The sequence below is a fragment of the Serratia sp. 201 genome, assembly GCF_037027545.1.
Lineage (GTDB): Bacteria > Pseudomonadota > Gammaproteobacteria > Enterobacterales > Enterobacteriaceae > Serratia > Serratia bockelmannii.
Window position 1 is genome coordinate 770,503 of sequence record NZ_JAXCHC010000001.1, and the last position, 461,373, is coordinate 1,231,875.

Below are 461,373 nucleotides of genomic sequence, written 5' to 3' on the forward strand. Positions count from 1 at the left end.
TGTGACAAACGCCGGTGGCGACGATCCGCACCAGTACTTCGCCTTTTTGCGGTGGCATCAGCTCGACTTCTTCGATCTTCAGCGGCTGGTTCGGGCCCCAGGCAACGGCGGCGCGGGTTTTGATCATCTCCATCATAGTCTCCTCAGTGGTTTTCTTTTTAAATCAGGCGATATCGACAACGTCTGATAAATCGTTGGGGGTGCTTTCATCAACAGCGGCGGTCTCCGTCTGTTCAATAATCAATTCTTTCAACGCGCGCACGTTCGGCCCGAACGCGTCGCGGCGCCACAGCAGCCAGGTGGCGGTGTCGGCCACGTCCGGCGGCAGAGTGTGAACCCGGACCCGCTCATGGCCCGGCAGCAGGCTGAGCACCGAATGCGGGATCATCGCCAGCCCGGCGCCGCTGGCGACGCAGGCCAGCATGGCGTGATAGGACTGGATCTCCATGATCTGCCCCGGCCGCGCGCCTTCGCGCTTGAACCAGGCCTCCAGCCGCAGGCGGTAGGAGCAGCTGGCGCGAAAGGCGAACAGCGTTTCGCCGTTGACGTCTTTGGCGCTGTGGATCGGCGCGTGATCGAGACAGGAGATCACTACCATATGTTCAGGATAGGCGATGCAGCCGTTCAGCTCGTCATAGGGCACTGGGCCGTCGACCAGCGCCGCCGCCAGCGTGCCGGCGCGCACCCGATCGGCGATTTCGCCGGAGGTGCCGGTGGTCAGCGACAGCGAAACCTGCGAGAAACGCTGGTGGTAAGCCGCCAGCAGCGAGGGCAGGCGGGTGGCGGCGGTGCTCTCCATCGAGCCGAGGGCGAAGTTGCCCGCCGGTTCGCCGGCGTGGGTGATGCTCATCGCCTCGTCGCTGAGCGCCAGGATGCGGTTGGCGTAGCACAGAAAGTTATGGCCCATCGGCGACAGGCGCAGGCGCTGTTTTTCGCGGATAAACAGATCGGCGCCCAGCTCCTGCTCAAGCTGGCGCAGCCGGGTGGTCAGGTTCGACGGCACGCGGTGCAGCTGCTCGGCGGCGCGGGCGACCGAGCCGGTTTCCGCTACGCAGCAGAACATGCGAAGCTGGGTCAGATCCATAACATTCTCGTTTCGTGATGAACTTGATTAGTATTATTCAGTTTTTGTGAGTTTAATACTGCGGCATGATACTGGCAACTTTCTTTTAACCTTTTGGATACCGGTATGGCTTTACGTATTGCCTTGAGCGGTTTTGCCGCGCTGATCGTCGCAATGGGCATTGGCCGCTTCGCTTTCACCCCGCAGGTGCCGCTGATGATCGCGGAACATCAGTTCAGCCTCACCGGCGCCGGGCTGGTGGCGGCGATCAACTATTTGGGCTACCTGTGCGGCGCCTACGACGCGATGCGCGCCACGCGCCACGTCGAGCGGCGCCTGTGGCTGGGCGTATGGGGCGCGATGGCGCTGACGCTGCTGTCGGCGCTGGCGCAGGATGCATGGACGCACGGCGCGCTGCGCTTCGTCATCGGCTGGGCCAGCGGCTGGGCGATGGTGCTGGTGGCGGCCTGGACCAACGAGCGGTTGGCGCACTACGGCCGGCCGGCGCTGAGCGCGGCGGTATTCGCCGGGCCGGGCGCCGGCATCTTCCTTAGCGGCATGCTGGCGGTGGGCATCAACGCGCTGGGGCTGACGGCGGCGCAGGCCTGGCTGGTGTATGGCGGGCTGGCGCTGGTGCTGGTCGGGGGGATTAGCGCCTTTCTGCCGCGCAGCGGCGAGCTGCATCGCCCGGACGTGGCCCCGGAGCCGCTGCTGCTGACGCCGGCGCTCAAACGCCTGGTGTGGAGCTATAGCCTGGCCGGCTTCGGCTACATCCTGCCGGCGACCTTTTTGTCGCAGATGGCGGCGGCGCGCTTTCCCGCCAGCCTGTTCGCGCAGTTTGTCTGGACGGTGTTCGGCGGTGCGGCGGTGCTGGGGATTGTCATCGGCATTCTGACCCGCCATCGGCTAACTACCCAGACCCGGTTGGCGATCACGCTGTGGATACAGGCGTTGGGTGTGCTGAGCGCCGAAGCGGTGCCGGGCGTGGCCGGCCTGGCGCTCGGGGCGGTGCTGACCGGCGGCGGCTTCCTCTGCGTGGTGCAGCTCGCCCTTCAGCACGGCCGTGAACTGGCGCCGCGCCATGCGCGCTACATGGCTGGATTGCTGACCACCGGTTATGCGATCGGCCAACTGGTCGGGCCGATGCTGTCGGCGCTGTCGACCGCCATGACTCATCGGCTGGAGCCGGCGCTGTACGTGGCGGTGGCGGCGCTGTTGGTGGCCGGTGCGCTGGTAGTGAATACCCCGGCGCGGCGATTGGCGCAAAAAACGGCGATGCGCTGATTAAAATCCATACAAAAAAAGCGGGATCCCGCAGCCGGCCTGATTGTGCTAAATGCGAATATTTCACCTGCGGATGAAGCACAATCACTGGATAATCGCCGCGCTCTCATCTACAGTGGGGCAAAATCTTGACCGGGTTCACGTTATCCATCACGAAAACTCTGCCGTCACGAGAGCAAGCAATTCGCCGGCCGCACGCCCTACCAGGCCGCTGGCGGGTTCCGTCCGCAGGAGAACAAATACATGACATCATTAAGTAAAGAAGCCGCGCTGGTGCATGCGGCACTGGAAGAGCGTGGTCTGGAGACACCGCTGCGCGGGGAAGTGCTGGATCGCGAAACGCGCAAGCGTCGCATCAAAGAGCACATGACTGAAATCATGCAGCTGCTGAATCTCGATCTGTCTGACGACAGCCTGGCGGAAACGCCGCATCGCATCGCCAAAATGTATGTCGACGAGATCTTCTCCGGGCTGGACTACGCCAACTTCCCGAAAATCACCGTCATCGAGAACAAGATGAAAGTGGATGAGATGGTGACGGTGCGCGATATCACGCTGACCAGCACCTGCGAGCACCACTTCGTCACCATCGACGGCAAGGCTACCGTGGCCTATATCCCGAAAGACTCGGTGATCGGTCTGTCGAAGATCAACCGCATCGTGCAGTTCTTCTCCCAGCGTCCGCAGGTGCAAGAGCGCCTGACCCAGCAGATCCTGGTCGCGCTGCAGACCCTGCTCGGTACCAATAACGTGGCGGTATCGATCGACGCGGTCCATTATTGTGTCAAGGCGCGCGGCATTCGCGACGCGACCAGCGCCACCACCACCACCTCGTTGGGGGGGCTGTTCAAGTCCAGCCAGAATACCCGCCAGGAGTTCCTGCGCGCGGTGCGTCATCACCAGGGGTGATGGCGTTGCGGGGCGACTCGCAATAGCATAACAGGCGCCTGCGGGCGCCTTTTTCATGAGCGGAAGACAAAATGAACAGTCATCCTCTGCCGCGCATCGCTACGCTGGACTGCGTGCGCGGCATCGCCATCCTCGGCATCTTATTGCTGAACATCAGCGCCTTCGGCTTGCCGAAGGCCGCCTATCTCAACCCGGCCTATTTGGGGATGCCGTCGTCGCGCGATGCCTGGACCTGGGCGCTGCTGGATCTCTTCGCCCAGGCCAAGTTCCTGGCGATGTTCGCGCTGTTGTTCGGCGCCGGGTTGCAAATGCTGCTGCGGCGCGGCAAAAGCTGGATCCGCGCGCGGCTGTCGTGGTTGGTGCTGTTCGGCCTCGCGCACGCCATCTTCCTGTGGGACGGCGATATTCTGCTGGCCTACGGGCTGATCGGCCTGGTGTGCTGGCGCATGATCCGCGAGGCCAAAGAAACTTTCCAACTGCTGAAAACCGGCGTGGTGCTCTACCTGATCGGCGTGGCGGTGCTGCTGCTGCTCGGTTTTATCTCGCACGGTGAACCGGGCAGCTTCTGGCAGCCGGGCGTGGCGGAGTTGCAGTACGAGAAGTTCTGGAAGCTGCAGGGCGGTTTCGAAGCCTGGCGCAGCCGCGCCGATCTGCTCTCGTCCAGCCTGCTGGCCATCGGCGCGCAGTATGGCTGGGAGCTGGCGGGGCTGATGCTGTTCGGCGCCGGGCTGATGCGCAGCGGCTGGCTGCGCGGCAGCTACTCATCCGGCTATTACCTGAGGCAGGCGGCGTGGCTGCTGCCGCTTTCGGTGCTGATCCAACTGCCGGCGGTGGCGCTGCAATGGCAGGTGCAGTGGGACTATCGCTGGAGCGGTTTCCTGCTGCAGGTGCCGCGTGAGCTGGGCGCCCCGCTGCAGGCGATGGGCTATCTGGCGCTGTGTTACGGTTTCTGGCCCGCACTGTCGCGCCTGCGCATCGCCCACTGGCTGAGCCAGGTGGGGCGCATGGCGCTGAGCAACTACCTGCTGCAAACGCTGATCTGTACCACGTTGTTTTATCGCTTCGGTCTCTATGAGCAGTTCGAGCGGCTGCAGCTGTTGGCGTTCGTGCCGCTGGTCTGGCTGGCCAACCTGGCGTTTTCCGTACTGTGGCTGCGTTACTTCGAGCAAGGGCCGATGGAGTGGCTGTGGCGCAAGCTGACGCAGCTGGCCGCCGGCGAAGCGGAGCCCAAAACGCTGAAGTGAGTGCCCATCGGCAGGTTAAAAAAATGTATGTAAACGTTTTCTTTCCTGTGACGTAATTCACGCGAGCAGCGGGCCAATCGGGGTAGGATAGCGCCACCGGCCACTACCCCGATTTCAGGATCCCGCATGCTTCCAGTTCATCCGATCACCATTCGCGACGTGGCGAAACGCGCCGGGGTCTCCGTGGCGACCGTCTCCCGCGTGTTGAACCACAGCGCGCTGACCAGCAAGGAGACGCGCGAGCAGGTGCTGCAGGCGGTGGCGGATCTGGGCTATCGCCCCAACGCCAATGCGCAGGCGCTGGCGACCCAAAGCAGCGATACCCTGGGCGTGGTGGTGATGGACGTCTCCGATCCGTTCTTCGGCGCGCTGGTGAAAGCGGTTGACACGGTGGCGCAGAAACACCACAAATACCTGCTGATCGGCAACAGCTATCATCAGGCGGACAAAGAGCGCCATGCGATCGAAGTGCTGATCCGTCAGCGCTGTAATGCCCTGATTGTTCACGCCAAAGCCCTGAGCGACGCCGAGCTGATCGGCTTTCTGGAGCAGGTGCCGGGCATGGTGCTGATCAATCGGATTATCCCCGGCTATGAGCCACGCTGCGTCGGGCTGGATAACGTCTGCGGCGCGGAAATGGCAATGCGTCTTTTGCTGTCGCAGGGCCATCGGCGCATCGGCTACCTGGGCTCCAATCACCCGATAGAAGACGGGCCGCTGCGCCAGCGGGGCTATGCGCAGGCGATGGCCGCCGCCGGGCTGGCCACGCCGGACAACTGGCGCGCGTACGGTTCGCCGGATCTGCAGGGCGGCGAGGCGGCGATGGTGGAACTGCTGGGGCGTAATCTACAGTTGAGCGCGGTGTTCGCTTACAACGACGCCATGGCCGCCGGCGCCATGGCGGTGCTGAAAGAAAACGGTATCACGGTACCGCAGCATTTCTCGCTGATCGGCTTCGACGACATTCCCATCGCGCGTTACACCAGCCCCAAACTCACCACGGTGCGTTACCCGATCGTTTCGATGGTCACGCTGGCCACCGAGCTAGCATTGCAGGGCGCAGCAGGCCTGGCGGAGCCGCAGGCCGCTCATCTGTTCATGCCGACGCTGGTGCGGCGCCATTCTGTCGCCCCCTGGCAAAGTGAGGCGACGGTCACTCTCTGACGATTTAATCCTGTGTAACCGTTTTCAATCTGTGAGAAAATTCACAGAATATTAACATCACGCCGTCTATGCTCTAGGCGTTTTCCGGCGCAAAGGCCCTTGCCGCTGCAACCTTTATCTCGCGCTGACACAGCATTTCTCGGAAATAACAAGATCCACGGACGACAGGTGTTGAGTGGAAATCGCCTGGCCTGGGGTGTGCGCACTGCCGGTGACCATTGGCTCAAAGACGAGTAATACCCTACACAGAACCGGAGACTGACAATGAATAAGAAGGTTTTCACCCTGGCCGCCATGGCCGCAGCCATGATGTTTGGCGCCGCAGCCCATGCTGATACCCGTATTGGCGTCACGATTTACAAATACGACGACAACTTCATGTCGGTGGTGCGCAAGGCGATCGAGAAAGATGCCAAGGCTTCGCCGGACGTCACTCTGCTGATGAATGACTCGCAGAACGACCAGTCCAAACAGAACGATCAGATCGACGTGCTGCTGGCCAAGGGCGTGAAAGCGCTGGCGATCAACCTGGTCGACCCGGCCGCGGCACCGGTGGTTATCGATAAGGCGCGCGCAAACGATATCCCGGTGGTGTTCTACAACAAAGAACCTTCCCGCAAGGCGTTGGACAGCTATGACAAGGCATATTACGTCGGCACCGACTCCAAAGAGTCCGGCGTGATCCAGGGCGAGCTGATCGCCAAACACTGGCAAGCCAACCCGGCCTGGGATCTGAACAAAGACGGCCAGATCCAGTTCGTGCTGCTGAAGGGTGAACCGGGCCACCCGGATGCCGAAGCGCGCACTACCTACGTGGTGAAGACGCTGAACGAAAAAGGCATCAAGACCCAGCAGCTGCAGATGGATACCGCGATGTGGGATACCGCGCAGGCGAAAGACAAGATGGACGCCTGGCTCTCCGGCCCGAATGCCAACAAGATTGAAGTGGTGATCGCCAACAACGACGCCATGGCGATGGGCGCGGTGGAAGCGCTGAAAGCGCACAACAAGACCAGTATCCCGGTGTTCGGCGTCGATGCGCTGCCTGAAGCGCTGGCGCTGGTGAAATCCGGCGCGATGGCGGGCACGGTGCTGAACGACGCCGACAACCAGGCGAAAGCCACCTTCGAGCTCGCGAAAAACCTGGCGGCAGGCAAACCGGCCACCGAAGGCACCCAATATAAAGTCGAAAATAAAGTCGTGCGTATCCCTTACGTCGGCGTAGATAAAGACAACCTGTCTCAGTTCGTTAAATAAGAATTGAGATCCCGCTAAGACCCCGCCTGCGGCGCCAACACCAGGGATACCGCCGGCGGGGATGTTTACGACTGCAAGATCGTTAAGCCAGGTGTATTTATGGCCGATAGCTCACGCGAATTTTTGCTGGAAATGACGGATATCTGTAAGTCATTTCCCGGCGTCAAAGCTTTGGACAATGTCAATTTACGCGTCCGTCCGCACTCGATTCACGCCCTGATGGGGGAGAACGGGGCGGGGAAATCGACGTTGCTGAAATGCCTGTTCGGCATTTATAAAAAAGACAGCGGCAGCATTGTGTTTCAGGGCAGGGAAATCGATTTCAAGAGCTCGAAGGAAGCGTTGGAACACGGCGTTTCGATGGTGCATCAGGAGCTGAACCTGGTGCTGCAACGCACCGTGATGGACAACATGTGGCTGGGGCGCTATCCGACCAAAGGCCTGTTCGTCGATCAGGACAAGATGTTCAAAGACACCCAGGCGATCTTTGACGAGCTGGATATCGACATCAACCCGCGCGAAAAGGTGGGCAACCTGTCGGTGTCGCAGATGCAGATGATCGAGATCGCCAAGGCGTTTTCCTACGACGCCAAGATCGTCATCATGGATGAACCGACCTCTTCGCTGACGGAGAAAGAGGTCAATCATCTGTTCACCATCATCCGCAAGCTGAAAGAACGCGGCTGCGGCATCGTCTATATCTCGCACAAGATGGAAGAGATCTTCCAGCTGTGCGACGAGATAACGGTGCTGCGCGACGGCCAGTGGATCGCCACCCAGCCGCTGGAAGGGCTGGATATGGACAAGATCATCGCCATGATGGTCGGCCGCTCGCTGAGCCAGCGCTTCCCGGACAGGCAGAACACGCCGGGTGAGGTGATCCTTGAGGTGAAGAACCTGACATCGCTGCGCCAGCCTTCGATCCGCGATGTTTCCTTCGATCTGCACCAGGGCGAGATCCTCGGCATCGCCGGGCTGGTGGGCGCCAAGCGCACCGACATCGTCGAGACGCTGTTCGGCATTCGTGAAAAGGTGGCGGGCACTATCAAGCTGCACGGCAAGGCGATCGACAACCACAGTGCCAACGAAGCGATCAACCACGGGTTTGCGTTGGTGACCGAAGAGCGCCGATCCACCGGGATTTACGCTTACCTCGATGTGGGTTTCAACTCGTTGATCTCCAATATCCGCAATTATAAAAACAAGCTCGGCCTGCTGGATAACGCGCGGATGAAGAGCGACACCCAGTGGGTGATCGACGCCATGCGGGTGAAAACGCCGGGGCATCACACCCATATCGGCTCGCTGTCCGGCGGCAACCAGCAGAAGGTGATCATCGGCCGCTGGCTGCTGACGCAGCCGGAGATCCTGATGCTGGATGAACCGACGCGCGGCATCGACGTGGGCGCCAAGTTCGAGATTTATCAGCTGATGACCGAACTGGCGAAGAAGGGCAAGGGGATCATTATCGTCTCGTCCGAAATGCCGGAGCTTTTGGGGATCACCGACCGTATTTTGGTGATGAGCAATGGTCAGGTTGCGGGCATCGTTAACACCAAACAGACCTCGCAAAATGAAATCTTACGTCTCGCCTCCCTGCACCTTTAAGGATCGGAATTATGAACGCGCTAAATAAAAAAACCTTATTTACCTATTTCAAGGAAGGCGGCATTTACGTGGTGTTGCTGGTGCTGTTGGCCATCATCATCATTCAGGATCCTACCTTCCTTAGCCTGATGAACCTGAGCAACATCCTGACGCAGTCTTCGGTGCGCATCATCATCGCGCTGGGCGTAGCGGGATTGATCGTGACTCAGGGCACCGACCTGTCCGCCGGGCGGCAGGTGGGGCTGGCGGCGGTGGTGGCGGCCACGCTGCTGCAGTCGATGGATAACGTCAACAAGGTATTCCCGCACATGGAAACCTGGTCGATTCCCCTGGTCATCTTGCTGGTGTGTGCGGTCGGCGCGGTGATCGGCCTGGTTAACGGCCTGATTATCGCCTATCTCAACGTGACGCCGTTCATCACCACCTTGGGCACCATGATCATCGTCTACGGCATCAACTCGCTGTATTACGATTCGGTCGGCGCGTCGCCGGTCGCGGGTTTCGATCCGAAGTTTTCCACCTTTGCCCAGGGCTTCTTGCGCTTCGGCGACTTTAAGCTGTCGTACATTACTTTTTACGCGCTGATCGCCATCATATTCGTCTGGATCCTGTGGACCAAGACCCGCTTCGGCAAGAACATCTTCGCCATCGGCGGCAACCCGGAAGCGGCTAAGGTGTCCGGCGTCAACGTGCCGTTGAACCTGATCATGATCTATGCGCTGTCCGGCGTGTTCTACGCCTTCGGCGGCTTGCTGGAAGCGGGGCGCATCGGCAGCGCCACCAATAACCTCGGCTTTATGTATGAGCTGGACGCCATCGCCGCCTGCGTGGTGGGGGGCGTCTCGTTTGCCGGCGGGGTGGGTACGGTGTGGGGCGTGGTGACCGGGGTGATCATCTTTACCGTCATCAACTACGGCCTGACCTATATCGGCATCAACCCGTACTGGCAGTACATCATCAAGGGCAGCATCATCATCTTCGCCGTGGCGTTGGACTCGTTGAAATACGCCAAGAAGAAGTAGAGCTACCGCAGCACAGACAACAAGGCCGGCCTATTGCCGGCCTTGTTGCATTCTAGGAGGCAGGGCGCAGCAAAACAGTAAGGCATTATTTGGCAATGGCTGGCTGGGTTGTTTCGGGTAAGGGAATTGCCCGATCTTGAGGTTGGGTTGGTTACAGCGTGACACAGTTTTCGGGCTACCCACATGACATGAAGCCAGTAAACTGCTTTTATCTACCGTTCTCAGAGAGCAAACTATGCCTGTATTTACCATTACGCTGAAAAGTCGTAATACGCTTGATAAGAAAAGAATTTCATCAGCTATTCACGCGGCGGTAGTAAAAACCGGCTATCCTGCGAACGATCAATTCCAGCGCTTTATCCGTCTTGGGGAAGACGATTTATATGTGGACCCCACTTATCCCGATCTGGAATCCCCCCGCAGCGCTAACTTCGTGTTGATTGAAGCCATGCTTTCCTCTGGTTCCCCTGATGCCCGCAAACAATTGCTCTTGCAATCACTGGTACAGGAACTCGCCCTGATTGGACTGGACAGCAATGATCTGATGGTCCTTTTCATTGAACTGGATCGTTTGAATAGTTCATTCGGCGGCGGCAGAAGGGCATCGCCGCTTTCTATGTCGCAATAAGCTGTCAACGTACGTAGAGAGTGCTTTACGCAAATCATCCGGTATTCGTTAACACTGCGTATTTCTCGGATAATACGCCCTTTTAGCGTATTGCTGGGGACGCGTGTAAAACCCTCTGCCGGATGATTAAGGCTGTTTGGCTTTTTGCTTCTCTTCTTTCAGCTTGTGCTCCAGTTCCACCAACTGTTCCGGTGACACGGCGGGATAACCCTGGGCGTCTTCCGGCACGGTGTGCATGGCGGAGATCGGGATCAGCGGGCCGAGGAAGCGCGGCTCGCGCTTGAGGATGTACAGATCGGTCAGCGCGCCCAGGCGAGCGAAGATCTCGCGGGCGCGCACCGTCATCATGTCCTTCGGCGACGGCACCGCGTAGCACTGCGCCTGAATGCCCATGTGCAAGGCGATGAACAGCGCGCGCTCGCAGTGGAAGCGCTGGGTGATGATGATGAAATCGTTGGTGTCGAACACTTTGCGGGTGCGCACGATGGAGTCTAGAGTGCGGAAGCCGGCGTAGTCCAGCACGATATCGCTCGGCGCCACGCCGGCGGCGATCAGATCGCGACGCATGGTCATTGGTTCGTTGTAGCTTTGCTGGGCATTGTCGCCGCTCAGCAGCAGGTATTTCACCTTGCCGCTGTTATAGGCGTTGATCGCCCCTTGAATGCGGTAACGGTAGTACTGGTTGATCACCCCAGTGCGGTAATACTTGGCCGTGCCGAGCACCACGCCAACCTGGCGGTGCGGTAGCTCCTGCAGTTCGTCGTAGACGTAAGGCGCGGTTTTCCAGCTGATCCAGCGATCGAGCGCAATAGCCGAACCCATCAACACCGCAATGATGATGAACAGGCTGATGATCAGGCGTTTCCACATGTTGTTGCCTTACGCGCGCCGGGCTGAAAAAGATGGATCAAGGCTACTTTACCTGACCGATCGACGCAAGACGCGAACCGCCTGAAGCACGCGCAACGCCGCATTTTTCGGCGGTTTTGCCGCACAAAAAAGCCCGGCGGAGCCGGGCTGGGTCATTTCAGCGCGTCAATCAGAACGAAGTGCGCTTGTAGCTGCGGTACTGCGGCCGCCAGAAGTTGTGCTCGATGGCTTTCGACAGCGCGTCTTCGGAGGTAACGATCGCCACACCCTGCAGCTGCGCCGCTTTACCCACTTCCATGGCGATGCACTTCGACACGCCCTGAATATCGTCGATATTCGGCAGCAGTGCGCCGTGGCCGTCGGTGGCCAGCGGCGAACAGTCCGCCAGCGCGCGGCTGGCGGCCATCAGCATAGCGTCGGTGACGCGGGTGGCGCCGGAGGCCAGCACGCCGAGGCCAATCCCCGGGAAGATGTAGGAGTTATTGCACTGGGCGATCGGGTACAGCTGCTCTTTATAGCTCACCGGTGCGAACGGGCTGCCGGTCGCGACCAGGGCGGCGCCGTCGGTCCAGTTGATGATGTCTTCTGGGCGGGCTTCCACGCGCGAGGTCGGGTTGGACAGCGGCATCACGATAGGGCGTTCGCAGTGTTTGTGCATTTCGCGGATCAGCTCTTCGGTAAACAGCCCCGGCTGGCCGGAAACGCCGATCAGAATGGTCGGCTTGGCGTTGCGCACCACGTCCAGCAGCGAGATGGCGTCGCTGGCGGTTTCCCAACCGGTCAGGTTGTCGCTCTTCTGTACCAGCTTGCTCTGGAAATCGAGCAGGTTCGGCAGTTTGTCGGTCAGCAGGCCGAAGCGGTCGACCATGAATACGCGGGCGCGCGCTTCGTCTTCGCTCAACCCTTCGGACTTCATCTGCGCGATGATCTGCTCGGCGATGCCACAGCCGGCGGAACCGGCACCGAGGAAGGTGACGGTCTGATCGCGCAGCTGGCTGCCGGCGGCGCGGCTGGCGGCGATCAGGCTGCCGAGGGTCACCGCGGCAGTGCCCTGAATGTCATCGTTGAAGCAGCAGATCTCGTCGCGATAGCGGTTCAACAACGGGGTGGCGTTGTTCTGTGCGAAGTCTTCGAACTGCAGCAGCACGTTCGGCCAGCGGCGTTTGACCGCCTGAATAAACTCTTCGACGAAGGCGTGGTACTCCTCGCCGGAGATGCGCGGATGGCGCCAGCCCATGTACAGCGGATCGTTGAGGCGCTGCGGGTTGTTGGTGCCGACGTCCAGCACCACCGGCAGGGTATAGGCCGGGCTGATGCCGCCGCAGGCGGTGTACAGCGACAGCTTGCCGATGGGAATGCCCATGCCGCCGATGCCCTGGTCGCCCAGGCCGAGGATACGCTCGCCGTCGGTGACCACGATCACCTTGACGTTCTGCTTGGTGGCGTTTTGCAGCATGTCATCGATGCGATCGCGGTTCGGGTAGGAGATGAACAGCCCGCGCGCGCGGCGATAGATATCGGAGAAGTGTTCGCAGGCCTCGCCGACGGTCGGGGTGTAAATGATCGGCATCATCTCGCTCAGGTGCGAGTCCAGCAGGCGGTAGAACAGGGTTTCGTTGGTGTCCTGGATGTTGCGCAGGTAGATGTGCTTGTCGTTATCGTTCTTGAAATCCTGATACTGACGGTAGGCGCGTTCCACCTGTTCTTCGATGGTTTCCACCGCCTCCGGCAGCAGGCCGTGCAGGTTGAAGTGGCTACGTTCTTCCTCGGTGAAAGCGCTGCCTTTGTTCAGCAGCGGAAATTCCAGCAGAATCGGGCCGGCGTAAGGGATATAGAGCGGGCGTTTGCTTTCGTATTCTAGTTCCATCAGTTTTACTCTTCACGTATCAGATAACTTTATTGCCGACGATCCTAAGAGATAAAGAGAAGATGTACAGCATTTGTTGCCAGATGATGAACCAGGTTGGCGTAATTATCGACAATCAAATGATTTTTTAACTAAAGAAAGTGTTTCTTGCGGCGTCGGGGCATTGTATTTGGCGGGCGGGGCTGTTAACGGCGGAACCGGATGGCCCCGCCGCGGTGCGCTTAGAAAGTGGCGCGGCTGACGTTCTGGCAGCCCAGCGCAGCCAGAGTGGCGCGGGTGGCGTCCCACTGGCTGAGGATCGCCTCCTGCGGCTCGACCAGTACGGCGCGGCGAATGTTCAGGCAATCGCCGCCGGAGAGGTTCAGCAGGATCAGCGCGGCCTGCAGCGGCGGCAGACTTGGGTTGAAGGCGGCGTTTTCCGCATAACGGCCGGCATAGATAATGCCGTCTGTCGTTTCCAGCGCCACGCCGCTGTGGGCGTTGCTGTACGGTGCGTGACTCTGATTGGCCGCCGCCAGTGCCGCCTGTGTCAGTGCGTCGTCCAGCGCCAGCTGGTGACCGTGATCGACCTTGTCCATCAGCAGCGAAGCGATATCCAGATCTTTCGGGCCGAAGGCGTCCGGCAGATAGTCCGCCAGCGTAGCCGGCGCGCGGCCCGGCAGACGGATCTGCAGTTCGCCGCCGCTGTTCAGCTCATTCATAAACTGGCGGCAATGACCGCACGGCGTGTAATTGACGGTGACCGAGGCCAGCGCCGATTCACCGCGCAGCCAGGCATGGGTAACCGCGCACTGTTCCGCATGCACGGTTTGCTGCAGCGGTGCGCCGCTGAATTCCATATTGGCGCCGAAATAGAGGTTGCCACTTTGCCCGCGCGCGATGGCGCCGACGTGGAAATGCGATATCGGGGTTAACGAGCAGGCCGCCGCCAGCGGCAGCAGCGCGAATGCCAGCGCATCATCGTCCAGCCCGCAACCTGTGCGGATCGCCGCCGCTTGCTCGGCCGTGAACATCGCCGGAAAGTCAGGCGCGTCCAGATAGGGCCGCAGGGCGGATTGCAGTGTCGCGGGCAGTGCGCTGAAAGCGGTGTGAAAACGCGGATGCATAGAAGGTCTCTCTACGAGTTAACGGGGTAACATTCTAGGCAGGCCAGAGACATTAAAGTGTGATTAATGTCTCTTAATTGGTGAAATTAATGCAATGAAATAAATAAATGCGAGATGTATCGCAAGTTTCGTCGTATTCAGCCGAACAGATGCAGCAGCACCGGGAACAGGAACGGCGCCAGCAGTGAGGTGATGATGCCGCAGATCACCAGCGCCAGCGAGCCGAATGCGCCTTCCTGGTAGTCCATCTCCGCGCAGCGTGCGGTGCCCAGCGCGTGGGATGCGGTGCCCATCGCCAGGCCGCGCGCAGAGTGGGTGGTGATTTTCAACAGGTTGAACAGCGTATGGCCGAACACGGCGCCGAGGATACCGACGAAAATGACGCAGACTGCGCTGATCGCCGGAATACCGCCGAGCGAGTCCGCGACGGCCATGGCGATTGGCGTAGTGACCGATTTCGGCAGGATAGAGGCGGCGATTTCCGGCGTGGCGCCCAGCCACAGGGCGATGGCGCCGCCGCTGATCATGGCGGTCAGGCTGCCGATGAAGCACACCGCGATAATCGACTTCCAGCGCGCGCGGATCTGGTGCAGCTGTTCATACAGCGGGAAGGCCAGTGCGACAACCGCCGGCTGCAGCAGATCGTTGAGGATTTTGCTGCCCTGAAAGTAGCGCTCATAGGGGATGCCGGTGAGCAGCAGCAGCGGGATGATCACCGCCATGGAAACCAGCAGCGGATTGAGCAGCGGCATGTTCAGCTTGCGCGCCAGCCAGCGCGCGGCGAAATAGACCGCCAGCGTCAGCGGCAGCGACCACCAGATTTCATGGATCATGGGTTGCCCTCCGTGTCGTCGGGCTTACCGGCGATGCGGCGCTCGCGGTGAAAATAGTGTGAGGTATAGCCGACCACCACCAGCACCATCAGCGTGCTGATGAGGCAAGAGATGACCAGCGGGCCTAGATGCGCGACGATCTGGTCATAGTATTTCATCACCCCGACGCCGATAGGCACGAACAGCAGCACCATATAGCGGATCAGCAAATGGCAGCCGGGTTTAACCCATTTGGCCGGCATAATCTGGGTCGAGAGCAGGGCGAACAGCAACAGCATGCCGAGAATGCTGCCGGGAATGGCGAACGGCAGCAGCGCCGCCACTGCATTGCCGACGAACAGACACAGGTAGATGAGGAGCAGGGCTCTCAGGTATTTCCAGCACAGTGTGAGCACGTTGGCCATTGTCTTTCCCCGTTTAATTGCTGCATTCATCATACAATTAAACTGTGAGCCATGCCACAGATCGCACCATGAATTATCGCTATGGGTGCCATACCCGATCGGCGGGTTGACAGCCTGCAATGGCTACCACGCGCGGGTTCAGCGCGTGTCTTCGGCCGCTGCCGCCGCGTGTTCTGCCAGCCGGTGGCCGAGGAAGAAAAACAGCAGGCTGAGCAGCGCGGCGCCGATCAGCATCACGAACATCAGCGGCGGCGCGGCATAGCTGAGCAGCACCCCGCACAGTACCGGGTTGATGGCGCCGCCCAGCGCGCTGAGATTCTGTACTCCATAGTAGCTGCCTTTCAGGTGCGGGGGCGCGATAAAGTCGATGAACATGTATTCCACCGGGATCACGATGATTTCGCCGAGGGTAAACACCGCCATCGCCGCCAGCCACAGCCAGACCGCCTGGCCGGCCGCCATGAAACCGAGCAGCCCGACGATGAAAAACAGCGTGCCCAGCACCAGCCAGCGCAGCATGTTTTCCTGGCGCATACCGCGGCTGAGCAGGTATTGCAGGGCGATAACGATGCTGGCGTTGACGATCATCACCAGCCCGATGATTTTGTAGGCGAACTCGGCGCTGGAGACGGTGATCAGATACTGCGACAGATAGCCGGTGAACTGACCGAACACCACGGCGCCCAGGGTGCTGCCGAGGGTGAAGTAGATAAGCCGCCGATCGCTCCGCAGGATTGTCAGCGTCTGGCGGAAGTTGGGGAGCGCGGCCGGTGCGGCGGCTGGCGTTGCGCGCTGTTGCCGACCGCGCAAGCGCAGGCTTAGCGCAGCCACCGTCGCCAGCGCCAACCCGCCCGACAGGTAAAACGGCAGCAGCGGGCTAAGCCCGGCCACCAGAACGCCGAGCGCAGAACCGATCGCCCAGCCGACGTTGACCAGCGTGTAGTTGATTGAAAAAGCCTTGATGCGCTGCTCAACCGGCAACCCGTCGGCGAAGCAGGCCTTAATGGTGATGCTCAGCACCGAATAACAGGTATGCAAGATGGCCAGCACCACGATCACGCCGCCGGGGCGCGGGATCCAGGGAATGGCGAAGAAGCTCAGCGCAAACAATACAATCGACAGCAGGATCAGGCGGTTCTTGCTGAATTTGTCCACTAGATAGCCGCCGTACAGGCTGGCAAGGATGCCGAGGGTCAGGCTGACGCCCAGGATCACGCCCACGCTCTTCGGCAGCAGATGGAAATGCTCGGTGAGGTAGATGGTAATGAACGGCAGCGTCACGCCGCGGCCGATGGTCAACACCAGCGAACTGGCCAGCAGCATGTTAATCAGCGAGGGGAATCCCTTCATTCGAAGCCTGTTTATGCATACAGTTATTGGGCGATGCAGATAACATAGCGTATTTTGGCGAGGACGGAAGGGGGAAGCCGAAAATTAGTTTAAAAACAGAGGCTGCGTCGGCAGCCTCGTCAAAAACAGCATTATTTACCGTGTTCGGCCTGCAGCGTGGCGAACCACGGTTGCACGAAGTCGCTGCTGCTGCCCCAGCCGGGGATGATCTTCGCCAGCCCGGCGACGTTGACCGGCCCCGGCTGCGCCAGCAGCAGCGCCTGCGGAATGACCGTCGCTTTGAACTGATAGCTGTCCGGCGTGCTTTCCCCGGCGATCTTGTTGGCCACCAGGCGCACGTTGACTGCGCCGATAAGCTTCGGATCCACCGCCACGCTGACCTGCCACGGGCTGCCGGCTTCGCGCATCAGCTGCAAGTCCTGGTTGGAGATATCGATGCTGTACAGCTTGATCTCGGTGCGGCCGTTCTCTTTCAACGCTTTGTAAGCGCCCTGAGTGAAGGCGTCCCAGGTGCCCCAGATGGCGTCGATCTTGCCTTTCGGGTATTTCGCCAGCACCGCGCCCACCTTGTTGGCGGTATCGCCCTGCACGTCGGATGAAACCGCGCCAATCGATTCCAGCTCGTGAATGCCCGGATGCTGTTTCAGCAGCTGCTGATAGGCGGCCTGGCGGCGTTCCATCGGTGGGAAGCCGGCTACCCAGAGTTTGATGATGTTGGCCTGGCCGTTGAAATCCTTCACTAACTGGCCGAAGGAGGCGTTGGCCAGCGAAGCGTCGTCCTGCTGCGAGACGGTGACGCCGGGAACGCTGCCACTGACGTCGGTATCGAACGCCGCGACGGCGATGCCGGCCGCCGCGATGCGTTTGACCAGCTCGGTGGAATAGGGGGCTCGCCCCTGTGAGAGAATGATGCCGTCATATTTCTGGCTGATAGCCTGGTTGACGAAGTCCTGGAAGCGCGCGTCGTCGCCGTTGCTGAGGAAGGTGTCCACCTTGAAGCCCAGCTTGCGTCCTTCCTGGATGGCACCCGCCAAAAATTGCGTGGTGTTGTCGTCGGAACCGAGGTTGCGGATCACCGCGATGCGCACCGGCCCCTGATGCTGAGCGATGGCAGCTGGCACGGCGGCGTTTTCCGCTGCCTGCAGCGGCAGGGCAGCCAGCAGGCTGAGGGCGAGCAGCGAAGTCTTGACGTTTTTCATTATTATAGGCTCCAAAAAGCAGGGAAACGATCCCGGTGAAGGTCTGTTATAGCAGTCTTTCTGTCTGGACGTCTATTTGTTGTTGCGGAGCATCATAGCGAGATGCGGCAGGTGAGGGAATCAGAGCAGTTATGACTTTTTCTTACTGCTTATAACGTCGGGTTTGAGACATATAAAAAAGGGCCGAGCAAGCTCGACCCTCGATGTTACGCACCGGTGCGGTTATTTGACCTGCATACCAGGCTGCGCGCCGCTGTCCGGGCTCAGCAGGAAGATCTCTTTCCCGCCAGGGCCCGCCGCCATCACCATGCCTTCCGAAACGCCGAAACGCATTTTGCGCGGCGCCAGGTTGGCGACCATGATGGTCAGACGGCCTTCCAGCGCTTTCGGATCCGGGTAAGCGGAGCGAATGCCGGAGAAGATCTGGCGCAGTTCGCCGCCCAGATCCAGCTGTAGTTTCAGCAGCTTGTCGGAGCCTTCGACAAAGTCGGCGCTCTTGATCAGAGCGATGCGCATGTCTACCTTGGCGAAGTCGTCGAAGGTGATGGTTTCCTGAATAGGATCATCGGCCAATGGACCGGTCACCGGTTTGGCGGCGGCCATGTCTTCCTTCGAGGCGTTGACCATCTCGCTGACCTTATCCAGATCGATACGGTTGAACAGCGCTTTGAATGCGTTCACCTGGTGGCCCAGCAGCGGTTGCGGGATTGCGTCCCAGCTCAGCTCGGCGTTGAGGAACGCTTCGGCGCGTTCGGTCAGTGAAGGCAGTACCGGCTTCAGGTAAGTCATCAGCACGCGGAACAGGTTGATGCCCATCGAGCAGATGGCCTGCAGATCGGCGTCGCGGCCTTCTTCCTTCGCCACCACCCAAGGTGCCTGCTCATCCACGTAACGGTTGGCCAGATCGGCCAGCGCCATGATTTCGCGGATCGCGCGGCTGAACTCGCGGCTGGCATAAGCTTCGGCGATGCTCTGCGCCGCGTCGACGAAGGTCTGGTACAGCGCCGGATCGGCCAGGCTGTCGGCCAGCTTGCCGCCGAAGCGCTTGTTGATAAAGCCGGCGTTGCGCGAAGCGAGGTTCACCACCTTGTTGACAATGTCGGCGTTCACGCGCTGCACGAAGTCTTCCAGATTGAGATCGATGTCATCAATGCGTGAAGAGAGCTTGGCGGCGTAGTAATAGCGCAGGCAGTCGGCGTCGAGGTGTTGCAGGTAGGTGCCGGCCTTGATGAAGGTGCCGCGCGACTTGGACATCTTGGCGCCGTTCACCGTCACGTAACCGTGCACGAACAGGTTGGTCGGTTTGCGGAAGTTGCTGCCTTCCAGCATCGCCGGCCAGAACAGGCTGTGGAAGTAGACGATGTCCTTGCCGATGAAGTGATAGAGCTCGGTGGTGGCGTCTTTGCGCCAGAACTCGTCGAAGTCCAGATCGCCGCGTTTGTCGCACAGGTTCTTGAAGGAACCCATGTAGCCGATCGGTGCGTCCAGCCAGACGTAGAAGTATTTGCCCGGCGCATCCGGGATTTCGAAGCCGAAGTAAGGCGCATCGCGGGAGATGTCCCACTGCTGCAGGCCGGATTCGAACCACTCCTGCATCTTGTTCGCCACTTGCTCTTGCAGCGCGCCGGAGCGCGTCCACGCCTGCAGCATTTCGCTGAAGGCCGGCAGATCGAAGAAGAAGTGCTCGGAGTCGCGCATTACCGGCGTCGCGCCGGAAACCACGGACTTCGGATCGATCAGTTCCGTCGGGCTGTAGGTGGCGCCACACACTTCGCAGTTGTCGCCGTATTGGTCCGGCGATTTGCATTTCGGGCAGGTGCCCTTCACGAAACGGTCCGGCAGGAACATACCTTTCTCCGGATCGTACAGCTGAGAAATGGTGCGGTTCTTGATAAAACCGTTTTCTTTCAGGCGGCTGTAAATCAGGGTGGACAGCTCACGGTTTTCATCGCTATGGGTCGAGTGATAGTTGTCATAGCTGATGCCAAAGCCGGCGAAATCCTGTTGGTGCTCCTGGCTCATCTCCGCGATCATTTCTTCCGGTTTTACGCCCAGCTGCTGCGCTTTCAGCATGATCGGCGTGCCGTGCGCGTCGTCCGCGCAAATGAAATGCACTTCGTGGCCGCGCATTCGTTGGTAACGCACCCAGATATCCGCCTGGATGTGCTCGAGCATGTGGCCGAGATGGATGGAACCATTTGCGTACGGTAGCGCGCACGTCACCAATAATTTTTTCGCGACTTGAGCCATAGTGAGAACTTGCTTTCTGTAATGAATAAAAGGGCCTTCGATGTTAACCGATCGCGCCCTTCGCTGCTAGGGCGGTTTCTTGCAGGTTATACGCGCCAGCCGCCGGGCAGTTCTGATATGCTTAGCCGGAAGCTACCCATTCAAAATCAAGGAGCCGGGATGAACGCAAAATCCCCTGAGCAGACCAACCCCGAAGTTCTGCGCGCCCTGGTGACCGGTGTACTGGCCGCCTTTGAACACCCGACGTTGAAAAACAACCTGACCGCATTGAAGGCTATCCATCACTGCGCGTTGCTGGACGATGTGCTGCATATCGAACTGACGATGCCGTTTGCCTGGCTGAGCGGCTTTGAAGCGCTGCAGGCAAGCGTTGGCCCCGAGCTGCTGCGCGTGACCGGCGCCAGCGCCATCGATTGGAAGCTTAAACACGATATCACGACGCTGAAGCGTGCCAACGGCCAGGCCGGTATCAAAGGCGTGCGCAATATCATCGCCGTCAGCTCCGGTAAAGGCGGGGTGGGGAAATCCACCACCGCCGTCAACCTGGCGCTGGCGCTGGTCGCCGAAGGGGCCAAGGTCGGCATTCTGGACGCCGACATATACGGCCCGTCGATCCCCAATATGCTGGGCACCGAACACGAGCGGCCGACTTCGCCGGACGGTCAACATATGGCACCAATCATGGCGCACGGCCTGGCGACCAACTCTATCGGCTATCTGGTGACCGACGACAATGCTATGGTGTGGCGCGGACCGATGGCCAGTAAGGCGCTGATGCAGCTGTTGCAGGATACGCTGTGGCCGGATCTGGATTATCTGGTGCTGGACATGCCGCCGGGTACCGGCGACATTCAGCTGACGCTGTCGCAGAACATTCCGGTGACCGGCGCACTGGTGGTTACCACCCCGCAGGATATCGCTTTGCTGGATGCCGCCAAGGGCATCGTGATGTTCGAGAAAGTGCATGTGCCGGTGCTGGGCATCGTGGAGAACATGAGCGTGCATATCTGCAGCAACTGCGGTCACCATGAGCCGATTTTCGGCACCGGTGGCGCCGAGAAGCTGGTGCAGAAATACAACAGTCGTCTGCTGGGGCAGATGCCGTTGCATATTTCGCTGCGTGAAGATCTGGATCGCGGTACGCCGACGGTGATCAGCCGACCGGACAGCGAATTCGCCGACATGTATCGTCAATTGGCCGGCCGTGTGGCTGCGCAGATGTATTGGCAGGGCGAGGCGATCCCGACAGAGATTGCGTTCCGCGCGCTGTAATCAGCCTATCGCAATGCAAGAACCCGGCTTAAACGCCGGGTTTTTTTATAGGATGCGGGCAGGGTTGTGCAAATCTGCCCGGGTATAAGGACGTTCGATCTGTGCCAGCGTTTTGGCGATATGCTCCAGCAATCCCTGGGTGGGAGCCGGCTGCCGCTGTCCCATCAGCGCCAATGGCAAGGCCAGCGCGATGGCGAAGTGCGGCCAAGAGAGATGCGGGCGCGTTTTGCTCCGCTGCAACCACAGGAACAGTGCGCTGGCCAGGTAGCCTAAAATCAGCCCGCTGATCACCTCAGATACCGAGTGCACGCGAATTTCCAGCCGCGAAACGCCGATGGCGAAAGGTAATATCCACCCGGTCAGTAAAGCGATGCTACGTATGGGGTGGGAAAAGCGACCGGTCAACGTCCAAAGCAATGGCGGCCAGATGCTTGCCGCGAGGGCTGAATGGCCGCTGAATCCGGTGAAGTCATAACTTGCGCTACCAATGCCCCAGCCCATAAAGGCCAGTTTGGACAGGCAGACCAGCCCGCCGGTGAAACCGAAGATCAGCGCCCATTGCCAGCCTGCCGCGCGAGTGGCGGGAGACGCGATCAGCAACAAAAACAGAATCAGCGCGCAGGGCAGCAGCAGCATGCTGTCGCCGAAAAAAGTCAGAAAATACCAATCCAGCACATCAATCTCCGATGAAAGGGGATGGGGAGCAAAAGTCAGCGCCGTGGAGTGTAACCCGTTACGGCGCGTTGCCCTAGGCGTGAGATTCTTAAAATGCCGCTTGCCCGTGGCGTGACAGCCCGAATTCGCCCGCCGTTGCGCAATATACAGTGGCGCAAACCCCGGCGACTCCCTATAATTGTCGCGTTTTAGTTCCCCCCTTCACACTATGAAATCAGGTCTTTAATTTTATGACTGACAATCCGCATCAGTGCGTCATTATTGGTATAGCTGGCGCATCTGCCTCCGGAAAAAGCCTTATCGCCAGCACGTTGTACCGCGAACTCCGCGAGCAGGTCGGCGATGAGCACATCGGCGTTATTCCAGAAGACAGTTACTATAAAGACCAGACTCACCTGACCATGGAAGAACGGGTCAAAACCAACTACGACCACCCGAGCGCCATGGATCACAACCTGCTGTTCCAGCATCTGCAGATGCTGAAGGCCGGTAAGGCGATCGAGCTGCCGCTGTACAGCTACACCGAACACACGCGCAAGAAAGAAACTGTCCACCTGGAACCTAAAAAAGTCATTATTCTGGAAGGGATCTTGCTGCTGACGGATATCCGCCTGCGCCAGGAAATGAACTTCTCGATCTTTGTCGACACGCCATTGGATATCTGCCTGATGCGCCGCATGAAGCGCGACGTCAACGAGCGCGGCCGCTCGATGGATTCGGTGATGGCGCAATACCAGAAGACCGTGCGCCCGATGTTCCTGCAATTTATCGAACCTTCCAAACAATACGCCGATATCATCGTCCCGCGCGGTGGCAAAAACCGCATCGCGATCGATATTCTGAAAGCCAAAATCAGCCAATTCTTTGAATAATGCCCCTTAATGGCCGGAAATGTGCATTTCCGGCCGGCGGCCAACTATTTGCACCCCGGCGTAGACCTTTCGCCCGTTGTGTGGCAATTTTTGTTTAGTTATGCGTTTTGATGGAGAAGAGAGACATGAGACTGTGTGACCGCGATATAGAAGCCTGGCTGGATAGCGAGAAACTGGTGATTTCCCCGCGCCCGCCGCTCGAACGCATCAACGGGGCCACAGTAGATGTCCGCTTGGGCAATCAGTTCCGCGTGTTCAGTGGCCATACCGCGCCTTTTATCGATCTTAGCGGACCGAAAGACGAAGTCAGCGCCGCGTTGGATCGCGTGATGAGCGACGAGATTGTCCTGCCGGAAGGCGAAGCGTTCTTCCTTCATCCCGGCGAGCTGGCCCTGGCGGTGACGTTCGAATCCGTGACGTTGCCGGACGATCTCGTGGGGTGGCTCGACGGCCGTTCTTCTCTGGCGCGCCTGGGGCTGATGGTACACGTCACTGCGCACCGTATCGATCCGGGCTGGCATGGGCGCATCGTGCTGGAGTTTTACAACTCCGGCAAGCTGCCGCTGGCGCTGCGGCCGGGGATGCTGATTGGCGCCTTGAGCTTTGAGCCGTTGTCCGGCCCGGCGGCCCGGCCTTATAACAGCCGGCAGGACGCAAAATATCGCGATCAGCAGGGCGCAGTAGCCAGTCGAATCGACAAGGACTAACGGCGCGGGATGCACCGTCGGTGTGGCGCTGACAAGAGGGTGGCATGAGAAGATTACTGACGACATTGGCGATTTTATTGGTGGTCGTGGTGGCGGGGATGTCCGCGCTGGTACTGCTGGTCAATCCGAATGATTTTCGCGGTTACATGGTCAAAAAGGTCGAACAGAAGAGCGGCTACCAACTGACGCTCGAAGGCGACCTACGTTGGCATATCTGGCCACAGCTCAGCATTCTGGCCGGGCGCATGACGCTGACCGCGCCGGGTGCCAAGGCGCCGGTAGTGAGCGCGGAAAACATGCGCCTCGATGTCAAACTATTGCCTCTATTGTCGCATCAGCTGTTTGTTAAACAGGTGATGCTGAAAAATGCCGTCATTCGCCTCACGCCCGACAGTGAAGAGCACTCTCAGGTGGACGCCCCGATCGCACCCGCCGGTAGCGGTACTGACGCGGCAGACGCGGCCTGGAAGTTCGATATCGACAACCTACGGGTCGTGGACAGCCTGCTGGTTTGGCAGCGCGCCGACAACGAGCAAATCAATGTCCGGGATATCAATCTCACTCTGCAACAAACGGAGAAACGGCAGGCGCAGCTGGAACTTTCCAGTCGGGTTAACCGCGATCAGCGTGACCTGACCTTCAGCATGGCGGCCGATGTCGATCTACAGCAGTTCCCACGCCAGATCGGCGCCAAAGTGACTCAGTTCAATTACCAACTGGTGGGCGCGGATATTCTTAATGGCGGTATTCAGGGAGAGGGCAATGCACAGGTGGTCTATCAGCAGACGCCAGCGCAGATTGCCATCAGCCAACTGAACGTCAGTGCCAATAACAGCCAATTGGCCGGCGATATCAGCGCCAGCCTCGGGACGGTGCCTGGCTATGTGGTGAATCTGAATTCGGCTAATCTCGATCTCGACGCGCTTTCCGGTTGGCAATCCAGCACTAATACCGCCGAGCAGTCCGCCGTGACCGCCGCGCCGGTGATCGCCAGCCAGGTTGACGATCGGCAGCAGAACCTGGAAGCGCTGCGCAATTTCAATGCACAGTTGAATCTGCAGGCGGCGCAGTTGACCTACCGCGGTATGAACGTTACCCAGTTAGCCGTCGCGGCGGATAATCAACGCGGCCTACTGACGCTGCATAAACTTGTCGGGCAATTGGCCGGCGGTGATTTCTCCTTGCCGGGCTCGCTGGACGCGCGCGGTAATAAACCGGTGATCAGCGTGCAGCCGACGTTGAACCAGGTTGAACTCGGCACGGTGCTCAAAGCCTTCGACATGCCGCAGATGCTGACCGGCAAATTCAGCATGAAAGGGGATCTGACCGGCGATCGTCTTTCTTCACAGTCATTTGAGCACCGCTGGCGCGGTACGGCGCAGCTGGCGATGCAGGATGCGCAGTTGCACGGCCTGAACATTCAGCAACTGATCCAACAGGCGGTGGCGCGCAACGATAACAGCGTGCGCGGGCAAGACAGCTATCAGCGCTATACCGAGGTCAAAAGCGTCTCTGCGCAGGCCAGCCTGAATCAAGGCACGGTCAAGCTCAGCGGTCTGACGGCGGATTCTCCTTTGCTGGCGCTGACCGGCGCCGGCAGCATCGATATGCCGGGCAAGCAGTGCGATATGGCGCTTAACGTGCGCGTCACCGGCGGATGGCAAGGGCGCGGCGAGCTGATCGAACAACTGCAAAAAACGCCGATTCCGCTGCGGGTTTACGGGCCTTGGCAACAGCTGAATTATCAACTGCAAGTCGATCAAGTGCTGCGAAAAACGCTGCAGGATCGGGCCAAGGATGCGTTGAACAAGTGGGCTGAAAAGAACAAGGATTCGCGCGAAGGCCAGGATCTGAAGAAGTTGCTCGACAAGCTGTAATTCCTCCTGACGCGGGCCGCATTGGGGCCCGCGTCAATATCGATGTTTCCCACGATAATTTCTCTCCGTTACCTTGATGAAGGTCATGAAGACTCGCGCGCAGTTTGTGCAGAGTAAGAGCCTGTTCTGCTAAGGCTATGCGCCTGAGCGCGAAAACATGACGAGTTGAGGAAACATGATAGAGCTTCTTATTGGCGCCGTAGTAGCGGCGGGCGTGGGCCGTTACATCATCAAAGGGTATTCCGCCACCGGCGTTTTGATGGTGGGCGGGTTACTGCTGCTCGGTATTAGCGCCCTGATGGGGAAAACGCTGTTGCCATCCGGCGCGGCGTCTACCGGCTGGCGCGCGACCGACATGATCGAGTACGTCAAGATCTTGCTGATGAGCCGCGGCGGCGATCTCGGCATGATGATCATGATGCTGTGCGGCTTTGCCGCGTACATGACGCATATCGGCGCTAACGACGTGGTGGTCAAGCTGGCCTCGCGCCCTTTGCAGATGATCAACTCGCCTTATCTGCTGATGGTGGCGGCCTATTTTGTCGCTTGCCTGATGTCATTGGCGGTCTCTTCCGCCACCGGCCTCGGCGTATTGCTGATGGCGACGCTGTTCCCGTTGATGGTGAACGTTGGCATCAGCCGTGGTGCGGCGGCAGCCATTTGCGCTTCGCCGGCGGCGATTATTCTGGCGCCGACCTCCGGCGACGTGGTGTTGGCGGCCAAGGCGGCGGAGATGCCGCTGGTGGACTTCGCGTTCAAAACCACGCTGCCGATCTCGATTGCCGCCATCGTCTGCATGGCCGTGGCGCACTTTTTCTGGCAGCGCTATCTCGACAAAAAGAACAATGAACAGCATCACATCATGGACGTCAGCGAAATCAACACCCACGCGCCGGGGTTTTATGCGATTTTGCCGTTTACGCCGATCCTCGGCGTGCTGATTTTCGACGGAAAATGGGGGCCGGAGCTGCACATCATTACCGTACTGGTCGGGTGCATACTGTTGGCAGCCGTGATCGAGTTTGTGCGCAGCTTCAGCGCCAAACAGGTGTTCAGCGGCCTGGAAGTGGCCTATCGCGGCATGGCGGACGCTTTCGCCAGCGTGGTGATGTTGCTGGTGGCCGCGGGTGTGTTCGCGCAGGGGTTGAGCACCGTCGGCTTTATCAGCGGATTGATCGGGCTGGCGCAGTCGTTCGGCACCGGCGGTTTGATCATGATGTTGGTGCTGGTGGTGATCACCATGCTGGCGGCCATGACCACCGGTTCCGGCAATGCGCCGTTCTATGCGTTTGTCGAACTGATCCCGAAACTGGCGGCGCAGATGGGCGTGAATCCGGCCTATCTGGTGATCCCGATGCTGCAGGCGTCTAACCTCGGCCGCACGCTGTCACCGGTCTCCGGCGTGGTGGTGGCGGTTTCCGGTATGGCGAAAATCTCGCCGTTCGACGTGGTGAAACGCACGTCGGTGCCGGTGATTGTCGGGTTGGTAGTCGTGATCGTGGCGACCGAGCTGTTGGTTCCCCAGTAAAAGAAAGGCCGGGCGATACCCGGCCTCAATGCTAAACCTCGTAGTCCTCCGGTGGGGGAGGCGGGGTGATCTTCACTTTCAGGATGCGGTGGCTGTTGACCTCCAGCGGTTCGAACAGATAGTCACCGATCTTGATTTGCTCGCCTTCTTGCGGCACACGCTGGCTGTGCTCCATCAGCAGCCCCGCCAGCGTGTGGTATTCGCGCTTTTCTTCCAGCGGCATCGGCAGGTACAGCACCAGATCTTCCAGCGGCATATAGCCGTTGGCAATCCAGCTACCGTCTTCGTTTTGCTGAATGTCATGGCGTGCGTCCACCTCTTCGCCAGCCTCCGGCAGATTGCCGGCGATGGTTTCCATCACGTCCGTCAGGGTGACGATACCTTCGACGGAGCCGAACTCGTCGACCACAAAGGCAAAGTGCGTCTGCGCCTGGCGGAACTGCTCCAGGGCGCTTAACAGCGTGAGCTGTTCCGGGAAGATCAGCGGTTGGCGTATCAGCGCGCGCAGATCCAGCGGCGCCTGCGCCAACTGCTGTTTGAGGACGTCGATAGTATGGATAACGCCCAGCGGTTCGTCGCTGGCGCTGCTTTCCACCACCACGATGCGCGTGTGCTGATTACGCTCCAGCAACTGCGTCAGTTTCTCCTGCGGATCGTTTAGCTCAAGGTATTCGACGTCGTGACGCGAGGTCATGATGCTGCTGACCGTGCGCTGCGCCATGCCGAGTACGCGTTCGATCATGCGCCGTTCCTGCTGATTGAAGATCTCGCCGCTTTCGCTGTCGCTATCGGCCAGCAGGTTCGCGGAGTGGCTGTCGACCTCTGCTTCTTCATGTTTGCCGCTCAGCATACGCAACACCGCCTCGGCGGTGCGTTCGCGCAGTGGCCGCACCTTTGACAGGAAGCGACGGCGGTTGAACTGCGCCAGCTGGTTCAGCGCCTCGATCATTACCGAGAAGCCGATCGCTGCGTAGAGGTAGCCTTTCGGAATATGATAGCCGAAGCCCTCCGCCACCAGGCTAAAGCCAATCATCAGCAGGAAGCTCAGGCACAGGATAACGATAGTCGGGTGAGCGTTGACGAAGCGCGTCAACGGCTTGCTGGCCAGCAGCATCAGGCCGATGGCGATGCAGACCGCGATCATCATCACCGCCAGATGATCGACCATGCCGACCGCGGTGATCACCGAGTCGAGCGAGAAGACGGCGTCCAGCACCACGATCTGCGCCACGACCGGCCAGAAACGTGCGCCTTTGCGCGCGCCATGCTGCTCTTCATCCTTGCCTTCCAGCCGCTCATTGAGCTCCATGGTGGCTTTGAACAGCAGGAATATCCCGCCGACCAGCATGATCAGATCGCGGCCGCTGAAGGGGTGCTCCGCGACGATGAACATCGGTTTGGTCAGCGTCGCCAGCCACGAGATGGAGGCGAGCAGAGCCAGACGCATGACCAGCGCCAGCAACAGACCGACGACACGGGCCTTATCTCGTTGTTGTTTCGGTAGTTTGTCCGCCAGAATGGCGATGAAGACAAGGTTGTCTATACCCAGCACGATTTCCAGCACGACCAAAGTGGCCAGGCCGGCCCAAATTGTTGGATCAGCGATCCATTCCATACGCCCAATTTCACCTGTAAGTTCTACGGCTTATGCCGCACGGGAATGATGGGCGCTGAGGCGGCAAAATTCAACTTTAATCGGGAGGACGTGGATCAGCACAGGCGTATTACCGTAAACATCGATCGGCACCGAGTGGCCCAAGGAATCAAGGGCCGAGGGAGCAAATATCTGCCGGGATGCCATGCGCTCAGAAAAGAAACGTCTTATTAAATATATTTAAATCAAAATATTAAAACAATTTTCTTCAACTATGATTCTTATCGGTATGTGGCATGAGTAGTCTTATTCTGAAAACGGCTGACTGGGGGGATCTAAGGCTTGTATCACTTAGGCATTAGTATAAGAATCTTAGTCATATAACGGCAGTAACTAGCATCGTTTGGTTATAAAGGCACCGATTTTTTTATTTTTTTGTGAACAGCATGACAGTTCAAACGAAGAATGAGTGCCGTTTTGCATAAAAATTACTGGCTCATACAATGACGTGGTTGGATGCGTCAATACAGTACTTTGGTAGCTGCAAGCCAAGGGCGGTAGCGTGCCTGATTGAATCCCCTTGTTCACGCTGCACAGGTGAGTGCAGCGCTACGATGAATTGGAATGAAAATGCAAACAAGACTTAAGGCAGTGATCCCCGTTGCGGGCTTGGGAACCCGTATGTTGCCAGCGACCAAGGCTATTCCTAAAGAAATGTTGCCCGTGGTCGATAAGCCCTTAATCCAGTACATTGTTGCTGAATGCGTCGCGGCGGGGATTAAAGATATCGTATTGGTCACGCATTCATCGAAAAACGCGATTGAAAACCATTTTGACACTTCTTTTGAGCTGGAGGCCATGCTCGAAGCGCGCGTAAAGCGTCAGCTCCTGAGTGAAGTGCAAAGTATTTGTCCGCCGGATGTTACCGTGATGCAGGTGCGTCAGGGACAGGCGAAAGGGTTGGGGCATGCGGTGCTTTGCGCCAAACCAATGGTGGGTGATTCTCCTTTCGTTGTGCTGTTACCCGATGTTTTATTGGATGATTCTACGGCGGATTTGCGTAAAGAAAATCTGGCTAAAATGATTCAACGTTTTGATGATACGGGTTATAGCCAAATCATGGTTGAACCGGTGCCGGAACAAGATGTGTCCAAATATGGTGTGGTAGATTGCGCAGGCGCGACGATAGCTGCTGGAGAAAGCGCACCGATGACGGCGGTGGTTGAGAAGCCGGCCCGTGAGGATGCACCTTCCAATTTAGCGGTTGTCGGCCGGTATGTACTTTCAGCAGAAATTTGGCCGCTGCTTGAAAAGACCGCTCCTGGCGCAGGCGACGAGATTCAACTGACCGACGCGATCGCGATGTTGATGAAAGAGCAAACGGTGGAAGCGTTCCATATGAGCGGTAAATCCCATGATTGCGGTGACAAGCTTGGTTATATGAAGGCGTTTGTGCAATATGGTCTGCGTCACGGTTCGGAAGGTGAGAATTTCAGCCACTGGTTGAAGCAGACGTTGGGAAAGTAACAGGTTGTCGCCACCGCGGCTGAGAGCGAACACGAGAATGAATGAGGTTTACCATGACGAAGTTGAAAGCGGTTATTCCCGTTGCCGGATTGGGCATGCGCATGCTGCCGGCGACCAAAGCGATTCCGAAAGAGATGTTGCCAATCGTTGATAAACCGTTGATTCAATACATTGTCAACGAATGCGTCGCGGCAGGGATCAAAGAGATCATCCTGGTGACGCATTCTTCCAAGAATGCCATCGAAAACCATTTCGATACCTCATTCGAGCTGGAGGCGATGCTGGAGGCCCGTGTGAAGCGGCAGCTGTTGGATGAAGTGCAGTCGATAACGCCAAAAGGCGTGACGCTGATGCACATTCGCCAGGGGCAACCAAAAGGACTGGGACATGCCGTTCTCTGCGCTAAACCGTTGGTCGGTGATTCGCCGTTTGTTGTTCTGTTGCCGGACATCTTACTGGATGACGCGAAAGCGGATTTGAAGACAGACAATCTGCCGCACATGATTGCGCGCTTTGAGCAGACTGGATTGAGTCAGGTTTTGGTGCAAAAGGCAGACGAACACGTACTGCATGATTATTCCGTGGTTGAGTGTGAGGCCAGCAACCTGAAACCAGGCGCAAGTGCTCGTATCACATCGATTGTTGAAAAACCGGCGCCGGAAACCAAGTTGGAATCCAACTATTCTGCTGTAGGGCGCTATGTCTTGTCCGGCGATATTTGGCCGTTGCTGGAAACCACGGAACCGGGAGCCTGGGGACGTATTCAACTGACCGATGCGATTGCAGAATTGTTGAAACGCAAACCGGTAGAGGCGACAGAACTGGTGGGGGAGTCGTTCAACTGCGGTGAAAAAATGGATTACCTTCGCGCTTTTGTCACTTATGGGTTGCGTCATCCGACCCAAGGCAAAGCTTTCCGGGAATGGGCTGAACAATTGACTCTTTAAAAATCTTATCGTGTATGTATACCGCTGATAGCTGCCTAAGTGGTACCTGTTGAATCTTGGGTAATATCGTTATTCCCGTTTTTAGATTACTATACATGCGATAACAAGTTATTCTACCTACGATGCGTGTAAGCCCATTTTTTGACTGGTAGATCTTGTGCAGCATTAGAACGTGAGGTGGTTTACTCATGACTTTTCATTCTGCCTGCGAGGTATGGGACACAGAGCAACTGCTTTGTCTCATTATAATATCTATGCAAGAGTCAATGGCATGTAAACGATATAAGCATAGCAACAGGTACCTTACCGTTATGTGGTAGGAATGCAGTATACCGACGTATTTTGGCAAGGTTAAAGATATGCAGCCACTGTTGCTTGGCATAGTAGCTCTGTAGCTACATTTACTTCGAAAGTGATGATAATTTGATGGCAAAACGACAATTGAAAATGATATCGCTGTTGATATCAATCAGCGTAATCAGCGGATGTACCGTGTTTCCGGGAACTCATCTATCAACTAGCGGTAAAGATGTTGTAAAACAAGATGATGCAGATTACGATATCGATAAATTGGTTAATGTCTATCCTATGACTCCAAAGTTGTTGGATTCACTACGACCAGAGAAAATAGTCGCGCAACCTAACAGTCAATTGGACGGGATGTTGCGTACTTACGAATATCGGATTGGTGTGGGTGATGTACTAAACGTTACTGTATGGGATCACCCTGAATTAACTACTCCGGCCGGCCAGTATCGTAGTGCAAGTGATACGGGGAACTGGGTGCACTCTGATGGGAGCATTTTTTATCCCTACATCGGTAAGGTAAATGTAGTTGGTAAAACAGTAACCCAGATCCGTGATCAGATTTCCAATCGTTTGGCGCAATACATTGAAAGTCCTCAAGTAGATGTCAGTATCGCAGCTTTCCGCTCGCAAAAGGCATATGTAACCGGCGAGGTAGCCAAATCGGGACAGCAAGCGATTACTAACGTTCCGCTGACTGTTATGGATGCGATCAACGCGGCTGGAGGGTTAACTGAGCAGGCTGACTGGCGCAATATCGTACTCACTCATAACGGTAAAGAGCAGCTAATTTCGTTGCAGAAATTGATGCAAAACGGTGACTTGACGCAAAATCGTCTACTCTACCCTGGCGATATCCTCTATATTCCACGCAATGATGAATTGAAAGTCTTTGTGATGGGGGAAGTAAAAGCGCCTGCTACATTAAAAATGGATCGTAGCGGTATGACGTTGACAGAAGCGTTAGGCAATGCACAAGGTTTGACTCAAAGCACAGCCGATGCTACAGGCGTTTTCGTCATTAGGCCGTTGCATGGCTCGCAGGGCAACAAACTTGCGAATGTTTATCAACTGAACATGGCCGATGCAACAGCACTTGTGATGGGGGCCGAGTTTAAATTACAGCCATATGATATTGTGTATGTTACCGCTGCACCTGTCGCACGCTGGAATCGTTTGATTTCACAACTTGCGCCGACGATCGCAAGCTTCAACGATCTAACCGAAGGTTCGCTGCGTATACGTAACTGGCCATAGAGAGTGCTATGTTTGATTCAATTCTGGTTGTTTGTGTGGGTAACATATGCCGCTCTCCGACAGCGGAGAGAATACTTATTCAGCGCTTACCGGGCAAGAAAATAGCTTCGGCGGGAATATCTGCACTTGTGGGACATGCTGCTGATAGCACTGCATGTGCCGTTGCTAAAAAAAACCATTTAGATTTAGAGGGGCATGTTGCACGGCAATTGACTAAAGAAATGTGTCGCGAGTACTCGCTTATCTTAGTGATGGAAAAAGGTCATATAGATGCGGTTTGTCAATTGGTGCCCGAGGTACGTGGAAAAACGATGCTATTAGGACACTGGTTGGGTCAAAAAGAAATTCCTGATCCGTATCGTAAGAGTTACGAAGCATTTGAATTTGTCTATGGCCTCATTGATGAGGCGGCTCAGAAATGGGCGCAGGCATTAAATCGTTAACCAGAGATTACAATGACTGATAATACTAGAGCAGGCTTATCTAAGGCCAACGAGCACGATGAAATTGATTTAAGCCGCCTTTTAGGCGTGTTACTTGATCACCGGTGGCTTATCACTGGTGTGATCACACTTTTTGCCGTGATTGGGATCATTTACTCGATTTTTTCTACGCCAATATATCAAGCTGATGCAATGGTGCAAGTTGAGCAGAATGCCGGCAATTCAATTTTAAGTGATTTCTCTCAAATGCTGCCGTCAGGGCAACCTGCTTCAGCTACAGAAATTGAACTTATTTCCTCACGAATGGTTCTAGGTAAAACGGTTGATGATCTTAATCTTGATATAGCGGTAAATCAGGATTATTTCCCTATATTTGGCAGAGGATGGGAAAGATTAATAAATAAAGAACCAAGCGAGCTATTAATTGGTCGTCTAAGTGTGCCAGAGTTCATGGCTGAGAAACCAATGGAACTTAAGGCACTAGGTAGCAATCAATATTCTTTGAGTTTTGACGGAAAGGAAATTACTAAAGGTAAGGTTGGGATCCTATCTTCCTCTGATGGTATTAAGATCTTGGTTTCCGATATAAAAGCGGAAGACGGGACAACCTTCCAAGTCACTAAACGATTGAAATTAAATGTTATCAATGACTTGATAAAAAATCTCACCGTCGAAGATAAAGGGAAAGATACAGGGGTTTTGGCACTCAGTTTAACTGGGGAGAACAAATGGCGTATTCGAGAAGTTTTAGATAGTATCACTAAAAATTATTTACTACAAAATGTTGAGCGAAAATCTGAAGAAGCAGGTAAAAGTTTAAGTTTTCTTAAAGAGCAAATCCCTGATGTGCGCGCTAAGCTTGACTCATCCGAAGATTTGTTGAACAAATATCGTCAGAAAAATGACTCGGTAGATCTTTCTCTTGAGACTAAAGCTGTACTTGATTCTATTGTGTCTGTTGAAACTCAATTGAATGAATCAACGTTTAAAGAAGCAGAAATATCTAAGCTATATACCAAACAGCACCCTGCTTATAAAGCATTACTTGAGAAGAGGCAAACATTAGAAGAAGAGAGAAACAAGCTAAATAAACGCATTGCGACAATGCCTAAAACGCAACAAGAAATTTTACGCCTGACACGTGATGTTCAAGTTGAACAAGAAATTTTTATGCAATTACTGAACAAAGAACAGGAGCTTAGCGTAACTAAGGCGAGTACCGTTGGCAATGTAAGGATCATTGATCCTGCGTTGACCCAGATTAATCCTGTTCAGCCGAGAAAAACACTAATTGTACTGTTAGCTATCTTCTTAGGTGGTTTGATCTCTGTCGGTTTCGTGTTGTTGAAAACGATGTTGCATAAGGGGATTGACAATCCTGAAGCCTTGGAAGAACAAGGAATAAATGTTTATGCAAGCATTCCTTTATCTGAATGGCAGCAAAAGAAAGATATCGAAATGGCGAATCGCCGTGGCAGGAAGGTTTCTTCTACTGATTCAACTTCTTTACTTGCTGTAGGTAATCCGGCTGATCTTGCCATTGAAGCAATCCGCAGTCTTCGTACTAGTTTGCATTTCGCAATGATGGAAGCAAATAATAATGTGCTTATGATTTCTGGTGCTAGTCCGAACATCGGTAAAACGTTTGTCAGTATTAATCTCGCGGCTGTTATTGCTCAAACGGGCCAAAGAGTATTGGTAATCGATGCCGACATGCGCAAAGGTTACTCACATGCTTTGGTCGGTGGGGACTGGAAAAACGGTTTATCAGATTTATTATCTGGGAAAATTGGGTTCGAAAAAGCTGTCCAGACTACGAAGATTACGGGCATGGATTTTATTCCGCGGGGTCAGATACCGCCAAATCCATCCGAACTTCTGATGCACTCACGCTTTGCCGATTTACTGCGCGTAGCAGGTGAAAAATACGACTTGGTCTTGATTGATACACCTCCAGTTCTGGCAGTAACGGATGCATCAATAATCGGCCGGCTGGTCGGAACGTCATTGATGGTTGCACGTTTCGGCATTAATACTGTCAAGGAAGTTGACTTCAGTATTCGTCGATTTGAGCAAAATGGGATCAATATCAAGGGCGTAATCCTTAATGCTGTTGAGAAACGCGCTAGTAATTACTATGGCGGCTATGGTTATTATCAGTATAGCTACATTAATGATAAAAAACTGTAGCGTGAAACACTAATATTGGAGCTGCTGGGGACACCTGGCAGCTCTAGTTTTTTTGCTACCAATAAAGTCTATATAATGACACATTCATCATTAAGAGATAGAGCTGTATCAGGGATGATATGGAGCATAGTTGAAAGGTTTCTTGTGCAAGGAGTGCAATTCGGTATCAGTATTGTTCTGGCGAGAATTATTTCTCCATCAGACTTTGGACTGATAGGGATGGTTGCGATTTTTATAGTATTATCGGATATTATTATTAATAGTGGTTTCACTCAGGCGCTAATTCAAAAAAAAGATAGAACTCAAGTAGATTATTCGACGGTATTTTACTTCAACTTGCTTATAAGTATTATTCTTTATGGTGGTATTTATTTTATAGCACCGTTTGTTGCCGAATTTTATAATTCACCTGCGATTACACATATTGTTCGAGTGCTTGGCATTAGTATTATTATCAAATCCCTATGTTTAGTGCAAACGACTAAACTATCGATTGAGCTAAACTTTAAACTAAGAGCCAAGGTTAACTTTTTATCTGTAGTCATTAGCGGGACAATTGCACTGTATTTGGCATATCACGAATATGGTGCTATGGCTCTTGTTTACCAGACTATAATAAACTCAATCTGTGTAACTATTCTTCTGGCTATCTTTCTAAAATGGCGCCCGAATTTTGTTTTTTCATTTGATTCTTTAAAGCAACTTTTTGGGTTTGGTTCGAAATTATTGTTTGCAAGTTTTGTTCGTACAATTGTCGATAATTGTTATTCAATATTAATCGGACGTTTCTTTTCAAGTAAGGAAGTAGGTTATTATACTCAAGGGCGAAATATCCCAGATTTGATTTCGGTGAATTTATTTAATATCTTACAGGGCGTGCTATTTCCTATCATGTCAGCAACGCAAGACGATAGGGAGAGACTTATTCGGATATATAAGAAAAGTCTAGATATGACAGCTTTCATAGTAATGCCTGCAATGGTTGGCTTTACATTCTTGGCAGAACCTTTTGTTCACTACTTCCTTACTGACAAATGGCTACCAGCCGTTGTTGTTATTCAGTGGATTTGTCTGTCTCGAATGATTATTCCTCTAAGTGCACTTAATTGCAGCTTAATTAATGCTGTCGGTCGTTCTGATACCTATTTAAAAGTTGATTTGAGTAAATTGCCTATAACTATAGGAGCTTTGTTACTTACAGCACCCTATGGTCTTACAGCGGTTGTGATTGGGAATTTTTTTGTTTCGCTGATTTGTTTCTTTATCAACTCATATTATCCTGGGAAGTGGTATGGGCATGGTGCATTGCAGCAAATAAAAAGTATGTTGCCTATGATTTTGGCAACGCTGATTATGTCAGTGGTGTTATGGTTTATTAAAATTGATAATGGGATTTACGAAATACTCACTAAAATTATTATAGGTGCGTTGGTCTACTATTTGGCAAGCATGTCGCTGAGGATTAGCTCCTGTGAAGAAATTAATAAAATTATTCTTTCTAAAATAAAAAGAAAGCATAGTTGAAAGCCATAAAAGTAGTTATATTGAAGGGAGAATAATGAAAACTGTACTTATAGTAAATGAAATCTGTTCAGATAATATTGGCGATCATGCGATTAATGAAGGTATTAGAGAGTTAGCCCGTGAGAATGGCTATACTCCGTTAAGCCATGGTTTTGATGCGGATAAAAAAAATGTTGTTCCAGTAAATAAGAATGAAAAAATAACTCCTAAAGTTTTCTTACGAAAGTTGAAGAATCTAATCATCAACAGAATTCGATTTCTGAAATATTTTCGTTGGTATCTTGAGAATAATTCACGCATCAAGGATGCTATAAAAAATGATTTTTCTTTATTGATGATTGGTGGCGGCCAGCTCATTCAGAGTGGGGGAACCTTCCCTATCGCCATGTTTTTATGGGCCCGTCATGCCAAGGTTAAGAATAAGCCATACATAATTCTTGGTGTCGGGTGTGCGGAGAAATTCAACTTGCTAGATAGACTGTTGTTCAAATATGCCTTTAACAATTCAGAAGGTGTTTATGTCAGAGAGAGACGCTCTATAGAGAAGTTGGATGAGTTTTTTAATTACCCAGCAAAATACATTCCAGACTTAGCATTTGCATTATATGGAAAGAATAAAACCCTTGATAAAACTATCACAATAATTGGCGCTACAGCATACTATGTTTATTTGAAAAATGCCAAGGAATTAGAGTGGGCGTCATATAAAAGTCAAGAGGAATATGTAAGTGATTGGACAAATATTGTTGAAGAAGAGATAAGATTGAAGAAAAACAAAATACTATTTATTTCGACAACAGTCGAGGATGCGGCATTGAATAGTATGATTTATCATAAAATTAAAAGTAAAAACCCAACTGCGGACGTAGAGTTATTCGAGAGCGTTCCGGAGTTGAATACGTATATTCAATATCTCAGTGCTTCGGAAAAAATTTACTCTGGGCGTATGCATTCACTTATACTAGGCAAGATTCAAGGTAATGAACTAGAGCCATGGCTTATCTCAAAAAAAATCGAATACTTCATGGAGGAATATGGTGGGAGGGATGCTTTGGATATAAATCGCGAATTGAAAACTATTTTTTCAGCGATTATCAAAAAGTTAGGCTAAGGAGTATATTTTGCTTTTATTTGATTTGACTGCAACTCAATCCTCTCCGGAATCGAGATTCCATGGCGGTTCTGAATATGCTAAACAAGTTTTTTTTTCTAGTATCGAGCGAGGTTACAAAAGTTTCACTTGCGTATTTGATAAAAAAAGAGAGCTAGATGAGGCAATCAAAAAAACATGTTTTGAGCATGGTATCGAAATAATAGGCGTCTCAGGAGATCGTGAGTTAGTCGATCTCATTAATTCAAATCGCTTCGCTAAATTTTATTCTGCTTTGCCTTATCATTTGCACGAGATAAAAACCGATAAATTAGATTTTATCATGACCGTACATGGACTACGAGAGATTGAGTGCGGTTATGATCCTGTTCAATGGCATTATCGTGACGGTATTATCTCCAAGGTAAAACTCGCAGTGAAACGCGTATTATATAGAGAGAGAGAATGGAAATTTTACTATAATAGATTTGAACGATTATTGAGCAAGTCGAGAATAAAAGTAATTACTGTTTCGGAGCACAGTAAACATTCGATGTTGTGCTTTTATCCCTACCTGAAAGGCGACGATATCTATGTGTCCCCGGCTCCATGCCCGTTTGGTAAAGGGCAACCACTTCTGGGAGATAGATATACGCATCTAACTTCCTTTGGCGGAAGTTATTTTCTTTTAGTCAGTGCCAATCGGTGGATGAAAAATAACTATCGTGCGATTAAGGCTCTGGACCATTTCTATACAAAAAATAAAAACTGCGAGATTGTGACGTTTGTTCTTGGTAAAAATAAGCCTCATAGTGATATACAAAACAAAGATAAATTTGTTTTTATAGACTATGTTGATTCAGAGTCATTGGACTGGTTTTATAAAAATGCTTATGCATTTATCTATCCTAGCTTAAATGAAGGATATGGATACCCGCCACTACAAGCAATGCAATACGGAACCCCTGTTATAGCGTCTGCTGTTTCCAGTATTCCTGAAGTCTGTAAAGATAGTGTGCTTTATTTTAATCCCACAAATATTGATGAAATAGAGAATAGAATATCACAGATCTATTATAATAAAGAGCTATATAGACATCTTGCGGTTTCAGGAGATAAGAATGCTTCGGAAGTAAAGCTACTTCAGCAGCAAAAATGGGACAAACTGCTTGCGGTGATATTTGGTTATGACGGTCCTTTAAATTGAAAGAGGGTACAGTGAAAAAAATTCTTTTTATAATGCCGATACTTGGGTTATCTGGTGCGGATAGAGTTATTTATACTCTCTTAAACAATATTGATAGAGGAAGGTTTAAGCCTTATCTTCTTCTGTATAAGAATGATAGCAAAAAAAATGTTTTGGTTAAAGAGTTGGAAAAAGATGTTGTTGTTGAATATATTAATGTAACAGGAAGAGCAAGGTACGCACTTCCAAAAATTTTATTTGGTATTAGAAAAACATGTAAGAAACATGATATAGATTCAGTTTTTATTAGCTCAGGAACTTCAAACGCAACCTTGTCACCTTTTCTTTCATATTTTGGACGTGGAATTAGAAAGATAGCTCGGGAATCTAACTTGCCAAGCTTTTTTGAAAAGAATTTCATTGCAAAACTGTTATACAAAACCTGCTATAAAAATTATGACGTGATCGTAGCCCAAAGTGATGACATGGTTAATGATCTCGTTGAAAAAATGGATATACCAAAAAGTAAACTTGTTAAGATAAATAACCCCTTGGATTATAAACGTATAAAGACACTAAGTTTAAAAGCAAGCGACTATGAGTTACCAAAGGAGCGGGTCAATCTGTTGACGATTGGCCGGTTAACGTATCAGAAAGGCTATGACCAATTACTTAACGCTTTCAGTCGGTTGGAGAAAGGTGTTTACCATTTAACGATCGTCGGTGAAGGAGAGGATGATGCAATGTTGAAAAAGCTTCATACAAATTTAGGATTGGAAGATAGCGTGACTTTTATAGAGTCAACGGAAAATCCATATGCGCTGTTAAGAGCTGCGGATATTTTTGTGTCTAGCTCTCGCTGGGAAGGTTATCCTAACGTTGTGATCGAAGCGATTGCTTGTGGGACACCAGTGTTGGCAAATGCATATCCCGGTGGAATAAATGAAATTATAAATGAAGGCAATGGAGTTATTTGCGATATAAATACAGAAATGGAGTGTGCACTAAGCAAGGCTCTATCGATAGATAATGTTTCTTTTGATAAATCTGTTATCGATGATATTTTAATAAAATACGAATCTATACTGTAAACTAAATTATTCTTTTAAAATGAATGAAGTCGTAGTTTAATTTATAATATGGTTCGTAGGATTTACTCTAGTTTCTCTCAAGGTAAAAAATGAAACGATTTACTGTTCTCGATAGTTTCCGGGGCATATGTGCACTATGTGTTGTTCTTCATCATTTCAATATTACCGGAAGCATAACTGAGTGGCCGCTGTTCAGAAATGCAACCTATATGGTTGAGTTTTTCTTCGTCTTAAGTGGTTTCGTGCTGACCCATGCGTATAGTAAAACTGAGTTTCATTTTTCTAACTTGCGCGCTTTTGCTATTAATCGCACGTTTCGCATTTTCCCTCTCCATTTGATGATGTTGCTTGTCTTTATTATACTTGAATGCGCAAAATATGTAGCACAATCCAACGGTATTGCCTTTAATAAACCCGCATTCAGCGGTGTTAATGCACCAGATCAAATTATACCTAATTTATTTTTATTGCAGGCATGGTTACCTTCTAAAGAAATACTATCATTTAATTATCCGTCTTGGAGCATTAGTGTTGAATATTATCTCTATGCGGTTTTTGCAGTTGTTCTATTTTTATTGTATAAGAGAAAAAATGTACTGACCTCTGCGTTCTTCGCCATTTCATTCTTTGCTTTCTATGGATTAGCTTTACCTGTATTTCCTTCTATAAAAAGTGAGGCTCTCTATGGAATCGCTTGTTTTTTTGGTGGTTCGGTTACTTATTTTATTTATGAGGTCTATAAACCGAAGGAATGCAATAAATTATTATTTACTTTGATGGAAGTTGCTACGTTACTTCTATGCTATTACTCAGTCACACAGCAGTATGGTTATAAAAGTATAATCACGAGCTTTTCATTTTTCCTCACTATTTATGTATTTTCATTCGAGATGGGATGGGGGTCATTTATTTTACGGAAATCTATTTTTGAGTATTTAGGTAAGATTTCATTCTCAGTTTACATGACTCACGCTGCGGTTATCTTCATTTCAATTAGTTTGGCCATGGCATGCGAAAAAATTTTTGGTTTGCGTTTTACTTACTCCGTATTCACTAAGTCTGAAAGTACGTTACGTTACATGGATTTTGGATCATGGTTTTACAACAACTTCATAGTTATGATAATAATCGCCATTGTTATTACTGTTTCACATTTTACTTATAAGATTATTGAAGTAAAATCAATATCTGCGGGCAAAAGAATCATGAAAAAAGAAGAAGTGATAAACAATAAAATTTAGATAAGACAAACTTTATTTATGGTATTCACAATGAAATTATTCGGATTGAAACGTATTCCAATTATACTCCTTCTCCTTTTTTTGGCTCTGTGCTTTTTTTCAGGCGTTATCGGTGTTGTTTCTGCAATGCTAGATTTCCCTGTGCTTAAAGTTTGGAAGGAAGCATTTATTGTTTTACTTTTTATTGTTGCTCTTTGTTTTTCTAAGGGAAAAGTTAGCAGTAAGATAGTTATCCCCGTCGTGCTGTTAATGATGATAGGGGTATTTTCCATATATTCAATGTTGGATATTGTGTCCAGCCATACTTTTATAATATTCTATCAACTAAAGTTTGATATTGTTCCTTTGATATTCATTGTTACAGTTCTGCTGATCTTCGCTAAAATGAGCAAAGAAGAACTACTTAGTTTTAGTGTGAAATTCGTTAGGATGACACTCTTTTTGGGGGCTTTAAATGCAATTGCTGTTATTCTTCAACAGTTATTCCCGGATTCATTTATGGGCCTCTTAGGTTTAGATGCTGGCCAGTGGGGAAGTGATGCTGGTGTCCGCCTCAACTCGACGGAGGGTAATATTCGAGCAATTGGGTTACAGTTGTCATTTACCATGTCGGGTGTGTTAATGCTTTTTTGTCTAATTTTATCCGTTGAATGCAGACATTTTTTAAAGAGCAGACTACTTAGAGTTGGTTTTTTCCTTTTATTTTTCGTGGCGATTTTTTGCACAACTTATAAGACTGCTGTTATTGGTCTAATGGTTTATTTCTTTGTTAAGTTCTTCGAAGGATTTCTTCCCTCAATTTCCAAAGTGGCTATATTCATAATTGGAAGCGTTTTAGTTTTATTATTCGTATATTCCACTCATAATTATGCAGTTTATGATAGTGTTCGTGTTTATAATCAAACTGCGGCATATAATTCTATCTACTTGCGTGTTCTGGAACATCATAAAATAATTGCATCTTTAGATTCATTGGAGAAAATTCTTTTTGGCGCAGGGCTTGGTATTAATGGAACATTTGGGTTGGATAAATCTCAATACGGGATTAATGCAATCCCAACAGATAGTGCCTATATTTATTTGGTTAGTAATTATGGCTATGTAGGTTTTTTGACTTATTTATTTATTCTTATATATATACAATTCAAATTATTTTCCATAAAAGATTGTGACATTTTTGGTGCAAGACATTTGATTTTTTTCACTCTAGCCATTGAGTTATTCTACAATCTGGGATTGGGTAATTTCCCTAATAATATGTTTTTAGTTGTTTTTGTGGCCATTCCTTTTGTTCTTAAAAAGAAAGGGTGTACTCGGGAAGATATTTCCATTTATAGTTATAAATAATGATTGTAATATAATGAGAGATGTTATGATTTATATTAATGCAAGGTTCCTTACTCAAGATGTGACGGGAGTGCAACGGTTTGCCGAACAAATTTGCATGGAGTTGGTTGAGCTGCGGAGTGATATTGTTCTCTTGGCACCTAGGGATATAAAAAGAGCTACATTGCCCGCCAGTTTTAATGTGAGATTCATCGGGAAAAAAAGTGGACATTACTGGGAACAAATAGAGTTGCCACGCTATTTGAAATCTCTAGGCTCTCCTCTGCTTCTTAATCTATGCAGTACTGCCCCTGCCTTCTACAATAATCAGATTGTAACACATCATGATGTGACCTATAAAAGGTATAAAAAAAGCTTTTCTCTAAAGTTTAGAGCTTTATATTCGGTGCTAGTGCCTTTGATGCTAAGAAATAGTAAAGCTCTTATTACTGTTAGTAATTTCTCGAAGTCTGAGATTCTTGATTATTTCTCTTATGTTAAAGAGAACGTATATATAGTTTATAACGCCGTAGGGCAAGAGTTTTCACCTGGGATGCTAGAAGAGAATGACAAAGATAAATATATATTGGCGGTGTCATCTCCTAACTACCATAAAAACTTTCATGGTATGTTGGAATCTTTCTCTTTGGTCAAGCGGCAGCATGGTGGGAATGTAAAGTTGAAGGTGATTGGTAAATCTTCTGCTAGTTTTTCCTCTCAAGATTTCTCTAAAAATCTAGTAAATGATGATGTTATTTTTCTTGGGAGAATAGAGGATGAAAAGTTAATCTCACTCTATCAAAATGCAATTGCTTTTGTTTTTCCTTCTTTCTATGAAGGGTTTGGCATCCCTCCCTTGGAAGCTCAAGCTTGTGGATGCCCCGTTATCTCATCAAACAAGGCTTCTATGCCAGAAGTATTAAATGAAAGTGTAATTTATTTTGATCCATATAATATAAATGAAATGGCTGATGCAATGGCAAAAGTGATATCCGACGAAGAAACGAGATCTAAGCTAATAAGTTCCGGATTTGATAACGTAAAAAAATATTCTTGGAAAAAATCCGCTCAAAGCGTATGTGATATAATTAATAGCATAAATTCAGCGAGAGAGTAAATATGAAGATCTTTCATGCGGCTGAAACAATCAAAGGTGGTGTGGCTACTGTTATGCGATTGATTGCATCAGATCACGTTATCAACCCCAAAGTAAGTGAAGTTTATTGTTTGGTTCCAGAAAATCAGAAAGATGAAATCAAACATCTGCCGGCCAGTGCTGTATTAACTTTTGAAAGAACAGGGCGTAATCTCAGGTCTTTTGTCTCTTTTATTAGTCACTTTGTCAAAAATATTCGCCAAACCAAACCTGATATTGTTCACCTTCATAGTACTTTTGCTGGGGTTTTAGGGCGATTAGTTTTAATAGTAATGTATCCTATATATAGACCAAGAGTAATTTATTGCCCGCACGCCTTTTCTTTCTTAATGGAAGGTAGCCACCTAAAGAAATTATTTTATAGAACGATTGAACGAGTTCTATTACCGATTACTGATGCTGTGATTTGTGTTAGCGTCTATGAAAAAAATGCGGCTATAGCAAATGGATTGAAGGAGGAAAAGCTGCATGTTGTTTACAATGGGGTTCCTGCTCCAGCCTCAATGGATTCTCTTAAGAATCCATATCAAATATCAGGGGTTATTAATTTACTATTTGTTGGTCGCTTAGATTATCAGAAAGGATTTGATATCCTTATCAAAATGATGAGTAATCTAGATTCTAAACCTTATCATTTGACTATTATTGGTGGGGCTGTACATGGTGACAATTTATATACCGAATTGCCACAGACAACTTATACTGGTTGGTTATCCTCAGATGAAATATCCCCTTATTTTGCGTACGCCGATGTTTTAATTATTCCAAGCCGCTGGGAAGGTTTTGCGATGGTTCCATTGGAAGCAATGAGCTATGGGACACCTGTTATTTCAAGTAATTGTACTTCTTTTCCTGAAATGATTTTCCCGGGAGTTAATGGTGAGCTATTTGACCTAGCTCATCATGAAAAGTTATCTTCTATTGTAGTTAGCAAGACAAAAGAGGAATGGGCTATTATGGGGAAACAAGCTAAATCTATTTTTCTCGAAAACTTTAAAGTTGATAAAATGGTCGAGCAAACTATGAGTGTTTATAAGCATGTATTGAAATAATACCTAGAAGCCTAGCCCTATCCTATTCTTTTAGTAATTGTCATCTATTTCTTGACGTATTCCATGTGTCTCCATTATCTAAGATGGATGTTTTTTAATTATTTTCTTATGGTAACCTTATGGAAATGAAACATACATACCGCAGTGGCGGTGTAGCAAAGGTTTCACTTGCACTTTCCGATCTTTTTTTCTTTAACTTCGCTTTTTATCTTACTTATATTATCCTTGATGGTTATTTTGGTGGAGCGGGTAAGTTTATTCTTGAGGGGCAACTTTCAACACGAATATTAGCTCAGGTTATTATTTCGTTGGTTTGCGTGGCTTGGTTTTGGGTGCGTTTGAGGCATTATACCTATAGAAAACCATTTTGGTTTGAACTTAAGGAAATTATACGGACGCTATTGATTTTTGCTGTATTAGATTTAGCGTTTGTAGCCTTTTCTAAATGGAATTTTTCTCGTTCTGTGTGGTTTTTATCGTGGGTATTGATCATCTGTATGGTTCCTCTTGGTCGATTCTTGACAAAAAGACTATTAGACAAATTTGGCTACTGGAAAAAACAAACGATTATTATCGGTTCTAAGAAAAATGCCTTTGAAGCCTATGCTGCTTTGCAGAGTGAGGTTATTCTTGGATTTGATGTCTCTGCATTTGTATGTATCGACGAGCCTTGCAAAGATAATTATTTTGGTGTCCCTGTAATTAATTCTGAAGATAAACTCTGGACTGTTGTTGATGTTCAAAATACTCAGTTCATTGTAGCGTTAGAGTTTGAGCAGCATGCATTGCGGGATCGTTGGTTAAAAAATTTGGCAAAACATAATTGTCGTTCGGTGTCTGTTATTCCTACATTACGTGGAGTTCCTCTTTATGGAACCGATATGTCATTTATCTTTAGCCATGAAGTGATGATATTGAGGGTTAGCAATAACCTAGCGAAGAGAACATCTAGATTGACTAAAAGAATATTTGACATATTTGGTTCGCTTGCAATTATGATCATTCTTTCTCCGGTTCTTGCTTTTCTCGCTTATATGGTTTCACGAGATGGAGGCAAACCTATTTATGGGCATGAAAGAGTGGGGCATAACGGGAAAAAATTCAAATGTCTTAAATTCCGTTCAATGGTAACTAACTCTAAAGAGGTTCTTGATGAGCTTCTCAATAGTGATGTTGATGCTAGAGCTGAATGGGAACGTGACTTTAAGTTAAAAAATGATCCTCGCATTACCAAAATTGGTGCTTTTATCAGGAAAACTAGCTTGGATGAATTGCCTCAATTGTGGAATGTTTTTATTGGGGAAATGAGCTTAGTCGGACCTCGTCCGATCATTGAAGATGAGCTAGCGCGCTATGCTGGGGATGTGGACTATTATTATATGGCTAAGCCTGGAATGACTGGGTTATGGCAAGTAAGTGGGCGTAACGATATTGATTACGATACACGGGTTTATTTTGATGCTTGGTATGTTAAGAACTGGGCCCTTTGGAATGATATTGTTATTCTCTTTAAAACTATCTCGGTTGTTTTAAAGAGAGATGGTGCTTATTGATTTTTAAGTAGTAGATATTCCAGCTGTATTAATCAGGCCATCTGTCAAAAAGATGGCTTTGTGACACAAGGCTAAATGAAGTAGGTGATTCTGTAAGCACATCCGGTTTAGTTCCACGCGCTTTTTGAGATTTCCGAATTTTCAGCCATCTGCCAACACTCTTCCGGCGTCAGGTTATCAGGGATTCATGAGGCCGTTCGCTGTTGTATTTCGTCAGCCTGCGCTCTGTGATTTCCGTGCCTCGTTCAACAAATTGAAATCAAGTATTTCTGACTGGTACGTTTGGGTGAACGGTTCGATGAAGGCATTCTGCGTCGGTTTACATGGTTTAATAATCTCCAGAATTCCTCCATATTATCCGGCCTGCTGTGACAGCGCTAGTGAGACCAGTTCTGGTTCGTTACCCATCTGTATTTTAAGCGGGTAGCCGCGGTTTGCCACGCCCCGCTCCAGTACCCGGACGACACGCTGAGCCGGGATATTCAGGTTGATTTCTATCGCCATCGCTTCACGATTAAAATTATCCACCATATTAAAGGTCCGAAAAGTCCAGCCACAGACCAACACATCATGTATACAATCAACGACCAGCTTTGGTTAGACGCTTCTGGCGTTGCCAGTGGTGTCGGGTTACGTACCGGCGGAAGTTTCCCCCTGCGACGAAAACTCAGTTTCTGCAGGCAGTAAATTCGGTGAACACGTTTATGGCTCCAGCTGCTGTCCTGTCTGCACAGCAACAGTAACAACTTCTTAAAACCGCATCGCGGATGACGTTCTGCCAGTACAGTCAACGTGAGGATCTCGGTTCATCACGCCCGGTATCGGGTTGATAAAAATACAGCGTCCTGCTCAGGGATAATGTCCCGAATGCCTGGCGGATGCTCATGGCAAATTGTGCCGCTAGATAATTGACGGGCACCCGCTTCATCACTGGTTTAAAGATTTTTTCGAAAATGTCTTTCGGGGCCCGACATTCAAGACTGAGATCGGAAAACATCTGTTTGAGTCGCCGGTTTTCGTCCTCAAGATCCTTCATTTTTTGATAGTAGAAGCTTCCATCCCGCCATACTTTGCTTCAGACATTCCCGCTTCGCGGCATACATCGTTGGCGGTACGTCCTGCTTCGACAGACTTAAAAACGGTAATGATCTGGCATTCGGTAAATCGGGCTTTGCACATGGTGATCTTCTCAGGGGAGATAATCACTATGTTGGAATATTTCTAAAAATGAATGGTTCGTTTTATCGGGATACTTACAGAACAAGCAAGGTGTTGGCAGAAGGATGTGAGAATGAATTAACGACAAGGAACTCCAAAACAGGAGGCAAAGGTTAGCATTCATAGTGGCGGCAGTTTTGAAGGGTTAGGGTGTGTTTTGGAGAATAAAAACCTTAACATTCTGACTGCCGTTTTCTATTGGTTCATGCTAAGTTCCGTTGAACCAATTTTAAGGCCCCCTTTGGGGGCTGTAATATAAAGGCTTTTCATGCCAGTGCATGTCCTCAACTTAAGTCATCACTTTTAATTAGATATCCTGAGAGTTGGAGTTCCATTTTTTTCCTCGATTATGGTGTTATTTTTTTTATCTTCGATCAATAACGGTGTTACGTCTGAAGTTTTTTTGTCTTTTGCAAGGCCTGCTATTCTGTTAATAAGGTTGGTTTCTTTTTCTTCGGGCTTATTATCCCATGTGATGACGGCTTTTTCTTCTCCGTTACTTAGCTGTATGCTATTTTCCCCTTTGATTGATTGTTTGTAATGCACGACCTGAAATTTTTCGACATAATTGGATATCTTTTTAAGATAAGTTGCGGCTGGTTTAGGGGATAAATTCTGTGAAATGAATCCAAATCTATGCTCGCGGTTTCTATCATTTGCCCCATCGTCAATCAAGTCATACCACCATATCCCTTTAATGTAATCTCGTGACTTGGCTAATAATGTGTATTTAATGACATTTTGAGCAGCTAGGTTGCCTGATATTCCACCGTCACCAATATGTGTTGGGAACCCCATTTCTGTAATATAGATAGGGATTGTGCGTCCAGTTTTTTTTCTTAATTTATCTTCAAAAATATCTATCCCCGCCAAATTACCTTCAGGTTTTCTCATCTCATTATCTGGATTGCGATAAGAATACGGATGGACTGAAATAGCATCTACATAATGCATTAAGTCCATATCCAGCAATTTATCCAACCAGGCATTATCTTTTTCTTTCAATGGGTTTAACGAACCCGTCATCACGATAGCATCAGGATCCGCTTTTTTTATTGCCAGAGCAGTTTTCTTAACGAGCTCAAAGAAAACAGTTTCAGATGGCGGATTTTTTGCTCCTCTGACTCCTGTCCCAACTAACCACTCATTCCATATTTCATAGTATTTTACTTTTCCCTTGAATCTTTTAGCTGTCCAATATGCGTAATTGGCGAAAGCATCTATTGCTGCTTCACTTTGAGGGTATCCTCCTTTGTCATAAAGTGGATTTGTATAGGCTAAAACCAACATGGAACTTAACCCGAAATTTTTTTCACTTTGCGCAAATACTGCGTCGACTTTTCCTAAGTTCCCGATGAGAGAGTATTTCCCTTGAGGTCCTTCTACCTGCGCCCAAGGATAATCCTCTCTTATTGATGTGAAGCCATACTCTTTTGCCAGGTTAAGATAGTAATCACCCGTGTTGGGGTAGTGTCGTACGTGCATGTTGATACCCACTTCAAAAGCATGGGTACTTGTCCCGCAGAGTAAACCGAACGCTGTTATCATCGCTTTTTTCGCTAGGCTGCGAAGTAACTGTCTATGGTTCATATTATCCCCTTTTTGCTAATAATTGCAGATTCTTATGTTGGTAAAAGATGAATGCTTAGAATATTAATGCGAATGGCTTTCCCAAACTTATCAGCCACTTATCCTATATTGCTTGATATTGCGTTATACGTATATAGGAATAATTTTATTTTTATAGATTATCTTGCTGTTTTTTTGTGATAAAAATTAAATTTCATTTGAAATTATTTCGGTGTTTACTTTTCTGCTTGATGCCTCGTCCTACCGTCTGATTTGACACGGTTGCCTTGACAAATATCAATTCCTTTTCTTTTCTTTAGGTGCAGTAGAGTTTTTTTATTCTTTATTACTACTTGTACTGACATCTTCCGTTGGTCAGTGTCGTAATATTTTGATTGTAAAATCATGCATCCAAGGGGGATGTTATGGCTTCTCTAGTGTCACAATACGAATCGGCATCAATCTACTATGCTGTTTTAGGTAAGAGTGCATCCACATCTACTATTGACTATTTTGCGCAGCAACTCCAGTTGGGAAATAAAACCGATCTGCAATTTATCAATGGGTTGATAGCATCTGCTGATGGTGTTGCCCGTTTCGGAGCAAAAACGCCTGCTGAAGTTATTCAAACTATTTATACTAATGTTCATGGAGTTGCGCCTTCCACTGAGGTTGTCAACGCCTTGTTGGCTACAGGAAACAGTGTTGGTGTTATTGTTCAAAGTATAATCAATGACCTATCCAATTACGCTGGAAACGACAGTGCCACACTGTCACAGCAGAGCTTTTTCGATGGAAAAATAAAATCGGCACTTTTCCCATCATCAGTACCCGCTTCTGCTGGTACAGGGGCTTCTGATGTTGCCGCTATTTATCATGTACTTGGCGCTGGGCTTTCCACCTCTGGTTTGAACTATTGGGGGGGGGCATTGAACGGTGGGGTGACTACCTTGGATAAGGTGGCGCAAACATTTGTTAATGATCGTGTTTATCTCACTTCGCTTAGCAATGCAGATTTTGTTGCTCGCATTTTCCAGTACGGTTTTGAGCGAGCTCCTACTGCTGCTGAATCGTCAAGCTATTTGGCATTACTTGACGGTGGCGCAACGCGTGGCAGTGTTGTTGTAGATATTATCGAAGCACTTCGTGGCAGTGTTGCGCCTTCAGATGCTACGGCACAGGCTCATTTCAACGCCATTACTAGCGTTTATACTCCAGGGCAATTGCCTGCATTGAATATTCAAGAGCAGGTCGCCGCGGTTTATTTAGGTGTTCCAGGACGTGGAATCGATGCACAGGCCTTGGATACCTGGGGCAAAATTCTTTCCTCAGGAAGCCTGACGTCTACAACTCTGACGGCTAAATTGTTGAGTTCAAGTGAGTTTCAGCAGAAAGGTGCCCAGCTGACAGGCGATGCTTTTATTCAGCATGTCTATACATTGGTACATGGTGTTGCCGCTACCACAGCACAATTGGCTCTCTATAGTGGTTTAGGAAGTGACAAATCGGTTATCACCCAAGCCATCATAAACGACCTCCGCAACTCAACGGCCACTGACGCCACGACTGTAACCCAGCAGCATGGCTTTGAATACGACATCGGTACCAGCCTACTGTACAAAACCGCTGCGTCTCTGACGGCAACAGCCGCCGGCGGTAACGCAACCGGCACCGTCAACACCGGCACATCGCATCAAATCAGCAACGCCGAAACAGCGGTACTGACGAATGTTCAACTGAACGCCAATGCCGCTAGCATCGTGAACCTGAAGTTCGCCGACCATCTGGCGAATCTGACCATCAACGGCACCAGCGCAGCAACGGTCAACTTGTCTGACAATGGTGTTAATCCAGGTGTAGATATCACCGTGAATAACGGCAACGTCATCCTGAACGCCAGTTCGGGTGCGGATGACGTAGTTGTCACATCGACGGCCAACATCGCGACCGGTACCGCACAGTTCAACCTCGGCGCCGGCAACGACAGCCTGCACTGGGTGGGCAACGGGGTTTCCGGTGGGGCGAACACTGTCGCGAACACGGTTAAGGCTGATGGTGGTGCGGGTACGGACTCCATCTCCGCCAACTTCATCACCAAAACTGTAGTAACCAACCAAAACGCCCTGGGCGTTCGCACCAGTACCGTGACCAGCAACGCCAACAACTTCTCGAACTTTGAGAAAATTGACCTGACCGGCTATATCGGCAAGTCCGTCGGTACGCTGATTACGACTCCGCTAATCGGTTCACCGACCACCACCAGCGTCACAACGCCGACCCACACCTTTGACTTTGGCCTGACCAACGGCACATCTACGGTGGAAGGCACCACGGGCGGCACGGTTACGCAGAACGCGGCGGCCACCAACCTGGGCTCACAAGGTTTTGTGATCTCCGGTCTGGCTAACGTCAACGTCATCAACGCCGCCGGCGGCAACGCCGCGCAGTTGGAAGTGAAAGGGGACGCGACTTCCGCCAGTACGCTGAACTTCACCTTCGTGCAGAACGCCACCGATCATTTCAATATCAACTTTGATGCGGTGAGTTCTTCCAATGTGAATGCCGGCGCCATTACCCTTAACAGCAGCAGCAGCGCCTTGTTGGGCACCGCTCTGACCACGGTGAACGTGGCCTCAGGCGGTACCGGCAGCTTTGACAACATTCTGTCACTGGCCGGCACCAATGCGCAGGTTCAGACCATCAACGTGACCGGTGATCACGCGCTGGATCTGACGTTGGGCAGCGGTTTCAGCAACGTGCGTGATATCAATGCGTCCACCAACACCGGGGGTCTGAATCTCGACTCCAGCCATGGCGGTACCGGTGACGGTATCATCGTTCAATTGCTGAACATTCTGCCGCTGAGCGTCATTACCACCAACCTGTTGGCGCCGGTGTTGACGGCGTTGGGCCTGAACGGTTACCAGATGACCGTAGAAGGCTCCAGTGCTGCCGATACCCTGGGCGTGATTGGCAACACCACGCTGACCGGTGGCGCAGGTGCCAACACCTATGACATCAAGGCGAGTAACACGCAGGCGGGTGTGACTATCAAGGACTTTAATAGCCTCAAGGACTCGATTGTCGACGTGAACCATGGCGGCCTGACTATTTCCGATGACGCCAGCGGCACTGCGGTAGCGAACTACGGTACGCGCTCTGCCGACACGTTGGATGCGTTGTTGGGGACACTGGTGGGCGGTTTGACCAACGGCGTTATCGGCCTGTTGGGTGGTATCTTGGGTCTGGATAGCAGCAACTCGCTGACGGCGAAAGTGGGTGTGGCATCCGTTGTATTCAGCGGTGGCGGCAACACTGCAAGCTCGTATGTAATTATCGACAACAACGATAACCACACGCTGGACCTCAACGATACCGTGGTATACCTGACAGGGCAAAACCACCAGCAATTGGTGGATACTCTGCACTACGCGTAAGGATGAATTCCAGTGGGTTATAATGCCCATTGAAACTGTTAGTCAATCAATAATACGGGGTGTGTAAACACCCCGTATTCTTTGAAAATTGTGAACTACGTCATTATCTCTAATTTATTCCCTTTCGTACTAAACTCGCGTTGCCCTGTCTACTATTTACCTCACTGTTTTCATTTGTTTTTTTCTGTAGTTCGTGAGGCGATTTTTTTTGCTTACGGCCTTGCTGATATCCGCTTTCTCTACCTATAGTTAGAAAAAGTATCTGCAGTCTCGAGCATGTCTGGGGTGGGGGTTCTTTAGGATTTATTTTATTTTTCCCTTTTTAGGATTTTCCTTATAAGAGTCCAATGCGGATTTTGACTGACAGTGCACATGATGTAAGGGCAGAAAGTGAATCAATTTATACCGCGCAATGAAATTGCGGATGTTATACGGACTCGCAGTAAGGTTTTTTGGACCGTTGGCATATTTACCGCATTTATTAATTTATTAATGCTAGTTCCTTCTATCTATATGCTCCAGGTTTACGACCGGGTGCTTCCTTCGCGTAATGAAATCACGCTGTTGATGCTGACGCTGATCATGCTGGGCATGTTCGGCATGATGTCGCTGTTGGAATACGTGCGCAGCATGGTGGTGATCCGTATCGGCAGTCAGCTGGATATGCGTCTCAACACGCGAGTCTACACTGCGGCCTACGAGGCGAATCTGAAAAACGGTTCTTCTGACGCCGGCCAGATGCTGAGCGACTTGACCAATCTGCGCCAATTCCTCACCGGCAGCGCGCTGTTCGCCTTCTTTGATGCACCGTGGTTTCCGATCTATCTGTTGGTGATATTCCTCTTTAACCCTTGGTTGGGGCTGTTCGCCCTGGTCGGTGCACTGTTGTTGATCGCATTGGCGGTGATCAACGAAATGGTGTCGAAAAAGCCGCTGGCGGAAGCCAGCAAGCTGTCGATTATGTCCGGTACGTTGGCCAGCACCAATCTGCGAAATGCCGAAGTGATCGAGGCTTTAGGGATGTTGCCTAACCTGAAACGCCGGTGGTTCGGTCTGCACCAGCGATTCTTGAACAGCCAACGCATCGCCAGCGAACGCGCATCGCGGGTCACGTCGATCACCAAGTTTGTGCGCATGTCGCTGCAATCACTGGTGTTGGGGCTGGGGGGGTGGCTGGCTATCGATGGGCACATCACGCCCGGTATGATGATTGCCGGCTCCATTCTGATGGGGCGAACGCTGGCGCCGATTGAGCAGGTTATTAACGTCTGGAAGAGCTACAGCGCGGCGAAGCTTTCTTATGGCCGGTTGGTCAAGCTGCTGGAAACGCACCCGCAACGTGGTACCGGTATGTCCTTGCCGCGTCCGGAAGGGGTGCTTGCCGTAGAAGGCGTCACCGCCACGCCGCCGGGATCCAAAGGCGATGCGGTATTGCATAACGTGAGTTTTGCCATTCAGCCTGGTGACGTGCTGGGGATCATTGGCCCGAGCGCGTCGGGGAAATCGACGCTGGCTCGTTTGCTGGTCGGCATTTGGCCGGTCAGTGAAGGGATTGTTCGGTTGGATAATGCTGACATCTATCAGTGGAACAAGGATGAGTTGGGGCCGTATATCGGCTATCTGCCGCAGGACATTGAGCTGTTTGCCGGGACTATCGCCGAGAATATCGCTCGCTTTAACGAGATCGACTCAGAGAAGGTCATTGAAGCCGCTAAGTTGGCCGGTGTGCACGAACTGATCCTTCGTTTCCCGAACGGCTACGATTCGGTGCTCGGCAACGGTGGCGCTGGGCTGTCCGGTGGGCAGAAACAGCGTATCGGCCTGGCGCGCGCACTGTACGGCGACCCTTCGCTGGTGGTTTTGGATGAGCCTAACTCCAATCTGGATGATGCGGGCGAGAAAGCGTTGAACCAGGCCATTATGTTCCTCAAGCAACGTAATAAAACGGTGGTTCTGATTACCCATCGCACCAATTTGCTGTCGATGACCAGCAAGCTGTTGCTCTTGGTGAATGGCAACGTCAACGCGTTCGGCCCGACTCAACAAGTGCTTCAGGCGTTAGCCAATGCGCAAAAAGCGCAGACGCAACAGCCTCAGCAAGCGGTGAGGGCGGTAAATTCTGAGCCAGATGAAGGCAATATCCCAAAAACGCAAATTAATTAAGCCGTGAATTGCCTGATGGCTTTATTGCCGTCCGCAGTTTAAAGGAGTTGGTATGTCGACGCACATTGGCGAGCCGCAAGACTCGTATATTGAAGAGATCCCACAGGATGAACGGCGGTTTACCCGGATGGGCTGGCTGGTCGTGGGAATTGGTCTGTTCGGATTTTTGGCTTGGGCAGCGTTTGCGCCCCTGGATAAAGGGGTGGCATCACCGGGATCGGTAACCGTTTCCGGCAACCGCAAAACGGTGCAGGCACCGGCCAGCGGCATCATCAAAAATATCGCGGTGAAAGAGGGCGACAAGGTGAAAGCCGGTGAAGTCCTGGTGCAGTTGAGCCAGGTGCAGGCACAGGCGCAGGTCGATTCCCTGCGCGACCAGTACTACACCACGCTGGCCACCGAAGGGCGTTTACTCGCCGAACGCGATGGTCTGAGTAGCGTCACTTTTTCTCCCATTTTTACCCAGATCAAGGATCAGCCGCGTGTGGCTGAAATTATCGCGTTGCAAACGCAGCTGTTCGCTTCCCGCCGCCAGGGGCTGCAAAGTGAAATTGACGGTTATAAGCAGTCGATGGACGGGATTCGTTTCCAATTGAAAGGCCTGCAGGATTCACGCGTCAACAAGCAGATCCAACTTTCCAGCCTGCGTGAACAGATGAACAGCATGAAGCAACTGGCTGCGGACGGCTACCTGCCACGCAATCGCTATCTGGAAGTTCAGCGTCAATTCGCCGAAGTGAATAGCAGCATCGATGAGACTGTCGGGCGGATTGGCCAATTGCAAAAGCAGCTGCAAGAATCTCAGCAGCGTATCGATCAACGTTTCGCCGACTATCAACGCGAGGTCAGAACGCAACTGGCACAAACCCAAATGGACGCCAGTGAGTTTCGCAATAAGCTGCAAATGGCCGATTTCGATCTGGGCAACACCGCCATCACCTCACCGGTGGACGGCACCGTGGTCGGATTGAATATCTTCACTCAGGGGGGCGTCGTGGGAGCGGGTGACCACCTGATGGACGTTGTACCCAGCCAGGCGACGCTGGTGGTGGATTCTCGCCTGAAAGTCGACCTGATCGATAAGGTGTACAACGGGTTGCCGGTGGATCTGATGTTTACCGCCTTCAACCAAAACAAAACCCCGAAAATTCCGGGAACGGTCACGTTGGTTTCCGCCGACCGTCTGGTCGACAAAGCCAACGGTGAGCCTTACTACCAGATGCAGGTTACGGTCTCACCGGAGGGCATGAAGATGCTCAGTGGCGAGGACATCAAGCCGGGGATGCCGGTAGAGGTGTTCGTGAAAACGGGGTCGCGCTCACTGCTGAGTTATCTGTTTAAACCTATTTTGGATCGCGCTCATACTTCATTAACCGAGGAATAATTTTGATTCAATCAAAACGACAGGCTGCCGGTCTGGTTATCGGCACCCTTTTGTTTGCGATATCTGCGCCGGTTTATTCGATAGGGATTTTAGACGCATATTCGCTGGCATTAGAAAAGGACCCGACCTTCCGGGCGGCTATAAAAGAGAAAGAAGCGGGAGATGAGAACGAAAACATCGGCAGGGCGGGGCTGCTGCCGAAAGTGTCGTTGAACTATCAGAATTCGCCGCGTAACTGGCAGACGCAAAAATACCCGCAGAGCGACTTTTTCGGCAATGTTTCGGAGGTCACCCGGCGGCAACAATATCGTAGTTATTCCAGTTCGATCACGCTGACACAGCCGCTGTTCGATTATGAAGCGTACGCGCGTTACAAAGCCGGCGTAGCGCAGACGATGATGTCGGACGAGCGCTATCGCAGTAAGTTGCTGGATCTTGCGGTTAGGGTGATTAACGCCTATGTCGAAGTGGCCTATTCCAAGGATCAAATCGCGTTGGCCGAAGCGCAAAAGGCGGCTTACAAGGAACAGTTGACCTTGAACGATCGCCTGATGAGCGCCGGTGAAGGCACCATTACCGACGTATCAGAAACCCAGGCGCGCTACAGCCTGGCCGAAGCGCAGGTAATCGAAGCGCGCGATGCGCTGGACGCCGCGCAGCGCGAATTGGAAGTGATTATCGGCATACCGCTGAACCAACTGGATGAATTGCAGGTTTTGCGGCCGGGCAAGTTTAAGGTGGCGCCGCTGATCCCGTCCAAATTTGAAGAGTGGCAAAAGATCGCGCTGGAGAACAACCCGGTGCTAGCCGCCTCGCGTCATGGCGTGGATGCCGCTAAGTATGACGTCGAAAGGAATCGGGCGGGCTTTATGCCGCAGGTTCAGCTGTATGCTTCGCATTCGGAAAACGATTCCAGCAGCGATAACACGGTTAACCAGAAATACCGCACCGACAGTATCGGCGTGCAGGTCAGTATGCCTATTTATTCCGGCGGCGGCGTTTCGGCGTCGACCCGGCAGGCGGCGGCGCGCTATGGCCAGGCGATGTATGAAATGGATGCGCAGACGGGCACCACGCTCAACGATCTGCGCAAGCAGTACAATCTGTGCATCAGCAGCCGCGCCAAGGTGGCGGCCTATGAGCTGGCGGTACAGTCTGCCACCACACAGGTGACGGCGACCCGGCAAAGCGTGCTGGCCGGGCAACGTGTCAACGTTGACGTGCTCAACGCCGAACAGCAGCTCTATAGCGCTCAGCGCGATCTGGCCTCCGCCAAGTACGCCTACATCAAGTCCTGGATTACCTTGCTGAGCGACTCCGGGACGTTGGACGAAAAAGATGTTATGCGGGTAGCGCAGTATTTTGCCCGCAGTCGTTAGCAATATATTCACTATGAGCATTAATCTGAAAGAGCAGCACGATGCTGCTCTTTTTTGCGTTAATACGTTATGTTATCGGCTGGTGGTTCCTTCTGTATTTATACTTGCCTGGTTTATTTCTATACATAATTTTCTGTTAAGGAACGGTAGGTTAGAGGGATACATGCTTTTCGCAAAGTGTAACTATTGGTTAATGATCGAACGAATTTTAGAATGATGCTGCTGACGTGCGGCGTCGTCCTTGTAAGAACGATGGCTGAGTAAAGGGTAGATAATGTCCAAACTAATTCCTGTGGTTATGGCCGGCGGTACTGGGAGTCGTCTGTGGCCGATGTCGCGAGAATCGTTTCCTAAACAGTTTTTATCTATTGATGACAGCGGGGTGAGCCTGCTGCAACAAACGTTACAGCGTTTGTCGGGTCTGACCGGTATCGAAGTTGCTGCTCCTCTGGTCATCTGCAACGAGGAACACCGTTTTTTGGTTGCCGAGCAATTGCGCGGAATTGGGCAATTAGCGACCAACATTATTTTAGAGCCCGTAGGGCGCAATACCGCGCCGGCAGTGGCGTTAGCCGCTCATCTTGCAGCGGAAGAAGACGAAGACAGCATGCTCTTGGTGCTGGCTGCAGACCATCTGATCACGAAAGTAGATAATTTCCACGCGGCGATTCAGACGGCAATCTCTTTTGCGGTCAACAACCAGCTGGTCACGTTTGGCATTATTCCGGAGCATCCGGAAACCGGGTACGGTTACATCAAACGCGGCAGTCACTTGTCTCATGATTGCTTTAAGGTTGATTCATTCGTGGAAAAACCACGTTTGGAGAAAGCGATAGAATACCTCGCCAGCGGTGAATATAGCTGGAACAGCGGTATGTTCATGTTCAAAACCGCCAAGTTTTTGCAAGAGTTGCAGCAGTTTAGCCCAGACATCTTTAACACAACCCAGCAGTCTGTGGTTAAAAGCCAACGCGACATGAACTTTATTCGGGTTGAACAAGCGATCTTCAAACACTGTCCGAGCGACTCCATCGACTATGCGGTGATGGAAAAAACGCGTGATGCTGTAGTGATTCCCATTGATGCTGGCTGGAGTGACGTTGGTTCTTGGTCCTCGCTGTGGGACGTTTCTAAGAAAGATCATTTGGGCAATGTCAATGTGGGCGACATTATCTCGATCGATTCCAATGACAACTACATTTCCTCTGAATCCGCGTTGGTGGCGACCATTGGGTTGGAAAACCTGATCGTGGTCAACACCAATGATGCCTTGCTGATCGCTCACAAGGACAAAGTGCAGGATGTGAAGAAAGTGGTTGATGAGCTTAAAAAGCGCAATCTTCATCATTTTCGCCAGCATTCCACCGCATATCGTCCCTGGGGCAAGATTTGCGACATCGACAGCGGCACGCACTTCCAGGTGAAGAGAATCATTGTCCGGCCAGGTGAAGGCTTGTCAGTACAACGCCATCTCCACCGTGCTGAACATTGGGTCGTCGTGAGTGGGACAGCAAGAGTTAACGTTGATGACCAAGAGTTCTTCTTGTCGGAAAATCAGTCTACCTTCATTCCTGCGGGCAGTGTCCATACGCTAGAAAACCCGGGAAAAATCGATTTGGAAATGATCGAGGTCAGGTCGGGGCACTATCTGGAAGAAGATGATATTGAGCGTTTGCAAGATCGCTATGGCAGAGTTTAATAGGGTTTGGTAATGCAAAAATTGACGTGTTTTAAAGCTTATGACATTCGGGGAAAGCTGGGCGAAGAGCTGAATGAGGACATCGCGTATCGTATTGGACGCGCCTATGGCGAGTTTTTAAAGCCCAAAAATATCGTGTTGGGCAGCGATGTGCGGTTAACCAGTGAAAGCCTGAAGTTGGCGCTGGCGAAGGGTTTACAGGATGCGGGTACTGATGTGATAGACATCGGTTTAACCGGTACCGAAGAAATCTATTTCGCCACAACCTATTTAAAAACTGATGGTGGCGTAGAAGTCACCGCCAGCCATAACCCTATTGATTACAACGGCATGAAGTTAGTGCGTGAGGGCTCTCGCCCGATTAGCGGCGATACCGGGTTACGGGCGATCCAAGAGCTGGCGGAGAAAAACCAGTTTCAGGCGCTAGCAGCGACAGCAACGCGCGGCAGCTACGTACGCCAGGACGTATTAGGGGCTTATGTAGAACACATTCTGTCCTATGTAGACGTGAAAAATTTCAAACCGTTGAAGCTAGTGATCAACTCGGGCAACGGTGCTGCGGGGCATGTGATCGATGCTATTGAAGCGCAACTGAAGGCGCGGGGTGTGCCGCTGGAGTTTATCAAGGTGCATCACCAGCCGGACGGCTCTTTCCCCAACGGCATTCCAAATCCACTGCTGCCTGAGTGTCGTGCGGATACCGCCGATGCGGTGCGAGAGCATGGCGCTGATATGGGCATTGCGTTCGACGGCGATTTTGATCGCTGCTTCCTGTTCGATGAAAAAGGCGATTTCATTGAGGGCTATTATATCGTCGGCTTGCTGGCGGAGGCCTTCTTGCAGAAACAGCCGGGCGCGAAGATAATCCACGATCCACGCCTGAGTTGGAACACCGTCGATGTGGTCACCGGTGCCGGGGGCGTACCCGTGATGTCGAAAACCGGTCATGCTTTCATTAAAGAACGCATGCGTGCGGAAGACGCCATTTATGGCGGCGAGATGAGTGCTCACCACTATTTCCGTGATTTTGCTTATTGTGACAGTGGCATGATCCCATGGCTGCTGGTCGCTGAGCTGGTCAGTGTGAAGGGACAAACTCTGGGGCAACTGGTACAGGATCGCATTGCCGCCTACCCGTCTTCCGGTGAGATCAATATCAAGCTGGCTCAGCCTGTCGTGTCAATCGAAAGCGTTAAACAACACTATTTACCGCATGCCGATGAGGTGGACTACACCGATGGCATCAGCATGGCGTTCGCAGGCTGGCGTTTCAATCTGCGTTCCTCCAATACGGAACCGGTTGTGCGTCTTAACGTCGAATCTCGTGCCGATGTTGCGCTGATGCAAGAGAAAACCGACGAGATTTTGGCGCTGTTGTCAAACTGAGTGCGACGCGTAAGGAACACACTGTAGAGCTGTCTTGAACAGCTCTTTTTTTTTGTAAGGCTTAAACTCCCCATGTTCTGTCTCACACACACTTGGGATGCTTCAGAAAGGCAGTGAGGTTTTCTCTTGATATAACCAAGAACGCGGCTAAATATTTTAGCCTCTTTGTAGGGAGCCAGGTCAAAGCCTCCTGGCAGGCCGATTGTTTACTTGCTGGCCAAAAACGAGTGTACCAAGGGAACTCTGGGGACATATGGATGGTCAATTATGATCGAAAAGGCGTGCGTGAGTCCAAGCTTCGTTTAAAATCAATTGATTGCTTAAAGAAGACAGTTCATCTTGAGCGCCAGGGGCGCGAGTAAGGAGTTTTTATGGCGGTTTTAGTCACCGGTGGGGCCGGTTATATCGGTTCTCACACTGTTCTGGCTTTGTTGGAACATGGCGAAGATGTCGTAGTGTTAGATAATTTATCGAACTCTTCCGATGAGTCTCTGCGTCGCGTTGAGAAACTCGCGGGCAGAAGTGCTCAATTCTACCAAGGCGATATCTTGGATGCTGAGTGTCTGCACCGTATCTTCGAGGCTCACGCCATTTCGGCCGTGATCCATTTTGCTGGGCTAAAGGCTGTCGGAGAGTCGACGCGCAAGCCGCTAGAGTATTATCAGAACAATGTCACTGGCACGTTGGTATTGTTGGAGGAAATGCGTCGTGCGGGTGTGCATAAGTTTATCTTCAGTTCTTCTGCCACGGTGTACGGTACTCCAGAGCAAGTTCCTTTGACTGAGACGTCACGCGTTGGTGGTACGACGAATCCTTACGGCACGTCGAAGTTGATGGTAGAACAAATTCTGCAAGATTTCGCTAAAGCAGAACCGCAATTCTCCATTACCGCCTTACGTTACTTCAACCCGGTCGGTGCGCACGAATCTGGCATGATCGGTGAAGATCCAAATGGTATTCCTAACAATCTGATGCCTTATATTGCTCAGGTGGCAATCGGAAAACTGGAGAAACTGTCAATTTTTGGTGACGACTATCCGACACAGGATGGCACGGGTGTCAGAGATTACATTCATGTCATGGATTTGGCTGAAGGTCATCTCAAGGCGATTGAACACATCGATGAACACCAAGGTTTTACGGTCTATAATCTGGGGACTGGGGTAGGGTATTCTGTGTTGGAGATGCTCCATGCTTTTGAAAAGGCTTCAGGTCGCAATGTAGCTTACCAAATTGTACCACGTCGAGAGGGCGACATTGCAGAATGCTGGTCCGCTCCAGAATTGGCGTTCAAAGAATTGGGATGGAAGGCTACCCGTGATTTGGATGCCATGATGCGTGATGCGTGGAATTGGCAGAAGAACAATCCTCGGGGTTATCGTCCCGGTTGATAGCGAAGTTCGTTAATGACAAAATATGGCATAATGTAAATTAATTGTAACCAACGAGGGCTCGATTGACCATTTCTATGTTGGTTGCAATTAAAATATATTTAATAACAATGATATATCATGATTCATCCTTCAATGAGCCACATAATTTTTGACTATTTTTTGTGGATGAGTGTCGGATATTTTGATTAATTGTGCTAATCTCCGATACCTTCGTCTACGGTGCGTTCATTGAGCTATCCAAAATTTATTCTCGTTTAGTTTCTGTTCGAAAACTGGGCGAGTGGGTAGTGATAGACTGCTGGGGATGCATGTTCAGGCGGCCATCCTTTGGGCCTCTGAGGTGAGCGTATTAGTTAGCAGGTTACCTAATGAAAGTGATTGAGACACCAGTCGCAGGTGTGAAGTTGATTGAGCCGAAAGTGTTCGGTGATCATCGTGGTTTTTTCGTCGAAACGTTTCAAAAAAACCGCTATCAAGAAATGTTAGATATTGATGTGGATTTTGTTCAGGACAACCATTCGCGTTCTTCTAAAGGAGTATTGCGTGGTTTGCATTTCCAGCGAATCAAACCCCAAGGCAAGCTAGTCCGAGTTGTACGTGGGGAGGTCTATGATGTTGTAGTGGATATCAGGGTCGATTCGCCGACGTACAAAAAATGGGTTGGTGTTCACTTGTCGGAAGATAACCACCACCAACTTTGGGTTCCGCCAGGTCTCGCACATGGTTTCTTAGTGATTTCAGACATTGCTGATTTCGAATACAAGTGCACAGAGTACTATGATCCTGCTAGCGAAGCATGCTTGCTTTGGAATGATCCTGAAATTGGCATTGATTGGCCAGTCGATCAGCCATTGCTATCGCCAAAGGATCTACAAGGTAAATTACTTAGAGAGCTTTTTTAATGCGTGTACTTTTGACAGGTTCTATGGGGCAACTGGGACGCTGTTTCAGCGATAGGTTTCCTACCGATTGGAGCCTGCTAGCACTGGACAGCAAGCAACTTGACATCTGTGATTCTGATGCGATTGAGCAAGCGGTGACGGAATTTGAGCCCGATGTTATCGTAAACGCCGCCGCTTATACTGCTGTTGATAAGGCTGAATCTGAACCAGATGTAGCTAAAGCAATCAATACCTACGGGCCTGGCTACCTGGCAGCAGCTGCTGCTGCACGAAATATTCCTTTTGTACACGTATCAACCGACTATGTTTTTGATGGCCGTTCGGAAGAACCCTACTGCGAAGATGCTCCCTGCTCGCCACAAAACATTTATGGTAAAACCAAGCTTGAAGGTGAGATTGCTGCGCTGAAGGCTAATCCAAAAACTATTGTAATAAGAACGGCTTGGGTGTTTAGCGAGTACGGCAATAATTTTGTTAAAACGATGTTGCGCGTCGGGTCACAAAGGGGTGAACTTGGCGTGGTAAGCGATCAGCAAGGCTGCCCGACTTATGCCGGTGATATCGCTGATGCCATAATCTCCATGCTGCAAGAACCAGGTGAATACGGTGTCTATCACTTTTGTGGTGATTCAATGGTTTCTTGGTATGAGTTTGCGCAGATAATTTTCCAACAGGCTACTGAAAGTGGGCTATACCCACATCAGGTCATCGTGAATCCGATTACTACGCAAGAGTATCCTACACCTGCGTCCCGGCCTGTATACTCTGTTCTTAACACTGATAAGATCTGCGCGTTGAATCTTAAACCTAGCGCTTGGCGCCAGCAGTTACATGCTGTGATTCGCAAACTGTTGCAGTAGGTGGATCTTGGTTTGCATGGAATAAAAGGGGATAATTTTATCCCCTTTGATGTTTTTGTTTATTGGTGACGGTTTGCGTTCCAATAGACGAGTGATAATACATCAGCCATCACACTCTTGTAACTGATTGTTTTTAAATGATTATTGGTTAGGAACTTCATACGGCATGTTTTCAAAACAAAAACAATACCAAATTGTTGCTTCAATCGTATTGTATAACCATAGCTATGCCCAACTAGAAGACACGTTACTTTCTTTGCTTAGCGAAAAATGTGTTCAAAAAATAGTTTTGGTTGATAACGGTGGTTCTGAATGGGCTGCAAAACTAGATAATCATCGCATTAGTTATATTTGTGCGGAAGCCAATAACGGTTTTGGCTACGGCCATAATCTGGCAATGAAGCGTTATCTGAATGAATGTGAATATTTTTTGATTTGTAACCCAGATATCAGTTTTACCTCGGGGGCGCTCGAGAGTCTCTACAATTTTGCGCGGAACCAAAAACACCGCTTTGTTTCTCCTCGCATTCAATATAGCGATGGGCGATTCCAATACAGTTGCCGCTTACTGCCTACACCTGCCAATTTGTTTCTTCGGCGCTTTTTCCCTAAATGGGGAGCTAAGCTGGATGCCACTTATGAAATCCAGCGTGCTGATTACACTAAATCCTTCGCAGTTCCTTCAGTTTCTGGTTGTTTTATGCTGGTTGAATCCACGTTGTTAGCGAACTTGGGAGGATTTGATGAACGGTATTTTATGTATTTAGAAGATGTGGATTTGTGCCGCCGGGCTTTGTCAATGAGCGATATTGTCTACTTCCCTGGTGCTACTATCATCCATGTTTTTGGTAAAGGTTCTTATAAAAACCTTAATTTATTCATTTATCACATGAAATCAGTTGTCTTATATTTCAATAAATGGGGATGGTGGCACGATCCACAGAGATCCAAGGTGAATACTACCTGTTTGAAGACTATTCCCATGACTTCTCCTGAAATCAAGCGGTAACATGATTGAAGATGATGTCTATGTTTTATGAGTTCAATTACATCTAAGGTATTGATTATGTTTGTTATGACTGGATGCAATTTCGAAGCGCAAAATGTTGGTATGGCAGCGGGGTGGGGTAATGAGTAATCCTCATAAATCGCAACCTCTGTCACCCCTAGCTCTGATCCGTAACATTTGGGGGTTCAAATCGCTGATCTTGCAAATGACAAAACGTGAGGTTGTTGGGCGATACAAGGGTTCCACTATGGGACTGGCATGGTCGTTCCTCAATCCTTTGTTTATGTTGACGGTCTATACATTTGTTTTTTCGGTTGTTTTTAAAGCACGTTGGTCCGTCGGTGGCGATGAAAGCCGTACGCAGTTTGCTGTAATCCTCTTTGTTGGCATGATTGTGCATGGTTTTTTTGCCGAGGTGGTTAATCGGGCACCGCAAATTATCCTAGGGAATACCAACTATGTGAAGAAAGTGGTTTTCCCTTTGGAAACGTTGCCAGTGATTGGGTTATGCGCTGCGTTGTTCCATACCCTGATCAGCTTGGTTGTACTGCTATGTGCATTCTTTTTATTCAACGGTTTTCTGCACTGGACCGTCGTTTTTATACCGTTAGTTTTCTTGCCGCTGGTCGTTTTTTGCCTTGGATTGGCATGGATATTGGCATCCCTGGGTGTTTTTATACGCGATGTTGGTCAGACGACTGTCATTATCACAACGGTTATGATGTTTTTGTCACCAGTATTTTTCCCTATCACGTCGTTACCGGAAAAATATCGCATTTGGATAATGCTTAATCCCCTAACATTTATTATTGAGCAATCACGGAATGTCTTAATTTGGGGGCGTTTGCCTGAATGGCAAGGTTTAGCTGTTTACACCCTGGCGGCATCATTAGTTGCATGGTTCGGTTTTGTATTCTTCCAGAAAACCAGAAAGGGGTTTGCTGATGTCCTCTAATGAAATCGCGATCCAAGTGACTGCATTGAGCAAATGTTATCAAATTTATGATCGTCCACGAGATCGTTTAAAACAGTTTTTTGCTCCGAGGTTACAACGTGTAGTACGACGTGAGTCTCGCCGCTATTTCCGCGAGTTTTGGGCACTTCGCGATGTCTCATTCTCTATTAAGAAAGGTGAGACCGTAGGTATTATCGGACGAAATGGTGCAGGTAAGTCAACGTTATTACAGATGATATGCGGTACGCTGACTCCAACTCAGGGAGAAATACAAGTCAATGGCCGTATTGCGGCCCTACTTGAGTTAGGCGCAGGGTTCAATCCTGAGTTCACGGGGCGTGATAATGTCTATCTTAATGGCTCTGTTCTAGGTTTTTCCCGTGAACAGATCGATGAGCGTTTTCAGGAGATTACTGACTTCGCAGATATTGGCGAGTTTATCGATCAACCCGTTAAAACATACTCAAGCGGGATGTATATTCGTCTGGCTTTTGCTGTCCAAGCCTGTGTCGAACCTGAAATCCTTATCGTGGACGAGGCGTTAGCCGTAGGCGATATCGGTTTTCAATATAAATGCTATAAACGCATGGAGGCTCTTCGTGCTAAGGGGGTCACTATTATCATGGTGACCCACTCTACCGGTAGTATTCTGGAATACGCTGACCGTTGTTTGGTTATGAACAATGGGGAGTTAGTGGGCGACACCTATGACGTACTGGCTGCTGTTCTGGCTTATGAGAAAGGAATGCTGTTGTCGCAAGCAGTGAAACGAGAGAATACGGGCAAGATCTCCTCGTCTGTTGTGATGAATCAATCTGACTTGCAGGGTTTGCAACAGGGGCAGTTGAATACCGAAGTGGGAGAAAAGCGCTTTGGCAGTGCTCGAGCGATTATTCAAAATCTCGAAGTGATAAAATCGGATGGCACTTCACTCTCCGATAAGCCTTTGGTGCGTTCTGGTGATGAACTGACCTTGGATTTTACTATCCTTGCTTCAGAAGAGATTCGAGATGTTGCCTTGGGAATCTCCATCTCTAAAGCGCAGGGGGGAGATATTTGGGGGGACAGCAACATTGGAGCCGGCAAACCTTTAATCCTCAAGGCTGGTGAGCAGCATGTGATTTATAAGGTTAAATTGCCAATTAACTCAGGAGATTACCTGGTTCATTGCGGCTTGGCATCGCTGCAAGGCGGCGAGCGAGAAGAGTTGGATCAACGCAGACCAATGATGAGATTGAAGTTTTGGTCCTCTCGTGAACTCGGGGGGGTTGTTTATGCCCCTATCAGTGTTTTAAGCGAGGAGTAATTAGAGCAATGATTGCTGTATTCTTACCGCCATATCCGTTTAGGGGAGTGAAAGCTCCCTATTTATGGATATTTTATCGCCTGCTTAACTCATTGCAGCAGCGTTCACTTTTTATCGCCGGTAATGATTACTTGTTGTCTCCGGAAGAGTGGCGCAAGTCAGAACGTTGGGAATTTGATGTACCTACAATGAATAATTTGGGTTACAGCATTCCGTCTGATGAGCTATTGGCCAGTCATGATTATTACCATTTGAGAGAGAGTGTATTTGAGAGTTTATTAGACTCTTCAAACTACAATCCGATGTTGGCGTTCAAGAAAATGCTGACCCAGCGAATCCCCGAGCTGGAAGCTGAGCTGCTAAACCATCTCCAAGGCTATGAGTCTGGAAAAATAGAGGGGATATTGTCAATTTGCAATTGCCCTTCTCTGGAGGCCGTTGCCGAGTCTTTATCTATTCCTGTCATGCACTTTGAAGTAGGGCCGTTGAGAATGCCCTCTTATTATAGTACAGGGTATTTGGATTTCTCAGGTGTTAACGGTCACACAGAGGCAGAGAAGCGCTATTTGGCGGTTCAGGAACAGTGCCAGGTCGATCTTTCCATAGAGGAGTTGCATCGTTACTTCCTGCGTGTGCCAAATACTCATGAGCAGCAGTGTGATGCCGATCTGGGGATCGCATTACAGGTTGAAGACGATTCAAATCTCGTTGCTTATGGTGAAGAATTCACTAATCTGACGTTGCTTTCCTATGCGCGTACACGTTTTCCAGAGAAAAAATTATTAATTCGCACTCATCCTGGTAGTCAGTTCCAGCTCAAGGAGGGTGAGTATGAGATCGACAGTTCACCGACCAGTTTGTCTTTCGTCCAGCGTTGTCGAGAGATTTTAACGATTAATTCTAGTGTGGGATTAGAAGGAATTTTCGCTGGTATACCAACGACAGTCGTTGGTGACAGTTCATATAAATATATAACCTTGGCAGACGATGAACAAGAAAGAACTAATCGTTTGGCATTTTATCTATTTTCATACTTAGTTCCATTCGAATTGATTTTCGATATTGATTATCTGCGATTCCGTTTATCTCGGCCAAGTGAACAGGCGATAGTCAGTCGCCATATTGAATATTATTCTACTGAGAAGGAAGGATTTTTAAAAATGCAGGGGTTGACTCTGGGTGAGTTGCTATCAAAACAGGTTAAGCAAGAAAATGAAAAGCAGGATGATATGCAACAAAAAATTCGTGTTGCTGAGCATCATCTGATGATCGATAACGAAGAAAAGCAGGCAATGATTTCTTCTATGCAAGAGCAATTGCTGTTGCTTCAGGAAACGCTTATACAACAGCGAGAGCAACAGCTGGTTACTCAGCAATTGTTGGAGAATGCGCAAAAAGAAGTTCTTCTTTTAAATAATAATTATGTTGAAGACGAACCTCTTAAATTAAAGGTTGAAACACTGAGTCAACAACTTAGTGAAAGTCAGTCCGACATGAACAATATGCGAAAAAGTCTGTCGTGGCGACTAACGGTACCTGTTCGTATGCTTGGTCGGGCCATTCGCGGTGAGTTTGGGGTAATCAGGGATATATCCAGACACTACATGCGACAGCGTAAAGGGACAAAATCGACCTCTTTGGTTGGGAAAAGTTGGCAAGCGTTTCGTGCAAGTCCGCATCCTTATAAGGCTTTGCTTCGCAAAACTAAAGTGGCAGGCAAACTATTGCTAACCGGCCGTTTCGGTGAGTTGCGTAGCAGTCTTCTACGTGTGGCGAAAAATACCGCTAATACGCCGATGCCGCTAGTTAATATAGATACCGACCATATTGTTATTCTCACTACTAGGCATACACTGTTTGTGGCCCATTTGCTTGAGAAAACGCTTGTAGAGGTGGGGCGCGGCGTTACCATAATTGAAGCATACTCAGCGCCGGCGGACAGTGGGCAACTGCATATTGTTATTTGCCCTCAAATTTTTGCTGAGCTGCCGCAAAACTTTGTTGCGTTCCAAATGGAACAATCTATTAACCCACGTTGGTTTACGCCAGAGTATTTTGCGATTCTCGAACGTGCAATGGCTATATTTGACTATTCCCTGACTAACATTAATTACTTATTAGAACATGGTATCCCTTATCAAAAATTGTTCTACCTCCCAATTGCTTCTTTTGCAGACTACAGCTCAAAATTGACCCAGAAAGGTCATAAGTTGAACGGTAATGAGGAGCAAATTGACGTTCTCTTCTATGGTGATACGAATTGTGAGCGCCGTCGTCATTATCTTGAACAATTGGGACAACGTTTTAATATTCATATTGCCTCTGGTGTATTCGGCGATGAGCTGACCCGGCTGGTGAAAAATGCCAAACTGGTTATTAACCTGCATTACTATGAGAATGCGTTGCTTGAGACCACACGTATTTACGAAGTGCTATCGTTGGGAACGCCAATTGTTAGTGAAGAAAGTGTGGATATCGCGGAGCATACGTCTCTCATTGATGTTATTGATTTTGCTCCTATTGGCGATATTGACGCAATGGCGAAAAAAATTGATCGTCTCTTGAACGACCAAGATTATCATGCTAGCCGTAAGAAAAATATTGCGTTGTTTACTCATAGCGACAACAACTTTGAAGGCTATTTCAAACGCTATCTTTTGGCGAATGATTTGATTGATTTCGAAACTTATAAAAATGGCGTTGATTTTATCCCTGCGATAGAGGCGGATATTCCAAAACTCTGCCTCTCACTGACGGAAACACCGGTACGGAAGCAAGATTTCCTCAGTAAGCCTACCCATGGTTTCAAGGTCATTGAGGGGGTTAGACACCGTATTGGCTGGATCGGATGTGGCATGAGTTATAAATACATGCTGTCCGTGCTTGCCGATCGTAATACCGAAATGGCTATGATCTGCGAGGACGATGCGTTATTCCCTGACGACTTTGACATTAAACTTGAGAAGATTGTTGCTTATCTGGAACGCAGCAATTGGGATTGGCACATTTTCTCGGGCATTATTGCGCATTTGAATGAAGATACGGAGATTCTGGCTGTCGAGGAGGTCGATGGCATTGAGTATATTTATATCAATCGCATGACAAGCACGGTGATGAATATTTACTCACGTCGTGGGATAGAGGCAGTTAGCCACTGGGATGAACGTAACGTTGATGCTCAAACCAATACCATAGATCGCTATTTGGAGTCAGTGCCAAATCTGGTTGTGGTGACCACTCTACCTTTCCAGGTTGGGCATGCTGAGGATCAAACCTCCACGTTGTGGGGGTTCGTAAATACTCAATATCTGGATATGATCAGTGAAAGTGAGCGTTTATTGAAGGAAAAAGTAGACGCGTTCAAGGCGGCCCAGGTGCGGTGACTCAAGCCCCTCGTTTCGTACTGATTGACTGAACCGCAGACCACGGCACCTTAGGGTGCCGTGGTTTTTTGTGGGGAGGATATGAATATATTGCGACATCATGTGACCTATCGCACCAATCACTACCCACGCGGCTCAATCCTGAGTTAACATGTGTGCCACATCACAAAACCTGCTGGCCGACGTTGCCGGCAGGGTCATCCTCAGACAGGAGTTCCTAAATGTCCAAGCAACAAATCGGCGTTGTCGGCATGGCGGTAATGGGCCGCAACCTCGCGCTGAACATCGAGAGCCGTGGTTACACCGTTTCCATTTTCAACCGTTCTGGCGACAAAACTGACGAAGTGATCGCTGAGAACCCGGGCAAGAATCTGGCGCCGTATTACACCGTAGAAGAGTTTGTCGAATCGCTGGAAAAACCGCGCCGCATCCTGCTGATGGTGAAAGCGGGCGAAGCGACGGATAAAACCATTGCCTCGTTGACTCCGCACCTGGACAAGGGCGATATCCTGATCGATGGCGGCAACACCTACTATCAGGACACCATCCGTCGTAACCGCGAACTGTCCGACCAGGGCTTTAATTTCATCGGCACCGGCGTTTCCGGCGGTGAAGAGGGCGCGCTGAAAGGGCCTTCCATCATGCCTGGCGGCCAGAAAGAAGCTTACGAGCTGGTGGCACCGATCCTGGAGAAAATCGCTGCGGTCGCGGAAGGCGAGCCTTGCGTGACTTATATCGGCGCTGACGGTGCCGGCCACTATGTGAAGATGGTGCACAACGGCATCGAATACGGCGACATGCAGCTGATTGCCGAAGCCTATTCCCTGCTGAAGCAGGCGCTGAACCTGAGCAACGAGCAGCTGGCCGAAACCTTCGCCGAATGGAACAAGGGCGAACTGAACAGCTACCTGATCGACATCACCAAAGACATCTTCACCAAGAAAGACGAAGAGGGTAAATACCTGGTCGATGTGATCCTGGACGAAGCCGCCAACAAAGGCACCGGCAAGTGGACCAGCCAGAGCTCGCTGGATCTGGGCGAACCGCTGTCGCTGATCACCGAGTCGGTGTTCGCACGCTACCTGTCCTCGCTGAAGGACCAGCGCGTTGCCGCGTCTAAAGTGCTGACTGGCCCGAAAGTGGCGCCGTTCAGCGGCGACAAAGCCGAATTCATCGAGAAAGTGCGTCGCGCGCTGTATCTGGGTAAGATCGTGTCCTACGCACAGGGCTTCTCACAGCTGAAAGCCGCTTCTAAAGAAAATAACTGGGATCTGCACTACGGCGAAATCGCCAAGATCTTCCGCGCCGGCTGCATCATCCGCGCCCAGTTCCTGCAGAAGATCACCGACGCTTACGCGGCGGATGCCGATATCGCCAACCTGCTGCTGGCGCCATACTTCAAGCAAATCGCTGACGAGTACCAGCAGGCGCTGCGTGACGTGGTGGCTTACGCCGTGCAGAACGGTATCCCTACGCCAACCTTCTCCGCCGCGATCGCCTACTACGACAGCTACCGTTCTGCGGTACTGCCGGCGAACCTGATCCAGGCGCAGCGCGACTACTTCGGTGCGCACACCTACAAACGTATCGACAAGGAAGGCGTGTTCCATACCGAATGGATGGAATAAGCCCGCTCGTTGAACGATAAAAAAAGCCGCCGAGGTTAACGCCCGGCGGCTTTTTATTGCGCGTGATTTAACGTCACGCTTTTTTCTGATGCCTTTCGCGCAGCCGGCCGATCACCGCGCTCAGATCCAGATCCTGGTCCTGCAGCAGCACCAGCAGGTGATAGATCAGGTCCGAGGCTTCGTTGGTCAGCTCTTCGCGATCGTTGACCGTGGCGGCCAGCGCGGTTTCCACACCTTCTTCCCCGACCTTCTGTGCGATGCGCTTGGTGCCGCTGGCGTACAGGCTGGCGGTGTACGAGCTGTCCGGGCTGGCGTGCTTGCGCTCCGCCAACAGCTGCTCCAGCTGATAGAGGAACGTCCAGTCGCTGGCGGCCGGGTGGAAGCAGCTGCTGTTGCCGAGGTGGCAGGTCGGGCCGATCGGGTTGGCCAATACCAGCAGCGTGTCGTTATCGCAGTCCGGCGTGATGCTGACCACCTTGAGGAAGTGGCCGGAACTTTCGCCTTTGGTCCACAGGCGTTGCTTGGTGCGTGAGAAGAAGGTGACGTTACCGCTCTGCTCGGTGGTCGCCAGCGCTTCCGGCGTCATGTAACCCAGCATCAGCACTTCGCCGGATACGGCGTGCTGCACGATGGCCGGCATCAGGCCGTCGGTTTTTTCCCAGTCCAGCTGGTTTCTCTGTTGTTCTGTCAGCACACGCGAATCTCCACGCCTTGTTCGACCAGGAACCTTTTCAGTTCGCCGATATTGATGATTTGTTTGTGGAACACCGATGCCGCCAGCGCGCCGTCGACGTCCGCATCGCGGAACGCTTCCAGGAAGTGCTCCATGGTGCCCGCGCCGCCGGAGGCGATCAGCGGCACCTTGCAGGCCTCGCGCACCCGGCGCAGCTGCTGCAGATCGTAACCGTTGCGCACGCCGTCCTGGTTCATCATGTTCAGCACGATCTCACCGGCGCCGCGGCGCTGCACTTCCTGTACCCAGTCGAGGGTTTCCCACTGGGTGATGCGGGTGCGGCTCTCATCGCCGGTATATTGGTTGACGTGATACTTGCCGGTTTCACTGTCGAACCAGGTGTCGATGCCTACCACGATGCACTGCACGCCGAAGCGTTCCGCCAGGCGGCTAATCAGCTCAGGATCGGCCAACGCCGGTGAGTTGATCGAAATCTTGTCGGCGCCGAAAGACAGGATCTGGCTGGCGTCCTCGGCGCTTTTAATGCCGCCGGCGACGCAGAACGGAATATCAATCACCTCCGCCACGCGCGATACCCAGCTTTTGTCCACTACCCGGCCGTCGCTCGAGGCGGTGATATCGTAAAACACCAGCTCGTCCGCACCTTCTTGCGCATAGCGCTGCGCCAGCGGCACGATGTCGCCGATGATTTCGTGGTTGCGGAACTGCACGCCTTTTACCACTTGCCCGTCTTTAACATCCAGGCACGGGATTATCCGTTTTGCCAGCATGCGATCGCCTCCTCAACGCTAAATTTACCTTCCAGCAGGGCGCGCCCTACGATCACGCCGGCAACGCCGCTGCCGCGCAACTGGGCGATGTCGTCCAGATTGCCGATGCCGCCCGAGGCCTGGAAGGCCACCTGCGGATAGCGGCGGCTGATCGCCTGATACAGCGCCACGTTGGAACCGGCCAGCGTACCGTCGCGCGAAATATCGGTGCACAGCACGTGCTTGAGCCCGTAGGGCAGGAACTGCTCCACCACCTGTTCCAGCGTGGCGTCGGAATCTTCCTGCCAGCCGCTGATGGCCACGCGTTTCACGCCCTGCGGGTCGATACGCACGTCCAGCGCCAGCACCAGCGCGTCGGCGCCGTAGCGCTCGAACCAGCTCTGCACCAACTGCGGTTGTTTCACCGCGGTAGAGCCGATCACCACGCGTGTGGCGCCGGCCTCCAGCAGGGCGCTGACGTCTTGCTCGTTACGGATGCCGCCGCCGACCTGCACCGGCACGTTAACCCCCGCCAACAGCTTGCGCAGCAGCGGGATCTGGCGTGCGGCCGGATCCTTGGCGCCGGTCAAATCGACCAGGTGCAGTACCTGCGCGCCCTGTTGTTGATAGTCCTGCAGACGCAGCAGCGGATCGTTGCCGTAGTCGCGCTGCTGGCCGTAATCGCCCTGATGCAAGCGCACCACGTTGCCGTCGATCAAATCCAAAGCCGGAATAATCATGCTGCCTACATCTCCAGAAAGTTTTTCAACAGTTGCGCGCCGGCCGCTCCAGATCGTTCTGGATGAAACTGCACGCCGAAGAAGTTGTCTTTTTGCACGGCGGCGGTGAAGGGCTCGCCGTAGTTCGCCTGGGCGATGGTGCTGGGGCATATCGGCATCGCATAGCTGTGTACGAAATAGAAGTAGGCGCCGTCATCGATGCCGCGGAACAGATGGTGGCCCGCTTGCGCGGACACCTGGTTCCAACCCATGTGCGGCAGTGGCAGGCCGAAGTCGGTCATCTGCTTTACTGGCGTATCGATGAGGCCGAGCGTCGTCACGCCGCCGTTCTCTTCGCTGCTGGCCGCCAACAGCTGCATGCCGAGACAGATGCCCAGCACCGGTTGAGAGCAGGCTTTGATCAGTTCGATCAGATCGCGTTCGCGCAGTTGATCCATCGCCGCCTGTGCGGTGCCGACGCCCGGCAGGAACAGCTTGTCGGCGCGTAGCACGATCTCCGGATCGCGGCTCACCGCCGGCTGGTAACCCAGGCGCCGCACCGCGTAGGTGACGGAGGCCAGGTTGGCGCAGCCGGTATCCAAAATCACCACGTTCATCACAGCACTCCTTTCGAGCTCGGCAGGGTATTGCCTTCGACGCGGATCGCCTGGCGCAGCGTGCGGCCAAACACTTTGAACAGGCTTTCGACCCGGTGGTGGTCGTTTTTGCCTTTGGTCTTCAGGTGCAGCGTGCAGCCCATGGTGTAGGAGAGCGAGCGGAAGAAGTGCTCGACCATTTCAGTGCTGAGATCGCCGACGCGCTGATAGTTGAACTCGGCCTTGTACTCCAGGTGCGGGCGGCCGGAGATATCCAGCGCGCAGCGCGCCAGACACTCGTCCATCGGCAGCACGAAGCCGAAGCGGGCAATGCCGCGCTTGTCGCCCAGTGCCTTGTTCAACGCTTCACCCAGCGCCAGGCCGGTGTCCTCTACGGTGTGGTGATCGTCGATATACAGGTCGCCTTTGACGTCGATCTCCATGCAGAAGCCGCCGTGGGTGGCGATCTGATCCAGCATGTGGTCGAAGAAGCCGACGCCGGTTTTGATTTTGCTGCCGCCTTCGCGATCCAGCCAGACGTTGACATCGATCTGCGTCTCTTTGGTCACGCGGTTAACCCGCGCGTGACGGTCACGCAGAGTCAGCTGGCGCACGATCTCTTTCCAGCCTAGCACGCCGCGCTGGTAACGCAGCCCCTGGATGCCCATATTTTCCGCCAACTGCACATCGGTCGGCCGATCGCCGATCACGTAGCTGTGCGCGGTATCGAGCACGCCGGGTTCCAGGTAGCCCTTCACCAGCGCGGTTTTCGGCTTGCGGCAGTCGCAGTTGTCCGCCGGCAGGTGCGGGCAGATCAGCACATCGGCGAACTGAATGCCCTGCGAGCTGAGGATCTGCATCATCAGGTTGTGCGGCGGATCGAAGGTTTCCTGAGGGAAACTGGCGGTGCCGAGCCCATCCTGATTGGTGATCATCACCAGCTGATACCCCGCCTGTTGCAGCGCCAGCAGGGAAGGGATCACGTCTGGCTCGAGCGCCAGCTTGTCCAGGCGGTCAACCTGGAAATCTTCCGGTGGCTCGGCGATCAGCGTGCCGTCACGATCGATAAAGAGGATTTTTTGGCTCACATTGGCTCCTGGCGAGTCGGGTTGGCGCCGGGTAGTGCGGACAAGGCGTCCACCACGCGTTGACATTCGTCGCGGGTGCCTATGGTGATGCGCAGGCAGCCGGACAACCCGGGCTGTTTGTTTTGGTCTCGTAAGATAATGCCCTGATCCCACAAGCTTTTAAACACATTACTTGCGGCGGTGAAGCGGGCCAGCAGGTAATTGCTGTCGCTGGCGAAAACCTGCTCGACGCAGGCGCATTTCTCCAGCTGTTGCTGCAGCCAGCTGCGGGTGGCGGCGATATCGGTGACGCGCTGGCGCATGGTGCGGATACCTTCTTCGCTCAGCGCCTGCGCGGCGATATCCGCCACCGGCGTCGAAAGCGGGTAAGGCGCGATCACCTTCAGCAGCAGGGCAATCAGATCTTCATTGGCGAGCGTAAAGCCGCAGCGCAGGCCGGCCAGCGCAAAGGCCTTCGACAGCGTGCGCAGGATAGCCAGGTGCGGATAGTCGCTCAGCCAGCCGGCCACCGTGGCCTGCGGGCAAAACTCGATATAGGCTTCGTCCACCGCGACGATCGCCTTGCCCTTGGCTAGCTCTAGCAGGCTGCGCAGAGAGTCAGGGTCGATCAGGTTGCCGGTTGGGTTGTTCGGGCTGCAGACGTAGATCAGCTTCACGTTGTCCATGCTGTCTGCGATGGCCGGCAGATCCAGCTGCCAGTCTTCTTTGGCGGCCACGGTGCGGCGCTCCACGCCGAAGGTTTCGGCGCTGACGGCGTACATGCCGTAGGTCGGCGGGCAGAACAGAATGGCGTCTTTGCCCGGCTCGCAGAAGGCGCGGATCAGCAGCTCGATGCCTTCATCGGCGCCGCGGCTGACCAGCACCTGCTCTTTCTTGACCCCGGCATAGGCGGCGTAGCGTTCGATCACCTGCGCCGGCTGGCACTCCGGATAGCGGTTGAAGGTTTGCGCGGTCAGCTGGAATTCCGGTGCGATCGGGTATTCGTTGGCGTTCAGCCACACGTCGCCCTTACCGCCGAGGCGGCGCGCCGATTGATAAGGGGTCAGCTCGCGAACGTTGGCGCGCGCCAGTTTTTCGATGCTCATGCTTGCTCCTTCAGGGCGGCGACGCGCAGGGTCACGGCGTTCTTGTGGGCGATCAGCTGCTCGGCGGCAGCCAGCGTCTCGATGGTGGCGGCCAGGTTGCTGAAGCCCTGCGGCGTCAGCTCCTGCACCGTCATGCGTTTTTGAAAATCGGCCAGCCCGAGGCTGGAGCAGGTGGCGGTGTAGCCGTAGGTCGGCAGCACGTGGTTGGTGCCGGAGGCGTAATCGCCGGCGGACTCCGGCGACCAGTCGCCGAGGAACACCGAACCGGCGCTGGTGATGCTGTCCACCAGTTCGCGCGCATTACGGGTCTGAATAATCAGGTGCTCCGGGCCGTAGCGGTTGCTGATCGCCACGCACTCAGTCAGATCGCGCGCTACGATCAGGCGGCTGCTCGCCAGCGCCTGGCGTGCGGTGTCGGCGCGCGGCAGCTCGGCCAGCTGGCTTTCCACCGCTTCGGCCACCGCCTGCGCCATCGCCGCGTCCGGCGTCAGCAGGATCACCTGCGAATCCGGGCCGTGTTCGGCCTGCGACAGCAGATCGGAAGCGACGAACGCCGGGGTGGCGCCGGCGTCGGCGATCACCAGCACTTCCGAAGGGCCGGCCGGCATGTCGATGGCCGCGCCGTCGAGGCGCTGGCTGACCTGCCGCTTGGCTTCGGTCACGAAGGCGTTGCCCGGCCCGAAGATCTTCGCCACGCGCGGCACGCTTTCGGTGCCGAACGCCAGGGCGGCGATCGCCTGCGCGCCCCCAACCTGAAACACTTCCTGCACGCCGCACAGCTGCGCCGCATACAGGATCTCATCGGCGATCGGCGGCGGCGAGCACAGCACCACCCGGCGGCAACCGGCGATGCGCGCCGGCGTCGCCAGCATCAGCACGGTAGAGAACAGCGGCGCCGATCCGCCGGGAATATACAGGCCCACCGAGTCGATTGGGCGGGTCACCTGTTGGCAGCGCACGCCCGGTTGCGTTTCGACGTCCACCGGCGGCAGTCGCTGCGCGTTGTGGAAGGTTTCCACGTTGGCGACGGCCACCGCCATCGCCTGTTTGATGTCATCACCCAACCGCGCGGCGGCGGCGGCGATCTGCTCGGCGCTGACACGCAGCGCCGAGACTTCCGCCTTGTCGAAACGGGCGCTGTAGTCGCGCAGCGCCCGATCGCCATTGGCCTTCACGTTGTCGAGGATCTCACTCACCGTGCGGGTGATGCTGTCGGAGGCGGCGATTGCCGGGCGCATCAGCAGCTCGGCCTGGCGTTCGGCGCTGCACGTTGCCCAATCGATCGGCGTGTTGAAGGTCGACATGGCGTTACTCCATCATCTTTTCAATCGGCAGCACCAGAATCGAGCTGGCGCCGAGCGCTTTGAGTTTTTCCATGGTTTCCCAGAACAGGGTTTCGCTGCTGACCATGTGCATCGCCACGCGATTCTGCGCGCCGGCCAGCGGCAGAATGGTCGGGCGTTCGGCGCCCGGCAGCAGCGCGACGATCTCGTCCAGCTTCTCGCTCGGCGCGTGCAGCATGATGTATTTGGATTCGCGCGCCTGGATCACGCCCTGAATGCGGGTCATCAGGCGGTCAATCAGCTGCTGTTTGGCTTCAGGCATTTCGCCGTCGCGCTGGATCAAGCAAGCTTTGGAGCGGTAGATCACCTCCACTTCGCGCAGGCCGTTGGCCTCCAGCGTGGCGCCGGTAGAGACCAGATCGCAGATGGCGTCGGCCAGGCCGGCGCGCGGCGCCACTTCCACCGAGCCGTTCAGCAGGCAAGATTTGAAGCGCACGCCTTGTTTGTCGAGGTATTGCTTCAGCAGGTGCGGATAAGAGGTGGCGATGCGGGCGTCCTGCAGGCTTTGCGGGCCGGCGTATTCGGCGTCGAGTGGGGTGGCCAGCGACAGGCGGCAGCCGCCGAAATCGAGGCGGCGCAGGGTGAAGTAACGCGGGTCTTCACCCTGGGCGCGGCGGCTGAGCAGCTCTTCTTCCAGCACGTTCTCGCCGATGATGCCGAGATCGACCACGCCGTCCATCACCAGGCCCGGGATGTCGTCGTCGCGCACGCGCAGGATATCGATCGGCATGTTTTCGGCGAAGGCGATCAGACGCTGCTGCTGCAGGTTGATCTTGATGCCGCAGCGTGCCAGCAGTTCCTGGGATTCATCGCTCAGGCGGCCCGACTTCTGCATTGCGATCCGTAAACGTGTCTTGTCCAGCATGGTAACCTCTGTTTAATCTGTAATTTTATGAATTTATTGTAAAAAACTTTCTTTTCTGTCTGTCCGGAGCCAAAAAAAAACCCTCGGAAGAAATCTTCCGAGGGCTCTCTCTTGCGTTCTGCGCGCCACTGGAAGATTAACAAACCGTCTTCCAGCACACATCGCCTGAAAGACTAGTCAGGGTGATGGTGATGATGGTGGTTGAACTGAACGCGTGTCATGGTGTTTTTCTCTAATCAAAAGCCGGTAAAAACCGTATGCCAATTAAGCTAAACTATCCGCTGTCCACCGTGCAACCCTTTTTTAACGTCATAAATTTAATTTATTGAAACAGGTTGAGTTATTAGCCACACACGGCTTTACCTAACCTTAAGCCGGGCAGATTGTATCGCCGTGTACAGTGGCGTAGCCTTAGGGGCAGGGCGCTGCGATCTTCAGGAGAGGAAGAGGATGAAAAAGGTAGCCATTATTGGTTTAGGTTGGCTGGGCATGCCGTTGGCGTTATCGCTGATGGGCCGCGGGTATGATGTGGTCGGCAGCAAAACCACGCCGGACGGCGTCGAGGCCGCGCGCATGAGCGGCATTGAATGCTATCAACTGGAGCTGACGCCGGAGCTGGTGTGCGATCCGGACGATCTGGAATCGCTGCTGCGTGTGGATGCGCTGGTGGTGACGCTGCCCGCTCGCCGTACCGTCGAAGGCAGCGAGAACTATTTCAATGCGGTGCGCATGCTGGTGGACAGCGCGATGGCCTTTGGCGTGCCGCGGGTGATCTTTACCAGTTCCACCTCGGTGTACGGCGAAACCGCCGGCACGCTGCGCGAAGAATCGCCGCTGCGGCCGGTCTCGCCGTCGGGCCGGGTGTTGGCCGAGCTGGAGCGCTGGCTGCATGAATTGCCGAACACCTCGGTGGACATTCTGCGGCTGGCGGGGCTGGTGGGCGCCGATCGTCACCCCGGCCGCTTCCTGGCGGGCAAACTCGACGTGAAGGGCGGGTCGCAGGGGGTGAATCTGGTGCACCAGGACGACGTCATCGCCGCCATCCAACTGCTGCTGAAGCTGCCGAGGGGCGGTCACGTGTACAACCTGTGCGCGCCGCATCATCCGGCCAAACGCGAATTTTATCCTGCGCTGGCCGAACAGCTGCACCTGGCGCCGCCGCAGTTCGCCGACGAAGCGGATCAGGATGAGCGGCTGGTGGACGGCAACCGCATCTGCAACGAGCTGGGTTTTGAGTACCAGTATCCCGATCCGGCGCGTATGCCGGTCAGTTAAGGCGGCATACGTTGTTTAAAGCGGGAAAAGGTGGCTCGTCACAAAGTCGACGAACAGCCTGATTTTGACTGACAGGTGGCGGCCCGACGGCCAGAGGACATGAAAAACCATGTTCTCGCGGTCGTAGTCATCTAAAACCGTCACCAGGCTGCCCTGTTCCAGCTGTCTGCGCACGGCGATCTCCGGCAAATAAGCGATGCCCAGCCCTTGTTCGGCGAAGCATACCTGCGGATCGAGGGTATTTGTCACCATGCTGGCCGGCCGTTCGGGGATCATCTCCGTCTTGTCTCCCAGCGGCCAGACATCCAGTTTGCCGGTGCTGGGAAAGCGATAATGCAAACGGGCATGGCTTGTCAGATCCTCGGGCTTGCGCGGCATACCCACTTTGCTGAAATAACCCGGTGCGCCAACGAAAACCTTGCGGCAGGTACCCAGCCGGCGGGCAACCAGCCGTGAATCGCTCGGGGTTCCGCTGCGGATAACGGCATCGAAACCTTCCTCAATCACGTCAACCAGCCGATCCGAATAATCAATATCCAGCTCGATCTCAGGATAGCGGCGCTTGAAGTCCCCCAGTTTTGGCATGAAAAGCGTGCCCAGCGACGGGAGACTGATGCGCAGCTTGCCCTGAGGTGTTCCCCGCGTTTGCAACAGTTCGGCTTCCGCCTCTTTCACCTCACTCAAAATGCGTCGGCACCTTTCCAGAAACAAGGCCCCTTCCGGTGTCAGGTTGACCGTGCGGGTAGAACGGTGAAACAGGCGCACGCTGAGCCGTTCCTCCAGCCGGGCGATGGTCTTGCTGACCGCCGAGGCGGAGATCCCCAGCTGTTGCCCGGCCGCCGTGAAACTGCGGCTTTCACTGACCCGCACGAAAACGTCGAGAGAACCCAGACTTTCCATAGGCTTCCATTCTATTGATGAACTTTATGTCATGAGTGTTGTTCACTTTAGCCTGTTTTTCTTTTATCAGCGAGTGGGCAGCATGATGCAAACGTCATCCGCGATGGGCGGAAACATCTTTGAATGGGGAGTGATTAATGAATCAAACGACGATATCTGCGCCTGCCGAGGGCATCGATCGGTTGCCGCTGGGCGGCCTGCTGGCGTTGGCAATGGCCGCTTTCATCACGCTGCTGACCGAGATCATGCCGGCGGGCGTGCTGTCTTCGATCGCGGGCGATTTGAACGTATCTGAAAGCCTGGCGGGGCAGTTCATCACCGCCTATGCAGTGGGCGCGTTGGTCGCCGCTATTCCGCTCACCGCATTGACGCAGGGCATGCGGCGCCGCCCCTTGCTCTTGAGTGCGATCGGCGGTTTTGCCATCGTTAACCTCGTCACGGCGCTGTCGAACGATTATCACGTCTCATTGGCGACGCGTTTCTTCGCCGGCGTTTTCGGCGGCATCGTTTGGTCCTTGCTGGCCGGTTATGCGGTGCGCATGTCACCGGCCCACCTTGGCGGCCGCGCTATTGCGATCTCCGGCGCCGGCGCCACTTTGGCGTTGGTGCTTGGCGTACCGCTCGGCACGTTGCTTGGCCGAGCCATCGGCTGGCAGGGCGCCTTTGGTCTGATGACGTTGATGGCGCTGGTGCTCGTGGTGTGGATCATCGCCATCGTGCCGGATTTCCCCGGCCAGGCTAAGGCGCATCGGCCGTCTCTGAGCGGCGTATTCTTGCAACGGGGGATCCGCGCCGTGCTGTTCGTGGTGTTCACCTTTGTCGTTGCCCATAACATTCTGTATATCTACCTGGAGCCTTTTCTCAAGCCGTCGGGGTTGTCCGAGCGGGTTGATATCGTTCTGTTTATCTTCGGGCTGGGCGCGATTGCCGGATTGGGCGTCGCCGGGATGCTGGTCGATCGGCGAGTCCAATCTCTTACGGTGATGAGTATCGTCATCTTTGCTCTCGCTGCCGTGCTGCTGGGGAGTGGGGGACGGATGATCCCGATGGTCTATCTCTCCGTGGCTTGTTGGGGCTTGGCTTTCGGCGGTTTCGCCACCCTCACGCAGACGGCATTGTCACGCCTTTCCGGTCGCGCGGCCGACGTGGCGCAGTCCATGTATACGACGGGCTGGAATACCGCCGTGGCAGCCGGTGGCGCGGTCGGCGGCATGTTGCTCGACAAGGGCGGGGCGCCCTCTTTCGCCTGGGCCATCATCGGATTACTCGTCCTGTCTTTAACCGGCACGCTGTTTGCCATGAATCGGGCGCTGGCCTCTCAGCGATGAGGTGATGGGCGTGCGGCGCGCGCCAAATCCTCCAGCAGCGCGTTCAGCGCCTCGTCGGGCTGGACGGGGCGGCTGACCAGGCTGAGCGTGGCGCGGTATGAGAGCGCCGTACCGCCCAACTGCCGAAGCAGCCCATGTTCCACCCAACGCGCCGCGTAGTGGGTGGGCAAATAGCCGAGACAGGTGCCGCTCAGCACCAGATGGGCGACGCTTTCCATATGGTGGGCCACCGCGGCCAGATGCGGCGGCGCGATCGGGCACAGCTGCTGTGCCAGCAGGTAGCCGCGCTTGACCCAGCGCGCGTTTTCAATCTGCTCGCGCCCCGGTTCTTCTACCGCGAACAGCGGGTGATCCCTACTGCAGTAGATCGCCTGCGTCTCCTCCAGCCACGGCTGATAACGCAACGCCTCCAGCTGCTGGCCGAAGTAGCCGATGCCCAGATCGAGCTGCCGGTGCAGCAACCCTTGTTCAATCTCGTTCGGCGAACAGATGCGGCACTGCAATTGCACGTCCTGATGTCGGCGTTGGAAGTGTTGGATGGCCTGACTGAACGGATTGCCCGGCAGCGAAACCAGATTATCCACCAGACCGATCTGCAGATCGCCGGTCAGCAGGCCGTTCAGCGACTGGCTGACCCGGGTGAAGTCGCGGGCGGCGTTGAACAGCGAGCGGCAGGCGATCAGCATGCGTTCGCCCTTGGGCGTCAGCCGGAAGCCGGAGCGGCCGCGTTGACACAGGCGAAAACCCAGCCGGGTTTCCAGCGAGGCCAGGTGGGTGCTGATGGTCGATTGGTTCATCAACAGCGCTTCCTGTGCGGCGCTGACGCCCTGGGCTTCCGCCACCGCGACGAACACCCGCAGCAGTTTCAGATCGATATCGCTTAGGTTGGTGAGCATCGTCCCTCCGCAGAACGTCGGCCGGTTAACCCATTTTTAACATCGAAGATATAGGTGCGGCGCTGAAGATATGGTCTTCCTTATGGCATGAATTTGAAATAAAAATCAATACTTCAATAGGTTAGTTGCATCGCGTTTTCCGATGTTTACATGCAAAAGCGGGAATGGTAGCCGAGGCGGCCAACGGGGTAGTCTGCGAATGTTGCTCAAATGTTTCAATTCATCGCAGATCAAGACAAGGATACGCCATGCTGAACCAACCCCAAAGCGGTAACGACATGCCGCGCTTTGCCGGTATTCCCACCATGATGCGCCTGCCCGCCGCCGAACAGGCGCACGGTCTGGACGCCGCCTTTGTCGGCATTCCGCTGGATATCGGCACCTCCAACCGCAGTGGCACCCGCTATGGCCCGCGCCAGATCCGCCAGGAATCGGTGATGATCCGTCCCTACAACATGGGCACCGGTTCCGCCCCGTTCGAACGGCTGCAGGTGGCCGATCTGGGGGATGTCGCCATCAACCCTTACAGCCTGGCGGACAGCGTGCAGCGCATCGAGGCGGCTTATCACGAGATCCTGGCACACGGCTGCATGCCGTTGACGCTCGGCGGCGACCACACCCTGACGCTGCCGGTGCTGCGCGCCGTCGCCCGCCGACATGGCCCGGTCGGGCTGATCCACGTCGATGCGCATTCCGATACCAATGAGGAGATGTTCGGCGAACAGCTGGCGCACGGCACCACCTTCCGCCGCGCGTTTGAGGAGGGGCTGCTGGCGCCCGAAAAGGTGGTGCAGATTGGCCTGCGCGGTAGCGGCTATGCGGCGGATGACTTCGATTGGTCACGGCGCCAAGGCTTCCGCGTGGTGCCGGCCGAAGCCTGCTGGCATCGGTCGCTGACGCCGCTGATGGCGGAGATCCGCGAACAGATAGGCGATGCGCCGGTTTACCTCAGCTTCGATATTGACGGGTTGGATCCGGCCTTCGCGCCGGGCACCGGCACGCCGGAGGTCGGCGGGCTGTCGGTTTGGCAGGGGCTGGAGATCGTGCGCGGTTGCCGCGGGCTGAACCTGGTGGGCGGCGATGTGGTGGAAGTGTCGCCGCCTTACGATCGCTCCGGTAACACGGCGCTGCTGGCCGCCAACCTGCTGTTTGAAATGTTGTGCGTGCTGCCGGCCCGCTGAGGCCGGCGTACTGACCCTACCGGCGGAGCGGTTGCGTCGGGCCCCCTGATAACAATAACAACGGAGTGGAGGTACCCATGAATCTCGATCTGCTGGTTGTGGTGATTTACTTTCTGGTGATAGGCGCGGTGGGATGGATGGGCATTCACCGCGCCAATTCCAAAGAGGCGTATCTGGTGGCCGGGCGCAACCTGGGGCCGGGGCTGTATCTGGGCACGCTGTCGGCGGTGGTGCTCGGCGGCGCGTCGACCATCGGCAGCGTCAAGCTCGGCTACACCTACGGCATCTCCGGTGTCTGGCTGTGCGGCGCGCTCGGGCTGGGCATCGTGGTGTTGAGCCTGGCGCTGGCCAAGCCGCTGCTCAAACTGAAGCTGTATACCGTCAGCCAGGTGCTGTCGCGGCGTTATCACCCGGCCGCGCGGGTCACCAGCGGCGCGATCATGCTGGCGTATGACCTGATGGTGGCGGTGACCTCGATCATCGCCATCGGCAGCGTGATGCAGGTGATGTTCGGCCTGTCGTTCAGCGCGTCTATCCTGCTTGGCGGCGGACTGGTGGTGCTGTATTCAACGCTGGGGGGCATGTGGTCGCTGACGCTGACCGACATCATTCAGTTCATCATCATGACCGTCGGCATGATGCTGGTGCTGATGCCGATGAGCATCGTCAAGGCCGGCGGCTGGGAGGCGTTCACCAGCCTGCTGCCCGCCGGTTACTACCAGCTGTCGTCGATCGGGCTGGACACCATTCTGGTGTTCTTCCTGATCTACTTCTTCGGCATTCTGATCGGCCAGGACATCTGGCAGCGGGTGTTCACCGCCCGCAGCGCCAATGTGGCGCGCTTCGCCGGGCTGGGCGCGGGCGTCTATTGCGTGCTGTACGGCGTGACCGGCGCGCTGATCGGCATGGCCGGCAAGATCGTGCTGCCGTCGCTCAGCAACACCGACGGCGCCTTCGCCGCTATCGCGCAGGCGGTGTTGCCGGTCGGCGTCAGCGGGCTGGTGGCCGCCGCGGCGTTGGCGGCGCTGATGTCTACCGCCAGCGCCTGCCTGCTGGCGTCTTCCACCATCGCGCTGGAGGACGTATTGCCGGCCATCCGCCGCAAACCTTCCGGCGGGCTGGCCGCCGGGCGCTTCACCACGCTTTTCATGGGCGTGGTCATGCTGGGGCTGGCGTTTGTGGTGCGCGACGTGCTGGCGGCGCTGACGCTGGCTTACAACCTGTTGGTGGGGGGCATGTTGATCCCGTTGGTGGGGGCGATCTTCTGGCCGCGCGCTACCAGCGCCGGCGCGATTGCCAGCATGCTGACCGGCAGCCTGTGTGTGGTAGGGCTGATGATCTGGCACGGCATCGATGCCAACAGCCCGATCTACGGCGGTCTGCTGGGCGGCGGCGTCGCCTTCGTGTTGGGCAGCCTGTTGAGCCGCCCGGCAGCGCAGCTGCAGCCGCAAACCGAGCGTTGAAACGACGAGGTGGGACATGAACAATCGCAATGTGGCGTCACGCCCAAAAATTGAAGTGCGCTCGATAGACTATGTGCCCCGTCACGAGCGGCATGGCAAGGTTTGGCATCAGGCGCCGTTTTGGTTTACCGGTAATTTCGTTTTGACGACGATGGTGGTCGGTTTCAGCGGCCCGGCGTTGGGGTTGGGCGCGCTTTATTCGATGCTGGCCATTGCCGTCGGCGTGGGGTTCGGCACGTTCTTCATGGCGTGTCATGCCAATCAGGGGCCGCGCATGGGGCTGCCGCAGATGATCCAGTCACGGGCCCAATTCGGCCTGCGTGGCGCCATCGTTCCCTTTGCCGCCGTGGTGTTTGTTTACATCGGTTTCAACGTGTTCAACGTTATTCTCGCGACCGATGCGATCAACACGGTGTTGCCGGGCCACCGTCTGCCTTGGTATGCGTTGCTGATCGCGGTGGCCGTGCTGTTGGCGATCGTCGGCCACGACATGCTGCATGCGGTGCAGCGCTGGCTGACCTATGTGATGATGGCAGTGTTCGGCGTGCTGACGGTCGGCGCCGTGTTGTCGCTGCGGATGGACGCCGTCGTCGGCGCTGGGCATTTTTCGTGGGCGGCCTTTTTGATTCAGCTGTCGGCCGCCGCCGGCTATCAAATCAGCTACGCAGTGTACGTTTCCGACTACTCGCGTTATTTACCGCATGAAACGCCGTCGGCCAACGTGATCTTTTGGACTTACCTGGGGGCGGCCGGATCGGCGCTTTGGCTGATGTCGCTGGGCGCGTTTCTGGCTTCAGCCTTACCGGCCCCCGATGCGATCGGCAGCGTACAGGCGGTGGGTAATGCCGTCTATCCTGGGTTTGGCACTTTGGCCGTGCTGATCGCCGTGCCCTCGCTGGTCGGTATCATGGCGGTCAACTGTTATGGCGCAATGCTGACCAGCCTCAGCGCGATTGACGCGTTCCGTAAAGTGACGCCAACGTTGAAATTACGCATGGCCGGCATTGGCGTCGTCGCTATGACGGTGTTTGCGGTGGCGTTGGCCATCCCGGCGAGCTATCTCGCCAGCTTCAATACCTTCGTACTGCTGATGCTGTATTTTCTGGTGCCCTGGACGGCGGTGAACCTGATGGACTTTTACGTGGTGCGCGGCGGGCATTACGCGATAGGTGAAATCTTCAACCCGTCGGGGATCTACGGCCGCTGGGGCGGCTCCGGTCTGACGGCTTACGCGGTCGGTCTGCTGGCGATGGTGCCGTTCATGACGTTGGGCTTTTACACCGGTCCCTTTGCTGTTTTACTGGGCGGCGCGGATATCGCTTTTCTGATCGGCCTGCTGGTGGCCGGGAGCGTTTATGTCGTAATGTGCCGTAAGCTCGATCTTGAAGCCGAACGGCGGGTGGCGTTGCGCTGCGAGGGGTTATTGGAAGGAGAACCGGAGTGAAGGAAAAAATCAGCGTCGCATGCTGCCAGTTAGCGTTGCGGGTAGGGGAAGCGGAGCACAATCGGGCGCTGTCCGCCCAGGCTATCCGCCGGGCGGCGCAGCACGGCGCCAACGTCATCGTGTTGCCGGAGTTGGTGAACAGCGGCTACGTGCTGCGCGATAAGGCGGAGGCGCTGGCGTTGGCCGAGGCCGAAGACGGGCCTAGCCTCAGCCTGTGGGGGGGACTGGCGCGTGAGCTGGATGTGGCGATCGTCGCCGGTTTCTGCGAGCGCCTGCCCGAGGGTGAGGTGGCCAACAGCGCGGCATTGATCGATGCGCAGGGGGTGAGGGCGATTTATCGCAAGGCCCACCTGTGGCATGAAGAGAGCACGATCTTTACCGCCGGCGATCGGCCACCGCCGGTCGTCGAGACCCGCTTTGGCCGCTTGGCGGTGATGATCTGTTACGATCTCGAATTCCCTGAGTGGGTGCGGCTGCCGGCGTTGGCCGGCGCTCAACTGCTGTGCGCGCCGGTCAACTGGCCGCTGGCGCCGCGCCCGCAGGGTGAACGGCCGGCGGAGATGGTGAAGGCGCAGGCCAACGCCGCCGTCAATCGGCTGTTCATCGCGGTGTGCGATCGCTGCGAAACGGAGCGCGGCGTTGCGTGGATCGGCGGATCGGTGATCGTCGACGCCGATGGCTATCCGTTGACGCAGAGCCTGGAGGGCGAAGGCATGGTGCTGGCATCGATGGATATCGGCGTAGCCGATGACAAGCACATTGGCCGCCACAATCACGTGCATCGCGATCGGCGGCCGATGCTGTATTGAAGCGGCGGGGCGGTCGGTGGACCCGGCTGCCCCGCAGAGCGTCTTTGCCGGCGGGAAAAGCCGCCGTTTGGGCGCTACAGCCAGCCCGATTTCTTCAGCTTCTGATACAGGAAAATGCAGCCGACGGCGGTCACTCCCAGCGTGGCGTGATAGGCCCACGGGAATTTCAGTTCCGGCATGTCGGCGAAGTTCATGCCATACAGGCTGAAGACCACCGTCGGGATGGCCAAAATCGCCCCCCAGCCCGCCAGCCGTTTCACCACTTCGTTCTGTTTGACCGTCACCAGCGCCAGGTTGACGTGCATGGCGTTGGTCAGCATTTCGCGCATGTCGTCGATGTTGCTGACCACCTGATGCGCGTGATCCTGCACGTCGCGCACGTAGGCGCGCAGCTCCTTCGGGATCACCTCTTCGTGCAGGCGGATCAGCTGATTGCAGATTTCATCCATCGGCAGCGCGGCGTTGCGCAGCGCCAACAGGTGGCGGCGCAGGGTATAGACGTTCTCGATCGCCGCCTGATCAAACTCCGACTGGAACATGTTGGCTTCGATGTTCTCGATGGTGCTCTCGAAGCGCGTCACCACGCTGCGGTAGTTGTCCACCACGAAGTCCAACACCGAATAGAGGGCGAAGCCCGGCCCGCGGCACATCTGCTTGTGGTTCTCTTCCGCCTTGGCGCGGATCGGCGCGTAGCTGGGCGAGGCGCCGTGGCGCACCGTCACCAGAAAGTTTTTGCCGACGAAGAAGTGGGTTTCGCCGTATTCGATTTCGTCGTGTTCGCCCCACTGCGCAGTTTTCACCACGATGAACAGCGAGTCGCCGTAGGTTTCCAGCTTCGGCCGCTGATGCGCGCACAGCGCGTCTTCGATCGCCAGATCGTGCAGGCCAAACTCCTCCTGCACCTTGCGCATAAACGCCGGCTCCGGCTGCCGCAGCCCCAGCCAGACGAAGGTGTCCGGCTGTTTGACCACCTCACTGATATCGTCGATGGTCACTTCGCCCAGCCGTTGGCCGGCTTTGTATGCCACACAGTTCACCACCATGCTTTTGCTGTCCATCCGTCCATCCGTCCATCCATTAATCAGTCAGGGTTTTGGTGAGAAAATAACACTCATGTTCCACCGGATAATCTTTCAGCGTCATTTGCAGCTGATAGCCGAGTTTTTCGTAGAACGGCCGCGCCTGGAAGCTGAAGGTATCCAGGCGAGCGTAGCGGCAGCCGCGCGCCTGCGCCTCGCGTTCGGCGGCGCGCATCAACCGGCCGCCGAGGCCGCTGCCGCGCTGGGTATCCGCCACCCACAGCCACTCGACGCTCAGCCAGTTGCCCCAGGTTTCGGCGGTCAGGCCGCCGATCACCGTACCGGCTTCGTCGCGCGCATAGACGCTGAGCGGCTTGCGGTGGCTGGCGTCGATATGCGGCAGGTTGTAAGCGCGCAGCCCTTGCCTGATCGCATCGAGGGTTTGTTCGTCAATCGCGTCGGTAACGGTAATGTCCATTTTTCCTCCTGGGTGATGCGTTAACTTAAGCACACTACGGCCAAAAGGCAACCTATTGAAATGTAATGCAAACGACCACATCCGCTGAGTGGGCTACACTAAACGGGTCATTTCACCCCAGGAGGACACCATGCCCCGATTGACTCTGCTGGCCGGTTTGCTGCTGTGCAGCGGCCTGCTGCACGCCGCGCCGACGGTCAGCCAACTGCAGGACGGCCTGGAACACCCCTGGTCGCTGGCCTTCTTGCCGGCGGATCAAGGCCTGCTTATCACTGAACGGCCCGGTCGGCTGCGGCTATGGCAGCCGGGCAAAGGCCTGTCGGCACCGATCGCCGGCGTGCCGCAGGTCTACGCCGAGGGGCAGGGCGGCCTGCTGGAGGTGTTGCCGGCCCCCGACTTCGCCGCCAGCCGCCGGGTATACCTCAGCTTCGCCGAACCGGGCGAGGGCGGCAAAGCCGGCACGGCGGTCGGCTATGGCCGCCTGAGCGACGATGGCGCGCGGCTGGAGAACTTTAAGGTGATCTTCCGTCAGCAGCCCAAGCTGTCGGTCGGCAATCACTTCGGCGGCAAGCTGGCGTTCGACAGGCAAGGCTACCTGTTTATCGCGCTGGGTGAAAACAACCAGCGGCCGACGGCGCAGGAAACCGACAAACTGCAGGGCAAGCTGGTGCGGCTGACCGCCGAGGGCGCGATACCACCAGATAATCCCTGGGTCGGCCAGGCAGGTAAACGCCCGGAGGTCTGGTCTTACGGCCACCGCAATCCGCAAGGGCTGGCATTGAACCCGCGGAGCGGCGCGATCTGGGAACACGAGCACGGCCCGCGCGGCGGCGATGAGCTCAACATCCCGCTGCCGGGTAAAAACTACGGCTGGCCGCTGGCCACCTACGGCATCAACTATTCCGGCCAGCCGATCCCGGAGGCGAAAGGAGAGCGGGTGCCCGGCACCGAACAACCGCTGCACTATTGGCGAGTCTCGCCCGGCCTCAGCGGCATGGCGTTCTATGACGGGCAGCGCTTCCCTGCCTGGCGTCACTCGCTGTTCATCGGCGCGCTGGCGCAAAAGGAACTGATTCGCCTGACGCTGGAGGGTGACAAAGTGGTGGCGGAAGAGCGGCTGCTGGGCGATCGCGGCGAACGCATTCGTGAGGTGCGCAGCGGGCCGGATGGCTACCTGTATCTGTTGACGGACGAACGGGACGGCAAGCTGCTGAAGGTCGGGGCGTCGTAACGCCCCGCACGCATCAGGTGAGCTCGCTCATCACGCCGCGCTGATAGGCCGGGCGAGCGCGCAGTTGCTGATACCAGCGCTCCATGTTCGGCCGTGGGCGGCGGGCGATCGGCATCTCGAACCAGCCGTAGGCGAAGCTGCCGAGCGGAATATCGCCGAAGCCGAACGCGTCGCCGGAGAGGTAAGGCTGGTGCGCCAACGTCTGTTCAATGATATCGAAGTGTTTTTCCAGCGTGGCGATCGCCGCTTCTATTTTCGCCATGTCGCGCAGCTCCGGCGCGGTGCGGATCAGGCCCCAAAAGACGATGGTGAAGGCCGGAACGATGGTTGAGGTGGTCCAGTCCATCCATTTCTCGGCGGCGGCGCGCGCCTGCAGATCTTGCGGATAGAACGTCGCGTCGCCGAATTTCGCCGCCAGGTAGCGCACGATGGTGTTGGACTCCCACAGCACGAAGTCATCGTCCTGCAGCAGCGGCACCAGGCCGTTCGGGTTCAACGCGCGGTAACTCTCTTCGTTGACCTTGCCGAACGCGCCGCCGGCGTTGATGTGGGTATAGCTCAGCCCCAGTTCGGCGGCGCACCACAGCACCTTCCTGACGTTGTTCGAATTCTCACGACCCCAAATGGTCAGCATGGGATAACTCCGTTAGCGGATTAAAGACCCTTAATACCTACGCCACAATGCGCTTTTTGTCACACCGCAGGGCATTTTTTGTCTGCCGATCAACGCTCCCAGCGGCACACTTCCCAGCCGTGCTCCGCCGCTAGCGCGCTCAACTCGCTGTCGGGGTTGATCACCGTGGCGCTGTCGACGAATTGCAGCATCGCCTTGTCGTTGAGGGAGTCACTGTAGCCGTGGCTGTGCTCGAACTTTAGGTGCGGATGCTGCGCAAGCCAGTGCTGCAGGCGGATCACCTTGCCCTGTTGGTAGGTCATGGTGCCGTAGGTGTGGCCGGTGAAGCGACCGTCGCTGATTTCCACGCCGATCGCCAGCGCATCGTCGGCGCCGAGCTGTTCGGCGATCGGCGCCACCAGGTGCTCGCCGGTGGCGGAGATCACCAGGATGCAGTCGCCGCGTTCGCGGTGCCACTGCAGGCGCTCACGGGCGGCGGGATAGACGCGCGGCAGGATATCGCGGCGAATGTAGCGTTGCACCCAGCCGGCCACGGTTTGCACGCTCAGGCCGGTCAGCGGCGCCAGCGTGGCCTGCATGTAGTCCTCCATCGACAGCTTGCCCTGATAATAGAGCTGCATCAGCTGCTGCTCCTGCAGTTCCAGCTCCGCCGGCGCGAAGCCCTGGCCGACCAGCCAGCGGATCCACAGGCTGGCGCTGTCATCGTCAATCAGGGTTTCATCCAGGTCGAATAAGGCTAAATCCATCAGTATTTCTCCGGCAGGCAGGGTATGAGGTCGTTTACAGGATAGCGGATAGCGCCCATCGCCAGCCAGCGGCGTCGGCGAAATTGCGCAGAGCATAAGAAACATTGATGACGGTTTTGCGACAGTTTGTTGAACGTTTGCATAACTTAGAACGCAACAATATTGGCCGCTCCGGCGAGCGCGGTGATAACTATGGGGCAAATGCAGCTACCCGCGGGGAGTGACAATGTTGATTATTCGTCTGTATGGCAGCCCGATCGTGATCGGGGAAGAAGAGGAACCGCATGATGACGCATCTGACGACGCTGAAGACGCTGCCGCTGCTGGATCTTTCGCAGCTTGACGGTGATGCGCGCCAGCGGCGCGCCTTTCTCGACGATTTGCGCGCGGCGGCCCGCGACGTCGGTTTTTTCTATCTGCGTGGGCACGGCGTAGACGGCGCGTTGAATGCGCGACTGCAGCACGCCGCGCGGCAATTTTTCGCCCTGCCGGAAGCCGACAAGCTGGCGGTGCAGATGGTGCATTCGCCGCACTTTCGCGGTTACAACCGGGCGGCGGCGGAGCTCACGCGCGGGCAGCCTGACTGGCGCGAGCAGTTCGATATCGGCGCCGAACGCCCGGCGCTGACGTTGTCTGACGACACGCCACGCTGGGCACGCCTGCAGGGGCCAAACCAGTGGCCGGCAGCGCTACCGACGCTGAAACCGCTGCTGCTGCAGTGGCAACAGGCGATGACCGCCATGTCGCTGCGGCTGCTGCGCGCTTTCGCTTTGGCGCTGTCGCTGCCGGAGCAGGCGTTCGATCGCTTGTACGGCGAGAAGCCCAACGAGCACATCAAACTGATCCGCTATCCGGGGCGGGAGGCTACCGGCAGCGCACAGGGCGTTGGCGCACACAAGGACTCCGGGTTTCTCAGCTTCCTGCTGCAGGACGCGCAAAAAGGGCTGCAGGTGGAGGTGAGCGAAGGGCGGTGGATAGACGCGCAGCCGCGTGAAGACACTTTCGTGGTGAACATCGGCGAGCTGCTGGAGCTGGCGACCAACGGCTATCTGCGCGCCACGGTGCACCGGGTGGAGACGCCGCCGGCAGGGCGCGACAGGTTGTCGATCGCGTTCTTCCTCGGCGCACGGCTGGACGCGGTGGTGCCGCTGTATCAACTGCCGCCGCCGTTGGCGGCGCAGGCTCGGGGCCCGGCCAGCGATCCGCTCAACCCGCTGCTGCGCGACGTGGGGTATAACTACCTGAAAGGCCGCATTCGTTCCCACCCCGATGTGGCACAGCGCTTTTATCGGGACGTCATCGGCGTCTGAACATCAGGCACAAAAAAGCCCGGCGCGCCGGCCGGGCTGATGACGATTGATTCAGGCGATTATTCCGCCAGCGCCTGCTGCAGATCGGCGATCAGATCTTCCACATCCTCAATCCCTACCGACAGGCGCACCAGCTGCGGCGTGATGCCGGTTGCCAGGCGCTGTTCCAGCGGAATGGAGGCGTGCGTCATGCTGAACGGCTGGCTAATCAGGCTTTCCACGCCGCCCAGGCTTTCCGCCAGGGTGAACAGGCGCGAACGCTGAATGACCCGACGCGCATAGGCGTCGTCGCCTTTCAGCCGTACCGAGATCATGCCGCCGAAGCGCGTCATCTGGCGTGCCGCCAGCTCATGCTGCGGATGGCTCGGCAGGCCGGGATAGTAGACGTTTTCCACCTGCGGCTGGCTCTCCAGCCACTGGGCGATGCGCAGCGCGCTGTCGCTGTGGCGCTGCATGCGCAGGGCCAGGGTGCGAATGCCGCGCAGCGTCAGGAAGCTGCTGAACGGATCGAGAATGCCGCCGACCGCGTTTTGCAGGAAGCCGAGCTGTTCCGCCAGCGCCGGGTTATCCCCCACCGCCGCGACGCCCGCCACCACGTCGGAGTGGCCGTTGAGGTATTTGGTGGCGGAGTGCACCACCACGTCAAAACCTAGATCCAGCGGACGTTGCAGATACGGCGAGGCGAAGGTGTTGTCCGCCACGCTGATGAGCTGATGCTTTTTGGCGATCGCGGCGATGGCGCTCAGATCCGCCAGCTTGAGCAGCGGGTTGGTCGGCGTTTCGACCCAGATCATTTTGGTATCCGGTTCGATCGCCTGTTCCAGCCCGGCGAGATCCGCCGGCGACACGTAAGTCACGCGCAGGCCGGCGGTGCGACTGCGCACTTTTTCCAGCAGGCGATAGGTGCCGCCGTACAGGTCGTCTACCGCGATCAGGTGGCTGTCTTTATCGAGCAGCTCCAGCACCGTGGAGCAGGCCGCCAGACCGGAGGCGAAGGCGTAGCCGCGGCTGCCGCCTTCCAGTTCGGCGATGGCGCTTTCCAGCGCGGTGCGCGTCGGGTTGGCGCTGCGGGAGTATTCGTAGCCGGTATGCTCGCCCGGTGCCGGTTGGGCGTAGGTGGAGGTGGCGTAAATCGCCGGCATCACTGCGCCGGTCGCGTCCGGGGTGTAACCGGCGTGAACGGTCAACGTATCAAACTTGGCCATAATGGGTCCTTATTAACGTAATTTTTGGCGCCAGGCGTTAAGCACGTCTGTGCGGGTAATCAGGCCGAGGAAGCGCTCGCCGTCGAGCACCACCGCGACGTGGCCATGGTTGAAGGTGGCCTGTAATTCCTCGTAGCCGGCTTCCTTTTGCAGCGTCTGGACCTGCTTGGTCATCGCGCTGCCGGCCGGCAGGCTGAAGTGGGCGGCGTCGGCCTGGACGGCGTTCAGCAGATCCCACTCATCGATCAGACCGACGACCCGATCGCCTTCCAGCACCGGTAGCTGCGAGATGTCGTACAGCCGCATGCGGGCGTGCACGATCGCCAGCGTGTCGTCCGGCGCGGCGGAAACGGCGGCGCCTTCGTCGTGGCGATAGGCGATCAGATCGCGCAGATCGCCGTGCTGCGGTTTGCTCAGCAGGCCCTGCTCCAGCATCCAGTGGTCGTTATACATTTTAGACAGGTATTTGTTGCCGCTGTCGCAAACGAAGGTCACGACCCGCTTGGGTTCGGTTTGCGCGCGGCAGTAACGCAGAGCGGCGGCCAGCAGGGTGCCGGTGGACGATCCCGCCAGCACGCCTTCCTTGCGCAGCAGATCGCGCGCGGTGATGAAGGCCTCCGCGTCGCCGATGCGGTAAGCGTTGCGGACCTGGTCAAAGTCGCTGAGCGGTGGGACGAAGTCTTCGCCGATGCCCTCAACTAACCAACTGCCCGCTTCGCCGATGTGGCCGTTGTCGAGATAGTCCGCCAGGATAGAGCCGGCAGGGTCGGCCAGCACAAATTCCGTCTGCGGCGAAACGTCGGCGAAATAGTGGCTCAGCCCGCCCAGCGTGCCGCCGGAGCCGACACCGACGACGATAGCGTCCACGTCATGCTCCATCTGCTGCCACAGTTCGGGCGCGGTGGTGGTGGTATGGGCCGCCGGATTGGCCGGGTTGTTGAACTGATCGATATAAAAGGCGCCGGGGATCTCTCCAGCGAGGCGTTTGGCGTAATCCTGATAGTAAGCCGGGTGCCCTTTGCCGACGTCCGAACGGGTCAGCAGCACTTCCACGCCCAGTGCGCGCAGGTGGAAGATCTTTTCGCGGCTCATCTTGTCCGGCACCACCAGCAGCAGCTTATAGCCTTTCAGCGCCGCTACCAGCGCCAACCCCAGGCCGGTATTGCCGGCGGTGGCTTCGATGATGGTGCCGCCCGGCTGCAGTTTGCCGTCGCGCTCGGCCTGTTCGATCATCGACAGCGCGACGCGGTCTTTGATCGAACCGCCGGGGTTTTGGTTCTCCAGCTTGACGAACAGCCGGCATGGGCCGGTATCGAACTGGGTCAGTTCCAGCATCGGGGTATTGCCAATCATCTCGATGACGGAATGGGGGATCGCCATGACTCATCTCCAGGATTATTCGGTATAAAAGTCGTTGTGCGGATGATAGCGCTGAGGATAAGCGCTTTAAAAAGAACAAATAACGGTTCTATATGCCATTATGGAATATATTAATCTTTTTTGGACGTATGGAAGCGCAGATGTTTAGCGGTGCAGATGCTTGGCCGTTTAGCCGTGGGTGGGTGCAAAAATGCGCGTCACGATGTTTTTTTAAACGATCAGCAGGGGCCTGCGTACAGTTATGTAAAAATGCTGAAAATTCACGCTAAACCCTGCAAAAATAAGATAAATCACATAAACTCACAGCAAGGGCATTTTCGGTGCGTTGTGTTACCCGCTATGGGCGCCGCAGGGGGTTGCGGCCGCCATGCGCGCACCGGGCCACTCTCGCTGGTTGGCTTAAAACGTGAACATGTTTGAAAGTTAACGCTATTTCAATGGTTTGAATGGACACTCTGGCGACGTCATGATGAAAAAAAACTTATCCACTTCCCTGAAAAAACTGACCTTCAGCGTAGGCATCCTGTTGCTGGCTGCCCCGGCCGTGCGCGCCGCCGAGCCGCCGGCGCCGCCGCAGGTAGACGCCAAGGCCTACATTCTGATGGATTACAACAGCGGCAAGGTGCTGACCGAAGGCAATGCCGACACCCGTCTCGATCCCGCCAGCCTGACCAAGATCATGTCCAGCTACGTGATCGGCCAGGCGATCAAGGCCGGCAAGATCAAGCCGGAAGACATGGTCACCGTCGGCAAAGACGCCTGGGCGCCCGGTAACCCGGCGCTGCGCGGCTCTTCGCTGATGTTCATCAAGCCTGGCGATCAGGTGCCGGTGCTGGAACTGAATAAGGGCATCGTGATCCAGTCGGGTAACGATGCCAGCATCGCGCTGGCAGACTACGTGGCGGGCAGCCAGGATTCGTTCGTTGGCCTGATGAACAACTATGCCAAATCCCTGGGCCTGCAGAATACCCACTTCCTGACGGTGCACGGCCTGGATGCGGAAGGGCAGTACAGCACCGCGCGTGACATGGCGCTGTTGAGTCAGGCGCTGATCCGCGACGTGCCGGACGAATACGCGCTGCATAAAGAGAAAGAGTTCACCTTCAACAAGATCCGCCAGATTAACCGCAACCGTCTGCTGTGGAGCAGCAACCTGAACGTCGACGGTATCAAGACCGGTTACACCAGCGGCGCCGGCCACAACCTGGTGGCGTCCGCTACCGACGGACCGATGCGTCTGATCTCGGTGGTTTTAGGCGCGCCGAGCGATCGCGTGCGCTTTAGCGAAAGCGAAAAGCTGCTGACCTGGGGCTTCCGCTTCTATGAAACCGCGACGCCAATCAAGGCCGATAAACCGTTCGTCACCCAGAAAGTGTGGTTCGGCGACGTCAGCGAAGTGCCGCTTGGCGTGGCGAAAGACGCCTCGGTCACCATTCCGAAAGGGCAGATGAAAAACCTGAAGGCCAGCTACAAGCTGACCCAACCGACGCTGGAAGCGCCGCTGGCGAAAAACCAGGTGGTCGGCACCATCGATTTCCAGCTGGACGGCAAAACCATCGAACAGCACCCGCTGGTGGTGATGCAAGAGGTGAAAGAGGGCAACTTCTTCAGCCGCATCTGGGATATGGTGATGATGAAGCTGAGCCAGTGGTTCGGCGGGATCTTCGGCTGAATAGCCTGATGTAAGGAGCGCCCCGGGCGCACCATCCTCGACCAAGCCGCAACGGAGACGTTGCGGCTTTTTTTCGCGAGTTTCTGCGGCGCGGTGATTAAAAGTAGTCCACCAGCATGGTGGCGCCGCTGGTGAAATCGCCTTCCGCCAGGGTGACGGCGCTGTTTTTTACCGGCACCGCATCAAGCGTCGGCGGATTGGCGTAGTCGATGTCCAGCGGCGTATTGATGGCGAAGGCCTTACCGTTGGCCAACAGCTTGATGCCCAATCCATTGACGCTGCTGGTTAACACGCTGCCGTCGAAGGCCGCCGCGCCGCCCATGATCTTCATTTTCAGCTGGCGGCTGTTATCCAGAAACTCGCATTTGATGCTGTAATCGATGCGTTGCATATAGCGGTTGCCGTCGATGCGCTTGATGCCGACCTTGCCGAAGTCGATATCGATGGTGCGCCCGTCGTTGATCACGCAAGGCGGAGGCGCCACTACGGTGGCGGTGATGTTGACTTTGGTGCCCTGATCGGCGGCCTGAGCGGCCGAGCTAATCAATTCCAGCGCCAACAGCAGGGCGCAGCCCGTTTTTATCGTCATGTTCATTCTGGCTCCCGTCTCAAGGTGCGCTGAAGATCAGCGTGGCCGAGCCCGACAGCGGACCGGTGGCGATACTGGTGTAAGGGACATTGTTCTTCACCGGCACAAAGGTCACGGTATCGTTACCTAGGCCGTTGACGATGCGTGTTCTGAAGGCATTGTTGGGTTTCACCACCGCGCCGTATACACCATCGCCACGCCGACGTTAGGATTGGTGGTCTTGATAAAATCGCTGGAGAAGCCGCTGGCGTCGCTGACCATGCGGATCAGAATATCCTGCGTCGCACTCTGATCGTCGCACTGGTAGCTGAGCGCTTTGTCCTGTTTGATCTGGGCATCGCTGGCGCTTTGAGTCAGAAAGTCCTGGCGGATCTGACCAAAATCGACATTAATCTGCTGGCCGTTGTTAATGGTGCAACTGGTGGTGACGAAGTAGGCGTCGTTGTCGGCGATCAGGCGCCAGCGATAAACGCCGCACTGCGGACAACCCGGCTGATCGTTGGTCTGAATAAAGTTGATTTGGCCGATGACGTCGCCCTTATTCACCTTGATGTCCGGCGTTGGGAAACGATTCAACACGATATAGACCCGGATGGCGACAGACTGGGTCTGCAAGCCGGTGAGGCTGAGTACGCTGATGCCGGCAGGCACCGGGGAGTTATAGTCGCTGCCGTTGATGGTGGTACCGCTGCCGATGGCGCCAAAAATCGCACTGTTCATCGACAGCGCCGGACTGTCGGTTTTGAGATAGTCATACCAGCTCGCGACGTCGTTTTTACAGGTGACCTGGCTGACGTTGACGATTTCGTTTTTGCCATAAGAAAGCTGCGGCCCGATGCGAACCCGGACGTCAACCGGCGTGGTCGAGCCCCCGGGTGGAATCAGTCCGCCATCGGACGTGCGGCAGGTAAATGCGTTGGCGTTGCCAAGCAGCAGGAAGAAAGAGAGTGCCAGGCAGCAACGTAAAAATAGCAGGGCTGTTTTTCTCACGATAATATCCCGATATATATAAATGGTGTGCGGCGTTACTCCGCAATGAAATATTGCCAATCAGGCCGGCTGGCCCTATTTATTCCGTTAAAGGAGAGTGAGATGCATCTTTGTTGGGTATGCCGTTGTTATCACCACCGTCCAGCAACGCGGTGGGATACCACCTCAACGAGTTGTTGATGGAGCCGTCCGTCACAATCACTTCTTGTCGGGCGACAAGATCCAATAACAGCCGTCGAGCCCGGTAAACACCGACGTTGACGGCATTGGCCAGTTGCCGCGTCGAGAGCCACTGCTGCTGTGGCGGCGGCCCGGCGACGGGACATTGACGGGGCGATTGCGCGAATAATGTTTGCAGCAGATCGTGCTGCAATTGCCGTATTTCCTTTTGTTTCGGAGATAACGCTTCCATAGCACTTCCTCTGTATTCCGATTGCCGTATTCCTAAGAAAAAACAAACATTCGCCGCCTACCAACAACGAGGTAAAACGCGAACAAAGAAAATTCCTATCTATTTATCAGGATTGAAAAAAAAGGCGTTGCCCGCCCCGTTTTTACCTATGTTCAGGCAGGGGTGGCGTCACGCAGAAACCTAAAATTTTGGTTTATTATATTCACAAAGCGCCACTTTGCGATCTGATTACTTGTGAATCTCGCAAAAACAGGATATTGCTCTATAAAAGTATTTTTTACGATCTATGAGCCTAAAAATAACAGTAAATTAACTTCAATTAGGAAATAAATTGCGAATGTTCGCCTTGATCAAAAAAAGCCTTTTTTTGCTGAGAGGCATTTGCCAGAATATTCATCGCCGAACAAGAAGGGCGGATTAGAAAGTATTGGCCCCTGCTCGTTGTGATTTCGTTTATTTTTATAGGGCGAATTCATTAATGGGTGGGCCGCTGCAGACTTGCCGTTATCGACTTTTTTATTGTCGGTGCCTTTGGGGTTTGGCAGTTAACCAACTAGCAAGATGCTAAAGAATTAGGGCTGCGCACATATAAGCGCGAGCAGGTTTCCTGTGGCTCTTTTTCTTGATTGGAATATGCATTTTTTCTTATAAGGAATATAGGTTCTATGAAACTTAACAAAATCATGATGGCTGCAGTGATTGCATTTGGCGCAAGTTCTTTTGCACAGGCAGCCGATCAGGGACACGGTAAGGTCACCTTCACGGGCTCTATTATTGATGCGCCATGCTCTATTGCGCCTGAGTCGATCGATCAGACCGTAGATCTGGGCCAGGTGTCCAACGTGGCGTTGAAAAACGGCGGCAAATCCAACCCGCGTCCGTTTGAAATCAAGCTGGAGCAGTGCGACATCACCACCCTGAAAACCGTTAAAACCACCTTTAGCGGCGTAGCATCGTCTACCGATAAGGATCTGCTGGGCATCGCGGGCACCGCCAGCGGCGCCGGCGTAGCTATCTCTTACAACGGCCAGCCGATCAAACTGGGTGAAGCGACTACCGCGCAGACTCTGAACACCGGCAACAACACCCTGCATTTCGCCGCCTACCTGCAGGGCGAAGGCGCTTCCGCCGCCATCGTTCCGGGCGACTTCACCGCCGTAGCCGATTTCACCCTGGCTTATCAGTAAGTGAGTCCGAAGGCTTAATCAACCAGGCATGGGGCTCGCCACATGCCTGGTGAATCTCCCTGTCAAAGGAATGTCGCGATGTTTTTACCAAGGAATCGAGCGGGTGCCGTTCTTTTGGCGTCGTTGGCGTTTGCGCCCGGCTATGCAACTTCCGCCGCGCAGGGGTGGGGCAAAGTCAACATGCACGGCGCCATTATCGACACCGCCTGCGCCATTGCCGCCGGCAGCCGCGATCAGACGATCGATATGGACACTCTTCCTCTCGGGCAGATCATTCGTGACGGCCAGGGGATGACCAAACCTTTCAGTATTGAATTGGTCAACTGCATTTTGGAACGGCCGGAAAACAAACCTGATTGGAAATTCTTTCAGGTCACGTTTGATGGTTATGCGGAAGGCGCTCTGTTTGGCGTACAGGGCGAGGCGCGCGGCGTCGCATTGAAGATAAAAGACAGCAACGGCACGCCGGTTATTCCAGGGAAACCCTTACCGATGGAAGGAATAATACCGGGAAATAGAGTGCTGAATTATTCCATGACGTTGATGCCGAATCATCAGCCGTTGAAGGCGGGAGCGTATTTTTCCACAGTGCGTTTTAAGCTGGATTATTTTTGATTTTTTCTCGTACTGACGGTTAATTCGTTATTGAAAGGACTTTTATTATGCTTTCACCGGCAGGGAAGTTATTTCGTCTTCAAGCTTTGGGGCTCTGTGTTGCCCTTTCTCTGGGAAATCCGATCGCGTTGGTCTATGCCGCCGACGTTATTCAATTCAATACTGACGTATTAGACATCAACGATCGTAAAAATATCGATCTGAGCCAATTTACGCGCAGCGGCTACATCATGCCGGGCGTTTATACCATGGTGGTGCACGTCAATAAGAACGACCTGCCGGAACAGCCGGTGACGTTTTTGGCACCTGAGAACGATCCTAAAGGCAGCGAAGCCTGTCTTTCGCCGGAATTGGTCAACCAACTGGGGCTGAAAGAAAAACTGTTAAGCACGCTGAACTGGACGCACGGCGGCCGTTGCCTTGACGCCTCGAGTCTGGCGGGGATGGAAGCCCGCGGCGATCTTGCCAGCTCCTCGTTGTATCTCAACATTCCTCAGGCCTATCTGGAATACAGCTCGGAAAACTGGGACCCGCCTTCGCGCTGGGATGACGGTATTCCTGGGCTGCTGTTTGACTATAACGTTAACGCCCAAACGCAAAAACACCAGAAAGGCGGCAGCAGTTACAGCCTGAGCGGCAACGGCACCGGCGGCGCCAACCTGGGCGCCTGGCGTCTGCGCGCCGACTGGCAGGCCAACCTCAACCATCAGACCGGTTCTTCTCAGCCTACCGATAAACAGTTCGACTGGAGCCGCTATTACGCCTACCGGGCGATCCCGGCGCTGCGCTCGCGGTTGACGATGGGTGAGGATTACCTGAACTCCGACATTTTCGACAGTCTGCGCTTTACCGGTGTCAGTCTGCGATCCGACGACAGCATGTTGCCGCCCAACCTGCGCGGCTATGCGCCGGAAGTGACCGGCGTGGCGAAAACCAACGCTAAGGTGGTGGTCAGCCAGCAGGGGCGCGTGCTGTATGAAACGCAGGTGGCGGCGGGGCCGTTCCGCATTCAGGACATCAATGACGCCGTTTCCGGCGAGCTGGACGTGCGCGTCGAAGAGCAAGACGGCAGCGTGCAGGAGTTCAAGATGAACACCGCCAACATCCCTTATCTGACGCGCCCGGGTACGGTGCGTTACAAGCTGGCGACGGGCAAACCGTCGGAGTGGGGGCACCATCTGCGCGGGCCGATGTTTGGCACCGGCGAGTTCTCCTGGGGGATCAGCAACGGCTGGTCGTTGTACGGTGGGGGCATCGCCGGCGGCGATTATAACGCGCTGTCGCTGGGGGTCGGGCGCGATCTGATGGCGCTGGGGGCGCTGTCGTTCGATGCCACGCAGTCGCGTGCGCGTTTGCCGCAGGATGGCACGCTGACCGGCGGTTCGTACCGGCTGAGCTATTCGAAGAACTTCGATGAATACGACAGCCAGGTCACCTTTGCCGGTTACCGCTTCTCCCAGGAAGATTTCATGAGCATGGGGGACTACCTCGATGCGCGTTACGAAGGGGGACGCAGCGGCAAGAGCAAGGAGATGTACACCATCACCTTCAACAAACAGTTCCGCGATCTGGGGCTCAGCACCTATCTCAACTACAGCCACCAAACCTACTGGGATCGGGCGCCGAACGATCGTTACAACCTGATGGTATCGCGCTACTTCGATATCGGCGATTTCAAGAACGTCAGCGTTTCGCTGTCGGCCTATCGCAACCGTTACAACGAGCGCAACGACGACGGGATGTACCTGTCGCTGTCGCTGCCCTGGGGCAGCGCCGGGACGCTCAGTTACAACATGACGCTCGATCGCGAAGAGAACGCCCATCGGGTCGGGTACTACAACCGGGTTGATGAACACAACAACTATCAGATCAGCGCAGGCGCCGCGCGCAGTGGGGCGACGGCCAGCGGGTATTACAGCCATCAGGGCGATATGGCGCAGATCAATGCCAACGCCAGCTACCAGGCCGGCCGGTACAGCGCCGTCGGCATCGGCGCGCAGGGCGGCCTGACGATGGCGGCGGAAGGAGCGGTGCTGCACCGCGTCAATACGCCGGGCGGCACGCGCTTGCTGCTCGATACCGAAGGCGTCGCCGGTGTACCGGTACGTGGCTATGGCAGTACGGTGCTGACCAACCGTTACGGCAAGGCGGTGGTGGCGGATGTGAACAGCTACTACCGCAATAAGGCCAGCATCGATCTCAACAGCCTAAGCGACAACGTCGAGGCGACGCGTTCGGTGGTGCAGGCCACGTTGACCGAGGGGGCTATCGGCTACCGCAAGTTTGAAGTGATTGCCGGCGAGAAGGCGATGGCGATCGTCAAGCTGGCGGACGGCAGCGAGCCGCCGTTCGGCGCCACGGTGCTGAATGCCCGTAAGCAGGAGACCGGCATCATCAATGACGGCGGCAGCGTTTACCTGTCCGGCCTCAACCCCGGCGAGCGCATGAGCGTGCACTGGAACGGCGCGGCGCAGTGTGAAATCCAGCTGCCGGCGCCGCTGCCGGCCGAAATGTTGATGAATACGCTGCTGCTGCCTTGCCGTCCTCTCACCGGTAACAAGCCGGCGGAGAACGCCAACTGACATACACCCGGCGGAGTGCGCTCCGCCGCTAAACCGCCGGGGCGGGCTCGCCCGCTTCCGGCCGACTGGAACCGTGAAGACATGATGAATCTGACTATGACCAGAAAGACCGTTTTCCTTGTGGGCCCGCTCGTCGCCGCGTTGACGATCGGCGCGGTCAGCCTGCCCGCTCATGCGGCCATTGCGCTGGATCGCACGCGTGTGATTTTCGACGGCGACCTGAAAACGGTCAGTCTCAACATCAGTAACCAGAACAAACAGTTGCCTTATCTGGCGCAGGGATGGATCGAAGACGATCGCGGCAACAAAATCCAAAACCCTTTTACCGTGCTGCCGCCGGTGCAGCGGGTGGAGCCGGGCAAACCGAGCCAGGTGAAGATCCAGTCGCTGCCGGCAGCACGTCAGCTGCCGCAGGACAGGGAGACGCTGTATTACTTCAATCTGCGCGAGATCCCGCCGCGCAGCAATAAGCCGAACACGCTGCAGATAGCGTTGCAGACGCGCATCAAAATGTTTTATCGCCCGGCGGCGCTCGCCCCGAAAAAGAACGCCGCACCGTGGCAGGAGCAGCTGACGCTGACCCGGCAGGGCGACAAGTACGTGGTGAACAACCCGACCCCTTATTACGTGACGATCGTTGAGGCGAGCGCCGGCAAGGGCGGGAAAGGGGCCGCCGGCTTTGAACCGTTGATGGTGGCGCCGAAGGCCAGCGCCCCGCTGAACGTCTCCGCCGCGAGCCTCGGTAGCGGCCCGTCGCTGGCGTACATCAACGATTACGGTGGTCGGCCGCAGTTGAACTTCCGCTGCGGCGGCAATGCCTGCCAGGTCGTACCGGTCGCCAAATGACGATCCGCGCGCAAGCAGGGAAGACAGAGTGAACACAGCGGAGTGAACGAATCATGCAACGAAAGATCCCCATGCTGTTGGGAAAGGCCTATGAACGTCATCAGCGACGCACTATCGGCCTGACGGTGTTGGCCGCGCTGATGGTACCGCTGACGGCAGGCACGATGCTGATGCTGATGCCGCCGGCCCGCGCGGTGGACAACTGGGACGTGGAGGGCGCGAATGGCACGCTCCACGTCTACGGCGCGTTAACGGAAAGCGCCTGCAGCCTGGAAATGACCACCGCTCGTCAGGAGGTTTGGCTGGGGGAGACCGGAACGGCGCACTTCCAGCGTCCGGGCGATCGCGGCACGCCGGTCGCCTTCGAGCTGACGCTGAAAGACTGTCTGCGGGCGCCGGCGAGCAACCGCGACGCCTGGACTGGGGTTCTGGCCTGGAGCGGCAGCCAGCCTGCGGTGTCCGTCGCGTTTTCCGCGCCGACGGATGACGACGCGCCGGGTCTGGTCAGGGTGGCCGGCGTCACCGGATTGGGGTTGCAGTTGGCGGATGCCCGCGGCCTGCCGGTCCGCCTCGGCGCGCGCAACAAACCGATCTTGCTGACGCCGGGGCAAAACACCCTGACGTATACGGTGACGCCGGTGCGCACCCCGGCGACGCTGAGCGCCGGCGCTTACCGCGCGGCGATCGATTTCCGTCTTTATTACGACTAATACGCCGCTTGCGCCTGGTAGGCGCAAGCACAACCAAAGGGAGTGGCGTCATGCGCGCAACAGAGACGAACCGGCGCCGAAGCGCGCTGTTGGGGGCAGGCATGGTCATGGCGGTCGGCATGATGGCGCAGCCGGCGGCTGCGGCGGAAAACATGCGCTTTCACGGTACGCTGGTGGCCGAGCCGTGCGTCATTCAGCCGGGGGATGAGGACATCCAACTGGATTTCGGCACCATCGTCGACAAATACCTGTACCTGAACACCCGCACCCACAGCCAAACCTTCGCGTTGCACCTGACTGAATGCGATCTCAGCCTGGGCAATACGGTGGCCATTACGTTTACCGGCACCGAGAACGCCAAACTGCCCGGCCTGTTGGCGCTGGATGCCGGCAGCCTGGCCTCGGGGATCGGCATCGGGCTGGAGGACAGCACCGGCAAGGCGCTGCCGCTCAATCGCGCCAGCGATAAATTCCGCCTGAATGCCGGCAACACCACGCTCACGCTGCAGGCCTATGTGCAGGGGGAGCCGGAGGCCATCCAAACGAAGTCCATCGGCCGCGGCACCTTCAGCGCGGTGGCCACCTTTACGTTGGAATACGAATAAGCGTCTACAAGGACAAAAAACGCAATGATGATAAAGCTCCTCAATCGCGCCCTGCGCATGGGCCTGCTGTGCCTGTTGGCGTTGAGCGCCGCCGCCTGTCAAAACCAAAAGTCGGGCAAGCCCGCCGTGAACACCAAAAATCAGGCTGTGCAAGCTCCGTCAGAAGAGGCTTTGCGCAAGCAGCGTGAGGCCGAGCAGCTGCGGCAGTGCCAGCAGCAACTGGGTGCATTGCGCACGATCGACGAGAAACAGTATCAGCGCTACAAACAGGCCTTCGACAGCCTGATGAGCGGCGCTTCGCAGTACGCCAACCTGCGCGCCAGGGTAAACGGCGACACGCAGGAGACGGTGGATGCGCTGTATCGCTACAAGGTCAACTATCTGTGCGCCGGGGTGAATCAGGCGGTGTTGACCGGCTTGGCGGATCGCGGGGAGCAGGTTAAATGAGGCTGCGCCTGCTGGGCTGTGCGGCTCTGCTGTTCACCGGCGTCGCGCAGGCGGACGACGGCGTGCCGGCGCTGCTGCAGTTTGCCGAGCAGTATCAACGGCAGAACACCGCGCCGAAGAGCGAAAACACGGCGCCCGCCGACCGCGAGGCGGGGCAAAAAAAGCGTGAGCCGGCAAAGCGTCCGCCGGACACCCACCAGCCTGCTTCATCGGCCAAAGCTTTTACGCTGAGCCAGGAATTATTGACGCGTGACCAACAGCTGGCGCGCCAGCGAATGGAACTGACGATGTTGCGCCAGGAACTTACTGCGCTGCGGGCGGAGAAAGCGGCGCCACCCGTCGCAGCGTTGCCGGACTCGTCGACGCTTCAACAGTGGATTGCCGGGCTGGGCGCTGCCTGGCGAGGTTCGCCCGACGCGCAGCGCGCCGAGGCGCTGTTGCGTCAGGCGACGCAGGAAACCGCCAAAAGCAGAACGACGGCGGCGCAGGCCGAACGGCGCGTCACCGAACTTGAGTCTGCCGCGCAGGCATCGGCACAGACGCTTGCACAACGTCAACGCGAGCACCAGGAGGCGTTGCACGCTCTGCGCGCCGCGTTGGAAGAAAGCGAGCAGAAGCGGGCCGGTGAGCAGAAGGCGACTCAGCAGGCGCGCGAAGACCTGCTGGCGTTGCGTAAGCGGCTGCAATGGGAGATGACGCCGGAGCAGTTGAAGGATGAACGGAAACGGTTGTCCTATGCGGCGGGCAGTGCGCTGGGGCGGGATATTCAGGGGTTGATGACGGAGCGTCAAAGCTGGGGGGTACCGGTGGACCGCGACAGCCTGTTGGCGGGCGTTATCGACAGCGTGGCGGGGCGTTTGCAGCTGCCGCCGGATGAACTGAATACGCTGACGGCGCAGGCGGATGCCGCCGCCGTGGCCGCGCGTGAGAAACGCGTTAACCAGCAGCGGCGGCGCGATGAAGATTATCTGGCGCAGTTCAGTCAACAAAAGGGCGTAAAGCAGTCGGCGATGGGCTTCTGGTATCGGGTGGATTACGCCGGGGAGGGCGCGCTGGCGCCAACGGCGGTGGTCGATGTCGTGGTGAAAGAGAAGCTGACCGACGGCACGGTGATCCAGGATATGGATCTGAGCGGCAAGGTGCTGTCGCAACCGCTGTCCGAATACCCGCCGCTGTTCCGGGAGGCGATAGGTCATCTGCACAACCACGGCTCGTTGACGATGGTCGTGCCGCCGGCGCTGGCCTACGGTGAAACCGGCTACCCGCCGAAGGTGCCGCCCAACGCCACCATGGTTTATGAATTGCGCATCGACAACAGCCAGGCGCCGGCGAAGGGCGTCCAGGCGGTTAAACGGGAAGCCGACACGGCGGGAGAACAGGGATGAACACGATGATAAAAATCGCGCTATTTGATGAGAATCGATACTTCAGCGCCGGTTGGCAAGAGGCCCTGGCGCTGCATTTCAGCACTTACGGCAAGCGCACGCTGTTAGTGGATGCGCGGCAGGTTCACGAAGCCGATTTGGTGTTCTGCTATTTTCCTCCCGGCGTGCAAAGCTGTTTTTGTCACCTCTCTGAGGCGCAGCCCGCGGGGCGTAAAACGCTGTATTTCTCGTTGCGAACGCCGGAGGGACGGCATAAACGCACCGTCGGTAACCGCTGCTCGCTGGAGGCTGGCGTCATCTACCACGATATGCCGTTGGTTTCGGCGCTGTATCAGGTGAGCGCCGAGCTGGAGCGGCGCAGCAAATGGCCGGGCAGACTGCGCTGTGGCAGGAGCTGCGTATGCCAACACCGGGGCCTGACGCTGCGCGAACAAGAGATCATGCGCTGCATGACGCGGGAGATGGGAGTCACGCAAATCGCCCGGATGCTGGACATTAGCGTGAAGACGGTCAGCAATCACAAGATGAGCGTCATGCGCAAAATGGGATTCCGGCGTAATGCCGAACTTTACGGCTGGCTGCGGCACAGCGCTCGTCCCGGGGCTGTGGGGCTTCGCGCGGGTATTCAGCCCGGCGTTGCGGCAGGAAAGGATCGCTATTGAAACGGCGCCGGCCAAGTCACACCGGCTGGCGCCTTAAGTACCTCGCCGTGGCGATCAGTTGCAGGCCACGACCTTGATCGCCAGCCCGCCCTGTGAGGTTTCGCGGTATTTGGCGTTCATGTCTTTGCCGGTCTCGTACATGGTTTCGATCACCTTATCCAGACAAACCCGCGGTTCGCTGGTCCGGCGCATCGCCATGCGTGCGGCGTTGACCGCCTTAACGGCGGAAATGGCGTTGCGTTCGATGCAGGGCACCTGAACCTGGCCGGCGAGCGGATCGCAGGTCAGCCCCAAATGGTGCTCCATGGCGATCTCCGCCGCGATGCACACCTGCGCCGGGCTGCCGCCGAGCAGCTCGGTCAACCCGGCCGCCGCCATCGAACAGGCCACGCCCACTTCCCCCTGGCAACCCACTTCGGCGCCGGAGATCGAGGCGTTCATCTTGTACAACGCGCCAATCACGCCGGACGCCAGGAAGTAGCGTGTGTAGGAGTTGGCGTTCACCGGGCGGATGAACTTGTCGTAGTAGGCCAGTACCGCAGGGATAATGCCACACGCGCCGTTGGTCGGCGCGGTGACCACGCGGCCACCGGCGGCGTTCTCTTCGTTGACGGCCAGCGCGAACATGTTGATCCAATCGACCACGTTCATCGGATCGATATTGTTCTTGTCGCCGGTCACCAGAATGCGTCGCAGCGCGGCGGCGCGGCGCGGCACTTTCATCGGGCCAGGCAGCAGGCCTTCGGTGTTGATGCCGCGCTCGATACCGGCGCTCATCACCTGCCAGACGTCGGCGAAATGCGCGTCGATGTCCGCCTTGCTGCGCAGCGCCAGCTCGTTCTGCATCACCAGGCCGGACAACGACAGCCCGGTGTCTTTGCAATGCTGCTGCAGATCGTGCGCTGATTTGAACGGGTAGGGCACCGGCGTGGCGCCCTCGGCGGACTGGCCGAAGTGTTCTTCGTCGACGATGAAACCGCCGCCGATCGAGTAATAGGTTTTGCTGTGCAGCAGGCGTTCACCGGCGAAGGCACGGATGCGCATGCCGTTTTCGTGCAGCGGCAGGTTGTCGCTGTGGAAATTCATGCCGCCGTGCAGCGGAAAATCCACCTCGTGGTGGCCGTTGGCCAGCGGCAGGCGGCCGCGCTGTTCCACGTCGCGGATAAAGCCCGGAATGCTGTCGATGTCCACGTCGTGCGGCAGGTTGCCGGCCAGGCCCATGATGATGGCGATGTCGGTGTGGTGACCTTTACCGGTCAACGACAGCGAACCGTAGACGTCGACCACCACGCGGGTGGTGTCCTGCAACTGCTGGTGGGCGATCAGATCGTCGACGAACTGTTTGCCGGCCTTCATCGGGCCAACGGTGTGGGAACTGGATGGGCCGATGCCAATTTTGAAAATATCGAAAACGCTGACCATGGTCTCGCCTCCTTCTTCAGGTTTCAGGCGGTGAATACGGGAAATGGGGGAGTGCGGGAGGGCCGGCGCGCAAGCGGCGCCGGCCGGGCGTGATTAGCCGAGCAGGCTGAACACGATAGCAGAGATGGCGATCAGACCCATCACAACCACGAACACGTTGCTGATGTGGCCGCTGTACTTGCGCATGGCAGGCACTTTACGAATGGCGTACATCGGCATCAGGAACAGCAGCATGGCGATGATTGGGCCACCCAGGGTTTCGATCATGCCCAGGATGCTTGGGTTCAGGGTGGCGACGATCCAGGTGGTCACCAGCATGAAGATAGCGGTCATGCGGTTCAACTTGGCGGTGCTGACGGTTTTGCCACGGCTCTTCATCGATTTGGCAACCAGACCGTTGAAACCTTCACGAGCGCCGAGGTAGTGGCCCAGGAACGATTTGGTAATGGCGACGAAGGCGATAACCGGCGCGATGTACTCGATCATCGGGTTGTTAAAGTGGTTAGCCAGGTAAGACAGAATCGAGATGTTCTGCGCCTTGGCTTCCGCCAGGTTTTCCGGCGTCAGGCTCAGCACGCAGCTGAACACGAAGAACATCACGGTCAGCACCATCATGATGTGTGCATAAGCCAGAATGCGGGAGCATTTCTTCTCGGCATCTGCGCCGTACTCTTCGCGTTTGGCGACGGCGAAAGCGGAGATGATCGGCGAGTGGTTAAAGGAGAACACCATTACCGGGATTGCCAGCCACAGGGTCATGATCAGGCCGTGGCCCATGCCGGTACCGCTGCCGGACAGCGACACGTTTTCGAAGATGGCGCCGGTCCAGTTAGGGATCAGGTATACCGCCAGCAGCATCAGCACCGCCACGAACGGGAAGACCAGAATGCTCATGGTTTTCACGATGGCCTGCTCACCGAAGCGCACGATGGTCATTAGGCCGACGATCAGGATCAGTGACAGAATGGCGCGCGGCGGCGACGTCATGCCCAACTGGTGGGTAATGAAGCTGTCGACGGTGTTGGTGATCGCCACGCTGTAAACCAACAGAATCGGGTAGATGGCGAAGAAGTACAGCAGGGTAATCAGTTTACCGGCGGTGATGCCGAAATGCTCTTCCACTACAGCGGTGATGTCTTCACCGGGATTTTTGCCGGACAGCACGAAACGGCACAGGCCGCGGTGGGCAAAGAAGGTCATCGGGAAAGCGATGATGGCCATGATGATCAGAGGAATCAAACCGCCGATGCCGGCGTTGATGGGCAAGAACAGGACGCCTGCGCCGATGGCGGTGCCGTACAGGCCCAACATCCACATGGTATCCGTTTTACGCCAGGTACTGCTGGAGCCCGAGGCCGCAGAGGCAATTGTGCCGGTCTGTGTAGTGTCCATAAATATCTCCGAAGTGAACACGAATTTAAAATTAAAAGGCAAAACTTAAGGTTAAACCGTCAAACGTCCTATTCAGGCAACGCTTGCGGTAAGAATCAGGTGTTGCTTGCGGGGATGTTTTGGCGTCCCCCTGGTTGTTTATTGTGTTCATTACCAAGGCACAGCGCCGGGTAATTCACTAAAGACTTTCCACCGTCACGGGGGATAAAAGTCGTTACCGCTGCCGACAGGTCATTGCCTGTCGATTTTTGTTGGCGGCAAGATAACGATTTACAGTAGAAACAACCGTGATCCTGCTCTCAAATGCGTAATATGTGCAGTTATATGCTTTTTTATCGATTTTTCGCGCATTTGTTGCACATTTGTGTAAGATTTTGTGCTGAGAACGCTCTCATAAAATTTTCTGCGATTATGCGGCTTGTACAATAATTAGCCGGATAAAGCGCTGTGCTCAGCAGCAAGCCGAGCAATATATTTTATGCGTGGTTTTGGATCTAGCGAAAAACCCGGATTAAGCAGTTTTAGTGATGTGGATCACATTATGTTTTTAAGGTAAATTGAATTTATCTTTTTGTTTTTAATGATTTTTATTTAAAATTCACCGCTAGTAACGAAGGGAAATTACTTACGTGGTTAGCGGATAAAAATGCGTAACCATTCATCATATAAATAACAGATAGCTAACAGGTATTGGTGAGATTTGCTGCAATCGCGTAAACCGCCGTTTATTTAAACTTCCTGGCCTTTGGTACGATTTATCATATAAAAGCCATAAATAGCCGTTAATTCACCCAGCCGACCGCGTGTTTAGCCTGCGAAAAAATAATCACGCGGGTGAGCTGTTGCATTTTATTAACCTGATGTTGCGTGCGGATAAGCGAAAAACGCGAATTGATTGCGCATTATTTGTTCATTTTTGGGTGAGGAAAGAGGGATATCGAAACGGTGCGCCGTCGGTTATGACGGCGCTGAAGGCGGATTAATAGCGGATAGCGATGGCGTTGTCGTTGAAGAATGCCAGGAAGTCGGCGGCCGGTTGGCGGTCGGTGATCACCCGATCGAATTGTGTCAGGGGGCCGATGCAGGCCGGTTTGGTTTTGCCGAATTTGCTGTGGTCTGCCACCAGGATCTTTTGCTGCGCCATCGCCATCGCGCGATGCTTCATCTCCAGTTCGTCGAAGTTGAAGCAGGTGGCGCCGTGCTGCAGACTGAGGCCGGCGGCGGAGATAAAGGCGATATTCGGGCAGATATGATCGAGCTCGTTACGGCCGCTGACGCTGGAAAAGATGTAGTTGTTCGGCTTGAACTCACCGCCGCACAGGACCACTTTGCAGTTCGGTTTGTCCTGCAGCGCCAGGAAGGTGTTCAGCGAATGGCACACGGCGGTGAAGGTCAGTTCGTCGGCGATGGCGTCGATGATCGCCGGGGTGGTGGTGCCACAGTCAAAAAACACCGTGTCGTTTTCATTGATCAGCGGCGCTGCCAGCAGGCCGATGCGCCGTTTCTCCGTGACCTGTTTGGCTTTTTGATCGGAAACGAAGTAGTTGGTCACGCCGTTGCTGCGCGGATCGGTCACCACGTAGCCGCCGAGCAACACCACGGCCGCCGGTTCGGCGCTCAGATCGCGGCGAATGGTCATCTCCGAGACCCCCAGCAGCGCGGCGGCTTCTTTCAGGTGGATCTTGTCAGCGCGTTTTAACGCCTGAACTAACCGGTTGATACGTTCTTCGCGCCGCGTTTCCATAGATCCGTCTTCCCACAGGTAGTAGAGGTAAAGGGGCGTGCCGGCATTTCCGGCGCTAAACACAACAATGCGGGGCAATATCGGGCCGCATCAGCCGCCCGTATTGTCCCGCATCGGAGTGTATGGCCATGCCCGTCAGGGCAAGCCGACGATCAGTAGCTGCCCGCCGCCGGCTGGGCGCCGGATACGATGGCGACGCCGGAGCTGGTGCCGATGCGCGTGGCGCCGGCTTTAATCATCTTCTCGGCGGTGGCGCGATCGCGCACGGCGCCGGAAGCTTTCACGCCCATTTCGCTGCCCACAGTCTCACGCATCAGTTTGACGTGCTCTTCCCGAGCGCCGCCGGTGCTGAAGCCGGTGGAGGTTTTCACGAAGGCGACATCGAGTTCGCGACACATTTCACAAACCTGGACGATCTGCGCATCGCTGAGCAGGCAGGTTTCCAATATTACCTTCAACGGGATCGCCGCGCAAACCTCGCGCACGGCGGCGATATCGGCTTTCACTTCGTCCAGCAGGCCGCTTTTCAACCAGCCGACGTTGATCACCATATCGATCTCTTGCGCCCCGGCGGCGATCGCCGCTTTGGCTTCAAAGGCCTTGGCGACGGTCAGGCCGGCACCCAGCGGGAAACCGATCACCGAGCAGACTTTCACGGTGCTTTCTTGCAGCAGCTGGGCCGCCAGTGGCACGTAGCCGGAGTTGACGCATACCGCATAGAAGTTGTGCTGCTGTGCTTCTTCGCACAGTTTGGCGATCTGCATTTCGGTGGCGTCCATGGCCAGCAGGGTGTGGTCGACATAGCTGGCGTAATCGATGTTTTCGGTGGTCATCGCGGTTCCTTAGTGAGGTTAAGACAGTAAACGGAGTGAGGAATGTGAAAATAATAACATTCCGATGCCGATAAACCTAGTGCTGTTTAAAAAATGTCGATCCGATCGTCGCTATAATGCTGTTATAGGTATAGCTTAAAGGCGTTTCATTTGTTATTTAAATAACATTCTGTGGCTCGCGGCCTGCGCGGGCGAAACGTCGAGGGAAAAAAGATGAAGATCAACATCGATCTGGCTCCTGAAGCTTTCGGGGCGCATCGGCAGGAACTGTTCCGCAATGCGGATTTTGCGGTGAGCGCGCATCGCTGCGCAGAACGTGGGCCGATGTTAACGCTGGCGAACTGCCGTGGCGCGCTGACGGTTTTACCGTATCAGGGCCTCGCGATCTGGGACGCTGAGTTTGACGGTTACTCGCTGAAGTCGGGCCGCCGCAGCGTGCGGGGCGCCGGCAGAAAGCGCGCTGACGACGCTGCGTTCTATCCCGCCTGGCCGCATCAGGACGGTGAGCCGCTGCAGATGCAACGCGTGTGGATCCAGCTGGCGGGCGATGAGCTGACGTTGCACGGCGAGGGGGAGCGGGCGGGCGGGCGTTGGCGCATCGGCCCGGCGCTGCGTCTGGCGGCCCAGAGCGCGCAGTTCGCCATAGAGATGAAGGTCACCAATCAGGCCGAGCGGCCGCAGCCGCTGCGCTATGTTTGCGGCCTCAACTATGACTGCATTCCTGATGCGGTATTCCGCCAGAACCTGCCGACGCCGGCTTTATTAGGGGATACGATCGGGCAGGAACTGTTGTGCTCCGACGATCTGACGCGCTATGTGGATCAGGCCGAATTCTTTATGCTGGCGCCGCAGGGCCGGCGTTATGTGACGCGTTTTGCCACCGAACAATTCAACTATGGTTTCCGGCGCATCGCCGTTCAGGGCAACAGGCGGCTGCTGGCTTTTATCCAGCCGGCGAACTGTCGCCCGAATGCGCCAGAGGGTGAGGGAGTGATGCTGGGAGCGGGAAAAACGCGGACGTTCTGTGTGACTACTGGCGTGGTGTGAAAGCAGGGGCGGTAACGCCCCTGTCATGTTGTGCGGTTACTCTTTCACCCAGCCGCGTCGAATGGCGAAGGCAAACAGGAAGCGATACAGGCGCGACAGCTTGTCGGCGAGGACATCGCCGAACAGATTCCATACCAGCTGCGCGAACAGGCAGCCGACCAGGCCGAGCAGGAAACCGCCAACCATATCCAGCGGCCAGTGCACGCCGAGGTAAACGCGTGACCAGGCGATGCCGGCGGCGACAATCATCAGCAGCGCGCCGGACCAGACCCGGTGCCAGAACAGGAATGCCAGCGCAAAGGTAAAGATGGCGGTGCCGTGATCGCTGGGGAACGAGCTGTCCGGCGCGTGCGCCAGGAAGGTATAGCCGACGCCGGCGACGAACGGACGCTCATGCGGCAGCAGCGCGCCGATAGCGGAGGCGGCAAGCATGGCGAACAACAGCGCGATCGTGGTTTTCGCCACCACTTCGCGCTGTGAAACCAGCTGGCTTTGCGGCCCCCACAGCCACAGGCCGACGATCAGCAGCGGCACGATAATGATAAGATCGCGCGCCAAAAAGGTGGCGAAATCGATCATCCATTCGGGAGACGCCGGGGTCGCATTGATCCAGGCGAAAAGAACATGGTTTAGCTGCTCCATAACCGTTACCTCATCTTGCGGCGCCAATAGCCGCTAATCATCCAATAAATAGCCAACTGGCTTAACCAAACCCACCAACCCGCCCACAGGTTATGGGTAAGAAAATGTGCGCCACGCATGATCTGACCAAAGCCCATCACCATGCCGAGCGCAATGCCGCCGCACCAGCACCACCAGGCCAGGCGCGGACGCTGCGGATAAAACAGGAAAAACAACGCCATCACCGCGAAACCGCTCGAGGCGTGCCCGCCGGGGAAACAGCGACCGGGGCCCGGCAGCGCCGGTACCGTGCCGAATAGCGGGAAGGACATCGCCTTGCCGCCGTACTCAATCAGATCCCACGGACAGGAGTGCGCGCTGGTGGCTTTGAGAATGCCCACCACCAGCGGGCCGATACCAATCAGCAGCATGGTTACGATCAGGCGCGCGCTGCGGCGATAGAGGCCCCAAAACAGTGTCAGCACCGCCCCTACGATCACTATCTGCTTCAACAGGCGGTGATTGATCAGATCCAGCCAATAATTGTTTTGCCACGGGAAATGCCCGCTGGCGGCATCGTACCAATAATTGCTGATCGCCCAGTCCAGCTGTTCGTTACGGGAGAGCCATAGAAACACCAAACCGCTGATCAGCAGGCCAAAAACTTGCCAACGGTAAAAGGATGCCGACAGGGAGTAAAGGGCGGTTGTCTTAATTTGCGGTGTCGTTGAGGATTGATTTAATGACGATTCTGGATTCACGCGCAGGCTCAGTGACAGGATTGAATGACGTTACTGTAATAATTCTGTCTTAAGAAAACCTTAGTCCGCCGGTAAGAAAACCCTATCTGATACACTTGCTTGTACGAAGGTAATCGCTGGTTTTTCTCGTCTTAACCCGAGGGTGCGCTGGCTAATTGCTCCAGTTAACGGTTTATATTAGGCGATTGTCACTATTGATTGCCTATTGTAAAGAAGATTAAACCTGTGGCGAGCTTAGCGGTAGTGTATTAGTTTATAGACGGATTATTTGACAACGTGTAGGGATAAAACATGAACAAGGCATCCGTTGTATTTTCCGGCCTGCTGATGGCCGTTTCCGCTGGCGCTATGGCGGCGACCTCTGGCGATGACGCAGACATGAGCAAACAGCCGCTGGAAAAAGTCGCGCCTTACCCGAAAGCCGAGAAGGGCATGAATCGCCAGGTGATCTACCTGCCGAAGCAAGAGCACGAAGAGAACTACAAGGTAGAACTGCTGATCGGCAAGACGCTGGAAGTGGACTGCAACCGCCATATGATTGGCGGCACGCTGGAGACCAAAACCCTGTCCGGCTGGGGTTATGATTACCTGGTGCTGGAGAAGCTGTCTGAACCGGCCTCGACCATGATGGCCTGCCCGGACAATACCAAGACCAAGAAATTCATCGCCGCTAACCTGGGCGACGCCGCGATGCAGCGCTACAACAGCCGCCTGCCGATCGTGGTGTATGCGCCGAAAGACGCGGAAGTGAAATACCGCATCTGGAAAGCCGAAGATACCGTAAGCCAGGCTGAGCAGAAATAACCGCCGCCTGACGCCGCTCCGCTGGCCATTCCCGGTTGGCGGAGCCTTTCTCCTTCCTGTCTCCTTATCATTCCCGCATCTTTGACACTCGACTGATTGCTTTCGGACGTGGCTTTTAGCCGCAACATGGCAACGAAATACGCTCTTCACATGGCACAGGAAGCACGCAGCTGCATGGATGGGAGAGGATGCGCGCGTATAGAAATAGAGCAAAGAAATCTTTACTGAATTGTGATAATTTTGCCCATACCCTATTTAGGCGTGACACAGAAGATAAGGATATCCAATGCGTTATCGTTCGCTAACGCTCGACGAAACCAGAAAAAGTCGCCCATCTGGCGAGCTGCACTGTGATGGCGCGTCTGTGCCGACCACGGAACCTTACGAGTGGGCTGGCGCCGTATGAAACTGATTCATTTCTCCTCTGAACACACGGCGCCGGAAAGCTTTTCCAGGATACTTAACCCTACAGCAGCGCGGTATGAGCTGGAACGGCATTATCTGTTCGGCGGCGCAGCCGGCATATCGATAAGCAGCCGGTATCCGATTACCCGCAATACTCAATCCGGGATTGGCGTCACCGGTTATCGTGAGGACGTGGCTGTGAAGCGCAGCGTGCTCGATGAGATCAACCGGGGCGGCTTGCTGGCGATTGATCAGGGAATGGGCACCTGGACGCCGACGAAATATGCTTTTTACGTCGACGCGGAAGGCCGATTACAGCGCTACCCAGGCAGCTCTCTTCCCGCCTTTTATCCTATCGGGCGCGTGATCGCCCGCTATGAAGAAATGGTTAGCCGCTATGGCCACCGGGCAAAACCGACGGTGCTGCCGGCGAGGCAGAATACGTCCCGGAATCCCCCTCTGCAGCAAGCCATCGCGACCGCAGTAGCAACCGTTGCCGCCACGGTGCAGGCCATCCGTCCGCTGACCAAGGCAGAACGCTGGCAAGAACGCCAGTACCTGATAGGGCGAGGCAACCGCAGCATTTACCCGGATGCGCGCATAGCTGCACAGCGCCTGGCGGAGAACAACGTTGCGGTCGAAAAGGCGAAGTTGGCTGAGAATGTCTATAAGACCACTAACCCGCTCAAGGACACGATAGACATCCCTGAAGGCTGGAAGGATATCAGTAACAATGATGGGGCGCTGGGCCGGCTTGGTTTGAGCAGTAACATGCTTTATGACAAACCAATGAATCCTGACTTTTTAGCCCGAGTTTATCAGCCAGACGAAAGTGTCTTTGGCAAGGCGATGAACCCGACGGTGGTATTCCGCGGATCGCGGGCACCAGAATTCCCGGAGGGAATAAGCCGCGCAACCCAAAAAGCCTTAATAAGGGGTGACTTATCAGGCATTAAAAATCTCAGTGACTGGAAAAACAACGGTGCTCAGGGAATAGGGCTTAATTCTGAATACTACAAAAAAGCGGTTGGTATTGGCGATAAAATTTCAAAGGTATCCAATATCGACGTTGCAGGTCACTCATTAGGCGGTGGCATGGCGTCTGCTGCCTCCATGGCCAGCGGCAAGCCAGCTTGGACGTTTAATGCCGCTGGATTGCATGCGGGAACCGTAGAAAAATACGGCGGCTCTATAATAGGCAGTGTCGATAATATTCAGGCGTATCGCGTGAAGGGGGAGCTATTGACCAAGCTGCAGGAGGTTGATTTGTGGGAGGATGCCAAAGACCTCAAATTTTATCCGCCGGCGGTGATGGCGAAAGAACGGTTGTCCCTGTTGGCGCCTGACGCCGTGGGAGTAAAACACACGCTTTCCGGTGGAACAGGCTCACTGCTGGATAAGCACGGTATAGACCAGGCGATACAATGCATTGAAAATGAAAAAGACGATGACATTGCCACAATCAAGGGAAGAATATGAAAAAACTTATTCTCATTATCACGATGGTAGTGTCTACGCTCATCATGCAAGGGTGCGAGAAAGGTATGGATTTACAACCGCAGGATTATTTTGACGGTCAGCAATTGGACATTGCCAAAGCCATTTATGATGGTGATAGGCCGCAGTTGGATAAACAGTTATCATCAGTAAACAAAGAGATCTTAAATCGTCCAGCTAAGGAAGAAATGACCTTATTGTTCTGGGCAATAAACAATGCCATCTATGATAAAACCACACCTGAAAGGCTGAAAATTATCACTGATTTGGTAAAAGCCGGCGCAGATCCTTTACAGCCTCAACCCAACACGCCAGGTAGCCCAGCTGAATTTGTTATGAAAGCGGATAAAGGCATCTGGATACAGGCTATGTTAGAGGGCGGACTTTCTCCAAATGCTAGGGATAAGGTTCATAATCAACCCATTATATTTAATAGCATCTTTGCAAAAAACACAGAAACATTAGAGGTCATGTTGGAGCATGGTGCTGATATAAATATAAGAAATTCACTGGGTGATACGCTGCTCATCGATGCTTTAGACTATCACTCCTATGACCACGTCATTCTTTTATTAGAAAAAGGCGCCGATAGCGATATAAGAGGCAACTCGGGTTGGACGATGGGCAATCAACTTCAACGGCTGATTAATAGGAGTCAGGACGGCAGTGAGGCGAAAGAGTCTCTTGAGCGCATCAGAGACGAGCTAATTAAGCGTGGCGGGAAATGGCCGCCTGCTCCTGTCAGTCAATAGGCCGTTCTCAGTATCCCAAGGGGGTAGAGGGATACTGATACGGTAATAAAGCAAAGTTAGGCCGTGGTTATGTTAAAAATGGAGATGGCATGAGGCACAGCGCTCTTATCATTATCATATTGCTGTCGATGCTCATGATGCAGGGATGCGAACAAGGTAGGGATCTACAACCACAGGATTACTTTGAAGGGAAGCAGCTGGACATCGCCAACGTCATCTACGAGGGTGACAGGCAAAAGCTGGATAAGGTTTTACCGACGGTAAGCAAAGAAACGTTAAATCGGCCGGCCAAGGCGGAGATGACGTTATTATTCTGGGCGATAAATAACGCTATCTTTGACAAGAACACGCCCGAGCGGCTCAAGATCATTACGGATCTGGTCAAGGCGGGAGCAGACCCACTGCAGCCAAGAGCTGAGGGGGGGAGTAGCCCAGCTGAATTTGTTATGAAGGCGAATAAAGGCGTATGGATACAAGCTATGTTAGAGGGCGGGCTCTCTCCAAATGCCAGAGATAAGGTTCATAATCAACCCATTATATTTGAAAGTTTTGATGCGGCGAACACCGAAACATTAAAGATGTTAATTGCATACAAAGCTGATGTTAATATCAAAGGCGCTATGAACCGAATGCCATTAATTAATGCCCTGTATAACAGTTGCCCAGAACACATTGAGGTTCTGTTGGCTCATGGGGCTAATACTTTAGCCAAAGATGATTTTAATGACAGCTTCCTTTCTTTGATTTCTGCGGAGATAGATAAAGGGGATAAGAGCAATGCGTATATAAAAAAGCTAATTAAAATTAAAGAAAAAATAAAACAGGTGAATTAGTTCGCCTCGGCTCTCATGGGGGACAATGCTGGTCTTCTCCAGTGCAGTACCATGACGTGATGACATACAGGAAGATGACTGGATGAGCCACCAAAGAGCACCCAGCCGACAGCGACGAGAGTGCTGTTGTTAAGTACCGTTTGTGACGCCATCTCTTTGAACAGTGGCAAACCCACAAGCAGCGTTTCTATGTTGAAACCTGCACATTGATGGGACGCTGGCGTAAGCGACACTCAGAGGTAGGATGCTTTATGCCTGACGACGAGGCAGCGACAACTGGTGTTGCGGGCTGTTTCAGGCAACAAAAAACCCGATAATCTTGAACCTAAAAGGCGGGATTATCGGGCTCCACAAAATGGGGACATCAAAGAAAAGCAGTGGCACTAATTCAGACTGCGGCCCCCAACGAAAGTTCTGGCCGGCGACAAAAAAATCAAAATATTTTTATCGCCGATCCATCTCTCCCGCTAATCGATCAGCCGAGTATGCCCGGCCATAGCACCACGATGAGTGAACCCGCCAGCGTTAACAGCACGTTAGCGATGGCGTAGGTGCCGGCGTAACCCAGCGCCGGGATGTTGCTGCGCGCGGTATCGCTGATGATCTCCATCGCCGGCGCGCAGGTGCGGGCGCCCATGATGGCGCCGAACAGCAGGGCGCGGTTCATGCGCAGCACATAGGCGCCGAACAGGAAGCAGATAATCACCGGCACCAGGCTGACGATCAGCCCGGCGATCAGCATCTGGCCGCCGACCGCGCCCAGGCTGTGGCCGATGCCGGCGCCGGCGCTCAGGCCTACGCCCGCCATAAACACCATCAGGCCGAATTCTTTCACCATGTTCAGCGCGCCCTGCGGAATGTAGCCGAAGGTCGGGTGGTTGGCGCGCAGGAAGCCGAGCATGATGCCGGACATCAGCAGGCCGGCGGCGTTGCCGATGCCGAACGAGAAGTTGCTGAACTGTATGGTGATCTGGCCGATCAGAAGGCCGATGATGAAGAAGGCGCAGAACGCCAGCAGATCGGTCACCTGGCTGTGAATCGAGATAAAGCCAATTTTCTCCGCCACGCTCTTCACCCGGCGCGCGTCGCCGCTCACCTGCAACACGTCGCCTTTGTTGAGCACGATGCTGTCGTCGATCGGCATTTCGATCTGGCTGCGGATCACGCGGTTGAGGAAGCAGCCGTGGTCGGTCAGCTTCAGCTGGCTCAGGCGTTTGTTCACCGCGTTGCTGTTCTTCACCACGATCTCTTCGGTGACGATGCGCATGTCGAGCAGATCGCGATCGAACACTTCCTTGCCGTTGCGGAAGCTCGGGTCCAGCCGCGCGTGGGCGTCCGGGTAGCCGACCAGCGAGATCTCGTCGCCCACCTGCAGCACCGCGTCACCGTCCGGGTTGGCCAAAATGCCGTTGCGGCGGATGCGTTCGATGTAACAGCCGGTCTGGCGGTAGATGCCCAGTTCACGCAGGTTCTTGCCGTCGGCCCAGGCCACCAGCTCGGGGCCGACGCGGTAGGCGCGGATCACCGGCAGGTAGACCTTGCGCTGGCTGTCGGTGTCCAGGCCGCGTTCGCGGGCGATCTGCTGGGCAGAGGTGGACAGGTCCTGGTGTTGCAGCTTCGGCAGGTAGCGCGCGCCGAAGATCAGGCTGACCAGACCGATCAGGTAGGTGAGGGCGTAGCCCAGGCTCAGATGATCCTGCGCCGCCAGCAGCGCCGGGCCGTTGACGATGGTGTTGCGTAGCGTGTCGCCGGCGCCCACCAGCACCGGCGTGGAGGTCATCGAGCCGGCCAGCATGCCGGCGGTCAGGCCGATATCCCAGTGGAACAGCTTGCCGAGACCGACGGCGAGCACCATCGCCGAGCCGACCATCACCAACGCCAGCATCAGGTAGTTTTTGCCGTCGCGGAAGAAAATCGAGAAAAAGTTGGGTCCGGCTTCTACGCCGACGCAGAAAATAAACAGCATGAAGCCGAGATTCAGCGCCTCGGTGTTAATGGCGAAGTGTTGCTGGCCGAGCAGCAGGGAAACCACCAAAACGCCAATGGAATTACCGAGTTGGACGGAGCCCAGACGGAGTTTACCGAGGCACAGCCCCAGTGCGAGTACCACGAACAGTAACAGAATGTAGTTACCGTTTAACAAACTAGCGACGTTTATGTTCACGGGGGATAACTTATTGTTTACCAGTAAGTGCTTGATATAGATAACTATAAGAGATAAATTCAGCCTTAAAACGACGTCATAAATCACCACCAGCAGAAAGCGAAGCGAACCATCGTTCGGCGGCGTTCATTCTAGACGCTATGACCGATGACAGCCAGCACAGAAAGCTGATTTCCTGCGCCGCCGTGCGCATTTAACTCTCTTTTGACCAAGGAAAAAATTCGGTTCAGCGTCACCTCACGGGTGGCCGGACCGATTTCTATTGATGCGGTAATTGGGCGGGGGAGAATTCGCATGACGAGTTATCGATATTGGCTGGGCATTCTCAGCTGTTTTCTGTTGTTCAGCCTGGTGTTTCTCGGCCAGCAAACCGGCCTGTTCGGCAGCACGGATCATGAGCACCACGGGGAAACCGGCCTGCTGCTGTTCGTTGTCCCCGGTGCGATCGCCAGCTATCTGTCGAGCCGCAAGCGGCTGCTTTGCCCGTTGCTTGGCGCGCTGTATGCGCTGCCGCTGTGTCTGCTGATCCGCCACTTCTGGCTGACGCCGTCCTATTCATTCTGGCAGGAGTTGGCTTATGCCACCAGCGCGGTGTTCTGGTGCGTGTTCGGCGCGATGCTGATGCTGTTCGCCCTCGGCCTGTTGCAGACGCTGCAGCAGCTGCACCGGCGGCAGCGGCAATAAAAAAAGGCGCGTTAAGCGCCTTTTTTGTCGTTCAAAAACTTACTGGAACAGGTTCAGGTGTTCTTTGGCGTAAGCTTCGAAATCGGTGCAACCGCCGATGTGCTTCTCATCCAGGAAGATCTGCGGCACGGTTTCAACCGGTTTACCGACGGTTTTTTCCAGATCGGCCTTGGTGATGCCTTCCGCGTGGATGTCAACGTAACGGAAGTTGAAATCGTCGCGTTCTTCAGTCAGTTTTTCCGCCAGTTCTTTAGCGCGGACACAATAAGGACAGCCAGGACGCCCGAAGATTACTGCAAACATGCAACGCTCCTTAATTGGATTTTCAATAAATGGTTCGCTATTGCAACGACATCCCGTCACCGAAAAAGTCATTACCTGCGTCAGATGGCGCCTACTATGCCCGTTGAGGCCATGAAAAAAAAGCAGGAATTACCTGTTAATCTGATTCATGTAACCAATTAGTCAGCCGGGGCTGTCGCCGTCGGCGGGAATTCACTACACTGGGGGCAGACCTTCTGGAGAAGAAAAATATGCGTTCATTCGGTGACTTACCACGCCCGGTGCTGGTGTTGGAAGGGCTGGGTATCGTGATGTTGGTGCTGGCCTACCTCAGCATTCACGGCCACCTGCAGCTGCCTGGCTGGCTGGCATCGCAGCAGGCGGCGGTCGGCATGATTTTCCTCGGCGTGGCGTTGATGGTGCCGGCGGCGGCATTTCTGGTGTGGCGCGTGGTGCAGGGCTTTGGCCCGCTGATGCGCGGCGGGTTGCCGCCGGAAAACGATCGCCGCAAACCGCGAGATGCGGATGCATCGAAAGATAATCAGGACCGTGATCCGCGCGCCTGAGTGCCGCGGCCGCTAACCCGCCTGCCGGGCAGGCGTTGGCTTTTGGGGTGACGAGTGAAAATTGCCATTCTTTCTCGCGACGGAACGCTCTATTCATGCAAGCGGCTGCGTGAAGCGGCGGAAGATCGCGGGCACAGCATCGATATCATCGATCCGCTTTCCTGTTATATGAACATCAACCCGGCGGCGCCGACCATTCACTATCGCGGCCGCCAGTTGGAGCGTTATGACGCGGTGATCCCGCGCATCGGCTCCGCCATCACCTTTTACGGCACCGCGGTGCTGCGCCAGTTCGAGCTGCTTGGCAGCTACCCGCTCAACGAATCCGTGGCCATTACCCGCGCTCGCGATAAGCTGCGTTCGCTGCAACTGCTGGCGCGGCAGGGCATCGATCTGCCGATCACCGGCTTTGCCCATTCGCCGGACGACACTGGCGACCTGATCGAGCTGGTCGGCGGCGCGCCGCTGGTGGTCAAGCTGGTGGAAGGCACGCAGGGTATCGGGGTGGTGCTGGCGGAAACCCGCCAGGCGGCGGAAAGCGTGATCGACGCCTTTCGCGGGTTGAATGCCCATATCCTGGTGCAGGAATACGTGCGCGAGGCGCAGGGGCGCGACGTGCGCTGCCTGGTGGTGGGCGGCCGGGTGGTGGCCGCCATCGAGCGGCAGGCGAAGCCCGGCGAGTTTCGCTCCAACCTGCATCGCGGCGGCACCGCCCGCAAAGTGACCATCACCGCCAGGGAGCGGGCGATTGCGGTCAAAGCGGCGAACACGCTGGGGCTGGACGTCGCCGGGGTGGATATCCTGCGCGCCGAGCGCGGCCCGCTGGTGATGGAGGTCAACGCGTCGCCGGGGCTGGAAGGGGTGGAGACCACCACCGGGTTGGACATTGCCGGCATGATGATCGAATACATCGAGCAGCGCGGCCGGCCGGGCTTCCGCCTGAAATCCGGTGGTTGACGGGGCGGTCGGCGCGCTTTTCCCGCCGAGCAATATCTTAATTAGTGAATTAAGCCGCATTGATCGTGGCGTATCGGGTGAATATTCCGTAAGCTATGCGCCTTTTCGCGTTTTGAATATTGTGAGGCTGGTTATTATGGATTCACTCATTGTCCCCGATTTGGCGCTGTTGCGGCGCTGGCTGGATCAGTCGGGCATTTCTTTCTTTGAGTGCGATTCCTGCCAGGCGCTGCACCTGCCGCACATGCAGAACTTCGACGGCGTGTTCGACGCCAAGATAGATCTGGTGGACAACGTCATCCTGTTCTCCGCGCTGGCCGAGGTGAAGCCGACCGCGCTGATCCCGCTGGTGGCGGACCTGAGCCAGATCAACGCCAGTTCGCTGACCATCAAGGCCTTTGTCGACATTCAGGACGACAACCTGCCGAAGCTGATCGTCTGCCAGTCGTTGAGCGTGGCGGTGGGCATCACCTACGAGCAGTTCACTCATTTCATGCAGCAGGGCGAAGAGCAGGTCTCGATGGTGATCCTCGAGGCGCGGGCGAACGATCTGCTGTTTATGGGTGACGAAGAAGAGATCCCCGCTGGCGCCGTGCGTCAGCCGATGCTGCACTGATCCTCGCCGTACCTTAAGCATGCCGTCGCTCCGGCGGCATGCTGCCGTTATTCCCTTCCGCAATAAAATATTCTGCACTTTGGCCTTTGCCGCCCGATCTTTCTCGTCTTTTGTGCCGTTAATGGCGTATCACATAGAGAAAAACTGCATAAAAAATCGATAAATGGCGTTTTTTACCCTGGGGGCTGGCGGGTTGCGATGGCAGCGGCTATGCTGCTGATTCTGCAAAGGGCTTGCGATTTCCCTTGTAACCACGCGAGCAGGGCAGTGCAAAAAGGCGCATGCAATCATATGCATAGCCATTCATTTCGCGGTTGCAACGATTGCGCTCAATCAGGAAAGGTTTTGTATCGCTGCAGATACAAGTTCAATTCTATGATTTACCCTGTTTTGGAGGAAGTTACGGATGGTCACCCAACGTAAAAAGTGGTTATCGGGTGTGGTTGCCGGTCTGTTGATGGCCGCGTCCGTCACGGCGTCAGCCGAAGAGAAAACGCTGCACGTGTATAACTGGTCCGACTATATCGCGCCGGATACCCTGGCCAAATTCCAGAAAGAAACCGGCATCAAAGTGGTGTACGACGTCTTTGACTCCAACGAAGTGTTGGAAGGCAAACTGATGGCGGGCAGCACCGGTTATGATCTGGTGGTTCCTTCATCCAACTTCCTCGAGCGCCAGTCGCAGGCCGGCATCTTCGAGCCGCTCGACAAGAGCAAAATGCCCAACTACAAGAATCTCGATCCCGAGATGCTGAAGCTGGTTGCACATAATGACAAAGACAACAAATACGGCATCCCATACCTGATGGTGACCACCGGCATCGGCTACAATGTCGACAAGGTGAAGGCGGCATTAGGCAAAGACGCGCCGGTCGACAGCTGGGATCTGATCCTCAAGCCGGAAAACCTCGAGAAGCTGAAAAGCTGCGGCGTCTCCTTCCTCGATGCGCCGAGTGAGGTTTACGCCACCGTGCTGCACTACCTGGGCAAGGATCCCAACAGCACCAATGCGGCGGACTATACCGGCGCGGCCAATGATCTGCTGCTGAAGCTGCGGCCGAGCATTCGTTACTTCCACTCTTCACAGTACATCAACGATTTGGCTAACGGCGATATCTGCGTGGCGATCGGCTGGTCCGGCGACGTGATGCAGGCGGCCAACCGCGCCAAAGAGGCGAAGAACGGCGTGAACGTGGCCTATGCGATCCCGAAAGAAGGGGCGCTGACCTACTTCGACATGTTCGCCATGCCGGCGGACGCCAAGAACAAAGACGCCGCGTACCAGTTCCTGAACTTCCTGATGAAACCTGACGTGATGGCGGGCATCAGCAACTATGTCTATTACGCCAATGCGGTGAAAGATTCCACGCCGCTGGTGAAGGCCGAGGTGCGCGAGAACCCGAACGTCTATCCGCCGGCCGATCTGCGCGCCAAGCTGTTCACGCTCAACGTGCAGTCGCCGAAGCTGGATCGTGTCATTACCCGCGCATGGACTAAAGTTAAAAGCGGGAAGTGATGATGGGGGGATACCCCCGATCGTCGGTAAACCGGCAGGCGGGCGCTCCCCGCCTGCACTGCTGTTTTGGGCCACGGCACTCGCCGTGGTTTTGTGCCGCTTTACGCCGGAGAGCACCCCGATTGAACGACGCCATCCCTCGTCCTCAAGCCAAGTCGCAGAAGGTCTTCACCCCTCTGCTGGAAATCCGTAACCTCACCAAAACCTTCGACGGGCAGAATGCGGTCGAAGACGTCAGCCTCACCATCTACAAGGGCGAGATCTTTGCGCTGCTTGGGCCGTCTGGCTGCGGCAAGTCAACCTTACTGCGCATGTTGGCCGGCTTTGAACAGCCGACGGAAGGGCAGATCGTGCTCGACGGGCAGGATATGTCGCACGTGCCGCCGTACCAGCGGCCGATCAACATGATGTTTCAGTCTTACGCGCTGTTCCCGCACATGACGGTAGAGCAGAACATCGCCTTCGGCCTGAAGCAGGACAAAATGCCGCGGGCAGAAATCGCCGAGCGGGTGGCGGAAATGCTGGCGCTGGTGCACATGCAGGAGTACGCCAAACGCAAACCGCACCAGCTTTCCGGCGGCCAGCGGCAGCGGGTGGCGCTGGCGCGCAGCCTGGCCAAGCGGCCCAAGCTGCTGCTGCTGGATGAGCCAATGGGCGCGCTGGACAAGAAGCTGCGCGATCGCATGCAGTTGGAAGTGACCGATATTCTCGAGCGCGTCGGCGTCACCTGCGTGATGGTGACGCACGATCAGGAAGAGGCGATGACCATGGCGGGGCGCATCGCCATCATGAACCGTGGCAAGTTCGTGCAGATCGGCGAGCCGGAAGAGATCTACGAGCATCCGAATAGCCGCTTCAGCGCCGAATTTATCGGTTCGGTCAACGTCTTCGACTGCGTATTGCAGGAGCGCCACGACGATGCGCTGATCCTGCAAAGCCCCGGATTGCGCCATGCGATCAAAGTAGATCCGGACGCCTCGGTGGTGGACGGCGTGCCGATCCAGGTCGCGCTGCGGCCGGAAAAGATCCTGCTGTGCGAACAGGTGCCGGAAGACGGCTGCAACTTCGCGGTAGGGGAAGTGGCGCACATTGCCTACCTGGGCGATCTGTCCATTTATCACGTGAAGCTGCACAGCGGGCAGATTATCAGCGCCCAGCTGCAAAACGGCCACCGTTTCCGCAAGGGGATGCCCACCTGGGGCGATGAAGTGCGTCTGTGCTGGGAAACCGACAGCTGTGTCGTGTTGACGGTGTAGCGGAGCCGCTGAGGAGTAACCCATATGACCCTGCTTTCTGAACGCACGCCGGAGCCGCCGGCCAAAACGCCCGGCACCCTCAAGGCGCTGTTCCACCGCCTGCTGATGGCTCACGGCCGCAAGCTGGTGATCGCATTGCCGTATTTATGGCTGACGCTGCTGTTCATGCTGCCGTTCCTGATCGTGTTCAAGATCAGCCTGGCGGAGCTGGCGTTGGCGGTGCCGCCTTACACCGAGTTGATGAGCTGGGTGGACGGCAAGCTGAACATCGCGCTCAACTTCGCCAACTACCTGCAACTGATCGACGATCCGCTGTATATCGACGCCTATCTGCAGTCGCTGCGCGTGGCGGCGGTCTCGACGCTGTGCTGCCTGATCATCGGCTATCCGCTGGCCTGGGCGGTGGCCCACAGCAAGGCGTCGACTCGCAACATTCTGCTGCTGCTGGTGATCCTGCCTTCCTGGACCTCGTTCCTGATCCGCGTCTATGCCTGGATGGGGATCCTGAAAAACAACGGCATTCTGAATAACTTTCTGATGTGGCTGGGGGTGATCGACCAACCGTTGGTGATCCTGCACACCAACCTGGCGGTGTATATCGGCATCGTTTATTCCTACCTGCCGTTTATGGTGCTGCCGATCTACACGGCACTGATCCGGCTGGATTACTCGCTGGTGGAGGCGTCGCTGGATCTGGGCGCCCGGCCGCTGAAAACCTTCTTCAGCGTAATCGTGCCGCTGACGCGCGGCGGCATCATCGCCGGTTCGATGCTGGTATTCATTCCGGCGGTAGGGGAGTTCGTGATCCCGGAGCTGCTCGGTGGGCCAGACAGCATCATGATCGGCCGCGTGCTGTGGCAGGAGTTCTTCAATAACCGCGACTGGCCGGTGGCTTCGGCGGTCGCCACCATCATGCTGCTGTTGCTGATCGTGCCAATTTTGTGGTTTCACAAACACCAGAACAAGGAAATGGGGGGGCAGGAATGAACAACTTGCCGGTAGTGCGTTCACCGTGGCGCATCGCCATCCTGACGGTCGGCTTTACCTTCCTGTATGCGCCGATGCTGATGTTGGTGATCTACTCCTTTAATAGTTCCAAGCTGGTGACGGTGTGGGCCGGCTGGTCCACGCGCTGGTATACCGAACTGTTTCACGACTCGGCGATGATCAGCGCGGTGGGGCTCAGCCTGACCATCGCCGCCGCCTCCGCCACCGCCGCGGTGGTGCTGGGCGCCATCGCCGCCGTGGTGATGGTGCGGTTCGGCCGCTTTCGCGGTTCGACCGGCTTTGCGTTTATGCTGACTGCGCCGCTGGTGATGCCGGACGTGATCACCGGCCTGTCGCTGCTGCTGCTGTTCGTGGCGATGGGGCACGCTTTCGGCTGGCCGTCGGAGCGCGGCATGTTCACCATCTGGCTGGCGCATGTCACCTTCTGTACCGCTTATGTGGCGGTGGTGATCAGCTCGCGTTTGCGCGAGGTGGATCGCTCGATTGAAGAGGCGGCAATGGATCTGGGGGCGCCGCCGCTGAAGGTGTTCTTCGTCATCACCTTGCCGATGATTGCGCCGGCGCTGATCTCTGGCTGGATGCTGGCGTTTACCCTGTCGCTGGATGATCTGGTGATTGCCAGCTTCGTCTCCGGCCCGGGCGCCACTACGCTGCCGATGCTGGTGTTCTCCAGCGTGCGTATGGGGGTGAATCCGGAAATTAACGCGCTGGCCAGCCTGATCCTGCTGGTGGTGGGCATTCTCGGCCTGATCGCCTGGTGGTTTATGGCGCGCTCGGAAAAACAGCGATCGCGTGAATTGCAGCGGGCGTCCCGTAGCTGAATCGTAACAAACCTGCTATTTTTGCAATCAATAAGTATTGCAACTAACTACCTGACTTTACATGCGCCATCTGTATTGGTGGCGCGTCGTAGCGGAACACGGATATGTCAGACATGCTGAAAAGCGGGCAGGGAATGAGATCGACTTCGGATGCGCCGGTGCCGGTGATGGTGGCGGGCACCGCCATGGTGGCGATCAAGTGTATCAGCGTGGTGTTGTTGTTGGGCGAACTGGGCGTCGACGGCGCACAGGAGTTCGTTAACACCAGCGCGCAGGCGTGGGATTCTACCTTTATCTTTCTGGCCGGCCTGATGCTGCTGTGCCTGCAAATCAGCTGTGGCTTTGCGGTGATGCGCGGCCGCAACTGGGGACGCTGGGGCTATGTGGTCTGCCAGTGCATCGTGGTGCTTTACCTGCTGTTGGCCACCATTGGCAGCGTCTTCCCCGAGGTGTTCACCGTGGAGGGGGAAACCAGCGGCCAAATCCTGCACGTTCTGATCCTGCAAAAGATCCCCGACGCGGTGATCCTGGCGTTGCTGTTCGTTCCTGCCGCCAGCCGCCGCTTCTTCGCCGTGCGCAAGTGAGATTTTAAGCGCGCGGAGTGGTAAACTCTGCGCCCTTAATTCGTCATCCTGAACTTCACGGTAATCTTCATGCATTGCGCTTTGTATACGGCGGGTACCTGCCGTTCCTGTCAGTGGCTGGAAAAGCCCTATCCGCAGCAACTGGCTGACAAACAGCATCACCTGCACTCGCTGCTGGCCGGGCGCGACGTCGCGCAGTGGCTGCAGCCGATGGCGGGGGAGCTGAGCGCATTTCGCAATAAAGCCAAGATGGTGGTCAGCGGCAGCGTGGAGCGTCCCCTGCTCGGCATGCTGCACCGCGACGGCACGCCGGTCGATCTGAGCGACTGCCCGCTGTATCCCGCCGGCTTTGCGCCGATGTTTGCGGTGCTGAAAAGCTTCATCGCCCGCGCCGGCCTGACGCCGTATAACGTGGCGCGCAAACGCGGCGAGTTGAAATACCTGCTGCTGACCGAAAGCACGCTCGACGGCGGCGTGATGCTGCGTTTCGTGCTGCGCTCGGAAACCAAGCTGGCGCAGCTGCGCGCTGCGCTGCCGTGGCTGCAGCAGCAGCTGCCGCAGCTCAAGGTGATCTCCGCCAATATTCAGCCGGTGCACATGGCGATCATGGAAGGGGAGCGCGAGATCGCGCTGACCGAACAGCAGGCGCTCGAGGAACAGTTCAATCAGGTGCCGTTGTTCATCCGCCCGCAAAGCTTCTTCCAAACCAACCCGCAGGTGGCCGCCGATCTGTACGCCACCGCCCGCGACTGGGTGCGCGCGCTGGGTATCGACAGCATGTGGGATCTGTTCTGCGGCGTCGGCGGTTTCGGCCTGCACTGTGCGCAGCCGCAAACGCGGCTGACCGGCATCGAAATCAGCGCGGAAGCGATCGCCTGCGCGCGCCAGTCGGCGCAGCGGTTAGGGTTGTTGCACGTAGATTTTCAGGCGCTCGACTCCACCCGCTTCGCCACCGCCGAAGGCCAGGTGCCACAGCTGGTGCTGGTTAACCCGCCGCGGCGCGGCATTGGCCAGGCGCTGTGCGACTACCTGAGCCGGATGGCGCCGGACTATATTCTCTATTCCAGCTGCAACGCCGAGAGCATGGCGAAAGATATCGAGACGTTGCCGGGGTACCGCATCGAACGGGTGCAGCTGTTCGACATGTTCCCGCATACCGCGCACTACGAAGTGTTGACGCTGCTGGTGCGGCGTTTATAAAACATAAGGCCCGGTTATCCGGGCCTTATTGCTTATTGCGGGAACCACTTGTCGTTGATGGCCTTGTAGGTGCCGTCGGCCTTGATGGCGTCCAGCGCGGCGTTCAGCTTGGCCAGCAGCGCCTGGTTGTCGGGGCGCACCGCGATGCCGAGGCCGGTGCCGAAGTATTGTGCATCGGTGATGTGCTCGCCGACCGGCGCCAGCTGCGGGTTGGTTTTCAGCCACTCGTTCACCACGGCGGTGTCGCCGAACACGCCGTCGATACGGCCGTTTTTCAGCTCCAGAATGGCGTTCTGGTAGCTGTCGTAAGAGACGGTGTTAATCTCCGGGTGCTTGTCCTGCATGTATTTCTGGTGGGTGGTGCCGTTTTCCATGCCGAGCTTTTTGCCTTTCAGATCCGCCAGCGAGCTGAACTTGCCTTTTTGCGCGATCACGATCGCCGAGTTGGCGTAGTAAGGCTGGGTGAAAGCGACCTGTTTGCTGCGTTCCGGCGTGATGTCCATACCGGAAATCACCGCATCGTATTTCTTGAATTTCAGCGCGGCGATCAGGCTGTCGAACGCCTGGTTGGTGAAGGTGCACTGCGCCTGCATCTGTTTGCACAGCGCGTTGGCCAGATCGATATCGAAGCCGACGATCTGGTTGTTGGCGTCCAGCGATTCGAACGGCGGGTAGGTGGCGGAGGCGGCGAAGCGGATGGTCTCGGCCGCGGTGGCGTTAAAGGTCATCCCGGCCAACATCGTCGCGGCAAGCAGCAGTTTTTTCATGCGTAGAGCTCCTGTCTGGATCCTGAAAGTGATTATTCGCTATCGTTTGTTTTTACTGGTAATCGCCAGAGTTTTTTGCGTGTGCGCCTGCTGATAACCCTGCCATTGAGTGAATTAAAATGCAATATAAATGATTAAATATTGCCGCAGAGATAAAAAAAGCCCCGCACGATGGCGGGGCTCATGGGGAGAGGCGGTCTCAGTTGCGGCGCTCAAACGCCAGCGCGCGGCGCTCCACCAGCCGCATCAGCAGCGTCAGCAGGCCGTTGACGCACAGGTACACCAGGCCCGCGGCGCCGAACACCATGACGTCGTAGGTGCGGCCATACATCAGCTGGCTGTAGCCCATAACTTCCATCAGCGTGATGGTGTAGGCCAGCGAGGTGCTTTTGAACACCAGCACCACTTCGTTGGAATAAGACGATAGCGCACGTTTGAAGGCGAACGGCAACAGGATGCGCAGCGTTTGCCGGCGCGACATGCCCAGCGCTTCGCACGACTGCCACTGCCCGGCGGGAATGGCGCGCACCGCACCGTAGAACAGCTGCGTGGTGTAGGCCGCGCTGTTCAGCGCCAGCGCAATCATCGCGCACAGCCAGGGCTGCGACAGCAGGTTCCACAGCCACGGGTAGTCGCGGATCGCCGGGAACTGGCCGGGGCCATAGTAGATCAGGAAGATCTGCACCAGCAGCGGCGTGCCGGTGAACAGCGTCACGTAGATCTTGACCAGCGGCGTCAGGATCGGCGTTTTCAGCGTCAGGATCACCGTCAGCAGCAGCGACAGCACCAGCGCGACGATCAGCGCGGCGACGGTCAGGGTTAGGCTGGTATGCAGCCCTTTGAGGATTTCCGGTAAATACTCAATCATCAGACCGGCCCCCGCTCAAAGCGCGTGGCGCGCAGCTCAATGCGTTTGATGACGTATTGGCTGAACAGCGTCACCAGCAGGTAGATGGCCGCCGCGATCACATACCAGGTAAAAGGCTCCTGGGTGCGGGTGGCGATGCTCTTGGTTTGCAGCATCAGATCGTTGACGCTGATCAGCGACACCAGCGCGGTGTCTTTCAGCAACACCAGCCACTGGTTGCCGAGGCCGGGCAGGGCGTGGCGCCACATCTGCGGCATGATCAGGCGAAAGAAGATCGCCGCCTTACCCAGTCCCAGCGCCTGGCCGGATTCCCACTGCCCCTGTGGCACCGCTTTGAGTGCGCCGCGCAGCGTCTGCGAAGCGTAGGCGGAATAGAGCAGGGCCAGAGCGATCACCCCGCACAGGAACGGACTGACTTCGAAATTGTCGATCGCCAACTGGATCGGCAACTGGAACAGACCGAGGTTGAGGGTAAAGCCGTCGGAGAGCATCAGCAGCAGCTGCGACGAGCCGAAATAGATAAACAGCACCACCAGGATTTCCGGCAGGCCGCGCAGCACGGTCACCCAGGCGGTGCCGAGCCAGCTGACCGCTTTCCAGTGGGACGATTCCCATACGGCGAACAGCATCGCCAGAATCAGCCCGAGGATCAGGGCGCAAACGGCAAGGCCGACGGTCATGCCGGCGGCGCTTGCTAAAGGTTGTAATTCATTCATCGGGGCGTATTACTGCTGGAACCATTTTTTGTAGATGGTTTCATAGGTCCCATCCTGCTTAATCTTGTCCAGAGCGGCATTGAACTTGCCCTGCAGATCGGTATTCTTTTGGCGCACCGCGATGCCGAGGCCGGTGCCGAAGTAGTCTTTATCCGTCACTTTGGCGCCCACTGCCGCCAGCGCGTCATTCTGCTTCAGCCACTCGTTGACCACCGCGGTATCGCCGAACACCGCATCAACGCGGCCATTCTTCAGATCCAAAATGGCGTTCTGGTAGCTGTCGTAAGGCACGGTGGTGATTTCCGGGTGCTTGTCGGTCAGGTATTTCTGGTGGGTGGTGCCGTTTTGCACGCCCACCTTCTTGCCTTTCAGCGCCGTCACGTCGGCGATTTTGCCTTTCTGCGCGATGAACAGCGCCGAGTTATCGTAGTACGGCTTAGTGAACAGCACCTGCTTTTCACGTTCTGGCGTAATGTCCATGCCGGCCATGACCGCATCGAAACGCTTGAACTTCAGGCTAGGGATCAGGCTGTCGAACGCCTGGTTGGTGAAGGTGCACTCGGCCTGCATCTCTTTGCACAGTGCGTTGGCCAGATCGACATCAAAACCCTGAATCTTGTTGCTGGCGTCAATAAATTCAAATGGAGGATAGGAGGCTTCGGTAGCGAAACGGATGGTTTCGGCTGCGGAGGCGGAAACGCTGATGCCGGCCAGAACGGCGGCGATTATTAGTTTTTTCATCGCAAAATCCCCAAATTACAGCAAGTTAATTGTTAGTGTGATAAGTAGTTGGCAAACTCGGTGGTCTGTGGCTGCGCAAAGTGGCTGCTGTCGCCTTGCTCCACAACGTGGCCGTTTTCCATGTACACCACGCGGCTGGCGGTCTTGCGCGCCACTTCCACTTCGTGGGTGACGATCACCTGCGTGATGCCGGTGCCGGCCAGTTCGCGAATGATGCTAACGATCTGAGCGGTGATTTCCGGATCCAGCGCCGCAGTCGGTTCATCGAACAGCAGCACCTGCGGTTCCATCATCAGGGCGCGGGCGATCGCCACGCGCTGCTGCTGGCCGCCGGAAAGGTGCAGCGGGAAGCGATCGGCGAAGTCGGTCAGGCGCAGACGCTTGAGCAGCTTGTCGGCGCGCTCCATCGCCTGAGCCTTGGTCAGACCCAGTACGCGGCAAGGCGCCTCGATCAGGTTCTGGACCACGGTGAGGTGAGGCCACAGGTTGTATTGCTGGAAAACCATGCCGACGTTTTGACGCAGTTCGCGAATGGCTTTCTCGCCCGGCGCCTGTTTGAAGTCGAATTGGTTGCCGGCGATCTGCAGTTGGCCCGAACGCGGCATTTCCAGCAGGTTCAGCACCCGCAGCAATGAACTTTTCCCGGCGCCGCTTGGGCCAAGCAGCACCAGGGTTTCCCCGGCTGGACAATCCAGCGTGATGTCAAACAGCGCCTGGTGAGCGCCGTAATAGCAATTGATACCGTTAAGTTGAATACTCATGCGCCAGAATTGAATAGACATTGATGCCGCAAATGTTAACTTCCACAGAATACTTATGCAATCTTTGTGCGTTAAAATTTATGAGTGTGCGGCGGGACAGTAAAAGATTAGCACAAGATACCGCGACTCAGGCCGAGGGAGGGGATTTGTGGCGCAGGCTGTGATATCGGTAGCGAAATTTTTTCTATTGGACGAAATTTGAGCTGTTGACTGACGGCGGGGATGACCGACGCGGCAAGCCCGCGTCGGCCGGGGTATCGCGGGTTACTGGTTTTCCAGCACCTGGCGCACGCTGCCGTTGGTGGCGTGTGCTGGAACATTCAGGTAGCGAATATCATCAACCACCCAGCAGGTACCTTCGCGCACCATCAGCACTTCGTCCTGCCAGTTCACGGTGCTGTTGGCGTCTTTTTGATAGCTTAAGTCGACGCGCAGCGGAATATTTTTCGCATCGGTGTTAGGAATGGTCGAGGCGCTGGCGACGGACGCGCTGCTTGGCCCTTGCGCATTGCCGGAGAACAGATCGCCGGTTATCTGATGCTTGCCAGGATTTTGAGCGGCGCTGACCAGATCCTGATACAGCACTTTGCTCAGATAAGGCTGCAGCTGCGCCAGGCGATTGCTGTCCGGCAGGCTGGAGCCTTGCTGGATGCGCAGGTCATAGAACTTTTGCGCGACCGTATCCGGGCCGCCTTCCACACAGCTGCCGCTGCGGGTGCCGATATCCTTGTATGCCGGTTCCACCGTGGTACAGGCACTCAGCAACAGCGCTAAGGGTAAAACAGCCGCAATCGTTTTTGTTTTCATCTTATTACCTTATGTGAAAGTCTCTACCATGAAGACCGATAGCTTACAGTATAAATGCGTTTTTTGGCCTTGCATTCGTACTGCGTGCCATTGATTAAGCGAACATAACGCCAATCTTCTGGTCATAGATACGTTGAATTAATCAAACAAGGAGTTCTGATGCAGCTTTCAACTACCCCGACCCTGGAAGGGTTCACCATCACCGAATACTGCGGCGTCGTCACCGGCGAAGCGATCCTCGGCGCCAACATTTTTCGTGATTTCTTCGCCGGCGTGCGCGATATCGTCGGTGGCCGCTCGGGCGCTTATGAGAAAGAGTTGCGCAAGGCGCGCTTGATTGCGTTCGAAGAGCTGGAAGATCAGGCAAAAGAGCTGGGCGCCAACGCGGTGGTCGGCATTGATATCGATTATGAAACCGTTGGCAAAGACGGCAGCATGCTGATGGTGACCGTCAGCGGCACCGCGGTGAAAGTTAGCCGCTAACGCCATTCTCCGCGCCCCGGCCGTTCCGCCGGGGCGACATCCTGTAGGTTCATCCCACCTTGTGCTGCTCGACGATCGGGCGGTGTTCCTGCGGTTTCACCGGCGCTGGCGCTTGGCGATGCGGCATCGGCTGAACGGGCGGCTGATGGATCTGCGGCGCCGGAGCAGGATGCGGCATGATGCGCGCTTGCGGCACCGGTGCCGGGCGTACTAACGCCGGATGCAGCGTTGCGGCCGGTTCGCGTACCTCCGGCTGAACGACGTGCGGCGCCATCTGCACCTGTGGCCGCATGGCGGATTGATGCACTGGCGCGGCGGTCTGCATCGGATGCGTCTGTACCGGAGCCGCATGCACGGCCATCGGCTGCTGCGCGTGGGGCGCCGCCGGCGCGGCATGCGTGAACGTTGGCATGCTCATCGGCTGCTGTACATGGGGCGCGTTGACCGATTGTTGCACGTGCGGCGCGGCCGCTACCGGTTGGGTATGCGCAAAGGTTGGCAGGGTCATCGGCGCATGGGCCGCAGGCGCGCCGCGCGGCTGTTGCGGCGCCGCGTTCGGCGTCGATTGATTGAAGCGCGGCGTCGGCGCGGCGGGGGGCGTATTGTAGTTGTTCACCGTGCTGGTGGTGCTGCGATTCACATTGTTGACGTTGTGATATTGGTTGATGTTGGTGACGCGATTCACCACGGTGGTGGAATGCGACACGTAGGGCGCATTGCGGTAGACCACCGGCTGGCGCCGATCGTCCCAGCGCATATCCCAGTTGTGCCAGCCGCTGTTGTGTTGGTTGAGCAAAGAGGCGACCGCGATGCCGACGCCGAAGCTGATCACGCCGGCCGCCAACATGTCGCCGCCGCTGTAGCCCGAAGGTTGATACCGATAGCTCGGATAGGCCGGGACCGGCGTGCCGTAGGCCACCCAGGGATCGTAATGCGGGACGTAAACCGTATCCGGCTGGCTGGGTTCGATGACGATGGTTTCGCCCGGCGCCGCCACCACGCGCTGGCGATAGGGCTGCTGCTCAACGTAACGGGTGGTGGGGGCCACGACGATGCGCTGCTGCGGGGTGTTTTTCAGCGTGCCTTGGCTGGCCGCCCGTTGACGCATCACCTGAATGGCGTTCATCACGTCGGTGGGATCGTTCAGGTAGGCGCTGCCCAGGGCGGTGGTCCAGGGGATGTTTTTCGCCATTTGATCGAGCACGTCGGGGAATTGCACCAGGCCGCGCACGCTGGGATCCCAGGGCTGAGCGTCGGCCGCCGAGCTGAGCGCCGCCGGTTGCAACCCGCGGTTTTGCGCCAGCCAGGCATCCGCGGCGTTGATTTGGTCAGGATAACCCGCGCCGGCCAACACCTGCGCCAGCAGCTTGTCGGGGAACAGCGCCACCGGGCTGACCAACTGGTACAGCTGGTCGGCAGTCAGCGGCGTATAGGCCGGCGTACTGGCACTCGCGATGGGCGCGGCCGGGGACGGTGCGCTTGCCCCCATCGCGTCAGCGACTTTTTGCCGATCGCAGCCGCTGAGCGGCAGCATGGCGGCACAGAGCAACCAGGACAGATAGCGTGGCGTCAACATGTTCGACTCCGCTCTTTCGGCGCAGATGATACTTTGAGACTATCATGGGCGGGAAAGGCCGCCAGTCGGGAGCAACACTCGCTTGCACATCGGCGTTGTCTGTCATCATTTCTCGACGAACGTGATGATTGGATACAGGTCAATCGCGTCGCGTTACATCTCACGGACGTCAATCAGGAGGATAAGTGAAAATTTGGCCAGGGATCATCGCCGCCGCGCTGTTGGCGGGATGCCAAAATCCGCAGCAGGACACGCTCGTCGATCGTGGCGCTTACCAGCTCGAAACCTTGCATCAGGCGCAGGGCGCCGATCAGCGCATTCGGTTTCTGGTGATGCACTATACGGCGGAAGACTTTCATTCATCGCTGAAAACGCTGACCGATGAACACGTCAGCGCACACTACCTGTTGCCGGCGCACCCGCAGCGCGAACACGGCAAACCGACGGTGTACCGGCTGGTGCCGGAAGCGATGCGCGCCTGGCATGCCGGCGCCAGCGTCTGGCGCGGCCGCAGCAACCTCAACGACACCTCGATCGGCATCGAAATCGTCAACAAGGGGTTCACCCGCAGCATGCTGTTCACCCATTGGCAGCCTTATACGGCGGAGCAGATCGCCGTGCTGATCCCGCTGAGCCGCGACATCATCCAACGCTATGGCATTCAGCCGCAGGACGTGGTGGGGCACAGCGACATCGCGCCGCAGCGCAAACAGGATCCCGGCCCGCTGTTCCCCTGGCGGCAGCTGGCGCAGGCCGGCATCGGCGCCTGGCCGGATGAACGGGACGTGCAGCGGTTGCTTGCGGGGCGCGATCGCCATGCGCCGGTACCGATGGCGCCGCTGCTCGAAAAGCTGGCGCGTTACGGCTACGCGATCGACCCGTGGAGGGATGCGCGGCAGCAGCGCAATGTGCTGGCGGCATTTCAGATGCATTTCCGGCCCGACGATGTTCGCGGTAAGCCGGATGCAGAGAGTGAGGCGATTATCGATGCGCTGCTGGTGAAGTACGGCGCGGCGCGTTGATTACAGGCCGTGCAGTTTGCCGTGATCTTTCAGCCAGCGGGCGGTGCGCGCGATGCCTTCTTCCAGCGAGACGATCGGCTGATAGCCCAGCTCTTGCTGCGCGCGGGTGGTATCGAGCGTGAGGTCGAAGTTGAGTTTGGCGACGCCGTAATGGGTCAGCACCGGCTCCTTTTCGCTTTTGCTGCCCAGGCGCTCCATGCCGCGCGCCATCATGTCGAGCATCGGGTAGGGGACGGAGCGGATGCGGCACTTCATGCCCAAATCGTCGATCAACTGCTGCACCACGGTGCGAAGCGGACGCGGCTGCTGGTTGGTGATGTTGTAGGCGCGGCCGGACGGCGTATCTTCTTTTAGCGTCGCCAGCCACATGGCGTGCACCGCGTTCTCCAGATAGGTCATGTCCACCATCGCTGCGCCGCCGCGCGGCAGCAGCAGGTTGCCGTAGCGTTTGATCATCTGCAGCAACCGCGGCAGCATCACCTTGTCGTGCGGCCCGAACAGGCCCTGCGGGCGCAAAATGGTGAAATGGGTCTGCGGATTGGACAGCGCCAATTGCTGGATCACCTGCTCGCCGGCGGCCTTGCTGCGCGCGAACTCGTTGGCGTAACGCTGCGGGCGAAAGTCTTCGGTTACGTTGCGGTGATGGTGGTAGTCGAAATAGATCGCCGGGGAAGAGATGTGAATGAACTGCGCCACGCCATAGGCCGCCGCCCATTCGCCGAGGCGGCGGGTAGCGCGGACGTTGGCCAGTTCGAAGGCTTCTTCGGTGCCCCAGGGCGAGGTAAAGCTGGAGCAGTGCCACAGCACATCGACGTCCGCCAGCATCGCTTTGGCCTGCGAAGAGATCAGGTTGGTGAGATCGGCATGAATGAACTCAGCGCCCATTTTTTCCAGCAGGCCGCCCATCGCCTGGTTGCGGCCAGTGGCGCGCACTTTGATGCCCTGGCGGCGCAGATATTCAACGGCGTTACGGCCTAACCCACTGGTTGCACCGGTGACCAATACCTTCATAACGGACTCTATTCTCACCCAAAATCGGAATACCGGCGGGCGCTTGCGGCGCTCCCAGCAAATAAGATGCCATTCTTCCGTGATTTCGTGCGCTATGCAATCGGAAAGCCCCGAAGCACAGCGGCAAACTGTGCGGTTGATCGACAAATGAACGGCATTCAGCGCTGTTGGCGGTCCAGGTTCTCGGCCAACGTCGCGATGCGCTTCGCCATGCCGCGAAAAATGAACAGGTGTGCGGGCATCATGGCGAACCAATACAGCAGCCCGCTGAAGCCGGCCGGATGCCACCAGGCGCGCACGTCCAGCGTGCGGCGATCGCCGCGATCGGTAATGGTGAAGCTCAGCCGCCCCAGCCCCGGCGCCTTCATGCCGAACAACAGCGCCAGTTGCCGCAGCGGTTTCAGCGTGATGACTTTCCAACCGTCAATCTCGTCACCCAGCGCCAGGGTCGCGCGCGCCGGGCGGCCATAGACCACGCCGTTGCCGATCATGTCGTCCATGCGGGCGCGGATCCGCCACAGGATATTGGCGTAGAAATAGCCTTCCTCGCCCCCCAACTGCTGCACCGTTTGCCACAGCGCCTGGCTGGAAGCGGCGGTGTCGAGCGAACACCCCGCCTGTTTCGGGTAATAGCCGTAGCCGGGGCGCCAGCGGGCCCGCGCCGCCGGATCGTAGCCCCAGTCGGCGGAATCGACCACCTCCAGTTCGCGCTGCAGCGTGGCGGTGACCGCCTGATCGAAGGTGTGCAGACGTTGCGGGATCAGGGCCTGCAACGGTTTGCCGTCGGCGGGCAGATCGTGCTTCAGGCCCTGGATCAGCGCGCGCGCGATCGGCGTCGGCACCGAGGTGATCAGGCTGATGAACCACACTGAAATCAGTCGCGTCGGCAAGGGGATCGGGATCAGCCAGCGCCGCTTGCCGCTGATGGCGATAAAGCGTTTGAACATATCCTGATAGCTGAGGTATTCAGGCCCGGCGACGTCGAAGATGCGGTGTTCCTCCGCCGGGTGCGCCAGCAGATCGGCAAGGTAAACCAGCAGGTTCTCCAGCGCCACCGGCGAGGACTTCGAGCGCACCCAGCGCGGCGGCGTCAGCACCGGCAGGTTATAGACCATGTCGCGCATCACTTCGAACGCCGCCGAACCGGGGCCGACGATGATGCCGGCGCGCAGCTCGGTCACCGGCACACCGCTCTGGCGCAGGATCTCGCCGGTCAGGCGGCGGGCCGCCAGGTGCGGCGAACTGTCGTCGTTCGGCTGCAGCGCGCCGAGAAAGATCACCTGTTTGACGCAGGCATTGCGTAGCGCGTCGCGCAGGTTTTCCGCCGCCTGGCGTTCCTTCTCGATAAAGTCGTCGCCGTCGCCCATCGCGTGCACCAGATAGTAAAGCGTATCGATTTCCCACAGCGCCGCGCTCAGAGTTTCCGGGCGGTACAGATCGACATACAGGCAGTTGACCTGCGGCCAGTTCTGCTCCTGCAGCCACTCGATGCGCCGCGCGGCGGCGGTAATCTGGTGCCCCTGTTCGATCAGGTGCGGGATCAGGTTCTGGCCTATATAGCCGCTGGCTCCAAGAACCAGTACGCGTTGGGGTGTCATCGGGCCGCCTTGTGCGGTAGAGGATTGGCAGAACGACAGGATGCCAAATTCAGGGTTTAAATGCACATTTTGTATGGGTATAAGTCGGTTGCATCCATCTTGGCGCAGGTTCACACTACGCGCCCCTTATCGCACGAAAAACCGGATGCCATGAAGCTCAATGTGATTTGTTACGCCCTGCTGGGCCTGGCGCTGATCGCCAGTTTGTTCTCGCCGCATCCGGTGTGGATGTGGTTGTTGCTGGCCAACCTGCTGACGTTTCTGATCTACGGCGGCGATAAGCTGGCGGCGCGCAAAGGGTGGCGACGGGTGCCGGAGGCGACGCTGTTGCTGTTCGGCGCGCTGGGCGGCTGGTTGGGCGCCCTGGCGGCACAGCAGCTGTTTCGCCACAAAACCCAGAAGCAGCCGTTTAAAACCTGGTTCATCCTCAGCGTGGCGCTCAATCTGGCGGCGGTGCTGGGGCTGTGGTACTGGGTTTACGGCCGCTGGATCTTCTGACTACAGCAGCAGCGGCAGAGTCGCGCTGGCGGTGGCCTGCATCGCCTGAGCGTAGGCGGGATCGCGCTGAGTCAGTTCGGCGATCATCAACTCCACCAGCAGCATGGCGCCGACCTTGGCCGGCAGGGCGCCAGCGGTCAGCGGCCCTTCCGGTTTAGCCGCCACCAGCAGCGTATCCGCCATCTTGGCCAGCGGGCTGCGTTGGGTATTGCTGACGGCGATCACGAGTGCGCCGCGCCCTTTGGCCAACGTCACCGCATGCAGCACGTCCTTGGTTGAGCCGGAGCTGGAGATGACGATCAGCAGATCCCGCTCACTCAGCGAGGCTGCATTCATCGCCGCCCGGTGCATGTCGCTGAACAGCTGCGCCGGTTTGCCGAGGCGCAACAGCTTGTAGTGCAGGAAGTCGCCGATGATGGCGCTGGCGGCGACGCCGTAAATCTGCACCGAAGCACAACGCTGCAGGCTATCCGCCGCCTGTTGCAGCGCCTGCGGATCCAACAGCGCGCCGGTATCCCGCAGCGCCTGTACGCTCTCTTCCACCAAATTTTCCGCCGCGCTTTGGCGCGTCGCCGCTTCCGGCTGGCTTTGTTGCAAGCTGAGGGCCAGCGCCATTTTAAATTCGGTATAGCCTTTGCAGCCGAGATGGCGGCACAGCCGTGTGACGCTGGCTTCGCTGGTGGCGCTTTCACGCGCCAGTTCGGTGATGGTCAGGTAAACGGCGCGGGAAGGCTCCGCAAGAAGATAGTTGCCGAGCTTTTGCAGCGTGGGGCTGTACCCCGCCAAATCCTGCCGCAGCCGCAATAACAAGTTGCCTGTATTCATCACGTTACCTTTCTGAGTATTCCCGTTTCTATTGTGGCGGAAAGACGCCGCGGCTCGCCAGTGAAATCGACGGATTGTGAAGCCGATCATCGTTATGAATAAAATTTTCATTAAATTAATTTTAATGTGGTAAAAATTTTCATCATAAAAATGATGTCGGGGGAAAATTTATGTCAACACCAGAATTGCCGCGCTCCGGCGGTTGGTTCGAAAAAGCCCAGCTGTTCGGCAAGTCGTTCATGCTGCCGATCGCCGTGCTGCCGGCGGCCGGCCTGCTGTTGGGGATCGGCGGTGCGCTGTCCAATCCCAATACCGTCGAGGCGTATCCCTTCCTCGATGTCGGCTGGTTGCAAAGTATATTTACCGTGATGGCCAGTGCCGGTGCTATCGTGTTCGCCAACCTGGCGGTCTTGTTCGCGGTCGGCGTGGCGGTGGGGCTGGCCAAAAGCGACAAGGGCACGGCGGGGCTGGCTTCGCTGATCGCCTATCTGGTAATGAACGCCACCATCAATGCGCTGTTGAAAATCAACGGTACGCTGGCCACGCAGAACGCGGGCGCGGTGGGGCAGGGAACGATTCTCGGGATCCAGACGTTGGAGACCGGGGTGTTCGGCGGAGTGGTCATCGGTTTGGTGACCTGGTATCTGCACGGCCGCTATAACAAGATAGCGCTGCCACCGTTCCTGGGTTTTTTTGGTGGCTCGCGCTTTGTGCCGATCGTCAGCTCGCTGGCGGCGATGGCGGTCGGTGCCCTGATGACGGTGGTGTGGCCGCATTTCCAACAGTTGATCTTCGGCATGGGCGGTCTGGTAGACGCCAGCGGCTATCTCGGGACCTTTATCTACGGCTTCGTATTGCGCATGCTCGGGCCGTTCGGCCTGCATCACATCTTCTATCTACCGTTTTGGACCACCGCGCTTGGCGGCAGCGAAGTGATCAACGGACAGCTGGTGGAAGGCACACAACGCATTTTCTTCGCCCAGTTGGCCGACCCGAATACTCAGCAGTTCTACATTGGCACGGCGCGTTTCATGTCCGGCCGTTTTATCACCATGATGTTCGGCCTGGTCGGCGCCTGCCTGGCGATGTACCAGAGTGCGCGTCCCGAGAACCGCAAACGCGTCGGCGGACTGTTGCTGTCGGCGGCGCTGACCTCGTTTCTGACCGGCATCACCGAACCTATCGAATTCTCTTTCCTGTTTGTCGCGCCGGCGCTGTACGTGGTGCACGCGCTGTTCGACGGCCTGGCGTTCATGATCGCTCACATCCTGCATATCACCATCGGCCAGACGTTCTCCGGCGGCTTTATCGATTTCATGCTGTTCGGCGTGCTGCAGGGTGAAGCGAAAACCCACTGGATGTACGTCCCGCTGGTCGGTGTGCCTTGGTTCTTCCTGTACTACTTCACGTTCCGTTTCCTGATCCTGCGCTTCAACTTTAAAACGCCGGGGCGCGAGGCGGAAACTGCGCCGGAAGCGGTGATGACGGGCACCGAACGCTCGCAGCAGGTGCTGGCGGCGCTGGGCGGCAAAGAGAATATCGTCGAACTGGATTGTTGCGCCACGCGGTTGCGCGTGACGGTGAAGCAGAGCCGGTTGCTGGACGAAAGCGGGCTGAAGGCCAGCGGCGCACGGGCGGTTATCGTTCGCGGCAACGGTGTTCAGGTGATCTACGGCCCGCACGTCACCATCATTAAAAACGAAGTCGAGGAGTTGTTGGATTTATGACGCTTTCCATTTTGCAGCAGATTGAGGGGCGCCTGGTGGTGTCTTGCCAGGCGCTGGACGACGAGCCGCTGCACAGCGATTTTATCATGTCGCGCATGGCGCTGGCGGCCGAGCAAGGCGGCGCGGCGGCGATCCGCGCCAACGGCGTCGAAGACGTCAACGCTATCATGCGCACGGTGGCGCTGCCGGTCATCGGCATCATAAAGCGCGATTATGCGGGCAGCGACGTGTATATCACGCCGACCCTGCGTGAAATCGATGAGTTGATGGCGGCGGCGCCGCAGATGATCGCGCTGGACGCCACCGGCCACCCGCGGCCGGGGTCGCTGCAGCTGGCGGCATTGGTCGCCGCGATCCGTGCCAGGTATCCCCGGCTGTTGCTGATGGCGGACATCGCCACCCTGGAGGAGGCGCAAGGGGCCGCCAGATTGGGCTTCGACTGCGTGGGCACCACGCTGTATGGCTATACCGCCGAAAGCCGGGGCGCCCGACTGGCGGATAACGATTTCGGCTTTCTGCGTGCGGTGCTGGCGGCGGTATCGGTGCCGGTCATCGCCGAAGGCAATGTCGAAACGCCGGCGATGGCCGCGCGCTGCCTGTCGCTGGGGGCGCATGCGGTGGTGGTAGGGGGCGCCATTACCCGCCCGCAACAGATCACCCGCCGCTTTGTCGACGCCATCGGCGGGCGATAAGAGGCTCCTCGGCGCACCGGGGAGGGAAATCAGGCGTGCTGCTGAAGAAACTCCCGCCACAGCTCGACCACCCGCTGCAGATCCTGACGGCTGACGTCGAGGTGGGTCAGAATGCGTGTCAGCGGGCCGCTGCTGATCAGCACGCCACGTTCGCACATCCACGGACCGAGTTTGGCCGCCAGCGCCGGCGGTTGGCGCAGGTACAGCACGTTGGTCTGCGCACCGGGATCGGCGATCTCTACGCCGATCTGCCGCAGCTGTTGCTCCAGCCAGACCGCGTTGTCATGGTCTTCGCGCAGCCGCGCGACGTTATGCTCCAAAGCGTAAAGACCGGCCGCCGCCAGGATGCCGGCCTGGCGCAGCCCGCCGCCGGTCATCTTGCGCCAGCGCAGCGCGCGTTGGATGAAAGCCTCGCTGCCGCACAGCAGCGATCCGACCGGCGCACCCAGTCCTTTCGACAGGCAAATGGTGAAGGTGTCGCAGTATTGCACGATCTCTTTTAGCGGCAGGTTCAGCGCCACGGCGGCGTTGAAGATGCGCGCGCCGTCGATATGCAGCGCCAACTGCCGCTCGCGGGTAAATTGCCACGCCTGCTGCAGGTAGGTCTGCGGCAAGACTCTGCCGCTGATGGTGTTTTCCAGGCTCAGTAGCCGAGTGCGGGCGAAGTGGATATCGTCGGGTTTGATGGCGGCGGCGAGTTTGTCCAGCGGCAGCGTGCCGTCCGCGTCAGCCTCGATCGGCTGTGGCTGGATGCTGCCCAGCACCGCTGCGCCGCCGGCCTCGTATTTATAGTTGTGCGCCTGTTGGCCGACCAGATACTCGTCGCCGCGCTGGCAGTGGCTCAGCAGCGCCACCAGGTTGGCCTGGGTGCCGCTGGGCAAAAACAGCGCCGCCTCTTTGCCCGACAGGCGCACCGCCTCGGCCTCCAGCGCGTTGACCGTCGGGTCATCGCCGTAGACGTCGTCGCCGACCTCTGCCTGAGCCATCGCCTGGCGCATGGCGGCGCTGGGGCGGGTGACGGTGTCGCTGCGTAGATCGATAAGCATAGGGTTCCTGGAATATAAGGGAGAGGAAAAGGGTACATGGCATCATATACCCTTTATTTCACCGGGGCAGCTTGCTTAGCGCAGCCAGTTGGTTTTCGCCAGCTCGACCACTTCGTCGCCGCGGCCGTTGATGATGGCGCGCAGCATGTACAGGCTGAAGCCTTTCGCCTGTTCGAACTTGATCTGCGGCGGCATCGCCAGCTCTTGCTTGGCGGTGACCACGTCCAGCAGCGCCGGGCCAGGGTGCGCCAACATCTCCTGCAGCGCGCCGTCCAGATCCGACGCTTTTTCCACGCGGATGCCCTTGATGCCAGCGGCGTTGGCGATCGCCGCGAAGTCCGGATTATGCAGATCGGTGCCGTCGGTCAGGTAGCCGCCCGCCTTCATCTCCATCGCCACGAACCCCAGCACGCTGTTGTTGAACACCACGATCTTCACCGGCAGCTTGAGCTGCGCCAGCGACAGGAAATCCCCCATCAGCATGGTGAAGCCGCCGTCGCCGCACATGGCGATCACCTGTTTATCCGGCGCGGTGGCCTGGGCACCTATCGCCTGCGGCATGGCGTTGGCCATCGAACCGTGGTTGAACGAGCCGAGCAGGCGACGCTTGCCGTTCATTTTCACGTAACGGGCGGCCCACACCGTCGGCGTGCCGACGTCGCAGGTGAAGATGGCGTCGTCGCTGGCGTACTGGCTGAGCTGCTGCGCCAGATATTGTGGGTGGATCGGCTGGTCGTCGTTGGCGGTCGCCAGCCCGTCGAGATCCTTACGCGCGTTGCGATAATGCTCCAGCGCCTTGTCGAGGAACGCCCGGTCGCGCTTGGGCTCCAGCTGCGGCAGCAGGGCGGTGAGGGTAGTGTGGATATCGCCCACCAGCGCCATATTGACCGGGCAGTGCGCGCCGATGCTGCCGGGGTTGATGTCGATCTGAATGATGTTGGCGTTGGTGGGGTAGAACGCGCGATAGGGGAACTGGGTGCCGAGCAGCACCAGCGTGTCGGCGTTCATCATCGCGTGGTAGCCGGAAGAGAAACCGATCAGCCCGGTCATGCCGACGCTGTAGGGGTTGTCCCATTCGATATGCTCTTTGCCGCGCAGCGCGTGCACCACCGGCGCCTGCAGCAGCTCGGCCAGCTTGACCACTTCATCGTGCGCGCCGGCGCAGCCGCTGCCGCACATCAGGGTGATGTTCTTCGCCTTGTTCAGCGTTTCCGCCAGCTTGTTCAACTCGCTCATCGGCGGCTGCACCAGCGGCAGCGCCGGGGTATGCCAGGTCAGCGTCGCGTCTTCCGGCGCCATGCGCAGCGCCACGTCGCCCGGTAAGACGACCACCGAGACGCCGCGATTGAGGATCGCCTTGCGCATGGCGATCTCCAGTACGCGCGGCAGCTGTTCCGGGTTGGAGACCAGTTCGCAATAGTGGCTGCATTCGCGGAACAGCTCCTGCGGATGGGTTTCCTGGAAGTAGCCGCTGCCGATTTCGCTGGAAGGAATGTGTGCGGCGATCGCCAGCACCGGCACATGGTTGCGGTGACAGTCGAACAGGCCGTTGATCAGATGCAGGTTGCCGGGGCCGCAGGAACCGGCGCACACCGCCAACTGGCCGGTGAGCTGGGCTTCGGCACCGGCGGCGAAGGCGGCCACCTCTTCATGGCGGGTGCCCAGCCATTCGATGGTGCCCATGCGGTGCAGGCTGTCGCTGAGGCCGTTGAGCGAATCGCCGGTTACGCCCCAAATGCGTTTTACGCCGGCTTGATCCAGCGTTTTGGCGATCAGTGTGGCTACGGTTTGCTTCATGGTTCCCCCAAACATGGTTTGAAAAACGATGTGGACTCGATCCGGTGAGTGGCAGCAGAACAACTGCAAGCATAGCTTACCGGCTGTGAACGAGATGCGGTCAGGAAGGGTAAAGAGCGTAGGACGGGAAGCAGTGTAACTGGGCTGGCCACGGGGAACTTGCCGATAAATGCCCCATCGCGGCGATGGGGCCAGGGGATCACGCCAGCGTGACGTCACCCTGCAACTGGCAACTGCAGGCCAGCACGTAGCCTTGCGCTATCTCTTCCGCGCTCAGCGTCATGGTGCTGGTGGTGGTGTAGTCGCCCTCGAGGATGCGGGTTTTGCACGAGCCGCACACCCCGGCGCGGCAGGCGGCGTTGACCGGCAGGGCATTGGCCTCCATCGCCGCCAGCAGCGTGCTGCCGACCGGCACGCGGAATTCGCGCAGCGGGCGCGCGGCGCGCAGCGTCAGTCCTTCGGTGGCGTCGGCCTGCGCCGTCGGCGTGTGGAACTGCTCTTTATGGAAATGCTCGGCCGGCACGCCGAGCCGGCGACAAAGCTGCTCCACCTGATCCATGTAGGGCGCAGGGCCGCAGGTCATCACCGTGCGTTCGGCGATATCCGGCGCCGCCTGCCGCAGCGTCTGTTCATCGATACGGCCGCTGAGGTAGCCGGGTTGCAGATCCTGCTCGGCCATCAGCGTCAGGCGCAGCTGCGGATGGGCGGCGCACAGCGCGCGCCATTGATCGGCGAAAATCGTGTCGGCGGGGGTGCGTACGTTAAAGATCACGGCGATATCGCAGGCCGGACGGTTAGCGGTCAGCCAGCGGCACATCGAGACGATCGGCGTCACGCCGCAGCCGGCGGCCAGCATCAGATAACGATCGGCCGGGTGGCGCTCGCAGCTGAATTCGCCCTGCGCGTCGGACAGCCACAGCGTGTTGCCGGGCTTGACCTCTTGCGTCAGCCAGCGCGACCCGATGCCGTCCGGCAGGCAGCGCACGCTGATGTTGAGAAAGCGGCTCTGGCCGGGCGAGGAGGAGAGCGTATAGGCGCGCAACGTCTCCTCGCTGTTGCGAATGCTGACCAGCGCGAACTGGCCAGCCTGGTAAGGGTAGAAAACGTCGCAGATCAGGTTCAGCGTCCAGACGTCGGCGGTTTCACGCTGGATGGAATGCACCTGCATGCGGTTCGGGCAAAGCGGAGTGGGTTGAGTCATCGGGGCACCTCAAAAAACAAAGGGGCCGGCGCAGGCGGCCCCATAACGTAACGGCATCAGGCGAGCAGCGCTGCAATATCCTGCTCGACGGTGGTGATCGGACGCAGGCCGAATTTCTCGTTGAGGATCGCCATCAGGTTGTCGGTCAGGAAGCCCGGCGCGGTCGGGCCGGTGACGATGTTTTTCACCCCCAGCGACAGCAGCGTCAGCAGAATGACGATCGCCTTCTGTTCAAACCACGACAGCACCAGGCTGAGCGGTAGCTCGTTGACGCTGCAGCCGAGCGTATCCGCCAGCTTGACCGCCAGCATGATGGCGGAGTAGGCGTCGTTGCACTGGCCGACGTCCAGCAGGCGCGGCAACCCTTCTAGCGTGCCGAAGTCCAGCTTGTTGAAACGGTACTTGCCGCAGGCCAGCGTCATGATCAGGCAGTCTTGCGGCACGCTGCGGGCGAAGTCGGTGAAGTAGCTGCGCTCGTCGCGGCTGCCGTCGCAGCCGCCCACCAGGAAGACGTGGCGCAGTTTTTTCTGCGACACCAGGTCGATGACCGTGTCGGCGGCGTTCAGCAGCGTCTGGCGGCCGAAGCCAACGGTGATCAGGTGCTCAATCTCGGTGTAAGGGAAGCCGTTCATGCCCTGAGCCTGGCGGATCACGGCGCCGAAGTCGTCGCCTTCCAGATGGTTGACGCCCGGCCAGCCGACGATACTGCGGGTCCAGATGCGATCGCCGTAGTTGCCGACGTTAGGATCGATGATACAGTTGGAGGTCATCACGATCGGGCCGGGGAATTTGGCGAATTCCGTCTGCTGGTTCTGCCAGCCGCTGCCGTAGTTGCCCACCAGATGTTTGAATTTTTTCAGTTCCGGATAGCCGTGCGCCGGCAGCATTTCACCGTGGGTGTAGACGTTGACGTTTTGCCCTTCGGTTTGCTCGAGCAGCATGCGCAGATCTTTCAGATCGTGGCCGGAAATCAGAATGGCTTTCCCGGCCACCGGGCGCACGTTGACTGCGCTGGGTTGCGGATCGCCGTAGGCCTGGGTTTCACCGCGATCGAGGATCGCCATCACGTTGAAGTTCATCTTGCCGATGCCCATGGCGTTGTTCAGCAGGGTGTCGACGTCGCGCGGCCGGGTGCCGAGCCAGGCCATAAAGGCGTGGTAGTCGGCATAGAGTTGCTCGTCGAACTGGCCGAGCACGTGCGCGTGTTCCATATAGGCCGCCGCGCCTTTCAGGCCGTACAGGCACAGCATGCGCAAACCGTGTACGTCGTCGCCGACCTCGGCCTTGTCGCTGTTGAGGGCAAACTGCGCCGCCTGCTGCAGCAGCGCAGGCATATCGTTGCCGGCCAGCTGCAGCGCCGCCATCGGGTGATCGACGCGCACGCCGGCGTCCAGCAGCCGGCAACGGGCGGCCAGCGAGTCGCGCAGCAGCAGGGTTTCCCGCGCGTAGCCGATGATGCGCTGGGAGTCGAAGTTGACGTTGGTCAGGGTGGAGAAGAAGGCGCGCGGGGCGAAGCTGTCGATCTCGTGGTCGACGATGCCCAGCGAACGCGCCTGCAGCGCCCAGGCGGAGAGTCCCTGCAGCGCCGCCACCAGCAGATCCTGCAGATCGGAGGTTTCCGCCGTTTTGCCGCACATGCCCTGAGCATACGAGCAGCCGTTGCCTGCCGGGGTACGGATGGTTTGTTCACATTGCACACAGAACATAGTCGCTTCCTTTTATTTTTAAAGTTGCATTTATAATGCTTGTTTAAAAGCATAGATCGGCGATCGGGGTTGCAAAAGGCTTTTGTGCGACTACTGCGGGCAAGTTTGATTTAGCGCAATTTTGCCGTGCGGATGGGAATGATTACGCTTTGGGGGCCGGGTAGCCCCCAAGGGAAAAGGATCAGGAGAACAGGGCGATCAGCACCGGCGCCAGCAGGCTCAGCAGGAAGCCGTGCACGATGGCGGGGGGCACCATGTCCAGCCCGCCGCTGCGCTGCAGCACCGGCAGGGTGAAGTCCATCGAGGTGGCGCCGCACAGGCCGAGGGCGGTGGAGCGGCTGCGGCGCACCAGCGTCGGGATCAGCATGATCGCCACCAGCTCGCGCGCCAGATCGTTGAAGAACGCGGCGCTGCCCATCACCGGGCCGTAGGCGTCGGTGATCAGAATGCCGGACAGCGAGTACCAGCCGAAACCGGAGGCCATCGCCAGCCCGGCCTTGATCGGCAACCCCAGCAGCTGCGCCGCCAGCGCGCCGCCGGCCAGCGACGCGACGGTCACCACCAACGCCACCAGCGTGCCGCGGCGGTTGAGCACGATCTGGCGCAGCGTCATGCCGCTGTTGCGCAGCTGAATGCCGACCAGCAACAGCAGGAAGATCAGCGCATATTCGCTGCCTTTATGGGCGAACTGCAGCCATTGCCACTGCGTCAGGCCGAGCAGGAAGCCGCCGAGCACCACGCCGCACAGCTTGAGCGACTCCAGCGCCATATGCACGCGCGAGGGCAGCTTTTCCTGTTTATGGCTGCTGCGCCACGGCATGCGCCGCTCCAGCAGCGCCAGCAACAGCAGATTGGCGCAGAGAATGCAGAAGAAGAATACCGCGCTGTACTGGAAGATCAGCACCAGGTTACTGCTGAGATCTTCCATAAACGCCAGGCTGATGCCCATGAAAAACAGGATCACGTACACCATCCAACTGAGCAGCCGGTTGATCAGCACCAGCAGCGGGCGATGGCGTAAGGGAATGAGGTAACCGACAATCAGCGGTAACAGAATAATCAACAGTCCTGAGTACATGGTGCAACGAGTGTCCTTGAGTTTTGATGCGCGCCGAACGGCGGCGAGGAGCACACGCTAACCAAAAGCCCGGCCGGAGTAAAGCGGCAGATTTGACGCTGGCCGCTTGACCTGCAAGGGGTTTTTTGACCATGCTCTGTGAAGGTCGCCTCATTGAAGAGGCGACGGCGCGCACGGGAGGCGGCGGATGTTCTTGGAGCGTATCGAAATTGTAGGTTTTCGCGGCATTAATCGGCTGTCCCTGATGCTGGACGACAACACGCTGTTGCTCGGCGAAAACGCCTGGGGTAAATCCAGCCTGCTGGATGCGCTGACGCTGCTGCTGGCGCCGGAGCAGAAGCTGTATCGGTTTGAAGCGCACGATTTCCATTTCCCCCCCGGTGAAGAGTCGGCCAAAGAGCGCCACCTGCAGGTGGTGTTCACCTTCTGCGAAAAAGACATCGGCCATGCGCACCTGCCGCGCTATCGCCACCTGACGCCGCTGTGGGTCAAGGGCGAGGATGGCCTGAGCCGCATTCATTACCGCTGCGAGGGCGAGCTGGCCGACGACGGCACGGTGTGCACCTGGCGCGGTTTTCTCGACGCCGACGGCAATGCCTTTCAATTGCACCATATCGAACAGCTGGCCCACTCCATCATCCGCATTCATCCGGTACTGCGCCTGCGCGACGCACGCTTTATTCGCCGCCTGCGCCCCAGCAGCCTCGGCGATGAACGTAAACCCGATACCCAGGCGCTGGCGCAGCAGTTGGATCAGCTGACGCGCGAGCTGGTGCGCAATCCGCAGAAGCTGACCAACGGCGAGCTGCGTCAGGGGCTGGCGGCGATGCAGCAGTTGCTGGAGCACTATTTTGCCGAGCAGAGTTCGCAGGTGGCGCGGCCACGCCGCCGCGGCGGTGAACCGGAGCAGGACGCCTGGCGTGCGCTGGACGGCATCAACCGCATGGTGGCCGAACCGAACAGCCGCAGCATGCGCCTGATCCTGCTCGGGATGTTTTCCACCCTGTTGCAGGCCAAGGGCGACGTCAAGCTGGATCCCCATGCCCGGCCGCTGCTGCTGGTGGAAGACCCGGAAACTCGCCTGCACCCGATCATGCTGTCGGTGGCCTGGGGGCTGCTCAATCAGCTGCCATTGCAGCGCATCACCACCACCAACTCCAGCGAACTGGTGTCGCTGGTGCCGGTGGAGCACGTCTGCCGGCTGGTGCGCGAGTCGGGCCGGGTCGCGACCTACCGTCTCGGGCCGCGCGGGCTGAGCGCCGAAGACGGGCGGCGCATCGCGTTTCACATCCGTTTCAACCGGCCGTCGTCGCTATTCGCCCGCTGCTGGCTGCTGGTGGAAGGCGAGACCGAAGTGTGGCTGCTTAACGAGCTGGCGCGCCAGTGCGGCTACCATTTCGAGGCGGAAGGGGTGAGGGTCATCGAGTTCGCTCAGTGCGGCCTGAAGCCGCTGCTGCGCTTCGCCCGCCGCATGGGCATCGAGTGGCATGCGCTGGTGGACGGCGATGAGGCGGGCAAAAAGTACGCCAACACCGTACGCAGCCTGCTGGACAATCATGAAGACAACGAACGCGATCGGCTGACCGCGCTGCCGGCGCCGGACATGGAACACTTCATGTTCCGTGAAGGGTTCGCCCCGGTCTATCACCGAATGGCGTCGGTGCCGATCAACGCGCAGATGCCGGTGCGCAAGGTGATCCTGAAAGCGGTCCACCACTCGTCGAAGCCGGATCTGGCGATCGAGGTCGCGATGCAGGCCGGCGAATGGGGCACGGACTCGGTGCCGCCGCTGCTGAAGAAAATGTTCTCACGGGTGATCTGGCTGGCGCGCGGCCGGGCGGACTGACGGCCCGCCGGGCGTTATCGGGCGCAGAAATGCGCCGCCAATCCCTGTTCCAGCTCGTCCAGCAACTGATAGCGACGGCGATACTCGGCGCGCTTCTTGCTGGCAACCTCTTCGATAGGTTTGCGGGCGATGTGCTCGGGCAGCAGAAAATAGCCGTTGTCGAGCGGTTTGGCGCCCATCGACAGCCAGAACTGATCGTAATCGGCGTGCAGTTGATCCTTCTTCTTACTCTGGTAACGCCAGTTTTGATAGATATGGGTGGCATTGCCGACGGCTACGATCTGGCGGATGCCGAGGTGCCGCGCCAGCGTGCAAATGCCTTCCAGCACCAGCCGTTTGGGGAACAGACCGTGGCACTCTTTGGTGGTGTGCTGGATCTCGGCGTGCGGCACCTCATGGTTCGCGCCCTGCAGGCCGCCGATGAACAGCGTCGGCTGCTGCTGATAATGCATCAGCGCAAAGGTGATCTCCGCCAGCATCACGCCGTTGGCGTTGCGCAGCAGCAGCGTGGCTTCCCCTTCCTTATTCAGTTTGTCGATCGCCGCCAATTCCAGCGTGATCGGCGCTTCGTTTTTGCCCATCGCGCGGGCCAGCACGAAAGGCTGTGGGCCGAGGTGGCCGAGACGCATCTTTAGCGGCATGCGCTGCACGATGAGATCGTAATGATCGCGCAGGGCGAACAGGCATTCGATCTGGCTCATGTTGGCTGCCAGGTAGGGGCGATGCAGCTTGCACGGCAGGTTCGGCTGCGCGCTCAGGATCTCCTCCAGCAGCGGGTTGCTGGCCAGGGTGCTGAGCAGGCCGCTGGTGGTGCGCCAGTTGAGCAGCGAGCGGCCGAGAAACTTCAGGCGAAACGAGGTTTTTTTCCAGGCGTTGCTTGGCGCCTTTTCGCCATTGATCAGCGCCGTCATCAGTTGCCAGCCGTTAAGCGGCCGGGCGGAGGCGAGTGGGTAGCTGAGCTGTGACATGATGAAATCCTTGGCTGTGTTGAATGGCGCTATTTCATCAAGGCTTCACTAAACGAGAGTTCAATGCTGAACTGTAACCAGGCGTGTCTCCACATTGTGTTGAGCTAAGGTTTAGTTATTCCCTACGGTGCGTGCTAATTTAGCTCCGCCGCCGCAATGGGCGGTCGATATTCACAAGCACAGGCAGGTCAATTTTGACAGGGTTTAAAGGACACAAACGCCGCTGGATACTCGCACTGGCGGTGATTGCGGCGATTGCCGCGGCGGCCGTTTGGCACTTCCGCCATCCGGCGCCAACCGCTTTCAAAACGGTAAAGGTCACCAAGCGCGATCTGCAGCAGAACGTGTTGGCGACCGGCCAGCTGGACGCGGTGCGCAAGGTTGACGTCGGCGCGCAGGTCAGCGGGCAGTTGGAAAAGTTGTATGTCGAGATCGGCGACAAGGTGAAAAAAGGCCAGTTGCTGGGGGTTATCGATCCGCAACAGGCGCAGAACAGCATTCGCGAAGGCGAGGCGACGCTGCGCGAGCTGCATGCGCAGCTGCTGCAGGCACAGGCCGAGCAGCAATTGGCGGCGGTCACGCTGCAGCGCAACCAGGCGCTGGCCAAACTGCAGGCGGTATCGCGTCAGGATCTGGATCAGGCGGCGACGCAGCTGGCGGTGAAGAAAGCGCAGGTGGGCACCATCAATGCGCAGATCGCCCGCAACCAGGCCAGCCTGGATACCGCCAAGATCAACCTGGCCTACACCCGCATCGAAGCCCCGATGGACGGCGACGTGGTGCAGATCACCACGCTGCAGGGCCAGACGGTGATCGCGGCGCAACAGGCGCCGAACATTCTGACGTTGGCGGATCTCGGCACCATGCTGGTGAAGGCGCAGGTCTCGGAGGCTGACGTCATTAACCTCAAGCCGGGTCAGAAGGCCTGGTTCACGGTGCTGGGCGATCCGACTCGGCGCTTCGACGGCGTGCTGAAAGACATTCAGCCGACGCCGGAAAAGGTCAATAATGCCATCTTCTATTATGCGCGTTTCGAAGTGCCCAACCCGGAAAGGCTGCTGCGCTTGCAAATGACGGCGCAGGTGCATATTCAGCTGGCCGGCGTCGAGCAGGCGCTGGTGATCCCGCTGGCGGCGTTGGGTGACCAGATCGCCGACAATCGCTACCACGTCTCGGTGCTGAAACAGGGCAAGGAAGAGAAGCGTGAGGTGGCTATCGGCCTGCGCAACAATATCGATGTGCAAATCCTCAGCGGGCTTGAGGCGGGCGATGAGGTGATTGTCAGCCGCGGTGGCGTGGAGGCCGGCTGATGGCGGCGCTGTTGCAGCTGAGCGGCATTCGCCGCAGCTACCGTTCCGGCGAGCAGACGGTGGAGGTGCTGAAGGGGATCAGTCTGAGCATCGACGCCGGGGAAATGGTGGCGATCATGGGGGCCTCCGGCTCCGGCAAATCGACGCTGATGAACATTCTGGGCTGTCTGGACAAGCCGAGCGCCGGGGTCTATCGGGTGGCCGGACAGGATGTGGCGACGCTGAGCGACGATGCGCTGGCGCAGCTGCGGCGCGAACATTTTGGCTTTATTTTCCAGCGTTATCATCTGCTGCCGCACCTGAGTGCGGCGCATAACGTCGAGGTGCCGGCGGTGTACGCGGGGCTGGGCAAAGCGGCGCGGCGCGAACGGGCGGAGGCGCTGTTGCGGCGCCTGGGGCTGGGGGAGCGCGTTAACTACCGGCCGAGCCAGCTTTCCGGCGGCCAGCAGCAGCGCGTCAGTATCGCCCGCGCGTTGATGAACGGCGGGCAGGTGATCCTGGCGGATGAACCGACCGGCGCGCTCGACAGCCACTCCGGCGAAGAGGTGATGGCGATCCTCAAACAGCTGTGCGCCCAGGGCCACACGGTGATCCTGGTGACCCACGATCCAGCGGTGGCGCGCCAGGCTGAACGGATCATCGAGATCCGCGACGGCGAAATCATTGCCGACTCGCGTCCGGCGCCGCCGGAGGATACCCAGGCCAAGCCGCTGGCGCTGGCCGCCGCGGCGCCTTCCTGGCGGCAGATGGGCGGCCGCTTTCGCGAAGCGCTGGTGATGGCCTGGCGTGCGATGGCGGCCAACAAGATGCGCACCGCGCTGACCATGCTCGGCATCATTATCGGCATCGCCTCGGTGGTATCGATCCTGGTGATCGGCGACGCCGCCAAGCAGATGGTGCTGGCGGACATCAAATCGATCGGCACCAACACCGTCGACATTTACCCCGGCAAGGACTTCGGCGACGACGATCCAACCTACAGGCAATCGCTGAAATACGGCGATCTCGATGCGCTGCGCGAACAGCCGTATATCAGCGCGCTGTCGCCGAGCATCAGCAGCAGCATGCGGCTGCGGCTGGGTAACGTCGACGCGGCGGCCAATGTCAACGGCGTCAGCGAACAGTTCTTCCGCGTGTACGGTATGAGCTTTACCCAGGGCGTCGGCATCGATCCGATGCAGGTGCAGTCACAGGCGCAGACGGTGGTGATCGACGCCAATACCCAACGGCGGCTGTTCCCGCACCAGAAAAACGTGGTGGGCGAGGTGATCCTGGTGGGCAACATGCCGGCGACGGTGGTCGGCGTGGCTAAAGAGAAGCAGTCGATGTTCGGCAGCAGCAAGACGCTGAACGTGTGGGTGCCTTACAGCACCATGGCCAACCGGCTGATGGGCAACAATTATTTCGACTCGATCACCGTGCGCATTCGCGACGGCTACGACAGCAAGGAAGCGGAACAGCAGCTGTCACGCCTGTTGACGCTGCGCCACGGCAAAAAGGACTTCTTCACCTATAACATGGACAGCCTGGTGCAAACCGCAGAGAAAACCACCCGCACGCTGCAGCTGTTCCTGACGCTGGTGGCGGTGATTTCGCTGGTGGTCGGCGGCATCGGCGTGATGAACATCATGCTGGTGTCGGTGACCGAGCGCACGCGCGAGATTGGCATCCGCATGGCGGTGGGCGCCCGTTCCGGCGACGTGTTGCAACAGTTCTTGATCGAGGCGGTGTTGGTCTGCCTGGTGGGGGGCGCGCTGGGGATTACGCTGTCGTTCGCCATCGGCCTGGCGGTGCAGCTGGTATTGCCGGGCTGGCAGATCAGCTTCCCGCCGGCGGCGTTGCTGAGCGCGTTCCTCTGTTCCACCGGTATCGGCGTGGTGTTCGGCTATCTGCCGGCGCGCAATGCCGCGCGGCTGAATCCGATCGATGCGCTGGCGCGCGAGTAAGTAAAAGGCATAAAAAATGCCAGTCACACGGCGGCTGGCATTTTTATCGCAGTCAGGGTCAATGCAGCGCGACGCTGCCGGAAGCGTTTAGGACAGCGCCTCGCTTTCCACCGGCACAATAAGACTGGCATGGTTCCCTTTTGGCCCTTGATGCACGTCGAAGCTGACCTGCTGGCCTGCCTTCAACGTTCTGTAACCATCCATCTTGATGGTGGAGTAATGCGCGAAAATATCTTCGCCACCGCCGGCTGGGCAGATGAAGCCAAAGCCTTTGGCGTTGTTAAACCATTTAACAGTACCCGTCTCCATGCTTTTACATCCCTCGCAACGCTATTTTAAGTGAGATGAATAACTGAATTCGCACCCGCCGTAGGCGGGTAGCAGGGTGGACAAGGGGTGGTTAAAAGACCACCAGCCACGAATTTACACTCTAGAGCAAATGATCGGGGCGTCAAGGGATCGGCTTTTGTCGGCGGGGAGCAGTTCACCAAAGTTTGAAGCAGGTAACGCTATTGCCACGATTCAGTCACAATTGGCCCGTTTTTTTGCGCACGTTACAGTGCGGCGGGACGATGCCGAAGATGATAAAATAGTAACTATCCCCACTTTGAATAACCGAAACCTGCCCCCATATCAGAGGGCAGAGCAGAGAAGATGAGCAGCGATGGGCAATAACAACGACTGGCTAAATTTTGAACACTTGGCCGAAGAAAAACAAATCGATGCGGTAAAACCGCCGTCTATGTATAAAGTTATACTTAACAACGACGATTACACACCGATGGAATTTGTGATTGACGTTCTGCAAAAGTTCTTTTCTTATGATATTGAACGCGCAACGCAACTGATGCTCACGGTCCACTATCAAGGCAAGGCGATCTGTGGTGTTTTTACCGCCGAGGTGGCGGAAACCAAAGTCGTCCATGTGAACCGGTACGCAAGGGAGAACGAGCATCCGTTGCTTTGTACGCTGGAAAAAGCCTGAATAAGGCAATCTATTGGGGAGGTGCTTATGCTCAATCAAGAACTGGAACTCAGTCTCAACATGGCTTTCGCCAGGGCGCGTGAGCACAGACACGAGTTTATGACCGTGGAGCACCTGTTGCTGGCGTTGCTGAGCAACCCTGCCGCGCGAGAAGCGCTTGAGGCATGTACGGTGGATCTGGCCGCGTTGCGCCAGGAGCTGGAAGCCTTCATCGAACAAACCACACCGACGCTGCCCGCCGGCGAAGAAGAGCGCGACACTCAGCCGACGCTCAGCTTCCAGCGCGTGTTGCAGCGTGCGGTCTTCCATGTGCAATCTTCCGGCCGCAGCGAAGTGTCCGGCGCCAACGTGTTGGTGGCCATCTTCAGCGAGCAGGAGTCGCAGGCGGCTTATCTGCTGCGCAAGCACGACGTCAGCCGTCTCGACGTGGTGAACTTCATTTCACATGGCACGCGTAAAGACGAGCCGGGCCAAGCGCCGAATGCGGAAAACCCGGTGAACGAAGAGCAGTCCGGAGGGGAAGACCGTATGGAAAACTTCACCACCAACCTCAATCAGTTGGCCCGTGTGGGCGGCATCGATCCGTTGATCGGCCGCGATCGTGAGCTGGAGCGCGCGATTCAGGTGCTGTGCCGTCGTCGTAAAAACAACCCGCTGCTGGTCGGCGAATCCGGCGTGGGCAAGACCGCCATCGCTGAAGGCCTGGCCTGGCGTATCGTGCAGGGCGACGTGCCGGAAGTGATGGCGGACTGCACGTTGTATTCGCTGGATATCGGTTCACTGCTGGCCGGCACCAAATACCGCGGCGACTTCGAGAAACGCTTCAAGGCGCTGCTCAAGCAGCTGGAACAGGATCAGAACAGCATCCTGTTCATCGATGAAATTCACACCATCATCGGCGCCGGTGCGGCTTCCGGCGGGCAAGTGGATGCTGCCAACCTGATCAAACCGCTGCTGTCGAGCGGCAAGATCCGGGTGATCGGCTCGACCACCTACCAGGAGTTCAGCAACATCTTCGAAAAGGATCGCGCTTTGGCGCGCCGTTTCCAGAAGATCGATATCACCGAACCGACGGCGGAAGAGACCGTTCAGATCATCAACGGCCTGAAAACCAAGTATGAGGCGCACCACGACGTGCGTTATACCGCCAAGGCGATCCGCGCCGCGGTGGAGCTGTCGGTGAAATACATCAACGATCGTCATCTGCCGGACAAGGCGATAGACGTGATCGACGAGGCGGGCGCCCGCAGCCGACTGATGCCGGCCAGCAAGCGCAAGAAAACCGTCAACGTGGCCGATATCGAATCCGTGGTGGCGCGCATCGCTCGTATCCCGGAGAAAACCGTGTCGGCCAGCGATCGCGACGTGCTGAGAAACCTGGGCGATCGTTTGAAGATGCTGGTATTCGGCCAGGATCAGGCGATCGAAGCGCTGACGGAAGCCATCAAGATGAGCCGCGCCGGTCTGGGCCACGAGCGCAAGCCGGTCGGTTCCTTCCTGTTCGCCGGGCCGACCGGGGTCGGGAAAACCGAGGTCACCGTACAGTTGGCCAAGGCGATGGATATCGAGCTGCTGCGTTTCGACATGTCCGAGTACATGGAGCGGCATACCGTCAGCCGTCTGATCGGCGCGCCTCCGGGCTATGTCGGTTACGATCAGGGCGGGCTGCTGACCGATGCGGTGATCAAGCATCCGCATGCGGTAGTGCTGCTCGATGAGATCGAGAAGGCGCACCCGGACGTGTTCAACCTGCTGCTGCAGGTGATGGACAACGGCACGCTGACCGACAACAACGGCCGCAAGGCGGACTTCCGCAATGTGATCCTGGTGATGACCACCAACGCCGGGGTGCGGGAAACCGAACGCAAATCGATCGGTCTGGTGCAGCAGGACAACAGCACCGACGCGATGGAAGAGATCAAGAAGGTGTTTACGCCAGAGTTCCGCAACCGTCTGGACAACATCATCTGGTTCAACCATCTGTCTACCGAAGTGATCCAGCAGGTGGTCGACAAGTTTATCGTCGAACTGCAGGCGCAGCTGGATGCGAAGGGCGTCTCGCTGGAAGTGAGCGACGAAGCACGCGACTGGCTGTCGGTGAAGGGCTACGACCGTGCGATGGGCGCTCGTCCGATGGCGCGCGTCATGCAGGAAAACCTGAAGAAACCGTTGGCCAACGAGCTGCTGTTCGGTTCGCTGGTGGACGGCGGTTCCGTGAAGGTCGAGCTGGACAAGGACAAGAAACAGCTGACCTACCACTTCCTCAGTGCCGCCAAGCGCAAGGCGGACGAGGGTGCGGTGCATTAAGGCCGCTTCAGGCAAAGAAAAAGCGATGCTTCGGCATCGCTTTTTTTTATGGGTGAGATTCACCGTACAACAGAAACGAGTGAGCCCTCTCAGTTTACCTGCGCACCTGCAACCCGTTGTGTAACGTCGCTGCGGGGGTAAACGGAAAGGGCTCCCGAGGGATTACATCCTCGATGCCGCCAGCATGTGGCGCGCGGTGAGCCGATTAACGGCTACGGAAGACAATGCGGCCTTTGCTCAGGTCGTACGGGGTCAGCTCTACAGTGACTTTGTCGCCCGTCAGGATGCGGATATAGTTTTTACGCATTTTACCGGAGATGTGTGCGGTTACCACGTGCCCGTTTTCCAATTCAACGCGGAACATGGTGTTCGGCAGCGTATCAAGAACGGTGCCCTGCATTTCAATATTGTCTTCTTTGGCCATCGAATCCTCTAGGTCTAACTACCTTAGTTTTTAACCGGCAAGATAATGCCGAAAAACCCCCATTATGTAAAGATGTGTCGGTGAACATTGCACCGTTTCCATCAATTAGTTTACTGGAGAGGGCGGTTCAACCGGCTGTGGGGATATGACTTGCGGCGCCCAGCACGCCGACGCCAAAGGCCGCCGTTGAAGGGTGCTGAGCTGCTGCAAAAATTGACGGCGCGGAATTTCACGCGCGCCAAGGCGGGCAGTGTGAGCGTTCAGCACCTGGCAGTCAATCAATTCCCCGCCATAAGCGGCAAAATGGCGGCAAAAGGCCATCAATGCGCATTTTGAGGCGTTGGTGACGCGGCTGAACATCGATTCGCCGCAGAACAACGCGCCCTGCGCCACGCCGTACATGCCGCCGACCAGTTGATCATCCTGCCATACCTCCACCGAGTGCGCGTAGCCGAGGCGATGCAGATGCTGATAGGCACGCTGCACCTCCGGGCCGATCCAGGTGCCTTCATCCGGCCGGTGGGCGCAGGCGGCAATCACCGTGGCGAAATCGTGATTGAGCGTGATGCGAAACGGATCGTGGCGCAAAAAGCGTTTCAGACTGCGGTTGAGATGAAATTCGGCAGGGAACAGCACCGCACGCGGATCGGGTGACCACCACAGAATCGCTTCCCCCGGCGAGTACCAGGGGAAGATGCCGCGCTCGTAGGCTGCCAACAGTCGCGGCGCCGTGAGGTCGCCGCCGATCGCCAGCAGGCCGTTGGGATCGCGCAGGGCGCCCTCAGGCGAGGGAAACGCCAGCGACTGGGGGGAAAGCTTAACGATGCGCATACAAGGTCTCTGCGTCCTCTACGGGCCGATTACGGCGCCAGGTTGCTGATACGGTTGCGAAAGCGTGCATAGCGGCCCTGCTGGCGCATCAGGGTGGCGTGATCGCCCTGTTCGACAATTTGGCCGTCATCCATTACGCAAATGCGGTCGAGATGTTCCAGGCCGTACAAACGGTGCGTCACCAGGATCAGCGTCTTGCCCTGACAATGCCGGCGCAGCAGCGCCAGGATCTGCTGTTCGGTTTCGGCGTCCAGCCCTTCGGTCGGTTCGTCAAGCAGCAGCAGCGGGGCCGGATGCAGCAGCGCGCGGGCGATACCCAGTCGGCGCTGTTCGCCGCCGGACAGCTGCCGGCCGCCTTCGCCCAACCAGGCGTTCAGCCCGCCGTCGCTGTCCAGCAATTTGCCCAGCCCAACCTGCTGCAGTACGTCACTCAGGCGAGCGTCGTCGGCATTCGGTGCGGCCAACCGCAGGTTTTCCCGCAGCGTATCGCTGAAGATATGCACTCGCTGGCTGACGACCGTGGTCATCCGACGCAGCGTGGTTTCATCATAATCCTCCAGCGGTTCGCCGTTGAGCAGAATTTTGCCGCCGTCGGTGCGCCAGGCGCGGGTCAGCAGCTGCAGCAGGGTGGACTTGCCGCAGCCGGTGCGGCCGAGCAAGGCGATGTGTTCGCCGGCCGCGACCTCGAGCGTGACGTCGCGCAGCACCGGCTGCGGCTGATCGGGATAGGTGAAACTCAGCTGCTGCAGGCTGAGCTGAGCGCGATCGGCCGCGGCCGGGCCGACGGCAGGGAAGGTGACTTCCGGCTGGCGATCGATGATCTGTTTGACCCGCGTGGCGGAGGCAATCACCTGGCCGAGATGCTGGAAGGCGCCGGCGACCGGCATCAGCGCTTCGAACGACGCCAGCGCGGCGAAGACAAACAGCGCGATCAGGGCTCCGGGCTGGGCATCGCCGCCGATGCCGGCGGCGGTCAGCCACAGCAGCAGCGTCACCGTCAGACCGCTGGCGAGGATCATCAGCGCCTGCGCCTTGCCGCTCAGCGAGGCCTGCTGCCACTGGCGGCGTTGCCACAGCAGTTCGGTGGCGTTCAGCGTCTGGCGGAAGTCGTTGACGGCGCCGAACACCACCAGCTCCGCCTGCCCCTGCAGCCAGGCGGTCAGGTCGGTACGGTATTGGCCGCGCAGCGCGGTGAGTTGGCCGCCGATCGGTTTGCCGGCGCGGTAGAACACCGGCGGCACCAGCAGCAACAGCAGCAACAGAATGCCACCCAACGTCAGGGCGAGCGCAGGATCCAGCCAGCTCAGGCCGTAGGTGACCACCAGGATCACCACCGCCGCGCTGATCAGCGGCGAGATCACCCGCAGATAAAGGTGATCCAGCGTGTCCACGTCCGCCACCAGGCGGTTGAGCAGGTCGGCCTGGCGAAAGCGAGCGATGCCGCCCGGCGCCAACGGCAGGATCTTGCTGAAGGTGAACACTCGCAAGTGCGACAGCACGCGGAAGGTGGCGTCGTGACTGACCACGCGCTCGGCGTAGCGCCCGGCGGTGCGGAAGATCGCCGCGCCGCGCACGCCGGCGGCCGGCAGCATGTAGTTGAAGGTCAGCAGGCCCGCCAATCCGGCCAGCGAAGAGGCGGCCAGGAACCAGCCGGAAAGCGCCAGCAGGCCGATGCTGGCCAGCAGGGTGACGATCGCCAAAAGGATGCCCAGGCTAATCAGCAGGCTATGGCGGCGATACAACGCCAAAAACGGCAGCAAAACGCGCATGATTAAAGCTCCCCGCGGCGATGGGCGATCAGAGTGGCGAACAGGCCCGGCTGGGCGCTGAGGGTGGCGTAATCGCCCTGTTGCACGATGCGCCCGTTATCCATCACCCAGATCTGATCGTAGTCTTCGGTATCTTCCAACTGGTGCGTGACCAGTAGGGTGGTTTGCTGATGCGAAGCGGCATTCAACGCCTGCATCACCCGTTGTTCGCTGTGGGCATCGAGACTGGCGGCCGGTTCATCCAGCAGCAGCAAGCGGCGCGGGCCGATCAGCGCCCGGGCGACCGCCACGCGCTGCGCCTGGCCGACCGACAGGCGGGCGGCGTTGTCGCCCACTTCGGTGTCGAGCCCCTGCGGCAGATACGGCAACAGTTCGCTGACGTAGGCGAGTTCCACCGCCTGCTGCAGCTGCGCTTCGTCGGCCTGCGGGCAGCCCAGCAGGATATTGGCGCGCAAGGTTTGCGCCGGCAGGTGCGGGTTCTGACCGACCCAGCTCAGCTGTTGCCTCCAGTTTTCTGCGGACAGTTCACGCAGCTCGATGCCGTTGACGGTCAACGAGCCGCGGTAGGGCAGGAAGCCGAGCAGCAGATTGAGCAGCGAGCTTTTGCCGGCGCCGCTCAGCCCGACCAGCGCTACGCGCTGCTGCGGTAGCAGGGTGAAACTCAGCGGCCCGGCCAGCAGTACGCCGTTCGGCGACAGGATTTCCAATGCGTTCGCCTGCAGCGTCAGCGGTTGATCGGCGGGCAGTTGCCGCGTGCCGTTGCCCATCTGCTCGCCTTCGGCGCTGAGGAAGGTTTCCAGCGCTTCCGCCGCGCCGACCGCCTGCGCCTTGGCATGGTAGAAGGTGCCGAGATCGCGCAGCGGTTGGAAAAACTCCGGCGCCAGAATCAGCACCAGAAAACCGGAAAACAGCGTTACGCCGAGGCCGTAGCTGCCGAAGTTGAGTTCGCCGAGGTAAGAAAAGCCGAAGTACACCGCCACCACGGCGATGGAAATCGAAGCGAAGAACTCCAGCACGCCGGAAGAGAGGAAGGCCATACGCAGCACTTCCATGGTGCGGCTGCGGAAGTCTTCGGAGGATTTGGCGATCTGCGCCGTTTCGGCCTGCGCGCGGTCGAACAACCGCAGGGTGTCCAGGCCGCGCAGGCGGTCGAGGAAGTTGCCGCTCAATCGCGCCAGCGCCACGAAGTTGCGGCGGTTGGCATCGGCGGCTCCCATGCCGACCAGCGCCATGAACAGCGGGATCAGCGGCGCGGTCGCCAGCAAAATGATGCCTGCGGCCCAATTGATCGGGAAGACGGCGATCAGGATCAGCAGCGGGATGAAGACTGCCAGATACATCTGCGGTAGATAGCGCGAGTAATAGTCCTGCATATCCTCGATCTGCTCGACGATGATGCTGGCCCAACTGCCCGCCGGTTTGCCCTGGATCCAGGCCGGGCCGAGCTGCTGCAGTTTATCCAGCACCTGCTGGCGCATGCGCTGACGGATCACCTGGCCACACAGGAAACCGACCCGTTCCCGCAGCCAGCTCAACAGCGCCCGCAATGCGAACGCGACGGCCAGCCAGATAAACGAAGGGATCAGCTGTTCGCGCGGGGTATGTTCGATGATCAGGGCGTGCAGCAGGCTGGCCAGCAGCCACGCCTGCGCCACGATCAGCAGGCCGCTGAACAGCCCCAACAGCATGGAAAGGCGCAGCCAACGCTGCGCCAACGAACTCTGGGTTTTAAGCCAACGGGTTAACTGTTGCTGTCTGTTTTTTTTCATCAGATATGCGTCTGCGTCGCCGGTGCCCGTTTGTTACGGACTGGGTTAACGTACTGTTAAATAATAGTGTTTGGCGCAATCGGCGACAAACAAGCGAGGTCCCATGTTACCTCGTCACCCGGCAGACTGAAAATAATAAAGCGGCCAAATGTGGCTATAACAGACGCGTTACCGACTATTTGACTTGCTCACTCGTGGCCTCGGCTTCCAGAGCGGCGCGCACCGACGCTCGCTCTGCGATCCGCATCACATAATGCTGGAGCGGTGGCCACTCGCTCAGCGAAATCTCGAAGCGCGCCATCCAGCGCAACACGGTAAACAGATAAGCGTCAGCGACGCTGAAATACGTTCCCAATAGGTAAGTTTGTTGTGCCAACGCTTGCGCGAGATAACCCAATCGCCGTCTCAACTTGTCGCGCAGCAACGCCTTGGCATCTTCGGGCAGGGCATCATTGAACAAGGGGGCGGCACCGGCATGGATCTCGCTGGTGATGAAATTAAGCCATTCCTGCAGCCTTACCCGCTCAAAGGCCGTCGGTGGCGGTGCCAGCCGGCTCTCTGGGCGCTGGTCGGCGAGGTATTGAACGATGGCGGGGCCTTCAGTGATCACGTTGCCGTCGTCCAGCTGCAGGGCGGCGACGTAACCTTTTGGGTTGATGCGATAGAAATCCTCACCGTCGGCGCAGCGCTTGCTGCGATTGTTTACCCTGACCAGGGTGAAAGGGATCGCTAATTCCCGCAGGACGATATGTGGGGCCAGCGAGCAGGCATCGGGAGCAAAATACAGCTTCATGCTATTTCCTTGTGGGTCAATGAGAGCGCTTGCCACAGCATGCCGACGCGGATGCCGGCGGGAAAATGGAAATTTCAGAAAGCCGCTATTAGCTCAGCGACTGGCCAGGGTTTGCTCCTGTTTGCGCAGGTAATTCAGCAGGGTTTGGACGGGCGGTAGGGCCGCCGCCTCGGATGAGCAGGCCAGGCCGAAACGACGATAAACCGGCGCAACGAGCGGCAGAGCGCAAACTCCGAGCGCATCGGGCGGGATCACCGATGCGGGCATCAGCGCAACGCCCGTGCCTTCTCTGACCAGCGTCAACGCCGTTTGCCAGTCGCTGACGGTGGCGCGGATATTGGCCAGCGCCAGGCCCGACTGCTGCGCCAAACTTTGCGCATTCACATCACATCCGCCGGTCGCCAGGATGAAAGGCAGCCGGAACAGGGCATCCAGCGCCACCGGCCGCCGCGCTCGCGCCAGCGGGTGCGCGCTGGGCACGACCGCTAACCAGGTGTCTTCCCCCAAAGGGAAACACAGCCGCTCCGGTGCCGGATTGAGCACCACGCCGATGTCTGCCGTTGCCGATGTTAACCAGCTCTCCACTTCGTGGTCGGTGCCCTCGAGCGTAATCAGCTCAATGTCGGGATACAGACGGCGAAACTTGCGCAGCAGCGGCGGCAACAGCGTGCTAAATGCCGACGGGAAACTGGCCAGGCGTATTTTGCCCGCGTGCGCGTTACCGGCTTGCTGCGCGCATTGTTGAATGGCCCGCAGTCCTTCCAACATCGTGCGGGCATGGGCGACGATCTGCAGGCCGCTTTGGGTCAGGACGACATTGTGTGGCTGGCGCACCAAAAGCCGGGTGCTCAGCATCGTCTCCAGTTGAGCGATGGCCCGGCTGGCGGCAGACTGCGTCATGCCGCAGAGCGCCGCAGCCTGAGTGATGGTGCCGTTGTCGGCGACGGCAACCAGCAAGCGCCAGTGAAGAAGATTATGCATCGGCGTGCATCCTCCTGGGGGCTGAAGACAAAAAAAAGCGGCTCGAGAGCCGCTTTTCGCTGATGAAGAGAACGTCTTAGCAGACTTCTGCGCCGGCGATGCCGTCCAGGTAACGCTCTGCGTCCAGCGCCGCCATACAGCCGGTGCCGGCGGAGGTGATCGCCTGACGGTAGATGTGATCCATCACGTCGCCAGCGGCGAAGACGCCGGGGATGGTGGTTTGGGTCGCATTGCCGTGAATGCCGGACTGCACCTTGATGTAGCCGTTTTCCAGCTCCAGCTGGCCGCCGAAGATGCCGGTGTTCGGGCTGTGGCCGATGGCGATGAACACGCCGGCCAGTTCCAGTTCACGGGTTTCGTTTTCCGCTTTGGTGCTGCGGATACGCACGCCGGTCACGCCCATTTCATCGCCCAGCACTTCGTCCAGCGTATGGTCGGTGTGCAGCACGATGTTGCCGCTTTTCACTTTTTCCATCAGCCGGTCGATCAGGATCTTCTCTGAACGGAAGCTGTCGCGGCGGTGGATCAGGTGAACCTCGGCGGCGATGTTGGACAGGTACAGCGCTTCTTCAACGGCAGTGTTGCCGCCGCCGACCACGGCGACTTTCTGGTTACGGTAGAAGAAACCGTCGCAGGTCGCACAGGCGGAAACGCCTTTGCCCTTGAAGGCGTCTTCGGAAGGGAGGCCAAGGTAGCGGGCGGAGGCACCGGTCGCAATGATCAGCGCGTCGCAGCTGTATTCGCCGCTGTCGCCGAACAGGCGGAACGGACGCTGCTGCAGATCGACGCTGTTGATATGATCGAAGACGATCTCAGTCTGGAACTTCTCCGCGTGTTCGCGCATGCGCTCCATCAGCGCCGGACCGGTCAGGCCTTCGGCGTCGCCCGGCCAGTTTTCCACTTCGGTAGTGGTGGTCAGCTGGCCGCCTTGCTCCAGACCGGTGATCAGCACCGGGCTCAGGTTGGCGCGCGCCGCGTAGACGGCGGCGGTGTAACCGGCCGGGCCGGAGCCCAGAATCAGTAATTTGCTATGTTTAGCCGTGCCCATGAATAACCTCTTTATTCCACAATGGCGGACAATGAAGCCGATTGTAGGGAAAATGGCGCAGTAAAAAAAGCGCCGGGCGACGTTGTTAACGATTTGTATGATAGTTGTCGCCTATTAATGCGCCCGCTGTCGGCAAATCGTACGCCGAACGCAGAAATTTACCTTATCAAAGCCGCATTCGGCTACCGAATCGCCAACCGCGCAAAAACGGCGCATTCTGCGACTTCAGCCGCTCCCTACCGGGGTTTATCTGCCAGCGATTCATAACCAAAAATGGGATGCAGACTTTTCATGACGGTACGTTGTTCTGATTTTGCTTCTTTTACTTTGACAATCCGCTGCGCATTTGCGAAAACATCATAGGAAGAAGAAATTATCCCCGTAACACCAGCAAATCGTACGTATTTGCGCCGCGAGGCGGCAATGCGCGGTGGATGTGCGGAGCAGGGCGCGCAAGCGTTTGCTGATTTTTTCTCGACCTAAACGTCGTTGCCGGCGTCGCGCGGGGTTGGACAGACAGGCTGCGCGGCGTGGAATGATGGTAGTGAAGAAGCATATGACAGGCATCGGGTCTTCGCTTGGAACGAACCCTTACACATTGACGTTGGCTAGGGTGTGGCAAGTGCACGGAAGAAAATAAGAGAGACAATAATAATGGCAGACAACAAGAAACGCCCGGGTAAAGATCTCGACCGTATCGACCGCAACATCCTGAATGAGCTGCAGAAGGATGGGCGTATTTCGAACGTCGAGCTTTCGAAGCGCGTGGGGTTATCCCCGACACCATGTTTAGAACGCGTGCGCCGTCTCGAGCGCCAGGGTTTCATTCATGGCTATACCGCATTGCTTAACCCGCATTATCTGGATGCGTCCCTGCTGGTTTTCGTGGAGATCACGCTGAACCGTGGCGCGCCGGATGTGTTTGAGCAATTCAACTCGGCAGTGCAGAAGCTTGAAGAGATTCAGGAGTGTCATCTGGTTTCCGGTGATTTCGACTACCTGTTGAAAACCCGCGTACCGGACATGTCGGCGTACCGCAAACTGCTGGGCGAAACCTTGCTGCGTTTGCCGGGGGTTAACGACACCCGTACCTACGTAGTGATGGAAGAAGTGAAACAGAGTAACCGTCTGGTTATCAAAACACGGTAAGGTGCAGGTGCAAAACCTGATTAAATTGGTTACACTCCTGTTTATTCATACAGTTTCGGCGCCGGGGAAGCTTCTCGGCGCTGTTGCTATGTCAGCTAACAGGAACCTGGAGAGCCTTTCTTGAGCCAGGAATATACAGAAGATAAAGAAGTTACCCTGAAAAGACTCAGCAGTGGCCGGCGTTTGCTGGAGGCTGCGCTTATCGTGGTAGCGATTTTTGCCGTTTACCTCATGGCTGCGTTGGTCAGTTTCAATCCGTCTGACCCAAGCTGGTCGCAGACCGCGTGGCATGAGCCGATTCACAATTTGGGCGGCGGTGTTGGGGCCTGGTTGGCCGACACGCTGTTCTTCACCTTCGGGGTGCTCGCCTACGCGATACCGCCGATCATGCTGATCCTGTGCTGGGCAGCCTATCGCCAACGCGGCAACAAAGACTACGTCGACTATTTCGCGCTCTCCCTGCGCCTGATCGGTACCTTGGCGTTAGTGCTTACCTCCTGCGGGTTGGCGGCGCTGAACGTTGACGATCTCTATTACTTCGCTTCCGGCGGCGTGATCGGCAGCCTGCTGAGCAACGCCATGTTGCCGTGGTTCAACGGCATCGGCGCTACGCTGGCGCTGCTGTGCGTGTGGGCGGCGGGGCTGACGCTGTTTACCGGCTGGTCCTGGCTGGTGATCGCCGAGAAGATCGGCGGTGCGGTGTTGGGCGTCGCGACGGTGATGACCAATCGCTCACGCCGCGAAGATCGCTATTTCGAGGATGACGAGCGTTACGTTGACGACGAGCCTGAGCAGGCAGGGAAGGGCGCCGCTGCAGCGGTTGCGGCGACCGCCGCCGGAGCCGCGGCTGCCGATGACGACGTGCTGTTCTCCGCACCCTCGGTCACCGAAAGCGCCAAAGAGGCGGGGGAAGACGCCGCCGATCCGTTGCTCAGCGGCCTGCGAGCCGACGATAGTGAGGTTGAAGCCGACGCCGCGCCAATCGCGCCGGCGGCTTCGCCTGCACCAGCGGTGAAGGCAGAGATCCACGAGCCCGTTGCCGCGCCGATCGCCACACAGGCGCCGTCGGTAACGGTGGCGCCGGCCGCGCCGGCCTCGGTCAATCAGCACCCGGTGAGCACCCCGGCGCAAGACGCCACGCCGCCGCTGTATTCCTTCGAAATCCCGGAAGAAACACCAGCGCCTAAGGCGACGCGCCCTGTCGATCCTTATCAGGATGACGATGAGCCGCGCCTGGGCAATTGGCAAGAGCCGGCCCCGCAGCCGACAGCGCGTTCTCCCTTTGATTTTACCGCCGCGCAGCGCGACAGTGCCGACGTCAGCGGAGCAGGTGGTTTCAGCGCCACCGGCGCCAAGCCACAACTGGATACGGCAGCCGCTGCCGCTGCGGGCGCCGCGGCGGCGACCTTTATGCCGGCCTTCACGGCGACCAGCGACGGCAATTCTCAGGTTAAACAGGGTATCGGCCCTGAGTTGCCGCGGCCGAATCCGGTGCGTATTCCGACCCGTCGTGAGCTGGCTTCCTACGGCATCAAGCTGCCTTCGCAGCGTGCTGCCGAACAGGAACAGCGCCAGGCGGAGCCTCAACAGCCGACGGCGGTGAGCCCGCAGGAAGAAGAGGCGCAGCAAGAAGCCGCGCTGCGCCAGGCGTTCGCCGAACAGCAAAGCCAGCGCTATGGCGAAAGCTACGCGCCGGAGCAGGATGATGAACAGGCTCAGCAGGAAGCCGAGCTGAGTAAAGCGTTCGCCGAACAACAGAACCAACGTTACGGTGAAGTCCAACAGGACGATGAAGAGGCGCGGCAAGACGCTGCGCTGCGTCAGGCTTTCGCCGAGCAGCAGCAGGCGCGTTATGGCCAGCAAGAGACTGCCCCGCAGGCGCCGGCCGCCAGCCCGGTCGATACCCGTAATGCTTTCAGCTTCTCGCCGATGGCGGATTTAGTGGACGATGGCCCGAGCGAGCCGATGTTCACGCTGTCCCCACAGCTTGAAGAGCGCATTGAACAGCAAAGCGAGCAAGAGGACGACGTGCCGTTTGGCCAGTTTGAGCCTGCGGCGCCGGCTGCCCAGCAACCGCATACGCAGCCGCAACAATACCAACAGCCGCAGCAGCAATCTTATCAGCAGCCGCAGCAACAACAGCAGTATCAACAGCCGTCGCAGCAGCAATATCAGCAGCCACAGCAACCGGTTCAGCAGCAGCCTCAGCAAGCTCCGGCTGAGCCGCACCCGGCGATGGACAGCCTGATTCACCCGTTCCTGATGCGCAACGATCAGCCGCTGCAGAAGCCGACCACGCCGCTGCCGACGCTGGATCTGCTGACCGAAGCGCCGAAAGAGGTGGAGCCGGTCGACTCCTTCGCGCTGGAACAGAAAGCGCGCTTGGTGGAGGCCAGTTTGGCCGATTACCGCGTAAAAGCCGACGTGGTGGATATCCTGCCGGGGCCGGTCATCACCCGCTTCGAGCTGGATCTGGCGCCGGGCGTTAAAGCGGCGCGCATTTCCAACCTGTCGCGCGATCTGGCGCGCTCGCTGTCGACTTCGGCGGTGCGCGTGGTGGAAGTGATCCCCGGTAAGCCTTATGTCGGTCTGGAGCTGCCGAACGCCAAGCGTCAAACGGTGTACCTGCGCGAAGTGCTGGACTGCCCGGCCTTCCGCGACAACCCGTCGCCGCTGTCCATCGTATTGGGTAAGGACATCTCCGGCGAACCGGTGGTGGCCGATCTGGGCAAAATGCCGCACTTGCTGGTCGCCGGTACCACCGGTTCCGGTAAGTCGGTCGGGGTCAACGCCATGATCCTGAGCATCCTGTATAAAGCCACGCCGAAAGAAGTGCGCTTTATCATGATCGACCCGAAAATGCTGGAGCTGTCGGTTTACGAAGGTATTCCGCACCTGTTGACCGATGTGGTCACCGACATGAAAGACGCCGCCAACGCGCTGCGCTGGTGCGTGGGTGAGATGGAACGCCGCTACAAACTGATGTCTGCCCTGGGCGTGCGTAACCTGGCCGGCTACAACGAGCGTGTCGATCAGGCCGAAGCGATGGGGCGTCCGATCCCGGATCCGTTCTGGAAACCGACCGACAGCATGGACATCACGCCGCCGGTGTTGGAGAAAGAGCCGTACATCGTGGTGATGGTCGACGAATTCGCCGACCTGATCATGACGGTTGGCAAGAAGGTTGAAGAGTTGATCGCTCGCCTGGCGCAAAAAGCGCGTGCGGCGGGTATCCACCTGGTGCTGGCGACCCAGCGTCCTTCGGTGGATGTGATCACCGGCCTGATCAAGGCCAACATTCCGACGCGTATCGCCTTTACCGTGTCGAGCAAGATCGACTCCCGCACCATCCTCGATCAGGGGGGCGCCGAGTCCTTGCTGGGTATGGGTGACATGCTCTATCTGGCGCCGAACTCCTCGATCCCGGTGCGTGTACATGGCGCATTCGTGCGCGATCAGGAAGTGCACGCGGTGGTCAAGGATTGGAAAGCGCGCGAGCGGCCCCAATATAAAGAGGGCATTCTCAGCGGCGGCGAAGATGGCGAGGGCGGTGCCGGTGGCGGGATGGACGGCGACGAAGAGCTGGATCCGTTGTTTGACCAGGCGGTGGATTTCGTGGTGGATAAACGCCGCGCCTCCATCTCCGGCGTACAGCGCCAGTTCCGTATCGGCTATAACCGCGCCGCGCGCATCATCGAACAGATGGAGGCGCAGGGCATCGTCAGCGAGCAGGGGCACAACGGCAACCGCGAGGTGCTGGCGCCGCCACGGCACGATTGATGGTCGCTTAGCCATTGCAATTCAATAAGAAAGGGCCGCTTAAGCGGCCCTTGTGCAAAGAAGCGTAAACCCGTTTCTTCTCGGAACATTGGCCTACCGGCCGATCGCCGGCTTCAGGTAAAGTAACGGAGTAAAGGGTTGATTGACCCGCACGGCGTCGCCCTGCGGTTAACGCATTTCATAAGGTATCTGGAATAATGAAAAAACTGTTAGTTGCCTGCTGTCTGCTTTCGGGATTCGCTTCTACCTCCGTGCTGGCCGATGCCGCACAGGATCTGCAAAGTCGCCTGGCGAAGGTGAACAGTTTCCACGCCAGCTTCTCGCAAACCGTGACCAGCGCCGAAGGCGCCGCGGTGCAACAGGGTGAAGGCGAGCTGTGGGTGAAGCGGCCGAACCTGTTCAACTGGCACATGACGTCACCCGATGAGAGCGTGCTGGTTTCCGATGGCCAGACCCTGTGGTTCTACAACCCGTTCGTCGAGCAGGTGACGGCGACCTGGCTGAAGAACGCCACCGGCAATACGCCGTTTATGCTGATCACCCGCAATAACGCCAGCGACTGGAAGCAGTACAACGTGAAGCAAAAGGGCGATGATTTCGAATTGACGCCAAAATCCGCCAGCGGCAACCTGAAGCAATTCGCCATCAGCGTGACCAACAGCGGCACCATCCGCAGCTTTGCCGCGGTGGAGCAGGATGGCCAGCGTAGTGCTTATACGCTGAAAAGCCAGCAGAACGTTGCCGCCGATCCGGCCAAATTCAAATTTACCCCGCCGAAGGGGGTGACGCTGGACGACCAGCGCCAGTGAGGTGCAAGTGAGTAATAATCTGTCGCTCGATTTTTCCCAGAACGAGTTCCAGCCGCTGGCCGCGCGTATGCGCCCGACCACGCTGGCGCAGTATATCGGCCAGCAGCATCTGCTGGCCGCCGGCAAGCCGCTGCCGCGCGCCATCGAGGCCGGGCAGCTGCACTCGATGATTTTATGGGGGCCGCCGGGCACCGGGAAGACGACGTTGGCAGAGCTGATCGGCCGTTACGGTCAGGCGGATGTCGAACGGATCTCCGCCGTGACCTCCGGCATCAAGGAGATCCGCGAGGCGATCGAGCGGGCGCGGCAAAATCGCGACGCCGGCCGCCGCACCATCCTGTTCGTCGACGAAGTGCACCGCTTCAATAAGAGCCAGCAGGACGCTTTCCTGCCGCACATCGAAGACGGCACCATCACCTTTATCGGTGCCACTACCGAAAATCCGTCGTTCGAGCTGAACTCGGCGCTGTTGTCCCGCGCCCGCGTTTACCTGCTGAAGGCGCTGACCGCCGAAGATATCGGCCAGGTGCTGGATCAGGCGATGAGCGACAAGGCGCGCGGCTTTGGCAATCAGAACGTCGAGCTACCCGCGGAAACGCGCCGCCTGCTGTCGGAGTTGGTGGGCGGCGATGCGCGCCGGGCGCTGAACAGCCTGGAAATGATGGCAGACATGGCGGAGCTCGACGCCAAAGGCGTGCGGGTGCTGACGCCGGAGCTGCTCAAGGAGGTGTCGGGCGAGCGCAGTGCGCGCTTCGACAACAAGGGCGACCGTTATTACGACCTGATTTCCGCGTTGCATAAATCAGTGCGCGGTTCGGCGCCGGACGCCGCGCTGTACTGGTATGCGCGTATCATTACCGCCGGCGGCGATCCGCTCTATGTGGCGCGCCGTCTGTTGGCGATTGCCTCTGAAGACGTGGGCAACGCCGATCCGCGCGGCATGCAGGTGGCGATCGCCGCCTGGGATTGTTTCACCCGCGTGGGGCCGGCAGAGGGCGAGCGCGCCATCGCGCAAGCGATTGTTTACCTGGCCTGCGCGCCGAAAAGCAACGCGGTTTACACCGCGTTCAAGGCCGCCATGCGCGACGCCAAAGAGCAGGCCGATTATGACGTGCCGGAGCACCTGCGCAACGCGCCGACCAAGCTGATGAAGGAGATGGGGCTGGGGGCGGAGTACCGTTACGCCCACGACGAACCCAACGCCTACGCCGCCGGCGAGAACTATTTCCCGCCCGAAATGGCCAAGACACGCTACTATCAACCGACCTCGCGTGGGCTTGAAGGGAAAATCGGCGAAAAGTTGGCATGGCTGGCTGAGCAGGATCAAAATAGCCCGACAAAACGCTACCGCTAACGAGGCCGTTGCGGTAAGGTTAGCGGGTATCACTCTTCTTTTATGCGACTATAAATCAGCCGCATAGAACAACAACACTTCTTTCAATAACAACAAGCACAGGATTAGCATGCTCGATCCCAATCTGCTGCGTAATGAGCTAGACGCAGTCGCCGTCAAACTGGCTCGCCGAGGCTTTAAACTCGATCTGGATCTGCTGCGTTCGCAGGAAGAACGCCGCAAAGTTCTGCAGGTAGAAACTGAAACGCTGCAAGCGGAACGCAACTCCCGATCGAAATCCATCGGCGCGGCCAAAGCGCGTGGGGAAGACATCGAGCCGCTGCGTCGCGAAGTGAACGAGCTGGGTGACAAGCTGGATGCCGCCAAGGCAGAGCTGGATACGCTGCAGAGCGAGATCCGCGATTACGCTTTGACTCTGCCTAACATGCCGGACGACGCCGTGCCGGATGGTAAAGACGACAGTGAAAACCTGGAAGTCACCCGCTGGGGCGAACCGCGCCAGTACGACTTCGCGGTGCGCGATCACGTCGATCTGGGCGAAATGGCCGGCGGGCTGGATTTTGCCGCCGCGGTTAAGCTGACCGGTTCGCGCTTCGTGGTCATGAAGGGGCAAATCGCCCGCATGCACCGCGCGCTGTCCCAGTTCATGCTGGATCTGCACACCGAGCAGCACGGCTACCTGGAGGCCTACGTGCCTTACCTGGTCAACCACGCCACGCTGTACGGTACCGGCCAACTGCCGAAGTTCGGCGAAGACCTGTTCCATACCCGTCCGCTGGAAGAAGAAGCCGACAGCAGCAACTACGCGCTGATCCCAACGGCGGAAGTGCCGCTGACCAACCTGGTGCGCGACGAGATCGTCGAAGAGGAAACTCTGCCGCTGAAGATGACCGCGCACACGCCATGCTTCCGTGCGGAAGCCGGTTCTTACGGCCGTGACACCCGCGGTTTGATCCGCATGCACCAGTTCGACAAGGTCGAAATGGTGCAGATCGTCCGTCCGGAAGATTCGATGGATGCCCTGGAAGAGCTGACCGGCCATGCGGAAAAAGTGCTGCAGTTGCTGAACCTGCCTTACCGCAAGGTGCTGCTGTGCACCGGCGACATGGGCTTCGGCGCCTGCAAGACCTACGATCTGGAAGTGTGGCTGCCGGCGCAGAACACCTACCGCGAGATCTCGTCCTGCTCCAACATGTGGGACTTCCAGGCGCGCCGCATGCAGGCTCGCTGCCGCAGCAAGGCCGACAAGAAGCCGCGTCTGGTCCACACGCTGAACGGTTCCGGCCTGGCGGTCGGCCGTACGCTGGTGGCGGTGCTGGAAAACTACCAGCAGGCCGACGGTCGCATTCAGGTGCCTGAAGTGTTGCGTCCTTATATGGGCGGCCTGGAATACATCGGCTAAACGGCAAACTACGAGAAAAAAGCGCCTGCGGGCGCTTTTTTTATGTCGAGAATTCAGTCTGTCGTCAGCGCGTAAGCCTGTTGAATGTAGTCCGCAAGATGTTTGCTTTTCACCTCGCCGGACGAGTGGAGCTTGATGTGCCGCCGATACTGGCCGTTGCCTTCGAGCTGATGATGGCCGTCTGCCATCCGGTAGCCGTGGCCGAACTCCACCGTGACGTGGTGGCGATAGGCGAAAACGCCGCAGAAAAATTGAGTATGCGAGAACATGATGCCGCCGTATTTGACCGATTCGGTGACGCCACTGCCGCTCGTCTCGGCGATCCGACGTACCTGCTGCACAATGGCCAGCAGCTCACCGTGCGTGCTGCCGATGTCCGCCAGCAGGGCCTCTACCGCCGCATCATTTGCGTGTTCCATCTTGCCTCCTCATCGTTAAATCCGCTCTGCGCTGAGCATAGCGCTTTTTCAGCCGGTTAGCCGGAAACAAATCGTGCGGTGGAATGATAAGAGGCGATTGACTTTTTTATCGCCAGTGGCATGATGCGCGCACTCTCATTGCGCGTTCGGTCACAATTTCACTATGTCCGCATACTCCCGCCCAGTGCTCCTATTGCTCTGCGGCCTTTTGCTGCTCACGGTATCCATTGCCGTTTTGAATACGTTAGTGCCGCTTTGGTTAACCCATGCTCAGCTGTCAACCTGGCAGGTGGGAATGGTCAGCTCCTCTTATTTCAGCGGTAACCTGTTGGGCACGTTGGTGGCGGGCAAACTGATCCAGCGCGTCGGTTTTACCCGCAGCTATCATCTTTCTTGCCTGGTGTTCGCCGCCGCGACCGCCGGCATGGTGCTGTCGATCGATTTTTGGAGCTGGCTGGGCTGGCGTTTCTTCGCCGGCGTCGGCTGCGCCTGGATCTGGGTGATCGTGGAGAGCGCGCTTTTGCGCAGCGGCAATTTGAGCAACCGCGGCCAACTGCTGGCGGCCTATATGATCGTTTATTATCTCGGTACGGTGACCGGCCAATTGCTGTTGAGCATGACTTCGACGGAATTGCTGCACGTGGTGCCGTGGGTGACCGCCATTGTGATCAGCGCGATGTTGCCGATGCTGTTCGCGCGGGTCAACCGCCATGAAGACGAGCCGCAGCAGGCGGCGGTGTGGACAATGCTGAGACGCCGCAGCGCGCGCCTCGGCATCAATGGCTGTATCATCTCCGGCATCGTGCTCGGTTCACTGTATGGCCTGATGCCGCTGTACCTCTCCCATCAGGGCATGAGCGACGCCAACGTCGGTTACTGGATGGCGCTGCTGGTCAGCTCCGGCATCGTCGGGCAATGGCCGGTCGGGCGCTTGGCGGATCGTTACGGGCGCCTGCTGGTGCTGCGCATTCAGGTGTTCGTGGTGATCCTCGCCAGCGTGGCGATGCTCGGCAACTACGCCATGGCGCCCTCGCTGTTCATCCTCGGCTGCGCCGGCTTTACCCTGTATCCGGTGGCGATGTCCTGGGCCTGCGAGAAGGCGCTGCCGCATGAGTTGGTGGCGATGAACCAGGCGCTGTTGATGAGTTACACCATCGGCAGCCTGCTGGGCCCGTCGATGACGGCGCTGCTGATGCAAAACTACTCCGACCGTGTGCTGTTCGTGATGATCGCCGCCGTAGCGCTGGTTTACCTGCTGATGCTGCTGAAAAAGCAGAAGCCGGATCACCACCACACGCCGTTCGCCGCCGCCTGAGCATAAAAAAACCGGCCATGAGCCGGTTTTTTCTTTTGGCGTGCGCCAATCAGTAAATCACTTTGTGACCGTAGCTTTCCAGGATGCCTTTGACGCGATCCATGGTCTCGGCCTTCGGCGGATGCACGCCGTCCAGTTTGTACTCTTCCCCCATCGCTATCCATTTGTGCTTGCCCAGCTCGTGGTAAGGCAGCAGCTCGATTTTCTCGATGTTGGTCATGTCTTTGGTGAACTCGCCCAGCAGGTGCGCCGATTTGTCGTCGTCTGACCAGCCCGGCACCACTACGTAACGGATCCAGGTGCGTTGGTTACGTTTCGCCAGGTAGCGGGCGAATTCCAACGTGCGGTGGTTGGAGACGCCGACCAGATTCTGGTGGATATCGTCGTTCATCTGTTTCAGATCCAGCATCACCAGATCGGTGGTGTCCAGCAACTCGTCGATCACCGGATCGTAGCGGCGCACGAAGCCATTGGTGTCCAGGCAGGTATTGATGCCTTCGGCATGGCAGGCGCGGAACCAGTCGCGCACGAATTCAGCCTGCAGGATCGCCTCGCCGCCGGACGCGGTCACGCCGCCACCGGAAGCGTTCATGAAGTGGCGGTAGGCCACCGCGTCTTTCATCAGCTCTTCGACGGTCACTTCTTTGCCGCCGTGGGTGTCCCAGGTGTCGCGGTTATGGCAATAGAGGCAGCGCATCAGGCAGCCCTGGAAGAAGACGATAAAGCGGATCCCGGGCCCATCGACGGTGCCGCAGGATTCGAAGGAGTGGATGCGACCAGTTACTGACATTGCGGGGTTTTCTCCAATATTGACTGTCAAACGCAGTCTAAAAATAGGCGCGTGGCCGCCGGCCAGGTATCTGCGATGCAGCAGCGGGTGGAGCCGCCACCGGGGGTAATGATGCCTGTCGGCCGGTCAGTTGCCGGATAACTGTTTTGCCGGCTATCCATTCAGTATAGATGTCCGGCAAAACAGACTCGCACAGAGTCAGGGGAGAGCAGTGGGAGAAAAGGGCCGGCAGAACCGGCCCTGACGTTGGCACCGGGCGGTTTCCCGCCCGGTCGGCGTTATTACATCGTTTGAGTGAAGGTACGAGTAATGACGTCCTGCTGTTGCTCTTTGGTCAGCGAGTTGAAGCGCACGGCGTAACCGGAGACGCGGATGGTCAGCTGAGGGTATTTCTCAGGATTTTCCATCGCGTCCAGCAGCATTTCGCGGTTCATTACGTTGACGTTCAGATGCTGACCGCCTTCGATGGAGGCTTCATGGTGGAAGTAACCATCCATCAGGCCCGCCAGGTTGGCTTTACGCACGTCGTCGTCTTTACCCAGCGCGTTAGGCACGATGGAGAAGGTGTAGGAGATCCCGTCTTTCGCGTAGGCAAACGGCAGTTTGGCTACCGAGGTCAGGGAGGCGACTGCACCTTTCTGATCGCGACCGTGCATCGGGTTGGCACCTGGGCCGAACGGTGCGCCTGCGCGGCGGCCATCCGGGGTGTTACCGGTTTTCTTACCGTACACCACGTTGGAGGTGATGGTCAGTACGGACTGAGTCGGTACCGCGTTGCGGTAGGTGCGCAGTTTCTGAATTTTCTTCATGAAACGTTCCACCAGGTCGCAGGCGATGTCATCGACGCGGGCGTCGTTGTTACCGAATTGCGGGTACTCGCCTTCCACTTTGAAGTCGATGGCCAGGCCGTCTTCGTCGCGAATGGTGGTGACTTTCGCGTACTTGATGGCGGACAGGGAGTCGGCCGCCACGGACAGACCGGCGATGCCGCAAGCCATGGTGCGATAAACGTCACGGTCATGCAGCGCCATCAGCGCAGCTTCGTAGCTGTACTTGTCGTGCATGTAGTGAATGATGTTCAGCGCGGTCACGTACTGCTTGGCCAGCCAATCCATAAAGTGGTCCATGCGGGCCATGACTTTGTCATAGTCCAGCACTTCGTCCATCATCGGCGCTTCTTTCGGGCCGACCTGCATTTTCAGTTTCTCGTCAACGCCGCCGTTGATGGCGTAAAGCATGGTTTTCGCCAGGTTGGCGCGGGCGCCGAAGAACTGCATTTGCTTACCGACGATCATCGGGCTGACGCAACAGGCGATGGCGTAGTCATCGTTGTTGAAGTCAGGACGCATCAGGTCGTCGTTTTCGTACTGTACGGAAGAGGTGTCGATGGACACTTTCGCCGCGAATTTCTTGAAGTTCAGCGGCAGCTTCTCAGACCACAGGATGGTCATGTTCGGCTCCGGCGACGGCCCCATGGTGTACAGGGTGTTCAGGAAGCGGAAGCTGTTTTTGGTGACCAGGGTACGGCCGTCGACGCCCATACCGGCCAGGGATTCGGTCGCCCAGATTGGGTCGCCGGAGAACAGTTCATCGTACTCAGGGGTACGCAGGAAGCGCACCATACGCAGTTTCATCACCAGGTGGTCGATCAGTTCCTGCGCTTGCTCTTCGGTCAGTTTGCCCGCCTTGATGTCGCGTTCGATGAACACGTCGAGGAAGGTGGACACGCGGCCGAAGGACATGGCGGCGCCGTTCTGGGATTTCACCGCGGCCAGGTAGCCGAAGTAGGTCCACTGCACCGCTTCTTGGGCGCTGGTGGCCGGGCCAGAGATGTCGTAACCGTATTTGGCGGCCATCTCTTTGATCTGAGCCAGAGCGCGATGCTGTTCAGCGATCTCTTCGCGCAGCTGGATGGTCATTTCCAGGTCTTCGCCGTTTTCCAGTTTTTCCTGCAGCGATTTGAACTGGTTCAGCTTGTCGGCCATCAGGAAGTCGATGCCGTACAGCGCCACGCGGCGGTAGTCGCCGATGATGCGGCCACGGCCGTAAGCGTCTGGCAGACCGGTCAGCACGCCGGATTTACGGCAGTTCAGGATGTCTTTGGTGTAAACGTCGAATACGCCCTGGTTGTGGGTTTTACGGTATTCGGTGAACACTTTTTTCAGCTGCGGATCCAGTTCGCGGCCGTACACTTTGCACGAACCTTCGACCATTTTGATGCCGCCGAACGGGATCAGCGCGCGTTTCAGAGGGGCGTCGGTCTGCAGACCCACGATGGTTTCCAGCTCTTTGGCGATGTAACCCGCGTCGTGAGAAACGATGGTTGAAGCAACGTTGGTGTCGAAATCAACCGGCGCATGAGTGCGGTTTTCCAGTTTGATCCCTTCCATAACCTTGTCCCACAAGGTGGTGGTGGCTTGAGTTGCGCCAGCCAGGAAGGATTCGTCACCTTCATAAGGCGTGTAGTTTTTCTGGATGAAGTCACGAACGTTGACTTCATTCTGCCAGTCACCCTTGCTGAAACCTTCCCAAGCGTTGGCTAATTTCTCGTTAAGTTCGGTCATTGTACACCTACCTTTGATTGTGGATTTCTAACTCTGCGCGCGGTAACTCACAGCTTAGTGCTGTTCGCGGCCCCCGCGCAGATAAATTACCCAGTAAGTCAACCCAACCAGCAGACCGCCGCCGATGATGTTACCAATGGTGACCGGAATCAGGTTGTCGATGATGAAGTTGCTTACTGTCAGATGAGCGAATTGCTCAGGTACCGCCCCTACGGCTTGCCAGAATTCCGGCGTGGCGAAGTGTTTGACCACGATGCCCATAGGGATCATAAACATGTTGGCGATGCTGTGTTCGAAGCCGCTGGCGACAAACATACCGACCGGCAGCACCATGGCGAGCATCTTGTCGGTCAGGGTACGGCCGGAGTAGCTCATCCAGACCGCCAGGCAGACCATCAGGTTAGCCAGAATGCCGAGGCAGACGGCTTCGATAAAGGTGTGATGCAGCTTGTGGTCTGCGGTTTGCAGAACATTCAGGCCCCACTGGCCGTTGGCGACCATATACTCGCCGGAGAACCAGATCAGCGCCACGAAGAACAGCGCGCCGACCAGGTTGCCAAGATAAACGTTCAGCCAGTTGGCACCCAGTTGGCCCCAGCTGATGCGGCCGCTGGCCTTGGCGATGACGATAAGTACGGTAGAGGTGAACAGGTCGGCGCCCGATACCACCACCAGCATTAACCCGAGAGAGAAGCAGATGCCGCCGACCAGTTTCGCCAGCCCGAAAGGCACGCCGGCGGTGCCGGTGGTCGCCGTGATGTAGAAAACGAAGGCGATGGAAATGAAGACACCGGCGGTGATCGCCAAATAAAACGTTTTCAGCGGATGTTTGGTGGCTTTATACACGCCGGCATCTTCAGCGATTTTCGCCGTTGCCGCAGGTAAAATCAGATCGAATGGGCTGTCAGTTTTCAAACTAACTCTCGCTCTTAAGGGTTAAAACAACGCAATGAGATACTAGCAAAGCAGTATAGGGGAAAATTTGATTTGGATCATAAGGCGGGGAAGTAGAGCGCCAAAATGACGTGTTTTTTGTGTGGTTTTTATGGTTAATTTATTGATTTTTAAATGAAAACATTTTTTTAATGTTTGCAATTTTTTTTGAATTCACCGGGTGGACGGCGTGGAGTAAAGTTAAATTTTTAGGCGTTTTGTCGCCGTGCAGCGCTGAAAGTTTAATTGTCGGTTAATTATTATTTCACCGTCCGATAACAATTGGCGGTTTATTTATTTTTATGGTCGTTTAACCGCCTACTTCCCGGCGAAAAAATAAAACCGAATGCGTTGAAATAAACCGCAAAAATGAAAACGCCGCAACGGAGTGCGGCGTTTGGTAACTGGGGTACTCTCAAAGTGGCAGTATCCCCTGATGATGCTTAGGCCTTGGCCCAGTGGCGGCGTTTGGCCGCCTGCAGCTTCTCGTAGGCCGCCAGCAGCGCCTGATGGGCCGGCAGCGCCTTTAGATCGGCATCGACGGCGAACAGCCCGTTGAAGCGCTCTTCACCGCTGATGGCGGCCGAGGCCGCGTCCACCGCTTCCTGGCCGTACATTTTCACGAACGCGGTGTAGTATTGCGCCGCTTCGCGCTCAGGCTCCTGCGCCAGCAGCAGCAGCGTTTGCAGGCAACGGTAGTAGTTGCTGCGCGCCGGGCTCAGCACCGAGGCGTTGAAGTCCTGCGTCCATTCGGTCCAAATCAGCGCCTGATCCAGATCGCCGCCCGCCAGCGCCAGCATCGACTTCAGCTCGCCCACGCGCAGGGTATGCCAGGCGTTGTCTTTGCCGCTGGCAATACCCAGCAGTTCGCGTACGCGAGTGAAATCGTCCAGCCCTTCATCGTCCAACTGCTCGATCAGCGCCAGGTATTCTTCCGGCTCCCACTCGCTGCCCGGCAGCGCCAGCAGCGTATCGCGCAGGTGCGCGCCCATGCTGTTGTTGGCCAGCAGCAGGTCTTCTGCCGGGTAGATATCGGACATGCCCGGCACGATGATGCGGCAAGCGTAGACGCCTAGGTGCTCGTAGTCGGCGATGTACACTTCCGCGTCTTCTTTGTCGAAGATGCTCATCAGGGTGGCGAACTCTTCCTGCGTGCTGCCGCTGAAGCTCCAGTCAACGAACGGATAGTCCGCATCCTGCTTGAACAGATCCCAGGAGATCAGGCCGCTGGAGTCGATGAAGTGCGTTTCCAGGTTGGTGTGTTCCGCCACTTCTTCGTCATCGAAGGTCGGTGCGGTGAACACGTCGAGATCTTTCAGGCTGCGGCCCTGCAGCAGCTCGGTTACCGTGCGCTCCAGCGCCACGCCGAAGTCCGGGTGCGCGCCGAACGAGGCGAAGCAGGTGCCGTTGGTCGGGTTGAACAGCACCACGCAGATTACCGGGTAGTTGCCGCCCAGCGAGGCATCATAGGAGAGGATCGGGAAACCTTCCTCTTCCAGTTTGGCGATGGCTTCCACCACGCCCGGATAGCGATTCAGCACTTCGTCCGGGATCGCCGGCAGGCTGATGGATTCGGCGATGATGCGGTTTTTCACATAGCGCTCGAACACTTCCGACAGGCCCTGCACCCGCGCTTCGTTGGCGGTGTTGCCGGCGGACATGCCGTTGGAAACATACAGGTTGCCGATGATATTCATCGGGATGTACACGGTTTGCTGGTCGGACTGACGGGTAAACGGCAGCGCACACACGCCGCGATCGGCGTTACCGGATTGCAGATCGACAAGATCGCTGGCGCTCAGCTCTTGTTGCGGATCGTAGAAGGCGTGCAGACGCTCGTCGAGGATGCCGGCCGGTAGCGTATCGTCCGCCGGGATCGGGAACCATTTCTCATTCGGGTAGTGCACGAAGTCGCCTTCGGCGATCTGCTTGCCCAGATAGAAATCGGCGAAGAAGTAGTTGGTGGACAGGCGCTCGAAATATTCACCCAGCGCGGAGGCCAGCGCGGCTTTTTTGCTGGCGCCTTTGCCGTTGGTGAAGCACAGCGGGCAATCGCGATCGCGAATGTGCACCGACCACACGTGCGGCACTGGATTCAGCCAGGAGGCTTCTTCGATGTTGAAACCGAGGTCGCTCAGTTTCTGCTGGAAACGGGCGATGGAGTCTTCCAGAGCGGCGTCTTTACCGGGGATAAAAGTTTGCGTCATTGTCTTCACTTTTTGCGCGTACTAAAAACGCGCAATGATACGGGGTTTTACGCTGGAGCTCCACGTATTCCTAAAGCGGTGGCAAAGTCACAGTTTTTTTAAGGATAAAGGCCATAATTCAGCGAGTTATCTGTCACGGAGAAATCTAATGAAATCAGTGAAACTCAGCGTGTTAATCCTCTTGTTGACCGGCGTCAGCGCCTCGGCGCTGGCGCTGCCCAACATCACCCTGCTGGCGACCGGCGGCACCATCGCCGGTGGCGGCGATTCGGCGACGAAATCTAACTATACCGCGGGCAAGCTGGGTGTCGAGGCGCTGGTCGATGCGGTGCCGGCGCTGAAAGATATCGCCAACGTGCAGGGGGAGCAGGTGGTGAACATCGGCTCGCAGGACATGAACGATCAGGTCTGGCTGACGCTGGTGAAGAAAATTGACGCCGACTGCGGCAAAACCGACGGCTTCGTCATCACCCACGGCACCGATACGCTGGAAGAGACGGCCTATTTCCTCGATCTGACGGTGAAGTGCGACAAGCCGGTGGTGCTTGTCGGGGCGATGCGGCCGGCGACGGCGATGAGCGCCGATGGCCCGTTCAACCTGTATAATGCGGTGGTGACGGCGGCAGATCCGCAATCGGCCAACCGCGGGGTGCTGGTGGCGATGAACGACACCGTGCTGGACGCGCGCGACGTCACCAAGACCAATACCACCGCCGTGCAGACCTTCCAGTCGCCGAACTTCGGCCCGCTCGGGTATATCCACAACGGCAAGGTCGATTACCAGCGCTCACCGCAGCGCAAGCATACCCGTGATACGCCGTTCGACGTCAGCAAGCTGAACGAACTGCCGAAGGTCGGCATCGTCTACAACTACGCCAACGCCTCCGATGCGCCGGTCAAGGCGCTGATCGCCGAAGGGTACCAGGGCATCGTCAGCGCCGGGGTCGGCAACGGCAACCTGTATAAAACGGTGTTCGACACCCTGGCGACGGCGGCACACAACGGCGTGGCGGTGGTGCGTTCTTCGCGCGTACCGACCGGCGCCACTACCGAAGATGCGGAAGTGGACGACGCCAAGTACGGCTTCGTGGCCGCCGGCACGCTGAATCCGCAAAAAGCGCGCATTTTGCTGCAGCTCGCGCTGACGCAAGCCAAAGGCGCGAAGCAAATCCAGCAGATGTTCAATCAGTACTGATCGTTTTCTCTCCTGCGGGGGCCGACCGGGTTCCCGCAGCCATCTCGGCTGAATACAGCATAAAGCACCGCGTTAACCCGCTGAATTTCCCCATGTCGCAGGGTTTTATCGTCCAAACAATCGCGATGGCCGCAGAGCCTGTCATCACCCGGCGCGACCGTTTGCCGCCGGCGGGCGAATAAGCGTTGCAGCCATGGGGCGTGAGTGATAAAACCGATGGGTTGGTTAACGCGAGCGTTAACTTCGGGCATCTTTTCGACAGGTCGCTTTTCTGCGGCGAACAGTGAATGTGGTGAGGGGAAATGACTCAGGTTTATAATTTTAGCTCTGGCCCGGCGATGCTGCCGGTGGAAGTGTTGCGTCGTGCGGAACAGGAACTGTGCAACTGGCACGGCCTGGGCACGTCAGTGATGGAAATCAGTCACCGCAGCAAAGAATTCATCGCCGTTGCCGAGCAGGCGGAACAGGATCTGCGCGATCTGCTGAAAGTCCCCTCCAACTATAAGGTGCTGTTTTGCCACGGCGGCGCCCGCGCACAATTTGCCGCGCTGCCGCTGAACCTGCTGGGCGACAAGGTCACCGCTGACTATATCGACGGCGGCTATTGGGCGCACAGCGCCATCAAGGAAGCAGAAAAGTATTGCACCCCGAACGTCATCGACGTGAAAACCCGCATCGACGGCCTGAGCGGCATCAAGCCGATGAAAGAGTGGCAACTCAGCGCCGACGCGGCCTATGTGCACTATTGCCCGAATGAGACCATCGACGGCGTGGCCATCGATGAAACGCCGGACTTCGGCGACAAAGTGGTGATCGGCGATTACTCCTCGACCATCCTGTCCCGCCCGCTCGACGTCAGCCGCTTCGGCGTGATTTACGCCGGCGCGCAGAAAAATATCGGCCCGGCCGGCCTGACGCTGGTGATCGTGCGTGACGATCTGCTGGGCAAGGCGCGCAAAGAAGTGCCGTCGATCCTCGACTACACCGTGCTGGCCGAGAACGATTCGATGTTCAACACCCCGCCGACCTTCGCCTGGTACCTGTCCGGGCTGGTGTTCAAATGGCTGAAAGAGCAGGGCGGCCTGGTGGAGATGCAAAAACGCAATCAGGCCAAGGCCGAGCTGCTGTACGCGACCATCGATAAATCCGACTTCTACCGCAGCCAGGTGGCCATCGCCAACCGCTCGTGGATGAACGTGCCGTTCCAACTGGCCGATGCGGCGCTGGACAAAGTGTTCCTCAGCGAAGCCGAGGCCATCGGCCTGCAGGCGCTGAAAGGCCACCGGGTAGTTGGCGGCATGCGCGCTTCTATTTACAATGCGATGCCGCTGGCCGGCGTGCAGGCGCTGACCGACTTCATGGCCGACTTCGAACGTCGTCACGGTTGATTCCGTCAGCCCGCCAGGCGCGGGCTGCCTCAGGCTGTTGTCCTTTTGCATTAAAGCGGCTCCGGCATTATTCCGGAGCCGTTTCGTTTATCAGAATTGGAGAGTTTTGTTCACATGGTGGATTCCCTGACGTTACAACCGGTCGCCCTGGTCAATGGCACCGTCAACTTACCCGGCTCGAAGAGCGTTTCTAACCGCGCTCTGCTGCTGGCGGCGCTGGCGAAAGGCACGACCCGGCTGACTAACCTGCTGGACAGCGACGACGTGCGTCATATGCTGAACGCGTTGCAGGCGTTGGGTGTGAACTATCAACTTTCCGTCGATCGTACCGTGTGCGAAGTGACCGGCGTGGCCGGGCCGCTGGTGGCCGGCCAGCCGCTGGAACTGTTCCTCGGCAACGCCGGTACGGCGATGCGCCCATTGGCGGCGGCGCTGTGCCTCGGCGAAGGCGACGTGGTGTTGACCGGTGAACCGCGCATGAAAGAGCGCCCGATCGGCCATCTGGTGGACGCGTTGCGCCAGGGCGGGGCGCAGATTGATTATCTCGAGCAGACCGATTACCCGCCGATTCGCCTGCGCGGCGGCTTCCTGGGCGGCGACGTCACCGTTGACGGCAGCGTCTCCAGCCAGTTCCTGACCGCGTTGCTGATGACCGCGCCGCTGGCGCCGCAGGATACGCAGATCCACATCAAGGGCGAGTTGGTTTCCAAGCCGTACATCGACATCACGCTGCATCTGATGCGTACCTTCGGCGTATCGGTGAGCCACGACAACTACCGGGTGTTCCATATCCAAGGGCGCCAGACGTATATCGCGCCGGGCGATTATCTGGTTGAGGGCGATGCCTCTTCCGCCTCTTACTTCCTGGCGGCGGCGGCGATCAAAGGCGGCACCGTGCGCGTGACCGGCATCGGCCGCAAAAGCGTGCAGGGCGATACCAAGTTCGCCGATGTGCTGGAGAAAATGGGCGCGCGCATCACCTGGGGCGACGATTTCATCGAGTGCAGCCGCGGTGAACTGCACGGCATCGACATGGACATGAACCACATTCCGGACGCGGCGATGACTATCGCCACCGCGGCGTTGTTCGCCGAGGGGCCGACCACCATCCGCAATATCTACAACTGGCGGGTGAAGGAGACCGACCGTCTGGCGGCGATGGCCACCGAGCTGCGTAAAGTGGGGGCGGAAGTGGACGAGGGCGAAGACTACATTCACGTCGTGCCGCCGGCCAAACTGCAGTTTGCCGAGATCGGTACCTACAACGATCACCGCATGGCGATGTGCTTCTCGCTGGTGGCGCTGTCGGATACCCCGGTCACCATTCTCGATCCGAAATGCACCGCGAAAACCTTCCCGGATTATTTCGAGCAGTTGGCGCGCATCAGCCAGCCGGCGTAGTAACCCGTCAAATCGTTTATTTTAAGGCCCCTTTGTGGGCCTTTATCGTTTTTAACCTTCGGCGACCGGCGTTTCTTCTATACTTTTTCGCGGTTGTGCGCTTATTTTCAACAACCGGACAGTTCCAGGGTAACAGATTGCCGTAGGGCAGCGTATAATACGCCACCGTATTTGCCCCTGATTGGGCAGGTGGCAGAGCGCACGGGCTTCGAGTCGAAGCGCGCCGTGTCTCTGTGAGGTTTTCTACCTGAAGGAGAGAGAAATGACGGCTACAGCCCCGGTGATAACCGTTGATGGACCAAGTGGCGCAGGCAAAGGCACGCTGTGTAAAGCGTTGGCCGAGTCCCTTGGTTGGCGTTTGCTGGATTCCGGCGCGATCTATCGCGTGCTGGCGCTGGCGGCGTTGCATCATCAGGTAGATATCACTTCTGAGGAAGCGCTGGTTCCGCTGGCCGCACATCTCGACGTTCGCTTCGTTGCCCAGGACGGCAAGCTGCAGGTGATTTTGGAAGGTGAGGACGTCAGCAATGAGATCCGCACCGAAACCGTCGGCAACACCGCGTCGCAAGCGGCGGCGTTTCCTCGCGTGCGCGAGGCGTTGCTGCGCCGCCAGCGCGCATTCCGCGAAGCGCCCGGCCTGATTGCCGACGGTCGCGATATGGGCACGGTGGTGTTCCCGGACGCGCCGGTCAAGATTTTCCTCGACGCCAGCTCGGAGGAGCGCGCACACCGCCGCATGCTGCAGTTGCAGGAAAAGGGCTTTAATGTTAACTTTGAACGTCTTTTAGCCGAGATAAAGGAACGGGACGACCGTGACCGTAATCGGCCTATCGCGCCTCTGGTGCCTGCTTCTGACGCCCTCGTGCTGGATTCTACCAGCATGTCGATCGAAGAAGTGATCCAGCAGGCGTTGACGTATGCACAGAAAGTGTTGGCGTTGCCGCAGCAATAAGCGCGGCGGCGCTATTGGCTTTTTGTCATATTTGTCATAGCGGTATCGCAATATATCGGGTAAAATTTTACCCCTGTAACCTTAAACCCTGTCGGCATGGAGCCAATGGCGGGGTATGTGAAACAACCCCATTCGGCGGGACGCTAAATGGACGTTAAACTAAAGAACCCTGAAGATTAACAACATGACTGAATCTTTCGCTCAACTCTTTGAAGAATCCTTAAAAGAAATCGAAACCCGCCCGGGTTCCATCGTTCGTGGCGTCGTTGTTGCTATCGACAAAGATATCGTACTGGTTGACGCCGGTCTGAAATCTGAGTCTGCCATCCCGGCTGAGCAATTCAAAAACGCCCAGGGCGAGCTGGAAATCCAGGTTGGTGACGAAGTTGACGTTGCTCTGGATGCTGTTGAAGACGGCTTCGGTGAAACCCTGCTGTCCCGTGAGAAAGCTAAGCGTCACGAAGCTTGGATCACGCTGGAAAAAGCCTACGAAGAAGCTGAGACTGTAACCGGTGTTATCAACGGCAAAGTGAAGGGTGGCTTCACCGTCGAGCTGAACGGCATCCGCGCGTTCCTGCCAGGTTCCCTGGTTGACGTGCGTCCGGTACGTGACACTCTGCACCTGGAAGGCAAAGAGCTTGAGTTCAAAGTCATCAAGCTGGATCAGAAGCGCAACAACGTTGTCGTTTCTCGCCGTGCGGTTATCGAATCCGAGAACAGCGCTGAGCGCGATCAACTGCTGGAAAACCTGCAGGAAGGCATGGAAGTCAAAGGTATCGTTAAGAACCTCACTGACTACGGTGCATTCGTTGATCTGGGCGGCGTAGACGGCCTGCTGCACATCACTGACATGGCTTGGAAACGCGTTAAGCACCCAAGCGAAATCGTCAACGTTGGCGATGAAATCACTGTTAAAGTGCTGAAGTTCGACCGCGAGCGTACTCGTGTCTCCCTGGGCCTGAAACAGCTGGGCGAAGATCCATGGGTTGCTATCGCGAAACGTTACCCAGAAGGCACCAAGCTGACTGGTCGTGTAACCAACCTGACTGATTACGGCTGCTTCGTAGAAATCGAAGAAGGCGTTGAAGGTCTGGTACACGTTTCTGAAATGGATTGGACCAACAAAAACATCCATCCGTCCAAAGTTGTTAACGTGGGCGACGTAGTGGAAGTGATGGTTCTGGACATCGATGAAGAACGTCGTCGTATCTCCCTGGGCCTGAAGCAGTGCAAATCCAACCCATGGCAGCAGTTCGCAGAGACCCACAACAAGGGCGACCGCGTTGAAGGTAAAATCAAGTCTATCACTGACTTCGGTATCTTCATCGGCCTGGACGGCGGCATCGACGGCCTGGTTCACCTGTCTGACATCTCCTGGAACGTTGCAGGCGAAGAAGCAGTACGTGAATACAAGAAAGGCGACGAAATCGCTGCGGTTGTTCTGCAAGTTGACGCAGAGCGCGAGCGTATCTCCCTGGGCGTGAAGCAGCTGGCTGAAGACCCGTTCAATAACTACCTGTCTATGAACAAGAAAGGTGCTATTGTTACTGGTAAAGTCACTGCAGTTGACGCCAAAGGTGCTACAGTTGAATTGGCAGGCGGCGTAGAAGGTTACCTGCGTGCATCTGAAGCCTCTCGCGACCGCATTGAAGATGCAACTCTGGTTCTGAACGTAGGTGACGAAGTTGAAGCTAAATTCACCGGCGTTGACCGTAAGAACCGCGTTGTAAGCCTGTCCGTACGTGCTAAGGACGAAGCTGACGAGAAAGACGCCATCGCAACTGTTAACAACAAACAGGAAGAAGGCAACTTCTCTAACGCAATGGCTGAAGCTTTCAAAGCGGCTAAAGGCGAGTAATGACGGGGGGCGGTTTCTGACCGCCCCGATACGGTAGTTTAGCTGCAAAGCTTGGAGGTACTATGACCAAGTCTGAACTTATTGAAAGACTTGCTGGCCAGCAATCTCATATTCCGGCGAAGGCCGTTGAGGATGCAGTGAAAGAGATGCTTGAGCACATGGCCGCAACGCTGGCCGAGGGCGAACGCATTGAGATCCGCGGATTCGGCAGTTTTTCTCTTCACTACCGTGCCCCGCGTGTAGGCCGCAACCCGAAAACCGGTGACAAAGTTGAGCTGGACGGCAAGTACGTTCCTCACTTCAAACCTGGCAAAGAGTTGCGTGACCGCGCCAATATCTATGGCTAGTCGCTGACTGCTCATAGCGTTGTTGCTTGTAAAGAATATAAAACGGTGCCTTTAAGGCGCCGTTTTTTTTCGCCTGCGGTTCTCCCTGCTCCGCTTAGGAATTGCGCACCGCGCCGCATTTACGATGTGGCTCCTGCATAGATCTCTCTTATCCTGCCATGTTCACCGCATCTTCATTAAAGCCCGCTGGCGGTGACATGTCGGCTGAATCATCCTGTTTGCCTGCCGTAACGCGCTTGCGTTCGTGGCGGGTACGATGGGAGAAGAGCGATCAAAATTTCGCTGGATCTGGCGATATTCGCCGTTATCTGCGGCATCCTGCCGCTGCTGGTTTTACCTCAGTTGCCTGAGCAATGGCAGCTGTGGCCGATGTTGCTTGTTGCCGGTTTACTGCTGCGCATTCGTTGGCCGTTCTGCCGTTATTTGGCCTGCCTGGGGTTGGGGTTCACTTGGGCGGTTTTCAACGCCGGAAGCCTGATTGGGCAAATGGAGCGCTTAAGCCGCGGATCGGAAGTGACGGCGGTGGTGCAGGTTAGCAGCATCGCGCTGAAGCCCGCCGCCAGTAAACAGACGTTGATGCGCATCGAGCGGATCGATGGCCATTGGCTGGCGCCTGCATTGGCGTTTACCTCGCTATGGGCCCCGGAACAGCAGCGGCTGTGCGCCGGGCAGCGTTGGCAATTGAAACTGCGCTTGCGGCCGGTGCATGGCAAACTCAATGAAGGCGGCTTCGACAGCCAACGTTGGGCGATCGCGCAGCGCCAGCCGTTAACTGGCCAAGTCAGGCAGGCTCGTTTGCTGGATGGCGATTGCGGCCTACGCCAGCGTATAATCAGCCATGCGGAAACCAATATCGGCGAGCTGCGTTACAAGGCAGTATTGCTGGCGTTGGCATTTGGGGAGCGAACCGCACTGGAGCAGGCTTTACGCATGCTGATGTTGAAAACCGGCATCGCGCACTTGATGGCAATCTCAGGGTTGCATGTGGCGATGGTCGCCATCTTGTTCTGGGTTACATTGCGTGCGCTGCAGCTTTTTCTTCCTTCTCATCTAATTGGCTATCGCTTTCCGCTGGTCGCGGGCTGGCTGGCGACGCTGATCTATGTCTGGTTGGTAGGCGCCCAGCCGCCGGCGGTGCGCACCGCGTTGGCGATGACGCTGTGGATGCTGCTGCGCTTGCGCGGCGTCCATTGTTCTGCTTGGCAAGTGTGGCTGTGGTGTGTCGGGCTTATTTTACTGTGCGATCCGCTGGCGGTCTTGTCAGACAGTTTCTGGCTGTCGGTACTGGCGGTGGGGTGCCTGATTTTTTGGTTCGAATGGGCACCGCTCGGCGAGCGATTCCGATCGGCCTGGTATTGGGCACCGGTGCGTTGGCTGCATATTCAGCTCGGTATGACGTTGCTGCTGGTGCCGATGCAGGCCGCGCTGTTTCTGGGCCTGACGCTGACCTCGCTGCCGGCCAATTTGTGGGCGGTACCGATTGTCTCATTGGTGACGGTGCCGCTGATTTTGCTGGCGGTGATGTTCGGTTTCTTCCCCTCGTTAAGCTACGGACTATGGTGGCTGGCGGACTTCACGCTGCAGTGGGTATTTGTACCTCTGAATTACCTGCAACGTGGTTGGGTGGATTTGGGGGCGGCTTCGCTGTTGGCCAGCGCGGCGGGATGGCTCATCGTCGTCTGTTGGCGCTTTCATTGGTGGTGGCGTTATGCGTCGGGACTGGCGACGATAGCGATATGCTGCGTGCTGTGGCGGGAAAAAGAACCGACTTACCGCTGGCGAGTCGATATGCTTGATGTCGGGCACGGTTTGGCGGTGGTCATTGAACAAAACGGTAAGGGAGTACTGTATGATACCGGCGATCGTTGGCCGGGTGGCAGTGCCGCCGAGCGGCATATTTTGCCAATGCTGAACTGGCGGGGTATTGAACTGGAACAGATCATTATCAGCCATGACCACCTCGATCATACCGGTGGGGCACCTGCTGTGCGGCGGGTGTTTCCACAGGCTACGGTGCGCAGCCCGATGCGCGGGGAGGGGCACTTGCCCTGCGTCGCCGGTGAGCGCTGGCGCTGGCAGGCGTTGCAATTCGAGGTGCTGTGGCCGCCGAAAACGCGTAAAAAGCCGGGCAATGACGACTCTTGCGTGATCCGTATCGACGACGGGAAATACAGCCTGTTGCTCACCGGCGATGCGGAAAAAAAAGCGGAGGCGCAGCTGCTCCGGTTACGGCGCGATCGCTTGGCGGCTACGGTGTTGCAGGTGGGGCACCATGGCAGCAGAACCTCCTCCACGCCGCCGTTTCTGCGCGCGATCAATCCTCAGGCGGCATTGGCGTCAGCATCTCGTTACAACAAATGGCGTTTGCCGGCGCGCAAAGTGGTCGCCAGATACCGGGCAAATGGCATTATATGGCGCGATACGACGCGCTCCGGCCAGTTATCGGTACTTTTTTTCGACAATGATTGGCAAATTAAAGGCTTTCGCGAACAATTAATGCCCCGTTGGTACCATCAGCGGTTTGGCGTAGAGGGTGATAATGAGTAAAATAGGCCGCTATTTCTTCCGATGCTGGTATTTGCATGATGAATGATAAAGATCTCTCGACCTGGCAGACATTCCGTCGACTCTGGCCGATGATCACTCCTTTTAAGACCGGGCTGATTGTGGCCGCCATTGCGTTGATTATGAACGCAGCGGGGGACACGCTGATGCTGTCTCTGCTTAAACCGCTATTGGACGATGGGTTTGGAAAAACCGACAGCAGCGTGCTGGTGTGGATGCCGTTGGCCGTCATCGCGCTGATGTTGATGCGCGGCGTAACCAGCTTTGTTTCAAGCTACTGCATTTCCTGGGTTTCCGGCATGGTGGTGATGCAGATGCGTCGCCGCCTGTTTGGCCACATGATGAGAATGCCGGTGGCCTTCTTCGATCAGCAGTCCACCGGGACTTTGCTGTCGCGCATTACCTATGATTCCGAGCAGGTAGCTTCCTCCTCGTCCAGCGCGCTGGTGACCGTGGTGCGTGAAGGGGCTTCGATCATTGGCCTGTTCATCATGATGTTCTACTACAGCTGGCAGCTGTCGGTGATCCTGATCGTGCTGGCGCCGATCGTCTCCATCGCTATTCGCCTGGTCTCCAAGCGTTTCCGCAACATCAGCAAGAACATGCAGAACACGATGGGGCAGGTGACCACCAGCGCCGAACAGATGCTGAAAGGCCATAAAGAAGTGCTGATCTTCGGTGGCCAGCAGGTGGAAACCGAGCGCTTTAACTCGGTCAGCAACCGCATGCGTCAACAGGGCATGAAACTGGTTTCCGCGTCTTCGATTTCCGATCCGATCATTCAGCTGATCGCTTCGCTGGCGCTGGCGTTCGTGCTGTTTGCCGCCAGCTTCCCAAGCGTGATGGCAACCCTGACCGCCGGTACCATTACCGTGGTGTTCTCATCGATGATCGCGCTGATGCGCCCGCTGAAGTCGCTGACCAACGTCAATGCCCAGTTCCAACGCGGGATGGCGGCATGCCAGACGCTGTTCTCCATTTTGGATATGGAACAGGAAAAAGACACCGGCACCCGCGAAGTGAAGCGTGCGAAAGGCGATATCGAATTCCGCAACGTCACTTTCTACTACCCATCCAAGGAAACGCCGGCGCTGCGTGATATCAACCTGAAAATCGCCGAAGGCAAGACCGTCGCCTTGGTGGGCCGTTCCGGTTCGGGTAAATCCACCATCGCCAACCTGTTGACGCGTTTCTACGATATCCAAGAAGGCGAAATCCTGATGGATGGCCACGATTTGCGCGAATATACCCTGGCCTCGCTGCGCAATCAGGTAGCGCTGGTCTCGCAAAACGTGCACCTGTTCAACGACACCATCGCCAACAACATTGCCTATGCACGCGAGAGTGAATACAGCCGCGAGCAGATTGAGAAAGCTGCCGAAATGGCGTACGCAATGGACTTCATCAACAAGATGGAGAACGGCCTGGATACGGTGATCGGTGAGAACGGCGTAATGCTGTCCGGCGGCCAACGTCAGCGTATCGCCATCGCGCGTGCGTTGCTGCGCGACTGCCCGATCCTGATCCTGGATGAGGCGACCTCTGCGCTGGATACCGAGTCCGAGCGGGCCATTCAGGCTGCGCTGGACGAGTTGCAGAAAGACCGTACTTCATTAGTGATCGCGCACCGCCTGTCGACGATTGAGAAGGCGGACGAGATCCTGGTGGTGGAAGATGGTCGCATTGTTGAACGCGGCGAACACACCGAGTTGCTTGAACGGCAGGGCGCCTATGCGCAGCTGCACCGCATGCAGTTTGGTCAATAATGATTGAGCGCATCTGGTCCGGCGGTTCGTTGCTTTATCTGGCGCTATTGCCGCTCTCGTGGCTGTATGGCCTGTTCAGCTGGCTGATCCGCCTCAGTTACCGCTGCGGCCTGCGTAAAAGTTGGCGTTCGCCGGTGCCGGTGGTGGTGGTGGGTAATCTCACCGCCGGCGGCAACGGCAAAACGCCGATGGTGATCTGGCTGGTGGAACACCTGCAGCAGCGGGGCTACCGCGTTGGGGTGGTGTCGCGCGGCTACGGCGGCAAGTCGGCGGTCTATCCTCTGGTGCTGGGTCAGAATACATCGACCCGCGAGGCGGGGGATGAGCCGGTGCTGATTTATCAGCGTACCGGGGCGCCCGTGGCGATCGCGCCCAAGCGCGCCGAGGCGGTGCAGGCTCTGCTGCAACAACAGCCGCTGGATGTGATCATCACCGACGACGGCTTGCAGCACTATGCTTTACAGCGTGACTTCGAGCTGGTGGTCATCGACGGTGTGCGTCGGTTCGGTAACGGCTGGTGGTTACCAGCCGGACCGATGCGTGAGCGTGCTGCGCGGCTTGGCAGCGTCGATGCGCGTGTCGCCAATGGCGGCGTGGCGCAGGCCGGAGAAATTGCTATGCGTCTGCAGGCGCGTGACGCAGTAAACCTGCTAAGCGGTGAACGTCGCCCGGCGGCCGAGCTGCCGCGCGTGGTGGCGATGGCGGGTATCGGCCATCCGCCGCGTTTCTTCGCGACGTTGGAAAAGTTGAGCGTCGAAGTCGTGCAGGAAGTGGCGTTTGCCGATCATCAGGAATATCAGCAGGCGCAGCTGGCGGCGTTGGTTAATGCAGAGCAAACGCTGCTGATGACGGAGAAGGACGCGGTGAAATGCCGCGCCTTTGCCCAGCCTAATTGGTGGTATTTACCGGTTGATGCGGTGCTACCTTCCGCTCAGGCTGAGCAACTGCTGCAGGATATCGAGTCTCTACTGGCTAAGTAACCTCAGGACGCCAGCGTGACAAGCCCCAGGGCTTGCGCGCAGGCTTCCAGCGAACGCTGCTGGGTTTGTTGATACAGCGCCAGCTCGTCGATCACCTCACTACCCAACGCGTGTTCAAACGCTGCCCGGCTTGACGCCGCATTGTACTGTGTATGGCGGCTGTCCCCCAGATTCGATTGGAAAATCCCCGCCGCGCTGACCGGCAGAAAATCTTCATACACCAGTGGCTGGAAGCGAACGTGTTCTTTCTCGATCAGTTGCTCCAGGGTGCTGTGCTTATCCAGTGATTCTTTGGCCGCCAGGCCGCACTCGGTCGGGAAATAGCGGAACCAGGCCAGCTGTTGCTCGCGCAGCGTGGCGTAATCATCCGGAAACGCCCGGAAGTTTTCTTCCAGCAACTGATAATAGCGTTCGGCATTTTTCTCGCTCGGCGGCGCCTGCAGCGCATCGTTGGTGGCCTTCAGCAGACGGTCGTAGAGTTCGCGTCCTTTCGTCGTCAGCGCCACACCGCGCTGTTCGATCTCGCCGAACCGCGCGGTATGATGACCGGCGACGACGCGGCCGTCGCGCTCAACGAAATCGACGCGTTCTTCCAACGCCTTGAAGCTGGTCTGGCGCAGCAGGATCGCGCGACGGCGGCGCGGCGGGCCCTCGATGACCGCTTTGGGCGTAATACCGCGGGCGGGCATCGCCTGTTGAACGCGATCGATATCCAGCGTGCGCGGTGTCAGATGATTGATATGCGGCCCTTTAAACGCCACCACGTCGGCGATCAGTCGATGCTGATCGTGTAGCTGCCGGTATTCTTCTGCGCTGACCGTCGCCTGGTTGTGCCAGCGGAAGGTTTCCAGCGCTTGTTCGACAAATTCTTGCGCCTGTACTTCATTTAGCCCGCCTTGCGCTTCCTGCAACGCGATCAGTTCCAACGCGCGATCGGTAAAGATACGGCGGCGCGCCAGCAAGCGCTCAGCCAGCTCACGCAGCGCGGGATCTTCTATCAGCTCCAGGCGAAGCAAGGAGGTAAATACGCGGAACGGACTGACCTGCAGCGCGTCTTCGTGTACGGCGCGAAAGGCGGTCGAGTGCACGGGAACGCCCGCCACAGACAGATCATAGTAACCGACCGGCGCCATGCCCATCACCCGGAACAGACGGCGCAGGGTGGCCAGTTCGCCAGCAGTGCCGACCCGGATCGCGCCGTGGCGCTCCATCGCGAGGCGTTCGATCTCGCCGGTGATTTGCAGTTGATGAGCCAGTGCGGCATCTTCGCGCAGAACCTGTCGGTTGGTTTCCGCCACCAGCTCCAGCAGATCGCCGTACAGCGGTACCTCCTTTTGGTACATGTCCGACATCGCGTGAGAGAATCTGGCGCGGATTTCATTAGGTGAAACGAACTGCTGGGCGGTCATGCGCATAGCTCCTTGATTCAGCATAATCTGAAAAATCGTGTTTTTAGCGGCAAAAGTGCTGGCGAAAAAGCCGTCTGCCTTGTTTTCCCCTCAAGTTTAGCCATCTGATTTGGGATTTGTTATAGACGTGGCAAGCATATTAGAGTTTTATGCGTTAGCTCTCATTTGTAGCGCACGGACGGGCAAACGATGCCCCGGTGAGGAGAAGAACGCGGTGGATCGGCCGCGGCGAGCGTTAAATTAAGTCATGTATATTCATGGGGATAAAAATAAATTCGGCGTATTTATGAATTAAAGGCAATAAACCTCTTGTGCATTCATCATTTTTATGAGTAAATGCAAGTCGGCCTGTAATCCAGACCTATTTATGTTCGAGTTTAGAGTTAAGCAGTTCCTCCAAAAACGTTATCATCCGATTCCGCTTCAAAGACGAACCTTCTAAGTACCTCCCATAAGTAATGTTTCTGACATGGCCACAATTGCCTCTTATGGCAGGTTTTGTAAATATATTTAAAGGTAAAAGTAATGTCTAAGAAGACGGGTCAAGTTAAGTGGTTCAACGAAAGCAAAGGTTTTGGTTTCATTGAGCAGCACGACGGCGGCAAAGATGTATTCGTACACTTCTCCGCTATCATGACCGACGGTTTCAAGACCCTGGCTGAAGGCCAGCGCGTCGAGTACACCATCCAGGACAGCCCGCGCGGGCCGGCTGCCGCTAACGTAGTTGCTCTGTAAGAAGACAGGGAACGCGTATAAGAGATCTTAATACAACCATGGTGATGCCTCAGCGCTGAATCATGCGGAAGATATTAAGTTCAACAAGCCCGCCTTCGTGCGGGTTTTTTAATTTTTTGCTCACGAGAGGTTTGTTACGAAAAACTTTAGGATGGGCTGGTAGCGTCCAGACAATATAAAAAATGACGTTGTCAAGGATGCTCAAGTAAAAGGATATAAGTTATGTTTAAAAATACTGTGTTAAAAATGGGCCGTGTGAAATGGTTTAATCAGGCCGAAGGCTATGGTTTTATTTCACCGGTAGATGGCAGCGACGAAATCTATGTCAATCGCAACGCTATCGCCAACACCAAAAATAAGTCGTTGAACGAAGGTCAGAACGTTGAGTTCTCGATCTATCGCAGCTCGCATGGGCTGTCCGCGGCAGACGTTATCGCGTTCTGATCGCACCCACCTTCCTCGCCAGTGCCGGTGTCGCCACCCGCAAGCACTGGCGAAGATAAATCCCGCGATATCCACTATTATCAGGCCATTGCCTACTCGCCACGGATATCAGGATGACCATCCCGACCCTTTCCCTTACCGCCGCTCGCGCGCTGCACCTTGCCGCCCAGGGGCTGCTTTCTCCGCTTAAACGCCAGGCTCGGCCCGATGACGTCTTGAGTGCGATCCAGCGCATGGGGTTGTTACAAATCGATACCATTAGCGTCGTTGCTCGCAGCCCGTATCTGGTGCTGTTCAGCCGTTTGGGAGCCTATCAGCCGGAGTGGCTTGAGCAGGCGCTTGCCGGCCGCAAGCTGTTCGAGTATTGGGCGCATGAGGCCTGTTTCCTGCCGATCGAAGATTTTGGCCTGCTGCGCCACCGCATGCTGGCGCCGCATGATATGGGCTGGAAATACTCCGCCGACTGGGTGCAGCAGCACCAGGCCGCGATGGACAACCTGCTGCGGCACATCGAACAACAGGGGCCGGTGCGCTCCGCCGATTTCAGCGCCGAGAAGAAGGGCAACAGCGGGTGGTGGGACTGGAAACCGGAGAAACGTCATCTGGAAATTCTGTTTACCGCCGGCAAGCTGATGGTGGCCGAACGTCGCAACTTCCACCGGGTTTACGATCTGACCGAAAGGCTGCTGCCGGCCTGGGACGATGCGCGCCATACGCTGCCTGTGGAGCAGGCGCGCCGGCAGATGCTGTGCCGCACCTGCCGCTATCTGGGCATTTTCCGCGCCGAGTGGTTGGCGGATTACTATCGGCTGAAGCGCGTGGCGCCAAAAGCCTTGCTGGCAGCGCTGCAGGAACAGGGCGAGATTACGCCGGTGCAGGTAGAGGGGCTGGAAGGACAATTCTATGTGCATGAATCACTGGCGGAATTGCTGCCGCTGGCGGAGCAGGGCAAACTCAAATCGACGGTCACCAGCCTGCTTTCGCCTTTTGATCCGGTGGTGTGGGATCGCCGTCGGGCGCTCGAGCTGTTCAACTTTGACTATCGGCTAGAGTGTTACACGCCGAAAGAAAAACGTCGCTATGGCTACTTCACCTTGCCGGTGCTGCATCGTGGCGAGCTGGTGGGGCGGATTGACGCCAAGGCGCACCGTCGCCAGGGCATCTTCGAGATCATCAGTTTCCATGCGGAGCCGCAGGTGCGCTTCGGCAAACAGCGAACGCAAGATATCCGACAGGCCATCGCGCGCACGGCCAAATGGCACGGTGCACAACGCGTCGCGCTGGGCGACATTCCGGCGGTGTTGGCCGCTGAATGGGGTGCCGGCTGGGAAGTGGGATAACGAGCGACGCCGTCGGTGGGGTAAAACGAAGTTAAGCGTCGCTCGTTACAAAGGGGCTCAGTGGCTGAAGTTAGCGAACAGAGCGATGATTTTATGCAGACGTTTGATCACGTATTACTACCTTTTTTGTGATTTGCATCACAAAATTCTACGCCGGGATGCGCCGTAGTTCAAGCTGTTGCACCGGCGCGGTGAGGAAATATCGGCGGGTTGGTGCCGCCGATGATTAACCTGAGGCCGGGCGTTATGCTATCCTCACTGCCTTTCCCAGATGACCAATCCCCTTGCGGAGGATGCATGGACCACCGTTTACTCGAAATCGTTGCCTGCCCGGTATGCAACGGCAAACTCTATTTCAATAAAGAAAACCAGGAGCTGGTGTGCAAAGCGGACGGGTTGGCTTACCCGCTGCGCGACGGCATCCCGGTGCTGTTGGAAAATGAAGCGCGTGCGCTGTCGCTGGACGAGAAGCACGCATGAGTTTTATCGCTATTATTCCCGCCCGCTACGCCTCAACCCGTTTGCCGGGCAAACCGCTGGCCGATATTCACGGTAAGCCGATGGTGGTGCACGTGATGGAGCGTGCCCGTGAGTCCGGCGCCAGCCGCGTCATCGTGGCGACCGATCACCTTGAGGTCGCCAAAGCGGTGGAAGCCGCCGGCGGCGAAGTGTGCATGACCAGCCCGGATCACCATTCCGGCACCGAGCGTCTGGCGGAAGTGATCGCGCACTACGGCTTTGCCGACGACCAGATCATCGTTAACGTGCAGGGCGACGAACCGCTGATCCCACCGGTGATCGTGCGTCAGGTCGCAGAGAATCTGGCGGGCAGCCAGGCCGGCATGGCGACGTTGGCAGTGCCGATCGAGAGCGCGGAAGAGGCTTTCAACCCCAACGCGGTGAAGGTCGTAATGGACGCACAGGGCTACGCACTCTATTTCTCACGCGCCACCATTCCGTGGGATCGCGAACGTTTCGCTGCGTCGAAAGAGAGCATCGGCGACAGCCTGCTGCGTCACATCGGCATCTATGCGTACCGTGCCGGTTTCGTGCGCCGCTACGTCAGCTGGGCGCCGAGCCAACTGGAACAGATCGAGCTGTTGGAACAGCTGCGCGTGCTGTGGTACGGTGAAAAAATCCACGTGGCGGTCGCGAAAGCGATCCCGAGCGTGGGGGTCGATACGCCGGAAGATCTCCAGCGCGTGCGCGACAGCATTCAACCCTGAGCCTGATTTCGTCGGCGCGGCGCGCAACGCGCCGACGATGTAATACCTCCCATATTGATCCCCGTTTTGTTGATCTGCGTTGAAGAATTTTTCCGCTCACCGTTCGATGATGTTACGCATCCCCCCATATTAGCCTGAGGTGAATGCCTTATGGAGCAGTTACGCGCAGAACTGAGCATTGTGCTGGGTGAGTCCATCAGCCGGCTGGAGCGGGTGAGCGAGCAGCCTTATGCGCATATGTATTCGCTGTACGATCGGCAGGGCAACGCCATCCCGCTGATGGCGAAAAGTTTTATCTGTCAGGGTATTGCCCAACAGGAGGCGTATAAGTTGTCGATGTTGGCGCGCGACGGGGATATTCGCCTGCCGACGGTGTACGGCGTAGTGTGCACCCACCAGGCGCCGTATACGGAAATCCTGCTGATCGAACGCCTGCGCGGCGTGTCGGCCGAAGCGCCAACGCGTTCGCCGGATCGCTGGAACATGTTGATGGAGCAGATCGTCGACGGGGTATTGGCCTGGCACCGCATCGACAGTCACGGCAGCGTCGGCAGCGTTGACAGCACGCAGGAGAACGACTGGTTTTGTTGGTATCAACAGCGGGTTGAAGTGCTGTGGGCGACGGTGGTCAATCTCACTACCCCGCAGCTGACCATGGCGGATCGGCGTTTGCTGTATCGCACGCGCGAAGCGCTGACTCATTTCTTCGTCGGCTTCGACGATCCCTGCGTCCTGGTGCACGGCAACCTGTCGCTGCGCAGTATGCTGAAAGATCCCAAAAGCGATCAACTGCTGGCGATGCTCAATCCCGGTGTGGTGCTGTGGGCGCCGCGCGAATACGATCTTTTCCGCCTTTGCGAGCCGGGCATGCCCAGCCAACTGCTGTTCAGCTATCTGCAGCGGGCGCCGGTCGCCGACGCTTTCCTTGCGCGGCGCTGGCTATACGTGGTGTGGGAAGCGGTAGGGCGTTTGATCCATACCGGCAAGCTGGAGCGGCGGCCGTTCGACTATGCGTCGCAACAGCTGCTGCCCTGGCTGGCCGGTTGAACGGGTTTTACTCGGCGCCGGCGCTATCCGCGCCTTTCAGCCACTGCCACAGGCTGCCCAGCGTTTCATACCAGGCACGTTCGGTATGGCCGAGGAACATCGACGACGGTGTGGCGCGATCCCAGATATTCAGCGGCGAGTCGATCGCCAACTGGTTGGCCGGTGCTGGGATCGGGTGCAGGCCTTTAGCCTTGAAGAAACGCATGGCACGCGGCAGATGGTTGGCGGAGGTCACCAGAATGAACGGTTGCTCGCCGACCAACTTGGCGACCTGAGCGGCTTCTTCCTCGGTATCGCGCGGTTCCCTCAAAATCACCATATCGCTGCGCGGCACGCCCAGGCTTTCGGCTACCAGCGCCGCCGTGGCGGCGTTGCTTTGCATGCGTCCGGCGGACGCGCCGGTAAACACCATCCTGGCGCCGGGATGCGCAAGGTAGAGCCGCACGCCTTCCGTCACGCGCGGCAGACTGTTGCCGAGCAGGTTCGAGCTAGGTGCCCAGTCGGGATTGTAGGTATAGCCCCCGCCCAACACCACGATGTAGCTGACCGGATCGTTGCCGCGATAAGTCTGGTATTCGGCTTCGATCGGCCGCAGCAGTCGGTCGGCCACCGGTTGCAGGCTGAAAAGCAGTAAAAACAGCCAGCTCAGCGTGAAAATCGTCTTACCGCTTTTTTGCCAACGGGTGAACCACAGCAGTAACAGCGCCAGCCCCATCAGCAGCATCAACAGCGGTAGCGGCATCAGCAGGGCGCCAAAGAACTTTTTCAGGTTGAACAGCATCGAAAATCAGATCCTTTTGGGTGAAAAAGCGGCATCCAGGCATAAACAGGCCGCGAGAAGATACATTCTAAGCCAGTCTGTGCCAAAATAGCAGGTTTGAATGGGCGTGCGCTTTGCCGCCGCAAGAATGAGATCAGCGGAGCCGTTGTCCATGCAGGATCGCAATTTTGACGATATTGCTGAAAAATTTGCGCGTAATATTTACGGCACCACGAAAGGAAAAATCCGCCAGGCGGTGGTTTGGCAGGATCTGACCGGGCTGCTGGCGCAGTTGCCGCAGCGGCCGCTGCGCATCCTTGACGCCGGGGGCGGGGAAGGCCATATGGCCTGCCAACTGGCAGAATTAGGACATCAGGTGTTGTTGTGCGATCTTTCTGGTGAGATGATCCAGCGCGCCGCGCAGCTGGCGGAGCAGAAAGGTGTGAGCCAGAACATGCAATTCGTACAAAGTTCTGCGCAGGATATCGCTCAACATTTGGAACAGCCGGTTGATCTGATATTGTTTCATGCAGTGCTTGAATGGATCGCAGAACCCGAAGCGGCACTGCAGGCATTGTGCGACTGTCTGACGCCGGGTGGCGCGCTGTCGCTGATGTTCTTCAACGCTAACGGTCTCTTGATGCGTAACGTGGTGTTGGGTAACTTCCAACTGGTGGATCCCGAAGTCAGACGGCGCCGCAAGCGTTCGCTGTCGCCACAATATCCGCACGATCCGCTATTGGTCTACGGCTGGCTGGAACAGCTGGGCATGCGCATCAGCGGCAAAACCGGCGTGCGGGTGTTTCACGACTACCTGCAGAGCAGACAGCTGCAAACACAAAAATTTGAAGAGTTACTGGCGCTTGAACAGCACTATTGCCGGCAGGAGCCGTACGTGAGTTTGGGGCGCTATATTCACGTCATGGCGCATAAACCAAACCTGAAGGACGAACTATGAGTGAATTTTCCCAGACAGTACCCGAACTGGTCGCCTGGGCACGGAAAAATGATTTCTCTATTTCGCTCCCTACGGAGCGTCTCGCATTTCTGCTCGCTATCGCCACCCTGAATGGCGAACGGCTGGACGGCGAGATGAGCGAAGGTGAGCTGGTTGATGCATTTCGCCATGTCAGCAAGGGTTTTGAACAGACGCATGAAACGGTGGCGATGCGCGCCAACAATGCGATCAACGACATGGTGCGCCAGCGCCTGTTGAACCGCTTTACCAGCGAATTGGCGGACGGCAACGCGATTTACCGCCTGACGCCGCTGGGTATCGGCATTACCGATTACTATATTCGCCAACGCGAATTCTCCACGCTGCGTCTGTCGATGCAGCTGTCGATCGTGGCGCAGGAACTCAAACGCGCCGCCGATGCCGCCGACGAGGGCGGCGACGATTTCCATTGGCATCGCAACGTGTTCGCGCCGTTGAAATATTCGGTGGCGGAAATCTTCGACAGCATCGACATGACGCAACGTGTGATGGACGAGCAGCAGCAGAGCGTGAAAAACGACATCGCGGCGCTGCTGAGCAAAGACTGGCGGGCGGCGATCTCCAGCTGCGAAATGCTGCTGTCGGAAACCTCGGGCACCCTGCGCGAACTGCAGGATACGCTGGATGCGGCGGGCGACAAGCTGCAGGCCAATCTGCTGCGCATCCAGGACGCAACCCTCGGCAACGTGGAGCTCGGCTTCGTCGACAAGCTGGTGTTCGATCTGCAGAGCAAGCTGGATCGCATCATCAGTTGGGGTCAGCAGGCGATCGACCTGTGGATCGGCTACGATCGCCACGTACATAAATTTATCCGTACCGCTATCGATATGGATAAAAACCGCGTGTTCGCCCAACGCTTGCGCCAGTCGGTGCAAACCTATTTCGACCACCCTTGGGCGCTGACCCATGCCAATGCCGATCGTCTGCTGGACATGCGCGACGAAGAACTGGCGCTGCGCAGCGAGGAAGTGACCGGGGAACTGCCGCCGGATCTGGAGTTCGAAGAGTTCAGCGAAATTCGCGAACAGCTGGCGGCGATGATCGAAGAGGCGCTGAAGGTGTACCAGGAACAGCAGATGCCGCTCAATCTTGCAGCGGTGATGCGCGATTACCTGGCGCAATATCCGCGTGCGCGTCATTTCGACGTGGCACGTTTAGTGGTCGACCAGGCAGTGCGCCTCGGTGTGGCTGAAGCAGATTTCTCAGGGTTGCCGGCGGAATGGCAGGCAATCAATGATTACGGAGCCAAGGTCCAGGCCCATGTCATCGACAAATATTGAACAAGTAATGCCAGTCAAGCTGGCCAAGGCGCTGTCCAACTCGCTGTTCCCGGCGCTGGATAGCCAACTGCGCGCGGGTCGTCACATCGGTATCGATGAGCTGGACAACCACGCCTTTTTAATGGATTTCCAGGATGAGCTGGAAGAATTTTACAACCGTTACAGCGTCGAGCTGATTCGGGCGCCGGAAGGTTTCTTCTATTTGCGTCCGCGCTCCACCACGCTGATCCCGCGTTCGGTGCTGTCCGAGCTGGATATGATGGTCGGCAAGATCTTGTGCTACCTGTATCTCAGCCCCGAGCGCCTGGCGCACGAAGGCATTTTCAGCCATCAGGAGCTGTACGACGAGCTGCTGAGCCTGGCGGATGAGAACAAGCTGCTGAAGTTCGTCAACCAGCGCTCCACCGGTTCGGATCTCGATCGGCAGAAGCTGCACGAGAAGGTGCGCACCTCGCTGAACCGCCTGCGCCGCCTCGGCATGGTCTATTTCATGGGCAATGACAGCAGCAAGTTCCGCATTACCGAGGCGGTGTTCCGCTTCGGCGCCGACGTGCGCAGCGGCGACGATCCGCGTGAAGCGCAGCTGCGCATGATTCGCGACGGCGAGGCGATGCCGGTTGAAACCAGCCTGTCGCTTAACGATGAGAATGACGCTGAGGATCAGCAGGTTGATAACGCTCCTGACGGTGCAGAGGATGAACAGGAATGATTGAACGCGGTAAATTTCGCTCGCTGACGCTGGTTAACTGGAACGGTTTCTTCGCCCGTACCTTTGATCTGGATGAGCTGGTGACCACGCTGTCCGGCGGTAACGGGGCGGGGAAGTCCACCACCATGGCGGCCTTCGTCACCGCACTGATCCCCGACCTGACGCTGCTGCACTTCCGTAACACCACCGAAGCGGGCGCCACCAGCGGTTCGCGCGACAAAGGCTTGCACGGCAAGCTGCGTGCCGGCGTGTGTTACTCCACCCTCGACGTCGTCAACTCGCGCCACCAGCGCGTGGTGGTCGGTGTGCGCCTGCAGCAGGTGGCAGGGCGCGATCGTAAGGTCGACATCAAACCTTTCACCATCCAGGGCCTGCCGACCGCGGTACAGCCGACCGAACTGCTGACCCAGACCGTGGGCGATCGCCAGGCGCGCGTGCTGTCGCTGCAAGAGCTGAAAGAGCGCGTGGAAGAGATGGAGGGCGTGCAGTTCAAGCAGTTTAACTCCATCACCGATTACCACTCGCTGATGTTCGATCTGGGCGTGATCCCGAAACGTCTGCGTTCGTCCGCCGATCGCAGCAAATTCTACCGTCTGATTGAAGCGTCGCTGTACGGTGGTATCTCCAGCGCCATCACCCGCTCGCTGCGCGATTACCTGCTGCCGGAAAACAGCGGCGTGCGCAAGGCGTTCCAGGACATGGAAGCGGCGCTGCGCGAAAACCGCATGACGCTGGAAGCAATCCGCGTCACCCAGTCGGATCGCGACCTGTTCAAGCATTTGATCTCCGAGGCCACCTCCTATGTGGCGGCGGACTATATGCGCCACGCCAACGAACGCCGCATCCATCTGGACGGCGCGCTGGCGCTGCGCAGCGATCTGTTGGGCAGCCGCAAGCAGCTGGCCGCCGAACAGTATCGCCATGTGGAAATGGCGCGCGAGCTGAGCGAACAGAGCGGCGCCGAATCCGATCTGGAAACCGATTACCAGGCCGCCAGCGACCACCTGAATCTGGTGCAGACGGCGATGCGTCAGCAGGAGAAGATCGAACGCTATGAAGCCGATCTGGAAGAGCTGACCTACCGTCTGGAAGAGCAGAACGAAGTGGTGGCCGAGGCGAGCGAGCAGCAGGCCGAAAACGAGGCGCGCGCCGAAGCGGCCGAGCTGGAAGTGGACGAACTGAAGAGCCAGTTGGCCGACTACCAGCAGGCGCTCGACGTGCAGCAGACCCGCGCCATTCAGTACCAACAGGCGCTGCAGGCATTGGAGCGCGCGCGCGCGCTGTGCCAACTGCCGGACCTGACCGCCGACAACGCAGAACAGTGGCTGGACACCTTCCAGGCCCGCGAGCAGGAAGCGACCGAAGCGTTGCTGATGCTGGAACAGAAGCTGAGCGTGGCCGACGCCGCACACGGCCAGTTCGAACAGGCCTATCAGCTGGTGGGTAAAATTGCCGGTCAGGTCAGCCGCAGCGAAGCCTGGCAGTGCGCGCGCGAATTGCTGCGCGACTGGCCTTCGCAGCAACACCTCGCCGAGCGCGTTCAGCCGCTGCGTTTGCGCCTGAGCGAACTGGAACAGCGCCTGCGCTCGCAGCAGGACGCCGAACGCCTGCTGAACGAATTTTGCAAACGCCATGGCCAAGAGTACCAGCCGGACGATCTCGACATGCTGCAACAGGAGCTGGAAGAGCGCCTGGAAGCGCTGTCGCAGAATGTCAGCGAAGCCGGTGAACGCCGTATGGAGATGCGCCAGGAACTGGAGCAGATCCAGCAGCGCATCCGTGAGCTGACGGCGCGTGCCCCGGTGTGGCTGGCGGCGCAGGACGCCCTGGGCCAGCTCAGCGATCAGAGCGGAGAGCCACTGGAAAACAGCCAGCAGGTGACCGAATACATGCAGCAGCTGCTGGAGCGCGAGCGGGAAACCACCGTCGAGCGCGACGAAGTGGCGGCCCGCAAACGTGAAGTGGAAGCGCAGATCGAACGTCTCAGCCAGCCGGGCGGCGCGGAAGATCAACGCCTGGTCACGCTGGCCGAACGTTTCGGCGGCGTGCTGCTGTCGGAAATTTACGATGATGTCACCATCGACGACGCGCCTTACTTCTCGGCGCTGTACGGCCCTTCGCGCCACGCCATCGTGGTGCCGGATCTGTCGCTGGTGCGCGAGATGCTGGAAGGGCTGGAAGATTGCCCGGAAGATCTTTACCTGATCGAAGGGGATCCGCAGTCGTTCGATGACAGCGTGTTCGCCGTCGAAGAGCAGGACAAAGCGGTGGTGGTGAAGATCGCCGATCGCCAGTGGCGTTATTCTCGTTATCCGGAAGTGCCGTTGTTCGGCCGCGCGGCGCGCGAAAACCGTCTGGAAGTGCTGCATGCCGAGCGTGAAACGCTGGCGGAGCGTTACGCCACGCTGTCGTTCGACGTGCAGAAAACCCAGCGTTCACACCAGGCCTTCAGCCGCTTTATCGGCACCCATCTGGCGGTGGCGTTCGACGCTGATCCGGAAGCGGAGATCCGCGGTTTGAGCGCCCGCCGTGGCGAAATCGAACGCGCGCTGAACAATCACGAAGCGCAGAACCAGCAGCAGCGTCAGCAGTACGATCAGGCCAAAGAGGGCATTTCCGCGCTCAACCGCCTGATGCCGCTGGTATCGTTGCTGAACGATGAAACGCTGCAGGATCGTGTCGACGAGATCCGCGAAGAGCTGGAAGAGGCGCAGGACGCCGCGCGTCATATTCAGCAGCACGGCGTGTCGCTGACCAAGCTGGAGCCGCTGCTGTCGGTGCTGCAGAGCGATCCGCAGCAGCATGAACAGCTGCAGCAGGACTACGCGCAGGCGCAAAGCGTGCAGCGCCAGGCCAAACAGCAGGCGTTCGCGCTGACGGAAGTGGTGCAGCGCCGCGCGCATTTCAGCTATACCGACTCCGCCGGCATGCAGAATGCCAACAACGATCTCAACGACAAGCTGCGTCAGCGCCTGGAGCAGGCGGAAGCCGAACGCGCCCGTGCCCGTGAACAGCTGCGTCAGTATCAAACCCAGTTCACCCAGTACAGCCAGGTGCTGGCCTCGCTGAAAAGTTCGTATGACGCCAAGCGCGACATGCTGAAAGAGCTGAGCCAGGAGCTGGTAGATATCGGCGTGCAGGCCGACGCCAACGCCGAAGCGCGTGCGCGCCAGCGCCGCGACGAGCTGCATACGGCGTTGAGCAACAACCGTGCTCGTCGCAATCAGTTGGAGAAACAGCTGACCTTCTGCGAAGCCGAAATGGATGGCCTGCAGAAGAAACTGCGCAAGCTGGAACGCGACTATCATCAGCTGCGCGAGCAGGTGGTGACCGCCAAGGCGGGCTGGTGCGCGGTGATGCGTCTGGTGAAAGACAATGGCGTGGAACGCCGCCTGCATCGCCGCGAGCTGGCGTATATGGATGGCGACGAGCTGCGTTCGATGTCGGATAAGGCGCTCGGTGCGCTGCGTCTGGCCGTGGCGGACAACGAACACCTGCGAGACGTGCTGCGCCTGTCGGAAGATCCGAAGCGGCCGGAGCGCAAGATTCAGTTCTATATCGCGGTGTACCAACACCTGCGCGAGCGTATCCGTCAGGACATCATCCGCACCGACGATCCGGTCGAGGCCATCGAGCAGATGGAGATCGAGCTGGGCCGTCTAACCGAAGAGCTGACCGCGCGCGAGCAGAAGCTGGCGATCAGTTCGAAAAGCGTGGCCAACATCATTCGCAAAACCATTCAGCGCGAACAGAACCGTATTCGCATGCTGAACCAGGGGCTGCAGGCCGTTTCCTTCGGCCAGGTGAAGAGCGTGCGCCTGAACGTCAATGTGCGAGAAGCGCACGCCACCCTGTTGGACGTGCTCTCTGAGCAACAGGAACAACATCAGGATCTGTTTAACAGTAACCGCCTGACCTTCTCCGAAGCGTTGGCCAAGCTTTACCAGCGCCTGAATCCGCAGATCGACATGGGGCAGCGCACGCCACAGACCATCGGCGAGGAGTTGCTGGACTACCGCAACTATCTGGAGATGGAAGTGGAAGTGTACCGTGGCTCCGACGGCTGGCTGCGTGCGGAAAGCGGCGCGTTGTCGACCGGTGAAGCCATCGGTACCGGGATGTCAATTCTGGTGATGGTGGTACAGAGCTGGGAAGAAGAGTCCCGCCGTCTGCGCGGCAAAGACATCTCGCCGTGTCGCCTGCTGTTCCTCGATGAAGCGGCGCGTCTGGATGCCAAGTCGATCGCCACGCTGTTCGAACTGTGCGACCGTCTGGAGATGCAGCTCATCATCGCGGCGCCGGAAAACATCAGTCCAGAGAAGGGCACCACCTATAAACTGGTGCGTAAGGTGTTCCAGAACCACGAGCATGTGCACGTGGTGGGGCTGCGCGGTTTTGCCGGCGAGCCGCCGGCGCTGGGTACTGCGTCGGTTGAAACGCAGTAAGGCAGAAAAACGCCCTAAAAATCCGAAAATAGCCGCCGTAGGGTGGCTATTTTTTTGTACGCGTGGATGATAGTCCTGCTTTTTTATCCGTTGAAAAGCGGTTAGTTTAATCAGATAAACAGTAATTCGACGCCCGCAGGGCGAAACGGCCTTTCTGTTTGTATACTGAAACTATATGCAGTTTTTGACGTTTTTTTTGTGAGCATACAGGGGGCAAGGGATGTTGCTTAAAAAGGGAAACTCTCTACGACGTTTGGCGCTGAGTGGCGCTATCGCCTGTAGTCTTGTGTCGTCGTTTTCCGCATCGGCCACCGTAGCGGCGTTACCAGTGGCATCAGCAGGCATGTCCGTTGCGCAGAGCCGTTCTGAACTGCTGGCTGCGTTGCCGCGCGGCATGGATTTGCACTACCTGTCCACGCTGGCGCCGCTGTATGCGGCGAACCATATGCAGCCGATGTGGCAGGATCGCGAAGCCGTTCAGCAGTTTCAGCAGCAGCTGGCCGAGCTGGCGATGTCCGGCGTGCAGCCGCAGTTCACCCAGTGGGTGAAGATGTTGACCGATCCGGCGCTCAATGAAGTGGGCCGCGATGTGGTGTTGTCCGATGCGATGCTGGGCTATTTGCAGTTCGTGTCCGCGATCGGCGCCAACGGCAACAACTGGCTGTACAGCAATATTCCCTACAAGCTTGGCTTGCCGCCCACCGCAGTGATTAATCAGTGGCAGCTGGCGGTGCGCCAGGCGCGTACCCTGAGCTACGTGAATTCGCTCGCGCCGCAACATCCGCAATACGCCAAGATGCATCAGGCGCTGCGCGACTTGCTGGCGGACAATCGCCCTTGGCCCCAGGTGGGCAGTGGCCCGAGCCTGCGCCCAGGCCAAATGAGCAATGATATCCCGGCGCTGCGTGAGATCCTGACGCGCACCGGTATGCTGGCCACCTCGGCGCCGGAAGCGGAAGCGGAACCGGCGGTGGTCTCGGCGAAGAGCAATGAGCCCGACGACGGCGGGCTGACGGTAGACGAAGAGAAAAGCCGCGTGACGGTCAGCCCATCGGCGGCGCCGGTGACGGAGTTGACCGCGGAACAGACGCCGCCGCAGATCGGCAGCGTGGTGAGCGACAACCTCTATACCAACGAGCTGGTGGAGGGCGTCAAGCGTTTCCAGAAATGGCAGGGGTTGACGGCGGACGGCGTGATCGGCGTGCGCACCCGCGAGTGGCTCAACGTGTCACCGAAAACCCGTGCCGCGCTGTTGGCGTTGAATATCCAACGTCTGCGAATTTTACCGGGGCATGTCGGCACCGGCATTATGGTGAACATTCCCAATTACTCGCTGACCTACTATCAGAACGGCAACGAAGTGTTGTCCTCCCGCGTTATCGTCGGGCGGCCGAGCCGCAAGACGCCGCTGATGAGCAGCGCGTTGAACAACGTGGTGGTCAACCCGCCTTGGAACGTGCCGACCACGCTGGTGCGTGAGGATATCGTGCCGAAGGCGATGCGCGACGGTAACTATTTCCAGAAACATGGCTATACCGTGCTGTCGGGCTGGAGCAACGATGCAGAAGTGATCAACCCGGCGATGATCGACTGGAGCATGGTCTCTGCGCGTAACTTCCCGTATCGCGTTCGTCAGGCGCCGGGGGCGACCAACTCGCTGGGGCGTTTCAAGTTCAATATGCCGAGCTCGGACGCCATCTACCTGCACGATACTCCGAACCACAGCCTGTTCCAGAAAGACATCCGCGCGCTCAGCTCCGGCTGCGTGAGGGTGAATAAGGCGTCCGATTTGGCGAATATGCTGCTGCAGGACGCCGGCTGGAACAACAGCCGCGTGTCTTCCACGCTGAAAGAGGGGAATACCACTTATGTGAATATTCGCCAGCGTATTCCCGTAAAACTGTATTATCTGACCGCCTGGGTTTCGGATGACGGCCAACCGCAATTCCGTACAGATATTTACAATTATGATAATACGGTGCGATCGGGCGCACAAATTTTGGCTCAGGCCAAAAAATTAATGCAGTAAATGCAGTAATTATAAATAAATAACGGTCAGAATGTTTGGCTATACCGCAGGCCCCCGTAGCCGGGGGCCTGTAAACCTAGGCGTATCGCGGGTTGACTCAGCATACGCAGGCGGTTATGGTTCGGACAGTGCGCTGCTTTGTGCATTTATTTTGACATTCTTGCCGGGTTTAACAGAGTCATGGACAAAATTGATCATCACCGCCGTAAATGGCTGGCGCTAGGTGGCGCTGCTATGGGCATAGCGCTGCTTCCAGGGCAGGCGTTTGCCAGTCTTTCCACCGCTCGACCGCGTATTTTAGTGCTGAATAACCTGAATACCGGTGAATCTATTAAAGCCGAGTTCTTTGACGGCAAAGGTTACAATAAAGAAGAGTTGGTGCGGTTAAATCATCTGTTCCGCGATTATCGCGCCAACAAGGTTAAATCGATCGATCCCCGCTTGTTTGATCACCTTTATCGTCTGCAGGGGCTGCTGGGCACCAGCAAGCCGGTGCAGCTGATCTCCGGATACCGTTCCGTAGATACCAACAACGAATTGCGCACACACAGCCGCGGCGTGGCCAAGCACAGCTACCACACCAAGGGCCAGGCGATGGATTTCCATATCGAAGGTATCCAATTGAGTAATATCCGTAAAGCGGCGTTAAAAATGCGCGCCGGTGGTGTAGGATATTACCCACGTAGCAACTTCGTACACATCGATACCGGCCCGGTTCGGACCTGGTAACCGCTGTGCCGTCAGTGAATAACGCCGTCCCTTGCGGAAGCGGCGTTATTGTCGTTGGAGCCTTATGAAATACCATCTTATTCCCGTTACCGCTTTTAGCCAGAACTGCAGCCTGATTTGGTGTGAAAACACGCAGCAAGCGGCGTTGGTCGATCCCGGCGGTGAAGCGGAAAAAATCAAAGCGGAAGTCGCGCAGCAGGGGGTGATGATCACTCAGATCTTGCTGACTCACGGCCATTTGGATCATGTTGGTGCGGCGGCGGAGCTGGCGGACCATTATCAGGTGCCGATTTACGGCCCGGATAAAGAAGACGCTTTTTGGCTGGATGGTTTGCCGGCGCAGAGCCGGATGTTCGGGCTGGAAGAGTGTGCGCCGCTGACGCCGACTCGCTGGCTATCAGAAGGTGATGAGATGCAGGTGGGCGAAATGACGCTCAAGGTGCTGCACTGCCCCGGGCATACGCCGGGCCACATCGTCTTTATCAATGAGCAAGCGCGTTTGGCGCTGGTGGGCGACGTGCTGTTTAACGGTGGCGTAGGGCGCAGCGACTTCCCGCGTGGAGACCATCAGGCGCTGATCGCCTCTATTCGCACCAAGCTGCTGCCATTGGGCGACGATATGCGCTTTATTCCTGGCCACGGCCCGATGTCGACCTTTGGCCACGAGCGCCAGACCAACCCGTTCCTGCGAGAAGAGCCGGCAGTGTGGTAGCGATTATTTCCCGGCAGAAATAATCAAGGGCGCATAGAGCGCCCTTTTTTTATGATTTATGACCTGTGTCGATGCATTTAGAGCACGGCGACGATGGCTTCACACAGCGGTGCCATGTTGTCCGGCGTCATGCCGGCCACGTTCACCCGGCCTGAGTTCACGGCGTAGACGCCAAACTCTTCGCGCAGACGCAGCACCTGTTCTTTGGTCAGACCGCTGAAGGAGAACATGCCATTCTGCTGGATGATGAAGCTGAAGTCCTGTTGGGCGCCTTTTTCCTGCAGGGTGTTCACGAACAGCTGACGCATGCGGTGAATGCGCTGGCGCATGTCGGTCAGCTCCTGCTCCCACATCGCGCGCAGCGCATCGTTACCCAAAATGGTGGCGACAACGGCGGCGCCGTGTGACGGCGGGTTGGAGTAGTTGGCGCGAATAGCCGCTTTTACCTGGCTGAAGGCGCGATCGGCGGTTTCGGCATCGGCAGCTACAATGGTGCAAGCGCCGACGCGCTCATTGTACAGACCGAAGTTTTTTGAGTAGGAGCTGGCGACAATCAGCTCTTGATGTTTGGCGGCGAAAATACGCAGGCCCTGCGCATCCTCTTCCAGACCCTTGGCGAAGCCCTGGTAGGCGAAGTCGAACAGAGGCAGCCAGCCATTGGTCACGGAAAGCTCAGCCAGCTGTGCCCACTGTTCCGCCGTTGGATCGATACCGGTCGGGTTATGGCAGCAGCCGTGAAACAGCACCACATCACCGGCCTGGGCCTGTTTCAGGCTGTTCAGCAGGCCGTCGAAATCCAATGCGTGGTTGGCGGCGTCGTAGTAGGCATACTCCAGGACTTCCAGGCCCACGGCGCTAAAGACGTTCTTGTGGTTCGGCCAGCTTGGGTTGCTGATCCAGATGCGCTTGGCGCTGGTCTGGACGGCGATAAAGTCTGCCGCCACGCGCAGGCCACCGGTGCCACCTGGCGTCTGTGCGGTACGTGCGCGACGATCGGCGACGATCGGGCTCTCTTTACCGAACAGCAGCACTTGCGTGCAGCTGGCAAACGCCGGGATGCCTTCAATGCCGAGATAGTTTTTGGTGGTCTCATTTTCCAGCAGATACTGTTCAGCTTTCTTTACGCTGGTTAACACCGGGGTTTTACCGGTTTCGTCTTTATAAACGCCAATCCCTAAATTGATTTTATTCGGGCGGGCGTCGGCGCGGAAAATGTCGGTCAGGCCCAGGATCGGGTCGGCGGGTGCGGCGGTGATTTTTTCAAACATGTCAGGTGCTTCCAAATCTCGGAGTTAAGCAGACAGAAGCATCAGGGTAGCGCCAGTTATCGGCTTTGCCAACCGTTTGCGATAAAAACACCGCGATCTTGTGAACGGGAAGGATTCGACAGAAAAAATGATGGGGAAGGGGAAATCTGCAGGATAAAACGTTACCGGAAGACACAAATAAAAACAGGGCCGAAGCCCTGTTTTTTAACTTAGCCGACGGTAAACCGCCGTTAAGCGAGACAACTTAGAACTGGTACACCAGACCAACAGCTACGATATCGTCGGTAGCGGTGCCGGTTGCTTTGGTGAACTCGTTGTCATCCAGCAGGTTGATTTTGTAATCAACGTAGGTGGACATGTTTTTGTTGAAGTAGTAAGTGGTACCAACAGAAACATATTTAACCAGATCTTGGTCAGAACCTACGCCTGGGACGTTCAGGTTTTTACCTTTAGACTGCAGGTAAGACACTTCTGGACGCAGACCGAAGTCGAACTGGTACTGAGCAGTCACTTCGAAGTTCTGAGTTTTGCTCGCGAAGCCACCGCACTTGTCATCGGTAGCTGCACAGCCTGGACCGAAGTTACCGCCGCCGAACGGGGTCATGTTACGGGTTTCTGCGTACATCGCCGCCAGGTAAACGTTGTTGGCGTCGTATTTCGCACCCACGGTCCATGCATCAGCCTTGTCGCCACGCTCGTTGGAACGCAGTTTCTGATCGTCGGTACGGTTGGAGGAAGCGTATGCAGCGCCGAAGCTTACGCCTTCGCCGATGTCATAAGTAGAGGAGATACCCCAGCCGTCGCCGTTTTGTTTCTTGACGTTACGACCGTCGTTCTGGTTTTTGCCCTGGTATTGCAGAGCGAAGTTCAGACCGTCAACCAGACCGAAGAAGTTGTTGTTACGATAGGTCGCAACGCCGTTGGTACGGCCGGTCATGAAGTTGTCGGTGTAGGTGTAGGTGTCGCCACCGAACTCTGGCAGCATATCGGTCCAGCCTTCCACGTCGTACAGTACGCCGTAGTTACGGCCGTAGTCGAAGGAGCCGTAGTCAGCGAATTTCAGACCGGCGAAGCCCAGACGGGTTTTGGTGCCTTCGGTGCCCTGAGATTCGGAGTGGTTAGCCTGGACGTTGTATTCCCACTGGCCGTAACCGGTCAGTTGGTCAGTAATCTGAGTTTCACCTTTGAAGCCGAAACGAACATAGGTCTGATCGCCGTCGTTACCTTTGTCGTCGGAGAAGTAGTGCAGACCGTCAACTTTGCCGTACAGATCCAGCTTGTTGCCGTCTTTGTTGTAGATTTCAGCTGCGTTTGCTGCACCAGCAGCCAACAGAGCCGGGATAACCACTGCAAGAATGTTGCGCTTCATCATTATTACCCTCATTGGTGTTATTCGGACACCTTTGCCACTGCCGCCAATAATTCTTTGGGAACTATTGTTGATAGATTGGTGTCGTCCTGTGTCTGAACGCAGTGTTCCATTCACAGGCGGGTTAATCTAGGACGAAAATGATACCAATGTCCCAATCAGGTTGCAAAAGGAAAGTATGTGTAACCAAATGTAATTTTTCGGGAACTTTGTGACGTGCGTCAATATTAAAAAATGCGAAAGGCCAGCGAGGCTGGCCTTTGTTTTGTAACGAAATCGTTTAAAAAACGAGTGATCGTATAAATTAGAAGCTTGCGTTACGTGGCGTGCGTGGGAATGGAATCACATCGCGCACGTTTTGCACGCCGGTGACATAGGCGATTAAACGTTCAAAGCCCAGGCCGAAACCGGAATGCGGCACGGTGCCGTAGCGGCGCAGATCGCGATACCACCAGTAGTCTTCTTTATTCAGACCCATCTCTTCCAGACGCTGATCGAGCACGTCGAGGCGTTCTTCACGCTGCGAGCCGCCGATGATTTCGCCGATGCCCGGTGCCAGCACGTCCATGGCCGCAACGGTTTTGCCGTCTTCGTTCATGCGCATATAGAACGCTTTGATGTCTTTCGGGTAGTTTTTCACCACCACCGGCGCTTGGAAGTGTTTCTCAGCCAGGTAACGTTCATGTTCGGAAGAGAGATCGATACCCCAGGAAACCGGGTTTTCGAAGGTTTGGCCCGAGGCCAGCAGGATCTCAATGGCGTCGGTGTAGTCCACCTGGGCGAAATCGGAAGAAACGAAACGCTCCAGACGAGCGATAGCGTCTTTATCCACGCGCTCGGCGAAGAATTTCAGATCGTCGGCGCGTTCATCCAGCACCGCCTGGAACACATACTTCAGCATGCTTTCGGCCAGGCCGGCAACGTCGTCCAGCGTCGCGAAGGCCACTTCCGGCTCGATCATCCAGAATTCCGCCAGGTGGCGGCTGGTGTTGGAGTTTTCGGCGCGGAAGGTTGGGCCGAAGGTGTAAACCTTCGACAGCGCGCAAGCGTAGGTTTCGCCGTTCAGCTGGCCGGAAACGGTAAGGAAGGCTTCCTTACCGAAGAAGTCTTCGCTGAAGTCGACGGCGCCCTTGTCGGTGCGCGGCAGGTTTTCCAGGTCCAGCGTGGACACGCGGAACATCTCGCCGGCGCCTTCGGTATCGGAGGCGGTGATCAGCGGGGTGGACACCCAGAAATAGCCATTTTCATGGAAGAAGCGATGAATCGCCTGCGCCAGCGTATGACGCACGCGCGCCACGGCGCCGATCAGGTTGGTACGCGGGCGCAGGTGAGCCACTTCGCGCAGGTATTCGATGCTGTGACGTTTGGCCGCCATCGGGTAAGTGTCCGGATCGTCGACCCAGCCGACCACTTTGATCGCGGTAGCCTGCAGTTCGAAGCTCTGGCCTTCGCCCGGTGAAGCGACGACTTTGCCGGTGACTTCAACCGAACAACCGGTAGTCAGATGCAGCACTTCATCCTGATAATTCGGCAGAGAATTATTAACGACGGCCTGTAACGGATCAAAGCAGGAACCGTCATAGACGGCCAGGAAGGAGATACCAGCTTTTGAATCTCTCCGGGTACGTACCCAGCCGCGTACGGTGACTTCACTGTCAACCGCAGCACGACCTTGCAGTACGTCGACTACAGGCACTACGCTCATAGATTTCTCTCTTTAATAATTTGGTTTAGAAATAGCTTACAACCCAAGAATATGGGGGTAATGGCTATGTTACTTGCCGCGGTGCAGAGCACAAGCAGAAATCATCGGATTGGCGCAACATTTATTGCGGCTGACTGAAAAGAGGGCGGTCGGGATAAAAACAAAAAAGCCGGCGCGTGAACCAGGCCGGCTTTCTTTCTATATAGAGGCGGTTCAGCTGGCTTTCTTCACCAGCGGCAGATCGAAGGCTTTGCGCAGGGCCCTGACGAAGGCCTGGTCCTGGCAGATGGTCTTGCCGGGGCTGTCGGAGAGTTTAGCCACCGGCTTGCCTTTGCATTCGACCAGCTTGATCACGATATTCAATGGCTTAACGCCCGGAATATCGCAGGTCAGGCGCGTGCCGATACCGAAGCTGAGATTGATGCGCTGATAGAAGTGGCGATAGAGCGCCAGCGCTTTTTCCAGATCCAGGTTGTCCGAGAACACCAGCGTTTTGCTCATCGGATCGATGCCCAGTTTCTGATAGTGGGCAATGGCTTTCTCACCCCACTCGACGGGATCGCCAGAATCGTGGCGCAGCCCCTGATAACGCTCGGCGAACTGCGGGCCGAAGTCGCGCAGGAAAGCATCCATGGTAATGCAGTCGGTGAGCGCGATGCCGAGCTGATCCGGGTATTCATCCAGCCAGGCCTGCAATGCGGCGCGCTGGCTGTTGGCCAGCACCGGGCTTATCTGCTGATGCGCCTGGAACCATTCATGCGCCTGCGTGCCGACCGGCGCCAGGCCGAGCTGATGAGCCAGATCGTAATTGCTGGTGCCCGACAGGTACGGGAATTCGGCCTGCAAGGTGCTGACGATGGCCTGCTGCACGCCCTGAGAGAAACGGCGACGGGTACCGAAGTCCATCAGCTTGAAGCGCGAAAGGTCCAGATCGCCCGCCAGCGCCTTGAACTGCGCCAGCTTGGTTTGCAGATGTGCCACCGCCTGTTCCGGCGTCGCCAGCGGCGAGCGCCGGCGGTGCACCACTTCACTGATCACCGCCAGCAACGGCACTTCCCACATGATCACTTCACGCCAGGGGCCGGCGATGCGGATGTGCAGTTTGCCGTCGCGGTTGTCGATGGTGACCTGCTGCGGATCGTAGCGGAACGTGCGCAGCCAGTTCAGGTAATCCTGACGGAAGAAGGGCAGACCCGAAAGATAAGCGAATTCGGCGTCGGTCAGCGCCAGCCGGCTCATCAGCGCCACCTGCGCGCGGATCTCGTCGGCATATTCGCCCAACAGTTCGTCGCCGCGGCAGCGGAATTCCGCCGCCACGCTGATCGCGGGATAGCGATGGAACACTGCTTGCTGCATATGAAGCTTATAAGCATCGGTATCAAGCAGTGATGTCAAAATCGGGGAAGCGTATTGAGTCATAGCGCGTTACAGCATCCTCGTCAGGCGCGTGTCCAAATCCGGATAATCATAAAAGTGGGGGTGGAGTATACCCGGATTATCCTGTTATTGAAGCTGCATCACACCATAAATCACCAAAGCGGGTCGAGGATTAAACGTGCCTTTATGACGGCCTGGCGGCGACGGGGAGAAAAAAAAGCCAGATATGCCTGTAAGGTGAATGACTTACCCTAATTAGTCATAAAAATTATAATGTTAATTATTTTAAACAGCGAATCAGATAAAGCCGGCTTCGGTATGCACGCTGACCCGATCCTTGCCGCTCTTTTTGCAAAAATAGAGCGCTTCGTCTGCCTGTTTGATCGCCGCCTGCAGTGCGGTGAACGCGTTGACCGGCGCGATGCCGCAGCTGGTGGTGAAATGCACTTGCCGTCCGTCGGCCAGGTGTAGCGTCAGGCGATGAGTGCGGGCGCGCAATTGCTCCATGATGTCCCGCGCGTTGTCCAACGAACAGTTACCCAGCAGCACCGCAAACTCTTCGCCGCCGTAGCGGCAGAAAATGTCGCTGGCACGGAACGCGCGTTGCAGCAGGTGTCCGAATGCCACCAGCGCCCGGTCGCCCACGTCGTGGCCGTAGCTGTCGTTGAGCTGTTTGAAGTTGTCGATATCGATCAGGCAAAAGGCCTGCGGGTAGCTGCCGTCGCCCAGCAGCTGAGATTCAAGGAAGAATTTACGACGGTTGTAGATATTGGTGAGCGGATCGAGGAAGGAAGAGGCCTCGAGCTCTTTAATCAGCAGTTGTTTCTCGCTCTCCAGCGAGACCTTGTCCAACTGGTATTGCCTGAGCTGCTGAATGGCGTCGCTGATGGCGATCAGTTCCTGGCTGTAGAAGGCGTCGTTGCGATCGATATTCATCTCACCGCGCGACAGCCGTACGATATTGTTGTGGGTCTTGGTCAGCCAACGGTTGATGCTGGTGCAGAACACCAGCGCCGGCAAAATGAACAGCAATACCACCAGGCCGGCAAGTGCGATCATGCCGTAAATGGTCGTCTGGCTGTCGTAAATCTTGTGGCGCGAGGCGAGGGTTTCCAATTCGAAGCTGCGCTGATACAGCGCCTGCGAAAGCCCGCTCACATCGTCGACATAGCGCGAGATAAGCGCTGTGGGATAGGGCTTGTGGGTATCGATAGCGGTGTACAGCCCATCGGTAATCTGTTGAAGGCGTTCAGCGGACACCTGGGCGAGTAACGCATTGACGATGTCGGTGATTTGTCCATCGTCGTAGTTGATCTTCATGAAGATCAATCGGGTGCTCAGGGCGTTCAGCACGCCGGTCAGTTGAATGGACTTCAGATAGGCGTCTTTGCGAACCAGCGGGCTTACATTGACGTCGATAATCTGATCGCTCAATTCCGTCAGTGACATATTCAGCCGGTTATTGAGACGGATGGCCTCGAGAAACATAAAGGAGTCGGTATCCACCATCCGGGTATCGTAGGTATAACGGTAATAGCTCTTGCTGGTTTGCGAGATGTAATAGGCGCTGTTGATGTTGAACAGATTAGCGTTGGTGTTATTGATCTGCGAAAGCTGCAGGTTGTCATTATCCAGCAACTGTTCCATCAGGCCGATCATCGACAGCGCGGCAATTTTTTGCCGAACCCCGAGCTGTCTGGCGACCTCATCGTCCAGATGTTCGCGGATCCGGGTGATTCTCTCGCGCGCCACCCGATCGGCGGCCAAACATTGCGCGCGGGTGATCTGAGGATCGATCAGGCTCAATCGTTTGAGACGGTGAGCCTGCAGCGCCGCCTGGAAGGCTTCGGAGATTTCTTTGGCGCGATCAATTTTGTACAGGTTGAGTTGGTTGTCGCGGTAATCGGTATGGGCTTCAAGCAGCTCATCGACAATGAACAGAGAGAAGGAGGTCATCAGGCACAGGGTAAAAAAATAGATTGCGTATTTGATTTTCATAGTGCGAGTCATCCCTGGGCCTGATGCCGCAATTATACCACCATGCCGCCTGAGCCGCCTCAACTATGCCGGCGCCCCCCGATGGTGGTTTTTTAGCATTAAATGCTGATTTTTATTTGGCCATTGGTCACCCGCGCTGCCGCCAGACGGACGATTTATGATTTGCCTCTGATTTCTCTATCGTGGTCGCCCGGCGGCTCTGGGCTTTTCGGCCAGCTGTGATACAGTTTATTCACAATTCAGGCCCGCCGCGCGCTGCCGGGAAACACACCGGCTGCGGTACGAAGGGGAAGAGCGGCCTGGCACCTATAACTCACTGAGATGTTTAAGGGTTTTTATGACACAACAGCCACAGGCAAAATACCGCCACGACTATCGCGCGCCCGATTACACCACGACCGATATCGATTTGGACTTCAGTCTGGACGCGGAAACCACGCGCGTGACCGCCGTCAGTAAAATCAAACGTCAGGGCACGGTCGGTGCACCGCTGGTGCTGGATGGTGAAGATCTGACGCTGGTGAGCATTCAGGTCGACGGCCAACCATGGAGCGCCTACCGTCAGCAGGATAACCAGCTGATCATCGATGAGTTGCCGGCACAATTCACTCTTACCATCGTCAACGACATTCACCCGGCGAAAAACACCGCGCTGGAAGGGCTGTACCTGTCCGGCGATGCGCTGTGCACGCAATGCGAAGCCGAAGGCTTCCACCACATTACCTATTACCAGGATCGCCCGGACGTGCTGGCGCGCTTTACCACCCGTATCGTGGCCGACAAGGCGCGCTATCCGTTCCTGCTGTCAAACGGCAACCGCATTGGCCAGGGTGAATTGGCCGATGGCCGCCACTGGGTGCAATGGCAGGATCCGTTCCCGAAACCTTGCTACCTGTTCGCGCTGGTGGCGGGGGACTTCGACGTGCTGCGCGACAGCTTCACCACCCGTTCCGGCCGTAAGGTCGCACTGGAGCTGTTCGTCGATCGCGGCAATCTGGATCGCGCCGACTGGGCGATGACGTCGCTGAAGAACTCGATGAAGTGGGACGAGACCCGCTTCGGTCTGGAATACGATCTCGACATTTATATGATCGTGGCGGTCGATTTCTTCAATATGGGCGCGATGGAGAACAAAGGGTTAAATATCTTTAACTCCAAATATGTGCTGGCGAAGGCGGAAACCGCCACCGACAAGGATTACCTGAACATCGAAGCGGTGATTGGCCACGAATACTTCCACAACTGGACCGGTAACCGCGTGACCTGCCGAGACTGGTTCCAGCTCAGCCTGAAAGAGGGGCTGACGGTGTTCCGCGATCAGGAGTTCAGTTCCGATCTGGGATCGCGCTCGGTCAACCGCATCGATAACGTGCGCGTAATGCGCGGCGCGCAGTTCGCCGAAGACGCCAGCCCGATGGCGCACGCCATCCGCCCGGACAAAGTGATCGAGATGAACAACTTCTACACCCTGACGGTGTATGAAAAAGGTTCTGAAGTGATCCGCATGATGCACACCCTGCTGGGGGAAGCGAACTTCCAGAAAGGAATGCAGCTCTATTTCGAACGCCATGACGGCAGCGCCGCCACCTGCGATGACTTCGTGCAGGCGATGGAAGACGCGTCCAACGTGGATCTGTCGCGCTTCCGCCGTTGGTATAGCCAGTCCGGCACACCGCTGTTGACGGTGCGCGACGAGTACGATGCGGAAACCCAGCAATATCGCCTGCATGTCAGTCAGAAAACCGCGCCGACCGCCGATCAGCCGGAGAAATTGCCGCTGCATATCCCGCTGGATATCGAACTGTACGACAGTGAAGGCAACGTCATCCCCTTACAAAAGGGGGGGCTGCCGGTCAACAATGTGCTGAACGTCACCGAAGCGGAGCAGACTTTCGTGTTCGACGGCGTGGCGCACAAGCCGGTGCCCTCACTGCTGCGCGAGTTCTCCGCACCGGTGAAACTGGACTATCCGTACAGCGATCAGCAACTGACCTTCCTGATGCAGCACGCACGCAATGAATTTGCGCGTTGGGATGCGGCACAGAGCCTGCTGGCGACCTACATCAAACTGAACGTGGCGCGGCACCAGCAGAAGCAGCCACTGTCGCTGCCGCTGCACGTGGCCGATGCGTTCCGCGCGGTGCTGCTGGACGAAAAACTGGATCCGGCGCTGGCGGCGCAGATCCTGACTTTGCCGTCGGAGAACGAAATCGCCGAGCTGTTCGCCACTATCGATCCGGAAGCGATCGCCGCGGTGCATGAAGCGATCGTACGCTGCCTGGCGCGGGAGTTGGCCGATGAGTGGCTGGCGGTGTATCACGCCAACAAGACCGACGGCTACCGCGTGGAGCATGGCGAGATCGCCAAGCGCGCCTTGCGTAATGTGTGCCTGGGCTATCTGGCGTTCGGCGAAGATGTGGTGCTGGCGGACCAGCTGGTGAGCGAACAGTATCGCCAGGCGGACAACATGACCGACTCGCTGGCGGCGCTGTCTGCTGCGGTCGCGGCCCAGTTGCCGTGCCGCGATGCGCTGCTGGCGGCGTTCGACGAGCGCTGGCATCAGGATGGCCTGGTGATGGACAAATGGTTCGTGCTGCAGGGCAGCAGCCCATCGGCAGACGTGTTGAGCAAGGTGCGCGCGCTGCTGCAACACCGCTCGTTCAGCCTGAGCAACCCGAACCGCACCCGCTCGTTGATTGGCGGCTTCGCTTCCGGCAACCCGGCGGCGTTCCATGCCGCGGACGGCAGCGGCTATCAGTTCCTGGCGGAGATCCTCAGCGATCTCAACCAGCGCAACCCGCAGATCGCCGCGCGCCTGATTGAACCGCTGATTCGCCTGAAGCGTTACGACGCGGGTCGCCAGGCGCTGATGCGCAAGGCGCTGGAACAGCTGAAAGGGTTGGAAAACCTGTCCGGCGATCTGTACGAGAAGATCAGTAAGGCGCTCGACGCCTGATCTTTTCACGCTGATATAGATAAGGGACGGCCTGCGCCGTCCCTTTTTTCGTTCAATTCGCCGCCTGGCGTGAACTGGCCGCGGTGACCGGCGGTGATAATACCCGCTCCAGCACTTCAGCTTCCAGTTCCGCCAGCCTGGCCGAACCCTTGCGGCGTGGCCGCGGCAGATCGATGCTCAGATCCAGTCCGATGTGGCCCTCTTCAATCAGGATCACCCGATCCGCCAGCGTGATGGCTTCGCTGACGTCGTGCGTCACCAGCAGTACGGTAAAACCGTGCTGTTGCCACAGTGTCTCTATCAGCCCTTGCATCTCGATGCGCGTCAGGGCATCCAGCGCCCCGAGCGGTTCGTCCAGCAGCAGCAGGCGGGGGCGGTGGATCAGCGCGCGCGCCAGGGCGACCCGCTGCTTTTGTCCACCGGACAGCGCCGCCGGCCAGTCGCGGGCGCGATCCGCCAAACCGACCGCGTCCAGTGCCTGCAGCGCCGCGTCGTGCCAGTGGCCGCGCAGCCCCAGGCCCACGTTGTCGATCACCGTTTTCCACGGCAGCAGGCGCGCATCCTGAAACATCAACCGGGTATCCTCTTTGGCGGCGGCAAGCGGCGCGTTGCCGCTGAGCAGCGCGCCGCTGCTGGCCTGTTCCAGGCCGGCTAACAGGCGCAGCAGGGTGCTCTTGCCGCAGCCGCTGCGGCCGACCACCGCCACGAACTGCCCGGCGGAAATGCGCAGCTGAATATTGTCCAGCACCGTGCGGTTGCCGTAACGTTTGCCGATGGACTCCAGCGTCACCGGCGTGCCTTGGGCAAGGCGAGCGGGAAGGGTCATAGCGCTTCTCCCTGTTTCAGTTGATAGGCCGGATGCCAGCGTAACCAGACGCGCTCTAGCAGCTGCGCGCCCACGTCCGCCAGCTTGCCGAGCAGGGCGTACAGCACGATCGCCACTACCACCACGTCGGTTTGCAGAAATTCACGCGCGTTCATCGCCAGGTAGCCGATGCCCGAATTGGCCGAGATGGTTTCGGCGACGATCAGCGTCAGCCACATGAAGCCGAGAGCGAAACGCACGCCGACCATAATCGACGGCAGCGCGCCTGGCAGCACCACCTGTGTAAACAGGCGGAAACCGCTCAGACCGTAGCTGCGGGCCATCTCCAGCAGGCCGCGATCGATGTTTTTGATGCCGTGATAGGTATTGAGATAAATCGGGAACAGCGTACCGAGCGCCACCAAAAAGATCTTGGCGGACTCATCGATGCCGAACCACAGGATCACCAGCGGGATCAGCGCCAGGTGCGGCACGTTGCGGATCATTTGCACCGAGCTGTCCAACAGACGTTCGCCCCAGTGCGACAGCCCGGTAATAAAACCGAGGATCAGTCCGATGCTGCCGCCGATGGCAAAGCCGATCAACGCGCGCTGGCTACTGATGCTCAGGTGCTGCCACAGCTCGCCGCTTTGGCTCAGGCGCCAGAAGGCGGCGAGCACCGCGCTCGGCGCCGGCAAAATGCGGTTGGACAGCCAGCCAGTTTCGACGGCGATTTGCCAGAGGATCACCAGCGCCAACGGCAGCGCCCAGGGAGCTAGCCGATACAGGATGCGTTGTACGTTATTTGCCATCGGGGCGCTCCTCAGCTCTGCGACACTTTTTGCGGAACATAAATGTTGGCCACCACTTCGCCCTGCGGGCGCACCGGCTGAAGGCGCGCAGGCGTTTCTTCCTGCGCCAGATCGAGGTGAGGGAACAGCAGTTCGCCGACGCGGTAGGCCTCTTCCAGATGCGGATAGCCGGAGAGAATAAAGGTGTCGATGCCCAGATCGGCGTATTCCTGCATGCGTGCGGCGACCGTCGGGCCATCGCCCACCAGCGCGGTGCCGGCGCCGCCGCGCACCAGGCCGATGCCGGCCCACAGGTTCGGGCTGATCTCCAGGTTGTCCTTCTTGCCGCCGTGCAGCGCCGCCATGCGCCGTTGGCCGACGGAGTCGAAGCGCGCAAAGGCCTGCTGCGCGTTGGCGATGGTTTCCTCATCGAGGTGGGCGATCAGCCGATCGGCGGCGCGCCAGGCCTCTTCGGTGGTTTCCCGCACGATGACATGCAGACGGATGCCGAAACGCACCTGTCGGCCCTTCGCCGCCGCTTTGGCGCGTACTTCCTCGATCTTCTCTTTGACCTGCGCCGGCGGCTCTCCCCAGGTGAGGTACATTTCTACCTGTTCGGCGGCCAGATCCTGCGCGGCGGCGGAGGATCCGCCGAAATAGAGCGGCGGACGCGGTTGCTGCACCGGCGGGAACAGCAGCTTGGCCCCTTTCACCTGAATATGCTTGCCGTCGAAATCGACGGTTTCGCCTTCCAGTACCCGGCGCCAGATATGAGTGAACTCGTTCGAGGCCTCGTAACGCTCTTCATGACTGAGATGTAACCCCTCCGCCGCCAGCTCTTCCGGATCGCCGCCGGTGACCAGATTGAACAGCGCGCGCCCGTTGGACAGGCGATCCAGCGTCGCCGCCTGACGCGCCGCCAGCGTAGGGGAGATGATGCCCGGCCGCAACGCGACCAAAAATTTCAGCCGCTGGGTGACCGGGATCAGCGAGGCGGCCACCAGCCAAGAGTCTTCGCAAGAGCGACCGGTGGGGATCAGCACACCGCCGAATCCCAGCCGATCCGCCGCCTGGGCGATCTGCTGCAAGTAACCGTGATCGACGCTGCGAGCGCCCTGCGCGCTGCCAAGATAGTGGCCGTCGCCATGGGTGGGTAAAAACCAGAAAACGTTCAGGCTCATCGTCAATGTTCCCCCGTATTTATTGCGCGCTTGGGCGCCAGATGCGTTGCGAGATGTCGACCTTCACCGGCACCAACCGGTTGGCGTAAAACAGGTCGGCGGTTTGCTGCTGCGCGGCGATCGTATGCGCATCTAGCGGTGTGATGGCGGTCGGGGGGCGGTGATCCAGATAGCTGGCGATCACCGGTTCCGGCAGCCCCATGGCGTTGGCCAGCAGGGTCACGCTTTGCGCCCGGTCGCTGCGGGTGAGTGCATCGGCCTGGGTTAGCACCGTCAGGACCTGGCTGATAAAGGCGCCATTGGCTTCGACATAGGGGCGCGCCGCCAGATAGAAGGAACCGGTCTGATTCAGATCGGTGCCGTCGCCGAGCACCCGCACGCCGCCCTGCAGCAGCGCGGCGGAATAATAAGGATCCCAGATAGCCCAGGCATCGACGTTGCCCTGCTGGAATGCGGCGCGCGCATCGGCGGGCGTCAAATAGGCGGGCTGGATATCCGTAAATTTCAGTCCGGCCTTTTGCAGCGATCGCAACAGCAGGTTATGTGAGCTGGATCCTTTCTGGAACGCGACCTTATGGCCTTTCAGATCGGCGACGGTTTTGATCGGGCTATTTTCCGGCACCAGGATTACTTCGGCCTTCGGTTTGGGCGGCTCAACGCCGACATACAGCAGATCCGCGCCGGCGGCCTGCGCAAAGATCGGCGGAATATCACCGGTGCTGCCCAGATCGATGCTGCCGACGTTCAAGGCCTCCAGCATCTGCGGGCCGGCGGGAAATTCAATCCAACTGATGCGGGTGGCGGGGAAGCGTTCCTCCAGCAGCCGGTGGCTTTTCGCCAGCACCAGACTCACCGATCCTTTCTGGTAACCGATGCGAAATTGCGCCGGATCCTGCGCGACGGCGGCGTTGGCCCAGACCAGCGACAGCAGGCCGGTGAAGGCCGCGGTGCTCAGCCAACGTCGCAAAGCGTTGCGTTGTTTCATTCAGGCCCTCCTTTTCCAGGCATGTCAGGCGGTTTGACGCGCCGTCAGCGGCGAGGCGACGCGCAGCGCGGGCGGTTTGCGGCGGCCAAGCGCCAAATAGAAACTGGCGAGCGCCTCTTCCAACCGGGCGGCCACGGCGTCGGTGAGCGTGGCGCTTTCGCCGGTCAGTTGGATCTGGCTGTCGTCGGCGAACACGCCGTGCAGCACCTCTTGCGCTTTCAGCGCCGCCAGCACCGGTTTCAGCGCATAGTCCACCGCCAGCATGTGGCCGACGGAACCGCCGGTCGCCAGCGGCAGCACCACCTTATGATCCAGCGCGCGTTCCGGCAGCAGGTCCAGCAGGGTTTTCAGCGCGCCGGAGAACGACGCTTTATAAACCGGCGTGGAAATCAGCAGGCCGTCGGCCTGCGCCAGCTGCTCGGCAAACGCCTTGATCGCCGGACTGTTGAAGTTGGCGTACAGCAGGTCTTCGGCGTCAAAGTCGTGCAGGGTATAGGCCGTCACTTCCACCCCTTGCTGCCGCAGCCAGTTCTGACTCAGCGAGAGCAGCGCGGCGGAACGTGATGGGATACGTGGGCTACCGGCCAGTGATATAACGCGCATTGCCACTCCTTATAACTAAAAGTTAGGTTTAATTAGAAAATCAATGGGAAGTGTTTTAAACCTACCAGCAACCGGGCGCGTTGTTTAAATCTCATTTTGTGATTTGGATATGCGCAAAAGCGGATTGGCGCCGATTTGGCGGTGAAGTGGGAAAACGATTGCGTAAAAACGGCTTTTTTTGCCTTTAATCAATTCCAATTAGGCGGGGGATACCGGATAATACGCCCCCGGTTTGCAACCGGGAAATCAGGAGAGTCCATGTACTACCCCCTCATCAGGAAAGCGTTGTTCCAGCTCGATCCGGAGCGCGCGCACGAAGTGACCTTTCGTCAGCTCAGCCGTATTACCGGCACCCCATTAGCGTTTCTTGTCCGTCAGTCCGTGCCGACCAAACCGGTCAGCTGCATGGGGCTGTCGTTTAAAAACCCGCTGGGATTGGCCGCCGGTCTGGATAAAAACGGCGAATGCATCGATGCGTTCGGCGCGATGGGCTTCGGCCATGTGGAAGTCGGCACCGTGACGCCGCGTCCGCAACCGGGCAACGACAAGCCGCGCTTGTTCCGCGTGGTTGAGGCGGAAGGCCTGATTAACCGTATGGGGTTCAATAACCATGGCGTGGACAATCTGGTTGAAAACGTTAAGAAATCCCATTTCGGCGGCATTCTTGGGATCAATATCGGCAAGAATAAAGACACGCCGGTCGAGCAGGGAAAAGACGATTATTTGATCTGCATGGATAAAGTTTATCCGTATGCCGGATATATCGCGATTAACATCTCTTCACCGAATACGCCGGGGTTACGATCCTTACAGTATGGCGAAGCGTTGGACGATCTTTTGGCTGCGATTAAAAATAAGCAGCAGGAATTACATGCGCGCCATCACAAATATGTGCCGGTAGCGGTAAAGATCGCGCCGGATCTTTCTGAAGAAGAATTGATCCAAATTGCCGATAGCCTGGTGCGGCATAATATCGATGGCGTGATCGCCACCAATACCACGTTGGATCGAAAATTGATCCAAGGGCTGAATTACTGCGAACAAGCGGGTGGGTTAAGCGGGCGTCCGTTGCAATCACGCAGCACCGAAGTGATCCGTCGCCTCTCCACCGAACTGCAGGGGCGCTTGCCGATTATCGGCGTGGGCGGCATTGATTCGCTGACGGCGGCGCGCGAAAAAATGGAGGCCGGCGCGAGCCTGCTGCAAATTTATTCCGGATTTATCTATCACGGCCCGCGTTTGATTAAAGATATCGTTACCCATATCTAATATTTTTCCTCTCATTTTATTCCGGGGGTTTATTTCTGCCCCCGGCTCGTCTATATTTTGTTCGTTAGCATAAATATCGTTCGCGGAATTATCCGATGTTTAAGCTATTTTATCGGTGATAAAATCGCCTTTTAGGGTGAGTGCGGCATTGGCATAGGCAGCGAGAAGGATACGAAATGAAGATAAAACCTGACGATAATTGGCGTTGGTATTTTGATGCCGAACACGATCGGCTAATGCTGGATTTAGCTAATGGTATGATCTTTCGTTCACGTTTCCCGGCCAAAATGTTAACGCCGGACGCCTTTGATGAATGCGCTTTTTGCGTGGATGACGCCGCCCTTTATTTCACCTATGAAGAACAGTGCAAGCAGGTCAAGCTGAGCCATGAACAGCGCGCCGAGCTGGTGTTGAATGCGCTGGTCGCCTATCGCTTCCTGAAACCGCTGATGCCAAAGAGCTGGCATTTCTCGCAGCAGCATTACCCGCTGCAGCCGAAAAATGGCGAGCTGGCGGCGGTGAAAGTGATGGAGAGCGGCGCGGAAGCGCGCCTGCTGGTGGTGGAGGCCGGGGATAACGCCAGCCTGTGCCTGCTGGCGCAAAATCAGCTGACGGTCGCTGGCCGTACCATGGTATTGGGTGACGCCATCAAGGTGATGCACGATCGGCTGAAACCCTGCGCGCAGGATGAAAGCGCCGCCCCGGCTTACGACAGGGCGGTATAAGGCGGATTACGCCAACGTCAAATCACTTTTCGGGATGCAGCTGCAGCACAGGATGGTGCCGTTGTCGCCCAGCGCGCTTTTCTTCAGGGGCGCGACTTCACCGCTCAACAACGTAATGCGGCAGCTGCCGCAAATCCCAGCGCGGCAGGAGTAAGGTACGCGGATGCCTTGCTGTTCCAACTGCTCGAGCAGGATCTGCTGGTTATTGCCGGTAAACACCTTGCCTTCATATTCGATCGTGACACTGTGCGCGCTGTCTTGTGGCGCCTGTACGCTCTCCACCACTTTCCCGGCGCCATAAGGGCGCGGCGGCTTGGTCGACAGCACTTCCACCGTATCGCCCACGCGAATGATGCCGCTGTTGCGCGCGATCATATTCTGGCCAAAATCGATGTCGCCGTTGTCGGCGGAGCGGAATTTTTGCAGCGTGCTGAGCGGTTCGCCGCTCGGGTGCTTGCGGCCACGCTCGGTGCTGACGGTGGTAAGCACGCAGCGGCTGCAGGGTTTCACCAGATCGAACATCACGTCACCGACGCGGATCACCTGCCAGCCGTCTTCGGCCCAGGCGGTGGCGCCGCTCACCACCAGATTGGGGCGGAACTGCTCTAGCTTGATGCTGCCGGGGCAGCGCTGTTGCAGATCGTTGAACGAAGCCTGGTTAATCAGCAGATAAGGGTAGCCGTCGGCAAACGTCAGCGGGATTTCAGGGTGTTTCTTGACCCGGCGGGTCAGCTCCGGCCCCAGCCAGCGCAGCTGCACGTCGCGCTGGAAATAGCCGCTCAGCCAGCGGTTGATCTCATCTGGCGCAGTCAGCGCGGTGAAATGGTTGCCCCATACCTCGGTCGGCTGCGGCGCGGCGGCGAAGTCGCTGAAGCGAATGGCGGCGCTTTCACCGTCCGGCGCGGTCAGAAACAGCCCATCCGGCAACAGCGCCGGCGTGAACAACACCATCTGCGGATATTGGCGCGCGGTAATAAAGGTGCCGTCCGGCTCGGTGATCATAAAGTTGCGGTCGAAGGCCAGACCGCTGCTGCCGACCTGGGCGTAAGAAAGCTGCAGGCCGCGCAGTGATTTAACCGGATGGACGTAGAGTTTGGAAAGCGTGATCACCCTTATCTCCGTGCGATGATTAAATAGAAGGGAGCAACTTTATGACAAGCGGTGCGGATTAGCTATAATGCGCAACAATTTTCTTTTTGGTGATAAGTACGATATGAACTCTCTGTTTGCCAGCACGGCGCGTGGATTGGAAGAACTGTTAAAAAGCGAGCTGGAAGCGCTTGGCGCTCACGACTGCAAAGTGGTGCAGGGCGGGGTACATTTTCAGGGTGACGATCGTCTTCTGTACCAAAGCCTGCTGTGGAGCCGCCTGGCTTCGCGCATTCTGTTGCCGCTGAACGAATTCCGCGTGCACAGCGACCTGGATCTGTACCTTGGGGTGCAGGCGATCGACTGGCCGAGCATTTTTGGCGTGGATAAAACTTTTGCCGTGCATTTCAGCGGCGTGAACGAAGAGATCCGCAACAGCCAATATGGCGCGCTGAAGGTGAAAGACGCCATCGTCGACAGCTTCACCCGTAAACTTGACCAACGCCCGACGGTTGCCAAGCAGCAGCCGGATATTCGCGTTAACGTCTTCCTGCAACGCGATATGGCCAGCGTGGCGCTCGATCTGAGCGGCGAAGGCCTGCACCAGCGCGGCTACCGCGATCTCACCGGCCAGGCGCCGCTGAAGGAAAACCTGGCGGCCGCCATCGTGCTGCGCTCCGGCTGGCAGCCGGGCACGCCGATGCTCGATCCGATGTGCGGCTCCGGCACGCTGTTGATCGAAGCGGCGATGATCGCCGCCGATCGCGCGCCGGGTCTTCACCGTCAACACTGGGGATTCAGCGCCTGGAATGGCCACAACGCCGAACTGTGGCGTGAAGTCACCACCGAAGCACAGGTTCGTGCCCGCCGCGGTCTGCAGGAAACCGCCTCTCGCTTCTTCGGTTCCGATATCGATCGCCGGGTGATTGAGATGGCGCGCGGCAACGCCCGCCGCGCCGGCGTCGCCGAACTGATCACCTTCAACGTCGGCGACGTCGCGCGGTTGACCAACCCGCTGCCGGAAGGCCCGCACGGTACCGTGATCAGCAACCCGCCGTATGGCGAGCGTCTGGAAAGCGAACCGGCGCTGATTGCGCTGCACAACATGCTGGGCCGCGTGATGAAAAGCGCCTTCGGCGGTTGGCAGCTGTCGCTGTTCAGCGCCTCGCCGGAGCTGTTGAGCTGCCTGCAGCTGCGCGCCGAGCGCCAGTTTAAGGCGAAGAACGGCCCGCTGGAGTGCGTGCAGAAAAATTATCAGCTGGCGGCAAGCCCGGCCGGTGCCGCTACCGGCGGCGTGCAGGTGGCGGAAGATTTCGCCAACCGTCTGCGCAAGAATTTGAAGAAGCTCGACAAGTGGGCGAAGCAACAAGGCATTGAATGCTACCGCCTGTACGATGCCGATCTGCCAGAATACAACGTCGCGGTGGACCGCTACGGCAGCAAGGTGGTGGTGCAGGAGTATGCGCCGCCGAAAACCGTCGATGCACAGAAAGCGCGTCAGCGCCTGTTCGATGTGATCAACGCGACGCTGGCGGTGCTGGAGCTGCCGTCGAATCAGCTGATCCTGAAAACGCGCGAGCGGCAGAAGGGCAAAAACCAGTACGAGAAACTGGCGCAGAAGGGCGAGTTCCTGCTGGTGGAAGAGTATAACGCCAAGCTGTGGGTCAACCTGACCGACTATCTCGATACCGGCTTGTTCCTCGATCACCGCATCGCGCGCCGTATGCTGGGCGAGATGAGCAATGGCAAGGACTTCCTCAACCTGTTCGCCTATACCGGCACCGCCAGCGTGCATGCCGGGCTGGGCGGCGCGCGCAGCACCACCACGGTGGACATGTCGCGCACCTATCTGGAATGGGCGGAGAAGAACCTGCGCGCCAACGGCCTGACCGGCCGTCAGCATCGATTGATCCAGGCCGACTGCCTGTCGTGGTTGAGCAACGCCAACGAACAGTTCGACGTGATCTTCATCGATCCGCCGACCTTCTCCAACTCCAAGCGGATGGAGAACACCTTTGACGTGCAGCGCGATCACCTGGCGCTGATGAAAGATTTGAAACGGTTGCTGCGCCGCAACGGGACCATCATGTTCTCGAACAACAAGCGCGGTTTCCAAATGGATATGGCAGGGCTGAGTGCGCTGGGCCTGGAGGCGAAAGAGATCACCGCCAAGACGCTGTCGCAGGACTTTGCCCGTAACCGTCAGATCCACAACTGCTGGCTGGTGACTCACGCCGGCGAAGGAAAATAATTACTATGTCGTTAATCAGCATGTCCGGCGCCTGGCTTTCTTTCAGCGATGCGCCACTGTTAGACAACACCGAAATTCATATCGAAGACAACGAGCGCGTGTGTCTGGTCGGGCGCAACGGCGCCGGTAAATCTACGCTGCTGAAGATCCTCGGCAAAGAGATCCCGCTGGATGACGGCCGGGTGATCTACGAACAGGATCTGATCGTGGCGCGCCTGCAACAGGATCCGCCGCGCAATATCGGCGGCAGCGTGTTCGACTTCGTGGCGGAAGGCGTTGCGGAGCAGGCAGAACACCTGAAGGCGTATCATGCGATTTCCCACCTGGTGGAAAGCGATCCGAGCGAGAAAAACCTGGCGCGCATGGCGCAAATCATGGAGATCCTCGATCACCAGGGACTCTGGCAGCTCGACAGCCGCATCAGCGAAGTGCTGCTGCAGCTGGGGTTGAACGGCGACGCAGAACTTTCCTCGCTGTCCGGCGGCTGGCTGCGTAAAGCGGCGCTGGGCCGCGCGCTGGTGAGCTCGCCGCGCGTATTGTTGCTCGACGAACCGACCAACCACCTGGATATCGAAACCATCGACTGGCTGGAAGGTTTCCTGAAAGAGTTCGACGGCAGCATCGTCTTCATCTCGCACGACCGTTCGTTTATCCGCAACATGGCGACGCGCATCGTCGATCTGGATCGCGGTAAGCTGGTTTCCTGGCCGGGCAACTACGATCTGTACCTGCAGAGCAAAGAAGAAGCGCTGCGGGTGGAAGAGCTGCAAAACGCCGAGTTCGATCGCAAGCTGGCGCAGGAAGAGGTCTGGATCCGTCAGGGCATCAAAGCGCGCCGTACCCGTAACGAGGGCCGCGTGCGTGCGCTGAAGGCGCTGCGCGTCGAGCGTTCAGAGCGCCGTGAAGTGATGGGCACCGCCAAGATGCAGGTGGAAGAGGCGACCCGCTCCGGCAAAATCGTATTCGAGCTGGAAGACGTCAATTATCAGGTTGGCGAAAAAGTGCTGGTGCGCGGTTTCTCCGCTCAGGTGCAGCGCGGCGACAAGATTGCGCTGGTGGGGCCGAACGGCTGTGGCAAAACCACGCTGCTGAAACTGATGCTCGGTCAGCTGAAAGCCGACAGCGGCCGCGTGCACTGCGGCACCAAGCTGGAAGTGGCTTATTTCGACCAGCACCGCGCCGATCTCGATCCGGAGCGCACGGTGATGGACAACCTGGCGGAAGGCAAACAGGAAGTAATGGTCAACGGCCGCCCTCGCCACGTCTTGGGCTACCTGCAGGACTTCCTGTTCCACCCGAAGCGTGCGATGACGCCGGTGAAGGCGCTGTCGGGCGGTGAGCGTAACCGCCTGCTGTTGGCTAAGCTGTTTCTGAAACCGAGCAATCTGCTGATCCTCGATGAACCAACCAACGATCTCGACGTCGAAACGCTGGAGCTGCTGGAAGAGCTGATCGACGGCTATCAGGGCACCGTGCTGCTGGTCAGCCACGATCGTCAGTTCGTCGACAACTCGGTGACCGAGTGCTGGATTTTCGAAGGCAATGGCGTGATCAAGGCCTTCGTCGGCGGTTACTACGATGCGCATCATCAGCGCGCGACGGCGAAACCGATTCGTCAGGCGGCGCCGAGCGCGAGCAAACCGGCGGCGGAGAAAAAGGCCGAACAGCCGAAGAAAGCAGCGGCCAAGCTGAGTTACAACCTGCTGCGTGAGCTGGAACAGCTGCCGCAGCGGCTCGAACAGCTGGAGGCGGAAATCGAAGCGCTGCAGGCGCAGATGAGCGATGCCGACTTCTTCACGCGGCCGCACAGCGAAACGCAAGAAGTGCTGACGGCGTTGGCTAACGCCGAGCAGGCGCTCGAGCAGGCCTTCGCCCGCTGGGAAGAGCTGGAAGCGATGAAAAACGGCTGACCGTTGCGATACCGCCCGCGCGCTGCTGCGGGCGGTATCGACGTGCCGGTGAGCAACGTTATTGAGGAGGAATATGGTGTGTTCCCACAACAATCATCAGCAGCATAGTCATTCCGCACCTTCGGCGGCGCAGCAGGATAACCTGATGCTGTGCCCGCAGTGCGACATGTTGGTGGCGCTACCGCCGCTGGCCTATGGCAGCAAAGCGGTATGCCCGCGCTGCAAAACCACGCTCAGCGCCCGCTGGGACGAACCGCGCAAGCGGCCGATCGGTTACGCGCTCAGCGCCTTGTTCATGCTGGTGCTGGCCAACATTTTCCCGTTTATCAACATGCGCGTCGCCGGCCTCGGCAACGAAATCCGGCTGATCCAAATCCCGGAAGTCATGGTGGCGGAAGACTACGCCAGCATGGCCACCTTGTTTATGGTGTTCGTGCAGCTGATCCCGGCATTTTGCATGGTGGCGATCATCCTGCTGTGCGCCAAAGTGCGTTTGCCGCTGGGACTGAAAGAGTGGATGGCCCGGGTGCTGTTCCAGTTCAAAACCTGGTGCATGGTGGAGATTTTCCTCGCCGGGGTGCTGGTCAGCTTCGTCAAGCTGATGGCCTATGGCGATATCGGTATCGGCAGCAGCTTCGTGCCTTACTGTCTGTTCTGCCTGCTGCAGGTGCGCGCTTTCCAATGCGTGGATCGGCGCTGGCTGTGGCAGGACATCGAACCGGCACCGCGTCTCGATCGCCCGCTGACGGTAGGACGCACCGGCATGCGCCAGGGCGTGCGCTCCTGCGCGTGCTGCACGGCGATCCTGCCGGCCGATCAGGTGAGCTGCCCGCGCTGCCACACCAAGGGCTACGTGCGTCGCCGCCACAGCCTGCAGTGGACGCTGGCGCTGCTGGTGACCTCCATCATGCTGTATATTCCGGCCAACCTGATGCCCATCATGGTGACCGAGGCGCTGGGTAACAAAATGAACTCCACCATCATGGCGGGGGTGATCCTGCTGTGGGGGGACGGCTCTTATCCGGTAGCGATGGTGATTTTCATCGCCAGTATCATGGTGCCGTCGCTGAAAATGTTGGCGATCGGCTGGCTGTGTTGGGACGCCAACGGCAGGAAGAAACCGCGCGCCGACAGCGAGCGCATGCACCTGATTTATGAAGTGGTCGAGTTCGTTGGCCGCTGGTCAATGATCGACGTGTTTGTGATCGCCGTGTTGTCGGCGTTGGTGCGAATGGGGCAGTTGATGAGTATTTATCCCGCGACGGGCGCCGTGCTGTTCGCGCTGGTGGTGATCCTCACCATGTTCGCCGCCATGACATTTGATCCTCGGCTGACCTGGGATCGCGCAAGTGAAACAATCAACAAGGAGCCGCAAGGTGACGGAAAATAATCATAGCGTCGCGGACGTCGAGAAGATCAAACGCTGGTCGCCGGTGTGGATCATTCCCATCGTGACCGCGCTGATCGGCGCCTGGATCCTGTTTTACCACTTTAGCCATCAGGGGCCGGTAGTGACGCTGGTGACTACGACGGCGGAAGGGCTGGAAGCGGGTAAAACCAAAATCAAAAGTCGCAGCGTTGACGTCGGCGTGGTGGAAACCGTCACGTTGAGCGATGACCTGAGCAAGGTGATGGTGCAGGCGCGTCTTAATTCCGGCATGGAGAAATTGCTGCGCCAGGATTCCGCCTTCTGGGTGGTGAAGCCGCAGATCGGCCGTGAAGGCGTTTCCGGGTTGGGGACGCTGCTCTCCGGCGCCTATATCGAACTGCAGCCGGGCAACAAGGGCAAAGACGGTAAAGACAACTACCAGCTGCTCGACGCGCCACCGCTGGCCTCTCCGGATGCCAAAGGGCTGCGTATCGTGCTGGACAGCGAGAAATCAGGCCAGCTTAACGCCGGCGATCCGGTGCTGTTCCGCGGTTATCGCGTCGGGTCGGTGGAAACCAGCTATTTCGATCCTAAAGCGCGCGCCATGCGCTATCAGCTGTTCATCACCGCGCCTTACGATCAGTTGGTCACCACCAACGTGCGCTTCTGGAAAGACAGCGGCGTGGCGTTTGACATGTCGGCGCAGGGCATGCGGGTAGAGATGGGATCATTGACCACGCTGTTCAGCGGCGGCGTCAGCTTCGACGTGCCGGACGGCTGGGATCGCGGCGAACTGGCGAAAGAGAAGGCGGAGTACCAGCTGTTCGACAACCAGCGCAGCACGCAGGATTCGCTGTATACCGTGCATAAGGATTACCTGCTGTTCTTCTCCGACTCGGTACGCGGCCTGCAGCCGGGCGCGCCAGTCGAGTTCCGCGGCATCCGTCTGGGTACGGTGGCGCAGGTACCGTTCTATAAAGACGGCATGGCGCAGCGTCTGGATAACGATTACCGCATTCCGGTGCTGATCCGCATCGAGCCGGATCGCTTCCAGAAACAGCTGGGCGGCAACTTCGATATCGAAGGGCACTTGAAAGACGCCGAGTCCCGCGGCATGCGCGCCTCGATGAAGTCCGCCAACCTGCTGACCGGTTCGCTGTATATCGATCTCGACTTCTATCCGCAGGAGAAACCGTGGAAAGGGCCGCGCGAGCTGTTTGGTTATCCGCTGATGCCAACCACCAGCGGCGGTCTGGCGCAGATCCAGCAGAAACTGATGCAGACGCTGGACAAGATCAACGCGATGCCGATCAATCCGATGATCAACGAGGCGACCAAGACGCTGGCGGAAAGTCAGAAAACCATGAAGTCGACGCAGCAGACCATGAAGTCGTTGAACGACATCATCGCCAGCAAAGAGATGCAGGCGCTGCCGCAGGACATGCAGAAAACGCTGCTGGAGTTGAACCGCAGCATGAAAGGGTTCCAGCCAGGTTCGCCGGCTTACAACAAGATGGTGGGCGACATGCAGCGCCTCGATCAGGTCTTGCGTGAGCTGCAACCGGTGTTGCGCACCCTGAATGAGAAGAGTAACGCGCTGGTGTTTGAAGCCGCCGGCAGTAATGACCCTCAGCCGAAGAAGGCCACGAAATGATGAAATGGATCCCGGTAGCCCTGGCGCTGTTGCTTAGCGCCTGCAGCAGTTCGCCACAGAAGACTTACTATCAGTTGCCGGCGCTGGGCGCGCCGGCCGCGGCCAGCAGCAGCGGCGCCTCCACGCGCCAGCTGTGGCTGGAGCACGTGAGCGTGGCGGATTATCTGGCGCAGAGCGGCGTGGTGTATCAGACCAACGACGTGCAGTATGTGATAGCCCAGAACAACCTGTGGGCCAGCCCGCTTGACCAGCAGCTGCAGCAAACGCTGGTCACCAACCTGAGCAGCGCGCTGCCGGGTTGGGTGGTCTCTTCGCAGCCGATGAGCAGCGATCAGGATGTGCTGAACGTGACCATCAGCGGCTTCCACGGCCGTTTTGACGGCAAGGCGATCATTCGCGGCGAGTGGGTGCTGAACCGCCAGGGGCGCTTGATCAAACGGCCTTTCAGCCTGGAGCTGAAACAGGGTGAAGACGGCTATGATGCCCTGGTGCGCACTCTGGCGCAGGGGTGGCAGCAGGAAGCCCAGGCTATCGCCGCACAGATGGGCGGCATTTAGTCATAATTTGGTCTAAAATCGTCTAATCCCTGTCGCCGTGGAAATTCGTTTTTTCTCGCTGGCAGGGATTTCTATTTCATTTCAATTGGTTAACTCCTTCCCCGGCAGATCAGCCACTTAGCACTTTCCTCGGGCGTAGCTCACAAATATGACATTGGCGTGAATTTTGCGCATTGATCTTCTCTTCTTTTAGCGCTATTGATTACTCGTGGCTGCGCAAAAAGCAGCCATTGTTTTCTTTCCACCAGACCAAAATGAGGGAAACGAGGCATGAAGAGACAGAAACGCGATCGTCTGGAAAGGGCGCATTCGAGAGGGTATCAGGCAGGTATTTTAGGGCGTTCCAGGGAACATTGTCCCTACCAATCATCGGTGGACGCCCGGTCTCAATGGCTGGGAGGTTGGCGAGAAGCCATGGAAGACAGGGCTGTGACCGCTTAAGCGGCTCCCTGTCAAATAAAGGAATAACCTCCGCCCTTTGGCGGAGGTTTTTGTTTCAGGCGTTTATTTATCCTGCCAGCGCTTCAGCAAAATACTCGCATTCACGCCGCCAAAGCCGAAGCCGTTTGATAAGGCGTAGGTCATATTCATCGATTCCGCCTGTTTCGCGACCAGATGCAAGCCTGCCGCCGCCGGATCGGGGTTATCCAGATTTAGCGTGGCAGGGGCTATCTGATCGCGCAGAGCCAAGGCGGTAAAGATGGTTTCCAGCCCGCCGGCGGCGCCCAGCAGGTGCCCCGTCGCTGATTTTGTTGAGGTCACGGCGACAGTCCCGGCCGTGCCAAACAGGTGTTTGATGGCGTTGATTTCGCCCAAATCCCCTACGGGTGTCGATGTCGCGTGCGCATTTAAATGCTGTACCTCCTCGGGAACGACGTTCGCCTGCTTCAACGCGATTTTCATCGCCCGATAGGCGCCGTTGCCGTCTTCAGCGCCGGATGTCATGTGGTAGGCGTCGGCGCTGGTGCCATAGCCGACGATTTCCGCGAGCGGGGTGGCGCCGCGCGCCAGCGCGTGTTCCAGCGTTTCAATCACCAGCATGCCGGCGCCTTCCCCCATGACAAATCCGTCCCGGGCGCTGTCGAAGGGCCGAGAGGCCTGTTGCGCCAATTCGGCCGGAGCGGTGGACATGGCGCGCGCGGCGGCGAACCCGCCCAGGCTGACGGTATCTATAGCGGCTTCGGTACCGCCGCACACGGCGATATCGGCTTCATCATTGCGGATCATACGCACTGCGTCGCCAATGGCTTGCACGCCGGCGGCACAGGCGGTGACCGGCGCGCCAATCGGCCCCTTGAAGTGGTGTTTGATTGAAACGTGGCCGGCCGCCAGATTGACCAGGAATGAGGGGATGGTGAACGGCGACAGCCGTTTGGCGCCGCGGCTGTCGGTTGTGCGCACCGCCTGGGCAATCGCCGGGAAACCGCCAATACCCGAGGCAATGACGGTGGCTGTGCGCTCTTGTTTTTCGTCCGTATCGGCTATCCAGCCGGCCTGACGAATGGCTTCATCCGCCGCCGCCATAGCAAACAGGATAAAGCGGTCCATTTTCTTTTGGTCCTTGGGGGCGACGGAGGCGTCGGGGTTGAAGCCCGCTTCAGCATCTTGCGCCAGCGCCGGGACTTGTCCTCCGACCTTGACCGGTAAATCTGCAACGATCTCGTCAGGCAACGCTCGAATGCCGGATTCTCCTTTTAACAAACGTTGCCAGATGGCTTCAACACCGCACCCTAGCGGTGAAACGGCGCCCATGCCGGTAATGACGATACGACAATTGCTCATGATGGCTCCTTGGTAAATTCGGGTAAATCGGCGAGGCGCCGCTGCCGCATCAGTTCGGCGCGTTGATATATGCCATCGCTTGCCGCCGGCCCTGGCGCCAGCGTAATGAACTGCGGCGGCACCGGCTGTTGGGTATCACGATTGACCAACTGGACTTGGATCGGCCGATCGTTGCGTCCGTCGACCAACAGGGCGCTGACGTCCCCGTCGGTCAGATGATTGTTGCCCCATTGTGAGAGCGCCGCCAACACCGGGAGAAAATCGTTGCCGCGCTCAGTAAGCAGGTAGTGATAGCGCACCGGCCGCGTTTGATAACGTTCTTTATACAGAATGCCGTGGGCCACCAAATCCTTCAGGCGACGCGCCAGTAGCGTGGGTGACATCCCCAGACTTTGTTGGAATTCGTCGAATTTGGACAACCCCTGAAAGGCATCACGCAGGATCAGAATGCTCCACCATTCCCCGACGCGATCTAATGAACGCGCGACGGGGCAAGGTGCATCGCTAAAGCGGGTTTTTTGCATACCTTTCTCACTAAGTACAATAATTGTAGTTACTATGCTAGTCATGTTAGAGGATCTTGAGGGGCAAGAGAATAACCGGATGCAAAAAAAGCGCTATTGCACTGATGCGGGGAGTGAGGGAGGCCGTCTTTCAGGCTGCCTATTGCTTTGGCCGCTTCGGGTAAGAATAGGGTAGAGACCTATGAGGGAAGACATTTCGGTGAAGGGCGATGAAATAAGGTACACCCAGCATCAATGCCAACGTGATGAGATATTCCATAACGCCGACGGCGGCTAAAAGAAGATGCGGATAGTCTTTGAAAGCCGGGAAGGGTAAGAGAAAGAAATGCCATCACGTTTCGACGTGATGGCATGCGAAGAGAGTTAGAAGAGAAGGCAGTGGCCGCCTTCTCGCCAGCGTGATTAGAATGCGGTGGTATCTTTGAACAGGCCCACTTTCAGATCGGTGGCGGTATAGATCACTTCACCGTCAACCAGCACTTCGCCATCGGCGACACCCATGATCAGTTTGCGGGTAATGACGCGTTTGAAGTTAATACGATAGGTTACCTTCTTCGCGGTTGGCAGCACCTGGCCGGTGAACTTGACTTCACCGACGCCCAGCGCGCGGCCTTTGCCTTCGCCACCCAGCCAACCGAGGTAGAAACCGACCAGCTGCCACATCGCATCCAGGCCCAGGCAGCCAGGCATGACCGGATCACCGATAAAGTGGCAACCGAAGAACCATAGGTCCGGATTAATATCCAGCTCCGCTTCCACATAACCTTTGTTGTGAGTCCCGCCGTCTTCGGTCATTTTGACCACGCGGTCCATCATCAACATGTTACCCGCCGGCAACGGTGGGCCACCGGCGCCGAACAGCTCGCCACGGCCGGATGCTTCGAGGTCTTCTTTCGTATAGGAATCGCGTTTATCTACCATGTTCTCAGTAAGCCTTATTTTAATGAAGGACGCAGGTTAGCTAACACGTGTACGCTGAACAAGTCCGATCAGCCGTGGTTGAACCAGTTGAGCCAGCGTAGCGGCCACGGACGGCGGCGTTCCTGCAGGCTCACCTGCGCAATCCGTTCCTGAATGGTCGCCAACAAATTCGGCTGTTGTTCGTCAGAGTAGAGGCAACCTGTGAGTAAAGGCAAGGCTTCCGCCGCGCTCTCTACCGCCCACAGATGGAATTGCCCTTCGCGTACCGCGTCGACGATATCCTGGCGCAAGCACAGGTGGCGCACGTTGGTTGCGGGCAAGACGACACCCTGTTTGCCCGTCAGGCCGCGGCGTAAACAAACCTCGAAGAAACCTTCGATCTTTTCGTTAACGCCACCTATCGGCTGTACGTTGCCAAATTGGTCGACGGAGCCGGTGACGGCGATCTGCTGGGTGATCGGTTGCTGTGACAGGGCGCTGATCAATGCGCACAGCTCAGCCAGCGAGGCGCTGTCACCGTCCACTTCACCATACGATTGCTCAAAGACGATGGAAGCGGAGAAGGGCAGTTGCTGATCAAGATCCAGCTCGGCGATCAGGAACGCCTGCATGATCATCATGCCTTTAGCATGCAGGTTGCCGCCCAGTTCGGCTTTGCGCTCGACGTCGGTGAACTCGCCGTCGCCGAGATGCACAACGCAACTGATGCGCGACGGTTCACCAAAGCTGCGTGGATGGCCCGGATAATCCAGGACTGACAGACCATTGATCTGCCCGACCACTTCGCCCTCGGTCTCAATCAGGATCTGACCCAGCTCGATCTCATCCTGCATACGCTCGGCCAGATAGCTTTCACGCCATTCGCGGGCATTTAACGCCGCTTCAAGCGCTTTGGCCGTAATGCGGTCCTCTTCGGCATACAGTGCGGCTTCGGACAGTTGCTGGCCAAGCCAAACCGGCGAAAGTGGCAGGATGCCCTGGTCGCCACTGTAACGCACTGCCTGAACGATCAGCGGCGGCCAGGCGTCGGTCGCCAGCATCGGCAACTGCTGGTCGGCAATCACGCCGTTGACGTAGCCGCACCACTGCGTCATATCATCAATTTCAGTCAGCTGCAGGTCGTCTTCGAATTCACCGTAGATCGCTTGTTCACTCAGCTCAGGCTCGATATCGTGAAAATCGGCCAGGCTGTGACGATCGCCGACCACAATCAGCCGAAGATCCAGCGGCATCGGTGGAATGGCTACCGGCAGCGGGCGGGTTTCGTCTGGCGAAACCCAATGGAACTCACGCTGGCCGATCATCTGCTTCAGCCGCAGCCACAGTAACGGCTGAGCAAGCAGCGCACGTGCCGACAGAATCAGAATGCCGCCGTTGGCCTGGTGCACCAGACCCGGCTGTAGGGTAATGTCGCCATTGTGGATCCGTACGCAGCCAAACAGCTGTTCCGGTTCAATCCACTCCTGGTACAGGCAAGCACCGCCGGCGGCGAAAGGTTCATCGCCACGGCTGGCCGGTTCTACGCTGACCTTGCCATCGTGAATGACATAGTGGCTGCCGCAGCATGCCGTGTTTTTCGGCAGCAGGGGTTTGACGGCGTTAGCAACCAGTTCCAGATACTCTCGCGTTTCTTGCGCTTTCAACAGCATGAAACGCGGTGGCGATTGAGGGTGGCAAAATAGCGTCAGGGCATTTTCCAGCCGAGGCTGAATGGCGGAAAAGGGCACGGGTGCCAACTGAGCGGCGGTATCAAATATCGCCTGATAAGGCGTTACGTCCGGCAATAAAGATTGCCATTCAAGTCGGTTATTGGTCAAAGTGTTAGATGCAATCGTTAAAAAGGGAAAGGGCGATTATACAAGAATAACGGCGGCTTGATACATGCGGAGTGCCAGTTGGCATCAGGGAGTTTGACATCACGCGGTGACTGTGCAAAAAACAGTCTAAAAGACGGCTTAATTGCCGGGGAAATTCGGCGCAAAGCTGTTATGCTTATTTGAAGTTACGCGGTCACTGAAGAGCTCAAGATGAAATATCAGCAACTGGAAAATCTAGAGAGCGGTTGGAAATGGAAGTACCTGGTGAAGAAGCACCGGGAAGGGGAGCTTATTACCCGCTACATTGAAAACAGCGCTGCTCAGGAAGCGGTTAACGAGCTGCTGAAGCTGGAAAATGAGCCGGTAAAGGTACTTGCATGGATTGCCGCTCATATGAATCCGGAACTGGATAACCGGATGAAGCAAACAATCCGCGCCCGCCGCAAACGTCATTTTAACGCAGAACATCAGCATACGCGTAAAAAATCTATCGATCTGGAGTTTTTGGTTTGGCAACGATTAGCTGCTCTGGCGCGCCGCCGTGGCGTTACGCTTTCGGAAACCGTCGTGCAACTTATCGAAGACGCTGAACGCAAAGAAAAGTATGCAAACCAGATGTCATCGTTGAAAGAAGACTTGAAGGCGATTCTTGGCAAAGATCCCAAGTAAGTGCGTGAGAGCGCCTTTGTGGCGTTTGACCTTGAAAGGTTGTGGCAACAATAGGACGAAAAAAAACCCCGCTAGGCGGGGTTTTTTATTAGGCGAGTAAACTTAGCCCTGAGGCTGAGTTACAACGTCTTTGATACCTTTAACTTCGATCTCTACGCGACGATCTGGTGCCAGGCAAGCGATCTGAGCTTTGGTAGCGCGGCCAGATTTGTAGCCACAGGTGTTGCCAGTAACTGCATCTGCTTCACCCATACCACGTGCAGAGATTTTGTCTGACGGGATGCCTTTGGAGACCAGGTAGTCAACAACGCTTTGTGCGCGCTGTTCGGACAGTTTCTGGTTGTACTGGTCAGAACCAACAGCGTCGGTGTAACCCAGAACAACTACAGAACCGTCTTTAGGATCCATGGAGCTCAGCTGGGTGTACAGCTGATCCAGAGCCTGCTGGCCTTCTGCTTTCAGAGTAGACTTGTTGAAGTTGAACAGCACGTCAGACTTCAGAGTGAAACGCTTGGTTTCAACAACTGGAGCTGGAGCTGGAGCTGGTGCTGGAGCAACTACGTCATCCTGACCGAAGCGGTAAGAAACGCCCAGGCTCAGCATGGTGTTGTCTGGACGTGCGCCAACGGTACCTGCGTCACCGATGTTGCTTACGAACTGGTAATCCAGGCGAGTAGCCCAGTTTTTGGTCAGTGCGTATTCAACACCAACAGCAGCCAGCGGAGAAACGCCGGTGTCGTGGTCGCTCAGGCGCTGGCCAGTACGGCCGTAGTTAGCTTTGGAGTCTGCACGCCATACCATACCACCCAGACGAGTGTAGATGTCCAGATCGTCAGCAATTGGGTAGCTCAGTTTAGCGGCCAGTTGAACGCCCTGCGCTTTGAAAGCACCGTTGTTCACGCTGCCTTTGTAAGGCATGCGGCCGAGCCAGTCATAGCCCAGCTCGAAGCCCAGGTATTGGTTTGCCTGGTAGCCCAGGAACGCGCCGGCACCCAGCTGATCTTTGTGGGTTGGGCCGTTGCCGATACCGTTCTGGTAACCGTTACCGTAGAAACCAGTGTCGTGGTACTGGGACCAGCCCAGTTTAGCACCGGTGTACCAGGTGTTATCTTTTGGAGCGGCTTGCGCTACGGTAGCGAAACCTGCCAGTGCCACTGCTAATGCGATAGCTGTCTTTTTCATTTTGCGCCTCGTTATCATCCAAATAGGCAATGAGCTTTAAAGCTGTTTAAGCCCTTGGTTAAATTCCTTCGCCAAGGTTTAAGCCCTCGTTTGTTACTCGCCAGTTTTTCTGACGTTATAGAGCAACCTTGGCGATGTAAAGTCTACAACGTGGCGCGAAAGTTACAAGTGTGATGTGATAAGGCTCTAAAAAAAAACGCGGAATCGTACATATTTGCTAACATTCTTTGCCTAAAAAAACGGCGATTCATCGAGCATTTTTGCTTGCCAAACCGCAGCCGGACTAGCTTTGTGCCTTCCCACGCAAAGGTTCCGCTTAGGGGGTGCGAAAATGATGGGAAAAATCCTAAATTTACTTAATGATACAAAGAAGAGTGAATTTTTAGGGTGGAACAGTGTCCGTGAGTCGGGTTAATGTCACGTTGAGGCCGCATGATAAACCCATAGGCATTACCCAATTCTGCCGCACGTCTTAATTTTAGACGATCCTCCTCCGTTAGCTCAGGCAACCAGCCGAGAACCACGCTGTAATTTCCCGTTTGCAGCGCTTTTTCCATTGCCTCGACCGTATTCACCGGGCTGATCTGGCTCAATTGCATCATCTTATCTACAGGCAGGCCGGATTGCTGCAGCCATTGTTTGCTTAATTTTTGCTGCGGCGTCAGCCACAGAAGCCAGCGAGACTGTTTGCCCAGTTGTTGCAGCAGGGGCAACAGCAATTGGGCCACTGCGGGCTGGCGCTCGTTGTAAACAAGTTCACTGATCAAGCCATTTTCTTTGCCGACATCTGTGTTCTTCGCAACATTGCGCGCTGTATAAGAGCCATGGCCGAAATGAGGTTGGTAGAGTGATTGAGTACGCATAAAGTTCCCGCCCGTCGTGTTACTGTATGTTTATACAGTATCCCTGATTTAGGATAAGATCAACCCAAATTTTCGTAGCGGCTCGCATAATTGCGATCATTTTTTGTACCGATGATTTTTGTGATTGGCAGGCGGGCGGATAGTGCGTATTTTTCTAATTAGTTGTTCACGTTACTTTTTTCATTGATGAGAGAAATAATACGGCCAGAACCTAAAAAGGAGGAACGCTATGAAAAGGATGTCGACGAGAAGAATCGCGCAGGCTAAAAATTGCTTTGCGGCGCTGGGAGCCATCACAACACGGTCACAGTTTGGTGGCTACGGCCTGCTGGCCGAGGGGGTAATGTTTGCGGTGATAGCGGACGGCGAGCTGTACTTGCGGGCTACGGCGAGCATGGAACCGGCCTTTCGTGCCAGAGGGATGGTCAATATGGTCTACTCCAAGCGTGGAGCGCCCATCACTTTGCGTTATTACTGGGTTGACGAGTCGCTGTGGCGGGAACGCAACGAGCTGGTGGGGCTGGCCTGGCAGGCTGTCAGGGAGGCGCGCCGGGAGCAGCGGCTTAAGGCTGGCGATCACGGCCGACTGAAGGCATTGCCGAATATTGACGTTAATATGGAACGTCTGCTGTGGCGAGCGGGCATTCGCAACGCTTATGACCTGCGGCTGCATGGCGCCAAACGCAGCTATCTCCGTTTATTGAAACAGCAGACTAATTTGGGGCTACGAGTGCTTCTGTCGCTGGGCGGGGCGATAGCCGGTTATCATCAGGCGGCGTTGCCGGCCGAATTACGCAGCGAGCTAGTGCGTTGGTTCGATCATACGATGGCGATGCGCCGCCATGGGCATGAGCCGGTTATTCAGGGCCCATCGAACGGGCCCTGAATAGTTAGGCTGCCTTATTGATTTGGGCATGCAGCGCGGTGAGCTCTGGCAGCAGCTCGAGCACCAATCCCACCTGCTGCAAGACCAATTGTTCTTTGCTTTCAGGTTCCGGAACGGCTTTGCTGATGCGCTCCGCCAGCTGTTCCAACGCCTGCGCAATGCGCTGGCTGTTCCGTTCTTCCTGATGCAAGGCGCCGTCCACGTAACACACGGCGTCATTGAGCAGATCGAGCGTGGCCGGGGTGTTCAGCCGCTCGCGGTGCGCCCCCAATGCGGAGATATAGCTCAGGAGCGTGTGGTTCAGACAGAGCAAGCGGAAGGCGGCTTCCTGCAGCGCTTTGTCGGCTTTGGGATCGGCGGACATGTTGGAGATGACCGAAGCCAGTTCGGCATCGCTGTTGTGGGCATCACGTCGCGCGATGCGGTAAGCGAGGCCGTTATCCTTACCCTGGTGGTATTGCACCAGAATGGCGTCCAGATAACGGCAGTTGGCATTCAGCGTTTTATCCACCACCGCCGGCAGTTGGCGGAACTTCCAGTCCGGCCAGATAAAGCTGACTGCCGCCCAGGCGATGGCACAGCCCAGCAAGGTATCGTAAACGCGCGGGGCTGCCACTTCGAATCCTTCGCCCAACAGGTTAAAACACAACAGCACCAGCAGCGTGATGAACATCGTCGCGTGTGCATATTGTACGGTGCGGAAAGCGAAGAACAGAACGCCGGTGATGACGATCAACACCAGTTGCCCTTCCAATGACGGCACGAAATAGAGGATTGGCAGGCCGATCAGGATACCGGCCAGGGTACCGATGATGCGTAGCGCCAGGCGTCGGCGGGTAGCGTTGTAGTTCGGTTGACAGACGAACAGGCTGGTCAACAGGATCCAGTAACCGTGCTGCATGCCGGTGAGTTGAATGAAGGCGTAACCCACGCACAGCACCACCGACATGCGGATCGCGTGGCGGAACAGGGCCGACTGAGGCGTCAAATGGCGGCTGATGCGCAGCCGAATATCGCTCCAGCCGGTTAAGCGGTCGTCGGCCAGGCTGTTCTCTTCCGCTTGCCCGCTGGCCAGCGTCTGCTCTGATTCGATATTGGCCAGCTGCGCATCGATCGCATGCAGGTTTTTCAACAGATGCGCCAGCGCCTTGGTCTGCTCGTTATTGCCCTGGGTTTCGGCGATGCGCGCCAACGCCTCCTGAATGCGGCTGAAAGCCGGTTCAAAGCGCGGATTGTGCTGGTACTTTTGCCGCAGCAGGATCGATTGTGCCAATTGGCGGCAGGCGCGTGCCTGCATGCTCAGCAGACGCTGGAAGCGGAACAAAATGTCGCTGTGACGAAATTGCCGGCTGAGCGCGTGGTACTGAACGTGGGAAGAGCTGGCACGCTCGTGGATATCCTGCGCGACAAAATAGTAGTGCAAGGTGCGGCGGGTACCGCGCTGGCCACGATCGCCTTTCAGGCGCGTCAGCAGCGAGGCTTTGGTTTGGTTAAGCAACGCGACCAAGGCGCTGTTGGCCATGGCGACATCCATCCATGGCAGGTCGGCGTCGCGTTCGGCGTCGGGATCGAACAGATTGGCTTTGGCATCCAGATAGTTGGCCAGTTGATCGTAACAGCGCGCCAGGTTCTCTTGCAGCGGCCGGATCGGGAACAGCAGGTGGCCTGCCAACGTCAGCAGGTTGTACCACAGCGCGCCGATCACCAGCAGCAGCGGTTGCTGATACCAGGCATCGTACATCGAGGTGCCGAGCATGGTGTAAACCGCGATCAGCAGCGCGCCGAAGGCGATGGTAGCGTAACGCTGCCCCAAGGCGCCGAGCAGGATAAAACCGCAGGTCGACGTGGTTAAGCCAAGGGCGAACAACCAGGGATAAGGGAACAGCAGCTCGATCGAGGCGGAGGCAACAAAGAAGCACACCAGCGTGATAAGCAGGTTGCGTAACCTGCCGGCCAGGCGGTCATCCAAATCGGTCAGGGCGGCTGCCACCACGCCCAGCGTTAACGGGATAGTCAGCTTGGGAATGCCGAGCCACCAGGGAACGGCGGTGGTGCCGATCAGCGCAATGAGGATGCGCAAGTGATACAGCAGGTTGCTGTTGTAAGTATAACGACGAACTGCGGGTGCAAAAGAGCGCACGAAAAACTCCTCAAACGGAGAAAAAATTAACGCTGTTGATAGTGGCGGCGAGCATTCTCAATACGGGCTTGCTGAGCCATTTCTACCGAGACGACGCGGCGTCCCACCGGCCACAGCGCGATGGCGGCTATTTTGAAATTGGCGATGCCGACTGGAATGCCGATGATTGAAACGCATTGCACGATACCGGCGGCGATGTGTGACAGGCACAGCCACCAGCCGAACAGCACCAGCCAGATAATGTTGAGCAGCGAGCCGCCAGCGGAGAGCAGCGCATTGCTTTTTTCCGGATACAGTTCATCGACGTGTATCGCTTCGTTGCCGAACGGCACCAGCGACAGCTTGGTGATTTCCCAACAGGAGCGGGTAAGCGGCAGTGTGATGACAAGCAGCACGCTGAACACCGTAGCAATAAGCCAGCCTAGCGTGGTGAAGAAACCGCCCAACACAAAATTAAGAATATTCAGTACAGTACGCATAGACGTCATTCTGCTCTAATGATAGCCAAACCGCGATGCGGGCGTATTCACGATAAAAACGCAAAATCTATTCTACCCTTTTTTTAGCGCTAGAGTGCCACTGCTTATCGCAGGTAAACTGGCAGATATCCGTTATTTAATCTCAACATAGTCATGGCGCGACGATATGGAACTTAAAGCGACATCGCTGGGGAAACACCTGGCTCAGCACCCTTATAACCGCGTGCGGTTGCTGCACGCCGGCGTTGAGGTGAGCGGGGAAAAACATGAATACCTGATCCCCTTCAATCAACTGATTCAGGTCAGGTGCAAGCGCGGCATCGTCTGGGGCGAGCTGGAATTTGAATTGCCGGACGAAAAAGTGGTGCGGCTGCACGGCACCGAATGGCAGGAAACGCAGCGTTTTTATCACTATCTGCAGCAGGCGTGGCAGCAGTGGAGCGCCGAAATGAGTGAGGTCAGTGCCGGCGTGTTGCAGCAGCAGGTGGCACAGATTCAGCGCATAGAGCAGCAAGATAAATGGTTCAAAAAGTCTGAGCTGGACAAGCTGCAACAGCAAATCCGTGAGGCTTTCTCCGCGCTGCCGATGCCGGTGACGCGTCTGGAGGAATTCGATAACTGCCGGGCCGATTACCAACTGTGTCTGCAATGGCTGCAGCAGGGGTTACGCAGCGTCGAACAACGCAACCGGCAGTGGACCGATCGCATGCTGGAGCAACATCACGACTTCTTCCAGACCGTCGAAAGCTCACCGCTCAATGACTCCCAGAGCCGCGCGGTGGTCAACGGCGAGGATTCCGTTCTGGTATTGGCGGGGGCCGGCAGCGGCAAAACGTCGGTGCTGGTGGCGCGCGCCGGCTGGCTGCTGCGCCGTCAGGAAGCGCAGCCGGGCCAAATCTTGCTGTTGGCTTTCGGCCGCCAGGCCGCTGGCGAGATGAACGACCGCATCAAAGAACGTTTGGGTGATGTCGGCATTCAGGCCAAGACCTTCCATGCCTTGGCGCTGCAAATCATTCAACAAGGCAGCCGCAAGGCCCCGGCCATCAGCCGGTTGGAAACCGATGCCAAAGCGCGCAAAGAGCTGCTGATTACCCATTGGCGCCAACAGTGCGCGGAGAAGAAAGCGCAGGCCAAGGGGTGGCGTCAATGGTTGACCGAAGAGCTGGAATGGGAAGTGCCGGAAGGCGACTTCTGGCAGGATAAGCGCCTGGCGGATCGCCTGGCAAGCCGGTTGGAACGCTGGTTGGGGCTGATGCGCATGCACGGCGGCAGCCAGTCGGAAATGATTGAGCAGGCGGATGAAGACATCCGCGATCTGTTCTCAAAACGTATCCGGCTGATGGCGCCGCTGCTGAAAGCCTGGAAAAGCGCCTTGAAAGAGGAAGGGGCGGTGGACTTCTCCGGCCTTATCCATCAGGCGGTCAACATTCTCGACAAGGGGCGCTTCGTCAGCCCGTGGAAACATATTCTGGTCGACGAGTTTCAGGATATCTCACCGCAGCGTGCGCTGTTGCTGGCGGCATTGCGCCGACAGAACAAGCAGACCTGCCTGTTTGCGGTGGGGGATGACTGGCAGGCGATTTATCGCTTTAGCGGCGCAGAATTGACGTTAACCACGGCCTTCGCCACGAACTTCGGCGAAGGCGCGCAGTGCGCGCTGGATACCACCTATCGCTTCAATGAACGTATCGGCGAGGTGGCCAACCGGTTCGTGCAGCAAAACCCGCACCAGCTGAAAAAACCGCTCAACAGCTTGAGCAAGGGCAATAAAAAGTCGGTGGCGATCCTGCCGCACGAGCAGCTGGAGCCCTTGCTGGATAAACTGAGCGGCTACGCCAAGCCGGATGAGCGCATCCTGGTGCTGGCGCGTTACCATCATCTGAAACCGGAAGCGCTGGCGAAGGCGGGCACCCGCTGGCCCAAGCTGGATCTGGAGTTTATGACCATCCACGCCAGCAAAGGGCAGCAGGCGGAATACGTCATCATTGCCGGTTTACATGAGGGGCGTGACGGCTTCCCCGCCGTGGCGCGCGAGTCGGTGTTGGAAGAGGTGCTACTGCCGCAGCCGGAGGATTTCCCGGATGCCGAAGAGCGCCGTCTATTGTATGTCGCGTTGACGCGCGCCAAACATCAGGTATGGCTGTTGCAGGATCGTGAACGCCCTTCGGTGTTCGTCGAACACCTGCAGGATCTTGGCGTACCGGTGCAGAAAAAACCGTAGGCATCAGGCCTGGCGCCAGCCAGGCCGTGAGGATTATTTCAGGCGGTCTTGCAGGTAGCGCTGATAGTCGGGGATGGCGATCTCCACCTCGTTTTTGAACAGCGGAGAGTCGATCAGAAAATCGGCGGTCGAGCGGTTGGTGGCCACCGGAATATTCCATACTGTCGCCAGCCGCAGTAGCGCCTTCACGTCCGGATCGTGCGGCACCGCGTTCAGCGGGTCCCAGAAGAAGATCAGCATGTCTATCTTGCCTTCCGCAATCAGTGCGCCAACCTGCTGATCGCCGCCCATCGGGCCACTCAGCATGCTGGTGACGGGAATGCCGCTGGCGCGCTGGATCAGATTACCGGTGGTGCCGGTGGCGTACAGCTGGTGCTGCGCCAGAATAGTCTTGTGGCTTTCTACCCACTCCAATAGGGCCTGTTTGCGGTGATCGTGCGCCACCAGCGCAATGTGTTTGCGCGCGGCGATAGTGCGGGTAGTCAATTCCATCTCGGTGTCCTTCGCTCATCGGGGGATGTGCGACAGATTACTGAAACTGTTTTTCACTGCCTAGCGTTTGCGCCTGAAAATGCGAAGAAAAGGCGCCTTTACGGGGAAAGACGCCGGAAGGGATCAGCGAATCGGTTGTTTATTGGCCCAGCGTAGAAAACGTTTCTGTGTTTCCTTGTCGGCCTGTTGGAACCAGTATTGCAACATCTGTTCCGACACGTTTTCACCTTTCAACGTTACCGTCGGGGCGTTCAGCGGCGCGCCGGCCAACGCGAGGGCTGAGGGATTGCCTGCGTTCGCCTGAACAAAGGCCGGAACGGAGGCCGGGCGGTTCTGGCGGTTGTAATCGGTCATCACCTTTTCCAAATCGGTATTGAAGGTGACGCTGTCGGGATGCAGCGCATCATGTCGGAACGGCAGGGCGTTGCCGTCTTTATCGACCACCAGATAATTCAACGTTCTGTCAAAGCGTTGCGCATCACGATCGTTCTCGATGCGCGGCAGTTCGATCGCCACTTGGCTAATCTTTTGCGTATTGAAGGTGGCAACCAGCGGCAGGGACGTATAGGCCTGTGTATGCTGGCCGGAACGTACGGTTTTGGTCACTTTAAACAGCAGCTGGTGCTGCCCGCCGTCCAGTTCAAGGCTGTCGGCGCCTTTTAACAACGAACCTGTCATTTTCTTGCCGTCGACCACCAGCAGGTCGATGTCCGGGGAGAGTTTCAGGGTCGTAGCCGCGGCAGGCATACTGATGCTGAGCAACGCCGCAACCACCAGACCAAATTTCATCATTATCTCCTTATAAAGTGACGTAGCTCTAAGTGTTGAACACGGCATAGGTTGTGTCAAAATTTTTCAATCGGGTATTTTGTTTACATTTTTACATATTTTATCGCGTTTAGACACGACCGTGCGCAGCTGAACCGCGACAGCCTCTGACCATAAGATTGCGGTGAAGTTTCCTTCGCATTAGCGTTTAACCGAGCGAATGCCGATCGGTTACACTCGAAATGGAAAGTGACGCAGTGATAAACGGGAGTTGAAGATGCAAGATCAAGAGATTGTTGAGCTGTTGCAGCAGGTGAAAACCATCGCGCTGGTGGGCGCCAGCGATAACCCGTCGCGGCCCAGCTATGGGGTGATGGCGTATCTGTTGGCGCAAGGGTATCAAGTGATCCCGGTCAGCCCAAAACTGGCGGGGCAGACGCTGCTGGGGCAGCCGGTTTATGCCACGCTGGCCGCTATCCCACAGCCGGTGGATATGGTTGATGTGTTTCGCAATTCGGAGGCGGCTTACGGCGTGGCGCAAGAGGCGATAGCGATCGGCGCCAAGGCGCTGTGGCTGCAGATCGGCGTGATTAACGATCAGGCGGCGGAGCTGGCGCAACAGGCCGGGCTGCAGGTGGTGATGGATCGCTGCCCGAAAATCGAAATCCCGCGTTTAGGGCTGGAGCGCTAAATAAAAAAAGGGCCTGGCGCGATGCCGGGCCCTCTCGGGGTTTCTCAGGTCTTGGCGCGGTCAATTGCGCAAACGTGGCGCCTGTAACTGGTGACGGATGGATTCCGCCAGTTCATCCAGCGATGGTTGCTCGGGGTGCGCTTCCTGGGGCTCGCCATCCAGCTGCGCTTCCGCCAGATAGGTATGCACCGGTTGGCCTTCCTCGTCCTCCATCACCACGTGGTACCAAGGGGCGGAACGCAGTTCGTCGTTCGCCGCTATCTCGTCAGCTTTGGGTTGTTCTAAAGAGTATTCCGGGTCGATATCGATCACGACGCCCAAATACCCCAGCAGTTTATGCCTAACCTGTTGTCCGATACCGAATTTGCTGGCAATCATGATGACCTCCTGAGAAACAATGCCTTGCTCATATATGGGGGCAAGGCAGCGCATTTCAAGTTACATCACCCGACAAGCGAAGCCTTTCAGATACAGCCCCTCAGGATACGTGGCGATCACCGGGTGATCGGCAGCCTGGCGGAACTGTTCTATAAATTGTACATCACGTCCGGCATCTACAGCGGCATCGGCCAAAATTTTCTGGAACAGGTCGGTCGGCATCAGGCCGGAGCAGGAGAAGCTGAGCAGAATGCCGCCTGGATTCAGCAACTGCAGCGCCAGCATGTTGATGTCCTTGTAACCGCGGCAGGCGCTGGCCAGCTGATTCTTGTTCTCGACGAATTTAGGCGGATCCATGATGATCAGATCGAATTTTTCGCCTTGAGCGCGGTAGTTGCGCAGCAGTTGGAACACGTCATCACGAACGAACTCCGCCTTGTTCAGATCGAGCTTGTTGAGCTCGACGTTCTGTTTGGCGATGTCCAGCGCTGCCTGCGAGGTATCCACGCTGATCACCTGTGCGCAGCCGCCCATCAGAGCGGAAACGGCGAAGGCGCCGGTGTAGGAGAAGCAGTTCAGCACCCGGCGGCCGGCAGAGTAGTTCCGCGCCGCCAGGCGACTGTCGCGCTGGTCGAGGTAGAAACCGGTCTTGTGCCCTTGCTGAATGTCCACCAGCAGTTTCATGCCGTGCTCGGTGATAGGCAGCAGTTCCGGCGGCAGATCGCCCAGCACCGGGCCCTGCGCCAGCGGCAGGCCTTCTTTTTTGCGCACCGCAACGTCGGAGCGATCGTAAATCGAACATTCCGGGTAGCAATGCTGCAGGGCGGAAAGCAGGGCCGGGCGCTGGTATTCGGCACCGGCGGACAGCAGCTGCAGCACCAGGAAATTCTGGAAGCGATCGATAGTGATGCCCGGCAGGCCGTCGGATTCGCCGGCGATCAGACGGTATCCGTCCAGACCGTCGCGCTGTGCGACCCAATCGCGCCAGCTTTGCGCTTGCTGCAGGCGGCGAATAAAGAAATCGATGTTAATCTCTTCATCCTGCTGGAAAGTCCAGACGCGTGCGCGGATCTGCGACTCGGGCGAATAGGCGCCGCGAGCCAGCCATTTGCCCTGGCTGTCGAGAATGTCGATGGTTTCACCGGAGTGGGCTTTGCCCTCAACGCGTTGAACGGCACCGGAGAACACCCAAGGGTGACGGCGGAGTAAGGACTTTTCACGTCCTTTGGCGAGAAACAGGCGTACGGTCATAATTAATAATGCTGCCAGCTAGGATAGAAAGAGTGACACGGCGGTGCAAAGGCACGGCAATGCCATAACGAAAACTTAATTAAGGGGGCGATTATGACACAAGTTTGCATTGCTGCGTATGTGTATGGCGTGGTGCAGGGGGTGGGGTTTCGCTATTCCACTCAGCGGCAGGCCGAGGCGTTGGGGGTGGCCGGCTATGCGTGCAACCTTGATGACGGCAGTGTCCAGGTGGTGGCCTGCGGCACTCAGGCGCAGGTGGATAGGCTGGTGGAGTGGTTGAAACAGGGCGGCCCGCGCAGCGCGCGCGTCGAACGCGTGCTGGTGGAGCCACACGGCGTGGCTGACTACGATGGGTTCGGCATTCGCTATTAAACGCTCGCCTGCAGCGGCGCTGCGGGCGGAGCGGTCAGATGCATTTTACCGGTTTGGGCAACCCGGCGATCTTGGTGGCTTGTTTGGCCGGTCCTTTCGGGAACAGGCGATACAGATAGCGGCTGTTGCCTTTTTCTTCGCCGTATTTCTGTGCCATCGCTTTGACCAGCATGCGAATAGCCGGTGAGGTATTAAATTCCTGATAGAAGTCGCGCACGAAGCGCACCACTTCCCAGTGTGCTTCGGTGAGCACGATCTCTTCCTGCGCGGCCAGCAGCGGCGCCAGGCCTTCATGCCAGTCGGCGCTGTTTTTCAGATAGCCCTGCGCGTCAGTGTCAATAACCTGACCTTCAAACTCCAACATACTGCCTCGATAACGGATAATTCGGAACGGCCGCCAGTTTAGCAAATTTTTTCAGCCGCAAAAAATAAAGCCCCGCTGGAGCGGGGCCTGAAAGGCAGGTGTAACACGCGATCAGTTGCTGCGGGCGAAGCCCAGAATGCTCAACAGGCTGATGAACATGTTGTAGAGCGACACGTACAGGCTAACGGTGGCGCGAATGTAATTGGTCTCGCCGCCGTGAATGATGTTGCTGGTTTCCCACAGGATCGCGCCGGCGGAGAACAGGATGAACAGCGCGCTGATAGCCAGGTGCAGGGCAGGGATCTGCAGGAACAGGTTGGCGATCACCGCCACCAGCAGCACCACAAAACCGGCCATCATCATGCCAGACAGGAACGACATGTCTTTACGGGTGGTCAGCACATACGCCGAGCAGCAGAAGAACACGGCTGCGGTGCCGCCCAGTGCCAGCATGATCAGGTCGCCCGCACCGGCGTTCAGGAACGAGCTGAGGATTGGGCCGAGGGCATATCCCATGAAACCGGTCAGCGCGAACGCCGCCAAGATGCCCGCTGGGCTGTTGGCCAGTTTATGGGTCAGGAACATCAGGCCGTAGAAGCCAACCAGCATCAGCAGCAAGCCCGGCGCCGGCAGCCCCAGCATCGTGCTGGCGATGGCGGTCAGGGCTGAGAAGGCCAGGGTCAGGGATAACAGGAAATAGGTGTTGCGCAGGACTTTATGCGTGCTGAGCAGCGAGTCGCGCGAAGAAGATGAGACGACAATGCGGTCCATAATGCTCTCTCTTATCAAGCCATCACAAAATAATCCCGATAATAGGCAGCGCAAGCGGTTGATTAAAGTTTGTTTACCAATCTTTACCCTTAGTTATCATTACGGCAACAGCGGGGATGCGGACGCGTGTTTGTTCGCCGTTTGCCGCGCCTTCGCTGATTTTTCGCGCGGTTGAACGCGCCCGGGCTTTACAAGCGAATAAGGTCTGTTTATAGTGCGCGTCGTTGCGGAGGGGTGGCCGAGTGGCTGAAGGCAACGGTCTTGAAAACCGTCGACGGGAAACCGTTCCAGAGTTCGAATCTCTGCTCCTCCGCCATACATTCTGACCCCGTGCTCTCTGAGCACGGGGTTTTTTGCTTTTGCGTGCGGAGAAAACGGAGCGCCTTTCCAGGAAACGCGATCGGCTATTGATAAGGGCCACGCATCGGTGAGATTATGCGTTTATCAAGGTTGGCTGCTCGGGTGCCTGCTCGTGTCAGGCGTGACCGGCGCGATAATCAACGCCGCCTTATCTATTTTCGCTTAATGCTCAATGGAGACAGAGATGAACTGGTATCAAGTCGCCTTATGGACCATGATCTTTCTGAAGTCCGGCGCTTTCCTGGTATTCGTGTGGTGGTGGATGTTCAAACGCGCGACCAAACCTTATGTGCGTCCGCAAGACGTCGTGGTGGATGAGACGCCGTATGACGATAGCCTTACGATGGAAGAAGTGATGAAGAATCACGGCATTGTACGGACTGAAAAGCCGCTCTGATCGCCAAATGTGTGTTTTGCTATAAACCCGAGCCTGTGGCGCTCGGGTTTTTTATTCCTGCCGTTACTTGAGATGCAGCCCTTTTCCCCTATCTTGCTTTACCCTTACGGCGATTTATTTAAATGAATTACCTTTCGGTATATTTTAAAATCTACTTTAAAAGTGGGATTTATATTTATATGGGAGGGTATATTTTTCTCTGAAAGAATTCAGCCTTATCGACTGAACGAAGAAAAGTGTGGGCGCTGTTTTTTGTGTATCTGGATATTGATATGCAAAGAGTGTCGCATTTTCGGGCTGCTCCTATAGCGGTGGGTCGGAAAATTTTTAAGGTAGAGGAAAACTAAACTTTACGTGGGAGGAGAAGGGGGGAAGGAATCTAAGATTTTTCTTTATGTGTTTTTTTCTTTTTATTTCAATGGTTTTTTGTTTTTATGCCACAAGCGCTTTATGAGGAAACGGCGACATTTATTTAACCTGCGCAGCAAGTATCCTGTCGTACTCACTCTTTTAAGGCGCGTATCTTTCCGCTCATTGCGCGATTCGTTTTTTTATGGTCATGAAAATTATTTGATTCGATGTTGCATTTTTTTTGTCTTTGGAATTAATATGTTCTGCATCTGGCGGTGAATGAGATTTTTCCCATTGCCGGATATCTTTTAGAATACACTTGGATATATATAAATATATACCGCCACATATAAACTTTTAGATGGCAGGATGCTGTCAATACTCTGCTATTGCCTAAGCTTCGTTAGCCTCTAAACGGTTTAATGGTGTAGGTCATTTTATATATGCTCTCTCAGCGAAGAAAGTAATGGGGTTTATTATGATTAAGCAAGGCATCTCTTTGGCGGTATTGGCTGCCGCGTTAACATCTGTGGGCGCAACGGCGGCAGATAATTCCGCCGGTGGCGTTATTTCGTTTAGCGGTGCCGTTACGGATACCACTTGTACCATCAATGGCGGGAAAAGCGCCGATTTTACCGTTGCGCTCAGCCCGATTTCCGTGACGGATGCGGGCACCGTTGTCGGCCCCATCACCAAAAACAAGAAATCTTTCTCGCTGACGTTCTCCGGCTGCACGCCGGCGGCGGGAACGGCCGGTACGCCGCTGAAGATCTACTTCTCTTCGGCGAATAATATCTCTACCGACGGAAAATATCTGCTGAACAGCTCCGTGAATGAAAGCGACGCCGCCGTAGCGAAAAACGTCGGTTTTTCTCTGGCCGAGCCGGGTTCATCCACGCCGATTCCGTTGAACGTGCCTTATGTCACCAAGATCAAAGGCGATAAAACGGCGCCAGATGCCGAAACGCTGACGCTGGATGCCTATTACTACAAGACCAATGCGTTGGAAGCAAAAGTGGGGGAATTGAGTTCCAACGTGACGTACACCATTTCTTACCTGTAATTGCAATTAAGCCAGGCCTGTGCCCAAGGCAAAGGCCTGGCATCTGGGGTGACTATGAAACAGTGCTTAATCTTTGCTGGATTGTTTCTCAGCAGCTTTTGCGCCGATGCCAATATTGTAATTAATGGAACGCGCGTTATTTATCCGGAAAAAAACAAGGATGTTATCGTTCAGTTAGTCAACAATGGTGACGATCCGGCACTGGTGCAGGCATGGATTGATGATGGTGATATCAACTCGACGCCTGAAACGGCAAACGTGCCGTTCTTGTTATCCCCGCCGGTTGTAAAAGTTGCCGGAAATAATGGCCAGCAATTACGCATACAAAAAATGGGCGCGGCGCTCCCCGGCGGTCGTGAGTCGGTATTTTATTTGAATGTGCTGGATATCCCGCCTACGCCGGAAAATTTGCAAGGGGTCAATACGCTGCAATTAGCCATCAAATCGCGCATCAAGCTATTTTATCGCCCGGCAGGGTTAACCGGCAGCGCAAATAACATCACCGACTTCATTGAACTCCAGGCGGCAGGGAAGGGATTTAAGGTTATCAACAAAGGTCCTTACTTTTTTACGTTGGCCAATGTTGATCAGAAAGGCAAAAAGAATCTGTTGATTGACTCAGTGATGGTCGGGCCATATTCCAGCCTCTTTGTTCCGACCAAAGTTGGTGTGAGCCGGAACATTCCCTACACCCTGCTCTATATCGACGACCTGGGGGCTTATAAATCTAAAGCCATTACAGCCCGCTAACGTGAAGAACGGCCATGAAGCTTAAACTAAAATTGCTTTCGATACTGACCGCATCTGTATTCATTCCGTTAAATAAAGCCTCGGCGATGAAATTCGACACTTCTCTATTGGCCGGCGCGTCCAGCGAATCCGACCTGTCGCGTTTTTACCTCAATAATGACATGCCGGCAGGCACGCAAACGGTCGACGTGTATGTCAACCAGAGTTGGAAAGGGCGGTTCTCGTTGCAGTTCGGCGAACATAAAGGCGATATTCGCATCGCCCATCGTGACGCCGCCCTGTTGGGCATCGATATGAGTAGTTTGTCCATCGGGGGGGACAAGGAACCGATCCCCGTCCAAACGTTGGTGCAAGGAGGAAGGGCCGACTTCGACGTGGGGACGTTGAGCCTTAAGCTGACGGTGCCTCAGTCGCGAGTGATTCGCGCAGAGGCCGGCTATGTTGACGCCAAATTTTGGGATCGCGGCGTGCCTGCGCTGCTGCTGGCCTATAACGCCACCTATTACCACGTGCAGTCGTTGCAGGGCGACAAGGCGTCAAACGACGATTTCTATACCGGTTTGGAATCGGGGATCAATCTGGCGGGTTGGCAATTCAGAGACAGCAGCAATTTCCGCAGCAGTTCGCGACAGGGCAGCGATTGGCAAAATAATACTCGCTATGTGCAGCGTGGCTTCGCCGCCATCAAATCGAACCTGACGATGGGCGATTTCTATTCGCCGGGGGACTTGTTCGACTCGATTCGGGTGCGGGGCGGCGCTTTAGCCTCGGATATCAACATGCGGCCCAATTCGCAGCAGGGTTTTTCGCCGATAGTGCGGGGCGTGGCGCAGAGCAATGCCCTGGTGAAAGTATTGCAAAACGGCAACCTCATCTATCAGGAGAACGTGCCGCCGGGCTCCTTTACGCTGGATAACATATTGCCGACTGGCTCTGCGGGGGATCTGTTGGTCGTGGTCAAGGAAGCCGACGGGCGGGAACAATCCTTTACCGTACCGTTTTCCGCCGTTCCCAACATGTTGAAGCAGGGTGTCAGCAAATACGGCCTGGTGGCCGGTAAGGTCAATCAGGCGGATACCGACTATGCGCCTGCTTTCGTGCAGGGCACGCTGCAGTATGGCTTCAATAACCTGGTCACCGGTTACGTCGGTACGATCCTCAGCGAGGACTATCACGCCTGGCTGCTGGGCAGTGGCTGGAATCTGCCGTTCGGCGCGGTATCCGTCGATGTGACTCAGGCCTCGACGCATTTGCAGGATCGCAATGAAAATGGGCAAAGTTTTCGGATCGCCTACAGCAAGTTTTTGGACGCTACCGCAACAAACTTCACGCTGGCGGCATACCGTTATTCGACCAAAGGTTATTACAGCTTTAACGATGCCATCTACACCCATCAGGGTTACCGCGAGCGTGACAAGCGTTTTCACGATTATTGGAACGATCGGGATGACGATGAGCTTGCCCCGTTGGATTTGAATACCTGGGACGCCGTTCGCGCCGCTCGTCCACGCAATACCTTCAATTTGAACCTGAACCAGAGGCTCGCAGACGGGTGGGGCACGCTCTATTTCTCCGGCACCCAACGCGATTATTGGTCGGATACGAATAAAAGCCGGGAATACCAGCTCGGGTATTCAAACGCCTTCTCGCGCGTCAGTTACAACATTTCCGCGAGTCGCGTGAGAAATTCCGATCGCAAAGAAGAGACGCGGTTTTATCTCTCTCTGAGCGTGCCGCTGTCGATGTTCGACAACAATGCCTATCTCAGCACCAGCTTATCCGCCACCGATTCGCACTATCAGCAAAGCTCGCTGAGCCTGAGCGGCAATGCGCTGGAATCAAACCGTCTGAGTTATGCGCTTGCCGGCAGCAATCAAAGCGGCGGCAACAGCATGGCGAGCGTGAATGCCGCCTATCGCGCCAACGCGACGACTGTCGGCGGCTCCTACAGTGAATCATCAGACTATCGACAATTGGGCATGAGCGCCCGCGGCAGCCTGGTGGCGATCCCTTGGCATTTGCTAGCGTCCAACGAAATGGGCAACACCATGATGGTGGTGGACGCGCCCAAGGCCAAAGGGCTGATGGTGAACGGCGACGAGAGCATCGTCACTAACGACGAAGGGCTGGCTTTGGTGCCTTACGCCACGCCTTACCGGCAAAACTCCGTGACATTGTCGGATACCGGCAACAGCTCCGGCGCCGAGATCGTCGGCAATATCGCCAACAGTGTGCCCTATGCCGGCGCCGTCAACTATTTGAGATTTGAAACCGATCAGCGTCGGCCTTATACGCTGCGCGCCTTTAAGCGCGGCAATAAACCCCTGCCATTTGGTGCGGAGGTGGCGGATCAAAGTGGGAATGCCATTGGCTTCGTCGGGCAGGCCAGCGTCCTGTATCTACGGGTTGAACAGCAGCCAACGTCGCTGGAAGTCAGGCTGAATGACGGTGTCTGCAAGATTGAACGCCCGAAAATATCGATGGACAGCGCAGCCAACACATGTCGATAAAGGATAATTACACCATGCTCAGGATACTCGCACTGACGCTGTCCCTATTGTTCAGCGGTTACAGTTACGCTTCATGCTACGGCAATGGCATCCAATATGCGCCGCCGATCTACGTCGATTTGTCGGATAAGCTCAGCGATAAGACACCGGTCTGGGAAGGCAGTTTTTATACGCAATACAGCGGTTCATTTAGCTGTTCAACCTCGAGCAGCGAATTCGGCTATACGCGTATCCTGTCAACCGACAGCACGAAGGCGACAATTCTGGGATTCAACAGCGGTAAATATTGGATACGCGCGGAAATAACCAACGACATCGCCAACAAAAAGCTTAGCGGTTGGGGATCGCACTCCGCTTCGGAATTGAATCAGCCGATGAATATCCGTTTCAGTCTGGTCAGCAAGACGGGCACATCGATACCCGGCGACACGGTTAGCCTTAAGGACGTGATGTTCGTGACCGATCTGAGCGGGATGTCTTTGCTGGAGATCATTTTGTGGCCCGCCAAGCAGTTGGTGAAGATCTTGACCTGGCTGCTCAACGGCTTCAATTGGCCTTACGATCAGCGCGACATGTACGGACAGCCGATGACCATCAAGTATGCGCCCAAGATGACGACCTGCACTTTCGACAATGCCGGCCTGGCAGTGAAGTTGCCGACGTTGGGGATATCGCAGATTACTCAGGGGGCGCAAAATGGCCTGACGCCCTTTACACTGAATTTCAGCTGTCAGAATCGGCAAAGCGGCGGCACGGCCGATCGGGATATCAATATGTTTTTATCCAGCAATAATCTGTTGGCTTCAGATAATACGGTTTTGATAGATAAAAGCCCTGAGGCGGCAAAAGGCATTGGCATCCGGCTGGTCAAGACGGCTTCGCCTAATAATCCCGTCACGCTGTCGCTCTCCAGCGTGGCACCTGGTGCGGCGACTTCATTATTTCATGTGGGAACCGGCAATGCCTTGGATGCGCAATTTTCCATCGGCATGGCGGCCTATTATTATCCTTACAGCCCCACCACAATGAGCAGTGGGGGAATTAATACATCGGCCACGCTTAACATTATATATAAATGATTCTTTTGTTATTTTTAATAATAAAAAACAGGTTGCCACATATAAGAAAAATCTTAACATGGTAATTGGTGGCGAATATTATTTACTTGAATAATATTGGTGTTTAATCCGGATCTCTATGTTGAGGATGAATTGTATGACGGAACAAATCCAGATCGGTGTCAAAGTGGAAAAATCGCTAAAAGATGAGGTTGATGTCATTCTTCGCGGTTTGGATATTAAGCCGACGACGGCGATAAATGGGCTTTATCAATATATTTCACAGCATGGAGAGCTCCCTTTTGTCATATCAACCAGCGTGAAAACACCGAAGGATATCGCCGGCGGGTTGTTCAAGAGCCTGTTTTCCTTACAAAGCACGCTCAGCGTTTTCTTGGATAAAGTGCAAATGAAGCGGTGTGTCAGCAGGGAGGAAGTATTGATTGTGCTCGATATACTGCGCGATTTTATCGTTGCTTTTCGCCAAAGCGCGCAATATCTCGGCGCTTCACCTTTCGGGCGGCGTGTAGTTTGGAAGGATGCCGTATGCGCCGTCGAGAGTATTCATGAAATTCTAGATAATAACGTAAAATACAGTGAAGATGGCATTATGAATTTGGATGAAAAATATCTTTCATCGCTGTCTGCATTGCTGATCTCATTATGTTCTTCACTTAAGTAAGTCGAACCAATAAAGTTAATTGGCATGACTGCCATGGGGGCGTTGTTAAAAACGCGCCCATGACAAATAGCAATGGGGTGATCCTGTGCGAGTGGCTATATTTTCTGATGATTACTATTTATTCTATGGCATATCGCAGATCTTGAAGTCGTTGGAGGGCGTTGAAGTTATTGGTCTGCATTCATCTGCACGTCGTGGATTACATGCCATGTCTTGTCATGCAGAAGTGGTCATCGTCTCTTTCTCGTCTATCTGTCGGGTTATGAATTTCTTATCGCATATTATCGACAGGCCTGACAATACGATCGTCTTAACCGGCGTGGAAACGCCGCGCCTGGCGAATTTTAACTGTCTGAAAAAAAACATCGGTCTTACGACGTTCGTTGAGGCGATAAAAATGTTCACCGCGAGCTGCAAAGGGCAGAGCCTGTCGCCGCGCGAGCTTTCGGTGTTGGCCATGCTGCTGGCGGGAAAACCGAATACCGGCGTCGCTAAGGCGTTGGGTATTTCCGAGAAAACCGTCAGCCAGCATAAAATGAACGCCATGCGTAAGCTGGAGATTCAACGTTTTCATCAGTTCATTTTGGCAGCGGATGAGCGAGTGTAATCGCTATTCCACAGGCGGGTGCGTTGGCCCGCAGGGAGAGCATCTGCTCACCCATGATCGGCCGGGCGTTCGAAAATATGCGCACCGGCACCCTGTTGGCCCCAAATATCGTTTGGGTTGCGCAGCGGGCAGTCGGCGAGGGACAGGCAGCCGCAGCCGATACAGCTGTCGAGATGATCGCGCAGCACCGTCAGCCGCTGTATGCGTTCATCCAGCGTTTTGCGCCAGGAGGAGGACAAAATTCCCCATTGTTCGGCGGTTAGCTTGCTGCCGGTGGGAAAACGCCCCAGTGTTGCGCGGATCTCCTCCAGCGGAATGCCCGCGCTTTGCGCGATCTTGATCACCGCGATGTAGCGCAACACCACAGGCGTGTAGCGGCGCTGGTTACCGGCGTTGCGCATCGCCTGAATTAGCCCCTTGCTTTCGTAAAAGTGCAGCGCGGATACCGCCACGCCGCTGCGTTTCGCCACTTCCCCAACGGTCAATAGCCGATTGGCGTCAATCGGTTCATTTCTTGCCATTTTGTCTTCCTCAACTTGACCTAAAGTTAACCTGAGGTTTTATAGTGCAGCCAGCCGGGCTTGGCAACCGGTATCTCTCGTCACCTCCCTGCGCTGCGTCGGGGGAAGGATGGCTTTGGCTGTAAAATCAGGAAGAAACCGTTACATGATGAAACGATACCTCATTATTGCCGCGCTGCTGGCGGCACTCGCCGTCGCCGCCGTTGCGATGCGTTCCACCGCGCGACAAAGCGAAGGCGCACCGGCCTATCCGCCGGTTAAAGTGGCGCTGGCGCCCGCCCTGCGTGAGCAGGCGGCACGCAGCTATGCCGGCGTGGGCGAGCTGGAGGCGGCCAGCCAGGTGGAAGTGGCGGCAGAGACCAGCGGCCGCATCACACGCATTCTGTTCGAATCCGGCCAAACGGTGCGGCAGGGGCAACTGCTGGTGCAGCTTAACGATGCGGTTGAACAGGCTGAGCTGGTGCGCCTGCAGGCGCAATTGCGCAATGCCGATCTCCTGCTGGCGCGCATGCGCAAGCTGATGAACCTCAACGCTACCGCGCGGCAACAGCTGGACGACGCGCTGGCCGAGCGGGATATGGCGTTCGGTGCGGTGCAGGAAACGCAGGCCAAAATTGCGCAAAAGGCGGTCCGAGCGCCGTTCTCCGGCACCATCGGCATTCGCCGCGTGCATGAAGGGCAATACCTCAACGCCGCCGAGGCGGTGGCGAACCTGGTGGACGCCGATACGCTGCGCGTCAATTTCTCGCTGGACGAACAAAGCAGCGCCGGGCTGGCGTTGGGGCAGGCGGTGTCGGTGCAGGTTGGGGCGTATCCCGATCGCGCTTTCCCCGCCGCCATTACCGCTATCGACCCGATGATCGGCAAATCCCGCACCGTGCAGGTACAGGCGACGTTGAGCAACCGTGAGGGATTGCTGAAGGCGGGCATGTACGCGGGCATTCGCGTCACGCAGCGGCAACGCGTGGCGGTGCTGACGGTGCCGGAAACGGCACTGACCTATACGGCGTACGGCGATACCGTGTTTCTGGCGCAGCAGGGTGAAAAGGGCATGACGGTCAAGCGCGCCTCGGTCACCGTGGGTGAGCGCAACGACGGGCGCGTCGAGATAGTCAGCGGCCTGCAGGAAGGCGATCGGGTGGTGACTTCGGGCCAGCTCAAGCTGAGCGACGGCATGGCGGCCGAGCCGGTGGCGCAGGATACCCTGAACGCCGCCCCGGCCGGTTCCTGAGGAGAGACCGATGACATTTACCGATCTGTTCGTGCGCCGGCCGGTGCTGGCGCTGGTGGTCAGCACCCTGATCCTGCTGTTCGGCGCGCTGGCGCTCAGCAAACTGCCGATCCGCCAATATCCGCTGCTGGAAAACTCTACCATTACCATCAGCACCGACTATCCCGGCGCGTCGTCCGAGCTGATGCAGGGCTTTGTCACGCAGCCAATCGCCCAGGCGGTGTCGTCCGTCGAGGGCGTTGACTACCTTTCTTCCTCGTCGGTTCAGGGGCGCAGCGTGGTGACGGTGCGTATGGCGCTGAACCGCGACTCCACCCAGGCGCTGACCGAAGTGATGGCCAAGGTCAACCAGGTGCGCTACAAGCTGCCGGAGCAGGCTTACGATCCGGTGATTGAGCGGTCCGCTGGTGAAGCTACTGCCGTGGCCTATGTCGGTTTCTCCAGTAAAACGCTGTCCACACCGGCGCTGAGCGAATACCTGACGCGGGTGGTGGAGCCGATGTTCACCACCATCGACGGCGTCGCCAAGGTGGAAGTGTTTGGCGGGCAAAAAATGGCGATGCGCCTGTGGCTGGACAGCGATCGGCTGGCCGGCCGCGGCCTGACTGCCGCCGACGTGGCCGACGCGGTGCGGCGCAACAACTACCAGGCGGCGCCGGGCAAGGTAAAAGGGCAGTACGTGGTTGCCAACGTGCGGGTGAATACCGATCTCACCAGCGTGGAAGAGTTCCGCAATCTGGTGGTGCGCAACGACGGCAACGGCCTGGTGCGCTTGAAAGACGTTGGCACCGTGGAGCTAGGTGCCGCGGCCACCGAAACCAGTGCCCTGATGGATGGCGAACCAGCGGTGTTCCTCGGCGTCTTCCCTACGCCGACCGGCAACCCGCTGGTGATCGTCGACGGCATTCGTCACCTGATGCCGGCGATCGACAAGATGCAGCCGCCGGGCGTGAAGATGGCGCTGGCGTTCGAGACCGCGCGCTTTATTCAGGCCTCGATCGATGAAGTGGTGCATACCCTGCTCGAAGCGCTGGCGATCGTGGTGGCGGTGATCTATCTGTGTCTGGGGTCGCTGCGCACCGTGTTGATCCCGGTGGTGACCATTCCGCTGTCGATCCTTGGCGCTGCAGGGCTGATGCTGGCCTTCGGCTTCAGCGTCAATTTGCTGACGCTGCTGGCGATGGTTCTGGCGATCGGTTTGGTGGTGGACGACGCCATTGTGGTGGTGGAGAACGTACATCGCCATATCGAAGAGGGGAAAACGCCGCTGGCGGCGGCGATGATCGGCGCACGCGAGGTGGCGGGGCCGGTGATCGCCATGACGCTGACGCTGGCGGCGGTCTATGCGCCGATCGGCCTGATGGGCGGGCTGACCGGCGCGCTGTTTCGCGAGTTCGCGCTGACGCTGGCCGGGGCGGTGGTGGTGTCCGGCGTGGTGGCGCTGACGCTGTCGCCGGTGATGAGCTCGCTCCTGCTGCCGGCCAAACAGAGCGAAGGGCGCGTGGCGCACGCCGCCGAGTGGTTCTTCGGCGGCCTGACGCGGCGTTATGCGCGCGCGCTGGACTTCTCGCTGCACCACCGTTGGTTGACTGGGACGCTGGCGCTGTTGGTGATGATCAGCCTGCCGCTGTTGTACCTGATGCCGCAGCGCGAGCTGGCGCCGACCGAGGATCAGGCCATCGTACTGACCGCCATCAAGGCGCCGCAGCACGCCAACCTGAACTATGTCGAACGCTTCGCCTACAAGCTGGATGAGGTCTACAACCGCATGCCGGAAACCGAAAGCCGCTGGATCATCAACGGCAGCGACGGCACGGCGTCCGGCATTGGCGGCATCAACCTGACGCTGTGGCAGGCGCGCCAGCGTTCGGCGTCGGCGGTGCAGGCCGATCTGCAACGGGCGGTGAACGACGTCGAAGGCACCAGCATTTTCGCCTTCCAACTGCCCGCGTTGCCGGGTTCCACCGGAGGGCTACCGGTGCAGATGGTGCTGCGTACGCCGCAGGACTACCCGCAGCTGTACCGCACCCTGGAAGAGGTGAAGCAGAACGCCAGAAACAGCGGCCTGTTTATGGTGGTGGACAGCGATCTGGACTACAACAACCCGCTGGCGGAGGTGCATATCGACCGCGCCAAGGCCAACAGTCTGGGGATCCGCATGAGCGACATCGGCGAATCGCTGGCGGTGCTGGTGGGGGAGAACTACCTCAATCGCTTCGGCATGGACGGGCGCGCCTATGACGTGATCCCGCAAAGTCTGCGCGAACAGCGGCTGACGCCGCAGGCGCTGGCGCGGCAGTACGTCCGCACCCAGGACAATACGCTGGTGCCGCTCTCCACCGTAGTATCGGTGGCCGTTAAGGTCGAACCGAACAAGCTGACTCAGTTTAACCAGCAGAACGCCGCCACCCTGCAGGCCATTCCCGCCCCCGGCGTTTCGATGGGCGAAGCGGTGGCCTTCCTCGAACGGCAGGCGAATGCGTTGCCGGCCGACTTTAGCCATGACTGGCAGGGGGATTCGCGCCAATATACCCAGGAAGGCAGCGCGCTGGCGTTCGCGTTCCTGGCGGCGTTGGTGATCATTTACCTGGTACTGGCGGCGCAGTACGAGAGCCTGAAAGATCCGCTGATCATCCTCATCACCGTGCCGCTGTCGATCTGCGGCGCCTTGCTGCCGCTGGCGTTGGGTTACGCCACGATGAATATCTATACCCAGGTCGGGCTGGTGACCCTGATCGGGCTGATTAGTAAGCACGGTATTTTGATGGTGGAGTTCGCCAACGAACTGCAGATGCATCAGGGGCTGACGCGGCGCGACGCGATTTTGCAGGCGGCGCAAATTCGCCTGCGGCCGGTGCTGATGACCACCGGGGCGATGGTGTTCGGTTTGATCCCGCTGCTGTTCGCCAGCGGCGCCGGTGCCGCCAGCCGCTTCGGGCTGGGGCTGGTGATCGTCTCCGGCATGCTGGTGGGCACGCTGTTTACCCTGTTCGTGCTGCCGACGGTGTACACGCTGTTGGCGCGCGATCATGCGGTGGCGTCGCCCCGGCAGCGTGAGTTGGCCGCCGCGCAAAAGGCGCTGACGGAATAAACCGCCGGCGCCCGTATGAAAAATAAACCCGCCTCGGCGGGTTTTTTCGTCAGTTTTTGCAGCCCATCAACTCCGGCAGGACGCCGGGCTTGCTCTTCAGCGAAGCCTGCACGTCGTCCGGCAGACCGGCCCAGATGATCAGGCCGGTACGCTTCTCGATCTCGTCCACCGTCACGCGGAACTGGCAGAAATCGGCGCCCTTCGGCGTGTTCTGATCGAACAGGAAGGCGGCATAGTGGTTCACCGCCGGGCTGTTGTTGATGAAAATCACCTTCCAGTAGGCGCTGGGGATGGTATGCGCTTTCTGGGTGCCCGGCAGTTTGCCCATATCGCGTTCATACAGCGGCCCGGTCACGGTATAGACCGAGGAGATATCGGCGCGATCGATCAGCTTGCGTTCCTGATCTTCCAGCCGCGCCCAGGCGCCCTGGTTAAGATCGGACTTTTGCGGCGTGATGTTGGACAGGTAGTTCAGCGATTCCCAGTCGGAAACGCCCGCCAGCGAAGCCAGCGGCGCCTGATGACCGCGATCGACCTTCAGCGCCGCATTGGCGCCGGTGTAATCGGCGGGTGCTAACGTGTCCGCCGGGTTGAGCGCCGGATCGGTTTTCCAGTTGCGCGTCTTGCCGCTGGCCGGCGTGTCTTTGGTGATGTGATAAGCCACCCAGTTGGCGAACTTGGTGGTACTGTTGTTGTTCAACGTATAAGCATGACGCACGATAGACACGTTGCTGCTGCCACCAGTCGGGCAGCCGACCGCGCAGTTGTCGATGGATTCGAGCGTGTCGGCCGACGCCTGAGCGGCGAACAGCAGGGCGGCCAGGGCCAACATCTTGTTGTTAAAGCGCATATTCATATCCTCAATAAGTTAAAAAGAACTGTATGTATTTACAGTAAATTAAACTTATCGCAGTGAAACGAATACAACAATGCAACATATTCATGTTGTGAATGTGTCAGTCATGGTACAGCCAAGCCGCACGTGAAATGCGGCAGAAATGAAAACGGCGTCCAACAGACGCCGTTTCAAAGGGGGGGGAGGATTACTCCAGCAGGTCGTTGACCGTGCGGCGAACGTAATGCGTCATCTGCGCCAGATCGTCCGGTGATACCGGGCCGCCGCCGGCGCGCACCACCTGCTGTTCGATCTGCGCGATTTCCTGCTCGACCTTGTTGGCGATCTGTACTTTGACTATCTTGTCCACCGAAGACAGCAGCACCTTCAAGACGACTTTCAGCGCGATGTTTTCGCAGAACGAGTCGTAGTGATGAACCGGCGGCGGCGGGGCCGGAGCCGGCTCGGGCGCGCGCGGAGCCAGAGCCTTGAAGCTGTCTACATTTTCAATAATAAGATCCATGTCTCTTATTAGTTCATCAAAATCTTTAGACACTGACTTATTCCCTTCGCTGTGCGCAAAAAACAGAACGCCCGTCCTCGGGCTGAAAGCGGATGAGCGACGGGCAGAACGAATTCGGGCCTGGCCTTCAGACGCTGAATGGCCGGGGGAGGGGCATTCTAACCTTGCGGCGGGTTGGCAACAAGATGGGGCCGTGCGAATGCGCGGCCCTTTGGATCACGGGGGCTGGAGGGTGCTTAACTTTTCAGCTTGGCGGTGATTTTAGCCACGTGTTCGCCCTGATAACGGGCAATGGTCAGCTCTTCGTTACTCGGCTGCCGCGAACCGTCGGCGCCGGCGATGGTGGTGGCGCCATACGGGGTGCCGCCGCGCACCTGCGAAACGTCAAACAGCTCCTGCGTCGCATAGCCGATCGGTACGATGATGAAACCGTGGTGCGCCAGCGTGGTCCAGGTCGAACTGATGGTGTGTTCCTGGCCGCCGCCGGTGCCGGTGGAGGAGAAGACGCTGCCTACCTTGCCGTACAGCGCGCCGGAAGCCCACAGCCCGCCGGTTTGATCGAGGAAGGTGCGCATTTGCCCGGCCATATTGCCGAAGCGGGTTGGCGTGCCGAAGATAATGCCGTCATAGTCCGCCAGTTCTTGCGGGCTGGCGACCGGCGCCTGCTGGTGTTGCTTGCCCCCGGCTTTGGCGAAGGCCTCCGGCGTCATGGTTTCCGGCACGCGTTTAATCGTCACGTCCACGTCGTTGACACGGTTCGCCCCTTCAGCCACCGCCTGCGCCAGGCGTTCGATATGGCCGTACATTGAGTAATAAAGCACCAACAGTTTCGTCATGTTTCATACTCCCGCTCAGATGATTAACAAAAACCCCTGATAAGCATAGAAGCGAATGACGAACTTGGCGTCGTGGCGTTACCTGATGCCGGCGATCGCCAACATGGCGCCAAAGACAATCAGCAGCCCGCCAAAGGTGCGGTCGATGCCGCGGCGTAAACGCAAAAAGCGCGCATTGACGCCAGGCGCGGAAAACAGCAACGCAACGGCAGCGAACCAGAACACATGGACGGCGGCAATAAAGAGGCCATAGCCGATTTGTACACCGAGCGGGGTGTGCGGAGAGACGACCTGCATGAATAGGCTGACGATGAAAATGGTGGTTTTCGGGTTTAACGCGTTGGTGAAAAAGCCGGTTTTCAGCGCGCCGAAATCGCTGATGGCGGCCGACGCGGTGCTGGGCGTGGCATCCTGATGCGCCGCGTTGCGCAGCAGCGTAAAGCCGAGATAGATCAGATAAGCGGCGCCGATGCCTTTGAGCAGGTTAAACAACCAGGGCGATTGTTGAATCAACACGCCGACGCCAATCAGCGTATAGCTGACATGAACCAGTACGCCGGCGCCGATGCCACAGGCGGTCAATATGCCGGCGCGGCGTGAGAGCAGCAGACTGTTGCGCGAGACCATGGCGAAGTCCGGCCCTGGGCTTATCACGGCGAGTAAAGTAATGGTGACGACAGCGATGAGTTCAGTCATAGTTATCCTTGCGATGTTTAACAATAGAGTGACTGATTTATAAGAGTAATTTTTCTCGGTGACAAACGATGAATAGTGACAATATCGGTGAGAAAAACTCACGCAAAATCGGCAGGCCGTTGCCGTTGGGCGGACTGCGCTGCTTCGAGGCCGCCGCGCGGCTGGAAAGTTTTACGCAGGCGGCGCAGGGGCTGAATTTGACGCATGGCGCCGTCAGCCGGGCTGTGCGGGCGCTGGAAGAGGAACTGGGCGTGGCGTTGTTTGAGCGCCGCCATCGGCGGGTACTGCTCACGGCGGCGGGGCGCAAGCTGTTTCAGGCGACGCAGCAGGCCTTCGGCATTCTGGATCATACCGCGCTGGAACTGCGTCAGCAGGCGCTCGACGCGCCGCTGGTCTTGTCCTGTGAACCGACCTTATTGATGCGTTGGCTGATCCCGCGTCTGCCGGCTTTTCAGCAGGCGCATCCGGACATCAACTTACAGCTGGTGGCCGGTGGCGGGCCGTTTTCGTTCCATGACAGCATTACGGCGGCGATCAGGCGCAATGACTTCGATTGGGGAAAGGAGGTGCATAGCCTGGCGCTGTTCAGTGAAAAGGTTGGGCCGGTGTGCCAACCCGGGGCATTGGCAAGGATGACGATCGCTGAGGGCAGCCTGCTGAGTTTGCGGCCCGGCGCGAAGCTGCTGCATGCCGCTACCCGGCCGGATGCCTGGTGGCATTGGGCGCAGCAACAGGGGGTGGCCTTGGTGGGGCATCCAGAGCAGCGCTTTGATCATTTCTATTTCAGCCTGCAGGCGGCGGTCGCCGGTCTTGGCATTGCGATGGGCCCGTGGCTGCAAGTGCGAGACGATCTGGCCGCCGGCTTGTTGAGCGCGCCGTTCGGTTTTATGCCCGACGGCAGCGGCTATTACCTGCTGTCGCCGCAGCCGATCGTGCCCGGCAGCGCGCTGGCTCGGCTGGCCGAGTGGTTGAGGCTCACGGCAGACGCCTGAGTTTTTGCGCCAGCCGCTGTTCCTGCCAGCGGCTGAAGACGTTACGAAGCAGCAGAGTGCGCACCGCCCGCATGACCAGCGCGAGGCTCATGCCGCCGATCGCCCACAGCGACCAGAGATAGTGCGGATGGGTAAAGACGTTGACAGCGAGCAATATCGCACCGATGACGGCGAAACGCACCGCCATGCTCAGCAGTTTGCCTTCTGCCGCGACCTGGCGACGAAGACGTTGTTCGTCAGGCGTCTCCTCCCCCATTGTCGTCTGTTGCGGCTGTGCGTTGAGATTGCTGACCTGCACGCCCAGCGCGGCGGCGATCGCGGTCAAGGTTTCCAGGCTGGCCTGTTCGCCGTTTTCAATCCGCTGTACGGTGCGGGTGCTGAGGCCGGCGATGGTCGCCAGCTGCTCCTGCGACCAGCCTTTTTCCAGACGTAATGGCCTGATGCGATACTTTTGCATGGTGCACTCCTGAGTTCGCTGTCACTGCCATTCAGTGTAGGGCGGGCGGGGTAGCTGCGCCACGACAGCGGCACGACAGCGACACGACACCCGCCGCCGGCGCGGGCTGGCGAGCAGTCAGAAGGCGACGTTGCGGATAAAGCGCAGCGGGAGATCGCCGTGGTTGGCGTAGGCGTAGCGTTGATCGCTGTTGAAGGTTTGTGCGGTGCCCGCGCTGAGCGTCAGCGTGCCTTGTTCCAACTCCAGCGTCAGGGTACCGGCAATCACGTAGATCATTTCATTCCAGCCTTCCGCGTCCGGCGCAGAGTCATAGCGCTCGCCCGGCATCAGCGTCCATTCCCACAGCTCGGCCCGTTGGCGCGCCGGCACGCTGGCGGCGAACAGCGCCTGGCTGCCCGGTTGCGCGCCTTGCCAGGCCAGTTCCCCCACCAGATGGTCGCCGCGCGCTTCCGGCGCCTGGATCAGATCGGTGAACGAAATCGTCAGGGCAGCGGCGATCTTGTCGAGCACCGCCAGGCTGACGTTGCGATCGCCGGCCTCGATGCCCGCCAGCATGCGGCGGCTGACGCCGGAAAGTTCGGCCAGCGCCATCTGGCTCAGGCCCGCCTGTTGGCGGTAGCCGCGCAGATTGCTGCTCAGGTACTGCAGCACCTTGGGGGGATCGGTTTTCGCGTTATGCGCCGTATTGCTCATCGCCGGACTTTATCTCATACTGGCAGGATCTGTGCATTATATTGCACTCAGCAGGAAGGGCAAGCCGGTGTCAGCAGCAAAAAAATCCTTTATTTCCGCCGTGGTTCCGCAAATCAGGTTGCCGGAAGCGGTGTTGATTTTCATCACCATGATCTGGGGCGGCACCTTTTTGGCGGTGCATCACGCGATGCAAGTCAGCGGGCCGTTCTTTTTCGTCGGTCTGCGTTTCGCCACCGCCACGCTGGCGTTGACGCTGTTTTCGCTGCGCGTGCTGCGCGGCCTGACCCTGTATGAACTGAAGGCGGGCGTACTGATCGGGCTGGCGATCATGTTTGGCTACAGCATGCAAACCGTCGGTCTGCAGACGATTACCAGCAGCCAATCGGCGTTCATCACCGCCATGTACGTGCCGATCGTGCCGCTATTGCAATGGCTGGTACTGGGGCGGTTCCCCGGCATCATGTCGTGGATCGGTATTCTGCTGGCCTTTACCGGCCTGATGCTGCTGGCGGCACCGAGCAGCACGGACATGACGCTGAGCCTTGGCGAAATGCTGACGCTGGCCGGCACGCTGGGCATGGCGGCAGAGATCATTCTGATCGGTGCCTTTGCCGGCAAGGTGAATATCCGCCGGGTGACCATTGTGCAGCTGGCGACCGCCTCACTGGCCTCCTTTTTGATGATGGCGCCGACCGGCGAGTCGCCGCCGCCGTATTCGGATTACCTGCTGTACAGCGCCATTGGGCTGGGGCTGGCCAGCGCCTTGATTCAGCTGACTATGAACTGGGCGCAGCGCAGCGTTTCGCCGACGCGGGCCACGGTGATTTACGCCGGCGAACCGGTCTGGGCGGGCATTGTCGGGCGGCTCGCCGGTGAACGTTTACCGGGCGTGGCGTTGTTGGGGGGCGCGTTGATCGTGATTGGGGTGGTAGTCAGCGAGCTGCGCATACGGCGCAAGGGGAAAGCAGCGGTGGCGACGGAAGCGGATTAGCGCAGAGGCGTAGAAAGAAAGGGGCGGAGAGATCCGCCCCTTTTTGCATCACGCGGTTTTCTTCTTGCGCAGGAACACGTAAGACAGGCCGAGCACGATGAACCACAGCGGGGTGACGATCAGTGCCTGGCGGGTGTCTTCGCGCAGCGACAGCAGCACCAGCACGAACACGAAGAACGCCATGCATACCCAGCACATCAGCTTGCCGGCAGGCATCTTGTAGATCGATTTCTGGTGCAGCGCCGGGCGCTGTTTGCGGTAAACCAGATACGAGCACAGGATGATGGTCCAGACGAACATGAACAGAATCGCCGATACGGTGGTCACCAGGGTGAAGACCGTCATCACGTTCGGGATCAGGTAAATCAGCACCACGCCGCCCAGCAGGCAGATGCAGGAGAAGGTGAGGCCGTTGGCCGGCACCGCGCGCTTGGACAGGTTGGCGAACGATTTCGGCGCGTCGCCTTCCTGCGCCAGCCCGAACAGCATGCGGCTGGTGGAGAACACCCCACTGTTGGCGGAGGAGGCAGCGGAGGTTAGCACCACGAAGTTGATCACGCTGGCCGCGGCCGGCAGGCCAATCAGCACGAACAGTTCAACGAACGGGCTCTTGTCCGGCACCACGGAGTTCCACGGCGTCACCGACATGATGACGATCAGGGCGAACACGTAGAACATGATGATGCGGATCGGAATCGAGTTGATGGCGCGCGGCAATGACTTCTCCGGATCCTTGGTTTCCGCGGCGGTAGTGCCCACCAGCTCAATGCCGACGAAGGCGAATACTGCGATCTGGAAGCCGGCGAAGAAACCGCTGATGCCTTTCGGGAACATGCCGCCGTCATTCCACAGATGGGTGAATGAGGCCACGGTGCCGGTCGGCGATTGGAACTGCATGGCGATCATCACCAGCCCGGCGACGATCAGCCCGACGATGGCGACGATTTTGATCATCGCAAACCAAAACTCCATTTCGCCGAACATTTTCACCGTCGCCAGATTAAGGCCGAGCAGCAACAGCACGCACAGCAGTGAAGCAATCCACTGTGACAGTCCGGGGAACCAGAACTGGGCGTAGGCGGTGATCGCCACAACGTCGGCGATGCCGGTGACCACCCAGCAGAACCAGTAGGTCCAGCCAGTGAAGAAACCCGCCCACGGGCCGAGCAGATCTGCGGCGAAATCGCTGAACGATTTGTATTCCAGGTTAGACAGCAGCAGCTCACCCATGGCGCGCATCACGAAGAACAGCATAAAGCCGATGATCATGTACACGAAGATGATCGAAGGGCCGGCCAGGCTGATGGTTTTACCGGAGCCCATAAACAGACCGGTGCCGATGGCGCCGCCGATGGCGATCAGTTGAATATGTCGGTTAGTAAGGTTTCGCCGTAGATGATCTTCTGAAGCGGGCGTCGCGTCAGTCGCTATTTTAGAGTGATCTACCATCTGATGATGTCCTGTTTTACCTGTCATTAGTGAAGTCGTGAGCTCTGAAGTGGCTCTTTTTTATACATTTATCCGGTTGGTCCGGCTTTAGTAAGGTAGTGCAATAACGCCACCTTTGTGCAACATGTTTACAACATTTATACGTGGGATAAAAGTCGATCAATCTTTACACGGAGGAGGCAAATCGGACGTTCAGGGAGCGGAAGATTACTCTTCAAAAGGTGGGATTAACAGACCTTATGCGGCTTATCTCGTTGATTAAACAAAGAGTTGTAAAAATCGCATGAGAAAAAGTAATGAGTGGAAGCGTTTGACAGCGGCACTGGCGAGGAGGACAATTTATCGCGTTGGGTCGTTAGCTCAGTCGGTAGAGCAGTTGACTCTTAATCAATTGGTCACAGGTTCGAACCCTGTACGACCCACCAACCAAATCAGCGTGTTACGCACAGACTTTTCTCTGTTTTTTCCCTCATGGCGCCGTTTTAAGCGCGCATTCTGCAAAAAAATTCGCATTTTTCGACTGATGTTCAGAAAGGTGATCTGGCGCAAACTGCGATGTTGCACCGTACTTTATACGGCAAGGGAGGCTGTGCGCTGGCGCAACGTCGGCGCAGGGATGGGGCATTTGCCCAAGAATCTTTCAGGTCAAGAAGCGGGGAATAAATGCGCGGCCGACATCAAGAGGAGTGCCCAAACGGCGGCTGAGAGCGCGGCGGTGGCATAGACGTGCCTCGCCGGCAGTTGCAGCATGCCGGCCATCAGCGGCATGGTGTAGCGCATCACCGCCAGGAAACGCGAGGCGAACAGCAGCGGTAGCCCGCGCTTTTGCAAGGAACGTTGCGCTTTGTGCAGCGGAGTGTGAAAGCGTGCCGGCAGCCGGCGGCCAAGATCGTGGCGGCACAGCAGCGCGCCGCCGTGGAACGACAAGATCGATCCCAACGTGGCGCCGAGGGCGATGGCCGCCCAAACGGCACCGAGGGGCAGCGTGTGTTTGCCTGCAAGGATGCCTACCAGCAGCGTCACCGAGGCGGGCGGCAAGGCGGAAGACACCACGATCACGGATTTTCCCAGCGCGAACAGGAAAATCAGCAGCAGCAACATCTCCGGTTCCGGGCTGTATTTAGCGATAATGTGCGTCAATTCATCCATTTAATACCTGCGGGGGAGAGGGCTGAGTGCCAGTGTCCCATCCGCAGGTTCAATAATGGCTAAATAACGCGCCGCTATCCGGCAATCTCTGCGTCTTGCTTGCTCACGTCGGCGCGCCGGTTTCTGAGCGCCCACAACAGCGTGGCGCACAGCAGTGAAAAGGCGGCCAGCACCAGCGGCCCGGCATGCGGGCTGTGAAAACGCTGTTCCGCCTCCGTGCGGATCAGCGGGGCTAAGAAGCTGAATGCGGCGCCGAGCGTGGTGCAAAAACCGATGCCGGCCGCCAGCGCCGGGCCGGTGAGCACCTGCGCGGGAAACGTCCAGAAAATCGGCTGTACCGCCAGGAAACTGACTGCGCAGCAGCTCAGGGCGACGATAGCGAGCAGAGGGCCGGCATAGGAAGAAACGACCAACCCCAGCGCTGCCGCGACCATGCACCCCACGGCGATCGGTAATCTTCTGGCGGTTTTTCTGTCGGCATAGCGCGGCAGGAAATAGACGCCCAGCGCGGAGAACGCCCAGGGAATGGCGGCCACCAGCGAGGCCTTGAAACCGAGATGGGTGCCCATCAGCGAGGCGACCTGCGACGGCAGGAAAAACATCAGGCCGTACACGCCGATTTGCAGGGTGCCGTAGATCAACGCCAGATGCCAAACGGTGCCGCTTCTCATTGCCGCTTTGACGCTGCTGGTTTCGGTCTGCTGCTGTTCGTCAGCCAACTGTGTGACCAATGCCGTGCGTTCTTCCTCGGTCAAAAAGCGAGCCTGCCGAGGGTTATCGTCGAGATAGAAAAAGGCGAAGACGCCGAGGGCGACGGCCGGCAGCCCTTCCAGCACGAACATCCAGAACCAGCCGGGTTTACCCAACACGCCGTGCATCTCCAGCAATGCCCCCGACAGCGGTGAGCCGAGCGTCAGGGCCGCCGGCACGCCGAGCACGAAAATGCCAATGACCGAGGCGCGCACCTTATTGGGAAAATAGATCGACGCCAGCAACAGGATGCCAGGGTAAAAGCCGGCTTCGGCGATCCCCAGCAGAAACCGCAGGATGATAAATTGCTGTTCGTTGGTCACCAGCCCGGTACAGGCCGACAGCGCCCCCCACAGTGCGGTGGTGGCGCTAAGCCAGCGTTTGGCGCCCCAGCGGTTCATCAGCAGATTGGCCGGGATGCCGAACAGCGCATAGGCGGCAAAAAATATCCCGGCGCCCAATGCGAAGGCGGATTGCGACAGCGCGATGTCGATAGCCATCGCGTCCTTGGCAAAGCCGACGTTAACCCTGTCGATAAACGCGATGAAGTACATGGCGAACATTAAGGGCACCAGTCTGCGCCAGGTTTTGCGGATGGCGGCGTTGAGCGCTGGAGCGGCATAGGTGGCGTGATTCACTGGCGATAACCTCTCTTCTGAGAATGACAAGCGTCGGTCATAAGGACCGTCCTGGCGCCGTTGCCCTCAACACGACGGTCACAGCGGATTTTCTTCGTGAGATACAAAGGTCTAAAGGACTAATGGTCAGGCCTTTAAGGGCGAAAAAAATGCCGCGTATCGGGTCGGCAGGTTGATGCAGACATCACCATAGTGAATGGTGTGTTGCTTTTTTGTTAATCAAACGTTCACACAGGGCTATGGCGCGTTCAAGCGTTTTGATCGAGATCTGTGTGCGTTATCACCGAATTGGCAACCCGGTGATAGACCTGGAGTAGGGCGCTTTCATCTCGGGAGTGAGGACGATAAGGTGAAGCACGGCAAAACAGAATGCAGGAGCGCAACATGCTGAAGGTCATCGCTGAAGATTTTATCCAGCCGGAACACATTGACACCGTTATGCCATGGTATCGCGAGCTGGTGGCGAAAACCCGTCAAGAGCCGCTGTGCATCAGTTATGAACTGTGCATCGACCAGCAGGATCCCGGGCACTTTATTTTTATCGAAAGCTGGCCGGACCGCGCCGCCCTGGACGTGCATTGTCAGACCGAGCATTTCACCCGGCTGGTGCCGCAGATCAATCAGTATCAGCGCAAGCCTTGCACCTTCTTGTTTATGCAGGTGTTTCCTGAAACAGGCGATAAATAGGCGAAAAAATCCCCGCAGGGGGCGGGGTCAATGGCTTCTCACTACTATCTTGTTGTGATTAAAAAATAGGCTGATAATGATTTTCATTCTCTAAGAATGCTCTTAAATGAATCAGCTTGGTGAATGATTCACTACCCGCTTTTCGCTGGCGGTTTTAATGGCGCGCAGCATGCGGCGTCTTATCAACCCGCTCACCAGGCGAATAGCATACCAATACGGGGTAAACCGCCGCCGGCTGGCGTCGTCGGGGCAGAAGACGCGCGTTTCCGTCACCAGACGGCAGCGCCCACCCTCGAGGGGACTCACGACATACCCCAGCGCCAGTTTGGCGACGCCGGGCTGAGCGAAGGCCAGAAAGCCCGCTCCGTCAGCGACCTGCTCCAGACCGTACTCAGCCTGCCAAAAGCGGCCGATCAGGCCATAGACCAACGCGCTGTCATCCTGCTCAAGCAGGCAAAAATTATGCAGGCCAAACGGCGGCGGGCTGGGCTTATCGCGTGGCATCAGCCGCGCGGGCAATTCGCGCAGCGCTATCATGCTGCGGAAGAAACGATCGTGCTTGGGATCGTAGGCGGCCACGGCCGCCAGGATCCGCGCCTGCGGCGCGGCGATGGCGATCGCATGCCGTTCCGAGAACTGGTATTGCCCAAGGTATTTATTCAGCAGCGTCATGCCTTGCATTCTCCCGCCATTCGCTTTGCAGCAGGGCAAAGCCGAATTCGTCGCCCCATGCGCCTTTGAAAAACACGTTTTGCCGCCAATAGGCCTCGCGGCGAAAACCCAACTTGCCGAACAGTGTGGCGGCGCCAAGATTACGCGTGTCCACCACCGCAGTAATACGGTGCTTCGCCAGCGCCCCGAACAGCAGAGCGATGACGGCGCTCAGCGCCTCGCGCGCCAGCCCTTGCCGCTGGTGGCTGGGCGCGAAGGTCACGCCCAGTTCAGCCTGGCGCCCCTCATCGAAGAAATGCACCGCGACATCGCCGAGCAACGCGCCGTCCTCACGGCGCTCGACCGCCAGCTGGAACCAGCTGTCGTCACGGTTGAACGCGAGCTGCCGTTGCCGTTCGAAAAAGGCCTGCGCATCGGTGGCGCTGTAGTCGCTCCAGCTTTGATAGCGCGCCACGTCAGGGTGACTGCGGTAGGCGGTAAAGTGGGGCAGATCGTCGGCCGTGAACGGGCGCAGGATCAGTCTGGGGGTCTGCAGAGGCAAAAGGCGCATTATTTTTCCTTATCAGCGCATTAGGACTACCGGCAGTGTAACCCAGCGCCGAGAAGCGGGCTGCGTAAAATGAGCGGTGGAGGACAAACGGGAAATGCCGGTTCAGACGAACCGGCAGGGGCATTATCGGCGGGCGGCGGCCTGACGCAGGTGCTCGACCGGGCCTTGTTGAAAATCGAATGAGGGGGCTTCTTGCCGTGCCAGCCCCTGGCGCACGATGGCCTTCACCGCTTGGCTGGCAGCAAGATCTTTTCCGGCGATCTGTTCGGCGATGCGCAGCGCTTCTTCCCGGGCCGTCCCCTCGCTGATACGGGAAATGGCGCCGTGTGACAGCGCCTCCTGTGCGCCGACGGTTCTGCCGGTCAGCAGCCAGTCGAGCGCGACATAGGGGGAGATACGCGTCGGCAAGCGCGCGCACCCACCTTGTGCGGCGACTAACCCGAGCCCGGTTTCGGGGAAGCTGAAGCGTGCGTTCTGGCCGGCGACGATCAGATCGCACGCCAGCGCCAGCTCAAATCCGCCTCCGTACGCGATGCCGTCAACGGCGGCGATGATCACCTTGGCAATCTGTGCATGGATCAGCCCGCCAAACCCCTCCGGCGTGACGATGGGCAGTTCACCCTGATGAAAGGCGTTGATATCCATGCCGGCGGAAAATACCGCCGGTTGGCCGGCCAGCACGATCGCTCGCACCGAGTCATCGTTATCCGCCTGCCGCAGGTAGGTGCGGATCAACTCGGCCATCTGCAGGTTGATGGCGTTCTTTTTTTCCGGCCGATTAAGGGTGATGACCGCAACCTGCGCGCCATGGCGCTCATAAAGCACCGGAAGAACTTCACTCATCGCTGGCTTCTCCCCGGAAAAACAACAGCGTCAGCAGCAGGGCGATGGCGCCGAGCGGCAGCGAAAACAGCGGCAGGTAATAGGCCGGCAGCGCGTAGAGCGTCAGGCCGCCCAGCATCCCGCCCGCCGCGATGCCGGCGTACAACACCGAGCTGTTGAGCGACACGGTCAGCGCGCCAAAGCGTTTCGATAGCGACAACAGGTGATGCTGGATCGGTACTAGGTACATCCAGCCGGTAATGCCCCAGACGAGGAAGATGGCCAGTACCCACCAGGGCGAGGTGACATAAAAGGCCAGCAAAAACAGAGACAGCGTCTGGATCGCCACGGAAAACAGCAGCACGAACTTGCTGCCGAGGGCATCGGTTAACGCGCCGGAGGCAAAATTGCCGATCACCGCGCCAATGCCGAACACCAGCAACGCGAGGGGCAGGATCGCCTCAGGGCCGAACTGGGTGTTTTTCAGCAACACGCTGACGTAGCTGTAGACGATGTGTTCCGAGCAAACGGCAAAAAAGGTGATCAGCAGCGTAGTCAGCACCGCCTTTTGCCGCAGCGGGGCGAGCCGCTCTTTCAGCGAATGCTTGCCCGATGGCGCAATGGCGCGCAGCGCCAACGACAGGCCCAGCAGCGCAATCGCCCCCAGCAGGGCGATGAACAGAAAGATTTCACGCCAGCCGATCAGTTTGGCGAGAAAGGTACCGAACGGAATGCCGAGCGCAATAGCCAACGTCATGCCGCCATAGACGATGGAAATAGCCAGGCCGCGGCGTTTTTCCGCCACCAGCCCCACCGCGGCGGCGGCGGCCTGCGGCGTGTAACAGGCCGCCCCCAATGCCGCCAGCACTCTGCCGAACGCGATCTGCAGATAGCTGGTGGCCCAGGCGCAGGCCAGGTTGCCGGCGATGAACAGCACCAGCGCCAACTGCAGGATATGCTTGCGGTTGACGTTGCCCAGCAGCCAGGCGGTGAGGGGGGCGAACAGCATATAGGCCAGCGCGAATACCGATATCAACTGCCCCGCTTGCGCGGGGCTGACGGCAAAGGTGTCGGAAATATCGCTGAGTACGCCGGCGACGATAAAAGCGTCTGTGCCGATGGCGAAGGTACCGGTCGCCATCAGGCAGAGCGTGATCAGATGGCCGTTATAATCCGCTAACTTCATCCTGCCCTCCGCAGATCGTTCGCTGCCCAGACCCGGCCTAGTGCCGCCAGGAAGGTCTCCACGTCGGCATGGGAATGTGCCGAGGTCGGCGTTACCCGTAGTCGCTCGCTGCCTGCGGGCACCGTCGGGGCATTGACCGGTTGCACGTAAATATCATGCTCATCGAGCAGCACTTTACTGATGTGTTTGTTGCGGTGCGGATCGCCGACCAGCAGCGGCAGGATATGGCTGTCTGCCGACACCAGCGGGATGCCGGCGGCGCGCAGGCCGGTCTTCAGGTGATCGACGATCGCCAGCAGGTGCTTGCGCTGGGTGTCATGCTCGAGGTTGTATCTAAAACTGGCCAACGCGGCGGCTACCACCGGCGCCGGTGACGAGGTGCTGAAGACGAATGCCGGCGCCCAGCTGCGCACCGCTTCCACCACCGAGCGGGGCGCGGCGATATAGCCACCCGCCGCACCGTAAGACTTGCCGAATCCGCCTTGGATAATAGTGATTTTATCCAACAGGCCCAGCTGTTCGGCATAGCCCAATCCCCGTTCGCCATACACGCCGGCCGAATGAATTTCGTCGAGATAGGTCAGCGCCTGATACTGTTCCGCCAGCGCCACGATCTGCGCCAGGGGAGCAAAGTCACCGTCCATGGAATACAGCGACTCGAAGGCAATCAGCTTTGGCCGCGCCGGATCGGCGGCCTGCAGCAGCTCGGCGAGGTGTGCTACATCATTGTGGCGGAAGATTTTTTTCTCCGCTTTACTGTAGCGAATCCCGTAAATCATCGAGGCGTGATTCAGTTCGTCGGAGAACACGATCAGATCGGGAATGGCGTCGCACAGGGTGGATAAGGTGGCGTCGTTGGCGCCGAAACCGGTGGTGAACAGCAGCGCCGACTCTTTGCCGTAGGCGCTGGCCAGCAGCGTTTCCAGCTCGCTGTGGTAGACCGAGGTGCCGGAAATGCTGCGGGCGCCGCAGGTGCCCAGCCCGACCCGGTTAACCGCGTCGGTGGTGGCCAGCAGCACTTTGGGGTGGTGGCTCATTGCCAGATAGTCGTTCGAGCACCAGACGTTGAGACGGCGCTCGCCGTGGTGCCCGTGGCTGGTGGCCCAGGGTTTGTCCTGCACGCCGCGTTCAAGGTTGAGAAACTCGCGAAAACGCCCCTGTTTTTTGGTTTCCGCCAGCTTTTCTTCAAGAATGTTCAGTACGCTCATCGTATGTTCCTTGTGTTAAACGGCTTTAAGGTTTAATGACAGGCCTTGACCGACGCCGACGCACATCGTCACCAATGCGTTGCTTGCTTGTCGGTCGCGTAATTCCAGCGCCGCCGACAGCACCAGGCGCGCACCGGACATCCCCAGCGGATGACCGAGCGCGATGGCGCCGCCGTTCGGGTTGACCCGCGCGTCGTTGGCGTCGATGCGCCAGTGTTTCAGCGCCGCCAGAACCTGTGAGGCGAACGCTTCGTTAATCTCGATGATGTCGAAGTCGTTCAAGGTGAACCCGCCGCGCTGCAGTAAGCGCTCGGTGGAGGCGATCGGCCCCAGCCCCATCAGCGCCGGTTCAACGCCGGCGGCCGCGCTGTCGCCGATCTCCGCCAGCGGTTGCCAGCCCTGGCGTTTCACGTAGCGACCGGAAGCCAATAGCAGCGCGGCGGCGCCGTCGTTGATGCCGGAAGCGTTGCCCGCCGTGACCGAACCGCCGGCGGAGAACGCCGGTTTCAGCGCCTGCAGCTGTTGCAACGTGCTGAGCCGGGGAAATTCATCCTGCGCGAATGTGCGGGTGGTTTTACGATCCGCCGGCACGTCCACGGGCGTGATTTCCCGCGCCAGCCGGCCGCTGTCGATCGCCCGGCGGGCTTTTTGCTGCGAGCCCAGCGCGAACAGATCCTGTTCCTCGCGTGAGATATGTTGCCGTTGGGCCACGTTTTCCGCCGTGATGCCCAGCGGGTCGCTGCCGTAGCGCTCCGCCAGCCGCGGGTTGACGAAGCGCCATCCCAACGTGGTGTCATACAGCTTCACGCCTTTGTCGAACGGCGTTTCGCCCTTGCTCAGCACATAGGGTGCGCGGCTCATGCTTTCCACACCGCCGGCCAAAACCAGTTCGCTGAGGCCGCTGCGGATTTTCGCCGCGGCGTAGATCACCGCATCCAACCCGGATGCGCAAAGGCGGTTGAGGGTGATGGCCGGCACCGACGGATCCAACCCGGAAAGCAGTGTTGCCATGCGAGCGACGTTGCGGTTGTCTTCGCCGGACTGATTGGCGCAGCCCAGAACCACTTCGTCCAGATGCGTTTCCGCCGCCGGATGGCGCTGCAGCAGGCCGCGAATGATCGTCGCCGCCATGTCGTCGGGGCGGGTATGAGCCAGGCTGCCGCCATAGGCGCCGATCGCCGTGCGCGTGCCGTCGATCAGATAAACGCCGTCATCGTTAATGTTCATCATGGCTCCTCAAGGCGTGGTCGTCAGCGCCGGTTGCGCGGCGTGCAGAAGGGTGTAATGCGGCGCATAGCGCGCTGCGTGCAGCAGTTGCGCCAGATTGCTCAGCGTCGTCCTGACGTTTTTCTCCCCCAGTTTGCCGAGCCAGTCGAAAATGCCGCCGGCGTAGTTAACGCCCGCGACGGCGGCGACATCAATGTCTTCCCGGCTGCAGACGCCGCTTTCCACCATGATCACCGACTCATTGATCAGGCTGCTGAGGACGCGAGCGACGATCAGCGCCGGGGAATCTTTGATAAATTCAACCTGCGGGATCGCAGTGTGCAGCAGGCGTAAAAACAGCGCCTTATTGGCCGCAGAGGCATAGCGATTGTGCGCCGCAACCAGATACGCCGTGTCGGCGTAGTTCAGGGCGATGTCGATCACAAAAGCGTCAGCCGTCGTCTGCTCGGCTAACTGGCTCGCCGTGCGGCCATCGGTGATGCTGACGGTGAATGCGCCATTGATCTGGACGGCCGGCCCCAGGCTCGGTAAGGCCGGCCGTTGTTCCACGCGCAGCTGTGGCCACTGACGTGCGGCTTGCTGTTGCAACAGGGTAAAAAAAGGGTGTTCGCCGTAAACGCGCAGCGTCTCGACGTCTGCATCGATGGCGGCCGTCACCGGCGGGGCGGTTTCTTCGGCGGCAAAATAGGAGCGGCCGTTCTTTTTCCCCAACAGACCGGCATCGACCAGCGAACGCTGCAGATGGCCGGGGGTATAGCGCGGGTCGTATTGCATGTCCTGCCAGATTTGCCGGCTGACCTGATAGTTGATGTCCTGGCCGATAAAATCGGTCAGCTCGAGCGGCCCCATGCGGAAGTGTCCGCCGGCCTTGAGGGCACGGTCGATCTGCGGCGCGCGCGCCACGTGTTCTTCCAACAGGCGGAACCCTTCCAGGTAGTAGGGGCGGGCCATGCGGTTAACAATAAACCCCGGCGTGGCCTGGCAGACGACATCGCGTTTCCCCAACGCGGCCACCAGTTGACGGCAACGTTCCGTGGTGGCATGTGCGGTAAAGTAGGCCGGGATGATTTCAATCAGTTTCATCAGCGGCGCAGGGTTGAAAAAGTGCAAACCGATAAACCGCTCGCTGTGCGTCACCGCGGTTGCCAGCTTGTTAAGCGACAGTGAGGAGGTATTGGTGGCGATCAGCGTATCGGGCTTGACCACCGCGGCGATGGCCGCCAACACCTCAAGTTTGGTTTGTTCATGCTCAGCGATGGTTTCTATCACCAACTCGCTGTCGGCGATAGCCTCAAGCGCCGTCGAGAACACCAGATTGGCCAGCACTGAGCTTTTATCCTGCAGCGCGATCTTGCCCTGTTCGACTTTCTTGTTCAGGTCTTGCGCGATATATTCGCGAGCCTGATTGAGGGTATTGCCGTTGCGATTATAAAGCACCGTACGAATGCCTTTTTGCGCGAAAAGATAAGCGATACCTCTGCCCATCGTTCCCGCGCCGATAATCGCAGCCGATTGAATTGCCGCATTACTTTCTGCCATAGAAAATCCCCGTCACTGTATGCCATGCGAAATTCGCAAATGCTTATTATCTCTTTGGATTTACGGCGGCACCGGGTGCCTGTTTGGAAAGTAATTGGCGGTGTCCTGGCTGTCTAACGGTAGAAATGACAGGTTTACGTCCTGAAGGGATTATGCTATTCGCGTAGTTTTCCTGTTCGGCGCAATAAAAAGGCTTATTTTAAGGGGAATAGCTGTTTTCGTTATAGCGTTGGTATTTTTTATTATATGAAACGGCTACTGGCGCCGGGCGGCGATATTCTATAGTGAGTCTGACCTATCGATAATCGGCATCGCTATCTGGAGAACCTGCGTTATGGATACCCGCACTCAACGGCTCATGGCGGAGGTGATTGGCAGCCTGGCCGATCGCGAATGCTTTCTGACGCAACTGGGGCCCTGCGCCGAGGCGTTGGGGTTTGATTATTTCTCCTACATCGTGTTTTCCTGTTATCCGGCCAGCCGCCCCAAGATGCTGATCGAAGGTAATTTTTCAGCAGAGTATCTCGAAGATTATCGGCGGCAGCGGGTGTATTTGCAGGATCCGGTCATTGAGCGCGCTCACCATTCCACGCTGCAGTTCCAGTGGGACGAACGTTTTTATCACGATCGGCCGACGCTTTGGCGACGTATGGCGCAGTTTGGCCTGTGCGCCGGTTGGTCGCAGTCGGTCAAGGATTGCTATGGCAGGCTGGGGATCCTGACGTTTGCCGGCACAGCGCTACCGGAGCAAACGCCACAAGCGCGTGCGGCAAATGAAACCTTTTTCCTTTGGCTGGCGCAAACCGCCCATAAAACGCTGCGTGAAGCCTTGATATCGGTGAACGACGACGCGATAAAAGACGTGCTGACGCTGCGCGAAAAAGACATTTTACGCTGGTGCAGCGAAGGGAAAACGGCGGAAGAGATCGCGCTGTTGATGGGGGTGAGCGAGCGCACGATCAATTTCCACATAGGCAACTCGATTAAAAAACTTTCTGTCGCCAATAAGACCGCCGCCACCGCCAAAGCGGTTTATTTACAGCTGATTTAATCTCGAGAAATAAATAATTAATCGCCTATCCGTTATCGGTGTGATGTTTATATTTTGTTAAATTAAAAGCTATCCTTATCAGTATTTACCCCCCGATCACAAAAGCGTGATAAAGCGATTCACCGCGCCCGTGCGCGGCAGTATTCTGTTGGCACCCGGTTTACATAGAAAGGATGTGATATGTACAAGACTATTTTAGTGCCGATCGATATTGAAGAGGATCTGTTGACCGAGCATGCGCTGAAGCATGTGGAATATTTGGCGAAGATGTCCGGCGCTAAAGTGCATTTCTTCCATGCGCTGCCGGATGCCTCGGCTTTTGTTACTGCCTATTCGTTCGGTCTCAAGGAATTTGAGAATCAGGCGGAGGTGAAGGCGGTGGACAAACTGAAGAAAATCATGTCGGAAATCGATCTGCCGTTGGATCGCCTTAATTACACCGTCAGCTTCGGTTCTGCGCGCGATCAGGTGTTGGAACTGGCGGAAGAGATCGACGCCGACCTGATCATTATCGGTTCACGGCGCCCGAGCGTGAAAACCTATCTGCTGGGATCTAACGCCGCCGCCATCGTTCGCCATGCCAATATTTCGGTGATGGTGGTCAGATAATCCCTCTTAAGCCCACCGTTTTCGGGCGCGCTCTGCGGTTGCCGGTCTGCGGCAGAGCGTGCCTTGCGTTTTATTGCCATCTCAGTGTGAGCTGCTACGATTTTAGCTGACGTTTTTATGCCACCCGGGCCACCGGCCTTGCGCATATTCTTCATCTCAGCCAGAAGAGGGGCAGCTATGCCATTAGAAGTTGATGGGATCATTAGAGGCGATCGGGGCAGTGAACCGAGCCGTTGGCAACATGCGTCAACCAAACCGCTTATCACGCTGACCTGGCATCACACCATTCCTTGGAACTGTTTGCGTAATGTCTGGAATGGTCTGGTGGCGGGGCAGCATTGGAACGCGCTGGACGAGTTTATGAACCTGATCGGTGTGCCAAACCGTGCCGAGGTGATCACACAGATCAAGAATAAAAACCTGCAGGATCGCGATGGATTACACACTCTGGTGACCTGGCAAGGATGGAACATCGTCGAGGGGCCTGGTAATGAGTATCGTGCGCAGGGGGACGATCCCGGTGAAAACTTCGACGGTTGGTCGGGTAAGGGGATGAGCACTAATCAGCAAGCGACGCTGCAGCAGGTCAACGTGTTGTATCAGGTGATGGCGCCGCTGGGAAGCCGTGCGCTGGACGCCGCCAGACAGGCGCCGAACATTTCTGCGGAAGAAGCGAGCGTCTTGCAACGGACGATTAAACAGACCCGTCCAACGTTGCGAGGAAAGGAACCGATCCGGTGGCAAGAAGACATGTGGCATCAGGTGCAGCCGGGTAAAGAGGCGAAACACTTCGCCCGTTGGGACACCAAACCGGTGTGGCGCAAGCGCCTGCACAGCGATCTGGCTCAGGCTGGATAAGCCTTTCCCCGCGCCGGGTTGCCGGCGCGGGGCATCAATCCGGCGCTAATCGCACAGCGCCATTATTTCGTCGTACAATGTCCTGGGAATTTCCACGCCGTATTGCTCGCTCTGCCGCCGCTGTCGATAACGCCGCTCGCCGGGGATGCGTGCGCCTTGCGCCTGCATATCGGCAAACATCGCTTCTGCTCCGGCGAAATATTTCGCCTTATCCGCACCGAGAAAACGCTCGGGATCCAACGCGATGATCAACTCACCGCCGTAAGGCGACGAACCGGTGCCGTTGTCATAGGCCAGCGATTCCTTGCTGGTCATATCGCCGATCAGCGGCCCTGCCAGCAATTCAACCATCGCCGCCAGCGCCGAGCCCTTATGCCCACCGAAGGTCAGCATCGCGCCCTCCAACACGCTGGCGGCATCGGTGGACGGATTGCCTGCCTTATCAATGCCCCAGCCTTCAGGCAGCGGGGTGCCAGCGCGGTGGTGCAGTTCGATTTCGCCGCGCGCCGCCGCGCTGGTGGCCATATCGAATAAAAACGGCGGCCGATCCGGGCGTGGCCAGCCGAAGGCGATGGGGTTGGTGCCAAACAGCGGACGCGAACCGCCGGCCGGCGTCACCCACGCGTGGCTGGGTGTGCAGGCGAAGGCCACCAACCCCTGTTCGGTTAGCGGTTCTATGTCGGCCCACAGCGCGGAGAAATGCACGCAGCGGTTGATCGCCAGCGCGGCGATGCCATTGGCGCGCACCTTACCGATAAAGGCCGGCAGAGCGGTGCGGTAGGCCAGCAGGGAAAACGCGCCGCCGGCGTCGGCACGCAAGATGGCCGGCGCCTGGTCGAACAACTTGGGTACCGCATCGGCAGAGACCTTGCCTACCCGCAGCGATCGCACGCAGCCCAACAGCCGGTATAAGCCGTGAGAAGCGCAGCCGTCGCGTTCGCCCTGGGTGACATTTTGCGCCACCGCTTCGGCATGTGCCTGATTGAAACCGTTGCTGCGCAGCGTACGCAGCGCCAGTTGATAAGCCTGTTCCAACGACAGAACGTGCATGGATGTCATCTCGATGTCCCCCCTGGGTTCATTCTTCTTCATCGCCGATAAAATTGGCCTGGGGTAAACAGGTATAGGCGCCCCAGTAGTAAATCGCCAGCGCAATCACCGCCATGGTGAAGGTGTCCCACGGATGGGCAATAGCGCCGATGCCGCCGAAGCTGCTGAGGTAGGAAAGCCCGATCACCAGCGCATAGAAGACGATCAGCCACAACGAGGACCAAATTTGCTGCCGAAGGCTAACGGCGTGGGTCGGCACCTGATTTTTGAACAGGATATAGATGAAGAACATCAGGATCTGCAAGCCGAGCAGCCAGGAGACGGTGTCCCAGCCGGACCAGAAGACGATCAACGCCGAAATGATAAACGACAGCGGGCCGAGCACGCAGAAAGCGCGCACCCGGAACGGACGCGGCATATCGGGCGCATTGCGCCGCAGCCCGGCGGCGGTGACCGGGGCGATGGCGTAGCTCAACACCAGTGCGGCGGACACCACGCCGATCAGCTTTTCCCAGGACGGGAATGGCAGCGTCCAGAATACCGAGAGAGCGAAGGTCAACCACAGCGCCGGACGCGGGATACCGGACTCGCTATCCACCCGGGTGAACAGTTTGAAGAAGGTGCCGGCGCGCGCCCAACCGTAGATCACGCGAGGCGTGGCGTTCATATAGATGTTGCCGGTGCCGCTCGGCGAAACGATCGCGTCGCTGACTACCAGAAACGCCAGCCATCCCATGCCCAGCGTGATGGCGATGTCGCGGAACGGCAGGGAGAACTGTTGGCTGATGCCGGCCCAGCCACCGCTTAGCATCTCGCTAGGGATACTGCCGAGAAACGCTATCTGCAGCAGCACATAGATGATGGTGGACAGCACCACCGACAGGATCAGCGCGATAGGAATGGTGCGCTGCGGCCTTTGCACCTCGCTGGCGACCGAAATGATCGGCGTCAGGCCGAGGTAGGCGAAGATGATGCCGCCGGCGGAAATGGCGGCCTCAACCCCGGCGGAACCGAAAGGGGCAAAGCCCTGGCTGTGCAGGTTTTCCGGTTTGAAAAAGCTGAACAACACCACGATCACCAGCAGGGGCACCAGAAACTTCAGCACGCTGATCAGGTTATTGGATTTGGCGAAGGTTTTGACGCTGTAGTAGTTGAGCGCGAAGAAAAAACACAGCAGCGCCAGCTGCACCAGCCAGCCGATCGCTGTTGGATCGCCGGACCCCGGCTGGCTGAGGAACGGGAACCAGGCGGCAGCGTACTGCCGGGCGGCGACGACTTCGATGGCGATCAGGCTGGAGAAGGCGATCAGCGTGATAAACCCCAGCAGGTAACCCATTAGTTCACCGTGCGAGAATACCGGATAGCGAATGATGCCGCCGGCGCGCGGCAGAGCGGCGCCCAACTCGCAGTAGACGATGCCGAGCAGCAGCACCGCCAGGCCACCGATCAGCCAGGAATAGATGCCGGCCGGGCCGGCGATGGAGGAGACGTGGCTGGCGGCGAACAGCCAACCGGAGCCGAAGATGGCGCCCAGACCGATGAATGTCAGATCGGTGAGCGTAAGCTGCTTCTTGAATTTGCCTTGGGTTGTCATGGTATTACCCTTTTGTTATTGAGTGGCAGGCAGATGCGGCCGGGCTAATGTTGGGCAGGTGAAACCAGGGGATCTCGGGTGTAAGCGCCGTTAACCAGTCGCAGCAGGTTGAGCGGGTTGGCGTCCTGCAGCGCCGGCGGCAACAGCGCTGCAGGGGTGTTTTGCAAACAAACTGGCCGCAGGAAACGCTCGATCGCCAGCGTGCCTACCGAGGTGCCGCGTGCGTCGCTGGTGGCCGGGTAAGGGCCGCCGTGCACCATGGCGTCGCACACTTCCACCCCGGTCGGGTACCCGTTGAATAGCACCCGACCGGCTTTGCGCGCCAACAGAGCCGTTAGCCCGGCGGCCATATCGAGATCGTCGTCGTCCGCCAGCAGCGTGGCGGTCAACTGGCCTTGCAATGCCGTTAGCGCCGCATGCAGCTGCGCTTCGTTATCCATCGCCACCAGGATGCTGGCCGGGCCGAAGACCTCCTGTTGCAGCAGCGGGTCGGCCTGCAGCAACAGCGCCCTCTCCGCCTGATAAAGCTGCGCCGCCGCCCGAAGAGCAGGCGTTTCGCTTCGGCCTGCCAGCCGCCGCATACCCGGGTGGGCATCGAGGGCCGCCAGCCCGTGACGGTAGTGCTCCAGGGTGCCGGCATTCAGCATCGGCTGCGGCTCGGCGGCGTTGACCAGGGCGCTCATCGTTTCGGTTAACCGATCGAAGGCGGCGCCGCGCAGCGCGACGATCACGCCGGGCTTGGTGCAGAACTGACCGCAGCCGAGCGTGAAGGAAGAGACCAGTTCCTGCGCGATGTGCTGCCCGCGCCGCGCCAGCGCCTTGGGTAGGATCACTACCGGGTTGATGCTCGACATTTCGGCGAAGACCGGAATAGGTTGGGGACGTTGCATCGCCAGATCGAACAGCGCCCGGCCGCCTTGCAGCGAGCCGGTGAATCCCACCGCTTGAATCGCCGGATGTTGTACTAAATCGGCCCCCACGCGGTTGCCGAAGAGCATGTTGAAGACGCCAGAGGGCATCCCCGTGCGTTCCCGTGCGCGCTCGATCGCCTGAGCGGTTAGCTCGGCGGTGATCATATGGCCGCTGTGCGCTTTGAACACGACCGGGCAGCCGGCGGCGAGCGCGGCGGCGGTATCACCGCCCGCGGTGGAGAACGCCAGCGGGAAGTTGCTGGCGCCGAATACCGCCACCGGGCCGAGCGCCGTGCGGTATTGACGCAGATCGGGGCGCGGCAGGGGGGAACGCTGCGGCAGCGCGCAGTCGATGCGCACGCCTTCGACATCGCCGCGCCGCAGCAGCGTGGCGAACAGCCGCATCTGACCGCTGGTTCTGGCGCGTTCGCCGCTCAAGCGCGCCGGCGGCAGGGCCGTTTCCTGTGTGGCGAGGGCGAAGAAGGTTTCGTCCAAGGCATCTAGCTCCTCGGCGATGGTGTCCAAAAAGTTCGCGCGTTGCTCGGCGCTGAGTTGCGAATAGGGCACAAAGGCCGTGGCAGCGGCTTCGGCGGCGGCGGCGGTTTCAGCCGCCGTGGCTTGGTGGAAGCGGTAGCCGGTCGGCTGACCGTCGTCGGCGCGCAGGCTGAGCAGCGCAGCTTCCCCTGCGGCGCGGCGCTGGCCGCCGATAAATTGTTGGCCGCTGATGGCGACGTGGCGTTCGTTGGGCATGGGTTCCCCCGGTAAATAAAGAGCGATGCCCGGCCTGGCCGGGCGGTGAAGGCGTTACAGGCCGACGTTCGGCAGCGCAGGACGAGTGGCCAGCGCTTTATCGATCACGGCATTGATCTCGGTGAGCGTTTCCCCCTGCAGCGCCAGGCGCGGTGGGCGAGTGACGGCGCTGCCGCGGCCAACCCGCTGTTCGCAGAGCTTGATGCATTGCACCAGATCGGGGCGGGCATCGAGGTGCAGCAGCGGCATGAACCAGCTGTACAGCGCCAATGCTTCCTCATAGCGCTTTTCCTTAGCCAGACGGAACAGGGTTTCCCCTTCGCGCGGGAAAGCATTGGACATGCCGGAGATCCAGCCTTGCGCGCCGACGGCGATGCTTTCCAGCACCACATCGTCCAACCCGGCGAACAGCACGAAGCGATCGCCGACTTCGTTGCGTAGGTCGATAAAGCGGCGCGTATCGCCCGAGGAGTCTTTGAAACACACGATGTTCTCGCAGTCGACCAGCGAGGTCAGGATGTCGGGTGTGACGTCATTTTTGTAAATGGGGGGGTTGTTGTAGACCATGATCGGCAGATCGGTCGCGCCGGCGACGCTGCGGAAGTGTGCGGCGGTTTCGTGCGGCTTGGCGGAATAAACCAGCGCCGGCATCACCATAATGCCATCGACACCGGCCTTTTGCGCTTCACGCGCCATGTTCTGCGCGAAGGCGGTGGTGAACTCGGCGATGCCGGCGATCACCGGCACTTTGCCGTCGGCGGCGTCTCTCGCCACTTCGATCACCGCCAACTTTTCCTGCATCGTCATCGAGGTGTTTTCACCGACGGTGCCACACACCACCAGACCGGAGACGCCGTCGCGCACCAGGTTTTTGATCACCGTATGGGTGGCGTCGAGGTCCAGAGAGAAATCGTTGCGGAACTGGGTCGTCACCGCCGGGAATACGCCGCTCCAGCTTATGGCTTTATGGCTCATAGTGTTTGTCCTGTCGTCCGAAAGTGTTAATGAAAAGTGAATCTTTAGTAAGGCTCACCGACAGATTGACCGGTATTGCGCAGGGAGGCTTGACGCTTTTCGCCGATTGCCGCGACGAAATTGGCACAATGGCGGCGGAAAGCGGCATGAAAAAAACCAGGCGCCGGTGCGTCGTGAGGAGAGGGAGGTAACCAGGTAAATCAGCGCGTTAAGCGGAAAGCGTCAGGCGGAAATCGCGCGGCGTGGAGCCGGTCATCGCTTTGAACTGACGGCTGAAGGCGCTGTGATCGGTATAGCCGCACTGTAGCGCGATGTCGGTGATTGGCAGATCGCCGGCCAGCAGTTCCGTGGCCTTTTCCAGCCGCACTTTATGGATCATCTGGCGCGGGGTGAGGTGGAAGATACGTTTGCAGTAGCGTTCGATCTGCGCCACCGACAACCCGGTCAGCGCCGTCAGCTCTTCAAGCGCGAGCGGTCGCGCGTAGTGGCGGCGGATATGCACGTCGATCGCCGCCAGCCGTTGGTAGGCCGGGTGATTGGCCCTGGCCTCCTGCAGGTCGTGAGAAATACCCGCCATACCGATGATTCTTCCCTGCGCGTCATACAGCGCCAGCTTTTGCGTCAGGCACCAGCCGGTTTCTCGGCCATTGTACAGGTGCATCTCCAGTTGATCCTGGATCAGCACGCCGTGGCGCAATACCCGCAGATCCTGCTCGGTGTAGCCGGATCCGAGCTGAGCGGGAAAAACGTCGGCGGAGGTCTTGCCCAGCAGCGGCGTGACGGTTTTGAAACCGCAGCGCTTGGCCAGCGTGAGGTTGGCCAGCAGGTAGCGAGCCTGGGCGTCTTTGATAAAGAACACCACGTTCGGGATCGCGTTCAGCAACGGCGCGATCAGCGCCAGCGTATTCAGCAGATCGCGCAGGTTGTTCGGGCGCTGTTGCGCCAGTCCGTCGCACAGACGCGATAGATGTTCGACGGCAAAAACGTCCTCCTGCTCCGGCAACCCAACAAGCGAAGGCGGCGAGAGAGAAACCGGAGGCTGATAGTCTGAAGTGGATCGCATAACAGTCCCTTTTCGGTCGTTAGCCGGAAAAACAGGCGGGCCAGGTTGGCACTTTCGCATCAATATTAACTTTTCTGTAACGAAGCAAGCGCTATTTCCGTCCGGCTGCTAAATATGCGGATTGCCGCATACTTTTGCCGGGCGGTGTTTGGCAGTTGCTTGAAAACTGCGGTGTTTCTCGCTACATAAAGGTTTAGCATGGAAATAACAATATGATAAATAAGTCATTATTATGGCATTCGTTAAGCGTATACCCGCGCCGCGTCAGACCTGACTTTTATCACTGTGCTGATTTCTTCATTCGCCGCGCCGAAACGCATCAAGCCGCCATGCTCACATTCGTTCAGGCTAATGCCATTGGTAACATCCCATTAACTCAGGAGACGCCGATGGCACTTTCTGCGCATATCACCGCTTTGCGGGCGATCGATTCTCATACCGGCGGAGAGCCGACACGTCTGATCGTGGAAGGGTTTCCCGATCTCGGCGAGGGCAGCATGGCGGAACGGCGGGCGCGTTTCGCACAACATTATGACGATTGGCGCTGCGCGGTGATGCTCGAACCGCGCGGCAATGACGTGCTGGTGGGGGCGCTGCTGTGTCGCCCCTGCTCGCCGCAGGCCACCGCTGGGGTGATCTTCTTTAACAACAGCGGCTATCTGGGTATGTGCGGGCACGGCACTATCGGGCTGATCGCTTCGCTGGCGCACCTGGGGCGCATCCACGCCGGGTGCCATCTCATCGAGACCCCGGTCGGCACGGTAAACGCCACGCTGCATGACGACGGCAGCGTCACGGTGGAGAACGTGGCGGCTTATCGTTACCGTCGCCAGGTGCGGCTTGAGGTTGGGGGATACGGGCCGGTGACGGGGGATATCGCCTGGGGCGGTAACTGGTTCTTCCTGATCGGCGAGTCGCCGTTACCTATCGATAGACAAAATCTGGAGGCATTGACCGCGTTCACCTGGGCGGTGCGGCAGACATTGGAACAGGCGGGCATCTGCGGTGAAGACGGCGGAGTGATAGACCATATCGAACTGTTCGGTGACGATCCGCAGGCCGACAGCCGAAGCTTCGTGTTGTGCCCCGGCAAAGCCTATGATCGTTCTCCGTGCGGTACCGGTACCAGCGCCAAACTGGCGTGTCTGGCGGCGGACGGCAAACTGCCACCGGAAACGCAGTGGCGGCAGGTCAGCGTGATCGGTAGCGAATTCCAGGCCTATTACCGCTGGAATGGCGAACGTATTACTCCTTTTATTCGCGGGCAGGCCTATGTGTGTGCCGATAGCCAACTGCTGCTCGACGAACGCGATCCCTTTGTCTGGGGAATACGCTGATGGGCACCGGACAGAAAGCCGATGTCATCGTGATCGGCGCCGGCATCATCGGCGCTGCCTGTGCCTGGCGGTTGGCGCGGGAAGGGTATCGTGTCTCGGTAGTGGACGATCGTCGCGCCGGTGCGACCGCCGCCGGCATGGGGCATCTGGTATGCATGGACGATAATCCGGCTGAGCTGGCGTTGAGCGCTTATTCGCTGCGGTTATGGCGTGAAGTGACGGGGCGGATGCCGCAAGCGTGTGCCTGGCGCGGCTGCGGAACGCTATGGCTGGCGGATAAAACGGATGAAATGGGCATTGCCGAACAAAAGCGGGCGCGGCTGGCGGAGCAGGGTGTGACTGCGGAACTGCTGACGGCGGAGCAGATCGCTGCCGTGGAGCCGATGCTGCGGCACGGCCTGGCCGGTGGGCTGCGGGTGCCGGCCGACGGCATTGTGTATGCGCCGCTCGTGGCTCGCTGGCTGTTGGACGACGGTAGTGCGGCGATCGACGTGGTACATGGCGAAGCGACAGCATTGGAGGAAGGGGCAGTGAGGCTGGCGGATGGCAGGCGCCTGGCTGCGCCACTGGTAGTCCTGGCCTGTGGCCTCAGGGCCAATAGCCTATTGCCGCAGGCTTTGCTGCACGCCAAGAAGGGCCATCTGGCGATCACCGATCGCTACCCGCCGCGGGTGCGGCATCAACTGGTGGAGTTGGGATATGGCGCCAGCGCGCATGCCAGCGACGGTACGTCGGTGGCATTCAATGTGCAGGCACGGCCCACCGGACAATGGCTGATCGGCTCTTCCCGCCAGTTCGACGCCGTCGATTCGGCGTTGGACATGCCAGTGTTGGCGGCGATGCTCAAGCGTGCGCAGCATTTCTTGCCCGCACTGGCGCAGATGAACATCATTCGCTGCTGGACCGGGCTGCGCGCCGCCTCTGCCGACGGGCTGCCGTTGTTGGGCGCACATCCGCGGCATTCCTGGCTGTGGTTGGCGCTGGGGCACGAGGGATTGGGTGTCACAACCGCCCTTGGTAGTGCCGCGCTGATTACTGCGCAGATCGGCCGGCAAACGCCGGAGATTGATGATTCCCCCTATTTGGCGGCGCGCGCGTTTGCCGTCGAGGAGCTGCCTGTATGAATGAAAGACAAAATACGCTCTCGTTGAGTATCGATGGAGAGCACCGGCGGGTGCCGGTTGGCCTCAGCGTTGCTGCGGCACTCAGCCTGTGCGGTGACGATCGTTGCCGGTTGTCGATTTCACACCAACCACGGGCCCCCTTTTGCGGCATGGGCATTTGTCAGGAGTGCCGGGTGACCATTAACGGTCTGCGTCGCCTGGCGTGCCAGACGCTGTGCCAAGCCGGCATGCGCATCGAGAGGAGCGATGATGAGTAACTTCGACTGTGAGGTGCTGATCGTCGGCGCTGGGCCGGCCGGCATGGCGGCGGCGCTGGCCGCTGCGGAAAGTGGTGGTCAGGTACGAATGATTGATGATAATCCACATCCAGGCGGACAAATCTGGCGAGATGGACCGCAGGTGGCATTGCCTGAAATGGCGAACCGCTATCGGCAGGCGGTGGTGACGAAGGAAAATATTGCGCTGCAGTCCGGCTGCAAGCTGGTGGCGCAGTGTGGCGCTAACCGATTGGCATATGAAGATGCCGAAGGCTGCGGCGTGATTCGCTATCAAAAGTTGATTTTATGCAATGGCGCTCGTGAACTCCTGTTGCCGTTTCCCGGCTGGACGCTGCCGGGGGTGACCGGCGCCGGTGGTCTACAGGCGCAAATCAAGCAAGGGCTGACAATCCGCGGTGAGCGAGTAGTGATAGCAGGCAGTGGTCCACTGCTGTTGGCGGTGGCGAACAGCGTAAAACAGGCCGGCGGCGAGGTGGTGCTGGTGGCTGAGCAGGCACCGCTTTGGCGGTTGGCGGCGTTTGCGGGCGGCTTGTGGCGCTGGCCAGCCAAGCTGCATCAGGCGTTTTCTCTGATGCCGCATCGTTATCGTGCCGGTAGCCGGGTGCTGGCGGCGTTGGGGCAAGACCGTTTAACCTCGGTGCACGTCAATAACGGTGGGCGGCAAAGAACGATCGCCTGCGACAGGTTAGCCTGCGGTTTTGGATTGGTGGCGAACATTGAGTTGGCCATGCTGCTGGGGTGTCGGATAGAACACGGTGCCGTAGCGGTGGATCATTGTCAGCAAACCAGCCAGGCGCAAATTTATGCCGCCGGGGAATGTACCGGCATCGGCGGCAGTGAATTGGCGCTCACCGAAGGCGCCATCGCCGGTTATGCCGCCACCGGTCAGAAGGAAAAAGCCGATTTTATGATGGCGCAGCGGCAGCGGTGGCGGCGTTTCGCCACGGCGACAGCGGCCGCTTTTACGCTCGATGAACGCATGAATTCTCTGGCCAAACCGCAGACGCTGCTGTGCCGCTGCGAAGACGTCGCGCTGGAACAGGTCCGCCATCAGCCGGATTGGAACACGGCTAAGCTAAGTAGCCGCTGTGGCATGGGGGCATGCCAGGGTAAAGTCTGCGCGGCGGCGGCGAGGCAGCTTTTGGGCTGGCCTTTGCCACCGCCGCGTGTGCCTTTAACGCCGGTCAGGGCGGAAACACTGGTTGCGCTGGGGCTGAACCGAAGTGATGACGACGGCTGAATGGATTAGCGGCATGTCACCCTAGGCAAACGCCGCCACATCACCATTGCGGCCAATAGTAGGTTTTCTCTCGCCAACCTTTGCTGTACATACAGGCTTCGATGGTGGCGTTTCGGGCGGACTGATTGCGGTCGGTCTGCACCGTCTTAATCGACGGCTCTTTGTCATAGCGGTATCCCGATGGGCAATCTTTCTTATTTTTCTCGCAAGGGATGTATTTGTTTTCGTAGCTGAACTCCACGTCCCGCACCACGTCCGGAGGAAAACGATCGTAGCCGCGGCTGCGGCATTCGGCATATTCGGCATCCCGGGTACTCTCGACCGCGCCGGGCCTTTCCCATTGGGTGCAGGCGGTCATCATCAAAAGCGGCAAAACAATCAAACAACGGTAATTCTTCATGGTGTCCCTAACTCTTTCTCTGTCCTGAGGCTCTCCGACTAGGAATGTTCCTAACTGGCGAGGTAGGAAAGTGTAATAAACTGGCGGAATAATTGGAAATGATAATGGTTATTGTTTAGGTGTGATTGAGGAAGTGCCGCGTTGAGAGAGGATGTGGCACATTGGGGAAGTCTGTAGGGATCTGCGACCACACGACGAAGGTGGGTCGATGTGGTGCTGGTTTTATTCATTCTTTTTATGCCGTAATGATCCGAGCGCAATTGCATCGTTTTGATGAGTGAAATAATACGCGTGCTAAGTATGTTCTTATCTTGCCTGACTATTATTTTTATTTAGGATATTTACCCATGCCAAGGATTTAATACTCGGTATTAATACTCTATTTTTTTATTTCTGTTTTTTTATTGGGGTTTTATTTCCGGGTTTTTTCTGGGGAAGGCTTTTAGTTACAGGGAATTCATTTGCATTTTAAATTTGGATTTTTTAAATTCATTTTAGAGGAAGGGTAATCGTACGCGACAGCGTCAAAAAAGGAGTTTATTTTGTCTGGGATAAAGAAAACGCCTGAAAGTCATGACGGTTTACCTTCACCATCAGAGGATTATGATACTTTCAAGCACCTCTCCGATGTGGGGGCCGTGTTGGGATATGGGCGAACTCGCTTTTATCAGTGGTGCCGCGGACGCGGATTTCTAACCCCAATGAACGTTCCATCACATGAAATGATCAGCCTGGGATATATGGTGGCGGTGTTATCAGAGACCGGTCATACCCGAGTTTACGTCACGCAGGATGGTTTCAGTTACGTCAGTGGTGCTTTTGCGGCAGATATCCAACGTGGCATGGTCAAGTTTTAAATCTGCAAGAATCGCCTTTATTTCAATAGCTTTAATGCAGAATCTTCTTATGCCTGCCGGTTTGTGGGTGAGTGGGAAGTTATCCGATTTTTTCGTCTCTGCAGTATGAATGCTACTGGAGACAGCTATTCTCTTGTTACGATAAGCATTATTTTCTTCAGGAGCCAAGGATGAAGCATTACGCCGCGTTGTTATTTGCCTCTGCACTGTTGACGGGATGTGCGACTCAAGTCGTACCGCCGCAACAGGCTGAATTGCCGCCCCCAAGCCGTCTGATGCTCTATCAGAATATCCCGGATACGCCTTACGCTACGGTAGTGGTGGTGCGCGACAGCGGAATGCTAGCGGGGAGCTGTCGCACCGGCGTCTATGTGAATGGGGAGTTCGCCGCTTCGCTGGGGTCGAAAGAGAAAGCAGAATTTCGCGTGCCGCCAGGCAATATTACGGTCAGTATCGGGCAAGATATGATCGAGAATAATCTGTGTATTTGGCGTGAGACCGGCGGCAGTGTACCGATGACGCTGCGCGCCGGTGAAAGCCGCTATCTGCGTATCGCGGGCGATCGGCAGAGAGGCTTCGTTTTGCTGGCAGGGCGGCCGTAACATTTCCGGCAAGGGCGTTAACGCCCTTGCCACCATCCCCACAGCGTAATGAGTAGCCACGCCGCTGCAATCCAGCACAGTACCGCCGCGCCCAGCGCTAACGACAGCCGCAGACTGTTAATCAGGAAATACAGCGAAATCAAATACACCAGGTAGGGCAACACCGCCCACATGCCGAAAATCAGCGTCGTTTTTAGCGCCGCTATTGAACGTTCGCTGCCGACAACATAATGCGCAATCAAAGCAAAAGTGGGGAAGAGCGGGACTAAACCGGCGATATAATAGTTGCGCGTTTTGGCCAACAGGCCAATCAGAACCACGACCAGCGCGCCGATCAGCGCTTTGACAAGGATGCCCATAACGGTCTCGGGTGTGGAGGAAAGTCAACACACTGCCCGAAAGTCTGTGCAAGATCAATGGCGTGTTGCGTAGCGCGGGGAAAAACAGACCCGCATGAAACGCGGGTCTGAGAGGCAACGTTTACTGGCGGTAAGCGTGCTTGATTTGCTGAATGCTGTTCTTGAAGATTTCCGCCTGAGTCGGATCTTCAATCTGGGCAATGAAACGTTCCATGTTGATGATGACTTTCCCGGCGTCGGCCTGGCCGATCGACTTCAGGATCAGCGTCAGCGTAGCTTTGAGGCAGGCAACCTCGGTCGCCAAGATTTCCGGGTTTGCAGACGTAGTGAAATCAACGTTGCTCATTTTCTCTCCTGATTTTTTGAGGCCGTAGCCTGATACAAGCTGCTTTGGCGCACCGCGCGTGGGCTAAACAGTTGTCGCGCGCGGTGGCGAATTTAACTGGGCGCGGAGTATAGCATAGCATGCGTCCATCATCTGCACCGGGCTTGCTCCGGTCACGCGGGTGGGCAACGTTCGCTCATTGCTTGTCCGAATCATCCTCTATCGGCAAGTTATTTCGAGGTGGTTAACAAGTATTTGTCCGGCACGTTATTGTTGAACGATGGGGTTATTATAATTATTTGGAGCGTAGTACACCGATTTTAGCGGCGTTTGCCGGGAATAATAGTTTCGACCGTGGGTTGCCAGACCCGCGTTGGCAGCGGATTTGGCTACGCCTTTAAATATCAAATGATTACAAATAGCCAATAGCCGTGTTAATATTATTCATGTCGTGATTGCTTACACAGATTTCTCACTCGCAGCATGATTGTCGCGCTATCCTGTGTCTGGTACAGCGCCGCGGAATTATTTTCGTCGCCTGATGTTTTCCGACGTGACGATTTATCGGCGGCATAGACGGCTAAAATTGAAAAATCAGCTCTGCTCCGCAAAGTTATTCGAAAGTATGTATTAATCTGTGTTCATTCTTGTCTGAAAAACAAGTAATATCTCTGGCGAAAACAGAGGCCGATTGCGTTACTCCCTTTTTTTGGAGATTTTTCCTTGATTAGCGTTCTTCTTGTTGATGACCACGAACTGGTGCGCGCAGGGATACGACGCATTCTTGAAGATATCAAAGGTATAAAAGTTGTCGGTGAGGCCCAGTGCGGTGAAGACGCCGTAAAATGGTGCCGTGGCAACGCTGTCGATATCGTGCTGATGGACATGAATATGCCGGGCATTGGCGGGCTGGAAGCCACGCGCAAGATTGTGCGTTATGCGCCCGACGTCAAAGTCATCATGTTGACCATCCATACTGAAAATCCTTTGCCCGCGAAGGTGATGCAGGCGGGGGCCGCCGGTTACCTGAGCAAGGGCGCCGCGCCGCAAGAAGTGATTAACGCCTTGCGTTCCGTGCATGCGGGGCAGCGCTATATCGCGTCTGACATCGCTCAGCAGATGGCCTTGAGTCAGCTGGAGCCGCAGGCTGAAACGCCGTTCAGCTGCCTGTCTGAACGCGAGTTACAGATCATGTTGATGATCACCAAAGGCAAAAAAGTGAATGAGATCTCGGAGCAACTGAGTCTCAGCCCAAAAACGGTGAACAGCTACCGTTACCGCATGTTCAGCAAACTGAATATCAGCGGCGACGTCGAATTGACTCACCTGGCCATCCGACATGGATTGTTCAATGCGGAGACGTTGTTAAGCAGTGAATGATCGTTTTGATGCCAAAGCCTTCCTGAGTACCGTCACCAGCCAACCCGGCGTCTATCGTATGTACGACGCCACGGGAACGGTGATCTACGTCGGTAAAGCCAAAGACCTGAAAAAGCGTCTCGCCAGCTACTTTCGGCAGCAGGTCAGCAGCCGTAAGACCGAGACGCTGGTTAAAAATATCGCACAAATAGACGTAACGGTTACCCATACCGAAACGGAAGCGCTGTTGTTGGAACATAACTACATTAAATTGTACCAACCGCGATATAATGTTCTTTTGCGAGACGATAAATCTTATCCGCTGATTTTTCTCAGCGCGGATACCCATCCCCGTTTGGCGGTGCATCGCGGCGCCAAACACGCCAAGGGCGAATATTTCGGGCCTTTTCCCAACTCTTACGCCGTACGCGAAACGCTGGCGCTGCTGCAGAAGCTGTTCCCGATCCGCCAGTGCGAAAACAGCGTGTATCGCAACCGTTCACGTCCGTGTCTGCAGTATCAGATCGGCCGCTGTCTGGGGCCTTGCGTCGCCGGCCTGGTGAGTGAAGAAGAATATCGGCAGCAGGTGGACTACGTGCGGCTGTTCCTTTCAGGCAAAGATCAACAGGTATTGCACCAGCTGATTGCGCGCATGGAAGAAGCCAGCAAACTGCTTAATTTCGAAGAGGCGGCGCGCATTCGCGATCAAATTCAGGCCGTACGCCGCGTCACGGAGCGGCAGTTCGTGTCGGGCGACAGCGACGATCTGGACGTGATTGGCGTGGCGTTCGATGCCGGTATGGCGTGCCTGCACGTGCTGTTCATCCGACAGGGCAAGGTGCTGGGCAGCCGCAGCTATTTCCCTAAAGTGCCGGGTGGTACGGAGATGAGTGAGGTGGTGCAGACCTTTGTTGGTCAGTTCTATCTGCAAGGCAGCCAGGCGCGCACGCTGCCCGGCGAGATCCTGCTGGATTTCAGCCTGCCGGAAAAAGACCTGCTTGCGGAATCGCTCTCCGAGTTGGCGGGGCGCAAGATCCAAATTCAAAGCAAACCGCGCGGCGATCGCGCCCGTTATCTGAAGCTGGCGCGCACCAACGCGGCAACGGCGTTGACGACCAAGCTGTCGCAGCAGTCGACTATTCATCAGCGGCTGGCGGAATTGGCCAAGGTGCTGAACCTGACGGAAATCAACCGCATGGAGTGCTTCGATATCAGCCATACCATGGGCGAGCAGACCGTGGCTTCGTGCGTGGTGTTCGACGGTAACGGCCCCGTGCGAGCGGAGTATCGGCGCTATAATATCAGCGGCATCACGCCTGGTGATGACTACGCGGCGATGACGCAGGTGCTGAAGCGCCGTTACGGCAAGGCGCTGGAAGAGAAAAAGATCCCGGATGTCATCTTCATCGACGGCGGTAAAGGGCAACTCGGCATGGCGATCGAGGTATTCAAATCGCTGAACGTCACCTGGGACAAGAATAAGCCGTTGCTGATCGGCATCGCCAAAGGCGCCGACCGCAAGGCCGGGTTAGAAACGTTGTTCTTCGTCCCGGAAGGCGAGGGAATTTCTCTGCCGCCGGATTCGCCGGCGCTGCATGTGATCCAACACATCCGCGACGATTCGCACAATCATGCGATTACCGGTCACCGGCAGAGAAGGGCGAAAGTCAGAAATACCAGCGCATTGGAGCTGATTGAAGGCGTAGGGCCGAAACGGCGCCAGGTGCTGTTGAAGTATATGGGCGGACTGCAACCTTTGTTGAACGCCAGCGTGGAGGAAATTGCAAAAGTGCCGGGTATTTCACAAGCATTGGCAGAAAAGATCTACAATGCATTGAAACACTGAGGGCAATGTAGCAACATACTCTTAATTTCCACTCTAGCCAGATAGTTACCGTAGCATTATGCAATTGAATATACCGACTTGGCTTACCCTGTTTCGCGTAGTTCTGATCCCATTCTTTGTGCTGGCGTTTTATCTGCCGTTCAACTGGGCTCCGATGGTTTGCGCCGTTATCTTTGTGTTTGCCGCCGTCACCGACTGGTTTGACGGCTTCCTGGCACGCCGCTGGAAACAAACAACGCGCTTCGGGGCGTTTTTGGATCCGGTCGCTGACAAAGTGATGGTGGCGGTGGCGCTGGTGCTGGTGGCGGAGCACTACCACAGCTGGTGGATCACGCTGCCGGCGGCCACCATGATCGCCCGTGAAATCATCATTTCGTCGCTGCGTGAGTGGATGGCGGAAATTGGCAAACGCAGCAGCGTGGCGGTGTCCTGGATTGGCAAAGTGAAAACCATGGCGCAGATGATGTCGCTGGTGGGCCTGCTGTGGCGGCCGGATCGCTCCGTAGAGTATGTGGCGATTGGTTTGCTGTATATCGCGGCGGTGCTGACTTTCTGGTCGATGTTTCAATATTTGAACGCGGCACGCAACGATCTGCTGGAACCGTGATCGATACGCTGCAAAAATCGGCAAACGATCGTGATGCGCCAACAATTTTATTGACTCATCACGTCAGGTAAGTAGAATGCATCGCATCAGACGACAACGATGAATTGCCGAAAGATAGCAAAGAAATCAGTCAGTTCTGGTAATGCGGGAATAGCTCAGTTGGTAGAGCGCAACCTTGCCAAGGTTGAGGTCGCGAGTTCGAGCCTCGTTTCCCGCTCCAAATTTTGATCTGCAGAGTTCTTTGGAATTCCATTGAGGTTTGTAAGTCATTGAAAAAAGGGGCGAAAGCCCCTTTTTTTATTCCAGAGGTTTTCCCTGGAATCCAGCGCCAGCCAACACTTTTTAGTCCATTTTTTAGTCCATCAATACGGACGCGAGCTTGTGCGCATTGTTGCTGTATGGCACTGGGCGATATGCCGACCATCTGTTCCTGAACCAGGCACAGAGGAGTTGGACATGGCACTTTCCGATACCACCATTCGGCAGGCAAAAGCCGTTGCCAAGGCATGCACACTCGGCGACTCTGATGGCCTCGCGTTGGCCGTGTCACCCGAAGGCAACAAAAGTTGGCACTTTCGGTATTCCTGGAACAGCAAGCAGAAATGGTTGTCTCTGGGTACCTACCCTGGAATCTCCCTCAAAGAAGCCCGCACTCGTCGCGACATCGCTTGTGAATTGGTTGCCCGCGGCATCAACCCCTGCAAGCAAAGAAACCAGGACCGCAGACACGCCTTTCTCGCTGAGAATCACACCTTCCAGAAGGTGTTCGAGCAATGGTTCGAGTTTCGCAAGAAGAGTCTGAAGGCGGGCCGTTAAAGCACACAGGAGCAGATCCAGCGAATCTTCCTCAGAGATATTCTCCTGACCCTCGGCCCTCAATCTGTCTATGAGATTAAGCGTACGGACTTGTTGGACATCCTCGAGAGCATTGAACGCCGTGGGGCTTTCACAACGGCCGTCACCCGATGTACCGCTATGCCCTGGTTAAGGTTCCGGACCTGGAGCAGAATCCGGCGTCTGACCTTGATGTAGTGGCCGCGCCCAAATCCCCCGTTCGACACAACCCCCTTCCTGCATATGGGCGGACTGCCTGAATTGTTGCAGAAGCTCCGTGCCTACAGGGGACAGTTGCAAACTCAGCTGGTGCTACGGTTGTTGATGTTGACTGGTGTGCACACGGGCGAACTTCGCTTGGCGACGCCTGATCAGTTCCACTTGGATTAAGGTTTCTGGATCATCCCTCCGGAGATCGTCAAGCAGCTGCAGCTGGATATGAACAGGGACGGCAAACAATCATCGGATAAGCGTCTGTTGTTGATGGCGATGGCGCTGTTCACGCTGGGCAATGCGGTAGTCAGCCTGGCAGTAGAGCGCGACCTGGGATTCGAGTGCCACTCCTATCCCATACCGATCACAACTGATCCGGGTACCCCACTACAGGTTGCGTACGACATTGAGAGCCGCACTGCTCTGGGCCACCGGCATTATTTCTATCGTGTTGATATTCAGATGCTCCGGCTGCTGGATGATCCAGAATACAGTGTTGGCGATGTCCTCAGGACCAATAGCTTTTACATCTTTGTACAGAGCTTCGACCGCTTCCATATTGCCATTGAGTCGTACCACCGAGAATTCAGTCCCAGAACACAGGCCGGGCTCGATATTGGTAACTCTCACATGGGTACCAGCCAAATCGGCGCGCAGATTCAAACTGAATTGTTTGACGAAAGCCTTGCTGGCTCCATATACATTACCTCCCGGATATGGGTAGGTCCCGGCGATCGATCCAATGTTGATGATCAGTCCGCTGTTAGCCTCAACCATCCCTGGCAGAACTCGATGAGTGACGAGGGCAAGACCGGTGATGTTAGTGGCGATCATGCGCTCCCAATTTTGTACATTGCTCTGCTGTGCACGCTCAATGCCCAACGCCAGCCCAGCATTATTCACCAGTATATCAATGGAAAACGGGGCCTCACTCACCTGCTCGAACGCCTTGTCGAGGGACAGCGGATCAGTGACATCCAGCGGCAGCGGGATGAACTGTTCGCCAAGCTCCTGCCGCAGGAGCAAGAGCTTCTCCATGCGGCGTGCAGCGCCTATGACCCGATAGCCTTCGGCAATCAGCCGATGACAGATTGCTTTACCAAAGCCGGCTGAAGCCCCGGTGACTAATGCAGTTCGCATACTATTCCTACCTTTGTTAGAAATATCGTTGGAAACTCAGGCCAGATACTTCACGCCAAGACTGGCGAACAAGCAGAGCATCGAAAATACTAGAGCTTTACGCACGACGTCATTGCCCTTACGAATTGCCAAGGCACTGCCCAGATGGTTGCCAAGGATGTTGCAGGCCACCAACGGCAAAGCAAGCAAATAAATCACCTTGCCGGCAATAACAAATGCCACCAGCGCCCCGATGTTTGAGGCAAAGTTGAATGTCTTGGAGTTTGCGGAGCTGGAAACCAGGTCCATTTTGAGCAGGTAGTGAAAGGCAATAATAAACATGCTTCCTGTGCCTGGCCCGAAGAAACCATCATAGAAGCCAATAACCAAGCATGTCAGTGGCACCACAGTAAACAGCATTCCATGAGACAAGACATGTTCCTGTACTGGCCGATCTTTTGGTGTAAGAAAAATCAGAATACCAAAGGGGATCAAAGCAAGAATGATCTTACCGACAGTTTCCTGTGGAATTGAAACAATCAGGTTCGCCCCCAGATACGCACCCAATAGCGAAAATGGGACGCCTACAAGAGCCACCTTCCAGACCATCTTGCTATTGACCAGAAAATTCCTTATCGCCGCAAGAGTTCCCAAGGTACTGACTAATTTTTCCTGGCCCAGTGCGACTTGCGGCGGCAGGCCAACGAGCAAAAAGCCCGGCACCAAGAACAAGCCTCCACCACCTGCGATGCTGTCGACAAAGCCAGCTATAAACGCAATAGTACCCAGCAAAATAATCGCAAATATCCAATGCTCAGCCCAATAGGCTCCTAGTAGTTCCATGGTAATACCTCTATAAGAAAAAATTCAGGAAAGGACTTCGTAAAGATGATCTGCACGCGCCAAGCGCACTCGGCTCAGGCTATTGACCGCGAACAAACGAATTAGCCAACGATCTGCACCGTCATTCTGCGGCTCGAAAGCATCCCGAGCGTGGAGTACCCGCTGGTTCTTGAAGATCATGAAGTCCCCAGGTAGCAAGAGATGCGGCTTATCGAACTTACGGGTTTCAAGCATCGTTCGCAGGACATCAAGCGCGTGTGCGGCAGGGGTATTTGTGCCGTACGTGTTTTCACTATCGAAACGACACAACCACTCGTTGCCCAACCCTCGGACCAACACAGCCAGGTTAGGCGTCGAACGACGATTACTGGCGAAAGAATCCGGGCGTCGCACTTCAAAATTCGGCAAACTCAGTTCATGCACAATAGAATCCGGAAGGCTGTTGAGGACTTCATCAAGATTGACTAGTGTGGTGTTGATTCGTGGGTCGCAGCGTATGCCGACGAACGACAAGTATTCCGGGCAGCACGAAATATCGCCGACAGCCTCAGACGACAACGGCAAATCTGGGTTGTCTACGTGGTAGGAAAACCGAAGACGGGAACCGTGAGAACTTTTCTGACTAGCTGATGCTCGTGAAGGAATCACATGCCGAAATAAACGACCGTCATTTTCACCTTCGTATACGACGGGGTGAATACCTAACAGGCTTTGCAGCGAGAGGTTCACGAGGCAGGCAATGGGGGTGCTCTCCGGACTCAACACGCCAGAGTACGGTGTCGGCGGAGTATCACGATCTCGTGGGCAATTCCTTATCACCATTGCAGTAATCGTCGGGTCTTCAACGAATGTACGGATCTGGCGAGTTAGTTCGGCTCCAATTATGTCCTGGGCCTGCTCCTTAAGCTGAAAATAAATATCCTTGGTGGATTCAAAATCCAGCGGAGTCTGGCTTAACACCGTTTGCCATGCGCTGGAGGTGACCCATGGCAGGCGGATCTCCAACGTTGTCACAGACTCGGTGTCCTGATTGTGCTGTGTGCATTCCATTTCAACTAAGTTTCCATATTTCGGTGCTCGACTCGCTTGATTTGCGGACAGCACTCCCTGTTGTTGTTTTTTGTGATTTAAATCACGTTTTTTTGCTTTGTCTCAAGCAGACGCCATTAATGAATCGGTCAATTCAACCTAATTGAATCGATTCAATTACTGTAATTGAATCGATTGCGGAAATTCAATTAATTTCTGTCACAATGATTTAACTAACACCTGCTTTGGTATTAATTTTTTGATTTTAAACTATTTATTTTAATTCTCTGGCTACCTGCGGTTTTTGTGAGAATTAGGGTGGGCTAAGTAATGAAATCAAGGAAATATTCTGAAAATAGCTCGATAACCTTTAACGGGTTCCTCGATTACACCCATAACGCTTGCATATACTTTTATGCTAGGATTTGGCATTCATGAAGATATCTGGTGCTTTACCTATGTGGGTCCCTCAATACAGCGATCATGAGAAACCGGTTTACCTGATGATTGCCGATGCCCTGGAGCAGGACATCAATTCCGGGCGCCTGCAGCCTGACGAGCGGCTGCCAACGCTCAAGGATCTCGCTGGAACTTTGAAAGTCACTCCTGGGACCATTGGCCGTGCCTATGACGAAGCGGCCAAACGTGGGCTAGTGATTGGTGAGGTCGGTCGCGGGACCTTTGTCCTGCCTGCCCAAACCAAGGCTGCGCCACGCGCGATAGGCGAGCGCTCCCCCGAAGACAATGCACAGATTGATCTTTCAATAATTAAGCCTAGTGATGCCGACATAGACGGTTGGTTGCGGCAGTCAATTATTGAACTCGCGCACTCAGCGGATTTGGGCCGTGTGATGGACTACACCAGCGATGGTGGGCACGCAGTACACAAGCAAGCGGGGGCTCGTTGGGTGCAACGCAGTCTGCCAGATGCAACGTGGCAGCAGATCGTCCTCACTTCCGGAGCGCAGCATGGCTTGCTAGTGGCGATCAGTAGCCTATCGAAAACCAATGATGTGATTTTGTGCGAAGAGCATTGCTATCCTGGAATCATCTCTCTTGCTCATAGCCTCGATCGGCGACTGCAGGGCGTACAGATAGATGAATTCGGGCTACTCCCTGAGGCCTTCCGCGCCGCTTGCGTTGAGCACCGCCCAGCGTTACTAATTTGCGTAACCACCCACCAAAATCCAACTAATTCAATCATGCCCCCGGAGCGTCGCGAGGCAATCGCGCAGATTGCCCGCGAGCATGATGTATTCATTATTGACGATGATATTTACGGTTTTCTGGAGGTCCAGCCAGCGAGTAAACCGATTTCGGCCTATGCACCTGAGCGATCCATCTATTTGACGAGCCTTTCAAAGAGCATTCTTCCCGCGTTACGTATTGGCTACCTGTACGCGCCTCCTGAGACTCTCTCACGCTTGTCATCCATGGTCCGTAGCAGCGTATGGATGCCTTCGCCGATGATGGCACAGTTGGCCAGCAACGTGATCTGCAGCGGTATGGGTGAGCGATTAGTCAAAGCGCAGCAAGATGAGGCCGCTGCACGGCAGAGACTGGTCAAGGAAGTTCTTGGCAGTTATCGAATTTGCAGCCAGCCCAACAGCTTCCACGTTTGGTTGGAATTGCCCGAACCATGGACTTGCGATGAGTTTGCCAACTTGGCCCGTGCTCATGGGGTAATGGTCGTTAGCGGCAGCCAGTTCCTAGCACAGCGTACTATCGCCTCTAATGGCGTGCGAATTGCCTTGATGTCACCGAGTCGCGCCGAACTGAAGTTTGCGTTAACCACGCTGGCCAGCTTGCTAGCCTCTCCCGAACCACGCTTGTTTTACTAAAGCAGCGCATACATATAAGTAGCCGTCAGGCGACAGTTCGTCGGGGGAGGCCGTGTCCAATGGAGCTTCGATCCTTAGCCTGAATCAATCTTTGGGCATTTAAGGGGCTCTGCGACTGGTTCTACAGCTTTTCCACTGGGCATACTTAAAAAGTAACTTGCACTAACTCAGCAGACCCTCCGTCCTTCTAAGTGGGCAAGCTTGTCATCGAATGATAAGCCAAGCTGCACCCAATCAGTAACGCTGCTGTCAGGGCATTGAGCTGGCACGGTAGAGTGATAGAACAACTTCATATGTCCCTATATCTCCAGTCGTTTTCATACCGTAGGATGCCCCGTTGAACGGCGAAAACAGGCACATTTGATTGGACATCGTGCCGGTGCTCTGCAGGGGGATTGATGCCGACCCATCGTGCGTTGGACAACCTGGCGTAAGTCCCCAGCTCTGCAGTTGCGTTGGCCGTTCAGGGCTGCGGCGCTGGAGATTGCGCGATGTCCCCATGATGATGTTTTGCATGATATCTCATCATCATAAGCAGGTGAAAAGCCGGAGAGGGGGAGGTAAGCGATTCCTGTAGAGAAAAAAAGATCCGATTTGCCCGTGAATTCCCGAGCCGACGCATATAAAATCAACATTCCGCTTGCCTTTCCGTCGGCATTGTGAACAGTGCGCCCACAAAATAAGCAGTTGAAAGCGTTAGAGAACTTTTTGCTATTTCGGGGGGTTGCCAAGGTGGGGGGTTTAGTCCATAATGCAGTCCATCGATTCGGCGGTAACGAAATAAATTACTTAAGAATCAGATGATTAGGATAAGCGATTTCAACATCGCCAACCAAAAGAACAAAACGAAGTGGGTGAATCACCGGCTTTGGTCTGAAAAGGCAAACAGAATAAAGGCGCGTTAACAAAGCGGTTATGTAGCGGATTGCAAATCCGTCCAGTCCGGTTCGACTCCGGAACGCGCCTCCAACTTTCCCGAGCCCGGGTGGTGAAATCGGTAGACACAAGGGATTTAAAATCCCTCGGCTTATGGCTGTGCGGGTTCAAGTCCCGCCCCGGGTACCAGGGAATAAAAATACCGAATAATCAAAGCAATAAGTAGTAATGTCGTAGACCGCCGAGAGGCGGTTTTTTTGTTTCTGGAATTCGTATTACACCTGCATTTTTCCTTTCTTATCATACCCATCCCCTTGGATTGTCATCCTGCTTGCAGGGAGCCCCGCAGGGCTCCGAAGTACAACTCATAAGAAACCGAACGCCGCGGCGAGGATCCAACCGAAGACGCAGGAGACGCTGACGCCGATCAGGCCGGGCAGAATAAAGCTGTGGTTGATCACGAAGCGGCCGATGCGGGTGGTGCCGGAGCGGTCGAACTGGATCGCCGCCAGATCGCTGGGGTAGGTTGGCAAAATATAGTAGCCATAGCAGGCCGGCGCCGAAGCGACGATATAGGCCGGGTTGATGCCGATTGCCAACGCCACCGGCACCAACGCCGCCAGTGCGGCGGCCTGCGAATTGACGAATTTCGACACCAGCAGCAGGATCAGCGCATAGGCCCAAGGGTACTCTTTCACCAGCACGCCCAGCGTGGCTTCTATCTGCGCCAGGTGCGCGCCGAACATGGTTTCCGCCATCCAGGCGACGCCATACACCGCCACGATGGCGATCATGCCGGAACGGAACACCTCGTTTTTAGAGATAGACGCCGGGTTGGTGCGTGTAATGATGACGATCAGCGCCCCGGCCATCAGCATACACATCTGGATCACCAGGACCATGGAGAGCGGCTTGCCACCGAAGCTGGGCCGCAGGTCGGAAAAGGCTCCCAGCACCGCCACCAGGGCGATAGTGGCGAGGAAAATCCACATGGCGATCCAGTTGCTGCGCGGTAATACCCGGTCCAGCAGGGTGGCGGCGTCGCCATAGACGTAGCGATGGTTCTCCGGCACCGAGATGAATTTCTGGAACTCGGGATCTTTGTCCAGGTCTTTGCCGCGGAACCAACTGAAGATGCCGATCGCCAGAATGCCGCACAGGGTGGAAGGTATGGTGATAGACAGCAGATCGAGGAATTCCAGATGGCGGCCATTGAAGGTGTAGCTACTGAGCATCGCCACCAGTGAAACGACCGCCACTGAGACTGGGCTGGCGATAATGCCCATCTGCGCGCCGATCGAGCTGGCCGCCATCGGCCGTTCCGGGCGGATGTTATTTTTGATCGCCACGTCATAGATGATTGGCAAGATGGTGTAGACCACATGGCCGGTGCCACACAGGATCGTGAGAATGCAGGTGACGAACGGTGCGATGATCGAGACATAACGCGGGTTGCGCCGCAGCATCCGCTCGGCGATCTGCAGCATGACGTCCAACCCGCCTGAGGCCTGCAGGGTGGCGGAGGCCGCCACCACCGCGATGATCACCAGCATCACGTCTACCGGCGGTTTGCCGGGCTGCAGGTGAAAGCCGAACACCAGGATCATCAAACCGATACCGCCCAGTAACCCCAGCGCAATGCCGCCCTTACGCGCCCCATACAGCAAGCATGCCAATATAACCGCTAATTGCAGAAAGAAATCCATGATAGATACGCCTTAATAATGTTGAACTTAACTGCGTTCAGTTTCCGGCGGCGTTTACAGCAGAAAGTTGTTTTAAATCTAAAGGCGCTAAAAAATTGTGGTTATTAACTCTAAAGAGTGATGGCGGTCACGTTCAGAGAATCTGAAGAGCAGGCGGCTGACGACATCAGCACGAAAAAGCAAGTCAAGAGGTCAGACCTCTTCTATATAACCGGTTCACCACCAGAGGAGAGAGCAATGGATCCGACAAAAATGACGGGGTTGGCGTTATTACAGGCTGCGATGGCCGGCAAAATTCCACCGGCTTCAATCGCTGAAACGGTGCCCATGAAACCGGACGCGGTTGAAGAGGGGTATATCCGTATTGTGGCGCGAGCAGACGGGCGCCATCTGAATCCGTTGGGGGGCGTACATGGCGGTTTCGCCGCTACGGTATTGGACTCGGTGACCGGTTGCGCGGTGCACAGTACGCTGGGCGCAGGGATTGGTTATGGCACCGTCGATCTGCAGGTTAAAATGTTGCGCCCGGTGCCAAAGGAGAGTGATCTGATCGCCGAGGGGCGTCTGGTCTATGCGTCGAAAAATGTCGCTTTCGCCGAAGGCACGCTCAAAACGGCGGAAGGGAAGCTGCTGGCCTCGGCAACCGCCACGTGTTTTATCATTCGTCCTACCGATCAAGCCCCGCAATAACCTGCCTTTATCGGGCTTCGGGCTATCAACCCGGGGCCTGATGCATTTCTCTTCGGCTGCATACCTTGCTGCGCTACGATGACAGGCGCGATACGCCATTGTGGTCTAGTATTCTTGGGTAAAAATTTATCGGGGTGGTTATGCAGCCGTATAAAGAGGTTGAGTTTGATCATGAGCTTTGTCTGGCGATCGGCAAAGCCGTATTAGACGTGGTGGCGCAGGGGGAAGAAACCAGCGCTCCGGCGGTGATGAACGCGATTGAGCGCTCGGTGGAACAGGGGCTGAATGACGACGAAACCGCCATCGCCGACGACGCTCTGGATTTGATGGCTCGTCTCATCCACGGCTTCAGGTTCATTAATCTAGAGGGTGAAGAGGACAGTCCCCATGCATTGGTTGAATTTCAAGCGCTACAAGAGTGACGTTGCCAAACAGGCCGTGCCGCCGCATTTGAATGCGGCCGAATTTGCACGGCATTACGCCGATAAGCCGCAAACCGATACGGAAGAGTATCTTTCGCTCAGCGGGGAGATGTGCTGGGATGCGGTGGTGCTTTGTGCCCACCGTTCTGGCGCGCTCAGCAAGGCGAAATACAAGCAGTTGTGGCAGACGGTGTTCGATAAGCAATACAAACATTTCGTTAGCCCGGATGATACCGAGATCCGCACTATGGCCGATATGCTGCGCGCGCCGCAGGGATGTTTTATCGGCATATTCTCCCTGCGCGACGCGGCTGCGCCCCGTTTGCTGCATGCCATGATCGGTACCGGTGCGGGATTTGCCGCAGGCAATAAAAATCTTTGCATCGGCGTGGGGGGCGCGGTCGGCTGGGAAAATCTCAATCTGGCGCGCGATCTGCGCTGGCAGCCGGAAGGCGGTTTTTTACGCCAGGGTGATAACGAAGTGCTGCGCATTTTTTATCGGCCTTTCCCCGCCTGAGCCGGTCCGGATGCTTTTAGAGTAAAAAAACCGCCGTCTGGCGGTTTTTTGTTGGCGCGAATCCCCCTTATTTAAACCCGCCGTTGCGAATGAATTCAAGGCCGGCGGCGGTGATCCGCGTTTGATGCGGGTCGATATCATAGTTGTTCTCGTCGATGTCGCTCATCACATAGGCCTGTATCAGCCCCTTGGTTTTGAGATAGGCGAAGGGATCGGCGAAGGCGTGCGGGCTGGTGGCGCCCTGCTTCCACAGTTCGTAGGTTTTCTCATCCAGCGTGCCGGGGTGATTGGCGGCCAGCCGGGTCAGGATTTGATTGTAGAACCCATAGTCGGTCATGATGCGGTCCTCTTTATCGCGAGCGACAGTCTCGGAAAATGACGTAACGTCTTTCAATCATAGCCGATGTTTGCTCGCTGCCTGCGTTATCGCGAACCCAGGTTATCCACGTTGGCTTTCGAACCAGTGAAACAGGCGCGAAATAGTGAGGCTGAGATCGCCGATGTTGAAGAGCGCGCCGAGCCATAGGGTTAGCATAACCAGGATGCCGATGATGACGGGAAGATCCATTTTGCCCATGAGAATGTTTTGCAGAGGTGACGGTGGCCACAAGGGTAACATCGTTTCCCGGCAGGATAAAATGTGCCGCCGTTATTTCGATTGTGCCGCTGCGGAATGGCGAAGGCCGGCCATCAGGATGACCGGCCGGGTTTCAACAGCCTATCTTGCCGCCAAACGGTCAGGCGTAGTGTCGGGCGATATGCTCGGCGGTGGCGATCGTCGTCACATTAGTGGCGACGGAGGGAACGTCGGGGAAGATGGATGCGTCGACGACCCGAAGCCCGTATACGCCGTGTACGCGGCCCTGAAGGTCGACGACCGCCTTCGGTTCGCCGGCATTTCCCATCGGCGCGGAAGAGGTCGGGTGATGATAGGTATCCAACGTCGCTGCCATCGAGGCAAGAATGGCCTCGTCGCTGTCTGCAGCGGGCGCAAGCTCGCTGTGGATAAGCGTAGACAGCGGAGCGGTTTGCCCTATTTTTCGCGCCAGTTTAACCCCCTCCAGCAAGCGAACGCGGTCGCTCTCTTGCGCCAGGAAGTTAAGGTCAATGTGAGGGGCTGCCGCTGGATCGCGGCTTTCCAGCCAGACTCGTCCGGTGGATTGTGGCCGAGCCAGCGCCACCGCCAAGACAAAACCGACGCCGGTAGGGCTTTGGTCATGAGGAAACAGATGCGTCGCGGTAATGTGCAGATCGAGCTCTCCCGGTTCCGCCTGGCTGCTGTGGGTCCACAGCTTGGCACCGATAACCGGCGATTGGCTGCCGATGACATCGGGGCGGGCGGCGTAGGCATTGTAATAAAAGGGGTGATCGACCAGGTTTTCGCCGACGGGGAGATCGGCGACGACGGGGATCCCCAGACGCTTCGACTGTTGCGCAGGCGCGATGCCGGATCGCATCAAAACGGCGGCGCTACCGTAGGTTCCCGCGCTCAGGATCACTTCAGCGGCATGGATTTCTTCACCGCTGGCCAGGCGGACGCCGATCGCGTGCTGCCCGTCAAATATCACGCGGTCGACCAGCGTATCTGCACGCAGGGTAAGATTGTCTCTGGCGCGGGTTTTCTCATCCAGATAGGCCATGCCGGTGTTAACGCGTACGCCGTTGACGATATTCATCGGGTAGGGGCCGACGCCATTGGCTGAAGGGCCATCAAAATCGTCAATCGCGTCATAGCCGTTGGCGCGCGTGGCGGCGACGAAAGCGCGTTGCATTGGCGTGATGTCATCCAATGTGAGTTGCACGACGGGAAAAGGGCCGCTATCGCCATGGATTGCGCGGTCGTGCAGGCCATGACGAGTCTCCAGTTTTTTGAAGGCGGGCAGCAGGTCCTGATAGCCCCATCCCGGCAGATCCCAGCGGTTGAAATCTTCCGGACGGGCGCGGATCGCCACGGCACCGTTGACGCCTGAACTGCCACCCAGGACTTTACCGCGGATAGCGCCGATCGCGTGGCTGACATAGCCGGGTTCTGTCCGGTATCCCCATTCGAACTCCGGGTTGCCATTGGCGCCGAGGACGTCGCTGTCCGCGATGAGGCGCGGATAATCGTAGGGTGCATAACTGTGCCCGGCTTCTAACAGCAGGACCCGGCGCGCAGGGTTTTCGCTGAGGCGAGCCGCCATCACTGCGCCGGCGGAGCCGCCGCCGACGATGACTACGTCGAAAGTAGGGGATGTCTCTCTGGTCCGTTGGGCCGGTTGTGATTGCGCCGATAATGCGGAAACCGATGTGGAAGCGCCGAGCGTGGCTGCGGCTGAAGCGACAAGCGTTTTTGATATCAGCTGACGGCGTGATAAGTCTTTCATGGCAGAGTCTCCAGAGCGGGCAGAAAGTGTGTGTGTTCTGCAGACTAAAACCCTAAAGCACAAGCAACAAGCAGGCGAAATTCGAACCTCGGGTTCGCGTTTTGCGAACCTTTCAGGCTGACGTCAGGAAAGAGGAGAGTGCGGTTTCCCAGCTGGGCGTGTGACCAATGTGCTCACTCAGAAAGTCCACCAGCGCCTTGATCTTGGGGGATGCGCGTTTTGAACGGCGATAGACGGCGGAAATGTCGCCGCCGTCGGGTGAATAGGCGGCCAGAACAATGCGCAGTTCCCCCGCGCGTATCGCGTCGGCGGCGATAAATGCGGGCAGGATGGCGAGGCCCAAACCGGCTTTAGCCGCCGCCAACAGGTGAAAAGCGTTATCGGTGCGCAGCCGTTTACCGATACGAAACGACCGGATTTCGCCCTCGATGGGGAGCTGCAGCATGCCGGTCGGTTCGCGCTGAATATACAGCAACCCCTGGTGCTGTTGCAGGTGTTGCGGGTGCATCGGCGTGCCTTTCTGGGCAAGATAGGCTGGGCTGGCGCAAATCAAATGGCGGTTGGCGCAAATGCGCTGCGCGATCAGGTCGGAATCCGCCAAGGGGCCGATACGGATGGCGACATCGAAATTCTCCTGATTCAGATTGGCCAGGCGATCGCTGTACTCCACGTCCAGATTGAGGCTCGGGTACTGTGCCATAAAGGTGGATAACAGCGGTGCCAGATAGCGGATGCTGAACGCCATCGGCGCGGTTAACCGCAGCGGGCCCTGCAGTTGGCCGTGCAGTGTTCGCACCGACTCTTCGGCATCGCTCACTTCGCTTAATATGAGAACGGCGCGCTGATAGAATAGGTGGCCGGCGTCGGTCAGCCCAAGCGTTTTCCCGCGTTCGAACAGCACAGTCCCAAGGCGCGTCTCCAACTGCTGGATGCGTCTGCTGACCACCGACTTGGTGGTGCCCAAGCGGCGGGCGGCGGCGCTGATGTTGGCGGCCTCGACTACGGCGATATAGGTCGCCATCTCCTGAAACTGATTCATTCATCTCTCCTTCGGCATCCGCCGGGTCAAGTTACCACTCTCTGCACGCCAGGCAAAAAAAACCACCCGGATGGGTGGTTTTTTGCTTGTCAGAGCGAATCAGTCCAGTTTGGGGTGCTGGTCGATCAGGATCTGTTTTTTCTTTTCCAGTTCGGCGATCTGCGCGTTGATGTCCTCGACTTTCTGTTCGATGTTGTCGTAGGTTTCCTGCAGCAGCTCTTTTGCCTCGGAGCGGTCAGAGGCGGCCGGCGTCGCGCCGCGCAGCGGCTTGTTGGCGGTTTCTTTCATGTACAGACCGGTGATAAGACCGATCACCGCAACGACCATCAGGTAGTAGGCCGGCATGTACAGGTTGCCGGTCGCTTCCACCAGCCAGGCGGCAACGGTCGGCGTCGCACCGGCGATCAGTACCGAAATGTTGAACGAAATCGCCAGCGCGCTGTAACGGATGTGCGTCGGGAACATCGCCGGCAGGATGGAGGCCATCACCCCGGTGAAGGAGTTGAGCAGCACCGCCAGCACCAGCAGGCCGACGAAAATCAGGCCGATGACGTTGCTGTTGATCAGAATGAAGCACGGGATCGCCAACGCCAACAGGCCGATGCTGCCACCGATAATGAACGGCTTACGGCCGATGCGGTCACTGGTCAGGCCGATCACCGGCTGCACGAACAGCATGCCGATCATGATGGCGATGATGATCAGAACGCCGTGATCTTCCGAGTAGTGCAGGTTATGCGAGAGGTAGCTCGGCATATAAGTCAGCAGCATGTAATAGGTCACGTTGGTGGAAATCACGATACCGACACACACCAGCAAACTTTTCCAGTGTTTGGCCGCGATCTCTTTGAACGAGGTCTTTGGCGGATTTTCGATGGCGTTGCGATCCTCTTTCTCCATCTTGTCCACGTGCTGCTGGAACGCCGGGGTTTCTTCCAGCGCATGGCGCAGGTAGAGGCCGATCAGGCCGAGCGGCGCGGCGATGAAGAACGGGATACGCCAGCCCCAGTCGAGGAAGTTGGCTTCGCCGACGATGCTGGAGATCAGCACCACTACGCCTGCGCCCATCACAAAGCCGGCGATGGAGCCGAAGTCCAGCCAGCTACCCATAAAGCCGCGTTTGCGGTCCGGCGAGTATTCGGCGACGAAGATCGCCGCACCGGAATATTCACCGCCGACGGAGAAGCCCTGCGCCAGTTTGGCCAGCAGCAGCAGGATCGGGGCCCAGATGCCGATCGATGCATAGGACGGGATCAGGCCGATACAGAAGGTGCTGACCGCCATAATGATAATGGTGACCGAGAGAACCTTCTGGCGACCGAACTTATCGCCCATGGCACCAAAGAACAGACCGCCGAGTGGACGCACCAGGAAGGGCACGGAGAAGGTTGCCAGTGCGGCGATCATTTGCACGCCGGGAGAGGCGCCGGGGAAGAAGACCTGGCCAAGCGCATAGGCGACAAAGCCGTATACGCCGAAGTCGAACCACTCCATCGCGTTACCCAGGGCCGCCGCGGTGATCGCCTTCTTGAGTTTGCTGTCATCGATGATGGTGATGTCGTTAATGTGCATCGGTTTATGTCGTTTTTTTCTTAACTTCATATAATCATCCCTTAATGAATTATTCGTTGTTCGTGAAAGCGTAATCTCCGTTCACTGTTGTTTTCGAGTTATCAAATCGGCTAATCGAATCGCGGTTCAAGACGATTCATTATCCACATTTAAGTTGGGATGTGGATCACAAAATACCGTCGTTTATGCCGAGGTTATGTCATTTAGGTGACTAATTATTTTGCATCTATAGCTTAACGTTATATCTTGCGGCGATCAAATCCAGCAGTTTAACTTAAGTGTTTGCACCGATTTGGTGCGAGAATGGTCTAATAAATGTGCGATTTGACGATTTTTCGTCTAATTGGTCATGTTTTAAGTATAGAGAGTACGGGAGATAAAACAGGAAAAATTGATGTGTTTGCCGTCAAAAAAAAACGCCTGACCTACTGGCCAGGCAGTTTAGATTAAGGTACCGATGAACCGCCGAATTCGAGATAGATTTTCGCCAGATTCTGGTACTGCGCGAAGCGGTTTTCATCCACCGACAGTTCCGCCTGACGGCGTTGTTCCTGAGCATTCAGCCAGTCGGTAATGGTGACGGCGCCCTGTCGGTAACGCACCTCGTTCAGCCGTTCCGATTTACGCGCCAACGCTAATGAGGCGCGCAACTGCGTCTCCTGCGCCAGCAGCTGCGTGCGCAGTGACAGCGCGTTGTTCACATCGCCCATCGCTTTGTACAGCGCCTGCTTGAAGGCCAGAACTTGCTGTTCATAATCGTTGCGGGCGATCTTGATCTCCACGCCCATTTGCCGCCACTGCAGGAACGGCAGCGTCAGGCCGGCGCCGAGGCTGCCCGTCGGGTTGCGCAGGAATTCCAGCAGCGCGCCGCTGCTGGCGCCCAGTGAACCGGTCAGGCTGAACGCAGGATAGTATTGCAGACGTTTTTCATCGACGTTGGCCAGGGCGGCGCGCAACCGCAGCTCTTGAGCGCTGAGATCCGGGCGACGGCTCAGGACGCTAGCGGGAATGCCGGTGTTGATCTGCGGCATCGCCGTCGTCGGCAGGCGCACGGGCGCGATGGTGGCCTGGCCTGATGGCGCGCCCAGCAGCACCGCCTGCTCGTTCAGCGCCTGTTGACGATCGTGTTGTAACGCCAGCAGGCTGCGTTCCTGCGCCAGCAAGTTTTGTTCCGCGTTCACTACGTCCAGCGCCGAGATGCTGCCGGCCTGATAACGGGCGTTGGCCAGCCGCAGCGTCGTTTTGGCATAGGCGATGCTCGCCTGGCTGACGCTGATTTGTTGATTGAGAAAACCGATGCGCCAGTAGTTGGTGGCGGCGTCGGCCAACAGTTTCAGGCGCGCCGCCTGCAGATCCTGCACGGAAGCCTGGCTGCTCCACTCGGCGGCGTCGCGCTGGCGCGCCAGCTTGCCCCACAGATCGACTTCATAGCTGGTGGTGAGCGACGCGTTGCTGGTTTTATTCCACGCGGAGGACTCGGACAGCGGGCGATTGATACCGCTGCCTAATGAGGCGCTGATGCCGGGCGCGGTGCTGATGCCGACGCGTTCCGCCTCGAGCTGTGCGCGGTAAACGCGCAGTACGGCGGCGGCCAGATCGTTATTGCTCGCCATCACCTGTTGCAGCCAGCGATCGAGCTCAGGATCGTGGAAATCGCGCCAGTCGAACGGCGTGGGCGCGGCGTTGTGGGCGTCGTGCTGCCAGCTCGTCGGATAGTTGACCTGCGGCGCCCGGTAGTCGCTTTTCAGGGCGTTGCCGCAGCCGGCGGTGAGCAAGGCGACGAGGCTTAGCGCCAGGGGAGATAAAATTTTCATGGGTTACTCGCTGGCCAATGAAACGACCGGATCCATCCTTGCCGCTTTACGGGCGGGGAGATAACCGAAGATCATGCCGATTAAAGTTGAACAGAAAAACGCCGTCGCGGCAGCTTGCCAGGAATAGATGGCGGTGAACATACCGCCCGCCAGCGAGGTGAACAGCGACCCGGCGGCGAACGACAGCGCGATGCCCAATGCGCCGCCGATCAGACAGACCAGCACCGCCTCTATCATGAACTGTTGCATGATGTCGCTGCGCCGCGCGCCGACCGCCATGCGCACGCCGATTTCGTGGGTGCGTTCGGTCACCGAGACCAGCATGATGTTCATCACCCCCAGGCTGCCGATCACCAGCGCGATTGATGCCACCATCAGGATCAGCAGGCTAAAAGTCATTGACGTGCGTTCGATGGACTTTCGGATTTTATCGAAGTTGTACAAACGGAAATCTTTTACGCCGTGGCGCTGGGTCAACAGCTGTGTGATAGCGGTGACGGCCGATTCGCTGGCGATATTGTCCTTTAGGCGAACGGTGATGCCGCTAAGCGTCGGTTTGCCTACCATGCGATACATGACAGTGCTGTAGGGCATCCATACAGTGATGCGATTGGGCGCGTAATTGCGATTGCTTTTAGCCACACCGATCACCCGGGCCGGCACCGAGCCGAGAAACACGATCTGGCCGAGCGGCTCGACGCCGAAATCGCCGAATAGCGCCTGGCGCGCATTGTCGTCGATGATCACTTCCTGCAGCGCATTACGATCGTCGCGGAAAGTCACGCCTTGTAACAGCTCGACGCCGTTAACGCGGAAATAGTCGCGCCCGACGCCGGTGATCGAGGCAGTGGCGGATTTGCTGCGAAAACGGATGCTGTCGGAGGCGTCTACTTCCGGGCTGACGCTGTCGACGAAGTTTTGCTGTGCCAGCGCGTCGGCATCGGCCGGCACCAGCGTGCGGATGCTGTCGATGGCGTCATCGAAGAAATCGCGGCCCGGATAGATGCTTACCACATTCGTGCCGAGATCTTTGAGGTTTTCCAGCGTGCGCTGTTTGGCGCCTTCGCCCAGCGCCACTACCGTGACCACGGCGGCGATGCCGAAGATGATGCCGGTCATGGTCAGCGCGGTGCGCAGACGATGAGCGTTCATCGCCTTCAACGCCATGTGCAGCGATTCGCGAGTGCGGTCGATCAGGCGTTGCCAGCCGCTTTGCCGGCTGCGGTTCGGCGGCGGCAACGATGGGCCGGACGCCGACTTGCGGCCACTGTCAGCGATGATCTTGCCGTCTTGCAGTTCGATGACGCGCTGCGCATGTTGCGCCACTTTCATATCGTGGGTGACGATCACCACGGTGTGGCCGCGCTGATTCAGTTCGCTCAGGATCGCCAGCACTTCCTGGCCGGATTGGGTGTCCAGCGCGCCGGTCGGTTCGTCCGCCAGGATGATCTCACCGCCGTTGATCAGCGAACGGGCGATGCTGACGCGCTGCTGCTGGCCGCCGGAAAGCTGGCCGGGTTTGTGGTCTTCGCGTCCCTCAAGCCCTAACCGCGCCAGCAGTTGCGCCGCCCGCTGCCGCCGCTGATCGCGCCGGGCGTTGGCGTAGATAGCCGGGATTTCGACATTGCCCAGCGCGCTGAGATCGGGCATTAGGTGGTAACGCTGGAAAATAAAGCCGATATGCTCGCGGCGCAGGCGGGCCAGTTCGTCCGGCGACAGGTGGGCGGCGTTCTGGCCGCTGATGTAGTAGTCGCCGCGATCCGGCACGTCGAGGCAGCCCATGATGTTCATCAGCGTCGATTTGCCGGAACCGGAGGCGCCGATGATCGCCACCAGCTCGCCGGCGGCGATGGTCAGATCGATGTCTTTCAATACCGTCAGCGCCTGGCCGCCGTTGGTGTAGGTTCGGCTGATGCCTTTTAGTTCGATGATCGCGTTCACAGGAAGATGCCATCCTCAGCCGATTTGGCGGCGGGCTGCGACAGCACCACGGTTTCACCGGCTTTCAGGCCGCTGAGGATCTGAATGTCGACGTTGTTGGTGATGCCGGTGGTCACTTTGCGCGTTTCCAGCCGCTGGTCTTGGGTCAGCACCTGCACCTGCTGCTCTTGGCCATCGATTTTATGCACCGCCTGGATCGGCACCAGTAGGGTGTTCTTCGCGTCGCCGAGCAGCAAGGACACCTGCGTGGTCATGGCGATGCGCAGGCGGTTTTCCGGGTTGGGCACGTCCAGCAGCGCGTTGTAATAGACCGAGGCGTTCGAGGTGCCGGAGCCGGAAGCAGAGCTGGTCCCGGCGAGCGAGTCGTCTTTCATCACCGATTCCGGTGCCAGCTCGATGGTGCGCAGCGTGGCGTCGTACCGCTTATCCGGATCGGAGAAAATAGTGAAGTACGCCTTTTGTCCCGGCGAAATGCGGGTGATGTCGGCTTCGGAGATCTGCGCCTTGATGGTCATCATATCCAGCCGCGCCAGCTTGACGATGGTCGGTGCACTTTGGCTGGAGTTGACCGTTTGTCCCTGCTGCGTGACCACGGCGATAACAATGCCGTCCATCGGCGCAACCACGCGGGTATAGCCCAGATCGATTTTTTTCTTTTCGACTTCGATCTGCGATTGCACCAACTGCGCATTGAGCGCCTGCAGATCGGCGCGAGTGGTGGCGAGCGAGGCTTCGGCGGTCTCGAAGTCTTCCCGCGAACTGGCTTCGTCGTTCAGCATGCGGCGCTGGCGTTTAAAACGCGACTCCGCCTGTTTCAGCAAGGCCTGTTTGGCTAATATATTGGCTTTGACTACGTTCAGCGCTGCCTCGGCGTTGCGCAGATCGTTGCGCTGTTGCAGATCGTCGATGTCGGCGATCGGTTGCCCTTTGGTGACGCGATCGCCCAGCTTGACCTTCAGCGATTTGACTTCGCCGGAGACGCGGGCGCCGACGTTGACGCGTTCGATGGCATCCAGCCGCCCGGTGGCCAGCACGGCGTTTTCGATATCGCCCAGGCGGGCCGGCGCGGTAACGTAATCCTGCTGAGGCGGGCGTTGCCAAAAAATGGCCAGCGCGACGGCGACGGCGATGAAAACGATGGCGGCGATCAACGCCAGACGGCGGGAGGGGAGTTTCAGTGATGACATACCCAGGTTTTCCATAACGATAAAAGCGGCGGTTCCAGTCTGCCATCATGGCAGCGCCAGCTTGAACTGGCGCTAAACGTGAGGCGCTTTCCCGCTGGAAAGGGGATAGTAAAGGCTTTCCCGCTAAAGATCACGGCGAGTTATTATCCACCACGTGTGCAACCGGCTGCGTTGGGCGTTATACTGGGTAAAAAACCAGTATTCATTCATCAGCAGGATAACACCACCGCCATGATGCCAAACCGCCTCGAGCCAGAACTCGACATTTACCAATACCCGGAGCACCTGCGCGCCTGCCTGGCGCCGTTGCCCAAAGGGCCGGGCGTGTATGTGTTTCACGGTCAAAGCGAGAGCCTGCCGCTTTACATCGGTAAAAGCGTCAATATACGCAGCCGGGTGATGGCGCACTTCCGCGCGCAGGACGAGGCTAAAATGCTGCGCCAAACCCGGCGCATCAGCTTTATCGAGACCGCAGGCGAGTTGGGGGCATTGCTGCTGGAGGCGCAATTGATCAAACAGCAACAGCCGCTGTTCAACAAACGTCTGCGGCGTTCGAAACAGCTGTGCGCGCTGCGCTTGCAGGCAGATGCGGTGACGATTGCTCACGCCAAAGAGATCGACTTCGCCGTCACGCCCCACCTCTACGGGCTGTTTGCCAATCGCCACGCCGCGCTGGAAAAGCTGCGCGCCATCGCCGATGAGCATCGTTTATGTTACGGCAAGCTGGGGATCGACAAGCTGCCGGCAGGGCGAGCCTGTTTCCGCTACAGCCTGCGCAAGTGCGCGGGCGCCTGCTGTGGCGTGGAGTCGGCGCAGGAGCATGCGCTGCGGCTCGGCGCGGCGCTTGAGCAGTTACGCATCGCCTGTTGGCCGTTCGCCGGGCGCGTGGCGCTGGAGGAGCAGGGCGAGACGCTGCGTCAGTACCATGTGATCCACAATTGGTTTTATCTGGGCTCGGTCGGCGATCTGGCGCAGGCGGAGCAGCTACAGAGCGCGGCCAGCCATTTCGACAGCGATGGCTACAAGATTTTGTGCAAGCCGCTCATCGCCGGCGATTACCCGATTATTGAGCTGCCGTAAGGCCATCATGCTGGTGATAACCTAAGATTTATCCGTAAAGTCAGGGCATTATGCTAAAAAAGCTTGAATCCATAATGTTGTTATGGATAATGGCGCCCCGAAGCGAAGGAACGCGCTATTAACTCAGTTGGCAGAGTGATTGGTTTTATAATGGCTTGTTTTGGCTTGAAAATTGATAGACGCGGGTTCGAGTCCTGCATAGCGCGCCAGCTTTCTTCCTTCGTCTCATCGCGCTTACCGTAAAGCGCACCCGGGTTGATTTGCACTATCGGCTCCTCGTTGGGATTTTCGGGTGTGCTTTACCGTAACCGCTGGCTTTCCTTCCTCTTTCTCTTTCGATCCTTTGCTAAACTGTAATCAGGCAGGCTTGCTGCCCGGCAACAGGAGGTCGATATGTCTCACTCCGATCAACTGCAGGAACTCTTGCAACGCGTCGCCGCCCTCGAGGCGAGAGAGAAAGCGCTGACCGCCGCGTCCAACGCTTATCAGGCGATTATCACCACCATGTTAGGCAATATGGAGAAGACCGAACGTGATCGGATCATCGCGATGATCGATCAGGCCCATGAAATCGCCTACGCCCGCGCCATTCAGCGCAGCAACGAACCGCAAAAGCAGAAAATCAAGCAGGCCGACGATGTGGCCCAGCGCATGTTCATGTTTGCGCAAGGCAAGGCCGCTCAGCCGCGCTGAAGCCGAACTATAACAGTTGCCGTCATTAAGTTGGCTAACTGATCTACCCGGCAAAACTGTACTTGTGTTACTTTTAGCAGCGAGATTTGATGGCAATGCTGTTTCCAGCATAAGGTTGTAACGATGGACGCGATTAAAAGCATCTTGGTTAAAGAGATTGAGCAGATCAATCGGCGCGAAGGGCGTGACGGCAAGCCGCGCTTCAACAGCGAATTCGCCCGTACTCACCGCTATTTGTGCCTTGCCATGTTCGCCGGTTACTTCGCGGTGATCGCCGTGATGTATCAGGTGCCGTACATGGGAGTGTATGCCTTCCTGGGCTTCACCGCCTTCGTGCTGTTCATGTTCGCCATGCTGCTGATCGAGATCCGGCCGGTGTACCGTTTCGAGGACATCGGGGTGCTGGATCTGCGGGTTTGCTACAATGGCGAATGGTACTTCACCCGCGCGCTGTCGCCTTATGCGGTGCAGCAATTGCTGGATGAGCCCTCCATCGGCGCCGCGCTGAAACAGAAGATGCGAGTCATCATCGGCAACAAGGGCGAAATCGACTTCTACGACGTGTACGATATGGCCTACGGAAAAAAGCCGCAGGATGAGCCACCGCAGCTGGCGGCGGCAAACTGAAAGGTTTCCGGCCGGCGGCTTGTCGATTATACTCAGCGTTTGAACATGAAGCAGAATAAGGACCAAGCGATGAGTGATGATATTTTCGATTTTGATATCGATGCCGAACTGGCGAAAGCCGAAGAAAAAGCGGCGCAGAAGGTAAAAGAGGTCCCTGAAATCCTCGAAGACGAAGCGGACTGCGAAGGTTGCAAGATCTGATCGCCTGACCCATAAAAAAAACCGCCGCGGCGGTTTTTTTTATGTCTGAGCGTCGCGTGGCATCAATCCAGCACGAATCCCCAGATCAGGAACGCCGCCACCAGAATCAGGCAAAGCGCGGACACCGTCACCAGTATTTTCCCCAGAATGTCTTTTTCTTGTTCCTGCTGCGTCACGTTAAAATTATCCAATTAAAAGTCTATGGACCAAACCGGCGATGCTGAGATCGGCTGCCGCTACACCCAGCGCCATGAGCATCATCACCGAAAGAAATCGAGTCTTGCCGTTCACACCCTTAATCCCTGTGGGCGCCGCTGTTAAGTTTTTATATCAAAGGGATATAATTCAGCGGCGCCGAATCGCATACATCGTGATAGTGATTAAGAACGTTCTTAAGGCCAGAAGTTCCCTCATCTGATAACGCGGCCGCGTTAGTCGGTCACGATCCTGACGCCTATCTTGCTGACTTGATTGCCGTCCATTTCTGCAATGGTCCAGGTCAGGCCGTCCCACTCCACCTGGTCGCCGATCACCGGTTCGCCGCCGATCAGCTGAATGACGAACTGCCCCAGCGTCTGCTGCTCGTCCACGTCGTCTTGCAGGTTGAGGCCATAAACCTGTGAGATGTCGCTCAAACGGGCGTCGGATTGCAGGATAAAGTCGCCGAAGAAGCGCTCGTCGAGCGTCACTGCCGGTGCCTGGCTAAAGAGCTTGCCGAGGATCGGCAGGTCGTGCTCATGGCCGATGACGCACAAAATATCGTTCTCGCGCAGCCGGGTACTGCCGCTAGGGTGCAACAGCTCTTTGCCGCGGAACAGGGCGGCGATGCGGGTATTAGGCGGCATTTTCAGTTCACGCAGCGCAGCACCGACGCACCAGTTTTCCGCCGAAAGCTGATAAACGAATTGTTCCCACTGGTTTTCCGGGTGTACGTCCAGCCCAACGCGGGAGATCGGCGTCAGCGCCGGCGGCACGATCACCTTGGCCTTTTTGGCGGCGAATGACAGCGTGGTGCCTTGCAGTAGCAGGGAAACCAGCACCACGAAGAACGCCACGTTAAAGAACAGTTGGGCGTTGGGCAGCCCGGCCATCATCGGGAACACCGCCAGGATCACCGGCACCGCGCCGCGCAGGCCAACCCAGGAAATAAAGCCGCGTTCGCGCAGGGTAAAGCTGCGGAACGGCAGCAAACCGATAAACACCGACAGCGGGCGCGCGAACAGGATCATCCACAGCGACAGCAGCAGGGCAGGGATGGCGATCGGCAGCAGCTCATGCGGGTTGAGCAGCAGGCCGAGTACCAGGAACATGCCGATCTGGCTGAGCCAGGCCAGGCCATCGAAGGTTTGCACGATGCCGTGACGGTTGCGGATTGGACGGTTGCCCAGCAGCAGACCGCACAGGTACACCGCCAGAATGCCGCTGCCGTCCAGCGCGGTAGTCAGCGCGAAAATAAGAATGCCGCCGCTCACCGCCAGCAGCGGGTAGAGACCGTCCGCCAGCTTGATGTGGTTGATCAGCGTCAGCAGCAGCCAGCCGCCGCCGAGACCGAAGACGATGCCCATGCCGAACTGCTGCATCAGATGCAGCGGGAAGGTCCAGCTTAGCGCGGTTTCCCCGGCGGCGATCATCGCAATCAGCGTGATGGTGAGAAATACCGCCATCGGATCGTTGCTGCCGGATTCGATCTCCAGCGTAGCGCTGACGCGTTCGTTCAACCCTTTGCCGCCCAGCAACGAGAAGACTGCGGCGGCGTCGGTGGAACCGATGATGGCACCGATCAGCAAGCCCTGCAGCAGATCGAGGTTGAACAGCCAGGCGGCGGCCATGCCGGTTAGGCCGGCGGTGATCACCACGCCGACGGTGGCGAGAGACAGTGCTGGCCACAGTGCCACGCGGAACGAACTGACCCGGGTGCGCATGCCGCCGTCGAGCAGGATCACCGCCAACGCGAGGTTACTGACCAGATAAGCGACCGGGTAATTGCTGAAGACGATGCCGCCGGGGCCGTCGACGCCGGCCAGCATGCCGATCGCCAGGAAGATCACCAGGATCGGAATGCCGAGTCGGGAAGAAAATGAGCTGAGCAGAATGCTTGCCCCCACCAGCACGGCACCGATGACGAACAAGCTGTTAATGGTGCTGGCATCCAAAATTTCGCTCTCCTGAGGCTGGGGATAGGGGGCACTGCGCGTGTGCCGATGATAACGTGTTTAGTGGGTAAAACGCCAAGGCTGATTGTGAAAACAATCGATCAATTATTGCCCTTTGGTACGATTAAACTAAGAAAGTGAGGAGAAGAGGGGAAATTCTGCCTTTTATCCAACATTATCAGGCTGCTGTATTTTTGCTGTGGCAACAATGATCGAGCGGCTCGGAGGAAATACCATTAAGCCCGCGCAGGCAGGCTTAATGGTTTGCAGGCGCGGTAGGGTTAGTGGTCGAGCGATTCCAGCGCCCGTTTGATCAGCTCGGTGGCCAGCTTGCTTTCCGCTTCAGAAATGCCGTCGAGATTAAAGTTGGAGAGCTCAGCGACCAAAACGCTGCGTTCTTTGCCGCTGATTGAGGCGTCCAGCGCGGACAGCAGCCTGCCGAGGATCTTCAGCAGGGTAGCGTTTTCCGCTACGGCTTCCTGAGCCGGGGTGTTCTTATCGGTCATTCAAAATCCTCTCTGTCGTGACGGAAGGGAGATGCAGCTAACGCCATCGAATGAATTAAACGATCGCGCAGCCCTTCGGGGGTGTCGAGCCCAATCACTACCGTAAGGCAGGGATATGGATTTTTACTTATGCATTGCAGTTATAACGACTAGGTAATCTATGCTGCCGTATCACTGTGCCCTAACGGGCGACGCCAGGCTGAGCAATGTGTGCTCTGTATGCAAACGACCAGTATAGGCTTTCTGCGCGGCGTTAATATGACAGAAAACCCCTGCGAACGGTCAGGTTTACAGGGGACAAGGTTATTGCGGCTTGCCGGAGAACAGGAAACGCAGCACCGGAATGCGCTTGTGCAGCTCATATAACGCGAAGGCCAGCGAGAACACAAACAGCAGGCCCAGCAAAAATCCCAACAGGTTATTGCCGATATACGGCGTCACGAAAGCGCCATATATCAGGGTCAACGGGTGGTGCACCAGATATATAAACAGCGAGGCGTTGACCAGATAGGTGATGCGCGGCGAGTGATAATTCAGCAGGTTATGCCCGAAAGAGAACACCACATTGGTCATCAGGATCCCCATTAGGGTTTTGATCACCACTTCCAGCTCGAACATATAGCTGCTGTGCGCCAACAGTTTCTGGTTCAGCATATATGCGATAAACAGCAGCAGCGAGCCGAGCAGCGCCAGCGGCGAACGACGCAGAAAAATCTCTTTAAGCCACACATACTTAAACGCATAGGCGCCGAGGATGAAGAACGGCAGGTAGAACATCGTCTCCATCACCACGAAATTGAACAGGCCATTGGATAATAGCTGCGGCGCGAAAATTAAAATAATACGGTGCGCGGCCGAATAGCATACCGCATAAATAAAGAAACACAGTGAGACATTTCCTAATCCACGCATTCTGTTTATTAACGGTGGAATAGGATCGCGGGTTTGACGCTTGATTTTGCGGAACAGATAAAAGCAGGCGAAGGTCAACAATGACAGGGTCAATAAGAACCACAGATGAGACACCAATTCCCAAACTGTTACATTTATTTTCTGATAGAGAGAAAACTCGTCCCAGCCGTTTAATTTATCGGTGAAATATTTCAGCATGAAAAATTGCGGCACCGTAATTAGCGGGATGGAGCTCAACAGCGGGATCGCCACCCGCTCCAGCCTGACCTTCAACCACTGATGGCGCTCGTAGCGCTCGTAGAGCATGTAGGAGAAGTAGCCGGAGATCACGAAGAACACCTGCATGCGGAAAGCGTGGATGAAGTCGTTCAGCACCGTGAGCGAGAAGGAGGGCGACGCGCTGTTCACCGCCCAGGCGTGGCTGGAATAAATCAGGGAGAGGTGAAACGGAATGCCGAGCAACATCAAATAGGCTCGGATCGAATCGAGGAAAAACTCGCGCTGTTTGCTGCCTTTAGTCATAGATTACCGCTGGTGATTTAATCGAGAGTTCATTAACACGCTTAATAAGTCGTCAAACGTTAAATTGTTATCCGGAACCCTACTATAGCCCCCCGCATTTTTCCATAGCGTCTTGTTGCGCGGCTTGCTACGCTGGTGTTCCATCAGCTGCTTAAACAATGAGCCGTAAACATGAACCATCCATTTATCATGTTGTCGGAAAGCTGAGTAATCCATTAATATGGATTTAAATGATTTGAGCACACGAATAGGGGGGGATGTGCTAGTTAATATATTATCCGGACAACCACGCGCCGCGAGCGTTCGTTGGTTAGGTGCTACCGTATTGTTCACGCTGTTCAGTTCGCCGGCATGGGCCTTTTCTATTGATGATGTCGCCAAGCAGGCGCAGGATCTGGCGGCGAAAGGTTTCGAAGCCCCGAAGAGCAACCTTCCTTCTCAGTTCCGCGAGATGAAGTTCGCAGACTATCAGCAGATTCAGTTCAATCACGATAAAGCCTATTGGAGCAAGCTGAAAACCCCTTTCAAGCTTGAGTTTTATCATCAGGGGATGTACTTCGATACGCCGGTGAAAATCAACGAAGTCACCTCCACCAGCGTAAAACAGATCAAGTACAGCCCAGATTACTTCAACTTCGGTTCGGTCAAACACGACCCTGAATCGGTGAAAAATCTCGGTTTTGCCGGCTTCAAGGTGCTTTATCCGATCAACAGCGCCGATAAAAACGATGAGATCATGAGCCTGCTGGGCGCGAGCTATTTCCGCGTGGTGGGTAAAGGGCAGGTTTACGGGCTTTCCGCTCGCGGCCTGGCTATCGACACCGCTTTGCCGTCCGGCGAAGAGTTCCCGCGTTTTCGCGAATTCTGGGTTGAACGTCCGAAGCAGGGCGACAAGCACCTGGTGATCTACGCGCTGCTGGATTCCCCGCGTGCCACCGGCGCTTACCGCTTCACGGTGATCCCGGGCCGCGACACCACCGTGGACGTCGAGTCTAAAGTGTTCCTGCGCGACAAGGTGGGCAAACTGGGCCTGGCGCCGCTGACCAGCATGTACCTGTTCGGGCCGAACCAGCCGTCACCGACGCTGAACTACCGCCCGGCGTTGCACGATTCCAACGGTCTGTCTATCCATGCCGGCAACGGCGAGTGGATCTGGCGTCCGCTGAACAATCCTAAACACCTGTCCGTCAGCACCTATACCGTTGAGAATCCGAAAGGCTTCGGTCTGCTGCAGCGCGGTCGCAACTTCAAAGAATATGAAGATCTGGACGATCGTTACGATCTGCGTCCGAGCGCCTGGATCGAACCGAAGGGCGACTGGGGCAAAGGCAAGGTCGAGCTGGTGGAGATCCCGACGGCGGATGAAACCAACGACAACATCGTCGCGTTCTGGACGCCGGATACCTTGCCGGAAGCCAAAAAGCCGCTGACGCTGAGCTACCGCCTGAACTTCACCCGCGATGAAGACAAGCTGCATTCGCAAGACATCGCCTATGTGGCGCGGACCATGCGTTCGACCGGTGACGTGAAGCAGTCCAACCTGATTCGCGAGCCAGACGGCAGCGTGGCTTTCCTGGTCGACTTCGTTGGCCCGGTGCTGAAAGGACTGGATGCCAATACCCCGGTCGCCTCTCAGATCAGCATCGGCGACAATGGTGAAATGGTAGAAAACAACGTCCGCTATAACCCAGTGACCAAAGGCTGGCGCCTGACGGTGCGTCTGAAAGTGAAAGACGACAAGAAGCCGGTAGAAATGCGTGCGGCGCTGGTCAATGGCGATAAGACTCTGTCGGAAACCTGGAGCTATCAGCTACCTGCCAATGAATAAGCCTACTCAACCCGCCCAGGATTATCTTGCGGCGTTGCCTCTGACCGCTGAGCGGTCAGAGGCGCTCAACCCTCAAACGGCGGATGACGCTCAGGCTCTGGAGGCGCTCCATCGGCAGATGGGCGCCGCCGACGCCAACGTCAATAGCCTGTCGGCGGATGACGTGGCGCTGGCCTCGGTCAAACCGCGTATCGAAAACGCCTGGCCGGATGCGGTCAGCGATGACGACTTCGATACCGACGCCGAAGGGCGTGCCATTCTGAAGGCGACGCCGCCGATCAAACGCACCACCATGTTCCCGGAAGCCTGGCGCACCAACCCGGTGGCGCGCTTCTGGGATTCTCTGCTGGGGCGTTCACCGCACAATCGGCACGCCACCAAAGAGGAAGCCGCGGCCGAAAACCGCTGGCGTGTCGTCGGCTCCATGCGCCGCTATGTGCTGCTGGTGCTGATGCTGGTGCAGACCGGCATCGCCACCTGGTACATGAAAACCATCTTGCCTTATCAGGGCTGGGCGCTGATCGATCCTATCGCCATGTTGGATCAGGATCTGATGCAGTCGGTGCTGCAGCTGCTGCCGTATGTGCTGCAAACCGGCATTCTGATCCTGTTCGCCGTGCTGTTCTGCTGGGTCTCGGCCGGTTTCTGGACCGCGCTGATGGGCTTCCTGCAGTTGCTGATCGGCAAGGACAAATACAGTATTTCCTCTACCATCAAGGGCGATGAGCCGATCAACCCGGCGCACCGCACCGCGCTGATCATGCCGATCTGCAACGAAGACGTCGAACGCGTGTTCGCCGGCCTGCGTGCGACCTATGAGTCCGTCGCCGCGACCGGTCAGCTGGAACACTTCGATATCTACGTGCTGAGCGACAGCTACGATCCGGACATCTGCGTGGCGGAGCAAAAGGCGTGGATGGAGCTGTGCCGCGATGTCGACGGCCACGGCCGCATCTTCTATCGCCGCCGCCGCCGCCGCGTAAAACGCAAGAGCGGCAACATCGACGACTTCTGCCGTCGTTGGGGCGGTGAGTACAGTTACATGGTGATCCTGGATGCCGACAGCGTAATGAGCGGCGAATGTCTCACCGGGCTGGTGCGTTTGATGGAAGCCAACCCGAACGCCGGCATTATCCAGTCGGCGCCGAAGGCGTCCGGTATGGATACCCTGTATGCGCGCGTGCAGCAGTTCGCCACCCGCGTTTACGGGCCGTTGTTCACCGCCGGCCTGCATTTTTGGCAGTTGGGCGAGTCGCACTACTGGGGCCATAATGCCATCATCCGCGTGAAGCCGTTTATCGAGCACTGTGCGCTGGCGCCGTTGCCGGGCGAGGGCTCCTTCGCCGGTTCAATCTTGTCGCACGACTTCGTTGAAGCGGCGCTGATGCGCCGCGCCGGCTGGGGCGTGTGGATCGCTTACGATCTGCCGGGCAGTTACGAAGAGCTGCCACCAAACCTGCTGGACGAGCTGAAACGCGACCGCCGCTGGTGCCACGGCAACCTGATGAACTTCCGCCTGTTCCTGGTGAAGGGTATGCACCCGGTGCACCGTGCGGTGTTCCTGACCGGCGTGATGTCTTACCTGTCGGCGCCGCTGTGGTTCATGTTCCTGGCGCTCTCCACCGCATTGCAGGTGGTGCATACGCTGATGGAACCGCAATACTTCCTGCAGCCGCGGCAGCTGTTCCCGGTCTGGCCACAGTGGCGGCCCGAGCTGGCGATTGCACTGTTCTCCACCACGCTGGTGCTGCTGTTCCTGCCGAAGTTGCTCAGTATTGTGCTGATCTGGGCCAAGGGCGCGAAAGAGTACGGTGGGGCGTTCCGCCTGTTCATTTCGATGCTGATGGAAATGCTGTTCTCGGTGCTGCTGGCGCCGGTGCGCATGCTGTTCCATACCGTGTTCGTAGTGAGCGCCTTCCTCGGTTGGGAAGTGGTGTGGAATTCTCCGCAGCGTGACGATGACGATACGCCTTGGGGTGAAGCGTTCCGCCGCCATGGCTCGCAGATGTTGCTGGGCCTGGTGTGGGCCGGCGGCATGGCGTGGCTGGATCTGCGCTTCCTGTGGTGGTTAGCGCCGATCGTGTTCTCGCTGATCCTGTCACCGTTCGTGTCGGTGCTGTCGAGCCGCGCAACGCTGGGCATGAAGAGCAAACGCGCCAAGCTGTTCCTGATCCCGGAAGAGTACAACCCGCCGCGCGAGTTGCTGGCGACGGAAGAATATCTGCATCTCAACCGCAACCGCGCGCTGACCAACGGCTTTATGCATGCGGTGGTCAACCCATCCTTCAACGCGCTGGCGACGGCGTTGGCGACGGCGCGTCACCATCTGCGTGCGACGCTCGATCGCAACCGCGAGGAGCGGGTGAACGAAGCGCTGCAGCTGGGGCCGGAGAAACTGGTGAAGGGCAAACGTCTGGAGCTGCTGAGCGATCCGGTTACGTTGGCTCGTTTGCACCAGCGCGTTTGGCTGTTGCCGGAAGGCGCCGCCTGGCGTGAGCACTATCAGCAGTTGCCGCACAACCCGCTGGCGCACCCAACGGGCCGGCGTTAATCGCTGAACGGCAACGCTCAAACGGGGAATGCGCATGGCGCGTTCCCCGTTTTTTTTTACCTTTTGCTTACGCGCGCCGATGCCGGTGGAGAAAGGGAACTGTGATAGACTGCGGCCGATGCGTTGTTCACTCGCGAAACAACCCTTTGCTCAGAGTCAATGTCGTGAAGCTCTCTTCCTACCTTCGGCTGGCCTGCGTGGCGGCCGGCGTGATGGTCTTAACCGGTTGCGGCAGCATCATCAGCCGCACCATGCCCGGCGCGGGGCATGGCCACCAGTACTATCCCGGCGTGCAGTGGGATTTGCGCGATACGCCCTGGCGTTACGTCACGGTGATAGATGTGCCGTTGTCGATGGTGGTGGACACCTTTATGCTGCCGTTCGATGCGCAGCACGGCCCCTATGAATAAACCTGCTCAGCGGGTGGCGAACACCACCAGCTGATAGCCTTTCTGCCCACAGTGGAAAGGTGCCAGCGCCGTCATGCCCAACCCTTGCACGTGAGCGGCCAACGAATGCGGATTGTCGTCGTCGATAAACAGCGCGCCCACGTCGTAGTCATGACTGGTGTGCGCTTTGACGGCGGCGTAGAGGCGTTTCAGCACGCCTTTGCCGCGCCAGGCGGCGTCGAGGCAAACCGGGCCGTAGAGAAACACCCGCTGCTCACTCAGCGCCCGCCCGGCGAAGGACTGCGTGGCGAGCGTCGCCAGCATCGCATCCACCACCGGTGGCCGCGGTTGCACGTCGGCAGGCATCAGGCAAACGAACCCTGCCAGTTGGTTCTCCTGTTCGGCCACTAGTATGCCGATGCCGCGGTTGATCGCCGTCAGCTGCGCCTCATTCATGCGCGATACGATAAATCCCTGCCGTTTTTGGCGCTCGTCGAGCGCTTCCGGCACGTTTTCCCCCTGCAGCTGCAAAATGGCGGGGTAGTCGGTAGAGCGGGCCCGGCGGATAATCATGTTGCCTCCTTGGCGATAAAAATGTGGTGCGGGTTAACGTTCATCCCACTCATCGGCCGCGGCCTGGCCTTCTTCGGTATCCAGCGGCGGTTCGAGCTGGAAGTCGCCTTCTTCCCATTCATACAGGGTATTTTCGTCTATCCACTCGGCGGTAATTTCCACCTCGTCGTAGTCCCCGTCGAAGATCGCCTGTGCCGCCGCACCGCTGCGCAGCGTCAGGCATTCCACCGCTTCACCCTCTTCTTCGAAGAACTCCGCCTGCCACATCGTGTCGCCATCCTGCATCACGTACTTTTGCAGATTGAACTGCTGCGGCACCGGCGGTTCGTCACCGCTGCCGCCTTCGGCGGTGTCGAGAAACTCTTCGCGTGCGGCCTCGATGGCTTCTTCCAGGGTTGCATACAGGCTCATGTTCGCCTCCGTTGACAATGAGAATAAAGCGTCCGGCGTGCTGCCGGCGCGGTGGGGAAAAACGTCAAAACTAATTGTTGTCTCACTGGCGCAGGATGCAAATTTTTTTGTTGTCCGCTCTGCGACGACGGTTGTCCGCAAAGCGGGAGAAGCAGGCGCGGAGACGGGAAATAATGACGGTATCGTTCACTCAGGCATCAGGAGAAGCCCATGTTAATCGACCCTTCAAGCAAATACCGACCGTTCCCGCCGGTTACGTTACCGGATCGCCAGTGGCCTGCGCGCACGCTGCGGCAGGCGCCGCGCTGGTGCTCCAGCGATCTGCGCGACGGCAACCAGGCGCTGGCGGAACCGATGGATAACGCGCGCAAGCGCGAATTCTATCAATTGTTGTTGCAGTGCGGTTTCAAAGAGATTGAGGTGGCTTTCCCTTCGGCGTCGCAAACGGATTTCGATTTTGTGCGCACGCTGATCGACGAGCAACTGATCCCGCACGACGTCACGATTCAGGTGCTGACGCAGTCGCGCGACGATCTGATCGATCGTACCTTCGAGGCGCTGCAGGGTGCGCCACGGGCTATCGTGCATCTGTACAACGCCACGGCGCCGATGTTTCGCGACATCGTGTTCCGCCAGGATAAGGCCGCTACCGTGGCGCTGGCGGTGAACGGCGCGCGGCGCATTCGCCGGCATTGTGAGGCTCAGCCCGATACCGCCTGGTGCTTCGAGTATTCGCCGGAAACCTTTTGTTTTACGGAATTAGAGTTCGCGCTGGAGATCTGCGAAGCGGTGGCGGAGGTGTGGCAACCGGGGCCGCAGCGGCCGATGATTATCAACCTGCCGGCGACGGTGGAAGTGAGTACGCCCAACGTGTATGCCGATCAGATTGAATGGTTCTGCCGCCATTTCAGCCGTCGCGCCGATGTGGCGATCAGCGTGCATCCGCATAACGATCGCGGTACCGGCGTGGCCTGCGCGGAGCTGGCGCTGTTGGCCGGCGCCGACCGGGTCGAAGGCTGCCTGTTCGGCAACGGAGAGCGTACCGGCAACGTCGATCTGGTTACGCTGGCGTTGAATCTTTATACCCAGGGCGTGGCGCCGGGCCTGGACTTCAGCCGCCTGAAACAGGTGGTGGAAGTGGTGGAACAGTGCAATCAGCTGCCGGTGCATCCTCGCCATCCTTATGCCGGCGAATTGGTGTTTACCGCCTTCTCCGGTTCGCATCAGGATGCGATCAAGAAAGGTTTCGCCGCGCAACGCCAGCGACAAGATGGCTGGTGGCAGGTGCCTTACCTGCCGCTCGATCCCGCCGATGTCGGCTGCAGCTATGAGGCGGTGATCCGGGTTAACAGCCAGTCCGGCAAAAGCGGCGCCGCCTGGCTGTTGGAGCAGAACCATGGGCTGGCGTTGCCGCGCGGTTTGCAGATTGATTTCAGCCAGGTGGTCCAGCGGGCGACCGACGGCAGCGGTAAGGAAATGAGCGTCGCGCAGCTGTGGCGCTTATTCCGCGACACTTACGGGCTGGTGGAGCAGCCGTGCTTGCAGCTGTTGAGCTACCAGACGGAAAGTCACGGGGTAGAGGCCTACAGTTTCAACGCGAGAGTCGCCTGGCAGGGGGAGACACTGCGGTTGCAGGGAGCCGGCAACGGCCTGCTTTCCAGCGCGGTGGATGCGCTGCGCCAACGCTTCGGCTTGCCGTTGGCGATCGAGGATTACCACGAGCACACGTTGGGGCATCAGAGCGACAGTCGAGCGGTGGCCTATATCCGCTGTGCGCTGCCGCACGGTGAGGCGAGCTACGGCGTTGGCATCGACGTCGACTCCGCCAGCGCTTCGCTGCAGGCGCTGTTCAACGTTGCCGGGTGCTATCTGGTGTCAACGTCGGCGCGGCCCGGCTGAAATAGTCGCTGGGCGCGACCCCCAGCACTCGGCGAAACATGGCGCTGAACGCGCTGGGGCTGTCATAGCCGAGATCCAGCGCCACTTCCAACACCGAGCGGCCGGTCGCCAGCGCGTTCAGCGCCGCCAGCAAACGGGCGCGTCGCACCCAATCGGCAAAATGCAGCCCGGTTTCTCGCTGGAAGCGCCGCGACAGGGTGCGTCCGCTGACGCTGAGCTGAGCGGCCGCCTGTTCCAGCGTCCAGGGCTGCGCCAGCGTAGTCTGAATATGGCGGCACAGGGCAAGCAGTGAGGCCTCACGCGGTTCGGGCAAGTGCAGCGGCAGGCTCGGCAGCATTCGCAACTCATCCAGGATCAGTTCCATCACGCGCTCATCGCGCCCGCCGCTGGGATAGCCGGGCGCAATCTCCATCGCGCTGATAATCAGCTCGCGCAGCAGCGGCGACACCTGCACCACCTGGCACTGAGCCGGCAGATCGGCGCGCGCCAGCGGATCGACAAACAGCGTCCTGGCCGCCACCTGGCCGGTGATGCGCAGGCTGTGCACCACTTTCGCCGGTACCCAGACGCCGCGGCCGGGTGGCACCACCCAACTGCCGAGCCGGGTGGTGACCTGCACCACGCCGCTCAGGCTGTGGATCAGCTGCGCGCAGTTATGGTAGTGCTCCGGCTCGCTGTCGCCGTGGCGATAATCCCTGGCTAACGGCCGGATGGGCTGATCGGGCGGCAGAACGTCGTGAAACAACAGCATTGTAAGCAGTCTCCGCACGGCAAAAGGGGAAATGACAGGATGCCATGCGGCGCTGTTTCACACCAGTCTGTGGCGTGGTACGGCAAAATAGTTTATAAAATGATATTATATAATTTTATATATTGATGGAGGGGCAATGGATATTGACGCGATGCGCAAGGCGGCGGCGCAGGCCGGCGCGATGCTGCGCACTCTGGGCAACGAAGATCGGCTGCTGCTGCTGTGCCGGCTCAGTCAGGGCGAGATGGCGGTGAGCGAGCTGGCGCAGGCGCTGGATATCCGCCAGCCGACGCTGTCCCAGCAGCTTGGCGTACTGCGGGAGGAAGGGTTGGTGTCCACCCGGCGCGCCGGCAAGCAGATTTACTATGCGGTGGCCGATGCTAAAGCGTTGGCGCTGCTCCACACCCTGTATCAACTTTATTGCCCGCAACCGGAGAACCGCGATGACCATTGACTGGCCACACTTCACGCCTTATTCCGCGCTGGCGGGAGGGGCTATTATCGGCGGCGCGGTGGCGCTGCTGCTGCTGTTCAACGGCCGGATCGCTGGCATCAGCGGCATTACCGGCGGTGTCTTGAGTGCCGCTGGCTGGGAGCGGGGCTGGCGCGCCGCATTTATTGGCGGGTTGCTGCTCTCGCCTTGGCTGTATGCTGCCGCTGCGACTTTGCCGTCCGGTGAGATCGCGATCGGCAACGGCGGGCTGGCGGCCGCAGGGCTGTTGGTGGGATTGGGCACTCGATTGGGCAGCGGTTGCACCAGCGGGCACGGCGTGTGCGGCGTCGCACGGTTGGCGCCGCGTTCGCTGGCCGCCACGGCGGTGTTTATGCTGCTGGGCTTTATGACCGTGTGGTTGATGCGCTACCTGGCGGGAGGTTGAGAATGCTTAAAACGCTGTTGGCGCTGCTGAGCGGCATCATTTTCGGTCTGGGGCTGATCGTCGCCGGCATGGCCAATCCGGCCAAAGTGTTGGCGTTTCTCGACGTTACCGGCGTGTGGGATCCCTCGCTGGCGTTGGTGATGGCGGGTGCGATCGCGGTGGCGGCGCCGGCCTTCCTGTGGGCGAGGCGACGCGAGCGTAGCCTGTTGGGGGAAACGCTGCAGATCCCGGCCGCCGGGCGTCTGGATCGTCGTTTGCTGGCGGGCAGCGCACTGTTCGGCATCGGGTGGGGTATCGCGGGTATTTGCCCCGGTCCAGCCTGGGTGTTGGCCGGGGCGGAGATAAGCCGGGTATGGCCGTTCCTGCTGGCGATGCTGGCGGGTATGGCGCTGTATGACGTTATCATGAGGAGGAGGAGTACGTGTCGATAGCCAAAGCGGTGTTGCGCATCGCGCGCCCGACCGATCGGTTGCAAGAGATTGCTACGCTGTATTGCCGCGGGCTGGGTTTCGAAAAGCTGGGTGAGTTTGTCGATCATCAGGGGTTTGACGGCATGATGATTGGGCATCCGCAGCATGCCTACCATCTGGAGTTCACGCAGCATCGTGGGGTGCGGGTCGGGCAGGCGCCGACGCAGGATCATCTGCTGGTATTTTATCTGCCGGATGAGAACGAATGGCGGGCTGCGTGTGAGCGGATGCAGGCGGCAGGGTTTTTATCGGTCGCCGCCTATAATCCCTATTGGGATCGGGCGGGGCAAACCTTTGAAGATCCTGATGGCTATCGGGTGGTATTGCAACATCAGGCTTGGCAGGCATAAAAAAACCGGCGCATCGAGCGCCGGTTTGCGAGATAAAACGGGGTATCCGTCAGACGTTGGTCGCCGGTTTTTGCGCGCTCTTGGACTGGGTATTTTCCAGCATGCGGCGAATCGGCACGATCAGCACAATAAGCACGGCGGCGCAGATCAGCAGCGCGATGGAGCAGCGAGCGAACAGATTCGGCAGCATATCCAGTTGGTCGGCCTTGACGTGACCGCCGATCAGACCGGCCGCCAGGTTGCCCAACGCGCTGGCGCAGAACCACAGCCCCATCATCTGACCGCGCATTCTCTCCGGCGCCAGCAGCGTCATAGTGGCCAGCCCGATCGGGCTCAGGCACAGCTCACCCAGCGTCAGCATCAGGATACTGCCTACCAGCCACATCGGCGATACGCCGGCGCCGCCGTTGCTCAGCACATTCTGCGCGGCCAACATCATCAGGCCAAAACCACCGGCGGCGCACAGGATGCCGATCACGAACTTGGTGATGCTGCTCGGACGCACGTTATTGCGCGCCAGCGCAGGCCAGGCCCAGCTGAAGACCGGTGCCAGCAGGATGATGAACAGGGCGTTGATCGACTGGAACCACACCGCCGGGATCTCGAAGTCGCCGATCATGCGATTGGTGTAATCGTTGGCGAACAGGTTAAACGAGGTCGGTTTCTGTTCAAACGCTGACCAGAAGAACGCGGCGGAGATCAGCAGGATGAAGCACACCAGCAGGCGTGCGCGCTCTTTGCGGCTCAGGCCGGCAAAGGCGAACAGATAGATGAAGTACAGGGTGACCGAGGCGGCGATGACGTACACTAGCACGCTGGCCACCTCGACCGGGTTGATGACGATGGTGCCCTGAGCGATCAGCACGATGGCCGCCACCAGGATGGCCGCCAACGCCAGCAACCAGGCACCGACGCCTTTTTTCTTCGCGACCGGGCTGTTCCAGGTGGAGTCCAGACCCACTTCGCGATCATAGCGTTTCATTGCCGGGACGGCGAACACCCGGAAGATCACCAGCGCCACCAGCATCCCGATACCGCCGATGCCGAAGCCCCAATGCCAGCCGTGTGACTTGATCAGCCAGCCGGAGATCAGCGGGGCGATGAACGAACCGATGTTGATGCCCATGTAGAACAGCGAGAAACCGCCGTCGCGACGTGCATCGCCTTTCTTGTACAGCGTGCCGACCATCACCGAGATACAGGTCTTGAACAGGCCTGAACCGAGCACGATGAACATCAGACCGATGAAGAACAGGTTGGTGCCCATCACTGCGGACAGGGCGATCGACAGGTGGCCGAGCGCGATCAGGATCGAACCGTACCAGACGGCCTTGCGTTGGCCGAGCCAGTTATCTGCCAGCCAGCCGCCCGGCAGCGCCGCCAGGTACATGCTGCCGGCGAAGATGCCGACGATCGCCGACGCGTTCTCACGCGCCAGGCCCAGGCCGCCGTCGTACACGGTGGCAGCCATAAACAGGATCAGCAGCGGACGGATGCCGTAGAACGAGAAGCGCTCCCACATTTCGGTGAAGAACAAAGAACCCAGTGGATAGGGATGGCCGAAGAAGGTCCGGCTTTCTGACTTATTGACAGAGGATTGCATAACGATTTCCCAATAAAAGGCGCTGCAAGGCTGCAGCCCGTACTGTGGTATGTATGTGTATTTAATGAAGGCGATCCGCCCAATGCGGATTACCCGACAAACACCGCGGCTGCAACGCTGATAAACCGTGGAAAGCGTGCTGACCTTTTCTTCACTTGGCCGATGCTTCACATCTGGCGTGATATTATTTAACCATTTGATAACTGGTCGTTGGTTTTGTCTAGTACCTGTATCCCATTTTTTAGACGAAAAGTCGACAAGCATCTCCTTTTCTGGTTTTTCTGTTGGTTATGACAGGAATATGATTGACAGCGGGTTTTATGCGCTGAAAGTTAATTAATTGTTGATAAACAAGATGTTGAGATAAGAATTTTCTGAGCGGGGCGAAAGTTCACAGGCCTGAAGGAAGCATTATTAAAAGTAGGGGAAACGCGCCGTTGATCTGACCAACGGCGGAAAGTGGCGATAAATGCAGCTATGACTCTTCCTGCAGCGTGTCTTCCCGCCTATAGCCCGGCCGTCGCCGCAGACACCACCAGGAATAACCGGCGTTGAACAGCACCACCAGCGCGGTGACCGCGAAGACCGCGCGAAAACCGTAGCCGGCGGAGATTGCGGCGCCGAGCAGCGGGCCGCTGACGTTGCCAACATCGCGGAACGACTGGTTGTAGCTGAAAATACGGCCGGCCACCTGATTGGTGCAGTTGTAAATCAACAACGTCTGTACCGCCGGCAGCAACGCGCCGTCGGCCGCCCCCAGCAGAAAACGCAGTACCCCGAGCTGCCACGGCGTCTGCACGAACGCCATCGGGATCAGTAACAGCACCGAGACGATCAGCATAAAGACCAGAATGCGTTCCGGGCCAATGCGATCGCCCAGCTTGCCCAGCCGCGGGGCGCTCATCAATGCCGCGACGCCGGGCACTGAGGCGATAAGCCCGCTGATAAACGCCAGATTGTGGGTGGCGCCGGCCAGATCGCGCACATACAGCGTCAGGATCGGCGCAATCGAGCCGGTGGCGATCTGGATGATCATGGTGGTGACAAACAGGCTGAGCACCAGTTTCGGGTTCTTCAGCGAGGCGAACACCTGTTTTGCGTGCAACATGTCGCGTTTTTGCACCGGGGTAAATTGTTCTTTGACATACAGCAGCGTCAGTACGAAGCAGACGAATAACACTGCGGCGGTGATATAAAACACCGGGCGCAGGCCGTACAGATCGGCTAACAAACCGCCGATCAATGGGCCTATCAGCGCACCGCCGACGCCGCCGGTAGACAGGGTGCCGAGCGCCCAGCCGCTGCGGTTGCGCGGCACCTGGGTGGCGATCAGCGCGTTGGCGTTGGGAATGAACCCGCCGAGCAGCCCCAGCACCGCACGCAGCGCGAGAAACTGCCAGACCGTTTGCGCCATGCCCATCAGCGCCATGACGATCGCCATACCGAGCGCTGAACGCAGCAGCATCAGTTTGCGGCCGCGTCGGTCTGCCAGGGCGCCCCAGAACGGCGCGGCGATAGCGGAAAACAGGAAGGTGATGCTGAACAGCAGACCGGACCACATGTTGAGCGCCTGATGGCCGGTAACGCCCAGCGTCTCTACGTACAGCGGCAGAAACGGCATCACCAGGCTGAAGGCGGCGCCGGTGAGAAAACATCCCAGCCAGGCGACGAAAAGGTTGCGTTTCCAGTTAACGGGTTCTGCTGCCGAAGCCATAAATGTCCACTGCCGAAAGGTGACGCGTTTTGCCAGCGGCAAGATGAAGGGGCAAAACGTGAAAGTTAGCCTGGTAAGTATGCGCCGCAAGCGCGGCGACGGCAAACGAGGGGACAAAGATTGGGCGAAAAATGAAATAAAGTTTTAAAAATGACGTTTAAACCTTATTCCGCGCTTAGCGCGCGGAATTTACAGCGTTTTATAGTCCGGTCAGCGCCTCGAAACCGGCGGCGGTGGTGGTGGCGCTAAAGTCGGTGACCTCGTAGTGGGCCACGGCGTTGAAGGGATCTTCGGCCAGGATGGCGTCCAACCGAGCACGGTCAATGCCCTTGGCCAGGATCACGCCGCCGGTTCGGGGATTCTTACGGCCGGAGGCGATGAAGGTACCGTCCTGAAAATATTTTTTAAGCCAGGCGATGTGGCCTTCAAGGTGGCTGTCTACGTCGGCGATTGGGCGATGGTAGGTCAGGCTGACAATGTACATAACGGCTCCAGGGTGGGCGGCAAAGGCTTTACCATCCCACCCTCGCCGTCGATTCTCAAGAGGCGCGCAATAAAAAACCCGCCGGTGGCGGGTTGGTTTGATCAGTAGAGCGAAGGCTCGCCTTCCGGGCGGGTCTTGAAGCGGCGATGCAGCCACATGTATTGGTCCGGCGCCATCAGGATCTCTTTCTCCACCACTTTGTTCATAAAGGCGGCGGCCTCGAGTTCGTTATCCAGCGGGAAGTTTTCCACCGCCGGTTGCATAATCAGCTCATACCCTTTGCCGTCCGGCAGGCGGCGCGGGGTGAACGGAACGATCGCCGGTTTACCCATCCGCACCAGCACGTAGCTGCCGGTGGTGGTGGCGGCTTTGTCCACCGCGAACAGCGGCACGAAAACGCTGCTGCGCGGGCCGTAGTCGTGATCCGGCGCATACCAGATGATATCACCCTGTTTCAGGGCGCGGATCATGCCTTTGATGTCTTTGCGGTCCAGCATCGATTTGTTGGAACGCATGCGGCCCCAGGTTTGCAGCCAGTCCATCAGCTTGTTGTCGTGCGGGCGGTAAACGCCGATGCCCGGGTTGTGAATGCCGAAGATGCGCGCGCCCAGCTCCAGCGTCAAAAAGTGCAGGCCAATCAGCAACACGCCCTGCTGGTTGTCGCGCGCTTGTTGGATGTGCTCCAGGCCACTGACCTTGAACCAGCGCTCGATGCGCCAGTTGGGCCAGAACCACGCCATGCCGGTTTCAAACAGCCCCATGCCGACCGATTCGAAATTCTTTACCACCAGCGCATCGCGTTCGGCCTGCGGCATGTCGGGAAAACAGAGCTCGAGGTTGCGTTGGGCGATAGCGACGCGTCGCTTGAGAAAGCGCATGGAAAATCGCCCAATCGAGGTGCCGAGCCAGTAGATGACGGGGTAAGGCAGCAACACCAGCAGGTACAGCAAGCCGATGCCGACCCAGGTCAGCCAATAGCGCGGATGCAATAAGGAACGATTGAAAGTAGGAACTTGAGTCATGGGTTCTCTGTTTGAATACGGTTGTTTAAGTGTAATGACAGAGTCATCGCATGGTCTGGCAGCCGGGTGAGCTCGGCGGCAAGGTTCGTTTCTGCCGTTTGTTTGCGACTATTGTGGCATTTTTCTGGCGATCCGGGAAAACACAACGCATTAAAATCCCTCTTTGGGCGTTAAATATGCATCGAATGCCGAATTTTTCCACAATCTTTCCTGCCAAAGATAATGGCGATATTATTACTGGTAATTATTCAGAGGGTAAATATTTTGGCACCATGGATCAGTGCGGGGCTGCTGGTTTTGGGCGCGACGGTCGGCAGCGTTGGCGCGCATCTGCAGGTGAACGCGATATTGGCGCTCGCCGGCGTGATGATGGCGCTCGGCATAGTGGCTTCTGCGTTTACCGAAGGCGACGGACACTGAACGGGGCGCTGGCGCCAGGGCTGCGCGGCGGCGGTTTTTCGGGTATGATATGCGCCGCGCGCGGGCCGGCAGGCGGCGCGCGATAATCAGTCACCTCCCGAAAGACAGGAAAGTACACCATGCCAGTGTTACATAACCGAATTTCTAATGAGGAACTGAAGGCGCGCATGCTGGCGGAAACCGAGCCGCGCACCACAGTTTCTTTTTACAAATACTTCTCCATCGACGATCCCAAAGCGTTTCGCGACAGCCTGTACGTTCAGTTCGAAAAACTGAAGGTGTTCGGCCGCATCTACGTGGCGAAAGAGGGCATCAACGCGCAGATCAGCGTGCCGCAGCATCACTTCGACGCGTTCAAAGCCGCGCTGTTCGCCTCGCACCCGGCGCTGGATCAGGTACGCCTGAATATTGCGCTCGAAGACGATGGCAAATCCTTCTGGGTACTACGCCTCAAGGTGCGTGAGCGCATCGTGGCCGACGGCATCGATGACGAGAGCTTCGACCCAAGCAACGTCGGCGAGTATCTGCAGGCCGATCGCGTCAATCAGATGATAGACGATCCGAATACGGTATTCGTCGATATGCGCAACCACTATGAGTACGAAGTCGGCCATTTCGAAAACGCCATTGAGGTGCCGTCGGATACTTTCCGCGATCAGCTGCCGATGGCGGTGGAGATGCTGCAGGACAGTAAAGACAAGAATATTGTCATGTATTGCACCGGCGGCATTCGCTGTGAAAAAGCCAGCGCCTATATGCTGCACAAAGGCTTTAAAAACATCTACCACGTGGAAGGCGGGATTATCGAGTACACCCGCAAAGCGAAAGAACAGGGGTTGCCGCTGAAGTTTATCGGCAAAAACTTCGTGTTCGATGAGCGTATGGGTGAGCGCATCTCCGACGATGTGATCGCCAACTGCCACCAGTGTGGAGCGCCGTGCGACACCCATACCAACTGCAAGAACGACGGTTGCCATCTGCTGTTCATTCAGTGCCCGAGCTGCGCCGCCAAATTTGAAGGGTGCTGTAGCGAGATTTGCCGCGAAGAGCTGAAGCTGCCGCGCGAAGAGCAACGCGCGCGCCGTGCCGGCCGTGAAAACGGCGTCAAGATCTTCAATAAGTCAAAAGGCTTGTTGCAGACTACGATGCACATTCCGGCACCGGAAGAAGAAGGCCCAGCCCGCTGAGCCTGAGGAAATGAGAAGCCCGGCCGCCAAACCGGGCTTTTTTTTATTTCTCGCGTACGCCTTCTACGGAGATGATCAGCTCAACGTCTTGCGACGCCGGGCCCAGATCGGTGGTAATGCCGAAATCTTTCAGCTTGATCTTGCCGTTGGCCTCAAAGCCGGCGCGGTAGCCGCCCCACGGATCGTTGCCCTGGCCAATCAGTTTGGCGTCCAGCGTAACGGGCTTGGTCACGCCGTTCAGCGTCAGGTTGCCGACCACCGCATAACCGTCGCCGCTTTTCTTCACTTCGGTGGATTCAAACTTGGCTTGCTTGTTCTTCTCCACGTTGAGGAACTCGGCGCTGCGCAGGTGCTTGTCGCGCTCGGCGTGGTTGGTGTCGACGCTGGCGGTATTGATGGTCACGTTGACCTTGTCCTTGGACGGATCTTTCTCGTCGAAGGTGAAGCCGCCGTCGAAGTCTTTAAAGCTGCCATACAGCCAGCTGTAGCCCAGGTGCTGGATGCGGAACTCGATAAAGGCGTGCTGGCCCTGTTTGTCGATCTTGTAGTCCGCCGCCAGTGCGGAACCGGCGCTCAGCAGCAGGGCGCCTGCGGTCAGGCCCAATACGGTCTTTTTCAACATAGCAATCTCCATAAATCCAAAGGTTAATCGGCGCTGCTACCCAGCATCCGTTTCAAAGTGACATCACGATCGATAAAGTGATGTTTAAGCGCGGCCAGCCCGTGCAGTACCGAAAGCACTACCACGGCCCAGGCCAGGTAAAGGTGTATGGCGCCGGCGGTGTCGGCCTGTTCCGCCATGCCGGTGACGGTGGCGGGCACGTCGAACCAGCCGAATACGCTGATCGGTTGGCCGTCGGCGGTTGAGATCAGATAGCCGCTGATCAGAATGCCGAACAGCACGGCATACAGCGCCAGATGCGCGAGAATAGCGCTGACGCGAGTGAGGCGACCATAGCTGGCCAGCGGCTTGGGTGGCGGCGAGACAAAGCGCCAGATCACGCGGATCACCATCACGATGAACAGCAGCGTGCCAATGCTTTTGTGGATCTCCGGCGCCTGATGGTACCAGACGTCGTAATAGCCCAGCGTAACCATCCACAGACCGAGTGCGAACATGCCGTACACCGTCAGCGCCACCAGCCAGTGGATTAACACTGACACATGGCCGAAACGATCGGCGGTATTTTTCCAGAGCATCCTGTTTCCTTCGATTACCGATTGGCTGGCTGCAATAATTAAACTTTAGGAAACATAAAATCAATAATAAATTTAACTATGTTACTTCTTAGAAATATTAGTCAGTGAATTTGTTTGAGATGTTCGGGCTTCATCAGATAAATCGTTGAAGATGATATTATTTCCCTCATGGGGCGGTTGTGCTAGTTGTTGAAAATTAGGCTTATTATCTATTAATGTCAGCTTTTGTCATTTTACGTAAATCGTCCATGAGTTGCTCGGTGGAATTATTTGTTGGCAAACGTTATGCCTATTTCTTGCGGCAAAGAGCAGGGCGGAAAGATTAATTTTTTCGAACGGTTAGGCGAAATCCTCTGCGGCGTGACGGTGGACTTTGCTACCATTAGCGCCAAGAGTCGGCTCTTGGTGGCCGGTTAACCCAGTGAAATAACAAGGAAACGTCATGGGCCGAACCCGTGTGACCGACAGTAGCCTGCGTCTGGCCGTCCTGCTGGCGATGTTGGTGATCATTTTGGCCGGGGTGAAAGCCGCCGCCGACATCGTGGTGCCGTTTTTGCTGGCGGTGTTCCTCGCCATGGTGCTGAACCCGCTGGTGGCGATGCTGGAACGCCGACGAGTGCCGCGTATCGTCGGGGTGACGCTGCTGGTGACGGCGGTGATCGTGGTCGTGATGCTGTTTATCGGCATGCTGGGTGCTTCGCTGAACGAGTTCGCCCGCTCGCTGCCCCAGTACCGCGGCATGATGATCGAGAAGCTGCGCGAGCTGCAGCATTACGCCGATCGCTTCAATATCAGTCTCTCCAGCGAAGCGATGCTGCAGTATGTCGATCCCAGCGCGGCGATGAATCTGGTCACCCGCATGCTGGGGCACCTGTCTGGCGCCATGACCAACGTCTTCCTGCTGCTGATGACCGTGGTGTTTATGCTGTTCGAAGTGCAACTGCTGCCGTATAAGCTGCAGCAGGCGCTGGATAAGCCGAACGAGGGGCTCGCCGCGGTGCGGCGGGCGCTGGACGGCGTGACACGTTATCTGGTGATTAAAACCATCATCAGCCTGGCCACTGGGGTGATCGTCTGGATCTTCCTGGCGGCGGTCGGCGTGCGTTTTGCCTTTATCTGGGGGCTGCTGGCGTTTCTGCTTAACTACATTCCCAACATTGGCTCGGTATTGGCCGCCATTCCGCCGCTGATTCAGGCGCTGTTGTTCAACGGATTGGGTGATGCGCTGGTGGTGGCGGGTGGCTTTATCGCTGTCAACATGGTGATCGGCAATATCCTCGAGCCGCGCGTGATGGGGCGCGGGCTGGGGCTGTCGACGCTGGTGGTGTTCCTGTCGCTGATCTTCTGGGGCTGGCTGCTCGGCCCGGTGGGCATGCTGCTGTCGGTGCCGCTGACGATCGTGGCGCGCATCGCGCTGGAGACCACCGAAGACGGCTATCGGCTGGCGGTTATCCTGGGGGACGGTCGCCCGCCGCGCCAGCCTCCGGCGGCGCCGGAGTGAGGAATATTTTGCCATTCACGCCGGGCTGGGCGGCGTGGTGCAGCGCCGCTGCGTAGTGAGGCAAAGGATAAATCGCGGCGGGTGGGCGCAGCGCCAGCTGGCCGCGTCGCAACAGCTGGAATAACTGATAAAACGCCGTCTGCCATTGCGCCGGTGCCGCCTGTGCGTTCCATTTGCGCAAGTGGAACAGCGAAGCCCGCAGCTTTAACTCGTCCACCACGCGCCGCCAGTCTACCTGGCGGCCGCTAAGCAGGCCCAGCGCCACAAAATCGCCGCCGGTGCGGACCGCCCGCGCCAACTGCAATCCGTCTTCGCCGCCGATGCAGTCGATGGCCGCACGGGCGCCAAAATTCGTCATTTCCACCAGCTGCGACGCTTCGATAACGCGCCAGGCGCCGGCGGCCAGTAACGCCTGGCGATGAGCGGTGTTGCGCACCACGACCGCCAGACGAATGCCGCGCAGCGCCGTCATCTGCGCCAACAGCAGGCTAACGGCGGAACCGCCGCCGTTGAGCAGCAGTAAGTCGCCGGCGTTGAGCGGCAGCCATTGCGTCAACAGCACCCAGCAGGTGAGCGGGTTGATATAGATTTGCGCTGCGCAGGCGTCGTCGATGTCGTCCGGCACCCAGATCACCCGATCTTCAGGCAGCGTGACGAACGTTTGCCAACTGCCGTTACCCGCTACCGCCAGCGCGCGGCGGCCCGTTGAATGCCCATTCTGCGGGTTGACGACGACGCCCACGCCTTCATATCCCGGCACCTGAGGAAGGGCGATGCGGTGCGCGTATTGGCCGTGGATCGGGATCAGATCGGAAGGGTTGATCGGGGCATAGCGCATCTGCAATAACCGCTGTCCGGGGCGCAGCAGCGGTCTGCTCATCTGCTGCAATTCCAGCACCTGGGCGGGATCGCCGAAGCGGTTGAAGCTCAATCGGGGAAATAACGGCGGCATGGATTACATGACGAAGAAGAAATAGACATCCAACGCCAGCAGCACTAGCCACAGACACAGGTACAGCACCAGGTGCTCACGCACGTTGTTGACGATAGCCGCCAGTATTCGGTTTAACATTTCAGCTGCCTGAAGAAAGGGACCTTTGATTATAGTCCTTTTCTCGGCGTCTTTTACAGCGCGCCGCGCGTGAGTGCGGGAAGAGAGGCGATAAAAAAGCCTGCGTTATCGCAGGCTTGAGGTTACACGGCCAGCAGCGCCAGCGGCGTCGAATTTGTTGGCGTGCTCGGCGGGTAGAAATAGCGCAGCACGTTATACAGCGAGTAGAACTCCAGCCGGTTGCGCGCGTTGATCTTCTCCGTGATGTGACGCTTGTGCACGTACACCGTATGCGAGCTGATTTGCAGCTTTTTCGCGATGCGGTAGTTGGGCATCTCCGCCATCCAATATTTCATCACCGTCAGTTCCTGCGGACTGAACAAGGAACGCTCTTCGCCGTCATCGGCCAGCGCCAGCGGATTTTCGCGCAGCGTGCGTAAAGTGAGTGGCAGAATGCTTTTATTGAACAGAAAGGCGTTATCGGCGATGCGCATTGGCGTTTCGCTGTAAGGGTAAGGCGTATCGAGATAGATAAACAGCAAGGCAGACTGGCTGGCTTCCATAAACGCCAGCAGCTGCGCGTCTGCTTCGTTATAACGGCACTGGTTGCTGAGGTTCACCAGAATGTGGCTCGGCTGAAAGCTGGCCAACAGCGGCGTAGCGTATTCAATGCTGTGGCAGCACTTGATCGTCGTAATCCCACTATCAGCAAAGTAGCTGGCTATACCGACCCGGGTGAAGCAGCATTCGTCCACGACAAGTAGTTTCATGGTGACGTCCTTGTTGAAAGCCGATGGAGCATATCTTCTGTAAAATAGGACTTACACTGCAAGTGTTCAATTCGGAAATTCAAATGCTGAATATAAGAAATTTCCGTTATCAGGATTTTTACTTGGTATTTAAAAGAGTTAGCAGGTTAATAAATTGTAACCGCTAAATTTTGCTGTCCAGGGCACGACGGCAACCTGGACAGAGAAATCCTTCGCTTAGCTAAATCGTTTCAGACCAAAGCTGGAGACGTCGACCGGCGGCGCTTTGTCCTGCGCGAACAGCGCGGCAATCTCACCCAACGCGCTGGCGAACTTGAAGCCGTGGCCGCTCAATCCGCTGATGACCATCAGGCGATCGCAATCCGGCAGGGTATCGATAATAAAGTCTTCGTCGGGGCTCATATCATAACTGCAGGCTTCGCCGTGTAAACATACGCCTACACCCGGTAAAAATTGCCGCAGGAAGGAGAAAACTTCCGTGCCGTCGCTGGCGTAGCTGCCGAAGGGTTTGCGCTGCTCGGGGGCATCCATCGGCTGGCCGCCGTCGTGCTTGCCTACTTTCAGGCCGTCGTTATCCGCCGGGAAACCGTAATAGTGCGTGCCGTCTTGCGCTTCGACGGTAAAGGCCGGGAAACGATTGTTCACGCTGTAGCGGCCATCTGCCTGATGCCAGGAGAAGACTTTGCGCAGTGGCGCGACGGGTAACTGCGGCAACAGCGCTTTGACCCAGGTACCGGCGGTGATCACCGCTTTTCGCGCCGTGAAACGCCCTTCGCCGGTGATGACCTCAACGCCGCCCTCGATAGGCTCCACCGCGCTGACCGGGCAGTTGAACAACTGGCTGCAGCCGGCTTCTTTTGCCAGCTTGATCAGAGTGGCTATCGCCAGTTCGGCACGCAGGAAGCCGGCGTCGGGCTCGAACACGCCGACATAACCTTCCGGGGCCCGGAATTCCGGCCAGCGTTGAGCGATCTGTTCGGCGCTGAGGGTTTGCGCGTTCAGGCGGAATGTTTGCGCGCTCTGCTGCGCATTGCGAATGAAGTCGGAGTGCTGCGGCCCCAAATTGAGGACGCCGCACGACTGGAACAGTTCCTCGCCGGATTGTTGAATCAGCGCATTCCACAACGCCTGGGCGCGCAGCACCAGCGGCACGTACTTTTCACCTTCGCCGTAAGCGTGACGGATGATGCGGGTATCGCCGTGATGGCTGCCGTTGCGGTGCGGGGGAATGGCGCTGTCGATCATCAGCACTTTCAAGCCGGCCCGCGTGGCGTAATAGCCTGCCGCTGCGCCGACGGAACCGCTGCCCACCACAATCAAATCATATTCCACGTACCCACCCTCTCTGATAGCGATTTCTTATCGCCCCATGATAAAAGGTTGGCGGGCGCAATGCACTGATTGAACGATGAAAGGCAAAGAAAAAGGCGCCGGGAATGGTCACGGCGCCTTAGAGGTTAGGAGACGATAAATCAATGTTTTCTGCGATCAAGATCCTGGTAATCCGTAGCTTCAATCTTGGCGATGCCGGCTTCTAAGATATTGATTAATTGACGGGCGACATCTGTAGTCAGCCAAAGCGTTCGGTCTACTTGGGCTTCTTCGGGCGTTTGGTCTAGTGAAGACAGGTAATGAAGGCGTATCATCATGGCGTCGTAAACGTCGACAGTACTGATATCCCAACCGACAAGCGGGTGCGTCTGAATTACTTCATCATTTCTGTCCATAAAGACCCCTTATTGAGTAGTAACTACCGTGAGTGACTAACGAGGATCAATGCGGCTCATCATCATGAGAGCAATTACAGTATACGCATCCGCTTTCATCGGTGGAGGGGGTTGTCACCGAAATTTGCAAAATAAATATTTATTTGAACAATTATTCTACAAATTTGCAGGTGCAGCAGTGGACGAGTCAAGCGCAGCGCGTTATTCCGCGTCGGCAGGTGGCGATGCACCATGCAGACATTTTTCCAGCTCTTCGGCCAAATGGGCGAAATGCTTTTGCGTTTCGGCATCACGATTCTGGCTGTGCGATTCCAGCTTCAGGCTGTGGATCAGCCGTTGGTTGGCTTTGTCATCCAGGCTGAAGGCCAGATAAGAGAAAGCTACTTCCAGTACGTTCAAGCGCCTTTTCTGATCGGCAATCAGCGCCAGCAGTTCGCCAAACGTCATTGCGTCTTCGGATTTCACCTTGTCCGGGGCCATGCTTACTCCTTTGCGTTAAATACAGCGCTGAGGCAGATTTTGTTTCAGAGTAAGGGTAAGCGATGAATGGGCAGGGCGCCAGAAACAAAAAAGCCGGAGAGCGACCCCCGGCAAAAACAGCATTGCAGTGTTATTCTGCGCTAAACCATTCGTCCGCGCTTTCCCAGGTTTCCTGAAGGATTTCCTCGATCAGATCCCGATCGGTTTTGGCGCCCCCCAGCACGGAGAGCCCGTTGGCGCTGGCATAACGTACGTGAACGACGGCGTCTGGAAACTGGCGATTGACCCGTTTGCCCAGTTCACCGGTCAGCGCCTCAATGGCGCCCGACGGCAGCGGCCGGGTTTTATCTAGAGTGACTTCAACACGCATAATTGCCCCCGAAGCGATTTACTGTGTATTTATACAGTTAACCGGGTGCGAGGGCAAGAGGGCGATGCAAAAATATCAGTCTTTCAGCGACCAGTTCAGGGTTTCACCCGCCAGGAAGGGGATTACGGATTCATTGCCGAGGGTAATCTCTTCCGGTTGGGTGGTTGGCACGCGCTGCAGTTCGATGAAGTCTTCGTTGAGCGGCAGGCCATAGAAGCGTGGGCCGTTGAGCGAGCAGAAAGCCTCGAAGTGCTCCAGTGCGCCGAGCTGTTCGAAGACCGCTGCGTAAGCCGGGATGGCATTCGGCGCATTGAAGCAGCCGGCACAGCCGCAGCTGGACTCTTTGCGATGCTTGAGGTGCGGCGCGGAGTCGGTGCCGAGGAAGAAACGGTCCGAGCCGCTGGCAACCGCCTGACGTAGCGCTTCCTGATGGACGTTGCGCTTGAGGATCGGTAGGCAGAACAGGTGTGGGCGAATGCCGCCGACCAGCATGTGGTTGCGGTTGAACATCAGGTGTTGCGGCGTGATGGTGGCGCCGAGGAAACGGTTGCCTGCCTGCACGTACTGTGCCGCTTCTTTGGTGGTGATGTGCTCGAAGACGATTTTCAGTTCCGGGAAGTGACGGCGGATAGGCTCCATCACCTGTTCGATAAAGCGCGCCTCGCGGTCGAAAATATCCACGGCAGGATCGGTCACTTCGCCGTGGATAAGCAAAGGCATGCCGATTTTTTGCATTTGCTCGAACAGTGGGTAAATGCCGGTCACGTCGCTGACGCCGTGGCTGGAGTTGGTGGTGGCGTTGGCCGGATACAGCTTGGCGGCGGTAAACACCCCTTGCTCGAAACCGCTGACCAGTTCACTGGCCGCCAGAGAGTTGGTCAGGTAACAGGTCATCAGCGGAGTGAAGTTGTGACCCTGCGGCACCGCCGCCAGAATCCGATCGCGGTAGGCGCGTGCGGCGGCCACGGTCGTCACGGGCGGAACCAGGTTCGGCATCACGATCGCCCGGCCAAATACCTGGCTGGTATAGGGCACCACCGTTTTCAGCATCTCATCGTCACGCAGGTGGATATGCCAGTCGTCTGGGCGGCGGATTTTCAGAACTTGAGGTTGTGCGGTCATCTAGCTAGGCTCCGGCGGTCAAATACGTCTAATGAAAAGCGAATAATGGGTTTATTCACGCCGGGGTGTAAGGATAAGCGGAAAGTGCCGCAGATGCATCTGTTTGTTGGCGACAAGTTGAAATCAACGGCGCAGCAGGCGCATAGTGACAAGGATTTCAACGATGCCGACGCCAATACCGTCGACTTTCATCAAGTGGAAAGGGAGAAAACAATGGAAGTACGCGTTATCGCCACCCTGCAAGCGAAAGCGGGATTTGAGGCCGCAGTCAGTGAAGCGGTGCACGACATTCTCGAGCCGAGCCGCCAGGAGCTGGGCAACCTGCAATATGATTTGCATCGCGATCTGGAAAAGCCGGGCACCTTCGTGTTCTTTGAGCGTTGGGCCAGCAGCGAAGCGCTGGATAAGCATAATGAGACGGCGCATTTTCAGCAGTTCGTCAGTCGACTTGACGGCAAGTTGGATGTTCTGGACATCAAGAAACTGAAAAAGATCGCCTGAGCTTTTTACAGGCAAGAAAAAACCCGCCGATGGCGGGTTTTTTTAGGGTTGCAGATTAACTTATTCGTTAACCGGCTGCGGCTTTGTGGCAGGCGCGGTGGCCTGGCTCACTGCCGAGTGACCACCGGCTGAACCTTTGCCTTCAAAGTTGAAGGAAGGGCGCTGCCAGTTGCTGTGCTTGCGTTCTTCCGGCACGTAGGCTGGCGCAGGCGCTTTAGTCATCGGCGCAGTGGCAATGTGTTTGTACAGCGCGTTCTGCACGGCTTTCACCGGCGCCGGCTGCTGCGCAACTGCAGGTGCAGGTTCTGCGGCGATTGGCGCTGGGGCTTTTTCGACCGGAGCAACTTCCACGGAGGCTGCCGCAGGTGCGGCTTCTACCACTGGCGTTTCTTCCGCTGGCGTGGCTTCTACCACCGGTGCAACTTCGACCACAGGCTCGTCTTCCGTTGGCGCAGGTTCAACCACTGGCTCTACAGCTACGGTTTCAGCTACCGGCTCGGCTTCCACTGCAGGGACAGTCTCTTCCACTTTCGGCTGTTCAACTGCAACAGTTGCCGGGGCGGTTTCCACCGGCGTCGGGATTTCCTCGGCCGGAGTGGCTACAACCGGTGCTACGACTGCAGCTTCTTCCGTTACGGTAACGCTAGCAGTCTCAACGGCGGCTTCGGGTGCCGGTTCGTTGACGCTGGCCGTGGTCTGAGTGTCTTCCACGGTAACGCTGTGCTGTTCAACCGCTGCGGCGACAACCGGCGCCTGCTCTACGGCTTCGGTTTGCACTTCGGCTTCTTCAACCTGAGCGACCGGGTAGCTTACCCATACTTTGCCTGATGCCATTTCCGGCGAAGCGAACGCGCCCGCCAACGGCATTGGGGATTGCAGCGGGTAACGCTCATCGCGGTAACGACGGCGACGCTGGCCGCTGACGCGCAGGTGACGCGGTGAACGACGGGAACGACGCGGCATGCCTTCGCCGTTGCCGCGGCTTTCGCCCTGGGCATCGTCTTCCGGCTGTGCGGCAACGGTTTCCGGCAACAGCTTGACGCTGTCGTCGGCGGTCGGCTGCGCGTCTTCGGCTTTCGCTACCGGCGCTTTCGGCGCCAACAGCTCTTCCGCTGCACGCTGCAGCTCTTCTTCCGCAGACAGGATACGCACTTTCTGCGACAGAGGGCGGCGCTGACGGCGCTGCATGTTCTGCTGCTGGCGCTCTTCCTGCTCTTCGTCGGTACTCTCGACTGCGTCAACGCTTTCCAGCGCTTTCACTTCCTGCTGAGCCTGACGTTTCTCTTCCTGACGACGACGCTGGCGTTCAGCACGCTGCTCACGGCGTTGCTGCTGATCTTCGCGCGGCGCTTTAGCACCTTCTTCCGAAGCGGTTTCCTCCGCTACCGGCGCGTTCTGCTGCTGGTTGCGGCGGTTACGGCGCTGTTCATCGCGGGATTCACGCGATTCACGGCCTTCACGGTTCTCACGCGGTTCACGGTTATCGCGCTCGCGATTGTCACGGCCTTCACCGCGCTCTTTACGCTCGCTGCGTTCCGGGCGATCGCCACGGTCGCTACGCTCACCGCGCTCTTTACGGCCGGTGCCTTGACGGCGCTGACCGCGACGATCCTGACGACGGTTCTCACCGTTGCCTTCCGCCTTCGGCGTTTCGGCCGGTTTGGCTTCTTCGACGGCAGGTTGTTCTTCACCGGCGAACAAGTTCTTCAGACCACCGAACAGGCGGCCCAGGAAGCCCGGTTTAGCGGCGGCCGGCGCTGCGGCTTTAGTCTTGGCGGCTGCAGCGACAGGTTTGGCAACGGCGACGGGTTCTTCAGCCGGCGGCGGCACATCGGCGGACAGGGAGAAGGAAGCCAGGGCCGGTTGCTCCGGACGCTTGCGTTCCATCGGCGCATCTTCCAGCGGACGCTCCATGTCTTCTTCGTGCAGTTTCGGCAGCAGGTAGCTGAGGGTAGAGGTTTCCTCGCCCTTGCGCACGCGCAGCACCGAGTAGTGCGGGGTTTGCATTTCATCGTTCGGCACGATGACGGCTTTCACGCCACCCTGACGTTTTTCGATCGCGCTGACGGATTCGCGCTTTTCGTTCAGCAGGTACGAAGCGACCTGAACCGGCACGATAGCGTGAACTTCTTTGGTGTTTTCCTTCAGCGCTTCTTCTTCGATCAGGCGCAGGATGGACAGCGCCAGCGATTCGTTGTCTCGGATGGTACCGGTGCCGTTACAGCGTGGGCACACGTGGTGGCTGGACTCACCCAGCGACGGGCTGAGGCGCTGGCGTGACATTTCCAGCAGGCCGAAGCGGGAGATGCGGCCGATTTGGATGCGCGCGCGGTCTTGACGCACGGCGTCGCGCAAGCGGTTTTCCACTTCGCGCTGGTGGCGTACCGGCGTCATGTCGATGAAGTCGATGACGATCAGGCCGCCGAGGTCGCGCAGGCGCAGCTGGCGAGCGATCTCGTCCGCCGCTTCCAGGTTGGTGTTGAACGCCGTCTCTTCGATGTCGCCGCCGCGGGTTGCGCGTGCGGAGTTGATGTCGATGGCGGTCAGCGCTTCGGTGCTGTCGATGACGATCGAGCCGCCGGACGGCAGGCGCACTTCGCGCTGGAAGGCGGATTCGATCTGCGATTCGATCTGATAGTGGCTGAACAGAGGAATTTCACCGCTGTACAGTTTGATTTTGCTGCTGAAATCCGGGCGGCCCAGCGCAGCGATGTGCTCTTTGGCCAGATCGAGAATTTTCGGGTTGTCGATCAGGATTTCGCCGATGTCCGGGCGCAGATAATCGCGGAAGGCACGCACGATAACGTTGCTTTCCTGGTGGATCAGGAACGGTGCAGGGCGGCCTTCGGCGGCTTTTTTAATCGCTTCCCAGTGCTTCAGACGGAAGGAGAGATCCCACTGCAGCGCGTCGGCGGATTTGCCTACGCCCGCGGTGCGAACGATCAGGCCCATGCCGTCTGGCAGTTGCAGCGAAGAGAGCGCTTCTTTCAGCTCGGTACGATCGTCACCCTCGATGCGGCGAGAAATACCGCCGGCGCGCGGGTTGTTCGGCATCAGCACCAGATAGCTGCCCGCCAGGCTGATGAAGGTGGTCAAGGCGGCGCCTTTGTTGCCACGTTCTTCTTTGTCTACCTGAACGATGACTTCCTGGCCTTCGCGCAGCACATCTTTGATGTTCGGGCGGCCATGGGAAGAGTAATTGCTAGGGAAGTATTCGCGGGCGATTTCTTTAAGAGGGAGGAAACCATGTCGTTCTGCGCCGTAGTCCACGAACGCTGCTTCAAGACTTGGTTCAATGCGGGTGATTTTGCCTTTGTAAATATTCGCTTTTTTCTGCTCATGACCCGGACTTTCGATATCCAAATCATACAGCCGCTGTCCATCTACGAGGGCAACACGCAACTCTTCCTGCTGAGTTGCGTTAATCAACATTCTTTTCATCTTAACTTACTCGTTATTTTTACATTATCGACAAAGCTGCGGGCAAAATAACCTCATGGCCGGAGTTAAACCGAAAGCCCCGTGTCTTCTCGCAAAGCCGTCAACCTCACGGTTGTCGCCTGCATAGGGGCGCATTATCTCGGTAAGCCTGCTTTTCTTTGTGAAAGACAGCACTTTTACTAGGGGAATAGCCTCTGATTTACGTCGACAGATCTGATTCCATTTGCCGGCCAAGCTGCAACCCGCAGCCCGCTAATTGTTTGATTTCGCATTACGTCTTACGCCATTGCTGCGTTTTTGCGCAATCAGACAAATTTTATAATTCCACCGTTTTCCCTGTTTAACGAGAATCAACGCGGAAAGTGACTGCATTATTCCACTGCTGATGCCGTTATAGCAAGGTGACTTTTCCTTAACTGCGGAAGAAATCGCAAACGTTCAAATCGGCTTGCTGCCTTATTGTCCGCTGGGGTTTCGCCCGCCGTCAGAGAGACAGTTAAGCACAGAAAAAGATGTGGCGCTATTCACGCGCTCTATTTAGAATCCCGCACCATGAAAACGAACAATCCAGCAGTACAATTCATCACGATTTCCGACGACGAAGCCGGTCAGAGAATCGACAACTTTCTGCTCGCTCGCCTGAAAGGCGTGCCGAAGAGCATGATTTATCGCATCGTGCGTAAAGGCGAGGTGCGGGTTAATAAAGGGCGCATCAAGGTCGAATACAAATTGGCGGCCGGCGACGTGGTGCGCGTACCACCGGTGCGCGTAGCCGAGCGCGAAGAGGCGCCGGTGTCGGCGAAGCTGGATAAAGTGGCCGCATTGGCAGACTGCATCCTGTATGAAGACGACCACCTGCTGATCCTCAACAAACCTTCCGGCACCGCGGTGCACGGCGGCAGCGGCCTGAGCTTCGGCGTGATTGAAGGGCTGCGCGCGCTGCGCCCGGAAGCCCGCTTCCTGGAGCTGGTGCATCGCCTGGATCGCGACACCTCCGGCGTGCTGCTGGTCGCCAAGAAGCGTTCGGCGCTGCGTTCGCTGCATGAACAGCTGCGGTTGAAAGGCATGCAGAAAGATTATCTGGCGCTGGTGCGCGGCCAATGGCAGTCCCACTGCAAGGCCGTACAGGCGCCGCTGCTGAAAAACATTCTGCAAAGCGGCGAACGTATCGTGCGCGTCAACAGCGAAGGCAAGCCTTCGGAAACCCGCTTCAAGGTGGAGGAGCGTTACGAATTCGCCACCCTGGTGAAGGCCAGCCCGATAACCGGGCGTACTCACCAGATCCGCGTGCACACGCTGCATGCCGGGCATCCGATCGCTTTTGACGATCGCTATGGCGACCGCGAGTTCGATCGTCAGCTGGCGGGTACCGGCCTGAAGCGGCTGTTCCTGCACGCTGCGGCGCTGCGCTTCGAGCATCCGTCCACCGGCGAAACGATGCGCATCGAAGCGCCGATGGATGAAGAACTGCGTCACTGCCTGCAGGTGCTGCGCCAGCAGGCGACCAAATAATCCGTGTCAGACCAGCGGGTTGATGCCTTCAGCCCGCAACATCTCCAACAGCGCGATCAACGGCAGGCCGATCAGGGTGTTCGGGTCCCGGCCTTCCAGCCTGTCGAACAACGCGATCCCCAATCCCTCGCTCTTGAAACTGCCCGCGCAGTTCAGCGGTTGCTCCAGACGCACATAGGCGGCGATCTCCGCTTCGCTCAGCGCGCGAAAATGCACGTGGAACGGCTCGCACAGGGCCTGCAGTTGCTTGCTGCGGCCGTTGTACAGCGCCAGGCCGGTATAAAAGGTCACGGCCTGGCCGCTTGCCTGGCGCAGCTGCGCCCGGGCGTTCACCTCGGTATGGGGCTTGCCGGTGATGCTGCCATCGATCACGCAGACCTGATCGGAACCGATGATCAGATGCTCGGGGTAGGCGAGGGCCAGCGCCTGAGCCTTCGCTGTCGCCAGGCGCAGCACCAGCGCTTCGGCGCTTTCACCCGGCAGTGGGGTTTCATCCACCTCCGGCGCGGCGCAGTCGAACGGCAGCTGCAGTTTCTCCAGCAGCATTTTTCGATAGGGGGAGGTGGAGGCTAAAAGCAATCTCTGCATAATTTTTTTCGCAAACCGTAGCGTAAATGGGTACGGCATTTTAAACTGTCGGCCGCTGTGGAAGCGAATATTGGTGAAAGGAGCCGTTTTACGGCCTTTTTCTTTGACTCTATGTCGTTACAAAGTTAATATGCGCGCCCTATGCAAAAGGTAAAATTACCCTTGACCATTGATGCGGTACGTACCGCTCAGAAACGCCTGGACTATGCTGGTGTCTATGCGCCTGAGCAGGTTACTCGTGTTGCCGACTCCGTGGTCAGTGTGGACAGTGATGTTGAGGTGTCGTTGTCGTTTAATATCGACAATCAACGCCTCGCGGTGATAACAGGGCATGCGGACGTCACGGTAACGTTGATGTGCCAACGCTGTGGAGTCCCGTTCGAACATCAGGTTCACACAACATATTGTTTTAGCCCGGTCGTCAATGATGAGCAGGCTGAGGCATTACCGGAAGCGTACGAACCGATCGAAGTTGACGAGTTTGGCGAAGTCGATCTGTTGGCAATGATTGAAGACGAAATTATTCTTTCACTGCCTGTCGTTCCGGTACATGAATCTGAACACTGTGAAGTGTCCGAAGCGGACATGGTATTTGGCCAACTGCCTCCCGAGGCGGAGAAACCGAATCCGTTTGCCGTATTAGCCAGTTTAAAGCGTAAGTAATTGAGGAGTAAGGTCCATGGCCGTACAACAGAATAAACCAACCCGTTCCAAGCGTGGCATGCGTCGTTCGCACGATGCTCTGACCACGACTACTCTGTCTGTAGACAAAGTATCCGGTGAAACTCACCGTCGTCACCACATCACTGCCGACGGTTTCTACCGCGGTCGCAAGGTTATCGGCTAAGTAGCGATACCTTGACTCGTCTAACCCTGGCGTTAGATGCAATGGGCGGGGACTTCGGTCCCTGCGTCACAGTGCCTGCTTCGTTGCAGGCACTGGCCTCTAATTTACAGCTTCATCTCCTGCTGGTCGGCAATCCCGACGTCATCTCCCCTTTGCTTGCCCATGCCGATCCGGTTCTTCTGGAGCGTCTGCAAGTCGTGCCCGCCGAGTCTGTGATCGCCGGCGACGCAAAACCTTCACAAGCGATACGCGCCAGCCGCGGCACGTCGATGCGCATTGCGCTCGAACAGCTCAGCAGCGGCAATGCGCAGGGCTGCGTCAGCGCCGGTAATACCGGTGCGCTGATGGGATTGGCGAAGCTGTTGGTCAAGCCGCTGGACGGCATCGAGCGCCCGGCGCTGATGACGGCGATCCCGAATCAGCAACGCAGTAAAACCGTGGTGCTGGATCTGGGCGCCAACGTCGAGTGCGACAGCACCATGCTGGTGCAGTTTGCCGTGATGGGCGCGGTGATGGCGGAAGAGGTGATCGGCATTGCGCAACCGCGGGTGGCGCTGCTGAATATTGGCGAAGAAGAGACCAAAGGCCTGGATAATATCCGCGAAGCGGCCGCTGTGCTAAAAAATACTCCGGCAATCAACTATATTGGTTACCTGGAAGGAAACGAACTGCTCACCGGCAAGACCGACGTGTTGGTCTGCGATGGCTTCGTGGGCAACGTCACCCTGAAAACCATGGAAGGGGTGGTCAGGGTATTCTTATCGCTGCTGAAATCGTCTGGCGACGGAAACAAGCAAGCGTGGTGGCTGAAATTGTTGGGCCGTTGGTTGCAAAAACGGGTGGTTAAGCGGTTCGGCCACCTGAACCCCGACCAGTATAATGGCGCATGTCTGTTAGGATTGCGGAGCACCGTAGTCAAGAGCCACGGCGCTGCGAACCCTCACGCGTTTGCAGTCGCAATCGAACAGGCTGTGCAGGCGGTGCAGCGGCAAGTCCCGGAAAGGATTGCTGCGCGCCTTGAGGCTGTATTACCTAAGAGTGACTGATCGTACATGTATACAAAGATTCTCGGTACGGGGAGTTATTTGCCCGTACAAGTGCGCACCAATGCTGATTTGGAAAAAATGGTGGATACCTCTGACGAGTGGATCGTCACGCGTACCGGTATCCGCGAACGTCGCATCGCTGCTGCGGATGAAACCGTCGCGACGATGAGCTTCCAGGCCGCTGAGAAAGCGCTGGAAATGGCAGGTGTGGCTAAAGAAGACATTGGGCTTATCGTCGTGGCGACCACCACAACGACTCACGCGTTCCCGAGCGCGGCGTGCCTGGTGCAGCAAATGCTGGGCATCAAAGACTGCGCGGCGTTCGATCTGGCTGCGGCCTGCGCCGGCTTTACTTATGCGCTCAGCGTGGCCGATCAGTACGTGAAAAACGGCGCGGTCAAACATGCGCTGGTTATCGGCGCGGACGTCTTGTCGCGCACGCTGGATCCTGAAGATCGCGGCACCATCATTCTGTTTGGCGATGGCGCGGGTGCGGTGGTGCTGGGGGCGTCTGAAGCGCCGGGCATTCTGTCTACCCATCTGCATGCCGACGGCAGCTACGGCAGCCTGCTGACGCTGCCGTACAAGGATCGTCAGAATCAGGACAAGCCGGCCTATGTCACCATGGCGGGCAACGAAGTCTTCAAGGTTGCGGTTACCGAACTGGCGCGCATCGTCGACGAGACGCTGCAGGCCAACAACATGGACCGTAGCGAGCTGGATTGGCTGGTGCCGCACCAGGCCAACCTGCGCATCATCAGCGCAACGGCGAAAAAGCTGGGTATGGGGATGGACAAAGTGGTGGTGACGCTCGATCGTCACGGCAACACGTCTGCCGCCTCGGTGCCTTCCGCACTGGACGAAGCGGTGCGTGACGGGCGAATTCAGCGTGGCCAACTGGTGCTGCTGGAAGCCTTTGGCGGCGGCTTTACCTGGGGCTCGGCGCTGGTTCGTTTCTGATTTGGACAGGAAGAAAAAATGACGCAATTTGCTTTTGTTTTCCCGGGCCAGGGGTCGCAGACCGTTGGCATGCTGGCCGAGTTGGCCGCACAGTTCCCGATCGTCGAAGAAACCTTTGGCGAGGCTTCTTCCGCCCTGGGTTACGACCTGTGGCAGCTGGTGCAGCAAGGCCCGGTGGAAGAACTGAACAAAACCTGGCAGACCCAACCGGCTCTGCTGGCTGCCTCGGTGGCGATTTTCCGCGTTTGGCAGCAGCAGGGCGGTAAAGCGCCTGCGCTGATGGCGGGTCACAGCCTGGGCGAATACTCGGCGCTGGTCTGCGCCGGCGTGCTGGACTTCAAGGCGGCGATCCGTCTGGTCGAGCTGCGCGGCAAGCTGATGCAGGAAGCAGTGCCGGAAGGTACCGGCGCGATGTACGCCATCATCGGTCTGGACAACGACGCGATCGCCAAGGCGTGCGAAGAGTCTGCGCAGGGGCAGGTGGTTTCTCCGGTCAACTTCAACTCGCCGGGCCAGGTGGTCATCGCCGGCAACAAAGAAGCGGTTGAACGCGCAGGCGCCGCCTGTAAAGCTGCCGGCGCCAAACGTGCGCTGCCGCTGCCGGTGAGCGTGCCTTCGCACTGCGCGCTGATGAAGCCGGCCGCCGACAAGCTGGCCGTGGCGCTGCAGGACATCACCTTCAACGCGCCGCAGGTGCCGGTGGTGAACAACGTCGACGTGCGCACCGAAAACGATCCGGAAGCGATCCGCAGCGCGCTGGTGCGTCAGCTGTACAGCCCGGTGCGTTGGACCGAAAGCGTAGAGTTTATCGCAGCACAGGGAGTGACGTCGCTGCTGGAAGTGGGGCCGGGCAAAGTGCTGACCGGTCTGACTAAACGTATTGTTGACACCCTGACGGCTGCGGCGGTGAACGACACCGCCAGCCTGTCGGCGGCGCTTGAACAATAAAGAGGAAAATGATGAGCTTCGAAGGTAAAATCGTTCTGGTCACCGGCGCAAGCCGCGGTATTGGCCGAGCTATTGCAGAAACGTTTGTGGCACGCGGCGCCAAAGTGATCGGTACCGCGACCAGCGAGAGCGGCGCTGAAGCGATCAGCAGCTACCTGGGCGCAAACGGCAAAGGGTTTATGTTGAACGTTGTTGATGCGCAATCTATCGACAGCGTGCTGGCATCGATTCGCGCCGAATTTGGCGAAATCGACATTTTAGTGAATAATGCCGGCATTACGCGTGATAACCTGCTGATGCGTATGAAGGATGACGAGTGGGAGGATATCCTCGACACCAATCTGACTTCCGTATTCCGCCTGTCAAAAGCGGTAATGCGCGCTATGATGAAAAAGCGGTTTGGCCGTATCATCACCATCGGTTCCGTCGTCGGCACCATGGGGAACGCAGGGCAGGCGAACTACGCGGCGGCTAAAGCCGGCCTGATTGGTTTTAGCAAATCTTTGGCACGTGAAGTTGCTTCACGTGGCATTACGGTCAACGTCGTGGCACCTGGCTTTATTGAGACGGACATGACACGGGCGTTGACAGATGATCAACGCGCAGGCATTTTGTCATCAGTTCCAGCCAACCGGCTGGGCGATGCTAAAGAAATCGCCAGCGCTGTTGCATTTTTGGCCTCTGATGAGGCCGGCTACATCACCGGTGAAACGTTACATGTCAATGGCGGCATGTACATGATTTAAAAAATGTGAAAACCATTTGCGTTATTTGAGGCAAAAACCGCAAAATAGCGTAAAATCGTGGTTTGACCAGCCGGGATTTAGTTGCATCTTTTTCAGCATTTTATACACTACGAAAACCATCGCGAAAGCGAGTTTTGATAGGAAATTTAAGAGTATGAGCACTATCGAAGAACGCGTTAAGAAAATCATTGTTGAGCAACTGGGTGTTAAACAGGAAGAAGTTTTGAACAACGCTTCTTTCGTTGAAGATCTGGGCGCTGATTCTCTTGACACCGTTGAGCTGGTAATGGCACTGGAAGAAGAATTCGACACCGAGATTCCAGACGAAGAAGCTGAGAAGATCACTACTGTTCAGGCAGCTATTGATTTCATCAACGCCAGCCAGCAGTAAGAGAACATATCTAGGCGGTCGTTCGACCGCCTAAGTTTTTTCTATCCCTAGTGTCATATTTTTCCCTCCCTGGAGGACAAACGTGTCTAAGCGTCGAGTAGTTGTGACCGGACTGGGCATGTTGTCTCCTGTCGGCAATACGGTAGAGTCCACGTGGAACGCTCTTCTTGCCGGTCAGAGTGGCATCAGCCTGATCGACCATTTCGATACCACTGCCTATGCGACCAAGTTTGCTGGCCTGGTAAAGAATTTTAATTCTGAGGATTTCATCTCCCGCAAAGATGCGCGCAAGATGGATGCCTTTATCCAGTACGGTATCGCTGCCGGCATGCAAGCCATGCAGGATGCAGGTCTGGACATCACCGAGGCTAACGCCAGCCGTATTGGAGCCGCGATCGGTTCCGGCATCGGCGGCCTGGGTTTGATCGAAGAAAACCACAGTTCACTGGTTAACGGTGGCCCACGGAAAATCAGTCCGTTCTTCGTGCCCTCCACCATCGTGAATATGATTGCAGGCCACCTGACAATCATGTACGGCATGCGTGGCCCAAGCATTTCCATCGCCACCGCCTGTACTTCAGGTGTGCACAACATCGGCCATGCAGCGCGTATCATTGCTTACAATGATGCTGACGTGATGCTGGCCGGTGGGGCTGAGAAAGCCAGCACCCCATTGGGCGTCGGCGGCTTTGGCGCAGCGCGCGCCCTGTCCACCCGTAATGACAACCCGCAGGCGGCGAGCCGTCCGTGGGATAAAGACCGCGACGGCTTCGTGCTGGGCGACGGCGCCGGCATGATGGTGCTGGAAGAGTACGAACACGCGAAAAAACGCGGCGCAAAAATCTATGCCGAAGTGGTTGGCTTTGGGATGAGCAGCGATGCTTATCACATGACGTCACCACCGGAAAACGGCGCAGGCGCTGCGCTGGCGATGGAGAATGCCTTGCTTGATGCCGGTGTGACCCCGTCACAAATCGGTTACATCAACGCGCACGGCACCTCTACGCCGGCGGGCGACCAGGCGGAAGCGCAGGCGGTGAAATCCGTCTTCGGCGCTGATGCCCAGCGCGTGCTGGTGAGCTCGACCAAATCGATGACCGGCCACCTGTTGGGTGCGGCGGGCGCGATCGAGTCCATCTTTACCGTGCTGGCGCTGCGCGATCAGGCGGTACCGCCAACCATCAACCTGGATAACCCGGATGAAGGTTGCGATCTGGACTTCGTGCCTCACGAAGCGCGCCAGGTCAGCAATATGGAGTTCACCCTGTGCAACTCCTTCGGCTTCGGCGGCACCAATGGCTCGCTGATCTTCCGCCGAGTGTAACTCGCGCGGTTGTTCGCTGATGAAAAGCCCGGTTTTTTAACCGGGCTTTTTTACGCCTGGCGTCCGGCCGTCAGCAGGGCTGCGTATTGCCTCGTCGCCTGCTATTCTGCGAGCGTAATGAAATCACCCGGCAACAGGAGGAAGCATGTACTGGATCAACGGACAACGCCACGATGCGCTGGCGCCGAGCGATCGTGGCCTGCAGTTCGGCGATGGCTGCTTTACTACCGCCCGGGTTATCGACGGTAAAATCGAGCTGTTGCCCTGGCACCTGGAGCGGCTGCAGCAAACGGCACAGAGGCTGATGCTGCCCACTACCGATTGGGCTGCTTTCGAGCGCGAGATGGCTCAGGCGGCCGAATCAATTCCGCTCGGCGTGGTCAAAGCGATACTGACGCGCGGCAGCGGCGGGCGGGGCTACAGCCCGACGGGGTGCGAAAATCCAACGCGCATCGTCGCCCGCAGCAGCTACCCTGCGCACTATTTGCAGTGGCGCGAGCAGGGCATCACGCTTGCGCTCAGCCCGGTGGCGCTGGCGTGCAATCCGCTGCTGGCGGGGTTGAAGCATTTGAACCGCCTGGAGCAGGTGCTGATCCGCGCGCATCTTGACCAGACGGCCGCCGACGAGGCACTGGTGCTTGACACTGCCGGTATGCTGGTGGAATGCTGTGCGGCTAATTTGTTCTGGCGTAAGGGAAAAGCGGTGTTTACCCCGGACCTGAGCCAGGCGGGCGTCGCGGGCCTGATGCGGCGGCGGGTGATCGCGCTGCTGGCGGGCTCGGAATACCGTCTGCACTGCGTCAGCGAACCGCTGGAGACGCTGGCCGATGCCGACGAAGTCCTGGTGAGCAACGCGCTGATGCCGCTGCTGCCGGTAAACGTTGCTCAATCATGGCGTTATCATTCGCGCCAGCTGTATGATTTTTTGCGTCCACACTGTTAACCATGGCTGATTGATGAAGAAAAGAAAGCTGAAGGTCCTGTCTGTTATTGTTGTTCTGGTATTGGCGCTGCTGTTTTGGGGCTACCAGAAGATCGAACGCTTTGCCGATACGCCGCTGGCTATCCAGCAAGAAACCATCTTCAAACTGCCTGCCGGCACCGGCCGGGTGGCGCTGGAAGGATTACTGGTGCGCGATAAACTGGTGCGCAACGGCCGCTGGTTCCAGTGGCTGCTGAAACTGGAGCCGGAGCTGGCGGAGTTTAAAGCCGGTACCTACCGGTTCACGCCGGGCATGACGGTGCGCCAGATGCTGAAACTGTTGGCCAGTGGCAAAGAGGCGCAGTTCACCGCACGCTTTATTGAAGGCTCACGACTGCGTGATTGGCAGCAGGTGCTGCAGCAGTCCAAATACCTGAAACACACCCTGGCGGGCAAGAGCGACGCGGAGATCGCCACAGCGCTCGGCATTGCGGCAGGAGAAACCCCGGAAGGGCATTTGTACCCGGATACCTATCAGTATACCGCCGGCATGAGCGACATCGCGCTGCTCAAACGCGCGCACGTGCGCATGAATAAAGCGCTGCAGGCCGCCTGGGCCGGCCGCGACACCAGCCTGCCGTATAAAACGCCGGAAGAGTTGCTGACCATGGCCTCGATCGTCGAGAAAGAGACCGCGGTGCCGGAAGAGCGTAGCAAGGTGGCGTCGGTGTTCGTCAACCGTTTGCGCATCGGCATGCGCCTGCAGACCGATCCGACGGTGATCTACGGCATGGGCGAAAGCTATAATGGCAACATCACGCGCAAGGATCTGGAGACGCCGACGCCTTACAACACCTATGTGATCGCCGGCCTGCCGCCAACGCCGATCGCCATGCCGGGCGAGGCCTCGCTGCAAGCGGCCGCCAATCCGGCCAAAACGCCATATCTCTATTTTGTCGCCGACGGCAAGGGTGGGCATACCTTCACCACCAATCTGGCGAGCCATAACCAGGCGGTGCGCGTGTACCGTCAGGCGTTAAAGGAAAAGAATGAAAAGTAAATTCGTTGTAATCGAAGGGCTGGAAGGCGCGGGCAAAACCACAGCGCGTGACACGGTAGTCAATGTGCTGCGCGAACATGGCATCAACGACATCGTTTTCACCCGCGAACCGGGCGGCACACCGCTGGCGGAGAAGCTGCGCGAACTGTTCAAACGCGGCATCGACGGCGAATTGCCGACCATCAAGGCCGAAGTCTTGATGCTGTACGCTGCGCGCGTGCAGCTGGTGGAAACCGTGATCAAACCCGCCCTCGCGCGTGGTGCCTGGGTGGTGGGCGACCGCCACGATCTCTCTTCACAGGCTTACCAGGGCGGCGGCCGCGGTGTGGACCCACAGCTGATGAGCTCGCTGCGCGACACCGTACTGGGGGATTTCCGCCCGGATTTGACGGTTTATCTCGATCTGCCTCCGCTGGTCGGCTTGCAACGCGCACAGGCGCGCGGCCAGCTGGATCGCATCGAACAGGAGGCGCTGCCGTTCTTCGAACGCACCCGCGCTCGCTATCTTGAGCTGGCGGCGCAGGATGAAACGATCGTTACCGTTGACGCCGCCCAGCCGCTGGAACAGGTGACCGCGGCGATCCGCGACTGCGTCGGCCACTGGCTGCGGCAGCAGGAAGGCGCATAATGAACTGGTACCCGTGGCTGAATGGCCCTTATCGCCAGCTGATTGGGCAGTACGCCGACGGTCGCGGCCACCATGCGCTGCTGCTGCATGCGGCGGCGGGCAATGGTGACGATGCGCTGGCCTACGGCCTGAGCCGTTGGTTGATCTGCCAACAGCGCAACGGCGAAAAAAGCTGCGGCGAGTGCCACAGCTGCCGGCTGATGCTGGCGGGGAATCACCCGGATTATCACGTGCTGGCGCCGGAAAAGGGCAAGAGCAACCTGGGTATCGAACCGATCCGCCAGGTGATTGAAACGCTGTACGCCCACGCGCAGCAGGGCGGCGCCAAGGTGATTTGGCTGCCGCAGGCGGAACAGTTGACCGAGGCGGCGGCCAACGCACTGCTTAAAACGCTGGAAGAGCCGCCGGAGAAAACCTATTTTCTGCTGGGTTGCCGTGAGCCGTCGCGGCTGATGGCGACGCTGCGCAGCCGCTGTCTTTATTGGCATTTGGCCAGCCCGGATGAGCAGCTCAGCCTGCAGTGGCTGGGCCGGCAGGCGGCCGGTTCTCAGACAGACCGCCTCACGGCGCTGCGCCTGCACGACGGCGCGCCGCTGGCCGCCGAACAGCTGTTACAGCCGCAGCAGTGGCAACAGCGCAGCGCCCTGTGCACCGCGTTGAGCGCCGCGCTGCCGCAGCGCGATATGCTGTCGCTGTTGCCGGTGCTGAACCATGAAGATGTCGCCGAGCGCCTGCACTGGTTGTGCGCGCTGTTGGTGGACGCGATGAAGTGGCAGCAGGGCGCGCATCACTATGTATTGAATCAGGATCAGCAACCACTGGTGCATCAGCTGGCCAGCGTGCTGAGCAGCGCCTCGCTGCAGCAGATCGTGCAGCAGTGGCTGACCTGCCGCCATCAGCTGCTCAGCGTGGTGGGTGTCAATCGCGAGCTGCTGCTGACCGAACAGTTACTTCGCTGGGAACAGATGCTTGGCGCCGCCGGCTATTCCCACCCTCATTCGCTGTAAAGTAAAAGAGTTAAAAATTATGTTGTTAGTCGATTCTCATTGCCACCTTGACAGTCTGGATTATCAAACGCTGCATCAGAATGTGGACGATGCGCTGGCCAAAGCCAAAGCGCGCGACGTCGGCTATGTGCTGGCGGTCGCCACCACGCTGCCGGGCTACCGTTCCATGACCGAGCTGATCGGCGAGCGCAACGATGTGGCTTTCTCCTGCGGGGTGCATCCGCTCAATCTGGAAGAGGGGTATGATTACGCCGAGCTGCGTCGCCTGGCGGCGGCGGAGCAGGTGGTAGCGCTGGGAGAGACCGGGCTCGATTACTTCTACCAGAAAGACAATCTTGAGCTGCAGCAGGACTCTTTCCGCGAACATATCCGCATTGGCCGGGATCTGAACAAGCCGGTGATCGTCCACACCCGCGATGCGCGCGCGGACACGCTGGCGATCCTGCGTGAAGAGAACGCACAGGAGTGCGGCGGCGTGCTGCACTGCTTCACTGAAGATTTGACCACGGCCGAAGCTTTGCTGGATCTGGGCTTCTACATCTCCTTCTCCGGCATCGTCACCTTCCGCAATGCTGAACAACTGCGCGAAGTGGCACGCTACGTGCCGCTGGATCGCATCCTGGTGGAAACCGATTCGCCTTATCTGGCGCCGGTGCCGCATCGCGGCAAAGAAAACCAACCCGCCTATGTGCGTGATGTGGCTGAATACATGGCAGTATTGAAGGGCGTCAGCCTGGAACAACTGGCCGAAGCCACCTCCGCCAACTTTTCACGCTTATTTCACCTCGATCTGTGATCTTTGACCTAGGCTATAGCTGTAGGTCATTGTCTGCGTAATTTTTTTTAAGCTCGTAATTAATCACTGAAACGGGTAAGGTTCCCTCCCGTTTCAGGGTGATTGGTGCGTGTTTTTTGGCCGATTTTGCCAAAAAACGGCCGGTTTATGCAAAGTTACCGCGGCTCGATCATCGAAACGTGATTGTCATCAAACATTGCGCAGGCTATTTATTTTACTCTGCGTAATAAATTCAAGGGGTGCTCAGACACCCTGAATTGCAGGGGTTTTTCTCCCCCCCTTGCAGCGCGAATCATCGCGACAAGAAGTAGCAAAGCATTATTACTCAGGAGCACACTCAACTATGTTCAAGAACGCATTTGCAAACCTGCAAAAAGTAGGTAAATCGCTCATGCTGCCGGTGTCCGTGTTGCCTATCGCAGGTATCCTGCTGGGCGTCGGCTCCGCCAACTTTAGCTGGCTACCTGCGGTAGTCTCCCACGTGATGGCGGAGGCGGGCGGTTCGGTCTTCGCCAACATGCCGCTGATTTTCGCCATCGGCGTCGCTCTGGGCTTCACCAACAACGACGGCGTTTCCGCGCTGGCGGCGGTGGTGGCCTACGGCATCATGGTGAAAACCATGGCGGTGGTTGCGCCGCTGGTGCTGCACCTGCCGGCTGAAGAGATTGCGGCCAAACACCTGGCGGATACCGGTGTGCTCGGGGGGATTATCTCCGGCGCCATCGCGGCCTATATGTTCAACCGCTTCTTCCGCATTCAACTGCCGGAATACCTGGGCTTCTTTGCCGGTAAGCGTTTCGTGCCGATCATTTCCGGTCTGGCGGCGATCGTTCTGGGCGTAGTGCTGTCCTTCATCTGGCCGCCGATCGGTACGGCTATCCAGACCTTCTCGCAGTGGGCGGCTTATCAGAACCCGGTCGTGGCCTTCGGCATTTACGGCGTGGTTGAGCGTGCTCTGGTGCCGTTCGGTCTGCACCACATCTGGAACGTACCGTTCCAAATGCAAATTGGTGAATTCACCAACGCGGCGGGCCAGGTATTCCACGGCGACATCCCTCGCTACATGGCGGGCGACCCAACCGCGGGCAAACTGTCCGGCGGCTTCCTGTTCAAAATGTACGGTCTGCCTGCTGCGGCGATTGCCATCTGGCACTCGGCCAAGCCGGAAAACCGCGCGAAAGTCGGCGGCATCATGATCTCCGCCGCGCTGACCTCGTTCCTGACCGGTATCACCGAGCCGATCGAGTTCTCCTTCATGTTCGTCGCGCCGATCCTGTACGTGATCCACGCTATCCTGGCCGGTCTGGCGTTCCCAATCTGCATCCTGTTGGGCATGCGTGACGGCACCAGCTTCTCGCATGGCCTGATCGACTTTATCGTACTGAGCGGCAACAGCAGCAAAATCTGGCTGTTCCCGATCGTCGGCATCATCTACGGTCTGGTGTACTACACCATCTTCCGCGTGCTGATCGCCAAACTGGATCTGAAAACCCCGGGCCGTGAAGACACCGCTGCCGAGCAGACTGCGCAGGGCGGTTCCGAAATGTCCGCGGCGCTGGTTCAGGCCTTCGGCGGTAAAGAAAACATCACTAACCTGGATGCTTGCATCACTCGTCTGCGCGTCAGCGTGGCCGACGTGTCCAAAGTTGACCAGGCGGGCCTGAAGAAACTGGGCGCAGCCGGCGTAGTCGTCGCTGGCTCCGGCGTGCAGGCCATCTTCGGCACCAAGTCCGACAACCTGAAAACCGATATGGACGAATACATCCGTAATCACTGATTCAGGCAGGGGAGTTATCAAGGGAGGCGAAAGTCTCCCTTTTTTGTTGTTTATTTCATTGAAAAATATAAGTTTTATATTTTTGTTGACCACATTTTACCCATCTGGTTTGCTCTGTGTCTGGCATCTCTATGAAAACAGATGATAAAAAACCCCACTCAAAGGCGGGGCCGATTCACAGTGACAGGTTGAGCTGATCACGCCCATAGTGAGACGTGGGGAAGGCGTCTTGCGGGATAAAGTCGGGCGGTAGCTCTTCGCGCGGGCCGCGCTTTGTTACCAGCTTTTCAACGCTGTTTAGCGTCGTGAATGTGATACTGCATTCGAAATTCTGACACTGATGATATTGGCGTATCGTCATTTCACTGAGACGGCGACTGGTACGGGTGCGGGCCATAGCACCGCAGATCGGGCAAACAAACATGATGGCCTCCCATGGCGGGAGTTGAACTCCCCGTTATTATGGCCGTCACTTCTCACTTTCTGCAATCCATTCAGGTATTTTAGCCTCCAGTTCCAGCCGTGTAGTAAAGCCGTTCCCGTCGATCGAATGGCTAGCTCTGGCGATGATCCAATCCTGATTATCAATATCAGTTTTAAATCCCGATACCGTGCCGTGCTGCTCCGGGTATAAATCGGCGCGGCCGTAGGCCAGGGTTAGGGTAAATTCAGCCGCGCCGCGTTTCAGCTGCTGCCATTTTGCGGCCGCGGCACGTTTGGCGGTCGTTTCGTTATTGTAGGTTTTGCGCAGGACATAGACGTTACCGTCGGCCCCCTCGATTTAATCACCCTCGCGGCTGCTGCGCTGCACTTTCTTTTTCGCCGGCTTGCGGGCCTTCACCGTGACCTTTTTCTTTTTCCCGAATTCCAAATCGAGCCAGTACGCGCGCACGCCGGTATAGGCATCACGATCGGCAATGCGGAAGGCGTGACGATCGCCGCTGCTGCGTGTGATGGCGAAGGAGGGCAGCGCCTTACCGTTGGCGCTGACGCCACCACCGGGCAGGATAAACAGCAGACTGCCATTTTTCACCGTGGCAATGGCGCCCAGCATTTCGGCCATGCGCGTCAGGAATGACATGTCGCTTTCTTGTGTCTGGTCAGCATGATCGATCTCCACCTCCATAAGCTGCTGCGAGATGATGGCCTTCAGGTTGTAGCGACGGGCGATCGCTGACATCACCCGCTCTACGGTGACGTCATACCAGGACACTTCGAGCTTGACGTTGAACTCGTCGCGAAAATCGGCACTTCTGGCGGTGATCGTCAGCGTGTCAGGCGGCCCGGCGTGCGCCACTTCATCGACGATAAAAATGCCTTTGTAAACTAGCGCTTCACCGTGCCAGCCCATCGATGCGGACACCTCGGCGCCGCGCGGCGGCAACTGCAGCTGGCCGTCAGTATCGTCCACGGTGATCGTCAGCTCGTCGGCCTCAAAGCCGCGGTTGTCGGTCATCTCCAACGACAAGACGCGCTCATCCAGCCTGGTCAGCTCCTTACCGCCAAGCAGCACGCTGAACGCTGGCACGCGCGACAGCTCCGCCTGGTAATCGTTGAACGTGCTGGCGCCGCTACCCAGCAGTGATTTGGCCTTGTCGATTGCGTCAGTAGTCAGTGCCATGGCTCCCCCCTTTGGCGCTGATGGTGCGCTGCTCGACGTAGAATAACCCCGGCGCTGTAGCACGGCCGCCGCTGTCTATGGCGGCCATCCCCCGACAAGTAGCCCCATCACGCGCCACGCCCATCACTTCGAACCGCTCCCCACCGCCAGCCGCGCTATGCGGGCCGCTGGCGCGTTAACGCCTGCTCATCACCTCAATAGCACCACGACGGCGAGAGCCTCACAGTGGCCCATTCAGGCAACACACGCCCCCCTTCCCATACCCCAAAGCGCGCGCTTGCTCCCCCGCCTTGCCTGCGCGCCTCACACCCTCTTTTTTGTGCAAAATCCAAAGTAGATCGAACCCGCGCCAGCACTGGCGCAGGTTCGCAATGGTGGAGATCGAATTATTGTGCAAAATTGTGCAGTTTCGTACAGTTAGAACTACTGGCTTTGTAGTGTATTATCAATCGAATCTCTGTTTGTTTTTATCAATTGTTGGTATTGACGCTCTTCTTTTTCATTTAATTCCTTACATTTTTCTTCAGAAAGGAAAAGTAGCGTGGTACTTTCTTTTTTATTGATGAATATATTGAAGGTTATCTCTATTTCTGAGCGAAGCAGAAGGTTTTCATCATCTTTGTTAAGTGCAAATTTTTCATATAAACCATCAATGTTTTTATTGTTTATCGATGTTATTTTAGTTGACACTGGCTCATCGGGATTTAATTTTACGTCAAGTTCTTTATCCAAATTCAGATAATACATACCAGACTTTTCAAAACCAAGGTGCCCGTCATTGTCATACATACGTAGTCCTTTAGAGAATTTATATGTATTTACTCTGTCTTTAACCATATACTCAATGGTTATATAATTGTTATTTTCTAATCTATCTGTGTCGTGGATTGTTTCAATGACGACACTATCATTATTAATATAATTTAGGGATTTTCTTATCAGGCTGAACACGGCACGTATAGCATGGTTTTCTGTATTCATTGAGAAATGAACTCCATCTATAGATGGCAAGAGCTCGCGCTTGTCAATAAGACCGCAGTAATCAACGTCATCCTTAATTTTCATTGTTTTTTCTGCTTTCTCAATGTTGATGAATTCATTTATTTGCTCTGTTGCTCTGTCTTTGACCTCATTTTGATATTGTGAGATTAGCTCCATATCAAGTTCTGCATGTTCGATATTTTTTGTTATTATGGTTGTTGTTTCACTTTTTATTTTTTCAAGTGATTCAGCTAATCTCTCTGTTTTCGACTTAATGTTCTGCTCTAATTCCTTGTTTTCTCCTATAGCATTTACCATCAGGAAGAAATCTCTCGTTCTTACATAATCAATAATACTGCCAAGCATTTGTGTTGTTATTCCTGTACTCTGAATGAATTGATTTTTGTCTGATATAAAAGTCAAACCAAGGTGATTTTTATTTATAGGGAACTGGTAAAGTAAAATAGCAATTGATTTATAAAAGCTATGATTTGCCCCCACCCATGTAGCAACACCATCTGGTGTTTCTCTGAGGCTCATTTCAGCACGGAGGCTTGAAAAATCACTAGGTATACTAAATAATGTGTCGTAGGTTTCTTGGAGGAAATAGATTTCTTCAATAAATGAAGGGTTTGACCACTGTTTAATTAATGATGTTATTTTTTCTAATTCGATCTTATAGTTTTCATTACTGTCTTTACTCATTAAAAAATCAAACCTGACAGTTAATAAAGCGATGCATTCTCTCATGCAAGATATTAGCTTTTTTTGCCTGTCATTTAATTTTTTATCCATTCTGGTTTTGCTAAGATACTTTAACTCATTGGTCAGATAGCGTGTGTTTTCTTCAAATGCTTTATAATACATATTGGAAATATGTCTAATGGTTAATGCGATATAGTATTCCAAGTAAGGATTGTTAAACTCGTCATCACCATACTTCGTTCTGTGAGATATCAAACGGTTTACTTTTTTGAAGAAAGTTTCATACTTATCTTTTTCATATATGTAAATTGACATGTCAATTATTGAACTTATGACAAATATATCATCCTTTATTGTTCCTTCACCAAGTTTTATATGATATAGTTTCTTGAAAAACTCCTCTAAGATTGATATTTCTATATGATTATTTCTTCCGCTGGAGGTCACAAGGTGGTCTAAATGTTTTATTATTTCAATGTGATTGGATTTTGATGATAGTAACGATAATGCTAACGCACCAAAGTCTAAGGATCTTTCATTGCCAGTGATTAGTGTATGGTAAATATTTTCGACAACAGATGATTCCAACATTTTGAATGATTCGTAGGTGACATTTTTATTTTTTATATTAAAGCATTGGGCCACTTTTATTGATAGCACATCAATCTCAGTTTCTGTCAGCCTAATGCCTTTTGTTGTTGTGATGTACGTATCATAATTAATAGTAGGATGTAGGAATGAAATTCTTAGATAGAGCCTTATATTTTTATCAATGGATGCTAAATAGTTATCTAAAGCGTCGAGGTTACTTTCGTGAAAAGAATCTATTACTAGTGAGTTTGATTTTGGAAAAATACTTAATTGAGTTATTTCTTCAGTGATGTAGTCATATTTATAGTCTGTAAGGATGTTGTTCTTTGTCTCTATGAATTTTTTGAAATTTTTGTTTATTTTTTCGCTTTCGATTTTAGATTCATGATAAGAATCCCCATGATATTTTAACTCATCGAACAATATCTCATTTATAGCATTTTTGTCTTCTGTTACTGAATATAGTTCATAATACATTCTCATGTATGTTATTATGAAGTAAATAGATATTGCCATAGATATAGAGTAATGGATTAGGCCACCACCGATAACCATAAAAAAAACACCTAAAATTAATCCACATACTGCATCCATGCTAAAGTTTAGAAAGTTTTTTTTCCTTAATAAAATAATTCTACACACTGACTCAAAACTGTTTTCTACAGACGAAGCAACTTGGCTGACAAACATCCCCATGAAGGTTATAGATAGTGCTGCTATTGTGCCATGAATGCCTAAAACTGAAGCCCATGAGCTTGAAATCCATGATAAAGGGGAGTTGTTAATGTATGATGGGGTCGTATATAGCCATTGATATGGAAACTCAAGGGTTTTTGCCAGTAATATCAAAGACAATCCTAATATTAACGTGTAAACATAAATTTTGATGCTTTTTTTTGTTGTTTTCTCTAGTTCCATCTTATCCAAGTAAGATTTTGTTTTTCTTGGCATCATTATTCCTTGTCTTGTGTCTGATTTGTAATCTTATATTAAAATTAAAGCACACAGATTTGTTAATGTAAACGGCATGATATTATTTAAACTGATTTTTTTTTTGCGAATTATATAGTAGCCTCCGTGCTAATTATATACTATTGCATCCATCACATATTCTTGTTTGTTGTAATCTTTCTAACATGATTTTAGCAAATTCTAAACTATGATTGCTTCCGATGATTTTTTAGCGCAAACACCCGGCTCATGATCGCGCTGCGCTTTTCTGCGTAGCTTTTTGGCGCTTCGCGGATGACTCCATCGGCGCCAGCCCGCCAGCGCTTGCCGTTCAGCGACAACTCATCACCGCCGGCCAGTTTTTTCGCTTCTAGTTCGGTCAGCATCAGGCCGATCGAGGCCGCGAAATCGGTTATCTCCTCGACGTTCAGCGCCAGTTTTCCAACAGTCTGGCGTGACGCAGGCTGCTTACTTCGCGTTTTTTTCGATTCTGCTATCAGGTATTCGTTGAAGGCCCGCCGTTCCCGGCGCGTCAACCCCTCAAAATCGCCTCCAGGCGGCCAGCTTGCACAGCCATTTGCATCCAATCAGGGGGCAACAAGCCGGGGTTACTGCTCTGTCTATCTTCCTCCTGCTGCGTTCCGCGTACAGTTATTGACAGAACTCTGAGAGGGCGCAGGCGCGCTCTTAAGGTCAACGGCCAGGTCAACGGCACGCGCCGGCACAAACTTCCATTCTGTCGTGCGGGTGATGATTGGCGTGTCGATGCTGACCGGTGGAGAGAAAACCCCACGAATCCGGATCACGTCTTCGCCGTAATCGTTCGGTGTTTCTGCCGGCTCGTAGTAGGTGCGCACGACCAGATCATCGCGGCGAACAAACGGCCCGCCCTGGGCGTTGACGTACTCCGCCCACTTCCCGCAGTCGGCGGCATCGTGCACGGAAGCGAATTCGACGCTCAGGCCGACGGCGGTTTCATGATCGGCCATGCGGCGCAACTCACGATAAACCGTTACCGGCGCGCCGCCGATAAACTGAAACTGACGAATACGCCAGCGGGCCGCCCAGGCAGACACGGCCGAGGAGACTTCCTTTAGCTCTTTGCCGCTGTCGTCGTCAAGCTCGCCATCAAGTGCGTAACCGTCGATATCTTTCGTCAGCAGTTCAATATTAACTCGCCCAGCGTCTAGCAGATGGTTAAAGCGGTGACACAGGGCGGCATCGCTGTTGTTATCGGAGGCGCGGTATTTATCACTGACGAGATCAAGCCGTAGCAATACACGCTCAACGAGGTTTTTCGTCAAGCATGCATTGCCCCGGCGGACACCCTGGGATTCTTCCAGTTTGTTGATGTGGTAGCGCACATTTTGTTGGAGCAGCTGTGGTTGCTGTTCAAGTAGGAGATAAGCGTTGAGGGTGGTGGCGATCTGCTCTTCGGCCTGTTTATCGATTTCGGGCACTCGGTTCAGCGATGGATCGATAACCGGGAGTGGTGCATTCCATGAGAATGCCCATTCAAAAGCAGGCGCGCCGCTACCCGAGTATGGCAGCGGTGGGGTGGGAGCGTGGCGGCAACCGGAGTATCTAGCCATGCATGGTGGCCTAGTGCTTTATCAACATTACATACACTTTCAAAAAATATTCATCGCGGCTAATTACAGAGAGATATTGCACCGGAATTTGGCCAGATTTCTCCTGCTTTCTCCCCTGATGAGTATGAAAGTAGATCCAACAACCGAAAAAGCCATAAAGCTGGCTAATTGCACGGAATATTATGTATTCTTGGGCGATGGGGGATTTGTGTGGAAAAAACCTGGTTGGATACATAACAGTCAGTCTGCACAGCAATTACTAATTGAATAATTACATTAAGTGATAATTGAAATGAAAAAAAATAATATCTCTGGTCTTATTTAGTTCTTTTGTTGGCTTTTCACATGCAGGAACGAACATTTCAGAGCAACTGGCACAGTGCCAGAAAGTTACTGGTGACAGTGAACGCCTCCAGTGCTTTGATAAGCTCGGAAAGTTAAAGGCTGAGGACAAAACAGAAAGCTCAGAACCTCAGTCAGCGGGTAAATGGGAGACAAGAAGCGAAAAATCGCCAATCGATGATTCAAGCAATGAGTTCGTCTATTTGTCCGCGGAAAATCAGATTCGAGGACAATTTGGTGGATCAATTACTCCTTTCTTGTTCATCACATGCCGAGAGAAAAAAACTGAGCTTTTTATCAATTGGGAGACATTCCTGGGGATTGATGGTACGCGTGTTCTTACTCGTATTGATTCCCAAAAAGCAGTCAATCGTACCTGGCAGATCTCCACTGACAATAAGGCCACCTTCTATAGCGGACAGACAATCTCTTTCATCAAAGAACTGATGAAAAGTAAAAAAATGTTTGTGCAAATAACACCTTATGGAGAAAACCCTGCACAGACTACTTTTGATTTGTCTGGTTTGTCGACAGCTATCAAGCCGTTACGTGAAGCCTGTAAGTGGTAAGGGCAACGAATGAGCATTAAATCTCTTGGTGCTGATGGCTACATGGTAGATGTGCGCCCTCAAGGAAGAGAAGGGAAGCGTGTTCGCAAAAAGTTCAAGACGAAATCTGAAGCGCAGCAGTTTGAGCGTTGGATTATCGCGACGCAGAATAACAAAGAGTGGCTTGATAAGCCAGCTGATCATCGACCATTAACCGACCTGATCGACCTGTGGTGGAACCATCACGGCCAGCACTTGAAAGACGGAGTGAAGAGGGCGCAGAAATTGCGCGTCATGGCGGAGAAAATGGGGCAACCCAAAGCCAGCCAGATCACCCGCACTTTCTTCGCCGACTACCGGGCACTGCGATTTGCTGAAGGCAAGAAAGCCAAGACGGTCAACCTTGACCAGGAAATGCTGGGTGGCGTGTTCTCCGTTCTCATCGAACTGGGGCATTACCACGGCGAGCACCCGCTCAAGGCCATGAAGAAAATGAAGCTGCCGGCGCAGGAAATGGGGTTTCTTACCCAGACCGAGATCGCCGCGTTGCAAGAGCGGCTCGACGGTGATCACCTGAAAGTTGTCCGTCTTTGCCTGGCGACGGGCGCCCGCTGGGGTGAAGTAGCGAAGCTGCGAAAGGAAGAGGTGATCGGTAACAAGGTCACCTACCTGAACACCAAAAACAACAAGAACCGGACGGTGCCGATCTCGCCCGAACTCTGCAAAGAGATCACCGGTGGCGTGGCGTCGGGGCCGCTGTTCAAGGATCTGAATTATCCCTATGTCCGACTGTGCGTAAAGGACGTCGCGCCCGGTCTGCCAGCAGGGCAGGCGGTGCATGTTCTGCGGCATACGTTCGCCAGTCATTTCATGATGAACGGGGGAAACATTCTGGCGCTGCAGCGGATTTTAGGACACTCAAGTATTTTACAAACAATGGCTTACGCGCATTTTGCGCCAGATTATTTGGAAGACGCGGTAAGATTTAACCCACTTATAAACGTAAAGGAGAGCGTTACCCATGCCTGATAATATTGAAGTGCCTAAAGAAGGTTTGTATGTATCCACAACTCCGGATGGGAGAACGTTTGGTTGTTGTTGATGTAAACGTGATACAGGATGATGAAGAAGGGGATGAAATCTTTTTCTTGGTAACATTCGTTAATGAAGGTGATGAAAACGATATGTCAGTGCCAAGCTTGGAATTCGACTCCACTGAATGGCGGGAACATGTTGCGAGAGAGAAACTAGAATTTGTTGGTTAAGGCGTATTAACTCAGAGTTGAGCTGACACATACCCTGGTAGCACACAACCAAATCAGACAGTCTGCTCTGAGCGATGAACGGACATTGCTAACAGCCTTCTGTATTAATTAGCAGGGAGCAGGTCAAGGGAACAAATGGGGGGCCTTTTGAGATGTTTAGCGTGTTATAAATCTGCATGGCATCACGTTGAGGCTATTCCCCCACTTCTTCACACCAGTCCTAGCTCCACAGGCTGATTCATAAATTAGTAATCTGCGTGTTTCACACTTTTCAAAAATGCTTTCATATTTTCATTAGGTTGCTCAATTTCGAAATTACTTCCATATCGCTCTTGTAATTTTTCCCATAAGTTACTTAATAACCCTTCCCTGCGATAAAATGGATGTATCCAAACAGTAGATAGGTACGGGGAATTTGCATTTGAATTGTTTATTGTGACTAGTCCAACTAAACATTGTCGATTACCACTATTATCCATTGATTGTATTTCTTTGATGAACGGATACGCGATTACATCAATCCAACCATGATCGGTTGTATCCCATTGCATTCCGTCATGACATTCCTTTGACTGATAGCGGCGTAAAGCTACACACGCGAGCTTCTGCCAATCTGGAGAATTAATTGTGATCTCTTCATCATATGACGCTCCTACTGGAGCGGGTATTGGTCTGATTAATCCAGCATGGCATTCATCATAGAACTTCATGCCTGCCTCAGAAATGTTGTTTGCGTTGGTTTGCTCCATGTGTGCGCCATTCAAAAATAGCTCTGATAGTAGTGTATCTACGCTGTACTCTTTATTGATTATTGTCGGCTTAGAGTTTTTCTTATTAAGGCCGCGAGTCACGTTGTTTTGATCAATGTTAACAACATGGAATAATCCGTCGGGGAGGCTAGCGAACCACGATGGTGCATCTGACCAAAATAGTATGCCTTTTGTACTTCTTAAGAGTTTAATTAAGTTAATACAGGCTTCTTCGCTAGTCCTGCCGTTAATGCTGAGTATGTTAGGATTAAAGTAATATTTATCCGTGTCGGGGTACGCAGCTTCGCAAAATTTCTGTACATAATCTAGTACTTTGCGCCTACAGAAGTCATCATAGCAGGTAACAACTAAGGGGGTATCCTCATAGCTATTATGATTATCAATCATGCAATCTATAGCGAGACTTACTGCTTTGTGTATCACTTCAGTTGAATCTAACGACTCTAAAAAATTTGTCTTTCGTGTGCGAATATCCATGTATGACCTGCGCTATTAAAATTCATGAATGAACGGTTTGTCATCTGGTTGTAACATAGTAGTTTTATTCGTTACTACATTTAAACTGTTGTAGAGCGCAATTGCTAGGTTTGATGCATTATCAATCAGCGTTTCAAGAGTCTGGTCCATAATCACTACGAGGTTTCCTTCTTTATCCTTTCCACCACGATGCACTAAGTGATTTCGATTGAGGGTTGCCAATTCAATAGCTTCTATCGGACAGTCTTTTTTTACTTTTATATCGAATGTAGCTTCATAGCGGTCGATTACCTTTTTAGTGCTATGCCAGCTTGCACTGATCAAGTGTTCCTTGATTGACCTGATTAGCTCTCCCCTAATTTTCTCGATGGGTTCACCCTTGAAAGGCAACGCAGCAATCTCTTTGCTTACTTTAAACTCAGTCTTACCTTTTTCTATACAATTTGCTATGTAAACATCATCTTTCTCTATAGAGTTAATGAATAGTTCAACATAAAGCGTTTCCAAAGCTGTAATAACATTCGTGTAGAGCAAACTAAGCAAGTGGTCTTTTTGCTGCTGTTCAGTTTTATCTTTTGCAAGTTTTTTTATTTTGTCGATGTTGTCAATGAATTTTAAATACGGATTGTCGGAAGAAGTTACAGCATCGTAGATATCATCATTGTACCAATCATCTACATTATTTGAGTTTCCAGACCAGTCAATACATTGTGTTTGTAAGTCATCTACTAATTCCTCGATATACTCAGCCTTGACATATTGATCGAAGATGGCTTGTAGTTCTTCGTTCGCATCATACGGCCCGCCATATATGTAAGCATAGCCACCTTCTCTACTTTCATACGGACAAGCATTTGCTGGATCTTCAAAGTTTTCAAAGAACCAATTTTTCATTACTTCGAGTTGATCTTTTTTGCTTATGTATTTTAAAGATTTTAGTGGGACTTTCTTTCCATCAACCTCGAAAACAATTTTCACGATATAACGCCTCCTTGTATGAATTGCGCAACTATTGTACCACGGCGGAATACAGGGCATGACCTGCCCCCTTAAACTAACATACCATGTGCCAGCAGTTTCCGTTTTTGGCACAGAGCCGCCTTGTTAGGTTAGGTTAAGTTCTGTGTTGTGACAATATCAGCTCAAGTTTGAGCTAATACAGCCAAAGGCATGATCCACAAATTGCCCAAAATGCCCACGCAGCACCCATTTTAAGCACGCAGTTACAGGCATCTAAATCACTGATAATCCTGTAACTGATTGTTTTTCTTACCCTCGAAATGGCGGCGAAAGCCTCCCTTTTTTATTGCCTGCCGTCAGGTACCAAGCCGCTGTTCGAGCTCGGCGAGAGAAGGAAGGAACCAGATCTGTTCGCCGCGATTGGCTTCACGCACAAAATCTTGCAGCGCGCAGCTTTGCGCCAGCCAGGGGGTGATATCACCCAGCAGCGTCACGCGCAGGCGGTAGTTGATGAATTTCTGCAATACGGCGCCGGCCACGCCGCTTCTTAGCTGGAAGAAGGCGGCGTCGAGGCGGTTGACGGGGAGGGCAATCATCCCGGCCTCGTGTTCAAAAGCGGGCGCGATAAACAGGCTGACGTCGTTTTCGTCTTTCAACAGCGGCCCGGCTTCGGCGAAAACCACCAGGCGCAGGCCATGAACGTGCTGCACGGCGTAGCTCATCGGCGCCCCGGGAGTCAGGGTTTGACGTGTTGCTGCAAGTAATGCTCGAACACCGCCAGCGTTTCGTCCGAGATATGGTGTTCAATCCCTTCGCTGTCCAGCTCGGCAGTTTCGCTCGGCACCCCGAGGCACATCAGCAGATCGACCACAATGCGGTGACGGCGGCGCACCTTCTGCGCCAGCTGCTCGCCTTCCTCGGTTAAAAACACCCCGCGATAAGGGCGCGATTCCACCAGCCCGGCGCTTTTGAGCCGCGCGATATTTTTGATCGCCGTCGGGTGAGAGACGCCGAAGCGGCGCGCGATATCGGTGGTTCTGGCTTCACGGGTGCTTTGCAGCAAATCGGCGATCAGCTCAACGTAATCTTCGATCAGCGCATTGGACTGCGCTTCGCGGGCGCGGCTAAAACGCAGGGCGTGCTCGGCCTCGTCCGGCATGTCGGTCTGGGCGGGGCGGTCGGCGTTATCTGGCGCGCGGGTAACCATAGCGTGGGGCGTCCTGTAAGCATAAAAATGGCGTCTCCCGGCAATGCGGGGAGGGTTGCCCTAAGTTAGTCCAAATAGCACACATTATCAATTCGATGCCACGCATTGTGGTAGTTAGAAATATCTCTACACAAAGCCCATTAATTTCGCCTGTTGCATAAAGTGTAGCCGATGCTACATTGTCAGCATGATCGGTGGAAAAATAACCAGCAAAAGATTAAGGGTACTTCATGCGAGACGCGGCAACTCCCTCATCGTTAACCGAACGGACCAACATTGCGATTGGTGCCGCCCTTGCCGGGCGCAAGCGCGGCGCTTTTACGCCGCTGCTGTTCGCCGGCCCGGCGGTGATTGCCTCTATTGCCTATATGGACCCCGGTAACTTCGCCACCAACATCCAGGCCGGGGCGAAATACGGCTACAGCCTGCTGTGGGTGGTGGTGATGGCCAACCTGATCGCCATGCTGTTCCAGGCGCTGTCGGCCAAGCTCGGCATCGTCACCAACCGCAATCTGGCGGAGATGTGCCGCGATCAGTTTTCGCGGCCGGTAGTGATCGGCATGTGGCTGCTTAGCGAAGTGGCGGCGATGGCCACCGATCTGGCGGAGTTTCTCGGCGGTGCGATCGCGCTGGCGCTGCTGTTCCACATGCCGCTGCTGGCGGGGATGGGGGTGACGGCGGTGATCACCTATGCGCTGTTGATGGTGGAAAAGAAAGGTTTCCGGCCGGTCGAGCTGATGATCGGCGGCCTGGTAGGCATCATCGCGCTGTGCTACCTGGTGGAGATGTTCATTGTGCCGGTGGACTGGCAGGCGGCCGGGATCGGCATGGTGACGCCGCAACTGCCGGATGCCCAGGCGCTGACCATCGCCGTCGGCATTATCGGCGCCACCGTGATGCCGCACGCCATTTTCCTGCACTCGGGGCTGACCCAGCACCGCAGCCCGGCCAGCGACAACGGCGAGCGGCGCAAGCTGCTGCGTTTCTCCAATATTGAGGTGGTGATCGCGCTGGCGCTCGCCGGGCTGGTGAATATCGCGATGGTGATCATGGCCTCGAGCGCTTTCCACGCCGGTAACAGCGACGTGGCCGAAATTGGCACCGCCTACCATACGCTGACGCCGCTGTTCGGCGCGGCCGCCGCCGGTATCTTCCTGGCGTCGCTGATCGCCTCTGGCATTTCCAGTTCGGTGGTGGGCACCATGGCCGGGCAAATGATCATGCAGGGCTTCGTCGGTTTCCGTATTCCGGTGTGGGTGCGCCGCCTGGTCACCATGGTGCCGGCGTTTATCGTGGTGGCGATGGGCGTCAACGCCACCGACGCGCTGGTCTACAGCCAGGTGGTGCTGAGCCTGGCGCTGCCGGCGCCGATGATCGCGCTGGTGATGTTCACCCGTCGCCGTGACATCATGGGCGAGTTTGCCAACGGCCGCTGGACCAGCCTGGCGGCAGTGGTCGGCACGGTGGTGATCGTGCTGCTTAACGTGGTGTTGCTGTTGCAGACTTTCGGCGTCGATATCCCTGGGTTAGGGTGAGACGCGGGATCGGGGCCCGGCGAATTTGTTGGCGAACAGTTCGCTGATGAAGTCGACGAAAACCCGAATTTTATGGCTGCGATCCCGCAGGCGCGGATAGAGAATATTGATCGGTGCCCCTGTGGGCGCCCACTCCTGCAGTATCGGTTCCAGTTCGCCTGCCTTCAGATAGTTTTCCAGCGTGCAGTCCAGCAAGTAAACCAGGCCGAGGTGGTTCCTGGCCACCTCGCACAGCGATTGTGAATGGTTGAAACTCAGCAGCGGGCTGGGCGCCAGACGGTAGCGCTCGTCACCACGAATGAACTGCCAGTCGTCCGCCGCCGCCGCGCCTGAACGGATAAATCCCAGCCGCTGATGCTGTTGCAGCTGTTCCGGGTGTTCCGGCCGGCCATGGCGCGCAAAATAATCGGGAGACGCACAGCACAAATAGCGTGGTTGCAGCAATTGACGGCTGACCATCTCGGGTATGTGGCCGGCGCCGATGCGAATAAATACGTCGGCGCGATCTTCCGCCGGATTGACCAGGCGATCGCTAACCGACACGCTGAGCTGCAATTCCGGGTATTGCGCCAAAAAAGCCGGGAGCGCCGGAGCGATATGCATGCTGCTGAGCATCGTGGCTATCTCGACCCGCAGCGGTCCTCGCGGTTGTTCAAAATCGCCCGACATGTCGTTTTTCAGCCGGTCAAACTGCTGCAGGATGTCTTGTGCGGTGCGATAGCAACGCTCCCCGGCGCTGGTCAGCGAGAAGCGCCGGGTTGAACGCTTGAACAGGGGTTGCCCGAACTGTTTTTCAAGCTGATTGATGCTGTATGTGACGCTGGCCGGGGAGAGCCCCATTTTGGTTGCCGCCTGGCTGAACCCCTCCATTTCCACCACCTGGCAGAATACGCGCAGCGCGTGCAGTTCATTCATGTTAACGGCTTCCATTATTTAAATTATTAAAAGAGTATTTTTAAATATGCCGGCTGTCAATTTGACGCAGCATTGGATAATTTATTTTCAGCGTTTTTATTTATCTGAAATCGCATCCTGTATTGCCATAATGAAATAATGCCGAAGAGGATATTTATATGAAAAAATTAACTGCCGTATTGTTATTGGCGGGCGCGGGCTTGTGCGGCCAAACTTATGCCGCAAGCAGCGAGGCCGCATCGCAAAGTTACAGGGTTTCCGCAGAGGCGGGCGTCGCGGCCGAACAGAAGGCGGTGTATGAGCTGATAAACCGCTACCAGACAGCGCTTAACGCCGGCGATACGCAAACGATTTTGTCACTTTTTGCGCCAGAAAGTTACTCACAATGGAACGAAAAACCGACGGCGGACAGCAATGAAAAGCGCCGCCAACAATATGATGACTTATTTAAAAACGAGAAATTTGAAACAGAGTTTGCTTATGACAGCGTCAACGTGAACGGGAATATGGCCTATGTGCGCACGCACCATCATCGCGGCGCAACGGTTACCCGAATAAGCGACGGTGCTACCCTGATCGATTTAAACCGTGAAGTATTTGTATTGGAGAAACAGCAGGGCCAATGGAAGATCGTGGTCTACACCTTTAATACCAACCCGATTCAAGGGGTGAGCTGAGAGGGACAGATAAAGGCCGCGCAAGCGGCCTTCTTAGGGTGTCGCGCGCGGTTACAGGTTCCCCACGCCGCCATCCATCTGCAGCTCCGCGCCGACCATAAACGCCGACTCATCCGCCGCCAGAAACACCGCCGCTTTGGCCAGCTCCAGTGCGCTGCCCATGCGGCCGATCGGCACTAGCGCGCGGATATCGTCGCGCAATGCCCGTTCATCCGCTTCCGTCAGCCCCAATTTTCCCAGCGCCGGGGTTTCGGTCGGGCCGGGGCTGAGGCCGTTGACGCGAATGCCGCGCGCGTGCAGCTCGCCGGAGAGCGTTCTGGCCAGAGATAACAAACCGGCTTTGCTGGCGGCGTAGGCGCTGCTTTGCGGCAGACCGATATGGGCGCTGACCGAACCACACAGGATCACCGAGGAAGGGGTGGCCAGCAGCGGTAGCAGCGCCTGGATCAGAAAGAACGGCCCCTTCAGGTTGATGTCCATCAGCCGCTGGTAGCTCTGCTCATCCCACTCCTGCAGCGGGCGGTGCGTGACGTCGCCGGCGTTAACGTACAGCACGTCCAGCCGCGGCCACCGTTGCTCCAACTGCTGCGCCAGCGCACGTTGCTGTGGGATGTCGCCGGCGTCGCTCAGCAGCAACAGCGCGTTGCCCGCCAATGCCTGGCCCGCCGCGTCCAGGGCACGTTGGCTGCGGCCGGTGATCGCCACCGTTGCGCCCTCTGCGATGAATTGGCGGGCGGTTTCCAGCCCGATGCCGCTGGTGCCGCCGGTGATCAATGCGTATTTGCCTTGCAGTCGTGACATAACCGATTCCTCTTTAATGTCTGTTACGGCATTATTTGCGCTATGGTTCCTTTTGCATAGTAGGCACCTTTTGGATACTAAAGGACGAGGTGGGATGAAATGACGGCGCGCGCGCCCTCAGCGGCGAAAAATAATTTGTCGGCGTTGCCGACGGCGGGCGAATCCTGCCCGATGGTGGACTTCGTCAATCTGGTGTCGGGCAAATGGGCGATACCCATCCTGTACCGGCTGATTATGATCGATGGCCCGGTGCGATTCAGCGAGCTGCAGCGGGCGGTGGCGCCCATTGCGCAAAAAGAGCTGACGCGCCAGCTGCGGCTGTTCGAGCAGCGCGGTCTTGTGACGCGGCAGGTGTATCCCGAAGTGCCGCCGCGGGTGGAGTACCAGGTCACCACGCTCGGCAAATCGCTGCGGCCGACGCTGGACTCGCTGGCCGAGTGGATGCGCCGACATGCCCCGCAGCTGATCGGTAGCTAGTCGCCGATGCCCGGCGGGTTGATGGTTGAGCGCTCGACCTTTTCGTCGCCTTCGCCCCAGCGTTCCAGCACCTGCGCATATTCGCCGCTGACGATCGCGCCATTGATCGCGGCGTTGACGGCGTTCACCAACCCGTTGCCTTTTTTGGTGGTGACCGCGACGTAGGCCACGTTGGGGCCGATGCCGACCATTTTGGTTTTGCCGGTCAGCGCCGCCTTGTAGGCGCCGGTGGAGTGGGGGCCGAAGAACGCATCGGCGCGCCCGGACTGAATGCTGAGGTTGGTGGCGGCGTCGTCGGTCACGTAGATCGGCTGTACCGGCGGCAGCCCGGCGGCGCGATTCTGCTTATCCCATCCCAGCAGAATGTTTTCCTGATTGGTGCCGGATCCGACGATGATCCGCAGCCCGGCTACGTCCTGCGGGCGATTGATCGAGGTGATATGGCTGGTGGATTTGACGTAAAAGCCCAGCGTGTCCACCCGGTAGGTGGCGAAGTCGAATTTGGTTTTACGCTGTTTGGTGACGGCGATGTTGAAGATCGCCGCATCGTATTTGCCCGCGCTGATGCCCAAGGGCCAATCTTCCCAGGAGGTGGGCACCAGATTCAGCTCCAGCCCGAGGCTGTCGGCCACCAGGCGGGCGATGTCCGGATCGCTGCCGATCAGCGTTTTATTGTCTTCGGCGAACAGCGCCAGCGGCGGGGAGTTCTCGAATGCTACCGCCACCGTCAGCTTGCCGGGCACCGCGAAGTGAAAGTTCGCCGGGATCAGCGCGATAGCCGCCGGGTTTTTCTCCGTGCGTATCGGCTCTCGGTTAGCCTGCAGGTCGATACCGCCCGTCGTGGCCGCCTGCACGGCAGCGCTCAGCAACAGCGCGCACAGCGCCGCAATCTTCAGTGGCATAGTGCCCTCTATCCTTTGTTAATCATGGGGTTACTATTGGCGGCGGCGCGGGGCAAGTAAAGCAACAATAGTGAATAACCAAAGTGAAAAGATGCACAAGCGGGGCGACGGCCTGCGCGAATCTGCAGCACTCGACGTGGAAAGTGCGCAATCAGGTTGAAAGCAGTAGAATTTGTCACTCATACTGCGTACAGCTAATTGTGTAAAACAAGGAACGCCAGATGGCCGAAGAAACGATTTTCAGTAAAATTATCCGCCGCGAAATCCCTGCTGATGTGGTTTACCAGGATGAACTGGTCACCGCTTTCCGTGACATCTCCCCCCAGGCGCCTACCCATGTGCTGATCGTTCCCAACGTGCTGATCCCAACCGTCAACGACGTGACCGTCGAGCACGAAGCCGCGCTGGGCCGCATGATCACCGCCGCGGCGAAGATCGCCGAACAGGAAGGCATCGCCGAGGACGGCTACCGCCTGATCGTCAACTGTAACCGCCACGCCGGTCAGGAGGTCTATCATATTCATATGCACCTGGTCGGTGGCCGCTCGCTGGGGCCGCTGCTGTCACGTTAAGCGAGGAAATCATGCGCGGTAAAAAAACTCTGCGTTGTCTGATGGCGTTGGCGCTGCCCGCCGCGTTGCTGATGGGGTGCAGTTCGCCATCCGGCATCGCGGTTAACCGGGGGCAAACGGTGGTGATGGATCCTTCGGTGCTGACCGCCGGCATTTTTGCCGATACGCCCTCTGTCTCGAACGCTTCCGGCCGGGTGATGGCGACTTCGGTGCTCAATAACAGCCAACCGACGCCGGTCACCGTGCATTATCGTTTCTATTGGTACGACGCGCAGGGGCTGGATATTCGCCCCTTCGAGAAACCGCGTGAGATCGTCGTGGCGCCTAACTCGGACGCCAAAATCTACTCGATTAACGGTAATCTGGAAGCTAAAAGCGCGCGTCTGTATCTGTACCTGTAAGCGCTTGCCAGGTTTGGAGAAAAAGCATGAAAAAGTACGTCTTAGTGGCGCTGGCCGCATTCACCCTGAGCGGCTGTCTGTCGCGTCCGCCTGAGCCGGATCAGCCGTTGCCGCCGGTCACCGTCGAACCAGAACAGCCGACGCCGCCGGTCGAGCAGCCGCAGCCGCCAACTACCGAGCCGGTGCCGCAGCCGCCGAAAATCCAGCAGCTCGACTGGCTGGGCAGCGTTCAGCCGCTGGTGAATCAGATGTTGAAGGCCGATGGCGTCACGGCCGGCAGCGTGCTGCTGCTGGACAGCGTCAAGAACAACACCAACGGCTCGCTGCAGATGGGCAAAGCCACCGCGGCGCTGTATAAGGCGCTGGCGTCGAACTCCACCTTCAGCGTGGTGCCGGAAGCGAAGCTGACCAGCGCCAGACAAACGCTGGGCCTGTCGGCGGATGACAGCTTCGGCTCGCGCAGCAAGGCGATTGGCCTGGCGCGCATCGTCGGTGCGCAGTACGTGCTGTACAGCGACGTCAGCGGCGACGTGAAGTCGCCGGCGTTGGATATGCAGCTGATGCTGGTGCAAACCGGCGAGATCGTCTGGTCGGGCAATGGCGCCGTTAAACGCTGAGGCCGCGCTGCGACGATTGATGGAAACCAGACTGCCGGCGGTGAATACCGCCGGTTGTCATTTCAGCCCGGTGCAGGGGCTGACCGGCGAGAGCTGGCGTATCGACGGTTCGGGCATCACGCTGCTGGCGCGGCAAAACAGCGCGGAGAAACGCGCTCTGGGCGTGAGCAGGCGGCGGGAGGCGCAGGTCCTGAGGCGCTGCGCGCCGGGGCTGGGGCCACGGGTTTTCGCGCAGAATAATCAGTGGCTTGTCCTCGAATGGCTCGAAGGTGACGTCGTCACAGAAGCTGAGTTTGACAGGCTGAATCAGCGCGGCGAGCTGGCGGCGATGGCGGCGACGCTGCACCGGCGGCCGCTCAGTGGTTACCGGTTGGATCTGCGGCGGCAGTTCCGCCGCTACTGGCAGCAGCTGGATACGCGGCGTTTAACCCCCGCCTGGCTGAGTTGGCAGCGTCATTTCTTACGCTGCGCGCCGCCGCGGCCATTACGCCTGGCGCCGCTACACATGGACATCCATCCGGGCAATTTGCTCGCGACCGGCGAGGGGCTGCGGCTGATCGACTGGGAGTATGCCGCCGACGGCGATGTGGCGTTGGATATCGCCGCGCTGTTTCGCGGCAACGGCTGGGCGGCGGAGGCGCAGCAGCGCTTTTTGCAGCACTACGCGCGTCAGGGCTATCACGACGTCGCCCGGCTGCAGGCGCAGGTGCAGCGCTGGCTGCCGTGGGTGGATTATCTGATGCTGCTGTGGTTTGAAGTGCGCTGGCAGCAGAGCGGCGACGCCGAATTTTTGCGCTGGGGCGCGGCGCTGCGCCGGCGATTCTGTTTATCATCATCCGAATTCTGAACGAACAATAATGAAGTGAGGTGCCCGTGGGCCCAGTAATGCTAGATGTCGCCGGCTACGAGCTGGATGCAGAAGAACGCGAGATTTTGAAACATCCGCTGGTTGGTGGATTGATCTTGTTTACCCGCAACTTCCACGATGCGGAGCAGCTGCGTGAGCTGGTGCGCCAGATCCGCGCCGAATCGCACGATCGGCTGGTGGTGGCGGTAGATCAGGAAGGCGGGCGCGTGCAGCGCTTCCGCGAGGGCTTCACCCGTCTGCCGGCGGCGCAGTCGTTTGCCGCGTTGCACAATGCGCAGGAAGGCGGCCGTCTGGCGCAGGAGGCCGGCTGGCTGATGGCGGCGGAAATGATCGCGCAGGATATCGACATCAGCTTTGCGCCGGTGCTGGACATCGGCCACGGCAGCGCGGCGATCGGCGAACGTTCGTTCCACAGCGATCCGCAGCAGGCGTTGGCGATGGCGGAACGCTTCATCCTCGGCATGCACAGCGCCGGCATGAAAACCACCGGTAAACACTTCCCGGGGCACGGCGCCGTCAGCGCCGATTCGCACAAGGAAACGCCGCGCGATCCGCGGCCGCTGGCGCAGATCCGCGAGCACGACATGGCGATCTTCCGCGAGCTGATCAACCGTCAGCTGTTGGACGCCGTCATGCCGGCTCACGTCATCTATACTGAAGCGGACCCGCGTCCGGCCAGCGGCTCGCCTTACTGGCTGCAGCAGATCCTGCGTCAGGAGCTGGGCTTCGACGGCGTGATTTTCTCCGACGATCTGTCGATGGAAGGTGCCGCCATCATGGGCAGCTATGCCGAACGCGGCCAGGCGGCGCTGGATGCCGGTTGCGACATGATCCTGGTGTGCAACCACCGCGAAGGCGCGGTCAGCGTGTTGGATAACCTGTCCCCGGTCAAAGCAGAGAAGGTGAAGCGGTTATATCATCGCGGTCAGTTCACCCGTCAGGAACTGCGCGACTCCGAGCGCTGGCAGCAGGCGCACAAGGCGCTCAGCGCGCTGAGCGAACGCTGGGAGGAGCACAAGCAGCGTTCGCAAGGGTGAATCCAGGTGCCGCACCGCGGCGCAGAGCGGAAATGATGAGGGCCGCGCCCGCGGCCCTTGGCTTGTTGCGAGGATCCACATGATTATCTATTTGCACGGCTTCGATTCCACCAGCCCCGGCAATCATGAAAAGGTGTTACAGCTGCAGTTTATCGATCCGGACGTGCGCTTTATCAGCTACAGCACGCTGCATCCGCGTCACGACATGCAGCATCTGTTGAAAGAGGTGGACAAGGCGGTGCAGCAGGGCGGCGACGCGCATCCGTTGATCTGCGGGGTCGGCCTCGGCGGTTTCTGGGCAGAGCGCATAGGCTTCCTGTGCGGCATTCGCCAGGCGATGTTCAATCCCAATCTGTACCCGGAAGAACACATGCACGGCAAGATAGACCGGCCGGAAGAGTATCGCGATATCGCCACCAAGTGCGTGGAGGATTTCCGCGAGAAAAATCGCGATCGCTGTCTGGTGGTGCTGTCGCGTCACGACGAGGTGCTGGATAACCGGCGCAGTGCCGAATTGCTGCATCACTACTACGAAATCGTCTGGGATGAACAGCAGACGCACAAGTTCAAAAACATCTCGCCGCATCTTCAGCGGCTCAAGGCGTTCAAGGCGCTGGGTTAACAGTTTCATAACGCTGCCGCGAGCCGCGCTCCCCGTTTTTCACCGACGGAAAGTGCGGCTTTTTTGTGCGGCAAAGCCAGATTTGGCGTGGCAATCGGCAAAATTTAAAACTGTGACTCAGCGCTAACTATTTGAATCACAATCCCCAAAAAATCCCCTCGTCCAGCCTTTAACCAAAAAAAATTGATGTACGTCAATTTTGGTATGACCAAATAACCTCACATGCTATTCTGGCTTCAGAGAGCCGATTTATTTTACGCGAACCCTATGTATTCTAAGGATATTATTTATTTACCCTGGGATAACAAATGGTTCACATTTAGGGGGTTATTTTGACAACGCCAAAGAAGAAAATCGTTATTGTTGGCGGCGGCGCCGGTGGTCTGGAGCTGGCGACCAGCCTGGGCCATAAACTTGGCCGCAAGAACAAAGCGGAGATCACGCTGGTGGATCGCAACCACAGCCATTTGTGGAAACCGCTGTTGCACGAAGTGGCAACCGGTTCCCTCGATGACGGCGTGGATGCGCTCAGCTACCTGGCGCACGCGCGCAATCACCATTTCAGCTTCCAGCTGGGGTCGTTGACCAACATCAACCGCGAAACGCAAACGCTGCAGCTGGCGCAGATCTGCGACGAGCAGGGCGGCGAGCTGGTGCCGGCGCGTGAACTGCCGTACGACATCCTGGTGATGGCGCTGGGCAGCACCTCGAACGATTTCGGTACGCCGGGCGTGAAAGAGCACTGCATCTTCCTGGATAACCCACATCAGGCACGTCGTTTCCACAACGAAATGCTCAACCTGTTCCTGAAGTTCTCGGCGCAGCCGGGGCAAAAAGAGCGGGTCAACATCGCTATCGTCGGCGGCGGCGCCACCGGCGTTGAGCTGTCCGCCGAACTGCACAACGCGGTGAAGCAGCTGCACAGCTACGGTTTCGAAGGCCTGGACAACAGCGCGCTCAACGTGACGCTGGTGGAAGCCGGCGAGCGCATTCTGCCGGCGCTGCCGCCGCGCATTTCCGCTGCTGCGCACCAGGAACTGATTAAACTGGGCGTGCGCGTGCTGACCAACACCATGGTGACCAGCGCGGACGCCAAAGGCCTGAACACCAAGGGCGGCGAGTTTATCGACGCCGATCTGATGGTGTGGGCGGCCGGCATCAAGGCGCCGGACTTCATGAAGGATATCGGCGGCCTGGAAACCAACCGCATCAACCAGCTGGTGGTGGAGCCGACGCTGCAGACCACGCGCGATCCGAACATCTTCGCCATCGGCGACTGCGCCTCTTGCCCGAAAGAGGGCGGCGGTTTCGTGCCGCCGCGCGCCCAGTCGGCACACCAGATGGCCTCGCGCTGCGCCACCAATATCCTGGCGCTGATGAACGGCCAGACGCTGAAGCCATACGTGTATAAAGACCACGGCTCGCTGGTGTCGCTGTCGCGCTTCAGCACCGTCGGCAGCCTGATGGGCAACCTGATGCGCGGCTCGATGATGGTGGAAGGGCGCATCGCGCGCTTCGTTTACATCTCGCTGTACCGCATGCACCAGGTGGCGCTGCATGGCTACATCAAAACCGGCCTGATGATGCTGGTGGGCGGCATTAACCGGGTGATCCGTCCGCGTCTGAAAATGCACTGATCCCGCCTTTGTCGACCAACCCGCGCCGGTTCGCCCGCGCGGGTTTTTTTATGGCGGCGCGAGGCGATCGGCAGCGGTTGCTTGATTCTTCAGCATAAGCTGTCGCCGATATGGGTAAAATTCTTAAGATTCTTCCTAAACAACGGGAAAACAGCCGTTTTCCCGCATTTTTGGTCCCCTTGTCTTATTGCGGGTCCTCAGATCATTGTGCAGACTTTATCTCGTTTACAGACGGCGCGTCGCGCACGCCGTAAACCGGGATACCGCAAGCCGCCCATGCGCAAAATAATAAGCGCGGTGCCATGCCGGTAACAGACCCCGGAAAAAATGCGTGGTAACACTTTCAGGAGGTTTCCTGTGAACAAGTCAATGTTAGCCGGTGTTGGAATTGGTGTCGCTGCCGCTCTGGGGATTGCCGCGGTAGCCAGCCTCGACGTCTTTTCTGCCGGTCCGCAATATGCGCAGGTGCTCGCCGCAACGCCGATTAAAGAAACCATCAAAACGCCGCGTCAGGAATGCCGCAACGTCACCGTGACGCACCGTGCACCGGTGCAGGATGAAAACCGCATCGCCGGTTCTGTGTTGGGCGCAGTGGCGGGCGGCGTGATTGGCCACCAGTTCGGCGGCGGTCGCGGACGCGATGTGGCGACCGTGGTCGGCGCACTGGGTGGCGGCTATGCCGGTAACCAGGTGCAAGGGGCGATGCAGAACAACGACGTCAGCACCAGCGTTCAGCAGCGTTGCAAAACGGTCTACGACAAGTCCCAGAAAATGCTGGGCTATGACGTGACCTACAAGATCGGCAATCAGCAGGGCAAGATCCGCATGGATCACGATCCGGGCACGCAAATCCCGTTGGACAAAAACGGCCAGCTGGTGCTGAACAGAGCCTGATCGCCACATTCAAATTAAACCCGCGGGCAGTGTTAGTTCTGATCGTTTAACCCGGTTAAGCGAGCGGCGTTAACATTGACGCGGGTTTCTGTTTTTTGCCTGTCTAAGAATTTGCGATCGTTCTAATGTCTGCGTGCGATATCACTGGGCAAAACTTCAAAAAAGCCCCCGCGTTTGTTATATTATTGTGCAATTAAGCGGTGTTATCGGCGCCAATCGCCACACCGGTCAAACCCGAGTATTTCGTCTCGCAGAGATAACGACATGTTAGATTTTCGCTTTCCGACAGCGTTGCAAATGGTCCTTAGCGTCGCCGTAGCTGAGAAGCAGGGCATGCGTTCGACAAGCGCCACCCTCGCCGCCGCTCTGGAAGCCAACCCCAGCTTTATCCGCAAACTGATGGTCCCGCTGACCAAAGACGGCATCATCGTTTCCACCCTGGGCCGAAACGGCTCTATCCACCTCGGCCGCCCGGCGGAAGAGATCACCCTGCGGGACATCTACCTGGCGGTGATCGACGACAAGCGCATCTGGGCTTCCCGTCCTGAAGTGCCGGCTCGCTGCCTGGTGAGCGCCAACGCCTGCTGGTATTTCAAGTCGGTGGTAAACGAGGCCGAACAGGCTTCGCTTGCGGTGCTGGCGCGCCACACCGTGGCCGATTCGCTGGCCGAACTGGAGCGGGGCGACAAGCGCGCCTGTGCGGAGTACGCTGCTGCGCAAGAGGCTGAAACCGCCGATAAATAATCGCGGTTCGCATGCATAAAAAAAGGTCGGGCAATGCCCGACCTTTTTGCATGTTAAGACGATGATTACGCCGTCTGCGGCTGTGCCTTGCGTGCCACCAGGCGGCGCAGGGTGACGTAGAACACCGGCGTCAGGAACAGCCCGAACAGCGTGACCCCCAGCATGCCGGAGAACACCGTGATGCCGGTGACGCCGCGCACTTCGGCGCCGGCGCCGTGGCCGAGGATCAGCGGGATGGTGCCGGCGATGAAGGCGATGGAGGTCATCACAATCGGGCGCAACCGCAGGCGACAGGCTTCCAGCGCCGCTTCGACGATGCCTTTGCCCTGCATTTCCAGCTCGCGGGCGAACTCGACGATAAGAATGGCGTTCTTACAGGCCAGCCCCATCAGAACGACCAACCCGACCTGCACGAACACGTTGTTGTCGCCGCCGGTCAACCATACGCCGAACAGCGCCGACAGCATGGTCATCGGCACGATCAGGATCACCGCCAGCGGCAGCGTCCAGCTTTCATACAGCGCCGCCAGCGCGAGGAACGCCAGCAGCACCGCTACCGGGAACACCACCAGCGCGGCGTTGCCCTGGGTCGATTGCTGATAGCTCAGATCGGTCCACTGAATGTTCATGCCGTTCGGCAACAGCTTATCGGCCATCTGCGTCAGCGCACCCATCGCCTGGGTAGAGGAGAGCACGCGCGGGTCGGCATCGCCGATCAGGTCCGCCGCCGGGAAGCCGTTATAACGGATCACCGGATCCGGGCCGTAGGTGGTGCCGATGCTGACCATGCTGCCGATCGGCACCATTTCGCCCTTGTCGTTGCGGGTACGCAGGTTGGCGATGTCTTCCACGCTGTCGCGGAACTGGCCGTCGGCCTGCGCCATCACCTTCCAGGTGCGGCCATAGCGGTTGAAGTCATTGATGTAAGACGAACCGAGGTAGGTTTGCAGCGTGCTGAACAGCGCATTGAGCGGCACCCCCTGCGCCTTGGCCTTGTCGCGATCGATTTTGGCGTCCAGCTGCGGCACGTTAGCCTGATAGGAGGAGATCGGGAACCCCATGCCCGGCGTTTGCATAATGGCGCCGGACATCGTGTTGATCGCCGTCTGCAGCGCGCCGTAACCCAGTCCGCCGCGATCTTGCACGTACAGCGAATAGCCGGAACCCTGGCCGATGCCGAGGATCGGCGGCGGCATGATCGAGAAGGCGAAACCTTCCTGGATCTGCGAAATGCGCGCGTTGATCTCGGCGTTGATCTGCGCCGCGGTGCGAGTACGGGTGCTCAATGACTCCAGCGCGAAGAATACCGTGCCGGTATTCGGCGTATTGGTGAACTGCAGCGCGTTCAGGCCGGGGAAGGCCACCGCATCGGTGACGCCGTCCACGCTCATACCGATGGCGCTCATCTTGCGGATCACCGCATCGGTGCGCTCCAGCGAGGCGCCTTCCGGCATCTTCACGCCGCCAATCAGATACAGCTTGTCCTGCGTCGGGATAAAGCCGCCGGGCACGGTCTTAAACATCACCCCGGCGGCGGCCAGCAGCAGCAGGTAAACGACGAACACCGCGCCGCGTCGGCCCAGCACGCGGGACACCCCGTGCTGGTAACGCTGCGAACCGCTGGCGAAGAAGCGGTTGAACGGCCGGAACAGCCAGCCGAACAGCCGGTCGATCAGGCGCGACGGCATATCTTTCGGCGCGCCGTGCGGTTTCAGCAAGCGCGCCGCCAGCGCCGGCGACAGGGTCAGCGAGTTGATGGCGGAGATCACCGTCGAGATGGCGATGGTGACGGCGAACTGCTTGTAGAACTGGCCGGTGACGCCGGAAAGGAACGCCATCGGTACGAACACCGCGCACAGCACCACGGCGATGGCGATGATCGGGCCGGAGACCTCGCGCATCGCCTGGTGCGCCGCCGCCAGCGGCGACAGCCCCTCTTCGATATTGCGCTCGACGTTCTCCACCACCACGATGGCGTCATCCACCACAATACCGATCGCCAGCACCAGCCCGAACAGGCTGAGGGTGTTGAGCGAGAAGCCGAGCAGATACAGTGCGGCGAAGGTGCCGACCACGGAGATCGGGACCGCCAACAGCGGAATGATCGACGCGCGCCAGGTCTGCAGGAACAGAATGACCACCAGCACCACCAGGATCACCGCTTCCAGCAGGGTATCCACCACCGCGCGGATCGAATCGCGCACGAACACCGTCGGATCGTACGGCGCTTTCCAGCTCATGCCGTCCGGGAAGCGGGTTGCCAGCTCGGCCATCTTGCCGCGCACCGCGTCCGACAGCTCGATGGCGTTGGCGCCCGGCGACTGGAAGATGCCGATACCAACCGCATCCTTGTTATTGAGCTGGGCGCGCAGCGCGTAGCTGCCGGAACCCATTTCGATGCGCGCCACGTCGCGCAGCCGCACAATCTCGCCGTTGTCGCCGCTTTTGAGGATGATGTTGCCGAACTCTTCTTCGGTTTGCAGGCGGCCCTGGGCGTTGATAGACAGCAGATAGTCGCTGCGCGTCGGCATCGGTTCCGCGCCCAGCTGGCCGGCGGAGACCTGCACGTTCTGCTCCTGCATGGCGCTCACCACGTCGGAGGCGGTCAGCCCGCGCGCGGCAACCTTGTTCGGATCGAGCCAGATGCGCATCGCGTATTCACCGGCGCCGAAGATCTGCACCTGGCCGACGCCCGGCAGACGGGCCAGCTCGTCCTTGACCTTCAGGGTGGCGTAGTTGCGCAGGTAGAGCGAATCGTACTTGCCGGAAGGCGAGACCAGATGCACCACCAGCGTCAGCGCCGGAGACTGTTTCTGAGTGGTGATGCCCTGGCGGCGTACGTCTTCCGGCAGGCGCGCTTCGGCCTGCGCCACGCGGTTTTGCACCTGCACCTGCGCCTGATCGGGATCGGTGCCGGGGCGGAAGGTGACGGTGGTCACCAGCACGCCGTCGGAGCCGGCGACCGATTTCATGTACATCATGTTTTCGACGCCGTTGATCGCTTCTTCCAGCGGCGTGGCCACCGTTTCAGCGATCTCTTTCGGGTTGGCGCCCGGGTATTCTGCGCGCACCTGCACGCTGGGCGGCACCACGTCCGGGTATTCGCTGATCGGCAGCAGCGGGATGGCGATCGCCCCGGCGACAAAAATCAGTATCGACAGCACCGCGGCAAAGATCGGTCGGTCGATGAAAAAACGGGAAAAGTCCATGGGTCAGAAGTCTCGGCTGGGAGCTTAGTTAAGTGCGGAAGCGGTAGTGGTCATCGCGACGCTTTTCGCGTCGACCGGCATGCCCGGCATAAACACTTTCTGCATGCCGTCGACGATCACCCGATCGCCGTTTGCCAACCCTTTCTGCACGATGCGCAATCCTTCGGCCATGCGGCCCACGTCGATGTCGCGGCGCTGTGCCTTACCGTCTTTATCGACGATGTAAACGAACTTGCGGTTTTGGTCGGTCATCACCGCTTTATCGTCGATCAGCATGGCGTTGAACTCGGCGCTGCCGGGCATCTGCACGCGGGCGAACAGCCCCGGCGTGAAGCGACGATCGCGGTTGTCGAGCAGGGCGCGCATGCGGATGGTGCCGGTACCGGCGTTCAGTTGGTTATCGGTGAAATCCACCAGCCCCTGATGCGGGGTGCCGTCTTCACCCACCAGGCCAACTTTCACCGGCAGGCGGGCATCGTGCCGGCCCTGCTGCTGATAGCGCAGGAAGGTGGCTTCATCCACGTCGAAATAGACGTAAACCTTATCGAGCGACACCAGCGTCGTCAGCACGCTGGCGCTGTCGCCAGCGGTGACCAGGTTGCCGGCGGTGATCATCGCGCGGCTGGCGCGTCCGTCGATCGGCGCGGTGACGCGAGTAAAGTCGAGATTAAGCTGCGCCATATCGAGCTGAGCCTGCGCCGCCAGCACGTTGCTTTGCGCCTGTGCGGCGGACGAACGGCGCTGTTCCCACACCTCTTGCGAGATGGCCTGAGTGCCGATCAGTTTCTCGGTTCGCGAAGATTCGCTGCGCGCCAGGGCTGCCTGATTGCGCGCCCGCACCAGCTCGGCCTGCGCCTGTTCGCGCGCGGCGCGGTAGGTGCGATCGTCAATGGTGAACAGCACCTGGCCTTTCTTCACCTCGTCGCCTTCGGTGTAGTTGACCCGCTCGATGTAGCCGGAAACTCGCGGGCGCAGCTGTACGCTTTGCACTGCTTCGACCCGGCCATTGAACGCATCCCACTGGCTGATCGGTTTGACCACCACGCTGGCGGCGCTGACCACCGGCGGCGGTGGCGGGGCGTTGTGCGCGACGCTGTTGTCACACCCGGCGAGCAGGGCGGCCAGCAGCGCCACCCCGGAGAGCCGCTGGCCCAGAGCGAAGGCGCGCGTGCGGCCGCCGGCGTTGAACGATGAGTTTGGTTGATTTGCCATTATTTTTATTCCGATAAGTAAGCGCTGTCTGGCCCCATACCCAGCCCTGTTTTCCGGGCTTTCCCTTCATGTATGCCTGCGTTCGGCGGAAGGGGCGTTGTGCCTTGTTATGGCCCAACGTTAGGTTTTGAAACATATTGGTGTCACATTAATGTATCAATATCGGTTACATTAATTGGGTGGAGTATAGAGGCGGCTTTCTGGTAAATGCAATAATAAAAATTGCATTTAAAGCGAAACTGTTGCAACGTATGTGCATCGGGCAGAGGGGGACCCTGCCGAATGATGGGAGCATCAGCATGAACACGACGGGTTTCATTACCGATTTGAAGACGTGGATCGACAACAATCTGGAAGAAAAATTGGATATCAACACCGTAGCGGACCGCGCGGGCTACTCCAAATGGCATCTGCAGCGCATGTTCAAGCGCCAGACCGGCTACGCGCTGGGGGAGTATATCCGCATGCAAAAACTGAAAGTGTCGGCGGAGCGTTTGGCCAACAGCGGCGAACCGATTGTCAGCGTGGCGATCTCGCTCGGCTTCGACTCACAGCAGTCGTTCAACCGCAGCTTCAAGCGCCAGTTCGGCCAAACGCCGGGCGACTGGCGCCGTGCGTTGGCGCAGCCAACGTCGGTGAGATGCACGCACCACTGATCGGTTGGGCAGTGGGGATAAAAAAGCCTGAATTTGCGTTCGGGCTTTTTTGTCTTTACCTGTGGGGGATTCAAAAGTTGTCGCAACTGCCTGACTTTGCCACCGTGTCGCTGTCGCGGCAGAATATACGAATCGCCTCGTTGAGAGAGTTTGAACGTGAAGGCGTCCAGTAGTTCTCAATGACCAGGTAGCGAACGGTGTGCTGGCGGGTGTGGAGACCCAGGACGTTAAATACGCTTTCAATAGCGGCAAGCACAGGGTTTGACGAGTCGATTTCATAGCGAATGTCGACGATGGCTGCCTCCGGTGCCATCCAGGTGCGATTGGAAAGCGGCGGCACGCGAAACTTGAATGAGGAGTTCGCGGATAAGCGCTGGCCATCAAGCTCTTTAAATTCTGCGGCAGGAACATAACTCTGGTTACCGCCCGGCAAGGTGATCTGCCCTTTTTCGTCGCGGGTGGCATAGACATCCTCGGTGACTTTGTAGATCACTTGCTGGACGTCGGGGGGAATGATGCGAAAGGAGGCTACGGTACGATCCGAAGGCGTGTCATTCGTCAGTTGGAACTCATACGCTCTTCCGACAGGTTGAACGAAAGCTAATGAAACGCTGCCGGCGAAGTACTGATAGGTGGCGCCCAATATTGCCATGAGAATCCCTGAGCCTACCAAAAATGCTGATACTTTCGCCAAACGGTTATTCGATTTTTCTTTAACGGGGCCTGTCTTTGGCCGCGGGGCATTGCCTTTCTTCTTACGCGCCACGTTTCTCCCTTGCATTACGCATTGGCCTACCTTTATGAGGGCATTATGGTCGACAGCTTATGCCGCTGTCGAGGGGGCGCTCTCTGGCCGGTGCGCTATGCATACAAAAAAGCCTGAACTTTCGCTCAGGCTTTCTCGTTAGAATATGGCGGTGAGGGAGGGATTCGTACCGTCACTTTTGTATATCGCGGCACGAATATAACCTGTATATTCAATAAGTTATGCACTAATAGTCGACTATAAAAATATCGAAATTGATCCAAGCTATTGCCATGAGTTTTCTACATCACTTATAAAGAGAAATTTTGAAATGTCAAGAATATACATATGCTTTCCGACTATCGGAACCATGTTGTCGTTTCTTCTGAATGACAAATCGATTCACGCCCCTGTGAACTCCTGCTTTGTGGTAACGCCCGGTTAACAGGTGAGCAACAGAATACCAAAGCCGCCGCATACCACCTTAAACACTAAAACCAACGCACAGTAGAAATGCCACAAGTTGCGAATCCACCCTGAACAGCTTGTTAGGCAATTTCCAAATACTTAGGCATGGTCATTTTTTGGTCTTTTTCAAAATTCAACGTTCCATATTCAATTGGAAGACCACAGAAATTTGCGAGCTCTTCGTACCAAACTTGCTTCTGTTTACGAATGAGAATTTTCGTTGGTATTGGCTTAGATTCGATACCCTTCTCACTTATAATACATTGAGATGGAAGTGTCAGCTGATTTTGTGTCTTTAATAAGTGAAACAAAATATACCTAATATCTTTTACTGATTCATATAGCATTTTAATGACTTCTATTGACGTGATTTTTTGCACAACACCACGGTCACCAAATAACACAATTAGAATCCTATCTTGTAATGTGACTGCTAATGCTCGATATGGGGCTGGCACATGCACAAAGAAAAATCCCTTATCATTATCTACTTTTTTGTTAATTACAAAAACCGAGCCAAACGGTGATGGATTAACAGTCTTCGAGTCAGATGACAGTAAAGTAAACAAGCTATAAATTACGCTTGAATCAATGTCTACCATTTCTTTGGGAATGACTGTACCTTTATCAGGATTAGAGCGTTCAATTGGTAGTGTAGTATCTTTATATGACAGCGCAAAACTTAATTTTAATGCCCAAAGATAGTAATCCATTGGCGAAGCAGTGTTTTCTCGAATTCTTTTCTCAAGACTGCTAAATATTTCTGAGTTACAAGTATGGCACGCGGGGACAACAGCCTGGTTATACCTTATCGATGTGCCATTTGATAATCTCAATTTTTGATTATTTAGATTGAAATACTTTTGAAGCCATCTTGGAACAATGTGTTCCTTTGATAGCTTATTGTGTAGTTTTCCACATAAAATACATTGTTTCATCGAACTTATTTCCTATCTATAAGCGCTTATTGCCTAACGCCGCGCTCTATGGCAAAATTGGAGTGTAGTGAAAAATTTTTCCGACAGCGACGCCTTGTTATACGTCACTTTAACTCCCCTCTCTAACTATCTGATGCAGCCTAAAGCGGACGTTCACTAGAGCCTGCTTTCAAGCAAGACAGCAGAATATCTAATTTCATCGTTGGCATCTTTCATAGCAATTTCCAGCCACTTCCTTAACATCTCATTTGAAACGTGATTTGTATGTAAGATATTAAAAGCTGCATACCTTAATTTTGAATTTTCATGGTTGATCATCTCACATATAGAGTCTATTTGCTGGGGACTGAAAGGCGTGTTTTTTTTGATGGTCTTAGACAGATAAATTGGGTCTATGGTTTCATCAATGGTAGCGCTAATAAGTTTTTCGCGCAGTGACGTATCTACCTCTATACGAGAGATTAGGTGATTTTCAGCAACATCCCTTACATCTCTCCGTGGGTCCGATAGATATCCCATGAGGTCATTATTAGAAGGCTGTTTCATTTTGAAAAGAGTCGTGAGCAGTTCTCCCCGTGGACTGTCAGGTACTACTCCCCCTCCAGTAGGGTATGGTTCCTCATTATCGACCCAAAACGTGTAAGCTTCTATTAAAGTTTTGTACAAGTGTTCATTTTCAGCGGCAGAAAACTTCCCAGCTAGTTTTGCGGCTTCTATTGCAGTTATTGGTCCGGACTTAAAAAGTCCTTTAGATACAGCATCCATTACATTTTGGTCTAGGGTGATGATAACATTTGCTAATGGAGCATATAAAAACTGGCATCCGGGGATCAATTTATCCTTTAGACGGTTCAGGATAGCTGCTCTAATCTCATCATTGTCATCTAAATATGGAATCATACAAGACGTAATCAAGAGGGTATTATATTCGCCATTTTTAAGCAGCCTTTTAATAAGGCTAATTAAGTCCTCCTTATTATGAAGTTTCAGTAATAAGTTGCCTGCAAGCCATGCTATCCAACGCCTGCCGCAGTACATAGCTTTCTCTATTTTCTCACTATCCAAACCAAAGTTCCGTACTGAGTCCCAATCTGGCTCAATATCTATGTGCACAGTTCGATCAAAAAGTGCCATTTGAGAATTAAAACTATCACTTGATGATATTTTTTCTAACAATTTAACAGCGTCAAGATGTAATCCTGTTTGTGAGATTCCGCTAGCTAGCGTTACACCTTTAAATACTTCTCTTATGGGATCGTGAAATGACTTACCTGGCCAGTGAAGAACATCGGAAAATTCGGCACTTTCATAATTTGATGCTGACAAGAATGCACTTAATTTTAATAATGGCTCGTTGTTATTTGAATTCCCCCCTCCAGTAAAAGAAGGAATGATTAACGTGTTACATAGGCCTTTAGCTGCTTCAATATCTCTCTTTATGAATTCGCGACTATTAAATCCATCTGGAAACGCATTGTAGTCGAACCTGTAAAGTTCCTTGGAAATATCTAAATGCCCAACGCTCCTAAAAAAGTGCTCGAGATCCTGAATAAGACTCATGCTCTGTTGGCTATTATTTAATATGGTAGAGGAGAAAATTTCTTTAGCCTTTGCTAGACAACAGTTATGAAATATATGCTTAACAGCACTCTTAACAAACGCATTATTAACCTTAGTTGAGCCATTACTACCTAACACCAATGAAGCTGACAGTGATGATGAAAGACTGCTTCCGCGGGTTCGGTTATAGTAGTCGATAAAAAACTCTATTAGGACTCCTGTCTCTGTATAGGTTTCAGCAATAAGAGAGATCGTGATGCATGATAACTTTGTCCAGTACTGATTGCTGTTAATGTATTGATCAGTATGCTTTGTTATTTCCAAAGGGAAGTTGTTACAAGCGATTATTAGCTTTGATGCATATTCATAGGCATCTTCTTTGTCTAATGAGATAACTCTATTTACAGCCTCTTTGAATGCCGCGTCTCTAATGTTCTCACTGGGCGGATGTTCAGCTGACACAGTGATTTCAATAAGCATATCGAGAGAATTATTTTTGTTCTCGTAGTGCTTATTGAGAAGGATGTTGGCTATAGAATCTGTTATTCCTAATGATCCTGCGAAAATCAAAACTTCCTCGACAGAAGGCCTATATTCCAAACTGGAAATTTCTTCGAGCAATACATCTTCTGATAGGCTGGCAAGGTATCTTCCAGCGGCATACTCCATAAAAGTTTTATGTATGAAAGTATATAGAGAACCTTTTGAATGATGTATTTTTTCAATCATCCCTCTTTCTTCCCAATAGATTGCGCATGTTTCACATATGGAAAGTGCTTTAAGCTGAGGGCAATCAAGTTCTTTTTTAATCTTTATTGATACATTATTAATTATAACAGTTAAACTAGCCGTTGGATGCTTGATTAGCTGCCAGCCAAGATACCCAATGAAATAGTCTTGTACTGCGGAAGAGATATCTGCGTCAATCTTTCTGTTGGATGGCGAGCCTTCAATGAGTTTAAACAAGTTCTTATAGAGCTCTGTTTTAGTTTTTCCTAAGGATATTTTTTGGGTAGCTAAACTAACAGTTAACCCCATCAGCAGAGGGCTTCTAATAATTGCTTTACTATATTTGCTTTTTTCTAATTCAGATTTAAGGAATTTTCTCGTATTATCGAGTTTTTCTTGTTCAGTTCTATATAAGTTGCATATAAGCAATTCAATATTATTTTGTGCCTCCTTCTCTTCCAATGGAAGCATTTCGTAATGACGCCACTTTTTAAGCAGTGTTGTTTGATAGCCGACTGGTCTGGTGGTGATTATTGCTCTGATTGATGGAAAACTAGAGGTATAATTTACGATAGACTGACAAATCGATTCTTGGTGGTGGCCACACTCATCTAAACCATCAAATAATAGAACCCAGTCTTTAAAATTAGAAGCTATAGCTTCTTTGGCAGTAACCCCTGCTGTGTCCAAGCCAAGACTAAATATACTTTCTTCAAAACTAGCCCCAGTTTGAATCATTCTTGCTACTAGCAGCGGAAGCCGAACAATAATTGAAGGGCGATTTTTGCTATTGTAAGTTCGAAATAGCTTTTTGAGTAATGTTGTTTTACCCATGCCAGGACCTGCAACAATTACACAGCGGCGAAAATACAAACCTATTGTTGTAGGGTTGACATCAATAGCATCACGATATGACGCTTTTCTCTCCCATTCATGGTAACTATTTAATGCTCCTTCTATATCTTCGACTTCTTCAGTATTATTCTCTTGAACAATTATTTTAATGGGAATCCATGAGTCGTCAATTAACAATGGTTGATCAATTCCAAATATCGAGAATTGACTGTATGAAGATTTAGACCAAGCTATAACTTTGTTGATAAATGGAATAGGTGAACGATTGGAGATGTGATTTGATAGAGTTACACTATTGCTCGTTAGTATTTGGAGGAGGTCTGAACAATCTCGCCTTCCTCTCAACTCAATAATTCTAGTAGCATCTTCGTAAAGGCTGGACCAAGCGTTTTCTATTGCTTCACTAGTTGAACATATTGTAGCTAGCTTGGCTTTGGCTAATTCAATATACGATCTGTCAGATATCAATGCATTTGACACTACTATCCGTATTTTTTTGCACACATTTGCATGGGGTAGTTGATATTCATCTAGTTTCGATAAAAAGTCGACAGTAATAGCTTTTAGGTTATCTGACCGACCTTGGCCAACCCTGATAATGTCTTTGGATAGATCTGATTTAATGCTATTACTGCTCTCAGGACAGACAACTAAAATGCCATAATCTAACTTTTCTTCATTTATGGCTGTAGCGAGCTCGATTAGGGGCTCCCAAAGTCGTTTGGATTTGTTCAAGCCTTTTTTAACTTGAGCTTCGGCCCTAACGCCATCAGCGAACTCCAGAGCTATGTCATCTCCAGCCAGCCCTGTCTCAGCTGCTAAGGCGATAGGAACATCATTAATGAGCCCACCAAGCCAATTCAAAGGTGAACCGTCAAGTATATGAGAATAAACAATTGCCGATGTTGCCGCCTGAAAATTTATGCCTCCAGCCGTTGCACTTCCACCAGATTGGTTTTTCTTTGCTTGTTCTGACAATGGTCTTCCTCACAAGAATTTATTTTTCCGCTAATTACAGTATTAGTTCTAAGCGTTTCAATTAAAGGCCAGCTTTGGCTCGACAATGCATACTCGAATGATACCGTATAACAATGGTTAGATAGAAGGCGGTACTAATCCAATAGCAAAGCCTTCCGTATAGCTCCGCTCAGCCCTGACAGTCGCCACAAAGAATAAAATTAAACCAAAACATTACCAGTCTGCCTCTGATACTTGAACGTATTTGCTTGACCTCTTCTATTTACTCTACCATTACCACTGAAAAACAATGTTGGTGTCAGTCATGGCACCGCGAACCCCCGACTGCGTGGACAGGTCTGGACAGTGATGCGTTTACATCACTACACATCCGTACTGAAAAGTCCTACTTGTACTGGATCCGCAATTTCATACGTTTTCATCAACTGCGGTATCCGCAGGAACTCGGTTCTGTTGAGGTCAATGCTTTTCTCACACGGCTTGCCGCCTAACGAAAATGTGTTGCCGATTGGCAACCAAGAAATTAGTACAGCCACCATGTTGAGTAACGGGTAGCCACTCACTTATCTATCTCATCAGGCAAGGCTACCGCCCCTGAGTTACAGCCCTCAGTTCGCTGCTGTTCACCAACCTGATGTCACGAATCGCTCCCATGATGCTTCCCTGAGAGATGGATTGTCGTTTGGTTATCTTAAGGGAGTAGATCGAGACATGGAAAGAGGAAATTGATAAAAATATGAGTAGGCTCAATCAATTAGTGAGCAACTGCTGTGTTAAACCGGCGATTTGGTTAGCAGAGTATGCAGACATTCCCTCACCCTCTGCTACAGGGAGAGGGAATAGATAAGGGAGCATGTTCGGGCTCCCTTTAGTGCAAATGGAAGTACGGGTAGCGAAGGGCAAGCCACGGCCACGTAATGAGTTAGGCTGCGGGAGATGAGTGTAGTAGGTGCTGGAGGCATTTTTACTCAGATACATGATTGTTCCACCCAGTTGATCCAACGAGAAATCACGTAAGTCTAAAATGAAAAAAACAATTTAAATTCAAAAGATTGAATTTTTCTGTGAGGGAGGGATTGATTCGCTGCGCTCACCCTGCGGGCCGCCGTTGGCGGTCCAAAACGCAGGCGTTTTGTCGAACCCTGTCGATGATTCTCACCCTCCCGGTCAGTGCGCCATGCATACAAAAAAGCCTGAACGTGAGTTCAGGCTTCTTCGTAGAATATGGCGGTGAGGGAGGGATAGATTCGCTGCGCTCACCCTGCGGGCCGCCGTTGGCGGTCCAAAACGCAAGCGTTTTGTCGAACCCTGTCGAGGGTTCTCACCCTCCCGGTCGGTGCGTTATGCAAACAAAAAAGCCTGAACTTTCGCTCAGGCTTTCTCGTTAGAATATGGCGGTGAGGGAGGGATTCGAACCCTCGATACACTTTCGCGTATACACACTTTCCAGGCGTGCTCCTTCAGCCACTCGGACACCTCACCATATTTTTTTGTTGCGAAATCATCGCTGCAACGGGGCGCTACTATAGGGAGTGGGGCCGATCCGGTCAAGAATAATTTCTGTGTTTTTGTTCGTCCGCTCAAGCCGTGCGCACTTTGCTGAAAACTGCGGCGAACGGCAGGGCAGATGTCATGAAAGGGTGAGAAAATCAGAAGTAGGGCTCGTGGATAACCGGCGGAAATGGGGATCATGATCGCAGAGGCTGGGGAGATGCGCAGTGCACCATGCAAAAAAAAGCCTGGACGCGAATCCAGGCTTTCTCTTTGAATTTTGCGGTGAGAGAGGGCTTGATTCGCTGCGCTCACCCTGCGGGCCGCCGTTGGCGGTCCAAAACGCGGGCGTTTTGTCGAACCCTGTCGAGGCTTCTCACCCCTCTCGGCGGTGAGCCATGCAAAAAAAGCCTGGACGCGAATCCAGGCTTTCTCTTTAAATTTGGCGGTGAGAGAGGGGTTCGAACCCTCGATACACTTTCGCGTATACACACTTTCCAGGCGTGCTCCTTCAGCCACTCAGACACCTCACCGTTTTGTTGTCGATAACGCTTTGCGCTGTCGACGGGCGCTAATGTAGGAGAATCTGATCTCAGCGTCAACCCTCTTATTTCATTCTCATGACTGTTTAGCCAAACTTGCAGCAATTTGCTGATTTACCGAACGATATTCCCACTCGTGGCCACACGTGGGCAGGGTAGACCGCAGTCGGAATCCATAAAAGACGATTGTTTGACCTTTTTCTGTACAGGTAGCTCAATATATCGCCACTGACGTTAGGTTGTCTGCTGTTATATGCATTAATACTGGATTATTAGTCAGATGTGTCGCTAAATGGAATTGTGTCGGCGCGGCGTTTTTGGCAAGGAACATCACAACGCCGCGCAGATTGCCGGGTGACAGGCCGGCGATATCGCAGACAGGGACAGACTCATTACATAATAATGCAGTAGAGGTTCGTTTTGACTCCTTCAGATGCCATGCCGGCGCCGCAAGCGCGCCATGCCATTCCCCCCGGTGCGGGGGCGCTGTTCTTCATCCAGATCTTCGCCACGCTGGGTTTCGCCGTACTCTATTCCACGCTGGTGCTGTACGCCACCAAGCGGCTGGGCTTCAACGAAAGCAGCGCCAACGCCATGATGGGCGTGTTCGGCGCCTTCAACTATGGCCTGCACATGTTCGGCGGCTATCTCGGCGGCCGTTTCCTCAGCAACCGCAACCTGTTCGTGCTCGGCATGGTGCTGCAGGTGATCGGCTGCGCGCTGATTGCCGTCGCGGGCGTGTGGGGGCTGTACTGGGGGCTGGCGATGTTCCTGACCGGCAGCGGCCTTAACGTGACCTGCATTAATATGATGCTGACTCAGCGTTTCAAGCCGGACGATGATCGGCGCGAATCGGCCTTCCTGTGGAACTACGCCGGCATGAACCTCGGGTTCTTCGTCGGCTTTACCGTCGCCGGTTATTTCCAACTGACGGAAAACTACCGCGCGCTGTTCCTGTTTGCCACGCTGGGCAACGCGGCGGCGATTATCGTCGCCGTCTGCCGTTGGCGCATTCTGGCCGATCTCAATACGCCGCTGCACGATGCCAGCCGCAGCCAATACCGTTGGCGCATGCTGGTCGGGCTGGCGGTGTTGGTAGCGCTGGTGCCGATCATCCGTGTGATGCTGACCCACGCCGAGTTCAGCGGCCATTTCGTGATTGTGCTCGGCGCGCTGATCTTCCTGATGCTGTGCGTCGTGACGCTGCGCCACCATCCGCGCGATGAGCGCCGCAGAATGGCGGCTTATCTGATCCTGGCGCTGGGCTCGCTGGTGTTCTGGGCGCTGTACCAGCTGGCGCCGATGGGGCTGATGCTGTTCTCCGAGCACAACATCAATCTGAACGTTTACGGCATTCAGGTGGCGCCGCAGTGGATCCAGAACATCAACACGCTGGTGATCGTGGTGGGCGGCCCGCTGCTGGCCTGGTGGTTCAATCGCCTGCGCGCTCGCGGTTGCAACATCGACATTCCGCTGCAGTTCTCCGGATCGCTGTTCTGTATCGGGCTCGGCATGCTGGTGCTGCCGCTGGGCATCAGCATGGCGGGCGGCGACGGGCTGGTGGCGTTTAAATGGATCGTCATCAGCTATGTGCTGCAAAGCGTTGGCGAATTGATGATCTCGCCGATCGGTTACGCGATGATCGGCAAGCTGGCGCCGCCGCGCTATCAGGGCGTGATGATGGGCTGCTGGATGATGGTGACCGGCGTCGCTTCGGTGTTGGCGGGCTACGTCTCCGGCCTGATGCCGGAAAACAGCGGCAACACGCCGCTGCAAACCAATCCCGGCTACAGCGAAATCTTCAGCGCGCTGGGCTGGGGGGCGACGGGCGTCGGCGTGGCGATGCTGATTCTCATTCCGCTGCTGCGGCGCCTTATCCGGCGCGACGGCCCGTCTGCCGCCTGATTGGCGAGTATGCGCAACAGCCCCACTGGTCGGGGCTGTTTTTATTTTGGGCTTTAACGCTTGCATCCGGCGGCGAATCGCGGAAGGCTGGAGGAAAACCAATAAAAACAAACGGGAGCCCGCAGTATGAACATCATTTATTACCACCCCTTGTTTAACGCCCAGGAATGGCTGGCCGGCATCAAGCAACGCCTACCGCAGGCCGAGATCCGCGAGTGGCAGCGCGGCGACGAGCGGCCAGCCGATTACGCGCTGGTGTGGCGCCCGCCGCACGAAATGCTGGCCAACCGCCGCGATCTGAAAGCGGTGTTCGCCCTCGGCGCCGGCGTCGATGCCATTCTTGATCAGGAGCGCAAACACCCCGGCACGCTGCCCGCCGGCGTGCCGCTGCTGCGGCTGGAGGATACCGGCATGGCGCAGCAGATGCAGGAATATGCGCTGAGCTATGTACTGCGCTATTTCCGCCGTTTCGACGAGTATCAGGCGCTGCAGCAGCGGCAGGAATGGCAGCCGCTCGATCCTCACTCGCTGGATGATTTCACCATCGGCATCCTCGGCGCCGGCGTGCTGGGGCAGAGCGTGGCGCGCAAGCTGACCGAGTTTGGCTTTCGCGTGCGCTGCTGGAGCCGCAGCGCCAAACAGATCGACGGCGTGCAAAGTTTCGCCGGGGAGGCGCAGCGCGCGGCCTTCCTCGACGGCGTCAAACTGCTGATCAACCTGCTGCCCAATACGCCGGAGACCGTCGGCATCCTCAACCGCGAGCTGTTCGCGCAGTTGAGCACGGGCGCCTACCTCATCAACATCGCGCGCGGCGCGCATCTGGTGGAAGCCGATTTGCTGGCGGCGCTCGAGCAGGGGCAGCTGGCCGCCACCACGCTGGACGTGTTCGCTCGCGAGCCGTTGCCGCAGGATCACCCGTTCTGGCGTCATCCGCGTGTCACCATAACCCCGCATATTGCTGCCATCACGTTGCCGCAGCAGGCGATGGATCAGATCGCCGCCAACATCCGCGCGCTGGAGGCGGGGCACACCCCGGCCGGCGTGGTCGACAGGCAGCGGGGTTACTGATCCTTCAGCCGCCGTTCGGTAACTGATAAGCTGTTATCGTCATCGCGCCTGCCCGTACCTTTGCGGGCGGGCCCTCTGGAAGGAGAAACAATGTACCCCGTTGATTTGCACATGCACACCGTCGCCAGCACCCACGCTTACAGCACGCTGCACGATTACATCGCCGAAGCCCAGCAGAAGGGCATCAAGCTGTTCGCCATCACCGATCACGGCCCGGACATGGCCGATGCGCCGCACTACTGGCACTTTATGAACATGCACGTCTGGCCGCGCCGGGTGAACGGCGTGGGCATCTTGCGCGGTATCGAAGCCAACATCAAAAACCTACAGGGCGACATCGACTGCACCGGCCCGATGTTGACCGCCACCGACGTGATCATCGCCGGTTTCCACGAGCCGGTGTTTGCGCCGCAGGATAAAGCGTCCAATACTGAAGCGATGATCGCCGCGATGGCGCAGGGGGACGTGCATATCATCAGCCACCCCGGCAACCCACGTTATCCGATCGACATTCCCGCCGTCGCGGCGGCGGCGGCCAAATACGAGGTGGCGCTGGAGCTGAATAACTCGTCGTTCACCCACTCCCGCAAGGGCAGCGAGGCCAACTGTCGGGCGATCGCCGCCGCCGTGCGCGATGCCGGCGGTTGGTTGGCGCTGGGTTCGGATTCGCACGTTGCCTTTTCGCTGGGCAACTTTGAGCACTGCGAGCGCATCATCGACGAGGTGGGCTTCCCGCAGGAGCGCATTCTCAACGTCAGCCCGCGCCGGCTGCTGGATTTTCTCGAACGGCGCGGCAAGCCGGCGATTGCGGAATTGGCCGATTTGTGACATCGTCCCGGCAAAATTTTCCGTATTGAATAAGGCTTTATCATGAATGAGTTTTCGATTGTCTGCCGCGTGCTGGGTACGCTGTTCTACCGCCAGCCGCAGGATCCGCTGCTGGTGCCGCTGTTTGCGCTGATCAAAGAGGGCAAGCTGCAGCAGCACTGGCCGCTGGAGCAGGATGACCTGCTGAAGCGCCTGCAGCAGGGCTGCGATGTCAACCAACTGGCGACCGACTTCAACGCGATGTTCGTCGGCAGCGAGTGCAGCGTGTCGCCGTTCCGCTCCGACTACGTCGAAGGCGCCAGCGAAGCGGAAGTGCGCACCTTCTTGCAGCAGCGCGGCATGCCGCTGGCGGAGGCACCGGCCGACCATTTCGGCCAGCTGTTGCTGGCGGCGTCCTGGCTGGAAGATCAGTCGCAGGAAGATGAAGCACAGGCGCAGATCGCGCTGTTCGACGAGTTCCTGTTGCCGTGGTGCGGCCGTTTCCTCGGTAAAGTGGAAGCGCACGCCACCACCGGTTTCTACCGCACGCTGGCGCTGATGACTCGTGACGCCATCCAGGCGATGCGCGACGAGCTGGCGGAGTACGAGCAGGACGACGAAGCGGGCGACGAAGAGGCGTAACGCCGCAGCCATCCAGGCGGGCCGCCCGGCCCGCTAAACACAGGTTTGCATCCCCCAGACGTAAATTGACAAAAGATCCCCTAATCTGGCGGTTTACCGTCGGTTCGGCCGCGCCTGCGCGCCGCGTTTTTTCACGCAAGGGGTAGATGATGAAAAGTAACTGGATGCAACAGATTCAAACGTTGATCGGGCAGAAGGCCGGCGCGATGGGCGGGGCGGAAGGCATCGGCAAGCTGCTGGCGCCCACGGCGCTGGGCGGCCTGGTCGGCGTGCTGTTGGCCAACAAGTCCTCGCGCAAGCTGGTGGGCAAGTTCGGCAAGAATGCGCTGATTATCGGTGGCAGCGCGGCGGTGGGCGCAGTGCTGTGGAACAAGTACAAACAGCGGGTGAAAGAGACCCATCAGGACGAACCGCAGTTCGGTTTGCAAACCACGCCGGTGGATCTGCGCGCCAAACGCCTGGTGCAGGCGCTGGTGTTTGCCGCCAAGAGCGACGGCCATATCGATGCCGACGAGCAGCGTGCCATCGATCACAGCCTGGCGCAGTTGCAGGTGGGGGAAGAGGCGCAGGGTTGGGTACAGGAAGCGCTCGATCAGCCGCTCAACCCGGCATTGATCGCCCGCAGCGTGCAAAACGAAGACGAGGCGCTGGAGGTTTATTACCTGAGCTGTCTGGTGATCGACGTCGATCATTTTATGGAGCGCGGCTATCTCGATGCGTTGGCACAGGCGCTGAAGATCCCGGCGGACGTCAAGCAGGGCATCGAGAGCGACGTCAACGAGAAAAAGCGCGAGCTGGCGTAGCGCCGCTTGGCAAGCCGGGGGGAATCGTGTCACTCTTGCCGCAATCTATGTAAGCGGATGATTTAGCAATGATGACCCCACCGAAAGCGGAAAAACGTCCTTATCCCATCACTATCCACGGCGACACGCGCGTGGATGACTACTACTGGCTGCGCGACGACGAGCGCGCAGACCGCCAGGTGCTGGACTACCTGCAGGCGGAGAACGCCTATACCGATGCGATGCTGAAGCCACAGCAGGCGCTGCGTGAAACCCTGTACGAAGAGATGGTGGCGCGTATTCCGCAGCAGGAACATTCGGTGCCTTACGTGCGCCATGGCTATCGCTATCAGACGCGCTACGAGCCGGGCAACGAATACGCGATTTCCGTGCGCCAGCCGCAGGCCGAGAGTGAGCACTGGGAGGTGCTTATTGACGGCAACCAGCGCGCCGAGAATCACGAGTTTTATACCCTGGGCGGGCTGGACGTCAGCCCCGACAACCAGCGGCTGGGGGTGGCGGAGGATTTCCTGTCGCGCCGCCAGTATGACATTCGCTTCAAGAGCCTGGCCGACGGCAGCTGGGCGGACGAAGTGCTGGAAAACACCTCCGGCAGCTTCGAGTGGGCCAACGACTCCTCGACGGTCTACTACGTGCGCAAGCACGCCAAGACGCTGTTGCCGTATCAGGTCTATCGTCACGTGGTGGGCAGCGATCCGCAGCAGGATGAGCTGATTTACGAAGAGCGGGACGATACCTTTTACGTCGGGCTGGAGAAGACCACCTCCGAGCGCTTTATCCTGATCCACCTGAGCAGCACCACCACCTCGGAGATCCTGCTGCTGGATGCCGATCGCGCGGACGCCAAGCCGCAGCTGTTCGTGCCGCGCCGCAAGGATCACGAGTACGCCATCGATCACTATCACCAGCATTTCTATATCCGCTCCAACAAGGACGGCAAGAACTTCGGCCTGTACCAAAGCGAACAGGCGGATGAAGCGCAGTGGCAGACGCTGATCGCCCCGCGCGGCGACGTGATGCTGGAGGGCTTCAGCCTGTTCCGTGATTGGTTGGTGGTCGAAGAGCGCAATGCCGGCCTGACGCTGCTACGCCAGATCCATTGGCAAAGCGGCGAAGAGAAGCGCATCGCCTTCGACGATCCGACTTACACCACCTGGCTGGCGTATAACCCGGATCCGGAGACCGCGCTGCTGCGCTACGGCTATTCGTCGATGACCACCCCGACCACGCTGTACGAGCTGAACATGGACAGCGGCGAGCGGACGATGCTCAAACAGCAGGAAGTGAAGAACTTCACGCCAGAAAACTACCGCAGCGAGCGGGTGTGGGTGAAGGCGCGCGACGGCGTCGAAGTGCCGGTCTCGCTGGTGTATCGCCAGGACAGCTTCCAGCGCGGCACCAACCCGCTGATGGTGTATGGCTACGGATCTTACGGCAGCAGTATGGATCCGGCGTTCAGCGCCAGCCGCCTGAGCCTGCTGGATCGCGGTGTCGTGTTCGCGCTGGCGCACATTCGCGGCGGCGGTGAGCTGGGGCAGCTGTGGTATGAAGACGGTAAACTGTTCAACAAGCAGAACACCTTCAACGATTTTATCGACGTGACCGAAACGCTGATCGCCCAGGGGTACGGCGACGGTAAGCGGGTGTTCGCGATGGGCGGCAGCGCCGGCGGTCTGCTGATGGGCGCGGTGATCAACCAGGCGCCGCAGTTGTTCCACGGCGTGGTGGCGCAGGTGCCGTTCGTCGACGTGGTGACCACCATGCTGGATGAGTCCATCCCACTGACCACCGGCGAATACGACGAGTGGGGCAACCCGAACGAGCAGGCCTATTACGACTACATCAAACAGTACAGCCCGTACGATCAGGTGAAGGCGCAGGAGTACCCGCATCTGCTGGTGACCACCGGTCTGCACGATTCGCAGGTGCAGTATTGGGAGCCGGCCAAGTGGGTGGCCAAGCTGCGCGAGCTGAAAACCGACGATCGGCAGCTGCTGCTGTATACCGACATGGATGCCGGCCACGGCGGCAAATCCGGCCGCTTCAAGGCCTATGAGGATATTGCGTTAGAGTACGCCTTCATTCTGGCGCTGGCGGAATAATAGCGTTCGGCGGGCGGCCTGCGCCGCCCGCCGTGTTAGCCAATCAGATAGTATTTCAGCGTGTGCTTCATGTCCGGGCTCAAATCGTCGATGGATTTCAGCATCCAGCGCAGATAGCCAGGATCTTCCTGGGCGATGCGATCAATCTCCTGCCCGCGATACTTGCCGAACTTGAACTTCTTCAGCAGCACCGGCTGTTCGGTGATCTGCACCATTTGCTCCGGCGTCCAGCCCGAATCCTTGATGATGCGTTGCAGCAGCGCGGCGGTGACGTAGCAGTCATATAGCGCGCGGTGCGGGTACAGCGTGGCGTCTGCCGGCAGCTGCACGTCCAGATTCAGCGCGTAGCGCAGATACTGGTTGCCGTACTTGATGTCCGGATACAACGTGCGCGCCAGCTTGAGGGTGCAGATCCAGGCGCCGTTCATCTCCGGCAACACCCCGCGATCAAAGGCGGCGTTGTGCGCCACATAGTAGGGGCTGCCCTGATAGCGGCCGATCGCCACCGCAATGCGCGGTTTGTCTTCCACCATCTGTTCGGTGATGTGATGAATCGCCATCGCGTCGAGGCTGATGGGGCGGTCCGGGCTGACCAGATCGCTCATCGGGTTGGTCAATTGGCCGTCGAGCAGATCGAGGGAGGCCACTTCCACCACGCCGCCGTCCAGCCCGCAGGTCTCGGTATCTATTACGCGTAACGTCATGCTTTCCTCCGCGTTGCCGTCAGGCTTCAGCTTAACCGGCACAGGCGGCCGTGCCAACCGTCGCGGGTCTTGTCGGCGATGACAAGACCAGGGGCGTCATCCGGTGCGGCAACCAAAAGCGCTCCCGTTTCATCCCAGATGGCGCTGCGGCCTGCCGGGATCCAGCCACCGGTTGGCGCTGCATGGTTGGCCATCAGCGTGACCATGCCATAACGCCGGGCATAGCCTGCCAGCGTGGCGCTGTCTTTCGCGTAACCGGCTTCAGATATCAGTACGCCGGCGGCATAAATGTGCGCACCCGCCCGTGCGGCAGCGCTTGCGTGGCCAGGTTCCGAAGTGTCGGCGCAGATGGCCAGCGCGATGTGTTGCCGATGCAGCTCCAGCAACGGGCCGCCCTCACCGGGCGAGAAGAATTGCTGTTCCGCGCCGTGCAGATGTTGCTTGGTATAGGCGGCCACCGCGCCGTTGGGGGGAAAGATCAAGGCGGCGATATGCAGCGCCTGGCCGCTGCGCAAGGGCGCGCCGACGATGATCGTCATCTGATGCGATTGCGCCGCCGCAGCGAGCGGTTGCAGACGCGGATCGCCCAGCGTCAGCGCCAGTTCGGCAGCATCGGCCAGCTCATAGCCGCTTAGCGACAGTTCGGGAAAAACCAGCAGTTGCACCTGCTGTTCGGCTGCCTGCGCGACAAATTCAAGGTGACGTTCAAGGTTGCAGGCGATATTGGCCGCAGCGGCGGGGTATTGGGCTGCGGCGAGGGTAAAGCAGGGCATTGGCCATCTCTCCAGTGAGGCAATAAAAAACCCGCCTTGGCGGGTTTAATGACGGATGGAAGGACGCTTACTCACCAGACGGATGCGCTTTTTTGGCGCGTTTCTCCGCACGTTTCTCGGCTGGGGTTTTCAACGGCTTCTTCTTCGCATTTTTTTTGCTATCCATTCCCTTACTCATGATGGCCTCTCGTTACCTATGATTGGGTGGCTTGCTCAGCCATTAACCGCCTAAAGCCGGCAGGATGCAAGCGACAAAGTGCCAGTTGTGTTTAACCTATTGTTTATGCATAAAATTTTGTTTTTAGGTGACCGGGTGTTAAAAATAAATATTATGTTATAATATTACACTTTTGGTGTTGGGAGAGCGCAATGACAGTGATGACATTACCGGATGCGCAGCAACTGCTGGCCATGCCGGATTCGGATTATATGAACTCGGTTCAACGGGCGTTTTTCCGCCAGCTGCTGCAGGATGAGCGGCAAAAGCTGCTGCTGCACATCGATGAGCTGAAAAAAGAGATCGACAGCGGCGAAGCGACGGGCGATGAAGCCGACAAGGCGGCGCGTGAAGAAGATCTGCGCCTGTTGTTCCGCCAGTTGGATCGTGAAAGCCGCCTGCTGCCGAAAATCGATGCGGCGCTGGCGCGGTTGCAGAACGGCGAATACGGCTACTGCCGGGAAACCGGCGAACCCATCGGGCTGGCGCGTCTGTTGCTGCGCCCGACGGCGGAGCTGAGCATCGAGGCGAAAACCGCACAGGAGATGCGCGAGCCGCATATGCGTAAAGGCGGGTAAGGTTTCAGCCGCCGAGCGTATCCACCAAGAGATCGAGAAAGCGCCTGACGCGGGGTTCCAGCAGGCGCTTATTCGGATAGAGCGCCACAATCCTGATTTCTTCACCCTCCACGGCGCGCAGCACCTGCTGCAGACGACCGGCGGCCAAATCCTCCGCAATCATAAACTCCGGCAGATACGCGATGCCCAACCCGGCCAAGGCCGCATCGTGCAGCGCTTCTCCGCTGTCCAGCCGCAGGCGGCCGCGAACTGGGGCCTTGACCCATTCGCCGCGCTCGTCACGCAGCCGCCAGGGCTGTTTTTGGTTGCGGCTGCTGAACAGCAGAGCCTCGTGCCCGGCGAGCGACTCGACGGTATGCGGTTCGCCACGGGCGGCGAGGTAGGCGGGGGAGGCGCACAGCAGGGCGCGATACCTGGCGAGGGTTCTGGACACCAGCCGGGTATCCGGCGCCGTGACGCCGATCCGTACTGCCAAATCAAATCCTTCTTCCACGACATCCGCCAGGCGATCGGAAAAACTGATCTCCACCTGCACCTCAGGCCAGGCGACGAGAAATTTCGGCACCAGCGGCAACAGGATCCGTCTGCCGAAGGCGGAAGGGGCGGTCAACCGCAGCACTCCGCGTGCGGTGCCCTTGTCGCCGGCCACGCTGGCCTCGGCATCGTCGACCGAAGCGAGGATCTGCAGGCCACGTCGATAAAACTCTCGTCCCTCGTCGGTCAGGCCAAGCGAACGCGTGGTGCGATGCAACAGCCGCACGCTCAGCCGCTGCTCCAGACGCGCGATGGCCTTGCCCGCCGCCGAACGCGATAGCCCCATCGTCTGTCCGCCGGCGACAAAACTGCCGGCGTCGACGACGGCCATGAAAACCTGAATGTCATTGAGATTCGCCCGTAGCATGCTGCCCTCCGAGAACCGGTGAAAAGACAATAAATTTAACATATTCAATATATTAAATGCATCGTCAACGTCGTTTCAGTGACGACATCCATTCGCCAATCAAACGATTATAGTCGTCATGGAAACGATAAGCGGTTGGAGAAACAGCATGAAAAATGGCATCACGCACTACCACCACGGGGTCATTTGGGAAGAGGAGAATGGCGTGTCCCAAGGCTATCGCGTCAAGGATACCCTCTACATCTCTGGGCAGTTTTCCCATGATATGCAGGGGGAGTTTGTCGGCGCGGGCGATATCGAACGGCAAACCCAACAGACGTTGGACAATCTGGATCGGGTATTGGCGGGATTCGGTGCCGAACGTTCGAACCTGGCGTATGTGGAGATCTACCTGACCGATGTACTGGCGCACTTTGAACCGTGCGTTGCGTTGTTCAAGCGCTATGTCGGCGATCACCGGCCCGCCGGTTCGCTGATCGGCGTCACCGGGTTGGCTTCGCCCGAGCAATTGGTGGAGATCAGTGCGATCGCGCACCTTAACTGATCGGGCCTGTGGGCGTTTTGCAGGCAGGTCGATGTGATTTTGAGCAAACGCGCGCCGAGTTCTCGGCGCGCGTTCGAGTTTTCGGGTTTTACCGTTGACCTGCCGGGCGGCTTCCGCTTTGATGAAAGCATGACTCACAGAGAGACGGAAAGCGCCATGGAACAATTACGAGGTTTGTACCCGCCGTTAGCGGCATACGACAGCGGTTGGCTGGACACTGGGGATGGCCACCGGATCTACTGGGAGCTGAGCGGTAACCCGAACGGTAAACCGGCGGTCTTCATTCACGGTGGACCGGGTGGCGGTATCTCCCCGCATCATCGTCAACTGTTCGATCCCGAACGCTACAAGGTGCTGCTGTTCGATCAGCGCGGTTGCGGCCGTTCCCGCCCGCACGCCAGCCTGGACAACAATACCACCTGGCACTTGGTGGCCGATATCGAGCGGTTGCGCGAAATGGCCGGCGTCGAGCAGTGGCTGGTGTTCGGCGGCTCCTGGGGGTCTACGCTGGCGCTCGCCTATGCGCAGACCCACCCGGAGCACGTCAGTGAAATGGTGCTGCGCGGCATCTTCACCCTGCGCAAGCAGGAGCTGCATTGGTATTACCAGGACGGCGCTTCGCGCTTCTTCCCGGACAAATGGGAGCGCGTGCTGTCCATCCTATCGGATGACGAGCGTCAAGACGTGATCGCCGCCTACCGGCAGCGGCTGACCTCGGCCGATCCGCAGGTGCAGCTTGAAGCGGCCAAGCTGTGGAGCGTGTGGGAAGGGGAGACGGTCACGCTGTTGCCGAGCCGTGAATCAGCTTCGTTTGGCGAGGATGATTTCGCGCTGGCGTTCGCCCGTATTGAAAACCACTACTTCACGCATCTGGGCTTCCTGGAGAGCGACGACCAGCTGCTGCGTAACGTGCCGCTGATCCGCCATATTCCGGCGGTGATTGTCCACGGCCGCTATGACATGGCCTGCCAGGTGCAGAACGCCTGGGATCTGGCCAAGGCCTGGCCGGAGGCGGAGCTGCATATCGTGGAAGGGGCGGGGCATTCGTATGATGAGCCGGGTATTTTGCACCAGCTGATGATCGCCACCGACCGGTTCGCCGGCAAGTGACGCAAAAACCCGCCGTAATGGCGGGTTTTGTTATTTGACCTTCGGCTCGTACGGCAGGCGCGAAAATCGGTGGGATTCCGCGCGGTAGTGCGCCACGCGCTCGCGAAAATAGTCGCGCAGCGGCTCCGGCTGCTCGCGCTCTACCACTTCCGGGATCACCGGCATGTTGTAGCGCTCTTTGTACGCCACGCCTGAGGCGGCGAGATCCACGTTCACCCTGTCCATCTCTTCTTTGGACAACTCGGCCAGATTGTAACCCACGCTATGCTCCTTACTTACTTTGCCGCATTGAATCTGCGCAGAAGGTAATCCACCCGGCGGCGCTTGGCAAGCCCGTTGCGCCGCCGTCGCGGGCGATATTTATCCAGCAGTAATGCAATCTATTTATTCTTTTAAATAAGAATGATTCGCTTTATGATTAAAATAAAAGATGAAAATAATTATCATGTTAATTCTCAATATATTGGTGATATTTTAATTTATTGATATTTATGGTTTTTATAATTAATGTGATTTGAGTGTAAATAAGGTGTTTTTATTTTTACGGCAGCAGGGCATAATGCGCGGAAATTAAATTCATGACCTGCAAAATAAAAGGAATCATTATGCTGACGCAAGAAATGACTCAAAAGCTGAATGAGCAACTGAATCTGGAGTTCTACTCCGCCAACCTGTACCTGCAGATGAGCGCATGGTGCAGCGATAAAGGCTTTGAAGGCGCCGCCGCATTTCTTAAAGAGCACTCTCAGGAAGAGATGCAGCATATGCAACGCCTGTTCGACTACCTGAGCGACACCGGTTCTCTACCGCTGCTGGGCAGCATCGCCGCGCCGCCGGTGGCGTTCGAATCGCTGGCGGACGTGTTCCAGCAGACCTACGAACACGAACAGCTGATCACCCGTCAGATCAACGAACTGGCGCACGCCGCCATGACCGCGCACGATTACTCCACCTTCAACTTCCTGCAGTGGTACGTGGCGGAGCAGCATGAAGAAGAGAAACTGTTCAAATCCGTGCTGGATAAGCTGGCGCTGGTGGGCACCAGCGGCAAAGGCTTGTTCTTCATCGACAAAGATCTGAAGAAAATGGGCGCGATGGGCCAGGGCGGCAACGGCCAGGCTTAATCTGCACCAGAACATCGAAAAACCGCGCGCGGGCGAGCCTAACGCGCGGTTTTTTTTACCCTGCGTTTATCGCGGTTATGCGGCGATACGTGCTGCCGGATCGCAAAATGCCAGTGATGCGCTCGACTTGCCGCAGCGTGGTCGTTATGATTTACCGCGATACGCTACAGGGATGGTAGAGTCAAAACAGCGGGTTAGCCGATATAACCCGTTTTTCTGTTTACCCGTGGCGCAATCACTTGCGGTGGGTTGGGGCCGCTGATACATCGCCTTGGCTGTGGCCTTAACCCTTATGACCCTCTTTTACTGTTAAGGGATACCACTGTGATCGGTAAAATTCGTTCCTCCTGTCGCCTGCTTTCCACCGTTTTCGTCCTGTTCGTTGGCCTATCTTCACAGCAAGCGCTGGCGCACGCCCACTTGAAAGTGGAAACGCCGAAGGCCGACGCCAGCGTCAGCCCGGCGCCGAAGGCGCTGACCCTCAGCTTCTCCGAAGGCATCGAGCCGAACTTCAGCGGCGTGAAAATCACCGGCCCGGATAACGCCGTGGTGAAAACCGGCAAGCTGCAGCTCGATCCGAACAATAACACCCAGGTCAACGTGCCGATCGACGGCGAGCTGAGCGCGGGCAAATACAACGTCAGCTGGCATGTGGTGTCGGTCGACGGGCATAAAACCAAAGGCCAGTACAGCTTCACCGTAAACTGATCGTGACTCTGGCGACCCTGTTCGTTCTGTGTCGCTTGGTGCACTTTGCGGCGGTGATGCTGATGTTCGGCATCAGTCTGTTCACCGCCTTATTGTCACCGCAGCGCCTCTCCCCGATCCTCTCCCGCGATGTGCGCCCGCTGCTGCTTGCCGGCACCTGGGCTGCCGGGCTTTCCGCCGTGGCGCTGCTGGCTATTCAGGCCGGGCAGATGGGCGACGGTTGGCAAGACGCCTGGCGGCTGGAGGTTTGGTGGGCGGTGCTCGGCACCACCTTCGGCGAAGTGTGGCGCTGGCATCTGGGCCTGTCGCTGCTGGCGATCCTGAGCCTGCTGCTGCCGGAGCGGCCGCGCGCGCAGGCGTTGGCGCTGTGTTCGGCGCTGCTGCTGGTGAGCCTGGCGTTTATCGGCCACGCGGCGATGCACGAAGGCACGTTGGGCGCGCTGCACCGCGCCAACCATGCGATACACCTGCTGGCCGCCGGTTACTGGTTCGGCAGCCTGGCGCCGCTGCTGGTTTGCCTGCGTTACCTGCAGCCGCCGCAGTGGCGCAGCGACGCCATCACCACGCTGATCCGTTTCTCGCGCTGGGGGCACCTGGCGGTGGCGGCGGTGATCGTCACCGGCATCGTCAACAGCCTGATCATTCTCGGTGGTTGGCCGCTTAACCTCAGCTCGCCTTATCAGCGCCTGCTGCTGATTAAAACCGCGCTGGTGGCGCTGATGGTGATGGTGGCGCTGGCCAATCGCTACGCTATCGTGCCGGCAATGAGCCGCGTGCCGGCGCTGGCGCAGCGCGGCGTGGTGCTGGCCTGCTGGCTCGAAGTCGGGCTGGGGATGGCGGTGCTGCTGCTGGTCAGTTTATTTGCAACCTATGCGCCGGTATGACATTTCAGCTTGCCGCAGGCCGGCAAGCTGCGGGAAAATCGACGCGAATAGCAACCTTAAGGCCAACACATGAAATCGGTATTACTCGGCATTACGCTGCTGGCAACCGCGACCGGCGCGCTGGCGGCAGACAAACTGGTGAACATCACTAAACTGGAGTACGGCAAACAGTGGGCGTTCACCAAGGAAGAGGTGACACTGCAGTGCCGCAGCGGCGGCGCGCTGTTCGTGCTCAACAACAGCACCTTGATGCAATACCCGCTCAACGATGCAGCGGAGCAGCAGGTGAAGAAGGGCCATCAGCGTGCGCAGCCGCTGGAGGTGCTCCTGCTGGACGACCCTGCCGAACCAGGGAAAAAAATGAGCCTGGCGCCGTTCATTGAACGCGCCGAGAAGCTGTGCGCTGACTAACCGCTTGTTTGCCAACGCCTTGCCCAACGTGCGCGGATTGATGCGCATTTGCCGCATAGTTATTTCGTCACGAAACTATCACGCGGCCGCCGGGCGGCTGGCAAAACTGGCGCGGTAGGCTACTCTTAAAGTGCACGGCTGAACAAGCCCTGCATTAAATGCCAACTTTTAGCGCACGGCTCTCTCCCAAGAGCCATTTCCCTAGACCGAATATAGGAATCGTATTCGGTCTTTTTTTGTGTGATTGATTTATAAGTCTTTTTTTGAAAAAATCGGAATTACTCGAAATTTACTCGAATTTTGATATTCGGTTTTTTACAGCATCACGTACTCCTTCCCCCTCGTTTTAAGCTATTTCAGCGTCTTCATTTCCGTTGTATGCCCCAGCAGCTTTTGGGCAAATGCCTTGTCGTTCTGCTTTTCGTACAGGCGGCCGGACAGGTTTCGGATCTCGTGGAACGTCGGCGGGCTTGCCTGAAATTCCAAACCTGATGCTTTCCGCGCGGCGATAAACTTTTTCGTTAGCCCGTTGGGATGGATTGAGTTACTCCTATGTTCCGATAGGTTGGTAATCTGCTGGTAGGTGGCTTATCATTGCGTCAATAACTAAAGGAAATGACATGTCTCAGCGCAATGATATTATTGACTTTTTTAGAGGTGTAGCGGTTATGCTCGTTACCGCCTTTCACCTTTTCCTATGGTCCGGTTCTTTAGGCCGACCGCTACCATTCGGCTTCGATGTGATGGGGCTTTTTGGTAACGGGTGGATCGGCGTTGGAATGTTTTTTGTAATTTCAGGCTATTGTATGGCTGGGTCAAGTGGAAAAGCATTTTCAAGTGGCTTTTCAGCAAAGAAGTATGGCATCTATTTTTTAAAAAGATACTTGCGGATAGCTATTCCATTTTACATATCAATCGCGGTTTGGTTTGTTCTAATTCGAGGTTTTGGCATTGCAACAAAACCTACAGGGGTCTTTGATGTAATATCCCATGCTTTATTTATTCACAATTTTTCAGAAAAGACATTTTTCTCAATTAGTGGGGTTTATTGGTCGCTCGCTGTTGAGATGCAGTTTTATTTAATTCTCCCTGCTCTGGTTGTTTTATTTACCACTGTTTTGGGAAGGGTTGTTTTGTTGGTCAGTGTGTTTGCTGTTAGTATTTTGATTAATGTTTACAGTGAGAATCAATTGTTAACATGGGGCATTCCATCTTACCTTTCACTTTTCGTTTTGGGGTGGCTTTGTGCCATATATCAAAACAGAATAGGTTCATTTATAAGAAAATTGAAAGCTCAATGGATATTGATCGCGTTATTTGTATTGCTTCTTTTCTACAAAGGGCATGGTTTTAATAACAAGATTAAACTATATGAAGTGTTGATTTCATCGGTTTTTGCATTATTAATGGCATCACTTATTAATCGGTTCTCAGGAAAGCGTGTGCCGCACGTTGTGCGCAGTGTAGCATTTGTAGGGAAGTGCTCGTTTTCTATTTATTTGTATAACTATATTTTCTGGGCGCTAGACAGAACCGACTTAACCCCGGTTAAGTTATTTATGGCTTTTGCTTTCGTGATAGGATTTGGCATCTTAATGTATCTAGCCGTTGAAAGGCAATCAGAGAAATTAAGAAAAAAAACCATAAGAAAGGCAGAGGTTAAATTTGTAGTGCAATAAATAATAACTTCAATGTAAGCCCTGGTAATTCAGGGCTTTCTTGTCCGCGCCCCAATTATAACAACCAGTTCATAATCTGAATTATTTCGGGGGGCCATCTATGTCATCTGAAGGATTGCCCGTGGATGGCGTCGTTGGCAAAAACATTGTGCTGGGAGCCCGCAGTACGCAACAAGCAACAGACGAAGCAAAGAGTAGCTAGTCTGCAGATAGCGCAGCTCAGTCGACTGATGCCGCGTTTAAGTTTAGTCGTGAGACGAAAGTAGTAGCAGTGGGAGTATCTGACGATGCAGATCGCGCTGAGGGGGGCAAAATTGCTAAGAACATCGCGGACGCAATACCTACTTTTGATCTCCTCTCTGATTTAGCACTACACTGATTTTGGGATAGGGTCAATGGTTATCGGGAACCCGCATTAGAACTAGTACAGCAATGGGGACGGTCAACTGTAACCACGGATGCACAGGAAACCTTAGCATCACATCACCAGGAAATAATTCTCGTAATGGTGTATTTGGGGACGAGCAAACTTCGGATAGACAGGCCATGCTAGTAATGGCGATGTGTTGCTAACACCACGATAAATGTGACGCTTGAAGTATTTTGAAGTTGACATTTGGTTATCTATCATTCAATTATTGAATCTCAAATTTAAGTTAAAAGGATATCTAACAATGACAAAAGGGTATGTGTCTTTTTTATCAATTATTCCATTTATGGTGGCTAATTATGCATGTGCATTTTCTACGGCAGATGTTGGCGACATTATTAATAAAGAGATAATTGCCGCCAATGGCAAGCAAATCACTATCAAAGTCAATGAACCGGGTGAGATTAAATCTACAATAAAGCTTGGTGTTGGGCAAGTAATTGAGTTTTCGCCAGGTGTGTGGACTTGCAGTGCGTCACCTTGCATTGTAATTGATAATGCATCCCAGGTTATCGGATCTGGAATCTATCGAACTCAGTTGAAATTAGCCTCGGCTTCTTCTGGGCCCATTATTCAAAGTGCTGACTATGAAAAACTATCAAGCCTGAGCGAAAAAAATGCATTGAAAATTGCATCACCATTAGATGGTGATAGAAAAAGCCTTCCAGGTGTTAAATACATAAAAATTAAAGACATTACTATTGATGGTGGTGATGGAAAAAAAGCCAGCGTTAATGGTGTTGAAATATATGGTTTATGGTTCTGGCTTGAAGATGTATCAATCGAGCGGTTCTCTGGAGATGCGTTAGTTACTCAATTTATTCCAAGCGGTTCTGTTCATCCAGATGAAAATGATGCAATGGAGTCTTACTTTACTCGAGTAAAATTAATTAGCAATAAAGGTAATGGATGGACGATGCGAGGACCGCATGATTCGATTGTTTCTGGGATGATTGCTGCTAACAATGGAGGGTGGGGGATTGATGTTCTGCATAAGGAGGGCTTTTATAGCGGCGGAGGTTTAATGCTTACTAATACCCATCTGTATGCTAACGGTAATGGCATGAGGACTGAGTCAGGGGCAAATATTCTTGCTTATGGGATTGAAAGTGAGGCCAATAAAGGTGTAGGTTTGCTGCTGCGTTCTAATGATTCTATCGTACAAGGAACATTTTATGCCAACAGAACTTATGGTGTTCAAATAGGTGATGATGAGTCTTATTCTGGTGTTAATAACCTCAATCTTCAACTCCATAACAATAAAATAGCACAACTCAAATGGGGGAATAACGCAGGCCATAATATGATAAATGCTGTTGTATTTCCTAATGACTCTAGCCAGAGGTACTTTGAGGGGAGCCCCTCAAATACTGACTATGTGGCAACGTCTGGGCCCAACGCTGTTCAGCAGTTCCCCGGTGGGATTTCGATGGATAGCGATCGGAACATGTATGGGATAAAAGAATCCATAAAATAACCTTCCCTCCTATTAATTTACTATTGATTTAATCATTCACCCCGGAGAAATCGGGGTTTTTTGTATTTTTATAGAGATGTGTTCATTCTTTTGTACATATAGGTATCGTATTCGGTGTTTGTTTGTGATTAATTTATAATTAAATTCCTCTTAATCCTCCAGCAACAATTCCCCGCTCCTCTTTCGAATCACAGCCTCCAACCCGATCTCCATCCCCACCCGCACATATCGCTAATTTAGCCGCACCAAAAGTCATTACGTCATCTATGGCGCTGATAAGCTCCGGTCATTGCACCCATCACCGGTTAAACGAGAGTTGCATTATGTGGAATATCAAGACATTAGGCGTTGTAAAAGGAAACCTACGTTGAACGATCGGTTGAGTCGGTTGAAGAGGGCGTTGCCCGGCTATCTCGAGGCGTGGCGTGAGGGGGCTTTACCCTCTGACTGGGGGCAGATGGTCAACCCCGAAGTGGTTGCCGCCCTGTTGGCGGAGTGGGAGGCGCTAAGCGAATTGGCGTCGCTGTTCGAAACCGCGACTGAAACCCCAACCGAGCCCGCCGCGTTTTGGCGGGCGCGTGCCGAGCAGATGGCGCAGCGCAATCGCGAACTCAGTGCCCAACTGGCGACGCCAGTCCGTTTGCCCGGCGCGCGGGTGGCATTCTTTGGCTATGTGAAAACGGCGGTGATGGACGCCAGGCAGGTGAGGGCGGCGATTCGTGATGCCGGTTTTCTCATTGATACCGATGATAAAAACGACAGCGTACCGTCATGACCTCTGTCCTGTAACGCATGAGTTTGGAGAATAAGCGCGAGCGAATAATGTCGCCCCTGTGATACGGAGCAAGGTTCAATTCATCCAGTCAATTTGTTAGGATCGTCTGACCTACATGACTATTGGTGCAGTACATTGAAAATCAAAGCGTTGTTATTTGTTGCGTTGGCCGCATTGGCCGGCTGCAGCCAGGAGGGAACCTCGATGAATCAGCCCGCAAATGAGAAAGGCGGCCAAACGGAAGTGTTGCTGGTGAACAGCGCGCTGGTGGACTGCGTGGGCGTCGGCCCGATGAAGTGCATGCAGGTGCGTCGCTCCGCGCAGCAGCCGTGGGAGTTGTTCTATACCGGCATCGAGGGTTTCACCTTCGAACCGGGTTATCAGTATCGGCTGAAAGTGCTTGTTACCCCGGTGGAGAACGTGCCGGCCGATGCCTCATCGCTGCGTTATACGCTGATTGAGCAGCTGGAAAAGAACAAGGCGTAATGGATCTACCTTGTCACCACCAAATGGTGTTTCATTTGGTGGTGACGACTTCAGGAAAGTTTGTCTTTTTTCTTTCTTCTGGAGGATTCGAAAGTGGCGAAGGCATGTGCAAGAGCAAACCCCAACGCACAGTAGCGTAGAGGCCAATTTTCTTTGGTCCATGTTTCAGAGTCAGCAATAAACATCGCGTTGCCGTTGGCAAAAAGGGTAAATTGCCAGCAAAGGATTAAAAAACATATCGTAACCAGAACGACATAACCCTTGGAACCCAGAGGCGGTCTGAAGCCGTATTTCACGGCCAGACAGGCCGCGGCAGCGAGAGTAGAAAGAATATAATATAAAGTTGGTTCCATCACTGTTCCTGGTGATTTTATCTTCCCTGATATTCGACCGAAAAACAGCCACACCATAACGCAACGCCAGAAGCATGATCAACTTTTGCTGATTTAAGAGGGAAGGCTTGAACGCGCTGAGGGTGCGAAGCGTGGCGCGTGGAGGCATCACGATGCGGAGTTGGGCAACCCTGATCCCTCGACTAAACTGGTCTGTTCACTGCGCTTGTTTTCGCACTTTCTTAAGTATATCGAGAAAATCAGGTATATTGTCCTTCGGTTTTTAGCTACCAAGAAAAAATTACTATGATTATCAAACCTAAAATTCGTGGTTTTATCTGCACCACCGCTCACCCGGCAGGCTGTGAAGCCAACGTCCGTGAGCAAATCGCCTACGTTAAGTCGCGCGGCGAACTGAAAAACGGGCCTAAAAAGGTGCTGGTCATTGGTGCATCCACCGGTTACGGTCTGGCCTCGCGCATCAATGCCGCTTTCGGCAGCGGTGCGGCCACCATCGGCGTATTTTTCGAGAAGCCTGGCAGCGAAGGCAAAACCGGTTCCGCCGGTTGGTACAACTCCGCCGGTTTCGACAAGGCAGCTAAAGAAGAAGGCCTGTACGCGAAAAGCATCAACGGCGACGCATTCTCCAACGAGTGCCGTCAAACCGTGATCGATCTGATCAAAAAAGACCTGGGTCAGGTTGACCTGGTGGTTTACTCGCTGGCTTCGCCGGTGCGTAAAATGCCGGAAACCGGCGAAGTGGTGCGTTCCGCACTGAAGCCGATCGGCGAGCCGTACAAATCCGTTGCGCTGGACACCAACAAAGACGTGCTGGTTGAAGCCGTGGTCGAGCCGGCCAACGAGCAAGAAATCGCCGACACCGTGAAGGTGATGGGCGGCCAGGACTGGCAGCTGTGGATGGACGCGCTGGACGAAGCGGGCGTGCTGGCGGATAACGCGCAGTCTGTCGCTTACTCCTACATTGGTACCGATCTGACCTGGCCAATCTACTGGCACGGTACGCTGGGCAAGGCGAAAGAAGATCTGGATCGCGCGGCGCAGGCCATCAACCAGAAGCTGCAGGCCAAAGGCGGCGCGGCTTACGTTGCGGTGCTCAAGTCGGTGGTAACTCAGGCCTCCTCCGCCATTCCGGTGATGCCGCTGTATATCTCCATCGTGTTCAAAATCATGAAGGAGCAGGGCATTCACGAAGGCTGCATCGAGCAGATCCAGCGTCTGTTCGCGACCAAGCTGTACAGCGGTGCGGCGCCGGACACCGACGAGAAACACCGTCTGCGCCTGGATGACTGGGAACTGCGCGATGCCGTGCAGGAAACCTGCCGTGAAATCTGGCAGCAGCTGAACGACAATAACATCAACGAACTGACCGATTACCAGGGCTACAAGGCGGAATTCCTGCGCCTGTTCGGCTTCGGTCTGCAGGGCGTTGATTACGATGCCGATCTGAGCGGCGAAGCCAACTTCGACGTGATCGAACTGGTCTAAGCGCGTTGAGCAGTCAAACAAGGTCGGGTTAGCCCGGCCTTTTTTATTGCCCGCGCATTGGCGCCCACCGCCTGACTCATCAGTCCACTTGATCATTGACAGCAATAAATTATCGTTTTACGATAATTTATTGCTGTTGATTAAGGGATAGAAAATTATGGGCGCTGCGCCAAGGATCCATCTGCCGCTGTACGTGCGTTGTCTGTGTTTGCTCATTATGGCGATGCTGATCGTCAGCACCGGCGTTGAGATGTTCATCATCGTGCGGGATTGGCTGCAGGGCGTAGCCTATCGCGATATCGTCGCCTCTTACCGGGAATATTACCCGGAGCTGCTTGCCTACGCGATCCCGCAGCAACGCTGGGCGCTGTTCGCCACGCTGCTTATCGACATGCTCGGTTATTTGCCCTATTACAGCGCGCTGCTGTGCGGCGCCGGGCTGTTTTATCAATTTTTCCGCGGCAACGTGTGGCATCGCAACAATATGGTGCTGTTGCAGATCATCGGCATCTTGCTGATCGTCGATGTGTTGTTCCCGTCGTTAGCCGGTCTGCTGCAGGTGATGGTATTGACCGCCGATGAAAAAATGCTGTTTATCCTTTATTATGGCGTCAATAGCGAGTCGGTGCGCTCGCTGATCGTAGGCTGCGCAATCCTGGTATTTAGCCGGGTATTTCTGGAAGCGTTGCGGCTGAATGAAGAACAGCTTTCTTTCGTGTGAGAATAGAGTGGCAATAATCGTAAGTCTTGATGTCATGTTGGCCAAAAGGAAGATGCGTTCAAAGGAGCTGGCGGAGCAGGTGGGGATCACTGAGCAAAACCTGTCTCTGTTGAAAAACGGCAAGGTCAAGGGAGTCAGGCTGGAAACGCTGGACAAGATCTGCCGCATTCTCGACTGCCAGCCTGGCGATCTGTTGGCCTGGCAGCCGGACGGCGAAGAGTAAGATCCCAGCGCACTCGGAAGTGCGCTGAACCTGCTGGCCCATTTCTGCGATTAGCGTTATCTTATTGAGCGATATTTGTTTTATTCAGGTTAATTAAAATAACGGGTGATTAACACTTGCGTATTCTTTTTGTCGCTGGCGATGGCATGCGGCGAACGTTATTAAACTAAATAAACTCATTTTTCATTTACCGTCACTACCAATGGCGTTATTTTAAGGGGAATAGTATGACATGGCGTAATTATCTTCTGGCATTGTGTCTGGTATTAAACGGATGCAGTGCCATTTACCCCACTGTTTCATCCTCATCCTCCTCCACTCACTGGGGGAATTGGGGAGCACCGCAGCCCGCAACGCGAGAACAAAAACAGCGTATTATCGCCGGTGAATCCGCCGCTTCCGTGCTGAATGAAGGCCGGGTCGGTATCGGCGGTACGCTGGACTGGTCGAAAATAGGGGGGCGCTAATCGCCACTCTTTATTCAGCGTGGCGCCAGACGTTATCTCAGAGATATTATGGAGCGGTTTATTATTAATTCGCTACTCTGTTTTTCCGATGCGTTATTTATCTTTAAACGATGAATCTCTGCTTGTTGAATTTATATCGACATACCTAGACATCATTACAGGAGTTTTCAATGGCAAAGCGTATTGTCGCCATGTTGATAATGTCGTTGTTGAGTCTGCAAGCAAATGCGGCCCGTTACGATCGGCAATGCGAGGGAGTTTCTCCCGTGCTGTTTCAGAAGAAATTGAAAGAGCTGGCGCATGGCCTGCGACAAGAGATGGCGGTGCCGACACCACCCACGGAGAACGAGGCTGAAACCTTGGCGCGTCTGGCGGAATGCGATGGCGAAAACGCGAAAACGCCGGCGACGGGAGGGCAACATGCGCCCGATCCCGCAGAGCCTCATATGTCTTCACTCAATGGCTGTTGAACGGTTCTCTGCGTCATTTTTCGTGGCGCGCCCCAGTCGGCTTATTCATGGAGCTTGTGTATTGAAAATACCCTCGTTAATCGCTGCGGCGCTGGCGCTGCTGGCCTCATTTTGCAGTCAGGCGTTCATCGATCGCCATTCCTCGCCCGGCGCCTCGACGGAAAGTCCCTCTGCGGCGGGATGCCCGGCGCGGCTGGATGGCTTGTTGCAGCATATTTGGTTGGCTGAACAGATTCAGGCGGAGCGCATGCAGCTGGCGCGGCTGCGTGCGGAGCGGGAAGCGTTGGAAATGTGGTTGCAAACACAGAAAACGGCGAGACGTTCTGCGCAGGGGCACCAGAGCGCCCGATCGGCCTGCGAACAGGGAGCCGATATTGTTCGCTGCCTGTCGCTGCGTCTGCGCCGGACGTCCCTGATGGGGCCGCATCGGCCGTTTGTCGGCGCATATTGCCGGGCCTGGCTGAATGGTCGGCCGCTGAATTGCTAAAGATGAGAACAGGGACTTGTCAGGAGTTTATCGATGAAAATGATAGTGTTGACCGGCGTGGCCTTGTGTTGCGCCAGCTTCGCGCAGGCGCGGGTGGATCTGGAATACCATGCGGCGGCGCCGAAGGACAGTAAGATCACCGAGGAATACCAGAAAAAGCGTGATGCATTGCGTCACAAGGTGTGGAATGTCGATAACCTGACGCTGGTCAACGAGCAGGCGATTGCACGGGAACAGCAGCGCGAGGCAGCAGAGGCCGCCGAGCGGCAGCAGCGGAACCTGGAACAGCAGGAGAAAAAGCAGCGTTGCCTGCGCAGACACTCGAAAGATCCTCACCCCGAGGCGAAGTGTTACATGCACAACTTCTAGCCTTTAACGTCCGGGCGCTTGCTGCGCCCGGCGTCGTTTAGGCCGGGCGGCAATGCTCTTTCAGCATGGCGATCGCATCCGGTTTCAACTGATACAGATAGACCGGTCGGCCAGTGGCGCCGTACAGAATACGGGTGCCGAGAATGCCGCTCTCCGCCAGATAGATGAGGTACTTGCGGCAGGACACCCGCGAAATGCCGATGGCGTTGGCCAGGTTGTCGGTGGAGAATTCGCTGTCGTGCTGCTGTTCGATCCACTCGCACACCGTGCTCAGGGTGATGCTGGTCAGCCCCTTCGGCAGTTTCTTGCTCTCCTGGCCGCCGGGCTGGCGGCGCAGCAGGCTGTCGACGTCGGCCTGCGAAAACTCGCGCTGCGCCAAGAGCTGAGACTGTTGCCGGTAGTGGCTCAGCGCCTCCTTGAAGCGGCTGAACTGGAACGGCTTGATCAGATAATCCACCACGCCGTAGTGCAGCGCTTTTTGCACCGTGTTCACGTCGCTGGCGGAGGAGATGATGATCACATCGGTTTTCTCGCCGAGTTCGCGCAGGCCGGGCAGCAGATCCAGCCCGTTCTCCTGCTGCATGTAGATATCCAGCAACACCAGATCGATGCTGACGCTGGCGTCGGCCAGCAGGGCGCGCGCCTGGCTCAGGGTGGCGACCGTCGCCTGGCAGTGAAAACCGCCGACCTGGCTCAGGTAGTATTTGTTCAGCTCCGCCACCATCGGGTCGTCGTCGACAATCAGTACGTTAATCATGGGTTCTGCTCTTGGCCTGATAGGGAAGGTGCACGAAAAATTGGGTCAGCTCACCCGGTTCGGATTCGAAATCGATGCTGCCGCCCAGTTTCTCCAGATGGCTGCGGATCAGCGCCAGGCCGATGCCGCGTCCCGTTCCCTTGGTGGAAAATCCGTGTTCGAAGATGCGCGCGCCGATCGCCGGATCGATGCCGGGGCCGTCGTCGCTGACGATACAGTGTAATTGATCGTCGTGGTGATGGAAGCTCAGGCCGATCTCGTGGCCCTCAACGCCGTCGATGGCGTCGATGGCGTTTTCGATCAGGTTGCCGAGCACGCTGATCAGCACATGGGTGGTCTCCGCATCGTCGGTTTCTGGCAGCAGGCTGGTTTCCTCGATGGTCAGTTCGATGCCGGCCTCATGGGCGCGGCTGATCTTGCCGATGAAGAAGCCCGCCACTTCCGGCGAATGGATCTTGCGCAGCAACGCGCCGATCTCTTCCTGGTAGTTGCTGGCGGTGTTGATGATGTAGTTTTCCAACTGCTGATAGGCCTTCATGTGCAGCATGCCGAGTATCACATGCAGCTTGTTCATAAATTCGTGCGACTGCACCCGCAGGGCGTCGGCGTAGTGTGCCATGCCGCTCAGGCGCTGCAGCAAGCGGCTGACCTCGGTTTTGTCGCGGAAGGTGGCGATGGCGCCGGTCACCTTGCCGTTGACGATCACCGGCACGGTATTGGTCAGCAGTTCGCTGCCGTTGAAGCTGATCTGCCGATCGCGCAGCGGTTCGCCGCTGGCCAGCACCTCCGCCAGATGCAGCTGCGCCGGCCAATGCTTGCTGGCGGCTTCCAGCAGCAGGTTTTCCACCGGCCCGCTCTGGCGCAGCAGGCGCTTGGCTTCGTCATTGACGATGGTGATGCGGGATTCATTATCGACCGCGATCACGCCTTCTTTAATCGACTGCAGCATGGCGTTGCGCTGTTCGAACAGGTTGGAGATTTCGTAAGGCTCGAAACCCAGCATGATGCGTTTGAGCGCGGAGACCAGGAAAAAGGTGCCCAGGCTGCCGACCAGCGCGGCGAAGGCGATGGTCCAATAGATGATCCAGCGGCTCTCCGCCACCACCCGCTGCACGGTGTCCAGCGCGATGCCGAGCGCCACCACGCCGATTTGTTTTTTCTGATCGTCATACACCGGCACGAACACCCGCAGCGCCGGGGCCAGCGTGCCGCGGTTGATGGCGCTGTTGACGTTACCTTGCAACGCGGGCGCCAGATCGTCGCCGATAAAATGCTTGCCGATCAGCCAGGGTTTAGGGTGCGAATAGCGGATGCCCTGCATATCCACCACCACCACGAACAGTAGCTCGTTTTGATGGCGCACCTGCTCGGCGAAGTGCTGAATGGCGCCGCTTTGATCGCGCCGCTGCAAGCCGTCGATCACGGTGTTGGAGAGCGCCAGCGTGTTGGCGACGGCGATGGCTTTTTGCTGCAGCTGATCTTGCCCCTCGCGGCTCATCTGCACGAAAAACAGCGCGAACACCACCAGCAGCACCGAAGCGATGATGGCGGACACCATCAGCGTGATGGAGGTGCTCAGCTTGAGCGGCACCCGTTGTTTTGGCATGGCGGTTCTCCGAATGGCGATATCACGGCGTATTCTAGCGAGGAATGAGGCAAGCTGCGGTTACCGGCAGCAGGTTATAGCATGCTGCCGGGGTGCGGAGGGGTTATTTTAGTTACAAAAGCGGGTCATTGCTGGTGGTAGAGCTCCAGCGCCTGTTGGCCGCTGGCACCTTGATGGATGATCGCCATCAGGGCGCGCACCACCTGCGACGGATTGCTGTGTTGGTAAACGTTGCGGCCATAGACCATGCCGGAAGCGCCCTGGGCCATCAGCGCGGCGGATTTTTCCAGCACCGGCCCCAGCTCCCCCTTGCCGCCGCCACGCACCAGCGTCGGGCAGCGCGCCGCTTCCACCACGCGGTGAAAATCCTCCACCCGATCGGTCGGATCGGCCTTGATGATGTCGGCACCCAGCTCGCGCGCCAGCCGCACCAGCGGCACGATCTTCTCCACGTCACCCAGCGATCCGTAGGCGGCGCCCTGGCCGGCTGGCGCCATTACCAGCGGTTCGATCATCAGCGGCATGGCGTAGCGATCGCAGGCGTGGCGCAGGCGGCCGATGTTCTCCACGCATTGGCGGAAAATGCCGGGTTCATCCGGGATCATATACAGATTGACCACCACCGCGGCGGCGTCCATTTGCAGCGCGGCGAGGATCGGCGCTTCCGGGTTGTGCAACACCGCCCACATCTCACGGTGGCGCGCGGCGTTATAGGCGTTGCCGACGTCGGTGCGCATCACCAGCGCCGGCTTTTCGCGCTGCGGCGCGCGCTGCAGCAGCTCCGCCTGGCCGTAGTTGACCTGAATGGCGTCGGGGCGCGCGGCGATCAGGTTGCCCATCACCCGTTCGATATCTTCCAAGCCGATTAAGAAATCCGGTTCGTTGGCGATGCCGTGATCGATCGCCACATCCAGGCACTTGCCGTTGTTGAACAGGCGGTTCATCCGCACCTTACTGCTGAGCTGCATGTCAGGTCCTCCTGAGATAGGGATATGTCCATTATTGCCGAGTAAGAATGGTCGGGAAACGCGGAAACCGCAAACTGCGTAGCCGCTCGCAGTTTTTGCCGGCGCACGAAAGGGGAACGCTCGCCGGTGGCTTTCATTTCATTTGTTAGATCCGTGTCATGTTTTTGTTAATAAGCCATTCCAAAATGCATGTTTCGCTTGTTTGGGTTAAAAAGTTTCAATAATCTAAATTATGAAATAAACATTTAAAAACGCGATAAAGACGCCGTTTGCTGTGCCAGGGGTTTATTTCAATTGATTGTTTTTAATCTATTTTGAGATATCGATCACCATTTTTTTCACGGCCTTAATACGGCGATAACGCGGTAATTTCGCCGTATCAAAGGGATAACACCGACCGTATTGTTGTTTGAATGTAAAAAATATTTTTCATTAGCTGTCAACCAACAGACCTCTTCATTCTAACGATTAAAGGGTAACGAACATGAAGCTGAAGAAACTGATCGCCGCCTCGGTACTGATGTGTATGCTGCCGGCCAGCGTGTTGGCGAAAGACATCAAGATCGGCGTTTCCATGGCTTACTTCGATGACAACTTCCTCACCATTCTGCGCCAGTCGATGCAAAGCAAAATGAAGGCCGACGGCAACGTCAGCGGCCAGTTCGAAGACGCCAAGGGCGACATTGCGCAGCAAATTCAACAAATCGAAAACTTCGTCAGCCAGGGCGTCGACGCCATCATCCTCAACCCAGTGGATACCCAGGGCGTCAAGCCGATGATCAAGCTGGCCGAGAAGGCCAAGATCCCGCTGGTGTTCGTCAACCGCAAGCCGGAAGTGGCGCTGCCGGCCGGCATGGCCTACGTCGGCTCCGATTCCAAGCTGGCCGGCAAGCTCCAGATGGAAGAGCTGGCCAAGCTGATGAACGGCAAGGGCAACGTGATGATCCTGATGGGCGAGCTGTCGAGCGAAGCCACGCGCGACCGCACTCGCGGCGTGGAAGAGGTGGCGGCCAACTACCCCGGTATCAAAATAGTCGACAAACAAACCGCTAAGTTCTTCCGTAAAGAGGCCGTGGACGTCACCACCGACTGGATTTTGTCCGGCCAGCAGATTGACGCCATCGCCTCCAACAACGACGAAATGGCCATCGGCGCTATTTTGGCGCTGAAGCAAGCCAAGAAATCCGGCGTGCTGGTGGCCGGCGTTGACGGCACGCCGGACGCGCTGGAGTTCATCAAGAAGGGCGATCTGGCGTTGAGCGTGTTCCAGGACGCCAAAGGCCAGGGCGAGGGCGCGGTGCAAACCGCCGTTCAGCTGGTGAAAGGCGAGAAAGTGGAGAGCAACGTGCTGATCCCTTACCAGCTGATCACCCAGGCCAATTACCAGCAATTCGCCGATAAAAACAAGAAATAAGCCTTGAAGCCCGCCGTGGGCGCCGGTGTGGGGCGATCGCGGCGGAAAACGTGGGTCAGTGCGGAGGTAAGCGGTATGTACCCTTATGTTCTTGAGGCCGAAGGCATCAGCAAGCAGTTCCCCGGCGTCAAAGCGCTGGATAAGGTCTCGATTAAAATCAAACCCGGCAGCGTGCACGCGCTGATGGGGGAAAACGGCGCGGGCAAATCGACGCTGATGAAATGCCTGATCGGCATCTACCACCCGGACGAAGGCTCGATCAAAATCAAAGGCCGGCCGGTCACCTTCAGCGATACGCTGCAGGCGCTGCATTCGGGCATTTCCATGATCCACCAGGAGCTGAACCTGGTGCCTGACATGACGGTCGCGGAAAACATCTGGTTGGGGCGCGAGCCGGCGCGGCTGGGGTTCGTCAACCACGAGCAGCTGAACGAACAAACCCGCGAGCTGCTGGCGCGGCTGAACATCAAACTGCGGCCGGAAACGCTGGTGGGCGAACTGAGCATCGCCAGCCAGCAGATGGTGGAGATCGCCAAGGCCGTATCCTACAACGCCGACGTGCTGATCATGGATGAGCCGACCTCGGCGCTGACCGAAGGTGAAGTGGTGCACCTGTTCGCCATCATTCGCGAGCTGCGCGAGCAGGGCAAGGGCATCATTTACATCAGCCACAAAATGGACGAAATCTTCGCCATCACCGACGAAGTGAGCATTTTCCGCGACGGCACCTTCATCGCCTGCGACAAAACCGAAAATCTGACCAAACAGTCGCTGATCACCATGATGGTGGGGCGCGAGCTGACGCAGATGTTCCCCAAATTCAACAACAACATCGGCGAGGAAGTGCTGCGGGTGGCCGGGTTGCGCCGCAGCGGCTGGTTCCACGACGTCTCGTTCAGCGTCAAACGCGGCGAGATCCTCGGCGTCGCCGGGCTGGTGGGCGCCGGGCGCAGCGAAGTGATGGAAAGCCTGTTCGGCATGCACCCGGCGGACGGCGGCGAGATCTTTATCGAAGGCCAGGCGGTGAAGGTGGATTCCCCGGCGAAGGCGATCGAGAGCGGGCTGGCGTTTCTCACCGAAGACCGCAAGAAATCCGGCCTGTTTCTGGTGCTGTCGGTGGTCGAGAACATGAGCATCGTCAACCTGTCGGAATACATCGGCAAGAACGGTTTCGTCAGCCATGTGCAGATGGCCAAAGACTGCATGGATCAGATCAAAAAGCTCAACATCAAAACGCCGACCATGGATCAGATCATCAATAACCTCAGCGGCGGCAACCAGCAGAAGGTGCTGATCGCGCGTTGGCTGCTGGCGCAGCCGAAAATCCTGATCCTCGACGAACCAACGCGCGGCATCGACGTGGGGGCGAAAGCGGAAATCTACCGCCTGATCAGCGAACTGGCCAACCGCGGCGTCGCCATCATTCTGGTCTCCTCCGAGCTGCCGGAGATCCTCGGCATGAGCGACCGGGTGATGGTGATGCACGGCGGCCGCATTACCGGCATTTTGGACAAAGACGACGCGGACCAGGAGAAGATCCTGGCGCTGGCCTCAGAATAACGAAGGGTGAACATCATGAGTAACGTAAAGATTGAGAAGCCGCTCTCCGCCGATTCAACGGGCAAGGGAGGGCTGTTCTCCGGGCTGAGCGGCAAAATGCCGAAGGACACCGGTATCTTCATCGTGATGATCGGCATCGCGCTGATCTTCGAAATCCTCGGCTGGTACATGCGCGATCAGTCGTTCCTGCTGAACCCGAACCGCCTGCTGCTGATCGTGCTGCAGGTGGCGATCATCGGCATCATCGCGGTGGGCGTCACCCAGGTGATCATCACCACCGGCATCGATCTCTCCTCCGGCTCGCTGATTGCGCTGACCGCGGTGGTGGCGGCCAGCCTGGCGCAGACCTCGGACAGCATCTCGCCGATGTACCCAGGGTTGCTCGATCTGCCGGCGGCGATCCCGATCGGCGCCGGGATTGGGGTGGGCATCGTCTGCGGCTTTATCAACGGCTTCCTGATCACCCGCACCGGCATTCCGCCATTCATCGCCACGCTGGGGATGATGGTATCGGCGCGCGGCCTGGCGCAGTACTACACCAAGGGGAACCCGGTCAGCTTCCTGTCGGACGGCTTCACGTCAATCGGCCAGGGCGCGATGCCGGTGATCATCTTCCTGGTGATTGCGGTGATCTTCCATATCGCGCTCAAACACACCCGCTACGGCAAATACATCTACGCCATCGGCGGCAACATGACCTCGGCGCGGGTCTCCGGCATCAACGTCAATAAGTACCTGGTGACGGTTTACACCATCGCCGGCGGCCTGGCGGGGTTGGCGGGCGTGGTGCTGGCGGCGCGCGTCAGCAGCGGCCAGTCGAGCATGGGGATGTCGTACGAGCTGGACGCCATCGCCGCGGCGGTGATCGGCGGCAGCAGCTTGATGGGCGGCGTCGGGCGCATTACCGGCACGCTGATCGGCGCGGTGATCCTCGGCCTTATCAAAAGCGGCTTCACCTTTATCGGCGTCGACTCTTACATTCAGGACATTATCAAAGGCGTGATTATCGTCGCCGCCGTGTCTATCGACATGCGGCGCAACCGCAAAAAACACTGATTGCCGTGAATTGCCGCCGGCGCCAAGGTGGGCCGGCGGCGTTTTTTTACCCGGGGGAACACATGATGAATTACCTGAAAGGGCTGTGGCTGGCGGTGGCGCTGTGTGCGTCCACTTCGGCATGGGCGCAAACCATCGGCGTATCGATGGCCTATTTTGACCAGAACTTCCTCACCATTATCCGCCAGGCGATCGACAAGGAGGCCAAGGCGCGCGGCATTACCGTACAGTTCGAAGACGCGCGCGGCGACGTCGGCCGCCAGACCGATCAGGTGCAGAGCTTTATCAGCGCCGGGGTGGACGCGATTATCGTCGATCCGGTCAACTCGGCCAGCACCCCGGTGATGACCAAAATGGTCCAGGCCGCCGGCGTGCCGCTGGTGTACGTGAACCGCACGCCGGGCGACGCCAAACTGCCGCAGGGCGTGGTGTTCGTCGGCTCCGACGAGCGGGAGTCCGGCACGCTGCAGATGGAAGAGCTGGCGCGGTTGGCTAACTATCAGGGCAACGTGGCGGTGATGATCGGCAACCTGACCGACGCCGGCGCGCTGCAGCGCACCAAAGACGTGGAGCAGGTGGTGGCCAAGTACCCGAAAATGAAGGTGGTGCAGAAGCAAAGCGCCAACTATTCACGCAGTGAAGGCATGGATCTGATGATGAACTGGCTGACCAACGGCGAAGCGATCGACATCGTCGCCGCTAACAACGACGAGATGGCGATTGGTGCGATCATGGCGCTGCAGCAGGCGGGCAAGGCGGATAAGAAAGTGCTGATCGGCGGCATCGACGCCACGCCGGACGGCCTCAAGGCGCTGGCCTCCGGCAAGATGCAGGTCACGGTGTTCCAGGACGCGGTCGGCCAGGGCAAGGCCTCGGTCGATGTGGCGCAGCGCATGATCAACGGTGAAAAACTCGAGCCGTATTACTGGATCCCGTTCGAGCTGGTGACGCCGGCCAATCAGGGGAAATATGCGGCCAGGCCGTAAGTTAACCGCCAGGTTCGCGTTGCCGGGGCGCTGCTTGCAGCGCCTTTCTTATTGGCGCCAGTTACATGTCCGCTTGCGGCCAGCGCGGCGCCGAATCTTGCCTCACACTGAGGATCTTTAAACAGCGAGAGGATGGGCGATGAACGCATTAAACGGCAAGGTGGCGGTGATCGGCGGCGCCAGTTCGGGGATCGGCAAAGCGGCGGCGCTGCTGTTTGCCCGGCAGGGCGCAGCGCTGGTGTTGGGCGCGCGGCGCGCGCCGCTGTTGGCCGAGCTGGTAGAGGACATTCGACGCGAGGGCGGCCGGGCGTTGGCGGTAGCCGGTGACGTGCGCGACGAAGCCTTCGCCGAACGGTTGACGGCGACGGCCGTCGATGAGTTCGGCGGGCTGGATATCGCCTTCAACAACGCCGGCACGTTGGGGCCGCTGGGGCCGTCGCTGGCGCACAGCGCGTTAGAATGGCGCGACGTGCTGGAAACCAATCTGTCCAGCGCTTACTACAGCGCCAAATATCAAATCCCCGCCATGCTGGCGCGCGGCGCAGGCTCGGTGATCTTCACCTCCACGTTCGTCGGCCACACCGCGGCGTTTCCCGGTACGGCGGCCTATGCGGCCAGCAAATCGGGGCTGATCGGCCTGACGCAGGCGCTGGCGGTGGAGTTCGGCGGGCGCGGCATTCGGGTGAACGCGCTGCTGCCGGGGGGCACCGACACGGCGATGGGGCGGCAGATGAGCAATACCCCGGAAGCGCTGGCGCAGGTGGCCGAACTGCACGCGCTGAAGCGGCTGGCGATGCCGGAGGAGATCGCGCAGGCGGCGCTGTATCTGGCGTCTGACGCCTCCTCATTCGTCACCGGCACCGCGATGCTGGTGGACGGCGGCGTTTCCATCCAGCGCGGCTGAGGTTGGCAGGGCCCGTGGCCGGGCGCCACGGGCCCTACGCGAGGCATTACCAGCCTTTGACGGCGTCGCCCTTGTAGATTTCGGTGGCGCTGGCCGCCACTTCATCGGTCTGATAGGCCTTGACCAGATCCTTCACTTTCTCGCTGTCTTTGTTGTCGATGCGGCTGGCGAAAATGTTGACGTACGGCGAGTTTTTGTCCTCGACAAACAGTCCGTCCTTGGCCGGCGACAGGCCAATCTGGCTGGAATAGTTGGTGTTGATGATCGCCAGCGTCACCTGTTGGTCGTCCAGCGCGCGCGGCAGCTGCGGCGCTTCAATCTCGACGATTTTCAGCTTTTTCGGGTTGCTGACGATGTCCAGCGCGGTCGGCAGCAGGCCGACGCCGTCTTTCAGAGTAATCAGCCCCTGTTTTTGCAACAGCAGCAGCGAGCGGCCCAGGTTGGTCGGATCGTTCGGCACCGCCACCTGCGCGCCGTCCGGCAGTTGGCTGAGTGCGGTTATCTTCTTCGAATAGCCGGCGATCGGGTAGACGAAGGTGTTGCCCACCGCCGCCAGCTTGTAGCCGCGCTCCTGCATCTGTTTGTCCAGATACGGCTTGTGCTGGAAGGCGTTGACGTCCAGATCGCCGTTGTTCAGCGCTTCGTTCGGCAGCACGTAGTCGTTGAAGGTCACCACCTCCACGTCCAGATCGTATTTCTGCTTGGCAACCTTTTGCACCACCGCCCACAGCGACTGATCGATACCGGCGCTGATGCCGACCTTGATATGGTGATCGTCCTGTGCCGTCGGGCCACAGGCGGTCAGCAGCAGCGTGCCGGCGGCGGCCAGCGCCAGGGTGAGATTTTTCAGCGTAAATGTCATTTTCCCAGGGTCCTTGTCAACATTGCCTGCTAATTTTGGCGGGCAGAATAGTGGCAGTGACTGTAGGTAATCGCTGGGCTAAAACAAAATACTGATTCACTATGACTCATAGCGATTAGCTATGAGCGGCCGCCGCCTGGCGCGGTGCGGATTGTTTTGACGGCGAATCGGCGGGCTTATTATGATAGCCGTTGGCCTGCGAGGGCAGACTGGGTACTGAAACGAAGGAAAAGACAATGCGATTGAACACTTGGAGCAAGGCGCTGTTGCCGCTGGTGGTGTTGGCCTGCGTCTCGGCGACTCAGGTTCGGGCGGCGGAGAGCGATACCGGGCCGATCCCCAAACAGCTGCTGGGCAACTGGCGCGTCAGTAAAATTGTGCCGACCCAGACCACCGGTTGCTGGGATCAACAGCAGGCGCAGAGCCTGATCGGCGGCAAAATCAGCTACAAAGCGGATGCATTCAGCTGGAACGGCACGGCGCTGAAAAGCGAAGGGGCCACCGTCAGCACCGTAGAAGCGCAGGAGTTTGTCGAGGACAATTCCGGCAGCAGCTCCTACATCGATTTCCCGATGCTGGGCATCAGCACGCCGTCGGTCGAACGCGTGGCCATTCAGCATGCGGATACCACTATCAAAGGCATTACCGATCAGGGCACCGATGGGGTGCCCGGCGATAACGTGCTGGTGAAAGACGCCAACACGCTGATCCTGTCGCTGTGCAACGTCTGGTTTGAGGCGGAGCGCGAGAAGTAATTTTTGCCTTCAGCCCCGGCAACGGGGCTTTCCCACCGCGTCGCCACCCGTCATACGCGCCATTTCTGAACTAAAATTAACCATAACGATATGACCGTAACGTGATATCGGAGCCTCGGCTCTACCGAGTCCATGACAGGAGGCGCTATGTGTTACCACCATATTGTCATCGCCACCGATCTGAGCGATGACGGCAAACGGCTGGTCGAAAAGGGGGCGCGGCTGGCGGAGGCGCTGCAGGCCAAACTCTCGCTGATCTATGTGGACGTCCACTACGACACCTACCATGCGGCGATCGGCTTTTCGGAGCGCAGCGATAACGGCGTGCCGTTCGAAGAGAAGATCCGCAAAGAGCTGGAACCCACTACGCAAAACGTCAATTACCCGATCGCGGAAGTGATTATCGGGCGCGGCGGCTTCGTTGACGAACTGCGCACGGCAGTCGTGGATAAGAACATCGATCTGCTGGTGTTCGGCCATCACCACGATCTGTGGAGCAACCTGTTTTCTTCCACCCGCAATGCCATCAACCAGCTGAATATCGACGTGCTGGTGATCCCGATCCGCTCATAAACGCGATCATGCCTCGTCCATTCACTCCGCGCTGCAGCGCGGAGTTTCTTTTGCAGCAAAAAATGCCTTACTCGGTTGCATAATACATAAGTGAATACTAATGTGTTTGTATGAACGAAAATGACATCTTCAAGGCGTTGGCCGATCCGACCCGCCGCGGCATCTTCGACAAACTTGCCGCCGGCAGCATGAACGCCAGCGCGCTGCGCGAAGGGCTGACCATCAGCCAGTCGGCGATGTCGCAACACCTGGCGGTGCTGCGCAATGCCGGGCTGGTGCGTGAGGCGAAGCAGGGGCGCTGCGTTAATTACCAGGTCGACCCGGACGGGCTGGCGCAGATCGCCCAGTGGCTGGCGAAGTACCGCGCCTATTGGCCGGCGCGCATCGACGCGCTGCAAATCTTGCTGAAGGATATGGATCAATGAATAAACGGGTTGAGCCGCCGCCGCGCGATCGGCTGGTATTGGAGTATGCGCTCGAGGCGCCGCCGGAAAAAGTGTGGCGGGCGCTCAGTATTCCCGAACTGCGCGAGCAGTGGCTGCCGCCGGGGGATCTGGCGCAGGCCGAGCCGTTGGCCACCACGCCGGGCGAAGCAGTGAGCTATCGCCTGCGCGACGACCAGCCGCCGTTTCTCGAAAGCGTCGTCACCCTGCAGATCGTGCCGGATGCCGGCGGCGGCAGCCTGTTGCGGGTGATCCACCGGCTCGACGCCGTCAACGACGGCCCGACGATGATGATGCGCGCCGCCTGACGCGTTAAACACATTTCTCTTTGTTGCCAACCCAGGAGTTCACCGATGCGTGAGAAGATGATGCTCGTCCCGATGGTGGTGGAGCAGACCAGCCGGGGAGAACGTTCCTTTGATATTTATTCGCGCCTGCTGCGTGACCGGATCGTGTTCCTTAACGGTGAGGTCAATGACGACGTGGCCGAAATGCTGTGTGCCCAGTTGCTGTTTCTGGAGGCGGAAAACCCGGAAAAACCGATCCACCTGTACATCAACTCGCCGGGTGGGGCGATCACCAGCGGGCTGGCGATATACGACACCATGCAGTATATCCGCGCGCCGGTGCATACGCTGTGCATGGGCACCGCGCGTTCGATGGGCTCATTCCTGCTGATGGCCGGCGAACCGGGGCACCGCATGGCTCTGCCCAACGCCAGCCTGCACGTGCACCAGCCGCTGGGCGGCTTTCAGGGGCAGGCGTCCGACATCTTGATCCACGCCGAAGAAATGAAGCGCACCAAAGTGCGGGTGATCCGGCTGTATGCCCAACATTGCGGCCTGAGCGAAGAGGAGGTGGAGCGGGTGTTGGATCGCGATCGCTTTATGACCGCCGACGAAGCGGCGGCCTGGGGATTGATCGATCGGGTATTGCGGGAAAGGTAAACATTGGTGGCCGATTATTGATTCCTGTCGGCCTTTCCTCAGGATATCCGCAGTCGTGTTAATGAAATAAATAATAAAAATGAGCATATCTTATTTGGCGTTATTTAATATTTAACTTGCTTGCTAACTATCTATTTGATTAGTTACCCCTCTGCCAAGCCACGCTATTCATCTTTATCGTGACTGATGAACAGCGTGGCAGGTTTCTTCTTTGTATATTTTTACCTATGTTTTTCTTTGTATTTATAACGTCGGTGTATGTATTTTTATTTTTCAGCATCAGTTCCGACCACAAATTTTGGAAAATAATCTTGCCATTGGCTTGTCTATACAACTATATCTATGGCTGAGAAATGACAAAGCTAGACTTTCCGCCATTATGTCATCGTTCTGATATCAGTGACGTCTGGCGGCGGTTATCAGCCGTTCAGACATTTTCAGGTCATTCTCATACGGCGTCGTTTTCGGAATAATGTAATTGGAAATGGCTTGAAACTAGTCTGGGTGCGGCATGTTATGACACACATTTTAAAGAAGGCTGTGCGGAGCCCGATTTTTCTAAACTCGAGCCTTGGCGAACAATGTGTTAATTGTGATGGGAATTCATAATGAAAAAGACAAGGCAGTTTCGCGGTTGGTACATGGTCGGTGCCGTTCATCTTTTGCTGGCGGTTATTTTTGGCGCTGCTTACTCATTCGGGGCATTTTTTACTGCATTACAGGCGAATTTTGACGCGGGGAGTTTTTCTACCGCCTCAATATTCTCGTTGACGGCGTTAATTTACTACATCGTAGGCGTATTTTCCGGTGCCTGGAGCGATCGTACTTCGGTAAGGACGGTAACCGGCATCGGTATTTTACTGCTTTCTCTGGGCTTTTTGGGCAGTAGCCTGCTGGCGTCGACACTGACGGCGTTTTTGTTCACGTTTTGCCTGTTGGTTGGGGGCGGCGTCGGGTTGGTTTACGTGCCGGCTGTTTCAACCATTCAACGCTGGTTCGTCGTTCATCGAAGTTCGGCTTCCGGCTTAGCGCTGGCCGGCACCGGTTTGGGAACGCTGGTGGGGCCGATGGTGGCTGGTGGGTTGATGCAGCATTTGTCCTGGCAAAGTACCCTACAAGTTTACGCCGCCGCTATCGCTGTGCTGGGGTTATCTGCCGCTTTCGTCTTGCGAGGCAGGCCAGAGGACGTGGGAGAATATCCCGATGGGCTTGGTCCCGTTGAGGTGACATTAATACTGGGTTCCGCGTTTAACGGGGGCGTTACGTTGCGAGATGCGGCGAGACAGGCTCAGTTTTGGTGGTTTTTTATCGCGATATTTTTCGGCTCTATCGGACTGTTCCTGGCGTTGGTTCATATTAATCCTTATGCACAACAACAGGGGCTAAATGCAACGCAGGCCAATCTGCTCATCGGTTTGATCGGCATGGGCAATATCGGCGGCCGCCTAGTTTTGGGGCGGATAGGCGACCGTATGGGCGCGCGGCGTTTTTTGGTTATCGTTACGTTGAGTTTGGCCCTGTTATGCGGCTTTTGGAGTGTGGCGCACAGCTTTACCGCGCTGGCGATTTTCGCGCTGTTATTCGGCGCGGCCAACGGCGGCTGTATTGCGCTGTATCCGGCAGTGGCCAGTACATGGTTCGGCACTGCTAATCTGGGCGCCATTCTGGGGGCGTTGTATCTCGCCGTGGGGATCGCCGCCGTTGGCGGGGGCAGCGCCGCCGGTTGGCTGTATGACCTGTATCAGAGTTACACGTTGTCTATTGCGTTGGCCGGCATTGCGGCAGTGTTATCCGCCGGGAGTGTCGCCTTGGCCGCCACCTACGGGACGCTTCATGACCGCCGACGAAGCGGCGGCCTGGGGCTTGATCGATAAGGTGCCACGAGCGCGGTGAACGGCTCAACTATGCTCGGTCGCTCGTTGCGTTTGCCAAACCCATTCAAGCCCGCATTCGACCATCGCGAAATAGAGGCTGAAGTAGCGCTCCGCCATGATAAAGAACGAGCTGTTGAGTTCGATCACCACGTTATTGGTGGTGGTCAGCAGGCCGGATTTTTCCGCCGCCTGCAGAATGCGATTCACGTGCGCGCGTGAGACGGAGCACGACTTGGCGATTTTCGCCGAGGAGAGCAGCAGAAAGGGGGAGTCCTGCCGGATGCTTTCGATATGCAGCATCAGCAGCACCATGTGGCCGGCGTCCTTGCTGATAAACAGTCCGGATTGCGGCACCAGATCGATCAGGTAGATCTCCTTGAGCATCAGCTGCCCGTAGGCGGCGAAAAAGGTGGGCAGAAAGTCGGGCGCCGCCAGCAGCGTCGCGATGGGCATCTGTGGCGCCAGCGCCTGATAGGGCAACGCCATTGAGGCGATCAGCGCCTGGGTTTCCGCCAGCGCGTGCGGCGTAGGTTTATAGCGCAGCTGGCGTTTGTCATGTTCGCAGGGTTTGACCTCCAGTCTACGGCCGACCCGCAAAAAAAACAGAAAGGAGTCCAGGGAGTTCTCGCTGATCAAATTTTTCCCTTTAAAAAAGGCTTTGATGTCTTTCAGCCCGGCGGCGGGCTGGTGGTAATAAATGGACAGGATAGTGGAGCAAATGATGAACCGGCTGTTCCTGAAGATGATTTTATAAAACAGCGGATGTTTCTTGTAGGTCTCTTTTAATAACTCCCCGTGTTTGACGATGGCGGCGTGAAATGCCGGTGTTTGCCTGATGATGTTGGCCTGTTTCTCCAGGTGAAACTGTAGCTGGAATCTGCTTAGACTCATTTTCCCTATTTCCTGTACTTAAAAAAATGTGCTGCTTTTTATCGTTATGGGTTTGCTGTGTATGACTTGACGATCTGTTGGCCTTGGTCGTTGATGAGGGTGGCCTGAACGGTGATCTGAGAGGGGAGCCCCGACGCCGCAACGCCGTCGAGGTGATAATCCCGCGTGCTGAATGGCGCGGTCATCATGTCGCTTTCTTGCCGCACCGGGGCATCGCGCCTGTCGGTTTGCACGGCGATGCGAGCGAAGGAGAGATAAAACGCCGACCGGTTGTGACAGCGCAGCAGATAGCCACGCGGTGATTTTTGCAGCGTGAACGAAGCGGCCTCGGCCGCGTTGTCGGCGTTACCCTTCAGCGCTTTGGGGCGGTAGAAGATTTTCATCTGCGTGTTCATCGCCATCGTCACGCGCGACGCCTGCGGCGGCGTGATCGGCCGGCTGGGCGGGATCTCATACAGGTTAAGCCAGAACACCGACTCCCTGTCGGTGGGCAGGCTCGCGCCGGCAAACAGGATCCGCAGCCCTTTCAGCGCGGAAGGCGGCAGGGCGAATACGCTGGGCAGGGTGACAAACGGCGCACGGGACAGTTCGGGGGCGGCGTTGACGTCGCCGTTATCGACCCAGGTTTGCGCTACGATCGGATAGCCGTTGGTGTTGAGCAGCATCAGGGTTTTTTCCGTCTCGCCCTCGTGAAAGATCACCCGCGTGGCGGAGGCGATGATACCCGCCTGCGCGCCCATGGTCGCCAGCGTCAGCAACAGGGCGCATCCCATCGTCAGATATTTCTTTCTCATCATTGCACCTTAACCCAGACGTAGGCCCTGGCGTCCACTTTGCCCGCGGTGACGGTCTGCCCGGGCAGCCGGGCGAGCGTGGCAGTGAGTTGGGTGGTGTAGTGGGTAA

At 56.7% G+C, this 461,373-nt stretch carries 420 protein-coding genes, 8 tRNA genes, 3 other RNA genes, 5 pseudogenes and 1 other annotated feature (2 of these 437 cut by a window edge); of the genes and pseudogenes, 244 read left to right on the top strand and 192 right to left on the bottom strand.

The features are described from left to right. Both WA302_RS04215 and ptrR read right to left on the bottom strand, forming a co-directional pair. Positions 1–133: the 5' end (the start) of an S-(hydroxymethyl)glutathione dehydrogenase/class III alcohol dehydrogenase gene (locus tag WA302_RS04215; RefSeq protein WP_043142415.1), read on the bottom strand. Its footprint begins 992 nt before the window's first position; the window shows 133 of its 1,125 coding nt (coding positions 1–133); it begins with the start codon at positions 131–133; its stop codon lies off the left edge, out of view. A 30-nt stretch (positions 134–163) separates the two neighbouring features. Continuing rightward, on the bottom strand, positions 164–1,084 hold the full coding sequence (ptrR, locus tag WA302_RS04220) for a putrescine utilization regulator PtrR (protein WP_043142419.1): 921 nt from the start codon (positions 1,082–1,084) through the stop codon (positions 164–166). Positions 1,085–1,189: 105 nt separating this feature from the next. Here ptrR and WA302_RS04225 point away from each other — a divergent pair, with 105 nt between their 5' ends. The 8 genes from WA302_RS04225 to WA302_RS04260 all read left to right on the top strand — a co-directional run bounded on the left by WA302_RS04225 (position 1,190) and on the right by WA302_RS04260 (position 10,179). Further along, a complete protein-coding gene (locus tag WA302_RS04225; RefSeq protein ID WP_261456168.1) occupies positions 1,190–2,347 on the top strand; it encodes an MFS transporter in 1,158 nt (385 codons plus the stop codon). Positions 2,348–2,590: 243 nt separating this feature from the next. Continuing rightward, the gene (folE, locus tag WA302_RS04230; protein ID WP_004938969.1) at positions 2,591–3,256 is read left to right on the top strand and encodes a GTP cyclohydrolase I FolE; all 666 of its coding nucleotides are present in this window, start codon (positions 2,591–2,593) and stop codon (positions 3,254–3,256) included. 71 nt (positions 3,257–3,327) lie between these two features. After that, the gene (gene yeiB, locus WA302_RS04235; RefSeq protein ID WP_049205812.1) at positions 3,328–4,500 is read left to right on the top strand and encodes a DUF418 domain-containing protein YeiB; all 1,173 of its coding nucleotides are present in this window, start codon (positions 3,328–3,330) and stop codon (positions 4,498–4,500) included. A 126-nt stretch (positions 4,501–4,626) separates the two neighbouring features. Beyond that, the gene (gene galS / locus WA302_RS04240) at positions 4,627–5,664 is read left to right on the top strand and encodes an HTH-type transcriptional regulator GalS (protein WP_336063045.1); all 1,038 of its coding nucleotides are present in this window, start codon (positions 4,627–4,629) and stop codon (positions 5,662–5,664) included. Between the two features lie 264 nt (positions 5,665–5,928). Then, positions 5,929–6,921 (top strand): galactose/glucose ABC transporter substrate-binding protein MglB, encoded by a 993-nt coding sequence (mglB, locus tag WA302_RS04245; RefSeq protein ID WP_025302149.1) that lies wholly within the window; start codon positions 5,929–5,931, stop codon positions 6,919–6,921. 99 nt (positions 6,922–7,020) lie between these two features. Further along, positions 7,021–8,529 (top strand): galactose/methyl galactoside ABC transporter ATP-binding protein MglA, encoded by a 1,509-nt coding sequence (gene mglA / locus WA302_RS04250; protein WP_004938959.1) that lies wholly within the window; start codon positions 7,021–7,023, stop codon positions 8,527–8,529. A gap of 11 nt (positions 8,530–8,540) precedes the next feature. Continuing rightward, the gene (gene mglC / locus WA302_RS04255; protein WP_004938953.1) at positions 8,541–9,551 is read left to right on the top strand and encodes a galactose/methyl galactoside ABC transporter permease MglC; all 1,011 of its coding nucleotides are present in this window, start codon (positions 8,541–8,543) and stop codon (positions 9,549–9,551) included. 235 nt (positions 9,552–9,786) lie between these two features. Next, on the top strand, positions 9,787–10,179 hold the full coding sequence (locus WA302_RS04260) for a tautomerase family protein (RefSeq protein ID WP_043142430.1): 393 nt from the start codon (positions 9,787–9,789) through the stop codon (positions 10,177–10,179). A gap of 126 nt (positions 10,180–10,305) precedes the next feature. Here WA302_RS04260 and sanA read toward each other — a convergent pair whose 3' ends face one another. From sanA to metG, 8 genes are all read right to left on the bottom strand, one after another. Continuing rightward, entirely contained in the window at positions 10,306–11,049 is a 744-nt protein-coding gene (gene sanA, locus WA302_RS04265) for an outer membrane permeability protein SanA (RefSeq protein ID WP_004938948.1), read from the bottom strand. Between the two features lie 169 nt (positions 11,050–11,218). Continuing rightward, positions 11,219–12,916 (bottom strand): NAD-dependent malic enzyme, encoded by a 1,698-nt coding sequence (locus WA302_RS04270; protein ID WP_025302151.1) that lies wholly within the window; start codon positions 12,914–12,916, stop codon positions 11,219–11,221. Between the two features lie 221 nt (positions 12,917–13,137). After that, a complete protein-coding gene (cdd, locus tag WA302_RS04275; protein WP_025302152.1) occupies positions 13,138–14,022 on the bottom strand; it encodes a cytidine deaminase in 885 nt (294 codons plus the stop codon). Between the two features lie 137 nt (positions 14,023–14,159). Further along, positions 14,160–14,855, bottom strand: coding sequence for a CidB/LrgB family autolysis modulator (locus WA302_RS04280; protein ID WP_019454415.1), 696 nt, complete (start codon positions 14,853–14,855; stop codon positions 14,160–14,162). After that, complete coding sequence (locus tag WA302_RS04285; protein WP_025302154.1) at positions 14,852–15,259, bottom strand: CidA/LrgA family protein; 408 nt, start codon at positions 15,257–15,259, stop codon at positions 14,852–14,854. Before WA302_RS04285 ends, WA302_RS04280 begins: the two co-directional genes overlap by 4 nt. A 138-nt stretch (positions 15,260–15,397) precedes the next feature. Beyond that, entirely contained in the window at positions 15,398–16,609 is a 1,212-nt protein-coding gene (locus WA302_RS04290) for an MFS transporter (protein ID WP_336063053.1), read from the bottom strand. 131 nt (positions 16,610–16,740) lie between these two features. Next, positions 16,741–17,808 carry a sugar ABC transporter substrate-binding protein gene (locus WA302_RS04295; protein WP_049205821.1) on the bottom strand — a complete coding sequence of 356 codons (1,068 nt, stop codon included), beginning with the start codon at positions 17,806–17,808 and terminating at the stop codon, positions 16,741–16,743. A gap of 222 nt (positions 17,809–18,030) precedes the next feature. Next, complete coding sequence (metG, locus tag WA302_RS04300; RefSeq protein ID WP_049208866.1) at positions 18,031–20,058, bottom strand: methionine--tRNA ligase; 2,028 nt, start codon at positions 20,056–20,058, stop codon at positions 18,031–18,033. A 159-nt stretch (positions 20,059–20,217) separates the two neighbouring features. Here metG and apbC point away from each other — a divergent pair, with 159 nt between their 5' ends. Further along, on the top strand, positions 20,218–21,330 hold the full coding sequence (gene apbC, locus WA302_RS04305) for an iron-sulfur cluster carrier protein ApbC (RefSeq protein ID WP_043142439.1): 1,113 nt from the start codon (positions 20,218–20,220) through the stop codon (positions 21,328–21,330). 45 nt (positions 21,331–21,375) lie between these two features. Here the strand turns inward: apbC and WA302_RS04310 are convergent, their stop codons facing one another. Beyond that, complete coding sequence (locus WA302_RS04310) at positions 21,376–22,005, bottom strand: phosphatase PAP2 family protein (protein ID WP_025302159.1); 630 nt, start codon at positions 22,003–22,005, stop codon at positions 21,376–21,378. A gap of 230 nt (positions 22,006–22,235) precedes the next feature. On the opposite strand from WA302_RS04310, the gene udk reads away from it, so the two are divergent. From udk to dcuC, 4 genes are all read left to right on the top strand, one after another. After that, the gene (gene udk / locus WA302_RS04315; protein WP_004938922.1) at positions 22,236–22,877 is read left to right on the top strand and encodes a uridine kinase; all 642 of its coding nucleotides are present in this window, start codon (positions 22,236–22,238) and stop codon (positions 22,875–22,877) included. Between the two features lie 125 nt (positions 22,878–23,002). Further along, positions 23,003–23,584 carry a dCTP deaminase gene (dcd, locus tag WA302_RS04320; protein ID WP_019454407.1) on the top strand — a complete coding sequence of 194 codons (582 nt, stop codon included), beginning with the start codon at positions 23,003–23,005 and terminating at the stop codon, positions 23,582–23,584. A gap of 44 nt (positions 23,585–23,628) precedes the next feature. Further along, a complete protein-coding gene (gene asmA / locus WA302_RS04325; RefSeq protein ID WP_049205828.1) occupies positions 23,629–25,461 on the top strand; it encodes an outer membrane assembly protein AsmA in 1,833 nt (610 codons plus the stop codon). Between the two features lie 175 nt (positions 25,462–25,636). Further along, positions 25,637–26,989 (top strand): anaerobic C4-dicarboxylate transporter DcuC, encoded by a 1,353-nt coding sequence (gene dcuC, locus WA302_RS04330; protein WP_089180705.1) that lies wholly within the window; start codon positions 25,637–25,639, stop codon positions 26,987–26,989. Between the two features lie 31 nt (positions 26,990–27,020). Here dcuC and WA302_RS04335 read toward each other — a convergent pair whose 3' ends face one another. After that, complete coding sequence (locus WA302_RS04335) at positions 27,021–28,604, bottom strand: TerC family protein (protein ID WP_043142445.1); 1,584 nt, start codon at positions 28,602–28,604, stop codon at positions 27,021–27,023. A 609-nt stretch (positions 28,605–29,213) separates the two neighbouring features. Between WA302_RS04335 and galU the strand changes: the two genes are divergently transcribed. The 14 genes from galU to wbaP all read left to right on the top strand — a co-directional run bounded on the left by galU (position 29,214) and on the right by wbaP (position 46,472). After that, entirely contained in the window at positions 29,214–30,110 is an 897-nt protein-coding gene (galU, locus tag WA302_RS04340) for a UTP--glucose-1-phosphate uridylyltransferase GalU (protein WP_049205978.1), read from the top strand. 53 nt (positions 30,111–30,163) lie between these two features. Next, positions 30,164–31,057: a UTP--glucose-1-phosphate uridylyltransferase gene (locus WA302_RS04345; RefSeq protein ID WP_147822997.1), complete on the top strand. Its 894-nt coding sequence runs from the start codon at positions 30,164–30,166 to the stop codon at positions 31,055–31,057. 426 nt (positions 31,058–31,483) lie between these two features. Beyond that, positions 31,484–32,620 carry a polysaccharide export protein gene (locus tag WA302_RS04350; RefSeq protein ID WP_147822998.1) on the top strand — a complete coding sequence of 379 codons (1,137 nt, stop codon included), beginning with the start codon at positions 31,484–31,486 and terminating at the stop codon, positions 32,618–32,620. A gap of 8 nt (positions 32,621–32,628) precedes the next feature. Then, positions 32,629–33,063 carry an arsenate reductase/protein-tyrosine-phosphatase family protein gene (locus tag WA302_RS04355; RefSeq protein ID WP_147822999.1) on the top strand — a complete coding sequence of 145 codons (435 nt, stop codon included), beginning with the start codon at positions 32,629–32,631 and terminating at the stop codon, positions 33,061–33,063. A gap of 12 nt (positions 33,064–33,075) precedes the next feature. Beyond that, positions 33,076–35,253 (top strand): tyrosine-protein kinase Wzc, encoded by a 2,178-nt coding sequence (gene wzc / locus WA302_RS04360; RefSeq protein ID WP_261456169.1) that lies wholly within the window; start codon positions 33,076–33,078, stop codon positions 35,251–35,253. A gap of 15 nt (positions 35,254–35,268) precedes the next feature. After that, positions 35,269–36,777, top strand: coding sequence for a lipopolysaccharide biosynthesis protein (locus WA302_RS04365; RefSeq protein ID WP_261456170.1), 1,509 nt, complete (start codon positions 35,269–35,271; stop codon positions 36,775–36,777). A gap of 34 nt (positions 36,778–36,811) precedes the next feature. Then, positions 36,812–37,888: a polysaccharide pyruvyl transferase family protein gene (locus tag WA302_RS04370; RefSeq protein WP_336063064.1), complete on the top strand. Its 1,077-nt coding sequence runs from the start codon at positions 36,812–36,814 to the stop codon at positions 37,886–37,888. A 10-nt stretch (positions 37,889–37,898) separates the two neighbouring features. Further along, positions 37,899–39,074: a glycosyltransferase gene (locus WA302_RS04375; RefSeq protein ID WP_147823003.1), complete on the top strand. Its 1,176-nt coding sequence runs from the start codon at positions 37,899–37,901 to the stop codon at positions 39,072–39,074. An 11-nt stretch (positions 39,075–39,085) separates the two neighbouring features. Continuing rightward, the gene (locus tag WA302_RS04380) at positions 39,086–40,144 is read left to right on the top strand and encodes a glycosyltransferase (protein ID WP_238476082.1); all 1,059 of its coding nucleotides are present in this window, start codon (positions 39,086–39,088) and stop codon (positions 40,142–40,144) included. A gap of 89 nt (positions 40,145–40,233) precedes the next feature. After that, the gene (locus WA302_RS04385) at positions 40,234–41,385 is read left to right on the top strand and encodes an acyltransferase family protein (RefSeq protein WP_147823004.1); all 1,152 of its coding nucleotides are present in this window, start codon (positions 40,234–40,236) and stop codon (positions 41,383–41,385) included. A gap of 30 nt (positions 41,386–41,415) precedes the next feature. Further along, on the top strand, positions 41,416–42,732 hold the full coding sequence (locus WA302_RS04390) for a hypothetical protein (protein WP_147823005.1): 1,317 nt from the start codon (positions 41,416–41,418) through the stop codon (positions 42,730–42,732). Between the two features lie 25 nt (positions 42,733–42,757). Beyond that, positions 42,758–43,828, top strand: coding sequence for a glycosyltransferase family 4 protein (locus WA302_RS04395; protein WP_261423826.1), 1,071 nt, complete (start codon positions 42,758–42,760; stop codon positions 43,826–43,828). 2 nt (positions 43,829–43,830) lie between these two features. Next, complete coding sequence (locus WA302_RS04400) at positions 43,831–44,919, top strand: glycosyltransferase (protein ID WP_147823007.1); 1,089 nt, start codon at positions 43,831–43,833, stop codon at positions 44,917–44,919. A 119-nt stretch (positions 44,920–45,038) separates the two neighbouring features. Continuing rightward, entirely contained in the window at positions 45,039–46,472 is a 1,434-nt protein-coding gene (gene wbaP / locus WA302_RS04405) for an undecaprenyl-phosphate galactose phosphotransferase WbaP (RefSeq protein ID WP_261423818.1), read from the top strand. A gap of 107 nt (positions 46,473–46,579) precedes the next feature. Here wbaP and WA302_RS04410 read toward each other — a convergent pair. Continuing rightward, a pseudogene (locus tag WA302_RS04410) lies at positions 46,580–47,651 on the bottom strand (integrase core domain-containing protein). Positions 47,652–47,993: 342 nt separating this feature from the next. After that, positions 47,994–49,280 (bottom strand): cellulase family glycosylhydrolase, encoded by a 1,287-nt coding sequence (locus tag WA302_RS04415; RefSeq protein ID WP_261423816.1) that lies wholly within the window; start codon positions 49,278–49,280, stop codon positions 47,994–47,996. A gap of 404 nt (positions 49,281–49,684) precedes the next feature. Between WA302_RS04415 and WA302_RS04420 the strand changes: the two genes are divergently transcribed. From WA302_RS04420 to gndA, 14 genes are all read left to right on the top strand, one after another. Beyond that, entirely contained in the window at positions 49,685–52,696 is a 3,012-nt protein-coding gene (locus tag WA302_RS04420) for a beta strand repeat-containing protein (RefSeq protein ID WP_261456174.1), read from the top strand. 390 nt (positions 52,697–53,086) lie between these two features. After that, positions 53,087–54,859: a type I secretion system permease/ATPase gene (locus WA302_RS04425; RefSeq protein ID WP_025302175.1), complete on the top strand. Its 1,773-nt coding sequence runs from the start codon at positions 53,087–53,089 to the stop codon at positions 54,857–54,859. 52 nt (positions 54,860–54,911) lie between these two features. Further along, positions 54,912–56,243, top strand: coding sequence for an HlyD family type I secretion periplasmic adaptor subunit (locus WA302_RS04430; protein WP_025302176.1), 1,332 nt, complete (start codon positions 54,912–54,914; stop codon positions 56,241–56,243). A gap of 2 nt (positions 56,244–56,245) precedes the next feature. Then, positions 56,246–57,622, top strand: a complete 1,377-nt coding sequence (locus WA302_RS04435; RefSeq protein ID WP_141997653.1) for a TolC family outer membrane protein — start codon at positions 56,246–56,248, stop codon at positions 57,620–57,622. A 274-nt stretch (positions 57,623–57,896) separates the two neighbouring features. Next, positions 57,897–59,321, top strand: coding sequence for a mannose-1-phosphate guanylyltransferase/mannose-6-phosphate isomerase (locus WA302_RS04440; RefSeq protein ID WP_147823012.1), 1,425 nt, complete (start codon positions 57,897–57,899; stop codon positions 59,319–59,321). Between the two features lie 12 nt (positions 59,322–59,333). Next, positions 59,334–60,707: a phosphomannomutase CpsG gene (gene cpsG, locus WA302_RS04445; RefSeq protein ID WP_043142826.1), complete on the top strand. Its 1,374-nt coding sequence runs from the start codon at positions 59,334–59,336 to the stop codon at positions 60,705–60,707. Between the two features lie 371 nt (positions 60,708–61,078). Then, positions 61,079–62,098, top strand: coding sequence for a UDP-glucose 4-epimerase GalE (gene galE / locus WA302_RS04450; RefSeq protein WP_049205858.1), 1,020 nt, complete (start codon positions 61,079–61,081; stop codon positions 62,096–62,098). A 371-nt stretch (positions 62,099–62,469) separates the two neighbouring features. Further along, positions 62,470–63,003, top strand: a complete 534-nt coding sequence (gene rfbC, locus WA302_RS04455; protein ID WP_049205859.1) for a dTDP-4-dehydrorhamnose 3,5-epimerase — start codon at positions 62,470–62,472, stop codon at positions 63,001–63,003. Then, positions 63,003–63,863 (top strand): dTDP-4-dehydrorhamnose reductase, encoded by an 861-nt coding sequence (gene rfbD, locus WA302_RS04460; RefSeq protein ID WP_049205861.1) that lies wholly within the window; start codon positions 63,003–63,005, stop codon positions 63,861–63,863. The genes rfbC and rfbD overlap by 1 nt, the downstream gene beginning before the upstream one ends. Before the next feature lie 166 nt (positions 63,864–64,029). After that, the gene (locus WA302_RS04465; RefSeq protein ID WP_072269816.1) at positions 64,030–64,872 is read left to right on the top strand and encodes a glycosyltransferase; all 843 of its coding nucleotides are present in this window, start codon (positions 64,030–64,032) and stop codon (positions 64,870–64,872) included. A 121-nt stretch (positions 64,873–64,993) separates the two neighbouring features. Beyond that, positions 64,994–65,827 (top strand): ABC transporter permease, encoded by an 834-nt coding sequence (locus tag WA302_RS04470; RefSeq protein WP_049205867.1) that lies wholly within the window; start codon positions 64,994–64,996, stop codon positions 65,825–65,827. Beyond that, entirely contained in the window at positions 65,817–67,133 is a 1,317-nt protein-coding gene (locus tag WA302_RS04475; RefSeq protein WP_049205871.1) for an ABC transporter ATP-binding protein, read from the top strand. The genes WA302_RS04470 and WA302_RS04475 overlap by 11 nt, the downstream gene beginning before the upstream one ends. An 8-nt stretch (positions 67,134–67,141) precedes the next feature. Next, positions 67,142–70,516, top strand: a complete 3,375-nt coding sequence (locus WA302_RS04480) for a GT99 family glycosyltransferase N-terminal domain-containing protein (RefSeq protein ID WP_141997655.1) — start codon at positions 67,142–67,144, stop codon at positions 70,514–70,516. A gap of 221 nt (positions 70,517–70,737) precedes the next feature. Next, on the top strand, positions 70,738–72,144 hold the full coding sequence (gene gndA, locus WA302_RS04485; RefSeq protein ID WP_025302186.1) for an NADP-dependent phosphogluconate dehydrogenase: 1,407 nt from the start codon (positions 70,738–70,740) through the stop codon (positions 72,142–72,144). A 73-nt stretch (positions 72,145–72,217) separates the two neighbouring features. Here the strand turns inward: gndA and hisIE are convergent, their stop codons facing one another. The 9 genes from hisIE to hisL all read right to left on the bottom strand — a co-directional run bounded on the left by hisIE (position 72,218) and on the right by hisL (position 79,504). Next, positions 72,218–72,838, bottom strand: coding sequence for a bifunctional phosphoribosyl-AMP cyclohydrolase/phosphoribosyl-ATP diphosphatase HisIE (hisIE, locus tag WA302_RS04490; protein ID WP_015377251.1), 621 nt, complete (start codon positions 72,836–72,838; stop codon positions 72,218–72,220). Next, positions 72,832–73,608, bottom strand: a complete 777-nt coding sequence (gene hisF, locus WA302_RS04495) for an imidazole glycerol phosphate synthase subunit HisF (RefSeq protein ID WP_033637764.1) — start codon at positions 73,606–73,608, stop codon at positions 72,832–72,834. The genes hisIE and hisF overlap by 7 nt, the downstream gene beginning before the upstream one ends. Continuing rightward, on the bottom strand, positions 73,590–74,327 hold the full coding sequence (gene hisA / locus WA302_RS04500) for a 1-(5-phosphoribosyl)-5-[(5-phosphoribosylamino)methylideneamino]imidazole-4-carboxamide isomerase (protein ID WP_025302188.1): 738 nt from the start codon (positions 74,325–74,327) through the stop codon (positions 73,590–73,592). Before hisA ends, hisF begins: the two co-directional genes overlap by 19 nt. Positions 74,328–74,332: 5 nt before the next feature. Continuing rightward, a complete protein-coding gene (gene hisH / locus WA302_RS04505; RefSeq protein WP_025302189.1) occupies positions 74,333–74,923 on the bottom strand; it encodes an imidazole glycerol phosphate synthase subunit HisH in 591 nt (196 codons plus the stop codon). Then, complete coding sequence (gene hisB / locus WA302_RS04510) at positions 74,923–75,990, bottom strand: bifunctional histidinol-phosphatase/imidazoleglycerol-phosphate dehydratase HisB (protein WP_197822242.1); 1,068 nt, start codon at positions 75,988–75,990, stop codon at positions 74,923–74,925. Before hisB ends, hisH begins: the two co-directional genes overlap by 1 nt. Continuing rightward, the gene (gene hisC, locus WA302_RS04515) at positions 75,987–77,075 is read right to left on the bottom strand and encodes a histidinol-phosphate transaminase (RefSeq protein WP_147823016.1); all 1,089 of its coding nucleotides are present in this window, start codon (positions 77,073–77,075) and stop codon (positions 75,987–75,989) included. Before hisC ends, hisB begins: the two co-directional genes overlap by 4 nt. After that, positions 77,072–78,379, bottom strand: coding sequence for a histidinol dehydrogenase (gene hisD / locus WA302_RS04520; protein WP_089180715.1), 1,308 nt, complete (start codon positions 78,377–78,379; stop codon positions 77,072–77,074). Before hisD ends, hisC begins: the two co-directional genes overlap by 4 nt. 4 nt (positions 78,380–78,383) lie before the next feature. Beyond that, positions 78,384–79,283 (bottom strand): ATP phosphoribosyltransferase, encoded by a 900-nt coding sequence (gene hisG / locus WA302_RS04525; RefSeq protein WP_015377256.1) that lies wholly within the window; start codon positions 79,281–79,283, stop codon positions 78,384–78,386. Positions 79,284–79,354: 71 nt separating this feature from the next. Beyond that, positions 79,355–79,481, bottom strand: a sequence feature (His leader region). Further along, positions 79,457–79,504 carry a his operon leader peptide gene (gene hisL, locus WA302_RS04530; protein WP_100396937.1) on the bottom strand — a complete coding sequence of 16 codons (48 nt, stop codon included), beginning with the start codon at positions 79,502–79,504 and terminating at the stop codon, positions 79,457–79,459. It overlaps the preceding feature by 25 nt. 229 nt (positions 79,505–79,733) lie before the next feature. Between hisL and WA302_RS04535 the strand changes: the two genes are divergently transcribed. Beyond that, a complete protein-coding gene (locus WA302_RS04535) occupies positions 79,734–80,558 on the top strand; it encodes an SDR family oxidoreductase (protein WP_043137858.1) in 825 nt (274 codons plus the stop codon). A 15-nt stretch (positions 80,559–80,573) separates the two neighbouring features. Here the strand turns inward: WA302_RS04535 and WA302_RS04540 are convergent, their stop codons facing one another. Next, the gene (locus tag WA302_RS04540; protein WP_043137856.1) at positions 80,574–81,458 is read right to left on the bottom strand and encodes a LysR family transcriptional regulator; all 885 of its coding nucleotides are present in this window, start codon (positions 81,456–81,458) and stop codon (positions 80,574–80,576) included. Positions 81,459–81,595: 137 nt separating this feature from the next. Between WA302_RS04540 and WA302_RS04545 the strand changes: the two genes are divergently transcribed. Further along, a complete protein-coding gene (locus tag WA302_RS04545; RefSeq protein WP_238969200.1) occupies positions 81,596–82,786 on the top strand; it encodes an MFS transporter in 1,191 nt (396 codons plus the stop codon). On the opposite strand, the gene WA302_RS04550 is transcribed toward WA302_RS04545, so the two are convergent. After that, complete coding sequence (locus tag WA302_RS04550) at positions 82,777–83,682, bottom strand: LysR family transcriptional regulator (protein ID WP_049205888.1); 906 nt, start codon at positions 83,680–83,682, stop codon at positions 82,777–82,779. The genes WA302_RS04545 and WA302_RS04550 overlap by 10 nt on opposite strands. 248 nt (positions 83,683–83,930) lie before the next feature. On the opposite strand from WA302_RS04550, the gene speB reads away from it, so the two are divergent. From speB to WA302_RS04570, 4 genes are all read left to right on the top strand, one after another. Beyond that, entirely contained in the window at positions 83,931–84,863 is a 933-nt protein-coding gene (gene speB, locus WA302_RS04555) for an agmatinase (protein ID WP_049207921.1), read from the top strand. Between the two features lie 77 nt (positions 84,864–84,940). Beyond that, positions 84,941–86,326 carry a sodium:solute symporter gene (locus WA302_RS04560; RefSeq protein ID WP_049205893.1) on the top strand — a complete coding sequence of 462 codons (1,386 nt, stop codon included), beginning with the start codon at positions 84,941–84,943 and terminating at the stop codon, positions 86,324–86,326. 16 nt (positions 86,327–86,342) lie between these two features. Further along, the gene (locus WA302_RS04565; protein ID WP_049205896.1) at positions 86,343–87,770 is read left to right on the top strand and encodes a purine-cytosine permease family protein; all 1,428 of its coding nucleotides are present in this window, start codon (positions 86,343–86,345) and stop codon (positions 87,768–87,770) included. Further along, on the top strand, positions 87,767–88,579 hold the full coding sequence (locus tag WA302_RS04570; protein WP_049207929.1) for a nitrilase-related carbon-nitrogen hydrolase: 813 nt from the start codon (positions 87,767–87,769) through the stop codon (positions 88,577–88,579). Before WA302_RS04565 ends, WA302_RS04570 begins: the two co-directional genes overlap by 4 nt. A 74-nt stretch (positions 88,580–88,653) precedes the next feature. Here the strand turns inward: WA302_RS04570 and WA302_RS04575 are convergent, their stop codons facing one another. Both WA302_RS04575 and WA302_RS04580 read right to left on the bottom strand, forming a co-directional pair. Next, positions 88,654–89,637, bottom strand: a complete 984-nt coding sequence (locus tag WA302_RS04575; RefSeq protein ID WP_025302200.1) for a magnesium and cobalt transport protein CorA — start codon at positions 89,635–89,637, stop codon at positions 88,654–88,656. A gap of 19 nt (positions 89,638–89,656) precedes the next feature. Next, a complete protein-coding gene (locus WA302_RS04580) occupies positions 89,657–90,076 on the bottom strand; it encodes a GNAT family N-acetyltransferase (protein ID WP_025302201.1) in 420 nt (139 codons plus the stop codon). 130 nt (positions 90,077–90,206) lie between these two features. Here WA302_RS04580 and WA302_RS04585 point away from each other — a divergent pair, with 130 nt between their 5' ends. Next, positions 90,207–91,307, top strand: coding sequence for a PQQ-dependent sugar dehydrogenase (locus WA302_RS04585; RefSeq protein ID WP_049207932.1), 1,101 nt, complete (start codon positions 90,207–90,209; stop codon positions 91,305–91,307). 13 nt (positions 91,308–91,320) lie between these two features. On the opposite strand, the gene WA302_RS04590 is transcribed toward WA302_RS04585, so the two are convergent. Further along, positions 91,321–91,941 carry a glutathione S-transferase family protein gene (locus tag WA302_RS04590; RefSeq protein WP_025302203.1) on the bottom strand — a complete coding sequence of 207 codons (621 nt, stop codon included), beginning with the start codon at positions 91,939–91,941 and terminating at the stop codon, positions 91,321–91,323. Positions 91,942–92,030: 89 nt separating this feature from the next. Continuing rightward, positions 92,031–92,687, bottom strand: coding sequence for an HAD family hydrolase (locus WA302_RS04595; RefSeq protein WP_025302204.1), 657 nt, complete (start codon positions 92,685–92,687; stop codon positions 92,031–92,033). A gap of 287 nt (positions 92,688–92,974) precedes the next feature. Here WA302_RS04595 and WA302_RS04600 point away from each other — a divergent pair, with 287 nt between their 5' ends. After that, positions 92,975–93,997, top strand: coding sequence for an isopenicillin N synthase family dioxygenase (locus WA302_RS04600; protein ID WP_025302205.1), 1,023 nt, complete (start codon positions 92,975–92,977; stop codon positions 93,995–93,997). A 59-nt stretch (positions 93,998–94,056) separates the two neighbouring features. Here the strand turns inward: WA302_RS04600 and WA302_RS04605 are convergent, their stop codons facing one another. Together WA302_RS04605 and WA302_RS04610 are read right to left on the bottom strand one after the other, a co-directional pair. Then, positions 94,057–95,202, bottom strand: a complete 1,146-nt coding sequence (locus tag WA302_RS04605) for a trans-sulfuration enzyme family protein (RefSeq protein WP_025302206.1) — start codon at positions 95,200–95,202, stop codon at positions 94,057–94,059. A 12-nt stretch (positions 95,203–95,214) separates the two neighbouring features. Then, positions 95,215–96,582, bottom strand: a complete 1,368-nt coding sequence (locus WA302_RS04610; protein ID WP_261456175.1) for a cystathionine beta-synthase — start codon at positions 96,580–96,582, stop codon at positions 95,215–95,217. Between the two features lie 466 nt (positions 96,583–97,048). Here WA302_RS04610 and WA302_RS04615 point away from each other — a divergent pair, with 466 nt between their 5' ends. After that, positions 97,049–98,254 (top strand): serine hydrolase, encoded by a 1,206-nt coding sequence (locus WA302_RS04615; protein ID WP_043137823.1) that lies wholly within the window; start codon positions 97,049–97,051, stop codon positions 98,252–98,254. A 97-nt stretch (positions 98,255–98,351) separates the two neighbouring features. On the opposite strand, the gene WA302_RS04620 is transcribed toward WA302_RS04615, so the two are convergent. The 3 genes and pseudogenes from WA302_RS04620 to WA302_RS04630 all read right to left on the bottom strand — a co-directional run bounded on the left by WA302_RS04620 (position 98,352) and on the right by WA302_RS04630 (position 100,245). Further along, positions 98,352–98,843, bottom strand: a complete 492-nt coding sequence (locus tag WA302_RS04620; RefSeq protein WP_225735588.1) for a fimbrial protein — start codon at positions 98,841–98,843, stop codon at positions 98,352–98,354. A gap of 19 nt (positions 98,844–98,862) precedes the next feature. Beyond that, positions 98,863–99,725: pseudogene (locus WA302_RS04625) on the bottom strand (fimbrial protein). 187 nt (positions 99,726–99,912) lie between these two features. Then, on the bottom strand, positions 99,913–100,245 hold the full coding sequence (locus WA302_RS04630; protein WP_025302211.1) for a hypothetical protein: 333 nt from the start codon (positions 100,243–100,245) through the stop codon (positions 99,913–99,915). 665 nt (positions 100,246–100,910) lie between these two features. Between WA302_RS04630 and WA302_RS04635 the strand changes: the two genes are divergently transcribed. From WA302_RS04635 to WA302_RS04675, 9 genes are all read left to right on the top strand, one after another. Continuing rightward, complete coding sequence (locus WA302_RS04635; protein ID WP_025302212.1) at positions 100,911–101,432, top strand: fimbrial protein; 522 nt, start codon at positions 100,911–100,913, stop codon at positions 101,430–101,432. Between the two features lie 78 nt (positions 101,433–101,510). Continuing rightward, positions 101,511–102,047 (top strand): fimbrial protein, encoded by a 537-nt coding sequence (locus WA302_RS04640; protein WP_025302213.1) that lies wholly within the window; start codon positions 101,511–101,513, stop codon positions 102,045–102,047. Between the two features lie 47 nt (positions 102,048–102,094). Next, the gene (locus tag WA302_RS04645; protein WP_072271520.1) at positions 102,095–104,629 is read left to right on the top strand and encodes an outer membrane usher protein; all 2,535 of its coding nucleotides are present in this window, start codon (positions 102,095–102,097) and stop codon (positions 104,627–104,629) included. Between the two features lie 96 nt (positions 104,630–104,725). Further along, a complete protein-coding gene (locus WA302_RS04650; protein WP_089180519.1) occupies positions 104,726–105,475 on the top strand; it encodes a fimbria/pilus periplasmic chaperone in 750 nt (249 codons plus the stop codon). A gap of 71 nt (positions 105,476–105,546) precedes the next feature. Continuing rightward, the gene (locus WA302_RS04655; RefSeq protein ID WP_038629099.1) at positions 105,547–106,185 is read left to right on the top strand and encodes a fimbrial protein; all 639 of its coding nucleotides are present in this window, start codon (positions 105,547–105,549) and stop codon (positions 106,183–106,185) included. Positions 106,186–106,235: 50 nt separating this feature from the next. Continuing rightward, positions 106,236–106,790, top strand: coding sequence for a fimbrial protein (locus tag WA302_RS04660; protein WP_336063100.1), 555 nt, complete (start codon positions 106,236–106,238; stop codon positions 106,788–106,790). A 24-nt stretch (positions 106,791–106,814) separates the two neighbouring features. Beyond that, complete coding sequence (locus tag WA302_RS04665) at positions 106,815–107,237, top strand: hypothetical protein (protein WP_060447509.1); 423 nt, start codon at positions 106,815–106,817, stop codon at positions 107,235–107,237. Next, complete coding sequence (locus tag WA302_RS04670; RefSeq protein ID WP_193403096.1) at positions 107,234–108,622, top strand: FKBP-type peptidyl-prolyl cis-trans isomerase N-terminal domain-containing protein; 1,389 nt, start codon at positions 107,234–107,236, stop codon at positions 108,620–108,622. The genes WA302_RS04665 and WA302_RS04670 overlap by 4 nt, the downstream gene beginning before the upstream one ends. Continuing rightward, positions 108,619–109,284: a response regulator transcription factor gene (locus tag WA302_RS04675; protein ID WP_049295312.1), complete on the top strand. Its 666-nt coding sequence runs from the start codon at positions 108,619–108,621 to the stop codon at positions 109,282–109,284. Before WA302_RS04670 ends, WA302_RS04675 begins: the two co-directional genes overlap by 4 nt. Before the next feature lie 54 nt (positions 109,285–109,338). Here the strand turns inward: WA302_RS04675 and WA302_RS04680 are convergent, their stop codons facing one another. The 4 genes from WA302_RS04680 to deoC form a co-directional block, all read right to left on the bottom strand. After that, positions 109,339–110,706, bottom strand: coding sequence for an L-serine ammonia-lyase (locus WA302_RS04680; protein ID WP_025302221.1), 1,368 nt, complete (start codon positions 110,704–110,706; stop codon positions 109,339–109,341). A gap of 93 nt (positions 110,707–110,799) precedes the next feature. Beyond that, a complete protein-coding gene (locus tag WA302_RS04685; protein WP_004938697.1) occupies positions 110,800–112,098 on the bottom strand; it encodes an HAAAP family serine/threonine permease in 1,299 nt (432 codons plus the stop codon). 979 nt (positions 112,099–113,077) lie between these two features. After that, entirely contained in the window at positions 113,078–113,842 is a 765-nt protein-coding gene (gene deoR / locus WA302_RS04690; RefSeq protein WP_025302222.1) for a DNA-binding transcriptional repressor DeoR, read from the bottom strand. A gap of 152 nt (positions 113,843–113,994) precedes the next feature. After that, positions 113,995–114,675 (bottom strand): deoxyribose-phosphate aldolase, encoded by a 681-nt coding sequence (deoC, locus tag WA302_RS04695; RefSeq protein ID WP_025302223.1) that lies wholly within the window; start codon positions 114,673–114,675, stop codon positions 113,995–113,997. Positions 114,676–114,888: 213 nt separating this feature from the next. Here deoC and WA302_RS04700 point away from each other — a divergent pair, with 213 nt between their 5' ends. Continuing rightward, a complete protein-coding gene (locus tag WA302_RS04700; RefSeq protein WP_148123280.1) occupies positions 114,889–115,722 on the top strand; it encodes a hypothetical protein in 834 nt (277 codons plus the stop codon). Positions 115,723–115,758: 36 nt separating this feature from the next. Here WA302_RS04700 and ybjG read toward each other — a convergent pair whose 3' ends face one another. Beyond that, on the bottom strand, positions 115,759–116,364 hold the full coding sequence (ybjG, locus tag WA302_RS04705) for an undecaprenyl-diphosphate phosphatase (protein WP_025302225.1): 606 nt from the start codon (positions 116,362–116,364) through the stop codon (positions 115,759–115,761). Positions 116,365–116,369: 5 nt separating this feature from the next. Beyond that, positions 116,370–117,104 (bottom strand): phosphatase PAP2 family protein, encoded by a 735-nt coding sequence (locus tag WA302_RS04710; RefSeq protein WP_049205939.1) that lies wholly within the window; start codon positions 117,102–117,104, stop codon positions 116,370–116,372. A 291-nt stretch (positions 117,105–117,395) separates the two neighbouring features. Between WA302_RS04710 and eco the strand changes: the two genes are divergently transcribed. From eco to WA302_RS04730, 4 genes are all read left to right on the top strand, one after another. Continuing rightward, complete coding sequence (gene eco, locus WA302_RS04715) at positions 117,396–117,908, top strand: serine protease inhibitor ecotin (RefSeq protein ID WP_033642514.1); 513 nt, start codon at positions 117,396–117,398, stop codon at positions 117,906–117,908. A gap of 402 nt (positions 117,909–118,310) precedes the next feature. After that, positions 118,311–119,792, top strand: a complete 1,482-nt coding sequence (locus tag WA302_RS04720; protein ID WP_089195709.1) for a phospholipase — start codon at positions 118,311–118,313, stop codon at positions 119,790–119,792. Continuing rightward, entirely contained in the window at positions 119,789–120,562 is a 774-nt protein-coding gene (locus tag WA302_RS04725; RefSeq protein WP_025302229.1) for an ankyrin repeat domain-containing protein, read from the top strand. The genes WA302_RS04720 and WA302_RS04725 overlap by 4 nt, the downstream gene beginning before the upstream one ends. An 89-nt stretch (positions 120,563–120,651) precedes the next feature. Continuing rightward, on the top strand, positions 120,652–121,395 hold the full coding sequence (locus tag WA302_RS04730; RefSeq protein ID WP_197822800.1) for an ankyrin repeat domain-containing protein: 744 nt from the start codon (positions 120,652–120,654) through the stop codon (positions 121,393–121,395). Positions 121,396–121,870: 475 nt separating this feature from the next. Here WA302_RS04730 and WA302_RS04735 read toward each other — a convergent pair whose 3' ends face one another. Beyond that, positions 121,871–123,559, bottom strand: coding sequence for an aspartate:alanine antiporter (locus WA302_RS04735; protein ID WP_049205954.1), 1,689 nt, complete (start codon positions 123,557–123,559; stop codon positions 121,871–121,873). A 294-nt stretch (positions 123,560–123,853) separates the two neighbouring features. Here WA302_RS04735 and WA302_RS04740 point away from each other — a divergent pair, with 294 nt between their 5' ends. Continuing rightward, positions 123,854–124,243, top strand: a complete 390-nt coding sequence (locus tag WA302_RS04740) for an inner membrane protein YbjM (protein WP_025302232.1) — start codon at positions 123,854–123,856, stop codon at positions 124,241–124,243. Between the two features lie 39 nt (positions 124,244–124,282). On the opposite strand, the gene WA302_RS04745 is transcribed toward WA302_RS04740, so the two are convergent. Then, positions 124,283–124,546, bottom strand: a complete 264-nt coding sequence (locus tag WA302_RS04745; RefSeq protein ID WP_004938676.1) for a GrxA family glutaredoxin — start codon at positions 124,544–124,546, stop codon at positions 124,283–124,285. Between the two features lie 230 nt (positions 124,547–124,776). Here WA302_RS04745 and WA302_RS04750 point away from each other — a divergent pair, with 230 nt between their 5' ends. The 9 genes from WA302_RS04750 to rlmC all read left to right on the top strand — a co-directional run bounded on the left by WA302_RS04750 (position 124,777) and on the right by rlmC (position 133,049). Further along, complete coding sequence (locus tag WA302_RS04750) at positions 124,777–125,091, top strand: YbjC family protein (protein ID WP_025302233.1); 315 nt, start codon at positions 124,777–124,779, stop codon at positions 125,089–125,091. A gap of 54 nt (positions 125,092–125,145) precedes the next feature. Beyond that, positions 125,146–126,048, top strand: coding sequence for a 30S ribosomal protein S6--L-glutamate ligase (gene rimK, locus WA302_RS04755; RefSeq protein ID WP_025302234.1), 903 nt, complete (start codon positions 125,146–125,148; stop codon positions 126,046–126,048). Between the two features lie 136 nt (positions 126,049–126,184). Beyond that, complete coding sequence (locus tag WA302_RS04760; protein ID WP_004938666.1) at positions 126,185–126,664, top strand: YbjN domain-containing protein; 480 nt, start codon at positions 126,185–126,187, stop codon at positions 126,662–126,664. Between the two features lie 406 nt (positions 126,665–127,070). Next, positions 127,071–128,180 carry a spermidine/putrescine ABC transporter substrate-binding protein PotF gene (potF, locus tag WA302_RS04765; protein WP_043137777.1) on the top strand — a complete coding sequence of 370 codons (1,110 nt, stop codon included), beginning with the start codon at positions 127,071–127,073 and terminating at the stop codon, positions 128,178–128,180. A 122-nt stretch (positions 128,181–128,302) separates the two neighbouring features. Beyond that, on the top strand, positions 128,303–129,436 hold the full coding sequence (potG, locus tag WA302_RS04770; protein ID WP_043137773.1) for a putrescine ABC transporter ATP-binding subunit PotG: 1,134 nt from the start codon (positions 128,303–128,305) through the stop codon (positions 129,434–129,436). Positions 129,437–129,460: 24 nt separating this feature from the next. Continuing rightward, positions 129,461–130,423: a putrescine ABC transporter permease PotH gene (gene potH / locus WA302_RS04775; protein ID WP_043137769.1), complete on the top strand. Its 963-nt coding sequence runs from the start codon at positions 129,461–129,463 to the stop codon at positions 130,421–130,423. Beyond that, positions 130,420–131,265, top strand: coding sequence for a putrescine ABC transporter permease PotI (gene potI / locus WA302_RS04780; protein ID WP_336063119.1), 846 nt, complete (start codon positions 130,420–130,422; stop codon positions 131,263–131,265). The genes potH and potI overlap by 4 nt, the downstream gene beginning before the upstream one ends. A gap of 104 nt (positions 131,266–131,369) precedes the next feature. Beyond that, positions 131,370–131,849, top strand: a complete 480-nt coding sequence (locus WA302_RS04785) for a YbjO family protein (RefSeq protein WP_197790482.1) — start codon at positions 131,370–131,372, stop codon at positions 131,847–131,849. A 69-nt stretch (positions 131,850–131,918) separates the two neighbouring features. Continuing rightward, positions 131,919–133,049 carry a 23S rRNA (uracil(747)-C(5))-methyltransferase RlmC gene (gene rlmC, locus WA302_RS04790; RefSeq protein ID WP_049207976.1) on the top strand — a complete coding sequence of 377 codons (1,131 nt, stop codon included), beginning with the start codon at positions 131,919–131,921 and terminating at the stop codon, positions 133,047–133,049. Between the two features lie 32 nt (positions 133,050–133,081). Here rlmC and artJ (WA302_RS04795) read toward each other — a convergent pair whose 3' ends face one another. From artJ (WA302_RS04795) to WA302_RS04820, 6 genes are all read right to left on the bottom strand, one after another. Next, entirely contained in the window at positions 133,082–133,816 is a 735-nt protein-coding gene (artJ, locus tag WA302_RS04795) for an arginine ABC transporter substrate-binding protein (RefSeq protein ID WP_015377297.1), read from the bottom strand. 199 nt (positions 133,817–134,015) lie between these two features. Next, on the bottom strand, positions 134,016–134,684 hold the full coding sequence (artM, locus tag WA302_RS04800) for an arginine ABC transporter permease ArtM (protein WP_033637817.1): 669 nt from the start codon (positions 134,682–134,684) through the stop codon (positions 134,016–134,018). Beyond that, positions 134,684–135,400 carry an arginine ABC transporter permease ArtQ gene (gene artQ / locus WA302_RS04805; protein WP_197832215.1) on the bottom strand — a complete coding sequence of 239 codons (717 nt, stop codon included), beginning with the start codon at positions 135,398–135,400 and terminating at the stop codon, positions 134,684–134,686. Before artQ ends, artM begins: the two co-directional genes overlap by 1 nt. Positions 135,401–135,409: 9 nt before the next feature. After that, positions 135,410–136,141: an arginine ABC transporter substrate-binding protein gene (gene artJ / locus WA302_RS04810; RefSeq protein WP_049205963.1), complete on the bottom strand. Its 732-nt coding sequence runs from the start codon at positions 136,139–136,141 to the stop codon at positions 135,410–135,412. A 32-nt stretch (positions 136,142–136,173) separates the two neighbouring features. After that, positions 136,174–136,902 carry an arginine ABC transporter ATP-binding protein ArtP gene (artP, locus tag WA302_RS04815; RefSeq protein WP_142590589.1) on the bottom strand — a complete coding sequence of 243 codons (729 nt, stop codon included), beginning with the start codon at positions 136,900–136,902 and terminating at the stop codon, positions 136,174–136,176. A 264-nt stretch (positions 136,903–137,166) separates the two neighbouring features. After that, entirely contained in the window at positions 137,167–137,709 is a 543-nt protein-coding gene (locus WA302_RS04820; RefSeq protein WP_049205965.1) for a lipoprotein, read from the bottom strand. Between the two features lie 159 nt (positions 137,710–137,868). Between WA302_RS04820 and WA302_RS04825 the strand changes: the two genes are divergently transcribed. Then, positions 137,869–138,192 (top strand): heavy metal-binding domain-containing protein, encoded by a 324-nt coding sequence (locus WA302_RS04825; protein WP_004928400.1) that lies wholly within the window; start codon positions 137,869–137,871, stop codon positions 138,190–138,192. Positions 138,193–138,241: 49 nt separating this feature from the next. On the opposite strand, the gene WA302_RS04830 is transcribed toward WA302_RS04825, so the two are convergent. Beyond that, on the bottom strand, positions 138,242–139,768 hold the full coding sequence (locus tag WA302_RS04830; protein WP_197822796.1) for a DUF3300 domain-containing protein: 1,527 nt from the start codon (positions 139,766–139,768) through the stop codon (positions 138,242–138,244). 185 nt (positions 139,769–139,953) lie between these two features. Here WA302_RS04830 and WA302_RS04835 point away from each other — a divergent pair, with 185 nt between their 5' ends. Beyond that, positions 139,954–140,790 (top strand): N-acetylmuramoyl-L-alanine amidase, encoded by an 837-nt coding sequence (locus tag WA302_RS04835; protein ID WP_261456178.1) that lies wholly within the window; start codon positions 139,954–139,956, stop codon positions 140,788–140,790. Here the strand turns inward: WA302_RS04835 and WA302_RS04840 are convergent, their stop codons facing one another. Continuing rightward, entirely contained in the window at positions 140,791–141,801 is a 1,011-nt protein-coding gene (locus WA302_RS04840; protein ID WP_004928393.1) for an NAD-dependent epimerase/dehydratase family protein, read from the bottom strand. 158 nt (positions 141,802–141,959) lie between these two features. Continuing rightward, positions 141,960–143,399, bottom strand: coding sequence for a DUF2867 domain-containing protein (locus tag WA302_RS04845; protein WP_025302247.1), 1,440 nt, complete (start codon positions 143,397–143,399; stop codon positions 141,960–141,962). Positions 143,400–143,549: 150 nt separating this feature from the next. Between WA302_RS04845 and WA302_RS04850 the strand changes: the two genes are divergently transcribed. Beyond that, positions 143,550–143,897 carry a DUF1294 domain-containing protein gene (locus tag WA302_RS04850; protein WP_043137745.1) on the top strand — a complete coding sequence of 116 codons (348 nt, stop codon included), beginning with the start codon at positions 143,550–143,552 and terminating at the stop codon, positions 143,895–143,897. Here the strand turns inward: WA302_RS04850 and WA302_RS04855 are convergent, their stop codons facing one another. After that, positions 143,898–144,725 carry a MurR/RpiR family transcriptional regulator gene (locus WA302_RS04855; RefSeq protein WP_197822795.1) on the bottom strand — a complete coding sequence of 276 codons (828 nt, stop codon included), beginning with the start codon at positions 144,723–144,725 and terminating at the stop codon, positions 143,898–143,900. 167 nt (positions 144,726–144,892) lie between these two features. Here WA302_RS04855 and WA302_RS04860 point away from each other — a divergent pair, with 167 nt between their 5' ends. Continuing rightward, positions 144,893–146,449, top strand: coding sequence for a PTS transporter subunit EIIC (locus WA302_RS04860; RefSeq protein ID WP_043137742.1), 1,557 nt, complete (start codon positions 144,893–144,895; stop codon positions 146,447–146,449). Beyond that, a complete protein-coding gene (locus WA302_RS04865; RefSeq protein WP_025302251.1) occupies positions 146,446–147,141 on the top strand; it encodes an N-acetylmannosamine-6-phosphate 2-epimerase in 696 nt (231 codons plus the stop codon). Before WA302_RS04860 ends, WA302_RS04865 begins: the two co-directional genes overlap by 4 nt. A gap of 29 nt (positions 147,142–147,170) precedes the next feature. Here the strand turns inward: WA302_RS04865 and ltaE are convergent, their stop codons facing one another. From ltaE to WA302_RS04890, 5 genes are all read right to left on the bottom strand, one after another. Next, the gene (gene ltaE / locus WA302_RS04870) at positions 147,171–148,187 is read right to left on the bottom strand and encodes a low-specificity L-threonine aldolase (protein ID WP_193402837.1); all 1,017 of its coding nucleotides are present in this window, start codon (positions 148,185–148,187) and stop codon (positions 147,171–147,173) included. A 75-nt stretch (positions 148,188–148,262) separates the two neighbouring features. After that, positions 148,263–149,984: a ubiquinone-dependent pyruvate dehydrogenase gene (gene poxB, locus WA302_RS04875; RefSeq protein ID WP_025302253.1), complete on the bottom strand. Its 1,722-nt coding sequence runs from the start codon at positions 149,982–149,984 to the stop codon at positions 148,263–148,265. 199 nt (positions 149,985–150,183) lie between these two features. Beyond that, positions 150,184–151,185, bottom strand: a complete 1,002-nt coding sequence (gene hcr / locus WA302_RS04880) for an NADH oxidoreductase (RefSeq protein WP_089180731.1) — start codon at positions 151,183–151,185, stop codon at positions 150,184–150,186. A gap of 56 nt (positions 151,186–151,241) precedes the next feature. Beyond that, positions 151,242–152,891 (bottom strand): hydroxylamine reductase, encoded by a 1,650-nt coding sequence (gene hcp, locus WA302_RS04885; protein WP_149570458.1) that lies wholly within the window; start codon positions 152,889–152,891, stop codon positions 151,242–151,244. A 181-nt stretch (positions 152,892–153,072) separates the two neighbouring features. Beyond that, positions 153,073–153,969: a lysine exporter LysO family protein gene (locus WA302_RS04890; RefSeq protein ID WP_025302256.1), complete on the bottom strand. Its 897-nt coding sequence runs from the start codon at positions 153,967–153,969 to the stop codon at positions 153,073–153,075. Positions 153,970–154,156: 187 nt separating this feature from the next. On the opposite strand from WA302_RS04890, the gene WA302_RS04895 reads away from it, so the two are divergent. Beyond that, positions 154,157–155,815, top strand: a complete 1,659-nt coding sequence (locus WA302_RS04895; protein ID WP_336063139.1) for an ATP-dependent endonuclease — start codon at positions 154,157–154,159, stop codon at positions 155,813–155,815. A 14-nt stretch (positions 155,816–155,829) separates the two neighbouring features. On the opposite strand, the gene WA302_RS04900 is transcribed toward WA302_RS04895, so the two are convergent. Then, positions 155,830–156,783, bottom strand: coding sequence for a VirK/YbjX family protein (locus tag WA302_RS04900; protein ID WP_261456180.1), 954 nt, complete (start codon positions 156,781–156,783; stop codon positions 155,830–155,832). Positions 156,784–156,977: 194 nt separating this feature from the next. Between WA302_RS04900 and macA the strand changes: the two genes are divergently transcribed. Both macA and macB read left to right on the top strand, forming a co-directional pair. After that, a complete protein-coding gene (gene macA / locus WA302_RS04905; protein ID WP_025302259.1) occupies positions 156,978–158,093 on the top strand; it encodes a macrolide transporter subunit MacA in 1,116 nt (371 codons plus the stop codon). Next, on the top strand, positions 158,093–160,039 hold the full coding sequence (macB, locus tag WA302_RS04910) for a macrolide ABC transporter ATP-binding protein/permease MacB (RefSeq protein WP_049204241.1): 1,947 nt from the start codon (positions 158,093–158,095) through the stop codon (positions 160,037–160,039). The genes macA and macB overlap by 1 nt, the downstream gene beginning before the upstream one ends. Positions 160,040–160,126: 87 nt before the next feature. Here macB and cspD read toward each other — a convergent pair whose 3' ends face one another. Then, on the bottom strand, positions 160,127–160,348 hold the full coding sequence (cspD, locus tag WA302_RS04915) for a cold shock-like protein CspD (protein WP_004928349.1): 222 nt from the start codon (positions 160,346–160,348) through the stop codon (positions 160,127–160,129). A 355-nt stretch (positions 160,349–160,703) separates the two neighbouring features. Between cspD and clpS the strand changes: the two genes are divergently transcribed. Next, positions 160,704–161,024: an ATP-dependent Clp protease adapter ClpS gene (gene clpS / locus WA302_RS04920; protein WP_004928347.1), complete on the top strand. Its 321-nt coding sequence runs from the start codon at positions 160,704–160,706 to the stop codon at positions 161,022–161,024. A 27-nt stretch (positions 161,025–161,051) separates the two neighbouring features. After that, positions 161,052–163,331 (top strand): ATP-dependent Clp protease ATP-binding subunit ClpA, encoded by a 2,280-nt coding sequence (gene clpA, locus WA302_RS04925; RefSeq protein WP_025302261.1) that lies wholly within the window; start codon positions 161,052–161,054, stop codon positions 163,329–163,331. A 205-nt stretch (positions 163,332–163,536) separates the two neighbouring features. Here the strand turns inward: clpA and infA are convergent, their stop codons facing one another. The 7 genes from infA to trxB all read right to left on the bottom strand — a co-directional run bounded on the left by infA (position 163,537) and on the right by trxB (position 170,946). Next, on the bottom strand, positions 163,537–163,755 hold the full coding sequence (infA, locus tag WA302_RS04930; protein WP_002211347.1) for a translation initiation factor IF-1: 219 nt from the start codon (positions 163,753–163,755) through the stop codon (positions 163,537–163,539). 105 nt (positions 163,756–163,860) lie between these two features. Continuing rightward, positions 163,861–164,586 (bottom strand): leucyl/phenylalanyl-tRNA--protein transferase, encoded by a 726-nt coding sequence (gene aat, locus WA302_RS04935; protein ID WP_025302262.1) that lies wholly within the window; start codon positions 164,584–164,586, stop codon positions 163,861–163,863. A 29-nt stretch (positions 164,587–164,615) separates the two neighbouring features. Next, positions 164,616–166,355: a heme ABC transporter ATP-binding protein/permease CydC gene (cydC, locus tag WA302_RS04940; protein WP_261456181.1), complete on the bottom strand. Its 1,740-nt coding sequence runs from the start codon at positions 166,353–166,355 to the stop codon at positions 164,616–164,618. Between the two features lie 2 nt (positions 166,356–166,357). Beyond that, positions 166,358–168,124 carry a heme ABC transporter permease/ATP-binding protein CydD gene (gene cydD / locus WA302_RS04945; protein WP_060447477.1) on the bottom strand — a complete coding sequence of 589 codons (1,767 nt, stop codon included), beginning with the start codon at positions 168,122–168,124 and terminating at the stop codon, positions 166,358–166,360. A gap of 175 nt (positions 168,125–168,299) precedes the next feature. Beyond that, a complete protein-coding gene (gstA, locus tag WA302_RS04950) occupies positions 168,300–168,917 on the bottom strand; it encodes a glutathione transferase GstA (protein ID WP_141997711.1) in 618 nt (205 codons plus the stop codon). A 93-nt stretch (positions 168,918–169,010) separates the two neighbouring features. Beyond that, the gene (locus WA302_RS04955; protein WP_261456182.1) at positions 169,011–169,898 is read right to left on the bottom strand and encodes a LysR family transcriptional regulator; all 888 of its coding nucleotides are present in this window, start codon (positions 169,896–169,898) and stop codon (positions 169,011–169,013) included. A 76-nt stretch (positions 169,899–169,974) separates the two neighbouring features. Further along, positions 169,975–170,946, bottom strand: coding sequence for a thioredoxin-disulfide reductase (trxB, locus tag WA302_RS04960; RefSeq protein ID WP_049204246.1), 972 nt, complete (start codon positions 170,944–170,946; stop codon positions 169,975–169,977). Between the two features lie 654 nt (positions 170,947–171,600). Between trxB and lrp the strand changes: the two genes are divergently transcribed. The 5 genes from lrp (at position 171,601) to serS (ending at position 179,440) form a co-directional block, all read left to right on the top strand. Next, the gene (gene lrp, locus WA302_RS04965; RefSeq protein ID WP_004928318.1) at positions 171,601–172,095 is read left to right on the top strand and encodes a leucine-responsive transcriptional regulator Lrp; all 495 of its coding nucleotides are present in this window, start codon (positions 171,601–171,603) and stop codon (positions 172,093–172,095) included. A gap of 120 nt (positions 172,096–172,215) precedes the next feature. Further along, complete coding sequence (locus WA302_RS04970) at positions 172,216–175,875, top strand: DNA translocase FtsK 4TM domain-containing protein (RefSeq protein WP_049208011.1); 3,660 nt, start codon at positions 172,216–172,218, stop codon at positions 175,873–175,875. Positions 175,876–176,072: 197 nt separating this feature from the next. Beyond that, positions 176,073–176,684 carry an outer membrane lipoprotein chaperone LolA gene (lolA, locus tag WA302_RS04975; RefSeq protein WP_015377319.1) on the top strand — a complete coding sequence of 204 codons (612 nt, stop codon included), beginning with the start codon at positions 176,073–176,075 and terminating at the stop codon, positions 176,682–176,684. A gap of 67 nt (positions 176,685–176,751) precedes the next feature. After that, the gene (locus tag WA302_RS04980; protein ID WP_049204286.1) at positions 176,752–178,038 is read left to right on the top strand and encodes a replication-associated recombination protein A; all 1,287 of its coding nucleotides are present in this window, start codon (positions 176,752–176,754) and stop codon (positions 178,036–178,038) included. A 109-nt stretch (positions 178,039–178,147) separates the two neighbouring features. After that, positions 178,148–179,440 carry a serine--tRNA ligase gene (gene serS, locus WA302_RS04985; protein WP_261456183.1) on the top strand — a complete coding sequence of 431 codons (1,293 nt, stop codon included), beginning with the start codon at positions 178,148–178,150 and terminating at the stop codon, positions 179,438–179,440. 53 nt (positions 179,441–179,493) lie between these two features. On the opposite strand, the gene WA302_RS04990 is transcribed toward serS, so the two are convergent. After that, complete coding sequence (locus tag WA302_RS04990) at positions 179,494–179,859, bottom strand: DUF1801 domain-containing protein (protein WP_164099911.1); 366 nt, start codon at positions 179,857–179,859, stop codon at positions 179,494–179,496. Between the two features lie 163 nt (positions 179,860–180,022). Here WA302_RS04990 and WA302_RS04995 point away from each other — a divergent pair, with 163 nt between their 5' ends. Further along, positions 180,023–181,174: an MFS transporter gene (locus WA302_RS04995; protein WP_033637849.1), complete on the top strand. Its 1,152-nt coding sequence runs from the start codon at positions 180,023–180,025 to the stop codon at positions 181,172–181,174. Positions 181,175–181,223: 49 nt separating this feature from the next. Here WA302_RS04995 and pflA read toward each other — a convergent pair whose 3' ends face one another. From pflA to ycaO, 4 genes are all read right to left on the bottom strand, one after another. Further along, positions 181,224–181,964: a pyruvate formate lyase 1-activating protein gene (gene pflA / locus WA302_RS05000; protein ID WP_016928325.1), complete on the bottom strand. Its 741-nt coding sequence runs from the start codon at positions 181,962–181,964 to the stop codon at positions 181,224–181,226. A 281-nt stretch (positions 181,965–182,245) separates the two neighbouring features. Then, the gene (pflB, locus tag WA302_RS05005; RefSeq protein WP_004928286.1) at positions 182,246–184,528 is read right to left on the bottom strand and encodes a formate C-acetyltransferase; all 2,283 of its coding nucleotides are present in this window, start codon (positions 184,526–184,528) and stop codon (positions 182,246–182,248) included. Positions 184,529–184,582: 54 nt separating this feature from the next. Beyond that, positions 184,583–185,443: a formate transporter FocA gene (gene focA / locus WA302_RS05010; protein WP_019454548.1), complete on the bottom strand. Its 861-nt coding sequence runs from the start codon at positions 185,441–185,443 to the stop codon at positions 184,583–184,585. Between the two features lie 461 nt (positions 185,444–185,904). Continuing rightward, on the bottom strand, positions 185,905–187,668 hold the full coding sequence (ycaO, locus tag WA302_RS05015; protein ID WP_043137692.1) for a 30S ribosomal protein S12 methylthiotransferase accessory factor YcaO: 1,764 nt from the start codon (positions 187,666–187,668) through the stop codon (positions 185,905–185,907). A gap of 148 nt (positions 187,669–187,816) precedes the next feature. Here ycaO and ansB point away from each other — a divergent pair, with 148 nt between their 5' ends. The 9 genes from ansB (at position 187,817) to lpxK (ending at position 200,120) form a co-directional block, all read left to right on the top strand. Then, a complete protein-coding gene (gene ansB, locus WA302_RS05020) occupies positions 187,817–188,863 on the top strand; it encodes an L-asparaginase 2 (protein WP_089195719.1) in 1,047 nt (348 codons plus the stop codon). A gap of 302 nt (positions 188,864–189,165) precedes the next feature. Next, complete coding sequence (serC, locus tag WA302_RS05025; RefSeq protein ID WP_025302275.1) at positions 189,166–190,251, top strand: 3-phosphoserine/phosphohydroxythreonine transaminase; 1,086 nt, start codon at positions 189,166–189,168, stop codon at positions 190,249–190,251. 114 nt (positions 190,252–190,365) lie between these two features. Beyond that, complete coding sequence (aroA, locus tag WA302_RS05030) at positions 190,366–191,652, top strand: 3-phosphoshikimate 1-carboxyvinyltransferase (RefSeq protein WP_049295336.1); 1,287 nt, start codon at positions 190,366–190,368, stop codon at positions 191,650–191,652. A gap of 262 nt (positions 191,653–191,914) precedes the next feature. Continuing rightward, positions 191,915–192,604 (top strand): (d)CMP kinase, encoded by a 690-nt coding sequence (gene cmk / locus WA302_RS05035; protein WP_028127992.1) that lies wholly within the window; start codon positions 191,915–191,917, stop codon positions 192,602–192,604. Positions 192,605–192,788: 184 nt separating this feature from the next. Beyond that, positions 192,789–194,462, top strand: coding sequence for a 30S ribosomal protein S1 (rpsA, locus tag WA302_RS05040; protein ID WP_004928267.1), 1,674 nt, complete (start codon positions 192,789–192,791; stop codon positions 194,460–194,462). A gap of 62 nt (positions 194,463–194,524) precedes the next feature. Continuing rightward, a complete protein-coding gene (ihfB, locus tag WA302_RS05045; protein WP_004928264.1) occupies positions 194,525–194,809 on the top strand; it encodes an integration host factor subunit beta in 285 nt (94 codons plus the stop codon). Positions 194,810–195,091: 282 nt separating this feature from the next. Next, a complete protein-coding gene (locus WA302_RS05050) occupies positions 195,092–197,356 on the top strand; it encodes a ComEC family protein (protein ID WP_261456508.1) in 2,265 nt (754 codons plus the stop codon). A gap of 35 nt (positions 197,357–197,391) precedes the next feature. Beyond that, entirely contained in the window at positions 197,392–199,140 is a 1,749-nt protein-coding gene (msbA, locus tag WA302_RS05055) for a lipid A ABC transporter ATP-binding protein/permease MsbA (RefSeq protein ID WP_025302279.1), read from the top strand. Continuing rightward, positions 199,140–200,120 (top strand): tetraacyldisaccharide 4'-kinase, encoded by a 981-nt coding sequence (gene lpxK / locus WA302_RS05060; RefSeq protein WP_148123291.1) that lies wholly within the window; start codon positions 199,140–199,142, stop codon positions 200,118–200,120. The genes msbA and lpxK overlap by 1 nt, the downstream gene beginning before the upstream one ends. A 2-nt stretch (positions 200,121–200,122) precedes the next feature. Here lpxK and hglS read toward each other — a convergent pair whose 3' ends face one another. Further along, a complete protein-coding gene (gene hglS, locus WA302_RS05065) occupies positions 200,123–201,529 on the bottom strand; it encodes a 2-oxoadipate dioxygenase/decarboxylase HglS (protein ID WP_025302281.1) in 1,407 nt (468 codons plus the stop codon). Between the two features lie 525 nt (positions 201,530–202,054). Between hglS and cspE the strand changes: the two genes are divergently transcribed. The 6 genes from cspE to WA302_RS05095 all read left to right on the top strand — a co-directional run bounded on the left by cspE (position 202,055) and on the right by WA302_RS05095 (position 206,321). Beyond that, the gene (cspE, locus tag WA302_RS05070; RefSeq protein WP_004928244.1) at positions 202,055–202,264 is read left to right on the top strand and encodes a transcription antiterminator/RNA stability regulator CspE; all 210 of its coding nucleotides are present in this window, start codon (positions 202,055–202,057) and stop codon (positions 202,262–202,264) included. 222 nt (positions 202,265–202,486) lie between these two features. Beyond that, on the top strand, positions 202,487–202,708 hold the full coding sequence (locus WA302_RS05075; RefSeq protein WP_004928241.1) for a cold-shock protein: 222 nt from the start codon (positions 202,487–202,489) through the stop codon (positions 202,706–202,708). 113 nt (positions 202,709–202,821) lie between these two features. After that, positions 202,822–204,048: a winged helix-turn-helix domain-containing protein gene (locus WA302_RS05080; RefSeq protein WP_025302282.1), complete on the top strand. Its 1,227-nt coding sequence runs from the start codon at positions 202,822–202,824 to the stop codon at positions 204,046–204,048. 297 nt (positions 204,049–204,345) lie between these two features. Further along, the gene (locus WA302_RS05085) at positions 204,346–204,528 is read left to right on the top strand and encodes a Trm112 family protein (protein WP_004928237.1); all 183 of its coding nucleotides are present in this window, start codon (positions 204,346–204,348) and stop codon (positions 204,526–204,528) included. Then, positions 204,525–205,274 carry a 3-deoxy-manno-octulosonate cytidylyltransferase gene (gene kdsB, locus WA302_RS05090; protein ID WP_025302283.1) on the top strand — a complete coding sequence of 250 codons (750 nt, stop codon included), beginning with the start codon at positions 204,525–204,527 and terminating at the stop codon, positions 205,272–205,274. The genes WA302_RS05085 and kdsB overlap by 4 nt, the downstream gene beginning before the upstream one ends. Before the next feature lie 150 nt (positions 205,275–205,424). Next, a complete protein-coding gene (locus WA302_RS05095; protein ID WP_025302284.1) occupies positions 205,425–206,321 on the top strand; it encodes a YcbJ family phosphotransferase in 897 nt (298 codons plus the stop codon). Positions 206,322–206,328: 7 nt separating this feature from the next. Here the strand turns inward: WA302_RS05095 and elyC are convergent, their stop codons facing one another. Next, positions 206,329–207,102: an envelope biogenesis factor ElyC gene (gene elyC, locus WA302_RS05100; protein ID WP_025302285.1), complete on the bottom strand. Its 774-nt coding sequence runs from the start codon at positions 207,100–207,102 to the stop codon at positions 206,329–206,331. Positions 207,103–207,253: 151 nt separating this feature from the next. Here elyC and cmoM point away from each other — a divergent pair, with 151 nt between their 5' ends. The 7 genes from cmoM (at position 207,254) to WA302_RS05135 (ending at position 217,982) form a co-directional block, all read left to right on the top strand. Then, positions 207,254–208,039 (top strand): tRNA uridine 5-oxyacetic acid(34) methyltransferase CmoM, encoded by a 786-nt coding sequence (gene cmoM / locus WA302_RS05105; protein ID WP_025302286.1) that lies wholly within the window; start codon positions 207,254–207,256, stop codon positions 208,037–208,039. Continuing rightward, complete coding sequence (mukF, locus tag WA302_RS05110) at positions 208,036–209,358, top strand: chromosome partition protein MukF (RefSeq protein ID WP_004928228.1); 1,323 nt, start codon at positions 208,036–208,038, stop codon at positions 209,356–209,358. The genes cmoM and mukF overlap by 4 nt, the downstream gene beginning before the upstream one ends. After that, positions 209,339–210,067 (top strand): chromosome partition protein MukE, encoded by a 729-nt coding sequence (gene mukE / locus WA302_RS05115; protein ID WP_004928226.1) that lies wholly within the window; start codon positions 209,339–209,341, stop codon positions 210,065–210,067. Before mukF ends, mukE begins: the two co-directional genes overlap by 20 nt. Next, a complete protein-coding gene (gene mukB, locus WA302_RS05120; protein ID WP_043137650.1) occupies positions 210,064–214,512 on the top strand; it encodes a chromosome partition protein MukB in 4,449 nt (1,482 codons plus the stop codon). The genes mukE and mukB overlap by 4 nt, the downstream gene beginning before the upstream one ends. A 220-nt stretch (positions 214,513–214,732) precedes the next feature. Then, positions 214,733–216,541, top strand: coding sequence for a L,D-transpeptidase (gene ldtD, locus WA302_RS05125; RefSeq protein ID WP_072008234.1), 1,809 nt, complete (start codon positions 214,733–214,735; stop codon positions 216,539–216,541). 180 nt (positions 216,542–216,721) lie between these two features. After that, entirely contained in the window at positions 216,722–217,270 is a 549-nt protein-coding gene (locus tag WA302_RS05130) for a YcbK family protein (RefSeq protein WP_043137647.1), read from the top strand. 64 nt (positions 217,271–217,334) lie between these two features. Continuing rightward, on the top strand, positions 217,335–217,982 hold the full coding sequence (locus tag WA302_RS05135; protein ID WP_025302290.1) for an MBL fold metallo-hydrolase: 648 nt from the start codon (positions 217,335–217,337) through the stop codon (positions 217,980–217,982). A 77-nt stretch (positions 217,983–218,059) separates the two neighbouring features. Here WA302_RS05135 and WA302_RS05140 read toward each other — a convergent pair whose 3' ends face one another. The 5 genes from WA302_RS05140 to WA302_RS05160 form a co-directional block, all read right to left on the bottom strand. After that, positions 218,060–219,250 carry an amino acid aminotransferase gene (locus WA302_RS05140; RefSeq protein ID WP_261456184.1) on the bottom strand — a complete coding sequence of 397 codons (1,191 nt, stop codon included), beginning with the start codon at positions 219,248–219,250 and terminating at the stop codon, positions 218,060–218,062. Positions 219,251–219,494: 244 nt separating this feature from the next. Then, positions 219,495–220,622, bottom strand: a complete 1,128-nt coding sequence (ompC, locus tag WA302_RS05145) for a porin OmpC (RefSeq protein WP_025302292.1) — start codon at positions 220,620–220,622, stop codon at positions 219,495–219,497. 301 nt (positions 220,623–220,923) lie between these two features. After that, the gene (gene asnS, locus WA302_RS05150) at positions 220,924–222,324 is read right to left on the bottom strand and encodes an asparagine--tRNA ligase (RefSeq protein WP_004928205.1); all 1,401 of its coding nucleotides are present in this window, start codon (positions 222,322–222,324) and stop codon (positions 220,924–220,926) included. A 213-nt stretch (positions 222,325–222,537) separates the two neighbouring features. After that, a complete protein-coding gene (gene pncB / locus WA302_RS05155) occupies positions 222,538–223,743 on the bottom strand; it encodes a nicotinate phosphoribosyltransferase (protein WP_043137639.1) in 1,206 nt (401 codons plus the stop codon). 255 nt (positions 223,744–223,998) lie between these two features. Beyond that, positions 223,999–225,699, bottom strand: coding sequence for a GGDEF domain-containing protein (locus tag WA302_RS05160; protein ID WP_025302294.1), 1,701 nt, complete (start codon positions 225,697–225,699; stop codon positions 223,999–224,001). 337 nt (positions 225,700–226,036) lie between these two features. Here WA302_RS05160 and pepN point away from each other — a divergent pair, with 337 nt between their 5' ends. Then, entirely contained in the window at positions 226,037–228,655 is a 2,619-nt protein-coding gene (gene pepN, locus WA302_RS05165) for an aminopeptidase N (protein WP_089195727.1), read from the top strand. A 52-nt stretch (positions 228,656–228,707) separates the two neighbouring features. Here the strand turns inward: pepN and ssuB are convergent, their stop codons facing one another. From ssuB to ssuE, 5 genes are read right to left on the bottom strand one after another with little or no spacing between them, the layout of a single operon-like run. Then, on the bottom strand, positions 228,708–229,481 hold the full coding sequence (gene ssuB, locus WA302_RS05170; protein WP_025302296.1) for an aliphatic sulfonates ABC transporter ATP-binding protein: 774 nt from the start codon (positions 229,479–229,481) through the stop codon (positions 228,708–228,710). Beyond that, positions 229,478–230,272 carry an aliphatic sulfonate ABC transporter permease SsuC gene (gene ssuC / locus WA302_RS05175; protein ID WP_049204257.1) on the bottom strand — a complete coding sequence of 265 codons (795 nt, stop codon included), beginning with the start codon at positions 230,270–230,272 and terminating at the stop codon, positions 229,478–229,480. Before ssuC ends, ssuB begins: the two co-directional genes overlap by 4 nt. An 11-nt stretch (positions 230,273–230,283) precedes the next feature. Next, positions 230,284–231,432 carry an FMNH2-dependent alkanesulfonate monooxygenase gene (gene ssuD, locus WA302_RS05180; protein WP_049208035.1) on the bottom strand — a complete coding sequence of 383 codons (1,149 nt, stop codon included), beginning with the start codon at positions 231,430–231,432 and terminating at the stop codon, positions 230,284–230,286. Between the two features lie 19 nt (positions 231,433–231,451). After that, positions 231,452–232,417, bottom strand: coding sequence for a sulfonate ABC transporter substrate-binding protein (locus WA302_RS05185; RefSeq protein WP_147823337.1), 966 nt, complete (start codon positions 232,415–232,417; stop codon positions 231,452–231,454). Between the two features lie 24 nt (positions 232,418–232,441). Next, positions 232,442–233,020 (bottom strand): NADPH-dependent FMN reductase, encoded by a 579-nt coding sequence (ssuE, locus tag WA302_RS05190; protein WP_043137622.1) that lies wholly within the window; start codon positions 233,018–233,020, stop codon positions 232,442–232,444. A 258-nt stretch (positions 233,021–233,278) separates the two neighbouring features. On the opposite strand from ssuE, the gene pyrD reads away from it, so the two are divergent. Continuing rightward, positions 233,279–234,289, top strand: coding sequence for a quinone-dependent dihydroorotate dehydrogenase (pyrD, locus tag WA302_RS05195; protein ID WP_019454516.1), 1,011 nt, complete (start codon positions 233,279–233,281; stop codon positions 234,287–234,289). 176 nt (positions 234,290–234,465) lie between these two features. Then, a complete protein-coding gene (locus WA302_RS05200) occupies positions 234,466–235,014 on the top strand; it encodes a cell division protein ZapC (protein ID WP_004928171.1) in 549 nt (182 codons plus the stop codon). 6 nt (positions 235,015–235,020) lie between these two features. Here WA302_RS05200 and WA302_RS05205 read toward each other — a convergent pair whose 3' ends face one another. Beyond that, entirely contained in the window at positions 235,021–236,124 is a 1,104-nt protein-coding gene (locus WA302_RS05205) for a YcbX family protein (protein WP_016928298.1), read from the bottom strand. A 103-nt stretch (positions 236,125–236,227) separates the two neighbouring features. Here WA302_RS05205 and rlmKL point away from each other — a divergent pair, with 103 nt between their 5' ends. The 6 genes from rlmKL (at position 236,228) to rmf (ending at position 244,285) form a co-directional block, all read left to right on the top strand. Continuing rightward, the gene (gene rlmKL / locus WA302_RS05210; RefSeq protein WP_025302302.1) at positions 236,228–238,354 is read left to right on the top strand and encodes a bifunctional 23S rRNA (guanine(2069)-N(7))-methyltransferase RlmK/23S rRNA (guanine(2445)-N(2))-methyltransferase RlmL; all 2,127 of its coding nucleotides are present in this window, start codon (positions 236,228–236,230) and stop codon (positions 238,352–238,354) included. Between the two features lie 5 nt (positions 238,355–238,359). Then, entirely contained in the window at positions 238,360–240,264 is a 1,905-nt protein-coding gene (locus WA302_RS05215) for an ABC transporter ATP-binding protein (RefSeq protein ID WP_025302303.1), read from the top strand. 73 nt (positions 240,265–240,337) lie between these two features. Continuing rightward, positions 240,338–241,654 carry a membrane integrity-associated transporter subunit PqiA gene (gene pqiA, locus WA302_RS05220; protein ID WP_071826107.1) on the top strand — a complete coding sequence of 439 codons (1,317 nt, stop codon included), beginning with the start codon at positions 240,338–240,340 and terminating at the stop codon, positions 241,652–241,654. Further along, positions 241,641–243,287 (top strand): intermembrane transport protein PqiB, encoded by a 1,647-nt coding sequence (pqiB, locus tag WA302_RS05225; protein WP_025302305.1) that lies wholly within the window; start codon positions 241,641–241,643, stop codon positions 243,285–243,287. The genes pqiA and pqiB overlap by 14 nt, the downstream gene beginning before the upstream one ends. Then, the gene (gene pqiC, locus WA302_RS05230; RefSeq protein ID WP_043137613.1) at positions 243,284–243,844 is read left to right on the top strand and encodes a membrane integrity-associated transporter subunit PqiC; all 561 of its coding nucleotides are present in this window, start codon (positions 243,284–243,286) and stop codon (positions 243,842–243,844) included. The genes pqiB and pqiC overlap by 4 nt, the downstream gene beginning before the upstream one ends. Before the next feature lie 270 nt (positions 243,845–244,114). After that, entirely contained in the window at positions 244,115–244,285 is a 171-nt protein-coding gene (rmf, locus tag WA302_RS05235; RefSeq protein ID WP_004928150.1) for a ribosome modulation factor, read from the top strand. A gap of 63 nt (positions 244,286–244,348) precedes the next feature. On the opposite strand, the gene fabF (WA302_RS05240) is transcribed toward rmf, so the two are convergent. The 4 genes from fabF (WA302_RS05240) to WA302_RS05255 form a co-directional block, all read right to left on the bottom strand. Continuing rightward, positions 244,349–245,626, bottom strand: a complete 1,278-nt coding sequence (fabF, locus tag WA302_RS05240) for a beta-ketoacyl-ACP synthase II (RefSeq protein ID WP_043137608.1) — start codon at positions 245,624–245,626, stop codon at positions 244,349–244,351. Continuing rightward, a complete protein-coding gene (locus WA302_RS05245) occupies positions 245,623–246,150 on the bottom strand; it encodes a winged helix-turn-helix transcriptional regulator (RefSeq protein ID WP_025302308.1) in 528 nt (175 codons plus the stop codon). The genes fabF (WA302_RS05240) and WA302_RS05245 overlap by 4 nt, the downstream gene beginning before the upstream one ends. A gap of 402 nt (positions 246,151–246,552) precedes the next feature. After that, positions 246,553–247,071, bottom strand: a complete 519-nt coding sequence (gene fabA, locus WA302_RS05250; RefSeq protein WP_004928144.1) for a bifunctional 3-hydroxydecanoyl-ACP dehydratase/trans-2-decenoyl-ACP isomerase — start codon at positions 247,069–247,071, stop codon at positions 246,553–246,555. Between the two features lie 68 nt (positions 247,072–247,139). Continuing rightward, the gene (locus tag WA302_RS05255) at positions 247,140–248,888 is read right to left on the bottom strand and encodes an AAA family ATPase (protein WP_164099920.1); all 1,749 of its coding nucleotides are present in this window, start codon (positions 248,886–248,888) and stop codon (positions 247,140–247,142) included. A gap of 210 nt (positions 248,889–249,098) precedes the next feature. On the opposite strand from WA302_RS05255, the gene matP reads away from it, so the two are divergent. Beyond that, positions 249,099–249,557 carry a macrodomain Ter protein MatP gene (gene matP / locus WA302_RS05260; protein WP_004928138.1) on the top strand — a complete coding sequence of 153 codons (459 nt, stop codon included), beginning with the start codon at positions 249,099–249,101 and terminating at the stop codon, positions 249,555–249,557. Between the two features lie 102 nt (positions 249,558–249,659). On the opposite strand, the gene ompA is transcribed toward matP, so the two are convergent. Continuing rightward, complete coding sequence (gene ompA / locus WA302_RS05265) at positions 249,660–250,739, bottom strand: porin OmpA (RefSeq protein WP_015377358.1); 1,080 nt, start codon at positions 250,737–250,739, stop codon at positions 249,660–249,662. A gap of 356 nt (positions 250,740–251,095) precedes the next feature. Continuing rightward, positions 251,096–251,602 carry an SOS-induced cell division inhibitor SulA gene (gene sulA, locus WA302_RS05270; RefSeq protein ID WP_025302310.1) on the bottom strand — a complete coding sequence of 169 codons (507 nt, stop codon included), beginning with the start codon at positions 251,600–251,602 and terminating at the stop codon, positions 251,096–251,098. Positions 251,603–251,831: 229 nt separating this feature from the next. Here sulA and WA302_RS05275 point away from each other — a divergent pair, with 229 nt between their 5' ends. Then, the gene (locus tag WA302_RS05275) at positions 251,832–252,488 is read left to right on the top strand and encodes a TfoX/Sxy family DNA transformation protein (RefSeq protein WP_025302311.1); all 657 of its coding nucleotides are present in this window, start codon (positions 251,832–251,834) and stop codon (positions 252,486–252,488) included. Between the two features lie 4 nt (positions 252,489–252,492). Here the strand turns inward: WA302_RS05275 and yccS are convergent, their stop codons facing one another. Together yccS and WA302_RS05285 are read right to left on the bottom strand one after the other, a co-directional pair. Beyond that, the gene (gene yccS / locus WA302_RS05280) at positions 252,493–254,628 is read right to left on the bottom strand and encodes a YccS family putative transporter (protein WP_149570468.1); all 2,136 of its coding nucleotides are present in this window, start codon (positions 254,626–254,628) and stop codon (positions 252,493–252,495) included. Between the two features lie 26 nt (positions 254,629–254,654). Next, positions 254,655–255,107: a YccF domain-containing protein gene (locus WA302_RS05285; protein ID WP_025302313.1), complete on the bottom strand. Its 453-nt coding sequence runs from the start codon at positions 255,105–255,107 to the stop codon at positions 254,655–254,657. A 166-nt stretch (positions 255,108–255,273) separates the two neighbouring features. On the opposite strand from WA302_RS05285, the gene helD reads away from it, so the two are divergent. Beyond that, on the top strand, positions 255,274–257,328 hold the full coding sequence (gene helD / locus WA302_RS05290; protein ID WP_149570469.1) for a DNA helicase IV: 2,055 nt from the start codon (positions 255,274–255,276) through the stop codon (positions 257,326–257,328). Between the two features lie 33 nt (positions 257,329–257,361). On the opposite strand, the gene WA302_RS05295 is transcribed toward helD, so the two are convergent. Both WA302_RS05295 and WA302_RS05300 read right to left on the bottom strand, forming a co-directional pair. Next, on the bottom strand, positions 257,362–257,820 hold the full coding sequence (locus tag WA302_RS05295) for a methylglyoxal synthase (protein ID WP_016928284.1): 459 nt from the start codon (positions 257,818–257,820) through the stop codon (positions 257,362–257,364). A gap of 123 nt (positions 257,821–257,943) precedes the next feature. After that, positions 257,944–258,609 carry a DUF2057 family protein gene (locus WA302_RS05300; RefSeq protein WP_025302315.1) on the bottom strand — a complete coding sequence of 222 codons (666 nt, stop codon included), beginning with the start codon at positions 258,607–258,609 and terminating at the stop codon, positions 257,944–257,946. A 256-nt stretch (positions 258,610–258,865) separates the two neighbouring features. On the opposite strand from WA302_RS05300, the gene WA302_RS05305 reads away from it, so the two are divergent. After that, positions 258,866–259,279, top strand: coding sequence for a CoA-binding protein (locus WA302_RS05305; protein ID WP_025302316.1), 414 nt, complete (start codon positions 258,866–258,868; stop codon positions 259,277–259,279). Between the two features lie 60 nt (positions 259,280–259,339). Here the strand turns inward: WA302_RS05305 and hspQ are convergent, their stop codons facing one another. Together hspQ and rlmI are read right to left on the bottom strand one after the other, a co-directional pair. Continuing rightward, positions 259,340–259,657 carry a heat shock protein HspQ gene (hspQ, locus tag WA302_RS05310; protein WP_004928104.1) on the bottom strand — a complete coding sequence of 106 codons (318 nt, stop codon included), beginning with the start codon at positions 259,655–259,657 and terminating at the stop codon, positions 259,340–259,342. A gap of 60 nt (positions 259,658–259,717) precedes the next feature. Further along, positions 259,718–260,908, bottom strand: coding sequence for a 23S rRNA (cytosine(1962)-C(5))-methyltransferase RlmI (gene rlmI, locus WA302_RS05315; RefSeq protein WP_025302317.1), 1,191 nt, complete (start codon positions 260,906–260,908; stop codon positions 259,718–259,720). Between the two features lie 93 nt (positions 260,909–261,001). Between rlmI and yccX the strand changes: the two genes are divergently transcribed. Continuing rightward, positions 261,002–261,280, top strand: a complete 279-nt coding sequence (gene yccX, locus WA302_RS05320; protein ID WP_049204268.1) for an acylphosphatase — start codon at positions 261,002–261,004, stop codon at positions 261,278–261,280. A gap of 34 nt (positions 261,281–261,314) precedes the next feature. On the opposite strand, the gene tusE is transcribed toward yccX, so the two are convergent. Both tusE and yccA read right to left on the bottom strand, forming a co-directional pair. Beyond that, a complete protein-coding gene (gene tusE / locus WA302_RS05325; RefSeq protein WP_004928095.1) occupies positions 261,315–261,644 on the bottom strand; it encodes a sulfurtransferase TusE in 330 nt (109 codons plus the stop codon). 111 nt (positions 261,645–261,755) lie between these two features. Continuing rightward, positions 261,756–262,415: an FtsH protease modulator YccA gene (gene yccA / locus WA302_RS05330; protein WP_261456187.1), complete on the bottom strand. Its 660-nt coding sequence runs from the start codon at positions 262,413–262,415 to the stop codon at positions 261,756–261,758. Between the two features lie 228 nt (positions 262,416–262,643). Here yccA and WA302_RS05335 point away from each other — a divergent pair. The 8 genes from WA302_RS05335 (at position 262,644) to WA302_RS05370 (ending at position 270,193) form a co-directional block, all read left to right on the top strand. Further along, positions 262,644–262,731: transfer RNA gene (locus WA302_RS05335), tRNA-Ser, on the top strand. 228 nt (positions 262,732–262,959) lie between these two features. Next, the gene (locus WA302_RS05340) at positions 262,960–263,172 is read left to right on the top strand and encodes a hypothetical protein (protein ID WP_025302319.1); all 213 of its coding nucleotides are present in this window, start codon (positions 262,960–262,962) and stop codon (positions 263,170–263,172) included. 817 nt (positions 263,173–263,989) lie between these two features. Next, positions 263,990–264,586: a fimbrial protein gene (locus tag WA302_RS05345; RefSeq protein WP_369825806.1), complete on the top strand. Its 597-nt coding sequence runs from the start codon at positions 263,990–263,992 to the stop codon at positions 264,584–264,586. Between the two features lie 54 nt (positions 264,587–264,640). Then, positions 264,641–265,336: a fimbrial biogenesis chaperone gene (locus WA302_RS05350; protein WP_025302321.1), complete on the top strand. Its 696-nt coding sequence runs from the start codon at positions 264,641–264,643 to the stop codon at positions 265,334–265,336. Positions 265,337–265,350: 14 nt separating this feature from the next. Beyond that, on the top strand, positions 265,351–267,846 hold the full coding sequence (locus WA302_RS05355) for a fimbria/pilus outer membrane usher protein (RefSeq protein WP_049204269.1): 2,496 nt from the start codon (positions 265,351–265,353) through the stop codon (positions 267,844–267,846). A 14-nt stretch (positions 267,847–267,860) separates the two neighbouring features. Continuing rightward, positions 267,861–268,925, top strand: coding sequence for a fimbrial protein (locus WA302_RS05360; protein ID WP_043143820.1), 1,065 nt, complete (start codon positions 267,861–267,863; stop codon positions 268,923–268,925). Between the two features lie 136 nt (positions 268,926–269,061). After that, entirely contained in the window at positions 269,062–269,586 is a 525-nt protein-coding gene (locus WA302_RS05365; RefSeq protein ID WP_049204270.1) for a hypothetical protein, read from the top strand. Positions 269,587–269,677: 91 nt separating this feature from the next. Beyond that, positions 269,678–270,193 (top strand): response regulator transcription factor, encoded by a 516-nt coding sequence (locus WA302_RS05370; protein WP_197538605.1) that lies wholly within the window; start codon positions 269,678–269,680, stop codon positions 270,191–270,193. 47 nt (positions 270,194–270,240) lie between these two features. Here the strand turns inward: WA302_RS05370 and soxR are convergent, their stop codons facing one another. Continuing rightward, a complete protein-coding gene (soxR, locus tag WA302_RS05375; protein WP_025302326.1) occupies positions 270,241–270,714 on the bottom strand; it encodes a redox-sensitive transcriptional activator SoxR in 474 nt (157 codons plus the stop codon). 145 nt (positions 270,715–270,859) lie between these two features. Between soxR and WA302_RS05380 the strand changes: the two genes are divergently transcribed. Together WA302_RS05380 and WA302_RS05385 are read left to right on the top strand one after the other, a co-directional pair. Next, positions 270,860–271,945 carry an efflux RND transporter periplasmic adaptor subunit gene (locus WA302_RS05380; protein ID WP_025302327.1) on the top strand — a complete coding sequence of 362 codons (1,086 nt, stop codon included), beginning with the start codon at positions 270,860–270,862 and terminating at the stop codon, positions 271,943–271,945. Between the two features lie 10 nt (positions 271,946–271,955). After that, on the top strand, positions 271,956–275,036 hold the full coding sequence (locus WA302_RS05385; protein ID WP_049208068.1) for a MexW/MexI family multidrug efflux RND transporter permease subunit: 3,081 nt from the start codon (positions 271,956–271,958) through the stop codon (positions 275,034–275,036). Positions 275,037–275,085: 49 nt separating this feature from the next. On the opposite strand, the gene WA302_RS05390 is transcribed toward WA302_RS05385, so the two are convergent. From WA302_RS05390 to WA302_RS05405, 4 genes are all read right to left on the bottom strand, one after another. Further along, positions 275,086–275,886, bottom strand: a complete 801-nt coding sequence (locus WA302_RS05390; protein ID WP_015377376.1) for a DNA/RNA non-specific endonuclease — start codon at positions 275,884–275,886, stop codon at positions 275,086–275,088. Between the two features lie 193 nt (positions 275,887–276,079). After that, on the bottom strand, positions 276,080–276,394 hold the full coding sequence (locus WA302_RS05395; RefSeq protein WP_016928271.1) for a hypothetical protein: 315 nt from the start codon (positions 276,392–276,394) through the stop codon (positions 276,080–276,082). A gap of 236 nt (positions 276,395–276,630) precedes the next feature. Next, a complete protein-coding gene (gene wrbA, locus WA302_RS05400) occupies positions 276,631–277,230 on the bottom strand; it encodes an NAD(P)H:quinone oxidoreductase (protein WP_025302329.1) in 600 nt (199 codons plus the stop codon). A 78-nt stretch (positions 277,231–277,308) separates the two neighbouring features. Beyond that, on the bottom strand, positions 277,309–277,926 hold the full coding sequence (locus WA302_RS05405) for a LysE family translocator (protein WP_197818981.1): 618 nt from the start codon (positions 277,924–277,926) through the stop codon (positions 277,309–277,311). A 68-nt stretch (positions 277,927–277,994) separates the two neighbouring features. Here WA302_RS05405 and WA302_RS05410 point away from each other — a divergent pair, with 68 nt between their 5' ends. Beyond that, the gene (locus WA302_RS05410; protein WP_336063239.1) at positions 277,995–278,918 is read left to right on the top strand and encodes a LysR family transcriptional regulator; all 924 of its coding nucleotides are present in this window, start codon (positions 277,995–277,997) and stop codon (positions 278,916–278,918) included. Here WA302_RS05410 and WA302_RS05415 read toward each other — a convergent pair. Together WA302_RS05415 and WA302_RS05420 are read right to left on the bottom strand one after the other, a co-directional pair. Beyond that, complete coding sequence (locus WA302_RS05415; RefSeq protein ID WP_025302332.1) at positions 278,902–279,375, bottom strand: helix-turn-helix domain-containing protein; 474 nt, start codon at positions 279,373–279,375, stop codon at positions 278,902–278,904. The genes WA302_RS05410 and WA302_RS05415 overlap by 17 nt on opposite strands. A gap of 117 nt (positions 279,376–279,492) precedes the next feature. Next, entirely contained in the window at positions 279,493–280,068 is a 576-nt protein-coding gene (locus WA302_RS05420; protein ID WP_025302333.1) for a helix-turn-helix domain-containing protein, read from the bottom strand. A gap of 67 nt (positions 280,069–280,135) precedes the next feature. On the opposite strand from WA302_RS05420, the gene WA302_RS05425 reads away from it, so the two are divergent. Beyond that, positions 280,136–281,059: a DMT family transporter gene (locus WA302_RS05425; protein WP_025302334.1), complete on the top strand. Its 924-nt coding sequence runs from the start codon at positions 280,136–280,138 to the stop codon at positions 281,057–281,059. Positions 281,060–281,107: 48 nt separating this feature from the next. Here WA302_RS05425 and cycA read toward each other — a convergent pair whose 3' ends face one another. Further along, complete coding sequence (cycA, locus tag WA302_RS05430) at positions 281,108–282,508, bottom strand: D-serine/D-alanine/glycine transporter (protein ID WP_043141829.1); 1,401 nt, start codon at positions 282,506–282,508, stop codon at positions 281,108–281,110. A gap of 349 nt (positions 282,509–282,857) precedes the next feature. Between cycA and WA302_RS05435 the strand changes: the two genes are divergently transcribed. Next, a tRNA-Lys gene (locus WA302_RS05435) sits at positions 282,858–282,933 on the top strand. A gap of 220 nt (positions 282,934–283,153) precedes the next feature. Here the strand turns inward: WA302_RS05435 and WA302_RS05440 are convergent. Beyond that, positions 283,154–283,657, bottom strand: coding sequence for a DedA family protein (locus WA302_RS05440; protein WP_049295357.1), 504 nt, complete (start codon positions 283,655–283,657; stop codon positions 283,154–283,156). Between the two features lie 74 nt (positions 283,658–283,731). Then, positions 283,732–285,045 carry an MFS transporter gene (locus WA302_RS05445; RefSeq protein ID WP_049204277.1) on the bottom strand — a complete coding sequence of 438 codons (1,314 nt, stop codon included), beginning with the start codon at positions 285,043–285,045 and terminating at the stop codon, positions 283,732–283,734. A gap of 384 nt (positions 285,046–285,429) precedes the next feature. Here WA302_RS05445 and WA302_RS05450 point away from each other — a divergent pair, with 384 nt between their 5' ends. Next, a complete protein-coding gene (locus WA302_RS05450) occupies positions 285,430–285,732 on the top strand; it encodes a putative quinol monooxygenase (protein ID WP_025302338.1) in 303 nt (100 codons plus the stop codon). A 111-nt stretch (positions 285,733–285,843) separates the two neighbouring features. Here the strand turns inward: WA302_RS05450 and WA302_RS05455 are convergent, their stop codons facing one another. The 7 genes from WA302_RS05455 to WA302_RS05485 form a co-directional block, all read right to left on the bottom strand. Next, positions 285,844–286,404 (bottom strand): hypothetical protein, encoded by a 561-nt coding sequence (locus WA302_RS05455; protein WP_043141824.1) that lies wholly within the window; start codon positions 286,402–286,404, stop codon positions 285,844–285,846. Further along, positions 286,388–286,954, bottom strand: coding sequence for a GNAT family N-acetyltransferase (locus tag WA302_RS05460; RefSeq protein ID WP_049204278.1), 567 nt, complete (start codon positions 286,952–286,954; stop codon positions 286,388–286,390). Before WA302_RS05460 ends, WA302_RS05455 begins: the two co-directional genes overlap by 17 nt. A gap of 123 nt (positions 286,955–287,077) precedes the next feature. After that, entirely contained in the window at positions 287,078–287,797 is a 720-nt protein-coding gene (locus WA302_RS05465) for an enoyl-CoA hydratase-related protein (RefSeq protein ID WP_261456189.1), read from the bottom strand. Further along, positions 287,790–288,962 carry an MFS transporter gene (locus WA302_RS05470; RefSeq protein WP_043141814.1) on the bottom strand — a complete coding sequence of 391 codons (1,173 nt, stop codon included), beginning with the start codon at positions 288,960–288,962 and terminating at the stop codon, positions 287,790–287,792. Before WA302_RS05470 ends, WA302_RS05465 begins: the two co-directional genes overlap by 8 nt. Next, a complete protein-coding gene (gene hemA / locus WA302_RS05475) occupies positions 288,959–290,170 on the bottom strand; it encodes a 5-aminolevulinate synthase (protein ID WP_025302343.1) in 1,212 nt (403 codons plus the stop codon). Before hemA ends, WA302_RS05470 begins: the two co-directional genes overlap by 4 nt. 15 nt (positions 290,171–290,185) lie before the next feature. Continuing rightward, positions 290,186–291,397, bottom strand: coding sequence for an acetyl-CoA C-acyltransferase (locus WA302_RS05480; protein ID WP_089180754.1), 1,212 nt, complete (start codon positions 291,395–291,397; stop codon positions 290,186–290,188). 9 nt (positions 291,398–291,406) lie between these two features. Continuing rightward, entirely contained in the window at positions 291,407–292,936 is a 1,530-nt protein-coding gene (locus tag WA302_RS05485; RefSeq protein ID WP_089195743.1) for a 3-hydroxyacyl-CoA dehydrogenase NAD-binding domain-containing protein, read from the bottom strand. A gap of 334 nt (positions 292,937–293,270) precedes the next feature. On the opposite strand from WA302_RS05485, the gene WA302_RS05490 reads away from it, so the two are divergent. The 3 genes from WA302_RS05490 (at position 293,271) to WA302_RS05500 (ending at position 295,454) form a co-directional block, all read left to right on the top strand. Further along, complete coding sequence (locus tag WA302_RS05490; protein ID WP_025302346.1) at positions 293,271–293,987, top strand: LuxR family transcriptional regulator; 717 nt, start codon at positions 293,271–293,273, stop codon at positions 293,985–293,987. 180 nt (positions 293,988–294,167) lie between these two features. Further along, positions 294,168–294,596 carry a universal stress protein gene (locus WA302_RS05495; RefSeq protein WP_025302347.1) on the top strand — a complete coding sequence of 143 codons (429 nt, stop codon included), beginning with the start codon at positions 294,168–294,170 and terminating at the stop codon, positions 294,594–294,596. 177 nt (positions 294,597–294,773) lie between these two features. After that, positions 294,774–295,454, top strand: a complete 681-nt coding sequence (locus WA302_RS05500) for a hypothetical protein (protein WP_025302348.1) — start codon at positions 294,774–294,776, stop codon at positions 295,452–295,454. 45 nt (positions 295,455–295,499) lie between these two features. On the opposite strand, the gene WA302_RS05505 is transcribed toward WA302_RS05500, so the two are convergent. From WA302_RS05505 to WA302_RS05525, 5 genes are all read right to left on the bottom strand, one after another. Next, complete coding sequence (locus tag WA302_RS05505; RefSeq protein ID WP_060447434.1) at positions 295,500–296,513, bottom strand: Ldh family oxidoreductase; 1,014 nt, start codon at positions 296,511–296,513, stop codon at positions 295,500–295,502. 19 nt (positions 296,514–296,532) lie between these two features. Beyond that, complete coding sequence (locus WA302_RS05510; protein WP_025302350.1) at positions 296,533–298,098, bottom strand: APC family permease; 1,566 nt, start codon at positions 298,096–298,098, stop codon at positions 296,533–296,535. Between the two features lie 44 nt (positions 298,099–298,142). Beyond that, a complete protein-coding gene (locus tag WA302_RS05515) occupies positions 298,143–299,759 on the bottom strand; it encodes an aldehyde dehydrogenase (NADP(+)) (RefSeq protein WP_336063251.1) in 1,617 nt (538 codons plus the stop codon). Between the two features lie 54 nt (positions 299,760–299,813). Further along, positions 299,814–300,734: a dihydrodipicolinate synthase family protein gene (locus WA302_RS05520; protein WP_049204282.1), complete on the bottom strand. Its 921-nt coding sequence runs from the start codon at positions 300,732–300,734 to the stop codon at positions 299,814–299,816. Positions 300,735–300,942: 208 nt separating this feature from the next. Next, complete coding sequence (locus WA302_RS05525) at positions 300,943–301,797, bottom strand: AraC family transcriptional regulator (protein ID WP_261456193.1); 855 nt, start codon at positions 301,795–301,797, stop codon at positions 300,943–300,945. A gap of 389 nt (positions 301,798–302,186) precedes the next feature. Between WA302_RS05525 and WA302_RS05530 the strand changes: the two genes are divergently transcribed. From WA302_RS05530 to WA302_RS05545, 4 genes are read left to right on the top strand one after another with little or no spacing between them, the layout of a single operon-like run. Beyond that, positions 302,187–303,134 carry a 4-hydroxyproline epimerase gene (locus tag WA302_RS05530; protein WP_193402858.1) on the top strand — a complete coding sequence of 316 codons (948 nt, stop codon included), beginning with the start codon at positions 302,187–302,189 and terminating at the stop codon, positions 303,132–303,134. Then, on the top strand, positions 303,134–304,258 hold the full coding sequence (locus WA302_RS05535) for an NAD(P)/FAD-dependent oxidoreductase (RefSeq protein ID WP_025302355.1): 1,125 nt from the start codon (positions 303,134–303,136) through the stop codon (positions 304,256–304,258). The genes WA302_RS05530 and WA302_RS05535 overlap by 1 nt, the downstream gene beginning before the upstream one ends. Further along, entirely contained in the window at positions 304,255–304,515 is a 261-nt protein-coding gene (locus WA302_RS05540) for a (2Fe-2S)-binding protein (protein ID WP_025302356.1), read from the top strand. Before WA302_RS05535 ends, WA302_RS05540 begins: the two co-directional genes overlap by 4 nt. Beyond that, complete coding sequence (locus WA302_RS05545) at positions 304,508–305,776, top strand: NAD(P)/FAD-dependent oxidoreductase (protein WP_025302357.1); 1,269 nt, start codon at positions 304,508–304,510, stop codon at positions 305,774–305,776. The genes WA302_RS05540 and WA302_RS05545 overlap by 8 nt, the downstream gene beginning before the upstream one ends. Before the next feature lie 40 nt (positions 305,777–305,816). Here the strand turns inward: WA302_RS05545 and WA302_RS05550 are convergent, their stop codons facing one another. Next, entirely contained in the window at positions 305,817–306,176 is a 360-nt protein-coding gene (locus WA302_RS05550) for a hypothetical protein (RefSeq protein WP_025302358.1), read from the bottom strand. A 542-nt stretch (positions 306,177–306,718) separates the two neighbouring features. Here WA302_RS05550 and WA302_RS05555 point away from each other — a divergent pair. Then, on the top strand, positions 306,719–307,033 hold the full coding sequence (locus WA302_RS05555; RefSeq protein WP_127146676.1) for a hypothetical protein: 315 nt from the start codon (positions 306,719–306,721) through the stop codon (positions 307,031–307,033). Positions 307,034–307,203: 170 nt separating this feature from the next. Then, positions 307,204–307,635: a hypothetical protein gene (locus WA302_RS05560; protein WP_261456194.1), complete on the top strand. Its 432-nt coding sequence runs from the start codon at positions 307,204–307,206 to the stop codon at positions 307,633–307,635. Between the two features lie 17 nt (positions 307,636–307,652). On the opposite strand, the gene WA302_RS05565 is transcribed toward WA302_RS05560, so the two are convergent. Both WA302_RS05565 and WA302_RS05570 read right to left on the bottom strand, forming a co-directional pair. Then, positions 307,653–307,994 (bottom strand): GlpM family protein, encoded by a 342-nt coding sequence (locus WA302_RS05565; RefSeq protein ID WP_025302360.1) that lies wholly within the window; start codon positions 307,992–307,994, stop codon positions 307,653–307,655. A gap of 121 nt (positions 307,995–308,115) precedes the next feature. Next, entirely contained in the window at positions 308,116–308,340 is a 225-nt protein-coding gene (locus tag WA302_RS05570; RefSeq protein WP_004927950.1) for a DUF2594 family protein, read from the bottom strand. A 702-nt stretch (positions 308,341–309,042) separates the two neighbouring features. Here WA302_RS05570 and uvrY point away from each other — a divergent pair. From uvrY to WA302_RS05595, 5 genes are all read left to right on the top strand, one after another. Then, positions 309,043–309,699: a UvrY/SirA/GacA family response regulator transcription factor gene (gene uvrY / locus WA302_RS05575; RefSeq protein ID WP_004927947.1), complete on the top strand. Its 657-nt coding sequence runs from the start codon at positions 309,043–309,045 to the stop codon at positions 309,697–309,699. Further along, positions 309,692–311,524, top strand: a complete 1,833-nt coding sequence (gene uvrC, locus WA302_RS05580; RefSeq protein WP_025302361.1) for an excinuclease ABC subunit UvrC — start codon at positions 309,692–309,694, stop codon at positions 311,522–311,524. The genes uvrY and uvrC overlap by 8 nt, the downstream gene beginning before the upstream one ends. A 58-nt stretch (positions 311,525–311,582) precedes the next feature. Continuing rightward, positions 311,583–312,131, top strand: coding sequence for a CDP-diacylglycerol--glycerol-3-phosphate 3-phosphatidyltransferase (gene pgsA, locus WA302_RS05585; protein WP_004927937.1), 549 nt, complete (start codon positions 311,583–311,585; stop codon positions 312,129–312,131). Positions 312,132–312,275: 144 nt separating this feature from the next. Further along, positions 312,276–312,351 (top strand) — tRNA-Gly (locus tag WA302_RS05590). Positions 312,352–312,587: 236 nt separating this feature from the next. Next, complete coding sequence (locus WA302_RS05595) at positions 312,588–312,947, top strand: Arm DNA-binding domain-containing protein (protein WP_065424614.1); 360 nt, start codon at positions 312,588–312,590, stop codon at positions 312,945–312,947. Between the two features lie 618 nt (positions 312,948–313,565). Here the strand turns inward: WA302_RS05595 and WA302_RS05600 are convergent. Genes WA302_RS05600 through WA302_RS05610 form a run of 3 tightly spaced genes read right to left on the bottom strand, consistent with a single transcriptional unit; the run spans position 313,566 to position 316,154 of the window. Beyond that, the gene (locus tag WA302_RS05600) at positions 313,566–314,318 is read right to left on the bottom strand and encodes an SDR family NAD(P)-dependent oxidoreductase (protein ID WP_072008267.1); all 753 of its coding nucleotides are present in this window, start codon (positions 314,316–314,318) and stop codon (positions 313,566–313,568) included. 36 nt (positions 314,319–314,354) lie between these two features. Further along, the gene (locus WA302_RS05605; protein WP_025302363.1) at positions 314,355–315,140 is read right to left on the bottom strand and encodes a sulfite exporter TauE/SafE family protein; all 786 of its coding nucleotides are present in this window, start codon (positions 315,138–315,140) and stop codon (positions 314,355–314,357) included. Positions 315,141–315,164: 24 nt separating this feature from the next. Next, positions 315,165–316,154, bottom strand: a complete 990-nt coding sequence (locus tag WA302_RS05610) for a TauD/TfdA family dioxygenase (RefSeq protein WP_197780650.1) — start codon at positions 316,152–316,154, stop codon at positions 315,165–315,167. A 449-nt stretch (positions 316,155–316,603) separates the two neighbouring features. Here WA302_RS05610 and WA302_RS05615 point away from each other — a divergent pair, with 449 nt between their 5' ends. From WA302_RS05615 to WA302_RS05625, 3 genes are all read left to right on the top strand, one after another. Beyond that, positions 316,604–318,010, top strand: coding sequence for an aminotransferase-like domain-containing protein (locus WA302_RS05615; RefSeq protein WP_225735594.1), 1,407 nt, complete (start codon positions 316,604–316,606; stop codon positions 318,008–318,010). 895 nt (positions 318,011–318,905) lie between these two features. After that, a tRNA-Cys gene (locus tag WA302_RS05620) sits at positions 318,906–318,979 on the top strand. Between the two features lie 10 nt (positions 318,980–318,989). Beyond that, positions 318,990–319,075: transfer RNA gene (locus WA302_RS05625), tRNA-Leu, on the top strand. Between the two features lie 176 nt (positions 319,076–319,251). On the opposite strand, the gene WA302_RS05630 is transcribed toward WA302_RS05625, so the two are convergent. Next, positions 319,252–320,592 (bottom strand): anaerobic C4-dicarboxylate transporter, encoded by a 1,341-nt coding sequence (locus WA302_RS05630; protein ID WP_141997742.1) that lies wholly within the window; start codon positions 320,590–320,592, stop codon positions 319,252–319,254. Positions 320,593–320,712: 120 nt separating this feature from the next. Between WA302_RS05630 and WA302_RS05635 the strand changes: the two genes are divergently transcribed. The 3 genes from WA302_RS05635 to WA302_RS05645 all read left to right on the top strand — a co-directional run bounded on the left by WA302_RS05635 (position 320,713) and on the right by WA302_RS05645 (position 322,221). Beyond that, a complete protein-coding gene (locus WA302_RS05635) occupies positions 320,713–321,282 on the top strand; it encodes a PaaI family thioesterase (protein ID WP_230203371.1) in 570 nt (189 codons plus the stop codon). 140 nt (positions 321,283–321,422) lie between these two features. Beyond that, entirely contained in the window at positions 321,423–321,704 is a 282-nt protein-coding gene (locus WA302_RS05640; protein ID WP_025302369.1) for a hypothetical protein, read from the top strand. Beyond that, a complete protein-coding gene (locus tag WA302_RS05645) occupies positions 321,670–322,221 on the top strand; it encodes a hypothetical protein (protein WP_025302370.1) in 552 nt (183 codons plus the stop codon). Before WA302_RS05640 ends, WA302_RS05645 begins: the two co-directional genes overlap by 35 nt. 67 nt (positions 322,222–322,288) lie before the next feature. On the opposite strand, the gene WA302_RS05650 is transcribed toward WA302_RS05645, so the two are convergent. The 7 genes from WA302_RS05650 to WA302_RS05680 form a co-directional block, all read right to left on the bottom strand. Continuing rightward, complete coding sequence (locus WA302_RS05650) at positions 322,289–322,558, bottom strand: hypothetical protein (protein ID WP_336063282.1); 270 nt, start codon at positions 322,556–322,558, stop codon at positions 322,289–322,291. A 400-nt stretch (positions 322,559–322,958) separates the two neighbouring features. Beyond that, entirely contained in the window at positions 322,959–324,587 is a 1,629-nt protein-coding gene (locus WA302_RS05655; protein WP_336063284.1) for a GMC family oxidoreductase, read from the bottom strand. Positions 324,588–324,699: 112 nt separating this feature from the next. Next, complete coding sequence (locus tag WA302_RS05660) at positions 324,700–325,626, bottom strand: LysR family transcriptional regulator (RefSeq protein WP_197836700.1); 927 nt, start codon at positions 325,624–325,626, stop codon at positions 324,700–324,702. A 99-nt stretch (positions 325,627–325,725) separates the two neighbouring features. Further along, the gene (gene proP / locus WA302_RS05665; RefSeq protein ID WP_025302375.1) at positions 325,726–327,228 is read right to left on the bottom strand and encodes a glycine betaine/L-proline transporter ProP; all 1,503 of its coding nucleotides are present in this window, start codon (positions 327,226–327,228) and stop codon (positions 325,726–325,728) included. Positions 327,229–327,644: 416 nt separating this feature from the next. Then, the gene (locus WA302_RS05670; RefSeq protein WP_038629170.1) at positions 327,645–329,012 is read right to left on the bottom strand and encodes a TolC family protein; all 1,368 of its coding nucleotides are present in this window, start codon (positions 329,010–329,012) and stop codon (positions 327,645–327,647) included. Positions 329,013–329,015: 3 nt separating this feature from the next. After that, on the bottom strand, positions 329,016–330,953 hold the full coding sequence (locus WA302_RS05675; RefSeq protein ID WP_261456285.1) for a MacB family efflux pump subunit: 1,938 nt from the start codon (positions 330,951–330,953) through the stop codon (positions 329,016–329,018). Continuing rightward, positions 330,950–332,155: an efflux RND transporter periplasmic adaptor subunit gene (locus tag WA302_RS05680; RefSeq protein ID WP_261456286.1), complete on the bottom strand. Its 1,206-nt coding sequence runs from the start codon at positions 332,153–332,155 to the stop codon at positions 330,950–330,952. The genes WA302_RS05675 and WA302_RS05680 overlap by 4 nt, the downstream gene beginning before the upstream one ends. Before the next feature lie 216 nt (positions 332,156–332,371). Between WA302_RS05680 and cho the strand changes: the two genes are divergently transcribed. From cho to WA302_RS05705, 5 genes are all read left to right on the top strand, one after another. Further along, a complete protein-coding gene (cho, locus tag WA302_RS05685) occupies positions 332,372–333,220 on the top strand; it encodes an excinuclease Cho (RefSeq protein WP_049205152.1) in 849 nt (282 codons plus the stop codon). Between the two features lie 112 nt (positions 333,221–333,332). Further along, a tRNA-OTHER gene (locus WA302_RS05690) sits at positions 333,333–333,429 on the top strand. 184 nt (positions 333,430–333,613) lie between these two features. Then, positions 333,614–333,913: a sigma-S stabilization anti-adapter protein IraP gene (locus tag WA302_RS05695; protein WP_025302380.1), complete on the top strand. Its 300-nt coding sequence runs from the start codon at positions 333,614–333,616 to the stop codon at positions 333,911–333,913. A gap of 123 nt (positions 333,914–334,036) precedes the next feature. Further along, positions 334,037–334,540: a YlaC family protein gene (locus tag WA302_RS05700; RefSeq protein WP_043141770.1), complete on the top strand. Its 504-nt coding sequence runs from the start codon at positions 334,037–334,039 to the stop codon at positions 334,538–334,540. Between the two features lie 69 nt (positions 334,541–334,609). Next, complete coding sequence (locus WA302_RS05705; protein WP_256376330.1) at positions 334,610–334,741, top strand: hypothetical protein; 132 nt, start codon at positions 334,610–334,612, stop codon at positions 334,739–334,741. A 62-nt stretch (positions 334,742–334,803) separates the two neighbouring features. Here WA302_RS05705 and WA302_RS05710 read toward each other — a convergent pair whose 3' ends face one another. The 4 genes from WA302_RS05710 to mdoC form a co-directional block, all read right to left on the bottom strand. Then, the gene (locus tag WA302_RS05710; RefSeq protein ID WP_016928228.1) at positions 334,804–334,932 is read right to left on the bottom strand and encodes a hypothetical protein; all 129 of its coding nucleotides are present in this window, start codon (positions 334,930–334,932) and stop codon (positions 334,804–334,806) included. A gap of 240 nt (positions 334,933–335,172) precedes the next feature. Next, positions 335,173–336,894 carry a potassium/proton antiporter gene (locus tag WA302_RS05715; protein ID WP_015377414.1) on the bottom strand — a complete coding sequence of 574 codons (1,722 nt, stop codon included), beginning with the start codon at positions 336,892–336,894 and terminating at the stop codon, positions 335,173–335,175. Positions 336,895–337,175: 281 nt separating this feature from the next. Continuing rightward, positions 337,176–337,400 carry a hypothetical protein gene (locus WA302_RS05720; RefSeq protein ID WP_033633376.1) on the bottom strand — a complete coding sequence of 75 codons (225 nt, stop codon included), beginning with the start codon at positions 337,398–337,400 and terminating at the stop codon, positions 337,176–337,178. Between the two features lie 303 nt (positions 337,401–337,703). Next, entirely contained in the window at positions 337,704–338,834 is a 1,131-nt protein-coding gene (gene mdoC / locus WA302_RS05725) for a glucans biosynthesis protein MdoC (protein WP_043141764.1), read from the bottom strand. A gap of 259 nt (positions 338,835–339,093) precedes the next feature. On the opposite strand from mdoC, the gene mdoG reads away from it, so the two are divergent. The 3 genes from mdoG (at position 339,094) to WA302_RS05740 (ending at position 343,623) form a co-directional block, all read left to right on the top strand. Then, positions 339,094–340,662, top strand: a complete 1,569-nt coding sequence (gene mdoG / locus WA302_RS05730; protein WP_025302384.1) for a glucans biosynthesis protein MdoG — start codon at positions 339,094–339,096, stop codon at positions 340,660–340,662. Continuing rightward, on the top strand, positions 340,655–343,213 hold the full coding sequence (gene mdoH / locus WA302_RS05735) for a glucans biosynthesis glucosyltransferase MdoH (protein ID WP_025302385.1): 2,559 nt from the start codon (positions 340,655–340,657) through the stop codon (positions 343,211–343,213). Before mdoG ends, mdoH begins: the two co-directional genes overlap by 8 nt. Positions 343,214–343,425: 212 nt before the next feature. Next, positions 343,426–343,623 (top strand): YceK/YidQ family lipoprotein, encoded by a 198-nt coding sequence (locus WA302_RS05740; RefSeq protein WP_049205154.1) that lies wholly within the window; start codon positions 343,426–343,428, stop codon positions 343,621–343,623. A gap of 6 nt (positions 343,624–343,629) precedes the next feature. Here the strand turns inward: WA302_RS05740 and WA302_RS05745 are convergent, their stop codons facing one another. Both WA302_RS05745 and WA302_RS05750 read right to left on the bottom strand, forming a co-directional pair. Continuing rightward, positions 343,630–344,175, bottom strand: a complete 546-nt coding sequence (locus tag WA302_RS05745) for a GNAT family N-acetyltransferase (RefSeq protein WP_025302387.1) — start codon at positions 344,173–344,175, stop codon at positions 343,630–343,632. Between the two features lie 33 nt (positions 344,176–344,208). Then, entirely contained in the window at positions 344,209–344,586 is a 378-nt protein-coding gene (locus tag WA302_RS05750) for a MysB family protein (RefSeq protein WP_043141761.1), read from the bottom strand. A 210-nt stretch (positions 344,587–344,796) separates the two neighbouring features. Here WA302_RS05750 and leuA point away from each other — a divergent pair, with 210 nt between their 5' ends. Next, entirely contained in the window at positions 344,797–346,485 is a 1,689-nt protein-coding gene (gene leuA, locus WA302_RS05755; protein ID WP_261456288.1) for a 2-isopropylmalate synthase, read from the top strand. Here leuA and WA302_RS05760 read toward each other — a convergent pair. Beyond that, a complete protein-coding gene (locus WA302_RS05760; protein ID WP_261456289.1) occupies positions 346,436–347,236 on the bottom strand; it encodes an AraC family transcriptional regulator in 801 nt (266 codons plus the stop codon). The two genes, leuA and WA302_RS05760, sit on opposite strands and share 50 nt — an antisense overlap. A gap of 136 nt (positions 347,237–347,372) precedes the next feature. Here WA302_RS05760 and WA302_RS05765 point away from each other — a divergent pair, with 136 nt between their 5' ends. The 4 genes from WA302_RS05765 to WA302_RS05780 are packed head-to-tail and all read left to right on the top strand — an operon-like array spanning position 347,373 to position 348,934. After that, on the top strand, positions 347,373–347,690 hold the full coding sequence (locus WA302_RS05765; protein ID WP_033638023.1) for an ArsR/SmtB family transcription factor: 318 nt from the start codon (positions 347,373–347,375) through the stop codon (positions 347,688–347,690). Beyond that, entirely contained in the window at positions 347,680–348,114 is a 435-nt protein-coding gene (locus WA302_RS05770) for a YeeE/YedE family protein (RefSeq protein WP_049208439.1), read from the top strand. The genes WA302_RS05765 and WA302_RS05770 overlap by 11 nt, the downstream gene beginning before the upstream one ends. Before the next feature lie 2 nt (positions 348,115–348,116). Beyond that, positions 348,117–348,545 carry a YeeE/YedE family protein gene (locus WA302_RS05775; RefSeq protein WP_043141748.1) on the top strand — a complete coding sequence of 143 codons (429 nt, stop codon included), beginning with the start codon at positions 348,117–348,119 and terminating at the stop codon, positions 348,543–348,545. Then, positions 348,536–348,934: a VOC family protein gene (locus tag WA302_RS05780; protein ID WP_025302393.1), complete on the top strand. Its 399-nt coding sequence runs from the start codon at positions 348,536–348,538 to the stop codon at positions 348,932–348,934. The genes WA302_RS05775 and WA302_RS05780 overlap by 10 nt, the downstream gene beginning before the upstream one ends. 49 nt (positions 348,935–348,983) lie before the next feature. On the opposite strand, the gene WA302_RS05785 is transcribed toward WA302_RS05780, so the two are convergent. The 4 genes from WA302_RS05785 to WA302_RS05800 form a co-directional block, all read right to left on the bottom strand. Beyond that, on the bottom strand, positions 348,984–350,537 hold the full coding sequence (locus WA302_RS05785) for a peptide MFS transporter (RefSeq protein ID WP_043141745.1): 1,554 nt from the start codon (positions 350,535–350,537) through the stop codon (positions 348,984–348,986). 475 nt (positions 350,538–351,012) lie between these two features. Beyond that, the gene (gene mdtG, locus WA302_RS05790) at positions 351,013–352,251 is read right to left on the bottom strand and encodes a multidrug efflux MFS transporter MdtG (protein WP_197758956.1); all 1,239 of its coding nucleotides are present in this window, start codon (positions 352,249–352,251) and stop codon (positions 351,013–351,015) included. Positions 352,252–352,450: 199 nt separating this feature from the next. Further along, positions 352,451–352,735, bottom strand: coding sequence for a YciI family protein (locus tag WA302_RS05795; RefSeq protein ID WP_261456290.1), 285 nt, complete (start codon positions 352,733–352,735; stop codon positions 352,451–352,453). Between the two features lie 101 nt (positions 352,736–352,836). After that, positions 352,837–353,757 carry a Kdo(2)-lipid IV(A) acyltransferase gene (locus WA302_RS05800; RefSeq protein ID WP_025302397.1) on the bottom strand — a complete coding sequence of 307 codons (921 nt, stop codon included), beginning with the start codon at positions 353,755–353,757 and terminating at the stop codon, positions 352,837–352,839. Between the two features lie 264 nt (positions 353,758–354,021). On the opposite strand from WA302_RS05800, the gene WA302_RS05805 reads away from it, so the two are divergent. Both WA302_RS05805 and trhO read left to right on the top strand, forming a co-directional pair. Beyond that, positions 354,022–354,177: a histidine kinase gene (locus tag WA302_RS05805; protein ID WP_225735595.1), complete on the top strand. Its 156-nt coding sequence runs from the start codon at positions 354,022–354,024 to the stop codon at positions 354,175–354,177. Positions 354,178–354,296: 119 nt separating this feature from the next. Then, a complete protein-coding gene (trhO, locus tag WA302_RS05810; protein WP_025302399.1) occupies positions 354,297–355,364 on the top strand; it encodes an oxygen-dependent tRNA uridine(34) hydroxylase TrhO in 1,068 nt (355 codons plus the stop codon). A gap of 43 nt (positions 355,365–355,407) precedes the next feature. On the opposite strand, the gene WA302_RS05815 is transcribed toward trhO, so the two are convergent. Both WA302_RS05815 and WA302_RS05820 read right to left on the bottom strand, forming a co-directional pair. Beyond that, complete coding sequence (locus tag WA302_RS05815) at positions 355,408–355,986, bottom strand: YceI family protein (protein WP_016928208.1); 579 nt, start codon at positions 355,984–355,986, stop codon at positions 355,408–355,410. A gap of 23 nt (positions 355,987–356,009) precedes the next feature. Next, positions 356,010–356,564: a cytochrome b gene (locus tag WA302_RS05820; RefSeq protein ID WP_004927830.1), complete on the bottom strand. Its 555-nt coding sequence runs from the start codon at positions 356,562–356,564 to the stop codon at positions 356,010–356,012. A 442-nt stretch (positions 356,565–357,006) separates the two neighbouring features. On the opposite strand from WA302_RS05820, the gene WA302_RS05825 reads away from it, so the two are divergent. After that, on the top strand, positions 357,007–358,065 hold the full coding sequence (locus WA302_RS05825; protein WP_049205122.1) for an AI-2E family transporter: 1,059 nt from the start codon (positions 357,007–357,009) through the stop codon (positions 358,063–358,065). Here the strand turns inward: WA302_RS05825 and WA302_RS05830 are convergent. The 8 genes from WA302_RS05830 to pyrC form a co-directional block, all read right to left on the bottom strand. Then, positions 358,013–359,017: a zinc-dependent alcohol dehydrogenase family protein gene (locus WA302_RS05830; protein WP_025302401.1), complete on the bottom strand. Its 1,005-nt coding sequence runs from the start codon at positions 359,015–359,017 to the stop codon at positions 358,013–358,015. The genes WA302_RS05825 and WA302_RS05830 overlap by 53 nt on opposite strands. Positions 359,018–359,020: 3 nt before the next feature. Continuing rightward, positions 359,021–359,137, bottom strand: coding sequence for a DUF2770 family protein (locus tag WA302_RS05835; protein ID WP_004927822.1), 117 nt, complete (start codon positions 359,135–359,137; stop codon positions 359,021–359,023). A gap of 122 nt (positions 359,138–359,259) precedes the next feature. Beyond that, positions 359,260–359,886 carry a LuxR C-terminal-related transcriptional regulator gene (locus tag WA302_RS05840; RefSeq protein WP_025302402.1) on the bottom strand — a complete coding sequence of 209 codons (627 nt, stop codon included), beginning with the start codon at positions 359,884–359,886 and terminating at the stop codon, positions 359,260–359,262. A gap of 216 nt (positions 359,887–360,102) precedes the next feature. After that, positions 360,103–361,218 (bottom strand): N-methyl-L-tryptophan oxidase, encoded by a 1,116-nt coding sequence (gene solA / locus WA302_RS05845; protein ID WP_261456291.1) that lies wholly within the window; start codon positions 361,216–361,218, stop codon positions 360,103–360,105. A gap of 140 nt (positions 361,219–361,358) precedes the next feature. Then, positions 361,359–361,613, bottom strand: coding sequence for a biofilm formation regulator BssS (bssS, locus tag WA302_RS05850; protein WP_004927812.1), 255 nt, complete (start codon positions 361,611–361,613; stop codon positions 361,359–361,361). 201 nt (positions 361,614–361,814) lie between these two features. Next, positions 361,815–362,093, bottom strand: a complete 279-nt coding sequence (locus WA302_RS05855) for a hypothetical protein (protein ID WP_004927809.1) — start codon at positions 362,091–362,093, stop codon at positions 361,815–361,817. Positions 362,094–362,223: 130 nt separating this feature from the next. Continuing rightward, the gene (dinI, locus tag WA302_RS05860; RefSeq protein ID WP_025302404.1) at positions 362,224–362,463 is read right to left on the bottom strand and encodes a DNA damage-inducible protein I; all 240 of its coding nucleotides are present in this window, start codon (positions 362,461–362,463) and stop codon (positions 362,224–362,226) included. 75 nt (positions 362,464–362,538) lie between these two features. Beyond that, on the bottom strand, positions 362,539–363,585 hold the full coding sequence (gene pyrC / locus WA302_RS05865; RefSeq protein ID WP_043141719.1) for a dihydroorotase: 1,047 nt from the start codon (positions 363,583–363,585) through the stop codon (positions 362,539–362,541). A 213-nt stretch (positions 363,586–363,798) separates the two neighbouring features. Between pyrC and WA302_RS05870 the strand changes: the two genes are divergently transcribed. After that, entirely contained in the window at positions 363,799–364,086 is a 288-nt protein-coding gene (locus WA302_RS05870) for a putative quinol monooxygenase (protein ID WP_025302406.1), read from the top strand. A 60-nt stretch (positions 364,087–364,146) separates the two neighbouring features. On the opposite strand, the gene rne is transcribed toward WA302_RS05870, so the two are convergent. Further along, positions 364,147–367,527, bottom strand: coding sequence for a ribonuclease E (gene rne / locus WA302_RS05875; protein WP_336063323.1), 3,381 nt, complete (start codon positions 367,525–367,527; stop codon positions 364,147–364,149). Between the two features lie 552 nt (positions 367,528–368,079). Here rne and rluC point away from each other — a divergent pair. Then, positions 368,080–369,039, top strand: a complete 960-nt coding sequence (gene rluC, locus WA302_RS05880) for a 23S rRNA pseudouridine(955/2504/2580) synthase RluC (protein WP_043141713.1) — start codon at positions 368,080–368,082, stop codon at positions 369,037–369,039. A gap of 6 nt (positions 369,040–369,045) precedes the next feature. On the opposite strand, the gene WA302_RS05885 is transcribed toward rluC, so the two are convergent. Beyond that, a complete protein-coding gene (locus WA302_RS05885) occupies positions 369,046–369,627 on the bottom strand; it encodes a Maf family protein (protein ID WP_336063326.1) in 582 nt (193 codons plus the stop codon). Between the two features lie 141 nt (positions 369,628–369,768). Between WA302_RS05885 and yceD the strand changes: the two genes are divergently transcribed. The 14 genes from yceD (at position 369,769) to ptsG (ending at position 382,079) form a co-directional block, all read left to right on the top strand. Further along, positions 369,769–370,290 carry a 23S rRNA accumulation protein YceD gene (gene yceD, locus WA302_RS05890; RefSeq protein WP_004927780.1) on the top strand — a complete coding sequence of 174 codons (522 nt, stop codon included), beginning with the start codon at positions 369,769–369,771 and terminating at the stop codon, positions 370,288–370,290. Positions 370,291–370,306: 16 nt separating this feature from the next. Continuing rightward, on the top strand, positions 370,307–370,474 hold the full coding sequence (rpmF, locus tag WA302_RS05895; protein ID WP_004927778.1) for a 50S ribosomal protein L32: 168 nt from the start codon (positions 370,307–370,309) through the stop codon (positions 370,472–370,474). Between the two features lie 11 nt (positions 370,475–370,485). Beyond that, positions 370,486–371,520, top strand: coding sequence for a phosphate acyltransferase PlsX (gene plsX / locus WA302_RS05900; RefSeq protein ID WP_025302410.1), 1,035 nt, complete (start codon positions 370,486–370,488; stop codon positions 371,518–371,520). Positions 371,521–371,526: 6 nt separating this feature from the next. After that, a complete protein-coding gene (locus tag WA302_RS05905; protein WP_043141705.1) occupies positions 371,527–372,480 on the top strand; it encodes a beta-ketoacyl-ACP synthase III in 954 nt (317 codons plus the stop codon). 18 nt (positions 372,481–372,498) lie between these two features. Further along, entirely contained in the window at positions 372,499–373,428 is a 930-nt protein-coding gene (fabD, locus tag WA302_RS05910) for an ACP S-malonyltransferase (RefSeq protein WP_049208450.1), read from the top strand. An 11-nt stretch (positions 373,429–373,439) separates the two neighbouring features. Continuing rightward, the gene (gene fabG / locus WA302_RS05915) at positions 373,440–374,174 is read left to right on the top strand and encodes a 3-oxoacyl-ACP reductase FabG (protein WP_016928193.1); all 735 of its coding nucleotides are present in this window, start codon (positions 373,440–373,442) and stop codon (positions 374,172–374,174) included. A 154-nt stretch (positions 374,175–374,328) separates the two neighbouring features. Further along, the gene (gene acpP, locus WA302_RS05920; protein ID WP_004719003.1) at positions 374,329–374,565 is read left to right on the top strand and encodes an acyl carrier protein; all 237 of its coding nucleotides are present in this window, start codon (positions 374,329–374,331) and stop codon (positions 374,563–374,565) included. 82 nt (positions 374,566–374,647) lie between these two features. After that, the gene (gene fabF / locus WA302_RS05925) at positions 374,648–375,889 is read left to right on the top strand and encodes a beta-ketoacyl-ACP synthase II (RefSeq protein WP_060432867.1); all 1,242 of its coding nucleotides are present in this window, start codon (positions 374,648–374,650) and stop codon (positions 375,887–375,889) included. A gap of 145 nt (positions 375,890–376,034) precedes the next feature. Further along, complete coding sequence (gene pabC, locus WA302_RS05930; protein ID WP_336063339.1) at positions 376,035–376,832, top strand: aminodeoxychorismate lyase; 798 nt, start codon at positions 376,035–376,037, stop codon at positions 376,830–376,832. Between the two features lie 13 nt (positions 376,833–376,845). Then, positions 376,846–377,871 (top strand): endolytic transglycosylase MltG, encoded by a 1,026-nt coding sequence (gene mltG / locus WA302_RS05935; protein WP_025302414.1) that lies wholly within the window; start codon positions 376,846–376,848, stop codon positions 377,869–377,871. Continuing rightward, positions 377,861–378,499: a dTMP kinase gene (tmk, locus tag WA302_RS05940; protein ID WP_025302415.1), complete on the top strand. Its 639-nt coding sequence runs from the start codon at positions 377,861–377,863 to the stop codon at positions 378,497–378,499. Before mltG ends, tmk begins: the two co-directional genes overlap by 11 nt. Next, on the top strand, positions 378,499–379,506 hold the full coding sequence (holB, locus tag WA302_RS05945; RefSeq protein WP_025302416.1) for a DNA polymerase III subunit delta': 1,008 nt from the start codon (positions 378,499–378,501) through the stop codon (positions 379,504–379,506). Before tmk ends, holB begins: the two co-directional genes overlap by 1 nt. Before the next feature lie 19 nt (positions 379,507–379,525). Beyond that, the gene (locus WA302_RS05950; protein WP_099817322.1) at positions 379,526–380,302 is read left to right on the top strand and encodes a metal-dependent hydrolase; all 777 of its coding nucleotides are present in this window, start codon (positions 379,526–379,528) and stop codon (positions 380,300–380,302) included. A 343-nt stretch (positions 380,303–380,645) separates the two neighbouring features. Continuing rightward, a complete protein-coding gene (gene ptsG, locus WA302_RS05955; RefSeq protein WP_019455831.1) occupies positions 380,646–382,079 on the top strand; it encodes a PTS glucose transporter subunit IIBC in 1,434 nt (477 codons plus the stop codon). 175 nt (positions 382,080–382,254) lie between these two features. Here the strand turns inward: ptsG and WA302_RS05960 are convergent, their stop codons facing one another. The 5 genes and pseudogenes from WA302_RS05960 to WA302_RS05980 all read right to left on the bottom strand — a co-directional run. Continuing rightward, a complete protein-coding gene (locus WA302_RS05960) occupies positions 382,255–382,503 on the bottom strand; it encodes an ogr/Delta-like zinc finger family protein (RefSeq protein WP_072062302.1) in 249 nt (82 codons plus the stop codon). A 45-nt stretch (positions 382,504–382,548) separates the two neighbouring features. After that, a pseudogene (locus WA302_RS05965) lies at positions 382,549–383,700 on the bottom strand (contractile injection system protein, VgrG/Pvc8 family). Between the two features lie 423 nt (positions 383,701–384,123). Beyond that, positions 384,124–386,931: a hypothetical protein gene (locus tag WA302_RS05970; RefSeq protein ID WP_336063340.1), complete on the bottom strand. Its 2,808-nt coding sequence runs from the start codon at positions 386,929–386,931 to the stop codon at positions 384,124–384,126. Between the two features lie 203 nt (positions 386,932–387,134). Next, positions 387,135–387,464 (bottom strand): hypothetical protein, encoded by a 330-nt coding sequence (locus tag WA302_RS05975; protein WP_049189140.1) that lies wholly within the window; start codon positions 387,462–387,464, stop codon positions 387,135–387,137. Positions 387,465–387,572: 108 nt separating this feature from the next. Beyond that, positions 387,573–388,088 (bottom strand): annotated as a pseudogene (locus WA302_RS05980) (replication endonuclease); the annotation flags it as partial. An 803-nt stretch (positions 388,089–388,891) separates the two neighbouring features. Here WA302_RS05980 and WA302_RS05985 point away from each other — a divergent pair. From WA302_RS05985 to WA302_RS05995, 3 genes are read left to right on the top strand one after another with little or no spacing between them, the layout of a single operon-like run. Beyond that, positions 388,892–389,431 carry a type VI secretion protein gene (locus WA302_RS05985; RefSeq protein ID WP_261456511.1) on the top strand — a complete coding sequence of 180 codons (540 nt, stop codon included), beginning with the start codon at positions 388,892–388,894 and terminating at the stop codon, positions 389,429–389,431. 9 nt (positions 389,432–389,440) lie between these two features. After that, positions 389,441–390,439 (top strand): phage integrase, encoded by a 999-nt coding sequence (locus WA302_RS05990; protein WP_261456294.1) that lies wholly within the window; start codon positions 389,441–389,443, stop codon positions 390,437–390,439. 29 nt (positions 390,440–390,468) lie between these two features. Next, positions 390,469–390,675, top strand: a complete 207-nt coding sequence (locus tag WA302_RS05995; protein ID WP_261456295.1) for a hypothetical protein — start codon at positions 390,469–390,471, stop codon at positions 390,673–390,675. 245 nt (positions 390,676–390,920) lie between these two features. Here WA302_RS05995 and WA302_RS06000 read toward each other — a convergent pair whose 3' ends face one another. The 4 genes from WA302_RS06000 to mntR form a co-directional block, all read right to left on the bottom strand. Then, the gene (locus WA302_RS06000; RefSeq protein ID WP_261456296.1) at positions 390,921–391,922 is read right to left on the bottom strand and encodes a hypothetical protein; all 1,002 of its coding nucleotides are present in this window, start codon (positions 391,920–391,922) and stop codon (positions 390,921–390,923) included. 15 nt (positions 391,923–391,937) lie between these two features. Beyond that, positions 391,938–392,900 (bottom strand): hypothetical protein, encoded by a 963-nt coding sequence (locus WA302_RS06005; RefSeq protein WP_164025079.1) that lies wholly within the window; start codon positions 392,898–392,900, stop codon positions 391,938–391,940. 338 nt (positions 392,901–393,238) lie between these two features. Further along, a complete protein-coding gene (locus WA302_RS06010) occupies positions 393,239–393,604 on the bottom strand; it encodes a DUF4180 domain-containing protein (protein WP_089180771.1) in 366 nt (121 codons plus the stop codon). 14 nt (positions 393,605–393,618) lie between these two features. Further along, complete coding sequence (mntR, locus tag WA302_RS06015; RefSeq protein ID WP_025302421.1) at positions 393,619–394,089, bottom strand: manganese-binding transcriptional regulator MntR; 471 nt, start codon at positions 394,087–394,089, stop codon at positions 393,619–393,621. A 230-nt stretch (positions 394,090–394,319) separates the two neighbouring features. Between mntR and WA302_RS06020 the strand changes: the two genes are divergently transcribed. Next, positions 394,320–395,624: an Nramp family divalent metal transporter gene (locus WA302_RS06020; protein WP_033642695.1), complete on the top strand. Its 1,305-nt coding sequence runs from the start codon at positions 394,320–394,322 to the stop codon at positions 395,622–395,624. Here WA302_RS06020 and WA302_RS06025 read toward each other — a convergent pair. Continuing rightward, positions 395,616–396,539, bottom strand: a complete 924-nt coding sequence (locus WA302_RS06025; protein WP_025302423.1) for a LysR family transcriptional regulator — start codon at positions 396,537–396,539, stop codon at positions 395,616–395,618. The two genes, WA302_RS06020 and WA302_RS06025, sit on opposite strands and share 9 nt — an antisense overlap. A gap of 158 nt (positions 396,540–396,697) precedes the next feature. Here WA302_RS06025 and WA302_RS06030 point away from each other — a divergent pair, with 158 nt between their 5' ends. Then, positions 396,698–397,216 carry a YybH family protein gene (locus WA302_RS06030; protein ID WP_060447386.1) on the top strand — a complete coding sequence of 173 codons (519 nt, stop codon included), beginning with the start codon at positions 396,698–396,700 and terminating at the stop codon, positions 397,214–397,216. A gap of 51 nt (positions 397,217–397,267) precedes the next feature. On the opposite strand, the gene WA302_RS06035 is transcribed toward WA302_RS06030, so the two are convergent. Next, positions 397,268–398,017, bottom strand: a complete 750-nt coding sequence (locus tag WA302_RS06035; RefSeq protein WP_127146653.1) for an SDR family oxidoreductase — start codon at positions 398,015–398,017, stop codon at positions 397,268–397,270. 99 nt (positions 398,018–398,116) lie between these two features. Between WA302_RS06035 and WA302_RS06040 the strand changes: the two genes are divergently transcribed. Then, the gene (locus WA302_RS06040) at positions 398,117–398,494 is read left to right on the top strand and encodes a winged helix-turn-helix transcriptional regulator (RefSeq protein ID WP_197832179.1); all 378 of its coding nucleotides are present in this window, start codon (positions 398,117–398,119) and stop codon (positions 398,492–398,494) included. On the opposite strand, the gene WA302_RS06045 is transcribed toward WA302_RS06040, so the two are convergent. Further along, positions 398,491–399,396 (bottom strand): transporter substrate-binding domain-containing protein, encoded by a 906-nt coding sequence (locus WA302_RS06045; RefSeq protein ID WP_025302427.1) that lies wholly within the window; start codon positions 399,394–399,396, stop codon positions 398,491–398,493. The two genes, WA302_RS06040 and WA302_RS06045, sit on opposite strands and share 4 nt — an antisense overlap. Before the next feature lie 221 nt (positions 399,397–399,617). Between WA302_RS06045 and hinT the strand changes: the two genes are divergently transcribed. The 9 genes from hinT (at position 399,618) to WA302_RS06090 (ending at position 406,788) form a co-directional block, all read left to right on the top strand. Beyond that, a complete protein-coding gene (gene hinT, locus WA302_RS06050) occupies positions 399,618–399,968 on the top strand; it encodes a purine nucleoside phosphoramidase (protein ID WP_004928776.1) in 351 nt (116 codons plus the stop codon). 11 nt (positions 399,969–399,979) lie between these two features. After that, positions 399,980–400,369, top strand: a complete 390-nt coding sequence (locus tag WA302_RS06055; protein ID WP_025302428.1) for a YcfL family protein — start codon at positions 399,980–399,982, stop codon at positions 400,367–400,369. A 26-nt stretch (positions 400,370–400,395) separates the two neighbouring features. Next, positions 400,396–400,986, top strand: a complete 591-nt coding sequence (gene lpoB, locus WA302_RS06060) for a penicillin-binding protein activator LpoB (RefSeq protein WP_025302429.1) — start codon at positions 400,396–400,398, stop codon at positions 400,984–400,986. Continuing rightward, on the top strand, positions 400,967–401,833 hold the full coding sequence (gene thiK / locus WA302_RS06065; protein ID WP_043141671.1) for a thiamine kinase: 867 nt from the start codon (positions 400,967–400,969) through the stop codon (positions 401,831–401,833). The genes lpoB and thiK overlap by 20 nt, the downstream gene beginning before the upstream one ends. A 38-nt stretch (positions 401,834–401,871) precedes the next feature. Next, a complete protein-coding gene (gene nagZ, locus WA302_RS06070) occupies positions 401,872–402,891 on the top strand; it encodes a beta-N-acetylhexosaminidase (protein WP_043141667.1) in 1,020 nt (339 codons plus the stop codon). Positions 402,892–402,970: 79 nt separating this feature from the next. Beyond that, entirely contained in the window at positions 402,971–403,513 is a 543-nt protein-coding gene (gene ycfP, locus WA302_RS06075) for an alpha/beta hydrolase YcfP (protein WP_015377468.1), read from the top strand. Between the two features lie 332 nt (positions 403,514–403,845). Continuing rightward, the gene (locus tag WA302_RS06080) at positions 403,846–405,150 is read left to right on the top strand and encodes an NAD(P)/FAD-dependent oxidoreductase (protein ID WP_004928794.1); all 1,305 of its coding nucleotides are present in this window, start codon (positions 403,846–403,848) and stop codon (positions 405,148–405,150) included. A gap of 357 nt (positions 405,151–405,507) precedes the next feature. Then, positions 405,508–406,044, top strand: a complete 537-nt coding sequence (locus tag WA302_RS06085; protein ID WP_167325016.1) for a glycine zipper 2TM domain-containing protein — start codon at positions 405,508–405,510, stop codon at positions 406,042–406,044. 264 nt (positions 406,045–406,308) lie between these two features. After that, positions 406,309–406,788: an RrF2 family transcriptional regulator gene (locus WA302_RS06090; RefSeq protein ID WP_025302433.1), complete on the top strand. Its 480-nt coding sequence runs from the start codon at positions 406,309–406,311 to the stop codon at positions 406,786–406,788. A 65-nt stretch (positions 406,789–406,853) separates the two neighbouring features. Here the strand turns inward: WA302_RS06090 and sdeB are convergent, their stop codons facing one another. Further along, a complete protein-coding gene (sdeB, locus tag WA302_RS06095) occupies positions 406,854–409,997 on the bottom strand; it encodes a multidrug efflux RND transporter permease subunit SdeB (protein ID WP_043141659.1) in 3,144 nt (1,047 codons plus the stop codon). Between the two features lie 24 nt (positions 409,998–410,021). After that, the gene (gene sdeA / locus WA302_RS06100) at positions 410,022–411,209 is read right to left on the bottom strand and encodes a multidrug efflux RND transporter periplasmic adaptor subunit SdeA (RefSeq protein WP_167325018.1); all 1,188 of its coding nucleotides are present in this window, start codon (positions 411,207–411,209) and stop codon (positions 410,022–410,024) included. A gap of 299 nt (positions 411,210–411,508) precedes the next feature. Here sdeA and WA302_RS06105 point away from each other — a divergent pair, with 299 nt between their 5' ends. Beyond that, positions 411,509–411,865, top strand: coding sequence for a helix-turn-helix domain-containing protein (locus WA302_RS06105; RefSeq protein WP_025302436.1), 357 nt, complete (start codon positions 411,509–411,511; stop codon positions 411,863–411,865). Positions 411,866–411,935: 70 nt separating this feature from the next. On the opposite strand, the gene WA302_RS06110 is transcribed toward WA302_RS06105, so the two are convergent. From WA302_RS06110 to WA302_RS06120, 3 genes are all read right to left on the bottom strand, one after another. Then, positions 411,936–412,631, bottom strand: coding sequence for a hypothetical protein (locus WA302_RS06110; protein WP_127146234.1), 696 nt, complete (start codon positions 412,629–412,631; stop codon positions 411,936–411,938). 527 nt (positions 412,632–413,158) lie between these two features. Next, positions 413,159–414,016: a hypothetical protein gene (locus WA302_RS06115; protein WP_145957793.1), complete on the bottom strand. Its 858-nt coding sequence runs from the start codon at positions 414,014–414,016 to the stop codon at positions 413,159–413,161. A 156-nt stretch (positions 414,017–414,172) separates the two neighbouring features. Further along, positions 414,173–418,138: an NACHT domain-containing protein gene (locus tag WA302_RS06120; RefSeq protein ID WP_145957794.1), complete on the bottom strand. Its 3,966-nt coding sequence runs from the start codon at positions 418,136–418,138 to the stop codon at positions 414,173–414,175. 248 nt (positions 418,139–418,386) lie between these two features. Here WA302_RS06120 and WA302_RS25310 point away from each other — a divergent pair, with 248 nt between their 5' ends. Then, on the top strand, positions 418,387–418,629 hold the full coding sequence (locus tag WA302_RS25310; RefSeq protein ID WP_394852824.1) for a phage integrase N-terminal SAM-like domain-containing protein: 243 nt from the start codon (positions 418,387–418,389) through the stop codon (positions 418,627–418,629). 568 nt (positions 418,630–419,197) lie between these two features. Here the strand turns inward: WA302_RS25310 and WA302_RS06125 are convergent. The 5 genes from WA302_RS06125 to WA302_RS06140 form a co-directional block, all read right to left on the bottom strand. Then, positions 419,198–419,317: non-coding RNA, RtT sRNA (locus WA302_RS06125), on the bottom strand. A gap of 46 nt (positions 419,318–419,363) precedes the next feature. Next, a non-coding RNA gene (locus WA302_RS06130) (RtT sRNA) lies at positions 419,364–419,483 on the bottom strand. 47 nt (positions 419,484–419,530) lie between these two features. Then, a tRNA-Ser gene (locus WA302_RS06135) sits at positions 419,531–419,620 on the bottom strand. Positions 419,621–419,909: 289 nt separating this feature from the next. Continuing rightward, positions 419,910–420,030: non-coding RNA, RtT sRNA (locus WA302_RS25315), on the bottom strand. 42 nt (positions 420,031–420,072) lie between these two features. Further along, positions 420,073–420,162: transfer RNA gene (locus WA302_RS06140), tRNA-Ser, on the bottom strand. A gap of 447 nt (positions 420,163–420,609) precedes the next feature. On the opposite strand from WA302_RS06140, the gene WA302_RS06145 reads away from it, so the two are divergent. The 6 genes from WA302_RS06145 (at position 420,610) to WA302_RS06170 (ending at position 427,498) form a co-directional block, all read left to right on the top strand. Continuing rightward, complete coding sequence (locus WA302_RS06145) at positions 420,610–422,076, top strand: peptide MFS transporter (RefSeq protein WP_049203463.1); 1,467 nt, start codon at positions 420,610–420,612, stop codon at positions 422,074–422,076. A gap of 126 nt (positions 422,077–422,202) precedes the next feature. After that, a complete protein-coding gene (ghrA, locus tag WA302_RS06150) occupies positions 422,203–423,144 on the top strand; it encodes a glyoxylate/hydroxypyruvate reductase GhrA (RefSeq protein WP_049209419.1) in 942 nt (313 codons plus the stop codon). A 90-nt stretch (positions 423,145–423,234) separates the two neighbouring features. Further along, the gene (locus tag WA302_RS06155) at positions 423,235–423,972 is read left to right on the top strand and encodes a phosphatase (RefSeq protein WP_025302439.1); all 738 of its coding nucleotides are present in this window, start codon (positions 423,235–423,237) and stop codon (positions 423,970–423,972) included. A 42-nt stretch (positions 423,973–424,014) separates the two neighbouring features. Continuing rightward, a complete protein-coding gene (locus WA302_RS06160) occupies positions 424,015–424,593 on the top strand; it encodes a TorD/DmsD family molecular chaperone (RefSeq protein ID WP_019455786.1) in 579 nt (192 codons plus the stop codon). A 149-nt stretch (positions 424,594–424,742) separates the two neighbouring features. Continuing rightward, the gene (locus tag WA302_RS06165; RefSeq protein ID WP_033642711.1) at positions 424,743–425,396 is read left to right on the top strand and encodes a tellurite resistance TerB family protein; all 654 of its coding nucleotides are present in this window, start codon (positions 424,743–424,745) and stop codon (positions 425,394–425,396) included. 68 nt (positions 425,397–425,464) lie between these two features. Continuing rightward, on the top strand, positions 425,465–427,498 hold the full coding sequence (locus WA302_RS06170; protein WP_043141636.1) for a S9 family peptidase: 2,034 nt from the start codon (positions 425,465–425,467) through the stop codon (positions 427,496–427,498). 35 nt (positions 427,499–427,533) lie between these two features. Here WA302_RS06170 and exoX read toward each other — a convergent pair whose 3' ends face one another. Beyond that, a complete protein-coding gene (gene exoX / locus WA302_RS06175) occupies positions 427,534–428,202 on the bottom strand; it encodes an exodeoxyribonuclease X (RefSeq protein WP_025302442.1) in 669 nt (222 codons plus the stop codon). A 26-nt stretch (positions 428,203–428,228) separates the two neighbouring features. After that, complete coding sequence (locus WA302_RS06180) at positions 428,229–428,975, bottom strand: carbon-nitrogen hydrolase family protein (RefSeq protein WP_089195766.1); 747 nt, start codon at positions 428,973–428,975, stop codon at positions 428,229–428,231. Positions 428,976–429,344: 369 nt separating this feature from the next. On the opposite strand from WA302_RS06180, the gene dksA reads away from it, so the two are divergent. Further along, positions 429,345–429,770 (top strand): RNA polymerase-binding protein DksA, encoded by a 426-nt coding sequence (gene dksA / locus WA302_RS06185; protein WP_025302444.1) that lies wholly within the window; start codon positions 429,345–429,347, stop codon positions 429,768–429,770. A gap of 4 nt (positions 429,771–429,774) precedes the next feature. Here the strand turns inward: dksA and WA302_RS06190 are convergent, their stop codons facing one another. Then, positions 429,775–430,671: a LysR family transcriptional regulator gene (locus tag WA302_RS06190; protein ID WP_164062623.1), complete on the bottom strand. Its 897-nt coding sequence runs from the start codon at positions 430,669–430,671 to the stop codon at positions 429,775–429,777. A 148-nt stretch (positions 430,672–430,819) separates the two neighbouring features. Between WA302_RS06190 and WA302_RS06195 the strand changes: the two genes are divergently transcribed. Continuing rightward, positions 430,820–431,215 carry a RidA family protein gene (locus WA302_RS06195; protein ID WP_049203470.1) on the top strand — a complete coding sequence of 132 codons (396 nt, stop codon included), beginning with the start codon at positions 430,820–430,822 and terminating at the stop codon, positions 431,213–431,215. A gap of 156 nt (positions 431,216–431,371) precedes the next feature. Next, positions 431,372–432,325: a prolyl aminopeptidase gene (gene pip / locus WA302_RS06200; protein ID WP_025302447.1), complete on the top strand. Its 954-nt coding sequence runs from the start codon at positions 431,372–431,374 to the stop codon at positions 432,323–432,325. A 30-nt stretch (positions 432,326–432,355) separates the two neighbouring features. Here the strand turns inward: pip and WA302_RS06205 are convergent, their stop codons facing one another. After that, entirely contained in the window at positions 432,356–432,586 is a 231-nt protein-coding gene (locus WA302_RS06205; RefSeq protein WP_043141621.1) for a DNA polymerase III subunit theta, read from the bottom strand. Positions 432,587–432,930: 344 nt separating this feature from the next. Between WA302_RS06205 and ftnA the strand changes: the two genes are divergently transcribed. From ftnA to WA302_RS06225, 4 genes are all read left to right on the top strand, one after another. Beyond that, on the top strand, positions 432,931–433,449 hold the full coding sequence (gene ftnA, locus WA302_RS06210; protein WP_025302449.1) for a non-heme ferritin: 519 nt from the start codon (positions 432,931–432,933) through the stop codon (positions 433,447–433,449). A gap of 324 nt (positions 433,450–433,773) precedes the next feature. Next, positions 433,774–434,157, top strand: a complete 384-nt coding sequence (yobA, locus tag WA302_RS06215; RefSeq protein WP_025302450.1) for a CopC domain-containing protein YobA — start codon at positions 433,774–433,776, stop codon at positions 434,155–434,157. A gap of 2 nt (positions 434,158–434,159) precedes the next feature. Continuing rightward, entirely contained in the window at positions 434,160–435,041 is an 882-nt protein-coding gene (gene copD, locus WA302_RS06220; RefSeq protein WP_049209425.1) for a copper homeostasis membrane protein CopD, read from the top strand. 69 nt (positions 435,042–435,110) lie between these two features. After that, the gene (locus WA302_RS06225; protein ID WP_025302452.1) at positions 435,111–435,452 is read left to right on the top strand and encodes a YebY family protein; all 342 of its coding nucleotides are present in this window, start codon (positions 435,111–435,113) and stop codon (positions 435,450–435,452) included. 351 nt (positions 435,453–435,803) lie between these two features. Here the strand turns inward: WA302_RS06225 and WA302_RS06230 are convergent. After that, positions 435,804–435,995 (bottom strand): annotated as a pseudogene (locus WA302_RS06230) (tyrosine-type recombinase/integrase); the annotation flags it as partial. A 77-nt stretch (positions 435,996–436,072) separates the two neighbouring features. Between WA302_RS06230 and WA302_RS06235 the strand changes: the two are divergent. The 4 genes from WA302_RS06235 (at position 436,073) to WA302_RS06250 (ending at position 440,299) form a co-directional block, all read left to right on the top strand. Further along, the gene (locus tag WA302_RS06235) at positions 436,073–437,131 is read left to right on the top strand and encodes an acyltransferase family protein (protein ID WP_261456299.1); all 1,059 of its coding nucleotides are present in this window, start codon (positions 436,073–436,075) and stop codon (positions 437,129–437,131) included. A gap of 674 nt (positions 437,132–437,805) precedes the next feature. Further along, positions 437,806–439,038, top strand: a complete 1,233-nt coding sequence (locus WA302_RS06240) for a hypothetical protein (protein WP_164067610.1) — start codon at positions 437,806–437,808, stop codon at positions 439,036–439,038. A 367-nt stretch (positions 439,039–439,405) separates the two neighbouring features. Then, entirely contained in the window at positions 439,406–439,813 is a 408-nt protein-coding gene (locus WA302_RS06245; protein WP_151428426.1) for a hypothetical protein, read from the top strand. A gap of 135 nt (positions 439,814–439,948) precedes the next feature. Next, positions 439,949–440,299, top strand: a complete 351-nt coding sequence (locus WA302_RS06250; RefSeq protein WP_025302454.1) for a DUF4377 domain-containing protein — start codon at positions 439,949–439,951, stop codon at positions 440,297–440,299. A gap of 50 nt (positions 440,300–440,349) precedes the next feature. Here WA302_RS06250 and WA302_RS06255 read toward each other — a convergent pair whose 3' ends face one another. Beyond that, positions 440,350–440,652 (bottom strand): hypothetical protein, encoded by a 303-nt coding sequence (locus WA302_RS06255; RefSeq protein ID WP_016928136.1) that lies wholly within the window; start codon positions 440,650–440,652, stop codon positions 440,350–440,352. 285 nt (positions 440,653–440,937) lie between these two features. On the opposite strand from WA302_RS06255, the gene fabV reads away from it, so the two are divergent. The 7 genes from fabV to WA302_RS06290 all read left to right on the top strand — a co-directional run bounded on the left by fabV (position 440,938) and on the right by WA302_RS06290 (position 444,874). Further along, positions 440,938–442,137, top strand: coding sequence for an enoyl-ACP reductase FabV (gene fabV / locus WA302_RS06260; RefSeq protein ID WP_025302456.1), 1,200 nt, complete (start codon positions 440,938–440,940; stop codon positions 442,135–442,137). A gap of 157 nt (positions 442,138–442,294) precedes the next feature. After that, positions 442,295–442,858: a DUF2975 domain-containing protein gene (locus WA302_RS06265; protein WP_025302458.1), complete on the top strand. Its 564-nt coding sequence runs from the start codon at positions 442,295–442,297 to the stop codon at positions 442,856–442,858. 7 nt (positions 442,859–442,865) lie between these two features. Next, positions 442,866–443,081 carry a helix-turn-helix domain-containing protein gene (locus WA302_RS06270; protein WP_025302459.1) on the top strand — a complete coding sequence of 72 codons (216 nt, stop codon included), beginning with the start codon at positions 442,866–442,868 and terminating at the stop codon, positions 443,079–443,081. 227 nt (positions 443,082–443,308) lie between these two features. Beyond that, positions 443,309–443,548, top strand: a complete 240-nt coding sequence (locus WA302_RS06275; protein WP_197770032.1) for a hypothetical protein — start codon at positions 443,309–443,311, stop codon at positions 443,546–443,548. Positions 443,549–443,718: 170 nt separating this feature from the next. Then, positions 443,719–444,018 carry a hypothetical protein gene (locus WA302_RS06280; protein ID WP_049204177.1) on the top strand — a complete coding sequence of 100 codons (300 nt, stop codon included), beginning with the start codon at positions 443,719–443,721 and terminating at the stop codon, positions 444,016–444,018. Between the two features lie 61 nt (positions 444,019–444,079). Then, a complete protein-coding gene (locus WA302_RS06285; RefSeq protein WP_049204176.1) occupies positions 444,080–444,505 on the top strand; it encodes a hypothetical protein in 426 nt (141 codons plus the stop codon). A gap of 33 nt (positions 444,506–444,538) precedes the next feature. Continuing rightward, complete coding sequence (locus tag WA302_RS06290) at positions 444,539–444,874, top strand: hypothetical protein (RefSeq protein ID WP_025302462.1); 336 nt, start codon at positions 444,539–444,541, stop codon at positions 444,872–444,874. Positions 444,875–444,911: 37 nt separating this feature from the next. Here WA302_RS06290 and dcuR read toward each other — a convergent pair whose 3' ends face one another. The 3 genes from dcuR to WA302_RS06305 form a co-directional block, all read right to left on the bottom strand. Then, complete coding sequence (dcuR, locus tag WA302_RS06295; protein WP_004940959.1) at positions 444,912–445,631, bottom strand: two-component system response regulator DcuR; 720 nt, start codon at positions 445,629–445,631, stop codon at positions 444,912–444,914. Further along, positions 445,624–447,237, bottom strand: a complete 1,614-nt coding sequence (locus tag WA302_RS06300; protein WP_261456300.1) for a sensor histidine kinase — start codon at positions 447,235–447,237, stop codon at positions 445,624–445,626. The genes dcuR and WA302_RS06300 overlap by 8 nt, the downstream gene beginning before the upstream one ends. 125 nt (positions 447,238–447,362) lie before the next feature. Further along, positions 447,363–448,205: a class I fructose-bisphosphate aldolase gene (locus WA302_RS06305; protein WP_049209431.1), complete on the bottom strand. Its 843-nt coding sequence runs from the start codon at positions 448,203–448,205 to the stop codon at positions 447,363–447,365. A 484-nt stretch (positions 448,206–448,689) separates the two neighbouring features. On the opposite strand from WA302_RS06305, the gene WA302_RS06310 reads away from it, so the two are divergent. The 5 genes from WA302_RS06310 (at position 448,690) to WA302_RS06330 (ending at position 454,125) form a co-directional block, all read left to right on the top strand. After that, complete coding sequence (locus WA302_RS06310) at positions 448,690–449,619, top strand: sugar ABC transporter substrate-binding protein (RefSeq protein WP_025302465.1); 930 nt, start codon at positions 448,690–448,692, stop codon at positions 449,617–449,619. A 75-nt stretch (positions 449,620–449,694) separates the two neighbouring features. Further along, the gene (locus WA302_RS06315) at positions 449,695–451,179 is read left to right on the top strand and encodes a sugar ABC transporter ATP-binding protein (RefSeq protein ID WP_167324232.1); all 1,485 of its coding nucleotides are present in this window, start codon (positions 449,695–449,697) and stop codon (positions 451,177–451,179) included. A 15-nt stretch (positions 451,180–451,194) separates the two neighbouring features. Next, positions 451,195–452,235, top strand: a complete 1,041-nt coding sequence (locus tag WA302_RS06320; RefSeq protein ID WP_049204184.1) for an ABC transporter permease — start codon at positions 451,195–451,197, stop codon at positions 452,233–452,235. Between the two features lie 65 nt (positions 452,236–452,300). Beyond that, a complete protein-coding gene (locus WA302_RS06325) occupies positions 452,301–453,221 on the top strand; it encodes a sugar ABC transporter substrate-binding protein (protein WP_043141597.1) in 921 nt (306 codons plus the stop codon). Between the two features lie 139 nt (positions 453,222–453,360). Beyond that, on the top strand, positions 453,361–454,125 hold the full coding sequence (locus WA302_RS06330) for an SDR family oxidoreductase (protein ID WP_261456301.1): 765 nt from the start codon (positions 453,361–453,363) through the stop codon (positions 454,123–454,125). Between the two features lie 46 nt (positions 454,126–454,171). Here the strand turns inward: WA302_RS06330 and metQ are convergent, their stop codons facing one another. Then, positions 454,172–454,987, bottom strand: a complete 816-nt coding sequence (metQ, locus tag WA302_RS06335; protein ID WP_043141591.1) for a methionine ABC transporter substrate-binding lipoprotein MetQ — start codon at positions 454,985–454,987, stop codon at positions 454,172–454,174. Between the two features lie 236 nt (positions 454,988–455,223). Between metQ and WA302_RS06340 the strand changes: the two genes are divergently transcribed. The 6 genes from WA302_RS06340 (at position 455,224) to WA302_RS06365 (ending at position 459,579) form a co-directional block, all read left to right on the top strand. Then, a complete protein-coding gene (locus WA302_RS06340; protein ID WP_193402509.1) occupies positions 455,224–455,742 on the top strand; it encodes a hypothetical protein in 519 nt (172 codons plus the stop codon). A 147-nt stretch (positions 455,743–455,889) separates the two neighbouring features. Next, positions 455,890–456,315: a universal stress protein gene (locus WA302_RS06345; RefSeq protein WP_025302472.1), complete on the top strand. Its 426-nt coding sequence runs from the start codon at positions 455,890–455,892 to the stop codon at positions 456,313–456,315. A gap of 110 nt (positions 456,316–456,425) precedes the next feature. Then, complete coding sequence (locus WA302_RS06350) at positions 456,426–456,740, top strand: ArsR/SmtB family transcription factor (RefSeq protein WP_261456302.1); 315 nt, start codon at positions 456,426–456,428, stop codon at positions 456,738–456,740. Continuing rightward, on the top strand, positions 456,737–457,066 hold the full coding sequence (locus WA302_RS06355; RefSeq protein WP_025302474.1) for an SRPBCC family protein: 330 nt from the start codon (positions 456,737–456,739) through the stop codon (positions 457,064–457,066). Before WA302_RS06350 ends, WA302_RS06355 begins: the two co-directional genes overlap by 4 nt. A 45-nt stretch (positions 457,067–457,111) precedes the next feature. Then, the gene (locus tag WA302_RS06360) at positions 457,112–457,705 is read left to right on the top strand and encodes an ATP-dependent Clp protease proteolytic subunit (RefSeq protein ID WP_043141566.1); all 594 of its coding nucleotides are present in this window, start codon (positions 457,112–457,114) and stop codon (positions 457,703–457,705) included. A 608-nt stretch (positions 457,706–458,313) separates the two neighbouring features. Further along, a complete protein-coding gene (locus WA302_RS06365; protein WP_197826547.1) occupies positions 458,314–459,579 on the top strand; it encodes an MFS transporter in 1,266 nt (421 codons plus the stop codon). A gap of 24 nt (positions 459,580–459,603) precedes the next feature. Here WA302_RS06365 and WA302_RS06370 read toward each other — a convergent pair whose 3' ends face one another. The 3 genes in view from WA302_RS06370 to WA302_RS06380 are tightly spaced (at most 44 nt apart) and all read right to left on the bottom strand, a layout consistent with a single transcriptional unit that may run on beyond the window. Continuing rightward, complete coding sequence (locus WA302_RS06370; protein ID WP_089180793.1) at positions 459,604–460,470, bottom strand: hypothetical protein; 867 nt, start codon at positions 460,468–460,470, stop codon at positions 459,604–459,606. Between the two features lie 44 nt (positions 460,471–460,514). Then, complete coding sequence (locus WA302_RS06375; protein WP_233492609.1) at positions 460,515–461,267, bottom strand: fimbrial biogenesis chaperone; 753 nt, start codon at positions 461,265–461,267, stop codon at positions 460,515–460,517. Continuing rightward, positions 461,264–461,373, bottom strand: partial view of a fimbrial protein gene (locus WA302_RS06380; RefSeq protein WP_142590490.1) — the end only. The gene runs 1,231 nt beyond the window's last position; the window shows 110 of its 1,341 coding nt (coding positions 1,232–1,341); the start codon falls outside the window, past its right edge; the stop codon is at positions 461,264–461,266. The genes WA302_RS06375 and WA302_RS06380 overlap by 4 nt, the downstream gene beginning before the upstream one ends.

Coding starts and splice junctions, on each gene's coding strand:
- galE (WP_049205858.1), top strand. CDS start 61,079: ATGGCGGTTTTAGTCACCGGTGGGGCCGGTTATATCGGTTCTCACACT.
- WA302_RS05380 (WP_025302327.1), top strand. CDS start 270,860: ATGATGAAACGATACCTCATTATTGCCGCGCTGCTGGCGGCACTCGCC.
- cpsG (WP_043142826.1), top strand. CDS start 59,334: ATGCAAAAATTGACGTGTTTTAAAGCTTATGACATTCGGGGAAAGCTG.
- mukE (WP_004928226.1), top strand. CDS start 209,339: ATGTCATCGACAAATATTGAACAAGTAATGCCAGTCAAGCTGGCCAAG.
- tusE (WP_004928095.1), bottom strand. CDS start 261,644: ATGTTGGAGTTTGAAGGTCAGGTTATTGACACTGACGCGCAGGGCTAT.
- WA302_RS05600 (WP_072008267.1), bottom strand. CDS start 314,318: ATGCGAACTGCATTAGTCACCGGGGCTTCAGCCGGCTTTGGTAAAGCA.
- WA302_RS04650 (WP_089180519.1), top strand. CDS start 104,726: ATGACCAGAAAGACCGTTTTCCTTGTGGGCCCGCTCGTCGCCGCGTTG.
- WA302_RS05885 (WP_336063326.1), bottom strand. CDS start 369,627: ATGCAGAGATTGCTTTTAGCCTCCACCTCCCCCTATCGAAAAATGCTG.
- WA302_RS06265 (WP_025302458.1), top strand. CDS start 442,295: ATGGGCGCTGCGCCAAGGATCCATCTGCCGCTGTACGTGCGTTGTCTG.
- rpsA (WP_004928267.1), top strand. CDS start 192,789: ATGACTGAATCTTTCGCTCAACTCTTTGAAGAATCCTTAAAAGAAATC.
- WA302_RS05530 (WP_193402858.1), top strand. CDS start 302,187: ATGGCACTTTCTGCGCATATCACCGCTTTGCGGGCGATCGATTCTCAT.
- WA302_RS05455 (WP_043141824.1), bottom strand. CDS start 286,404: ATGACGCTGCTGAATAAATACCTTGGGCAATACCAGTTCTCGGAACGG.
- rfbD (WP_049205861.1), top strand. CDS start 63,003: ATGCGTGTACTTTTGACAGGTTCTATGGGGCAACTGGGACGCTGTTTC.
- WA302_RS06350 (WP_261456302.1), top strand. CDS start 456,426: ATGAACGAAAATGACATCTTCAAGGCGTTGGCCGATCCGACCCGCCGC.
- rpmF (WP_004927778.1), top strand. CDS start 370,307: ATGGCCGTACAACAGAATAAACCAACCCGTTCCAAGCGTGGCATGCGT.
- gndA (WP_025302186.1), top strand. CDS start 70,738: ATGTCCAAGCAACAAATCGGCGTTGTCGGCATGGCGGTAATGGGCCGC.
- pqiA (WP_071826107.1), top strand. CDS start 240,338: ATGGTGTGTTCCCACAACAATCATCAGCAGCATAGTCATTCCGCACCT.
- WA302_RS04390 (WP_147823005.1), top strand. CDS start 41,416: ATGAAATTATTCGGATTGAAACGTATTCCAATTATACTCCTTCTCCTT.
- WA302_RS06025 (WP_025302423.1), bottom strand. CDS start 396,539: ATGAATGAACTGCACGCGCTGCGCGTATTCTGCCAGGTGGTGGAAATG.
- WA302_RS05640 (WP_025302369.1), top strand. CDS start 321,423: ATGCAGCCGTATAAAGAGGTTGAGTTTGATCATGAGCTTTGTCTGGCG.
- WA302_RS04760 (WP_004938666.1), top strand. CDS start 126,185: ATGGATTCACTCATTGTCCCCGATTTGGCGCTGTTGCGGCGCTGGCTG.
- mukB (WP_043137650.1), top strand. CDS start 210,064: ATGATTGAACGCGGTAAATTTCGCTCGCTGACGCTGGTTAACTGGAAC.
- rlmI (WP_025302317.1), bottom strand. CDS start 260,908: ATGACCGTACGCCTGTTTCTCGCCAAAGGACGTGAAAAGTCCTTACTC.
- WA302_RS06225 (WP_025302452.1), top strand. CDS start 435,111: ATGAAATCGGTATTACTCGGCATTACGCTGCTGGCAACCGCGACCGGC.
- cspE (WP_004928244.1), top strand. CDS start 202,055: ATGTCTAAGAAGACGGGTCAAGTTAAGTGGTTCAACGAAAGCAAAGGT.
- WA302_RS05470 (WP_043141814.1), bottom strand. CDS start 288,962: ATGAAGTTAGCGGATTATAACGGCCATCTGATCACGCTCTGCCTGATG.
- thiK (WP_043141671.1), top strand. CDS start 400,967: ATGGCGCCGTTAAACGCTGAGGCCGCGCTGCGACGATTGATGGAAACC.
- WA302_RS06055 (WP_025302428.1), top strand. CDS start 399,980: ATGCGCGGTAAAAAAACTCTGCGTTGTCTGATGGCGTTGGCGCTGCCC.
- mglA (WP_004938959.1), top strand. CDS start 7,021: ATGGCCGATAGCTCACGCGAATTTTTGCTGGAAATGACGGATATCTGT.
- WA302_RS05495 (WP_025302347.1), top strand. CDS start 294,168: ATGTACAAGACTATTTTAGTGCCGATCGATATTGAAGAGGATCTGTTG.
- fabD (WP_049208450.1), top strand. CDS start 372,499: ATGACGCAATTTGCTTTTGTTTTCCCGGGCCAGGGGTCGCAGACCGTT.
- hisA (WP_025302188.1), bottom strand. CDS start 74,327: ATGATTATTCCGGCTTTGGATTTGATCGACGGCAACGTGGTGCGCTTG.
- WA302_RS06160 (WP_019455786.1), top strand. CDS start 424,015: ATGAATGAGTTTTCGATTGTCTGCCGCGTGCTGGGTACGCTGTTCTAC.
- WA302_RS05390 (WP_015377376.1), bottom strand. CDS start 275,886: ATGCGCTTTAACAACAAGATGTTGGCCCTGGCCGCCCTGCTGTTCGCC.
- hemA (WP_025302343.1), bottom strand. CDS start 290,170: ATGAGCGTACTGAACATTCTTGAAGAAAAGCTGGCGGAAACCAAAAAA.
- WA302_RS05345 (WP_369825806.1), top strand. CDS start 263,990: ATGGGGTTTATTATGATTAAGCAAGGCATCTCTTTGGCGGTATTGGCT.
- msbA (WP_025302279.1), top strand. CDS start 197,392: ATGATGAATGATAAAGATCTCTCGACCTGGCAGACATTCCGTCGACTC.
- WA302_RS06370 (WP_089180793.1), bottom strand. CDS start 460,470: ATGAGTCTAAGCAGATTCCAGCTACAGTTTCACCTGGAGAAACAGGCC.
- WA302_RS05460 (WP_049204278.1), bottom strand. CDS start 286,954: ATGCGCCTTTTGCCTCTGCAGACCCCCAGACTGATCCTGCGCCCGTTC.
- WA302_RS04635 (WP_025302212.1), top strand. CDS start 100,911: ATGAAACTTAACAAAATCATGATGGCTGCAGTGATTGCATTTGGCGCA.
- WA302_RS05415 (WP_025302332.1), bottom strand. CDS start 279,375: ATGCAAAAGTATCGCATCAGGCCATTACGTCTGGAAAAAGGCTGGTCG.
- lpoB (WP_025302429.1), top strand. CDS start 400,396: ATGAAAAAGTACGTCTTAGTGGCGCTGGCCGCATTCACCCTGAGCGGC.
- cho (WP_049205152.1), top strand. CDS start 332,372: ATGATGCCAAACCGCCTCGAGCCAGAACTCGACATTTACCAATACCCG.
- WA302_RS06360 (WP_043141566.1), top strand. CDS start 457,112: ATGCGTGAGAAGATGATGCTCGTCCCGATGGTGGTGGAGCAGACCAGC.
- WA302_RS05670 (WP_038629170.1), bottom strand. CDS start 329,012: ATGAAAATTTTATCTCCCCTGGCGCTAAGCCTCGTCGCCTTGCTCACC.
- WA302_RS04595 (WP_025302204.1), bottom strand. CDS start 92,687: ATGGATTTAGCCTTATTCGACCTGGATGAAACCCTGATTGACGATGAC.
- WA302_RS06030 (WP_060447386.1), top strand. CDS start 396,698: ATGAAAAAATTAACTGCCGTATTGTTATTGGCGGGCGCGGGCTTGTGC.
- WA302_RS05660 (WP_197836700.1), bottom strand. CDS start 325,626: ATGAATCAGTTTCAGGAGATGGCGACCTATATCGCCGTAGTCGAGGCC.
- WA302_RS06345 (WP_025302472.1), top strand. CDS start 455,890: ATGTGTTACCACCATATTGTCATCGCCACCGATCTGAGCGATGACGGC.
- deoR (WP_025302222.1), bottom strand. CDS start 113,842: ATGGAAACGCGGCGCGAAGAACGTATCAACCGGTTAGTTCAGGCGTTA.
- WA302_RS06180 (WP_089195766.1), bottom strand. CDS start 428,975: ATGCCCTGCTTTACCCTCGCCGCAGCCCAATACCCCGCCGCTGCGGCC.
- WA302_RS05795 (WP_261456290.1), bottom strand. CDS start 352,735: ATGTACATTGTCAGCCTGACCTACCATCGCCCAATCGCCGACGTAGAC.
- WA302_RS05760 (WP_261456289.1), bottom strand. CDS start 347,236: ATGCTGTTGTTTCACGACGTTCTGCCGCCCGATCAGCCCATCCGGCCG.
- WA302_RS06315 (WP_167324232.1), top strand. CDS start 449,695: ATGTACCCTTATGTTCTTGAGGCCGAAGGCATCAGCAAGCAGTTCCCC.
- WA302_RS04470 (WP_049205867.1), top strand. CDS start 64,994: ATGAGTAATCCTCATAAATCGCAACCTCTGTCACCCCTAGCTCTGATC.
- rlmKL (WP_025302302.1), top strand. CDS start 236,228: ATGAACTCTCTGTTTGCCAGCACGGCGCGTGGATTGGAAGAACTGTTA.
- hisG (WP_015377256.1), bottom strand. CDS start 79,283: ATGCTGGACAAGACACGTTTACGGATCGCAATGCAGAAGTCGGGCCGC.
- hcp (WP_149570458.1), bottom strand. CDS start 152,891: ATGTTCTGTGTGCAATGTGAACAAACCATCCGTACCCCGGCAGGCAAC.
- WA302_RS04350 (WP_147822998.1), top strand. CDS start 31,484: ATGGCAAAACGACAATTGAAAATGATATCGCTGTTGATATCAATCAGC.
- macB (WP_049204241.1), top strand. CDS start 158,093: ATGGCGGCGCTGTTGCAGCTGAGCGGCATTCGCCGCAGCTACCGTTCC.
- WA302_RS05510 (WP_025302350.1), bottom strand. CDS start 298,098: ATGACAACCCAAGGCAAATTCAAGAAGCAGCTTACGCTCACCGATCTG.
- metQ (WP_043141591.1), bottom strand. CDS start 454,987: ATGACATTTACGCTGAAAAATCTCACCCTGGCGCTGGCCGCCGCCGGC.
- yeiB (WP_049205812.1), top strand. CDS start 3,328: ATGAACAGTCATCCTCTGCCGCGCATCGCTACGCTGGACTGCGTGCGC.
- dinI (WP_025302404.1), bottom strand. CDS start 362,463: ATGCGTGTTGAAGTCACTCTAGATAAAACCCGGCCGCTGCCGTCGGGC.
- aat (WP_025302262.1), bottom strand. CDS start 164,586: ATGCGCATCGTTAAGCTTTCCCCCCAGTCGCTGGCGTTTCCCTCGCCT.
- exoX (WP_025302442.1), bottom strand. CDS start 428,202: ATGACGTTACGCGTAATAGATACCGAGACCTGCGGGCTGGACGGCGGC.
- WA302_RS04565 (WP_049205896.1), top strand. CDS start 86,343: ATGAACAATCGCAATGTGGCGTCACGCCCAAAAATTGAAGTGCGCTCG.
- WA302_RS05855 (WP_004927809.1), bottom strand. CDS start 362,093: ATGGCCCCGGACAAGGTGAAATCCGAAGACGCAATGACGTTTGGCGAA.
- WA302_RS06170 (WP_043141636.1), top strand. CDS start 425,465: ATGATGACCCCACCGAAAGCGGAAAAACGTCCTTATCCCATCACTATC.
- WA302_RS05550 (WP_025302358.1), bottom strand. CDS start 306,176: ATGAAGAATTACCGTTGTTTGATTGTTTTGCCGCTTTTGATGATGACC.
- WA302_RS05520 (WP_049204282.1), bottom strand. CDS start 300,734: ATGAGCCATAAAGCCATAAGCTGGAGCGGCGTATTCCCGGCGGTGACG.
- WA302_RS04660 (WP_336063100.1), top strand. CDS start 106,236: ATGCGCGCAACAGAGACGAACCGGCGCCGAAGCGCGCTGTTGGGGGCA.
- artP (WP_142590589.1), bottom strand. CDS start 136,902: ATGAGTATTCAACTTAACGGTATCAATTGCTATTACGGCGCTCACCAG.
- ssuE (WP_043137622.1), bottom strand. CDS start 233,020: ATGCGCGTTATATCACTGGCCGGTAGCCCACGTATCCCATCACGTTCC.
- dcuC (WP_089180705.1), top strand. CDS start 25,637: ATGATAGAGCTTCTTATTGGCGCCGTAGTAGCGGCGGGCGTGGGCCGT.
- WA302_RS05355 (WP_049204269.1), top strand. CDS start 265,351: ATGAAGCTTAAACTAAAATTGCTTTCGATACTGACCGCATCTGTATTC.
- WA302_RS05560 (WP_261456194.1), top strand. CDS start 307,204: ATGAAGCATTACGCCGCGTTGTTATTTGCCTCTGCACTGTTGACGGGA.
- WA302_RS05605 (WP_025302363.1), bottom strand. CDS start 315,140: ATGGAACTACTAGGAGCCTATTGGGCTGAGCATTGGATATTTGCGATT.
- serC (WP_025302275.1), top strand. CDS start 189,166: ATGACTCAGGTTTATAATTTTAGCTCTGGCCCGGCGATGCTGCCGGTG.
- mntR (WP_025302421.1), bottom strand. CDS start 394,089: ATGGTTACCCGCGCGCCAGATAACGCCGACCGCCCCGCCCAGACCGAC.
- WA302_RS06090 (WP_025302433.1), top strand. CDS start 406,309: ATGTTAGATTTTCGCTTTCCGACAGCGTTGCAAATGGTCCTTAGCGTC.
- hglS (WP_025302281.1), bottom strand. CDS start 201,529: ATGACCGCCCAGCAGTTCGTTTCACCTAATGAAATCCGCGCCAGATTC.
- hspQ (WP_004928104.1), bottom strand. CDS start 259,657: ATGATTGCCAGCAAATTCGGTATCGGACAACAGGTTAGGCATAAACTG.
- WA302_RS06035 (WP_127146653.1), bottom strand. CDS start 398,017: ATGTCACGACTGCAAGGCAAATACGCATTGATCACCGGCGGCACCAGC.
- WA302_RS04630 (WP_025302211.1), bottom strand. CDS start 100,245: ATGGAAGCGTTATCTCCGAAACAAAAGGAAATACGGCAATTGCAGCAC.
- WA302_RS05245 (WP_025302308.1), bottom strand. CDS start 246,150: ATGCAAAAAACCCGCTTTAGCGATGCACCTTGCCCCGTCGCGCGTTCA.
- apbC (WP_043142439.1), top strand. CDS start 20,218: ATGAACGCAAAATCCCCTGAGCAGACCAACCCCGAAGTTCTGCGCGCC.
- artM (WP_033637817.1), bottom strand. CDS start 134,684: ATGATTGAGTATTTACCGGAAATCCTCAAAGGGCTGCATACCAGCCTA.
- ptsG (WP_019455831.1), top strand. CDS start 380,646: ATGTTCAAGAACGCATTTGCAAACCTGCAAAAAGTAGGTAAATCGCTC.
- WA302_RS05450 (WP_025302338.1), top strand. CDS start 285,430: ATGCTGAAGGTCATCGCTGAAGATTTTATCCAGCCGGAACACATTGAC.
- mglB (WP_025302149.1), top strand. CDS start 5,929: ATGAATAAGAAGGTTTTCACCCTGGCCGCCATGGCCGCAGCCATGATG.
- lpxK (WP_148123291.1), top strand. CDS start 199,140: ATGATTGAGCGCATCTGGTCCGGCGGTTCGTTGCTTTATCTGGCGCTA.
- WA302_RS04550 (WP_049205888.1), bottom strand. CDS start 83,682: ATGCTCACCAACCTAAGCGATATCGATCTGAAACTGCTGCGGGTGTTC.
- WA302_RS05365 (WP_049204270.1), top strand. CDS start 269,062: ATGACGGAACAAATCCAGATCGGTGTCAAAGTGGAAAAATCGCTAAAA.
- mdtG (WP_197758956.1), bottom strand. CDS start 352,251: ATGGCTTCGGCAGCAGAACCCGTTAACTGGAAACGCAACCTTTTCGTC.
- fabG (WP_016928193.1), top strand. CDS start 373,440: ATGAGCTTCGAAGGTAAAATCGTTCTGGTCACCGGCGCAAGCCGCGGT.
- rluC (WP_043141713.1), top strand. CDS start 368,080: ATGAAAACGAACAATCCAGCAGTACAATTCATCACGATTTCCGACGAC.
- pyrC (WP_043141719.1), bottom strand. CDS start 363,585: ATGACCGCACAACCTCAAGTTCTGAAAATCCGCCGCCCAGACGACTGG.
- WA302_RS04440 (WP_147823012.1), top strand. CDS start 57,897: ATGTCCAAACTAATTCCTGTGGTTATGGCCGGCGGTACTGGGAGTCGT.
- WA302_RS04955 (WP_261456182.1), bottom strand. CDS start 169,898: ATGCATAATCTTCTTCACTGGCGCTTGCTGGTTGCCGTCGCCGACAAC.
- rmf (WP_004928150.1), top strand. CDS start 244,115: ATGAAGAGACAGAAACGCGATCGTCTGGAAAGGGCGCATTCGAGAGGG.
- WA302_RS06320 (WP_049204184.1), top strand. CDS start 451,195: ATGAGTAACGTAAAGATTGAGAAGCCGCTCTCCGCCGATTCAACGGGC.
- WA302_RS05480 (WP_089180754.1), bottom strand. CDS start 291,397: ATGAACATTAACGATGACGGCGTTTATCTGATCGACGGCACGCGCACG.
- ycfP (WP_015377468.1), top strand. CDS start 402,971: ATGATTATCTATTTGCACGGCTTCGATTCCACCAGCCCCGGCAATCAT.
- WA302_RS05820 (WP_004927830.1), bottom strand. CDS start 356,564: ATGCTCTGGAAAAATACCGCCGATCGTTTCGGCCATGTGTCAGTGTTA.
- galU (WP_049205978.1), top strand. CDS start 29,214: ATGCAAACAAGACTTAAGGCAGTGATCCCCGTTGCGGGCTTGGGAACC.
- WA302_RS05095 (WP_025302284.1), top strand. CDS start 205,425: ATGGAGCAGTTACGCGCAGAACTGAGCATTGTGCTGGGTGAGTCCATC.
- trxB (WP_049204246.1), bottom strand. CDS start 170,946: ATGGGCACGGCTAAACATAGCAAATTACTGATTCTGGGCTCCGGCCCG.
- WA302_RS05635 (WP_230203371.1), top strand. CDS start 320,713: ATGGCGGTCACGTTCAGAGAATCTGAAGAGCAGGCGGCTGACGACATC.
- WA302_RS05505 (WP_060447434.1), bottom strand. CDS start 296,513: ATGACATCCATGCACGTTCTGTCGTTGGAACAGGCTTATCAACTGGCG.
- ssuB (WP_025302296.1), bottom strand. CDS start 229,481: ATGACCCTTCCCGCTCGCCTTGCCCAAGGCACGCCGGTGACGCTGGAG.
- WA302_RS05615 (WP_225735594.1), top strand. CDS start 316,604: ATGAAGATATCTGGTGCTTTACCTATGTGGGTCCCTCAATACAGCGAT.
- WA302_RS05740 (WP_049205154.1), top strand. CDS start 343,426: ATGGTCTTAACCGGTTGCGGCAGCATCATCAGCCGCACCATGCCCGGC.
- WA302_RS04280 (WP_019454415.1), bottom strand. CDS start 14,855: ATGATCCATGAAATCTGGTGGTCGCTGCCGCTGACGCTGGCGGTCTAT.
- WA302_RS04605 (WP_025302206.1), bottom strand. CDS start 95,202: ATGGCCAAGTTTGATACGTTGACCGTTCACGCCGGTTACACCCCGGAC.
- WA302_RS05515 (WP_336063251.1), bottom strand. CDS start 299,759: ATGCCCAACGAACGCCACGTCGCCATCAGCGGCCAACAATTTATCGGC.
- WA302_RS04480 (WP_141997655.1), top strand. CDS start 67,142: ATGATTGCTGTATTCTTACCGCCATATCCGTTTAGGGGAGTGAAAGCT.
- WA302_RS06045 (WP_025302427.1), bottom strand. CDS start 399,396: ATGCCACTGAAGATTGCGGCGCTGTGCGCGCTGTTGCTGAGCGCTGCC.
- WA302_RS05565 (WP_025302360.1), bottom strand. CDS start 307,994: ATGGGCATCCTTGTCAAAGCGCTGATCGGCGCGCTGGTCGTGGTTCTG.
- mglC (WP_004938953.1), top strand. CDS start 8,541: ATGAACGCGCTAAATAAAAAAACCTTATTTACCTATTTCAAGGAAGGC.
- WA302_RS04260 (WP_043142430.1), top strand. CDS start 9,787: ATGCCTGTATTTACCATTACGCTGAAAAGTCGTAATACGCTTGATAAG.
- soxR (WP_025302326.1), bottom strand. CDS start 270,714: ATGGCAAGAAATGAACCGATTGACGCCAATCGGCTATTGACCGTTGGG.
- WA302_RS04465 (WP_072269816.1), top strand. CDS start 64,030: ATGTTTTCAAAACAAAAACAATACCAAATTGTTGCTTCAATCGTATTG.
- artQ (WP_197832215.1), bottom strand. CDS start 135,400: ATGAATGAATTACAACCTTTAGCAAGCGCCGCCGGCATGACCGTCGGC.
- WA302_RS04655 (WP_038629099.1), top strand. CDS start 105,547: ATGCTGTTGGGAAAGGCCTATGAACGTCATCAGCGACGCACTATCGGC.
- WA302_RS06280 (WP_049204177.1), top strand. CDS start 443,719: ATGGCAAAGCGTATTGTCGCCATGTTGATAATGTCGTTGTTGAGTCTG.
- pflB (WP_004928286.1), bottom strand. CDS start 184,528: ATGACCGAACTTAACGAGAAATTAGCCAACGCTTGGGAAGGTTTCAGC.
- WA302_RS06165 (WP_033642711.1), top strand. CDS start 424,743: ATGAAAAGTAACTGGATGCAACAGATTCAAACGTTGATCGGGCAGAAG.
- aroA (WP_049295336.1), top strand. CDS start 190,366: ATGGTGGATTCCCTGACGTTACAACCGGTCGCCCTGGTCAATGGCACC.
- WA302_RS06155 (WP_025302439.1), top strand. CDS start 423,235: ATGTACCCCGTTGATTTGCACATGCACACCGTCGCCAGCACCCACGCT.
- WA302_RS05545 (WP_025302357.1), top strand. CDS start 304,508: ATGAGTAACTTCGACTGTGAGGTGCTGATCGTCGGCGCTGGGCCGGCC.
- WA302_RS05705 (WP_256376330.1), top strand. CDS start 334,610: ATGAGTGATGATATTTTCGATTTTGATATCGATGCCGAACTGGCGAAA.
- dcuR (WP_004940959.1), bottom strand. CDS start 445,631: ATGATTAACGTACTGATTGTCGACGACGACCCGATGGTGGCGGAGCTG.
- WA302_RS05700 (WP_043141770.1), top strand. CDS start 334,037: ATGGACGCGATTAAAAGCATCTTGGTTAAAGAGATTGAGCAGATCAAT.
- trhO (WP_025302399.1), top strand. CDS start 354,297: ATGCCAGTGTTACATAACCGAATTTCTAATGAGGAACTGAAGGCGCGC.
- WA302_RS05970 (WP_336063340.1), bottom strand. CDS start 386,931: ATGATGCCAAGAAAAACAAAATCTTACTTGGATAAGATGGAACTAGAG.
- WA302_RS04645 (WP_072271520.1), top strand. CDS start 102,095: ATGCTTTCACCGGCAGGGAAGTTATTTCGTCTTCAAGCTTTGGGGCTC.
- WA302_RS04370 (WP_336063064.1), top strand. CDS start 36,812: ATGAAAACTGTACTTATAGTAAATGAAATCTGTTCAGATAATATTGGC.
- WA302_RS06290 (WP_025302462.1), top strand. CDS start 444,539: ATGAAAATGATAGTGTTGACCGGCGTGGCCTTGTGTTGCGCCAGCTTC.
- holB (WP_025302416.1), top strand. CDS start 378,499: ATGAACTGGTACCCGTGGCTGAATGGCCCTTATCGCCAGCTGATTGGG.
- WA302_RS06235 (WP_261456299.1), top strand. CDS start 436,073: ATGTCTCAGCGCAATGATATTATTGACTTTTTTAGAGGTGTAGCGGTT.
- pyrD (WP_019454516.1), top strand. CDS start 233,279: ATGTACTACCCCCTCATCAGGAAAGCGTTGTTCCAGCTCGATCCGGAG.
- WA302_RS05840 (WP_025302402.1), bottom strand. CDS start 359,886: ATGAAACTACTTGTCGTGGACGAATGCTGCTTCACCCGGGTCGGTATA.
- cydD (WP_060447477.1), bottom strand. CDS start 168,124: ATGAAAAAAAACAGACAGCAACAGTTAACCCGTTGGCTTAAAACCCAG.
- WA302_RS05825 (WP_049205122.1), top strand. CDS start 357,007: ATGGGCCGAACCCGTGTGACCGACAGTAGCCTGCGTCTGGCCGTCCTG.
- WA302_RS05775 (WP_043141748.1), top strand. CDS start 348,117: ATGCTTAAAACGCTGTTGGCGCTGCTGAGCGGCATCATTTTCGGTCTG.
- ftnA (WP_025302449.1), top strand. CDS start 432,931: ATGCTGACGCAAGAAATGACTCAAAAGCTGAATGAGCAACTGAATCTG.
- WA302_RS05905 (WP_043141705.1), top strand. CDS start 371,527: ATGTATACAAAGATTCTCGGTACGGGGAGTTATTTGCCCGTACAAGTG.
- WA302_RS05085 (WP_004928237.1), top strand. CDS start 204,346: ATGGACCACCGTTTACTCGAAATCGTTGCCTGCCCGGTATGCAACGGC.
- WA302_RS05870 (WP_025302406.1), top strand. CDS start 363,799: ATGGAAGTACGCGTTATCGCCACCCTGCAAGCGAAAGCGGGATTTGAG.
- WA302_RS04725 (WP_025302229.1), top strand. CDS start 119,789: ATGAAAAAACTTATTCTCATTATCACGATGGTAGTGTCTACGCTCATC.
- WA302_RS05340 (WP_025302319.1), top strand. CDS start 262,960: ATGAACTGGTATCAAGTCGCCTTATGGACCATGATCTTTCTGAAGTCC.
- WA302_RS05645 (WP_025302370.1), top strand. CDS start 321,670: ATGCATTGGTTGAATTTCAAGCGCTACAAGAGTGACGTTGCCAAACAG.
- cydC (WP_261456181.1), bottom strand. CDS start 166,355: ATGCGCGTTTTGCTGCCGTTTTTGGCGTTGTATCGCCGCCATAGCCTG.
- hisC (WP_147823016.1), bottom strand. CDS start 77,075: ATGAGCATCGAAAAACTGGCGCGCGCCAACGTTCGCGAGCTGACCCCT.
- WA302_RS05720 (WP_033633376.1), bottom strand. CDS start 337,400: ATGACCGATAAGAACACCCCGGCTCAGGAAGCCGTAGCGGAAAACGCT.
- pabC (WP_336063339.1), top strand. CDS start 376,035: ATGTACTGGATCAACGGACAACGCCACGATGCGCTGGCGCCGAGCGAT.
- asmA (WP_049205828.1), top strand. CDS start 23,629: ATGAGAAGATTACTGACGACATTGGCGATTTTATTGGTGGTCGTGGTG.
- WA302_RS06330 (WP_261456301.1), top strand. CDS start 453,361: ATGAACGCATTAAACGGCAAGGTGGCGGTGATCGGCGGCGCCAGTTCG.
- WA302_RS04865 (WP_025302251.1), top strand. CDS start 146,446: ATGACGCTTTCCATTTTGCAGCAGATTGAGGGGCGCCTGGTGGTGTCT.
- WA302_RS04560 (WP_049205893.1), top strand. CDS start 84,941: ATGAATCTCGATCTGCTGGTTGTGGTGATTTACTTTCTGGTGATAGGC.
- WA302_RS04675 (WP_049295312.1), top strand. CDS start 108,619: ATGAACACGATGATAAAAATCGCGCTATTTGATGAGAATCGATACTTC.
- potF (WP_043137777.1), top strand. CDS start 127,071: ATGGTCACCCAACGTAAAAAGTGGTTATCGGGTGTGGTTGCCGGTCTG.
- ptrR (WP_043142419.1), bottom strand. CDS start 1,084: ATGGATCTGACCCAGCTTCGCATGTTCTGCTGCGTAGCGGAAACCGGC.
- WA302_RS04995 (WP_033637849.1), top strand. CDS start 180,023: ATGTCCGCATACTCCCGCCCAGTGCTCCTATTGCTCTGCGGCCTTTTG.
- fabA (WP_004928144.1), bottom strand. CDS start 247,071: ATGGTAGATAAACGCGATTCCTATACGAAAGAAGACCTCGAAGCATCC.
- WA302_RS05275 (WP_025302311.1), top strand. CDS start 251,832: ATGAAAAGGATGTCGACGAGAAGAATCGCGCAGGCTAAAAATTGCTTT.
- WA302_RS05695 (WP_025302380.1), top strand. CDS start 333,614: ATGTCTCACTCCGATCAACTGCAGGAACTCTTGCAACGCGTCGCCGCC.
- wbaP (WP_261423818.1), top strand. CDS start 45,039: ATGGAAATGAAACATACATACCGCAGTGGCGGTGTAGCAAAGGTTTCA.
- WA302_RS05215 (WP_025302303.1), top strand. CDS start 238,360: ATGTCGTTAATCAGCATGTCCGGCGCCTGGCTTTCTTTCAGCGATGCG.
- mdoC (WP_043141764.1), bottom strand. CDS start 338,834: ATGACTAAAGGCAGCAAACAGCGCGAGTTTTTCCTCGATTCGATCCGA.
- WA302_RS05200 (WP_004928171.1), top strand. CDS start 234,466: ATGAAGATAAAACCTGACGATAATTGGCGTTGGTATTTTGATGCCGAA.
- WA302_RS05385 (WP_049208068.1), top strand. CDS start 271,956: ATGACATTTACCGATCTGTTCGTGCGCCGGCCGGTGCTGGCGCTGGTG.
- WA302_RS04385 (WP_147823004.1), top strand. CDS start 40,234: ATGAAACGATTTACTGTTCTCGATAGTTTCCGGGGCATATGTGCACTA.
- potH (WP_043137769.1), top strand. CDS start 129,461: ATGACCCTGCTTTCTGAACGCACGCCGGAGCCGCCGGCCAAAACGCCC.
- WA302_RS05535 (WP_025302355.1), top strand. CDS start 303,134: ATGGGCACCGGACAGAAAGCCGATGTCATCGTGATCGGCGCCGGCATC.
- ssuD (WP_049208035.1), bottom strand. CDS start 231,432: ATGAGCCTGAACGTTTTCTGGTTTTTACCCACCCATGGCGACGGCCAC.
- hisD (WP_089180715.1), bottom strand. CDS start 78,379: ATGTCGACCTTCAACACGCCGATCGATTGGGCAACGTGCAGCGCCGAA.
- bssS (WP_004927812.1), bottom strand. CDS start 361,613: ATGGACAGAAATGATGAAGTAATTCAGACGCACCCGCTTGTCGGTTGG.
- rfbC (WP_049205859.1), top strand. CDS start 62,470: ATGAAAGTGATTGAGACACCAGTCGCAGGTGTGAAGTTGATTGAGCCG.
- WA302_RS05815 (WP_016928208.1), bottom strand. CDS start 355,986: ATGTTGAAAAAGACCGTATTGGGCCTGACCGCAGGCGCCCTGCTGCTG.
- WA302_RS04860 (WP_043137742.1), top strand. CDS start 144,893: ATGTCAACACCAGAATTGCCGCGCTCCGGCGGTTGGTTCGAAAAAGCC.
- WA302_RS04670 (WP_193403096.1), top strand. CDS start 107,234: ATGAGGCTGCGCCTGCTGGGCTGTGCGGCTCTGCTGTTCACCGGCGTC.
- WA302_RS04680 (WP_025302221.1), bottom strand. CDS start 110,706: ATGGTCAGCGTTTTCGATATTTTCAAAATTGGCATCGGCCCATCCAGT.
- WA302_RS04980 (WP_049204286.1), top strand. CDS start 176,752: ATGCGCCCGACCACGCTGGCGCAGTATATCGGCCAGCAGCATCTGCTG.
- WA302_RS04700 (WP_148123280.1), top strand. CDS start 114,889: ATGAAGATCAACATCGATCTGGCTCCTGAAGCTTTCGGGGCGCATCGG.
- clpA (WP_025302261.1), top strand. CDS start 161,052: ATGCTCAATCAAGAACTGGAACTCAGTCTCAACATGGCTTTCGCCAGG.
- artJ (WP_049205963.1), bottom strand. CDS start 136,141: ATGAAAAAACTAATAATCGCCGCCGTTCTGGCCGGCATCAGCGTTTCC.
- WA302_RS06105 (WP_025302436.1), top strand. CDS start 411,509: ATGAACACGACGGGTTTCATTACCGATTTGAAGACGTGGATCGACAAC.
- sdeB (WP_043141659.1), bottom strand. CDS start 409,997: ATGGACTTTTCCCGTTTTTTCATCGACCGACCGATCTTTGCCGCGGTG.
- WA302_RS06000 (WP_261456296.1), bottom strand. CDS start 391,922: ATGGATATTCGCACACGAAAGACAAATTTTTTAGAGTCGTTAGATTCA.
- WA302_RS06195 (WP_049203470.1), top strand. CDS start 430,820: ATGAAAAATGGCATCACGCACTACCACCACGGGGTCATTTGGGAAGAG.
- hisF (WP_033637764.1), bottom strand. CDS start 73,608: ATGCTGGCAAAACGGATAATCCCGTGCCTGGATGTTAAAGACGGGCAA.
- WA302_RS04750 (WP_025302233.1), top strand. CDS start 124,777: ATGCGTTCATTCGGTGACTTACCACGCCCGGTGCTGGTGTTGGAAGGG.
- WA302_RS06300 (WP_261456300.1), bottom strand. CDS start 447,237: ATGCCAAAACAACGGGTGCCGCTCAAGCTGAGCACCTCCATCACGCTG.
- WA302_RS05835 (WP_004927822.1), bottom strand. CDS start 359,137: ATGTTAAACCGAATACTGGCGGCTATCGTCAACAACGTGCGTGAGCAC.
- WA302_RS06190 (WP_164062623.1), bottom strand. CDS start 430,671: ATGCTACGGGCGAATCTCAATGACATTCAGGTTTTCATGGCCGTCGTC.
- metG (WP_049208866.1), bottom strand. CDS start 20,058: ATGGCTCAAGTCGCGAAAAAATTATTGGTGACGTGCGCGCTACCGTAC.
- elyC (WP_025302285.1), bottom strand. CDS start 207,102: ATGCTGTTCAACCTGAAAAAGTTCTTTGGCGCCCTGCTGATGCCGCTA.
- WA302_RS04610 (WP_261456175.1), bottom strand. CDS start 96,582: ATGGCGATCCCCCATTCCGTCATCGAGATGATTGGCAATACCCCGATG.
- WA302_RS05410 (WP_336063239.1), top strand. CDS start 277,995: ATGAATAGTGACAATATCGGTGAGAAAAACTCACGCAAAATCGGCAGG.
- WA302_RS05655 (WP_336063284.1), bottom strand. CDS start 324,587: ATGAAAGACTTATCACGCCGTCAGCTGATATCAAAAACGCTTGTCGCT.
- acpP (WP_004719003.1), top strand. CDS start 374,329: ATGAGCACTATCGAAGAACGCGTTAAGAAAATCATTGTTGAGCAACTG.
- WA302_RS04730 (WP_197822800.1), top strand. CDS start 120,652: ATGAGGCACAGCGCTCTTATCATTATCATATTGCTGTCGATGCTCATG.
- WA302_RS05630 (WP_141997742.1), bottom strand. CDS start 320,592: ATGGATTTCTTTCTGCAATTAGCGGTTATATTGGCATGCTTGCTGTAT.
- WA302_RS05770 (WP_049208439.1), top strand. CDS start 347,680: ATGACCATTGACTGGCCACACTTCACGCCTTATTCCGCGCTGGCGGGA.
- WA302_RS06355 (WP_025302474.1), top strand. CDS start 456,737: ATGAATAAACGGGTTGAGCCGCCGCCGCGCGATCGGCTGGTATTGGAG.
- ompA (WP_015377358.1), bottom strand. CDS start 250,739: ATGAAAAAGACAGCTATCGCATTAGCAGTGGCACTGGCAGGTTTCGCT.
- WA302_RS04540 (WP_043137856.1), bottom strand. CDS start 81,458: ATGGAAAGTCTGGGTTCTCTCGACGTTTTCGTGCGGGTCAGTGAAAGC.
- pgsA (WP_004927937.1), top strand. CDS start 311,583: ATGCAATTGAATATACCGACTTGGCTTACCCTGTTTCGCGTAGTTCTG.
- proP (WP_025302375.1), bottom strand. CDS start 327,228: ATGAAGTTAAGAAAAAAACGACATAAACCGATGCACATTAACGACATC.
- eco (WP_033642514.1), top strand. CDS start 117,396: ATGAACAAGGCATCCGTTGTATTTTCCGGCCTGCTGATGGCCGTTTCC.
- WA302_RS04585 (WP_049207932.1), top strand. CDS start 90,207: ATGCCCCGATTGACTCTGCTGGCCGGTTTGCTGCTGTGCAGCGGCCTG.
- WA302_RS06325 (WP_043141597.1), top strand. CDS start 452,301: ATGAATTACCTGAAAGGGCTGTGGCTGGCGGTGGCGCTGTGTGCGTCC.
- yccA (WP_261456187.1), bottom strand. CDS start 262,415: ATGGACCGCATTGTCGTCTCATCTTCTTCGCGCGACTCGCTGCTCAGC.
- serS (WP_261456183.1), top strand. CDS start 178,148: ATGCTCGATCCCAATCTGCTGCGTAATGAGCTAGACGCAGTCGCCGTC.
- WA302_RS05080 (WP_025302282.1), top strand. CDS start 202,822: ATGACCATCCCGACCCTTTCCCTTACCGCCGCTCGCGCGCTGCACCTT.
- WA302_RS05950 (WP_099817322.1), top strand. CDS start 379,526: ATGTTGTTAGTCGATTCTCATTGCCACCTTGACAGTCTGGATTATCAA.
- WA302_RS05650 (WP_336063282.1), bottom strand. CDS start 322,558: ATGACCGACTATGGGTTCTACAATCAAATCCTGACCCGGCTGGCCGCC.
- WA302_RS04430 (WP_025302176.1), top strand. CDS start 54,912: ATGTCGACGCACATTGGCGAGCCGCAAGACTCGTATATTGAAGAGATC.
- ghrA (WP_049209419.1), top strand. CDS start 422,203: ATGAACATCATTTATTACCACCCCTTGTTTAACGCCCAGGAATGGCTG.
- WA302_RS04590 (WP_025302203.1), bottom strand. CDS start 91,941: ATGCTGACCATTTGGGGTCGTGAGAATTCGAACAACGTCAGGAAGGTG.
- WA302_RS05350 (WP_025302321.1), top strand. CDS start 264,641: ATGAAACAGTGCTTAATCTTTGCTGGATTGTTTCTCAGCAGCTTTTGC.
- WA302_RS04415 (WP_261423816.1), bottom strand. CDS start 49,280: ATGAACCATAGACAGTTACTTCGCAGCCTAGCGAAAAAAGCGATGATA.
- WA302_RS05995 (WP_261456295.1), top strand. CDS start 390,469: ATGTATCCACAACTCCGGATGGGAGAACGTTTGGTTGTTGTTGATGTA.
- WA302_RS04395 (WP_261423826.1), top strand. CDS start 42,758: ATGATTTATATTAATGCAAGGTTCCTTACTCAAGATGTGACGGGAGTG.
- hinT (WP_004928776.1), top strand. CDS start 399,618: ATGGCCGAAGAAACGATTTTCAGTAAAATTATCCGCCGCGAAATCCCT.
- WA302_RS05160 (WP_025302294.1), bottom strand. CDS start 225,699: ATGAAAATCAAATACGCAATCTATTTTTTTACCCTGTGCCTGATGACC.
- asnS (WP_004928205.1), bottom strand. CDS start 222,324: ATGAGCGTAGTGCCTGTAGTCGACGTACTGCAAGGTCGTGCTGCGGTT.
- potI (WP_336063119.1), top strand. CDS start 130,420: ATGAACAACTTGCCGGTAGTGCGTTCACCGTGGCGCATCGCCATCCTG.
- WA302_RS05960 (WP_072062302.1), bottom strand. CDS start 382,503: ATGTTTGTTTGCCCGATCTGCGGTGCTATGGCCCGCACCCGTACCAGT.
- cspD (WP_004928349.1), bottom strand. CDS start 160,348: ATGGAGACGGGTACTGTTAAATGGTTTAACAACGCCAAAGGCTTTGGC.
- WA302_RS04825 (WP_004928400.1), top strand. CDS start 137,869: ATGCAGCTTTCAACTACCCCGACCCTGGAAGGGTTCACCATCACCGAA.
- WA302_RS06375 (WP_233492609.1), bottom strand. CDS start 461,267: ATGATGAGAAAGAAATATCTGACGATGGGATGCGCCCTGTTGCTGACG.
- mukF (WP_004928228.1), top strand. CDS start 208,036: ATGAGTGAATTTTCCCAGACAGTACCCGAACTGGTCGCCTGGGCACGG.
- pepN (WP_089195727.1), top strand. CDS start 226,037: ATGACACAACAGCCACAGGCAAAATACCGCCACGACTATCGCGCGCCC.
- gstA (WP_141997711.1), bottom strand. CDS start 168,917: ATGAAGCTGTATTTTGCTCCCGATGCCTGCTCGCTGGCCCCACATATC.
- WA302_RS05405 (WP_197818981.1), bottom strand. CDS start 277,926: ATGACTGAACTCATCGCTGTCGTCACCATTACTTTACTCGCCGTGATA.
- WA302_RS04685 (WP_004938697.1), bottom strand. CDS start 112,098: ATGGACACTACACAGACCGGCACAATTGCCTCTGCGGCCTCGGGCTCC.
- WA302_RS06310 (WP_025302465.1), top strand. CDS start 448,690: ATGAAGCTGAAGAAACTGATCGCCGCCTCGGTACTGATGTGTATGCTG.
- ompC (WP_025302292.1), bottom strand. CDS start 220,622: ATGATGAAGCGCAACATTCTTGCAGTGGTTATCCCGGCTCTGTTGGCT.
- mdoH (WP_025302385.1), top strand. CDS start 340,655: ATGAATAAGCCTACTCAACCCGCCCAGGATTATCTTGCGGCGTTGCCT.
- wzc (WP_261456169.1), top strand. CDS start 33,076: ATGACTGATAATACTAGAGCAGGCTTATCTAAGGCCAACGAGCACGAT.
- WA302_RS04475 (WP_049205871.1), top strand. CDS start 65,817: ATGTCCTCTAATGAAATCGCGATCCAAGTGACTGCATTGAGCAAATGT.
- WA302_RS05680 (WP_261456286.1), bottom strand. CDS start 332,155: ATGGAAAACCTGGGTATGTCATCACTGAAACTCCCCTCCCGCCGTCTG.
- WA302_RS04575 (WP_025302200.1), bottom strand. CDS start 89,637: ATGGACAGCAAAAGCATGGTGGTGAACTGTGTGGCATACAAAGCCGGC.
- fabF (WP_043137608.1), bottom strand. CDS start 245,626: ATGAGCAATTGTCGTATCGTCATTACCGGCATGGGCGCCGTTTCACCG.
- ltaE (WP_193402837.1), bottom strand. CDS start 148,187: ATGCTTATCGATCTACGCAGCGACACCGTCACCCGCCCCAGCGCCGCC.
- artJ (WP_015377297.1), bottom strand. CDS start 133,816: ATGAAAAAACTGCTGCTTGCCGCGACGATGTTGGCCGGGATGACCTTT.
- WA302_RS04640 (WP_025302213.1), top strand. CDS start 101,511: ATGTTTTTACCAAGGAATCGAGCGGGTGCCGTTCTTTTGGCGTCGTTG.
- WA302_RS06255 (WP_016928136.1), bottom strand. CDS start 440,652: ATGGAACCAACTTTATATTATATTCTTTCTACTCTCGCTGCCGCGGCC.
- ssuC (WP_049204257.1), bottom strand. CDS start 230,272: ATGGCAAATAACGTACAACGCATCCTGTATCGGCTAGCTCCCTGGGCG.
- fabV (WP_025302456.1), top strand. CDS start 440,938: ATGATTATCAAACCTAAAATTCGTGGTTTTATCTGCACCACCGCTCAC.
- ybjG (WP_025302225.1), bottom strand. CDS start 116,364: ATGGAGCAGCTAAACCATGTTCTTTTCGCCTGGATCAATGCGACCCCG.
- WA302_RS05420 (WP_025302333.1), bottom strand. CDS start 280,068: ATGAGCAATACGGCGCATAACGCGAAAACCGATCCCCCCAAGGTGCTG.
- WA302_RS05830 (WP_025302401.1), bottom strand. CDS start 359,017: ATGCCGCCGTTATTTCCCCGATTGAGCTTCAACCGCTTCGGCGATCCC.
- dcd (WP_019454407.1), top strand. CDS start 23,003: ATGAGACTGTGTGACCGCGATATAGAAGCCTGGCTGGATAGCGAGAAA.
- WA302_RS04545 (WP_238969200.1), top strand. CDS start 81,596: ATGAATCAAACGACGATATCTGCGCCTGCCGAGGGCATCGATCGGTTG.
- WA302_RS04295 (WP_049205821.1), bottom strand. CDS start 17,808: ATGAAAAACGTCAAGACTTCGCTGCTCGCCCTCAGCCTGCTGGCTGCC.
- WA302_RS04335 (WP_043142445.1), bottom strand. CDS start 28,604: ATGGAATGGATCGCTGATCCAACAATTTGGGCCGGCCTGGCCACTTTG.
- hcr (WP_089180731.1), bottom strand. CDS start 151,185: ATGACTCAACCCACTCCGCTTTGCCCGAACCGCATGCAGGTGCATTCC.
- WA302_RS04900 (WP_261456180.1), bottom strand. CDS start 156,783: ATGTCACAGCTCAGCTACCCACTCGCCTCCGCCCGGCCGCTTAACGGC.
- WA302_RS05140 (WP_261456184.1), bottom strand. CDS start 219,250: ATGTTTGAAAAAATCACCGCCGCACCCGCCGACCCGATCCTGGGCCTG.
- matP (WP_004928138.1), top strand. CDS start 249,099: ATGAAATATCAGCAACTGGAAAATCTAGAGAGCGGTTGGAAATGGAAG.
- WA302_RS05185 (WP_147823337.1), bottom strand. CDS start 232,417: ATGAAACAACGCAACGCTTTGCGACGTTGGCTGAGCACCGCGGCCTTC.
- WA302_RS05525 (WP_261456193.1), bottom strand. CDS start 301,797: ATGCGATCCACTTCAGACTATCAGCCTCCGGTTTCTCTCTCGCCGCCT.
- infA (WP_002211347.1), bottom strand. CDS start 163,755: ATGGCCAAAGAAGACAATATTGAAATGCAGGGCACCGTTCTTGATACG.
- WA302_RS05440 (WP_049295357.1), bottom strand. CDS start 283,657: ATGGATGAATTGACGCACATTATCGCTAAATACAGCCCGGAACCGGAG.
- WA302_RS05800 (WP_025302397.1), bottom strand. CDS start 353,757: ATGACTCAAGTTCCTACTTTCAATCGTTCCTTATTGCATCCGCGCTAT.
- WA302_RS06040 (WP_197832179.1), top strand. CDS start 398,117: ATGACGGCGCGCGCGCCCTCAGCGGCGAAAAATAATTTGTCGGCGTTG.
- WA302_RS04830 (WP_197822796.1), bottom strand. CDS start 139,768: ATGTTGACGCCACGCTATCTGTCCTGGTTGCTCTGTGCCGCCATGCTG.
- WA302_RS04745 (WP_004938676.1), bottom strand. CDS start 124,546: ATGTTTGCAGTAATCTTCGGGCGTCCTGGCTGTCCTTATTGTGTCCGC.
- rne (WP_336063323.1), bottom strand. CDS start 367,527: ATGAAAAGAATGTTGATTAACGCAACTCAGCAGGAAGAGTTGCGTGTT.
- WA302_RS05285 (WP_025302313.1), bottom strand. CDS start 255,107: ATGCGTACTGTACTGAATATTCTTAATTTTGTGTTGGGCGGTTTCTTC.
- WA302_RS04720 (WP_089195709.1), top strand. CDS start 118,311: ATGAAACTGATTCATTTCTCCTCTGAACACACGGCGCCGGAAAGCTTT.
- WA302_RS04890 (WP_025302256.1), bottom strand. CDS start 153,969: ATGTACTCAGGACTGTTGATTATTCTGTTACCGCTGATTGTCGGTTAC.
- poxB (WP_025302253.1), bottom strand. CDS start 149,984: ATGAAGCAAACCGTAGCCACACTGATCGCCAAAACGCTGGATCAAGCC.
- yccX (WP_049204268.1), top strand. CDS start 261,002: ATGACACAAGTTTGCATTGCTGCGTATGTGTATGGCGTGGTGCAGGGG.
- WA302_RS05745 (WP_025302387.1), bottom strand. CDS start 344,175: ATGATTATCCGCCGGGCCCGCTCTACCGACTACCCCGCCATTTTGCAG.
- WA302_RS06115 (WP_145957793.1), bottom strand. CDS start 414,016: ATGAAACAATGTATTTTATGTGGAAAACTACACAATAAGCTATCAAAG.
- cmoM (WP_025302286.1), top strand. CDS start 207,254: ATGCAGGATCGCAATTTTGACGATATTGCTGAAAAATTTGCGCGTAAT.
- pflA (WP_016928325.1), bottom strand. CDS start 181,964: ATGTCAGTAACTGGTCGCATCCACTCCTTCGAATCCTGCGGCACCGTC.
- WA302_RS06275 (WP_197770032.1), top strand. CDS start 443,309: ATGACATGGCGTAATTATCTTCTGGCATTGTGTCTGGTATTAAACGGA.
- WA302_RS05395 (WP_016928271.1), bottom strand. CDS start 276,394: ATGGATCTTATTATTGAAAATGTAGACAGCTTCAAGGCTCTGGCTCCG.
- mltG (WP_025302414.1), top strand. CDS start 376,846: ATGAAGAAAAGAAAGCTGAAGGTCCTGTCTGTTATTGTTGTTCTGGTA.
- sdeA (WP_167325018.1), bottom strand. CDS start 411,209: ATGGCAAATCAACCAAACTCATCGTTCAACGCCGGCGGCCGCACGCGC.
- pncB (WP_043137639.1), bottom strand. CDS start 223,743: ATGACTCAATACGCTTCCCCGATTTTGACATCACTGCTTGATACCGAT.
- folE (WP_004938969.1), top strand. CDS start 2,591: ATGACATCATTAAGTAAAGAAGCCGCGCTGGTGCATGCGGCACTGGAA.
- WA302_RS05595 (WP_065424614.1), top strand. CDS start 312,588: ATGGCACTTTCCGATACCACCATTCGGCAGGCAAAAGCCGTTGCCAAG.
- WA302_RS04740 (WP_025302232.1), top strand. CDS start 123,854: ATGACGAGTTATCGATATTGGCTGGGCATTCTCAGCTGTTTTCTGTTG.
- WA302_RS04620 (WP_225735588.1), bottom strand. CDS start 98,843: ATGACGATAAAAACGGGCTGCGCCCTGCTGTTGGCGCTGGAATTGATT.
- WA302_RS04990 (WP_164099911.1), bottom strand. CDS start 179,859: ATGGAACACGCAAATGATGCGGCGGTAGAGGCCCTGCTGGCGGACATC.
- WA302_RS05075 (WP_004928241.1), top strand. CDS start 202,487: ATGTTTAAAAATACTGTGTTAAAAATGGGCCGTGTGAAATGGTTTAAT.
- udk (WP_004938922.1), top strand. CDS start 22,236: ATGACTGACAATCCGCATCAGTGCGTCATTATTGGTATAGCTGGCGCA.
- leuA (WP_261456288.1), top strand. CDS start 344,797: ATGTTAATCGACCCTTCAAGCAAATACCGACCGTTCCCGCCGGTTACG.
- lolA (WP_015377319.1), top strand. CDS start 176,073: ATGAAAAAACTGTTAGTTGCCTGCTGTCTGCTTTCGGGATTCGCTTCT.
- wrbA (WP_025302329.1), bottom strand. CDS start 277,230: ATGACGAAACTGTTGGTGCTTTATTACTCAATGTACGGCCATATCGAA.
- tmk (WP_025302415.1), top strand. CDS start 377,861: ATGAAAAGTAAATTCGTTGTAATCGAAGGGCTGGAAGGCGCGGGCAAA.
- yceD (WP_004927780.1), top strand. CDS start 369,769: ATGCAAAAGGTAAAATTACCCTTGACCATTGATGCGGTACGTACCGCT.
- WA302_RS04615 (WP_043137823.1), top strand. CDS start 97,049: ATGATGAAAAAAAACTTATCCACTTCCCTGAAAAAACTGACCTTCAGC.
- WA302_RS05785 (WP_043141745.1), bottom strand. CDS start 350,537: ATGCAATCCTCTGTCAATAAGTCAGAAAGCCGGACCTTCTTCGGCCAT.
- WA302_RS05750 (WP_043141761.1), bottom strand. CDS start 344,586: ATGAGCCTGTATGCAACCCTGGAAGAAGCCATCGAGGCCGCACGCGAA.
- deoC (WP_025302223.1), bottom strand. CDS start 114,675: ATGACCACCGAAAACATCGATTACGCCAGCTATGTCGACCACACCCTG.
- cmk (WP_028127992.1), top strand. CDS start 191,915: ATGACGGCTACAGCCCCGGTGATAACCGTTGATGGACCAAGTGGCGCA.
- WA302_RS05570 (WP_004927950.1), bottom strand. CDS start 308,340: ATGAGCAACGTTGATTTCACTACGTCTGCAAACCCGGAAATCTTGGCG.
- WA302_RS06240 (WP_164067610.1), top strand. CDS start 437,806: ATGACAAAAGGGTATGTGTCTTTTTTATCAATTATTCCATTTATGGTG.
- WA302_RS05990 (WP_261456294.1), top strand. CDS start 389,441: ATGAGCATTAAATCTCTTGGTGCTGATGGCTACATGGTAGATGTGCGC.
- WA302_RS04840 (WP_004928393.1), bottom strand. CDS start 141,801: ATGAAGGTATTGGTCACCGGTGCAACCAGTGGGTTAGGCCGTAACGCC.
- helD (WP_149570469.1), top strand. CDS start 255,274: ATGGAACTTAAAGCGACATCGCTGGGGAAACACCTGGCTCAGCACCCT.
- cdd (WP_025302152.1), bottom strand. CDS start 14,022: ATGCATCCGCGTTTTCACACCGCTTTCAGCGCACTGCCCGCGACACTG.
- WA302_RS06145 (WP_049203463.1), top strand. CDS start 420,610: ATGCCGGCGCCGCAAGCGCGCCATGCCATTCCCCCCGGTGCGGGGGCG.
- WA302_RS04285 (WP_025302154.1), bottom strand. CDS start 15,259: ATGGCCAACGTGCTCACACTGTGCTGGAAATACCTGAGAGCCCTGCTC.
- cycA (WP_043141829.1), bottom strand. CDS start 282,508: ATGGTAGATCACTCTAAAATAGCGACTGACGCGACGCCCGCTTCAGAA.
- WA302_RS04580 (WP_025302201.1), bottom strand. CDS start 90,076: ATGGACATTACCGTTACCGACGCGATTGACGAACAAACCCTCGATGCG.
- WA302_RS04225 (WP_261456168.1), top strand. CDS start 1,190: ATGGCTTTACGTATTGCCTTGAGCGGTTTTGCCGCGCTGATCGTCGCA.
- WA302_RS05295 (WP_016928284.1), bottom strand. CDS start 257,820: ATGGAATTGACTACCCGCACTATCGCCGCGCGCAAACACATTGCGCTG.
- rlmC (WP_049207976.1), top strand. CDS start 131,919: ATGCATTGCGCTTTGTATACGGCGGGTACCTGCCGTTCCTGTCAGTGG.
- WA302_RS04270 (WP_025302151.1), bottom strand. CDS start 12,916: ATGGAACTAGAATACGAAAGCAAACGCCCGCTCTATATCCCTTACGCC.
- hisH (WP_025302189.1), bottom strand. CDS start 74,923: ATGAACGTGGTGATTTTGGATACCGGCTGCGCCAACCTGGCCTCCGTC.
- WA302_RS05135 (WP_025302290.1), top strand. CDS start 217,335: ATGAAATACCATCTTATTCCCGTTACCGCTTTTAGCCAGAACTGCAGC.
- sanA (WP_004938948.1), bottom strand. CDS start 11,049: ATGTGGAAACGCCTGATCATCAGCCTGTTCATCATCATTGCGGTGTTG.
- WA302_RS04665 (WP_060447509.1), top strand. CDS start 106,815: ATGATGATAAAGCTCCTCAATCGCGCCCTGCGCATGGGCCTGCTGTGC.
- WA302_RS04420 (WP_261456174.1), top strand. CDS start 49,685: ATGGCTTCTCTAGTGTCACAATACGAATCGGCATCAATCTACTATGCT.
- WA302_RS05765 (WP_033638023.1), top strand. CDS start 347,373: ATGGATATTGACGCGATGCGCAAGGCGGCGGCGCAGGCCGGCGCGATG.
- dksA (WP_025302444.1), top strand. CDS start 429,345: ATGACAGTGATGACATTACCGGATGCGCAGCAACTGCTGGCCATGCCG.
- kdsB (WP_025302283.1), top strand. CDS start 204,525: ATGAGTTTTATCGCTATTATTCCCGCCCGCTACGCCTCAACCCGTTTG.
- clpS (WP_004928347.1), top strand. CDS start 160,704: ATGGGCAATAACAACGACTGGCTAAATTTTGAACACTTGGCCGAAGAA.
- WA302_RS04535 (WP_043137858.1), top strand. CDS start 79,734: ATGAAAAAGGTAGCCATTATTGGTTTAGGTTGGCTGGGCATGCCGTTG.
- WA302_RS06305 (WP_049209431.1), bottom strand. CDS start 448,205: ATGCAGCTCAGCAGTAAGGTGCGGATGAACCGCCTGTTCAACAACGGC.
- WA302_RS04850 (WP_043137745.1), top strand. CDS start 143,550: ATGAAGCTCAATGTGATTTGTTACGCCCTGCTGGGCCTGGCGCTGATC.
- WA302_RS04895 (WP_336063139.1), top strand. CDS start 154,157: ATGTTCTTGGAGCGTATCGAAATTGTAGGTTTTCGCGGCATTAATCGG.
- WA302_RS05540 (WP_025302356.1), top strand. CDS start 304,255: ATGAATGAAAGACAAAATACGCTCTCGTTGAGTATCGATGGAGAGCAC.
- WA302_RS05305 (WP_025302316.1), top strand. CDS start 258,866: ATGCAAGATCAAGAGATTGTTGAGCTGTTGCAGCAGGTGAAAACCATC.
- speB (WP_049207921.1), top strand. CDS start 83,931: ATGCTGAACCAACCCCAAAGCGGTAACGACATGCCGCGCTTTGCCGGT.
- WA302_RS04290 (WP_336063053.1), bottom strand. CDS start 16,609: ATGAAGGGATTCCCCTCGCTGATTAACATGCTGCTGGCCAGTTCGCTG.
- WA302_RS06340 (WP_193402509.1), top strand. CDS start 455,224: ATGCGATTGAACACTTGGAGCAAGGCGCTGTTGCCGCTGGTGGTGTTG.
- WA302_RS06020 (WP_033642695.1), top strand. CDS start 394,320: ATGCGAGACGCGGCAACTCCCTCATCGTTAACCGAACGGACCAACATT.
- WA302_RS05360 (WP_043143820.1), top strand. CDS start 267,861: ATGCTCAGGATACTCGCACTGACGCTGTCCCTATTGTTCAGCGGTTAC.
- WA302_RS06010 (WP_089180771.1), bottom strand. CDS start 393,604: ATGAGCTACGCCGTGCAGCACGTTCATGGCCTGCGCCTGGTGGTTTTC.
- pip (WP_025302447.1), top strand. CDS start 431,372: ATGGAACAATTACGAGGTTTGTACCCGCCGTTAGCGGCATACGACAGC.
- ansB (WP_089195719.1), top strand. CDS start 187,817: ATGAAATCAGTGAAACTCAGCGTGTTAATCCTCTTGTTGACCGGCGTC.
- WA302_RS05485 (WP_089195743.1), bottom strand. CDS start 292,936: ATGGCAGAAAGTAATGCGGCAATTCAATCGGCTGCGATTATCGGCGCG.
- WA302_RS05300 (WP_025302315.1), bottom strand. CDS start 258,609: ATGAAATTTGGTCTGGTGGTTGCGGCGTTGCTCAGCATCAGTATGCCT.
- galS (WP_336063045.1), top strand. CDS start 4,627: ATGCTTCCAGTTCATCCGATCACCATTCGCGACGTGGCGAAACGCGCC.
- WA302_RS04845 (WP_025302247.1), bottom strand. CDS start 143,399: ATGACACCCCAACGCGTACTGGTTCTTGGAGCCAGCGGCTATATAGGC.
- WA302_RS04355 (WP_147822999.1), top strand. CDS start 32,629: ATGTTTGATTCAATTCTGGTTGTTTGTGTGGGTAACATATGCCGCTCT.
- nagZ (WP_043141667.1), top strand. CDS start 401,872: ATGCTAGATGTCGCCGGCTACGAGCTGGATGCAGAAGAACGCGAGATT.
- WA302_RS04345 (WP_147822997.1), top strand. CDS start 30,164: ATGACGAAGTTGAAAGCGGTTATTCCCGTTGCCGGATTGGGCATGCGC.
- WA302_RS04820 (WP_049205965.1), bottom strand. CDS start 137,709: ATGAAAACAAAAACGATTGCGGCTGTTTTACCCTTAGCGCTGTTGCTG.
- ycaO (WP_043137692.1), bottom strand. CDS start 187,668: ATGACGCAAACTTTTATCCCCGGTAAAGACGCCGCTCTGGAAGACTCC.
- WA302_RS05130 (WP_043137647.1), top strand. CDS start 216,722: ATGGACAAAATTGATCATCACCGCCGTAAATGGCTGGCGCTAGGTGGC.
- lrp (WP_004928318.1), top strand. CDS start 171,601: ATGGCAGACAACAAGAAACGCCCGGGTAAAGATCTCGACCGTATCGAC.
- WA302_RS04600 (WP_025302205.1), top strand. CDS start 92,975: ATGACGCATCTGACGACGCTGAAGACGCTGCCGCTGCTGGATCTTTCG.
- WA302_RS04400 (WP_147823007.1), top strand. CDS start 43,831: ATGAAGATCTTTCATGCGGCTGAAACAATCAAAGGTGGTGTGGCTACT.
- WA302_RS05490 (WP_025302346.1), top strand. CDS start 293,271: ATGGATACCCGCACTCAACGGCTCATGGCGGAGGTGATTGGCAGCCTG.
- sulA (WP_025302310.1), bottom strand. CDS start 251,602: ATGCGTACTCAATCACTCTACCAACCTCATTTCGGCCATGGCTCTTAT.
- WA302_RS06365 (WP_197826547.1), top strand. CDS start 458,314: ATGAAAAAGACAAGGCAGTTTCGCGGTTGGTACATGGTCGGTGCCGTT.
- WA302_RS05500 (WP_025302348.1), top strand. CDS start 294,774: ATGCCATTAGAAGTTGATGGGATCATTAGAGGCGATCGGGGCAGTGAA.
- pqiC (WP_043137613.1), top strand. CDS start 243,284: ATGATGAAATGGATCCCGGTAGCCCTGGCGCTGTTGCTTAGCGCCTGC.
- WA302_RS04785 (WP_197790482.1), top strand. CDS start 131,370: ATGTCAGACATGCTGAAAAGCGGGCAGGGAATGAGATCGACTTCGGAT.
- ihfB (WP_004928264.1), top strand. CDS start 194,525: ATGACCAAGTCTGAACTTATTGAAAGACTTGCTGGCCAGCAATCTCAT.
- ldtD (WP_072008234.1), top strand. CDS start 214,733: ATGTTGCTTAAAAAGGGAAACTCTCTACGACGTTTGGCGCTGAGTGGC.
- WA302_RS05465 (WP_261456189.1), bottom strand. CDS start 287,797: ATGAGTGAAGTTCTTCCGGTGCTTTATGAGCGCCATGGCGCGCAGGTT.